406 protein-coding genes, 7 tRNA genes, 3 pseudogenes and 2 riboswitches (2 of these 418 only partly in view) are annotated in these 455,274 nt (G+C 70.8%); of the genes and pseudogenes, 168 read left to right on the forward strand and 248 right to left on the reverse strand.

The window, feature by feature from the left end; all coding sequences use genetic code 11:
- The 3 genes from smc to ACFYNL_RS12275 all read right to left on the reverse strand — a co-directional run.
- Window positions 1-211, reverse strand: the 5' end (the start) of a protein-coding gene (gene smc, locus ACFYNL_RS12265) for a chromosome segregation protein SMC (RefSeq protein WP_388800919.1). The gene continues 3,347 nt to the left of window position 1, outside the view; only the first 211 of its 3,558 coding nucleotides appear in the window; it begins with the start codon at window positions 209-211; the stop codon falls past the left edge of the window.
- Window positions 212-474: 263 nt separating this feature from the next.
- Window positions 475-678, reverse strand: a complete 204-nt coding sequence (locus ACFYNL_RS12270) for a hypothetical protein (protein ID WP_007493378.1) — start codon at window positions 676-678, stop codon at window positions 475-477.
- Window positions 679-1,060: 382 nt separating this feature from the next.
- Window positions 1,061-1,342: an acylphosphatase gene (locus tag ACFYNL_RS12275; RefSeq protein WP_388800923.1), complete on the reverse strand. Its 282-nt coding sequence runs from the start codon at window positions 1,340-1,342 to the stop codon at window positions 1,061-1,063.
- Window positions 1,343-1,494: 152 nt separating this feature from the next.
- Between ACFYNL_RS12275 and ACFYNL_RS12280 the strand changes: the two genes are divergently transcribed.
- Complete coding sequence (locus ACFYNL_RS12280) at window positions 1,495-2,643, forward strand: CAP domain-containing protein (protein WP_388800925.1); 1,149 nt, start codon at window positions 1,495-1,497, stop codon at window positions 2,641-2,643.
- Between the two features lie 54 nt (window positions 2,644-2,697).
- On the opposite strand, the gene ACFYNL_RS12285 is transcribed toward ACFYNL_RS12280, so the two are convergent.
- Both ACFYNL_RS12285 and ACFYNL_RS12290 read right to left on the reverse strand, forming a co-directional pair.
- Window positions 2,698-3,042 carry a hypothetical protein gene (locus ACFYNL_RS12285; RefSeq protein ID WP_388800928.1) on the reverse strand — a complete coding sequence of 115 codons (345 nt, stop codon included), beginning with the start codon at window positions 3,040-3,042 and terminating at the stop codon, window positions 2,698-2,700.
- A 92-nt stretch (window positions 3,043-3,134) separates the two neighbouring features.
- Window positions 3,135-3,719, reverse strand: coding sequence for a flavodoxin family protein (locus tag ACFYNL_RS12290; protein ID WP_388800931.1), 585 nt, complete (start codon window positions 3,717-3,719; stop codon window positions 3,135-3,137).
- Window positions 3,720-3,825: 106 nt separating this feature from the next.
- On the opposite strand from ACFYNL_RS12290, the gene ACFYNL_RS12295 reads away from it, so the two are divergent.
- A complete protein-coding gene (locus ACFYNL_RS12295) occupies window positions 3,826-4,227 on the forward strand; it encodes a winged helix-turn-helix transcriptional regulator (protein WP_388800934.1) in 402 nt (133 codons plus the stop codon).
- Here ACFYNL_RS12295 and mutM read toward each other — a convergent pair.
- From mutM to recG, 8 genes are all read right to left on the reverse strand, one after another.
- A complete protein-coding gene (mutM, locus tag ACFYNL_RS12300; protein ID WP_388800937.1) occupies window positions 4,200-5,060 on the reverse strand; it encodes a bifunctional DNA-formamidopyrimidine glycosylase/DNA-(apurinic or apyrimidinic site) lyase in 861 nt (286 codons plus the stop codon). The two genes, ACFYNL_RS12295 and mutM, sit on opposite strands and share 28 nt — an antisense overlap.
- 125 nt (window positions 5,061-5,185) lie before the next feature.
- Window positions 5,186-5,986: a ribonuclease III gene (gene rnc / locus ACFYNL_RS12305; protein ID WP_388802658.1), complete on the reverse strand. Its 801-nt coding sequence runs from the start codon at window positions 5,984-5,986 to the stop codon at window positions 5,186-5,188.
- Between the two features lie 19 nt (window positions 5,987-6,005).
- Window positions 6,006-6,179, reverse strand: coding sequence for a 50S ribosomal protein L32 (rpmF, locus tag ACFYNL_RS12310; protein WP_003951102.1), 174 nt, complete (start codon window positions 6,177-6,179; stop codon window positions 6,006-6,008).
- Window positions 6,180-6,181: 2 nt separating this feature from the next.
- Window positions 6,182-6,823, reverse strand: coding sequence for a YceD family protein (locus ACFYNL_RS12315; protein ID WP_388800940.1), 642 nt, complete (start codon window positions 6,821-6,823; stop codon window positions 6,182-6,184).
- Between the two features lie 136 nt (window positions 6,824-6,959).
- On the reverse strand, window positions 6,960-8,045 hold the full coding sequence (locus tag ACFYNL_RS12320) for an ATP synthase F0 subunit B (protein ID WP_388800943.1): 1,086 nt from the start codon (window positions 8,043-8,045) through the stop codon (window positions 6,960-6,962).
- A gap of 58 nt (window positions 8,046-8,103) precedes the next feature.
- Window positions 8,104-8,583 (reverse strand): pantetheine-phosphate adenylyltransferase, encoded by a 480-nt coding sequence (coaD, locus tag ACFYNL_RS12325; protein ID WP_217215171.1) that lies wholly within the window; start codon window positions 8,581-8,583, stop codon window positions 8,104-8,106.
- A gap of 26 nt (window positions 8,584-8,609) precedes the next feature.
- Window positions 8,610-9,197 carry a 16S rRNA (guanine(966)-N(2))-methyltransferase RsmD gene (gene rsmD, locus ACFYNL_RS12330; RefSeq protein ID WP_388800945.1) on the reverse strand — a complete coding sequence of 196 codons (588 nt, stop codon included), beginning with the start codon at window positions 9,195-9,197 and terminating at the stop codon, window positions 8,610-8,612.
- Window positions 9,198-9,289: 92 nt separating this feature from the next.
- Window positions 9,290-11,506: an ATP-dependent DNA helicase RecG gene (gene recG, locus ACFYNL_RS12335; protein WP_388800948.1), complete on the reverse strand. Its 2,217-nt coding sequence runs from the start codon at window positions 11,504-11,506 to the stop codon at window positions 9,290-9,292.
- 190 nt (window positions 11,507-11,696) lie between these two features.
- Between recG and ACFYNL_RS12340 the strand changes: the two genes are divergently transcribed.
- Window positions 11,697-13,553, forward strand: coding sequence for an HSP90 family protein (locus ACFYNL_RS12340; RefSeq protein WP_388800951.1), 1,857 nt, complete (start codon window positions 11,697-11,699; stop codon window positions 13,551-13,553).
- Window positions 13,550-16,513: a tetratricopeptide repeat protein gene (locus tag ACFYNL_RS12345; protein ID WP_388800954.1), complete on the forward strand. Its 2,964-nt coding sequence runs from the start codon at window positions 13,550-13,552 to the stop codon at window positions 16,511-16,513. Before ACFYNL_RS12340 ends, ACFYNL_RS12345 begins: the two co-directional genes overlap by 4 nt.
- A gap of 37 nt (window positions 16,514-16,550) precedes the next feature.
- Here ACFYNL_RS12345 and ACFYNL_RS12350 read toward each other — a convergent pair whose 3' ends face one another.
- A complete protein-coding gene (locus ACFYNL_RS12350; RefSeq protein WP_388800956.1) occupies window positions 16,551-18,257 on the reverse strand; it encodes a DAK2 domain-containing protein in 1,707 nt (568 codons plus the stop codon).
- A gap of 255 nt (window positions 18,258-18,512) precedes the next feature.
- Between ACFYNL_RS12350 and rpmB the strand changes: the two genes are divergently transcribed.
- Window positions 18,513-18,698: a 50S ribosomal protein L28 gene (rpmB, locus tag ACFYNL_RS12355; protein WP_003993230.1), complete on the forward strand. Its 186-nt coding sequence runs from the start codon at window positions 18,513-18,515 to the stop codon at window positions 18,696-18,698.
- Window positions 18,699-18,836: 138 nt separating this feature from the next.
- Here rpmB and thiD read toward each other — a convergent pair whose 3' ends face one another.
- Window positions 18,837-19,628 (reverse strand): bifunctional hydroxymethylpyrimidine kinase/phosphomethylpyrimidine kinase, encoded by a 792-nt coding sequence (thiD, locus tag ACFYNL_RS12360; RefSeq protein ID WP_388800958.1) that lies wholly within the window; start codon window positions 19,626-19,628, stop codon window positions 18,837-18,839.
- Window positions 19,625-20,593: a thiamine-phosphate kinase gene (locus ACFYNL_RS12365; RefSeq protein WP_388800960.1), complete on the reverse strand. Its 969-nt coding sequence runs from the start codon at window positions 20,591-20,593 to the stop codon at window positions 19,625-19,627. Before ACFYNL_RS12365 ends, thiD begins: the two co-directional genes overlap by 4 nt.
- 206 nt (window positions 20,594-20,799) lie before the next feature.
- Between ACFYNL_RS12365 and ACFYNL_RS12370 the strand changes: the two genes are divergently transcribed.
- Together ACFYNL_RS12370 and ACFYNL_RS12375 are read left to right on the forward strand one after the other, a co-directional pair.
- Window positions 20,800-21,033, forward strand: coding sequence for an Lrp/AsnC family transcriptional regulator (locus ACFYNL_RS12370; RefSeq protein ID WP_030040983.1), 234 nt, complete (start codon window positions 20,800-20,802; stop codon window positions 21,031-21,033).
- Between the two features lie 20 nt (window positions 21,034-21,053).
- Window positions 21,054-21,563, forward strand: a complete 510-nt coding sequence (locus ACFYNL_RS12375; RefSeq protein WP_388800963.1) for a DUF3515 domain-containing protein — start codon at window positions 21,054-21,056, stop codon at window positions 21,561-21,563.
- A gap of 28 nt (window positions 21,564-21,591) precedes the next feature.
- Here the strand turns inward: ACFYNL_RS12375 and ACFYNL_RS12380 are convergent, their stop codons facing one another.
- The 3 genes from ACFYNL_RS12380 to ACFYNL_RS12390 all read right to left on the reverse strand — a co-directional run bounded on the left by ACFYNL_RS12380 (window position 21,592) and on the right by ACFYNL_RS12390 (window position 24,625).
- Complete coding sequence (locus tag ACFYNL_RS12380) at window positions 21,592-22,749, reverse strand: D-alanine--D-alanine ligase family protein (RefSeq protein ID WP_388800966.1); 1,158 nt, start codon at window positions 22,747-22,749, stop codon at window positions 21,592-21,594.
- Between the two features lie 80 nt (window positions 22,750-22,829).
- Window positions 22,830-23,840 (reverse strand): NAD(P)H-dependent glycerol-3-phosphate dehydrogenase, encoded by a 1,011-nt coding sequence (locus ACFYNL_RS12385; RefSeq protein ID WP_388800969.1) that lies wholly within the window; start codon window positions 23,838-23,840, stop codon window positions 22,830-22,832.
- The gene (locus ACFYNL_RS12390; protein WP_388800972.1) at window positions 23,837-24,625 is read right to left on the reverse strand and encodes a lysophospholipid acyltransferase family protein; all 789 of its coding nucleotides are present in this window, start codon (window positions 24,623-24,625) and stop codon (window positions 23,837-23,839) included. The genes ACFYNL_RS12385 and ACFYNL_RS12390 overlap by 4 nt, the downstream gene beginning before the upstream one ends.
- A gap of 169 nt (window positions 24,626-24,794) precedes the next feature.
- Here ACFYNL_RS12390 and cofC point away from each other — a divergent pair, with 169 nt between their 5' ends.
- Window positions 24,795-25,433: a 2-phospho-L-lactate guanylyltransferase gene (cofC, locus tag ACFYNL_RS12395; protein WP_388800975.1), complete on the forward strand. Its 639-nt coding sequence runs from the start codon at window positions 24,795-24,797 to the stop codon at window positions 25,431-25,433.
- Window positions 25,434-25,549: 116 nt separating this feature from the next.
- Complete coding sequence (locus tag ACFYNL_RS12400; protein ID WP_388800977.1) at window positions 25,550-25,753, forward strand: hypothetical protein; 204 nt, start codon at window positions 25,550-25,552, stop codon at window positions 25,751-25,753.
- Window positions 25,754-25,831: 78 nt separating this feature from the next.
- On the opposite strand, the gene ACFYNL_RS12405 is transcribed toward ACFYNL_RS12400, so the two are convergent.
- The 4 genes from ACFYNL_RS12405 to leuC all read right to left on the reverse strand — a co-directional run bounded on the left by ACFYNL_RS12405 (window position 25,832) and on the right by leuC (window position 29,138).
- Complete coding sequence (locus tag ACFYNL_RS12405; RefSeq protein WP_388800980.1) at window positions 25,832-26,461, reverse strand: HU family DNA-binding protein; 630 nt, start codon at window positions 26,459-26,461, stop codon at window positions 25,832-25,834.
- A gap of 137 nt (window positions 26,462-26,598) precedes the next feature.
- Window positions 26,599-26,829 carry a hypothetical protein gene (locus tag ACFYNL_RS12410; protein ID WP_093910159.1) on the reverse strand — a complete coding sequence of 77 codons (231 nt, stop codon included), beginning with the start codon at window positions 26,827-26,829 and terminating at the stop codon, window positions 26,599-26,601.
- Between the two features lie 278 nt (window positions 26,830-27,107).
- A complete protein-coding gene (gene leuD, locus ACFYNL_RS12415; RefSeq protein ID WP_388800983.1) occupies window positions 27,108-27,701 on the reverse strand; it encodes a 3-isopropylmalate dehydratase small subunit in 594 nt (197 codons plus the stop codon).
- A gap of 6 nt (window positions 27,702-27,707) precedes the next feature.
- Window positions 27,708-29,138 carry a 3-isopropylmalate dehydratase large subunit gene (gene leuC, locus ACFYNL_RS12420; protein WP_388800986.1) on the reverse strand — a complete coding sequence of 477 codons (1,431 nt, stop codon included), beginning with the start codon at window positions 29,136-29,138 and terminating at the stop codon, window positions 27,708-27,710.
- A 201-nt stretch (window positions 29,139-29,339) separates the two neighbouring features.
- On the opposite strand from leuC, the gene ndgR reads away from it, so the two are divergent.
- Window positions 29,340-30,056 (forward strand): IclR family transcriptional regulator NdgR, encoded by a 717-nt coding sequence (ndgR, locus tag ACFYNL_RS12425; RefSeq protein WP_388800988.1) that lies wholly within the window; start codon window positions 29,340-29,342, stop codon window positions 30,054-30,056.
- 86 nt (window positions 30,057-30,142) lie between these two features.
- Here the strand turns inward: ndgR and ACFYNL_RS12430 are convergent.
- Window positions 30,143-30,576: pseudogene (locus ACFYNL_RS12430) on the reverse strand (monooxygenase family protein).
- A 101-nt stretch (window positions 30,577-30,677) separates the two neighbouring features.
- Between ACFYNL_RS12430 and ACFYNL_RS12435 the strand changes: the two are divergent.
- Window positions 30,678-31,331 (forward strand): MerR family transcriptional regulator, encoded by a 654-nt coding sequence (locus ACFYNL_RS12435; RefSeq protein ID WP_388800990.1) that lies wholly within the window; start codon window positions 30,678-30,680, stop codon window positions 31,329-31,331.
- Between the two features lie 55 nt (window positions 31,332-31,386).
- On the opposite strand, the gene ACFYNL_RS12440 is transcribed toward ACFYNL_RS12435, so the two are convergent.
- The 10 genes from ACFYNL_RS12440 to ACFYNL_RS12485 all read right to left on the reverse strand — a co-directional run bounded on the left by ACFYNL_RS12440 (window position 31,387) and on the right by ACFYNL_RS12485 (window position 35,967).
- Window positions 31,387-31,459 (reverse strand) — tRNA-Glu (locus ACFYNL_RS12440).
- A 28-nt stretch (window positions 31,460-31,487) separates the two neighbouring features.
- A tRNA-Gln gene (locus tag ACFYNL_RS12445) sits at window positions 31,488-31,559 on the reverse strand.
- 20 nt (window positions 31,560-31,579) lie between these two features.
- Window positions 31,580-31,652: transfer RNA gene (locus ACFYNL_RS12450), tRNA-Glu, on the reverse strand.
- A gap of 62 nt (window positions 31,653-31,714) precedes the next feature.
- Window positions 31,715-31,787: transfer RNA gene (locus tag ACFYNL_RS12455), tRNA-Glu, on the reverse strand.
- 21 nt (window positions 31,788-31,808) lie between these two features.
- Window positions 31,809-31,880, reverse strand: a tRNA-Gln gene (locus ACFYNL_RS12460).
- Window positions 31,881-31,972: 92 nt separating this feature from the next.
- Complete coding sequence (locus ACFYNL_RS12465; protein WP_388800992.1) at window positions 31,973-32,704, reverse strand: HAD family hydrolase; 732 nt, start codon at window positions 32,702-32,704, stop codon at window positions 31,973-31,975.
- A 52-nt stretch (window positions 32,705-32,756) separates the two neighbouring features.
- On the reverse strand, window positions 32,757-33,170 hold the full coding sequence (locus ACFYNL_RS12470; protein ID WP_388800995.1) for a hypothetical protein: 414 nt from the start codon (window positions 33,168-33,170) through the stop codon (window positions 32,757-32,759).
- 204 nt (window positions 33,171-33,374) lie between these two features.
- Window positions 33,375-34,859: a glutamate--tRNA ligase gene (gltX, locus tag ACFYNL_RS12475; protein ID WP_388800997.1), complete on the reverse strand. Its 1,485-nt coding sequence runs from the start codon at window positions 34,857-34,859 to the stop codon at window positions 33,375-33,377.
- Entirely contained in the window at window positions 34,843-35,628 is a 786-nt protein-coding gene (locus tag ACFYNL_RS12480) for a fumarylacetoacetate hydrolase family protein (protein ID WP_388801000.1), read from the reverse strand. Before ACFYNL_RS12480 ends, gltX begins: the two co-directional genes overlap by 17 nt.
- Window positions 35,629-35,781: 153 nt before the next feature.
- Entirely contained in the window at window positions 35,782-35,967 is a 186-nt protein-coding gene (locus ACFYNL_RS12485; RefSeq protein WP_388801003.1) for a hypothetical protein, read from the reverse strand.
- Between the two features lie 602 nt (window positions 35,968-36,569).
- Between ACFYNL_RS12485 and ACFYNL_RS12490 the strand changes: the two genes are divergently transcribed.
- The 9 genes from ACFYNL_RS12490 (at window position 36,570) to ACFYNL_RS12530 (ending at window position 50,199) form a co-directional block, all read left to right on the forward strand.
- Window positions 36,570-40,298 carry a nitrate- and nitrite sensing domain-containing protein gene (locus ACFYNL_RS12490; RefSeq protein WP_388801005.1) on the forward strand — a complete coding sequence of 1,243 codons (3,729 nt, stop codon included), beginning with the start codon at window positions 36,570-36,572 and terminating at the stop codon, window positions 40,296-40,298.
- A 9-nt stretch (window positions 40,299-40,307) separates the two neighbouring features.
- Complete coding sequence (locus ACFYNL_RS12495) at window positions 40,308-40,721, forward strand: roadblock/LC7 domain-containing protein (protein ID WP_030216565.1); 414 nt, start codon at window positions 40,308-40,310, stop codon at window positions 40,719-40,721.
- 113 nt (window positions 40,722-40,834) lie between these two features.
- Window positions 40,835-41,233, forward strand: coding sequence for a DUF742 domain-containing protein (locus ACFYNL_RS12500; protein ID WP_003997626.1), 399 nt, complete (start codon window positions 40,835-40,837; stop codon window positions 41,231-41,233).
- Entirely contained in the window at window positions 41,214-41,789 is a 576-nt protein-coding gene (locus ACFYNL_RS12505; RefSeq protein ID WP_388801008.1) for an ATP/GTP-binding protein, read from the forward strand. Before ACFYNL_RS12500 ends, ACFYNL_RS12505 begins: the two co-directional genes overlap by 20 nt.
- A 387-nt stretch (window positions 41,790-42,176) precedes the next feature.
- Window positions 42,177-45,425 carry a nitrate- and nitrite sensing domain-containing protein gene (locus ACFYNL_RS12510; RefSeq protein ID WP_388801011.1) on the forward strand — a complete coding sequence of 1,083 codons (3,249 nt, stop codon included), beginning with the start codon at window positions 42,177-42,179 and terminating at the stop codon, window positions 45,423-45,425.
- 10 nt (window positions 45,426-45,435) lie between these two features.
- A complete protein-coding gene (locus ACFYNL_RS12515) occupies window positions 45,436-45,849 on the forward strand; it encodes a roadblock/LC7 domain-containing protein (protein ID WP_004983065.1) in 414 nt (137 codons plus the stop codon).
- 94 nt (window positions 45,850-45,943) lie between these two features.
- On the forward strand, window positions 45,944-46,516 hold the full coding sequence (locus ACFYNL_RS12520) for a DUF742 domain-containing protein (RefSeq protein WP_388801014.1): 573 nt from the start codon (window positions 45,944-45,946) through the stop codon (window positions 46,514-46,516).
- Window positions 46,497-47,078: an ATP/GTP-binding protein gene (locus ACFYNL_RS12525; protein ID WP_031224757.1), complete on the forward strand. Its 582-nt coding sequence runs from the start codon at window positions 46,497-46,499 to the stop codon at window positions 47,076-47,078. Before ACFYNL_RS12520 ends, ACFYNL_RS12525 begins: the two co-directional genes overlap by 20 nt.
- A 91-nt stretch (window positions 47,079-47,169) precedes the next feature.
- Window positions 47,170-50,199 carry an NACHT domain-containing protein gene (locus ACFYNL_RS12530; RefSeq protein ID WP_388801017.1) on the forward strand — a complete coding sequence of 1,010 codons (3,030 nt, stop codon included), beginning with the start codon at window positions 47,170-47,172 and terminating at the stop codon, window positions 50,197-50,199.
- Window positions 50,200-50,261: 62 nt separating this feature from the next.
- Here the strand turns inward: ACFYNL_RS12530 and ACFYNL_RS12535 are convergent, their stop codons facing one another.
- From ACFYNL_RS12535 to ACFYNL_RS12545, 3 genes are all read right to left on the reverse strand, one after another.
- Complete coding sequence (locus tag ACFYNL_RS12535) at window positions 50,262-50,456, reverse strand: acyl-CoA carboxylase subunit epsilon (protein ID WP_369273619.1); 195 nt, start codon at window positions 50,454-50,456, stop codon at window positions 50,262-50,264.
- A gap of 57 nt (window positions 50,457-50,513) precedes the next feature.
- Window positions 50,514-52,097 (reverse strand): acyl-CoA carboxylase subunit beta, encoded by a 1,584-nt coding sequence (locus ACFYNL_RS12540; RefSeq protein WP_388801020.1) that lies wholly within the window; start codon window positions 52,095-52,097, stop codon window positions 50,514-50,516.
- A gap of 154 nt (window positions 52,098-52,251) precedes the next feature.
- Window positions 52,252-54,576 (reverse strand): polysaccharide lyase 8 family protein, encoded by a 2,325-nt coding sequence (locus ACFYNL_RS12545; RefSeq protein WP_388802662.1) that lies wholly within the window; start codon window positions 54,574-54,576, stop codon window positions 52,252-52,254.
- A gap of 137 nt (window positions 54,577-54,713) precedes the next feature.
- Here ACFYNL_RS12545 and ACFYNL_RS12550 point away from each other — a divergent pair, with 137 nt between their 5' ends.
- Window positions 54,714-55,265 carry a YceI family protein gene (locus ACFYNL_RS12550; protein ID WP_388801023.1) on the forward strand — a complete coding sequence of 184 codons (552 nt, stop codon included), beginning with the start codon at window positions 54,714-54,716 and terminating at the stop codon, window positions 55,263-55,265.
- 42 nt (window positions 55,266-55,307) lie between these two features.
- On the opposite strand, the gene ACFYNL_RS12555 is transcribed toward ACFYNL_RS12550, so the two are convergent.
- The gene (locus ACFYNL_RS12555) at window positions 55,308-55,877 is read right to left on the reverse strand and encodes a YdeI family protein (RefSeq protein ID WP_388801026.1); all 570 of its coding nucleotides are present in this window, start codon (window positions 55,875-55,877) and stop codon (window positions 55,308-55,310) included.
- 348 nt (window positions 55,878-56,225) lie between these two features.
- Between ACFYNL_RS12555 and ACFYNL_RS12560 the strand changes: the two genes are divergently transcribed.
- Entirely contained in the window at window positions 56,226-57,005 is a 780-nt protein-coding gene (locus ACFYNL_RS12560; RefSeq protein WP_388801029.1) for a S1 family peptidase, read from the forward strand.
- A gap of 140 nt (window positions 57,006-57,145) precedes the next feature.
- Here the strand turns inward: ACFYNL_RS12560 and ACFYNL_RS12565 are convergent, their stop codons facing one another.
- From ACFYNL_RS12565 to ureA, 8 genes are all read right to left on the reverse strand, one after another.
- Entirely contained in the window at window positions 57,146-58,486 is a 1,341-nt protein-coding gene (locus tag ACFYNL_RS12565; protein WP_388801032.1) for a hypothetical protein, read from the reverse strand.
- Window positions 58,487-58,596: 110 nt separating this feature from the next.
- Window positions 58,597-59,031, reverse strand: a complete 435-nt coding sequence (locus ACFYNL_RS12570; RefSeq protein ID WP_388801035.1) for a VOC family protein — start codon at window positions 59,029-59,031, stop codon at window positions 58,597-58,599.
- A gap of 54 nt (window positions 59,032-59,085) precedes the next feature.
- Window positions 59,086-60,690: a citramalate synthase gene (gene cimA, locus ACFYNL_RS12575; protein ID WP_388801038.1), complete on the reverse strand. Its 1,605-nt coding sequence runs from the start codon at window positions 60,688-60,690 to the stop codon at window positions 59,086-59,088.
- 307 nt (window positions 60,691-60,997) lie between these two features.
- Window positions 60,998-62,251 carry a TolB family protein gene (locus ACFYNL_RS12580; RefSeq protein ID WP_388801041.1) on the reverse strand — a complete coding sequence of 418 codons (1,254 nt, stop codon included), beginning with the start codon at window positions 62,249-62,251 and terminating at the stop codon, window positions 60,998-61,000.
- Between the two features lie 203 nt (window positions 62,252-62,454).
- Window positions 62,455-63,003: a TetR/AcrR family transcriptional regulator gene (locus tag ACFYNL_RS12585; protein ID WP_388802665.1), complete on the reverse strand. Its 549-nt coding sequence runs from the start codon at window positions 63,001-63,003 to the stop codon at window positions 62,455-62,457.
- A gap of 353 nt (window positions 63,004-63,356) precedes the next feature.
- Window positions 63,357-64,406, reverse strand: coding sequence for an agmatine/peptidylarginine deiminase (locus ACFYNL_RS12590; RefSeq protein WP_388801044.1), 1,050 nt, complete (start codon window positions 64,404-64,406; stop codon window positions 63,357-63,359).
- A gap of 25 nt (window positions 64,407-64,431) precedes the next feature.
- Window positions 64,432-66,144, reverse strand: coding sequence for an urease subunit alpha (locus tag ACFYNL_RS12595; protein ID WP_388801047.1), 1,713 nt, complete (start codon window positions 66,142-66,144; stop codon window positions 64,432-64,434).
- Window positions 66,141-66,848, reverse strand: a complete 708-nt coding sequence (gene ureA, locus ACFYNL_RS12600; protein ID WP_388801050.1) for an urease subunit gamma — start codon at window positions 66,846-66,848, stop codon at window positions 66,141-66,143. Before ureA ends, ACFYNL_RS12595 begins: the two co-directional genes overlap by 4 nt.
- A 143-nt stretch (window positions 66,849-66,991) precedes the next feature.
- On the opposite strand from ureA, the gene ACFYNL_RS12605 reads away from it, so the two are divergent.
- On the forward strand, window positions 66,992-68,464 hold the full coding sequence (locus tag ACFYNL_RS12605; protein ID WP_388801053.1) for a cytosine permease: 1,473 nt from the start codon (window positions 66,992-66,994) through the stop codon (window positions 68,462-68,464).
- Here ACFYNL_RS12605 and ACFYNL_RS12610 read toward each other — a convergent pair.
- Window positions 68,461-69,549, reverse strand: a complete 1,089-nt coding sequence (locus tag ACFYNL_RS12610) for a branched-chain amino acid aminotransferase (protein ID WP_388801056.1) — start codon at window positions 69,547-69,549, stop codon at window positions 68,461-68,463. The genes ACFYNL_RS12605 and ACFYNL_RS12610 overlap by 4 nt on opposite strands.
- Window positions 69,550-69,806: 257 nt before the next feature.
- Complete coding sequence (locus ACFYNL_RS12615) at window positions 69,807-70,850, reverse strand: 3-isopropylmalate dehydrogenase (protein ID WP_388801059.1); 1,044 nt, start codon at window positions 70,848-70,850, stop codon at window positions 69,807-69,809.
- 144 nt (window positions 70,851-70,994) lie between these two features.
- Here ACFYNL_RS12615 and ACFYNL_RS12620 point away from each other — a divergent pair, with 144 nt between their 5' ends.
- Complete coding sequence (locus ACFYNL_RS12620) at window positions 70,995-72,551, forward strand: purple acid phosphatase family protein (RefSeq protein WP_388801062.1); 1,557 nt, start codon at window positions 70,995-70,997, stop codon at window positions 72,549-72,551.
- Window positions 72,552-72,619: 68 nt separating this feature from the next.
- Here the strand turns inward: ACFYNL_RS12620 and ACFYNL_RS12625 are convergent, their stop codons facing one another.
- Both ACFYNL_RS12625 and ACFYNL_RS12630 read right to left on the reverse strand, forming a co-directional pair.
- Window positions 72,620-72,760 carry a hypothetical protein gene (locus ACFYNL_RS12625; protein ID WP_388801065.1) on the reverse strand — a complete coding sequence of 47 codons (141 nt, stop codon included), beginning with the start codon at window positions 72,758-72,760 and terminating at the stop codon, window positions 72,620-72,622.
- 259 nt (window positions 72,761-73,019) lie between these two features.
- Complete coding sequence (locus ACFYNL_RS12630; protein ID WP_388801068.1) at window positions 73,020-73,577, reverse strand: GNAT family N-acetyltransferase; 558 nt, start codon at window positions 73,575-73,577, stop codon at window positions 73,020-73,022.
- 87 nt (window positions 73,578-73,664) lie between these two features.
- Here ACFYNL_RS12630 and ACFYNL_RS12635 point away from each other — a divergent pair, with 87 nt between their 5' ends.
- On the forward strand, window positions 73,665-73,871 hold the full coding sequence (locus ACFYNL_RS12635) for a DUF5988 family protein (RefSeq protein WP_388801071.1): 207 nt from the start codon (window positions 73,665-73,667) through the stop codon (window positions 73,869-73,871).
- A 65-nt stretch (window positions 73,872-73,936) separates the two neighbouring features.
- Here the strand turns inward: ACFYNL_RS12635 and pruA are convergent, their stop codons facing one another.
- Both pruA and ACFYNL_RS12645 read right to left on the reverse strand, forming a co-directional pair.
- The gene (pruA, locus tag ACFYNL_RS12640; RefSeq protein ID WP_388801074.1) at window positions 73,937-75,568 is read right to left on the reverse strand and encodes an L-glutamate gamma-semialdehyde dehydrogenase; all 1,632 of its coding nucleotides are present in this window, start codon (window positions 75,566-75,568) and stop codon (window positions 73,937-73,939) included.
- Between the two features lie 53 nt (window positions 75,569-75,621).
- A complete protein-coding gene (locus ACFYNL_RS12645; protein ID WP_388801077.1) occupies window positions 75,622-76,548 on the reverse strand; it encodes a proline dehydrogenase family protein in 927 nt (308 codons plus the stop codon).
- Between the two features lie 172 nt (window positions 76,549-76,720).
- On the opposite strand from ACFYNL_RS12645, the gene ACFYNL_RS12650 reads away from it, so the two are divergent.
- The 5 genes from ACFYNL_RS12650 to ACFYNL_RS12670 all read left to right on the forward strand — a co-directional run bounded on the left by ACFYNL_RS12650 (window position 76,721) and on the right by ACFYNL_RS12670 (window position 82,978).
- The gene (locus ACFYNL_RS12650; protein ID WP_388801080.1) at window positions 76,721-77,926 is read left to right on the forward strand and encodes a PucR family transcriptional regulator; all 1,206 of its coding nucleotides are present in this window, start codon (window positions 76,721-76,723) and stop codon (window positions 77,924-77,926) included.
- Between the two features lie 97 nt (window positions 77,927-78,023).
- The gene (locus tag ACFYNL_RS12655) at window positions 78,024-79,514 is read left to right on the forward strand and encodes an ABC transporter substrate-binding protein (protein ID WP_388801083.1); all 1,491 of its coding nucleotides are present in this window, start codon (window positions 78,024-78,026) and stop codon (window positions 79,512-79,514) included.
- A complete protein-coding gene (locus ACFYNL_RS12660) occupies window positions 79,511-81,322 on the forward strand; it encodes an ABC transporter permease subunit (RefSeq protein WP_388801086.1) in 1,812 nt (603 codons plus the stop codon). The genes ACFYNL_RS12655 and ACFYNL_RS12660 overlap by 4 nt, the downstream gene beginning before the upstream one ends.
- Complete coding sequence (locus tag ACFYNL_RS12665; protein WP_388801089.1) at window positions 81,312-82,301, forward strand: ABC transporter ATP-binding protein; 990 nt, start codon at window positions 81,312-81,314, stop codon at window positions 82,299-82,301. The genes ACFYNL_RS12660 and ACFYNL_RS12665 overlap by 11 nt, the downstream gene beginning before the upstream one ends.
- Entirely contained in the window at window positions 82,298-82,978 is a 681-nt protein-coding gene (locus tag ACFYNL_RS12670; protein ID WP_388801091.1) for an ATP-binding cassette domain-containing protein, read from the forward strand. The genes ACFYNL_RS12665 and ACFYNL_RS12670 overlap by 4 nt, the downstream gene beginning before the upstream one ends.
- Here ACFYNL_RS12670 and ACFYNL_RS12675 read toward each other — a convergent pair.
- Window positions 82,965-83,540: a TetR/AcrR family transcriptional regulator gene (locus ACFYNL_RS12675; RefSeq protein WP_388801094.1), complete on the reverse strand. Its 576-nt coding sequence runs from the start codon at window positions 83,538-83,540 to the stop codon at window positions 82,965-82,967. The two genes, ACFYNL_RS12670 and ACFYNL_RS12675, sit on opposite strands and share 14 nt — an antisense overlap.
- Before the next feature lie 97 nt (window positions 83,541-83,637).
- On the opposite strand from ACFYNL_RS12675, the gene ACFYNL_RS12680 reads away from it, so the two are divergent.
- Window positions 83,638-85,167: an MFS transporter gene (locus ACFYNL_RS12680; RefSeq protein ID WP_388801097.1), complete on the forward strand. Its 1,530-nt coding sequence runs from the start codon at window positions 83,638-83,640 to the stop codon at window positions 85,165-85,167.
- Window positions 85,168-85,230: 63 nt separating this feature from the next.
- Here ACFYNL_RS12680 and serA read toward each other — a convergent pair whose 3' ends face one another.
- The 6 genes from serA to ACFYNL_RS12710 form a co-directional block, all read right to left on the reverse strand.
- On the reverse strand, window positions 85,231-86,820 hold the full coding sequence (serA, locus tag ACFYNL_RS12685; RefSeq protein WP_388801099.1) for a phosphoglycerate dehydrogenase: 1,590 nt from the start codon (window positions 86,818-86,820) through the stop codon (window positions 85,231-85,233).
- A gap of 276 nt (window positions 86,821-87,096) precedes the next feature.
- Window positions 87,097-88,095 (reverse strand): ketol-acid reductoisomerase, encoded by a 999-nt coding sequence (gene ilvC / locus ACFYNL_RS12690; RefSeq protein WP_388801102.1) that lies wholly within the window; start codon window positions 88,093-88,095, stop codon window positions 87,097-87,099.
- A 117-nt stretch (window positions 88,096-88,212) separates the two neighbouring features.
- Window positions 88,213-88,737: an acetolactate synthase small subunit gene (gene ilvN, locus ACFYNL_RS12695; RefSeq protein ID WP_003997672.1), complete on the reverse strand. Its 525-nt coding sequence runs from the start codon at window positions 88,735-88,737 to the stop codon at window positions 88,213-88,215.
- A gap of 25 nt (window positions 88,738-88,762) precedes the next feature.
- On the reverse strand, window positions 88,763-90,643 hold the full coding sequence (locus ACFYNL_RS12700; protein ID WP_388801105.1) for an acetolactate synthase large subunit: 1,881 nt from the start codon (window positions 90,641-90,643) through the stop codon (window positions 88,763-88,765).
- A gap of 237 nt (window positions 90,644-90,880) precedes the next feature.
- The gene (locus tag ACFYNL_RS12705; RefSeq protein WP_388801107.1) at window positions 90,881-93,916 is read right to left on the reverse strand and encodes a putative bifunctional diguanylate cyclase/phosphodiesterase; all 3,036 of its coding nucleotides are present in this window, start codon (window positions 93,914-93,916) and stop codon (window positions 90,881-90,883) included.
- A gap of 452 nt (window positions 93,917-94,368) precedes the next feature.
- Window positions 94,369-95,322, reverse strand: coding sequence for a 2-hydroxyacid dehydrogenase (locus ACFYNL_RS12710; protein WP_388801109.1), 954 nt, complete (start codon window positions 95,320-95,322; stop codon window positions 94,369-94,371).
- Window positions 95,323-95,398: 76 nt separating this feature from the next.
- Between ACFYNL_RS12710 and ACFYNL_RS12715 the strand changes: the two genes are divergently transcribed.
- Together ACFYNL_RS12715 and ACFYNL_RS12720 are read left to right on the forward strand one after the other, a co-directional pair.
- Window positions 95,399-96,397, forward strand: a complete 999-nt coding sequence (locus tag ACFYNL_RS12715) for an aldo/keto reductase (protein ID WP_388801111.1) — start codon at window positions 95,399-95,401, stop codon at window positions 96,395-96,397.
- A 301-nt stretch (window positions 96,398-96,698) separates the two neighbouring features.
- A complete protein-coding gene (locus ACFYNL_RS12720) occupies window positions 96,699-97,832 on the forward strand; it encodes a PQQ-dependent sugar dehydrogenase (protein ID WP_388802668.1) in 1,134 nt (377 codons plus the stop codon).
- A 49-nt stretch (window positions 97,833-97,881) separates the two neighbouring features.
- On the opposite strand, the gene ACFYNL_RS12725 is transcribed toward ACFYNL_RS12720, so the two are convergent.
- The 6 genes from ACFYNL_RS12725 to ACFYNL_RS12750 form a co-directional block, all read right to left on the reverse strand.
- Window positions 97,882-100,932, reverse strand: a complete 3,051-nt coding sequence (locus tag ACFYNL_RS12725; protein ID WP_388802671.1) for an AAA family ATPase — start codon at window positions 100,930-100,932, stop codon at window positions 97,882-97,884.
- Window positions 100,933-101,009: 77 nt separating this feature from the next.
- Window positions 101,010-101,207, reverse strand: coding sequence for a hypothetical protein (locus ACFYNL_RS12730; RefSeq protein WP_388801114.1), 198 nt, complete (start codon window positions 101,205-101,207; stop codon window positions 101,010-101,012).
- Window positions 101,208-101,417: 210 nt separating this feature from the next.
- Window positions 101,418-101,987 carry a hypothetical protein gene (locus ACFYNL_RS12735; protein ID WP_388801116.1) on the reverse strand — a complete coding sequence of 190 codons (570 nt, stop codon included), beginning with the start codon at window positions 101,985-101,987 and terminating at the stop codon, window positions 101,418-101,420.
- A 35-nt stretch (window positions 101,988-102,022) separates the two neighbouring features.
- Entirely contained in the window at window positions 102,023-102,598 is a 576-nt protein-coding gene (locus ACFYNL_RS12740; RefSeq protein WP_388801119.1) for a GNAT family N-acetyltransferase, read from the reverse strand.
- Window positions 102,576-104,822, reverse strand: coding sequence for an MMPL family transporter (locus ACFYNL_RS12745; protein ID WP_388801122.1), 2,247 nt, complete (start codon window positions 104,820-104,822; stop codon window positions 102,576-102,578). The genes ACFYNL_RS12740 and ACFYNL_RS12745 overlap by 23 nt, the downstream gene beginning before the upstream one ends.
- 211 nt (window positions 104,823-105,033) lie before the next feature.
- Window positions 105,034-105,435: a hypothetical protein gene (locus ACFYNL_RS12750; RefSeq protein ID WP_388801123.1), complete on the reverse strand. Its 402-nt coding sequence runs from the start codon at window positions 105,433-105,435 to the stop codon at window positions 105,034-105,036.
- 187 nt (window positions 105,436-105,622) lie between these two features.
- Here ACFYNL_RS12750 and ACFYNL_RS12755 point away from each other — a divergent pair, with 187 nt between their 5' ends.
- Window positions 105,623-106,444, forward strand: coding sequence for an SAM-dependent methyltransferase (locus tag ACFYNL_RS12755; RefSeq protein WP_388801125.1), 822 nt, complete (start codon window positions 105,623-105,625; stop codon window positions 106,442-106,444).
- A gap of 69 nt (window positions 106,445-106,513) precedes the next feature.
- Here the strand turns inward: ACFYNL_RS12755 and gatB are convergent, their stop codons facing one another.
- From gatB to ACFYNL_RS12780, 5 genes are all read right to left on the reverse strand, one after another.
- Window positions 106,514-108,028, reverse strand: coding sequence for an Asp-tRNA(Asn)/Glu-tRNA(Gln) amidotransferase subunit GatB (gene gatB, locus ACFYNL_RS12760; protein WP_388801127.1), 1,515 nt, complete (start codon window positions 108,026-108,028; stop codon window positions 106,514-106,516).
- A gap of 15 nt (window positions 108,029-108,043) precedes the next feature.
- Window positions 108,044-108,286 carry a hypothetical protein gene (locus ACFYNL_RS12765; protein WP_388801129.1) on the reverse strand — a complete coding sequence of 81 codons (243 nt, stop codon included), beginning with the start codon at window positions 108,284-108,286 and terminating at the stop codon, window positions 108,044-108,046.
- Window positions 108,283-109,776: an Asp-tRNA(Asn)/Glu-tRNA(Gln) amidotransferase subunit GatA gene (gene gatA, locus ACFYNL_RS12770; protein ID WP_388801131.1), complete on the reverse strand. Its 1,494-nt coding sequence runs from the start codon at window positions 109,774-109,776 to the stop codon at window positions 108,283-108,285. The genes ACFYNL_RS12765 and gatA overlap by 4 nt, the downstream gene beginning before the upstream one ends.
- A gap of 5 nt (window positions 109,777-109,781) precedes the next feature.
- A complete protein-coding gene (gene gatC, locus ACFYNL_RS12775; RefSeq protein WP_019754397.1) occupies window positions 109,782-110,078 on the reverse strand; it encodes an Asp-tRNA(Asn)/Glu-tRNA(Gln) amidotransferase subunit GatC in 297 nt (98 codons plus the stop codon).
- Between the two features lie 191 nt (window positions 110,079-110,269).
- A complete protein-coding gene (locus tag ACFYNL_RS12780; protein WP_388801133.1) occupies window positions 110,270-110,641 on the reverse strand; it encodes a DUF4267 domain-containing protein in 372 nt (123 codons plus the stop codon).
- Window positions 110,642-110,750: 109 nt separating this feature from the next.
- On the opposite strand from ACFYNL_RS12780, the gene ACFYNL_RS12785 reads away from it, so the two are divergent.
- Complete coding sequence (locus tag ACFYNL_RS12785; RefSeq protein WP_388801135.1) at window positions 110,751-111,332, forward strand: TetR/AcrR family transcriptional regulator; 582 nt, start codon at window positions 110,751-110,753, stop codon at window positions 111,330-111,332.
- Window positions 111,333-111,350: 18 nt separating this feature from the next.
- Here ACFYNL_RS12785 and ACFYNL_RS12790 read toward each other — a convergent pair whose 3' ends face one another.
- The 5 genes from ACFYNL_RS12790 to ACFYNL_RS12810 form a co-directional block, all read right to left on the reverse strand.
- Window positions 111,351-113,585: a putative bifunctional diguanylate cyclase/phosphodiesterase gene (locus ACFYNL_RS12790; RefSeq protein ID WP_388801136.1), complete on the reverse strand. Its 2,235-nt coding sequence runs from the start codon at window positions 113,583-113,585 to the stop codon at window positions 111,351-111,353.
- A 262-nt stretch (window positions 113,586-113,847) separates the two neighbouring features.
- The gene (gene ligA / locus ACFYNL_RS12795) at window positions 113,848-116,043 is read right to left on the reverse strand and encodes an NAD-dependent DNA ligase LigA (RefSeq protein WP_388801138.1); all 2,196 of its coding nucleotides are present in this window, start codon (window positions 116,041-116,043) and stop codon (window positions 113,848-113,850) included.
- A 15-nt stretch (window positions 116,044-116,058) separates the two neighbouring features.
- Window positions 116,059-117,066, reverse strand: coding sequence for a methionine synthase (locus tag ACFYNL_RS12800; RefSeq protein WP_388801140.1), 1,008 nt, complete (start codon window positions 117,064-117,066; stop codon window positions 116,059-116,061).
- Window positions 117,067-117,116: 50 nt separating this feature from the next.
- Window positions 117,117-117,806 carry an SDR family oxidoreductase gene (locus ACFYNL_RS12805; RefSeq protein ID WP_388801143.1) on the reverse strand — a complete coding sequence of 230 codons (690 nt, stop codon included), beginning with the start codon at window positions 117,804-117,806 and terminating at the stop codon, window positions 117,117-117,119.
- A gap of 16 nt (window positions 117,807-117,822) precedes the next feature.
- On the reverse strand, window positions 117,823-118,398 hold the full coding sequence (locus tag ACFYNL_RS12810; RefSeq protein ID WP_388801146.1) for a TIGR00730 family Rossman fold protein: 576 nt from the start codon (window positions 118,396-118,398) through the stop codon (window positions 117,823-117,825).
- Between the two features lie 50 nt (window positions 118,399-118,448).
- Here ACFYNL_RS12810 and ACFYNL_RS12815 point away from each other — a divergent pair, with 50 nt between their 5' ends.
- Window positions 118,449-118,772, forward strand: coding sequence for a DUF427 domain-containing protein (locus ACFYNL_RS12815; protein ID WP_388801149.1), 324 nt, complete (start codon window positions 118,449-118,451; stop codon window positions 118,770-118,772).
- A 37-nt stretch (window positions 118,773-118,809) separates the two neighbouring features.
- The gene (locus tag ACFYNL_RS12820) at window positions 118,810-119,592 is read left to right on the forward strand and encodes an alpha/beta fold hydrolase (RefSeq protein ID WP_388801152.1); all 783 of its coding nucleotides are present in this window, start codon (window positions 118,810-118,812) and stop codon (window positions 119,590-119,592) included.
- A gap of 106 nt (window positions 119,593-119,698) precedes the next feature.
- Here ACFYNL_RS12820 and ACFYNL_RS12825 read toward each other — a convergent pair whose 3' ends face one another.
- Genes ACFYNL_RS12825 through ACFYNL_RS12840 form a run of 4 tightly spaced genes read right to left on the reverse strand, consistent with a single transcriptional unit; the run spans window position 119,699 to window position 124,052 of the window.
- Complete coding sequence (locus ACFYNL_RS12825) at window positions 119,699-120,712, reverse strand: carbohydrate kinase family protein (RefSeq protein WP_388801155.1); 1,014 nt, start codon at window positions 120,710-120,712, stop codon at window positions 119,699-119,701.
- A gap of 1 nt (window position 120,713) precedes the next feature.
- The gene (gene metK / locus ACFYNL_RS12830; protein ID WP_388801158.1) at window positions 120,714-121,916 is read right to left on the reverse strand and encodes a methionine adenosyltransferase; all 1,203 of its coding nucleotides are present in this window, start codon (window positions 121,914-121,916) and stop codon (window positions 120,714-120,716) included.
- A gap of 43 nt (window positions 121,917-121,959) precedes the next feature.
- Window positions 121,960-122,823, reverse strand: a complete 864-nt coding sequence (locus ACFYNL_RS12835) for an SAM-dependent methyltransferase (protein ID WP_388801160.1) — start codon at window positions 122,821-122,823, stop codon at window positions 121,960-121,962.
- Window positions 122,820-124,052: an FAD-dependent oxidoreductase gene (locus tag ACFYNL_RS12840; RefSeq protein WP_388801163.1), complete on the reverse strand. Its 1,233-nt coding sequence runs from the start codon at window positions 124,050-124,052 to the stop codon at window positions 122,820-122,822. Before ACFYNL_RS12840 ends, ACFYNL_RS12835 begins: the two co-directional genes overlap by 4 nt.
- Window positions 124,053-124,462: 410 nt before the next feature.
- Here ACFYNL_RS12840 and ACFYNL_RS12845 point away from each other — a divergent pair, with 410 nt between their 5' ends.
- Genes ACFYNL_RS12845 through ACFYNL_RS12875 form a run of 7 tightly spaced genes read left to right on the forward strand, consistent with a single transcriptional unit; the run spans window position 124,463 to window position 129,655 of the window.
- A complete protein-coding gene (locus tag ACFYNL_RS12845; RefSeq protein WP_388801166.1) occupies window positions 124,463-124,825 on the forward strand; it encodes a SchA/CurD-like domain-containing protein in 363 nt (120 codons plus the stop codon).
- Window positions 124,822-125,580 carry an SDR family oxidoreductase gene (locus tag ACFYNL_RS12850; RefSeq protein WP_388801169.1) on the forward strand — a complete coding sequence of 253 codons (759 nt, stop codon included), beginning with the start codon at window positions 124,822-124,824 and terminating at the stop codon, window positions 125,578-125,580. The genes ACFYNL_RS12845 and ACFYNL_RS12850 overlap by 4 nt, the downstream gene beginning before the upstream one ends.
- Window positions 125,577-125,975, forward strand: a complete 399-nt coding sequence (locus ACFYNL_RS12855) for an antibiotic biosynthesis monooxygenase family protein (RefSeq protein ID WP_388801171.1) — start codon at window positions 125,577-125,579, stop codon at window positions 125,973-125,975. Before ACFYNL_RS12850 ends, ACFYNL_RS12855 begins: the two co-directional genes overlap by 4 nt.
- Window positions 125,972-126,223, forward strand: coding sequence for a phosphopantetheine-binding protein (locus ACFYNL_RS12860; protein ID WP_388801174.1), 252 nt, complete (start codon window positions 125,972-125,974; stop codon window positions 126,221-126,223). The genes ACFYNL_RS12855 and ACFYNL_RS12860 overlap by 4 nt, the downstream gene beginning before the upstream one ends.
- 20 nt (window positions 126,224-126,243) lie before the next feature.
- Window positions 126,244-127,128, forward strand: coding sequence for a cupin domain-containing protein (locus ACFYNL_RS12865; protein WP_388801177.1), 885 nt, complete (start codon window positions 126,244-126,246; stop codon window positions 127,126-127,128).
- Entirely contained in the window at window positions 127,125-128,411 is a 1,287-nt protein-coding gene (locus ACFYNL_RS12870) for a beta-ketoacyl-[acyl-carrier-protein] synthase family protein (protein ID WP_388801180.1), read from the forward strand. The genes ACFYNL_RS12865 and ACFYNL_RS12870 overlap by 4 nt, the downstream gene beginning before the upstream one ends.
- Complete coding sequence (locus ACFYNL_RS12875) at window positions 128,408-129,655, forward strand: beta-ketoacyl synthase N-terminal-like domain-containing protein (RefSeq protein ID WP_388801183.1); 1,248 nt, start codon at window positions 128,408-128,410, stop codon at window positions 129,653-129,655. Before ACFYNL_RS12870 ends, ACFYNL_RS12875 begins: the two co-directional genes overlap by 4 nt.
- An 84-nt stretch (window positions 129,656-129,739) precedes the next feature.
- Here ACFYNL_RS12875 and ACFYNL_RS12880 read toward each other — a convergent pair whose 3' ends face one another.
- The 4 genes from ACFYNL_RS12880 to ACFYNL_RS12895 form a co-directional block, all read right to left on the reverse strand.
- Window positions 129,740-130,624: an ABC transporter permease gene (locus ACFYNL_RS12880; RefSeq protein ID WP_388801186.1), complete on the reverse strand. Its 885-nt coding sequence runs from the start codon at window positions 130,622-130,624 to the stop codon at window positions 129,740-129,742.
- A complete protein-coding gene (locus ACFYNL_RS12885; protein ID WP_388801189.1) occupies window positions 130,624-133,278 on the reverse strand; it encodes an alpha/beta fold hydrolase in 2,655 nt (884 codons plus the stop codon). Before ACFYNL_RS12885 ends, ACFYNL_RS12880 begins: the two co-directional genes overlap by 1 nt.
- An 80-nt stretch (window positions 133,279-133,358) precedes the next feature.
- A complete protein-coding gene (locus ACFYNL_RS12890) occupies window positions 133,359-134,825 on the reverse strand; it encodes an ATP-binding protein (RefSeq protein WP_388801192.1) in 1,467 nt (488 codons plus the stop codon).
- Window positions 134,822-135,562, reverse strand: a complete 741-nt coding sequence (locus tag ACFYNL_RS12895; protein WP_388801194.1) for a response regulator transcription factor — start codon at window positions 135,560-135,562, stop codon at window positions 134,822-134,824. The genes ACFYNL_RS12890 and ACFYNL_RS12895 overlap by 4 nt, the downstream gene beginning before the upstream one ends.
- 159 nt (window positions 135,563-135,721) lie before the next feature.
- On the opposite strand from ACFYNL_RS12895, the gene ACFYNL_RS12900 reads away from it, so the two are divergent.
- Complete coding sequence (locus ACFYNL_RS12900) at window positions 135,722-137,896, forward strand: MMPL family transporter (RefSeq protein ID WP_388801197.1); 2,175 nt, start codon at window positions 135,722-135,724, stop codon at window positions 137,894-137,896.
- A gap of 94 nt (window positions 137,897-137,990) precedes the next feature.
- On the opposite strand, the gene ACFYNL_RS12905 is transcribed toward ACFYNL_RS12900, so the two are convergent.
- From ACFYNL_RS12905 to mnmA, 4 genes are all read right to left on the reverse strand, one after another.
- Window positions 137,991-138,329: a TcmI family type II polyketide cyclase gene (locus ACFYNL_RS12905; RefSeq protein WP_388801199.1), complete on the reverse strand. Its 339-nt coding sequence runs from the start codon at window positions 138,327-138,329 to the stop codon at window positions 137,991-137,993.
- 129 nt (window positions 138,330-138,458) lie between these two features.
- Entirely contained in the window at window positions 138,459-139,118 is a 660-nt protein-coding gene (locus ACFYNL_RS12910; RefSeq protein ID WP_388801202.1) for a response regulator, read from the reverse strand.
- A 205-nt stretch (window positions 139,119-139,323) separates the two neighbouring features.
- Complete coding sequence (locus tag ACFYNL_RS12915; protein WP_388801204.1) at window positions 139,324-140,055, reverse strand: sensor histidine kinase; 732 nt, start codon at window positions 140,053-140,055, stop codon at window positions 139,324-139,326.
- 292 nt (window positions 140,056-140,347) lie between these two features.
- Window positions 140,348-141,478: a tRNA 2-thiouridine(34) synthase MnmA gene (mnmA, locus tag ACFYNL_RS12920; protein ID WP_388801207.1), complete on the reverse strand. Its 1,131-nt coding sequence runs from the start codon at window positions 141,476-141,478 to the stop codon at window positions 140,348-140,350.
- A 60-nt stretch (window positions 141,479-141,538) separates the two neighbouring features.
- Here mnmA and ACFYNL_RS12925 point away from each other — a divergent pair, with 60 nt between their 5' ends.
- The gene (locus ACFYNL_RS12925) at window positions 141,539-142,204 is read left to right on the forward strand and encodes an N-acetylmuramoyl-L-alanine amidase (RefSeq protein WP_388801210.1); all 666 of its coding nucleotides are present in this window, start codon (window positions 141,539-141,541) and stop codon (window positions 142,202-142,204) included.
- Between the two features lie 4 nt (window positions 142,205-142,208).
- Here ACFYNL_RS12925 and ACFYNL_RS12930 read toward each other — a convergent pair whose 3' ends face one another.
- The 4 genes from ACFYNL_RS12930 to ACFYNL_RS12945 form a co-directional block, all read right to left on the reverse strand.
- The gene (locus ACFYNL_RS12930; protein WP_388801213.1) at window positions 142,209-142,583 is read right to left on the reverse strand and encodes a DUF1304 domain-containing protein; all 375 of its coding nucleotides are present in this window, start codon (window positions 142,581-142,583) and stop codon (window positions 142,209-142,211) included.
- A gap of 63 nt (window positions 142,584-142,646) precedes the next feature.
- On the reverse strand, window positions 142,647-143,822 hold the full coding sequence (locus ACFYNL_RS12935) for a cysteine desulfurase family protein (RefSeq protein WP_388802674.1): 1,176 nt from the start codon (window positions 143,820-143,822) through the stop codon (window positions 142,647-142,649).
- Window positions 143,823-143,942: 120 nt separating this feature from the next.
- On the reverse strand, window positions 143,943-144,215 hold the full coding sequence (locus ACFYNL_RS12940; protein ID WP_388801216.1) for a DUF4190 domain-containing protein: 273 nt from the start codon (window positions 144,213-144,215) through the stop codon (window positions 143,943-143,945).
- A 43-nt stretch (window positions 144,216-144,258) separates the two neighbouring features.
- Complete coding sequence (locus ACFYNL_RS12945) at window positions 144,259-144,411, reverse strand: hypothetical protein (RefSeq protein ID WP_388801219.1); 153 nt, start codon at window positions 144,409-144,411, stop codon at window positions 144,259-144,261.
- 145 nt (window positions 144,412-144,556) lie between these two features.
- On the opposite strand from ACFYNL_RS12945, the gene ACFYNL_RS12950 reads away from it, so the two are divergent.
- Window positions 144,557-145,183, forward strand: coding sequence for a TetR family transcriptional regulator (locus ACFYNL_RS12950; protein ID WP_388801222.1), 627 nt, complete (start codon window positions 144,557-144,559; stop codon window positions 145,181-145,183).
- A 130-nt stretch (window positions 145,184-145,313) separates the two neighbouring features.
- On the opposite strand, the gene ACFYNL_RS12955 is transcribed toward ACFYNL_RS12950, so the two are convergent.
- Window positions 145,314-146,177, reverse strand: a complete 864-nt coding sequence (locus ACFYNL_RS12955) for a thioesterase family protein (protein WP_388801225.1) — start codon at window positions 146,175-146,177, stop codon at window positions 145,314-145,316.
- A 142-nt stretch (window positions 146,178-146,319) separates the two neighbouring features.
- On the opposite strand from ACFYNL_RS12955, the gene ACFYNL_RS12960 reads away from it, so the two are divergent.
- Window positions 146,320-147,558: an alpha/beta hydrolase gene (locus tag ACFYNL_RS12960; RefSeq protein ID WP_388801227.1), complete on the forward strand. Its 1,239-nt coding sequence runs from the start codon at window positions 146,320-146,322 to the stop codon at window positions 147,556-147,558.
- Here the strand turns inward: ACFYNL_RS12960 and ACFYNL_RS12965 are convergent.
- From ACFYNL_RS12965 to ACFYNL_RS13005, 9 genes are all read right to left on the reverse strand, one after another.
- Entirely contained in the window at window positions 147,467-148,123 is a 657-nt protein-coding gene (locus ACFYNL_RS12965; protein WP_388802676.1) for a trimeric intracellular cation channel family protein, read from the reverse strand. The genes ACFYNL_RS12960 and ACFYNL_RS12965 overlap by 92 nt on opposite strands.
- Before the next feature lie 70 nt (window positions 148,124-148,193).
- Window positions 148,194-149,600 carry an ABC transporter ATP-binding protein gene (locus ACFYNL_RS12970; RefSeq protein WP_388801230.1) on the reverse strand — a complete coding sequence of 469 codons (1,407 nt, stop codon included), beginning with the start codon at window positions 149,598-149,600 and terminating at the stop codon, window positions 148,194-148,196.
- Entirely contained in the window at window positions 149,597-150,688 is a 1,092-nt protein-coding gene (locus tag ACFYNL_RS12975) for an ABC transporter ATP-binding protein (RefSeq protein WP_388801233.1), read from the reverse strand. Before ACFYNL_RS12975 ends, ACFYNL_RS12970 begins: the two co-directional genes overlap by 4 nt.
- A complete protein-coding gene (locus ACFYNL_RS12980; protein WP_388801236.1) occupies window positions 150,685-151,692 on the reverse strand; it encodes an ABC transporter permease in 1,008 nt (335 codons plus the stop codon). Before ACFYNL_RS12980 ends, ACFYNL_RS12975 begins: the two co-directional genes overlap by 4 nt.
- Window positions 151,693-151,761: 69 nt before the next feature.
- The gene (locus tag ACFYNL_RS12985) at window positions 151,762-153,531 is read right to left on the reverse strand and encodes an ABC transporter substrate-binding protein (RefSeq protein ID WP_388801238.1); all 1,770 of its coding nucleotides are present in this window, start codon (window positions 153,529-153,531) and stop codon (window positions 151,762-151,764) included.
- Window positions 153,532-153,568: 37 nt separating this feature from the next.
- Window positions 153,569-154,567: an ABC transporter permease gene (locus tag ACFYNL_RS12990; protein ID WP_388801241.1), complete on the reverse strand. Its 999-nt coding sequence runs from the start codon at window positions 154,565-154,567 to the stop codon at window positions 153,569-153,571.
- Between the two features lie 360 nt (window positions 154,568-154,927).
- Entirely contained in the window at window positions 154,928-155,728 is an 801-nt protein-coding gene (locus tag ACFYNL_RS12995; RefSeq protein ID WP_388801243.1) for an enhanced serine sensitivity protein SseB C-terminal domain-containing protein, read from the reverse strand.
- Between the two features lie 164 nt (window positions 155,729-155,892).
- The gene (locus ACFYNL_RS13000) at window positions 155,893-156,684 is read right to left on the reverse strand and encodes an enhanced serine sensitivity protein SseB (protein ID WP_388801246.1); all 792 of its coding nucleotides are present in this window, start codon (window positions 156,682-156,684) and stop codon (window positions 155,893-155,895) included.
- Between the two features lie 80 nt (window positions 156,685-156,764).
- Entirely contained in the window at window positions 156,765-157,433 is a 669-nt protein-coding gene (locus tag ACFYNL_RS13005; RefSeq protein ID WP_388801249.1) for an AAA family ATPase, read from the reverse strand.
- A 220-nt stretch (window positions 157,434-157,653) separates the two neighbouring features.
- Window positions 157,654-157,752, forward strand: a riboswitch (glycine riboswitch).
- Window positions 157,753-157,913: 161 nt separating this feature from the next.
- On the opposite strand from ACFYNL_RS13005, the gene gcvT reads away from it, so the two are divergent.
- From gcvT to ACFYNL_RS13035, 6 genes are all read left to right on the forward strand, one after another.
- Entirely contained in the window at window positions 157,914-159,032 is a 1,119-nt protein-coding gene (gene gcvT / locus ACFYNL_RS13010) for a glycine cleavage system aminomethyltransferase GcvT (RefSeq protein ID WP_388801253.1), read from the forward strand.
- 144 nt (window positions 159,033-159,176) lie between these two features.
- Complete coding sequence (gcvH, locus tag ACFYNL_RS13015; protein ID WP_019759220.1) at window positions 159,177-159,554, forward strand: glycine cleavage system protein GcvH; 378 nt, start codon at window positions 159,177-159,179, stop codon at window positions 159,552-159,554.
- A 25-nt stretch (window positions 159,555-159,579) separates the two neighbouring features.
- Complete coding sequence (gene glyA, locus ACFYNL_RS13020) at window positions 159,580-160,851, forward strand: serine hydroxymethyltransferase (protein WP_388802679.1); 1,272 nt, start codon at window positions 159,580-159,582, stop codon at window positions 160,849-160,851.
- Between the two features lie 94 nt (window positions 160,852-160,945).
- Entirely contained in the window at window positions 160,946-162,313 is a 1,368-nt protein-coding gene (locus tag ACFYNL_RS13025) for an L-serine ammonia-lyase (RefSeq protein ID WP_388801256.1), read from the forward strand.
- A gap of 93 nt (window positions 162,314-162,406) precedes the next feature.
- The gene (locus tag ACFYNL_RS13030) at window positions 162,407-162,964 is read left to right on the forward strand and encodes a glycoside hydrolase family 25 protein (protein WP_388801258.1); all 558 of its coding nucleotides are present in this window, start codon (window positions 162,407-162,409) and stop codon (window positions 162,962-162,964) included.
- 35 nt (window positions 162,965-162,999) lie between these two features.
- Entirely contained in the window at window positions 163,000-163,542 is a 543-nt protein-coding gene (locus tag ACFYNL_RS13035; RefSeq protein ID WP_388801260.1) for an MOSC domain-containing protein, read from the forward strand.
- A gap of 71 nt (window positions 163,543-163,613) precedes the next feature.
- Here the strand turns inward: ACFYNL_RS13035 and ACFYNL_RS13040 are convergent, their stop codons facing one another.
- From ACFYNL_RS13040 to ACFYNL_RS13055, 4 genes are all read right to left on the reverse strand, one after another.
- The gene (locus ACFYNL_RS13040) at window positions 163,614-163,832 is read right to left on the reverse strand and encodes an EF-hand domain-containing protein (protein ID WP_388801262.1); all 219 of its coding nucleotides are present in this window, start codon (window positions 163,830-163,832) and stop codon (window positions 163,614-163,616) included.
- Window positions 163,833-164,017: 185 nt separating this feature from the next.
- Window positions 164,018-165,202 carry a YncE family protein gene (locus ACFYNL_RS13045; RefSeq protein WP_388801265.1) on the reverse strand — a complete coding sequence of 395 codons (1,185 nt, stop codon included), beginning with the start codon at window positions 165,200-165,202 and terminating at the stop codon, window positions 164,018-164,020.
- A 123-nt stretch (window positions 165,203-165,325) separates the two neighbouring features.
- Window positions 165,326-165,802, reverse strand: a complete 477-nt coding sequence (locus ACFYNL_RS13050; RefSeq protein ID WP_388802681.1) for a DUF488 family protein — start codon at window positions 165,800-165,802, stop codon at window positions 165,326-165,328.
- A 79-nt stretch (window positions 165,803-165,881) separates the two neighbouring features.
- Window positions 165,882-166,277 (reverse strand): RidA family protein, encoded by a 396-nt coding sequence (locus tag ACFYNL_RS13055; protein ID WP_388802684.1) that lies wholly within the window; start codon window positions 166,275-166,277, stop codon window positions 165,882-165,884.
- A 134-nt stretch (window positions 166,278-166,411) separates the two neighbouring features.
- On the opposite strand from ACFYNL_RS13055, the gene ACFYNL_RS13060 reads away from it, so the two are divergent.
- The gene (locus ACFYNL_RS13060) at window positions 166,412-167,383 is read left to right on the forward strand and encodes a helix-turn-helix transcriptional regulator (RefSeq protein ID WP_388801268.1); all 972 of its coding nucleotides are present in this window, start codon (window positions 166,412-166,414) and stop codon (window positions 167,381-167,383) included.
- A gap of 31 nt (window positions 167,384-167,414) precedes the next feature.
- Here ACFYNL_RS13060 and ACFYNL_RS13065 read toward each other — a convergent pair whose 3' ends face one another.
- From ACFYNL_RS13065 to ACFYNL_RS13080, 4 genes are all read right to left on the reverse strand, one after another.
- Complete coding sequence (locus ACFYNL_RS13065) at window positions 167,415-167,918, reverse strand: ATP-binding protein (protein WP_388801271.1); 504 nt, start codon at window positions 167,916-167,918, stop codon at window positions 167,415-167,417.
- A gap of 319 nt (window positions 167,919-168,237) precedes the next feature.
- Window positions 168,238-169,005: an enoyl-CoA hydratase/isomerase family protein gene (locus tag ACFYNL_RS13070; protein WP_388801274.1), complete on the reverse strand. Its 768-nt coding sequence runs from the start codon at window positions 169,003-169,005 to the stop codon at window positions 168,238-168,240.
- A gap of 92 nt (window positions 169,006-169,097) precedes the next feature.
- Window positions 169,098-170,330 (reverse strand): Ig-like domain-containing protein, encoded by a 1,233-nt coding sequence (locus ACFYNL_RS13075; RefSeq protein ID WP_388801277.1) that lies wholly within the window; start codon window positions 170,328-170,330, stop codon window positions 169,098-169,100.
- Between the two features lie 170 nt (window positions 170,331-170,500).
- Complete coding sequence (locus ACFYNL_RS13080; RefSeq protein WP_388801280.1) at window positions 170,501-171,748, reverse strand: Ig-like domain-containing protein; 1,248 nt, start codon at window positions 171,746-171,748, stop codon at window positions 170,501-170,503.
- 156 nt (window positions 171,749-171,904) lie between these two features.
- Between ACFYNL_RS13080 and glgX the strand changes: the two genes are divergently transcribed.
- From glgX to ACFYNL_RS13125, 9 genes are all read left to right on the forward strand, one after another.
- Complete coding sequence (gene glgX / locus ACFYNL_RS13085; RefSeq protein ID WP_388801283.1) at window positions 171,905-174,160, forward strand: glycogen debranching protein GlgX; 2,256 nt, start codon at window positions 171,905-171,907, stop codon at window positions 174,158-174,160.
- A gap of 204 nt (window positions 174,161-174,364) precedes the next feature.
- A complete protein-coding gene (locus tag ACFYNL_RS13090) occupies window positions 174,365-176,185 on the forward strand; it encodes an ABC transporter ATP-binding protein (RefSeq protein ID WP_388801286.1) in 1,821 nt (606 codons plus the stop codon).
- On the forward strand, window positions 176,182-178,035 hold the full coding sequence (locus tag ACFYNL_RS13095; protein ID WP_388801289.1) for an ABC transporter ATP-binding protein: 1,854 nt from the start codon (window positions 176,182-176,184) through the stop codon (window positions 178,033-178,035). Before ACFYNL_RS13090 ends, ACFYNL_RS13095 begins: the two co-directional genes overlap by 4 nt.
- Before the next feature lie 19 nt (window positions 178,036-178,054).
- A complete protein-coding gene (locus ACFYNL_RS13100; protein ID WP_388801292.1) occupies window positions 178,055-179,776 on the forward strand; it encodes an ABC transporter transmembrane domain-containing protein in 1,722 nt (573 codons plus the stop codon).
- A gap of 104 nt (window positions 179,777-179,880) precedes the next feature.
- Window positions 179,881-181,620, forward strand: coding sequence for an ABC transporter ATP-binding protein (locus ACFYNL_RS13105; RefSeq protein WP_388801296.1), 1,740 nt, complete (start codon window positions 179,881-179,883; stop codon window positions 181,618-181,620).
- A gap of 73 nt (window positions 181,621-181,693) precedes the next feature.
- On the forward strand, window positions 181,694-183,739 hold the full coding sequence (locus ACFYNL_RS13110; protein WP_388801299.1) for an NAD(+) synthase: 2,046 nt from the start codon (window positions 181,694-181,696) through the stop codon (window positions 183,737-183,739).
- A 339-nt stretch (window positions 183,740-184,078) separates the two neighbouring features.
- Window positions 184,079-186,142 carry a M4 family metallopeptidase gene (locus ACFYNL_RS13115; RefSeq protein ID WP_388801302.1) on the forward strand — a complete coding sequence of 688 codons (2,064 nt, stop codon included), beginning with the start codon at window positions 184,079-184,081 and terminating at the stop codon, window positions 186,140-186,142.
- A gap of 211 nt (window positions 186,143-186,353) precedes the next feature.
- Window positions 186,354-188,018 carry a M4 family metallopeptidase gene (locus tag ACFYNL_RS13120; protein ID WP_388801305.1) on the forward strand — a complete coding sequence of 555 codons (1,665 nt, stop codon included), beginning with the start codon at window positions 186,354-186,356 and terminating at the stop codon, window positions 188,016-188,018.
- 69 nt (window positions 188,019-188,087) lie between these two features.
- Window positions 188,088-188,609: a DUF1990 family protein gene (locus ACFYNL_RS13125; RefSeq protein WP_388801308.1), complete on the forward strand. Its 522-nt coding sequence runs from the start codon at window positions 188,088-188,090 to the stop codon at window positions 188,607-188,609.
- A 26-nt stretch (window positions 188,610-188,635) separates the two neighbouring features.
- Here the strand turns inward: ACFYNL_RS13125 and ACFYNL_RS13130 are convergent, their stop codons facing one another.
- Window positions 188,636-191,254 carry a glycosyltransferase family 1 protein gene (locus ACFYNL_RS13130; RefSeq protein ID WP_388801311.1) on the reverse strand — a complete coding sequence of 873 codons (2,619 nt, stop codon included), beginning with the start codon at window positions 191,252-191,254 and terminating at the stop codon, window positions 188,636-188,638.
- 351 nt (window positions 191,255-191,605) lie between these two features.
- On the opposite strand from ACFYNL_RS13130, the gene ACFYNL_RS13135 reads away from it, so the two are divergent.
- The 5 genes from ACFYNL_RS13135 (at window position 191,606) to glgB (ending at window position 201,240) form a co-directional block, all read left to right on the forward strand.
- Window positions 191,606-192,808 (forward strand): S8 family peptidase, encoded by a 1,203-nt coding sequence (locus ACFYNL_RS13135; RefSeq protein WP_388801314.1) that lies wholly within the window; start codon window positions 191,606-191,608, stop codon window positions 192,806-192,808.
- Window positions 192,809-193,072: 264 nt separating this feature from the next.
- Entirely contained in the window at window positions 193,073-195,184 is a 2,112-nt protein-coding gene (locus tag ACFYNL_RS13140) for an alpha-1,4-glucan--maltose-1-phosphate maltosyltransferase (RefSeq protein ID WP_388801317.1), read from the forward strand.
- Window positions 195,181-196,881 (forward strand): maltose alpha-D-glucosyltransferase, encoded by a 1,701-nt coding sequence (gene treS, locus ACFYNL_RS13145; protein WP_388801321.1) that lies wholly within the window; start codon window positions 195,181-195,183, stop codon window positions 196,879-196,881. The genes ACFYNL_RS13140 and treS overlap by 4 nt, the downstream gene beginning before the upstream one ends.
- Window positions 196,882-196,966: 85 nt before the next feature.
- On the forward strand, window positions 196,967-198,430 hold the full coding sequence (locus ACFYNL_RS13150) for a maltokinase (protein ID WP_388801324.1): 1,464 nt from the start codon (window positions 196,967-196,969) through the stop codon (window positions 198,428-198,430).
- A complete protein-coding gene (glgB, locus tag ACFYNL_RS13155; RefSeq protein ID WP_388801328.1) occupies window positions 198,427-201,240 on the forward strand; it encodes a 1,4-alpha-glucan branching enzyme in 2,814 nt (937 codons plus the stop codon). The genes ACFYNL_RS13150 and glgB overlap by 4 nt, the downstream gene beginning before the upstream one ends.
- A 182-nt stretch (window positions 201,241-201,422) precedes the next feature.
- On the opposite strand, the gene ACFYNL_RS13160 is transcribed toward glgB, so the two are convergent.
- From ACFYNL_RS13160 to ACFYNL_RS13175, 4 genes are all read right to left on the reverse strand, one after another.
- Complete coding sequence (locus ACFYNL_RS13160) at window positions 201,423-203,648, reverse strand: HelD family protein (protein WP_388801330.1); 2,226 nt, start codon at window positions 203,646-203,648, stop codon at window positions 201,423-201,425.
- A 202-nt stretch (window positions 203,649-203,850) separates the two neighbouring features.
- Entirely contained in the window at window positions 203,851-204,165 is a 315-nt protein-coding gene (locus tag ACFYNL_RS13165) for a thioredoxin family protein (RefSeq protein WP_388802687.1), read from the reverse strand.
- Between the two features lie 14 nt (window positions 204,166-204,179).
- Window positions 204,180-204,608, reverse strand: coding sequence for a MerR family transcriptional regulator (locus ACFYNL_RS13170; protein WP_388801333.1), 429 nt, complete (start codon window positions 204,606-204,608; stop codon window positions 204,180-204,182).
- Between the two features lie 28 nt (window positions 204,609-204,636).
- Complete coding sequence (locus ACFYNL_RS13175) at window positions 204,637-205,146, reverse strand: Lrp/AsnC family transcriptional regulator (protein WP_388801336.1); 510 nt, start codon at window positions 205,144-205,146, stop codon at window positions 204,637-204,639.
- Window positions 205,147-205,192: 46 nt separating this feature from the next.
- Here ACFYNL_RS13175 and ACFYNL_RS13180 point away from each other — a divergent pair, with 46 nt between their 5' ends.
- The gene (locus ACFYNL_RS13180) at window positions 205,193-206,104 is read left to right on the forward strand and encodes an NAD-dependent epimerase/dehydratase family protein (protein ID WP_388801339.1); all 912 of its coding nucleotides are present in this window, start codon (window positions 205,193-205,195) and stop codon (window positions 206,102-206,104) included.
- A gap of 1 nt (window position 206,105) precedes the next feature.
- Window positions 206,106-206,996, forward strand: a complete 891-nt coding sequence (locus ACFYNL_RS13185; protein ID WP_388801342.1) for an aldo/keto reductase — start codon at window positions 206,106-206,108, stop codon at window positions 206,994-206,996.
- 40 nt (window positions 206,997-207,036) lie between these two features.
- Here the strand turns inward: ACFYNL_RS13185 and ACFYNL_RS13190 are convergent, their stop codons facing one another.
- Window positions 207,037-207,669 (reverse strand): maleylpyruvate isomerase family mycothiol-dependent enzyme, encoded by a 633-nt coding sequence (locus ACFYNL_RS13190; protein WP_388801345.1) that lies wholly within the window; start codon window positions 207,667-207,669, stop codon window positions 207,037-207,039.
- Between the two features lie 89 nt (window positions 207,670-207,758).
- On the opposite strand from ACFYNL_RS13190, the gene ACFYNL_RS13195 reads away from it, so the two are divergent.
- Window positions 207,759-208,208 (forward strand): MarR family winged helix-turn-helix transcriptional regulator, encoded by a 450-nt coding sequence (locus tag ACFYNL_RS13195; RefSeq protein WP_388801348.1) that lies wholly within the window; start codon window positions 207,759-207,761, stop codon window positions 208,206-208,208.
- 179 nt (window positions 208,209-208,387) lie between these two features.
- On the opposite strand, the gene ACFYNL_RS13200 is transcribed toward ACFYNL_RS13195, so the two are convergent.
- Window positions 208,388-209,809 carry a cation:dicarboxylate symporter family transporter gene (locus ACFYNL_RS13200; protein ID WP_388802690.1) on the reverse strand — a complete coding sequence of 474 codons (1,422 nt, stop codon included), beginning with the start codon at window positions 209,807-209,809 and terminating at the stop codon, window positions 208,388-208,390.
- 183 nt (window positions 209,810-209,992) lie between these two features.
- Between ACFYNL_RS13200 and ACFYNL_RS13205 the strand changes: the two genes are divergently transcribed.
- The 6 genes from ACFYNL_RS13205 to ACFYNL_RS13230 all read left to right on the forward strand — a co-directional run bounded on the left by ACFYNL_RS13205 (window position 209,993) and on the right by ACFYNL_RS13230 (window position 216,978).
- Window positions 209,993-211,783, forward strand: coding sequence for an ATP-binding protein (locus ACFYNL_RS13205; protein WP_388801351.1), 1,791 nt, complete (start codon window positions 209,993-209,995; stop codon window positions 211,781-211,783).
- Complete coding sequence (locus ACFYNL_RS13210) at window positions 211,780-212,481, forward strand: response regulator (protein WP_388801353.1); 702 nt, start codon at window positions 211,780-211,782, stop codon at window positions 212,479-212,481. The genes ACFYNL_RS13205 and ACFYNL_RS13210 overlap by 4 nt, the downstream gene beginning before the upstream one ends.
- Window positions 212,482-212,628: 147 nt before the next feature.
- Complete coding sequence (locus ACFYNL_RS13215) at window positions 212,629-214,005, forward strand: extracellular solute-binding protein (protein WP_388801356.1); 1,377 nt, start codon at window positions 212,629-212,631, stop codon at window positions 214,003-214,005.
- A 31-nt stretch (window positions 214,006-214,036) separates the two neighbouring features.
- Complete coding sequence (locus ACFYNL_RS13220) at window positions 214,037-214,990, forward strand: carbohydrate ABC transporter permease (RefSeq protein WP_388801360.1); 954 nt, start codon at window positions 214,037-214,039, stop codon at window positions 214,988-214,990.
- 4 nt (window positions 214,991-214,994) lie between these two features.
- Window positions 214,995-215,834: a carbohydrate ABC transporter permease gene (locus ACFYNL_RS13225; RefSeq protein WP_388801363.1), complete on the forward strand. Its 840-nt coding sequence runs from the start codon at window positions 214,995-214,997 to the stop codon at window positions 215,832-215,834.
- Between the two features lie 382 nt (window positions 215,835-216,216).
- Window positions 216,217-216,978 (forward strand): helix-turn-helix domain-containing protein, encoded by a 762-nt coding sequence (locus ACFYNL_RS13230; protein ID WP_388801366.1) that lies wholly within the window; start codon window positions 216,217-216,219, stop codon window positions 216,976-216,978.
- A gap of 38 nt (window positions 216,979-217,016) precedes the next feature.
- On the opposite strand, the gene ACFYNL_RS13235 is transcribed toward ACFYNL_RS13230, so the two are convergent.
- Window positions 217,017-218,042 carry an ATP-dependent 6-phosphofructokinase gene (locus tag ACFYNL_RS13235; RefSeq protein ID WP_388801368.1) on the reverse strand — a complete coding sequence of 342 codons (1,026 nt, stop codon included), beginning with the start codon at window positions 218,040-218,042 and terminating at the stop codon, window positions 217,017-217,019.
- A 211-nt stretch (window positions 218,043-218,253) separates the two neighbouring features.
- On the opposite strand from ACFYNL_RS13235, the gene pta reads away from it, so the two are divergent.
- The 3 genes from pta to pyk all read left to right on the forward strand — a co-directional run bounded on the left by pta (window position 218,254) and on the right by pyk (window position 223,102).
- Window positions 218,254-220,356 (forward strand): phosphate acetyltransferase, encoded by a 2,103-nt coding sequence (gene pta, locus ACFYNL_RS13240; RefSeq protein ID WP_388801371.1) that lies wholly within the window; start codon window positions 218,254-218,256, stop codon window positions 220,354-220,356.
- Window positions 220,353-221,564 (forward strand): acetate kinase, encoded by a 1,212-nt coding sequence (locus ACFYNL_RS13245; protein ID WP_388801374.1) that lies wholly within the window; start codon window positions 220,353-220,355, stop codon window positions 221,562-221,564. Before pta ends, ACFYNL_RS13245 begins: the two co-directional genes overlap by 4 nt.
- 107 nt (window positions 221,565-221,671) lie before the next feature.
- Window positions 221,672-223,102, forward strand: coding sequence for a pyruvate kinase (gene pyk, locus ACFYNL_RS13250; RefSeq protein WP_388801377.1), 1,431 nt, complete (start codon window positions 221,672-221,674; stop codon window positions 223,100-223,102).
- A 95-nt stretch (window positions 223,103-223,197) separates the two neighbouring features.
- On the opposite strand, the gene ACFYNL_RS13255 is transcribed toward pyk, so the two are convergent.
- The 4 genes from ACFYNL_RS13255 to ACFYNL_RS13270 form a co-directional block, all read right to left on the reverse strand.
- Window positions 223,198-224,580, reverse strand: coding sequence for a hypothetical protein (locus tag ACFYNL_RS13255; RefSeq protein ID WP_388801380.1), 1,383 nt, complete (start codon window positions 224,578-224,580; stop codon window positions 223,198-223,200).
- Window positions 224,570-225,172, reverse strand: a complete 603-nt coding sequence (locus ACFYNL_RS13260; protein WP_388801383.1) for a DUF6114 domain-containing protein — start codon at window positions 225,170-225,172, stop codon at window positions 224,570-224,572. Before ACFYNL_RS13260 ends, ACFYNL_RS13255 begins: the two co-directional genes overlap by 11 nt.
- Before the next feature lie 192 nt (window positions 225,173-225,364).
- A complete protein-coding gene (locus ACFYNL_RS13265) occupies window positions 225,365-226,006 on the reverse strand; it encodes a DUF6230 family protein (protein ID WP_388801386.1) in 642 nt (213 codons plus the stop codon).
- Window positions 226,007-226,634: 628 nt separating this feature from the next.
- Window positions 226,635-227,609 carry a tetratricopeptide repeat protein gene (locus ACFYNL_RS13270; RefSeq protein ID WP_388801389.1) on the reverse strand — a complete coding sequence of 325 codons (975 nt, stop codon included), beginning with the start codon at window positions 227,607-227,609 and terminating at the stop codon, window positions 226,635-226,637.
- Window positions 227,610-227,822: 213 nt separating this feature from the next.
- Here ACFYNL_RS13270 and ACFYNL_RS13275 point away from each other — a divergent pair, with 213 nt between their 5' ends.
- Window positions 227,823-228,446, forward strand: coding sequence for a TetR/AcrR family transcriptional regulator (locus tag ACFYNL_RS13275; RefSeq protein WP_388801392.1), 624 nt, complete (start codon window positions 227,823-227,825; stop codon window positions 228,444-228,446).
- Window positions 228,447-228,574: 128 nt separating this feature from the next.
- On the opposite strand, the gene ACFYNL_RS13280 is transcribed toward ACFYNL_RS13275, so the two are convergent.
- The 5 genes from ACFYNL_RS13280 to ACFYNL_RS13300 all read right to left on the reverse strand — a co-directional run bounded on the left by ACFYNL_RS13280 (window position 228,575) and on the right by ACFYNL_RS13300 (window position 232,887).
- Window positions 228,575-230,275 carry a methylmalonyl-CoA mutase gene (locus tag ACFYNL_RS13280; protein ID WP_388801395.1) on the reverse strand — a complete coding sequence of 567 codons (1,701 nt, stop codon included), beginning with the start codon at window positions 230,273-230,275 and terminating at the stop codon, window positions 228,575-228,577.
- Window positions 230,276-230,348: 73 nt separating this feature from the next.
- On the reverse strand, window positions 230,349-230,681 hold the full coding sequence (locus ACFYNL_RS13285; RefSeq protein WP_388801398.1) for a DUF3817 domain-containing protein: 333 nt from the start codon (window positions 230,679-230,681) through the stop codon (window positions 230,349-230,351).
- Between the two features lie 49 nt (window positions 230,682-230,730).
- Window positions 230,731-231,240, reverse strand: a complete 510-nt coding sequence (locus ACFYNL_RS13290; RefSeq protein ID WP_388801400.1) for a MarR family winged helix-turn-helix transcriptional regulator — start codon at window positions 231,238-231,240, stop codon at window positions 230,731-230,733.
- A 62-nt stretch (window positions 231,241-231,302) separates the two neighbouring features.
- Window positions 231,303-231,608, reverse strand: coding sequence for an antibiotic biosynthesis monooxygenase family protein (locus ACFYNL_RS13295; RefSeq protein ID WP_388801403.1), 306 nt, complete (start codon window positions 231,606-231,608; stop codon window positions 231,303-231,305).
- Between the two features lie 10 nt (window positions 231,609-231,618).
- The gene (locus ACFYNL_RS13300; protein ID WP_388801406.1) at window positions 231,619-232,887 is read right to left on the reverse strand and encodes a cytochrome P450; all 1,269 of its coding nucleotides are present in this window, start codon (window positions 232,885-232,887) and stop codon (window positions 231,619-231,621) included.
- A 157-nt stretch (window positions 232,888-233,044) separates the two neighbouring features.
- On the opposite strand from ACFYNL_RS13300, the gene ACFYNL_RS13305 reads away from it, so the two are divergent.
- Complete coding sequence (locus ACFYNL_RS13305) at window positions 233,045-234,676, forward strand: FAD-dependent oxidoreductase (protein WP_388801408.1); 1,632 nt, start codon at window positions 233,045-233,047, stop codon at window positions 234,674-234,676.
- Window positions 234,677-234,762: 86 nt separating this feature from the next.
- A complete protein-coding gene (locus ACFYNL_RS13310; RefSeq protein WP_388801411.1) occupies window positions 234,763-235,728 on the forward strand; it encodes an amidohydrolase family protein in 966 nt (321 codons plus the stop codon).
- Between the two features lie 61 nt (window positions 235,729-235,789).
- Here ACFYNL_RS13310 and ACFYNL_RS13315 read toward each other — a convergent pair whose 3' ends face one another.
- The 9 genes from ACFYNL_RS13315 to ACFYNL_RS13355 form a co-directional block, all read right to left on the reverse strand.
- Window positions 235,790-236,113: a TcmI family type II polyketide cyclase gene (locus tag ACFYNL_RS13315; RefSeq protein ID WP_388801414.1), complete on the reverse strand. Its 324-nt coding sequence runs from the start codon at window positions 236,111-236,113 to the stop codon at window positions 235,790-235,792.
- A gap of 26 nt (window positions 236,114-236,139) precedes the next feature.
- A complete protein-coding gene (locus tag ACFYNL_RS13320; RefSeq protein WP_019754342.1) occupies window positions 236,140-236,619 on the reverse strand; it encodes an SRPBCC family protein in 480 nt (159 codons plus the stop codon).
- 1 nt (window position 236,620) lies between these two features.
- Window positions 236,621-236,887 (reverse strand): acyl carrier protein, encoded by a 267-nt coding sequence (locus ACFYNL_RS13325; RefSeq protein WP_388801417.1) that lies wholly within the window; start codon window positions 236,885-236,887, stop codon window positions 236,621-236,623.
- Window positions 236,888-236,972: 85 nt separating this feature from the next.
- Window positions 236,973-238,226, reverse strand: a complete 1,254-nt coding sequence (locus tag ACFYNL_RS13330) for a ketosynthase chain-length factor (RefSeq protein WP_388801420.1) — start codon at window positions 238,224-238,226, stop codon at window positions 236,973-236,975.
- Complete coding sequence (locus ACFYNL_RS13335) at window positions 238,223-239,491, reverse strand: beta-ketoacyl-[acyl-carrier-protein] synthase family protein (RefSeq protein WP_388801423.1); 1,269 nt, start codon at window positions 239,489-239,491, stop codon at window positions 238,223-238,225. The genes ACFYNL_RS13330 and ACFYNL_RS13335 overlap by 4 nt, the downstream gene beginning before the upstream one ends.
- Window positions 239,488-239,952 carry a cupin domain-containing protein gene (locus ACFYNL_RS13340; protein WP_388801425.1) on the reverse strand — a complete coding sequence of 155 codons (465 nt, stop codon included), beginning with the start codon at window positions 239,950-239,952 and terminating at the stop codon, window positions 239,488-239,490. The genes ACFYNL_RS13335 and ACFYNL_RS13340 overlap by 4 nt, the downstream gene beginning before the upstream one ends.
- A 45-nt stretch (window positions 239,953-239,997) precedes the next feature.
- Window positions 239,998-241,107 (reverse strand): SchA/CurD-like domain-containing protein, encoded by a 1,110-nt coding sequence (locus tag ACFYNL_RS13345; protein ID WP_388801428.1) that lies wholly within the window; start codon window positions 241,105-241,107, stop codon window positions 239,998-240,000.
- Between the two features lie 392 nt (window positions 241,108-241,499).
- Window positions 241,500-241,793: an MTH1187 family thiamine-binding protein gene (locus ACFYNL_RS13350; protein ID WP_388801431.1), complete on the reverse strand. Its 294-nt coding sequence runs from the start codon at window positions 241,791-241,793 to the stop codon at window positions 241,500-241,502.
- Window positions 241,790-242,134: a DUF3817 domain-containing protein gene (locus tag ACFYNL_RS13355; RefSeq protein WP_388801433.1), complete on the reverse strand. Its 345-nt coding sequence runs from the start codon at window positions 242,132-242,134 to the stop codon at window positions 241,790-241,792. The genes ACFYNL_RS13350 and ACFYNL_RS13355 overlap by 4 nt, the downstream gene beginning before the upstream one ends.
- Before the next feature lie 252 nt (window positions 242,135-242,386).
- Here ACFYNL_RS13355 and ACFYNL_RS13360 point away from each other — a divergent pair, with 252 nt between their 5' ends.
- From ACFYNL_RS13360 to ACFYNL_RS13375, 4 genes are all read left to right on the forward strand, one after another.
- Window positions 242,387-243,019, forward strand: a complete 633-nt coding sequence (locus ACFYNL_RS13360) for an AIM24 family protein (RefSeq protein WP_388802693.1) — start codon at window positions 242,387-242,389, stop codon at window positions 243,017-243,019.
- A 1-nt stretch (window position 243,020) separates the two neighbouring features.
- Window positions 243,021-243,671: an AIM24 family protein gene (locus tag ACFYNL_RS13365; RefSeq protein WP_388801436.1), complete on the forward strand. Its 651-nt coding sequence runs from the start codon at window positions 243,021-243,023 to the stop codon at window positions 243,669-243,671.
- Window positions 243,668-244,462: an AIM24 family protein gene (locus tag ACFYNL_RS13370; protein WP_388801439.1), complete on the forward strand. Its 795-nt coding sequence runs from the start codon at window positions 243,668-243,670 to the stop codon at window positions 244,460-244,462. Before ACFYNL_RS13365 ends, ACFYNL_RS13370 begins: the two co-directional genes overlap by 4 nt.
- 102 nt (window positions 244,463-244,564) lie before the next feature.
- Window positions 244,565-245,041: a MarR family winged helix-turn-helix transcriptional regulator gene (locus ACFYNL_RS13375; protein WP_388801442.1), complete on the forward strand. Its 477-nt coding sequence runs from the start codon at window positions 244,565-244,567 to the stop codon at window positions 245,039-245,041.
- Window positions 245,042-245,069: 28 nt separating this feature from the next.
- On the opposite strand, the gene ACFYNL_RS13380 is transcribed toward ACFYNL_RS13375, so the two are convergent.
- Entirely contained in the window at window positions 245,070-246,536 is a 1,467-nt protein-coding gene (locus ACFYNL_RS13380; protein ID WP_388801445.1) for a sensor histidine kinase, read from the reverse strand.
- Entirely contained in the window at window positions 246,533-247,201 is a 669-nt protein-coding gene (locus tag ACFYNL_RS13385) for a response regulator transcription factor (RefSeq protein ID WP_388801448.1), read from the reverse strand. Before ACFYNL_RS13385 ends, ACFYNL_RS13380 begins: the two co-directional genes overlap by 4 nt.
- A gap of 150 nt (window positions 247,202-247,351) precedes the next feature.
- On the opposite strand from ACFYNL_RS13385, the gene ACFYNL_RS13390 reads away from it, so the two are divergent.
- Complete coding sequence (locus tag ACFYNL_RS13390) at window positions 247,352-248,035, forward strand: PepSY domain-containing protein (RefSeq protein WP_388801451.1); 684 nt, start codon at window positions 247,352-247,354, stop codon at window positions 248,033-248,035.
- Here ACFYNL_RS13390 and ACFYNL_RS13395 read toward each other — a convergent pair.
- From ACFYNL_RS13395 to ACFYNL_RS13405, 3 genes are all read right to left on the reverse strand, one after another.
- Window positions 248,005-249,276 carry an MFS transporter gene (locus tag ACFYNL_RS13395; RefSeq protein ID WP_388801453.1) on the reverse strand — a complete coding sequence of 424 codons (1,272 nt, stop codon included), beginning with the start codon at window positions 249,274-249,276 and terminating at the stop codon, window positions 248,005-248,007. The two genes, ACFYNL_RS13390 and ACFYNL_RS13395, sit on opposite strands and share 31 nt — an antisense overlap.
- 143 nt (window positions 249,277-249,419) lie before the next feature.
- A complete protein-coding gene (gene meaB / locus ACFYNL_RS13400; protein WP_388801456.1) occupies window positions 249,420-250,376 on the reverse strand; it encodes a methylmalonyl Co-A mutase-associated GTPase MeaB in 957 nt (318 codons plus the stop codon).
- Between the two features lie 39 nt (window positions 250,377-250,415).
- Window positions 250,416-251,618 (reverse strand): acetyl-CoA C-acetyltransferase, encoded by a 1,203-nt coding sequence (locus tag ACFYNL_RS13405; protein ID WP_388801459.1) that lies wholly within the window; start codon window positions 251,616-251,618, stop codon window positions 250,416-250,418.
- A 148-nt stretch (window positions 251,619-251,766) separates the two neighbouring features.
- Here ACFYNL_RS13405 and mce point away from each other — a divergent pair, with 148 nt between their 5' ends.
- The 7 genes from mce (at window position 251,767) to ACFYNL_RS13440 (ending at window position 261,479) form a co-directional block, all read left to right on the forward strand.
- On the forward strand, window positions 251,767-252,207 hold the full coding sequence (gene mce, locus ACFYNL_RS13410; protein ID WP_388801462.1) for a methylmalonyl-CoA epimerase: 441 nt from the start codon (window positions 251,767-251,769) through the stop codon (window positions 252,205-252,207).
- 233 nt (window positions 252,208-252,440) lie between these two features.
- Window positions 252,441-256,289, forward strand: a complete 3,849-nt coding sequence (gene scy / locus ACFYNL_RS13415) for a polarized growth protein Scy (RefSeq protein WP_388802696.1) — start codon at window positions 252,441-252,443, stop codon at window positions 256,287-256,289.
- Between the two features lie 183 nt (window positions 256,290-256,472).
- On the forward strand, window positions 256,473-257,408 hold the full coding sequence (locus ACFYNL_RS13420; protein ID WP_388801465.1) for a cellulose-binding protein: 936 nt from the start codon (window positions 256,473-256,475) through the stop codon (window positions 257,406-257,408).
- Window positions 257,409-257,495: 87 nt separating this feature from the next.
- Window positions 257,496-258,452, forward strand: coding sequence for an ABC transporter ATP-binding protein (locus ACFYNL_RS13425; RefSeq protein WP_388801468.1), 957 nt, complete (start codon window positions 257,496-257,498; stop codon window positions 258,450-258,452).
- Window positions 258,453-258,454: 2 nt separating this feature from the next.
- Window positions 258,455-259,225, forward strand: a complete 771-nt coding sequence (locus ACFYNL_RS13430) for an ABC transporter permease (protein ID WP_388801470.1) — start codon at window positions 258,455-258,457, stop codon at window positions 259,223-259,225.
- Window positions 259,226-259,347: 122 nt separating this feature from the next.
- Window positions 259,348-260,610 (forward strand): ABC transporter ATP-binding protein, encoded by a 1,263-nt coding sequence (locus ACFYNL_RS13435; protein WP_388801473.1) that lies wholly within the window; start codon window positions 259,348-259,350, stop codon window positions 260,608-260,610.
- Window positions 260,607-261,479: an ABC transporter permease subunit gene (locus ACFYNL_RS13440; RefSeq protein WP_388801476.1), complete on the forward strand. Its 873-nt coding sequence runs from the start codon at window positions 260,607-260,609 to the stop codon at window positions 261,477-261,479. Before ACFYNL_RS13435 ends, ACFYNL_RS13440 begins: the two co-directional genes overlap by 4 nt.
- Before the next feature lie 10 nt (window positions 261,480-261,489).
- Here ACFYNL_RS13440 and ACFYNL_RS13445 read toward each other — a convergent pair whose 3' ends face one another.
- Window positions 261,490-261,831, reverse strand: coding sequence for an ATP/GTP-binding protein (locus ACFYNL_RS13445; RefSeq protein ID WP_388801479.1), 342 nt, complete (start codon window positions 261,829-261,831; stop codon window positions 261,490-261,492).
- Window positions 261,832-262,053: 222 nt separating this feature from the next.
- Here ACFYNL_RS13445 and ACFYNL_RS13450 point away from each other — a divergent pair, with 222 nt between their 5' ends.
- Window positions 262,054-263,085: an LLM class flavin-dependent oxidoreductase gene (locus ACFYNL_RS13450; RefSeq protein ID WP_388801482.1), complete on the forward strand. Its 1,032-nt coding sequence runs from the start codon at window positions 262,054-262,056 to the stop codon at window positions 263,083-263,085.
- A 96-nt stretch (window positions 263,086-263,181) separates the two neighbouring features.
- Here ACFYNL_RS13450 and ACFYNL_RS13455 read toward each other — a convergent pair whose 3' ends face one another.
- On the reverse strand, window positions 263,182-263,574 hold the full coding sequence (locus tag ACFYNL_RS13455; RefSeq protein WP_019758184.1) for an SCO5389 family protein: 393 nt from the start codon (window positions 263,572-263,574) through the stop codon (window positions 263,182-263,184).
- 265 nt (window positions 263,575-263,839) lie between these two features.
- Between ACFYNL_RS13455 and nucS the strand changes: the two genes are divergently transcribed.
- Entirely contained in the window at window positions 263,840-264,511 is a 672-nt protein-coding gene (gene nucS, locus ACFYNL_RS13460) for an endonuclease NucS (RefSeq protein WP_356581894.1), read from the forward strand.
- Between the two features lie 103 nt (window positions 264,512-264,614).
- Here nucS and ACFYNL_RS13465 read toward each other — a convergent pair whose 3' ends face one another.
- The 4 genes from ACFYNL_RS13465 to ACFYNL_RS13480 form a co-directional block, all read right to left on the reverse strand.
- The gene (locus ACFYNL_RS13465) at window positions 264,615-267,191 is read right to left on the reverse strand and encodes an ATP-binding protein (protein WP_388801486.1); all 2,577 of its coding nucleotides are present in this window, start codon (window positions 267,189-267,191) and stop codon (window positions 264,615-264,617) included.
- A 260-nt stretch (window positions 267,192-267,451) separates the two neighbouring features.
- Window positions 267,452-267,775, reverse strand: coding sequence for an STAS domain-containing protein (locus ACFYNL_RS13470; RefSeq protein ID WP_019760944.1), 324 nt, complete (start codon window positions 267,773-267,775; stop codon window positions 267,452-267,454).
- A gap of 191 nt (window positions 267,776-267,966) precedes the next feature.
- Window positions 267,967-268,815, reverse strand: coding sequence for a 3-hydroxyacyl-CoA dehydrogenase family protein (locus ACFYNL_RS13475; protein ID WP_388801490.1), 849 nt, complete (start codon window positions 268,813-268,815; stop codon window positions 267,967-267,969).
- Window positions 268,816-268,951: 136 nt separating this feature from the next.
- On the reverse strand, window positions 268,952-269,593 hold the full coding sequence (locus tag ACFYNL_RS13480) for a TetR/AcrR family transcriptional regulator (protein ID WP_388801492.1): 642 nt from the start codon (window positions 269,591-269,593) through the stop codon (window positions 268,952-268,954).
- Between the two features lie 79 nt (window positions 269,594-269,672).
- Here ACFYNL_RS13480 and ACFYNL_RS13485 point away from each other — a divergent pair, with 79 nt between their 5' ends.
- Genes ACFYNL_RS13485 through ACFYNL_RS13495 form a run of 3 tightly spaced genes read left to right on the forward strand, consistent with a single transcriptional unit; the run spans window position 269,673 to window position 271,802 of the window.
- Complete coding sequence (locus tag ACFYNL_RS13485; protein WP_388801495.1) at window positions 269,673-270,455, forward strand: ABC transporter ATP-binding protein; 783 nt, start codon at window positions 269,673-269,675, stop codon at window positions 270,453-270,455.
- An 11-nt stretch (window positions 270,456-270,466) separates the two neighbouring features.
- Window positions 270,467-271,216 carry an ABC transporter permease gene (locus ACFYNL_RS13490; RefSeq protein WP_388801498.1) on the forward strand — a complete coding sequence of 250 codons (750 nt, stop codon included), beginning with the start codon at window positions 270,467-270,469 and terminating at the stop codon, window positions 271,214-271,216.
- Between the two features lie 13 nt (window positions 271,217-271,229).
- The gene (locus ACFYNL_RS13495; RefSeq protein WP_388801501.1) at window positions 271,230-271,802 is read left to right on the forward strand and encodes a cob(I)yrinic acid a,c-diamide adenosyltransferase; all 573 of its coding nucleotides are present in this window, start codon (window positions 271,230-271,232) and stop codon (window positions 271,800-271,802) included.
- Here ACFYNL_RS13495 and ACFYNL_RS13500 read toward each other — a convergent pair.
- Window positions 271,799-271,993 (reverse strand): DUF5708 family protein, encoded by a 195-nt coding sequence (locus ACFYNL_RS13500; protein ID WP_388801504.1) that lies wholly within the window; start codon window positions 271,991-271,993, stop codon window positions 271,799-271,801. The two genes, ACFYNL_RS13495 and ACFYNL_RS13500, sit on opposite strands and share 4 nt — an antisense overlap.
- Window positions 271,990-272,568 (reverse strand): hypothetical protein, encoded by a 579-nt coding sequence (locus tag ACFYNL_RS13505; RefSeq protein WP_388801507.1) that lies wholly within the window; start codon window positions 272,566-272,568, stop codon window positions 271,990-271,992. Before ACFYNL_RS13505 ends, ACFYNL_RS13500 begins: the two co-directional genes overlap by 4 nt.
- Window positions 272,569-272,721: 153 nt before the next feature.
- On the opposite strand from ACFYNL_RS13505, the gene ACFYNL_RS13510 reads away from it, so the two are divergent.
- The 3 genes from ACFYNL_RS13510 to ACFYNL_RS13520 all read left to right on the forward strand — a co-directional run bounded on the left by ACFYNL_RS13510 (window position 272,722) and on the right by ACFYNL_RS13520 (window position 276,528).
- Entirely contained in the window at window positions 272,722-273,915 is a 1,194-nt protein-coding gene (locus ACFYNL_RS13510; protein WP_388801510.1) for a sensor histidine kinase, read from the forward strand.
- On the forward strand, window positions 273,912-274,583 hold the full coding sequence (locus ACFYNL_RS13515; RefSeq protein ID WP_388801513.1) for a response regulator: 672 nt from the start codon (window positions 273,912-273,914) through the stop codon (window positions 274,581-274,583). The genes ACFYNL_RS13510 and ACFYNL_RS13515 overlap by 4 nt, the downstream gene beginning before the upstream one ends.
- A 118-nt stretch (window positions 274,584-274,701) precedes the next feature.
- A complete protein-coding gene (locus ACFYNL_RS13520) occupies window positions 274,702-276,528 on the forward strand; it encodes a glycosyl hydrolase family 18 protein (RefSeq protein ID WP_388801516.1) in 1,827 nt (608 codons plus the stop codon).
- 7 nt (window positions 276,529-276,535) lie between these two features.
- On the opposite strand, the gene ACFYNL_RS13525 is transcribed toward ACFYNL_RS13520, so the two are convergent.
- The 26 genes from ACFYNL_RS13525 to ACFYNL_RS13650 all read right to left on the reverse strand — a co-directional run bounded on the left by ACFYNL_RS13525 (window position 276,536) and on the right by ACFYNL_RS13650 (window position 304,921).
- Window positions 276,536-276,982, reverse strand: a complete 447-nt coding sequence (locus ACFYNL_RS13525; RefSeq protein WP_388801519.1) for a DUF2550 domain-containing protein — start codon at window positions 276,980-276,982, stop codon at window positions 276,536-276,538.
- A gap of 160 nt (window positions 276,983-277,142) precedes the next feature.
- Complete coding sequence (locus ACFYNL_RS13530; RefSeq protein WP_388801522.1) at window positions 277,143-277,517, reverse strand: F0F1 ATP synthase subunit epsilon; 375 nt, start codon at window positions 277,515-277,517, stop codon at window positions 277,143-277,145.
- A 131-nt stretch (window positions 277,518-277,648) separates the two neighbouring features.
- Entirely contained in the window at window positions 277,649-279,085 is a 1,437-nt protein-coding gene (gene atpD / locus ACFYNL_RS13535; RefSeq protein WP_388801525.1) for a F0F1 ATP synthase subunit beta, read from the reverse strand.
- Window positions 279,086-280,003, reverse strand: a complete 918-nt coding sequence (locus ACFYNL_RS13540) for a F0F1 ATP synthase subunit gamma (protein ID WP_388801527.1) — start codon at window positions 280,001-280,003, stop codon at window positions 279,086-279,088. It lies immediately after the preceding gene.
- 21 nt (window positions 280,004-280,024) lie between these two features.
- Window positions 280,025-281,632 carry a F0F1 ATP synthase subunit alpha gene (atpA, locus tag ACFYNL_RS13545; protein ID WP_388801530.1) on the reverse strand — a complete coding sequence of 536 codons (1,608 nt, stop codon included), beginning with the start codon at window positions 281,630-281,632 and terminating at the stop codon, window positions 280,025-280,027.
- Between the two features lie 125 nt (window positions 281,633-281,757).
- Complete coding sequence (locus ACFYNL_RS13550) at window positions 281,758-282,573, reverse strand: F0F1 ATP synthase subunit delta (RefSeq protein ID WP_388801532.1); 816 nt, start codon at window positions 282,571-282,573, stop codon at window positions 281,758-281,760.
- Window positions 282,570-283,118 carry a F0F1 ATP synthase subunit B gene (locus ACFYNL_RS13555; protein ID WP_388801535.1) on the reverse strand — a complete coding sequence of 183 codons (549 nt, stop codon included), beginning with the start codon at window positions 283,116-283,118 and terminating at the stop codon, window positions 282,570-282,572. The genes ACFYNL_RS13550 and ACFYNL_RS13555 overlap by 4 nt, the downstream gene beginning before the upstream one ends.
- Before the next feature lie 41 nt (window positions 283,119-283,159).
- A complete protein-coding gene (atpE, locus tag ACFYNL_RS13560) occupies window positions 283,160-283,393 on the reverse strand; it encodes an ATP synthase F0 subunit C (RefSeq protein ID WP_031485821.1) in 234 nt (77 codons plus the stop codon).
- Window positions 283,394-283,468: 75 nt separating this feature from the next.
- Entirely contained in the window at window positions 283,469-284,239 is a 771-nt protein-coding gene (atpB, locus tag ACFYNL_RS13565; RefSeq protein WP_388802699.1) for a F0F1 ATP synthase subunit A, read from the reverse strand.
- A 273-nt stretch (window positions 284,240-284,512) separates the two neighbouring features.
- Complete coding sequence (locus ACFYNL_RS13570) at window positions 284,513-284,959, reverse strand: hypothetical protein (RefSeq protein ID WP_388801538.1); 447 nt, start codon at window positions 284,957-284,959, stop codon at window positions 284,513-284,515.
- A 330-nt stretch (window positions 284,960-285,289) separates the two neighbouring features.
- The gene (locus ACFYNL_RS13575; protein ID WP_388801541.1) at window positions 285,290-286,636 is read right to left on the reverse strand and encodes an MraY family glycosyltransferase; all 1,347 of its coding nucleotides are present in this window, start codon (window positions 286,634-286,636) and stop codon (window positions 285,290-285,292) included.
- Window positions 286,637-286,776: 140 nt separating this feature from the next.
- On the reverse strand, window positions 286,777-288,015 hold the full coding sequence (gene glyA / locus ACFYNL_RS13580; protein ID WP_388801544.1) for a serine hydroxymethyltransferase: 1,239 nt from the start codon (window positions 288,013-288,015) through the stop codon (window positions 286,777-286,779).
- Window positions 288,016-288,087: 72 nt separating this feature from the next.
- Window positions 288,088-288,768, reverse strand: a complete 681-nt coding sequence (locus ACFYNL_RS13585; protein ID WP_388801547.1) for a protein-tyrosine-phosphatase — start codon at window positions 288,766-288,768, stop codon at window positions 288,088-288,090.
- Window positions 288,765-289,412, reverse strand: coding sequence for an L-threonylcarbamoyladenylate synthase (locus tag ACFYNL_RS13590; protein WP_388801550.1), 648 nt, complete (start codon window positions 289,410-289,412; stop codon window positions 288,765-288,767). Before ACFYNL_RS13590 ends, ACFYNL_RS13585 begins: the two co-directional genes overlap by 4 nt.
- A gap of 61 nt (window positions 289,413-289,473) precedes the next feature.
- A complete protein-coding gene (gene prmC, locus ACFYNL_RS13595; RefSeq protein ID WP_388801553.1) occupies window positions 289,474-290,313 on the reverse strand; it encodes a peptide chain release factor N(5)-glutamine methyltransferase in 840 nt (279 codons plus the stop codon).
- Between the two features lie 94 nt (window positions 290,314-290,407).
- Entirely contained in the window at window positions 290,408-291,484 is a 1,077-nt protein-coding gene (gene prfA / locus ACFYNL_RS13600; protein WP_388801556.1) for a peptide chain release factor 1, read from the reverse strand.
- A 105-nt stretch (window positions 291,485-291,589) separates the two neighbouring features.
- A complete protein-coding gene (gene rpmE / locus ACFYNL_RS13605; RefSeq protein ID WP_019753312.1) occupies window positions 291,590-291,814 on the reverse strand; it encodes a 50S ribosomal protein L31 in 225 nt (74 codons plus the stop codon).
- Window positions 291,815-292,030: 216 nt separating this feature from the next.
- Window positions 292,031-293,167 carry an LCP family protein gene (locus ACFYNL_RS13610; protein ID WP_388801560.1) on the reverse strand — a complete coding sequence of 379 codons (1,137 nt, stop codon included), beginning with the start codon at window positions 293,165-293,167 and terminating at the stop codon, window positions 292,031-292,033.
- A 207-nt stretch (window positions 293,168-293,374) separates the two neighbouring features.
- The gene (locus ACFYNL_RS13615; RefSeq protein ID WP_388801562.1) at window positions 293,375-295,198 is read right to left on the reverse strand and encodes a trypsin-like serine protease; all 1,824 of its coding nucleotides are present in this window, start codon (window positions 295,196-295,198) and stop codon (window positions 293,375-293,377) included.
- 121 nt (window positions 295,199-295,319) lie between these two features.
- Entirely contained in the window at window positions 295,320-297,347 is a 2,028-nt protein-coding gene (gene rho / locus ACFYNL_RS13620; RefSeq protein WP_388801566.1) for a transcription termination factor Rho, read from the reverse strand.
- A 407-nt stretch (window positions 297,348-297,754) separates the two neighbouring features.
- Window positions 297,755-298,672, reverse strand: coding sequence for a homoserine kinase (thrB, locus tag ACFYNL_RS13625; RefSeq protein ID WP_388801568.1), 918 nt, complete (start codon window positions 298,670-298,672; stop codon window positions 297,755-297,757).
- A gap of 340 nt (window positions 298,673-299,012) precedes the next feature.
- Complete coding sequence (thrC, locus tag ACFYNL_RS13630; RefSeq protein ID WP_388801571.1) at window positions 299,013-300,071, reverse strand: threonine synthase; 1,059 nt, start codon at window positions 300,069-300,071, stop codon at window positions 299,013-299,015.
- A 6-nt stretch (window positions 300,072-300,077) separates the two neighbouring features.
- On the reverse strand, window positions 300,078-301,370 hold the full coding sequence (locus ACFYNL_RS13635; RefSeq protein ID WP_388801574.1) for a homoserine dehydrogenase: 1,293 nt from the start codon (window positions 301,368-301,370) through the stop codon (window positions 300,078-300,080).
- A gap of 157 nt (window positions 301,371-301,527) precedes the next feature.
- On the reverse strand, window positions 301,528-302,919 hold the full coding sequence (gene lysA, locus ACFYNL_RS13640) for a diaminopimelate decarboxylase (RefSeq protein ID WP_388801577.1): 1,392 nt from the start codon (window positions 302,917-302,919) through the stop codon (window positions 301,528-301,530).
- Between the two features lie 20 nt (window positions 302,920-302,939).
- Window positions 302,940-304,130 carry an ArgS-related anticodon-binding protein NrtL gene (nrtL, locus tag ACFYNL_RS13645; RefSeq protein WP_388801580.1) on the reverse strand — a complete coding sequence of 397 codons (1,191 nt, stop codon included), beginning with the start codon at window positions 304,128-304,130 and terminating at the stop codon, window positions 302,940-302,942.
- A gap of 335 nt (window positions 304,131-304,465) precedes the next feature.
- Window positions 304,466-304,921 (reverse strand): response regulator, encoded by a 456-nt coding sequence (locus tag ACFYNL_RS13650; RefSeq protein ID WP_388801582.1) that lies wholly within the window; start codon window positions 304,919-304,921, stop codon window positions 304,466-304,468.
- 203 nt (window positions 304,922-305,124) lie between these two features.
- Here ACFYNL_RS13650 and ACFYNL_RS13655 point away from each other — a divergent pair.
- Window positions 305,125-305,196: transfer RNA gene (locus ACFYNL_RS13655), tRNA-Arg, on the forward strand.
- 218 nt (window positions 305,197-305,414) lie between these two features.
- Here ACFYNL_RS13655 and ACFYNL_RS13660 read toward each other — a convergent pair.
- The 12 genes from ACFYNL_RS13660 to ACFYNL_RS13715 form a co-directional block, all read right to left on the reverse strand.
- Complete coding sequence (locus ACFYNL_RS13660; protein WP_388801585.1) at window positions 305,415-306,788, reverse strand: tyrosine-type recombinase/integrase; 1,374 nt, start codon at window positions 306,786-306,788, stop codon at window positions 305,415-305,417.
- On the reverse strand, window positions 306,785-306,973 hold the full coding sequence (locus ACFYNL_RS13665; protein WP_388801589.1) for a helix-turn-helix transcriptional regulator: 189 nt from the start codon (window positions 306,971-306,973) through the stop codon (window positions 306,785-306,787). Before ACFYNL_RS13665 ends, ACFYNL_RS13660 begins: the two co-directional genes overlap by 4 nt.
- Window positions 306,970-308,331, reverse strand: a complete 1,362-nt coding sequence (gene repSA, locus ACFYNL_RS13670) for a replication initiator protein RepSA (RefSeq protein WP_388801592.1) — start codon at window positions 308,329-308,331, stop codon at window positions 306,970-306,972. The genes ACFYNL_RS13665 and repSA overlap by 4 nt, the downstream gene beginning before the upstream one ends.
- Window positions 308,324-308,515, reverse strand: coding sequence for a hypothetical protein (locus ACFYNL_RS13675; protein WP_388801595.1), 192 nt, complete (start codon window positions 308,513-308,515; stop codon window positions 308,324-308,326). The genes repSA and ACFYNL_RS13675 overlap by 8 nt, the downstream gene beginning before the upstream one ends.
- An 89-nt stretch (window positions 308,516-308,604) precedes the next feature.
- A complete protein-coding gene (locus ACFYNL_RS13680; RefSeq protein ID WP_388801598.1) occupies window positions 308,605-308,931 on the reverse strand; it encodes a SpdD-like protein in 327 nt (108 codons plus the stop codon).
- 23 nt (window positions 308,932-308,954) lie between these two features.
- Window positions 308,955-309,110, reverse strand: a complete 156-nt coding sequence (locus ACFYNL_RS13685) for a hypothetical protein (RefSeq protein ID WP_088245459.1) — start codon at window positions 309,108-309,110, stop codon at window positions 308,955-308,957.
- Window positions 309,111-309,122: 12 nt separating this feature from the next.
- Window positions 309,123-309,314 (reverse strand): mobile element transfer protein, encoded by a 192-nt coding sequence (locus ACFYNL_RS13690; protein ID WP_351979076.1) that lies wholly within the window; start codon window positions 309,312-309,314, stop codon window positions 309,123-309,125.
- Between the two features lie 19 nt (window positions 309,315-309,333).
- Complete coding sequence (locus ACFYNL_RS13695; protein WP_388801602.1) at window positions 309,334-310,017, reverse strand: DUF2637 domain-containing protein; 684 nt, start codon at window positions 310,015-310,017, stop codon at window positions 309,334-309,336.
- Between the two features lie 5 nt (window positions 310,018-310,022).
- Window positions 310,023-310,505: a hypothetical protein gene (locus tag ACFYNL_RS13700; RefSeq protein ID WP_388801604.1), complete on the reverse strand. Its 483-nt coding sequence runs from the start codon at window positions 310,503-310,505 to the stop codon at window positions 310,023-310,025.
- Window positions 310,506-310,590: 85 nt separating this feature from the next.
- Window positions 310,591-311,946 (reverse strand): FtsK/SpoIIIE domain-containing protein, encoded by a 1,356-nt coding sequence (locus tag ACFYNL_RS13705; RefSeq protein ID WP_388801606.1) that lies wholly within the window; start codon window positions 311,944-311,946, stop codon window positions 310,591-310,593.
- Between the two features lie 2 nt (window positions 311,947-311,948).
- Window positions 311,949-312,302 carry a hypothetical protein gene (locus ACFYNL_RS13710; RefSeq protein ID WP_388801608.1) on the reverse strand — a complete coding sequence of 118 codons (354 nt, stop codon included), beginning with the start codon at window positions 312,300-312,302 and terminating at the stop codon, window positions 311,949-311,951.
- A gap of 139 nt (window positions 312,303-312,441) precedes the next feature.
- The gene (locus ACFYNL_RS13715) at window positions 312,442-313,221 is read right to left on the reverse strand and encodes a GntR family transcriptional regulator (protein WP_388802702.1); all 780 of its coding nucleotides are present in this window, start codon (window positions 313,219-313,221) and stop codon (window positions 312,442-312,444) included.
- Window positions 313,222-313,239: 18 nt separating this feature from the next.
- Here ACFYNL_RS13715 and ACFYNL_RS13720 point away from each other — a divergent pair, with 18 nt between their 5' ends.
- The gene (locus tag ACFYNL_RS13720) at window positions 313,240-313,704 is read left to right on the forward strand and encodes an NUDIX hydrolase (RefSeq protein ID WP_388801611.1); all 465 of its coding nucleotides are present in this window, start codon (window positions 313,240-313,242) and stop codon (window positions 313,702-313,704) included.
- Between the two features lie 8 nt (window positions 313,705-313,712).
- On the opposite strand, the gene ACFYNL_RS13725 is transcribed toward ACFYNL_RS13720, so the two are convergent.
- The 5 genes from ACFYNL_RS13725 to ACFYNL_RS13745 all read right to left on the reverse strand — a co-directional run bounded on the left by ACFYNL_RS13725 (window position 313,713) and on the right by ACFYNL_RS13745 (window position 319,167).
- Window positions 313,713-314,564, reverse strand: a complete 852-nt coding sequence (locus ACFYNL_RS13725; protein ID WP_388801613.1) for a nuclease-related domain-containing protein — start codon at window positions 314,562-314,564, stop codon at window positions 313,713-313,715.
- A 436-nt stretch (window positions 314,565-315,000) separates the two neighbouring features.
- On the reverse strand, window positions 315,001-315,195 hold the full coding sequence (locus ACFYNL_RS13730; protein WP_388801615.1) for a hypothetical protein: 195 nt from the start codon (window positions 315,193-315,195) through the stop codon (window positions 315,001-315,003).
- 617 nt (window positions 315,196-315,812) lie between these two features.
- Window positions 315,813-316,403: a hypothetical protein gene (locus tag ACFYNL_RS13735; protein ID WP_388801618.1), complete on the reverse strand. Its 591-nt coding sequence runs from the start codon at window positions 316,401-316,403 to the stop codon at window positions 315,813-315,815.
- Between the two features lie 49 nt (window positions 316,404-316,452).
- Window positions 316,453-317,739, reverse strand: coding sequence for a helix-turn-helix domain-containing protein (locus ACFYNL_RS13740; RefSeq protein ID WP_388801621.1), 1,287 nt, complete (start codon window positions 317,737-317,739; stop codon window positions 316,453-316,455).
- Window positions 317,740-318,420: 681 nt separating this feature from the next.
- The gene (locus ACFYNL_RS13745) at window positions 318,421-319,167 is read right to left on the reverse strand and encodes a hypothetical protein (RefSeq protein ID WP_388801624.1); all 747 of its coding nucleotides are present in this window, start codon (window positions 319,165-319,167) and stop codon (window positions 318,421-318,423) included.
- Window positions 319,168-319,770: 603 nt separating this feature from the next.
- Between ACFYNL_RS13745 and ACFYNL_RS13750 the strand changes: the two genes are divergently transcribed.
- The 4 genes from ACFYNL_RS13750 (at window position 319,771) to ACFYNL_RS13765 (ending at window position 325,367) form a co-directional block, all read left to right on the forward strand.
- Window positions 319,771-319,870, forward strand: a tRNA-Arg gene (locus tag ACFYNL_RS13750).
- A gap of 255 nt (window positions 319,871-320,125) precedes the next feature.
- Window positions 320,126-321,703, forward strand: a complete 1,578-nt coding sequence (locus tag ACFYNL_RS13755; RefSeq protein WP_388801627.1) for a type I restriction-modification system subunit M — start codon at window positions 320,126-320,128, stop codon at window positions 321,701-321,703.
- Window positions 321,700-322,275, forward strand: coding sequence for a restriction endonuclease subunit S (locus ACFYNL_RS13760; RefSeq protein ID WP_388801630.1), 576 nt, complete (start codon window positions 321,700-321,702; stop codon window positions 322,273-322,275). The genes ACFYNL_RS13755 and ACFYNL_RS13760 overlap by 4 nt, the downstream gene beginning before the upstream one ends.
- Before the next feature lie 41 nt (window positions 322,276-322,316).
- Window positions 322,317-325,367, forward strand: coding sequence for a type I restriction endonuclease subunit R (locus tag ACFYNL_RS13765; RefSeq protein WP_388801633.1), 3,051 nt, complete (start codon window positions 322,317-322,319; stop codon window positions 325,365-325,367).
- Between the two features lie 38 nt (window positions 325,368-325,405).
- Here ACFYNL_RS13765 and ACFYNL_RS13770 read toward each other — a convergent pair whose 3' ends face one another.
- The 3 genes from ACFYNL_RS13770 to ACFYNL_RS13780 form a co-directional block, all read right to left on the reverse strand.
- Window positions 325,406-326,518: an ABC transporter substrate-binding protein gene (locus ACFYNL_RS13770; protein WP_388801636.1), complete on the reverse strand. Its 1,113-nt coding sequence runs from the start codon at window positions 326,516-326,518 to the stop codon at window positions 325,406-325,408.
- A gap of 97 nt (window positions 326,519-326,615) precedes the next feature.
- Entirely contained in the window at window positions 326,616-326,813 is a 198-nt protein-coding gene (locus tag ACFYNL_RS13775; protein WP_388801639.1) for a hypothetical protein, read from the reverse strand.
- 173 nt (window positions 326,814-326,986) lie between these two features.
- Window positions 326,987-327,550: an ATP-binding protein gene (locus tag ACFYNL_RS13780; RefSeq protein ID WP_388801642.1), complete on the reverse strand. Its 564-nt coding sequence runs from the start codon at window positions 327,548-327,550 to the stop codon at window positions 326,987-326,989.
- A gap of 198 nt (window positions 327,551-327,748) precedes the next feature.
- Here ACFYNL_RS13780 and ACFYNL_RS13785 point away from each other — a divergent pair, with 198 nt between their 5' ends.
- Together ACFYNL_RS13785 and ACFYNL_RS13790 are read left to right on the forward strand one after the other, a co-directional pair.
- A complete protein-coding gene (locus tag ACFYNL_RS13785) occupies window positions 327,749-327,979 on the forward strand; it encodes a DUF397 domain-containing protein (protein WP_388801645.1) in 231 nt (76 codons plus the stop codon).
- A 132-nt stretch (window positions 327,980-328,111) separates the two neighbouring features.
- A complete protein-coding gene (locus ACFYNL_RS13790) occupies window positions 328,112-329,032 on the forward strand; it encodes a helix-turn-helix domain-containing protein (protein WP_388801648.1) in 921 nt (306 codons plus the stop codon).
- Window positions 329,033-329,201: 169 nt separating this feature from the next.
- Here ACFYNL_RS13790 and ACFYNL_RS13795 read toward each other — a convergent pair whose 3' ends face one another.
- A complete protein-coding gene (locus ACFYNL_RS13795; RefSeq protein WP_388801651.1) occupies window positions 329,202-330,020 on the reverse strand; it encodes an SAM-dependent methyltransferase in 819 nt (272 codons plus the stop codon).
- 342 nt (window positions 330,021-330,362) lie between these two features.
- On the opposite strand from ACFYNL_RS13795, the gene ACFYNL_RS13800 reads away from it, so the two are divergent.
- Genes ACFYNL_RS13800 through ACFYNL_RS13840 form a run of 9 tightly spaced genes read left to right on the forward strand, consistent with a single transcriptional unit; the run spans window position 330,363 to window position 351,310 of the window.
- On the forward strand, window positions 330,363-331,859 hold the full coding sequence (locus tag ACFYNL_RS13800; protein WP_388801655.1) for an MFS transporter: 1,497 nt from the start codon (window positions 330,363-330,365) through the stop codon (window positions 331,857-331,859).
- On the forward strand, window positions 331,856-332,062 hold the full coding sequence (locus ACFYNL_RS13805) for an MbtH family protein (protein WP_388801658.1): 207 nt from the start codon (window positions 331,856-331,858) through the stop codon (window positions 332,060-332,062). The genes ACFYNL_RS13800 and ACFYNL_RS13805 overlap by 4 nt, the downstream gene beginning before the upstream one ends.
- A complete protein-coding gene (locus ACFYNL_RS13810) occupies window positions 332,055-335,669 on the forward strand; it encodes an amino acid adenylation domain-containing protein (protein WP_388801661.1) in 3,615 nt (1,204 codons plus the stop codon). The genes ACFYNL_RS13805 and ACFYNL_RS13810 overlap by 8 nt, the downstream gene beginning before the upstream one ends.
- A complete protein-coding gene (locus ACFYNL_RS13815; RefSeq protein ID WP_388801664.1) occupies window positions 335,660-336,727 on the forward strand; it encodes a MupA/Atu3671 family FMN-dependent luciferase-like monooxygenase in 1,068 nt (355 codons plus the stop codon). Before ACFYNL_RS13810 ends, ACFYNL_RS13815 begins: the two co-directional genes overlap by 10 nt.
- Window positions 336,724-341,370 carry an amino acid adenylation domain-containing protein gene (locus tag ACFYNL_RS13820; RefSeq protein WP_388801667.1) on the forward strand — a complete coding sequence of 1,549 codons (4,647 nt, stop codon included), beginning with the start codon at window positions 336,724-336,726 and terminating at the stop codon, window positions 341,368-341,370. Before ACFYNL_RS13815 ends, ACFYNL_RS13820 begins: the two co-directional genes overlap by 4 nt.
- Window positions 341,370-345,245 carry an amino acid adenylation domain-containing protein gene (locus tag ACFYNL_RS13825; RefSeq protein ID WP_388801670.1) on the forward strand — a complete coding sequence of 1,292 codons (3,876 nt, stop codon included), beginning with the start codon at window positions 341,370-341,372 and terminating at the stop codon, window positions 345,243-345,245. Before ACFYNL_RS13820 ends, ACFYNL_RS13825 begins: the two co-directional genes overlap by 1 nt.
- Complete coding sequence (locus ACFYNL_RS13830; RefSeq protein WP_388801673.1) at window positions 345,235-348,522, forward strand: amino acid adenylation domain-containing protein; 3,288 nt, start codon at window positions 345,235-345,237, stop codon at window positions 348,520-348,522. The genes ACFYNL_RS13825 and ACFYNL_RS13830 overlap by 11 nt, the downstream gene beginning before the upstream one ends.
- Window positions 348,519-350,564, forward strand: coding sequence for a beta-ketoacyl synthase N-terminal-like domain-containing protein (locus tag ACFYNL_RS13835; protein ID WP_388801675.1), 2,046 nt, complete (start codon window positions 348,519-348,521; stop codon window positions 350,562-350,564). The genes ACFYNL_RS13830 and ACFYNL_RS13835 overlap by 4 nt, the downstream gene beginning before the upstream one ends.
- Window positions 350,561-351,310, forward strand: coding sequence for a thioesterase II family protein (locus tag ACFYNL_RS13840; protein ID WP_388801678.1), 750 nt, complete (start codon window positions 350,561-350,563; stop codon window positions 351,308-351,310). Before ACFYNL_RS13835 ends, ACFYNL_RS13840 begins: the two co-directional genes overlap by 4 nt.
- A gap of 70 nt (window positions 351,311-351,380) precedes the next feature.
- On the opposite strand, the gene ACFYNL_RS13845 is transcribed toward ACFYNL_RS13840, so the two are convergent.
- The gene (locus ACFYNL_RS13845; protein ID WP_388801680.1) at window positions 351,381-352,433 is read right to left on the reverse strand and encodes a Ku protein; all 1,053 of its coding nucleotides are present in this window, start codon (window positions 352,431-352,433) and stop codon (window positions 351,381-351,383) included.
- Between the two features lie 62 nt (window positions 352,434-352,495).
- Here ACFYNL_RS13845 and ligD point away from each other — a divergent pair, with 62 nt between their 5' ends.
- On the forward strand, window positions 352,496-353,377 hold the full coding sequence (ligD, locus tag ACFYNL_RS13850; protein WP_388801683.1) for a non-homologous end-joining DNA ligase: 882 nt from the start codon (window positions 352,496-352,498) through the stop codon (window positions 353,375-353,377).
- Between the two features lie 94 nt (window positions 353,378-353,471).
- Here ligD and ACFYNL_RS13855 read toward each other — a convergent pair whose 3' ends face one another.
- Window positions 353,472-354,278: a nuclease-related domain-containing protein gene (locus ACFYNL_RS13855; RefSeq protein ID WP_388801686.1), complete on the reverse strand. Its 807-nt coding sequence runs from the start codon at window positions 354,276-354,278 to the stop codon at window positions 353,472-353,474.
- Between the two features lie 114 nt (window positions 354,279-354,392).
- Here ACFYNL_RS13855 and ACFYNL_RS13860 point away from each other — a divergent pair, with 114 nt between their 5' ends.
- The 6 genes from ACFYNL_RS13860 to ACFYNL_RS13885 all read left to right on the forward strand — a co-directional run bounded on the left by ACFYNL_RS13860 (window position 354,393) and on the right by ACFYNL_RS13885 (window position 360,549).
- Window positions 354,393-354,899: a dual specificity protein phosphatase family protein gene (locus tag ACFYNL_RS13860; RefSeq protein ID WP_388801689.1), complete on the forward strand. Its 507-nt coding sequence runs from the start codon at window positions 354,393-354,395 to the stop codon at window positions 354,897-354,899.
- Window positions 354,900-354,991: 92 nt separating this feature from the next.
- Window positions 354,992-355,720 (forward strand): hypothetical protein, encoded by a 729-nt coding sequence (locus tag ACFYNL_RS13865; protein ID WP_388801692.1) that lies wholly within the window; start codon window positions 354,992-354,994, stop codon window positions 355,718-355,720.
- Complete coding sequence (locus ACFYNL_RS13870; RefSeq protein WP_388801694.1) at window positions 355,717-356,967, forward strand: ATP-binding protein; 1,251 nt, start codon at window positions 355,717-355,719, stop codon at window positions 356,965-356,967. Before ACFYNL_RS13865 ends, ACFYNL_RS13870 begins: the two co-directional genes overlap by 4 nt.
- A gap of 114 nt (window positions 356,968-357,081) precedes the next feature.
- Window positions 357,082-357,651 (forward strand): SH3 domain-containing protein, encoded by a 570-nt coding sequence (locus ACFYNL_RS13875; protein ID WP_388801697.1) that lies wholly within the window; start codon window positions 357,082-357,084, stop codon window positions 357,649-357,651.
- A 43-nt stretch (window positions 357,652-357,694) separates the two neighbouring features.
- On the forward strand, window positions 357,695-359,077 hold the full coding sequence (locus ACFYNL_RS13880) for an FtsW/RodA/SpoVE family cell cycle protein (RefSeq protein ID WP_388801699.1): 1,383 nt from the start codon (window positions 357,695-357,697) through the stop codon (window positions 359,075-359,077).
- The gene (locus ACFYNL_RS13885) at window positions 359,074-360,549 is read left to right on the forward strand and encodes a penicillin-binding transpeptidase domain-containing protein (protein WP_388801702.1); all 1,476 of its coding nucleotides are present in this window, start codon (window positions 359,074-359,076) and stop codon (window positions 360,547-360,549) included. The genes ACFYNL_RS13880 and ACFYNL_RS13885 overlap by 4 nt, the downstream gene beginning before the upstream one ends.
- On the opposite strand, the gene ACFYNL_RS13890 is transcribed toward ACFYNL_RS13885, so the two are convergent.
- The gene (locus tag ACFYNL_RS13890) at window positions 360,526-362,493 is read right to left on the reverse strand and encodes a nitrate- and nitrite sensing domain-containing protein (RefSeq protein ID WP_388801705.1); all 1,968 of its coding nucleotides are present in this window, start codon (window positions 362,491-362,493) and stop codon (window positions 360,526-360,528) included. The two genes, ACFYNL_RS13885 and ACFYNL_RS13890, sit on opposite strands and share 24 nt — an antisense overlap.
- A 166-nt stretch (window positions 362,494-362,659) precedes the next feature.
- On the opposite strand from ACFYNL_RS13890, the gene ACFYNL_RS13895 reads away from it, so the two are divergent.
- Entirely contained in the window at window positions 362,660-363,178 is a 519-nt protein-coding gene (locus ACFYNL_RS13895; RefSeq protein ID WP_388801707.1) for a DUF3291 domain-containing protein, read from the forward strand.
- A 16-nt stretch (window positions 363,179-363,194) separates the two neighbouring features.
- Here the strand turns inward: ACFYNL_RS13895 and ACFYNL_RS13900 are convergent, their stop codons facing one another.
- A complete protein-coding gene (locus ACFYNL_RS13900) occupies window positions 363,195-364,301 on the reverse strand; it encodes a ferritin-like domain-containing protein (protein WP_388801710.1) in 1,107 nt (368 codons plus the stop codon).
- An 89-nt stretch (window positions 364,302-364,390) separates the two neighbouring features.
- On the opposite strand from ACFYNL_RS13900, the gene ACFYNL_RS13905 reads away from it, so the two are divergent.
- The 4 genes from ACFYNL_RS13905 to ACFYNL_RS13920 all read left to right on the forward strand — a co-directional run bounded on the left by ACFYNL_RS13905 (window position 364,391) and on the right by ACFYNL_RS13920 (window position 367,887).
- Window positions 364,391-365,329: a diiron oxygenase gene (locus tag ACFYNL_RS13905; RefSeq protein ID WP_388801712.1), complete on the forward strand. Its 939-nt coding sequence runs from the start codon at window positions 364,391-364,393 to the stop codon at window positions 365,327-365,329.
- Between the two features lie 313 nt (window positions 365,330-365,642).
- Window positions 365,643-366,296, forward strand: a complete 654-nt coding sequence (locus tag ACFYNL_RS13910; RefSeq protein ID WP_388801715.1) for a TetR/AcrR family transcriptional regulator — start codon at window positions 365,643-365,645, stop codon at window positions 366,294-366,296.
- Window positions 366,289-366,669: a hypothetical protein gene (locus ACFYNL_RS13915; RefSeq protein WP_388801718.1), complete on the forward strand. Its 381-nt coding sequence runs from the start codon at window positions 366,289-366,291 to the stop codon at window positions 366,667-366,669. Before ACFYNL_RS13910 ends, ACFYNL_RS13915 begins: the two co-directional genes overlap by 8 nt.
- Window positions 366,670-366,771: 102 nt before the next feature.
- Entirely contained in the window at window positions 366,772-367,887 is a 1,116-nt protein-coding gene (locus ACFYNL_RS13920) for an NlpC/P60 family protein (protein WP_388801721.1), read from the forward strand.
- Here the strand turns inward: ACFYNL_RS13920 and ACFYNL_RS13925 are convergent.
- From ACFYNL_RS13925 to ACFYNL_RS13945, 5 genes are read right to left on the reverse strand one after another with little or no spacing between them, the layout of a single operon-like run.
- On the reverse strand, window positions 367,805-369,058 hold the full coding sequence (locus ACFYNL_RS13925; protein WP_388801724.1) for a styrene monooxygenase/indole monooxygenase family protein: 1,254 nt from the start codon (window positions 369,056-369,058) through the stop codon (window positions 367,805-367,807). The two genes, ACFYNL_RS13920 and ACFYNL_RS13925, sit on opposite strands and share 83 nt — an antisense overlap.
- A gap of 13 nt (window positions 369,059-369,071) precedes the next feature.
- Entirely contained in the window at window positions 369,072-369,719 is a 648-nt protein-coding gene (locus tag ACFYNL_RS13930) for an ATP/GTP-binding protein (protein ID WP_388801727.1), read from the reverse strand.
- The gene (locus ACFYNL_RS13935) at window positions 369,700-370,137 is read right to left on the reverse strand and encodes a DUF742 domain-containing protein (protein ID WP_388801730.1); all 438 of its coding nucleotides are present in this window, start codon (window positions 370,135-370,137) and stop codon (window positions 369,700-369,702) included. The genes ACFYNL_RS13930 and ACFYNL_RS13935 overlap by 20 nt, the downstream gene beginning before the upstream one ends.
- The gene (locus ACFYNL_RS13940; protein ID WP_388801732.1) at window positions 370,134-370,637 is read right to left on the reverse strand and encodes a roadblock/LC7 domain-containing protein; all 504 of its coding nucleotides are present in this window, start codon (window positions 370,635-370,637) and stop codon (window positions 370,134-370,136) included. Before ACFYNL_RS13940 ends, ACFYNL_RS13935 begins: the two co-directional genes overlap by 4 nt.
- Complete coding sequence (locus ACFYNL_RS13945) at window positions 370,634-373,582, reverse strand: nitrate- and nitrite sensing domain-containing protein (protein ID WP_388801735.1); 2,949 nt, start codon at window positions 373,580-373,582, stop codon at window positions 370,634-370,636. Before ACFYNL_RS13945 ends, ACFYNL_RS13940 begins: the two co-directional genes overlap by 4 nt.
- 406 nt (window positions 373,583-373,988) lie before the next feature.
- Here ACFYNL_RS13945 and ACFYNL_RS13950 point away from each other — a divergent pair, with 406 nt between their 5' ends.
- Window positions 373,989-374,777 (forward strand): protein phosphatase 2C domain-containing protein, encoded by a 789-nt coding sequence (locus ACFYNL_RS13950; protein ID WP_388801737.1) that lies wholly within the window; start codon window positions 373,989-373,991, stop codon window positions 374,775-374,777.
- Window positions 374,778-374,819: 42 nt separating this feature from the next.
- Here ACFYNL_RS13950 and ACFYNL_RS13955 read toward each other — a convergent pair whose 3' ends face one another.
- Complete coding sequence (locus ACFYNL_RS13955; RefSeq protein ID WP_388801740.1) at window positions 374,820-375,314, reverse strand: MarR family winged helix-turn-helix transcriptional regulator; 495 nt, start codon at window positions 375,312-375,314, stop codon at window positions 374,820-374,822.
- 241 nt (window positions 375,315-375,555) lie between these two features.
- On the opposite strand from ACFYNL_RS13955, the gene ACFYNL_RS13960 reads away from it, so the two are divergent.
- Window positions 375,556-376,386, forward strand: a complete 831-nt coding sequence (locus ACFYNL_RS13960; protein WP_388802705.1) for a lysozyme — start codon at window positions 375,556-375,558, stop codon at window positions 376,384-376,386.
- 85 nt (window positions 376,387-376,471) lie between these two features.
- Here ACFYNL_RS13960 and lon read toward each other — a convergent pair whose 3' ends face one another.
- Window positions 376,472-378,904, reverse strand: coding sequence for an endopeptidase La (gene lon, locus ACFYNL_RS13965; protein WP_388801742.1), 2,433 nt, complete (start codon window positions 378,902-378,904; stop codon window positions 376,472-376,474).
- A gap of 233 nt (window positions 378,905-379,137) precedes the next feature.
- Here lon and ACFYNL_RS13970 point away from each other — a divergent pair, with 233 nt between their 5' ends.
- The 4 genes from ACFYNL_RS13970 (at window position 379,138) to ACFYNL_RS13985 (ending at window position 385,852) form a co-directional block, all read left to right on the forward strand.
- The gene (locus ACFYNL_RS13970; RefSeq protein ID WP_388801745.1) at window positions 379,138-379,815 is read left to right on the forward strand and encodes a spermidine synthase; all 678 of its coding nucleotides are present in this window, start codon (window positions 379,138-379,140) and stop codon (window positions 379,813-379,815) included.
- A 132-nt stretch (window positions 379,816-379,947) separates the two neighbouring features.
- On the forward strand, window positions 379,948-380,685 hold the full coding sequence (locus ACFYNL_RS13975) for a response regulator transcription factor (protein ID WP_062706191.1): 738 nt from the start codon (window positions 379,948-379,950) through the stop codon (window positions 380,683-380,685).
- Window positions 380,682-381,788 carry a sensor histidine kinase gene (locus ACFYNL_RS13980; RefSeq protein ID WP_388801748.1) on the forward strand — a complete coding sequence of 369 codons (1,107 nt, stop codon included), beginning with the start codon at window positions 380,682-380,684 and terminating at the stop codon, window positions 381,786-381,788. Before ACFYNL_RS13975 ends, ACFYNL_RS13980 begins: the two co-directional genes overlap by 4 nt.
- A 281-nt stretch (window positions 381,789-382,069) precedes the next feature.
- A complete protein-coding gene (locus ACFYNL_RS13985; RefSeq protein WP_388801751.1) occupies window positions 382,070-385,852 on the forward strand; it encodes a multifunctional oxoglutarate decarboxylase/oxoglutarate dehydrogenase thiamine pyrophosphate-binding subunit/dihydrolipoyllysine-residue succinyltransferase subunit in 3,783 nt (1,260 codons plus the stop codon).
- 79 nt (window positions 385,853-385,931) lie between these two features.
- Here ACFYNL_RS13985 and ACFYNL_RS13990 read toward each other — a convergent pair whose 3' ends face one another.
- A complete protein-coding gene (locus ACFYNL_RS13990; RefSeq protein WP_388801754.1) occupies window positions 385,932-386,399 on the reverse strand; it encodes a hypothetical protein in 468 nt (155 codons plus the stop codon).
- Between the two features lie 183 nt (window positions 386,400-386,582).
- Between ACFYNL_RS13990 and ACFYNL_RS13995 the strand changes: the two genes are divergently transcribed.
- Window positions 386,583-386,765 carry a DUF6104 family protein gene (locus ACFYNL_RS13995; RefSeq protein ID WP_388801758.1) on the forward strand — a complete coding sequence of 61 codons (183 nt, stop codon included), beginning with the start codon at window positions 386,583-386,585 and terminating at the stop codon, window positions 386,763-386,765.
- A gap of 511 nt (window positions 386,766-387,276) precedes the next feature.
- Here ACFYNL_RS13995 and ACFYNL_RS14000 read toward each other — a convergent pair.
- Window positions 387,277-388,119, reverse strand: coding sequence for a hypothetical protein (locus tag ACFYNL_RS14000; RefSeq protein WP_388801760.1), 843 nt, complete (start codon window positions 388,117-388,119; stop codon window positions 387,277-387,279).
- 172 nt (window positions 388,120-388,291) lie between these two features.
- Here ACFYNL_RS14000 and ACFYNL_RS14005 point away from each other — a divergent pair, with 172 nt between their 5' ends.
- Both ACFYNL_RS14005 and ACFYNL_RS14010 read left to right on the forward strand, forming a co-directional pair.
- Window positions 388,292-389,281 carry a DUF4097 domain-containing protein gene (locus tag ACFYNL_RS14005; protein ID WP_388801763.1) on the forward strand — a complete coding sequence of 330 codons (990 nt, stop codon included), beginning with the start codon at window positions 388,292-388,294 and terminating at the stop codon, window positions 389,279-389,281.
- 1 nt (window position 389,282) lies between these two features.
- Window positions 389,283-390,332 carry a helix-turn-helix transcriptional regulator gene (locus ACFYNL_RS14010; RefSeq protein WP_388801766.1) on the forward strand — a complete coding sequence of 350 codons (1,050 nt, stop codon included), beginning with the start codon at window positions 389,283-389,285 and terminating at the stop codon, window positions 390,330-390,332.
- Between the two features lie 104 nt (window positions 390,333-390,436).
- On the opposite strand, the gene ACFYNL_RS14015 is transcribed toward ACFYNL_RS14010, so the two are convergent.
- The 4 genes from ACFYNL_RS14015 to ACFYNL_RS14030 form a co-directional block, all read right to left on the reverse strand.
- Entirely contained in the window at window positions 390,437-391,000 is a 564-nt protein-coding gene (locus ACFYNL_RS14015; RefSeq protein WP_388801769.1) for a Clp protease N-terminal domain-containing protein, read from the reverse strand.
- Window positions 391,000-391,209: a helix-turn-helix domain-containing protein gene (locus ACFYNL_RS14020; protein WP_003997975.1), complete on the reverse strand. Its 210-nt coding sequence runs from the start codon at window positions 391,207-391,209 to the stop codon at window positions 391,000-391,002. Before ACFYNL_RS14020 ends, ACFYNL_RS14015 begins: the two co-directional genes overlap by 1 nt.
- Before the next feature lie 160 nt (window positions 391,210-391,369).
- Window positions 391,370-392,332 carry a zinc-binding dehydrogenase gene (locus tag ACFYNL_RS14025; protein ID WP_388801772.1) on the reverse strand — a complete coding sequence of 321 codons (963 nt, stop codon included), beginning with the start codon at window positions 392,330-392,332 and terminating at the stop codon, window positions 391,370-391,372.
- A 249-nt stretch (window positions 392,333-392,581) separates the two neighbouring features.
- A complete protein-coding gene (locus tag ACFYNL_RS14030; protein WP_388801775.1) occupies window positions 392,582-393,805 on the reverse strand; it encodes an NADP-dependent malic enzyme in 1,224 nt (407 codons plus the stop codon).
- A gap of 654 nt (window positions 393,806-394,459) precedes the next feature.
- Here ACFYNL_RS14030 and ACFYNL_RS14035 point away from each other — a divergent pair.
- From ACFYNL_RS14035 to ACFYNL_RS14045, 3 genes are read left to right on the forward strand one after another with little or no spacing between them, the layout of a single operon-like run.
- Complete coding sequence (locus ACFYNL_RS14035) at window positions 394,460-395,425, forward strand: ABC transporter substrate-binding protein (protein WP_388801777.1); 966 nt, start codon at window positions 394,460-394,462, stop codon at window positions 395,423-395,425.
- A gap of 31 nt (window positions 395,426-395,456) precedes the next feature.
- Entirely contained in the window at window positions 395,457-396,419 is a 963-nt protein-coding gene (locus tag ACFYNL_RS14040) for an amino acid ABC transporter permease (RefSeq protein WP_388801780.1), read from the forward strand.
- Window positions 396,416-397,177 carry an amino acid ABC transporter ATP-binding protein gene (locus tag ACFYNL_RS14045; protein ID WP_388801783.1) on the forward strand — a complete coding sequence of 254 codons (762 nt, stop codon included), beginning with the start codon at window positions 396,416-396,418 and terminating at the stop codon, window positions 397,175-397,177. Before ACFYNL_RS14040 ends, ACFYNL_RS14045 begins: the two co-directional genes overlap by 4 nt.
- A 69-nt stretch (window positions 397,178-397,246) precedes the next feature.
- Here ACFYNL_RS14045 and ACFYNL_RS14050 read toward each other — a convergent pair whose 3' ends face one another.
- Window positions 397,247-398,017: a class I SAM-dependent methyltransferase gene (locus ACFYNL_RS14050; RefSeq protein ID WP_388801786.1), complete on the reverse strand. Its 771-nt coding sequence runs from the start codon at window positions 398,015-398,017 to the stop codon at window positions 397,247-397,249.
- A gap of 100 nt (window positions 398,018-398,117) precedes the next feature.
- Here ACFYNL_RS14050 and ACFYNL_RS14055 point away from each other — a divergent pair, with 100 nt between their 5' ends.
- On the forward strand, window positions 398,118-398,747 hold the full coding sequence (locus ACFYNL_RS14055; protein ID WP_388801789.1) for a CGNR zinc finger domain-containing protein: 630 nt from the start codon (window positions 398,118-398,120) through the stop codon (window positions 398,745-398,747).
- Here ACFYNL_RS14055 and sodX read toward each other — a convergent pair.
- Window positions 398,651-399,085, reverse strand: a complete 435-nt coding sequence (sodX, locus tag ACFYNL_RS14060; RefSeq protein ID WP_388802708.1) for a nickel-type superoxide dismutase maturation protease — start codon at window positions 399,083-399,085, stop codon at window positions 398,651-398,653. The two genes, ACFYNL_RS14055 and sodX, sit on opposite strands and share 97 nt — an antisense overlap.
- A gap of 145 nt (window positions 399,086-399,230) precedes the next feature.
- Here sodX and sodN point away from each other — a divergent pair, with 145 nt between their 5' ends.
- On the forward strand, window positions 399,231-399,626 hold the full coding sequence (gene sodN / locus ACFYNL_RS14065) for a superoxide dismutase, Ni (protein WP_020123534.1): 396 nt from the start codon (window positions 399,231-399,233) through the stop codon (window positions 399,624-399,626).
- A 349-nt stretch (window positions 399,627-399,975) separates the two neighbouring features.
- Window positions 399,976-401,430 carry a glycosyltransferase family 39 protein gene (locus tag ACFYNL_RS14070; protein WP_388801792.1) on the forward strand — a complete coding sequence of 485 codons (1,455 nt, stop codon included), beginning with the start codon at window positions 399,976-399,978 and terminating at the stop codon, window positions 401,428-401,430.
- A gap of 47 nt (window positions 401,431-401,477) precedes the next feature.
- On the opposite strand, the gene ACFYNL_RS14075 is transcribed toward ACFYNL_RS14070, so the two are convergent.
- Together ACFYNL_RS14075 and ACFYNL_RS14080 are read right to left on the reverse strand one after the other, a co-directional pair.
- Entirely contained in the window at window positions 401,478-401,711 is a 234-nt protein-coding gene (locus tag ACFYNL_RS14075; RefSeq protein WP_388801795.1) for a hypothetical protein, read from the reverse strand.
- Between the two features lie 31 nt (window positions 401,712-401,742).
- The gene (locus tag ACFYNL_RS14080) at window positions 401,743-402,897 is read right to left on the reverse strand and encodes an anion permease (protein ID WP_388801798.1); all 1,155 of its coding nucleotides are present in this window, start codon (window positions 402,895-402,897) and stop codon (window positions 401,743-401,745) included.
- A gap of 161 nt (window positions 402,898-403,058) precedes the next feature.
- On the opposite strand from ACFYNL_RS14080, the gene ACFYNL_RS14085 reads away from it, so the two are divergent.
- A complete protein-coding gene (locus ACFYNL_RS14085; RefSeq protein WP_388801800.1) occupies window positions 403,059-403,808 on the forward strand; it encodes a VOC family protein in 750 nt (249 codons plus the stop codon).
- 87 nt (window positions 403,809-403,895) lie between these two features.
- Here ACFYNL_RS14085 and ACFYNL_RS14090 read toward each other — a convergent pair whose 3' ends face one another.
- The 8 genes and pseudogenes from ACFYNL_RS14090 to ACFYNL_RS14125 all read right to left on the reverse strand — a co-directional run bounded on the left by ACFYNL_RS14090 (window position 403,896) and on the right by ACFYNL_RS14125 (window position 410,049).
- On the reverse strand, window positions 403,896-404,228 hold the full coding sequence (locus tag ACFYNL_RS14090) for a DUF952 domain-containing protein (protein WP_388801803.1): 333 nt from the start codon (window positions 404,226-404,228) through the stop codon (window positions 403,896-403,898).
- Window positions 404,229-404,422: 194 nt separating this feature from the next.
- A pseudogene (locus tag ACFYNL_RS14095) lies at window positions 404,423-404,805 on the reverse strand (sigma factor); the annotation flags it as partial.
- Window positions 404,806-404,812: 7 nt separating this feature from the next.
- Complete coding sequence (locus ACFYNL_RS14100; RefSeq protein ID WP_388801806.1) at window positions 404,813-405,226, reverse strand: YciI family protein; 414 nt, start codon at window positions 405,224-405,226, stop codon at window positions 404,813-404,815.
- A 96-nt stretch (window positions 405,227-405,322) separates the two neighbouring features.
- Window positions 405,323-405,592, reverse strand: a complete 270-nt coding sequence (locus tag ACFYNL_RS14105; protein ID WP_388801809.1) for a hypothetical protein — start codon at window positions 405,590-405,592, stop codon at window positions 405,323-405,325.
- 26 nt (window positions 405,593-405,618) lie between these two features.
- Window positions 405,619-406,203 carry a dihydrofolate reductase family protein gene (locus tag ACFYNL_RS14110; protein ID WP_388801812.1) on the reverse strand — a complete coding sequence of 195 codons (585 nt, stop codon included), beginning with the start codon at window positions 406,201-406,203 and terminating at the stop codon, window positions 405,619-405,621.
- 163 nt (window positions 406,204-406,366) lie between these two features.
- Window positions 406,367-406,957, reverse strand: coding sequence for a GNAT family N-acetyltransferase (locus ACFYNL_RS14115; protein ID WP_388801815.1), 591 nt, complete (start codon window positions 406,955-406,957; stop codon window positions 406,367-406,369).
- Between the two features lie 425 nt (window positions 406,958-407,382).
- Window positions 407,383-408,531 (reverse strand): family 2 encapsulin nanocompartment cargo protein polyprenyl transferase, encoded by a 1,149-nt coding sequence (locus tag ACFYNL_RS14120; protein WP_388801818.1) that lies wholly within the window; start codon window positions 408,529-408,531, stop codon window positions 407,383-407,385.
- 111 nt (window positions 408,532-408,642) lie between these two features.
- Entirely contained in the window at window positions 408,643-410,049 is a 1,407-nt protein-coding gene (locus ACFYNL_RS14125) for a family 2B encapsulin nanocompartment shell protein (RefSeq protein ID WP_388801821.1), read from the reverse strand.
- A 326-nt stretch (window positions 410,050-410,375) separates the two neighbouring features.
- On the opposite strand from ACFYNL_RS14125, the gene ACFYNL_RS14130 reads away from it, so the two are divergent.
- The gene (locus tag ACFYNL_RS14130; RefSeq protein WP_388801824.1) at window positions 410,376-410,966 is read left to right on the forward strand and encodes an N-acetylmuramoyl-L-alanine amidase; all 591 of its coding nucleotides are present in this window, start codon (window positions 410,376-410,378) and stop codon (window positions 410,964-410,966) included.
- Window positions 410,967-410,997: 31 nt separating this feature from the next.
- Window positions 410,998-411,900, forward strand: coding sequence for a 1-aminocyclopropane-1-carboxylate deaminase/D-cysteine desulfhydrase (locus ACFYNL_RS14135; protein WP_388801827.1), 903 nt, complete (start codon window positions 410,998-411,000; stop codon window positions 411,898-411,900).
- 186 nt (window positions 411,901-412,086) lie between these two features.
- On the opposite strand, the gene ACFYNL_RS14140 is transcribed toward ACFYNL_RS14135, so the two are convergent.
- Window positions 412,087-413,682 carry a Na+/H+ antiporter gene (locus ACFYNL_RS14140; RefSeq protein ID WP_388801830.1) on the reverse strand — a complete coding sequence of 532 codons (1,596 nt, stop codon included), beginning with the start codon at window positions 413,680-413,682 and terminating at the stop codon, window positions 412,087-412,089.
- A gap of 182 nt (window positions 413,683-413,864) precedes the next feature.
- Here ACFYNL_RS14140 and ACFYNL_RS14145 point away from each other — a divergent pair, with 182 nt between their 5' ends.
- The 3 genes from ACFYNL_RS14145 to ACFYNL_RS14155 all read left to right on the forward strand — a co-directional run bounded on the left by ACFYNL_RS14145 (window position 413,865) and on the right by ACFYNL_RS14155 (window position 415,994).
- The gene (locus ACFYNL_RS14145) at window positions 413,865-414,125 is read left to right on the forward strand and encodes a UBP-type zinc finger domain-containing protein (RefSeq protein WP_388801832.1); all 261 of its coding nucleotides are present in this window, start codon (window positions 413,865-413,867) and stop codon (window positions 414,123-414,125) included.
- 268 nt (window positions 414,126-414,393) lie between these two features.
- Window positions 414,394-414,807: an anti-sigma regulatory factor gene (locus ACFYNL_RS14150; RefSeq protein WP_004925829.1), complete on the forward strand. Its 414-nt coding sequence runs from the start codon at window positions 414,394-414,396 to the stop codon at window positions 414,805-414,807.
- 17 nt (window positions 414,808-414,824) lie between these two features.
- A complete protein-coding gene (locus ACFYNL_RS14155; protein WP_388801835.1) occupies window positions 414,825-415,994 on the forward strand; it encodes a SigB/SigF/SigG family RNA polymerase sigma factor in 1,170 nt (389 codons plus the stop codon).
- A gap of 54 nt (window positions 415,995-416,048) precedes the next feature.
- Here the strand turns inward: ACFYNL_RS14155 and ACFYNL_RS14160 are convergent, their stop codons facing one another.
- Entirely contained in the window at window positions 416,049-416,510 is a 462-nt protein-coding gene (locus ACFYNL_RS14160) for a hypothetical protein (RefSeq protein ID WP_388801837.1), read from the reverse strand.
- Window positions 416,511-416,780: 270 nt separating this feature from the next.
- On the opposite strand from ACFYNL_RS14160, the gene ACFYNL_RS14165 reads away from it, so the two are divergent.
- Complete coding sequence (locus ACFYNL_RS14165) at window positions 416,781-417,749, forward strand: diacylglycerol/lipid kinase family protein (RefSeq protein WP_388801840.1); 969 nt, start codon at window positions 416,781-416,783, stop codon at window positions 417,747-417,749.
- Between the two features lie 319 nt (window positions 417,750-418,068).
- The gene (locus tag ACFYNL_RS14170; protein WP_003992873.1) at window positions 418,069-418,326 is read left to right on the forward strand and encodes a WhiB family transcriptional regulator; all 258 of its coding nucleotides are present in this window, start codon (window positions 418,069-418,071) and stop codon (window positions 418,324-418,326) included.
- A 215-nt stretch (window positions 418,327-418,541) separates the two neighbouring features.
- Here the strand turns inward: ACFYNL_RS14170 and ACFYNL_RS14175 are convergent, their stop codons facing one another.
- Window positions 418,542-420,008 (reverse strand): sensor histidine kinase, encoded by a 1,467-nt coding sequence (locus ACFYNL_RS14175; protein WP_388802711.1) that lies wholly within the window; start codon window positions 420,006-420,008, stop codon window positions 418,542-418,544.
- A 422-nt stretch (window positions 420,009-420,430) separates the two neighbouring features.
- Window positions 420,431-421,069: a TetR/AcrR family transcriptional regulator gene (locus tag ACFYNL_RS14180; RefSeq protein WP_388801843.1), complete on the reverse strand. Its 639-nt coding sequence runs from the start codon at window positions 421,067-421,069 to the stop codon at window positions 420,431-420,433.
- 88 nt (window positions 421,070-421,157) lie between these two features.
- Here ACFYNL_RS14180 and ACFYNL_RS14185 point away from each other — a divergent pair, with 88 nt between their 5' ends.
- Window positions 421,158-421,910, forward strand: a complete 753-nt coding sequence (locus ACFYNL_RS14185) for an SDR family oxidoreductase (RefSeq protein WP_388801846.1) — start codon at window positions 421,158-421,160, stop codon at window positions 421,908-421,910.
- Window positions 421,911-422,028: 118 nt separating this feature from the next.
- Here the strand turns inward: ACFYNL_RS14185 and ACFYNL_RS14190 are convergent, their stop codons facing one another.
- Complete coding sequence (locus ACFYNL_RS14190; RefSeq protein WP_388801849.1) at window positions 422,029-423,120, reverse strand: SIS domain-containing protein; 1,092 nt, start codon at window positions 423,118-423,120, stop codon at window positions 422,029-422,031.
- A gap of 257 nt (window positions 423,121-423,377) precedes the next feature.
- On the opposite strand from ACFYNL_RS14190, the gene nagB reads away from it, so the two are divergent.
- Window positions 423,378-424,163, forward strand: coding sequence for a glucosamine-6-phosphate deaminase (gene nagB, locus ACFYNL_RS14195; protein WP_388801852.1), 786 nt, complete (start codon window positions 423,378-423,380; stop codon window positions 424,161-424,163).
- Between the two features lie 236 nt (window positions 424,164-424,399).
- Here nagB and ACFYNL_RS14200 read toward each other — a convergent pair whose 3' ends face one another.
- The 6 genes from ACFYNL_RS14200 to ACFYNL_RS14225 form a co-directional block, all read right to left on the reverse strand.
- Window positions 424,400-424,939 (reverse strand): hypothetical protein, encoded by a 540-nt coding sequence (locus ACFYNL_RS14200; protein ID WP_388801855.1) that lies wholly within the window; start codon window positions 424,937-424,939, stop codon window positions 424,400-424,402.
- On the reverse strand, window positions 424,936-425,184 hold the full coding sequence (locus ACFYNL_RS14205; RefSeq protein WP_356436346.1) for a helix-turn-helix transcriptional regulator: 249 nt from the start codon (window positions 425,182-425,184) through the stop codon (window positions 424,936-424,938). The genes ACFYNL_RS14200 and ACFYNL_RS14205 overlap by 4 nt, the downstream gene beginning before the upstream one ends.
- An 82-nt stretch (window positions 425,185-425,266) precedes the next feature.
- Window positions 425,267-426,763, reverse strand: coding sequence for a glycoside hydrolase family 3 protein (locus ACFYNL_RS14210; protein WP_388801858.1), 1,497 nt, complete (start codon window positions 426,761-426,763; stop codon window positions 425,267-425,269).
- Window positions 426,764-426,771: 8 nt separating this feature from the next.
- A complete protein-coding gene (locus tag ACFYNL_RS14215) occupies window positions 426,772-427,602 on the reverse strand; it encodes a carbohydrate ABC transporter permease (RefSeq protein WP_388801861.1) in 831 nt (276 codons plus the stop codon).
- Window positions 427,599-428,591 (reverse strand): carbohydrate ABC transporter permease, encoded by a 993-nt coding sequence (locus ACFYNL_RS14220; protein WP_388801864.1) that lies wholly within the window; start codon window positions 428,589-428,591, stop codon window positions 427,599-427,601. The genes ACFYNL_RS14215 and ACFYNL_RS14220 overlap by 4 nt, the downstream gene beginning before the upstream one ends.
- Window positions 428,592-428,691: 100 nt before the next feature.
- The gene (locus tag ACFYNL_RS14225; protein WP_388801867.1) at window positions 428,692-429,969 is read right to left on the reverse strand and encodes an extracellular solute-binding protein; all 1,278 of its coding nucleotides are present in this window, start codon (window positions 429,967-429,969) and stop codon (window positions 428,692-428,694) included.
- A 322-nt stretch (window positions 429,970-430,291) separates the two neighbouring features.
- Here ACFYNL_RS14225 and ACFYNL_RS14230 point away from each other — a divergent pair, with 322 nt between their 5' ends.
- The 5 genes from ACFYNL_RS14230 to mctP all read left to right on the forward strand — a co-directional run bounded on the left by ACFYNL_RS14230 (window position 430,292) and on the right by mctP (window position 435,450).
- Complete coding sequence (locus ACFYNL_RS14230) at window positions 430,292-431,056, forward strand: GntR family transcriptional regulator (protein ID WP_388801871.1); 765 nt, start codon at window positions 430,292-430,294, stop codon at window positions 431,054-431,056.
- A gap of 87 nt (window positions 431,057-431,143) precedes the next feature.
- Window positions 431,144-433,282: a carbon starvation CstA family protein gene (locus tag ACFYNL_RS14235; RefSeq protein WP_388801874.1), complete on the forward strand. Its 2,139-nt coding sequence runs from the start codon at window positions 431,144-431,146 to the stop codon at window positions 433,280-433,282.
- Window positions 433,254-433,451 carry a YbdD/YjiX family protein gene (locus ACFYNL_RS14240; RefSeq protein WP_388801877.1) on the forward strand — a complete coding sequence of 66 codons (198 nt, stop codon included), beginning with the start codon at window positions 433,254-433,256 and terminating at the stop codon, window positions 433,449-433,451. Before ACFYNL_RS14235 ends, ACFYNL_RS14240 begins: the two co-directional genes overlap by 29 nt.
- Window positions 433,452-433,579: 128 nt before the next feature.
- Entirely contained in the window at window positions 433,580-433,843 is a 264-nt protein-coding gene (locus ACFYNL_RS14245) for a DUF3311 domain-containing protein (protein WP_388801880.1), read from the forward strand.
- Entirely contained in the window at window positions 433,840-435,450 is a 1,611-nt protein-coding gene (gene mctP / locus ACFYNL_RS14250) for a monocarboxylate uptake permease MctP (protein ID WP_388801883.1), read from the forward strand. Before ACFYNL_RS14245 ends, mctP begins: the two co-directional genes overlap by 4 nt.
- A 381-nt stretch (window positions 435,451-435,831) precedes the next feature.
- On the opposite strand, the gene ACFYNL_RS14255 is transcribed toward mctP, so the two are convergent.
- Window positions 435,832-436,422, reverse strand: coding sequence for a TetR/AcrR family transcriptional regulator (locus ACFYNL_RS14255; protein WP_388801886.1), 591 nt, complete (start codon window positions 436,420-436,422; stop codon window positions 435,832-435,834).
- Window positions 436,423-436,522: 100 nt separating this feature from the next.
- On the opposite strand from ACFYNL_RS14255, the gene ACFYNL_RS14260 reads away from it, so the two are divergent.
- Window positions 436,523-436,972: a VOC family protein gene (locus tag ACFYNL_RS14260; RefSeq protein WP_388801889.1), complete on the forward strand. Its 450-nt coding sequence runs from the start codon at window positions 436,523-436,525 to the stop codon at window positions 436,970-436,972.
- Window positions 436,973-436,981: 9 nt separating this feature from the next.
- Here the strand turns inward: ACFYNL_RS14260 and ACFYNL_RS14265 are convergent, their stop codons facing one another.
- Window positions 436,982-440,599, reverse strand: a complete 3,618-nt coding sequence (locus tag ACFYNL_RS14265; RefSeq protein ID WP_388801892.1) for an ATP-binding protein — start codon at window positions 440,597-440,599, stop codon at window positions 436,982-436,984.
- Between the two features lie 93 nt (window positions 440,600-440,692).
- Here ACFYNL_RS14265 and ACFYNL_RS14270 point away from each other — a divergent pair.
- From ACFYNL_RS14270 to ACFYNL_RS14280, 3 genes and pseudogenes are all read left to right on the forward strand, one after another.
- Window positions 440,693-440,956, forward strand: a pseudogene (locus tag ACFYNL_RS14270) (GNAT family N-acetyltransferase); the annotation flags it as partial.
- Window positions 440,957-441,033: 77 nt separating this feature from the next.
- A riboswitch (cobalamin riboswitch) is annotated at window positions 441,034-441,112 on the forward strand.
- A gap of 146 nt (window positions 441,113-441,258) precedes the next feature.
- The gene (locus ACFYNL_RS14275) at window positions 441,259-443,613 is read left to right on the forward strand and encodes a ribonucleoside-diphosphate reductase subunit alpha (RefSeq protein WP_388801895.1); all 2,355 of its coding nucleotides are present in this window, start codon (window positions 441,259-441,261) and stop codon (window positions 443,611-443,613) included.
- The gene (locus ACFYNL_RS14280; RefSeq protein ID WP_388801898.1) at window positions 443,613-444,626 is read left to right on the forward strand and encodes a ribonucleotide-diphosphate reductase subunit beta; all 1,014 of its coding nucleotides are present in this window, start codon (window positions 443,613-443,615) and stop codon (window positions 444,624-444,626) included. Before ACFYNL_RS14275 ends, ACFYNL_RS14280 begins: the two co-directional genes overlap by 1 nt.
- On the opposite strand, the gene ACFYNL_RS14285 is transcribed toward ACFYNL_RS14280, so the two are convergent.
- Window positions 444,539-444,778: a hypothetical protein gene (locus ACFYNL_RS14285; RefSeq protein ID WP_388801901.1), complete on the reverse strand. Its 240-nt coding sequence runs from the start codon at window positions 444,776-444,778 to the stop codon at window positions 444,539-444,541. The genes ACFYNL_RS14280 and ACFYNL_RS14285 overlap by 88 nt on opposite strands.
- Window positions 444,779-444,870: 92 nt before the next feature.
- On the opposite strand from ACFYNL_RS14285, the gene ACFYNL_RS14290 reads away from it, so the two are divergent.
- On the forward strand, window positions 444,871-445,836 hold the full coding sequence (locus tag ACFYNL_RS14290) for a helix-turn-helix domain-containing protein (RefSeq protein WP_388801904.1): 966 nt from the start codon (window positions 444,871-444,873) through the stop codon (window positions 445,834-445,836).
- A gap of 34 nt (window positions 445,837-445,870) precedes the next feature.
- Here the strand turns inward: ACFYNL_RS14290 and ACFYNL_RS14295 are convergent, their stop codons facing one another.
- From ACFYNL_RS14295 to ACFYNL_RS14340, 10 genes are all read right to left on the reverse strand, one after another.
- Window positions 445,871-447,247, reverse strand: coding sequence for a cytochrome P450 (locus tag ACFYNL_RS14295; RefSeq protein WP_388801907.1), 1,377 nt, complete (start codon window positions 447,245-447,247; stop codon window positions 445,871-445,873).
- Window positions 447,244-448,329 (reverse strand): epi-isozizaene synthase, encoded by a 1,086-nt coding sequence (cyc1, locus tag ACFYNL_RS14300; RefSeq protein ID WP_388801910.1) that lies wholly within the window; start codon window positions 448,327-448,329, stop codon window positions 447,244-447,246. Before cyc1 ends, ACFYNL_RS14295 begins: the two co-directional genes overlap by 4 nt.
- Window positions 448,330-448,586: 257 nt before the next feature.
- Window positions 448,587-449,237: a peptide deformylase gene (def, locus tag ACFYNL_RS14305; protein ID WP_388801913.1), complete on the reverse strand. Its 651-nt coding sequence runs from the start codon at window positions 449,235-449,237 to the stop codon at window positions 448,587-448,589.
- Window positions 449,238-449,310: 73 nt separating this feature from the next.
- Window positions 449,311-450,291 carry a tetratricopeptide repeat protein gene (locus ACFYNL_RS14310; protein WP_388801916.1) on the reverse strand — a complete coding sequence of 327 codons (981 nt, stop codon included), beginning with the start codon at window positions 450,289-450,291 and terminating at the stop codon, window positions 449,311-449,313.
- 108 nt (window positions 450,292-450,399) lie between these two features.
- Window positions 450,400-451,653: an HD-GYP domain-containing protein gene (locus ACFYNL_RS14315; RefSeq protein WP_388801919.1), complete on the reverse strand. Its 1,254-nt coding sequence runs from the start codon at window positions 451,651-451,653 to the stop codon at window positions 450,400-450,402.
- Window positions 451,650-452,990, reverse strand: a complete 1,341-nt coding sequence (locus ACFYNL_RS14320) for an HD-GYP domain-containing protein (RefSeq protein WP_388801922.1) — start codon at window positions 452,988-452,990, stop codon at window positions 451,650-451,652. Before ACFYNL_RS14320 ends, ACFYNL_RS14315 begins: the two co-directional genes overlap by 4 nt.
- A 130-nt stretch (window positions 452,991-453,120) precedes the next feature.
- A complete protein-coding gene (rsrA, locus tag ACFYNL_RS14325; RefSeq protein WP_388801926.1) occupies window positions 453,121-453,423 on the reverse strand; it encodes a mycothiol system anti-sigma-R factor in 303 nt (100 codons plus the stop codon).
- A complete protein-coding gene (sigR, locus tag ACFYNL_RS14330; protein ID WP_388801929.1) occupies window positions 453,420-454,115 on the reverse strand; it encodes an RNA polymerase sigma factor SigR in 696 nt (231 codons plus the stop codon). Before sigR ends, rsrA begins: the two co-directional genes overlap by 4 nt.
- A gap of 257 nt (window positions 454,116-454,372) precedes the next feature.
- Window positions 454,373-455,020: an alpha/beta family hydrolase gene (locus ACFYNL_RS14335; RefSeq protein ID WP_388801932.1), complete on the reverse strand. Its 648-nt coding sequence runs from the start codon at window positions 455,018-455,020 to the stop codon at window positions 454,373-454,375.
- 1 nt (window position 455,021) lies between these two features.
- Window positions 455,022-455,274, reverse strand: the 3' end of a protein-coding gene (locus ACFYNL_RS14340) for an SOS response-associated peptidase (protein ID WP_388801936.1). It continues 563 nt past the right edge of the window; 253 of the gene's 816 nt are visible here — the last part of the coding sequence; the start codon falls outside the window, past its right edge; it ends in the stop codon at window positions 455,022-455,024.

The raw sequence follows: 455,274 nt of genomic DNA on the forward strand, positions 1-455,274 counted from the left end.
CGGTGGTGCCGGCGAAGATGACGTCCTCCATCTTGCCGCCGCGCAGCGACTTCGCGCCCTGCTCGCCCATGACCCAGCTGAGCGCGTCCACGACATTGGACTTGCCCGAACCGTTCGGTCCGACGACGCACGTGATGCCCGGCTCGAACCGGAGCGTGGTCGCCGAGGCGAACGACTTGAACCCTCGGAGGGTCAGGGCCTTGAGGTGCACGCCGCCGGACTCTACCCGCCGGGGGTGTCTCGCTCCATGAACGCACGGTTTCGCCGGTGAACGCGCAGGGCAGACCAAACGTTAAAGAGGGTGAAAGGATGCGCGGGGCAGTAAGCCGGGGGCAAGAAAGAAGGGACGCCGAAGCGTCCCTTGCAACTTCTGACGGCTGATACGCGACCGTCTGACAACTTAGTGGTTGAACTTAACGGGTTGAGACGGGCAGCCCAACCACTGCTGGTGCTGTCGTGGAGCGGATGCAGTGATCAGGTGAGCGCAGGCTCCGCCTGGTGTGCGTCGATGCTCTCCATGATCCTGTCGTGAGAAGCGGCAGCCTGCAGAGCGTCGTTCTCAGCCTGGATGCGTCCGAGCTCGGACTCCAGGTCCTGGACACGCTGCTGGAGCCGTCGCATCTCGGCGAGGAGTCGAGGGTCGGAGCCGCCGACGTAACCGAGAAGCGCCTTTGCCATGATGGATGGTCCTCCACACTGAGTGACCGACCGAAGCGGTGTGGGTCGTGAGGGATTCGCACCCGCGGTTGCTTGGCAGGCCTGGAGTTGTGCTGCCGTTCAGCCACGCCAAACAGCGAAGGTGCGCGGGGCTTTCAGCGTCTCACCAAAAAGTTTGACGGTCAACACGATCACGCCCCGTATCGGCGGGAAACCCGGGGGCACACGGCCGGGAAGCGGCGGTGCGGCGACTCCTGCGGGCCCCTCGGGGCGTGGCGATCATCCTTACGTGCGGAGCCTGCCACTGCAAGCGGTTCTTGGCAACCACCTGCTCATTTCTGCTCGGGGCAGTTGCCGGTGGCAGGTCCCGGCACCGACACCGGGGCGGATTCACAGAACCGGCTCAGCGGATGGCGAAGCCGTCGTAACCCCCGCGAGGTGTGTCCCAGATCTCGGTGACACCGTCCACATGCCCGGGCGTGTCGTCACCCTGGAGCCACTCCAGGAGTCCTTCACAGCCCTTTCGCGGGCCCTCTGCGACGACCTGGACCCGGCCGTCGGCCAAATTGAGAGCAAAACCACTCAGGCCGCCGATCTCCAATGCCTTGGCCCGCGTGAACCAGCGAAAACCCACTCCTTGGACGCGTCCACGCACCCAGGCGACCAACCGAACATCCTCGCTCATGAGTGCAACCTAACGGTCCAATGTCTCTCCGGGCACTTCCTCCCCGCGCGCCATGGGGTACCGTCCCCACCCAATGAATCTCATATGAAACTCACTCGATCGTGTGAGTTCTGTGAGGACGTTGAGACCGCACGGACGAGGAAGGCCAGAACATGGGACGCCACCGACGCTCCGCCGCCGGCCGCGCCGCCACGGGCCGCGCCACGGGGGTCACACATACGGACGGCTTTGCCACACAGAGCCACGACCCTTTGGACTCGTACCAGAACGCCCGCCCCCCGAGGGGCATCGCGCCCTACCTCAACCCGGAGGCGTACGCGGCGGCCTACGCGGAGAGTGACGCCTACCTCTTCGCCACGGACGAGGACTACGACCGGATCACCGACCCCACGACGTTCCCGAGCGACGACACCGCGGTCACCACGGCCTTCCGCAGCGACGGCTTCAGCCCCGACGGCGGGTCCCGGCACCCCGGGGGCCGCTCGCACCGCCGCCGCAAGAAGAAGGCCGTGGCGCCGGTGAAGACCGGGCTGCTCGGCGTCTCCGCGGCGGTCGCGATCGGTACCGTCGCGGTGGCCGCGGGTGTGGTGCCCGGCATCGACAACTACCAGCTCGGCGGGGGAAGCAGCCCCGACAACGTCAGGGCCGCCGACTCCCCCACCAACTCGCCCAGCGAGCTGGGCGGCGCGTCCGACAGCGCCGAGAGCCAGGAGGGCGGGGCCCCGACGAGCCGCGACGCCGAGCGGCCCGCGGCGCCGGCCCCGTCGACCTCCCCGGCGGCGCCCACGAAGGCCCCGTCGAAGAAGCCGTCGGCCACTCCCAGCGAGAAGCCGAAGGAGAAGGCCCCTTCGCGTACGGCCACGAAGGCGCCGGAGAAGCCGGAGAAGAAGGAGCGGACCGACGCCCCCGTGACGGTGTCCGCCGAGGCGGCCGCCGCGGCGGAGGTGCTCAGGCTGGTCAACGAGGAGCGCGCCCAGGTGGGCTGCAGCGCGGTCGCCGCCAACAGCTCCCTGGCCGACCTGGCTCAGGAGTTCAGCGAGGACATGGCCGAGCGGGGCTTCTTCGACCACACCGACCCCGACGGGGCCTCCCCGTGGGACCGGGCCGCGAAGGCCGGCGTCACCGACCTCGGCGGCGAGAACATAGCCCGCGGCCAGGCCGACGCCGCGGCGGTCATGGAGGCCTGGATGAACAGCCCGGGCCACAAGGCCAACATCCTGAACTGCGATTTCAAGACCCTGGGCGTCGGCGTGCACTTCGGTGCCGGCGGGCCCTGGTGGACGCAGAACTTCGGCTACTGAGCAGCTGACGCGAGAACCGGGCCCGGCGCACACCAGCGCGCCGGGCCCCGGTCGTCAGTCCTCGGCGGGGCCCAGGGGGCGCAGTGCCGAGGTGTAGGCACCGGTGGTGACGAGGTCGTCGATGACGCGGACCATGGCGGGGATGCCCGGGTCGCGCACGATGAGGTCGTCCCAGCCGTAGAAGTACCGGCCGCCGAGGCACTCGCCGGTGTCCTGCCAGCGATCCATCAGGCGGCGTGCCTCGTCCAGGGTGAAGACGGTCCCGGACCACCGCTGCCCGTCGGCGAACGTCACCCATACGTCGACGTCGCCGACCTCGTCGAGCTCCTCCCCCTCACCGGGAAGGAAGCAGATCTCGTATCCGTCCCGGCTCACCCGGTAGAACGGGCCGTCCCACACCGCTACCCCCCGAGGCGCCGCCCCCTGCGGCCGACCCGCTGGGCAGGCTACTGGGGGGTCAGCGCCTCGCGCACGTGCGTTTCCGGCGTCGCTCAGGCGGCCGCTCGGCCCAGGGCGAAGACCTTCGCCGTCTCGGCCACCCGGCGCCCCAGGTGCTCGGCCGTGGCCACGTCGGCCTTGTGGACGGCCTCCGGGCCCTGGTCGGCGTTGGTCTGTGCGGCGGCGCCGGTGAAGACGCCGAGGCGGTTGAGGTCGTTCTCGGAGCCGGCGCTGTGGTTCCAGCCGGGCAGCAGGCCGAGGTTGATCCAGTGCATGCCGAGCTGGGCGGCCAGGATCTGGAAGAACTGCAGCGTGTGCAGCTTGTCGCCGCTCTTGGAGGCGGAGTTGGTGAAGCCGGCGGCCAGCTTGTCCGTCCAGGCCTGCTCGGCCCAGCGCTTCGAGGTCGCCTCGGCGAAGACGTGGAAGGCGCCGGACGCGGTGCCCATGTAGGTGGGCGAGCCGAAGACGATGGCGTCCGAGCCGTCGAGGATCGCCCACTGCTCCTCGGTGATCTCGTCGACCTTGATCAGGTGCACGTCGGCACCGGCCTCGACGGCGCCGGAGCGGACGGCCTCGGCGATGACGGCGGTGTGGCCGTAACCGGAGTGGTAGGCGATGGAGACAACAGGGGTGGTCACGTAGGTACTCCTGAATGGGCAGCTCACTGACAGTGCGAAAAGGAAAGCACTAACTTCTGGTTAGTGCAACCTGTCGGTTAGCGCTGCCTTCGAGTAGCCTTCAACCATGGACACCACGCAGGAGCGCACGGAGGCGCGGGACCTCCCGTACAACGTGTTCGCCAAGGCCTGCCCGTCACGCGGCACGCTGGAGCACGTCACGGGACGCTGGGGCGGACTCACGCTCGGCGCCCTGTACGAGGGCTCGCTGCGCTTCAACGAGCTGCGCCGCCGCGTCGACGGCGTCAGCGAGAAGATGCTGTCCCAGACCCTGCACGCCCTGGAGCGCGACGGTCTGGTGCACCGTGACGCACAGCCGACCAATCCACCCCGGGTGGACTACGAGCTGACACCCCTGGGACGCGGGGTCGCCGAGCGGCTGCTGAACCTCATCCACTTCGTGGAAGGGCAGATGGACGACGTGCTCGCGGCACGTGAGCATTACGACGAGACGCGCGGCGCCCGCTGACACCTGGGGCAGAAGTAGCTGGACCGGTTCATCCAGGGCCGCCGACGCATCGGCGTGCCGCACCGCTTGCACGGCAGCCCTTCACGGCCGTACGCGTCGAGCGACCGGTCGAAGTACCCCGACTCCCCGTTGACGTTGACGTACAGGCTGTCGAAGCTGGTGCCGCCGACCGCGAGGGCGGCGTTCATCACGTCCCGCACGTGGCCGAGGAGTTCGAGGGTGCGCGGGCGGGTGAAGGTCGCGGTCGGGCGGTCGTAGTGGAGGCGGGCGCGCCAAAGGGCCTCGTCCGCGTAGATGTTGCCGACACCGCTGATCAACGACTGGTCGAGCAGGGCCCGTTTGATGGTGCTGCGCTTGCGTCGCAGGGCCTGGTGGAAGGCCTCGTCGTCGAAGAGCGGGTCGAGGGGGTCGCGGGCGATGTGCGCGATGACGTCGGGCAGCCCGTCGGGGGTGTTGTCGTGCAACGACAGGCCGCCGAAGGTGCGTTGGTCGACGAAGCGCAGTTCGGTGGCGAGGGCGTCCGCGAAGCGCACCCGGATCCTGAGGTGCTTCTCCTCGGGCGCGGAGTGCGGCTGCACCAGCAGCTGGCCGCTCATGCCGAGGTGCGCCAGGACCGACTGGTTCGTGTCCTCCAGGGGGAGCCACAGGTACTTGCCGCGGCGGCTCGGGGTGCCGACGCGGTGCCCCTTGAGGCGGTGCGCGAAGTCGTCCGGGCCCGCGAGGTGCCGGCGCACGGCGCGCGGGTGCAGCACCTCGGTGTCGGCGACCGTGCGATGGGCGACCCACCGCTCAAGGCCGCGCCGGACGACCTCGACCTCGGGCAACTCGGGCATGGGATCCCCCGTACACCTGCGTGGGCCCGTAGGGCCTGTCGTACACCTGCGGCCCCGGTGGGGCCACCCGATGGACCGAGCGCCCGCCCCACGGCGGGGTACGGGCGCTCGGATCGCGCTGTCGGTCAGGCGGAGGCCGACGAGGTGTCGGCTTCGGGCGCGACGGCATCCGCTGCCGCCTCGGCCTCGGCCTTCTTGGCTCGCTCGTCCGCCGCGGCCCGGATGGACCGCCATGCGGACTCGGCGGCCTGCTGCTCCGCCTCCTTCTTGCTGCGGCCGGTGCCGGTGCCGTACGAGACGCCTCCGACGCGGGCGGCAGCAGTGAAGGTCTTCTCGTGGTCGGGGCCGGTCTCCGTGACCAGGTACTCGGGGACTCCGAGGCCCTCGGTCGCGGTGAGCTCCTGGAGGGACGTCTTCCAGTCCAGTCCGGCTCCGAGGTTCGAGGACTTCTCGATCAGGGGGTCGAACAGGCGGTGCACCAGCTCCGCCGCCGAGTCCAGGCCCTGGTCGAGATAGACCGCGCCGATCACCGCTTCCAGGGTGTCGGCGAGGATGGATGCCTTGTCCCGGCCGCCCGTGCCCTCTTCACCCCGGCCGAGCCGGATGAAGGCGCCCAGGTCGAGCCCACGGCCGACCTCCGCCAGCGCACGCGAGTTGACCACCGCGGCCCGCAACTTGGCCAGCTGGCCTTCGGGCAGGTCGGGGTGGGTGCGGTACAGCGTGTCCGTGACCACCAGGCCGAGCACGGAGTCCCCGAGGAACTCCAGGCGCTCATTGGTGGGCAGACCGCCGTTCTCGTATGCGTAGGAACGGTGGGTCAGCGCACGCACCAGAAGGGCGGACTCGAGCTTGTACCCGAGCCGCCCTTCCAACAACGTGTGGGACGAGGCCTGGTTGTCCGTTGCGTTCTTCTTCGGCGTGGACACAGTGCCTCTCACCAGCCGCTCAGACCTCGAGGACCTGGCGCTTGTTGTAGGTGCCGCACGACGGGCACGCGATGTGCTGCTGCTTGGGCTCGTGGCAGCGCTCGCACGCAACCAGGGTGGGGACCGCAGCCTTCCACTGCGACCGGCGGTGGCGCGTGTTGCTGCGCGACATCTTCCGCTTCGGAACAGCCACGGCTACTTCTCCTGCTTCTCGTCGACGCCCGGTTCGGCGCCGCTCTTGTCGTCCTTATCGCCGGGTTCGAGTGAATCGGCGAGTCCCTGCAGTGCCGCCCAACGGATGTCGACGGCGTCGTGGTGGTGGTCCGGGTCGTCCGCGAGACGTGCTCCGCACTCGGCGCACAGTCCTGGGCAGTCTTCCTGGCACACCGGCTGCATCGGCAGTGCGAGCACCACCGCATCACGCAGCACGGGTTCGAGGTCGAACAGGCCGTCCTCGAGAAAGAGCCTGTCCTCGTCGTCCTCGGCGTCGTCGCCGGGCTCCGCGTGGTGCACGCGGCCCCGATCGTCGGCGTCAGGGTACGAGAACATCTCCTGGAAGTCCGCTTCCACGTCGAGCTGAAGCGGCTCCAGACACCTTACGCACTCCCCCTCGGCCTGTGCACGGGCGGTGCCTGTGACAAGCACCCCTTCCATGACCGACTCGAGTCGGAGTTCGAGCTCCACCGGGGCGCCTTCCGGCACTCCGACGACTCCCTGGATCCCGAGATCCTTGGGGGCGTCGACCTCGCGGGTCAGGCGCTGCAGCGCACCGGGCCGCCGACCCAGCTCGTGCGTGTCGAACACGAGGGGGTTGCGGTGGTCGAGGCGGGCTGTCACGCCATTCCTGCTTTCGATCTGCTGAGCTCAGGGTCACTGCCCTTCGGTGCTCGCGGGCAGCGTTGATCGCGGACGTACGCGCGACCGAAGAGCCAGGATACTGGACCTTTCGCTCACGGCCCAATCCGGTGGCTGTCTACTGGCCGCGGCCCTGCTCGTACGCCCTCAGCTGCTCGGCACTGATCATGCTGGTGTCGAAGAGGCTGGTCTCGTCGAGGGCGTAGCCCTGGTCGCCCTGCCCGGCCTGCTGGGCCTGGGTGTGGTGGGCCCGCTGGGCCTGATGGGGGTCGTAGGCGGCCTGCTGGGCGTCGTAGCCCTGGTAGGCGTAGGGATCGGCCTGCTGGTAGCCGTACGGGTCCTGCTGGCCCGCGTACTGCTGCTGGTAGCCGCCGTACGGATCCGCGCCCTGCTGCTGGTAGCCGTACGCCGGCTGCGCCGCCTGCTGGTCGTACTGCTGCCGCTCCGGTGCGGCACGCTCGGCGGAGGCCGCCGAGGTGTCCCGCTCCGCGAGGGCGGCGAGGTCGGCGAGGTAGTCGGCGTCGCTGGAGTGCTGGACGGTGCCGGCGTCGTCGGCGAGCGCGCCGAGGTCGTCGGAGGCGATCCGGCCGTGCAGCTTCTGGCGGCCGCGGCCGACGGCCTCCAGCGTCTTGGCCAGGACCGCCTCGAAGGCGCCGAGCTTGGCGTCGACGTACTCGTCGGCGGTGCGGCGCAGGGTGTCGGGGTCGTGGCTGCGCTCGGGGGCGTCCTCGTCCTCGTAGCCCTGTTCGTCGGTGCCGGGGCCGGTGCCGAGGAGCTTCTCGCGTCCGCGGCCGACGGATCCCAGGGTCTTGGTGAGGACGACCTCGAAGTTGGCGAGCTTGGAGTCGACGTAGTCGTCGGCCTCCGCGCGGATGTCCTCGGCCTCCTTGCGGGCCTCGGCGAGGATGCGGTCGGCCTCGGCCTGGGAGCGGCGGGCCACCTCGGTGTCGGAGATCAGCGAGCCGCGTTCGGCATGCGCGCCCTGGATGATCCGCTCGGCCTCCTGGCGGGCCTGCTCGACCATCTGCTCGCGGCCGCCGATCAGCTCCTGGGCCTGGGCGAGGGAACCGGGCAGGGCCGCGCGGACCTCTTCCAGCATCGAGAGCAGCTCGGCGCGGTTGACCACGCACGAGGCCGACATGGGCATCGACCGGGCACCTGAGACCGACGCGACGATCTCGTCGAGCTTCTTCTGCACGTCCACCGTGTGCTCGCCACTCTCTACAGCCGTGATGGAGACGGACGGGACGACTGTAGCCCCATCAGTCCTTGCGCAAGCGCTTGTTGAGGGCCTCCAGGACGACCGGGGGCACCAGGTGGGAGACGTCGCCGCCCCAGGTCGCGACTTCCTTCACCAGGGAGGAGGACAGGAAGCTGTAGGTGGGGTTGGTCGGGACGAAGAGCGTCTCCACACCCGACAGGCCGTTGTTCATCTGGGCCATCTGCAGTTCGTAGTCGAAGTCGCTGACCGCGCGCAGGCCCTTCACGATGGCCGGGATGTCGCGCTGCTTGCAGAAGTCGACGAGGAGACCGTGGAAGGCCTCGACCCGGACGTTGCCGTACTCGGCCGTGACCTGGCGGATCAGGTCGAGCCGCTCGTCGACCTCGAACAGGCCCTTCTTCGCCTTGTTGATCATCACGGCGACGTAGACCTCGTCGTACAGCCTGGAGGCTCGGGAAATGATGTCGAGGTGTCCGTTGGTGATCGGGTCGAACGACCCGGGACATACGGCGCGGCGCACTTGTGATCCCTCGCTCTCCGGTCCGGTCATCGTGCGTCTTCGCACGTAGAGGCGGCGCGACCGTACCAAAACGTTCCCTCGCCGTAACGACGGGCCCGGATCGCCTCGAAGCCGTCCGGCCATCGGAACTCCCCGCCTCTGGTGCTGCGCTCCACGGTGACGAGCGCGTCCGGCGCGAGCCAGCCTCCCGAGCGGAGTGTGAGCAGAATCTCGCGAAGATCGTCGTCCGAGACGGCGTACGGAGGGTCGAGGAAGGCGATGTCGTACGGCTCGCCCGGCGCCGGTGTCCGGATGATCTGCTCGGCTTTGCCCGATCTCACCTCGGCGCCCGGCAGGCCGAGATTCCTCACGTTCTCGCGGACGACGCGGGCGGCTCGGGCGTCCGCCTCCACGAGCAGGGTGTGGCCGGCACCGCGGGAGAGCGCCTCCAGGCCGACCGCGCCGGAACCGGCGTACAGGTCGAGGACCCGCTCTCCCTGCAAAGGGCTGCCCAGGAGGGACTGCCAGGTGGAGAAGAGACCTTCGCGTGCGCGGTCGGAGGTGGGGCGGGTGCCGGTGCCCGGCGGCACCGCCAGGCGACGTCCGCCGGCTGCGCCGGCGATCACGCGGGTCATCTCGGGTCCTCGGTTGTGGGCGGCATCAGGTATCAGTGTGGCTGGTCGCGCGGTTCCCCGCGCCCCTGGGTGAGTCTCCCTCACCCCTTTCGTCACCCCTTTTCCAAGTACTGCTCCCGCTCCTCGTCCAAGAGGGCGTCCAGGGCCGTGCGCAGGCCGGGGAGAGCCGTCAGCTCCGGGTCCGCCGCCACCACCGCCGCCGCCTCCTCCCTGGCCTCCGCGATGATCTCCTCGTCCTCGATGACGGCCAGCATCCGCAGGCTGGTGCGGGCGCCCGACTGGGCCTGCCCCAGGACATCGCCCTCCCGGCGCTGTTCCAGGTCGATGCGGGAGAGCTCGAAGCCGTCGAGGGTGGCGGCGACCGCGTTCAGGCGCTGGCGGGCCGCACTGGCCTCCGGCATCTCGGTGACCAGGAGGCAGAGACCGGGGGCCGAGCCGCGGCCTACTCGGCCGCGCAGCTGGTGGAGCTGGGAGACGCCGAAGCGGTCGGCGTCCATGATCACCATGGCGGTGGCGTTCGGGACGTTCACGCCGACCTCGATGACCGTCGTGGCGACCAGGACGTCCGTCTCGCCGGCGGCGAAGCGGCGCATGACGGCGTCCTTGTCGTCGGGGGGCATACGACCGTGCAGGACCTCGACCCCGAGGCCTTGGAGCGGCCCCTTGGCGAGTTGCTCCGCCACGTCGAGCACCGCGAGCGGCGGGCGCTTCTCCGCCTCGTCCTCGGGGGACTTCTTCCTGCCGGCCTTCTTCGGGTCGTCCTCCTCGTCGCCGATGCGGGGGCAGACGACGTAGGCCTGGTGGCCCTTTCCGACCTCCTCCCGCACCCGCTCCCAGGTCCGGGCGAGGAAGTGCGGCTTGTCGGCGGCCGGGACGACGTGGGAGGCGATGGGTGAACGGCCGGCCGGAAGCTGGTCGAGGACCGAGGTCTCCAGGTCGCCGAAGACGGTCATGGCGACCGTGCGCGGGATCGGGGTCGCGGTCATGACCAGCAGGTGCGGGGGCTGCTTGCCCTTGCCGCGCAGGGCGTCGCGCTGTTCGACACCGAACCGGTGCTGTTCGTCGACGACGACCAGGCCGAGGTCGTGGAACTGCACCTTGTCCTCGATCAGGGCGTGGGTGCCGATCACCAGCCCGGCCTCGCCCGTGACCAGGTCGAGCAGCGCCTGCCGACGGGCGGCCGCTCCCATGGAGCCGGTCAGCAGCACGACCTTGGTGGCCTGCTCGGCACCGCCGAGCATCCCGCCCTCGGCCAGCTCGCCCATCATCTCGACGATCGACCGGTGGTGCTGCTGGGCCAGCACCTCGGTGGGCGCGAGCATGGCGGCCTGGCCGCCCGCGTCGACGACGGCGAGCATGGCGCGCAACGCGACCAGCGTCTTTCCGGAACCCACTTCTCCCTGCAGCAGCCGATGCATCGGATGCTCCGTCGCCAGGTCGTCGAAGATCTCCCGGGAGACCTTTTGCTGGCCCTCGGTGAGCGTGAAGGGAAGGCGGTCGTCGAAGGACGTCAGCAGGCCGTCCGGCTTGGGCTTGCGGGCCACGGCCGGGAGTTGGGCGTCCGCGTGGCGGCGGCGGGCCAGCGCGACCTGGAGCACGAAGGCCTCGTCCCACTTGAGGCGGTCGCGGGCACCGGCGATGTCGGCCTTGGTGTGGGGGCGGTGGATCTTCAGGAGGGCCTCGGGGAGGGAGACCAGGCCGCGGCCCGCGCGGAGGGTGTCCGGGAGGGGGTCGATCGCCTCCTGGGCGCTGGGCAGGACCGTCTGGACGGCCTTGCCGATCTTCCAGGACTCCAGCTTGGCGGTGGCGGGATAGATCGGGATCAGGGCGCCGGCCCAGGTCTCGACGGTCTCCGCGCCCTCGTCGTCGGCGCCGCGCAGCAACTCGTAGGCCGGGTGCGCCAGTTGCAGACGGCGGTTGAAGACGGAGACCTTGCCCGCGAACATCGCGCGGGTGCCCGGCAGGAGCTCCTTGTGGGGCTTGTGAACGCCGTTGCCGAAGAAGACCAGTTGGAGGCGGCCGCTGCCGTCCGTGATCGTCACTTCGAGGCGCTGGCCCTTGCCACGTGGGGCCTTGCTGGAGGCGAAGCTGTGCAGGCGGGCGTCGGCGACCATGGCGACCACCGTGACGTGCTCGTCCATGGGGAGGTCGGCGAGGTGGGTGAGCTGGCCGCGCTCCTCGTATCTGCGGGGGTAGTGGTGCAGCAGATCGCCGACGGTGTGCAGGCCGAGGTGCTCGGCCATCACCTTCGCGGTGGCAGGGCCGAGCACTTTCTTCAGTGGTTCTTCCAGTGCGGGCACGAGATCCATTCCACACCACGGCACTGACAATGCCGTAGCCCTCGCGGCGGCCGGAAAGGTAAACGTCCCGGAAACCCCTGGTCAGGCGGGTCGGTCCGGCCCTAGGATGACGCGCTCCGGCCATCCTTTCCGCGGTCACCGCCTCACCGGGACCGCCCGACCCCGCGCCGCGCGAAGTCCTCCCACCGGCGCAGCGACGATGGACTCCCAGACCTCACCGTCATCCCCGGTTCCTCAGCGGCCCCATTCACCCCGACCCTCCCGGACACCGCACACGTTCCAGGTCGACCTGCGTGGTCTGGTGGACCTGCTCTCCCACCACCTCTACTCCAGCCCGAAGGTCTACCTGCGCGAGCTGCTGCAGAACGCGGTGGACGCCATCACCGCCAGACGCGTCGAGGAGCCGGACGCCCCGGCGGTGGTCCGGCTGTACGCCGAGGCCGGCGCCCTGCGGGTGGAGGACTCCGGCGTCGGGCTCACCGAGGCGGACGTGCACGACCTCCTCGCGACCATCGGGCGCAGCTCCAAGCGCGCCGAGGGGCTGCAGGAGGCCCGGTCCGGCTTCCTGGGGCAGTTCGGCATCGGTCTGCTGGCGTGTTTCGTGGTCGCCGAGCGGATCCGGGTGGTCAGCCGCAGCGCCCGTACGCCGGACGCCGCGCCCGTGGAGTGGACGGCGGGGGACGACGGCTCGTACACCGTGCGGACGCTGCCGGACGAGGCGCGCACCGAACCGGGCACGACCGTGCACCTGGTGGCGCGGCCCGGGGCCGCTCAGTGGCTGGCCCAGGAGCGGGTCCTGGCGCTGGCGCGGGACTTCGGCTCACTGCTGCCGTACGACGTCCGGGTCGGCGGCGAGGCGGTCACCGACCTGCCCGCGCCCTGGGACCGGCCGTACCCCTCCCCCGCGAACCGGCGGGTGGCCCTGGCCCGGCACTGTCACGACCTGTTCGGCTTCACCCCGCTGGACTCGATCGCGCTGGACGTGCCGCTCGCCGGTGTCCGCGGGGTGGCCTACGTGCTGCCGTCGGCGGTCAGCCCGGCCCGGCGGGCGGGGCATCGCGTCCACCTCAAGGGCATGCTGCTGACCGAGCGGGCCGAACAGCTGCTGCCGGACTGGGCGTTCTTCGTGCGGTGCGTGCTCGACACCGACAGCCTGCGGCCGACGGCCTCGCGTGAGGCGCTGTACGAGGACGAGACGCTGGCGGCCGTACGGGAGGCGCTGGGCGAAAGGATTCGGTCCTGGCTGACGGGACTGGCGGCCGGTGATCCGGAACGGCTGGAGGCCTTCCTGGCCGTGCATCACCTGGGGGTGAAGTCCCTGGCGCGGCACGACAGGGAGATGCTGCGCACGATGCTGCCGTGGCTGCCCTTCGAGACCACGGACGGGCGGCTGTCCCTGGAGGAGTTCGCGCAGCGGCACCGGGTGGTGCACTTCACGCGGACCGTCGAGGAGTACCGGCAGGTCGCCCCGATCGCGTCCGCGCAGGGCGTCGGGGTGGTCAACGGCGGTTACACCTACGACAGCGAGCTGGTCGAGGCGCTCCCGTCGGTGCGGCCGGGGACGGTCGTCGCCGAGCTGGACGCCGACACCGTGACCGCGCATCTGGACGCGGTGGACCCGGCCGAGGAGCTGGCCCTGTCGGGCTTCCTGGCGGCCGCGCGGGCGAAACTCGACCCGCTCGGCTGTGACGTGGTCCTGCGCGCCTTCCACCCGTTGTCGGTGCCGGCGCTGCACCTGGACGACCGGGCGGCCCGGCACGAGCAGGCCCGCGCGGCGGCGCAGGAGCAGGCCGACGACCTGTGGGCGGGCATCCTCGGGTCGCTGCGCGGCAGCGCGCCACGCGCGCGCCTGGTGCTCAACCACCTCAACCCGTTGATCCGGCGGATCGCTTCGCTGGGTGACCCGGAGCTGATCGGCACCGCCACCGAGTCCCTGTACGGGCAGGCGCTGCTGATGGCGCAGCGCCCGCTCAGGCCCGCCGACTCGGCGCTGCTGAACCGGGCCTTCATCGGTCTGCTGGAGTGGGCCACGAACGGCGAGGAGGGCCGCCGATGAGCGGGACCGGCGAGATCACGGACTTCGACTCGCTGCGCCGGGCGATGGCGGAGAACGGAGAGGAGCCGGAGGGCCCCGCCCGCAACGCGCGCGCGGAGCAGCTGCTCGCCGAGGCGGAGAAGCTGAACGTCCCGCTCGCCGTGATCGAGGCGCTGGGCCACCAGCTGAAGGTCTACAACTACAGCTCCGAGAAGGCGAAGATGTTCGTCCCGTTCGCGCGTCTGCTGCGCATGTGGGACGAGCGGCCCGAGGACTTCGACGCGTACGAGACGCACTCGCTGCACTGGGTCTTCAAGTGGATGTCGGCCGGGATGCTCGACCAGCCGCACATCCCGCTGGCCTCGATCGAGAAGTGGCTCGGCGAGATGGAGCACCGCTACCGGCTCGCCGGGCACTCCGAACGGGCCGTGCGCAGCGCCGAGTTCAGCGTGGCCGCGCACGTCGGGGACGAGGCGCGCGCCGAGCGGGCGTACCGCGCCTGGCTGGCCGCGGACCGGGACGCCATGGCCGACTGCCACGCCTGCGAGCTGCACGGGCAGGGGTGGTGGCAGGCGGAGCTGGGCCGGGACGCCGAGGCGCTGGAGCTGTGGCGGCCGGTCCTGGAGGGCGAGTTCACCTGCGCCCACGAGCCGCACACGGTCCTCGCCTCCTCCCTGGCGCCCCTGCTGCGCCTGGGCCGCCTGGACGAGGCCCGCGCCCACCACCTGCGGGGCTTCCGGCTGGTCCGGGCCATGGAGAGCATGCGCGGGGCGTACGCGGACCACGTGGAGTTCTGCGCCCTGACCGGGAACGAGGCGCGTGGGCTGGAGCTGCTCGCGCAGCGGCCGGCGTACTTCACGGACGACGGGCATCCGCGCAGCAGGCTGGAGTTCATGACGGTGGTGGCCCTGCTGATGGACCGCCTGACCGCGCTGGGCCTGGGCGACCAGCGGGTGCCCGGCCCGGCGGACCGCCCCTGGACCGCTCGGGAACTGGCCGCCCACGCGCGCGGGCAGGCCCTCGCACTGGCCGCGCGCTTCGACGAGCGCAACGGCACGGGGCATGTCGGTGCGCGGGCACGCGCGCGGATGGCGCAGGAGCCGCTGGTGGAGAGGCTGCCACTGGGGGTACGTACGGCGGCCCGGCCGGCGTCGGTCGCGATGCCCGCCCCGGTCGCCGCGCACCCGCGGGAGGACGCGGGCCCGCCCCCGGACCTGCCCGCGCTGCTCGCGGAGGCACGGCGGCTCTCGGACACCCTGCGACCGAACGCGACCGACGCGTGGGCGGCCGTCTCGCGGGCCGCGGAGGGCGTCGAGCTCACCCCCCTCGTCCGGGCGGAGATCGCCGATCACCGGGCGATGGACCTGGGTCCCGAGGGCATCGCCCTGTTCGAGCGGGCCGCCGAGCTGTACGGGCAGGCGGGTGACCCCGGGGAGGCGCTGGCCGCACGCGCGCGTGGAGCGTACGTACGCGCCCTCGCGGGCGAGGTGCGGCCGGCCGTGGCAGCCGTCGCCGAGCTGTACGAGCGGATCCTCGCGCTGTACGCCGAGGACGGCACCGGCGTACGGCAGACGGCCGCCGTGCTGATGAGCCGGGCGCGGATCCTGATGCGGCGCGCGCACGAGGCGCAGGACGCGGTGCGCGGCGCTGCCCTGGCCGACGCCGAAGCCGCCGCGCGGGAGGTGCTCGCGCTCGTCGACGGCCGGACCGGGAACGACGTACGGCTTGTCGCGCGGGTCGCGGAGGGGCAGGCGATGCTCGCGGAGCTGGCGGCGCTCGCCGGGGACGCGGAGGGCGCCGCGGAGTTGTTCGCGCGGGCCTCGGAGACGTTCGTCGGGGCGGGGCTGCCCTGGTTCGCGGTGGAGTACGAGGCCCGGCTGGCAGGGCTCGCGCACCAGCTCGGGGACATCGCGGGGGCCGAGCGGGCGCTGCGGGCGGCCCTGGAGCACGGAGGGCCGTACCTGGAGGCGCCGGGACGGGCCCAGTTGCATCTGCAGCTGGCGGAGGTGGTGGGCGGCCGGGGGCTCGCCGAGGAGGCCGCCGAGCACGCCCTGGAGGCGGCGCACTGGGCCGACGAGGCGGGTGACGGTCGGACACTGGGCGCGTGGGCGCGGCACCAGCTCGGCGGGTTCCTGCTGCGGCAGGGGCGGTTCGCCGAGGCCGCCGAGGTGCTGGAGTCCGCGCTGCCCGACCTGAGTGCCGAGACGCACGGTGACGGGATGGTCGTGCAGACCCAGTGGTGGCTCGGCGACTGCCTGAGCGAGCTCGGCGAGCACCGCGCGGCGGCCGAACGCCGGTTGCAGGCCGCCGAGACCGCCCGGCACTGGCCCGATCAGCACGACCACGCCACGCTCGCCCACCTCGCCGCCGAGTCCCTCGGTCACGCGGACCTGCTCACCGAGGCGGACCAGGCGTACGCGCGCGCGGGTGCCCTGTGGGGCGAACTCGGCAACGTCCACGGCCTCGTCCGCTCCCTGCGGGCCCGCGCGTGGCTGGCGCTGCGCACGGAGGGCGGGACGGACACGGCACGGGAGTTGATGGCGGACGCGGTGCGGGAGTGCGCGGCCGCGCTCGACGGCCCGGCCGGAGCCGACGAGGAGGCCCGCCGACGGCTCACCGCGGAACTCGGTCACACCCACCGGCAGTTCGGTGACCTGCTGGCCCGTTCGGCCGCCGAGGACGCCGAGGACGACTCGATCAGGGCCGTGCTGGAGGACGCGCTGTCGCACGTGACGGACGCCGTCACGGTGTTCGCCGCGCTCGGGGACGCCGCTACGGACAGCCGTACCGGGGCGGAGCTGGCGGCGGGCTGGCTGGAGGCGGACCTGGGCCGCACCGCGCAGGCGGCGGCACGCGCGCGTGCCGTGCTGGCGGTGTACGGCGGTCCCGAGGCGGCCTGCGGTGACGACCCGGCGGCACAGGAGCGGCGGGCGGAGGCCGGGCAGCTGCTTCAGGTGGCGACGGAGCAGGAGCCCGGGTGAAGCACGCCGAGCCGTCCGCTCCCGGCCCGGCGGGCCGTCACTCCACGCCGATGAGCAGCAGCGCCCCCTGCCGTCCGCCCCGGTACACCACCGTGTCGACGGCGAGGTAGGACTCACGCACGCGTGCTTCGAGGTGCTCGGCGATCGCCTCGGGGGCCTCGTCGCCGAGGACGAGGGTGACGAGTTCCCCGCCGGCCGCGAGCATACGGTCGAGGACGGCCTCTGCGGTGGCCGTGACGTCCGAGCCGATCACGGCCACGTCCCCGTCGATGAGGCCGAGGACGTCACCGGCCTGGCAGATGCCGGCCATGGTCCAGGACTGCCGCTCGGCGACCGCGACCTCGGCGTACCGGGTCGCGCCGGCCGCCGAGGTCATCGACACCACGTCCTCGTCGAAGCGGCGCTCCGGCTCGTGCACGGCGAGCGCCGCGATGCCCTGGACCGCGGAGCGGGTCGGGATCAGCGCCACGCGGATGCCCTCCGCGCGGGCCTGTTCGGCCGCCGCCGCCGCGGTGTGGCGCAGCTCCGCGTCGTTGGGCAGCAGGACGACCTCGCGGGCGTGGGCGCGCCGTACCGCCTGCACGAGTTCCCCGCTGGCCGGCGGCTCCCCCGGGCGGGCGAGCACGGTGGTGGCTCCGGCCTCGGTGTACAGCCCGGCCAGGCCCTCACCCGGGACGACGGCGACGACGGCCCGCTGGGCCCGCTCCCGGGGCGGCCGCTCACCGCCGGTGGTGTGGACGTCGCCGGCCCCGAAGTGCGTGATCCGGATCCGGTACGGCCGCCCGGCCTCGACCCCGGCCTCCACGGCGGCCCCGGCGTCGTCGACGTGCACATGGACGTTCCAGAGTCCATCGCCGCCGACGACGACCAGTGAGTCACCGAGGGCGTCGAGCCGCCGCCGCAGCCGCGCCACGGCCGCGTCCTCGGCTTCCAGCAGATAGATCACCTCGAAGGCGGGCCCGCCCGCGTCCAGCACGTCGGCGCAGTCCTCGACGTCGGCGTCCGACGGGCTCCCGCCGGCGGTGGGGACGGCCCGGGAACCGCCCTCCACGCCCGCGTGCGCACCGCAGAAGGCAGGCACCGGGGCCGGGGCGGCCTGCCCCGTGAACGTCTCCACGAGCGCACCGAGCACCGCGAGCAGCCCCCGCCCGCCGGCGTCGACGACCCCGGCGCGCTCCAGGACCGCCAGCTGCCGGGGGGTGGCGGCCAGCGCCGCACGGGCCCCTTCGTACGCGGCCCGTGCGACCGCCCCGCAGTCGGCGCCCTCGGCTGTGCCGGCCGCGTCGGCGGCGGCCGAGGCGACCGTGAGGACGGTGCCCTCGACGGGGTGGGCCACGGCCTGGCGGGCGGAGTCGGCGGCCTGCCGCAGCGCGCGGCGCAGTCCGGAGCCGTCGGTGTGAGCCGTCTCACCGTCGGCGGCGAGCACCTGGGCCATGCCCCGCAGCAGCTGGGCGAGGATCGTCCCGGAGTTGCCCCGGGCCCCGATCAGGGCGCCGTGCGCCATCGCGCGGGAGGCGTCGGCCAGGGTGGGCTTGCCCACCTCGTACGCGCTGAACACCGCCTCCACCGCACCGACGGCCGACTCCACGGTCAGGTACAGGTTGGTCCCGGTGTCCCCGTCGGCCACGGGGTAGACGTTGATCGCGTCGATCTCCTCGCGTGCGCGACCGAGGGACTCCAGCGCGAGACCGCACCAGGTGCGCACCGCGAGAGCATCGAAGAATGTCTGCGGCACCTGCGCCACCTGCGCCTCCTTGAGCTGCTGGACGTGGCACGCAGCGTAGACCCAGGGCCGGTGGGCTCCGGAAGAGGGCCGGGAGCCGGGCTCTGAGCAGCCATGGTAGTTTCGTTGTGCTGGCGCAGTCGTTGTATGCTGCTCCGGTTGCCCGATCCGATCGGGCCATTCCCCTGGCAATGCCACTCAGATCTCTGATCCTAGATCGCGATCCCGGCAGGCCGGGATCAACCGTAAGTGCATCTGAAGTCTTTGGAGTGACCCGTGGCTGCCAACTGCGACGTCTGCGGCAAGGGGCCGGGCTTCGGCAACAACATCTCGCACTCGCACCGCCGTACGTCCCGTCGCTGGAACCCGAACATCCAGCGTGTGCGTACCGTGGTCGGCGGGACGCCGAAGCGCGTGAACGCCTGCACCTCGTGCATCAAGGCCGGCAAGGTCTCGCGCTGACGCTCAGCTGAGCGCGCGGCCACCGCTGGTTCGCCGCACGAAGCCGGTCCACCTTGAGTGGACCGGCTTTTTGCTGCGCTCGGACGACGGCTGTGGCGGGAGGGCCGACGGCTCGGCCCGGACAACGGCCCCGAGCCGCTACGCGCCCCCGCGGAACCGCCACCCGTGATCCACCGGCCCGATCCCCCCGCCGAGCGCGAACCCGGCCCGGATCGCCCCGGTGACGTACTCCTTGGCCGCCGCCACCGCCTCCGGCACCGGCAGCCCCTTGGCGAGGCCCGAGGCGACCGCGGAGGCGAGGGTGCAGCCCGTGCCGTGCGTGTGCCGGTTGTCGTGGCGAGGCGCCCGCAGCCAGTGCTCCTCGGAGCCGTCGGTCAGCAGGTCCACGGCGTCGCCGGTCAGATGACCGCCCTTGATCAGCACCCAGCGCGGCCCGTACGCCAGAACCGCGGCCGCGGCCTCCCGAAGCTGCTCCTCCGACTCGACGTGGACCCCCGTCAGTTGCGCCACCTCGTCCAGGTTGGGCGTGGCCACGGTCGCGACCGGCAGCAGCTTGGTGCGCACCGAGTCGAGCGCGGAAGCCGCGATGAGCGGGTCCCCGTGCTTGGAGACACCCACCGGGTCGACGACAACGGGTGCGTCCGTGCCGCCGATCAACTCGGCGACCGTCTCGACGAGTTCGGCGGATGCCAGCATCCCCGTCTTGACCGCCTGTACGCCGATGTCGTCGACGACGCTGCGGTACTGGGCCCGCACGGCCGCCACCGGTAGCTCCCAGGCGCCCTGCACGCCCAGGGAGTTCTGGGCCGTGACCGCGGTGATCACGCTCATGCCGTGCACGCCGAGGGCGAGCATCGTCTTCAGGTCGGCCTGGATGCCCGCGCCGCCGCCGGAGTCGGAGCCCGCGACCGTGAGGACGTTCGGGATCATGACTCGATGTCCCCTCCGAAGTGGTCCCAGCCGCCCTTCTTGGTCCACGGCGCCCCGTCGACCGTCACCTGGGGCAGCGCCGAGGGGTTGAGCACCTCGCCGATGACCTTCCAGCGGGCCGGCAGCTTCACGTCCGGCGGGAAGGTCGCCACGATCGCGTGGTCCTCTCCCCCGGTCAGCACCCACTGCATGGGGTCGACGCCGACGGCCTGGCCGATGTCGTTCATCTGGGTCGGGATGTCGATGGCGCCGGAGCGGATGTCGATGCGCACCTTGCTGGCCTCGGCGATGTGCCCGAGGTCGGCGATCAGCCCGTCGCTGACGTCGCACATCGCGGTCGCGCCGAGCCCCGCGGCGGCCGGGCCCGCGTGATACGGCGGCTCGGGTCGCCGGTGGGCCTCCACGAAGGCGCGCGGCGAGCGGAAGCCCCGGGCGAGTACGGCGTATCCGGCGGCCGACCAGCCCAGCCAGCCGGTCACCGCGACGAGGTCCCCGGGCTGCGCACCGGCCCGCGTGACGGGCTCCTGGTTGCGCAGATCGCCGAGCGCGGTGATCGACACCATGATGGAGTCGCCCCGTACGACGTCTCCGCCGACCACCGAGGCGCCCGCGACCTGGCACTCGTCGCGCAGGCCGTCCATCAGCTCGGTCGGCCAGGCCACCGGGAGTTCGGCCGGCACGACCAGGCCGAGCAGCAGGGCGGTCGGCACGGCGCCCATGGCGGCGATGTCCGCGAGGTTCTGCGCGGCGGCCTTGCGGCCGACGTCGTAGGCGGTGGACCAGTCGCGGCGGAAGTGCCGTCCCTCCAGCAGGATGTCGGTGCTGGCCACCACCCTGCGGTCGGGTGCGGCCACCACCGCGGCGTCGTCACCGGGGCCGACCCGGACCGCCGGGGTGGTGGTGAGACGGGAGGTGAGCTCCCTGATGAGCCCGAACTCGCCGAGCTCACCAACAGTGCCCTTCATTGCCCTTACGCCCCTTCTGTCCCTGTCCGCACCCGGTCGCGCGTCACTGGTGTCCTCGCTACCGTCGAGGTGTACGTCAACTTCTTTCGTGCCGGCACCCCGGCGCGCAAGCCCCGGTCACCGGGGGTCTCCCCGCGGCGAGCGGCGACGCGATACCGTGGCGTTCCTTTTCCCCACATGATCCTCGTGGCCGCCCTGGAGGTTCCGTGGTACAGGCGTACATCCTGATCCAGACGGAGGTCGGCAAGGCGTCGACCGTCGCCGAGACGATCAACAAGATCCCTGGAGTCATCCAGGCCGAGGACGTGACGGGACCGTACGACGTCATCGTGCGCGCCCAGGCCGACACCGTCGACGACCTGGGTCGCATGGTGGTCGCCAAGGTCCAGCAGGTGGACGGCATCACCCGCACCCTGACCTGCCCGGTCGTCCATCTGTAGCCCCCGTCTACCCTTGGCCGGTGAACTCTTTCCGTCACCGGCGCACTTCCACCCTCGGGCTGCCCGCGCTCGTCCTGCTGATCACCGCCGCGGGCTGCTCATCAGCAGACGGCAGCGCGACCGCGGCGGTTCCCAGCCCCGGCGCGAAGACCGCGAAGTTGTGCCGGAACCTGGACAAGGTACTGCCGGCCGAGGTGGACGGTGAGAGCCGGGAGGATCCCTCACCGGAGTCCGCGCTGACCGCCGGGTGGGGGGACGCGGCGATCATACTGCGGTGCGGTGTCGTGCGGCCCCCCAAGATGCTCGATCCCAAGGTGGCCGAGGGCCGGGACCCGGACGCGGTGCCCGGTGGCGTGAACGGCGTCCGGTGGCTGATGGAGAAGCGGGACGACGGGGGGTACCGCTTCACCTCCGCGCTGCGGCGCGCCTACGTCGAGGTCACCGTGGAAGAGGGCCGGGACAGTTCGAGCGTGCTCATCGATCTGGCGCCGGCCGTCAAGAAGGCGATCCCCAAGGGGATCGCCGACTGAACCGCGCGGAGACTGAACCGCGCGGACGTCACCTGAGCCCGGTGGACCGCCGCAGCGCCGCCTGGATCAGCATGTCCACCAGGTCCGGGTAGCTGATCCCGCTCGCCTGCCACATCTGCGGGTACATCGAGATCGGGGTGAACCCGGGCATGGTGTTGATCTCGTTGATCACGAACTCCCCGTCCTCGGTGAGGAAGAAGTCCGCGCGCACCAGGCCCTCGCACGAGGCAGCCTCGAAGGCGTCCACCGCCAGGCGCTGCACCTCGGCCGTCTCCTGAGGCGTCAGCGGCGCCGGGACGATGCCGGGCGTGGAGTCGATGTACTTGGCCTCGAAGTCGTAGTAGGCGTGCGCGTCCGGCGGCGGGATCTCCGCGGGGACGGAGGCACGCGGGCCGTCCTCGAACTCCAGCACCCCGCACTCGATCTCCCGGCCGCGCAGTGCCGCCTCGACGAGGATCTTCGGGTCGTGCCGCTGCGCCTCGGCGATCGCCTCGTCCAGGCCGGACAGGTCGTCGACCTTGGTGATGCCGATGGACGAGCCCGCGCGCGCGGGCTTCACGAAGAGCGGCCAGCCGTGGTCGCCGGCGAAGTCGATGATCTTCTTGCGGGCGGCGGACTCGTCCTGCTCCCACTCGCGCGGCCGGATCACCACGTACGGGCCCACCTTGAGCCCGAAGGAGGTGAACACCCGCTTCATGTACTCCTTGTCCTGGCCGACGGCCGAGGCGAGCACGCCCGAGCCGACGTACGGCACTCCGGAGAGCTCCAGAAGGCCCTGGAGGGTGCCGTCCTCGCCGTAGGGGCCGTGGAGCACCGGGAAGACCACGTCGATCTCACCGAGCGCCTTGGGCACCGATCCGGGCTCGCTGTAGACCACTTCGCGGTTGGCCGGGTCCACGGGGAGCACGACGCCGCCCTCGCTGGACTCGGCCAGTTCCTCGACGTGGGGCGTACGGCGCTCGGTGATCGCCATGCGTTCCGGTTCGTCGGCGGTGAGCACCCACCGGCCGCTCTGCGTGATGCCGATCGGCAGGACGTCGTACTTGGTCCGGTCGATCGCGCGCAGGATGGCGCCAGCGGTGACCATGGAGATGCCGTGCTCGGAGCTGCGACCGCCGAACACGACGGCGACCCGCGGCTTGCGCGAAGCCCGGTCAGGGCTCTGGGGGAGGTTCTCAGTGCTCATATCGCGATGAGCGTACCCGCCCGTAGGGACCGAGTCAGCGTCCGGAGGGTGGGGTTCGCTCAGCGTCGCCCGGGCTCGGCTCAGCGTCGCTCCGGCTTGGCGCTGCGCGACATCAGCTCCTTGAGGGCGACCACCGGAGGCTTGCCCTCGTGCACGATGCCGACGACGGTCTCCGTGATCGGCATGTCGACGCCGTGCCTGCGGGCCAGATCCAGCACCGACTCACAGGACTTGACGCCCTCGGCGGTCTGCTTGGTGACCGCGATGGTCTCCTGGAGGGTCATGCCCTTGCCGAGGTTGGTGCCGAAGGTGTGGTTGCGCGACAGCGGCGAGGAACAGGTGGCCACCAGGTCGCCGAGGCCGGCGAGTCCGGAGAACGTCAGCGGGTCGGCGCCCAGTGCCATTCCGAGCCTGGTCGTCTCCGCGAGGCCGCGGGTGATGAGCGAGCCCTTGGCGTTGTCGCCGAGGCCCATGCCGTCCGCGATGCCGACGGCGAGCCCGATGACGTTCTTCACAGCTCCGCCGAGTTCGCAACCCACCACGTCCGTATTGGTGTACGGACGGAAGTACGGCGTGTGGCAGGCGGCCTGGAGGCGCTGGGCGACGGCCTCGTCGGTGCAGGCGACCACGGCGGCGGCGGGCATCCGCGCGGCGATCTCCCGGGCGAGGTTGGGGCCGGTGACCACGGCGATGCGGTCCGAACCGACCTTGGCGACATCCTCGATGACCTCGCTCATCCGCATCGCGGAGCCCAGCTCGACGCCCTTCATCAGCGAGACGAGGGTCGTTCCGGGCGCGAGCAGCGGGGTCCATTCGGCGAGGTTGCCGCGCAGCGTCTGCGAGGGGATGGCGAGGACGGTGAAGTCGGCGTCGTGCGCGGCTTCGGCGGCGTCCGGGGTGGCGCGCAGGTTCTCGGGGAGTTCGACGCCGGGGAGGTAGTCCGGGTTGGTCCGCGTGGAGTTGACCGCTTCCGCGAGGTCGGCGCGACGCGCCCAGAGGGTCACCTCGCACCCCGCGTCGGCGAGGACCATGCCGAAGGCGGTGCCCCACGACCCGGTGCCCATGACGGCCGCCTTGACGGGCTTGCTCACGTCCCCTGCCCCTCTTCCTGCTCGGCCTTCGCCACGTGCGCCTGCCGGTTCTGCGCGGCGGTCCTGCGCCGCTGTTCGATGCGCTCCTGGCGCGGGTCGTACGGCGTCTCGGGCGCCTTCTCGCCGCGGATCTCCTCCAGCTGGCGGGTGATGGCGGCCATGATGACCTCGGTCGCCTCCTTCAGCAGCTCCGGGGTCATCTCCTTGTCGTAGAAACGCGTCAGGTCCACGGGCGGGCCCGCGAGCACCCGGTGGGTCTTGCGCGGAAGGACGTTGGGTTTCTTGGCGTACGGCGGCAGCAACTCGTTGGCGCCCCACTGCGCCACCGGGATCACCGGGCACCTGGTCTGCAGGGCGACCCGTGCGGCACCGGTCTTGGCGGTCATGGGCCACTGGTCCGGGTCGCGGGTGAGGGTGCCCTCCGGGTAGAACGCGACGCACTCACCGCGCTCCACGGCGGCGATCGCGGCCCGGAAGGCGCTCAGCGCGTCCGTGGTCTCCCGGTAGACGGGGATCTGACCGGTGCCGCGCATCGCGGCGCCGATGAATCCCTTCTTGAAAAGCCCGCTCTTCGCGAGGAATCGCGGCACCCGGCCGGTGTTGTACTGAAAGTGCGCGTATGCGAAGGGATCGATGTGCGAATTGTGGTTCACCGCGGTGATAAATCCGCCCTCGGCCGGAATGTGCTCCATTCCGCGCCAGTCCCGCTTGATCAGAACCACCAGCGGCGGTTTGCAGATCACCGCGGCGAAGCGGTACCAGAAGCCGATTCTGCGGCGGGGCACGCGGACACCTTCCTCTAGGGATCAATGACATCGGGCCGGGGGGCCGCACAAGTGTCGCCCCAGGCCGCCGGTCTGTCGAGAACACCGTACGCCCCGCCGCCCCGGCCGCCGGATGCCCCTGGCGACTGCTGAGTGACAATGACCGCGACTGGAGAGGGACGAAACGCTCGTGCAATGGACCTTGGTCATACCCGTGAAGCCCTTGGCGCGGGCGAAGAGCAGGCTGTCGGACACCGCCACCGACGGGCTGCGGCCCGGCCTCGCCCTGGCGTTCGCGCAGGACACCGTGGCCGCGGCGCTGGCCTGCCCGGCGGTGAAGGATGTGGCTGTCGTCACGGACGACGCCCTGGCCGGCCGTGAGCTGGGCGCACTGGGCGCGCACATCGTCCCCGACGAGCCCGGCGGTGGCCTGAACGCGGCACTGGAGCACGCGGCGGCGGCCGTACGCGCCTCCCGCCCCGACGGCGCCGTGGCCGCCCTGAACGCGGACCTCCCGGCGCTGCGCCCTTTGGAACTGGCCCGGGTCCTGGACGCGGCCGCGGAATTCCCCCGCGCATTCCTCCCGGACGCGGCAGCGCTGGGCACGACCTTGCTGGCCGCGACCCCGGGCCGGGAACTGCTTCCCGCGTTCGGCGAGGACTCCCGGGCCCGTCACCGCGCCTCCGGGGCGGTGGAGCTGCGCCTCGACGACGTGGACTCCGTACGCCAGGACGTGGACACGGGAGACGACCTGCGCTCCGCGTTGGCCCTGGGCGTAGGCCCGCGCACGGCGGCGATGGCGGCCCGGCTGCTGATCAGGGAGCCGTAGCTCCCTCACCCCAGGGGTGCGGGGACCGGGCGAGCGGCCATGACGCGTCCGCGCCCGCCAGGGAGCCGAAAGCCCACGGCGCGCCCTCTCACCCGGCGGACACTAGGCTGACCGTCATGCAGGCCACCGCTTACACCTACGACGCCGGATCCCGCACCGGCAGCGTGCTCCTCGACGACGGCACCCCCGTCCCCTTCGACGCCCCGGCCTTCGACGCGGGCGGCCTGCGGCTGCTGCGCCCCGGGCAGCGGGTCCGCATCGAGACGGCGGGCGAGGGCGAGTCCCTGCGGATCACGCTGGTGACGCTGCAGACGTTCTGAGCGGGCACCGCGTCCCATACACGCCGCGGGCCGGACTCCCCACGGAGTCCGGCCCGGCGCGTGAGTGCCCCAGCGTTCCTACCTCTTGCGAGCGGTGGCCTTCTTGGCCGTGGTCTTGCGAGCCGTCGACTTCTTGGCGGGCGCCTTCTTGGCGGTCGCCTTCTTCGCCGGGGCCTTCTTGGCGGTGGTCTTCTTCGCCGCGGTGGTCTTGGCGGCCGTCGTGGTCTTCTTCGCCGGCGCCTTCTTCGCGGTGGTCTTCTTCGCCGCGGCCGTGGTCTTCTTCGCGGTGGTCTTCTTCGCGGTCGTCTTCTTCGCGGCGGCGGCCTTGGTGGTCTTCTTCGCGGCGGCCTTCTTGACCGTCGCCGAGGCGCCACCGGTCAGGCTGCCCTTGGGCGCCTTCTTCACCGAGACCTCGCCGCCCCGCGGGAGCTTCTTCGAGCCGCTCACCAGGTCCTTGAAGCCCTGACCCGCACGGAAGCGGGGAACCGAGGTCTTCTTGACCCGAACCCGCTCGCCCGTCTGGGGGTTGCGGGCGTAACGAGCCGGACGGTCGACCTTCTCGAACGAACCGAAGCCGGTGACGGAGACCCGCTCACCGGCGACGACCGCGCGGACGATGGCGTCCAGTACGTGGTCGACAGCATCGGCGGCCTGCTGGCGGCCGCCCATCTTGTCGGCAATCGCTTCTACGAGCTGCGCCTTGTTCACGTCTTCCCCTTCGGAGACATCGCCAGAACGAAAGTGTTCAAGCTTTTTCGCACGTTAGGCAGATATATACCGCAAATCAAACACGAAACGGGCTAATCACCCTTGTGCCGCAACAGACTCGACTGTCTCGAAGGTGTTCAGCGTTCCTCTTCGGGGAATCGCCCCGCGTCGAGATCCGCGATGAACCGCTCCAGACGCCTTGTCGCTTCGGCGACGTCGTGCTTGGCCGCGGCCGTAATGACCAGCAGCTTCCGGGTCAGCGCCATCCGTACGCCCTCCGGGACTTGCAGTGCGCGCACCCTTGTGTGCGCTTCCTTGAGTTGGTCCGCGACTGCCGCATAGAGCTCGAGTTGGCCGTCGTGTTCCATGCACAGATTGTGCCATCTGGGGCGAGTTGTCGCCTGCCAGGGGTGCAACTCCGGCCTCAAATGGCCTTCCGGGCACTTGCGAAAGCCGCGGGCATGAGACTCGCGTACCCCGGTAACACCCGCCGTAACGTGGGAAGTTGAACTTGATTCGAACCGGAGCAGGGCCGTTCGGGTGCAGACATGGCAGTACCCCCGATCGGAGCTGATCGGGGGTACTGCGTGAGTGTTGCGGTGGCCGAAAGTCGCCTTGCGCCGAACCTCCGGACCGTCGTTTCGGATCAGGTCTGAAGCGTGCGCGGCTTGAAGGAGGGGCGCTTCGCCTCGTAGGCCGCGATGTCGGCCTCGTTCTGGAGGGTGATCGAGATGTCGTCGAGGCCGTTCAGCAGCCGCCAGCGGGAGTTCTCGTCCAGCTCGAAGGAGGCGGTGATGCCCTCGGCGCGCACCTCACGCGCCTCAAGGTCCACAGTGACCTCAGCCGTCGGGTCCTTCTCGGTGAGCTCCCACAGCGCGTCCACGATCTTCTGCTCCAGAACCACCGTGAGCAGGCCGTTCTTGAGCGAGTTGCCACGGAAGATGTCGGCGAAGCGGGAGGAGATCACGGTCTTGAAGCCGTAGTTCTGCAGCGCCCAGACCGCGTGCTCACGGGAGGAACCGGTACCGAAGTCGGGACCGGCGACCAGGACCGTCGCGCCCTGTCGCTCGGGCTGGTTGAGGATGAAGCTCTCGTCCTTGCGCCAGGCCTCGAACAGCCCGTCCTCGAACCCGTCCCTGGTCACCTTCTTGAGCCAGTGAGCAGGGATGATCTGGTCGGTGTCGACGTTGGAGCGGCGCAGCGGGACGGCCCGGCCGGTGTGCTTGGTGAATGCTTCCATGACTTCTCAGACTCCAGCGGGCGTACGGGTCTCGGCGTCGGACAGGTCGGCCGGGGAGGCCAGGTGGCCCAGGACCGCGGTGGCCGCCGCGACCTGCGGCGACACCAGGTGGGTACGGCCGCCCTTGCCCTGCCGGCCCTCGAAGTTGCGGTTGGAGGTGGACGCGGAGCGCTCACCCGGGGCCAGCTGGTCCGGGTTCATGCCCAGGCACATCGAGCAGCCCGCGTGCCGCCACTCGGCCCCGGCCTCCTTGAAGACGACGTCCAGGCCCTCGGAGACGGCCTGCAGACCCACCCGCGCGGAACCGGGGACGACCAGCATCCGTACGCCGTCGGCGACTTTGCGGCCCTTCACGAGCTCGGCCGCGGCGCGCAGGTCCTCGATGCGGCCGTTGGTGCAGGAGCCTACGAAGACGGTGTCCACCTTGATGGAGCGCAGCGGCTGGCCGGCCTCCAACCCCATGTACTCCAGGGCCTTTTCGGCGGCGAGGCGCTCCGAAGCGTCTTCGTACGAAGCCGGGTCGGGGACGGACGCCGAAAGCGGAGCGCCCTGGCCCGGGTTGGTGCCCCAGGTGACGAACGGCGACAGTTCGGCGGCCTCGATGACGACCTCGGCGTCGAACTCGGCGTCCTCGTCCGTCTTCAGCGTCTTCCAGTACGCGACGGCCGCGTCCCAGTCCTCGCCCTCGGGGGCGTGCGGACGGCCCTTGAGGTACTCGAAGGTGGTCTCGTCGGGGGCGATCATGCCCGCCCGGGCGCCGGCCTCGATCGACATGTTGCAGATGGTCATCCGGGCCTCCATCGAGAGCTTCTCGATGGCCTCGCCGCGGTACTCCAGGACGTAGCCCTGGCCGCCGCCCGTACCGATCTTGGCGATGATCGCCAGGATCAGGTCCTTGGCGGTGACGCCCTCGGGCAGTTCGCCGTTGACCGTGATGGCCATGGTCTTCGGACGGGCCATGGGCAGCGTCTGGGTGGCCAGCACGTGCTCCACCTGGGAGGTGCCGATGCCGAACGCCAGACCGCCGAAGGCGCCGTGCGTGGAGGTGTGGGAGTCGCCGCAGACGACGGTCATGCCGGGCTGGGTCAGACCCAGCTGCGGGCCGACGACGTGCACGACGCCCTGCTCGACGTCACCGAGCGGGTGCAGACGCACGCCGAACTCGGCGGCGTTCTTGCGCAGCGTCTCCAGCTGGACCCGGGAGACCGGGTCGGCGATGGGCTTGTCGATGTCGAGGGTCGGGGTGTTGTGGTCCTCGGTGGCGATGGTCAGGTCGAGCCGGCGCACCGGGCGACCGCTCTTGCGAAGGCCGTCGAAGGCCTGCGGGCTGGTCACCTCGTGCAGCAGGTGCAGATCGATGAAGAGGAGGTCGGGCTCGCCCTCGGCGCGCCGGACGACGTGGTCGTCCCAGACCTTCTCCGCGAGTGTCCTACCCATCGCTTTCCCTCCGGCCGGCATACGGTCCACCGGCCCAACTAGAGATCTTGAGAAGGCGACCGGCGCCTGCGCCCCTGCTTCCGGGCGTCCGCCGCCGGGCCCGTCCTGTTCACGGGCCGCTCTGCCTTCGTTCTTCCAGAGTGGCGTGTTCCACGGAAAATTGAACTTGCGTTTCACAGAGTGAGACGCGAGTATCGTTTCATGGACAACAGTAGCGGCGTCGGCGTTCTGGACAAGGCAGCCCTTGTCCTGAGCGCCCTGGAGTCCGGTCCGGCCACCCTCGCGGGGCTCGTCTCGGCCACCGGATTGGCACGACCCACGGCCCATCGACTGGCCGTGGCCCTCGAACACCACCGCATGGTGGCGCGTGACATGCAGGGCCGTTTCATTCTCGGCCCCCGGCTCGCGGAACTGGCCGCGGCGGCCGGTGAGGACCGTCTCCTCGCCACGGCCGGCCCGGTCCTCACTCACCTCCGGGACGTCACCGGCGAGAGCGCGCAGCTCTACCGCCGCCAAGGCGACATGCGCATCTGCGTCGCGGCGGCGGAGCGTCTGTCCGGCCTGCGGGACACGGTCCCGGTCGGCTCGACGCTCACCATGAAGGCGGGTTCCTCGGCGCAGATCCTGATGGCCTGGGAGGAGCCGGAGCGCCTGCACCGGGGCCTGCAGGGCGCCCGCTTCACGGCCACCGCGCTCTCGGGCGTACGACGCCGGGGCTGGGCCCAGTCGATCGGCGAGCGCGAGCCGGGCGTCGCGTCCGTCTCCGCGCCCGTACGCGGCCCGTCGAACCGGGTGGTGGCCGCCGTGTCGGTCTCCGGCCCCATCGAGCGCCTCACCCGCCACCCCGGCCGCATGCACGCCCAGGCGGTCATCGACGCCGCCAGCCGTCTGTCCGAGGCCCTGCGCCGCTCGGGCTGAGCCCGGGCACCCTCACGGGAAACGTCACTGGGGAGGACCCGCCTCAACGCCGCGGCGGGCCCTCCCCCTCCCCCGATCCCCCCGGCTCACCGGGTCTCTTCGGCCGCTTCGGCCGCCGACCGGTACGCATACCGGTCCTTCGCACAACGCCCACGCCTCTCGACCGGCCCCTGCCCGTGCGCCGCCGCGAGCCCGATGGCCGGCATGTCCGCGTAGACCGACTCGTACGCCCCCTCGGGCACGACATGGGCCTCGTGCCGGATCCCGACATGCCCACGCGCCTCTCCCGCCCGCTCCTTGCGGTTGACGATCCCCCACACGCGGTGGTGGAACATCTCCGGCGCGGTGGCGTACGCGTACGGCTTCTCCTTGGACTCCCGGGGCATGGGGAACATCGACAGCATGACCGCAGCCACTGGTGCACCGCCCAGAAGCGGTTGATCGGCATCCCGATGAGCAGGACCACCAAGTCGCCTTCGGCGTCCGCGGTCGTACGCCCCAACACCGGTTTCGCGCACATGGCGCCCCCTGGATGACGGCCCCTGGCCCCCCGTCGGATAGCGGCACTATCCTTCTGAGCGGTGCTTGGATAGTGGCACTTCCCAAGGAGGGGCGCAAGAGATGCGGCTGGCCGAGCTCAGCGAGCGCAGTGGGGTGCCCATCGCGACGATCAAGTACTACCTGCGCGAAGGGCTGTTGGAGCCCGGTCGCCAGATCAACGCCCGCACCGCGGAGTACGACGAGGAGCATCTGCGCCGGCTCCGTCTGGTGCGCGCGATGATCCAGATCGGCCGCGTCCCGGTGGCCACGATCCGCGAGGTCCTCGGGCACGTCGACGACGACTCCCTGCCCCGGACGATCCGGATGGGCGCGGCACTGTGGGCGTTGCCACAGGTCCGCGAACCGGACGAGGACGACGAGTTCGTGCGGTCCGCCCACGAGGCGGCGGACCGGCTGCTGGAGTCCCTGGGCTGGTCGAACGCCCAGTCCCTGGTGACCATCTCGCCCTCCTACCGCTCCCTGGTGGTGGCGATGGCCGCCCTCAGGCGCCTCGGTTACGAATGGGACCCTCAACTGCTGCTGGAATACGCCCGGTTGATGCATGGGGCGGCCGTCCTCGACCTGGACTTCGTGGAGACCCACGCCTCGGAGGCGGAGAAGGTCGAGACGGCGGTCCTGGGGGCGATCCTGGTCGAGCCGATGCTCCAGGCCCTGCACCGGCTGGCCCAGGAGGAGGAGTCGGCACGGCGGTACGGCTTCGGCGAGAAGTCCTGAGGACGGGCCAGGGCATGACGAAGGCCCCCCACCGAAGTGGAGGGCCTTCACTGTGTACCCCCGACCGGATTCGAACCGGCGCTACCGCCTTGAGAGGGCGGCGTGCTAGGCCGCTACACAACGGGGGCGTGGAGCCTGCGTTTCCGCAGGTCCGAGCTGGTCTACCTGGACTCGAACCAAGACTAACTGAACCAGAATCAGTCGTGCTGCCAATTACACCATAGACCAATGTGGTTTAGACCAGTCAGTACCCCCGACCGGATTCGAACCGGCGCTACCGCCTTGAGAGGGCGGCGTGCTAGGCCGCTACACAACGGGGGCCCTAGCGATCCTGCATCGAGGTCGGCGGGAGCTACCCTGACCATCCTCGCGGGAAGGATCTGTACCCCCGACCGGATTCGAACCGGCGCTACTGCCTTGAGAGGGCAGCGTGCTAGGCCGCTACACAACGGGGGCTTTGCAGATGAGCTCTGCGAGCTGGCCTACCTGGACTCGAACCAAGACTAACTGAACCAGAATCAGTCGTGCTGCCAATTACACCATAGGCCACTGGAACGCAAGCCCCAGAGGGGATCTTGTTCTAGTTCGCTCCCCCGGGATTCCGGCCTTTCGGCCCGCTCCCCGGCGGCGCAGGAAGAACATTACCCGAAGGTGGACGGGGCTCCAAAACGGGTATCGGCGCCGAGGAGCGCGGGGAGTTCGGAGAGGGACGCGATCCGGTGCGGTCCGCCGGGGCCGTCGTCGCCGGTGTACACGCCGTCACGGTCGATCCACACCGACAGCAGCCCGGCCTGCGCCGCGCCGCGGCCGTCGATCTCCGGGTGGTCGCCGACGTACGCGACCTCGTGCGGGGCCAGGTCGAGGGCGGCGCAGGCCGCGTGGAAGGCGCCGGCCTCCGGCTTGGAGACGCCGAGCTCGGCGGCGCACAGGATCGCCTCGAACCGGTCGTGCACGCCGAGCACGCGCAGCTTGCGGTCCTGGACATGGATGCTGGAGTTGGACAGCACCGCGTGCCGATGACTGGCCGCGAGGGCGTCCAGGACCGGCAGGACGTCCGGGAAGAGGGCCCAGGCGGTCTCGTAGTGCGTGAGGTAGCGCTGGAACCAGGCGTCGGCGGCGTCGTCGGTCAGCTCCTCGCCCAGGAAGACGCGCACCCGGTCGCGGCGCTGCCCCTCGAAGGAGACCTCGCCGGCGGAGAACCTCGCCCACTGGCCGTCGGTGACCTCCCGCCAGCGCGCGAGGGCCTGCTGGACGCTGTCGTACGCGTCCAGCAGGCCCTCGGCCATCAGGTGCAGGCGCATTCCGGCCCGGTCGGCGCGCGTGTAGTCGAAAAGAGTGTCGTCGACGTCCCAGATCACGGCACGAATGCTCATGACGCGACGGTAGCCTGCGACACCCGGCTCCGTCCGTCGGCCGCGCAGCGGACTAGTTGCCGGCGCAGGCCATGACCCAGGGGCCGTAGGAGCCGCTGACGTAGGCGCCGTTGTCCACGTGACCGACGCGGAAGTAGAAGCAGGCGTTCTCGTTCATGTCGGTGTCGTAGACGTACGCGTCGTTCAGGTCGTAGCCGGTGTAGCCGCCGGTGTAGTCCACGTGGATCTTGGTGTGGCTGGTGGACGGGGTGCCCGTCGTGGGGCTCGTGTACTGCAGACGCACGCCCTTGCCGTCGGAGCAGACGTCGAGGAACTTGAAGGTGTCGCCGTAGCCGTAGAAGTACACGGCTCCGCAGCTGTTGCTGGACGAGGCCGTGTACGAGGCGGCGTGGGACGCGGTGGCCGTCGCCAGGGTGAGGGCCGAGGCCGCGATGGCTGCGATCGCGAAACGTCGGGCGTGGGACATGTGACTCCTTGCGGTGAGCACAGGACTACGCGTCGCCTGACGGCGGGCGTGAGTGGTTCGAGCTGGAACTATGCACGAGCGATGATCTTCGTACAAGAGTTCGGCAGAAGTTCGCGATCATGCGGCCCACGCCCTCCACCGGTCCCGGGCGCACAGCGGTGAGGGGCGGCAGCCGTCGCTGCCGCCCCTCACCGCTGTCAGGGTCTACGCCGCCAGCTTCGCCAGCGCCGCGTCGATCCGGGCCAGCGTCGTCTCCTTGCCCAGGACCTCCAGGGACTCGAAGAGCGGCAGGCCCACCGTGCGACCGGTGACGGCGACGCGGACCGGGGCCTGGGCCTTGCCGAGCTTGAGGCCGTGGGCCTCACCGGCGGCCAGGACGGCCTCCTTCAGGGAGTCCGGGGACGTCCAGTCGGCCGCCTCCAGCTTCTCGCGGGCCGTCCGCAGCAGGGCGTCCGAGCCCTCCTTCATGGCCTTCGTCCAGGACGGCTCGTCGAACACCGGCTCCGGCAGGAACAGGAAGTCGACGTTGTCCGTGATCTCCGACAGCACCTTCAGGCGGGTCTGGGCGTGCGGGGCGATCGCCTGCCACTTCACCTCGTCGAACGCCTCCGGGGCCCAGGGGGCGAAGGGGGCCTGGAGCCACGGGCGGCAGCGCTCGGTGAAGTCCTTCACATCCAGCATGCGGATGTGGTCGCCGTTGATCGACTCGCACTTCTTGAGGTCGAAGCGGGCCGGGTTGGGGTTCACGTCCGCGATGTCGAAGGCCGCGACCATCTCGGCCGTGGTGAAGATGTCCTGGTCGGCGGAGAGCGACCAGCCGAGCAGCGAGAGGTAGTTGAGCAGGCCCTCCGGCAGGAAGCCGCGCTCGCGGTAGAGGTTGAGCGAGGACTGCGGGTCGCGCTTGGAGAGCTTCTTGTTGCCCTCGCCCATCACGTACGGCAGGTGGCCGAAGGCCGGGATCCGCTTGGCGATGCCGAGTTCGGTCAGTGCCTTGTAGAGGGCGATCTGACGAGGCGTGGAGGAGAGCAGATCCTCGCCGCGCAGAACGTGGGTGATCTCCATCAGGGCGTCGTCGACCGGGTTGACCAGCGTGTACAGCGGGGCGCCGTTCGCACGGACGATGCCGTAGTCCGGGACGTTCTCCGGGGTGAAGGTCAGCTCGCCGCGGACCAGGTCCGTGAAGGTGATCGTCTCGTCGGGGATACGGAAGCGGACGATCGGGGTGCGGCCCTGGGCCTTGTACTCCTCGACCTGCGTCTCGGACAGGTCTCGGCAGTGGCCGTCGTAGCCGGAGGGCTTGCCGGCGGCGCGGGCGGCCTCGCGGCGGGTGTCCAGCTCCTCCTGGGAGCAGTAGCAGTGGTAGGCGTGGCCGCCGTCCAGGAGCTTGGCCGCGACGTCCTTGTAGAGGTCCATGCGCTGCGACTGGCGGTACGGTGCGTGCGGGCCGCCGATCTCGGGGCCCTCGTCCCAGTCGAAGCCCAGCCAGCGCATGGAGTCGAGCAGCTGCTGGTACGACTCCTCGGAGTCGCGAGCCGCGTCGGTGTCCTCGATGCGGAAGACGAGCGTGCCCTGGTGGTGCCGGGCGAATGCCCAGTTGAACAGGGCGGTGCGGACCAGGCCCACATGCGGGTTACCGGTGGGCGAGGGGCAGAAACGTACGCGGACGGGTGCGCTAGCCACGCTTGACAACCTTGTTGGTGAGAGTGCCGATGCCTTCGATGGTGACGGCGACCTCGTCGCCGACGTTGAGGGGGCCGACCCCTGCCGGGGTGCCCGTGAGGATCACGTCGCCCGGGAGCAGCGTCATGGCCTCGGAGATGTTGACGATCAGCTCCTCGATGGAGTGGATCATCTCGCTGGTGCGGCCGAGCTGGCGCTGTTCGCCGTTGACGGTGAGCTGGATGGTCAGGTCGGCCGCGGCCTGAAGGTCCAGGTCCGTCTCCACCCAGGGGCCCAGCGGGCAGGCGGTGTCGAAGCCCTTGGCCCGCGCCCACTGCTTCTCGCGCTTCTGCACGTCACGGGCGGTGATGTCGTTGGCGCAGGTGAAGCCGAAGATCACGTCCTTGACGCGCTCGCGCGGGACCTCGCGGCACATACGGCCGATGACGACGGCCAGTTCGGCCTCGTGGTGGAGGTCCTCGGTGAAGGGCGGGTACTGGATCTCGTCGCCGGGGCCGATCACCGAGGTGGACGGCTTGAAGAAGGCGAACGGGGCGTCCGGGACGTCGTTGCCGAGCTCGCGCGCGTGCTCGGCGTAGTTGCGGCCGAACGCCACGACCTTGTTGGGGAGGACCGGCGGCAGCAGCCTGACCTTGCTCAGCGGGACCTTGGTGCCGGAGAGCTCGAAGTCCGCGAACGGGATGCCCTTGATGATGTCGAGGACGAGCTCGTCCGGCCTGTCGCCCTCGACCGCGCCGAAGGCGACGTTCCCGTCGATGGAGAATCTGGCGATGCGCACGGGATCTTGCGCCCCTCACTTGAGCCGGCTGGAGTCTGACGCTCCAGGCTAGCGCGGGCAGGGGCGGGCGCCTCGCGCATCACCGCGGGCGCCCTGACCTCCGTACGACCGCGTGCTCGCGACCGAATGAACGATCGGCCGTCGGTCCCCGTACTAGACGGCGGCGGTGGCGGCGACGGGGATCTCCTGGAGGATGGTGCGCTTGGGGTTCGCGGTCTGAGCGGGAAGGTCGAGCGAGTGCTCCGGCTGCTGCGGGGTCTGCAGTTCGTCGGCGCCGTCGAGGTGCGCCAGCGTCGTGCGCCGCGGGTTGGCTATCGTGCGGATCATCGTCGTCTTCACGGTTGTACGAGCCCTGTCGTGACGAGGCGCCGCGGAGGGGCCTCGGGGGCCGGGTCTCCGGGCGCGGGTTGGCAGAAACATCCCTCTTGTAAAGCGTCAGGCTAAACACGCGGTTCCCACTGGACGCCGCCAAGACCCTCAATCGGCATGTGAGTTTGCTCACGGAAGCACGGACAAAACGGTCAACTCAGACTCGCAATCGACCGTGTCGAAACGGACATTGACCACCTGAAGCCCTCATTCCGCTCCTGATCATGGCGACTGGGACACCCCTCGCACCCCGTCGGCTCGCGGGCATACGTCCGATATGAGTGGGATCAGGTTCTACGACAGGTAGTCTCACCCTCACTTGGTGTCACCTAGGTCACGGCTCGACCAACGGGCCTTGTTGGAGATCCTGCACTGTGCTGGAATTCCACGGACCGCCGCAGCATCGAGCCGGCGCACAGGGGGCGCACCGAGCGCCTTGTGGCGGCGAGAAGGGGGAGCCAGCGCCGGTCCACCACGACCATCAGGGAGCGTATTCAGGGCGCTCCCCGACACGCCGACACCGTGCCCGTCCGTTCACGCGGAGGGTGCCTGGTCCAGAGGTTGCGACGCTAGTGCAGGGACGTTTCAAGAGGGATGGCAGCGCTTCGGCGGAGCCGGAGCACGGCGGGGCCGACCGGGGTCCCTCGCCCCAGCACGCCCACAACCAAGGCGCGGCTCCGTCCGTGGACAGCGGTGAGCGCTCCGGGCGCCCCGCCGTGTCGGCGCCCTCGGGGCCGGCCGGCTCCTCCGCGCCGCCGGCGAAGAAGGCCCCCAAGGGCACGGTCGGCCCGGGCTCGCGAATAGCCCTGCGCAACTGGCGTATCTCCACGCGCCTGGTCGCCCTGCTGACCCTTCCCGTGGTCGCCGCCACCTCGCTGGGCGCACTGCGCATCAGCGACAACATGGACGACATCCAGCAGCTCGAGAACATGAAGCTGCTGACGGACATGACCAAGCGCGCCACCGAACTCGCCGCGGCGCTCCAGGACGAGCGCGACCAGTCGGCCGGTCCCCTCGCGCACGGCGCCAAGGCGACCGACTACACGGTCAAGGGCTACCGCGACAAGACGGACCGGGCCGCGGAGAGCTTCCGGGAGGCCTCCGAGGAGGTCGACAACAACAGCAAGGACGGCAACCTCAAGGGCGTCCGCGACAACCTCGTTCAGCTCGTCGGCGACCTGAACAACATCGCGAAGATCCGCAACACCGCCTACGAGGCCAGGGACAACTCCACCCAGACGGTGGAGGCGTACCACCGCCTGATCACCAACCTGCTGGGCCTCTCCCAGGACATGGCGGAGGCGACCAGCAACCCGGAGATGATCCGCAGCACGCGCGCCCTGGCGGCCTTCTCCAACGCCAAGGAGTACGCGTCCGTCCAGCGCGCCGTCCTCGCGGCGGCGCTGCCGGCGAACAACGACACCGTCGGCGACCTGTCCGAGAACGACCGTCTCTACGCCGACTCCGCCCTGACGAGTCAGCGCTCCGAGATCAAGGCCTTCCGGAACATCTACGGCACACAGGCCGCCGCCGACCTGCTGAAGTCGATCGAGCAGAACAACCCGACGATCACGGCGAGCGACAAGTACGCCAGCCGTGCGCTCAGCAACCCGAACGCCCTCAACGACCTGGAGAAGCGCTCCTACCGCGACTGGGTCGACGACAGCACCACCAAGATCCAGCAGATGCGCGCCATCGAGACGACGCTGCTGGAGGACATGGAGCAGAAGGCCCGCGAGCTGCGCAACGAGTCGGAGCGCGAGGCGATCATCTCCGGTGCGCTGATCCTGCTCGTGCTCGGTGTCTCGCTGGTCGGCGCCTTCGTCGTGGCCCGCTCCATGATCCGCTCGCTGCGCCGCCTGGAGGAGACCGCCACCAAGGTCGCCCAGGACCGTCTGCCCGAGTTGGTCAAGCAGCTGTCCGAGTCCGACCCGCAGGACGTCGACACGTCCGTGGAGTCGGTCGGTGTGCACTCCCGGGACGAGATCGGCCAGGTGGCCGCGGCCTTCGACGACGTGCACCGCGAGGCGGTCCGCCTCGCCGCCGAGCAGGCCCTGCTGCGGGGCAACGTCAACGCGATGTTCACCAACCTCTCGCGCCGCTCCCAGGGCCTCATCCAGCGTCAGCTGTCGCTCATCTCCGAACTGGAGTCCCGCGAGGCCGACCCGGACCAGCTGTCCTCGCTGTTCAAGCTCGACCACCTCGCGACCCGCATGCGCCGTAACGGTGAGAACCTCCTCGTTCTCGCCGGTGAAGAGCCCGGCCGCCGCTGGACCCGCCCGGTCCCGCTGGTCGACGTGCTCCGCGCCGCCGCGTCCGAGGTGGAGCAGTACGAGCGCATCGAGCTGGCCTCCGTGCCGACCACCGAAGTGGCCGGCCGCGTGGTCAACGACCTCGTGCACCTGCTCGCCGAGCTGCTGGAGAACGCGACCTCGTTCTCCTCCCCGCAGACCAAGGTCAAGGTCACCGGTCACGCGCTGCCCGACGGCCGCGTGCTGATCGAGATCCACGACACCGGTATCGGCCTCTCCCCCGAGGACCTCGCGGCGATCAACGAGCGGCTCGCCTCGCCGCCCACCGTGGACGTCTCCGTCTCCCGCCGCATGGGCCTGTTCGTGGTCGGTCGTCTGTCGCAGCGGCACGGCATCCGCATCCAGCTGCGTCCGTCCGACTCCGGCGGTACGACCGCGCTGGTCATGCTTCCCGTCGATGTCGCCCAGGGCAACAAGAAGCCCACTCCGGGCAAGCCCGGTCCGGGCGGCCCGGGTGGCTCCGGTGGTCCTGCCGCCGCGCAGGCCGCGGCAGGTGCGGCGGCCGCCCGTCGCCAGGCCCAGGCCGCCGGCGGCTCCCTCGGCGCCGGTGCGCCCGGCGGGGGCCGGCTCGGTGCCGGTCAGGGCCCGCGGGCAGCGCTGCCGGGGCGTGACGGTGGCGGGCTTCCGGGTGCGCCGCGCGGACCGCAGGGTCCGGGCGGGCCCTCGCAGGGCCGTCCCGCGGCCGGTGCGGGCGCCGGGTTCGGCGGCCAGGCTCCGGGCGCCCCGCAGGGGCTCCAGGCAGCGGGCATGGGCCAGGACCCGTTCGGCTCCGGCCAGGACGCCTTCGGTGCGGGCCAGGACGCTTTCGGCGGCGGTCAGGACGCCTTCGGCGGCTCGGGCGGCCGTGAGCAGTCGCGGCCGCAGACCCCGCCGCCTTCCTCCGGTGGCGAGAAGGGCCGTCGTGGCGGCCGTCGGCCGCAGCTGCCGCCGCGCGGTGGTGCGCGTGCGGAGCTGCCGGGCGGCAACCAGCCTTCCCGTCCGAGCTGGAGCGACGAGAACGCCCAGCCTCCGGTGCCGCGCTCCTCGCTCGACGCGCCGCGCGGCCACGACGAGGACCCCGCGCAGACGTCCCGGATGCCGCGCTTCGACGACCGTCAGGGCCCCGGCTCGACGTCCGAGATGCCGGCGGTCCCGCGCAACGACGGCCGCCAGGGTCAGAGCTCTCCCTCCGACTTCGACCGCCCCGGTGTGAACGGCCGGCAGAACTCGGGTGGCTTCGTCCGCCCGGATGTCTTCGGCACCCCGGCCGGGCAGGACAACCCGTCGCAGACGGGCCAGTTCCCCGCGCCGCAGGGCTACGACAACGGCTCGACGGGCCAGCACGCCCTGCCCGGCCGCCACAACCCCGACTCCACCGGTCAGTTCGAGCGGCCCCAGGTCAACGGCGCCTACGGCGGCCCCGCCGACTTCGGCGCCCCTCAGCCCCCGGCCCCGGCGCGTCCGCAGCAGCGGCCCGCCCGCCAGGAACCCGAGGCCCTGCCGCCGGCGACGGGTCCGGGTGACGGGCGCACCCCGCTGTACGACACGCTGGAGACCAACTGGTTCCACGGTCAGCAGGGACGTCAGACGGGCCCCGACGGCTCCGCCCCGGGTGCCCCGCAGCAGCAGTCGCAGGCTCCGGCGGCGACTGGGCAGTCGTCCGCTCCACAGTCCTCCGCTCCGCAGTCGTCCTCCGCTTCCCAGCGGACCTCGTCGACCGCTTGGCGCAGCTCGCCGAACGACGATCTCGTCCGGCAGGCCGAACGAGTCCGGCAACCGGCCGCGGGCGGCGTCACCACCTCCGGCCTGCCGCGCCGGGTGCCCAGGGCGAACCTCGTCCCGGGTACGGCTCAGCAGCAACAGCACCAACCCGGTCCGCAGGTCTCCCGTGCGCCTGACGACGTACGCGGCCGGCTGACCAATCTCCGTCGGGGTATCGCGCAAGGCCGTCAGGTCGGCAGCGGCCAGACCGGCAGCTTCCCGAACCCCACTCACCAGCAGGAGCGTTAGTTGAGTCCGATGAGCCAGGCGGCACAGAATCTCAACTGGTTGATCACCAACTTCGTGGACAACACCCCGGGTGTGTCCCACACCGTCGTCGTGTCGGCCGACGGCCTCCTGCTGGCACTGTCGGAGGGCTTCCCGCGCGACCGTGCAGACCAGCTGGCGGCCGTCGCGTCGGGCCTGACCTCGTTGACCGCGGGAGCCTCCCGCATCTTCGAGGGCGGCAGCGTGGCTCAGACCGTCGTGGAGATGGAACGAGGATTCCTCTTCCTCATGTCCGTCTCGGACGGTTCGTCCCTCGCCGTTCTGGCCCATCCGGAATGTGACATCGGCCTCGTCGGCTACGAGATGGCGCTGCTGGTCGATCGGGCGGGCGCAGTACTCACGCCGGATCTGCGCGCTGAACTCCAAGGCAGTCTGCTCCACTGATCACCCACGGATCCACCCGTCTCACCAAATCACCGTCCGGCCGCCACAATCCCCCCACCGGCCATGACCAGACGGCTTGACTGACCGACTTGCTGTCCCCGCCCGGAGGATTCATGACCCCGCCCACCGCCTCTCATGATCCGTACGCGGAGCCGTACGAGGATGAGGGCGACCAGCCGCTGGTACGTCCGTACGCGATGACCGGCGGCCGGACCCGGCCGCGCTACCAGCTGGCCATCGAGGCCCTGATCAGCACCACGGCCGACCCGGCAGCGCTCATGGGGCTCCTTCCGGAGCACCAGCGGATCTGCCACCTGTGCCGTGAGGTGAAGTCGGTCGCGGAGGTGTCGGCGCTCCTGTCCATGCCCCTGGGTGTGGCCCGGATCCTCGTCGCCGACCTGGCCGAGGCCGGCCTGGTCGCCATCCACCAGCCGGGCGGCGACGAGAACAACGGCGGCGCTCCGGATGTGACGCTGCTCGAAAGGGTGCTCAGTGGACTTCGCAAGCTCTGAACCGGGCCGGGCGACCACCTCCGCGAAGATCGTGGTGGCGGGTGGCTTCGGCGTGGGCAAGACCACGTTCGTGGGCGCCGTCTCGGAGATCAACCCGCTGCGTACCGAGGCCGTGATGACCTCGGCGAGCGCGGGCATCGACGACCTCACGCACACCGGGGACAAGACCACCACCACGGTGGCCATGGACTTCGGCCGTATCACCCTGGACCAGGACCTGATCCTGTACCTCTTCGGTACGCCGGGCCAGGACCGCTTCTGGTTCATGTGGGACGACCTGGTACGAGGCGCGATCGGCGCCGTCGTCCTGGTGGACACCCGCCGTCTCGCCGACTGCTTCCCGGCGGTCGACTACTTCGAGAACAGCGGCCTGCCGTTCGTCGTGGCGCTCAACGGCTTCGACGGACACCAGCCGTACCAGCCCGAGGAAGTACGCGAGGCGCTGCAGATCGGTCCGGACACCCCGATCATCACGACGGACGCTCGGCACCGCTCGGATGCGAAGAGCGCGCTGATCACGCTGGTCGAGCACGCCCTGATGGCACGGCTGCGGTAGATCAAGTCGGAAGCGTTATACGGCAGTTGTCGTAGATGTGATGGAGCCGACTGTGGCCTTTGACACGGTCGGCTCCCTTGTTCATAACGTTTCGGCAGAGGAATCGGGTGGTACCGCCACGCGTCGCGGTCGACCGGTCTCGCTGCGCGCACAAACGCCCCGTCTTTTGGCGGGGCTCGCTCTTTATGACCGTTTTATCTAGGGCTTACATCACTCCGAATCCGCCGCTTCCACTGTTTGGAAGAGCGCAGGCCGTCGTGCTGGAATGCCTGAACTGCCCAATAGTCAAAGACGTACTCCTCAGTACTGCGTACTCGATGGCGAACTGGGCTCTGAGAGACTGCGGCACAACGTTGGTGCCGACCCCGCCGGAAGGTTGTTGGTCGAGTGAGGCGAAGCAAGAACAGTCCCGAGCCGTCGGCCCGGGGCAACTTCACCCCGCCGCCGCGCGGAGCGGCGCCCGCCCCTGTGCCCGGATCGGAACCCACGGCGGCCCCGGCGGCCGGTGGCCGGTTCTCGCCACGCAACTGGCGTGTGCCGACCCGACTGAACGCGATCCTGCTCATACCCGTGCTGGTCGGCCTCGTCATGGGCGGCTTCCAGGTGAAGAGCTCGATCGACACCTGGCAGGAGGCCGAGGACGCGGAGAACACCGCGCGCCTGGTCGCCGCCGCGCTGACCTACGGCGACGCGCTCCTCGAAGAGCGCGACGTGACGGCCGCACCCCTGCTCCAGGGCAAGGGCGAGGACGACCCGACGGTCGTCAAGGCCCGGGCCGCCACCGACAAGGCCGCCGACGCCTTCGACGAGGCCGCCCAGAACATGCCGGACCGGCCCAACCTGGAGCGCCGTCTGGCGCGGTTCCGCGAGGTCGAGCCGGATCTGACGGAACTGCGCGCGGCCGCCTACACCAACAAGCTCACCGGCGTGGAGACCGAAGAGGGCTACGTCAACGTCGAGCACCGGCTGCTGGAGTTCTCCAACGAGCTGGGCCTCGGCACCGGCAACATCACCAGCTACGGCCGTACGGTCTACGCCATCTCGCTGACCAAGGGCGCGCTCTCCCTGGAGCGTTCCATCGGCATGCACATGCTGATCAAGCCGGGTCCCGAGCGCACCGATCTGGCCAGGCAGCGCGTCGCCCTCTCCTCGTACGCCTACCTGGAGGGCATCGCCATCCAGGAGTACCAGAGCGGTGGCACCGAGCAGGACATCCAGCGGCTCAAGGACGCCGAGACGCAGATCAAGGCCGACGGCGCCGCCATGGCCGCCCAGGCCAAGCAGAAGAACCCGGACTACGTCGCCCCGCCGGCCAAGCCCACCGCCATGGTCACGCTGCTCGCCCAGCTGACCTCCACCGACCCCGCTGAGCGCGCCGCGCTCGCCGCGAAGGGCGTCACCGCGCAGAACTGGTGGGCGGTCAACACACTCAAGTACAACGCCTACCGCGACATCGAGAACGACCTCGCGAACACCGCGGTGAACGAGGCCTCGGTCATCGCCGACGACGCCAAGCGCGACGCCCTCATCACCGGTGCCGCCGTCGTCGTCGCCCTGCTCGTCGCGTTCATCCTGGCCGGTGCCGTGGCCCGCCAGATGAGCCGTGCGATGCGCCAGCTGCGCAACGCCGCCTTCGGCATCGCCGAGCAGCGCCTGCCGATGCTGGTCGACCAGCTCTCGCGCACCGACCCCGGCCGCGTGGACACCCGTGTCGCGCCCATCCCGATCAACACCCGCGACGAGATCGGCGAGGTCGCCCGCGCCTTCGACCAGGTCCACCGCGAGGCCGTCCGGCTCGCCGCCGAGCAGGCGCTGCTGCGGGGCAACATCAACGCGATCTTCACCAACCTCTCGCGCCGCAACCAGTCGCTGATCGAGGGCCAGCTGACCCTGATCACCGATCTGGAGAACAACGAGGCCGACCCGGACCAGCTGGAGAACCTCTTCAAGCTGGACCACCTCGCGACCCGTATGCGCCGCAACGGCGAGAACCTCCTGGTCCTCGCCGGCGAGGAGCCCGGTCGCCGCTGGGACCAGCCGGTCCCGCTGGTCGACGTGCTGCGCGCCGCCTCCTCCGAGGTGGAGCAGTACGAGCGCATCGAGCTGTCCGGCGTCCCGGAGGCCGAGATCCACGGCCGCGCCGTGACCGACCTCGTGCACCTGCTGGCCGAGCTGCTGGAGAACGCCACGACGTTCTCCTCCCCGCAGACCAAGGTCCGCGTCACCGCGACCCGTCTCCCCGACGGCCGCGTCATGATCGAGATCCACGACAAGGGCATCGGCCTGACCGCCGAGGACTTCGCGGACATCAACCACAAGCTCGCGAACCCGCCCACCGTCGACGCGGCGATATCCCAGCGCATGGGCCTGTTCGTGGTCGGCCGGCTGTCGGACCGGCACGGCATCCGGGTCCAGCTGCGCCCCTCCGGCGAGCAGGCGGGCACCACCTCGCTCGTCATGCTCCCCGACGCGATCACCCACGGCGGTGGCGGCGAGCACCAGCCGGCGCAGGACGAGTTCACCGTCTCGCAGATCATCCCGGAGCAGAACTTCCAGGGTGAGAACTTCAGCCAGCCGATGCGTACGGCCGCCGAGCTCGGCTTCGACGACAGCCGCTACGTCGAGGTGCCGGACGACGCCCGCGAGCTGGACCCCGTCGGCCGCTCCCTGATGCGCGAGGAGCGCCGCGCCGCCCTGGAGGCCCAGGCCCACGGCCAGGAGGGCCCTGAGACGTCCGGGTACGACGAGTTCACCGGTCAGCACGCCTACGGTGACCGCAGCGGCTTCACCGAGCAGCCCGGCGGCTACGACCCGCAGCAGTCGTACGAAGAGCAGCAGCAGGCCGCGTACGGGGAGCAGCAGGCCGCGTACGACGCGCCTCAGCGTGCCGACTACGAAGAGCCCCGGCAGCCGTCGTACGACGACACGTACTACGCGCCCAACGGCGGCCTGCGGCAGAACGACTCCTTCTCGACGGGGAGCGGCTACCCCGAGCCCTCGTATCCGGAGCCGGCTCGTGAGGAGCCCGCGGCCCCGAGCGGCTCGGCCTCCGAGACCTTCCCGGCCTTCGAGCAGCGGCGTCACCAGGACGACTGGCCGCAGTCGAACGGCTACCGCAACGGCTACCCGGACAGTTACGCTCCGGAAACGGAATCCACGCAGGCCGATGACGCGAACGAGCGTGACCGCGTAGGCTTCGACCGTCCGGGACCGGCCCCCTCCGCCGCCCACGAGCTGACCGACGCCGGGCTTCCCCGCCGCGGATCCACCGCGAGCGGCACCAACGGCGCACGGCCCGTACGGCAGGAAGCGCCGGCCTCCGCGCCGGAGGGCAAGGGCGACAGCGACTGGCGTTCGCAGAACGACGAGCGCTGGCAGCAGGCCTCGCAGCTCCGGAAGCCCAAGGCGGGCGGGGTGACCTCCTCCGGCCTGCCGCGGCGGGTACCCAAGGCCAACCTGGTCGAGGGAGCCGCCGCAACCACCCCCCAGGGGGGCCCACAGGTCTCCCGCGCTCCCGAGGACGTCCGGGGCAGGCTGAGCAACCTGCGCCGGGGTGTCCAGAGGGGTCGCAGTGCGGGAAGTGAAACGAACGGCCAGGGCTTCGGTCCTGACAGCACCTACAACCAGGAGCGTTAGTGTGAGCCCGATGAGCCAGGCGGCACAGAACCTGAACTGGTTGATCACCAACTTCGTGGACAACACCCCCGGGGTGTCTCACACGGTGGTGGTCTCCGCCGACGGACTCCTTCTGGCGATGTCCGAAGGCTTCCCGCGCGACCGCGCCGATCAGCTCGCGGCCGTCGCCTCCGGTCTGACGTCTCTGACGGCAGGCGCCTCCCGCATCTTCGAGGGTGGCAGCGTGAACCAGACGGTTGTGGAGATGGAGCGGGGATTCCTCTTCATCATGTCCATTTCCGACGGTTCGTCACTCGCGGTCCTCGCGCACCCGGAGGCGGACATCGGCCTCATCGGGTACGAGATGGCGCTTCTGGTCGACCGTGCCGGTACGGTCCTGACACCGGATCTGCGTGCGGAGCTCCAAGGGAGCCTGCTCAACTAACAGACAGTCGGTGCGTTTTGGCGTCCCGGGGCCGTAAGGTTTCGGGACGCGGCTCCCATGTTGGGTGCCAGGCACAGTCGGAGGAGGAGAGAAAGTGGCAACACCCCCAGACGGTTCGTCATCGGGCAACTGGTCGTACGGCCCTGGCCAGGGTCAGCACGACGGTTCCCAGAACCGGTACAACTTCCCCTCCTCGCCGAGCCACCGGCAGCCGTACGCACCGCAGGGCCCCGGGCCGTCGCCGTACGACCAGCCGCCGGCGCCGCGCATCCAGCCGGTGCAGCCGCAGCGACGCGCTCCTGAGCCGGCGCCCGCCGGGGCGTCGAACAACCCCCTGGTGCGCCCGTACGCCATGACCGGCGGCCGGACGCGCCCGCGCTACCAGCTCGCCATCGAGGCGCTGGTGCACACCACCGCGCAGCCGCACCAGATGCAGGGCCAGCTGCCCGAGCATCAGCGGATCTGCAACCTCTGCCGGGAGATCAAGTCGGTCGCCGAGATCTCGGCGCTGCTCACGATCCCTCTCGGCGTGGCCAGGATCCTCGTCGCCGACTTGGCGGAGGCGGGCCTGGTCGCCATCCATCAGCCCGGCGGCGACGAGAACGCCGGCGGCCAGCCAGACGTGACACTGCTCGAAAGGGTGCTCAGTGGACTTCGCAAGCTCTAGCGGCGGTCCTTCCCGCTCCACCACCTCCGCGAAGATCGTGGTGGCGGGCGGCTTCGGCGTGGGCAAGACCACGTTCGTCGGCGCCGTCTCGGAGATCAACCCGCTGCGCACAGAGGCCGTGATGACGTCTGCTTCGGCGGGCATCGACGACCTCACCCACACCGGAGACAAGACGACCACGACGGTCGCCATGGACTTCGGCCGTATCACCCTGGACCAGGACCTGATCCTGTACCTCTTCGGTACGCCCGGCCAGGACCGTTTCTGGTTCATGTGGGACGACCTGGTGCGCGGCGCCATCGGCGCCGTCGTTCTCGTCGACACCCGGAGGCTCGCCGACTGCTTCCCGGCCGTCGACTACTTCGAGAACAGCGGGCTGCCGTTCGTCATCGCCCTCAACGGCTTCGACGGCAACCAGCCGTACAACCCGGACGAGGTGCGCGAGGCCCTGCAGATCGGGCCCGACACCCCGATCATCACGACGGACGCCCGGCACCGCGCGGACGCCAAGTCGACGCTGATCACGCTGGTCGAGCACGCCCTGATGGCACGGCTGCGCTAGCGGCACCGCCTTTCGGCACGTTTCGGTTGCGGCCCTCGTTCCTCCTGTGGGAGGGATGAGGGCCGTAAGTCGTTCGGGGAGGGGTGCGGGGATGAGCGCTGAGGTGGCCGCGTTACGGCTGGGAACGACCGTGGCGAACACGGCGGCGCAGATCTGGCTCGGGGGCAAGCGGCGCGAGCAGGAACGCCGTCTGTCCATCGAGGAGTTGGCCCGGGTGCGGGTGCCCGGGGTGAAGTTCTCGCGGAGTGTGAAGCGGCAGTTCGAGCAGATCGCGGACGCGGTGTTCGACCGTCTGGAGCCGTTCCTGGAGCACGAGTTCCGGGGGCTGGAGGAATCCGGGCGGCTGTCGGTGATCGACGCCGTGTGTGACACGTTCGCGGCGGCGGACCTCTCCGACGAGGCGCTGCTCGCGGCGGACGCCCAGCCGGCCGAACTGATCCGGCGGATCACCCGGGAGGCGCGCCCGCCGGTGGGGCTGGGCGAGGCGGAGGGCCGGCTGTACGAGCGGCTGTTCAACGAGTGCGTGGAGTACTACGTACGGATCGTGCGGAGCCTGCCGGTGTTCGAGGAGCGGGCGTTGGCGGAGCTGCTGTCGCGCACGACGTCGCTGGGCGCGGAGATCGCTCGGGTGCTGGAGCGGTTGCCCGACCGGTCGCTCTTCGCGCCGGAGGGGCGGGACCGGGACGAGGAGTTCCGGCGACGGTACTTGGAACTCGTGAGCGCCTCGCTGGACGAGGTGGAGTTGTTCCGCCGTACCTCGGACCGGGGGGTGGCGCAGGCCCGGCTGTCGGTGGCCTATGTGAGCCTGCGAGCGACCGGAGATGACGGAACCGCGGGGCGGCGCGCCGTGACCCGTTCTCTTCCGTTGCTGCGCCCCGATATGAGCGACTGGGAGGACGGTGGCCGGGGCGATGCCGCGGGAATGCGCGTCGAGACCGCCCTGAGCGGTGTCACGCGGGTCCTGTTGCGCGGTGAGGCGGGCTCCGGGAAGACGACGCTTCTGCGGTGGCTGGCCGTCACGGCGGCGCGGGGCGCGTTCACCGGGGACCTGGCGGGCTGGAACGGTCTGACGCCCATGTTCGTGAAGCTTCGCGAGTACAGCGGGCGGGCGCTGCCGGTGCCGGAAGCCATGCTGGACTCGGTGGCCGGGCACATCACGGGGGTGATGCCCCGGGCGTGGGTGGAGCGGCAGCTGTCCGAGGGCCGGGCATTGATCCTCATCGACGGTGTGGACGAGTTGCTCGACGGCGAGCGGCGTGCCGTTCGGGAGTGGCTGCGCAAGCTGCTGACGGCGTACGGAGACGTGCGGGTGGTGGTGACCTCACGGCCGGCGGCGGCGGGGGCGGACTGGCTGCGGCGGGAGAGGTTCACCGCGCTGCACCTGGACCGGATGACGCCCCCTGATCTGGCTGCCTTCGTCCGGCAGTGGCATCAGGCGGTGCGGGAGCTGGGAGAGGAACTGCCGTGCTCAGTGGAGGACCTGCCGCAGTACGAGCAGTCGTTGCTGAACAGCCTCAAGGACCGGCCGCATCTGCAGTCTCTGGCCGGGACGCCGCTGCTGGCGTCGATGCTGTGTGCGATGCATCTGAACCGTGGTAGCCAACTGCCCCGGGATCGCATGGAGTTGTACCGCAGTGCGCTGCACACGCTGGTCCACGACCGGGATGCGGAGAGAAACGTACCCAGCGCCGTGGACAGCCGGCTGAGCCTCGGGGACAAGCTGGTGCTGCTACGGGATCTGGCGTGGCGGCTGTCCGACAACAACCGCAGCGAGATCTCCCTGGAACAGGCGGGGACGTATGTCGGCCGCAGGTTGTCGGGAATGCGCCATCTGGAGGAGCAGGACGGGCAACGGGTTCTTGACCAGCTGCGGGGGCGCTCCGGGGTGCTGCGCTCCCCTGCCCTGGGGCGGCTGGACTTCGTGCACCGGTCCTTTCAGGAGTACCTGGCCGCCGAGGAGGCAACGGAGGAGGACCGTATCGGCAACCTCGTCGGCCGGGCCCATCTGGACATCTGGCGCGAGACGATCATCATGGCCGCGGGACATGCCAACCGGCCTCAGCGGGAGGAACTGCTCGGCGGGATCCTGGACCGGGCTCGGGACGAGCCCCGGCACGCACGGCGGCTGAGGCTGCTGGCCGCGGCTTGCCAGGAGACCGTCCTGGAGGTCTCCGACGAACTGGCCGGGCGGCTGGACTCGGCGGTGGCGGCGCTGTTGCCGGCGCGGCGGGAGACGGATCCGCCTGCGCTGGCGGCGGTGGGGACGAGTCTGCTCCGTAGACTGCCTCGTTCAGTGGAGGAACTGACCGAGAAGTCCGCAGCACAGACCGTACGGACAGTCGCGCTCATCGGCGGCGAGGACGCGCTGTCGTTGCTCGCCGGATACGTGGGAGACGGGCGTGACCGGGTTGTGGCGGAACTCATCGACGCCTGGGCCTACTTCGACGCGGAGGCGTACGCGGACCGTGTTCTGGCCGGGGTCCCGCTCAAGGGGAGGAGCATCAAGCTCTCGCACTCCGGTCAATGGCATGTGGCGCCCAGGCTGAGGTCACTGACCCATGTGACGATCACCCACCCCGTCGTGGACTTCTCGGCCCTGGGCGAACTCCCGCAACTTGAGCAGCTCGTCATCACTCAGCACAGCGGTGCACCCTGCCTCTCGGCGCTCCGTGCCCAGCCCCGGCTGACCTCGCTCGGCCTGGCGGGCAGCGGCACACTGCGGAACGTGGGGGCACTGGGCGAACTGCGGCGACTGGAGTTCCTGGCGATCGGGCTCCGCGGTGTACCAGACCTGAAGGAACTGCGTCTTGCTCCGAGCGTCTCCTCTCTCACGCTGGGAGAGGCGGAGGAGACCACCGACCTGGCCCTGCTGGCGAACTGCTCCGACGTCTGGAGGCTGGACCTGTGGACCTCGGCCACCTGTCTGCCGAGTGGCGTCGAGGCCCTCGCCACCTGGCCGTGGCTGGCAAGCCTGAGCCTGCATGGTGTGGACGTGGCCGCCTGGATGAGAACGACCAGCTTCCCGCCCGCCACCGTGTCACGCCTCCGCCTTTTCGACTGCCTCCTCCCCGAGGACACCACCGCTCTGCGCATTCCAGACGTGGACGTCCAGATCCACTGACCCAGCACCATGGGCCCCGCTCTCCCAGGGGAGAGCGGGGCCCATGGTCACATGCGTGGGGCTCAGCGCCAGCTGTGCGGCGCCCGGAACCCCGGCTCGCGCTCCAGGCGGCGCCAGCCGGCCTTGGCGCGGCCGCGGTGGGCCGGGGCGGCGTCGGTCGGCTGGGCGGCGGCGCGGGCCAGCAGGATCGCCGTGATGGCCGCGACTTCCTCGGGCTCGGCGTGGCCCTTCTCGACGCGAATATCAGGGAGGTTCATGGGTGTCAGTCTCCGTGAGAGAGAGGTCCGCGGGGTTGCCGCGAAGGGTCCGCTGGGTTACTGCGGGGGGTTGCCGTGCTTGCGGGAGGGCAGGTCGGCGTGCTTGGTGTGGAGCATCGCCAGGGACCGCACGAGGACCTCGCGGGTCTCGGACGGGTCGATGACGTCGTCCACCAGGCCGCGCTCGGCCGCGTAGTACGGGTGCATGAGCTCGGACTTGTACTCCTTGACCATGCGGGAGCGCATGGCCTCGGGGTCCTCGGCCTCGGCGATCTGCCGGCGGAAGATCACGTTGGCCGCACCCTCGGCACCCATCACGGCGATCTCGTTCGTCGGCCAGGCGTAGGTGAGGTCGGCGCCGATGGACTGGCTGTCCATGACGATGTAGGCGCCGCCGTACGCCTTGCGCAGGATCAGGGAGATACGGGGGACGGTCGCGTTGCAGTAGGCGTACAGCAGCTTCGCGCCGTGGCGGATGATTCCGCCGTGCTCCTGGTCGACGCCCGGCAGGAACCCGGGGACGTCCAGGAACGTGATGATCGGGATGTTGAAAGCATCACACATCTGGACAAAGCGCGCAGCCTTCTCCGACGCCTCGATGTCCAGCACACCGGCCAGGACCTGCGGCTGGTTCGCGATGATGCCGACCACCTGGCCGTCCAGACGGGCCAGCGCGCAGATGATGTTCCGCGCCCAGCGCTCGTGGACCTCCAGGTACTCGCCGTCGTCGACGATCTCCTCGATGACCTTCGCCATGTCGTACGGCCGGTTGCCGTCCGCCGGGACCAGGTCCAGGAGCACCTCGCTGCGGCGGTCCGGGGCGTCCGAGGACTCCGCCCGGGGCGGGTTCTCGCGGTTGTTCTGCGGGAGCAGCGACAGGAGGTAGCGGACCTCCGCGATGCACGTCTCCTCGTCGTCGTACGCGAAGTGGCAGACACCGGAGGTCTCGGCGTGCACGTCCGCGCCGCCCAGGCCGTTCTGGGTGATCTCCTCGCCGGTCACCGCCTTGACCACGTCCGGGCCGGTGATGAACATCTGCGAGGTCTCACGGACCATGAAGACGAAGTCCGTCAGGGCCGGGCTGTACGCCGCGCCACCCGCGCACGGGCCCAGCATCACGCTGATCTGCGGGATGACGCCAGACGCCTTGGTGTTGCGCTGGAAGATGCCGCCGTATCCGGCGAGGGCCGAGACGCCCTCCTGGATACGGGCGCCCGCGCCGTCGTTCAGGGAGACCAGCGGGGCACCGGCCGCGATGGCCATGTCCATGATCTTGTGGATCTTCGTGGCGTGGGCCTCGCCCAACGCGCCGCCGAAGATGCGGAAGTCGTGGGCGTAGACGAAGACCGTACGGCCCTCCACCGTGCCCCAGCCGGTGATGACACCGTCGGTGTACGGCTTCTTGGCCTCCAGGCCGAACCCCTGCGCGCGGTGCCGGCGCAGCTGCTCGACCTCCCGGAAGGAGCCCGGGTCCAGCAGCAGCTCGATCCGCTCCCGGGCGGTCAGCTTGCCCTTGGCGTGCTGCGCGGCGGTCGCCTTCTCGCTCGGGCCGGCCAGGGCCTGCGCACGAATCTCGTGCAGCTCGGCCGTCCGTCCGCGGGCGTCGATCGGCTCACCCGGTGCCTCATCCAAAACGGTCATGTAGTGACCTTACGAAGGACACCCAGGAAAGCGGGCCGTTGACTCCGTACAGTCTCCGGCGCGTTTTCCTGGCACCACTGAACAGAACCATGGCCGCATGCAGCCTTTCCGACTGCTCAGAGGGCGTGCGCGTTGTGGGGGTCGTACAAAGCCGTCAGGGGAGAACCACCTCACATCGGTGGACCCCGCATACCACCCCTGGAGTGACACGGACGCGCAGTCGGCGGCCCGTCGCGAGGATCTCGACCGTGTCGTCCGCCCGCAGGATCCTGCCCACCGGGTGGTCCCACGTGATCTCCAGCGGTCGGCCGGTGCGGGGCGGCTCGCTCACGCAGAGCGTAGCGGTACGGCCCCGGCGGCGAAGCAGCACGCCGGCGCCGGCGGAGGCCGTCAGCGGGCCTGCCGTACCCGGCTGCCAGAAGGTGGCGGCGGTGAGGCCGAGGGAGGGGACGTGGACCGCCTGGCGCTCGCTGTCGTTGGCGAGGACCGTCAGCCAGCGGGCGTACCGCGCGGCCCGCGCCGCCACCGTGCCCCGGTCGGCACCCGGCATCAGCACATAGGCGTACGCGGCGTCCGTCGGGTCCGTACCGTGGTCCAGCCACAGGGTCTGCCAGCGCCGGGTGCGGCGCTCCGGGGTACCGCCTGTGTTGATGTCGGCCCAGGCCCCGGTGCGGTCCTCGCGCAGGGTGCGCAGATCGCCGTACGGGATCACCCAGCCGCCGTGGCCCTCCAGGTGGGCCCAGCCGGGTCCGCGGGCGAAGGCCCGGGTGCCGTTCTCCCCCAGGTTGCGGTTGTCGACGACCGTCTCGACGGGGACGCCGTCGGCGCAGGTGATGCCCGCCCCAAGGCAGATCACGGCGTCCGCGACGCAGAACCACGACTTACGGGCTTCGAGGGTCGAGCCGAGCCCCTTCAGGTGCTGCCCGATCGCCGCGTACTCGCCGTCGGTCGTGCCGCCGACCCAGCGCACATCGGGCTTGGGCGCGCCCCACTCCCCGCCGGCCCCGTCGGGCAGGCGCCGGGTGGAGACGGTCGTACCGGGGAGGCGGTACCAGTCGACGGTCGGCCAGTACCAGTCCGTGTACTGGTCGCCGGTGCCCCGGGCCCACCACGAGAGCATTCCGGCGCCGGTGTGCCAGCCGCGAGGGTTCTCGCCGTTGCCGCACTCGTAGTGGGCGATGCGCTCGCTCGCCATGGCGAGGTGGACGACGAAGCCGGGGCGGCGGTGCACGGCCCGGTCCATGGCGGCGAAGAGGTGGTGGGCGGTGGGTTCGGGGGCGGCGGGGACGGGCGAGTCGGCGATCGCGTGCAGGCGGGCCAGGTCACCGGTACCGAACTGACGAGCCGTCAGGACGGGTGTCACCGTGTCCCGTTCGATCCATCCCTTGACGCGGCCGTACCAACGCTCGCGCTCCGCCGCGCTCGCGCCGTCCGCGAGGAGGGCCACCGCGGCGATGAGGCCCTGCCCGTGGAAGTGGTCGCTGCGCATCACCTGCCGGTCGTCCGCCTTGAGCAGACCCCGGCTGATGGCACGGCCGTTGACGCCGTCCATCATCAGCCCGTCGTGGACGAGCGGCGCGAACGCCCGCTCGACGCTGTCGAGGACGATCTGCTTGTTCGGGTCCGTGACCTCCCACTCGGATCCGGCGAGCAGGGCCAGGAGGCGGCCGAGTCCGTCGAGGAGGACCTGGCCGTAGGTGCCGGAGTAGGCGACCCAGGTGTGCTGGACGAACGACCCGTCGGCGTAGAGGCCGTCGCCTTTTGTGACGTACGGGAAGACCGGGGAGAGGGCGTCCCGGGCGAGCGCGAGCTTCGCCGGTGCCCGGCCGAGGATGCCGCGCAGGGCGACGCCGCGGCACAGGTCGACGCGGTTGGCCCCGGTGGAGGTGCCGGAGTAGTCGCCGAGCATCGAGTCCGGGACGAAGTGGTCGACGGCCGCGCAGGCGGCGGCGACCCGGGCCTCGCCGAGGTGGTCGTACAGGGCGGCCGTGATGTCCGTCAGCAGGCGCGGGCTGCCGATCTGCCACTCCCACCAGTTGCCGTACCGGGTGGTGGAGGGGTTGTAGACGGTGGCGAAGAGATGGTCGAGGCCGCGCAGCACGTCGGCCAGGAGGGCCGGGTCGGCGGTGCAGCCGGTGCCCTGCTGGACGTAGGCCCGAGCCATCGTCCACAGGCGACCGTAGCTCTGGGTGATGCCGGCGGGTGGGTCGTAGGGGTGGTCGGGCCACAGCGAGGTGGGGGTGGGGGCCATGGTGGCCCGGAAGCGGCGGGCCAGGGTGCCGGTCTCGGCGAGGCGGGCGGCGTACGGCTCCGCCGCGGGGTCGTAACCGGCACCGAGGGCGATGTCCAGCCAGCACAGGCGCAGGGCGTCGTACGGGTCGGGGGCGGCGTCCGCCGCTCGGGCCGGAGTACGGGCTCCTTGGGCGGACGCCGCGGTGAGGGCGGCGGCGCACAGGAAGGCACGGCGCGTGAAGGTCATGCTCATGCCCATACCACGTAACGGTACGTGATGCCACAGACACGGCAGCGATTCAGTTGAACATCGAACGGAATAGGTCTACGGTGGGTCGCGTTGAAGTAGTTAAAGATTCAACATCAATGCGAAGGAGCGCAGCCATGAACACCGACCTGACCCCCCTGACCGGCGACTACACGATCGATGCGGCCCACTCCACGATCGGCTTCACCGTCCGCCACGCGATGGTCACCAACGTCAAGGGCAAGTTCCTCGACTTCAGCGGTTCGCTGCACCTGGACGGCGCCGACCCGTCGGCGTCCTCGGCGTCCATCGACGTCAAGATGGACAGCATCGACACCGGCTCCGCGGACCGCGACGGCCACCTCAAGAGCGCGGACTTCTTCAGGACGGACGAGTTTCCGACGATGACGTTCCGCTCCACCGAGGCGGAGTCCCTCGGTGGCGACGACTTCCGCATCACCGGCGATCTGACGATCCTCGGCACCACGAAGCCGATCACCATCGACCTGGAGTTCAACGGCGCCGCGAAGGACCCCTTCGGCAACGAGCGTGTCGGCTTCGAGGGCAAGGCGCAGCTGCTGCGCTCCGAATGGGGCCTGACCTGGAACGCGGCTCTGGAGACGGGCGGCGTGCTGGTCTCGGACAAGATCAAGCTGAACTTCGACATCTCGGCGATCAGGAACGCGTGAACCCTTCGCGCCCTTCGACGACGGCGCCGGTGAGCCCTCGGCTCACCGGCGCCTCGTCAGTTCCCGCAGGATCGCGGCGATCTGCCTCTCCCGGCCGCGCGGGGTCCGGGCCCGCAGCAGACCGAGCATGACCTGGTAGCGCTCGGTCCGGCCCAGCGCGTCGAAGGCGGCCGCCGCACCCGGGTCCCTCTTCAGCGCCGCGGCCAGTTCGTCCGGGACCTCTGCCCTGCTCTGCGACTCGTACGCCGCCTGCCAGCGCCCGTCCGCCCGGGCCGCCGCCACCTCGGCGAGACCAGCCGGACGCATGCGGCCCTCGGCGGTCAGTTCCGCCACGCGCCGCACATTGACCATCGACCACAGGCTGCCGGGCCGACGCGGCGTGATCCGCTGCAGATAGGACGACGCGTCCAGGCCCTTGCGGTGTCCCGTGATCCAGCCATGGCACAACGCCACGTCGTTGACCTCGGCGGCGGTGACGGACCGGATCCCCGAGCCCTTCTTGGCGATCTCCACCCAGAGGCCGGGGTGCGGGGCGGGGTGGGCCGTCAGCCAGGCGTCGAGCGCGGCGGCCGATGCGAAGGCGAGGGACGGGGTGTCGTCGGAGGAGGTCATACCGGCAGGCTAGGCCGGATAGAGGTCAGCTTCTGTCCTATGCGCCGGCCCGGAGCCGGCGAGGGACCGAGTGTCCGAAAGCCGCGAGTCCGAGACTCCGGGGCGCTCGTCGAGAACCCGGCGGCGCGCGGCTCGACGGACCCGCGACGGACCCTGCCCTGCACGGGCGTGGCCTGAATTGGCACCTTGTCCGGACCCGCACAGAGTTCCGATAATCCAGCAACACACTTGACCGGCGCATGCCACGACGAGAGGGCTCTCGCCCCTCTCACTCCCCTTGCGTGACATGCCCCTGACATCTCAGCGCTCTCACGTTCGTATGTCCAACCCCCCACGGAAGGCATCACGTTGAAGAAGCTACTCACCGCGCTCAAGAGATGCGCGGTCCTCGGCGCAGCAGCTCTGGCGATCGTCAGCCTCCAGCCCGTCTCGGCCGCGCAGGCCGACACGCGCGTCGTCGGCGGAACCCGTGCCACGCAGGGCGAGTTCCCGTTCATGGTCCGGCTCTCCATGGGCTGCGGCGGCGCGCTCTACACCCAGCAGATCGTGCTCACCGCCGCGCACTGTGTGGGCGCGACCGGCCCCACCACCAGCATCACCGCCACCGCCGGCGTCGTGGACCTGCAGTCCACCAGCGGCCGGGTCCAGGTCCGCTCCACGTACGTGTACCGGGCCCCCGGCTACAACGGCACCGGCAAGGACTGGGCGCTCATCAAGCTCGCCCAGCCGATCAACCTGCCGACGCTGAAGATCGCCACCACCACGCAGTACAACACCGGCACCTTCACCGTGGCCGGCTGGGGCGCGAACCGCGAGGGCGGCGCCCAGCAGCGCTACATGCTCAAGGCCACCGTGCCGTTCGTCAGCGACGCCCAGTGCCGTTCGTACAGCGGCTACAGCGGCCTCGTCGCCAACGAGGAGATCTGCGCCGGCTTCCCGTCGGGCGGCGTCGACACCTGCCAGGGCGACTCCGGCGGCCCGATGTTCCGCCGCGACGCCAACAACGCCTGGATCCAGGTGGGCATCGTCAGCTGGGGCATAGGCTGCGCCCGTCCGAACGCTCCGGGCGTCTACACGGAGGTCTCGACCTTCGCCTCCCAGATCGCCTCGGCGGCGTCCTCTCTCTGAGCCGCTTTTCGACTCCACGACCGCGCGGGCGCCAGACCCGCCGGTACCACGGGCCCGGCGTCCTCGGACGCCGGGCCCGTGCCGTGTCCGCCGCTTCCGCCGCTTCCGCCATGGGCGATCGGCTCGCCGTGGAGGCCCGGTCAGAACCCTCCTCCGCCGTCGAACCCGCCACCGCCGAAGTCCCCGCCGCCGAAGCCTCCGCCGTCGAAGTCCCCGCTGTCGAAGTCCGCGCCGGAGACGTCGCCGCCTTCGTAACCGCCGTAGCCGTAGCCCGCGCCGTAGTCGGCCGCGTAGGCGGGGGCGGCCATCATGGAGCCGAGCATCGTGCCGATGAGCAGGCCGGGGAGGATGCCGCCGGCGAAGTAACCGCCTGCCCACGGCCCGTAGGCGGGACCGGCGTCCCAGTACGGGCGGCGGCCGTACTCCGTGTCGACCTCGCGGACCACGGGGTCGCGGCCCTCGGCCAGCCGGGTGCGGTCGGCCGCGCAGACCGGGACCTCGCGCGCGGTGCCGGAGGGCGGCGTCCAGGTCTCGTCGGCCACCGCCGGACCGTGGCGCGGATCGAAGAAGCAGGGCGGCCGGCGCTCCGGCAGGGGCCGATGCTCCCGGCGGGCGGCCAGCTGGGTGAGGGAGAAGCGGCCGTCCGCCAGGGCTTGGGTGACGGCCTTGACGTCCTCGGGTCTGCGCGCCCCGTCCATCAGCCGTTTCGCCTGTTCGTAGGAGTCCAGGGCACGCTCGTAGTCCGCGCGCATGGCGTCGTCGGCACCGGGCTCGGCCGGATGGAAGTCCAGTCGGTCCAGTTCCTCGCCGAAGGCGGTGATGTCCTCGTCGACGACGACCCGCAGCTTCTCCAGTGCCGCCCGCTGCTCCGCCTCATGGCGGCGCCGGTTGCGCCGGACCAGCGCGTACGCGCCCGCGCCGCCCGCCGCCAGCACCGCGCCCGCGGCGATCAGACCGCCGACGTCCACGCCTTCGCCTCCGCCGTCGCTCCAACTGGCGGGTGCGGTGCCGTCCACGTTGCGCAGCGCCGCGTCGACGAAGTCGTTCAGCTGGGCCTTGGGGTCGCCGGCGCTCTGCACCGAGGCGACCAGGTTGTCCACCGCCTGCTCGGGCATCACCGCGGCGTCCGCCGCCGCGTCGAAGCGCTCACCGACGCGGACGCCGTACAGACCCGTGACACCGGTCTGCGTGCGGAGGTTCAGCAGGAGGCTCTGGGTCGGCTGATCAGCCGGGAGGACGGCGACGAAGACCGGCTTGTCGGCGTCCTTGATCTTGTCGGCGAGTGCTTCGGCGTCCGCCGACGACAACTGGTCCGAGGCGGCGGGGTCCACGTACACGGGATCCTCGCGCAGCGCCTCGGCGACCTGGGAAAGGTCCGTGGCCGCATGTGCGCCGGGCGCACCGGCCGTCAGCACCGCGGCGGCGGCGACGACCGGCACGATCAGCGAGCGCATGAGGCCCCGGAACAGCGGAGTCCTCATACCCTCGACGCTACCTGATGGACGGGGCGAACGAGCTGTTGCCGGTGGGCGGAATCCGCGCACGGCACCGCTCGTGCCGCGACGCTGACCGCTCGTACGACGGCTCCGGGTCAGGTGTACGGCTGACCGATGCCCAGGAGGTTGCCCTCGCTGTCGTGGAACCAGGCGGCGCGTTCGCCGCGGTAGCCCTTGCTCGGGTAGTGGCCCTCGACGTCGGCGATGCCGTCGACCGTGCGCAGCCCGGGTACGTCCACGTCCTCGAACTCGATGCCGCGGCGGCCGAGTTCGGCGACGACCGCTCCGACGTCCTCGACCTGCCAGCCCATCTGGGTGAAGGTGCCGGGAGAGGCGCCCGTCGACAGGTACACGGCGAACTCGGTGCCGCCGCAGCGGTACAGCAGCCCGCCCGGCCGTTCGTCGACGGGCTCCAGCCCCAGCTTCTCGGAGTAGAAGCGCCGGGCCCGTGCCAGGTCCTGGGCGGGCAGCCGGGTCGCCACCCGCCCCCGGGCGAGGAGGTGCGTGGCGTCGCTTTCCCTGTCGTCCATGGCTCCACTGTGCCGTGGGCGAGAGGACCGGGGGCGGCGCGAGGGCCGTTCGGACTACTGCGCCGGTGACACCCCGGCCCGCAGCAGCCCGTACGTGTACGCGTCCTCCAGGGCCTGCCAGGACGCCGCGATCACGTTGTCGGCGACGCCGACCGTCGACCACTCCCCCGTCCCGTCGGACGTGGAGATCAGGACGCGGGTGGTGGACTGGGTGCCGTGGACGCCCTCCAGGATGCGGACCTTGTAGTCGACGAGGTCCAGCTTGGCGAGCTGGGGGTAGATCTTCTCCAGGGCGACCCGCAGGGCGCGGTCGAGGGCGTGGACCGGGCCGTTGCCCTCCGCCGTGGCGACGATGCGCTCGCTCTTGGCCCAGAGCTTGACGGTGGCCTCGTTGGCGTGGGTGCCGTCGGGACGGTCCTCGACGATCGCGCGCCAGGACTCCACGTCGAAGTACTTCAGCGGCTTGCCCTCGACCTCGGTGCGCAGCAGCAGCTCGAACGAGGCGTCCGCGGCCTCGTAGGTGTAGCCCGCCAGCTCCCGCTCCTTCACCCGCTCGACCACCCGCCCGACCAGCTCGCGGTCGCCGCCCAGGTCGATGCCGAGCTCCTTGCCCTTCAGCTCCACGGAGGCGCGGCCCGCCATGTCGGAGACCAGCATGCGCATCGTGTTGCCGACCAGCTCGGGGTCGATGTGCTGGTACAGGTCCGGGTCGACCTTGATCGCGGAGGCGTGCAGTCCGGCCTTGTGCGCGAAGGCGGAGACACCGACGTACGGCTGGTGCGTGGAGGGCGTGAGGTTGACGACCTCGGCGATGGCGTGCGAGATGCGTGTCATCTCCCGCAGGTGGCCGTCGGGGAGGACCTTCTTGCCGTACTTCAGCTCCAGAGCCGCCACCACCGGGAACAGGTTGGCGTTGCCGACGCGCTCGCCGTAGCCGTTGGCCGTGCACTGGACGTGGGTGGCGCCGGCGTCGACGGCGGCGAGCGTGTTCGCCACCGCGCAGCCGGTGTCGTCCTGGGCGTGGATGCCGAGCCGGGCGCCGGTGTCAGCGAGGACGGTGGCGACGACCGCCTGGACCTGGGCGGGGAGCATGCCGCCGTTGGTGTCGCAGAGGATGACCACGTCGGCGCCGGCCTCGGAGGCGGTACGGACGACGGACTTCGCGTACTCGGGGTTGGCGCGGTAGCCGTCGAAGAAGTGCTCGCAGTCGACGAAGACGCGGCGGCCCTGCTCGCGCAGGTACGACACCGTGTCGCGGACCATCTCCAGGTTCTCGTCCAGCGTGGTGCGCAGGGCCAGCTCGACATGCCGGTCATGGGACTTCGCGACCAGTGTGATCACCGGGGCACCGGAGTCCAGCAGGGCGTTGACCTGCGGGTCGTCGGCGGCCTTGGCATGCGCGCGGCGGGTGGAGCCGAAGGCGACCAGCTGGGCGTGCCGGAAGTCGATCTCCTGCTGGGCACGTGCGAAGAACTCGGTGTCGCGCGGGTTGGCGCCGGGCCAGCCGCCCTCGATGAAGCCCACGCCGAAGTCGTCCAGGTGACGGGCGATGGCCAGCTTGTCGGCGACGGTGAGGTTGATGCCCTCCCGCTGGGCGCCGTCGCGCAGGGTGGTGTCGAAGACGTGGAACGAATCGTCGAGCTCGCTGGATACCGACATGGTCACAAGGCTCCTGTGTTGGATCTCGGTCTACCGGAATGACCGGTTCCACCGCCCCCACCTATGGTCCCTCACGCTCTCCGCCCGGCTGCGGGTGGGCCGGGAAACAGAAAAACCCCTCGCGGGTGCGAGAGGTCTGCGCGCGGGTCGAGGACGACGGTGTCCACCCGTACCTGGTCGTACGTGGCGGTCACTGCGGACCGGCGCGCCTGCTGCCAATAATCATGGCGAACGAGAGCACGGGGGCAGTCTGGCACAAGTCGCCCCCGTGCTCACCGTCCGTCTCAGGATGCGAGCACTGTGCTGATCACCCCAGGCGGCGAAGGAAGCCGTCGGCCGCGCCGTTGGTGTCACCGGGGACGAGTTCGGACGAGGTCGAGTGGAAGGCGAGCAGGCGCCCGTCGCGGGCGAACGCGCTGGGTGCCGCGTAGCCCTCGCTCTGCGGTCCGCCGGTCGTCGTGCGGGTGACCAGTTCGGTCCGGCCGGTGCGCAGGTCCCGCACATGGACGTTCTCGACCGTCGTCCCGCCGTCCGCCGGGGTCTCGGTCGTGTAGGCGAGCCGGCGCCCGTCGGCGCTGAGGACACCGGCGCCGAGTCCGCCCCTGCCCTCGTGGGTCATCCAGCGGGTCTTCCCCGTGCGGCTGTCGTACAGGTAGAGCTCCCAGGTGTACGTCGGTGCCCCGGGGACCACGCTGTCGTCGAAGGACGCGTAGGACACGAGGCTGCCGTCGTCGGAGAGCGTCGCGCCGGCCGGCGAGCCGTTGGTGGGCCCGCCCTCCGGGGTGGCGTTCACCAGGTCCTGCTCGCCGGTGCGCAGGTCGGCGAGCCACAGCTCGTGCCGTCCGCCGCGCGGGTGCCGTTGGACGTAGGCCAGGCGGCTGCCGTCCGCGCTGAGGGTGACGGACGGGACGTACCAGTCCGAGGGGACGTGGTCGCTGATCCGCTTGGTGGTGCCGGTGCGGCGGTCGACGACGTAGGCGAGCGTCCGGTCGGTCGCGTCCCCCTCCATCCGCGCGGACGAGGCGGTGAAGGCGACGTACCGGCCGTCGCGGGACATGTCGAAGCTGTCGAGGACCGCGCCGGATCCGCCGTCGGCGGCGACGCTGACGCGCTCGGTGCGACCGGTGCGGCGGTCGTGGACGTACATGTCGGACGCGTACGGCTCGGGCGGCTCGGCCCACTCGACGAGGTTCCCCGCCCGGGAGGCGAACGCGACGTAGCGGCCGTCGCCGCTGATCTCCGCCCGGTAGCTGCCGCCCCCGTCCGCCTGCGTCCCGTCCGACGCCACGTTGACCCGCTCCACGGTCCCGCGGCGCAGGTCCCGGACGAACACGTCGGTCACCCCGTTGGTGTCGCCCGCCACCACGCCCGCGTCCTCCGAGACGAACGCGGCGTAGCGGCCGTCGGAGCTGAGCGCCTGGCCGCCCGCCCCCGTCCCGATCTGCTCCCCGGCCGCGGACAGCGTGATCCGCTCGGTCCGCGGGCCGGGCGCCGGTGCCGCGGAGGTCGTCGCGGCAGCGACCATCGCCCCCGCGAGTACCGCCACGGACACCCCACGCATGGTTCTGAGCACATTTCCCCCTGTTTTCCCGTCGCGCATGTTCTTCGCGTTCTTCGCGGTCGGCGCGTTCATCGCGGTCAGCGCGGTCGACGCCGTCCCCGTGGACGCGTTCCCCCGGCCCCGGGTCGAGGGGCCCGTACGAGGCAAACGCACCACGCACCACAGGGTCAATCCGCAAAATTGCGTACAACCAGGGCGCGCGCTCAGGAGTCCGCGAGGAGGCTTTCGTCCAGGAACTCCCTCACGTGGCGCAGGACTTGCACCCGGTCCGTGCCACGCAGGCCGATGGCCACATGGATGGAGAAGCCGTCGAGCAGCGCCCGCAGCCGGGATGCGAACCGGTCCGGGTCGACCGGCCGGAACTCCCCCCTCGACACCCCCTCCGCCAGCAGCGCCACCAGGTCCCGGTGCCAGGCGCCCTCGATGGCGGCTTGGCGGTCGCGGCCGTCGTCGTCGGCGTTCTGCGAGCGGTTCCAGACCTCCAGCCAGAGCGTCCAGTGCGGGTCGCGGTGGCCATCGGGGACGTACAGGTCGACGTACGCCTCGATCCGCTCGCGCACCGTGGCGGACACCCGCGTCAGCAGCCGCCCGCGCTCGGCGCCGAGCCGGCCCTCGCTCCACTCCAGGGCCTGCAGCAGCAGTTCGTCCTTGGAGTGGAAGTAGTAGAGGAGATGCCCGCTGCTCATCCCGACCTCACGGCCGAGCGCCGCCATGGTGAGCTTCTCCAGACCGCGCTCGGCGATCATCCGCATGGCGGCGGCTAGGACGTCCTCGCGGGGCGGGGCGGGAGTGCGGCGGCGGGTGCTCACCGGGCGGCCTTCACCCGCACGGCGGCCGGGACGGGCCTAGGGTCTGTCGTTTGGACGCCGGCATGATCCAAACGACAGACCCTAGTCCCGCAGTGGCTCGCGCCGTGGGCGGCACCGATCGCGGCCTCGGCCCGGCTCGCGCGACGGCGGCCGACCCCGGCACGGCCGTCCGGACCGCAGCGGCCGACGAGGCGGTGTGTGTCGGGATGCGGGGTCTCGGGCGTCTCGTCGAGCCGGACCGACTCGGTCGGCCGTGTTCCGCGGGTGGCGCAGCGCAGTACGTTCACCCGTACGTTCTACCTGACCCCGGCCCTCGGCTGCTGCTGAGTGATGCAGTGGATGCCGCCCCCGCCGGCGAAGATCGTCCGTGCGTCCACCAAGGTCACCGTCCGCTCGGGGAAGAGCCGACGGAAGATCCCGGCCGCGATCTCGTCGCGCGGGTCGTCGAAGCCGCACAGCACCACGCCGCCGTTGCAGAGGTAGTGGTTGATGTAGGAGTAGTCCGCCCAGTGCCCGTCGGCTTCCAGGACGGTCGGGGCGGGCACCTCGACCACCTCCAGGCGGCGCCCGCGCGCGTCCGTCGCCGACTTCAGGATGCCGATGACCTCCCTGGTCACCTCGTGGTCGGGGTGGGCCGGGTCCGGCTGGTGGTGGGCCACCACCACACCGGGGCGGGCGAAGGCCGCGACGATGTCGACATGGCCGAGGGTGCCGAAGCCGTAAGGCGGGTAGTCGCCGGTGAGGCCGCGCGGCAGCCAGATCGCCTTGCGGGTGCCGAGCATGGCGTGGATCTCCGCCTCGACCCGCTCGCGTGTCCAGTGCGGGTTGCGCTCGGGGCCGAGCTGGACGGTCTCCGTGAGCAGGACCGTGCCCTCGCCGTCCACATGGATGGCGCCGCCTTCGTTGACGAGGTCCGAGGCGTACGTCTTCGTCGACCCCGCGAGGTCCGACACGTACGCGGCGATCTTCGCGTCGTGCTCCCAGCGGGCCCACTCCTGGGCACCCCAGCCGTTGAAGGTCCAGTCCACGGCGGCGAGTCCACCCTTGCCGTCGGTCAGGAAGGTGGGGCCGATGTCGCGCATCCAGGCGTCGTCGAGGTCCCGCTCGACCGTGTCGACACCCGGTCCGAGCAGCGTCCGCGCCTCCTCGGACTGTCCCGGGCCGCACACCACCGTCACCGGTTCGAAACGGCGGACGGCACGGGCGACCGACGCCCAGGCCAGACGGGAGGCGGCGAGTTCCCCGGGGTCGTCGAACGTCGCGTTCGGGCCCGGCCACGCCATCCAGGTGCGCTCGTGCGGGGTCCATTCGGCGGGCATGCGGAAGCCGTCGGCGGCAGCGGACATCAGTGATCCTCACAGGCGGTGGCGTTCAAAGGAAGTACAGACGGCTGAGGGAGACGGACTCGGCGGGTTCGGAGCGCAGCGGCTCTCCGTCGAGGGTGACCAGCCCGGTGCGCTGGTCCACGTCGACCGCTCCGGTACGGGAGTTCAGGCGCAGGTCGGCGGGTCCGATGCCCCGCGTACCGCGCACGGCGACCCGCCGGCGGCGGGTGGGCATGGAGTCACCACCCTGGTCGACGGCCGCCTGTGCGACGAAGGCGACCGAGAGGTCGGCGGGTGCGGCCCCGTACGCCCCGAACTGCGGCCCGAGGACGAGGGGTTCGCAGGTGTCGGTGGCGGCGCCCGGGTCGCCGACCACCCCGTACGCCGGGAAGCCCGCCTTGAGCACCAGCTGCGGCTTGGCGCCGAAGTACTCCGGCCGCCACAGCACGATGTCGGCCAGCTTGCCGACCTCGATCGAGCCGACCTCGTGCGCGAGGCCGTGCGCGATGGCCGGGTTGATGGTCAGCTTGGCGAGGTAGCGCAGGACCCGCTCGTTGTCGTGGTCGGCGTCCGGGGCGCCGAGTTCGGCCTTCATCTTCCCGGCCATGGCGAACGTACGGCGGACCGTCTCCCCCGCCCGTCCCATGCCCTGCGCGTCGGACGAGGTGATGCCGATCGCGCCCAGGTCGTGCAGCACGTCCTCGGCGCCCATGGTTCCGGCGCGGATGCGGTCGCGGGCCATGGCGGCGTCGCCCGGCAGGTCGGTCTTGAGGTCGTGGACGGAGACGATCATGCCGTAGTGCTCGGCGACCGCGTCCCGGCCGAAGGGCAGGGTGGGGTTGGTGGAGGAGCCGATGACGTTCGGGACACCGGCCATCTTCAGCACGTTCGGGACGTGTCCGCCGCCGCAGCCCTCGATGTGGAAGGCGTGGATGGTGCGGCCCTGAAGGACGCGGAGGGTGTCCTCGACCGACAGGCACTCGTTCAACCCGTCGCTGTGCAGGGCCACTTGGACGTCGTGCTCCTCGGCGACGCGCAACGCCGTGTCCAGCGCCCGGGTGTGGGCGCCCATGTCCTCGTGCACCTTGAAGCCGCAGGCGCCGCCCTCGGCGAGGGCCTCGACCAGGGGTGCCGAGGAGGACGACGAACCGCGGCCCAGGAAGCCGATGTTGACCGGCCAGGCGTCGAATGCGCTGAACGCGTGCCGCAGCGCCCACGGCGAGTTGACGCCGACACCCCACACCGGTCCGAACTCCTGGCCGATGATCGTGGTCACCCCCGAGGCGAGCGACGCCTCCATGACGCGGGGCGACAGCAGGTGGACGTGGGTGTCGACGGCCCCGGCGGTGGCGATGAGCCCCTCGCCGGACACGATCGAGGTCCCGGTGCCGACGACGACGTCGACGCCGTCGAGGGTGTCGGGATTCCCGGCCCGCCCGATCGAGCAGATCCGGCCTTCCCTGATCCCGATGGAGACCTTCCGGATCCCGAGCGCCGCGTCGATCACCACCACGTTGCTGATGACGACGTCGCAGGTCTCGCGGACGGCGGCCGCCTTGAGGTGCAGCCCGTCCCGGGCGGTCTTGCCGAACCCGGCGAGGAACTCGTCGCCGTGGCGCTGGGAGTCGGACTCGACGCGGATCGTCAGGCCCGAGTCGCCGAGCCGGACGCGGTCACCGGCGCGCGGGCCGTGGGTTGCGGCGTACTCGTACGGGGTGAGGCGGCGTGCCTCGGCGGGGTGTCCTCCTGGGCGGCTCATCGCTCGGCCTCCTGATCGGCAGCTGTCTGTGTGACGCCGAGGTAGCCGCAGGCGGCGGCGCGGCGCAGCGCCTCCTCCCGGGCGCCGGGCGCGTCCAGCGCCCCGTCGACCAGACCGGCGAACCCGATCGCGATCCGGTCGCCCCCGACGGGCACGAGCCCGACCTCGACGCTCTCGCCCGGCCCGAACCGCACCGACGACCCGGCCGGTACGGCGAGCCGCGTCCCGTAGGCCTTCTCCCGCGCGAAGTCCAGGCGCGGGTTGGCCTCGAAGAAGTGGAAATGGGAGGTGACGGAGACGGGCACGGCGGCGGTGTTGGTGACCGTCAGACGTACGGCGGCCTCCGGCTCGGCGTGCTCGGGCCCCGGCAGCACAGCGCCCGGCGCCCCGTCGCCGAGGCCGCCCCCGATCGGGTCGCTGACGACCGCGAGCCGTGAGCCGTCGTCGAAGACCGCCTCGACATGCACCTCGGTGACCACGTCGGCGACGCCCGGCAGCACGTCGTCCGGGCCGAGCACACCACGGGCGCGCTCGACGGCCTCGGCCAGCCGGGCGCCGTCGCGGGCGGCCTCGCACACCGTGTCCGCGATCAGCGCGGTGGCCTCCGGCACATTGAGCCGCAGACCGCGTGCGCGGCGGGCACGGGCCAGCTCGGCGGCCGTGAAGAGCAGCAGCCGGTCACGTTCCGTGGGAGTCAGTCTCATGGGGCGGGCACCTCCTTGCCTCTCCTCGATTAGAGCATCACTCTAAACATGAAGTCGGCAGAAGCGAAGTGTTGACTCAGCCCACGCGATCCCTCACATTGAACGTCGCTCTAACCCTGGCGGCCGATCGAAGGAGACCTGCCATGCCGATGGAACAGCGCGGAGTCGACACCGTCCCCGAGGAGGAACGCACGAGCGGCCCACGGGACCTCGTCGCGATCCTGCTGGGCTCGAACCTCTGCCTCGGAGTGATCGTCTTCGGCTGGCTGCCGCCGTCGTTCGGCCTGGACTGGTGGGCGTCGGTCAGCTCGATCGTGGTGGGAACCCTGGCCGGTACGGCCCTCACCGCCCCGCTGGCCCTGATCTCCCTGCGCACCGCGACCAACCTGTCCACGTCCTCCGGCGCCCAGTTCGGGGTGCGGGGCCGGCTGGTCGGCTCGGTCGTCGGCCTGCTGCTGGCGCTCGGCTACTCCGCACTGACGATCTGGATCGGCGGTGACGTGATGGTGAGCGTCCTGGGCCGCCTGCTCGGCACCCCGGCGAACGACGTGTCGTACGGCCTGGTCTACGCCCTCCTCGCCGCCGCGACCGTAGCCGGAGCGGTGTACGGCTACCGCGTCCTGCTCGCCATGTCCCGGGTCCTGGCGATCGGCATGACGGCACTGCTGGTCCTCGGCGTGTTCGCCTACGCCCCCGATTTCACGACCGCCGCGCTGCCGGAGGCGGGCGGCCATCTGCTGGGCGGCTTCTGGCCGACCTGGCTGCTGGCGACGGTGGCCGCGGGCCTGTCGGGGCCGATCGCCTTCATCACCCTGCTCGGCGACTACACCCGCTACATCTCCCCGGCCCGCCACTCCTCCCGCCGGGTCCTGCACGCCACATGGCTCGGCCTGCTCCTGGGCCTGCTGGTCCCGCAGCTGTTCGGCACCTTCACGGCGTACGCGGCGCGCGCGGCCCTCGACTACGCGGGGCCGCTGGTCGACGCCTCCCCCACCTGGTACCTGCTGCCGCTGCTCCTGGCCGCCTCGGCCGGCTCGGTCGGCAACGCCGGACTGATGCTCTACTCCATGGGTCTGGACCTGGACGCCATCCTGCCGAGGGCCTCGCGCGCGAGGGCGACGTACGCGGTCGCGGTCGTGGCCACGGTGTGCGTCTTCGTCGGCCACTACGCCTCCAGCGCCCAGGACGCGATGACGTCGTTCGTCCTGCTGCTGACGGCGATCGGCACGCCGTGGGCGGTCATCACCCTCATCGGCTTCGCGCGCTGCTGCGGCGCGTACGACGCGGAGGCGCTCCAGGTGTTCAACCGCCGGGCCCGGGGCGGGATCTACTGGTACCGCGGCGGCTGGAACATCCGGGCGACGGCGTCCTGGGCGCTGGGCGCGGTGATCGGCGTGGGCGCGGTCGCGCTGCCGTGGTACGAGGGGCCCCTGCTGGCCCTGACGGCCGGGGTGGACTGCAGCTTCCTGCTGTCGGGGTTGGTGGGCGGTGGGGCGTACGCGCTGCTGACGACCGGTGAGCGTGCACCGGCACGCGCCAGGGCCGCCGCGGACGCGGAGTCCACGGCGGCCCTGGCGGTCACGGCCGAGCGTCAGGGTCTGCCGCTCGGACCCTAGCCCAGCCTGTGCATCCAGCCATGCTTGTCCTCGGCCTTGCCCCGCTGGATGTCGAGGAGGGCCTGGCGAAGCCTGAGGGTCACTTCGCCGGGCTCTCCGCCGCTCTGCTGCCACTGGGCGCCCGTGCGCTTGACCGTGCCGACCGGGGTGATGACCGCGGCCGTGCCGCAGGCGAAGACCTCGGTCAGGGTGCCGTTCTCCGAGTCGCGCTGCCACTGGTCGACGGAGACGCGGCCCTCCTCCGCCCGGTAACCGAGGTCACGGGCGACGGACAGCAGGGAGTCCCGGGTGACACCCTCCAGGATGGAGCCGGTGAGGGACGGGGTGACGATCTTGTCGCCGTACACGAAGTACAGGTTCATGCCGCCGAGTTCCTCGACCCACTTGCGCTCCACCGCGTCCAGGTAGCAGACCTGGGCGCAGCCCTCGGCCGCCGCCTCCGCCTGGGCGAGCAGGGACGCGGCGTAGTTGCCGCCGGTCTTGGCGTCACCCATGCCGCCGGGCACGGCACGGACGTGGTCCTCGGAGACCCAGATGGAGACCGGCTTCACGCCGCCGGGGAAGTAGGCGCCGGCCGGGGAGGCGATGACCATGAACAGGTACTCGCCGGCGGGCTTCACGCCCAGGCCGACCTCCGTGGCGAACATGAACGGCCGCAGGTAGAGCGACTCCTCGCCGCCGTGCGCCGGCACCCAGGCCTCGTCCTGCCTCACCAGCGCGTCGCACGCCTCGATGAAGGTCTCCACCGGCAGCTCGGGCATGCCGAGCCGGCGGGCGGACGCCTGGAAGCGGGTGGCGTTCTTCTCCGGGCGGAAGGTGGCGACCGTGCCGTCGGGCTGACGGTAGGCCTTCAGACCCTCGAAGATCTCCTGCGCGTAGTGCAGGACCATGGTGGCCGGGTCGAGGGAGATCGGCGCGTACGGCACGAGCTGGCCGTCGTGCCAGCCGCGGCCTTCGGTCCACTTGATCGTCACCATGTGGTCGGTGAAGTGGCGGCCGAACCCGGGGTCGGCCAGGATCGCCTCGCGGTCTGCGGCGGCGAGCGGGCTGGCGGAAGGCTTGAGCTCGATCGTGGGCGTCGTCATGAGTAGGTGTCCTTCACCGGTTCGGTTGTGGCGGGCCGCGCTCACGCCAGTACTGTCGGTGTCCAGTGCTAGGACGTCCGAGCATTCCCTCATTCGGCGGCTCCGCGTTCGATTATCGCAAGCGGCAGCCGCGGAAGAAATCGGCGTGATCGGCGTGAATCGCGACCCAGGGGTCGATAGTGGCACCCGGCGGCGGACATGGGGAAGCCGCCGAGTGCGATGACCCGGCGGCTTCGAGGTGTGTGAGGCGCGGCGGGTCAGCCGGCTACTCGTACGGCCAGCGCGTCACCGATCTCCGACGTGCTGCGGGCGGGCTTGCCGGTGCGCTCGGCGAGGTCGGCCGAGACGGCCTCCTCGATGCGGGCGGCCTCGCCGTCGTAGCCGAGGTGCCGCAGCAGCAGGGCGACGGACAGGACCGTGGCGCTCGGGTCGGCCTTGCCCTGGCCGGCGATGTCCGGGGCCGAGCCGTGGACGGGCTCGAACATGGACGGGAACTCGCCGCTCGGGTTGATGTTGCCGCTCGCGGCGACGCCGATGCCGCCGGAGACCGCCGCGGCGAGGTCGGTGATGATGTCGCCGAAGAGGTTGTCGGTGACGATGACGTCGAAGCGCTCGGGCTGCGTGACCAGGTAGATGGTCGCCGCGTCGACGTGCATGTACTCGGTGGTGACCTCGGGGAACTCCTCGGCCACCTTGTTGAAGACGTTCGTCCACAGATGACCGGCGAAGGTCAGCACGTTGTTCTTGTGGATGAGCGCGAGCTTCTTGCGCGGGCGGGCCTGGGCGCGGGCGAATGCGTCACGGACCACGCGCTCGACACCGAAGGCCGTGTTGACGGAGACCTCGGTGGCGACCTCGTGGGGCGTGCCCTTGCGGATCGTGCCGCCGTTGCCGGTGTACGGACCCTCGGTGCCCTCGCGGACCACGACGAAGTCGATGGACGGCTCACCGGCCAGCGGGGTGGCGACACCCGGCAGCAGCTTCGAGGGCCGCAGGTTGACGTGGTGGTCGAAGGCGAAGCGGAGCTTGAGCAGGAAGCCGCGCTCCAGGACACCGGACGGCACGGACGGGTCGCCGATCGCGCCGAGCAGGATCGCGTCGTGCTTCTTCAGGGCGTCGAGGTCGGCGTCGGTGAGGGTCTCACCGGTGGCGTGGTAGCGCTTGGCGCCGAAGTCGTACTCCTTGGTCTCCAGCTTCACATCCTGCGGGAGGACGGCGGAGAGGACCTTGAGGCCTTCGGCCACGACTTCCTGCCCGATGCCGTCACCGGGGATCACTGCGAGATTGATGCTGCGAGACATGTCGGGCACCCTACTCCTCGTCCCATGGGATGACATGCGGTGTCCGCGATGCGGACAGCCGGACGGAGGGACGGCGTCCGGGCGTCGGCTGCCGTTCACCCGTACGTCCGGCGGGTGTTGGCCTCCGCTGGGAAGTTCCTCCCCATGGACCTTCCCGACTTCGGCATCCCCCCGCAGCTCGCCCGCCGGATGAGCATGGCGGAACAGCACGAGTACCTGCGGTCGCGACTGACCCGGCGCCGCACCCTGGTGACCGCGGGCGCGGTGGCGGGCGGCCTGCTGACGGGCTGCTCCGGTTCCGGGCCGGGCTCCGCGCCCGGTCCTTCGAGGTCCGCGTCCCGGGTGCCGGGCTCGGTCGTCACGCCGTTCGGCCGCCATCTCGCCTTCGGCGCCGACCCCAGGACGCAGATGCGGATCTCCTGGCAGGTGCCGGCCGCGGTGCGGCGGCCGTTCGTCCGCGTCGGTCTGCGCCCGGACGACCTCGGCCGCCGGATCGAGGCCGAGGTCCGTGCGCTGTACACCCCGGAACTGCGGGGCGTGCGCGCGGCGCTGGAGCAGTACTACGTCCATGCCGCCCTGGACGCCCTGCGCCCCGGCACGACGTACTACTACGGCGTGGGTCACGACGGCTTCGACCCGGCCGCCCCGCGGCACCGCTCGACGATCACCTCCTTCCGCACCGCTCCCGCCACCCCGGAGACCTTCACCTTCACGGCCTTCGGCGACCAGGGCGTCAGCGAGGCGGCGGCAGCCAACGAACATGTCCTGCTGCGCCGTGACCCGGCGTTCCACCTGCACGCCGGCGACATCTGCTACGCCGACGTCAAGGGCCTGGGCAAGGAGTCGGACGGCTACGACCCCGGCTTCTGGGACCTGTACCTCAGGCAGACCGAGCCGGTGTCCAGGTCGGTGCCGTGGATGGTGACGACCGGCAACCACGACATGGAGGCCTGGTACTCGCCGGAGGGCTACGGCGGTCAGCTGGCCCGCTGGTCCCTGCCGGACAGCGGCTTCGACGCCCGGACGGCGCCGGGCGCCTACTCCTTCACCTACGGCAACGTCGGCTTCGTGGCGCTGGACGCGAACGACGTGTCGTACGAGATCCCCGCCAACCGCGGTCACACCGACGGCCGGCAGACGAAGTGGCTGGACGAGCGGCTCGGTCGGCTGCGGGCGGCACGGGACGTCGACTTCGTCGTCGTCTACTTCCACCACTGCGCGTACTCGACGTCCTCGCACGCCTCCGACGGCGGGGTGCGCGCGCAGTGGGTGCCGCTGTTCGCGCGGCACCAGGTGGACCTGGTGATCAACGGGCACAACCACGTCTACGAACGCACGGACGCCATCAAGAACGGCGAGGTGGGGGCGCGGGTGCCGATCGGCTCGGCCACCGATCCGACGCGGGACGGGATCGTGTACGTCACGGCCGGCGGCGGGGGCAAGGAGCTGTACGGCTTCCCCGCGGGCGTCGAGGAGAGCTACGAGGGGCACGTGAGCGAGCGGGAGTCGGTCGGCACCTTCCGGTGGACCAGGTCGCGCGAGATGAAGCCGGAGAGCGTCCAGTGGTCGCGCGTGCGCTACCGGGGCTTCTCGTTCCTCTCGGTGGAGGCGGTGAGCGGCGCGCGGCCCCGCCTGAAGGTGTCGGCGCTGACGGGGAGCGGCGAGCGCATCGACCATTTCGAGGTGCGGCGCGGAGCATGAGCCCGCGCCGCACCCCGAGCGGGCGCGGCTCCCGGCTTGTGGGGGTTACAGGGCTCGGGTGACGGGGGTCAGGCGGCCTGGTGGCCGGTGACTCCGCCGTTGTCCCTGCGGTCGAGGGCGCGCTGGAGGGCGGCGGCGGCGTTCTTGCGGTCGTCGTCGCTCGTGCGGGGGAGGTGACGGACTCGACGGCGGGCGGTCGTCTCGGCCATGGGAAATCGACTCCTTCGACAGAACCGGGAGTGCGGAAAGGGGTTACGAGACGCCGGTTGGGCGGGGAGCGGTGCCGCAGGGGTTGCCTGCTCGGGGCCCGGCTCACGACCGCCATTCGCTTGATCGAGCGAGACGTTCGGCTCCTACAAAGCTAAGGGAGGAGGGCGTGTCTGTCTCCACAATTACTCGGACTTCCTACTATCTGAGACGGTGGACTGGGTCACACACCACTGACCTGCGCTTTTGAGGGTCGCCCTGTCAGAGGACGTCACCGTCCCGCCAGTCGAAGACCAGCTCGAACGCGGGGTCCGGCCGACCGGCCAGGGCGGGCCTGACGAACGTGCTCCCCTCCTCGTCCGGCAACCGCACGACGCCCTGCAGGCCCAGCGCGCAGACCCGCCCGCTCCACACCTGCCAGCCGCGGGCGGCGTACAGCGCGGCCCCCTCGTCGCTCGCGGACAGCATCCCGGCGTCGTACGCCCGGTCGATCACCCGCTCCAGCTCGGCCATCACCAGTCCCCCGAGCCCGGTCCGTCGCGCGTCGGACCGTACGGCGACCGCCTCGACGTAACCGACCCGCAGCCACCGGTCCCGGTGCCGCACCCGCCGCATGACCACCGCACCGTGCGCGACGAGCCGTCCCGCCTCGTCGTGGACCAGGACGTGCATGCCGCCGAGCCCGTGGTCGAAGTCCTCGTCGGAGAAGTCGCCGTCGAAGGCGTCGTCCAACAGGGCGCGGATCGCTCGCAGTTCGGCCGGGGTGAGGTCGGCGGTGTGGGCGGTGCGCGGGGTCGGGGCGCGGGAGGGTGAGGTCATCCGACCAGTATCGACGTGATCGCCCACTCGGCTGATCCTGCGCGGGGCACGGGACACCGGGCCCGGACGAGGGGAAGCGGTGAACCCATGAACGACACGTCGAAAGTGTTCCTTGAGGGCGGCCCCGACGACCTGCCCGAACGGATCGTCGCGACCCCGTCCCCCGGCCCGGACGCCAAGATCAAGCTGCGCGGCGGGTACGAGCACTTCAGACCGACGGCTCGGCACACGGACACGGCACAGGGCAGGCTGCCGGTGTACGAGTGGTGGGAGCGGACGGAGATCGCCGAGTAGCCCCCCCCCACGGCGAGAAGGCCGGGCCCGTTCGGGACCCGGCCTTCCGAGGGCGCGTCGGGATGTCAGCCCATGTGCGGGTAGGTGTAGTCGGTCGGCGGGACCAGCGTCTCCTTGATGGCGCGGGTCAGCGTCCAGCGCATCAGGTTCTGCGGGGCCCCGGCCTTGTCGTTGGTGCCGGAGGCACGGCCGCCGCCGAAGGGCTGCTGGCCGACGACGGCGCCGGTCGACTTGTCGTTGATGTAGAAGTTGCCGGCCGCGTAGCGCAGCTTCTCCATGGTGTGCGCCGCCGCCGCGCGGTCGCTCGCGATGACCGAGCCGGTCAGCGCGTAGGCGGACACCGACTCCATCTGGTCCAGCATCTCGTCGTACTTGTCGTCCTCGTAGACGTGCACGGCGAGGAACGGGCCGAAGTACTCGGTGGTGAAGACCTCGTTCTCCGGGTCGGTGCACTCGACGACGGTCGGGCGCACGAACCAGCCGACCGAGTCGTCGTAGGAGCCGCCCGCGACGATCGTGCAGCTCGGGTCGGACTTGGCTCGGTCGATGGCGGCCTTGTTCTTGGCGAAGGCGCGCTCGTCGATGACGGCACCGATGAAGTTCGACAGGTCGGTGACGTCACCCATGGTGAGGTAGTCGACCTCGGCGGCGAACTCCTCCTTGAAGCCGGAGTTCCAGATCGACGCCGGGATGTACGCCCGGGAGGTCGCCGAGCACTTCTGGCCCTGGTACTCGAAGGCACCGCGGGTCAGGGCCGTCTTCAGGATCGCCTTGTCGGCGCTCGGGTGGGCGACGACGAAGTCCTTGCCGCCGGTCTCGCCGACGATGCGCGGGTAGGAGCGGTACTTCTCGATGTTGTTGCCGACCGTCTTCCACAGGTACTGGAAGGTCTTGGTCGAGCCGGTGAAGTGGATGCCGGCGAGGTCGCGGTGGTTCAGGGCGACCTCGGAGACCTCGATGCCGTCACCGGTGACGAGGTTGATGACGCCCTTGGGCAGACCGGCCTCCTCCAGCAGCTGCATGAGCAGCACGGCGGCGTGGGTCTGCGTCGGGGACGGCTTCCAGACGACGACGTTGCCCATCAGGGCGGGGGCGGTGGGCAGATTGCCCGCGATCGCCGTGAAGTTGAACGGCGTGATCGCGTAGACGAAGCCCTCCAGCGGGCGGTGGTCGAGGCGGTTCCACACGCCCGGCGAGTTCGCCGGGGGCTGCTCGGCGAGCAGGTCACGGGCGTACTTGACGTTGAAGCGCCAGAAGTCGACCAGCTCGCAGGGCGTGTCGATCTCGGCCTGCTGAGCCGTCTTCGACTGGCCGAGCATGGTGGAGGCGGCCAGCGTCTCGCGCCACGGGCCGGCCAGCAGCTCGGCGGCGCGCAGGATGATCGCGGCACGGTCGTCGAAGGACATCGCGCGCCAGGCCGGCGCGGCGGCGAGGGCCGCGTCGATGGCGTCCTGGGCGTCCTGCCGGGTGGCGTTGCCGTAGGTGCCGAGACGGGCCTTGTGGTTGTGCGGCTGCACGACGTCGAAGCGCTCGCCGCCGCCCATCCGCTTCTCGCCGCCGATGGTGCAGGGCAGGTCGATCGGGTTCTCGGCGAGCTCCTTGAGCTTGGTCTCCAGCCGGGCCCGCTCGGGCGAGCCGGGGGCGTAGCCGTGCACCGGCTCGTTGACGGGGGAGGGGACCTGGGTCACAGCGTCCATGTGTTCCGTAACTCCTTACTGAGCGGTGTGTTTTCGAGCCGTTGGGTCGGGGCTCAGCCCTTGCTGACCATGGAGCGAAGGAAGAACCGCAGGTTGGCGGGCTTCTCGGCGAGCCTGCGCATGAAGTAGCCGTACCAGTCGGTCCCGTAGGCCGTGTAGACGCGCATGCGGTGGCCCTCGGCGGCGAGGCGCAGGTGCTCGTCGCTGCGGATGCCGTACAGCATCTGGAACTCGTACTCGTCCAGCTTGCGCCCCGCGCGCCGGGCGAGCTCCTGGGCGATGGAGATCAGGCGCGGGTCGTGGGAGCCGATCATCGGATACCCGTCGCCCTCCATCAGAATCCGCAGGATCCTGACGTACGCCCTGTCGATCTCGTGCTTGTTCTGGTGGGCGACCTCGGCGGGCTCCTTGTAGGCGCCCTTCACCAGCCGCACGCGGCTGCCGCTCGCGGCGAGGCGGCGGGCGTCGGCCTCGGTGCGGAACAGGTAGGCCTGGATGACGCAGCCGGTCTGCGGGAAGTCCTTCCGCAGCTCCTCGTGGATGGCGAACATCGAGTCGAGGGTGGTGTGGTCCTCCGCGTCGAGCGTCACCGTCGTACCGATGGCGGCCGCGGCCTCGACGACCGGGCGGACGTTGGCGAGGGCCAGCTCGTGGCCGCCGTCCAGCGCCTGCCCGAACATGGAGAGCTTGACGGACATCTCGACGCGCTCACCGAGTTCCAGGTCCTTGATCCGGTCGACGAGGCGCAGATACGCGTCCCTGGCGGCCTCGGCCTGCTCCGGGCGGGTGATGTCCTCGCCGACGACGTCCATCGTCAGCTCCAGGCCCTTGCCGGTGAGCTCCTCGATGATCGGCACGATGTCGTCGACGTCCTCACCGGGGATGAACCGGTCGACGACCTGTTTCGTCACCGGTGCCGCCGAGATCAGGCGTCGCATCCGGTCGCTGCGCGACGCGGCGAGAATCACGGGACCCAGCACGGGGCACCTCCCAAACACAGCCACATGACGGCCGACACCCCGATCGGTGATGTTCCGGGTACGGCACGGAGAACCACCGTGAAACCTAAGGATCCCTCCGCACGGCTGCCATCGACAGCTGTCACGCATCCGTGCCGCAGATCTCAGACAGATGTATGAAGGGTCCCGGGACATGCGGGAGAATGCCCGGGTGACGTCGGAACACAGGGGTGACTACCAGGAGCTGGTCGACGAGGTCTCGGAGCTGCTGGGCGTCCCCGCGACCCTGGAGAACCGGGACTTCGAGCTGATCGCCTTCGGGGCCTACGACAGCGAGGGCGAACTCGACGCGTCGGCCCTGGACCCCGTCCGCACCCGCTCGATCCTGACCCGTCGTTCCACGTCGGCGGTGCGCCGGTGGTTCGAGGGCTTCGGCATCACCCGCGCGACCGGCCCGGTGCGGATCCCGCCCACCCCGGAGGCGGGGGTCTACCGCGGACGTATCTGTCTGCCCGTACGCCACAAGGGTGTGGTGCTGGGCTATGTCTGGCTGCTCGACGACGATCCCGGCCCCGGCGACCAGCAGTTGTCGGCGGCGATGGCGGTGACCACGCGCATCGGCGCGCTGCTCGCCGACGAGGCGCAGCACGGGGCGGATCTGAGCCGGGAGCTGCGGGCCGTGCTGACGGCGGAGCCCGGCTGGCAGGGCGACATGGCGATCGCCGAGCTGCGCACGGCCCTGGGCGCCCGCGCCGACGGCGTCCATACGGTCGTCTGCGTGACGCCCTGGTTCTCGGCCGACCCGGACGACGCTCCGTCGGTGCGTACCGTGCCGCACGCGACCGCGCTGTGCACGGTTCCCTGGGGGGCGGCCGGGCAGAGTCTGGCCGTGCTGGTGCGGCTGCGCTCAGCCGAGGCCAGGACGGCGGCGCTGGCGACGGCGTCCCGGTTGCTGAAGGACGAATTCGCCCCCGCGCAGGGCCGGGCGCAGGTCGCGGCCGGAATCGGCGAGGCCCGTTCGGGGCTGACCGGTCTGGGCGCCGCCTGGCGGGAGGCGTCGGCGGCGGCGCGCGCGGCGCTGGCGGAACCGCGGTTCGGGCCGGTGGCCGAGTGGTCGCGCATCGGGCCGTACCGCCTGCTGACCTCCCTCCCTCCGGAGCGGCTGCGCGACCCGTCGGTCGCGCCTCTCCTCGCCCCCGCCCACCACGACCTCGCCCGCACCGCCGAGATCTACCTCGACTGCGCGGGCCAGGCCGGCCGTACGGCCGCCGAACTGGGCATCCACCGCCAGACCCTGTACTACCGCCTCTCCCGCGTCGAACAGCTCACGGGCCTGGACCTGGACGACGGGGAGGACCGGCTGCTGCTGCACATGACATTGAAGGGGGCGCGGCTGTAACCGGGGGTCGCACGGAGCCAGCTTCTGAAAATGATTGTCACATGCTACGGTTCGTGGCGCGTTCAACTATTGACCACGCCTTTACCGGAGTGTCCCCGTGCGCCTCCCCCACCGTCTCCTGCCCCTCACTGCGGCCGCCGCGGCCTTCCCCCTGCTCACCGGCTGCTTCGCGGCAACGGACTCCGGTGCGTCCGGCGGCGGCGAAGGCAAGCGGGTCCGCGTGGCGATGATGCTGCCCCCGCGCTCGGGGCTGTCCCCGCTCTCCGACGACGCGTTCAAACTGTCGCGGTGGTCGACCGCCGAGACCCTGGTGAAACTCGACGAGGACGGCGATGCCGTGCCCGCGCTCGCCACCGAGTGGCAACGGTCCGGTCGTGCATGGACCTTCGAGATACGCGACGGCGTCACCTTCCACGACGGCACGAGGCTCACCGCCGAGGCGGTCGTGAACTCGCTCACCGAGGCCGCCACCGCCGCCCCCAAGCCCCGCATCCTCGACGGGGTGGAGCTGACCGCGAAGGCCGACGGCGACAAGGTCGTCGTCACGACCGCCACCGAGGACCCCCTGGTCCCGCAGCGGCTGAGCTCCCCGCAGCTGTCGATCCTGGCGGCGAAGGCCTACAAGGGAAAGACGGTCGACCCGGTCGGCGCCGGTACCGGCCCCTTCGAGCTGACGAAGGTCGAGGGCACCGCCGCCGCCTCCCTCGACCGCTACGACGCCTACTGGGGCAAGAAGGCCAAGGCCCCGGGCATCGACGTGAAGTTCGTGCCGGACGGCACCGCCCGCGCCGCCGCCCTGCGCACCGGTGAGGCCGACATCGTCGAGGCAATACCGGTGTCGCAGGCCGCGGTGCTGGACCAGGACCTGATCACCGAGGTCCCCATGCCGCGCACCAACACCCTCTACTTCAACACCGAGAAGGGCGTCTTCAAGGACGCCTCGCTGCGGGCCGCCGCCCGTGAGGCCATCGACGCCGAGTCGATCGTCGAGGGAGTGTACGAGGGCCGCGCCGACGTCGCCGAGGGCCTGCTCGGCCCCGCCCTCCCCTGGGCCGCCGAGCTGCGCTCGCCCGTCGAGCACGCCGAGGCGGGCGAGCCGAACGGCAGGCGGATCACCATCGGCACCTTCACCGACCGTGCCGAGCTGCCCGAGGTGGCCGCCACCTTGCAGCAGCAGCTGCAGCAGGCCGGATTCAAGGTGAAGCTGGACATCCGCGAGTACGCCAACATCGAGGCCGACGCGCTCGCCGGCCGCTTCGACGCGTTCATCCTCTCCCGTGCCACCGTCCTGGACTCCGGCGACCCGGCCGCGTACCTCTACAGCGACTTCGCCTCCTCCGGTGGCTTCAACCTCTCGCAGCTGTCCGTCCCTGAGGTCGACAGGGCCCTGGAGAAGGCCTCGGACACCGAAGCCGGCGACGCCCGCCGCAAGGCGATCATCGCGGCCGAGGCCGCCGTCCTCGCCGCGGACGCGGCGGTGCCCATGCTCCACGAGCGCGTGATCCAGGGCGACGCGACCGGTGTCGTCGACGCTGCCCACGACCCGCGCGAGCGGGAACTCGTCACCGTCGACACGTACGTCAAGTGAAGTCCGCCGCGAAGCAGCCGGTCAGCTCCGCCGGGCTGACCCGCTTCCTCTGTCTCGTCGCCGTCCTCGGCGCCGTCGGCCTGCTGCCCTGGCTCTCGCGGAACGACCCCGCGCTCACCGTGCTGCGCGCCCGGTCCGCCGAGCAGGAGCCGACCGAGGAGACGCTGTCCGCCATGCGCGAGGACCTCGGCCTGGGCGCCGGCCCCCTCTCCCTGCTGGGGAACTGGGCCGCGGGCCTGCTGCGCGGCGACCTCGGCACCTCCTGGGTTTCCGGTGCCGACGTCCTGCCGTCCGTGGTCGCCGGTCTGCAGGTGTCACTGGGGCTGATGGGCGCGGCGCTCGCCACGGCGGTCGTGCTGGCCGCGCTGCTGGTGGCGCCGGTGCTGGTTCGGGGGCGCGGGTCGGCCGGGGCGTTCGCCGCCATGCTGGCCGCCGTACCCGAGTTCCTGCTGGCCACCGTCGCGCTGCTGGTGTGCGGTGTGTGGCTGGGATGGCTGCCGACGGCCGGCTGGGCCGGCCCGGAGTACCTGGTGCTGCCCGCCCTCGCGCTCGGCGTTCCGGCCGGCGGTCTGCTCGGCCGGCTCGTCGCGGACGCGCTGCCCGCCGTCCTCGACGAGCGCTGGGGGGAGCTGTGGCGGGGCGCCGGGGTGAGCCGGGCCCGGATCGCGGGTGCCGCGCTGCGGCGCGTACTGCCGCCGCTGGTCCCGCAGTTCGGGATGGTCGCCGTCGGCCTGACCGGCGGCGCGGTCGCCGTGGAGGTGGTGTTCGCGGTGCCGGGCATCGGCCGTACGGCTCTGGGCGCGGCCAAGTCGCAGGACCTTCCGCTGCTCCAGGGTTCGGTCCTGGCCCTGCTGCTGCTCGGTCTCGTCGCGGGCGCGTCGGCGACACTCGCACGGCGCCGGCTGCTGGGGCCCGCGCTGCGTGACGCCGGTCTGACGCTGCCCCCGGCCCGCCCGGTCCGCGCCCACGCGGCGATTCCGGTGACGCTGTTCGCGGTCCTCGCCGTGACCATCGGCTGGGGCCTGCTGCGCGACCCGTACACGGTGACGACGGCCGACCGTCTCGCCACCCCCTCCTGGGCACACCCGCTCGGCACCGACGCCCTCGGCCGCGACGTACTCGCCCGGCTCGGTCACGGTGCCGCCTCGACGGTCGGCACGGCCGCCGCGATCTGCGCCCTGAGCCTGCTGGTCGCCCTCGCGCTGGGTTTCCTGCCCGGCGTCGCGGCGGGCGCGGCGGACATCGCCAACGCCCTGCCGCCGGTGATCGTCGGCATCCTGGTCGCGGCGGCGGCGGCCGGTCCCGGTACCGCGGGCGCGGCCCTCGCCGTGGCCCTGATCTCCTGGCCGGCGCTGTCCGCCCACGCGGCGGCCTTGGTGCAGGAGGTGCGGGCGTCGTCGTTCCTGACCGCCCAACGGGCCATGGGCGCCACCCCGTGGTGGATCCTCACCCGGCACGTCCTGCCGTCCGTGGCCGCCCCCGTCGCCCGTCACGCCCTGCTGCGCCTGCCCGGCATCGCCCTCGCCCTGGCCTCCCTGGGCTTCCTCGGGCTCGGCTCGCAGCCGCCCACGCCCGAGTGGGGCCTGCTGCTCGACGAGTCCCGCGCCTACGTCGAGCGCGCCCCCTGGGCGGCCCTCGCCCCGGCCGTCGCGCTGGCCCTGCTGGCCGGGCTGGCGGTGTCGGGGGCGGCGGCCGCGCAGGGGCGGCGGCCACGCGGCGACGGCCGCTCGCGGCACCGGCGTGGAGGCGCACGCGTTGCAGGTGGCGCATCCGCCACCACACGGAAGGAGAACCCCGTTGCTGCCTGAGAGCCGCCCCGAGGCACTGCTGTCGGTGCGCGCGCTGCGCATCGCCTTCGACGGGGTCGAGGCCGTGCGCGGTCTCTCCTTCGACGTCCTGCCGCGCGAAGTCCTGGCGATCGTCGGGGAGTCGGGCGCGGGCAAGTCCCTCACGGCCCGGGCGCTGCTGGGGATGCTGCCCCGGGGCGCGACGGCGAGCGGGACGATTCGGCCGGACCTCGCGGCCCATCGCGGCCGCCGGATCTCCCTCGTCCCGCAGGACGCCCTGTCCGCCCTCTCCCCCGTGCACCCGGTGGGGGACCAACTCGCCGCCGCCGTGCGGTCGGTGACCGGTGTCTCCCGCAAGGAGGCACGGTCCCGGGCGGTGGCCGCACTGGACCGGGTGGGCATCCCGGACGCCGCCCGCAAGGCGCGGGCGTACCCGCACGAGTACTCCGGCGGTATGCGGCAGCGCGCCGTCATCGCCATGGCGACGATCAACGAGCCCGATGTCGTCGTCGCCGACGAGCCCACCACCGCGCTGGACGAGGAGCACCGCGACCAGGTGCTGCGGGTGCTCGCCGAGCAGCGGGAGGCCGTCGGGGCCGCGTTGGTCCTGGTCACACATGACATGGACGTCGTGGCCGAGCACGCGGACCGCGTGCTGGTCATGTACGCCGGCCGTCTGACCGAACTCGGTCCGGCGCCCGAGGTGCTGGGCCGGCCCCGCGCCCCGTACACCGCGGGCCTGCTGTCCTCCCTCCCCCAGCACGCGCCGCCCGGCCGCCGGCTCCCCGCCCTGCGCGGCACCCCGCCCTCCCCGGCCGCGCTCCCGGCGGGCTGCGCCTTCGCCCCGCGGTGCCCGCTCGCGGCGGACGCCTGCCGTGCGGCGGAGCCCGAGCCGCACCAGGTGGAGGGACGCCTGGTGGCCTGCGACCGCCGGGCACAACTCCCCTACCCGGCGACCGAGTTGTTCCAGGATCTCGGAGAGGAGCGGAAGCCCGCATGAGCGACGCCCTGCTCGAAGTCCATGACCTCGTGGTCCGCTACGGCGGCGTCACCGCCGTCGACCAGGTCTCGTTCACCCTGGCCGCCGGCGAGACCCTCGCCCTCAACGGCCCCTCCGGCTGCGGCAAGTCCTCGACCGCCCTCGCGGTGCTCCAGCTGCGCCGCCCGGACGCCGGTGAAGTCCGTTTCGAGGGACGGGAGCTGACGTCCCTCAGCGAGCGCGAGCTGCGCCCGCTGCGCCCGCGTATGCAGCCCGTCTTCCAGGACCCGTACGGTTCGCTGAGCCCCCGCCACCGCATTCGCGACGCCGTGGCGGAACCGCTGAAGATGCACGGGCGCTGGACCGCCGCCGACGGCCCCGCCCGAGTCGCCGAACTCCTGGACCGGGTCGGACTCGACCCGTCGTACGGGGAACGCCGTCCGCACGAGCTGTCCGGCGGCCAGTGCCAACGCGCCGGAATCGCCCGGGCGTTGGCCTCCGAGCCCCGGCTGCTGGTCCTGGACGAGCCGGTGTCGGCCCTCGACCCCTCCGTGCGCGCCGGTGTCCTGAACCTGCTCGCCGACCTGCGGGACGACCTCGGCCTGGGCTACCTGTTCATCTGCCACGACCGGGCGGTCGTACGGCATTTCGCGGACCGGGCGATCGAGATGCGCGAGGGTCGCGTCACCTGCGGGTAGCGGCCTCGATCACCTGCCGGAGGCCCTCGGCCAGCTGGTCGGCCTCCGGGGCGGTCTTCGGGTCGAAGGTCCACTGCGCCATGAGGCCCATCATCAGGGTCAGATAGAAGTAGCCGAGGGTGTCGACGGTCTCCTCCGGCACGTCCTCCTCGCGGCTCCCCTGGAAGATCGCGACGATGCCGCGCGCCCCCTCCCGCTGGGCCCGCGCCAGATGCTCGCGCACCTCGGGCACCTGGTCGCCCATGACCACGACCTCCAGGCTGAGCCGCCACAGCGAACCGGGCTCCCGCATGGTGCCGATGATGTTCGCCCACACCTCGGCGAACCGCTCGACCGACCCCGGCTCTCCACGGATCTCGCCGCCCTCGAAGGCGTCGGACATGCCCTCCACCATCTCGACGTAGGCCTGCGCGAGCAGCGCGTCCTTCGAGCCGTAGTGGTAGCCGATCGACGCCAGGTTGGTCCCCGACTCCTTGACGATGTCGCGCGCGGTCGTGCGCACGAAACCCTTCGCCAGCAGGCAGCGCTTGGCGCCTTCGAGCAGATCCTCACGGTGTCCCATGCGGGCCACCCTACCTTCGGTCCATACAACCGTCCTATACGCATGACTTATACGCGCGTCCTAGACAAGCGTATAATACGCCCGTACAGTCGCCGCCATGACGAACTCGACGAGCCCTTCCCCCGGCACCCGCGCCGGTCGCCGCGAATGGACCGCCCTCGGCGTGCTGATGCTCCCGCTGCTGCTGGTCTCCATGGACGTCTCGGTCCTCTACTTCGCGGTCCCGGCGATCAGCGCCGACCTGGAGCCGAGCGGCACCCAGCAGCTGTGGATCTTCGACATCTACGGCTTCGTGCTGGCCGGCCTGCTCATGACGATGGGCTCGCTCGGCGACCGCGTCGGCCGCCGACGTCTCCTGCTGACGGGCGCCGCCGCCTTCGGAACCGCCTCACTGGTGGCGGCGTACGCGAACAGCGCCGAGACCCTGATCGCGGCGCGGGCGGTCCTCGGCATCGGCGGCGCGACCCTGATGCCCTCGACCATGGCGCTCGTCCGCACGATGTTCACCGACCCGAGGCAGCGCGCGACCGCGATCGGCCTGTGGTCCGGGGTGATGACGGCCGGCATCGCCCTCGGCTCGGTGATGAGCGGGCTGCTCGTCGAGCACTTCTGGTGGGGCTCGGTCTTCCTGGTCAATCTCCCGGCGATGCTGCTGCTCCTGGTCCTGGGCCCCGTCCTGCTGCCGGAGTCGAGGAACCCGAGTCCCGGACGCTTCGACTGGCTGAGCGTCCCCCTGTCGATGGCGGCCGTGCTGCCCGTGGTCTACGGCCTGAAGGAGATCGCCGCCGAGGGCTGGAACGTGCGCTACGTGATGTCGGTGACGACCGGCCTGCTCTTCGCCGCGCTGTTCGTCCACCGTCAGCGCACGGCGGCCTCACCCCTGATCTCGCCGGAACTCTTCCGAGGACGCGGTTTCAGCCCGGCCGTCGCCCTCAACCTGGTCGCCGCCTTCGGCATGATGGGCTCGGCGTACTTCACCACCCAGTACATCCAGTCGGTCCTGGACAACAGCCCTCTGGAGGCCGCGCTGTGGTGCCTGCTGCCGTCGCTGCCCATCGCGGTCGCTGCCCCCGTCGGCGCTCAGCTCGTGCAGCGAGGCGTCCCTCGGGCCTACGTCGTCGCCGGCGGCTTCGCGCTCACCGCGTGCGGCTATGTGCTGCTGGCCCTGACCGGCACCGACTCGCTCTGGCTGCTGCTGACCGCCTGTGCCGTCCTCGCCTGCGGGGTCGTCGTCGCCACCGCCCAGCTGGCGGACCTGGCCCTGAGCGCCGCTCCGATGGAGAAGGCGGGCGCCGCTTCGTCCCTGCTGGAGACCGGCACCGAGTTCGGCGGCGCGCTGAGCATGGCGTTCCTCGGTTCGATCGGTATGGCCGTCTACCGCCACGAGATGCCGGGCTCGGCCCCGGACGCGGCCCGCGAGACCCTGGGCGGGGCGCTGGCGGTCGCCGATCGGGTCCCGGGGCTGGCGACGGCCGCACGGGAGGCGTTCACCAGCGGGATGCACGCGGCGGCCCTCGCGGGCGTGGCCGTACTGACCGGAGCCGCGGCGCTCGCGGTGGTCACGCTGCGGCGGGAGCCCGCCTGGACGGCGACGGAACGCCGCGCACCGGAGAAGACCGGCGTCTGAGCCGGGCACGCAGAACGCCGGACGGGCTGGTCGATCAGCCCGTCCGGCGTTCGGGGTGCTACGTCAGGCGAGGTTCACCGCGCGAGCCGACGTCGCTCCGATCTCCGCGGCGACCTCGGCGAGCACACCCGCCGGCACCGTGTCGTCGACGGTCAGCACGGCCAGCGCCTCGCCGCCGGCCGCCGCACGGGCGACCTGCATGCCGGCGATGTTGATGCCCGCCTCACCGACGATACGGCCGACGGTGCCGACGACACCCGGACGGTCCTCGTACTTCAGGACGACCATGTGGTCGGCGAGCGCGAGGTCCACGTCGTAGTCGCCGACCGCGACGATCTTCTGCAGGTGCTTGGGACCGGCCAGCGTGCCGGACACCGACACCTCCTCGCCGCCGGCGAGCGTGCCGCGCACGGTGACGACATTGCGGTGGTCGGCCGACTCCGAGCTGGTGGTCAGCCGCACCTCGACACCACGCTCCTGCGCGAACAGCGGGGCGTTGACGTACGACACCGTCTCGTCGACGACGTCCTCGAAGACCCCCTTGAGGGCGCTGAGCTCCAGCACCTTCACATCGTGCTGGGTGATCTCGCCGTACACCTCGACGTCCAGGCGGACCGCGACCTCACCGGCGAGCGCCGTGAAGATACGGCCCAGGCGCTCGGCGAGCGGCAGACCCGGCTTGACGTCCTCGGCGATGACACCGCCCTGGACGTTGACCGCGTCCGGGACCAGCTCACCGGCGAGGGCGAGGCGCACCGAGCGGGCGACCGCGATACCGGCCTTCTCCTGCGCCTCGTCGGTGGAGGCACCGAGGTGCGGGGTGGCGACGACCTGGTCGAACTCGAACAGCGGGGAGTCCGTGCAGGGCTCCTTCGCGTACACGTCGAGACCGGCACCGGCGACCCGGCCCTCCTTGAGGGCGGAGTACAGCGCCTCCTCGTCGACGATCCCGCCGCGCGCGGCGTTGACGATGCGCACGCTCGGCTTGACCTTGCGCAGCGCCTCGTCGCCGATGAGGCCGACGGTCTCGGGGGTCTTGGGCAGGTGGACGGTGATGAAGTCGGAGACCTCGAGCAGCTCGTCCAGCGACAGCACCTTGACACCCATCTGCGCGGCGCGCGCGGGCTGGATGTAGGGGTCGTAGGCGACGACCTTCATGCCGAAGCCGGACATGCGCTGGGCGACCAGCGCCCCGATGCGGCCCAGACCCACGACACCGAGGGTCTTCTCGGCGAGCTCGACGCCCGTGTACTTGCTGCGCTTCCACTCGCCGTTCTTCAGCGCGGCGTTGGCCTGCGGGATGTGGCGGGCGGTGGCGACGAGGAGACCGCAGGCCAGCTCGGCGGCGGTCACGATGTTCGAGGTGGGGGCGTTGACGACCATCACGCCGGCCTTGGTGGCGGCGGAGACGTCGACGTTGTCCAGGCCGACGCCGGCGCGCGCGACGACCTTCAGCTTGTTCGCGGCCGCGATCGCCTCGGCGTCGACCTTGGTGGCGGAGCGGATCAGGATCGCGTCCACCTCGGCGATGGCCGGGAGCAGTTCGGCTCGGTCTGCTCCGTTGCAGTGGCGGATCTCGAAGTCGGGGCCAAGCGCGTCGACGGTGGCGGGCGACAGCTCTTCAGCGATGAGTACGACGGGTTTCGAGCTCACGTGAGTCCTCACATGTCCAATGCGGACGGCCGTCCCGACGGCCGCAGGCGGTGGAGGGGGCTTGCCGCGTGGAAGACGCACGACGCTGTGGGCCTGACGCGTATGTAGTACGGCAGTGTAGTGCCGTGGCGGAGGTCGTCTTACGCCTCTGCGGAAGGATCACCCGGACGGGAAACTCCATTTTGTATGGGGCTTTTCAAGGGAGCTTTCCAAGGGGCCCGGGGCAAAGCCCCGTGGCGGTACCCCCGGTCGAGGGTACCGCCACGGACGTGAGGCTTACGCCTCCTCGTTCACCCAGCTCATGAGCTTGCGCAGCTCCTTGCCGGTGGTCTCCAGCAGGTGCTCGGAGTCGGCGTTCTTGTACTCGTTGTACTTCTTCAGACCGCCGTGGTACTCGTCCATCCAGGCCCGGGCGAAGGTGCCGTCCTGGATCTCGGCGAGGACCTTCTTCATCTCGGCCTTGGTGGCGTCGGTGATGATGCGCGGGCCGGTGACGTAGTCGCCCCACTCGGCGGTCTCGGAGATCGACCAGCGCATCTTCTCCAGGCCGCCCTCGTACATGAGGTCCACGATCAGCTTCAGCTCGTGCAGGCACTCGAAGTACGCGATCTCCGGCTGGTAGCCGGCCTCGGTCAGCGTCTCGAAACCGGCCTTGACCAGGGCGGCCGTACCGCCGCAGAGGACGGCCTGCTCACCGAACAGGTCGGTCTCGGTCTCCTCGGTGAAGGTCGTCTTGATGACGCCGGCGCGGGTGCCGCCGATGCCCTTCGCGTACGACAGGGCGAGCGCGAAGCCGTTGCCGGTGGCGTCCTGCTCGACGGCGGCGATGCAGGGAACGCCGCGGCCCTCCTCGTACTGGCGGCGCACCAGGTGGCCCGGGCCCTTCGGGGCGACCATGCAGACGTCGACGCCCGCCGGGGGCTTGATGAAGCCGTAGCGGATGTTCAGGCCGTGACCGAAGAACAGCGCGTCGCCGTCCTTCAGGTTCGGGGCGATGTGCTCCTCGTAGACCTGGGCCTGGATCGGGTCCGGGACGAGGATCATGATGACGTCGGCCTCTGCGGCGGCCTCGGACGGGCTCACCACGCGCAGGCCCTGCTCCTCGGCCTTCGCCTTGGACTTGGAGCCCTCGTGCAGACCGACACGCACGTCGACACCCGAGTCACGGAGCGACAGCGCGTGGGCGTGGCCCTGGCTGCCGTAACCGATGACCGCGACCTTGCGGCCCTGGATGATGGACAGGTCGGCGTCGGCGTCGTAGAACAGCTCGGCCACTTTGGGTTCTCTCCTTGTGTGCAGGTGTTGCGTCCCACCGTATGACGGCGGGGATGAGGGAGGTCTCGGAGTCTCGGTATCCGGGCGGCCGGTTCCCCCGGCCGCCCGGATGCGTGTCTAAGCCGACCGGTCGAGCGCGCGCAGCGAGCGGTCCGTGATGGAACGCGCCCCGCGGCCGATGGCGATCGTGCCGGACTGGACGAGTTCCTTGATGCCGAACGGCTCCAGCATCTTCAGCATGGCCTCCAGCTTGTCACTGGAGCCGGTGGCCTCGATGGTGACGGCCTCCGGGGAGACGTCGACGGTCTTGGCGCGGAACAGCTGGACGATCTCGACGATCTGGGAGCGCGTCTCGTTGTCGGCGCGCACCTTCACCAGAACGAGTTCCCGCTGAACGGCCGAACCCGGCTCCAGCTCGACGATCTTCAGCACGTTGACGAGCTTGTTCAGCTGCTTCGTCACCTGCTCCAGCGGCAGGTCCTCGACGTTCACCACGATGGTGATGCGGGAGATGTCGGGGTGCTCGGTGACGCCGACCGCGAGCGAGTCGATGTTGAAGCCGCGACGGGAGAACAGGGCGGCGATCCGGGCGAGGATGCCCGGCGTGTTCTCCACCAGGACGGAGAGCGTGTGCTTGGACATGGTCTGCTTCCTTTACCTACGGCTCTCAGTCGTCTTCGTTGTCGCCGAAGTCGGGGCGGACGTCACGGGCGGCCATGATCTCGTCGTTGGAGGTACCGGCGGCGACCATCGGCCACACCATCGCGTCCTCGTGGACGATGAAGTCGACGACGACCGGACGGTCGTTGACGGAGTTCGCCTCTTCGATGACCTTGTCGAGGTCGTCCAGGGACTCGCAGCGGATCGCGTAGCAGCCCATGGCCTCCGACAGCTTCACGAAGTCGGGGACGCGGGTGCCGGCGCCGGGCCCCGCGGCGGAGCCGCCATTGGCTGCAGCGCCGTCCGCCTCCGGGCCGCTGTGCAGGACGGTGTTGGAGTAGCGCTGGTTGTAGAAGAGGGTCTGCCACTGGCGGACCATCCCGAGGGCGCCGTTGTTGATGATGGCGACCTTGATCGGGATGTTGTTCAGGGCGCAGGTGGTCAGCTCCTGGTTGGTCATCTGGAAGCAACCGTCGCCGTCGATCGCCCAGACCGGCTTGTCCGGGGCTCCGGCCTTGGCGCCCATCGCGGCCGGGACCGCGTAGCCCATGGTCCCGGCGCCGCCGGAGTTCAGCCAGGTCGCCGGCTTCTCGTACTGGATGAAGTGCGCGGCCCACATCTGGTGCTGGCCGACGCCCGCCGCGAAGATCGTGCCCTCGGGTGCGAGTTGGCCGATGCGCTCGATGACCTGCTGCGGGGACAGGGAGCCGTCCTCGGGCTGGTCGTAGCCGAGCGGGTAGGTGTCGCGCCAGCGGCTCAGGTCCTTCCACCAGGCGCTGTAGTCGCCCTTGTGGCCTTCGGCGTGCTCCTTCTGGACGGCCTGGACCAGGTCCGCGATGACCTCGCGGGCATCCCCGACGATCGGCACGTCGGCGGCCCGGTTCTTGCCGATCTCGGCCGGGTCGATGTCGGCATGGACGATCTTGGCGTACGGGGCGAAGCTGTCCAGCTTGCCGGTGACGCGGTCGTCGAAGCGGGCTCCGAGGGCGACGATCAGGTCGGCCTTCTGCAGCGCGGTGACGGCGGTGACCGCACCGTGCATGCCCGGCATTCCCACGTGCAGCGGGTGGCTGTCGGGGAATGCGCCGAGCGCCATCAGGGTGGTGGTGACGGGCGCTCCGGTGAGTTCGGCGAGGACCTTCAGCTCGGCGGTGGCACCGGCCTTGATGACGCCGCCGCCGACGTAGAGGACGGGGCGCCTGGCGCCCGTGATCAGTTTGGCGGCCTCGCGGATCTGCTTGGCGTGCGGCTTGGTGACGGGCCGGTAGCCGGGCAGGTCCATGGTGGGCGGCCAGGAGAAGGTGGTCTTCGCCTGCAGGGCGTCCTTGGAGATGTCCACCAGCACCGGGCCGGGCCGGCCGGTGGCCGCGATGTGGAACGCCTGCGCGATCACCCGCGGGATGTCCTCGGCCTTGGTGACCAGGAAGTTGTGCTTGGTGATCGGCATCGTGATGCCGACGATGTCCGCCTCCTGGAAGGCGTCCGTGCCGATCGCCTTGGAGGAGACCTGGCCGGTGATCGCCACGAGCGGCACCGAGTCCATGTGGGCGTCGGCGATCGGGGTGACCAGGTTGGTCGCGCCCGGCCCCGAGGTCGCCATGCAGACTCCCACCTTGCCGGTGGCCTGCGCGTAGCCGGTGGCGGCGTGACCGGCGCCCTGCTCGTGCCGGACCAGCACGTGGCGCACCCTGGTGGAGTCCATCAGCGGGTCGTACGCCGGAAGGATCGCACCCCCGGGAATGCCGAATACCGTGTCGGCGCCGACCTCCTCGAGCGAACGGATGAGGGACTGCGCACCCGTGACGTGCTCGGGGGCGGACTGCTGTCCTCCGGATCGGGGCCGCGGCTGCGGGTGATGGGCCCCGGTGGCCTGCTCGGTCATCGGCATTCTCTTCTCGATGCTGAGGGTTTTTGCGAGGTTTGGGCGGAGTTTCGATGCTGCACGAGTGGCGCCTGTGCAACAAAAAACCCCTCGTGCCATAAGGCAAGCGAGGGGAGCGCGCCGGGTGTGGAAGCTGGGAGTTCCGGTTCTGCCCGGACGCCACCAGCTTCAGCCGACGCGCTTTCCAAGTACGAGAATTCGGGTGCGCATGGCACAGACCCTCCCCCCGGCGCACACCCACTGTCAAGTGGGTGGGACGGGAGTCTCATTATGTGAGCGGAGGGCGCTGCCGCCTCCGAGTACGACGGGCACACCGCTCGTGTACACCCCCGTACCCCGGTCCATGGGCTCCGGCACACCGCCCGCGAAAGCGGGCTCCACCGGACCGTGCGGCACCGGATAGTGGCCGGAACCGAGCGCCCGGCGCAGCCGGTACTCGTCCAGCGGCCCGGAGAACGCCATGCCCTGCCCATGGGTGCAGCCCATCGCGCGCAGGGCGACGACCTGCTCCGGCAGGTCCACGCCGTCGGCCACGGACTGCAGCCCGAGGTCGCCGGCGATCCGCAGCAGCCCGCTGGTGATCTTGTGCAGCCGCGCCGACTCGACCACTCCCTCGACCAGACCGCGCTCGAGTTTGAGTACGTCCACGGGAAGCCTGCGCAGGGCCGTGATCGCCGCGTAACCGCTGCCGAAGCCGTCCAGGGCGACCCGGACGCCGATTCTGCGCAGGCCGCTCAGACGGCGCTCCAGCTCGTCCAGGGAGACCCGGGGGTCGAGGTCGGACAGCTCGATGATCAGCGACCCGGACGGCAGCCCGTGCCGGGTCAGCAGCGACTCGATCGAGCCGCGCGCCATCGACCGGTCCAGCAGCCGCCTCGCGCCCATGCGGACGGTGATGGGGACGGCGAGCCCGGTCGCGGTGCGCTCGGCGGCCTGCTCGACGGCCTCCTCCAGCATCCAGCGCCCCAGCTCGGCGGTCTTGTCGCTGTCCTCGGCCACCCGCAGGAACTCGGCGGGCGTGAACAGCACGCCCTGCGACGAACGCCACCGGGCCTGGGCGGCGACCGAGGCGATCCGGCCGTCCTCCAGGCACACCACCGGCTGGTGCAGCAGCGCGAACTCGCCGTCGTGCAGCGCGGCACGCAGCCGCGTGGCCAGCTCCGCCTTGCGTACGACGTCCTGCTGCATCTGCGGCTTGTACAGCTCGACGCGGCCCTTGCCGCCGGCCTTGGCGCGGTACATGGCCAGGTCGGCGTTGCGCAGCAGCTCCCCCGCGCCGAGGCCGGGCTCGGCGAAGGCGACGCCGATGGAGGCGTTGACGCGGACATCGTTGCCGTCGATGAGGTAGGGCTGGGACAGCGTCAGCCTGAGGCGGTCGGCGAGCTCCAGGATGTGCCGTTCGCGGGCGGTGCGGTCACGCGTGGTGTCCCCGACGATCAGGGCCGCGAACTCGTCGCCGCCCAGCCGGGACGCGGTGTCGCCCTGCCGGACCGCGTCCTGGAGTCTGCGGGCGGCCTGGACGAGCAGTTCGTCCCCGGCCTGGTGCCCGATGGTGTCGTTGACGCCCTTGAAGCCGTCGAGGTCGATGAAGAGGACGGCCGTGTTGCGCAGGGCGATGCCGCGGTCGGTGGCCCGACGGCCGGACAGTGCCTGCTGGACGCGCCTGGTGAACAGCGCGCGGTTGGGCAGGTCGGTGAGCGGGTCGTGCTCGGCGTTGTGCTGGAGCTGCGCCTGCAGGCGCACTCTCTCGGTCACGTCCCGGCTGTTGAAGATGAGGCCGCCGTGGTGACGGTTGACGGTGGACTCGACGTTGAGCCAGCCGCCCTCGCCGGAGCGGAAGCGGCATTCGATGCGTGTAGTGGGTTCCTCCAGGGGGCTGGCGGCGAGGAAGCGGCGCACCTCGTGCACCACGCAGCCCAGGTCCTCCGGGTGGATGAGAGTGGCCAGTTCCGTACCCACCAGATCCTCGGCGGGACGGCCGTAGACCCCGGCGGCGGCCGGGGAGACGTACCGGAGGATGCCGCTGGGGGCGGCGATCATGATGACGTCGCTGGAGCCCTGCACCAGGGAGCGGAAGTGGTTCTCCTTCTGCGCCAGTTCCTGGGTGAGGGTGATGTTGTCGAGCAGCATGATGCCTTGGCGCACCACGAGGGCGAGCACGACGGTGCCGCCGGTGATGAGCACGACGCGGTCGACGCTGCGACCGTTGAGGACGTTGTAGAGGATCCCCAGGGTGCAGACGGCGGCGGCGAGGTACGGGGTGAGCGCGGCCAGGGACCCGGCGATCGGCCGGTTGGCCGGATACCGGCCGTGATCACCCGTCGGCGCGGGGGTCTGGTGGTGGCTCCCCGTGCGTTGCCCGGGGACGTGCTCGTGCACCACGCGCGTGTGCCCGGTGCCGTGCCGGTCGCCCTCCTCCTGCCCGCGCCGGGGCGCGGCCCACGGGGCGTACGCCAGGAGCAGCGAGCCGGCGAACCAGCCCGCGTCGAGCAGCTGGCCGGAGCGGTAGCTGTTGTGCAGCAACGGCGAGGTGAACAGCGCGTCGCACATCACGGTCAGCGCGAGCGCGCCGATCGCGGTGTTGACCGCGGTGCGGTTCGACGAGGAGCGCCGGAAGTGCAGCGCGAGCACCATGCTGACGAGGGCGATGTCGAGCAGCGGGTACGCGAGCGAGAGCGCGGTGTGCGCCACGCTCTCCCCGCCGCCGGAGTCGATCTTGGCCGCCTGGGCGAGGGCCAGGCTCCACGCCAGTGTCAGCAGCGAGCCGCCGATCAGCCAGGCGTCCAGTGCGAGGCAGACCCAGCCGGCCCTCGTGACGGGTCGCTTGGCGAGCACCAGGAGTCCCACGATGGCGGGCGGAGCGAAGCAGAGGAAGAACCCGTCGGCGTAGGAGGGGCTGGGCACGGGCCGCTCCAGAACGACCTCGTACCACCCCCAGACCAGGTTGCCGAGGGCTGCCATCGCCGAGGAGAGCGCGAACAGCAGCCAGGCGGGCCGAAAGCGGATACGGCGGCTACGGGCGTAGCGGAAGCAGGACACCGAGGCGGCGGCGGCCGCGGCGGCCAGCCCGAAGTCGCCCATGATGAGCGCGACTTGGTCCGAACCCCAGCCGAGCGCGGAACCGACGGCGTACGCCGCGCACACCAGGGCCAGAACGAGCTGGGGGACGACTCCCGAGCCGCTGCCCGAGGACGACAGGCGGGGCGGCGTCGTCGGCTGCGAGGGCTTCGCCCGCCGCGTCGAGTCGAGGGTGGCCGTGGGAGGCGGCGGCGAGTTCACCGGGCCCTCCCGGTCCGCGCCGCTCCCGGCTCCCGGGCGTCCGGGTGCGTGGGCTGCGCATGCCGCCTGCGCGTGCTGTGCCTGCGGTGGAGATGGCTGTGGCGGCAGCCGTGGCCGCCGTGCCGGCCACGCCCGCGCGCAGCCGTACCCCAGGGTCGCCGGCGGCGGCCCCGCCGCGTCGGATCGCTCGTCCATAGGCCGTGCATCGCCCGTCGCCCCCCTCACACATCTGAACTGTCCATCCCCGGCGCCGAACTGTGAGCGGCGCATCCCCTGTCGGGACGATACACCAGTCTCGTCACTCAGGGACATAGCGCCTCTACGCTCCGTGACGACCAGCGCATATGCGAGTACGGACCGCTTCCGTGGGATTGCGGAGGGTACTCGAATCGGATGACGGGCACGGTGCGCGCGGCGAGCGGGACCCGCGCGCGCCTCTCAGCCGATGAGCGTCACACGCTTGTCTCGCCCGTCGTGAGGATCACGTTCCGCAGCGGCTCCCGGTTCACATAACGACTCAACTGGTCCACCAGCAACCGCTCGGCGCGCGGCAGGAACGCCGATGTCGGACCGCCCACATGAGGGCTGATCAGCACACCCGGCGCATGCCACAGGGGGTGCTCCCGGGGCAGCGGCTCGGGGTCGGTGACGTCCAGGGCGGCGGTGACGCGCCCGGTCTCCAACTCGGTGAGCAGCGCCTTGGTGTCGACCACGGCTCCACGGGCGACGTTGACCAGCAGCGCGCCGTCCTTCATACGGGCGAGGAAGTCGGCGTTCACCAGGTGGCGGGTGGTGTCCGTCAGGGGCGTGGACAGGATGACGACGTCCGCTTCCGGGAGCAGAGCGGGCAGTTCGGTGAGCGGATGCACAAGTCCGCGCGCCGTGGTGCGCTCAGAGCGCGCGACGCGCGCCACCCGCGCCAGCTCGAAGGGCGCGAGCCTGTCCTCGATCGCGGCGCCGATGGCGCCGTATCCCACGATGAGGACGCTCTTGTCCGCCAGCGCGGGACGGAATCCGCCGAGCCACTCCCCCCTGTCCTGCGCCCGCACGAAGTCGGGGACGCCGCGCAGCGAGGCGAGGATGAGCGTGAGGGTGAGTTCGGCGGTGCTCGCCTCGTGCACCCCTCGCGCGTTGCACAGCTGCACACCCGGCCGCAGGTGCTTGAGGCCCGCCTCGACGTGGTCGGTGCCGGCGGAGAGCGTCTGCACCACCTCCACCGAGCTCATCCGGGGAAGCGGACGCTGCCCGAGGGCGGGCGGCTTCATGTACGGCACGACGTAGAAGGCGCACTCGGCCGGGTCGGCGGGAAAGTCCTCGGCGCCGTCCCAGAAACGGTAGCGCGGACCCTCGGGAAGACCCTCGATCTGTTCCGGCGGGATGGGGAGCCACACGTCAACGGTCGTCATGCCCAGGAGGCTATGTCAGGCGAACAGGAGTGCAGAGGTTAGGTTGGGGTGCCGGAAGAGGGAGGGTTACGGCCAGGTGGAGCGCAGGACGATCGGCGCGGCGGCACTCGCGGTGGGAGCCGTCGGGCTCGGGTGCATGCCGATGAGCTGGGCCTACAGCTCGTCGCGGCAGCGCGGCGAGGAGTCGGTCAGGGCCGTGCACCGGGCGCTCGACGTGGGCTCGACGCTGCTGGACACGGCCGACATGTACGGGCCGTTCACCAACGAGCTTTTGGTGGGGCGGGTGTTGAAGGAACGCCGCCAGGACGCGTTCGTGTCGACCAAGGTCGGTCTGCTGGTGGGCGAGCAGCACATCGTGGCCAACGGCCGTCCCGGCTATGTGAAGCGGGCCTGCGACGCCTCGCTGCGCCGCTTGCAGACGGACGTGATCGACCTCTACCAGTTGCACCGTGCGGACCCCGAGGTCCCGGTCGAGGAGACGTGGGGCGCGATGGCGGAACTCGTCCAGGCCGGAAAAGTACGGGCGTTGGGGTTGTGCGCGGTGGGCGCGCGAGCCGGCCGACGGTCCGGAACCCGCCTGCACGACGCGACGATCCGCCAACTGCAGCGCGTGCAGCAGGTCTTCCCGGTCAGCGCCGTGCAGGCCGAGTTGTCGGTGTGGTCGCCGGAGGCGCTGGAGACGCTGCTGCCCTGGTGCGCGGCGCGCGGGGTGGGATTCCTGGCGGCGATGCCCCTGGGCAACGGCTTCCTGACGGGCACCCTGAAGCCGGGGCAGGGGTTCGAACCGGACGACGTGCGTGCCCGGCATCCGCGCTTCACCGCCGAGATGATGGCGGCGAACCAGCCGATCGTCGTGGGCCTGCGCCGGATCGCGGCCCGGCACGGGGGCGGGGTCACTCCGGCGCAGGTGGCGCTGGCCTGGGTGCTGGCACAGGGGCGGCACGTGGTCGTGGTGCCCGGCACGAAGCAGGAACGCCATGTCTCGGAGAACGCCTCGGCCGCGGGGATACGGCTGACGGCAAAGGACCTGGCCGAGGTGGCGGAGCTGCCCCGGGGGCAGGGCTCCTGGGACTGACGTCGAAGCCGCACGAATCCGGAGCCGGCCGGGCGAGCCGGCAGCGGTGGAAGGCCGAACCCGGGGACCGGGCCGAACCCGGGGACCGAGCCGAACCCAGCGACCGGGCCGAACCCGGGGGCCGAGCCGAACCCAGGGACCGGGCCGAACCCGAGGGCCGGGTCGAAACCAGTCGGGAAGGCGGGGCCTCGATTGAAGGTTCATGGATCGGGAACCTGTGAGGCGCGAGCGGTGTAAGAACAGTAGTACCCGCCGCGTCGAAGGGACCAAGATCGTGCAGCGTCGAGTCGTGACGGCCGTGATGGCCGCGGCCGCACTCCTGCTGACCGCCGCCTGCTCCTCCGGGGACGGGGGGTCGCCGAGCGGCGGCACGGCCGCGGGGCCGAGCAGCACCACCGGGTCCCCATCGGGCGGAAAGGCGTCCGAGGAGACGCCGCCCGCGCAAGGTTCGGTCAAGGTGGTGCGCACGGTCGCCGAGGGCCTGAACACCCCGTGGGGCCTGGCCCCGCTTCCCGACGGCGACCTGCTCGTCTCCTCCCGCGACGACGCGACGATCACCCGGATCGACGGGAAGTCGGGCAAGAAGACCGAACTGGGCGAGGTGCCGGGCGTCTCCCCGGCGGGCGAGGGCGGCCTCATGGGTCTCGCCCTGTCGCCGGACTACGCCTCGGACCACATGGTCTACGCGTACTTCACCTCGGCCTCGGACAACCGCATCGTCCGCATGATCTACAACGAGCAGAAGCCGTCCGGCGAGCAGTTGGGCGCACCCGACACGATCTTCAGAGGCATCCCCAAGGGCTTCGTCCACAACGGTGGCCGAATCGCGTTCGGGCCGGACAAGATGCTGTACGCGGGCACCGGCGAGAGCGGTGACACGGGCCTGTCCCAGGACAAGGACTCCCCGGGCGGCAAGATCCTTCGTCTGACCCCGGAGGGCGAACCGGCCCCCGGCAACCCCTTCCCCGACTCCCCCGTGTACTCGTACGGCCATCGCAACGTCCAGGGCCTGGCCTGGGACTCCGAACAGCGCCTGTTCGCGGCGGAGTTCGGCCAGGACACCTGGGACGAGCTCAACGCGATCAAGCCGGGCGGCAACTACGGCTGGCCGGAGGCGGAGGGCAAGTCCGACGACGCCGACTACGTCAACCCCCTGGCCCAGTGGGGCACCGACGACGCCTCCCCCAGCGGCGTCGCCTACGCCGAGGGCTCCGTCTGGATGGCGGGCCTCAAGGGGCAGCGGCTGTGGCGCGTCCCGCTGAAGGGCACGCAGGCGTCGGCGGACCCGCAGGCGTTCCTGGAGGGCGAGTACGGACGCCTGCGCACGGTCGTCGCGGCGGGCGGCGACAAGCTCTGGGTGACCACGAGCAACACGGACGGCCGTGGCGGTCCGAAGGACGGGGACGACCGGATCCTGCAGCTGCAGGTGCAGTAGGCGACCGGCTCACCTCCCCGGCGGCGGGAGACCGGGCGAGGGCCCGGCGTCATCCGGCGCCGAGCCGCTCCTCGGCTCCCACCTGGAACAAGCCCGTCCGATGCGCCACGGCCGCCGCCTCGCCCCGCCCCGAGACGCCGAGCTTTCCCAGGATGTTGGACACATGGACGCTGGCCGTCTTCGGGGAGATGAACAGTTGCTCGGCTATCTGGCGGTTGGTGCGGCCGGCGGAGACCAGACGCAGGACATCCCGTTCCCGGGTGGTGAGGCCGAGGGCGTCGGCCGGGTCGGCCGGGGGTGGGGCCGAGGTGAGGGAGAGGCGGGCCCGCCGGGCCAGTTGGGCCGTGGCGTCGGCCAGCGGGCGGGCGCCCAGGTGGTCGGCGGTCGCCAGGGTGAGACGGAGCAGTTCGGTGGCGCGGGCACGCTCGTCGTCGCCCCCGACCATGAGCAGTGCCTCGGCCATCCGGTGGCGGACACGGGCGAGGTCGTAGGGGCGTTCCAGGGCTTCGAAGGCGGTGATGACGTCGGACCAGGTGTCGGGGGTGGCCCGGTGCTGTGCCCGGTCGAGTTCGGCTCGGGTCCACTGCTCGTAGGCGAGCCACAGGGGTACGCCGGTGGTGAGTTTGCGGACGGCCTCGAAGAGCCGTTCCAGGAAGGCGGCGCGGCCCTCGGGCACGGGGTGCGGCGCCTGGGCGGCGTCGGACTCGGCGACGGCGGCGGCCAGCAGCAGTGGCCAGGCATAGCGCTGAGTGCCGGGTGGGAAGCCGGTGTTCAGGGCGCGGTCGGCTTCGGCACGGGCGTCCAGGAGGCGGCCCTCCGCGGCTGCGATGCCGAGGGCCAGGCAGGACATCGGCAGCTCGTGCTGCGGCATGGCGTCGTGCGGACCGTAGGAGGCACGGCCGGCGGCCAGATGGCGGGCCGCCTCGGTGACTTCGCCGCGCGCCAGCGCGAGGAAGGCGAGGCTGTTGAAAGCTCCCCCGCGCGGCTGCGCGGACTGCCCGGCCCGCTGGGCGTTGACCGCGGCCTGTGCGGCCTCGCTCCAGCGCCCCAGGGAGATCAGTGAGTCGGCCAGGTTCGACCAGACCCAGGCCTCGGTGCCGCGCAGACCCATCTCCTGGGTGAGCCGCAGGCCCTCGCGCAGGAGGCCGACGGCCTCCTCGGAGCGGCCGATGCCTTCGAGGACGGACGGCAGGTTCACATGGCTGCGGCCCACCACCGACGTCAGGCCGAGGGCGGTCACCCGGTCCCGCACCTCGTACATCTCGGCCAGCCCGGCCTCGATGTCCCCGGCCTCGACCATGAGTCCGCCGAGGGTGAGACGCGCGTTCAGTTCGATGTCCTCGGCGCCCACCATGCGCGCGTACGCGACGGCACGTTCGGCGGCCGACAGGGCCTCGGGGCCTGGCTGGCGCAGCATCGACCACTTGGCGACAAGGGCCAGTACCTCTGCGTGCACCTCCGAGGGCGGCAGGCCGCGCACCAGTTCCTGGGCGGTGCCCAGCTCCTGCCAGCCGTCGCCGCGGGCCTGGGCCTGGACCAGCCGGGAGCGCTGGACCCAGAACCAGGCGGCGCGCAGGGGGTCGCTGTCGTCCTCCAGCAGGTGCAGCGCCCGCTTGGTGATCTTCAGGGCGCGGTCCCGTTCGCCGCACAGCCGGCCGGCGACGGCGGCCTCGGCCATCAGGTCGAGATAGCGCAGGGGTGTGGTCGCGGGGTCACAGCCGCAGGGCGGATAGGCCTCCGTGCAGTCGACGGGGCGCAGCGTGGCCCGCACGGTCTCGGGGGCGGTGTCCCACAGCTCCATCGCGCGTTCCAGCAAGTGGAGTTGCTCGGAGTGGGCGTGCCGGCGGCGGGCGGTGACGGAGGCGTCCAGGACGGCGGGCAGGGCCTTGGCGGGGTCGTTCGCGTGGTACCAGTAGCTGGCGAGCCGCATGACCCGCTCGTCGGCCGGGACGAGTGTCGGATCGGCCTGGAGAGCTTCGGCGTAGCGGCGGTTGAGACGGGAGCGTTCGCCCGGCAGCAGGTCGTCGCCGACGGCCTCGCGGACCAGGGAGTGCCGGAAGCGGTAGCGCTCGCCGCAGGGCGCGGCGATGAGGATGTGGGCGTTCACGGCGGCGCGCAGCGCCTCGATGAGGTCGTCCTCGGCGAGCTGGGCGACGGCGGCGAGCAACCGGTACTCGACGGTGGAACCGCCCTCGGCGACGATCCGGGCGACCCGCTGGGCGCTCTCGGGCAGTCCCTCCACCCGGACGAGGAGCAGGTCCCGAAGGGATTCGGTGAGGCCGGTGCGGCAGCCCTCGTGGGCGGCGACCGCCAGTTCCTCGACGAAGAAGGCGTTGCCGTCGGAGCGTTGGAAGATCTCGTCGACCTGGGCCGGGTCGGGTCGGGCGGCGAGGATGCCGGCGATCTGCCGGCCGACCTCGGCGCGGGTGAAGCGGCCGAGTTCGATACGGCGGACGGTGCGCACGCGGTCGAGTTCGGCGAGGAGCGGGCGCAGCGGGTGCCGACGGTGGATGTCGTCGGAGCGGTAGGTGGCCAGGACGACCAGGCGGCCGGTGCGCAAGGTGCGGTACAGGTAGGCGAGGAGGTGGCGGGTGGAGGCGTCGGCCCAGTGCAGGTCCTCCAGGGCGACGACGACGGTGCGGGTGGCGGCGACCCGTTCCAGGAGCCGGGCGGTGAGTTCGAAGAGGCGGGCCATGCCCTCCTCGTCGGACCGGTCGGCTCCCCGGGGTGGCGCCGTCTCCCCCAACTCGGGCAGCAGACGGGCCAGTTCCTGCTCCTGACCGGCGGCGGCGGCGGTGGCCAGCTCGTCGGGCAGTTCGCGGCGCAGGGCGCGCAGGGCGGTGGAGATGGGGGCGAACGGCAGCCCGTCGGCGCCGATCTCGACACAGCCGCCGAGCGCGACGACGGCGCCCTCGCGGACGGCCGCGGCGGCGAACTCCTCGACGAGGCGGGTCTTGCCTACGCCGGCCTCGCCGCCGATCACCAACGCCTGCGGCTCGCCCGTGGCGGCACGGGCGAGCGCGTCGCCGAGCGTCTCCAACTCGGCTGTCCGACCGACGAACACGGGACTGACTGACCTGGTCTGCACGCGGCCGAGCATCGCATGCGGCGCAGGCAACCGGGCGGTGTCGGGCTCGTTCACCGGACGGACCGGACCGGTCCGTCCTGCCCGGTCCGTCACGCGGCGCGCGCGTGCCGGTGCCGCCGAGGGCGCGGCGTATGCGCCTCCGCTTCCCCCTCACCCGCCGCGGAGCGCTTCGCGGCCGCACGGCGCGCGGCACGGCGGACACGGGCGGCCTCCCGGACCAGCCGGGCGTGCTCGGCCTGCCGGATCAGCTCGACGGAACGGAGGTGGTGGAACTCGTACTCGTACATGACGGATCCCTTGTCTTTCCTGGTGAGAGGGGGGCTTCGGCGTCGTTCGACGCGATGCCCCCACCTTCGTCGCCCAGGGGGGTCCGGCACATCGGGAGAGTTCCGCATCTTCCGCGGCGGGTGGGGCTCCGGACATGCGTAAGGGGGCCTCAGAGCCACCGTAAGAGGTCCTTACGGTGGCTCTGAGGCCCCCAGGGGTCTCGCGTGGTCTCAGCCCACGGACGGAATGCCGAGCAGCACGTCGGTGTACTTCAGAACCGCCAGCAGCAGGCCGATGACACCGAGCGTGACGCCGCCCCAGGCGACCGCCTTGATCCATACGGCCTGCGGCTTGCCGGGTGCCCCGAACGCGGGCCGGATGAGCACGAAGACGCCCACGAGCAGCCCGGCGAGCGCGAACAGCCCGCCCCACAGGGCGGCGGCGTGCCAGCCGTCGACGTAGCCCTCCTGGATCAGCTTGTCGACGTTCGAGTTGGAGGAGTTCTCCAGCTGACCGAGGAGGTTCTCCCGCGCGGTGGCGATCGTGCCCACCCAGCTGCCGGTCAGGGAGACGAGTCCGAGTGCCGCGGAGACGACCGCGCCCGCGCCCTGGCCGACGCCGGAGGGACCTTCTTCGGTGGCCTGAGCGGTCACCTCGTCCCCGGCTTCGGCGTCGTCGTGCTCCGTCGCCTCACCGGCGGCACCGGCGTCGGTCGTCCCGACCGTGTCCACCTTCTCGTCGTCGGTCTTCGCCTTGGTGCCGGTGTCGGCGCCGGTCTCGTCCACTGTCTTCGTTCCCATGCCTCGCACCGTACGGACGCTGTCTGAGAGGTTGCTTAATGATCCTTGTGGGCGGCACGCGTGCGTGCCTCACGCCACTCGGGGGCCAGGATCGACCAGACCTCGAGGTCGTGCCGCACCCCACGATAGGGGTAGCTCTCCCGGCGCACGCCCTCGCAGGTCATGCCGAGCCGCCGGGCCACGTTCAGGCTCGGCGTGTTCCCGGCGGAGGCGATCCACTCGACGCGGTGGATGCCGCGCCGCTCGATCGCGAAGTCGAGGAGCACCCGCATCGCGCGCGTGACGAGCCCTCGCCCGGTGCCGGCGGGCTCCAGCCAGCAGCCGACCTCGCAGTTGGCGTTCTCGGCGTCGAAGTTGAGGAAGAGCACCCCGCCCACCAGCTTCTCCTCCAGCCACAGCCCGTGCAGGGACCCGGTGTCGGCGGCGCGCATGTCGGCGTACCGCTGGAGCACCTCCCGCGCCGACGCCAGGTCCGTGGCCGTCGAGCCGAAGGGGACGTACTGGTTGATGAACTCCCTCCCCCGCTCCAGGTGGGCCAGGAACTCCTCGGCGTGCCAGAGCTCCAGGGGGCGCAGCTCGGCTCCGTCGTCACCCAGCGATATCGCGTACATCCCGCTGTCGCTCCTCCTCCGCCAGCACGTCCGCCACCTCGGCGTCCGTCGCGGCGGCCAGCCTCTCATGGGCGGCACGGGACTCGGGCGGCTCGATGCTGATGCGCGGCATGCGCTTGTCGAGCCAGCGGGGCAGCCACCAGTTGGCGCCGCCGAGCAGGTGCATCAGGGCGGGGACGAGGAGGGTGCGCAGGACGAAGGCGTCCAGGGCGACGGCGGCGGCCAGGGCGATGCCGAACATGGCGATCACGCGGTCGCCGCTGAGGACGAAGGCGAGGAAGACCGAGATCATGATGACCGCGGCGGAGTTGATCACCCGGCTGGTCTCGGCGAGGCCGACACGGACGGCACGCCGGTTGTCGCCGGTCTCCAGCCACTCCTCGTACATCCGGCTGACCAGGAAGACCTGGTAGTCCATGGACAGGCCGAAGAGGACGGACACCATGATCACGGGGAGGAAGGGCTCGATCGGGCCCGCGCGGCCGAGGCCCAGCAGCTCGCTCCCCCACCCCCACTGGAAGATCGCCACGACCACTCCGAAGGCGGCGGCGACGGCGGCGACGTTCATCGCGGCGGCCTTCAGCGGGATGCCGACGGACCGGAAGGCGAGCAGGAGCAGCAGACAGCCGAGGCCGATGACGACGCCGACGAACAGCGGCAGCTTGCCGACGATCACGTCGGCGAAGTCGTCGTAGCCGGCCGTCATGCCCCCGACGTGCACGTCGAGCGAGGTGCCGGTCTCGGCGCGCGGCAGGACCTCGGAGCGCAGCCGGTCGACGAGGTCGCTGGTCTGCTGCGACTGCGGGGCGGACGTGGGTACGACGGTGAGGTACGCGGTGTCCCCGCCGGCGTCGAACGTCACGGGAGTCACCGACGCGACGCCCTCGGTGGTGCGCAGGGTGGCGTCGAGGTTGTCGAGGGCGAGTTTGTCGTCGCCGCCGTCGACCTGGGTGACCAGGGTGAGCGGGCCGTTCACTCCGGGGCCGAAGCCGTCGGCGAGGAGGTCGTAGGCCTGGCGGGTGGTGGAGGTCTGCGGGTTGTTGCCCTGGTCCGAGGTGCCGAGGCGCAGACCGAGGGTGGGCAGGGTGAGGACGGTGATCACGGCGAGGGCTGTCGCGCCGAGCGCCTTGGGGTGGCGCTCCACGAACGCCGACCAGCGGGCGGCGAACCCGGTCGGCAGCTCGGGCTCGGGTCCGTGCTCGGCGAGCCGGCGGCGCTCGCGGCGGCTGAGGGCGCGCATGCCGATGAAGGACAGCAGGGCGGGCAGCAGGGTCACGGAGGCGGCAACCGTGAGGACCACGGTCAGCGAGGCGGCGATCGCGACACCGTTGAGGAAGCCGAGCCGGAGGATCAGCATGCCGAGCAGGGCTATGCAGACCGTCGCACCCGCGAACACCACCGCGCGTCCGGTGGTGGCCACGGCGTGCGTGATCGACTCGGCGACGGGCAGACCGCGTTTCAACCCGCGCCGGTGCCTGGTGACGATGAACAGCGCGTAGTCGATGCCGACGCCGAGCCCGATGAGCATGCCGAGCATGGGCGCGAAGTCGGCGACGGTCATGGCGTGCCCGAGCAGCGCGATCCCGGAGTAGGCGGTGCCGACGCTCACCAGCGCGGTCGCGATGGGCAGCACGGAGGCGGCGAGCGAGCCGAAGGCGAGGAACAGCACCACCGCGGCCACGGCGACCCCGACGACCTCGGCGAGGTGCCCGCCCGGTGATTCGGTGAGCCCGACGGCGCTGCCGCCCAGCTCCACCCGGAGCCCGTCGGCCTCGGCGGCCTCGGCGGCGCTCACGACGGCCTCGGCCTCGCCCTCGTCGAGGTTTTCCGCGCTGTCGTCGAAGGTGACGGTGGCGTACGCCGTGTGCCCGTCCGCGCTGATCTGGGGGGCGCCCTGCTTGTCGTACGGGCTGCCGACGGCCGCGACGCCGGGCAGTTGCGCGATCCTGTCCAGCGTCCGGGTCATGGTCTGCTCGACGTCGGCGGCGCGGACGGTGCCGGACGTGGTGTGCCAGACCACGGTGTCGCTGTCGCCGCCGAGGCCGGGGAAGCCGTCCTGCAGGAGCTGGGTGGCGCGACCGGACTCGGTGCCGGGGACCTCGTAGTCGTTCGAGTACGCGGTGCCCGTCACGACCGCGGCCGCGGACACCCCGCCGAAGGCGAGCAGCCAGAGCAGTACGGCGACGAGGCGGCGTTGGACACACCAACGTGCAAGGGCTGCCACGAACGTGCTCCCGGGGGCGATGTGTGGATCTTTGATCGGGAACAGTCGTCCATGAAGTGAACAGCCCGCAAAGAACGCATGAGCGATGTGAAGCAAACTCTCGCAGGTGACGGAGATCGTTTGCCGCGTTCGTGGGGTTGCTCACAGGAGTGGGAGGCAGATCACAGGACAGTAACGGCCACTTTGTCGTTCCGGAGTGGCACGTCTCACATCAGTCGAACTGATCCCCCAGCGCCATCACCATCACTCCGGCGACGAGAAGCCACAGCGCCCGCCGGGTGCGCCCCCGGGAACCGAGAAACGCCGCGAGCGCGCAGACGGCGGCCCCGAAGGCATAGGCGGCCGGCACGAGAGCCGGGGCGGAGCCGGCGGTACGGAGCGTCGACGCGGCCAGCCCGGCCAGGGCGAGGAGCACCCCGGTGCCCGTCGCCGTCCAACGGGCCCGCCGGGCCACCTGCGCCGGGTCGTCGACGTCCTCCGGGTCCTCGGCGTCCTCGGCGTCCTCGGCGTCCAGGCCGTCGACATCCTCAAGGCCCTCGGCTCGCCCGTCCTCGGGCCTGTCGGACTGCTCCTCCCGCATCTCGGCTATCTCGGAATCTCCGCGTCCACTCATGGCCGGGGAGCGTAGCGCGTCGCGCGGGAAAAGCTGATGCGGGGCGATCCCGCGCACTGCTAGCTTCCGAAGGTCAGCCGTCCCGCGGCACACCGCCGCCGACCTGGGCAGGTGCATTGTTTGAGCGTCCGACCGAGCTCCTCCGCATCCCGTTTCGCTTCCCCGGACACAAGGAGCCCGTTCACCGATGCCGGACATCACCTCGAAGGCCTCGAAGGCCTCGACGAGTGAGGACCTCACCCAGCGGGTGACCAACCCCCGCTACCCGCTCAGCAACGGCTACGACCCCCGCTGGGTCGTCGACAACCAGATGGGCCCGAACGCACTCTGGCTGCTGGAGTGGCTGGCCCCCGCCCTCGGCCCGGACGCCCTGCGCCCCGGCGCACGCGTCCTCGACCTGGGCTGCGGCCGGGCGATGACCTCCGTCTTCCTGGCCAGGGAGTACGACGCACAGGTCACCGCCGCCGACCTGTGGATCAAGCCGGACGACAACGCCCGGCGCATCGCCGAGGCGGGATGCGCCGACCGTGTGCTGCCCGTGCACGCCGAGGCGCACGCCCTGCCGTTCGCCGAGGGCAGCTTCGACTCGATCGTGAGCATCGACGCGTACCACTACTTCGGCACCGCCGACCTCTATCTGCCCACGCTCACCCGGCTGCTCAAGCCCGGCGGGCGGATCGGTGTCGTCGTACCGGCGCTGCGGGAGGAGTTCGACGGCGTCCAGCCGCCGCAGCCCCTCAAGCAGTACTGGGAGCGGGATCCCGGCTTCTGGGCGTTCCACTGCGCCGACTGGTGGCGGCGCCACTGGAGTCGCAGCGGGGTCGTCGAGGTCGAGGCCGCCGACTGGCAGCCCGACGGCTGGCGGGACTGGCTGCGATGGAGCGAGGTGGTCGCCGAGGAGAGCACGGAGGCGTTCCACGTGGACGCGGCGGGCTGGTGCGCCGAGATGCTGCGCCTCGACCAGGGGCGCACGCTGGGCTTCGTACGACTCGTGGGGCGCCGTCTGTGAGAACGCGCCGAGGGGGCGCATCGCTGTCGATGCGCCCCCTCGGGGTTCACGCCCGTGGGCCCGGGGGCCTCAGCCCTCGCTGACGCCCAGCTTCTGAAGGATCAGCTCCTTGACGCGCGCCGCGTCGGCCTGACCCCGGGTCGCCTTCATGACCGCGCCGACCAGGGCGCCGGCCGCGGCCACCTTGCCGCCGCGGATCTTGTCGGCGATGGCCGGGTTGCCGGCGATGGCCTCCTCGACGGCGGCGGTCAGAGCGCCCTCGTCGGAGACGACCTTCAGACCGCGCTTGTCGACGACCTCGTCCGGGGTGCCCTCGCCCGCGAGGACGCCCTCGATGACCTGGCGGGCCAGCTTGTCGTTCAGGTCACCCTTCGAGACCAGCTCGGTGACCCGGGCGACCTGCGCCGGAGTGATCGCCAGCTCGTCGAGCGCCTTGCCCGACTCGTTGGCGCTGCGGGCCAGTTCACCCATCCACCACTTGCGGGCGGAGGCCGCGTCGGCACCGGCGTCGATGGTGGCGACGATCAGGTCCAGGGCACCGGCGTTGAGGATCGCCTGCATGTCGACGGCCGAAATACCCCACTCCGCGAGGAGCCGGGTACGGCGGGCCAGCGGCAGCTCGGGCAGGGCCGCCCGGATCTCCTCGACCCACTCGCGCGAGGGTGCCACCGGCACCAGGTCCGGCTCGGGGAAGTACCGGTAGTCCTCGGCCTCCTCCTTCACCCGGCCCGAGGTCGTGGACCCGGTGTCCTCGTGGAAGTGGCGGGTCTCCTGGACGATCGTGCCGCCTGACGACAGCACCGCCGCATGGCGCTGGATCTCGTAACGGCAGGCCCGCTCCACGGATCGCAGCGAGTTGACGTTCTTCGTCTCGGAGCGCGTGCCGAACTTCTCGGTGCCGTTCGGGCGCAGCGACAGGTTCACGTCGCAGCGCATCTGGCCCATCTCCATGCGGGCCTCGGAGACGCCGAGCGACCTGATGAGCTCGCGCAGCTCACGGACGTACGCCTTCGCCACCTCGGGAGCACGCTCACCCGCGCCCACGATCGGCTTGGTGACGATCTCGATGAGCGGGATGCCGGCGCGGTTGTAGTCCAGCAGCGAGTGCGAGGCGCCGTGGATACGGCCCGTCGCGCCGCCCACGTGCGTGGACTTGCCGGTGTCCTCCTCCATGTGGGCGCGCTCGATCTCCACGCGGAAGGTCTCGCCGTCCTCCAGCTGGACGTCGAGGTAGCCGTTGAAGGCGATCGGCTCGTCGTACTGGGAGGTCTGGAAGTTCTTCGGCATGTCCGGATAGAAGTAGTTCTTCCGGGCGAAGCGGCACCACTCGGCGATCTCGCAGTTCAGCGCGAGACCGATCTTGATCGCGGACTCGACGCCGGTCGCGTTGACGACCGGGAGCGCGCCGGGCAGGCCGAGGCAGACGGGGCAGGTCTGGGTGTTGGCGTCCTGCCCGAGGGCGGTCGAACAGCCGCAGAACATCTTGGTCTTGGTGCCGAGTTCGACATGGACCTCAAGGCCCATGACGGGGTCGTACGACGCCAGCGCGTCCTCGTACGACACCAGGTCGGTCGTGGTGGTCACGGTGAAACTTCCCTCTCAGCCCAGCAGGACGTCGTCGTCGCCCAGCCGCTTCAGCTCGCGGTAGAGGATGGCGAGGCCGGTGACGATGGCGGTGGCGGACACGGCGGCGTCGATCAGGCGCAGCGTGTCGCTCTCCACGCGGGCCTTCTTGGCCTGCTTGACGACGTTGACCGCACCGAACGCGGTGGTGGCCATGGACAGGTACAGGCCGGACCTGGACTTCTTGAAGCCCTTGGCCTTGGACATTGCCTTACTCACAGCGACGGAGCCTCCTCGATCAGCGGGTGACCCCACTTTTCCACGAAGGCCGCCTCGACGGCCGCCCCGACCTTGTACAGGCGGTCGTCCTTCATCGCCGGGGCGATGATCTGCAGGCCGACCGGAAGGTTGTCCTCGGGTGCCAGACCGCAGGGCAGCGACATGGCCGCGTTGCCGGCGAGGTTCGTCGGGATGGTGCACAGGTCGGCGAGGTACATCGCCATCGGGTCGTCGGCACGCTCGCCGATCGCGAAGGCGGTGGTCGGCGTCGTCGGGGAGACGATCACGTCGACCTGCTCGAAGGCCTTCTCGAAGTCGCGCGTGATGAGCGTGCGGACCTTCTGGGCGCTGCCGTAGTACGCGTCGTAGTAGCCGGAGCTCAGGGCGTACGTGCCGAGCATGATGCGGCGCTTCACCTCCGGGCCGAAGCCCGCCTCACGGGTGAGGGAGGTGACCTCCTCGGCGGAGTGCGTGCCGTCGTCGCCGGTCCGCAGGCCGTAGCGCAGGCCGTCGAAGCGGGCGAGGTTGGAGGAGCACTCGGAGGGCGCGATCAGGTAGTACGCCGACAGCGCCAGATCGAAGGACGGGCAGTCCAGTTCGACGATCTCGGCGCCGAGTTCCTTCAGCAGCTCGACGGACTCGTCGAACCGCTGGATGACTCCGGCCTGGTAGCCCTCACCGCGGAACTGCTTGACGACACCGACGCGCATGCCCTGGACGCTGCCGTTGCGGGCGGCCTCGACGACCGGCGGGACCGGGGCGTCGATGGAGGTCGAGTCCAGCGGGTCGTGCCCGGCGATGACCTCGTGGAGCAGGGCCGCGTCCAGGACCGTACGGGCGCAGGGCCCGCCCTGGTCGAGGGAGGAGGAGAAGGCGACCATGCCGTAGCGGGACACGGCCCCGTACGTCGGCTTGACGCCGACCGTGCCGGTGACGGCGGCCGGCTGGCGGATGGAGCCGCCGGTGTCGGTGCCGATGGCGAGGGGCGCCTGGAAGGAGGCGAGCGCGGCGGAGGAGCCACCGCCCGAACCACCGGGGATCTTGGTGAGGTCCCAGGGGTTGCCGGTCGGCCCGTAGGCGCTGTTCTCGGTCGAGGACCCCATGGCGAACTCGTCCATGTTGGTCTTGCCGAGGATGACGACGTCAGCGGCCTTGAGCTTCTTGGTGAGGGTGGCGTCGTACGGCGGGATCCACCCTTCGAGGATCTTCGAGCCGACGGTCGTCGGGATGCCCTCGGTGGTGAAGATGTCCTTGAGCGCGAGGGGGACACCGGCCAGCGGACCGAGCTTCTCCCCCTTGGCCCGCTTCTCGTCGACGGCGCGGGCCTGCGCGAGGGCACCCTCACGGTCGACGTGCAGGAAGGCGTGCACCTTCTCGTCGACGGCCTCGATGCGGGCCAGGTGGGCCTCGGTGACCTCGACCGCGGTGAGCTCGCCGGAGGCGATCTTCTCGGCGGTCTCGGCGGCCGTGAGCTTGATGATGTCCGTCATGGCGATTAGTCCTCCCCCAGGATCTGCGGCACCTTGAAACGCTGCTGCTCCTGGGCCGGGGCGCCGGAGAGCGCCTGCTCGGGGGTGAGCGAGGGACGGACCTCGTCCTCGCGCATGACGTTCGTCAGCGGGAGCGGGTGCGAGGTCGGCGGTACGTCTTGGTCGGCGACCTCGCTGACGCGGGCGACCGCGCCGATGATGTCGTCGAGCTGGCCTGCGAAGTGGTCGAGCTCTTCGGGCTTCAGCTCCAGACGCGCCAGCCGGGCGAGGTGGGCGACCTCCTCGCGCGTGATGCCAGGCATGCAGCGATCCTCTGGGTGAGTGTGTGTGGTTTGGCGCCAATCCTATGGGGCGGGGACCGATGCCCGTGAAACGGTTTCGCTCTGCCCTGCGGTACGGCCTCCGGCGATACGTCAATGGGCGGTACGGCAACCTGCGGTGGGTCGCCCGCCGGCACGACACTTCTAGGACGCCGTCCGGCGGATCCGCCGGCTCACACGGCGAACAGCAGCGCCGCGCTGATCAGCACGACGACGGCCGTGGCGAAGTGGATCCCGAACGCCACCGCCTTCGCCCCGCCGTGGCGCAGCACGATCACGGTGTCGAACAGCGGGATCACCGCCACGCAGAGCATGAACCACGCCCCGGCCTCGGCGCCGACGAATGCCAGCAGCGCCAGCCCCAGCGCCCCGAAGGCGCCGTCGCGCAACCCCTTGATCGTGAGATACGCGGAGGCGTCGCCCTCGGGGTCGGCCGGGACGCCGTAGCCGGCGGCGGAGGGGCCGGGCCGAAGGACGAAGCCGACCCCCATGTACAGGACGAACAGATTGAGCACGACGGCCAGGGTGTACGCGGTCACGGTCATGGCGGTTCTCCTCGTCGGGTGGGCGGCACAGATTCACTAGCAGCGCTAGCGACAAGAGCGAAGCTAGCAGAGCGGCGACAGATTGGCTAGCACTGCTAGAATCCCGGTCATGACCATCCAGACGCGCCGGGAGCGCGAACGAGCGGAGCGCGAGCGGCTGATCGTCAAGGCCGCACAGGAGCTGGCGGAGGCCGAGGGCTGGGAAGCGGTCACCACGCGCCGCCTGGCGGCGGAGATCGAGTACAGCCAGCCCGTCCTCTACAGCCACTTCAAGGGCAAGGACGCGATCATGGCGGCGGTGGCCGTGCAGGGCTGCGCCGAGATGGCCGCCGAGTTGCGTACGGCGCGCGCGGCGGCGAAAGGCAGGCGCGGGGCGCTTGCGGCGGTGGGCGAGGCGTACACGGCGTTCGCGCGGCGCCGGCCGGCGTTGTACGACGCGATGTTCACCCACCGGGTGGACCTGCCGTTCGCCACGCCGGAGGCGCCCGCGCCGCTGCAGGAAGCCTTCGGGGAGCTACGGCGCGCAGTGGAGCCGATCGCGAGGGAGGGCGAGGACCCGGGTCTGCTGACGGAGACCTACTGGGCGGGTCTGCACGGCCTGGTCACGCTGATGCGCAGCGGACGGCTGCCGGAGGGGGCGCACGAGCGGCGGCTGGAGCTGCTGACGGGGCACTTCACCGCGGGAACGTAGGGCGGCGGAGCGGTCGAGTCACTCGGCGGCCGGCAACGCGGCGCGGGGGCGCTGCCAGCCCCGCGAGCCCCGCGCCCGCAGCCACGCCGTCGTCTCGTCCGCGGGCATCGCCGCCGCGACCAGCCAGCCCTGGACGGCGTCGCAGCCCAGGTCCCGCAGCCGCTCCCACGTCTCGTCGTCCTCGACGCCCTCGGCGACCACGAGCAGGCCGAGAGAGTGCGCCAGATCCACGGTGCAGCGCACGATCTCCGCGTCCTCGTTGTCCACCGCGAGCCGGGCCACGAACGAGCGATCGATCTTCAGCTCGCTCACGGGCAGCCGTCTCAGGTGCACGAGCGAGGAGTACCCGGTGCCGAAGTCGTCCAGGGACATCTTCACGCCGTGACCGGTCAGACCGGCGAGGGTGTCCGCGGCACGCTGCGGGTCCTCCAGGAGGACGTGTTCCGTTATCTCCAGCTGGAGCGCCCCCGCCGGGACTCCGTGCCGGGCGAGCCGCGCCGCGACCGAGCCCGCGAATCCGGGCGTGTGGACGTCACGCGGGGAGACATTGACCGCGACCGGCACGTACAGGCCCTGGGAGCGCCACTGGGCCACCTGCCCGAGCGCCGTCTCCAGCACGTACTCGGTCAGATGCGGCATCAGCCCCGACGACTCGGCGATCGCTATGAACTCGTCCGGCGGCACCTTCCCGCGCTCGGGGTGCACCCAGCGGACCAGCGCCTCCAGACCGGCGACCTGTCCGTCGAAGCGGACCTTCGGCTGGTAGTGCAGGTCGACCTCGTGCGCGTCGAGGGCGCGGCGCAGATCGCCGAGCAGACCCAGGCGGTCCGGGGTGTTGGAGTCCCGCTTCGATTCGTAGACCTCCACGCCCGTGCGGTCCCGCTTCGCCTGGTACATCGCGACGTCGGCCCGCCGGAGCAGTCCCTCGGCGTCGAGGGCGTGGTCGGGGAAGACGGCGACGCCGGCGCTGGCTTCCAGGACCAGGGTGAGGCCGTCGAGGTCGAGCGGGGAGCTGAGGGCCGCGACGAGACCACGGGCGACCCGGGTGGCCGACGTCGTGGAATCGGCGACCGGCAGTAAGACGGCGAACTCGTCGCCGCCGAGCCGCGCGGCCTCCGCTCCGCGCGGCAGTGCGAGTCGCAGCCGGTCGGCGATCTGCAGAAGCAACCGGTCACCGGCGAGATGGCCGAGCGTGTCATTGACCGATCGGAAACGGTCGAGGTCGATCAGCATCAGGGCGGACCGGGCGCCGATGCGCTCGGCGTCGTCGAGCGCGGTCCAGATGCGCTCCAGCAGCCACTGCCGGTTGGGCAGCCCGGTCAGCGGGTCGCGCAGCTGCTCCTCCGCCCGGGCCCGGGCTATCCACAGCGTGGAGTCCAGGGCGATGAGCGGGATGGCGAACAGGGGCAGCAGAAGGGGCTTGGCGGTGGCCACCACGCACACCAGCGGTGCGATGCCGAGCAGTGCGACGGCGACGAGGCCCTGTCTGACCAGCGCGGTACGGGCGACGGTGGGCAGACCGCCGCGCGGGGCGTGCAGATACCAGATCAGGACCCGGGTGACCGCGAGGTAGGCGACGGCGACCAGCACCACCCCGGGGAGGGTGTAGAGGGTCCAGGTGTCCGGGTCCCAGGGGTTCTCGACGGTCGGGACACGTCCGAAGGCGGCCAGCACGAGGGCGCCGGCGGCGATGCCGAGGATGTCCACGGCCCCGTGCAGCACGCCCTGTCGCCAGCGGCCCCGGCGGGCGGCCCCGACCAGGACGACGACGGTGAGGCTGACCATGCCGGCGGGCACCCAGCCGTACAACATGAGCACGGCGAGGGTGAGGGCGGCGCCGGAGCCGGTGCCGCCCCACCAGCGGGCGCGCCCGAGGGCGACGAGGTGGCCGACGATGATGCCGGTCAGCACGGCCAGGGACCAGCCGACGGTGCCGGACGGGAAGAGGGCGTGGTCGCCGGTGAACGCCCGGTAGAACCCCCCGCCGAGAACGAACCCGGCGGCCGCGACGACCGCCGCGGGCAGCGCGGGCCAGGACAGGTGCCGGTCGTGGTCGGAGCCCGCCAGTGCGTCGGCGCGCTCGGCGTCGCGCCGCACCCCGACGGGGTGCGTCCGAGCCACGGCGCGCTGCCCCGCGCTCCCCGCGCCGCTTTCCACCCGCGAACGCTCTGCGGTGCGCGCCGCGCGCTCCCGCCACACGCCCGTCATCCGGCGCAGCCGTGAGTGCGGGGCGGCGCTATCGGTCGGTTCCATTCCCGTCCCTCTCACAACCGGCGGTGCCCACGCCACGCGGCCCGATGCCCGACGACAACCCTCAACGGCACCGCGATGGAAAACCCTTCCCCCGCCCCCGAGGAGCAGGGGGGATGCCCCGACCGCAGCTGGGCACGGCGGGCGCACCCCTCAACAGTAGGCCGCAGAAGGCTTCCACGGGCAGCGGTCGTCGACGGTTGCCCGAATGCGCCCCAGCCACCCGTATGCATCTGGTATGCGCCGATCAGGGCAAGTTCAACCGCTACTGCTCCGTCGGCAGTGCGACTTCGGCCGCCGCTTCGGGTCCCTGTTCCAGCAGGACCCCGAAACCGTCCTCGTTCAGAACAGGCACCTTGAGCTGCATGGCCTTGTCGTACTTGGACCCAGGACTGTCACCGACGACAACAAAGGAGGTCTTCTTCGAAACGGAACCGGTCACCTTCGCTCCGCGACTTTGCAGTGCCTCCTTGGCGCCGTCGCGGGTGAAGCTCTCCAGCGTGCCGGTGACGACGACGGTAAGCCCTTCCAGCGGACGGGGCCCTTCGTCCTCGCCGGTGGACTGTTCCTCCAGCGGAACTCCGGCGGCCTTCCACTTGCGGACGATCTCGCGGTGCCACTCCTCGGCGAACCATTCCTTGAGCGCGGCCGCGATGATGGGGCCGACGCCGCTGGTCCCCGCCAACTCCTCTTCCGTGGCCTGCTCGATGCGGTCCACCGAGCGGAACTCCCGTGCGAGGGCCTGCGCCGCCACCGGTCCGACGTGCCGGATGGACAGGCCGTTGAGGAACCGGGCCAGCGGACGCTGCTTCGCCGCCTCGATGTTCGCCAGCAGGGCGAGGGTGTTCTTCTTCGGTTCGCCCTTCTGGTTGGCGAAGACCGTGACGACCTTCTCCTCGCCGGTCTTGGGGTCCCGCTTCGGCAGGCCGCTGTCCGGATCGAGGACATAGGCCCTGATCGGCAGCAGCTTCTCGACCGTCAGGTCGAACAGGTCGCCCTCGTCGACCAGCGGCGGGTCGGCCGGCTCCAGCGGACGGGTGAGCGCGGCGGCGGCCACGTCACCGAAGTGCTCGATGTCCAGGCACTCGCGGCCCGCGAGGTAGGAGACCCGCTCCCGCAACTGGGCCGGGCAGGTACGGGCGTTGGGGCAACGCAGGTCGATGTCGCCCTCCTTCATGGGCCTGAGCGCCGTACCGCATTCGGGGCACTCGCCCGGCATCACGAACTCCCGCTCGCTGCCGTCGCGCAGGTCGACGACCGGGCCGAGGATCTCCGGGATGACGTCCCCGGCCTTGCGGATGACCACGGTGTCGCCGATGAGCACGCCCTTGGCCTTGACGACCTCCTGGTTGTGCAGGGTCGCGAACTCGACCTCACTGCCCGCGACGGTGACCGGCTCGACCTGGGCGTACGGCGTGACCCGGCCGGTGCGGCCGACGCCGACCTTGATGTCGACGAGCTTGGTGTTGACCTCCTCCGGCGCGTACTTGTACGCGATCGCCCAGCGCGGCGCACGCGCGGTGGAGCCGAGGCGGCCCTGCAGGCGGATCTCGTCGAGCTTGACGACGACCCCGTCGATCTCGTGCTCGACGGAGTGGCGGTTCTCGCCGTAGTGGGCGATGAACTCCCTTACGCCGCCGAGGTCGTCGACCACCCGGTTGTGCCGCGAGGTGGGCAGGCCCCAGGTCTTGAGGAGGTCGTAGGCCTGGGAGAGGCGGGTCATGCCCGTGAAGCCCTCCAGGGCGCCGATGCCGTGGACGACCATGTGCAGCGGGCGGGTGGCGGTGACCCGCGGGTCCTTCTGGCGCAGCGAACCGGCGGCGGCGTTACGGGGGTTGGCGAAGGGCTTGTCGCCCGCGGCGACCAGTCGCTCGTTGAGGTCGAGGAACTTCTCCATCGGGAAGTAGACCTCGCCGCGGATCTCCACCAGGTCGGGGACGTCCTCGCCCTTGAGGCGGTCCGGGATCTCCGCGATGGTCCGGACGTTCGGGGTGATGTCCTCGCCGGTGCGGCCGTCGCCCCGGGTCGCGGCGCGGGTGAGGCGGCCGTTGACGTACGTGAGGTTGACGGCGAGGCCGTCGACCTTCAGCTCGCACAGGAAGTGGTACTCCTGCTCGCCCAGTTCCCGCGCGATGCGGTCGGCCCAGGCGGCGAGTTCGTCGTCGTTGAAGGTGTTGTCGAGCGAGAGCATCCGCTGGCGGTGCTCGACGGCCGTGAACTCCGTCTCGTAGGACCCGGCGACCTTCTGGGTCGGGGAGTCCGGCGTGCGCAGCTCCGGGTGCTTGTCCTCCAGGGCCTCCAGCGTCTTCAGCAGCTTGTCGAAGTCCGCGTCGCTGATGACCGGCGCGTCCTTCACGTAGTACCGGAAGCGGTGCTCCTCGACCTGCTCCGCCAGCTTCGCGTGCTCTTCGCGGGCCTCGGCTGGCACCGCCGTCGTCTCCGCCTGCTTGTCGCCGGCCACCGTGTTGTCCTCCCGTTACTCTGGGTTGTCCGCGAGGGATCTCGCCGCCTTGGCGCAGTGGGCGAGGGCCCGGCGCGCGTACTGCGGGGAGGCCCCCGCGAGTCCGCACGACGGCGTGATCGTGACCGCCTCCGCGAGAAGCCCCGGTGACAGCCCCAGCCTGCGCCACAGCGTCCTGACACCCATGACGCTACCGGCAGGGTCCGACAACGGGCCGTCCGTGCCGGGGACGACACCGGCGAAGAGCCGGGTCCCCGCTTCCACCGCCTCACCGATCGCGTCGTCGTCACGCTCGGTGAGCAGGGAGAAGTCGAAGGAGATCGCCGCCGCGCCCGCCCGGCGCAGCAGGGCGAACGGGACGTCCGGTGCGCACGAGTGGACCACGACGGGACCGTCGCCGTGAACCCCGACGACGTCGCGGAGCGCGGCCTCGACGATCTGCCGGTCGACCGCCCGGTGGGTGCGGTAGCCGCTTGCGGTCCTGACCCGGCCGCGCAGTACGGCGACGAGGGAGGGTTCGTCGAGCTGGAGGACGACCCGGGCGCCGGGGACGCGCCGCCGGATCTCCTCCAGGTGCAGCCGCAGCCCCTCGGCGAGCGAGGCGGCGAGGTCGCGGCAGGCGCCCGGGTCGGACAGTGCGGCCTCGCCGTTCCTCAGCTCCAGCGCGGCGGCCAGGGTCCAGGGCCCGACGGCCTGGACCTTCAGCAGCCCCTCGTGGCCCTGGGTGAACTCCTCCAGCGCGTCCAGGTCCTCCCCCAGCCACGACCGGGCCCGCTTGGTGTCCCGCCCGGGCCGGTCCCCGAGCCGCCAGCCGCTGGGCTCCACGCGCGCGTACAGCTCGACGAGCATCCCGGCGGTCCGCCCGATCATGTCCGCACCGGGCCCACGGGCGGGCAGCTCGGCGAGGAAGGGGAAGTCGTCGAAGGATCCGGTGGCGGCCTTGGCGGCCTCGCGGGCGTCGCCGCCGGGCAGGGAACCGATCCCGGTGGCGGGGGCGAAGGTGAACGGACTGTTTTCACTCACCCGGGCAGCCTATGCAACCCCGCCCGCGAGTCTTCAACCGTGCGGCCCGGTCAGCGCCCCGGCCGCACCGTCAGGTCGTTGACCTCCGCGTCCCTCGGCAGGTCCAGGGCCATCAGGATCGCCGTCGCCACCGACTCGGGGTCGATCCACTTCGACGGGTCGTACTCCTTGCCCTCCTGCTGGTGCACCTTGGCCTGCATGGGGCTGGCGGTGCGACCGGGGTACACCGTGGTCACCCTGACGCCGTTGCCGTGCTCCTCGTGGCGCAGGGAGTCCGCCAGGGCCTTCAGGCCGTGCTTGGAGGCGGCGTACGCGGACCAGTCGGCGTGCGCGTTGAGGCCGGCGCCCGAGTTCACGAAGACCACGTGACCGTGGGCGGCGCGCAGTTGCGGCAGGAAGTGGCGGGTCAGCTCGGCCGGGGAGATCAGGTTGACGTTGAGCTGGTGGCGCCAGGACTTGGGGGTCAGGTCGCCCACCGGGCCCAGGTCGACGACGCCGGCGATGTGCAGCAGGGAGTCCACCCGGTCCGGCAACGACTGGTGGGAGAAGGCCCAGGACAGCTTGTCCGGATCGGAAAGGTCGCCTACCAGCGTCTTCGCGCCGGGGAACTGGGCAGCCAGCTCCTTCGCGCGGCCGGCGTCGCGCGCGTGGAGGACGAGATCGTCCCCGCGCGCGTGCAGACGGCGGGCGACGGCCGCGCCGATGCCGGAGCCCGCTCCGGTGATCACATGAGTAGCCATGACCGCCATGCTCGCATCAGTGCGGGCCCACTCCGCTCCCTGGCCCCGCGGCGGTGGCCGCCGAGGTCGCAGCCTCCAGGTACGCGAGCGCGTCCACCGGTTCCTCCGCGAAGAACACCAGGTCCGCCAGCGGGCGGGGCAGGAAGCCCTCGTCCTCCATGCGGCGGAACTGCTCCTTCAGGCCGTCGTAGAAGCCGGCGGTGTTGAGCAGGACGACGGGCTTGTCGGTGTGGCCGTGCTTCTTCAGTTCCAGGATCTCGGTCGCCTCGTCGAGCGTGCCCGTGCCACCGACCATGATCACCACCGCGTCGGCCTTCTCCAGCAGCAGCTTCTTGCGCTCGGCGAGGTCCTTGGCGATCACCATCTCGTCGACGCCGGGGCGGACCTTGGAGGCCAGGAACTCGACGGAGACCCCCGCGAGCCGGCCGCCCGCCTCCTGCACCCCGTCCGCGACGACCTTCATCAGTCCGACGTCGGAGCCGCCCCACACGAGCGTGTGGCCGCCCTTGCCCAGCAGTTCCGCGAACTCGCGCGCGGGACGCGTGTAACGCTCGTCGAGGTCGGCGGCGGAGAGGAAGACGCAGATTCGCATGCAGCCACCGTACGCGGGAAGAACCGGCGGCCCCGGAGCGCTGCCAGGACATGACTCACGGACACACGATCACGGTCGAGCAGGGCACCCGGCGCGTACGGGCCGTCCACGGCGGCCAGGTCCTCGCGCAGACCGACCGCCCGCTCGTCCTGCGGGAGACGGGCTGCCCCGTGCGGTACTACATCCCGCCCGAGGACGTACGGCTCGACCTGCTCATCCCCTCCGACACGCACACCTACTGCCCCTTCAAGGGAACGGCCTCCTACTGGTCGCTGCCGGACGCGGCCGACCTCGTCTGGGCGTACCCGGACCCGAAGCCGGACGTCGCCGCGATCAAGGACCACCTCTGCTTCTACGAAGTCGAAGTGTCGTAGGCGATTAGTTCCGTGCCGTACGGCAATCTGCACAGGCATGGACAAGAAGACCATTTCGGCCGACGGCACCTCCCTCGCCTACGAGAGCACCGGCGCGGGTCCCGCGGTGATCCTCGTCAGCGGCGCGATGTCCACCGGGGGCACCGTGGCGCCCCTGGCCGTGCCTCTGTCGCGGCACTTCCGCGTCGTCGCCTACGACCGGCGGGGGCGCGGCGAGAGCGGTGACACGGCGCCGTACGCGGTGCAGCGGGAGGTCGAGGACCTCGCCGCGCTGATCGAGGCGGTGGGCGGCGAGGCGGCGCTGTGCGGCATCTCGTCGGGCGGCGCCCTGGCGCTGGAGGCAGCGGCGAGCGGGCTGCCGGTGCGCCAGGTGGCGGTGTACGAGGTGCCGTTCGCAGACTTCCTGGAAGACGGCGCCGCCCTGTACGCCGAGTACCGGGCGAACCTGACCGACGCGCTCGCCCAGGGCCGGCTGGGGGACGCCGTCGAACTGTTCCTGCGGCTCACGGGCATGGCCGAGCAGACCATCCAGGGCGCACGCCAGTCCCCCCTGTGGGCTGGTATGGAGGCGATCGCGCCGAGCCTGGCCTACGACGACGCCGTGATGGGCGACGGCCTGGTGCCCCGGTCACGGCTGGCCTCGATCGGCGTGCCGGTGCTGGCCGTGGCGGGTGACGCGAGCCCCTCCTGGATGCGGGAGGCGAACCGGACGATCGCCGAGGGCGTGCCCGAGGGGACGTACCGCAGCCTGGAGGGGCAGACCCACATGGTGGAGCCGGACGTCCTCGGGCCGGTGCTGGTGGAGTTCTTCGGGGCGTGACCGATCGCGGGCTCACGCCTGTGCCTCGCGGGCGCGCACGCGCGTGTCGGTCTTGGAACTGCAGGCGCGCGGACGTCTCCGTCGGCCGGCGCACACGGCCGCCCCGTCACGCCGACCTGCGGTCGCTCATCGGGGGACGTCCCACGTGGCGCAGCTCCCGCGCGAGCCCTTGCGCCGCCCGCTGGCCATAGGCGCAGGACAGGGTGGTGAGCAGGGGCCGTGCCGACAGCTCGTACTCCTGCGACCCGACGCTGCCCAGCGCCGTGGCCGCGAGGACGCAGCCCAGACGGGCGGCGGTGACCGGGGAACGGCCCCAGCCGCAGGCCGCGAGGAACCCGGCGCGAAAGGCGTCTCCCACGCCGGTGGGATCCACCACCTCCACCCCGGGCACGGCGGGAACCGTGATGCCGTCCCCGTCGGCGGTGTCGATGCGGACACCGTCCGCCCCGAGGGTGGTGACCCAGGCACCGACGCGGGCGAGCACCTCCTTGTCGCACCACCCTGTGCGTTCGAGGAGGAGGGCGGCCTCGTCCTCGTTGGTGAACAGCCATCGAGCGCCGTCCACGAGTGCGCGCACCTCGGCGCCCGTCAGCCGGGCGAGTTGCTGCGAGGGGTCCGCGGCGAAGGGGAGGCCGAGTTCCCGGCACTGCTCGGTGTGCAGCCGCATGGCGTCCGGGTCGTCGGGAGAGACGACCACGCAGCCGATTCCCTCTCGCGCCGTCAGGATCCGCCGGAGGTCGATCTCCCGTGCTTCCGACATCGCGCCGGGATAGAAGGAGGCGATCTGGTTGGCGTCCTGGTCGGTCATGCGGACGAGGCGGGCCGTGCGCTGCCGGTCCGACACGCGCACCGCGGAGGTGTCGACGCCGTGGCTCCTCAGCCAGACGTCGTAGTCGGCGAAGTCGTCGCCCACCGAGCCGACCAGCAGGGGGTCCAGACCGAGCAGGCCGAGGGCGAAGGCGATGTTGGCGGCGACCCCGCCGCGGCGCACCTGGAGGCTGTCCACGAGGAACGACAGTGACAGCGCGTGCAGCCGGTCGGGGATGAGCAGGTCCGGGATGCGTCCGGGAAAGATCATCAGGTGGTCGGAGGCGATGGATCCGGTGACGGCGATGCGCATGTCACCGCCCTGTCGCGGCGAGCAGCGCGCCGACCCGGTCGGTCCGTTCCCAGGTGAAGTCCGGGAGTTCGCGCCCGAAGTGGCCGTAGGCGGCGGTCTCGGCGTAGATCGGCCGCAGGAGGTCCAGATCACGGATGATCGCGGCCGGCCGCAGGTCGAAGGTGTCGCGGATGGCCCTCTCGATCACCTCCTGCCCGACGACGGCGGTACCGAAGGTCTCGACGAAGAGGCCGACCGGCTCGGCCTTGCCGATCGCGTAGGCGACCTGGATCTCGCAGCGGCGGGCGAGGCCCGCGGCGACGACGTTCTTGGCCACCCAGCGCATCGCGTACGCGGCCGAGCGGTCGACCTTGGACGGGTCCTTGCCGGAGAAGGCACCGCCGCCGTGGCGGGCCATGCCCCCGTAGGTGTCGATGATGATCTTCCGGCCCGTCAGTCCGGCGTCTCCCATGGGGCCGCCGATCTCGAACCTCCCGGTGGGGTTCACCAGGAGGCGGTAGTCCTCCGCCTCCAGCTTGCTGCCCTCCTGGGCCAGCCGGGACAGCACGTGCTCCACCACGTGCACGCGGATGTCGGCAGAGAGCGTGTCGAGCTCGACATCGGCGGCGTGTTGCGAGGAGACCACCACGGTGTCGAGACGGAACGGACGGCTCCCCCGGTACTCGATGGTGACCTGGGTCTTTCCGTCGGGACGCAGACCCGGCACGACTCCGCCGCGGCGGACCTCGGCCAGCCGGCGGGCCAGCCGATGGGCGAGGCTGACGGGCAGGGGCATGAGTTCCGGGGTCTCGTCGGTGGCGTACCCGAACATCAGCCCCTGGTCCCCGGCGCCCTGCTGCGCCGGCTCGCCGTCCCCGGCCGTCCGTGTCTCGTAGGCGTTGTCGACGCCCCGGGCGATGTCCGGGGACTGGGACCCGATGGACACGGACACGCCGCACGAAGCGCCGTCGAAGCCCTTGGCCGCATGGTCGTACCCGATCTCCAGGATCTTCTTCCGGGCGAGGGCCGCGATGTCGACCCGCGCGCGCGTCGACACCTCACCGGCCACATGGACCTGGCCCGTGGTGATCAGGGTCTCCACCGCGACCCGTGCGCGGGGATCCTGGGCGAGCAGGGCGTCCACGACGCTGTCACTGATCTGATCGGCGATCTTGTCCGGATGCCCCTCGGTCACGGACTCCGAGGTGAACAGACGGCTGGCCATGATGCTCCAAAGGAATCGGGACGAGTGGGGCAGGCGCTTCCGCTCACGCGCGGCCGGGGGCGGCGGAGTCCGCCGGCGCGCTTCTGACCGCCTCGGCCAACCACATCCGGGCGCTGCCGACGCGCTCCGGGTCGGTCAGCTCCGGCACGGGCCGGCCGTGACGGGCGGCGAGTTCGGTCTGCGGCACGACCGTCGCCGTCCAGCCGTGCGCGCCGAGCCATGCGCACGGGTCCTCGACCGTGGAACGCCACGCGGCCCCGACCCTGCGCAGCCGCTCGTGCACGGCCTTCATCTGCGGCAGTTCGGTGTACGCCTGGTTGATGTGCTCGACCGCCAGCCTGCTGCCCGGGGCGGAGAGCATGCCGATGCGGTCGAGGAGACGGTCGTTGTCCGCCGGGTCGAGGTACATCATCAGGCCCTCGACCAGCCAGGCGGTCGGCTGCCCGGGGTCGAAGCCGGCGGCGAGCAGGGCGGCCGGCCAGTCCTCGCGCAGGTCGGCCCGTACCGTCCTGCGCTCGCAGGACGGTACGGCCTCGCGCACCCCCAGTACCGCCTCCTTGAAGGCCAGCAGCCCGGGCAGGTCGATCTCGAAGAGCCGGAACCCGGCCGGCCACCGGAGCCGGAAGGCCCGGGTGTCCAGGCCGGCCGCCACCAGGACCGCCTGGCGGCAGCCGGACTGTGCGGCGGCCCGGAACCAGTCGTCGAAGAAACGGGTGCGCAGGACGAAGTGGCCCTGGTTGAGGCGGCCCGCCTCGGCGACCTGGATCCATCCGACTGCGTCGACGAAGGACTGGGCGTAGGGGTCGGTGAACAGCCGGTCGGCCCGGGCGTCCTCGGTCGCCCGGGCCTGCGCGACGATGACGGCGGTCCGGCTGACTCCGCTGGTGGGGCGGGCTTGTGTGGTCATGAGTGGATGTCCCTGTCGAGGTCGGTGTCCATGGTGAGTTGGTAGGTCTTGCGGTACACCAGCCGGTCGAAGGCCACCTTCATGAAGGCGTCGCGCAGCAGGCACACGACCGGGTTCTGCCAGCGGCTGAGCACTCCGTTGGCGCGGGAGCGGCGGGCGACGCGCGCCACACGGTCCCCGCGCCGCCGCTCGTACGCGGCGAGGGCGGCGGACACGGCGTCGGCGGACGCGGCGGACGGGCCGTCGGCGAGGGCGGCGGACAGGCACTGGGCGAGGACGACCGCACCCTCCATCGCCTGGTTGGCGCCCTGGCCGAGGTTGAAGGTCATCGGCTGCGCGGCGTCTCCGACCAGCGTGACCCGGTGGGTGCTCCATCGCGGTACCGGGTCGCGGTCGAAGATGTCCACGGGGAGGATCTCCGGTTCCGCGGTGGCCTCGATCAACGCGGGTATCGGGTCGGGCCAGTGCCCGAACTCCCGCAGCAGCGCCTCGCGGACGCCGAGGCCGAGGGAGGCGGCCGTGTGGCCGAGGCGGCGGCCGATACGGTCGTTGAGGACGCCGTCCCAGTAGACGCAGTGGTCGTCGAGGCGGTAGTAGACGAACCAGCTGCCCTCTCCGAAGGTGTTGACGAACACCCCGGGCGGAACCTGCTCCGACGGCAGCCCGACGATTCCCTGACATGCCGTCATGCCCGCGTAACGGGGCGGCGGTTCGTACGGCATCAGGGCCTTGCGCACCGTCGAACGCAGCCCGTCGGCCCCGATGAGCAGCGGGCCGCGGACCGTGCGACCGTCCTCGAACCGCACCGTCACCCCGTCGGGCTCCTCGGTGAAGTCCGTGCACCGCGCGCCGAGCACCAGGTCGTCGCCGACCAGGTCACTGAGCAGGCCGTGCAGGGCGGGCCGGCTCACCGTGTAGGCGGGCGCGCCGTGGCGGCGGGTGCCGCTCTCGATGGACCAGTCGGCGAGAGCGCCACTGCGCCGGGACCGGAACCGGTAGCGGCGCAGTTCCTCCCCGATGGTGTCCAGGTGTTTGTCCAGGCCGACGGCGCGCAGCGCGAGGACCGCGTTGTGCCAGACGACCAGGCCGTTGCCCGAGGCCGCGGAGCGCAGCGCCGGTGATCGTTCGTAGGCCTTCGCCGGGATGCCGGCGGACCGCAGGGCCAGCACGGTGGTGAGCCCGGCGATTCCGCCGCCCAGGACGATGACCTCGTCGCGGTGGTCGGCCATCGCATCTCCTCTGGTGGGTTCGGCAGTGGACGCAGCCCCGCCGACGTGCGTGAACGGGGCTGCGGGAGGGGTGGTCACGCGCAAGCAGTACGGCGCGGCAAGAGAGCAGGACGGCTGGGGGAAGGCCGTGCCGTCGCCGCGCCGCACTGTCCAAGGACGCTAGGGCGACGCCTCGGCCGCCGTCTTCCCGCGCGGGGACGAACCGGGCGACGGCCGCCGGGAGGAGGTGCCCGCCGCGGGGAGGAGAGGACCGGTGCCCGAGGGGGAGTGCTCCTCCGTCGTGGGGAGGCCGAATCTCGCCCGGCCGCCGGAAGACCCGGACGCCGCCCGAACGGCAGTCTGGCCAAGGCCGGTTGAGCCGGCCGTCGGACCGTCCGGTCTCCCTGTCATCTCGTGAGGAGAGAAAACCGATGGAACGTTACGCCATCAGCTTCCGGGTCAAACCCGGCACCGAGGCGATCGTCAAGGACCTGCTCGCCACCTACTCCCCGCCCGAGTGGGTCACGCCCGACGGGACGCGGCTGCTCGGCACCTCGATCTTCATGAAGGACGGCTTGGTCGTCCGCATGATGGAGATCGACGGGAGCCTCCCCCGGGTGATGGCGCACCTGGCCAGGCAGCCCGCCATCCAGGAGCTGGAGCGCAAGCTGGACGAGTACCTGGTCGAGCCGCGCGACATGAGCTCACCCGCCGGAGCGAGGGCCTTCTTCCAGAAGGCGATGATGGAGCACGTCACCACCCGGGTCGCCGTCTTCGAGGAGCAGGAGGCGTGAGCGCCGCCCCGCGGACCCTCCTGGTCACCGGCGCGACCGGCCGGCTGGGCGAGGCCACGGTGCGGTGCCTCGCGGAACGCGGTGACCGGCTCCTGCTGACCGGCCGGGACGGTGGCCGGCTCGCCGAGCTGGCCGCCGCCTTCGGTGGCCGCGGAACGGTCAGGACCCTGTCGGCCGACACCGCGGAGCCGGACGGCGCCCAGTACGCGGCGGCCGAGGCGGTGCGCGAGTTCGGCCACCTGGACGGCCTGGTGCATCTCGTGGGCGGCTTCGCGGTGGGACCGGTCATGCTCACCGACGTCTCCTCGTACGAGGACCTGCTGAAGTCCAACTTCCTGTCGGCGGTGGTCGCCACGCAGGCGGTCCTCCCCCATCTGCGGGACGGCGGTCGACTGGTCTACTTCGGCACCCCACTGGCCGATGAGCCGCTCGCCGCGATGTCCTCCTACGCCGCGAGCAAGGCCGCCCTGACCGCCTGGGTGCGCTCGCTGGCCCACGAGGTCAAGAACCGCGGGATCCACGCCAACCTGATCTCGCTGACCCTCGTGGAGACCCCCGAGATGCGCAAGGAGATGCCGCACGTCGACCCCGGGCTCACGGTGGAGGCCGAACTCGTCGGCCGTGCCGTCCGGTTCCTCACCGGCGCCGAGTCCGACGGGATGTACGGCAGCGTCATGCCGGTCGTCGGCAGGTTCGGCTTCAGTTCCGCGCTGGCGGGCGGTCCGCCGCCGGGTGCCGGAAGGCCGGCCCGGTGAGCCCGTCGCGGGCCCGGGTGGTCTTCCTGATCCGCGTACCCGAGGCACGGCGACAGGACTTCCTGGACGCCTACGAGAAGATCCGCTTCGAGGTCGCCGCGGGGGTCCCCGGTCATGTCGAGGACCAGGTCTGCCGGTCGGCCACCGACCCGGAGCAGTGGCTGATCACCAGCGAGTGGCGTGATCTCACCGACTTCGAGACCTGGGAGAAGTCCCAGGAGCACCGCGATCTGGTGAAGCCCATGCGCGACTGCTTCACGGAAGCCCGCTCGCTGCGCTTCCACATCCACGCGTCGACCACGTCCGCCGTCCCGACGGCACCGACGAGGACGCCGCCTTCGACCGCTTCCACGGCATCGTCGGCCGGTACGGCCGGTGAAGGAGAAGAGACATGAGTTCCACGGGCACCGTGCAGAGTCAGCTGACCGACATGCTCACCTCGGTCGGTCTCGACCCCGACCTGGGTGAGGCCGCGTTCGACAAGACCTTCGAGGCGCTCGACCTGGACTCGCTGGCCCGGGTCGAGCTGGCCAGCCGGATCAAGAGCCGGTACGGCATCGACATCGAGGAGGAGATCACCCCCGAGAGCACACCCGCGGACGTCGAGCGGATGGTCAACGCCCGGCTTTCCGCCGCCGCTTGAGGACGGGAGACACGTACGCCATGTTCGGGCACACCGACAACTTCATCGACATGGAAGCCCCGTTCGGCTTCGTCTGGGACCGGACGAACGACCTGCGCCGCTGGCCGGAGCTGTTCTCCGAGTACGCGAGCATCGACATCCTGGACGAGACGCCCACCTCGGCCACCTTCCGGCTGACCATGCACCCGGACGAGCAGGACCGGGTGTGGTCCTGGGTGTCCGAGCGCCACTGGGACAAGGACGCACGGGTGGTCAGGGCGCGCCGGGTGGAGACCGGACCGTTCGAGTTCATGAACATCACCTGGACCTACGAGGAACTGGGTCCGGACACCACCAGGATGCGCTGGGTGCAGGACTTCCACATGAGGCCCGAGGCCCCGGTGGACACGGCGGCCATGACCGAGCGCATCAACCGCAACTCGGCGGTGCAGATGCAACTGATCAAGCAACGGGTGGAGCACGCCCGCCGCTGTGTGGTGGGAATGGACGACGTGCCGTCCAACACCCGGCGCGGCGGCGATCTGCGCACCCTGCTGGCGCCCCCGAACGCCGGGACGTCCGCGGGCTTTTGCGGAGCGGTCCGGCTGGAGCCCGGCGAGGGCGTCTCGGAGCACTACCACCCGTATTCGGAGGAGTACCTGTTCGTCGCCCGCGGCGCACTCCGTGTCGACCTGGACGGCGAGCCGGTGGCGGTCGGGGCGGAACAGGCACTGCACATCCCGCGCAACGTCCGGCACCGGCTGACCAACACGGGCGACGAGCAGGCCCTGGTCGTCTTCCAGATCGGGCCGCTCGCTCCCGAGCCGCACCTCGGGCACGTGGACACCGAGCCGTACCCCGGGGAGACGGCGCCCGCCGCGGACGGCGACCGCTCCGCGGCCCTGACCGGTCCGGGCGCCACGTGAGGGCCGGCGAGCGGCGCCGCAGGGCCGTCGTCACCGGCATCGGGGTGATCGCACCCGGCGGGGTGGGACGGGAGGAGTTCTGGGACCGGGTCGTCAGCGGCAAGTCGGCGATCCGGACGATCACCTCCTTCGACCCGAGCCCGTTCCGGTCCCGGATCGCCGCCGAGTGCGATTTCGACCCGGCCGAACGCGGGCTCACACCGAGGGAGATCCGCCGCACCGACCGGTTCGCGCAGTTCGCGCTCGCCTCGGCCGCGGAGGCGGTCGAGGACAGCGGGCTCGACCTCGGGGCCGCGGACACGGAACGGGTGGGGGTCTGCCTCGGCTCGGCCGTCGGCGCCTCGATCACCCTGGAGGAGGAGTACGTCGTCGTCAGCGACCACGCCCGGGAGTGGGAGGTCGATCCGCGGCACGCCATGCCCTTCCTCTACCAGGCCCTGGTGCCGTCCAGTGCCGCGACCGAGCTCGCCGTGCGGTTCGGAGCGCGCGGGCCGGCGACGGTGGTGTCCACCGGATGCACCTCCGGCATCGACGCCGTCGGGCACGCCCTGAGGCTGATCGAGGACGGCGAGGCCGATGTGATGATCGCCGGCGCCTCCGACGCCCCGATCACGCCGATCACCGTGGCCTGCTTCGACGCCATCCGGGCCACCAGCCCGATGAACGACACGCCCGAACTCGCGTCGAGACCCTTCGACGCGGACCGCAAGGGCTTCGTGCTCGGCGAGGGGTGCGCGGTGCTGATCGTGGAGGAGTACGAGCACGCCAGGGCCCGCGGGGCGCGGATCTACTGCGAGGTCGCCGGCTACGCGGCACGGGCCAACGGATTCCATATGACGGGGCTGCGCCCGGACGGAGTCGAGCTGGGCGAAGCGGTCCGGGACGTCATGGCCCAGGCACGGCTGAACTGCGAGGACCTCGGGTACATCAGCGCGCACGGCTCCGGCACCAAGCAGAACGACCGGCACGAGACGGCCGCCTACCGGTACGCCCTCGGCGACGCCGTCCGGCGGGTGCCGATCAGCTCCATCAAGTCGGTGATCGGCCACTCGCTCGGGGCCATCGGCTCGATCGAGATGGCGGCGTGCGCGCTGGCCATCGACCGGGGCGTGGTACCGCCCACGGCCAACCTCACCACCCCCGACCCCGAATGCGACCTGGACTACACGCCGTTGACCGCGCGCGAGACGCGCGTCGACCACGCGCTGTCGGTGGGCAGCGGCTTCGGCGGTTTCCAGTCCGCGATGGTGTTCTCCAAGAGCGTGAAGGACGGTGCGGCATGAGCGTACGGCGCAGCGTCATCACCGGGATCGGTGTGGTCGCGCCCACCGGTGTCGGCGTCAGCGAGCACTGGAAGCGCACCCTGGAGCGGGTCTGCCGGATCGGTCCCATAGAGGAGTTCGACACCTCGAAGCTGCCCTCGCGCCTGGCGGGCCGGGTCACCGGTTTCGACGAGAGCGAGCACGTCGAGCGCAAGCTGCGGGTGCAGACCGACCGGTGGACCTGGATGGCCCTGGCCGCCGGCCGGCTGGCCTTCGAGGACGCGGACCTCGATCCGCACCGGCACGACCCCTTCGACCTGTCCGTGGTCACGGCCAGCGCCTCCGGTGGGAACGCCTTCGGCCAGCGGGAGATCCACAACCTCTGGAGCCAGGGGCCGGGCACGGTCACGGCGTACCAGTCGATCGGCTGGTTCTACGCGGCGAGCAGCGGTCAGCTCTCCATCCGCGACCAGCTCAAGGGCGCCTGCGGGGTGCTCGTCGCGGACGCCGCGGGCGGGCTCGACGCCCTGGCCCAGGCGCGGCGGCTGATCACGCGGGGTACGGGAGCGGTCCTGGTCGGTGGGACCGAGGCACCGCTGTCGCCGTATGCCATGGCCTGCCAGGCGGGCCGGGCGACGCTCAGCCGGGAGACGGAACCGGCGTCGGCCTACCGGCCGTTCGCGCCGGACAGCCCCGGGCATGTGCCGGGCGAGGGCGGCGCCATGGTCGTGGTGGAGGACGCCGAGTGGGCCGCCCGCAGGGGCGCGCCCGCCGCGTACGCCGAGGTGCTCGGTACGGCGTCGACGCATGACGCGCACCATCCGACCGAGCCCGCACCGGACCACCGTCAGCTGGCGCGGGCGATCCGCGAGGCGGTCGAGCGGTCCGGGCTGTCACCGGAGGGGATCGACGTGGTCTTCGCCGACGGCGCCGGCGATCCGCTGCTCGACCGGCGGGAGGCGGATGCCCTGGTGGAGGTCTTCGGCAGGCGGGGGGTGCCGGTGGCGGTTCCCAAGACGGCCACCGGCAGGCTGTGTTCGGGGGGTGCCGCCCTGGACCTGTCCTGGGCGGCACTCGCCCTGGCGCACGACACCGTCCCGCCGTCGGTGCATCTGACGGCGGGCCCCGGCGACGACCTGGACCTGGTCACCACCGCACGGGAGAACGCCGGTCTGCGCACCGCGCTGGTGGTGGCCAGGGGCGAGGGCGGCTTCAACTCCGCCGCGGTCCTGGGCCTGCCGAAGAGCGGCCGGCGAACGGTCTGACCCGGGCCCGGCCCGGACCCGAGGCACGGTCATCGCGGGCCGTGAGGCGCTGTGCCTCACGGCCCGCGGCCGTGTCCGCCGGCCTCAGGAGACGACGTCCTTCGTCTGGAAGCGTCGGAAGGCCAGGGCGACGAGGAGCACCGCACACGCCGTGGACAGGGCGAGTCCCTGCGCCATCGCGGCCCAGGCGATGCGTGGCTGCAGTGTGTCGAGCCATGCGTACTGCCAGTGCGTCGGCAGGAATTCACGGGCCCTGCCGAGGGCCGTGACCGCGTCCAGGATGGTCGAGACGATCCACAGCCCGACCGCGCCGCCGACCGCGCCGAGCGGGGCGTCGGTCACCGTCGAGAGACAGAACCCGGCCGCTCCGACCACCAGCAGGCTGCCGTACACATAGGCCACGACGAGCACCATCCGCCACAGGACCTGGGAGGCCGGCATGGTGCCGCCGCCCGGCAACTGGACGTCGCCCCAGCCGTAGGCGGCGCTGCCGGCCACCAGCGCGACGGCGGGCAGCAGCAGGACCGCCACGGCGCTGTATCCGAGGGCGACCACCAGCTTGCTCCACAGGAGCCGGGCCCTGGGCACGGGGGCCGCCAGCAGGTAGCGCAGCGAGGCCCAGCCCGCTTCCGACGCCACGGTGTCACCGCAGAACAGGGCGACCGTCACGGGCAGCAGGAAGCTGCTGGAGACGAAGAGGACGAACGCCGCGAAGTTGGGACCGGAGGCCGTGGCGATGGCCACCAACGCGGGGGCGCCGCCGTCGCCGTCCGTGGGCGACCCCCCGAGGGCGAACGCCGTCAGCAGCACCAGCGGCAGCGCGGTCACGGTGGCGAACGTCGCCAGGGTCCGGCGGCGCCGGAACTGGCGGAGCGCCTCCACGCGCAGCGGCAGGGCTCCGCCTGGCCGGTAGCCGGTGGCGGCCACCGCCGTGCCGCTCTCGGCGGTCTGTGGGATCCCCCGGGCCATCACTGTCCTCCGATCAGGGTCAGGAAGGCGTCCTCAAGGCGGCGGTGCGGTCCGATCCGCTCCACCGCCACGTCCATCCGTACGAGTTCCACGACCAGCTCCGGCGCGGTGACCGAGCCGAGGCGGACCAGGAGGCCCTCTTCGACGGGGGTCGCGGAGGCGACGCCGGGCAGCGCGGCGACCTTCCGCGCCAGCGCCTCGCTCCCTGGATCCGCGGTGCCGACCAGCAGCAGCCCGTCGTCCCCGGTGATCTCGGCGACGGGCCCGGAGGCGACCAGGCGGCCCCGGTCCATCACCACCAGATGGGTGCAGCACTGCTCGACCTCGGCGAGCAGATGGCTGGAGACGATGACGCTGCGTCCGGTGGCCGCGTAACGCGTCAGGACGTCCCGCATCTCACGGATCTGCGCCGGGTCGAGTCCGTTGGTCGGCTCGTCGAGAACGAGCAGGTCCGGGAGTCCGAGCATGGCCTGCGCGAGGGCGAGGCGCTGGCGCATGCCCTGCGAGTAGGTGCGGACCGGGCGGTCCAGCGCGGCGCCCAGACCGGCGATCTCCAGCGCCGGCTCACGGTGGGCGTCGGCCTCGGGCCGACCGGTGGCCCGCCAGTACAGGTCGATGTTCTGGCGTCCGGTGAGGTGCGGCAGGAAGCCGGGGCCCTCGACGAAGGATCCGAGCCTGGACAGGGCCGGTGCCCCGGGCCGCACCTCCTGCCCGAAGATCCTGATGGAGCCGGAGTCCTGCCGGATGAGGCCCATCAGCATCCGCAAGGTGGTGGTCTTACCGGCGCCGTTGGGGCCGAGGAGCCCCAGAACCTGCCCTCGCTCGACGGTGAACGACAGATCGTGCACCGCGTAGCGGTCGCCGCCGCCGGCGTACTTCTTGGTCAGCCCCGTGATCCGCAGCGGCACGCCGGCGGGTGCCCGATCGGGCGCGGGCGCCGGGCGGCGGGCCGGGCGCCGGGCGGTCAGCAGCAGTACGGCGGCCGCCGCCACCGCCCCGACCGGCAGGGCCCAGGTCCACCAGGGCACACCGGCGGACTCGGTGACGGTGAGCGCGGCGGAGGTGGGCACCGTGAGGTGGCCCGCCCGGATGCGGTAGGTGGCGGGTTCGGCCGGTGAGGCGAAGCCCAGGTCCGTGCTGGACACCACGACCCGTAGCCGGTGGCCGGTCTCGAAGCGGTGGTCGACGGCGGGCAGGGAGACCCGTGTCGTCCCGCCGTCCGCCGCCGTGACCGGGCCGACCAGTTCGCGGGGCAGGATCTGGCCGCCGTCCGGGCCGACGTCGTAGAGCTTGACGAAGAGCACCGCGTCGCGGTCGGCGCGGACCGTGAGTTCCAGGGTCGGCGCGCCGGTGACCTGCAGCGGGGCGTCCAGCGGGGCGCTGGTGAAGGCCGCGCTCGCGCCGCGGGACTCCCACGCCGGGCCCATGCCGGCGGCACTCGCGAGGGAGGACAACGAACCGAGTCCGGGAAGAGCGGTCACGCTCGGCGGGGTGCCGCCCGCCGGGTTGACCAGGGTCTGCTCGGGGCCCCGCAGGGCCACGGTCCTGCGTGCCGTCCCACCGAGCCCCGGGTAGCGGGCGGCCGTCGCTCCGTCGAGCGTGGCGGTCCCGGTGGCGGTGTCGGTTCCGCCCTTGCGGCTGACCCGGAACGCGGGCCCGGCGCCGTCGCCGCCCGCCTTCTTGAGGTGGGTGTCGAACCAGCCGACCGTGCGCCGGTGCACGCGGCCGGTCTCGTCCTCCCCGCCGTCGTGGCCGCCGAGGATCCAGTCGACGGCGACGGGCGTGGCGTTCCTCGCGACGGCCTGTGCGATGGCATCGCCCTGGTCCAGCGGGAACAGCGAGTCGGTCTGGCCCTGGACCACCAGCGCGGGTACGGAGATCCGCCGCGCGAACGCCGCCGGGCTGACCTCCCTCAGCAGTTCCCGGGTCCGTGCGTCGGCCCGGCCGGTGACGGCCGAGCGCTGGAAGGCGGAGCACACCTCGGCGGTGAAGCGTCCGCACGCGGGGTCACGGGGATCGGTCAGCCCCTGGCCGAAGAGGATCCCGGACCACAGCTTCTTGAACACCCCTCCGGGGAAGAGGGCTTGGTGCAGGTCCCAGTAGGTGACGGAGGGAACGATGGCGTCGATCCTGCGGTCCTGGGCCGCGGCCAGCAGCGACACGGCGCCGCCGTACGACCCTCCGGCCATGCCGACGACCGGATCACCCGCACGGTCCGTGCGGACCTCGGGTCGCCGGGCGAGCCAGTCGAGCAGCCTGCCGACGTCCGCGACCTCGCCGTCGGCCGCGTTGAGTCCGATCCGGCCGCCCGAGGCACCGAAGCCACGCGCCGAGTAGGTGAGGACGGCGTACCCGGCGCGGGCGAGCACCCCCGCCTGGTCGCGTTCGCTGTCCTTGCTCCCGCCGAAGCCGTGCGCGAGGATCACGGCCGGCCGCCTCCCGCCGCCGGGCGCGGTGTAGTACGAGGTGTCGAGGCGGACCCCGTCCGCACCGGTGAGGAAGCGGTCCTCCCGGTCCACCCGCGCCGGGTCGTCCGCCGTCGCCGTCCAGGTCAGTGCGAGGGCGACGAGGGCGAGGGCCGCGGCAGCCGCGGTCCACCGCCCGCGTGGCCCGCGCAGGGCCCGCAGCCGCCGTCGTAACGTGTCCGTCTTCACCGTCTCGCTCTCTTCTCGGTACGGCGATGCCGGTGCACCGCGCGGATGCGCCGGGGACCGGCCGGGGAGCCGGGGCCCGGTCATGGGTGGTCGAGCGGCAGCCGGACCCGGAACACCGCGCCCTCACCCGGGGTCGCGTCGACCTCGGCGCTGCCGCCGTGGGCCCGGGCGACGGCCGCGACGATGGCAAGCCCCAGCCCGGAGCCCTCCTTCGGGCTGTCGCCGGGCAGCTGGGCACGGCTGCGGGAGGGGTCGACGCGGAAGAAGCGCTCGAAGACGTGCTGGGCCTGCTCCTCGTCGAGTCCGGGTCCGCTGTCCGCCACCTCGATCAGGGCCTGTCCGTCCCGGGCACCGATCCGTACCCAGGCCTCGGTTCCGTCCGGGGTGTGCTGGCGGACGTTGGAGAGCAGGTTCGCCAGGACCTGCCGCAGCCGGTCCGCGTCGCCGCGGACCATCACCGGGCCGTCGGCCGAGGCGGTCTCCAGCAGCAGTTGACGGTCCGGGGCGAGCATCCTGGCGTCGTCGACGGCCTCCCCGGCCAGGGCGCCGAGGTCGACCGGCGCCAGAGCCAGCGGAAGTCCCTGGTCCAGGCGGGCGAGGAGGAGCAGCTCCTCGACCAGGGAACCCATGCGGCGGGCCTCCGACTCGATGCGGGCCATCGCCTGGGCGAGGTCGTCCGGCCGGTGCGCGGCGCCCCGCCGGAACAGCTCCGCGTAGCCGCGGATCGTGGCGACCGGGGTGCGCAGTTCGTGCGAGGCGTCGGCGACGAAGCGGCGCAGCCGCTCCTCGGCCCGGCGGCGCTCGTCGAACGCGGACTCGATCTGGCCGAGCATGGCGTTCAGTGCGAGGCCCAGCCTGCCGACCTCGGTGCGTGGCCCGGCGGCCGGGATCCGGCGGGCCAGGTCGCCGTCGCCGATGGCCGCGGCGGTGGTGGCGATCGACTCCAGGGGGCGCAGTCCACGGCGTACGGCTCGCCACGACAGCAGGGTCACCGCCAGCAGGGCGGCCGCGGCCGAGGTCGCCGCGACCACGCCGGTGCGGTGCATGAGTTCGTCGGCCACCGTCGTCCGCATGCCCACGAGCAGGATGCCGTCGGGCAGGGGCGAGGAGTGCAGCAACCAGTCGCTGCCGTCGGCGCCCGGCACCGTGTGGAAGGAGCCCTCGGGGGTGCCGTCGGCGGTGGCCCGCTCGGGCCACAGGGCGGAGGGCAGGGTGCGCGGCAGGTCCGGGCGGACGCCGAAGTCGGAGGTCTGGCGCACCTGGCCGTCCCGGGTGCGGGTCTGGAAGAAGGACGGGAGGTCGCCCTGCTCGACGGAGGCCCGCCAGACTCCGGTCAGCTGGTCCGCGTCGCGCGGCAGTGTGAGCCGCCCGTCGCCGCCCGGCGCGGCGAGGTCCGCGCGCAGTTGCCCGGAAACGGCGGCGAGCACCTCGTCGTTCTGGTCCTGACGCCAGTCCTGCAGGGCGCCGAAGGTGGCACCGACGGAGAGGGCCATGCCGAGGGCCAGGAGTCCGGAGAGCACCAGGACCAGCCGGGTGCGCAGGGTCATCGGCCGGCCCCGCGGTCCTGCCGCCCGGTCTCCCGGCGCCGGGCGTCGGCGTCCTGCAGGCGCAGCACATAGCCGACCCTGGGGACGGTCTGGATGAGCGTCGGCTCGAAGACGTCGATCTTCCGGCGGAGGTAGGAGACGTACGTCTGCACCACGGCGTCGCTGCCGCCGAAGTCGTACTCCCAGACGTGGTCCAGGATTTGACGCTTCGTCAGGACTCGCCCGGCGTGCGCCGCCAGATACCGCAGCAGCTTGAACTCCGTCGGCGTCAGGTCCACCCGCACCCCCTGCCTGCGGACCTCGTGCGCCTCGTCGTCGATCTCCAGATCCGCGAAGGTCAGCCTGGTGCGCTCCTCGGGGTGCGCGGTCCTGCGCAGCACCGCGCGGATACGGGCGATCAGCTCCTCCAGGCTGAAGGGTTTGGTGACGTAGTCGTCGCCCCCGACCGTCAGCCCGGCGATCTTGTCCTCGGTGGAGTCACGGGCCGTCAGAAACACCACGGGCGCCTCGAACCCGGCCTGCCGCAGCCGCCGGCAGGCGTCGATGCCGGAGCCGTCCGGCAGCATGACGTCCATCACGATGAGGTGCGGCCGGAACGCCTCCACCAGCTCGGCGGCGGCACTCCCGGTGCCCGCCACCGCGGTGTCGTACCCCTCGTAGCGCAGCGCGGTGGCAATGAGGTCCGCCAGATAGCTCTCGTCGTCAACAACCAGGACACGCAGCGTCGTCAGGTTCACACCGCAAGTGTCACCCGTTCGGGCCCCGGCCCGTGGGGCTGTCGCCGCATTGACAGAGATCTCTAAGAACGGTCCATGAGCGGTGTAAGAACTCTCTGATGGCCTGGTGGCATGGAGAAAATCTGCGACTTCGTCCTTGGACGGAAGCGACTTGTGCGGATGCTCGTCATCCTGATGCTGCTCGCCGGGGGCGCGGCCATCGGCCTCTTGCTCCCGAACATGGACGAGCGCAACGCCTACCCCGGACTGCCCGGGTACGAGGCCAACCAGCAGATCATGAAGACCTACGGCAACGGCGGCTACGAACGGCCCTTCGTTCCCGTCGTGACCCTGCCGGAGGGACAGCGGGCCGACGCCCCGGAGGCGAAGGCGGCGCTCGGCCGCGCGTTCGACGAGGCCGCCGAGAAGCTGGACGCCCGCGTCGCCTCGTACGCCAACACCTCCGACGAGGCGTTCCTCGGCGACGGCGGCCGGACGACCTTCGGCCTGGTCTTCGGCGGACCCGTGGAACAGGGCGGGCTGCCGGGCAGCGCGCTGGGCGAGGCGCCCGAGCTCGGCCCGCTGATCGTCGACGCCATGCGCGACGAACTGCCGCCGGGCTCCGAGGTCCATGTCACCGGGCTCGACACGCTGGCGACCGGCGCCGACCAGGGCGGCCTCAACGTCCCGGTGAAGCTGCTGGTCACCATCGGCGCGGCGATCACCGTGCTGCTGTACGTCTTCCGTTCCGCGCTGGCGTTCGTGCCGCTGCTGACCGCGCTGGTCGCGGTGCCCGTCTCGTTCGTGGGGCTGCTCGCGGTGAGCCCGTTCATCTCCGTGCACGAGACGACCGTCATCATGCTGCCGCTCTTCGGGGTCGGCATCGCCATCGACTACGCGCTGATCCTGGTCACCCGCTGGCGGGAGGAGGAGGCGAAGGGCCACCACGGTGACGACGCGGTGCGCCGCGCCATGGCCACCTCCGGGCACGCCATCGTCTTCTCGGCGGGCGCGGTCGCCATCGGCCTGGTCACCATGGTGCTGCTGCCGATTCCGCTGATCCGCAGCCTCGGCGTCGGCGGAATGATGGTCACCGCGGCGAGCGCCCTGGTCTCGCTGACGCTGCTGCCGCTGCTGCTCAGCTCCTCGGGCAAGCGCCTGCAGCGCCGCAGGGAGGCGGGGCGGGCGGACCGCGAGGCCCTGAAGCGGGAGGCGTCCGCCGGGCGGTTCTGGACCGGGGTCGCCAAGAACGTGGTGCGTTTCAGGTGGCTGACCGCCGCGGCGAGCGGTTCGGTCCTGCTGGCCCTGTCCTTCACGGCGTTCGGCCTCAACCTGTCGGTGCCGACCACCGACCACCTCTCCGACTCCGGCGCGGGCCGGGCGGGACTCACCGCGCTGACGGACAGCGACGTGCCCTCGGGCACCCTCACGTCCTTCGACGTGTACGTCCCCGAGGGCACCGACCCGGCAGCCGTGGCGGACACGCTCCGCGACACCGACGGGGTCTACGCGGTGGCCGCGCCGCAGGACGGGCAGTGGCGCCAGGACGGTTCCGCGGTCGTCACCGTGCTGCCGAGCGACGAGGGCGGCTCGCCCGCCGGTGAGGAGACCATCGCCCGGGTGGTCGACGCGGTGCCGGACGGCACCATGGTCGGCGGCAACGTCACCCAGCAGATCGACTACGTGGACGTCACCTACACCGCCTTCCCCTGGATGCTGGCCGTGCTGTCCCTCGTCACCTTCGTGATGCTGGCACGGGCGTTCCGGTCCCTGCTCCTGCCGCTGAAGGCGATCCTGCTCAACCTGCTGTCGCTCGGGGCGGTGCTCGGCGCGATGGTCATCCTGTGGCAGTGGGGCTGGGGCACCGAGGCCGTGCTGGGCATCCAGCCGGACGGTTCCATCGGCACCTTCGTACCGGTGACCATCTTCGCCTTCCTGTACGGGCTGTCGATGGACTACGAGGTGTTCATCCTGTCCCGGATCCGGGAGGAGTACGACCGCACCGGATCCACCCGGACCGCCGTGGTCAACGGCGTCGGACGCACCGGCAGGCTGGTCACCTGCGCCGCGCTGATCCTGTTCTGCTCCTTCGCCTCGATGGCCTCCGGCGGGGAGCTGGACGTGTCGATCTTCGCCTCCGGCATCGCGCTGGGCATCCTGATCGACGCCACGCTCATCCGCGGGCTCCTGGTACCGGCCACGGTCGCGATGATGGGCAAGTGGAACTGGTGGCTGCCCGCCTGGGCCGCCCGCCTGCTGCGGGTCCAGCCGTCACCGGTCCACGAGGAGGCGGTGACGCACGAGCGGCCGGCCGATCCGGAACCGGTGGGCGCGGCCGGCACGGGGCATGGCTGACGCCTTGTCGCCGCCCCGGCCCCCGGGCGCGCATCGCCGCCGCGGCCGACCCGGAGCGGTCGGCCGCGGCGGCGATGCGCGCCGGGCAGGGCCGCTACGCCCCCTCGTGAGGGGTCCAGCGGTAGAAGGACGTCGCGCCGGCGTCCGCCGGGCTGCGCCAGGTCTCGGGGTCGTAGGGCGCGATGAGGGGATCCAGGTCGGCGCACAGCTGCTGGAAGTCCTCACGGACCCGTGCGGCGGCCATGGCGCGGTCGGCGTCCCCGTCGAACTCCACCAGGTGGAAGTAGAGGTCGTCGTGGTAGTGGAAGAGTTCGCGGCGGGTCACCCCGAGGTCGGCCGGCAGCGAGGTCCGGTCGGAGGCCGCGAATATGGAAGCGACTTCCTCCGCTTTCTCCGGTGCCATGCGGGCGACGATGAGAATCCGATCGGCCATGGACGTCTCCTGTGTGACGGCGGACATAATTCGGCAGTCACGCTAAGGCGGCCCGGCCCGATCCGTCTTCCCCACCCGGGGGGAATTCAGCCTCCCCCGCGCGGAGGAGATCCACCGGATGCGCGGAGGTCAGACAAGCCCGTTCTCGTAGGCGTAAATGACCACCTGCACGCGGTCCTGCACGCCCAACTTGCGATACAGGTGCTGCACATGCGATTTGACCGTGCTTTCACCCAGGGTGAGTTTCTCCGCGATCATCGCGTTTCCGTATCCCTGGACCAGCAGCCGGAATACATCGAGTTCCCGGCTGGTGAGGGTCGTCAGCTCGGATGCGGCGGAGGAAGGGACGGCGGGCCGGCGGACGAACTCCCCGATGAGGCGCCGGGTGACCGACGGGGACAGCAGGGCACCGCCGTCGGCCACCTCCCGTACCGCCTCGGCGAGTCGCGCCGGGGAGGAGTCCTTGACCAGGAAGCCGCTGGCTCCGGCCCTGAGCGCCTCGAAGACGTACTCGTCCTGGTCGTACATGGTGAGCATGACGATCTTCGGCGCCGGGTCCCGCGGGCCGCCGGAGAAGATCCGCCTGGTCGCCTCCAGGCCGCTCATCCGGGGCATGTTCACGTCCATCAGGACGACGTCCGGCGCGGTGCGCCGGACGAGCTCCAGCGCCTCGGCGCCGTTGGACGCCTCCCCGAGGATGGTGATGTCCTCCAGCGGTGCGAACACGGCGCGCAGCCCCTGGCGCACCAGTGGCTGGTCGTCGGCGATGAGTAGGCGTATCGGTTTCATGGGCCTTCCTGGGAACTCTCGGTCGGAGTGCGTGCGTGTCGCGCCCTGGCCACCCGCGGAGGTCGAGGCGCACGAGCCGGGAGTCCGTCGGCATGGGCGGCCGTCCGTGCGCGGCGGCGCTCCGCCCGCCGGCGCCGGTGCCGACCCGACCGGTCGCGTCGGGCAGGGCCTGGGTGGCGACCCGACCGGTCGCGTCGGGCAGGGCCTAGGCGGTTGCCGGGAGGGGCCGACCGGGACGGCTGGGCAGGGCGGTCGTGATCCGTACGCCGCCGCCGGGCAGTTCCTCGTAGTCCAGGGAGCCGCCCAGTTCGGCGGCGCGTCGGCGCATGTGGAAGAGGCCCTGGCCGGCGCCGGGGACCAGAGGGGCCGTGGAGGGGCCGCGCCCCAAGGAGCGCACGCCGTCGTCGCTCCTGGCGGCCGGTCGGTTGACGATGCTCACATCGAGTTGTTCGCCGAACTCGACCCGTACCTCTATGGGCCCCTCACCGTGCTTGATGGCGTTGGTGACGCCTTCCTGGATGATCCGCAGCGCAGCGAGTCGTGTGCTGGCGTGCAGATTCGCCTCGGCCTCGACATTGCCGAAGTGGACGGCGAGGTCCACGTGCGGGAGGTCGATGCCGAGGGCGATCACATGGTCCGACAGTGAGGTGTCCTTCGCCGGCGCTCCTCCGGATCGCGGCAGCCAGCCGACGGCCTCACGGATCTCTCGCTGGACCTCCAGGGCCAGGTCTTCGATGGCGTGCGCCGTCTTTGGCGCGTCGGTGGACAGTTGCCGGGCGTGCATGACGATGCCCAGCATTCGGTGGCCCGCACCGTCGTGCAGTTCCGAGGCGATGCGGATCCGCTCACGGATCCTCTCCTGCCGGGCGAATTCCTTGAGCTGACGCCCCCGCATTCTTGAGCGGACCAGGACTCCCAGCGCGAACGAGAATGCCACGAGCTCGAAAATAAATAGGCTACGCACAAGTGAAAGAATGGAGAATATTCCGCTCCCCACAGTGGATCATCCCCCCGTAAGAACATCCACCGGTCTTTCAAACGACCGTACCATGGGCGCGTTGAGTACGGGGAGCGGGATCATGACGAACCCTGAGTAACCTCTTAGAGTTCTCTGTGAGTCCCACAGAGCGCGTCACCCCGGGTCGCGCATTGTGAACAGATTTCGGGTGAGGCGGTCGGGAATTCAACATTCCATTTATCGGGATGCGGCTCCGGCGCATTCCGGGTTCTCAGCCGACCGAGGCCGCCGCCCGTACCGTCGACGCGATCGTCGCCGAGCCCACCACGCGCGTGCCGTCGTACAGGACGATCGCCTGGCCGGGTGCGACACCGCGGACCGGCTCGGTGAAGCTGACCTCCAGGGAGCCGTCGACCAGCTCGGCGGTCACCTCGGTCTCGCCGCCATGGGCGCGCAGCTGGGCGGTGTAGGTGCCGGGGCCGGTCGGGGCGGCGCCGCACCAGCGGGGCTTGACGGCGGTCAGGGCGCTCACGTCCAGGGCGGAGGCGGGGCCGACGGTCACCGTGTTGTCCACCGGCGAGATGTCGAGGACGTAGCGCGGCTTGCCGTCGGGGGCCGGGGTGCCGATGCGCAGGCCCTTGCGCTGGCCGATGGTGAAGCCGTACGCGCCCTCATGGGTGCCGAGCTTGGCGCCCGTCTCGTCGACGATGTCGCCCTCCGCCTTGCCGAGGCGGTTCGCGAGGAATCCCTGGGTGTCGCCGTCGGCGATGAAGCAGATGTCGTGCGAGTCGGGCTTCTTGGCCACCGCGAGGCCCCGGCGCTCGGCCTCCGCGCGGATCTCGTCCTTCGTCGTCACGGTGTCGCCGAGCGGGAACAGGGCGTGCGCCAGCTGTCTCTCGTCCAGGACGCCGAGGACGTAACTCTGGTCCTTGGCCATGTCGGAGGCGCGGTGCAGTTCGCGTGTGCCGTCCTCGTTCAGGACGACCTTGGCGTAGTGGCCGGTGCAGACCGCGTCGAACCCGAGGGCCAGGGCCTTGTCGAGCAGGGCGGCGAACTTGATCTTCTCGTTGCAGCGCAGGCACGGGTTGGGGGTGCGGCCGGCCTCGTACTCGGCGATGAAGTCCTCGACGACATCCTCACGGAAACGGTCGGCGAGGTCCCACACGTAGAACGGGATGCCGATGACGTCCGCGGCACGGCGGGCGTCGCGGGAGTCCTCGATGGTGCAACAACCCCGCGCACCCGTGCGGAAGGACTGCGGGTTCGCGGAGAGCGCGAGATGGACGCCGGTCACGTCGTGGCCCGCCTCGGCCGCGCGGGCGGCGGCTACGGCGGAGTCGACCCCGCCGGACATGGCGGCGAGGACGCGGAGGGGGCGGGAGGGCTGCGCGGTGTCAGTCATAACCCTTCCAGGGTACGGGGGCGCGGGAACCGGGACCCGCGAGTATCCGTTGACGATCACATGGGACAGCGGAAGGCTCCGAAGGACGGCGACCGGAAGGTCGGGCGCCGCGCGTTGCTGATCGGTGGGACGGTGGCGGCGGCGGGCTCGGCCGTGCTGGCCCGCGACGAGCTCGCGCGGCTGTGGTGGCGGGTGCCCGGCGTGGAGAAGCCGCGCAAGGAGGGCGAGGTCGACCATGCCGGCGCGCGGTGGGTGGCGGCGTCGGAGGCGAACTGGAGAATGGCGGACCGCCCCGACGACTACGGCATAGACATGGTGATCATCCATGTCACCCAGGGCAGCTTCGACAGCGCCGTGAAGGTGTTCCAGGACCCGGAGCACGGTGCGGCCGCGCACTACATCGTCCGCAAGGACGGCCACGTCACGCAGATGATCCGCGAGCTGGACGTGGCGTACCACGCGGGCAACCGCGGCTACAACGAGCGCAGTGTGGGCATCGAGCACGAGGGCTTCGTGGACCGGCCGCAGGACCTCACGGACGAGATGTACGCGGCCTCGGCGCGGCTCACGGCCCGGATCTGCGCACGGTACGACATCCCCGTCGACCGCGAGCACATCATCGGGCACGTGGAGGTACCGGGGACCGACCACACGGATCCCGGGGAGCACTGGGACTGGGACCGGTACATGAAGCTCGTCCGGAAGGCTCGTACGGCACCGGCGTGAGCGGTCACCAGAGCGCGGCGACCAGGGCCACGGCGGGTGGGAGTCCCTGGCCGAGCGCTCCCCGCCACAGACGGGGGAAGGAGGCGGCGAAGACGAGCGCGGAGACGATCAGGAACGCGCAGAGGTAGACGACGAGGGTCCGGCCGACGGTGGTGTCGCCCGTCCGGAGGGCCACGACTGCGGCGACGAGGCCGAGTCCGAGGAGGATGTTGTACACCGCCACACCCGAGCGCCACAGGGTGACTTCAGGGGCGTCGGCGGTGGAGGTCGTCAGGAAGCGGCGGACCGCCGGACGGTCGTAGCAGAAGCGTTCCAGGATGCCGACGACGACATGCGTCAGCGCTGCGATGAGGGCGAAGACCTGCGTGACGAGGTTCACGGGCGGAGTGTCCGCCTGTGTCCGTCCCCGAGCAAGAGCGCGCGTCGGGACCGCGCGCGCCCCTTATGTCAGCCCCGCCGCCCGCGCCCGTTCCACCGCCGGGCCGATGGCCTTGGCGACGGCCTCGACGTCGGCCTCCGTGGAGGTGTGGCCGAGGGAGAAGCGGAGCGTGCCGCGGGCCAGGTCGGGGTCGGTGCCGGTGGCCAGGAGGACGTGGCTGGGCTGGGCGACGCCCGCCGTGCAGGCGGAGCCGGTGGAGCACTCGATTCCCTGGGCGTCCAGGAGCAGCAGCAGGGAGTCGCCCTCGCAGCCCGGGAACGTGAAGTGGGCGTTGGCGGGGAGGCGTCCGCCGGGTGCCGGGTCGCCGCCGAGGATCGCGTCCGGGACGGCCGTACGGACCGCCTCGACCAGGGCGTCGCGCAGGGCGCCGATCTCGGTGGCGAACCACTCGCGCTGTTCGGCGGCGAGGCGGCCGGCGACCGAGAAGGAGGCGATCGCGGGGACGTCGAGGGTGCCGGAGCGTACGTGCCGTTCCTGGCCTCCGCCGTGCAGCACGGGCACGGGGGCGTGGTCGCGTCCGAGGATCAGGGCGCCGATGCCGTACGGACCGCCGATCTTGTGGCCGGAGACCGTCATCGCGGCGAGCCCGGAGGCGGCGAAGTCGACGGGGACCTGACCGAAGGCCTGGACGGCGTCGGCGTGCAGGGGGACGCCGAACTCCGCGGCCACCTCGGCCAGTTCACGGACCGGCATGACCGTGCCGATCTCGTTGTTGGCCCACATCACGGTGGCCAGGGCGACGTCGTCGGGGTTGCGGGCGATGGCTTCGCGCAGGGCGTCGGGGTGGACACGGCCGTGGGTGTCGACCGGGAGGTACTCGATCGTGGCGCCCTCGTGTTCGCCGAGCCAGTGGACGGCGTCGAGGACGGCGTGGTGTTCGACGGGGCTGGCGAGGACGCGGGTGCGGCGGCCGGCCGGGGCGGCGTCGCGGCGGGACCAGAACAGGCCCTTGACCGCGAGGTTGTCGGCCTCGGTGCCGCCGGATGTGAAGACGACCTCGCTGGGGCGGGCGCCGAGCGCTTCCGCGAGGGTTTCGCGGGCCTCCTCGACGGATCGCCTCGCGCGACGGCCGGATGCGTGCAGGGAGGACGCGTTGCCGGTGATGCTCAGCTGGGCGGTCAGCGCCTCCGCCGCCTCCGGGAGCATGGGAGTCGTCGCGGCGTGGTCGAGGTAAGCCATGGTGGCCATGATTCTAGAGGGCGCCGGTAAGGGGGCCGGTGTCAAGGTCGGTCCGGGGTGCGGGTGGGCGGCGCCTGTGCGGGTGCGGCCCCGCGAGCCCATGAGTCCGTCAGGTCTGACCTAGAAGCTCCACGAGAGCGTGTTGTCCGCCTGCATGAAGGTGAACAGGACCACCAGGTCGGCCACCCCGAGGCCCATGCCCAGGTAGGCGCGGCCCTTGCGGTTGGTGCCTCGCCACAGCGCCACCGCGGCCAGGACGATGGCGAGCGGGCCGAGGAAGATGTTGAAGACGAGGAGGCCGACGAGGCCGAGGACGAAGGACGCCACGGCCATGCCGTCGGCATCGCGGGTGCGGGTGCGGGGACGAGCGGTGGCCGGTGCGGTGAGATGCATGGGTGCCAGCTCCTGAGAAGTCGGTTCGGTCCGGATCGCGGAGTCAGTGACGGCGCGCGTGGCGCTCGCGGGCGGCGAAGACGGCCAGCCACACCGCGATCACGGCGGCTGCGACGACGGTGAAGCCGAGCGGCGCATGAGCCACGGTGCCCAGCAGCACACCCAGCAGCAGCAGTGCGGCGACGAGGAACAGCATGAGATGGATCCCCCTCCGAGACCTCTCGCGTCGATCTCTCTCGTGACATTTCGGTGAACAGTTGTGGTAACAGTTGTTCACTGACTCCAAGTCTAGCGCGCCCCACGGCTTTTCAATTCCAGAGAACAGTTGTTAACTGCATGGTATGAGTCACACCCTCGGCATTCGGCAGGCCCAGAAACAGAAGACCCGACAGGCCCTCCTGGACGCGGCCTTGGGACTGCTGGAGGAACAGAGCCTGAGCAGCCTGGGCCTGCGCGAGGTCACCCGTGAGGTCGGCGTCGCCCCGACGGCCTTCTACCGGCACTTCCGCTCCACCGCCGACCTCGGCGTGGCCCTCGTCGAGGAGGCGCTCGGCAGCCTGCACCCGATGATCCGCACGATCGTTTCCTCGTCCGGGGACAGCGAGCAACGCATAGAGCGCGCCGTCGGGTTGATCGCCCAGCACGTCGCGACCCATCCCGCCCACGTGCGTTTCATCGCCCGCGAGCGGCATGGCGGGGTGCAGTCGGTGCGCGAGGCGATCCAGGACCAACTGGCCCGTTTCGCCGACGAGGTGAAGGTCGCGCTCACCAAGGACCCGGTCTCCGAAGGCTGGGACGACGACGACCTCCTCATGCTCGCCAACCTCTACGTCGACCAGATGCTGATGACGGCCTCCCTCTTCCTGGACGCCCTGGAGGAACCCGAAGAGGAGCGGCGGCGCGTCGCCCAGGTCGCGACCCGCCAGATGCGCCTGATCAACATCGGCCGGGAGCACTGGCTGAACTGAGTGCCCGTCACGCTCGGGTGTACGCCCGGCACGAGTGGCCACGACGCAGAAGGGCGGCACCCCCGCACCGGAGGTACCGCCCTGTCGTACGTACGGCGTCCCGCACCAGCCGCTGGTCGCCGCGCCGGGCTCAGCTCAGCCTCGCCCTCGCCAGCTGCCTCGACTGGGCCACCAGCCGGTCCGCGCTGTCCCAGACCTCGGCGTCCTCCTCCAGGAAGCCGCCCGCCAGGTTGCGGGTCGTGATCGACACCCGCAGCGGTCCGGGAGCCGGGCGGCAGCGCACGTGGACCGTCAGTTCCACCGTGGGGACCCAGCCGGAGATGCCGATCTCGAAGGCGGTGGGGGGCAGGGCGTCCACCGCGAGCAGCAGGGAGAGGGGGTCGGGGTCGCGGCCGTCCGCGAGGCCGAACCAGGCACGCATCTCGCCCTTGCCCGAAGGCTGTCCGAGCGCCCAGCCCAGGGTGGACGGGTCGAGCTTGAGCATCAGTCGGTCGGCGATCGCCGAACTGCCGGACACCGGGGCCGGTCCGTCCTCGGGACCGAAGCAGTGGTCCATCGGCGGGATCGCGGGCGGCTTCGCCGTCGTGCGCACGTCGTCGGGGAGGGAGTCCAGGTCGCCGTAGGAGGCGAGGACACGGATCCGCTCGACCTCACGGCCCTCCTCGTCGTACTGGAGGAGCGAGGCCTGGCCGGTCGACAGGGTCCGGCCCGTGCGCACCACGTCCGTGCGGACGACCGCCGGGCCCGGCTGGGAGGCGGTCAGGTAGTGCGCGGAGATGGTGAACGGGTCGCTGTGCGGCAGGGCGTCGGCGAGGGCGCGGCCGAGGACGGCCAGCAGGTAGCCGCCGTTGACGGCGCTGATGATGGTCCAGCCGGCCGAGAGGTCGATGTCGTAGACGCCGGGCGCGCGCCGGGTGAGCGCGGTGTCGCGGTCGAACTCGCTGTCGCCGATCGACGCTCGCGGGGCCGTCGGGGCGGAGGCTGCTTCTGGCATGGATGAACCGTACAACAGCTAACTACTAAGCGGTAGCTTTGGACGGGAAACCGCCGCCACCGGCGTTGAGACCTGCGCAACTTTTCGGTAAGTGTCCCCTCTCGCCCGAAACCCGGACCCCGATCTCCCCCTCTATGAGGACATGAGTCTCACCGGGGCCCCTTTCCTCTACACCCTCGTCGCGTTGTGCGTCGTCGCCGTCGTGCTGCCGCTGGTCCTCTGGTCGCGGATACGCGGTCCCAGAGTCGTGCGGGGCGCCACCCGGGTGCTGATGGTGCTGTTCGCCCAGGGCACGGCGGTCGCCCTGGTCTTCACCCTGGTCAACAACTCCAACCAGCTGTACGACAACTGGGGCGACCTGCTCGGCACCAGTGACCATGTGCACAAGGCGGCCGACCTCGGGACGAACGGCACCGGCGGGATCGCACTGGAGAAGCTGCCGAAGGTCCGGCAGGTCTTCAAGCCGGCCAAGGGACCGGGCATGCGAGAGGAGGGCGGGGTGCTCGTCACCCAGCTCAAGGGCCGGGTGTCCGGGGTGCACGCCGAGGTCAACGTCTGGCTGCCGCCGCAGTACCGCGACCCCGCCTACCGCGACCACAAGTTCCCGGTCGTCGAGGTGCTGCCCGGCTACCCCGGCTCGTCGAAGGCGTGGTTCGGGACCATGGACGCGACCCAGCAGCTCGCGCCGCTGATGCGCAGCGGGCAGATCGAGCCGTTCATCATCGTCTCGCCGCGCACCACGCTGCTGCCGGGCGTGGACACCGGCTGCGCGAACATCCCGGGCAAGGTGAACGCCGACAGCTGGCTCAGCGTCGACGTGCCGAAGATGGTCATGGACAACTTCCGGGCCCAGGCCGCGCCGGACGGCTGGGCGGTCGCCGGCTACTCGGCGGGCGCGCACTGCGCGGCGAAGCTCGCCGTCGCCCACCCGGACCGCTACCGGGCCGCGGTCAGCATGTCCGGCTACAACGACCCCGTCGCCGTACCGAACTCGCTGGCGGGGAAGACCCCGGCCCTGCGAGCCGCGAACAACCCCTACGAGCTGCTCGGCAAGTCCCGGGTGCCTCCGCGTGTCGCGCTCTACTTCTCCGGCCAGCCGAAGGACGGGTACGAGGCGGCCCTGGCCGTGCAGCGGATCGCGAAGGCGCCCACGACGGTGGACGTGGTGTTCATCCCGAGCAGCGCGGGCGGCCACACCATGGCGCTGTGGAAGCCGCAGGTGGTCCCGGCGTTCCGCTGGCTGACCGATGTGATGGGGACGGGCCATCGGGTCCGTACGGTGCCCGGGGCTACTCCTCTCGCACCGTCGACCGTCGGTTCCAGGCACGCGGAGCTCGCCAGTGGAACCGCATCGCCAGCAGCCGCAGCACGAAGGCCGTGACGGCCGCGAGCGTGCTGGTCAGCGGGGTGAGAGCGTCGTAGTGGATGCACAGCGCGACCATCGTGGCGCCGACGATCGCCGGGACCGCGTACAGGTCGCGGTCCCAGCGCAGCAGTGAGGGGACCTCGTTGGCCAGGACGTCGCGCAGCACACCGCCGCCGACGGCGGTCGCGAGGCCGAGGGTGGCGGATGCGGTGAGGTTCAGGCCGTAGTCGTACGCCTTGGTCGTCCCGGCGACGCAGAACAGGCCGAGGCCCGCCGCGTCGAAGACGTTGACGCCGGTCTGGATGCGCTCCACGTGCGGGTGGAGGAAGAAGACCAGGAGCGCGGCGAGCAGCGGGGTGAGGAAGTATCCGAGGTCCGTGAAGGCTGCCGGGGGCACGGCGCCGATGACGACGTCCCGGAACAGCCCGCCGCCCAGGGCGGTGACCTCGGCGAGGACGGCGATACCGAAGACGTCGAAGTTCTTGCGGACCGCCAGCAGGGCGCCCGAGATGGCGAAGACGAAAATGCCGATCAGGTCGAGCGTGTGCTGGACGGACGGGCTGAACAGTTGCTGGAGCACCCGTACATTCTCGCGCAGCAATCAGCCCCCGCCTTGCAAATGAAGGCGGGGGCTGTGCGGTGGTACATAGTTACGAGCCCTCGGAGTCCCGGCTCTTCTGCTCGGCGACCGCTTCCGGCTCCGTCGACGGGGCGTCGGCGGCGGGACCGGTGGAGTCGGTCGGCTCGTCGGCGGGGCCTTCGGTGCCGGCCGCGGGCACGTCGGGCGTCGTCCGGTCGCCGGGGCCGGTCGCCGGGGCCGCGTCTGCGGCCGGCGCCGGTTCCTGCGCCGGCTCCTCGGCCAGGGGTGTCTCCCCGGCTTCCGCCCCCGCCGGCTTCTCGTCGCCGGCACCCACCTTCGCCGCCACCGCCGCGGACGTCACCGCGGACTCGGCCAGGACCTCGTCGGCGACCAGTTCGGCCGCCTCCTTGGCCTCGGCGAGCAGGACCGTCTCCTGCGGGGCCTGGTCCTCGAAGTTCTCAGGGTGGTGGCAGGCAACGCGCTGGCCCGGCCTCAGCTCCAAGAGCTGCGGTTCCGTGGTCCGGCAGATCTCCGTCGCCTTCCAGCACCGGGTGTGGAAGCGGCAGCCGCTGGGCGGGGAGATCGGCGAGGGGACATCGCCGCGGAGCAGTATGCGTTCGCTCTTGGCACCCCGGCGCTTGGGGTCGGGGACCGGGACCGCCGACATCAGGGCCTTGGTGTACGGGTGCATCGGCGCCTCGTACAGCGAGGTGCGGTCGGCGAGCTCGACGATCTTGCCGAGGTACATCACCGCGATACGGTCCGAGACATGCCGTACGACGGACAGGTCGTGCGCGATGATCACGTACGTGAGGCCGAGTTCCTCCTGGAGGTCGTCCATGAGGTTGACGACCTGCGCCTGGATCGACACGTCCAGCGCCGAGACCGGCTCGTCGGCCACCACCAGCTTGGGCTTCAGTGCGAGCGCCCGCGCGATGCCGATGCGCTGGCGCTGGCCTCCGGAGAACTCGTGCGGGTAGCGGTTGTAGTGCTCGGGGCTCAGGCCCACCAGCTCCAGAAGCCGCTGGACCTCCTTCTTCACCCCGCCCTCCGGCTCGACACCCTGGAGGCGGAACGGCGCCGAGACGATGCCGCCGATGGTGTGCCGGGGGTTCAGGGAGCCGTACGGGTCCTGGAAGATCATCTGGATGTCCCGCCGCAGCGGACGCATCCCGGCCGTGTTCAGCCGCGTGATGTCCTTGCCCTCGAAGTGGATCGAGCCGCCGGTCGGGTCCTGGAGCCGGGTGATGACCCGCCCCATGGTCGACTTGCCGCAGCCCGACTCCCCGACCACACCGAGGGTCTCGCCCTTGCGCACCTCGAAGTCGATGCCGTCGACGGCCTTGACCGCGCCGACCTGACGCTGGAGCACGCCCTTGCGGATCGGGAAGTGCTTCTGCAGGCCCTCGACCTTGAGGAGCACCTCACGGTCGTCGACCGCCGCGGGCGCCTCGTCCGTCTTCTTCGTCTCACTCACAGCTTCGGCGCAATCTCTTCGGTCCAGATCCGCGTGCGGTCCTCCGGCGAGAGGTGGCAGGCGGAGAAGTGCCCGCCGCCGACCTGCTGGAGCTCCGGGCGCACGGTACGGGTGACATCGCCCTTGGGGACGTCCGCGTACGGGCAGCGGGGGTGGAAGGCGCAGCCCGAGGGGACGTTGATGAGGCTCGGCGGCTGGCCCTTGACGGGGATGAGCCGCTCGGAGGTCTCCCGGTCGATGCGCGGCATCGAACCGAGCAGGCCCCAGGTGTACGGGTGCTGCGGGCGCTCGAAGACGTCGTCGACCGAGCCGCGCTCCACGCACCGGCCGCCGTACATCACCAGGACGTCGTCGGCGATCTCGGCGACCACGCCGAGGTCGTGGGTGATGAGGACGACCGCGGAGCCGAACTCCTTCTGCAGGTCCCGGATGAGGTCGAGGATCTGCGCCTGGACGGTGACGTCGAGGGCGGTGGTCGGCTCGTCCGCGATGAGCAGTTCGGGGTTGTTGACGAGCGCCATGGCGATCATCGCGCGCTGGCGCATACCGCCGGAGAACTCGTGCGGGTAGTTGTCGACGCGCTTGTCCGGCTCGGGGATGCCGACCCGGTCGAGCATCTCGACGGCCCGCTTGCGCGCGGTCTTCTTGTTGACGTCGTGGTGGACCCGGTAGGCCTCCACGATCTGGTTGCCGATCGTGTAGTACGGGTGCATCGCGGACAGCGGGTCCTGGAAGATCATCGCCATCTCGCGGCCGCGCAGCCGGCGCACCTCGTCCGGGTCGGCGGAGACCAGTTCCTTGCCGCCGAGCCAGATCTCACCGGACATCTGCACGTTCTTGCCGCGCGCCCCGAGCCGGTGCAGGCCCATGATCGCCAGCGAGGTGACGGACTTGCCGGAGCCGGACTCACCGACGATGCAGAGGGTCTTGCCCTTCTCCACCTGGAAGGTGAGCCCGTCGACGGACTTGACCAGGCCGTCGTCGGTCGGGAAGTGCACCTTGAGGTCGCGGACCGCGAGGAAGGCGTCGGGTGCGTTCGAGGGCGAGGGTTCGCCCACGGCGGCGCCGGTCTTGGAGAGTTCGGTCACGAGAGCCTCACGCGCGGGTCGGCGGCGGCGTAGAGCAGGTCCACCAGGAGATTTGCGATCACGACGAAGAAGGCGGCGAGCAGGGTGACGCCGAGGATCGGGGGCAGGTCGTTGTCGGTGATGCCCTGCACCGCGTACTGACCGATGCCGGGCAGCGAGAAGACGGTCTCGGTGATCACGGCGCCGCCGAGCAGCAGACCCAGGTCCATGCCGAAGACGGTGATGATCGGGGTCAGCGCGGCCCGCAGCCCGTGCCGGGCCACGACCTTGCGCTCCCGCAGGCCCTTGGCGCGGGCCGTGCGGATGAAGTCCTCGTTCATCGTCTCCAGCATGCCCGAGCGGGTCAGCCGCGCGTAGATGGCGGAGTACAGCAGGGCGAGCGAACACCAGGCGGGGAAGAGGGTGTTGGCCCACTGCGCCGGATTCTCGGTGAACGGTACGTAGGTGCGGCCGAAGATCGGCCATTGGAAGGTGAAGAGCAGCAGCGCCAGGTTGCCCGTGAAGAACATGGGCAGCGAGACGCCGGCGAGGGCGACGCCCATGAAGGTGCGGTCGAAGAAGCTGCGGGGCTTGAGCGCGGAGATCACGCCGATCAGCACACCGGACACCAGCCACAGCACGGCGGCGCCGGCGGCCAGCGAGAGGGTCACCGGAAGGCGGGAGGTGAGCTGCGGCCACACCTCGACGTGGTTCTTGAAGGAGTAGCCGAAGCACGGCGCGTTGCACTGCGTCGTGGTGGGGCCCAGGTCGTAGGTGGCGCCGGCCACGATCCCCTTGATGAAGTGCCAGTACTGGACGTACAGGGGCTGGTCCAGACCGAGGTTCTGCTTGACCGCGGCGATGTCTGCCTTCGTCGGGCTCTTTCCGATGTACTGCTGCGCGAGCTGGTCGGCGGTCTGGCCGGCGAGCCGTGGCAGCAGGAAGAAGATCGCGAAGGTGACCGCGGTGACGACCAGCAGCAGGATCACTGCCGCGACCGTCCGACGGAGGATGTACGAGATCACGGGGACCGGCGCCGGTGCCCGTGGGCCGCGAAGCCCACGGGCACCAAAGCCTTCACCTGCCTTCCGGGGCTACTTCTTGGTCGTGCCGATGTTGAGGTAGTCGTACTGACCGCTGAAGGCCGCCGTGGACACCAGGTTGGTGAAGTTGGCCGGACGGTACAGCAGGACCTTGAAGTAGGTCAGCGGGACGAGGGCCGCCTGGTCCATCGCACGCTTGTCGATCTGCGCGTACAGGCTGTTGCGCTGGGCCTCGTCCTCGGTGGCGATGGCCTTCTCCAGCATCTCGTTGATCTGCTTGTCGTCGATGTACGAGAGGTTGGTGTTGCCGGACGCGCCGATCGCGTCACCGTGCAGGATCTGCTGCAGGAAGCCGTAGCCGGACGGCCAGTCGGCACCCCACTGCATCATGTGCAGACCGATGTTCTGCTTCTTGTCGAACTCCGGCACACCCGCGTAGTCGGTGAAGTACTTGCCCGACGGGTACTGCTTGAGGGTGGCGTCGATGCCGGCCTTCTTCAGCGAGGCGATGATCGCGGTGGCCGCGTCGATCTCCTGCGGGCGGTCGCTGCGCGCCGAGATGTTGGTCTTGATGCTCGACTTGCCGCAGGCCTTCAGCTGCTCCTTGGCCTTGGCGACGTCACCCTTGTGGTCCTTGGTGGCGTAGGCGTCGGCCTTCTCGTAGCCGGGGATGTCCGGCGGCAGGACGGTGGTGGCGATGTCACCGCGGATCGGGCCGCCCTCGGCGGTCTGCACGGAGACCTTGTCGATGGCGTACTGGACGGCCTTGCGGCACTCGACCTTGTCGAACGGCGCGACCTGCGTGTTGATCGCCATGTAGACCAGGCGGCCGCCGTAGGTGTTGTCCGTGTTGGCCTTCAGCGCGGCGTCGTTGACGACCTTCGCCTGGGTCGCGGCCTGGACACCGGTGCCGCCGAGGTCGATCGCGGTACCGGCCTGGACGTCCTGGTCGATGGTCTCGGAGTTGACCTTCAGCTTGACGACGATCTTGTCCGGGTACTGCTTGCGCAGCGGGTCCGTCTTGGCGTCCCAGTTCTCGTTGCGCACGAGGACGGCCTGCTTGCCCTCGTCGTAGCTCTCGAACTTGTACGAGCCCGAGGACACGATGTTCTTGACGTAGTCGATGCCCTTGTCCTTGGCCTTGGGCACCGGAGCCGTCTGCGGCGTCGCGACCAGGTAGTCGAACTCCTGGAAGGCACGGTTGAGCTTGAAGACGATCGTGGTGTCGTCCGGCGTCTCGATGGACGCGAGGCCCTTGCCGCTCTTGTCCTTGTACGGGCCCTTGTACTTGTCGCCGCCCTCCAGGAACTGCTGGAAGTAGTTCGGGCCGAGGGAGAGCACGTCACGCGCGAAGTTGGAGCGCTCGACGGCGTACTTGACGTCCTTCGAGGTGATCGGCGTGCCGTCCTCGTACTTCAGGCCCGAACGCAGCTTGTACGTCCAGGTCTTGCCGCCGTCGCTGGGCTCACCGGGGCTCGCCGCGAGGTCCGGGACCAGCTCGTTGCCGGCCTCGCCCGCGGCGGGCTTGAAGGTCATCAGCGGGCGGGCGTAGAGCCGGCTGAGGTTGTACATGTACGCGTAGTACGTGTTGCCGGGGTCGAAGGAGTCCGGCACGTCCGAGTACTCGTACGTGACCGTGCCCCCCTTCTGGGTGGAGGCGTTGACGACACCCTTGGTCGCTGCGTTGGCCCCAGCCGACTTGTTTCCGTTCTCACTGCCGTCATCGGCTTTGCTGCATGCCGAGAGCAGCAGGCTCGCACTGCCGAGAGCCGCAACCGCGGCCAGCGTTGACCTTCGCATGATGGTCCGCTTCCCCTCCATTGTTGGAAATCTTTTGGACTCGCTCCGCGGCCGCGGGTCAGCGGCTGCGCGGGTCGAGAGCGTCACGGAGACCGTCGCCGAGCAGGTTGAACGCCAGCACGGTCACGAAGATGGCCAGACCAGGCACGATCATGAACTGCGGGTCGACCTGGTAGTAGTCGACCGCCTGGTTGATCATGCCGCCCCAGGACGCCTGCGGGGGCTGGATGCCGACGCCGAGGAAGCTCAGGGACGCCTCGAAGAGGATGTTGGTCGGGATGAGCAGCGTCGAGTAGACGATGATCGGGCCGACGAGGTTCGGCAGCAGCTCCCGGAAGAGGATGTACGGCCCCTTGGCCCCCATCCCCCGCGAGGCGTCGACGAACTCCCGCTCACGCAGGGCCAGTGTCTGGCCCCGCACGATACGGCCCAGGTAGGGCCAGTTGAAGAAGCCGATGACGAAGATCAGCACCGTGATGTGCAGCGGCAGGCCCTCCAGCCCGAAGGCACCGCCCTGCAGGGTGGCCGAGATGGCGATGGCGAACAGCAGGAGAGGGAACGCCAGGAAGGTGTCCATCAGCCGGCTGATGATCGTGTCGACCCGGCCGCCGTAGTAGCCGGCGACCACGCCGAGGACCGCGCCGATCGTGTTGGACAGGATCGTGGCGCCGAAGGCGACGACCAGCGAGACCCAGGAGCCCTCCAGGATGCGGGTGGCGATGTCGCGGCCGAACTTCGGCTCGACACCGAGCGGGTGCTCCCAGCTCATACCGCCGAAGTCACCCTTGGGCAGCGAGGTGTTGGGGTCGATCAGGTCCTGGTTCAGGGCGTTCGGGTCCAGTCCGAACAGCGCCTGGATGGGCCGCGACAGCACGGCCAGCAGGATCAGAAGGATCACGATGATCCCTCCGGCGACCGCCACCTTGTCCTTCTTGAAGCGGGTCCAGGCGATCTGCCCCAGAGACCGACCCTCGATCTGCTTGGACTCGACCCCCGCGAGCACGGCCTCGGGCTGGGCCTCGGCCTGCGATCCGGTGGTCTCGATCGGTGCCGTCACTTTGCGCTTGACCCCTCTCGGCCGGCTGTTGCCGACCCCCTGGCTGCCGCTGTAGCGGTTGCTTCCACTCGTGCACGGGACCGACCGGCCCGTGTCTTGCGGGGAGTCTTCAACGCTTTGGCGATCAGTCGCCAGAGCTGGCAGGGAAAGGATGCGCAACCGTGATGCTGTCTGAGGAGTTCCGTTATCCGAACAGAAGGTCACGCCCGCCGGACGCGCGCCAGTCGGGGCGTATGCGGGCGGACCGGGACCTTCCGATCGCATCTACGCGCGGAGATCTGCCTGCGAAACCACCGTCCGCCAGCCTTCGGACCTGTGAGAATCGGCCTGCGACCGATCAGTAGGGTAACGCGTGAGTGATCAGTAACGGCCCTGCGCCGGTGGGTAGCCGTAACCGGACGCCGGAGCCTGCGCGGGAGCGGCGGCGTGCGCCTCGCGGTCGTAGAACGGTCGGGTGTTCGCGCGCATCCACAGGGCGACCGGGTCGTCCTCGTCGGACATCGCGACGGTCGACACGGGCAGTCCGTCGGGGACCGCGCCGATCGACTGCGACATCATCGAGCGCACCGAGTCCACGGCCTGCGGGCTGGTGTCGTACACGTCGAGACCGATGGCGAGATACGGGGCGCCGAGCGCCGGCTGCACCCAGGCGCGGCGCAGCGCGCGCACGGCCGGGGTGCGGTGGGCGTTCTGCGCGAGCAGGGCGTAGAACTGCGGGATCTCGATGCCGGGTTCCGACAGCCGCAGCGGGCCGGCGGGCTGGCGGTCCAGGCCGGTGGCGATGCGGCGCAGGTCGAGCCACGGGATGCCGACGCCGCCGCCCGGGGCGTGCGGGTTGAGCCAGAGGCCGTAGTGGTCCGGGTAGAGGGTGCGGGCGACGTCGACGCCGTCGACCACTTCGTAGGAGCGGTTCCAGCCGCTGGCCGACAACTCCTGGGCGGAGGTGACGCAGGGGGCGTAGCCGTAGCCGTCGACCTCCATGTTCCCGTACTGGGCGTCCGGGGAGCCGGCCTGGCCGTGCCACAGCAGCATCCAGACCTGGCCGGAGGACGGCGTCGCGAGCGCGCGCAGGAGGGCCTCGTAGGCGTCGTAGCGCCCGGGGGTCACCTGGCGCAGCATGTGCTCGACCTGACCGGTCGAGGTTGTGCCGCTCGCGCTCACCTTTTACCGCCCCTTCGGGAAATTTTGGCTGTGGGCCCAGCTTAGGCGCTCCACCGGGAGAACCGTTGAGAGCTCGGGACTTGATGTGGTCTGCCGTCTGCGGGTGCGTCGTGGCCGGTCGCGCAGGTCCCCGCGCCCCGCCGGGGCGCTCGCCTGCGCGGCGCTCAGAAGTCCCGCTGGTAGAAGGGGCGGACCTGCCGGCGCATCCAGTCGATCACCGGGTCCTGGGCCACGTCCAGCAGCACCAGGTTGACCGGCCACCGGACCGGGCTGCGGCCCAGCGCGCGGGCGACGGCGTCCATGGGGGCCGCGCGCAGGTCGCCCTCCCAGTGGGCGAGTTCGACACCTATGAACATCACCGGGGTGGCCGTCTCGATCGTCGCCAGGCAGCGGCGGGCCGTGGTGACCACACCGGTGGCGGCGAACTCGGCCGAGGCGGCCGCGAGGAAGTCGACCGGGTCGTCCTGCCAGTCCGGCTCGTAGAGCTTGACGCGGCCTCCGGAGGCGACGCCGTCCAGGGGCGTGCGGCCCGCCCGGCACAGCTCGGCCACCGCCGCCGGGGGCAGGGGGACGCCGACCACGCCGTCCGGGTTGACGGCGATTCCCACCTGCGGGGGCAGACCGCGGGCGAACTCCACGGCGGGGGCGACGGCGAAGGACATGTGGGATCCGACGACCTGGCGGAACTGCTCCTCGGAGCTGAAGACCGGGACGTAGGCCTGGCCGCCGATCTCCAGCGTGGGCAGGTCGAGCGGGCCGCTGTGCGGGCCGCCGCCGCCCGGCAGGGGCACCCAGACGAAGCTGCGGCCCAGCACCTCGATGATCCGGCCGCCCGCCGTGGGCAGCCCGAGGGAGGCCGAGAGCACCTCCTCCAGCTCGTTGCCGGGCCAGCCGCCGTGCGGGTGGAGGTGTGTCTGTGCCGGGAAGTCCGCGGGGAGATCCGCTGGGATGTCCATCTGTCCGACCGCCTGCTGTGAACTTTCGTCTGTGGACCGAAAGGCTAGCCGGTGGCCGGCCCGCGCACGGATACGGCCGGTCAGCCGGTGAAGGCGATCCTGCGCAAGGTGTCCGCCGCCTCCCGGTCGATCAGCACCGCCGCGCCGCAGCCCCGGGGCAGGTGGCCCTTCTCGACCGAGCGCAGCAGCCGCGCGGCAGCCGTGCGGTGACGCAGGAAGGCGTAGCGGGAGACGCCCCGCCCCCGCTCGCGCTGGCCCTCAAGGGCCGTGTCCGGGGCGACGTCGAGCAGCAGCATGTGCAGGGTTCCGCCGCGCCGCCGGGCCTCCCGGGCCAGCCAGCCCCGCACCCAGGCCTGGGTGCCGCAGTCGTGCACGACGACGCCCTCGCCGGAGCGCAGGGCGCGGCGCAGTCCGGCGTAGTGCGCGAGGCGGACCAGGGGGCGGTAGACGGCATAGGGGAGGAAGCCGGGCATCCGGGCCTCCCAGCGGTCCCGGACGTCCTGGGAGTCGATACGGATGCCCTTCACCGTCCGCCGCATCAGCGTGGACTTGCCGCTGCCGGGCAGGCCCGTGATCACGACGAGGTCCTCGGGGGCGAAGAGCAGGGCGTGCGGGCTGTGGCCGGCGCGCTCCCGCAGATCGCGGACCACGGAGGCCGGGCGCGCCTCGCACGCCCCCCGGGCCGAGGTCGTGGGCTGCTTCGGCAGCGCGAGGCCCGAGGTCGTGGCGTACGCCGTCGTCCTGTCCACCGTGATCGTCCTCCCCTGGGGCGGTTCACGAGTCCCGTCCCCGTCGAGTGTAAAGAGAAGGTAATGCCCGGTGTCTCTCGTTTCAGTCCTCTTACAGCAACAAGCCTGCTACAGGGTGCTGTGTACGCCTGTGTACTCGCCGCGGCCCCTGTGAACCACCCCCCTGACGCAGTGCGGGGATGCGTGCAATGATGTCCGCGCCAACTGCATACCGGCCGTTTGAATCCGCGCGGGAGAGTCCCTGGCAGTGCATCGCCGGGGCGCCGAAGGAGCAAGTCCCTCCCTTGAATCTCTCAGGCCCCGTTACCGCGCGGGCGAGGCACATCTGAAAAGCGGGCCGCACCCCCCTCGTCGAGGGCGGGCGCCGCCCCACCCAAGGTGCAAGCCATGGACCCCCGCGGGTCATGGCGAACCTCTCAGGTTCCGATGACAGATGGGGAGGACCGACCTCGCCCTCACGCATCTGGGAGACGACCGACCGTGAGCAGTACGCCACTCCGTCACACCGCGCTCGATGCCCTGCATCGCTCGCTCGGCGCGACGATGACCGACTTCGCCGGCTGGGACATGCCCCTGCGCTACGGCTCCGAGCGCGACGAGCACATCGCCGTGCGGACGAAGGCCGGGATCTTCGACCTCTCCCACATGGGCGAGATCACCGTCACCGGTCCGCAGGCCGCCGCCTTCCTGAACCACGCCCTGGTCGGCAACATCGCCTCCGTGGGTGTCGGCCGCGCCCGCTACACCATGATCTGCCGGGCCGACGGCGGCATCCTCGACGACCTGATCGTCTACCGGCTCGCCGAGAGCGAGTACATGGTCGTCGCCAACGCCTCCAACGCCCAGATCGTGCTGGACGCGCTGACCGAGCGGGTGGCCGGCTTCGACGCCGAGGTCCGCGACGACCGGGACGCGTACGCGCTCATCGCCGTCCAGGGCCCCGAGTCCCCCGGCATCCTGAAGTCGCTGACCGACGCCGACCTCGACGGCCTGAAGTACTACGCCGGACTGCCCGGCACCGTCGCCGGCGTGCCCGCCCTGATCGCCCGCACCGGCTACACCGGTGAGGACGGCTTCGAGCTGTTCGTGAAGCCGGAGCACGCCGTCGAGCTGTGGCAGGCACTGACCAAGGCGGGCGAGGGCGTCGGCCTGGTCCCCTGCGGTCTGTCCTGCCGGGACACGCTGCGCCTCGAAGCGGGCATGCCGCTGTACGGCCATGAGCTGTCGACCTCGCTCACGCCCTTCGACGCCGGGCTCGGCCGGGTGGTGAAGTTCGAGAAGGAGGGCGACTTCGTGGGGCGCGAGGCCCTGGAGCGGGCCGCCTCCCGTGCCGCGGAGAACCCGCCGCGCGTCCTCGTCGGCCTGGTCGCCGAGGGGCGTCGGGTGCCGCGGGCCGGGTACCCGGTCGTCGCCGGCGGCGAGGTCGTCGGCGAGGTCACCTCCGGCGCCCCCTCCCCCACGCTGGGCAAGCCGATCGCGATGGCGTACGTCGACGCGGCCCACTCGGCGCCGGGTACGGCCGGGGTCGGCGTGGACATCCGCGGCAGCCATGAGCCGTACGAGGTCGTGGCGCTGCCCTTCTACAAGCGGCAGAAGTAGACACTTGGCCGGAAGCAGAGACCGGCCGCACAGCAGTCACCGACAGCGACCCGTGCGTGACCTCGCGCACGTTTGCGCTGCTCATCCGGGTTTCCAGCACACCCCATTCCGCATCCCTCCCGCGCGTACAGGAGAATTCAGGCCATGAGCAACCCCCAGCAGCTGCGCTACAGCAAGGAGCACGAGTGGCTGTCGACCGCCGAGGACGGCGTCGCGACGGTCGGCATCACCGAGTTCGCGGCGAACGCGCTCGGCGATGTCGTCTACGCCCAGCTCCCCGAGGTCGGCTCGACCGTGACCGCGGGTGACACCTGCGGCGAGCTGGAGTCGACCAAGTCGGTGTCGGACCTGTACTCCCCGGTCACCGGTGAGATCACCGAGATCAACGAGGACGTGGTGAACGACCCGGCGCTGGTGAACTCCGCCCCCTTCGAGGGCGGCTGGCTGTTCAAGGTACGCGTCACGGAGGAGCCGGCCGACCTGCTCTCCGCCGACGAGTACGACGCCCACACCGCCGGCTGAGGAGTCGTAGCCCCTTATGACTGAGATGTCTGACAAGTCGCTTCTGAACACGCCCCTGCACGAGCTCGACCCGGCCGTCGCCGCCGCGCTCGACGCCGAGCTGGAGCGCCAGCAGTCCACCCTGGAGATGATCGCCTCCGAGAACTTCGCGCCGATCGCGGTCATGGAGGCCCAGGGCTCGGTCCTGACCAACAAGTACGCCGAGGGCTACCCCGGCCGGCGCTACTACGGCGGCTGCGAGCACGTCGACGTCGCCGAGCAGATCGCGATCGACCGGGTCAAGGAGCTGTTCGGCGCCGAGTACGCCAACGTCCAGCCGCACTCGGGCGCCTCCGCGAACCAGGCCGCCCTGTTCGCCCTGGCCCAGCCCGGTGACACGATCCTCGGCCTGGACCTGGCCCACGGCGGCCACCTCACCCACGGCATGCGGCTGAATTTCTCCGGCAAGCAGTTCAACGTGGTCGCGTACCACGTGGACGACGCCGGTCTCGTCGACATGGCCGAGGTCGAGCGGCTCGCCAAGGAGCACCGGCCGAAGGTGATCATCGCCGGCTGGTCGGCGTACCCGCGGCAGCTGGACTTCGCCGAGTTCCGGCGGATCGCCGACGAGGTCGAGGCGTACCTGTGGGTCGACATGGCCCACTTCGCGGGCCTGGTGGCGGCCGGCCTGCACCCGAACCCGGTGCAGTACGCGGACGTCGTCACCTCCACCACCCACAAGACGCTGGGCGGCCCGCGCGGCGGCATCATCCTCGCGAAGAAGGACTTCGCGAAGAAGCTGAACTCGTCCGTCTTCCCGGGCTTCCAGGGCGGCCCCCTGGAGCACGTGATCGCGGCCAAGGCGGTCTCCTTCAAGGTCGCCGCGAGCGAGGAGTTCAAGGAGCGCCAGCGCCGTACGGTGGAGGGTGCGAAGATCCTCGCCGAGCGGCTGACCGCCGCCGACGCCCGTGCGGCGGGGGTGAACGTGCTCTCCGGGGGCACCGACGTGCACCTGCTCCTGGTCGACCTGCGCGAGTCCGAGCTGGACGGCCAGCAGGCCGAGGACCGTCTCCACGAGGTCGGCATCACGGTCAACCGCAACGCGGTCCCGAACGACCCGCGCCCGCCGATGGTGACGTCGGGGCTGCGCATCGGTACGCCCGCCCTGGCGACCCGCGGCTTCACCGCCGAGGACTTCGCCGAGGTCGCGGACGTGATCGCCGAGACGCTCAAGCCGTCCTACGACGCCGAGTCGCTCAGGGCCCGGGTCAGGGCGCTGGCCGACAAGCACCCGCTGTACCCCGGTCTGAACAAGTAGTTCCTTTCCGTGGGGTGTCCCGCACACTGGTCGGTGAGCGGGCGGGGCACCCCGTGGAAGCCCTTCTGCACCACCCCGTATTGAGGAGTTCCCCGTGGCCATCTCGGTCTTCGACCTGTTCTCGATCGGCATCGGCCCGTCGAGCTCCCACACGGTCGGCCCGATGCGGGCGGCCCGCATGTTCGCCCGCCGCCTGCGCAACGAGGACCTGCTGCCCTCCGTCGCGTCCGTCCGCTGCGAGCTGTACGGCTCGCTCGGCGCGACCGGCCACGGCCACGGCACCCCGAAGGCGGTGCTGCTGGGCCTGGAGGGGGCCTCCCCGCGGACGGTGGACGTGGAGTCGGCCGACGAGCGCGTCGAGGCCATCAAGGCGGAGGGCCGGATCCGGCTGCTCGGCGAGCACGAGATCCCGTTCTCCTTCGACGACGACCTGGTCCTGCACCGCCGCAAGGCGCTCCCCTACCACGCGAACGGCATGACCCTGTGGGCGTACGACGCCTCCGGGGCTGAGCTGGTGTCGAAGACGTACTACTCGGTGGGCGGCGGCTTCGTCGTCGACGAGGACGCGATGGGCGCGGACCGGATCAAGCTCGACGACACGGTGCTGAAGTACCCCTTCCGCACGGGTGACGAGCTGCTGCGGCTGACGCAGGAGACCGGCCTGTCGATCTCCGCGCTGATGCTGGAGAACGAGCGCGCATGGCGCACGGAGGAGGAGATCCGCGAGGGTCTGCTGGAGATCTGGCGGGTGATGCAGGCGTGCGTGTCGCGCGGCATGTCCCGCGAGGGCATCCTGCCGGGCGGTCTGAAGGTCCGCCGCCGGGCCGCGAACACCGCGCGCAAGCTGCGCTCCGAGGGCGATCCGAAGGCCCTGGCCATGGAGTGGATCACGCTCTACGCGATGGCCGTGAACGAGGAGAACGCGGCGGGCGGGCGCGTGGTGACCGCCCCGACGAACGGTGCCGCGGGCATCATCCCGGCCGTGCTGCACTACTACATCAACTTCGTGCCGGGCGCCGACGAGGAGGGCGTCGTCCGCTTCCTGCTGGCGGCCGGCGCGATCGGCATGCTCTTCAAGGAGAACGCGTCCATCTCCGGCGCCGAGGTCGGCTGCCAGGGCGAGGTGGGCTCGGCCTGCTCGATGGCGGCGGGCGCGCTGGCCGAGGTGCTCGGCGGTTCCCCGGAGCAGGTCGAGAACGCCGCCGAGATCGGCATGGAGCACAACCTGGGCCTGACCTGCGACCCGGTCGGCGGCCTCGTCCAGATCCCGTGCATCGAGCGCAACGGCATGGCCGCGGTGAAGGCGGTCACGGCGGCGCGGATGGCGATGCGGGGGGACGGCTCGCACAAGGTGTCCCTGGACAAGGTCATCAAGACCATGAAGGACACGGGCGCCGACATGTCGGTGAAGTACAAGGAGACGGCGCGCGGAGGTCTTGCGGTCAACATCATCGAATGTTGACGATTCCACATCAGGGACGCCTCAAAGGTGCCAAGGTGGGACATACATCGGACCCGACTCCTGCCCCCCACCGGCACGTCAGGGAGTTCCCCCATGCTGCGCGGCATCGACGTGAGTGCGTACCAGTCCTCGTCCTACGACACCGACGGCCTCTCCTTCGTCTTCATCAAGGCGACGGAGGGCCGCTCGTACATCAACCCCAAACTCGCCGCCCAGACCGAGCGCGCCCGCGACGCCGGACTGGTGGTCGGCTTCTACCACTTCCTGTGGCCCGGCAACCTGTCGGCCCAGGCGGACTACTTCGTCGCACACGCCCCGGACAGGCCGGGTGACATCCTCGCCGTGGACTGGGAGACGACGAGCGACGGGACGCACGCGAGCAACGCCGAGAAGGACCTCTTCATCCGGAAGGTGAAGGAGAGACGGCCCGGCAATCCGGTGGTTCTGTACGCCAACCGCCACTACTGGCTCGACGTCGACAGGACCTCGTACGCGGGTGACGGGCTCTGGATCGCCGACTACGTGGCCGCCGGCAAACCCCGCATCCGGGCGAAGTGGCGCTTCCACCAGTACACGGACGACCCCTTGGACAAGAACGTGGCGGATTTCCCCAGCAAGGCGGCGCTGCGCGAGTGGGCCGAGAACGTCTGACGGTTCGATCACCTAGCGAGGGAGCAGATTTCGGCATGGGTGCATCTGTCGCCGCGGTCAGCAGCAACGGGACGTACTCGTTCACCAAGCCGAACCGGGAGAGCATCACGCTCGTCGCCGGGTTCGGGGTGGAAGGGGACGTGCATGCCGGTGAGACCGTGAAGCACCGGTTCCGGATGCGGAAGGACCCCTCGCAGCCGAATCTGCGGCAGGTGCACCTCATGCACGCGGAGTTGTTCGACGAGGTGCGTGCGGCCGGGTTCGAGGTCGCGGCCGGGGAGTTGGGGGAGAACGTCACCACCCGGGGGATCGATCTGCTGGGCCTGCCCACCGGGACCCGGCTGAGGCTCGGGGACGAGGCCGTGGTGGAGGTGACCGGGCTGCGCAATCCCTGCGCTCAGATCGACGGCTTCCGCAAGGGGCTGATGCGGCAGGTCGTCGAACGGGACGCCGAGGGCGGCGTGCGGTTCAAGGCCGGGATCATGAGTGTGGTCGTCGAGGGGGGTGTGGTGCGGGCCGGGGACCCGGTCCGCATCGAGCTGCCGGACGGACCGCACCGGCCGCTGGAGGTCGTGTGAGCGAGCGCCCCCGATGACGAAGGGGCGCCCGTGGCCCGCGCAGGCGGTGGCCGGGCGCCCCTGCGCGGGCGTCACTTGTTCAGGAAGGTCCAGAACTCGTCGAACGACAGGAGCTTGTCGCCGTTCAGGTCACGGCTCTTGATGATCGCCTCGGCGACCGCCTCGGTGACGTTCCAGTCGCCGCCCTGAGCCAGGGCGGTCTTGAACTCGGCGGCGGTGATGGTGCCGTCCCCGTCCGCATCGATGCGCTCGAACTGCCTACGTGCTTCCTCGATGTCGATGTTCGCCACCGGTCCGCCCCTCTACTCGCGTCTGCTCGCGTCTGTCGTGTGGTGCTGGCTTGCTGCCGCAGGTCAGATTAACCGCCCGCCCGCGCGCCGGCCGCGGCGGCCACCCGGGCGGGGCGGAGTCACGGAGCACGAAGGAACGATGGTGGCACGGGCCCTGCGGCTGCTGCTGCGCAACCACCCCTGCGCTAACGGAAGATGCCGGTGTGCCCCAGGGAGTACCGGCCCGGCTGCGGGTACACGGCGAGGCCGTGGGGGCCGCTGCCGACCGGGATGCGGGCGAGTTGCTCACCGGTACGGGTGTCGATGGCGTACACCTCGGCGTCGTACCGTCCCGACAGCCACAGCACCTTGCCGTCGGCGGAGACACCGCCCATGTCGGGGCTGCCGCCCTCGGGGAGGTGCCACTTCTTGGTGAGCCTGTTCTTGGTGAAGTCGAAGACGGAGACGCTGCCCTCGCCCCGGTTGGAGACGTACATCTCGCGCGAGTCGCGGCTGACGTAGAGGCCGTGGCAGCCCTTGCCGGTGGGCAGCAGCGTCGGCTTGTCGAACTTGTCGCCGTCCAGCACCCACATGCCGTGGGCCATCATGTCGGCGATGTAGAACCGCTTGCCGTCCGGTGACACCTTGACGTCCTGGGGCATGGCCCCCTCGAACGGCAGCTTCTGCTGCCCGACCACCTTCATCTTCTGTGTGTCGACCTTGAGCAGTTCCCCGCTGAACTCGCAGGAGACGATGAAGTACCGGCCGTCGAGGGAGAAGTCGGCGTGGTTGACGCCGTAGCAGGTGACCGGCTCGGTCTTGACCCGCTTCATGGTGTGGGGGTCGCGGAAGACCAGTTCGCGGTCCAGGGAGGCCATGACGACGGCGTACTTGCCGTGGGGGGTGAAGTAGAGGTTGTACGGGTCGTGGACCTTCACCTCCTTGCCCGCCTTGCCGGTCTTCGGGTCGATGGGGGTGAGGGTGTGGCCGCGGTTGTTGTTGACCCACAGGGTCTTCAGGTCCCAGGACGGCACGACGTGCTGGGGCTGACGGCCGACGGGAATGGTCTCGATGATCTTGTACGTCTTCGGGTCGATGACGGAGACGGTGTCCGACTCGGTGTTGGGGACGTAGACACGGGACGGGAAGTCCTTGACGACCGGGGAGAGCTTGTTCGGGCGGTCGGCGGCGTAGACGTCCTTGGGGTCGAGGACGGGCGGCATGCCGGGCAGTGCGTCCACGGGCCGCTGCTTCGCGGGGGCGGGGACGGCGGCCCGGGTGCCGTCGCGGGACTCGGCGGCCCGGCTCCCGCCCGTGGCGGACTCGGTGCCACAGGCGGCGAGCGCGAGAAGGCCGACGCCGGCGAGGAGGGTGCGGTGGGTCAGGTTCACCGGACCATTTAATGAGCACGGTGCCGAAAAGCGCATGATTCACCCGAAGGGTGGATATATACGGGTCGCCGAGTCACAGCCGGTACGCAGCGGTTCGGCGCCGGCCCGACGTGCCACCGCCCCTCACCCCGGGCGCAGGTGCTCGATCGTGACCCGGTGCCGCTCGGTCAGTCGCCGGGCGATCAGCGAGCGGTGGCAGGCCTGCGGGTCGCGCTCCACGCAGAACAGCGCCGCCGTCCCCACCCGCGACAGCGCCGACACGATCGGCGTGAGGTCGGCGCGGTCGAGGATCTCGGTGGTGTAGCGGCGGGTGTACTCGGGGGCGAGTTCACGGCGCGTGCGCTTGCCGACCCCTCGGCGGTCGTCCTCGGCGTACTGCAGCAGGCGCAGTTCGGTGGTGGGGGCGAGCTCGGGGTGGTGCTCGTAGGCGATGCCGGCCCGGGCGAGGGCGGTCTGCAGTCGGCGTGAGTTCGCCCAGGCGTACTCGGGTCCCCGGACCCCGCGGCGCTGACGTACGTCGAGCAGGAGGCGGACGTCCGCGTGCCGCAGGCTCGTCAGGAAGGTCTCGGCGTCGAAGCCGTAGACGCCGATCGTCACCATGGTGAGCACCCGAGTCACCCTCCCGCCTGCTGCTCGTGCCGGTTCGACCGGCACGAGCGGCTCGGGCGGCGAGGTCGCGTCACGCGACGGCCGTCCCTTCGAGCTCGACCATCTGACCGGGGACGGCCAGCCGTGTCACCCCGAGCATCGTGGTGGCCGGCGCCACCCCGGCGGCGACCAGGCGCGATGCCAGTACGCCGTAGTGCGGGAACAGCAGATCGACGTCGGTGGTGTAGACGTTGAGGCGGACGAGGTTCGCGAGGGACATGCCGGCCGCGCCGAGCACGCCCTCCAGGTTGTCGAGGCTGAGCGCCAGCTGTGCTGCCATGTCACCGTCGTGCAGGGGCCTGCCGTCGTCGCTCATCGCGGTCTGTCCGGAGCAGTACAGCGTCCGGGTGTGCCCAAAGACGAGCTCACCCTGGTTGAATCCCAGCTCCGCCGACCAGGTCACCGGGTTGACCGCCGTTCGTTCCACTGCCACATCAGCTCCGTTCGCATCATCGCAAGGACGTACGCCGTCGGCGCGGCAACCGCGCTCGCCGACGTCGTGCTCACGACCCTTCCAACAAAGCACGACACCCTTCGTCATGTATTCGATAGGGTTTTCGCATGCGCGCCGATCGGCTGGTCTCGCTGGTGCTGCTGCTGCGTCAGCGCGGTCGACTGACCGCGACCACGCTGGCCCGCGAGCTGGAGGTGTCCACTCGTACCGTGCTGCGCGACATCGAGGCGCTGTCCGCGGCCGGCGTCCCGGTCTACGCCGAACGCGGCCGACACGGCGGGTTCGCGTTGCTGCCCACCTTCCGGACCGAGCTCACCGGACTGAACCACGACGAGGCCCTCGCCCTGCTGGCCGCCCAAGCGGGGCGTGGCGAGCGGGCGTTCGGCCTCGGCTCGGCGCTCGCCTCGGCCATGCGCAAGGTGGTCGACGCGTTGCCCGAAGGGCATCGGGCCACCGCGAGCGACGCGGCCCGGCGCGTTCTCGTCGAGCCGGAGACCGATCTGCTCTCACGCCGGTCGGTCACCGAGGAGGTGCCCGCCACGACGATGGCCGAGATACGGCGCGCGGTGTTCGCCGGACGCCGACTGCGCATCCACTACGCCGCCACGGACCAGCCACCGCGATGGCGCACGGTGGACCCCGTCGGCCTGGTGACCGTGCGCGACCGGAGCTATCTGCTGGCCACGAGATCGGGTGCGGACCGTACCTACCGGCTGTCTCGGGTGCTGGCCGCCGAGGAGCTCCCCGAGCCGGCCCAGCGGCCGGACACGGTGGATCTGGACCGGATCTGGCGGGAACGCTGCGCGCGGTTCCTGTCCAGCGGCCATATCGCCGTGCTGGTCCGGGTCGAGCCGCAGCGGCGTGAGGACCTGCTGAGCACGGCGGTGACCGTCCGCACCGCAAAGCCCGAGGCGGACGGCCGGCTGCGGCTGGAGGCGACGTTCCAGGATCTGCGGCACGCCGAGTGGGCGCTGTGGCAGCTCGGTACGGACGCGGAGGCCCTGGCGCCGGCCTCGTTGCGCACCCGTCTGCGCGACCGCGCGGCCGCGCTCGCCACCCGCTACGCGGACGCGCCCTGAGAGCGGCTCAGACGCGCCCCGCACCGCATGTCTATCGGTCGGCCACCCGCATCTCGAACCATGTGGTCTTGCCGCGCGGCAGCAGGTCGACGCCCCAGCGGTCGGAGAGCTTGTCCACCAGGAACAGGCCCCGGCCGCTGACGTCCATCTCCTGAACCGGCATCAGGCAGGGCAGTCCGCGGGACGGATCGCGAACCTCGACGCGGATCCAGCCGCGGCGGCGGCGCATACGCAGTCCGAAGACACGGGCGCCGGTGTGGCGGACGGCGTTGCCGACGAGTTCCGAGACGAGCAGGACCGCGTCCTCGGTCATCTTCGGACCCAGACCCCACTGGCGGAGCACGATCACCTGGGCCAGCCGGCGCGCCGTTGCGGCGGACTCGGGACGGGACGGGAGCGGAACCTCCGCCTCCGTCGGATTACCGAACAGCTCCAGTGCCTTGGAAGCAGCTTCGTCCTCGGCCGCCGGCGACCAGCGTGCCGTGGTCGCACGGCCGTGTCCCCGCGGCTGTTCGATACCCTCCAGCCCCGCCATGCCCCCATCATGGCCGCCGACGGCGCCCCGCGTGGCCGTTCCCGTGGAATACACCCCCCGGAATCCGGCATTCCACACCTCTCCGACGGCATATGACATAGGCAGTTCAGAGCCCGCCACAGCCTGTCCGACCTGCGGCGAAGGGTCTGCTGGAGGCAATCGACGGGCTCCCTCGACAAGGCACGCTTAAGGCTGCCTTAAGGCTGCCATAAACCGCCCCATCGAGGGACCCGGATCAGACACTCCGTCAATTGCAAGTGGTTCTACGGAGTTTCACATCAGACGTTTCCCGGGCGATCATCCGGCCTCGGCCGGACGTTCAGAGGAACTTCGCCTTGCCCGGCCCTTCTTCGACGAAGCTGCGCATCCCGCGCTCGCGGTCCTCGGTCGCGAACAGGCCCGCGAACCAGTTCCGTTCGACCGCGAGACCGGTCTCGATGTCCGTCTCCAGACCCATGTCGATCGACTCTTTCGCCGCGCGCAGCGCGAGCGCCGGGCCCTGCGCCAGTTTCGCCGCCCAGGCGTGCGCCTCGGCGTACACCTGGTCCGCCGCCACGACCCGGTCCACCAGGCCCAACTCCCGGGCCTCCGCCGCCTTCACCATGCGGCCGGTGAAGATCAGGTCCTTCGCCTTCGAGGGGCCCACGAGGCGGGCCAGCCGCTGGGTGCCGCCCGCGCCGGGGATGAGGCCGAGCAGGATCTCCGGCTGGCCCAGCTTGGCGTTGTCCGCGGCGATCCGGAAGTCCGCGCACAGCGCCAGCTCGCAGCCGCCGCCGAGCGCGTACCCCGTCACGGCCGCGACGACCGGCTTGGGGATCCGGGCCACCGCCGTGAACGACTCCTGCAGGGCCCGTGCGCGCAGGACCATGGCCGTGTGGTCCATGGCCTGCATCTCCTTGATGTCCGCGCCCGCCGCGAACACCTTCTCCCCGCCGTAGATCACCACGGCCCGTACGTCGTCACGCCGGCCCGCCTCCTCGGCCAGCTCCTTGAGCCTGTCCTGGGTGGCGACGTCCAGCGCGTTCATGGGCGGGCGGTCGAGACGCAGGGTGCCGACGCCCTCGGCGACTTCGAGATTCACGGTCATGCGAGCAGGTTAACGTCGACTAACGGGGACGGCCCCGGTGCCGTACCTCACACCGAGGCGGACATCCGGGGCCGTGCGCCGAGAGGACCTGGTCAGGCCTTCCACTTCTCCCACGACATGTTCCAGCCGTTCAGGCCGTTGTCCGGAGCCACCGTCGCGTCCTGGGAGTTCTTCACGACCACGACGTCGCCGATCATCGAGTGGTTGAAGAACCACGCCGCCGGGGCGTTCTTGTCCCACGCGCCCTTCACGTCGCGCAGGCCGACGCAGCCGTGGCTGACGTTGCGGTTGCCGAAGGCGTCGCCGCCCCAGTAGTTGCCGTGGACGAAGGTGCCCGAGTCGGTCAGGCGGATGGCGTGCGGCACGTCCTTGATGTCGTACTCGCCCTCGTAGCCGACCGTGTCGCCGTTCATACGGGTCTGGACGAACTTCTCGGTCATGACCATCTGGCCGTTCCAGGTCTCGTACCCGGGTGCGCCGGTGGTGACGGGAATGGTCCTGACGACCTTGCCGTCCTGCATGACCTTCATCTTCTTGGTCTTCACGTCGACGACCGAGACCTGGTCGCGGCCGATGGTGAAGGAGACCTTCTTGTCCTGCTCGCCGTAGACCCCGGATCGGCCCTCGACGCCGTCGAGGTTGAGGTCGACGGTGACCTTGGTGCCTTCCTTCCAGTACTTCTCGGGCCGGAAGTCCAGACGGTCGTTGCCGAACCAGTGGCCCGCCACCTCGACGGCCGGCTCGGTCTTGATGGTGATCGCCTTCTCGACGTCCTCGGGGTTGGTGATGCCCCGGCTGAACCGGATCGAGAACGGCATCCCGACGCCGACCTCGGATCCGTCCTCCGGTGTGAAACGGCCGAGGAAGGTGTCCTTCGGGGTCAGCGTGGTGAAGTCGGCCTCCTCGGTGGCCTTTGCGCCCTCGGCGTCCTCGGCGACCGCGTGCACCGTGTACTTCGTGGCGGCGGCCAGGTGCGTGGACGGCGTCCAGCTGGCGCCGTCGCCGGATATCTTTCCGGCTATCGCGTTGCCCTTGGCGTCCTTGACCTCGACGGCCGTCAGTCTGCCCTTGTCGGCGGTGACCTTCAGCGCTCCGCTGGTCCCGACGGACTCGGCGCCGTCCTTCGGGGCTATCGTCACGACCGCCCGCGACTCCTTGGCCCGGGCCGCACCGGAGTCCTCGCCCTTGCCGTCGCCGGTCCCCGAGCCCGATCCGCCGCTCCCACCGCACGCGGTGACCGTGAGCAGCAGTACCCCCGCCAGTGCCGCCATCCCCTTGCGCCTGCGCGCATCAACCGACGCCCCCGATATCGGCCGCACGTTCAAAGTCGTTCTCCCCTCCCCGGGCCCCCAGGACCCGCTCCCCCGCGCGCCTACCGCGCGCTCCGGCGCATATTAACCACAAGGCCAGGGGCGTCGGCGCCGCGCGATTGTCACCATTCCGTTCCAACATCGGCAGATAGCCGGTTGGTCGAGCAACACACCCCCGTGTCCGGTTACTTCACCGCACTCCCCGCCTTCCACTCCTTCCAGCCCATATTCCAGCCTCCGAGGCCATTGTCGGGAGCGACCTTTTTGTCGTTGCTGTGGACGACCTCGACGACGTCCCCGACGAGGCTGCGGTCGAAGAACCAGCCCGCGGGCGTCTCGGAGCCGCCGCCCTTGACGTCCCTGAGTCCCACGCACCCGTGGCTGACGTTGCTGCGGCCGAAGACCGAGGCGTCCGCCCAGTAGTTGCCGTGCAGGAAGGTGCCGGAGTCGGTCAGGCGCATGGCGTGCGGGACGTCCGGGATGTCGTACTCGCCCTTGCCGTTCTTCTTCTTGAAGCCGACCGTGGCACCGTTCATGCGGGTCAGTTCGAGCATCTCGGTGACCACCATCTTGCCGTTGTAGGTGGTCGTCCTCGGGGCGCCGGCCGTGATGGGAACGCTGGTGAGCAGCTCGCCGTCGCGCCGTACCTCCATGGTGTGCTTCGCGGCGTCGACGAGGGAGACCTGGTGGCGACCCACGGTGAAGGAGAACGTCTTGTACTGGAGCCCGTACACCCCGGGCGCCCCTTCGACGTCCCGCAGGCGCAGGGCGACGGTGACCCGGGTGCCGGGCTTCCAGTAGCGCTCGGGGCGGAAGTCGAGGCGGGCCCTGCCGAACCAGTGCGGGCGGATCTCCACGGCTGGCTCGGCGGTGACCTGGACGGCGCGTTCGACCTCGGCCCGGTTCTCGATCTGCCGGTTGAACTCCAGGGAGACGATCATCCCGGTGCCGACGGTGGCGCGGTTCTCCGGGGTGACGTATCCGATGAAGCGCTCCTCGGGGACGTACGTGGTGAAGGTCGTGTGCCGGGCGCTGCGCCGCCCGTGGCCGTCGACGGCCACCGCGTCGACCGTGTACCTGGCGGCCAGCGCCAGGCCGGTGTCCCGGGGTTCCCAGCGCAGGCCGTCCTCGGAGATGCGGCCGGGCACCTCGGACTCCTGGGCGTCCTGGGACCTGACGACCTTCACCGACTCCAGGCGCCCGCTGAGCACACGGACACCGAGCCGGTCGCCGGGGCGTACGCCTTTGGTGTTGTCGTCCGGCGTGACCCGGATGACGTCCTCGGGCGCGGGCGGTTTGCCGAGCATCCGGTCGATGCCGCCCCGGCCGGTGTCCGAGGTGCAGCCGGCCGCCCCGGCCAGCAGGCCGGCCCATGTCAGTACGGCGGCCAACACGGCCCCCGCGCGCCGCGCGCGCCCTTGTACGTGCCTCACGAAGACCCCAACGACCGGGGTGGCCCTGGGGAAACGTGAGTGCGAGGCACCCGGTGGGCAGAACAGTGGGGAGGACGACGCGAGGGGAGCCGCGGACCGGGACTCCGTGGGCTCCTTCCCCGTTCGTGTGGTCCCTGAGCCGTGGGAGGCCGACAGGTGTCGAGCGCAGCCGAGCAGGAGGCGGTGGCCCAGGGGGTCGCCGCTGAGGAGGTGCGCCCGGCCTCGGTGGTGAACGGGGCGCGGCGCAAGGTGCCCGCGGTGCCCGTGTGGCCGGGCACGCCGGTGCCGCTCGGCGCCCGCTTCCGGGTCGGGCCGGACGGGGTGGCGGGCACCAACTTCGCGCTGTGGGCGGGCGGGGCGGAGGCGGTCGAGCTGTGCCTGTTCGACGAACACGGCAAGGAGACGCGCGCCAAGCTGACCGAACTGACGCACGAGATCTGGCATGGCTTCGTGCCGGGTGTGATGCCGGGCCAGCGCTACGGCTACCGGGTGCACGGCCGCTGGGACCCGTGGACCGGTGCCCGCTGGAACCCGGCGAAGCTGCTCCTGGATCCGTACGCGCGGGCGGTGGACGGCGACTTCAGCCTGCCGCCGGAGGTGTACGGCCATGTCCGGGACTGGCCGCAGCAGCATGTCGCCGACACCGTGCGCGACGAGCGGGACTCGGCGCCGTACGTCCCGAAGGGCGTGGTCGTCCACGACGAGGCGCCCGACGACGAGTGGATGGACGACCGCCGGCCGAAGACGCCGTGGGCGGACTCCGTGATCTACGAGGTGCATGTGCGGGGCTTCACCAGGCTGCACCCCCAGATCCCGGAGGAGCTGCGCGGCACGTACGCCGGTCTGGCCCATCCGGCGGCGATCGAGCACCTGGTGAAGCTGGGCGTGACGGCGGTGGAACTGCTGCCGGTGCACCAGTTCGCGCACGAGGACCATCTGCTCCGCAAGGGGCTGCGCAACTACTGGGGCTACAACTCCATCGGCTACTTCGCGCCGCACGCCGCGTACGCCGCCACCGGTACGACCGGCCAGCAGGTCGGCGAGTTCAAGCAGATGGTCCGCGCGCTGCACGCGGCCGGGATCGAGGTCATCCTCGACGTCGTCTACAACCACACGGCGGAGGCGGGCGAGTTGGGCCCGATGCTGTCGTTGAAGGGCATCGACAACCGGGGGTACTACCGGTTGCAGTCGGACCCGCGCCGGTACGCGGACTACACGGGCTGCGGAAACACCCTGCACGTCGTCCAGCCGCACGTGCTGCGGCTCATCACGGACTCGCTGCGGTACTGGGTGACGGAGATGGGGGTGGACGGCTTCCGTTTCGACCTGGCGGCGGCGCTGGCGCGCTCGATGCACGACGTCGACATGCTGTCCCCGTTTCTCGCCGTCATCGCCCAGGACCCGGTGCTGCGGCGGGTGAAGCTGATCGCCGAGCCCTGGGACGTGGGCTCGGGCGGCTACCAGGTGGGCGCCTTCCCGCCGCTGTGGACGGAGTGGAACGACCGCTACCGCAACGCCGTACGGGACTACTGGCGAGGCGCGCTGCCGGACGTACGGGACCTGGGGTACCGCCTGTCGGGGTCCAGCGACCTGTACGCGTGGGGCGGGCGACGGCCGTACGCCTCGGTCAACTTCGTGACCGCGCACGACGGTTTCACCCTGCGGGACCTGGTCTCCTACGAGCGCAAGCACAACGAGGCCAACGGCGAGGGCAACCGGGACGGCACGGACGACAACCGGTCCTGGAACTGCGGTGCCGAGGGCGAGACGGACGACGAGCGGGTACGGGCGCTGCGGCGGCGGCAGCTGCGGAACCTGCTGACGACCCTGCTGCTGTCGACGGGGGTGCCGATGCTGGTCGCCGGTGACGAGCTGGGGCGGACCCAGCGCGGCAACAACAACGCCTACTGCCAGGACAACGAGATCAGCTGGCTGGACTGGGGACTGCTGCAGGACCCGGCCTGGAGGGCCCTGTTCGACCTGACGTCCCGGCTGATCGAGCTGCGGCACCGGCATCCCGTGCTGCGGCGGCGGGCGTTCTTCTCCGGGCGGGCGCACTCGGCCGACGGGCTGCGGGACCTGGCCTGGTTCACCGTGCGGGGCACGGAGATGACGGAACGGGACTGGTACGCGCCCGCCGCCACCCTGGGCATGTATCTGTCCGGACGGGACATCCCGGGGCGGGACGAGCGGGGGGCGCCGATCGTCGACGACAGCTTCCTGGCGGTGCTGCACGCGGGCGACCGGCCGGTGAGCTTCGTGCTGCCCGGTCCGCCGTGGGCGCGGCGGTACGAGGTGGTCGTCGACACCTCGCGCGAGGAGCAGCGGGAAGCGCCGGGCGTGGAGCATCGGGCGGGGACGGAGATCACGGTGCCGGCGCGGGCCGTGCTGCTGCTTCGCGCGCACGGCTGAGGCGGCTCGGCCCGAGCACCGGGTCGGTGGCCGGGTCGGTGGCGAGCGCCGCCCGGGCGGCGCGGCCCGCGTCGAGCACGCGCGTACGGCCCCGTCCGCCGGGACGGCCTTCGCACGCCTCCCAGGTCGTAGGACCAACGACCGAACCCGGACGGGCCGAAACTCAGTGGGCAGTGTCAGTGGCGATCCGTACGCTCGCCACTGATGGTGACGACACGTGCAACCGCCGACGACAGCCCTGACCGGGCCGACCGTTCCGCCGTACGCACGCTGCTGCGGCTGTGGCCGTATGTGCGGCCCGTGCGGCTGCGGCTGTTCACCGCCGCGTTCGTGGCGGTCGTCGCCTCCTGTCTGGCCCTGGTCATTCCGCTCGTCCTGAAGTGGATGGTGGACGGGCCCGTGGCCGACCGGGACCCGGCCGGGGTGTGGCTGGGCGCGCTGTACCTCCTGCTGCTCGGGATCGCGGAGGCGTTGCTGTTCGGGCTGCGCCGGTGGCTGGTCGCGCGGCCGCTGGCAGGGGTCGAGGCGTCGATGCGGGCGGATCTGTACCGGCATCTCCAGCGGCTGCCGGTGGCGTTCCACGACCGGTGGGCGTCGGGACAGCTGCTGTCGCGGGGCACGACCGATCTGATGCTGCTGCGGATGTTCCTCGCCTTTCCGTTGACGTTCCTGCTGGTCAACGGCGTCACGATCCTCGTCGGCGTGATCATCATGCTGCTCCAGGACTGGACGCTCGGGCTGGTCATCCTGGTCCCGGCCGTGCCCGTGCTGATCACCTGCGTGATCTTCGAGAGGCGGTACGCCTCCGTGGCGCGCCGCGCGCAGGACCAGGTCGGCGACCTGACGACGGTCGTCGAGGAGAGCGTGCTGGGCATCAGGATCATCAAGGGGTTCGGGCGGCACCGCAGCCAGGCGAGGGCCTTTCGGGAGCTGTCGCGGACGTTGCGCGGCACGGAGCTGCACAAGGCGCGGCTGCTGGCGACGATCTGGGGCGTCATCGTGACGCTGCCGGAACTGGCCATCGGGGCGGCGCTGGTGCTGGGGACCGTGCAGGTGGCGGACGGGGAGCTGTCGGCGGGGACGCTGGTGGCGTTCTTGTCGACCGCGCTCGCTCTTCGGTGGCCGGTGGACTCCATCGGATTCCTGCTGGCGATGAGCCAGGAGGCGGCGACGGCCACGGAGCGGTACTTCGAGGTGATGGACGCGGTGCCGGAGAGGCAGGAGGTCGAGCGGCCCGCCGTCCGCGGCGACGACTCGACGGCGCCCGCGGACCGCACGGACCTCGGACTCCGGTTCCACGACGTGCGGTTCCGCTACCCCGACGCCCCGGAGGGCTCCCCGCCCGTCCTCGACCGCATCGACCTCCACATCCGGCCCGGTGAGTCCATGGCCCTGGTCGGAGCGACGGGCAGCGGCAAGACGACGCTCACGGCCCTCGTCCCCCGTCTCCACGAGGTGACGTCCGGCCGGATCACGCTCGACGGGCGGGACATCTCCGCGATGCCCAGGCATGAGCTGCGCGAGCTCGTGGCCGTCGCCTTCGAGGAACCCACGCTCTTCTCGGCCAGCGTGGCCGACAACGTCCTCATGGGCGCCGGGGACGCGGCCGGCGAGCCCGAGCTGCGGCGGGCGCTCGCGGTGGCGCAGGCCGACTTCGCGCACTCCCTGCCGCACGGCACCGGGACACAGGTCGGCGAGCAGGGCCTCAGTCTCTCCGGCGGGCAGCGGCAGCGGCTGGCGCTCGCCCGGGCGGTCGTCGGGCGTCCCCGTTTCCTCGTGCTGGACGACCCCCTGTCGGCTCTGGACGTCCACACCGAGGCCGCAGTCGAGGCCGCCCTGCGGGACGTGCTCGCGCAGACCACCGCCCTGATCGTCGCCCACAGACCCTCCACCGTGCTGCTCGCGGACCGGGTCGCCCTGCTCTCCGGCGGGCGGATCGCCGCCGTCGGAACCCATCACGAGCTGCTGCGCACCAACCCCGAGTACGCCCACCTCATGGCCGGGACCGAGGAGGCCGACCGATGACGGCGACGACCGCCACCGCACCGGGCAGGGAACAGCCGGCCGAGGAGCCCCGCAAGCCGGACGACCCCTTCGACCGCGACGTCCTGCCCACCCCGCCGGGTGCCACCTCGGCGCTCCTGCGCTCCCTGCTCGCCCCGATGAAGGCCCGCGTCACCGCGACCACGCTCCTGCTGCTGCTCCAGCAGGCGGCCGTGCAGGCGGGCCCGCTGCTGGTGGCGTACGCCATCGACTCGGCCGTACCGGCGTTCCGGCGCGACGACCTCGGGCCGCTGATCGCGGTCGCCGTCGGCTATCTGCTGTGCGCCCTCGCCTCCGGCGGGCTCCAGTACGCGTTCATCCGGCTCTCCGCCCGCGTCAACCAGGACGTGCTGCTCGACCTGCGCGGCCGTATCTTCCGTCATGCCCAGGCGCTGAGCCTGGACTTCCACGAGCGCTACACGTCCGGGCGGCTGATCTCCCGTTCCACCACCGACGTGGAGTCCCTGCGCGAGCTGCTCGACGAGGGCCTGCAGGAACTCGTCACCGTCATCCTGTCCTTCGTCTACATCTCGGCGATGCTGCTCTGGCTGGACCTCGGCCTGGGCGCGGTCGCCGTGGCCTCCCTGGTGCCGCTGTACCTGCTCGTACGGTCCTACCGGCGGCGTGCCGCGCGCGTGTACACCCTGCGGTCCACCGCGATCGCCGCGGTGATCGTGAAGTTCGTGGAGACGATGAACGGCATCCGGCCGGTGCGCGCGTTCCGGCGCGAGGCCGTCAACGACGCCGACTTCCGGGTCCTCAACTCCCGCCACGAGCGCACGAACGGCGACGCCCTGCTGGAGATGGCCCGGTACGTCACCGGCTCCCGGATCGTCGCCAACACGGCCGTGGCGGGGATCGTGCTGTGGGGCGCCTACCGGGTCGCGGGCGGCACGCTGGCCCTCGGTGTGCTCGCGGCGGCCGTGCTGTACCTGCGGCGGCTGTACGACCCGATCGATCGGCTCGGCATGTTCCTGAACTCCTACCAGTCGGCGGCCGCCTCCCTGGAGAAGATCGCCGGGCTGCTCGCCCAGACGCCGTCCGTGCCCGAGCCGCAGACGCCCGTCCAGCTCCCGGACCTGGCGTCGGAGCACCCCGGCCGCGAGGTCGTCTTCGACGGTGTCCGGTTCGCCTACCGCACCGGCGGCGAGGTCCTGCCCCGCTTCGACCTCACCCTCCCGGCCGGCCAGACGGTCGCGGTCGTCGGCTCCACCGGCGCCGGAAAGTCGACGCTGGCCAAGCTGCTCGCCCGCTTCTACGACCCCTCCGAGGGCCGGGTCCTGCTGGACGGCGTCGACCTGCGCGAGCTGGCCGTGCCCGAGCTGCGGCGCGGGGTGGTGATGGTGACGCAGGAGGCGTTCCTGTTCTCCGGCACGGTCGCCGAGAACATCGCCATCGGCCGGCCCGACGCCACCCGCGAGGAGATCGAGCGGGCCGCGAAGGCCATCGGCGCCCACGACTTCATCAGCTCGCTGCCCGACGGCTACGACACCGACGTACGCAAGCGGGGTGGGCGCATCTCGGCCGGTCAGCGTCAACTGGTGGCCTTTGCGCGGGCGTTGCTCGCCGACCCGGCCGTGCTGATCCTCGACGAGGCGACCAGCTCGCTCGACATTCCCGGCGAGCGGGCGGTGCAGCGCGCGATGTCGACGGTGCTGCACGGCCGTACGGCCGTCGTCATCGCGCACCGGCTGTCCACGGTCGAGATCGCGGACCGGGTACTGGTCATGGAGCACGGGAAGATCGTCGAGGACGGTACGCCGGCCGAACTCGTCGCGGGCACGGGCAGGTTCGCGGATCTGCACCGGGCGTGGCGGGACAGCCTGGCGTGAAGGTTCAGGGGGGCGACAGGTGATCGACGCGTACGAGGACCCGGGCGAGCCGGACTGCCGCGGCGGGTGGCGGTATCTGTGGTGGCTGGTCGTGCGCCAGCCGGTGCGGTCCGTCATGGGGGCGCTGATCTCCAGCGTGTGGATGGTGCTGCTGGCGGCGACCCCGTATCTGCTGTCCCGTGCCGTCGACGAGGGGCTGGCGACAGGTGACCACGGCGCGCTGGTGGGGTGGACGGGCGCGCTGTTCGCCGTGGGGGCGTTCAACGCCTGGCTGAGCATCATGCGGCACCGCACGATGACGCGGGTGCGGATGGACGCCAACTTCCGCACGGTCAAGGTGCTGGTGGGCCAGGCGGTACGGCTGGGTGCCGCGCTGCCCCGCCGGATCGGCACCGGGGAGGTCGTCACGATCGGCGTGGGCGACGTCCAGACCATCAGCCAGAGCCTGACCGTCGTCGGGCCGGGGGTCGGGGCGGTCGTCGCCTATCTGGTGATCGCCGGGTTGCTGGTGTCGGTGTCGGTGCCCATCGCCGTCGTGGTGCTGCTGGGGATGCCCCTGGTCGGCGTGCTCGTCGGACCGCTGCTGGGACGGCTGCAGGGGACGGAGTCGGAGTACCGGGAGCGGCAGGGCGTTCTGACCGCACGGATCGCCGACCTCGCGGGCGGGCTGCGCGTCCTGAACGGGCTGGGCGGCAAGGGCCTGGTCGCCGACGCCTTCCACCGCGACTCGCAGCGGCTGCGGGCGCAGGGGTACCGGGTCGGGGCGGTGACCAGCTGGGTGCAGGCGCTCGGTGTGGGACTGCCGACGCTGTTCCTGGCCGTGGTGACCTGGCTGGCGGCGCGGCTGGCCGCCCAGGGTGCCATCAGCGTGGGCGAGTTGGTGTCGGTGTACGGCTATGTCGCGGTGCTGGTGGGGCCGGTGGCGTTCTTCATCGAGTGCGGTTACCAGGTCAGCCGCGGGGTGGTGGCGGCGCGGCGGGTCGTACGGTTCCTGCGGCTGGAGCCGATGGCGGACACCGGCACCCGCCAGGCGCCGGCCGAACCGGCGGTGCTGCACGACCCCGAGTCCGGGGTGCGGGCGCTGCCGGGCCGACTGACCGCGCTGGCCGGGGCGCTGCCCGCCGACGCCGCGGCCGTGGTCGACCGTCTCGGCCGGTACGTGCCGTCGGCGGCGACCTGGGGCGGCGTACCCCTGGCCGAGATCGGGTTACCGCAGCTCAGGGAGCGCATCCTGGTCGCCGATCACGAGGCGGACCTGTTCGCCGGCACGCTGCGGGAGCTGATCGCCGGCCATGCGGAACCGGCCGCCCTGGACGAGGCGGCGCTCACCCGGGCCGTGTACACGGCCGTCGCCGAGGACATCGTCCGGGGCCTGCCCGACGGCCTCGACTCCCCCGTCGACGCGCAGGGCCGCAACCTCTCCGGCGGCCAGCGCCAGCGCGTCCGCCTGGTCCGCGCGCTGCTGGCCGATCCGGAGGTGCTGCTGGCGATCGAGCCGACATCGGCGCTGGACGCCCACACCGAGGCGCGTGTCGCGGACCGCCTGCACACCGAGCGCACCGGCCGCACGACCGTGGTGACCACCACGTCCCCCCTCGTCCTGGACCGTGCGGACGTCGTGCACTACCTGGTCGACGGCAAGGTCGCGGCCACCGGCACCCACCGCGAACTGCTGCACGGGGAGCCGGGGTACCGAGCGCTGGTGGCCAGGGACGAAGACGTCGAGGAGGCGCTGACGTGACGGAGGACCAACGTCCCGCAGGGGCAGGGGGAACCGACCGATCGACCCCGTCGCGCCCGGCACACCGCCCGGACGCCCCGGCGCGCGACCGCGCAGCCCTCCCCGTGGCCGGGCCCCGGGACGTCCGCCGGGCCACCGTCCGCCTGGTCCGGGCCGACGCCGGGGCTTTCACCGCCGTCCTCGCCCTGAACGCCCTCGCGGCGATCGCCGGCCTCGCCGGCCCCTGGCTGGTGGGCCGCATCGTCGACGAGGTCCGCGCCGGCCACGGTGTGACGACCGTCGACAAGCTGGCCCTGGCGATCCTGGGAGCCGCGACGGCGCAGCTGCTGCTGGCCCGCTGGGCCCGCTACGTCGGCCACCGCTTCGGCGAACGGACCCTGGCCCGGGTCCGCGAGGAGTTCGTGGACCGCACGCTCGCGCTGCCCGCGTCCGTCGTGGAACGGGCCGGCACCGGGGACCTGACGGCACGCGGCACCGCCGACGTGGCGGCCGTCGGCACCACCCTGCGCGACGCCGGGCCCGAGTTGCTCATCAACTCCGTACAGGTCCTGTTCCTGCTGGGCGCGGTCTTCGTCCTGGACCCCCTGCTCGGCGTCTGCGGTCTGCTCGGCCTGGCCGGGCTGTGGCCGGTGCTGCGCTGGTATCTGCGCCGCGCCCGCACCGGCTATCTCGCCGAGGGCGCGGCCACCTCCGACGTCGCGGAGGTCCTCGCGGCGACCGCGTCGGGCGCCCGCACGGTGGAGGCGCTGCGGCTGGAGCGGCGGCGGGTGGCCGCGAGCCGGGACGCGCTGGAGGTCTCCCGCCGGACCCGCCTGCACACCCTCTTCCTGCGCACGGTGTTCTTCCCGGCGGTCGAGATCGCCTACCTCCTGCCCGTGGTGACCGTCCTGCTCGCCGGCGGGGCGCTGCTCGCGCGGGGCACGGTCAGCCTGGGCACGGTGGTCGCGGCGGCGCTGTACCTGCAGCAGTTGGCCAACCCGCTGGACGAGATCCTCATGCGGGTCGAACAACTCCAGAGCAGCGGCGCCTCCTTCGCCCGGGTGGAGGGCCTGGCCGGCGCCCCGCGGGCGGCGGACGCCGACTCCCCCACCCCCGGGGACGACCGGATCGACGTGACCGGCGTGCACTACTCCTACGACCGCGGCGGCGAGGTCCTCGGCGGCGTGGACCTGACCGTCCGGCCGGGCGAGCGTCTCGCGATCGTCGGTCCCTCCGGTGCCGGGAAGACCACGCTGAGCAGGCTGCTGGCCGGTGTCGACGCGCCGACCCGCGGCTCGGTGACGGTCGGCGGCGTCCCGGTCGTCGCCCTCGGGCCCGAACGGCTGCGCCGCCAGGTCGTGCTGGTCACCCAGGAGCACCACGTGTTCCTCGGCACGGTCCGCGACAACCTCCGGATCGCCGAACCGTCGGCCACCGACGAGGAGTTGTGGGCCGCCCTCACCGCGGTCGGCGCCGACACCTGGGTACGGCGGCTGCCCGAGGGTCTCGACACGGCGCTGGGTGACGGAGGGCACCGTACGGACGGCTCGCAGGCCCAGCAGCTCGCCCTCGCCCGTGTGGTGCTGGCCGACCCGCACACGCTGATCCTGGACGAGGCGACGGCCCTGCTGGACCCGACCACCGCCCGGCACACCGAGCGCGCCCTGGCCGCCGTGCTGGAGGGCCGTACGGTCATCGCCATCGCGCACCGCCTGCACACCGCGCACGACGCCGACCGGGTGGCCGTGATGGAGGGCGGCCGGCTGACCGAACTCGGCACCCATGACGAGCTGGTCACCGCGGACGGGGCGTACGCGGCGCTGTGGCGGTCGTGGCACGGGAAGCGGCCGGAGCGGCCGGTCTGAACAGGCGATCTATGCTCGATGGGGAGGAGATCCCGCCCCACCGAGGAAAGCCAGAGCAGAAAGCCGCGGTCCATTGAACTTCTGGTCGATCTACGAGCACGGCTTCGCGCGGGTCGCCGCGTGCACCGGCCACACCGTCATCGCCGACCCGCACGCCAACGCCGAGACGGTGCTGCGCCAGGCGCGCGCCTGTGCGCGGGAGGGGGTGGCGGTCGCCGTCTTCCCGGAGCTGGGCCTGACCGGCTACTCGATCGAGGACCTGCTGTTGCAGGACGCGGTGCTCGACGACGTCGAGCAGGCGCTCGGCTCGGTGGTGGCCGGGTCGGCGGACCTGCTCCCGGTGCTGGTGGTCGGCGCGCCGCTGCGCCATCGCCACCGGATCTACAACTGCGCGGTGGTCGTGCACCGGGGCCGGATCCTCGGCGTGGCGCCCAAGTCGTACCCGCCGAACTACCGCGAGTTCTACGAGCGGCGGCAGATCGCCTCGGGTGAGGACGAGCGCGGCGGCACGATCCTGGTCGGCGGCGAGGAGGTCCCGTTCGGCGTGGACCTGCTGTTCGAGGCGGCGGACGTCCCCGGTCTGGTGCTGCACGCGGAGATCTGCGAGGACATGTGGGTGCCGGTGCCGCCGAGCGCGGAGGCGGCGCTGGCCGGGGCGACCGTGCTCGCCAACCTCTCGGGCAGCCCGATCACGGTGGGCCGGGCCGAGGACCGGCGGCTGCTGTGCCGGGCGGCGTCCTCGCGGTGTCTGGCGGCGTACGTGTACTCGGCGGCCGGTCTGGGCGAGTCGACCACGGACCTGTCGTGGGACGGCCAGACCATGATCTACGAGAACGGCGTCCTGCTGGCCGAGACGGACCGCTTCCCGCTCGACGACCAGTACGCGGTGGCCGACGTCGACCTCGACCTGCTGCGGCAGGAGCGGCACCGGATGGGCACGTTCGACGACAACCGGCGCACTCACGCCGATCGCACCGGCGACTTCCGCCGGGTGCGGTTCCGGCTCGACCCGCCGGCGACCGACCTGGGGCTCAAGCGCCGGGTCGAGCGCTTCCCGTTCGTGCCCGCCGACGCCGACCGGCTCGCGCTGGACTGCTACGAGGCGTACAACATCCAGGTCGCGGGACTGCAGCAGCGGCTGGCCGCCATCGGTGGCCCGAAGGTGGTCATCGGGGTGTCCGGCGGCCTGGACTCCACGCACGCGCTGATCGTCGCCGCCCGGGCGATGGACCGGGCGGGCCGCCCGCGCAGCGACATCCTGGCCTTCACCCTGCCCGGCTTCGCCACCAGCGACCACACCAAGGACAACGCCCACAAGCTGATGAACTCGCTCGGCGTCACCGCGGCCGAGCTGGACATCACGCCGACGGCGCGGCTGATGCTCAAGGAGATGGGCCACCCGTTCGCGTCCGGCGAGCCGGTGTACGACGTCACCTTCGAGAACGTGCAGGCGGGGCTGCGCACCGACTACCTGTTCCGCCTGGCCAACCAGCGCGGCGGCGTCGTGCTCGGCACCGGTGACCTGTCGGAGCTGGCGCTGGGCTGGTCGACGTACGGCGTGGGCGACCAGATGAGCCACTACAACGTCAACGGCGGGGTGCCGAAGACGCTGATCCAGCACCTGATCCGCTGGGTCATCGGCAGCGGGCAGTTCGACGAGGAGACCGGAAGGACGCTGGCGGCGATCCTCGACACGGAGATCAGCCCGGAGCTGGTGCCGGGCGAGGAGATGCAGTCCACCGAGTCCAAGATCGGCCCGTACGCGCTGCACGACTTCACGCTCTTCCATGTGCTGCGCTACGGCTTCCGGCCGTCGAAGATCGCCTTCCTGGCCTGGCACGCCTGGCACGACACGGACGCCGGGGCCTGGCCGCCGGGATTCCCCGAGGCGAAGCGAGTGGCGTACGACCTGGCGGAGATCCGGCGCTGGCTGGAGGTGTTCTGCCGTCGCTTCTTCGCGTTCGCACAGTTCAAGCGGTCCGCCATGCCGAACGGGCCGAAGGTCTCGGCCGGCGGTTCGCTCTCCCCGCGCGGTGACTGGCGCGCGCCGTCCGACGGCAACGCCCGGGCGTGGCTGCGGGATCTGGCGCGGGTCGACGGCGCCTCGACCGAGAAGTAGTCGGCCGTCGAGCGGCGGGAGGGCTCACACGCTGTGGGCCCTCCCGGCGTTCCGGTTCGCATACCGAACATGAACTCCCGGACAACGAACGATTTCCGGCCAAGTTCATGACGCGACCCTGACAGAAAGCGCGGTCAGCTGGCACTCTTCCCACGGCCGCGTCGCAACAACCCCACAGCACCGCCCTACGGCGGTGCAGCCGCGGCTGTACTCCCGCACGCGCACGTCCTTTCCGCACGCGCACGTCGTTCTGCGTACCACCTGCTCTGCCCGGACGGCCCACCCGCCGGACGGTCTCCCCTGGCCGCGTGATCCGCGGCCGCGCAGAAGGAGTCAGTGTTGAGAGACAGTTCCTCCCACAGACGCACCCCCCACGCCCCGCGTCACCACTCCACGCACCGCCGGGCCGCCGCCGTGGCCCTGGTCGGCGTGTCCGCCCTGATCGCCGCGGCCGTCCAGTCGGGCGCCGCCACCGCCGCCCCGGAGAAGGCACCGTCGGCTGCGGGCAAGGTCGTACCGGGCGCCGAGTCGGTCAAGCTCTCCCCCGCCCAGCGCGCCGCGCTGATCCGCGAGGCCGACGCCACCAAGGCGGACACCGCCGAGGACCTCGGCCTCGGCGCCAAGGAGAAGCTGGTCGTCCGTGACGTCGTCAAGGACGGCAACGGCACGGTCCACACGCGCTACGAGCGGACGTACGACTCACTGCCCGTCCTCGGTGGCGACCTGGTCGTGAAGACCACGAAGTCCGGCGAGGCGGCGGGCGTCGTCAAGGCCACCCGCGCCGCCATCAAGCCGGCGACCACCAGGACGTCCGTACCGGCGGCCGCGGCCGAACGGCAGGCGCTGGCCGCCGCCAAGGCGGAGAAGGCCAAGAGCCCCGATGTGAACCGGGCGCCCCGCAAGGTGATCTGGGCCGCGGACGGCAAGCCGGTCGTGGCCTACGAGACGGTCGTCGGCGGCTTCCAGCACGACGGCACCCCGCAGGAACTGCACGTCGTCACCGACGCCACCACCGGCGAGAAGCTGTACGAGTGGGAGGCGATCGAGACCGGCACCGGCAACACGGTGTACAGCGGCACGGTGAACCTGACCACCACGCAGTCCGGTTCGACGTACAACCTCACCGACGGCGCCCGCGGCAACCACAAGACGTACAACCTCAACCGCGGCACCTCCGGCACCGGCACCCTGTTCTCCGGACCGGACGACGTCTGGGGCAACGGCAGCCCGTCCAACCTGGAGTCCGCGGGCGCCGACGCGCACTACGGTGCCGCGCTGACCTGGGACTACTACAAGAACGTGCACGGGCGTTCCGGTATCCGCGGCGACGGCGTGGGCGCGTACTCCCGGGTCCACTACGGCAACAACTACGTCAACGCGTTCTGGTCGGACAGCTGCTTCTGCATGACGTACGGCGACGGTTCGGGCAACGCCAACCCGCTGACGTCGATCGACGTGGCCGCGCACGAGATGACCCACGGGCTCACGTCGAACACGGCCAAGCTCGTCTACTCCGGCGAGTCGGGCGGCCTCAACGAGGCGACCTCCGACATCTTCGGCGCGACGGTCGAGTTCTTCGCGGGCAACTCCTCCGACGTCGGTGACTACCTCATCGGCGAGGAGATCAACATCAACGGCGACGGCACGCCGCTGCGCTACATGGACAAGCCCAGCAAGGACGGCTCGTCCAAGGACGCCTGGTACTCGGGCATCGGCTCGATCGACGTGCACTACTCCTCGGGCCCCGCGAACCACTTCTTCTACCTGCTGAGCGAGGGCAGCGGCACCAAGACGATCAACGGTGTCACCTACAACTCGCCCACCTCGGACGGCCTTGCGGTCACCGGCATCGGCCGCGACAAGGCGGAGAAGATCTGGTTCCGCGCCCTGACCACCAAGTTCACCTCCACGACCAACTACGCGGCGGCCCGCACCGGCACCCTCGCGGCGGCCGGTGAGCTGTACGGCACCACGAGCGCCGAGTACAAGGCCGTCCAGCACGCCTGGGCGGGCGTCAACGTGGGCACGCGCCCGGGCGACGGCGGCGGTGGCGGCACGTCCTTCGAGAACACCGCCGACGTGTCGATCCCCGACCGGGGCGCGGCGGTCGAGTCGCCGATCACCGTCTCCGGGCGGACGGGCAACGCGCCGTCCAACCTCCAGGTCGCCGTGGACATCGTCCACACCTACATCGGTGACCTCAAGGTGGATCTGGTCGCCCCCGACGGCACGGCGTACACGCTGAAGGGGTACGGCACCGGCGGCAGCGCGGACAACATCAACACCACCTACACGGTGAACGCCTCCTCCGAGGTCGCCAACGGCGTCTGGAAGCTGCGGGTCCAGGACAACGCGGCCATCGACACCGGCTACATCAACAGCTGGAAGCTCACCTTCCCGTAGGCCGGTGAGCGGTCCGTCCCCAGACAGGGCGTCGTCTCGGTGGGTTCAACTCCCGCCGGGACGGCGCCCGTTCACATGAACGAAACATTTACCGGACAGTCGAGATTTGGCCAACATCACCTCACCCTCCTGACATGTACGCGTCCTAGGTGCCACTCTCCTTGCACCCGCCGCACAAGCACCCCCCGCACTCCCCCACAAAGGAGCTCGTGTGACACCCCTCTACGCGCGTCACAAGCGCACCACTCTGGCCATAGCCACCGCGGTGGCGGCCGGAGCCCTGCTCACCACCGGCCTGAGCGCCGGCAGTTCCGCCGCCGGGACCCCGGAGCGCGGCGACAGAGCGGCGGCTCCCCTCGCCGCCCCGGTCGCGCTCGCCCCCGCCGCGCGCACCGCACTCATCAAAGACCAACAGGCCGAGGCAGCCCGGACCGCCGACGAGATCGGCCTCGGCGCCCAGGAGAAGCTGGTCGTCCGTGACGTCGTCAAGGACGCCGACGGCACCGTCCACACCCGCTACGAGCGCACCTACGCGGGCCTTCCCGTCCTCGGCGGCGACCTGGTCGTCCACGAGACCGAGGCCGGAAAGGTCGCAGGCGTCACCAAGGCGACGAAGGCCGCCGTCGAGGTCGGCGACCTCACCGCGGACCTCACCAGGGCCACGGCCGAGAAGCAGGCCCTCAAGGCGGCCGAGGCCGAGGGTTCCACCAAGTCCGCCGCCGACAAGGCTCCGCGCAAGGTGATCTGGGCCGCGAACGGCAAGCCGGCCCTCGCCTACGAGACGGTCGTCGGCGGCTTCCAGCACGACGGCACCCCGCAGGAGCTGCACGTCGTCACCGACGCCACCACCGGCGAGAAGCTGTACGAGTGGGAGGCCATCCAGACCGGTACCGGCCACAGCCAGTACAACGGCACGGTGACCGTCGGCACCGCGAAGTCCGGCTCGACGTACCAGCTCAACGACTCGACGCGCGGCGGCCACAAGACGTACAACAAGGCCCGCTCGACCTCCTCCTCGGCCGGCACCCTCTTCACGGACGCCGACGACATCTGGGGCACCGGCACCGCGACGACCTCCTCGACCGACCAGAACGCCGCCGTGGACGCCCACTACGGCGCCCAGGTCACCTGGGACTTCTACAAGAACGTCCTCGGCCGCAACGGCATCAAGAACAACGGCGTCGCCGCCTACTCCCGCGTCCACTACGGCAACGCGTACGTCAACGCCTTCTGGTCCGACAGCTGCTTCTGCATGACGTACGGCGACGGCGACGGCAACGTCAAGCCGCTGACGTCCCTGGACGTGGCGGGCCACGAGATGACCCACGGCCTCACCTCCAACACGGCGGGGCTGAACTACAGCGGCGAGTCCGGCGGCCTGAACGAGGCGACATCGGACATCCTCGGCACGGCGGTGGAGTTCTACGCGTCCAATGCCAAGGACCCCGGCGACTACCTGATCGGCGAGAAGGTCGACATCCGGGGCAACGGCACCCCGCTGCGCCACATGGACAAGCCCAGCAAGGACGGCAACTCCGCCGACGCCTGGTCGTCCGGTCTGGGCGGCATGGACGTCCACTACTCCTCGGGCCCGGCGAACCACTTCTTCTACCTCCTGGCCGAGGGCAGCGGCAGCAAGACGATCAACGGCGTCACCTACGACTCCCCCACGTCCAACGGCTCCACCGTCACCGGGATCGGCCGCGACAAGGCCGTGCAGATCTGGTACAAGGCGCTGACCACGTACATGACGTCGACGACCACCTACAAGGGCGCTCGTACGGCGACCCTGAGCGCGGCGTCGGCCCTGTACGGCTCCACCAGCACGGAGTACAAGGCGGTCGCGGCGGCCTGGGCCGCCGTCAACGTCAACTGACGCCGATTCGCCCATGGGGCGGCACCCGGGAGGAAGGCATTCCCGGGTGCCGCCCTACTCTTGTGTCCCATGTCTTTGGGGCCATTCACGTACGCCGACATCGGCGCCACCCGGGAGGACGGCTTCTGCCCGCCCGGCTTCCACCCCCTCCACGTGCGCACCCGTATAGGCGAGGGCGAGAAGGTCTTCCGCAGAGCCGCCGAGGCGGTCATGACCTGGGAGATGCACCGGGCGATGGGCGTCGGCATGGACGTCTCCGCCGACCGCGCGGCCCCCGAGGTCGACGTCACGGTCACCCTCGGGCGCGTGATCAAGGCCCCCTGCCGGGTCGTCTGGACGGTGGAGGAGTACCGCCGCACCGGCTGGGCCTACGGCACGCTTCTCGGCCATCCCGAGTGCGGCGAGGAGTCCTTCGTCGTCGACCGCACGGGGGACGGCACGGTGTGGCTGACGGTGAACGCGTTCAGCCGGGCGGCGAAGTGGTACGCGCGGGCCGGAGGGCCGGCCACCCGCGGGCTGCAGCACGCTTACGCGCGGCGGTGCGGGGTGGTGCTGCGGCAGCTGTGCGAGCGCGAGTCCGGGGAGGGCTGAGCACACCCCGCCCTCCCCGGGCGGCGTCAGCGCATCAACACGCCCGCCCCCTCCCCCGCCTCCTGCGAAGGCACCGCCACCAAGCCCAGTTCCGCGCCCGACGCCAGCAACCGGTGGGAGGGGAGGATGCGGACCGTGTAGCCGTAGGGGCCCGTGCGGTCCAGGGCCAGCGGGCCCTCGTACACCCGGCGCCCCTCCGGGTCCGGGCCGCCCACCGGTTTGAGGGGGACGGTCGACGCGTCGGCGATGCGGTCCTCGGAGTCGACACGGCCCGAGACCGCCTGGACCTCGACGTCGTCGGGCCCGAGGTCGCCGAGGCCGACCCGTACGCGCAGGCTGAGGGTGGAGCCGAGTTCCGCGGTGGAGGTCGCCGCCGACGTCTCCACGTGGTCGACCGTGACGCCGTGCCACGCCGAGCGCACCCGCGCCTTCCAGCCGGCGAGTTTGCGCGCCGCCTGCGGTGTCATCGTGCGATGGGCGTAGGCGGCCGGGGCGTACAGGCGCTCGACGTACTCCCGGACCATGCGGCCGGCCAGCACCTTCGGGCCGAGCAGCGTCAGGGTCTGGCGGACCATCTCGATCCAGCGGTCCGGCAGGCCGTGCTGGCCCCGTTCGTAGAAGCGGGGGGCGACACGCTGCTCCAGCAGGTCGTACAGCGCCGCCGCCTCTATGTCGTCGCGGCGGTCGGGGTCGGTTCCGGTGCCGTCCGCGGTGGGGATGGCCCAGCCGAAGTCCGGCTGGAACCACTCGTCCCACCAGCCGTCCAGGACGGAGAGGTTGAGGCAGCCGTTCAGGGCCGCCTTCATCCCCGACGTGCCGCACGCCTCCAGCGGCCGCAGCGGGTTGTTCAGCCAGATGTCGCACCCGGGATACAGCTTCTGGGCCATCGCCATGCCGTAGTCGGGCAGGAAGACGATCCGGTGGCGTACTCGTGGGTCGTCCGCGAACCTCACCAGTTCCTGGACCAGGCGCTTTCCACCGTCGTCCGCCGGGTGCGCCTTGCCCGCGACGACGATCTGGATCGGCCGTTCGGGATGCAGGAGCAGGTCCATCAGGCGGTCGCGGTCGCGGAGCATGAGCGTCAGCCGCTTGTACGACGGGACCCGGCGGGCGAACCCGATCGTCAGCACGTCCGGGTCCAGGACGTCGTCGATCCAGCCCAACTCGGCCGTGCCCGCACCCCGTTGCCGCCAGGAGGCGCGCAGCCGCTCCCGCACCTCCGTCACCAGCTGCTCGCGCAGGGCCCGGCGCAGCTCCCAGACGTCCTGGTCGGGGATGTCCGCCACCGAGTCCCAGCGGTCCGAGCCGCCGACGGTCATGGCGTCCTCGGTGCGTTGGGCGCCGATCTGGCGGGCGCCGAGACGGAAGACCTCGGGGGCGACCCAGGTCGGGGCGTGGACACCGTTGGTCACCGAGGTGATGGGCACCTCGTCGGGGTCGAACCCCGGCCACAGGCCGGAGAACATCTCCCGGCTGACGTTGCCGTGCAGCAGCGAGACGCCGTTGGCCCGCTGGGCCAGGCGCAGGCCCATCACCGCCATGTTGAACAGGTTGGGCTCGCCGCCCGGGTAGGTCTCCATGCCCAGCCGGAGGATGCGTTCGACCTCGATGGTCGGCAGTTCGGCGGCGGGCCCGAAGTGGTGGGCGACCAGCTCGCGGTCGAATCGGTCGATGCCGGCCGGGACGGGGGTGTGGGTGGTGAAGACGGTGCCGGCGCGGACGGCTTCCAGCGCGGCGTCGAAGTCGAGTCCCTCGGCACAGAGTTCGGCGATGCGCTCCAGGCCGAGGAAGCCCGCGTGGCCCTCGTTGGTGTGGAAGACCTCGGGTTCGGCGTGGCCCGTCAAACGGCAGTACGCGCGGACCGCCCGGACACCTCCTATGCCCAGCAGCATCTCCTGGAGCAGGCGGTGCTCGCTGCCGCCGCCGTAGAGCCGGTCGGTCACTTGGCGCTCACCGAGGTCGTTCTCCTCGACGTCCGAGTCGAGCAGCAGCAGCGGCACCCGGCCGACCTGGGCCAGCCAGATCCGGGCGTGCAGCGACCTGCCGCCGGGCAGGGCGAGCAGGACCCGGGCGGGGGTGTCGTCGGGCTCCTTGAGCAGCGCGAGCGGCAGTTCGTTGGGGTCCAGGACGGGGTAGTGCTCCTGCTGCCAGCCGTCCCGGGACAGGCTCTGGCGGAAGTAGCCGTGCCGGTACAGCAGCCCGACACCGATCAGGGGCACGCCCAGGTCGCTGGCGGCCTTGAGGTGGTCGCCGGCGAGGATGCCGAGGCCGCCCGAGTACTGCGGGAGGGCGGCGGTGATGCCGAACTCGGGGGAGAAGTAGGCGATGGCGGCGGGGAACTCGCCGGGCTGGTCCTGGTACCAGCGCCGACCGCCGACGTAGTCGGCCAGGTCGTCGGCGACGGCGGCGAGCCGGCGCAGGAACCGGCGGTCCTCGGCCAGTTCCGCGAGCCGCCCGGGAGGCACGCTCCCCAGCAGCCGTACGGGGTCGCGCCCGCAGGCGGCCCAGCGTTCGGGGTCGACGGACTGGAACAGATCGCGGGTCTCCGCGTGCCAGGACCAGCGCAGGTTGCGCGCCAGGTCGCTGAGGGGCCGGAGGGGTTCGGGGAGGACAGGACGGACGGTGAATCGACGGATCGCCTTCACGGTTCCACCTCGGCGCTTCGCTGGATGACGCACGACAGTGTGCGTCGTCGTGGTTCCTGACGGTACCGGCGCTCGTGTCACCCCCGCTGGGAGCTCTGCCCCCAGACCCCCGTTTCGGCCTGAACGGCGTCGTCCTGCCACGCCGGACGGCCGATATCGCCCACGTCCGTCCGAAAGCCGTCGCAACCTTTGCGCATCCCGTGGGGTCGATATGGCCGATTCCACCCCCGTAGGCGTCCTTGTGGCGGCTTCTCACGACGGGAGAGGCTGACGGGTGGCGCACCGGCCCCGGCCCGTGCACCCGGCGATCCGGGGCCGCGGTGCGCCGAGTCGAGGAGGGGAACCCACACCATGGCACGGACGCTTTCGCGGCGTCTGCGCGGGGCGGGTGGTCGGGCCGCGGTGATGTGTGTCGCCGCGCTCTCGGCCACCACCCTGCCCGCGCACGCCGCACCGGAGGGGCAGATACCGGGCGCCGCGGACCCCGGCGCCGTCAGCGGCAGTTACGTGGTGACACTCAACGGGGGAACGAAGGCTCTTTCGCCGGCCGGGAAGAGTCTCGCCGAGAAGTACGGGGTGAAAATAAGCCATACCTACGGCACCGTCCTCAACGGCTACGCGGTCCGCGCCGACGCGAGACAGGCAAGGCTGCTGGCGTCCGACTCCCGGGTCGCCTCGGTCGTCCAGGACACCCGCGTGACCCTCAGGCGCACGCAGCAGAACCCGCCGTCCTGGGGGCTCGACCGCATCGACCAGCCGAAGCCGCCGCTGGACGGGAGGTACACCTGGCCCGGGTCCGGGGGAGCCGGCGTGACCGTCTACGTCATCGACACCGGCATCCGCGTCTCGCACAAGGACTTCGGCGGCAGGGCGCACCACGGCTGGGACTTCGTGGGCGACGACAGGACGGCGGGTGACGGCAACGGCCACGGCACCCACGTCGCCGGCACCATCGCGGGCAGGCAGTACGGCGTCGCCAAGAAGGCGCAGGTGGTGGCCGTGCGCGTCCTCGACGACGCGGGGGGCGGCACCACGGCCGATGTCATCGCGGGCATCGACTGGGTGACCCGGCACGCGAAGAAGCCGGCCGTCGCCAACGTCAGCCTCGGCGGCCCCCGCAACGCCCAACTGGACGCGGCGGTACGCAACTCCATCGCCTCCGGTGTCACCTACACGGTCGCCGCGGGCAACGACGGGCTGCCGGCCGGCCTCTCCTCCCCGGCGGCGGTGGAGGAGGCCGTCACCGTCGGAGCCACCGACCGGAAGGACACGCGGGCGGCCTTCTCCAATTTCGGCCGTTCCCTGGACCTGTTCGCGCCGGGCGCCGCCATCACGTCGGCGTCGTACGCGAGCGACACCGGCAGGGCGACCTACTCCGGTACGTCGATGGCGTCACCGCACGCGGCGGGCGCTGCCGCGCTCTACCTCGCCGGCCATCCCAAGGCCCAACCCGCGCAGGTGGGGCGGGCGTTGGTGGCACGGGCGGTGACCGGGAAGGTTTCCGGTCGTGGGCTCGGTTCGCCGGACAGACTGCTGCGGGTACCGGCCTCCTAGGGGCTGTCGGCGGCGCGGCGCAGGCACCGGTCCCGTTCGTCCGGAACGGGGCCGGTCTTGTGTGTAGACATACGCGTGAGTAGTTAACAAAGTGCCGGATTGCGTACCCGAATAGGGTGGGAAGGCTCCTCCGGTACACCCCGCCCGTGCGCCCCCGGGCGCACACCCCCCACGCGGCACAGCCGCACAGCGACACAGCCACAACGCAGGACCCACCTCCCCACAGCAATCCGCCCACCAACGTTGACGCGGACAGGAGCGGTCATGCCCGCCATGCACCACCAGTCGTCACCCCCGACACGCAACGCAGTAGCACCCCCCGTACCCCGCACCGTCACCGCCGATCCCGGACCGCCCCGCGCGGAGCGACCCTTCGCGAGCGACACGGCCGGCGGCGTCGGGCGCATACCCGTCCTCGACGTCCGGCCGATGGTCCAGCAGGGGCGCAGGCCGGCCAAGGCCGTCACCGGCGAGTCCTTCGAGGTCTCGGCCACCGTGTTCCGCGAGGGCCACGACGCCGTGGCCGCCAACGTCGTGCTGACCGACCCGGACGGCCGGCCGGGCCCGTGGACGCCGATGCGGGAACTGGCCCCCGGCACCGACCGCTGGGGCGCCGTCGTCACCGCCGGTGAGCCCGGCCACTGGACCTACCGGGTCGAGGCCTGGGGCGATCCGGTCACGACCTGGCGGCACCACGCCCAGATCAAGATCCCGGCCGGGATGGACACCGACCTGGTCCTGGAGGAGGGCGCGCGCCTGTACGAGCGTGCGGCCGCCGGGGTGCCTGAGAGCGAGGGCCTACGGGAGGTGGTCCTCGGGGCCGTCCGCGCGCTGCGGGACGAGAGCCGGCCGGCCGCGTGGCGGCTGGCGGCGGCGCTGACACCCGAGGTGGACGCGGTGCTGGGGCGGTATCCGCTGCGGGACCTGGTCACCGCCTCGGACCCGCTGCCGCTGCTCGTGGAACGCGAACGCGCCCTGTACGGCGCCTGGTACGAGTTCTTCCCCCGTTCCGAGGGCACCGCCGACCGGCCCCACGGCACCTTCCGCACCGCCGCCCGCCGGCTGCCCGCGATCGCCGCCATGGGCTTCGACGTCGTCTACCTGCCACCCGTCCACCCCATCGGCACGACCCACCGCAAGGGCCCGGACAACACCCTGTCCGCCGGCCCCGACGACGTCGGCGTGCCCTGGGCGATCGGCTCCCCCGAGGGCGGCCACGACGCCGTCCACCCCGACCTGGGCACCATCGAGGACTTCGACCACTTCGTCGGCGCCGCCCGCGAACTGGGCCTGGAGATCGCCCTGGACTTCGCCCTGCAGTGCTCCCCCGACCACCCCTGGGTGCACAAACACCCCGAGTGGTTCCACCACCGCCCCGACGGCACCATCGCCCACGCCGAGAACCCGCCGAAGAAGTATCAGGACATCTACCCCATCGCCTTCGACGCCGACATGGACGGTCTGATCACCGAGACCCTGCGTGTCCTGCGGCACTGGATGGACCACGGGGTGCGTATCTTCCGCGTCGACAACCCCCACACCAAACCGGTCGTCTTCTGGCAGAAGGTGATCGCCGACATCAACCGCACCGACCCCGACGTGATCTTCCTGGCGGAGGCCTTCACCCGGCCGGCCATGATGCACACCCTGGCCCAGATCGGCTTCCAGCAGTCCTACACCTACTTCACCTGGCGCAACACCAAGCAGGAACTCACCGAGTACCTCACCGAACTGTCCGGGGAGGCCGCCGCCTACATGCGGCCCAACTTCTTCGCCAACACCCCCGACATCCTGCACGCCTACCTCCAGCACGGCGGACGCCCCGCCTTCGAGGTACGCGCCGTCCTGGCCGCGACCCTCTCGCCCACCTGGGGCATCTACAGCGGCTACGAACTGTGCGAGAACACCCCCCTGCGCGAGGGCAGCGAGGAGTACCTGCACTCGGAGAAGTACCAGCTGCGCCCCCGCGACTGGGAGACCGCCGAACGCGAGGGCCGCACCATCAGCCCCCTGATCACCAGGCTCAACACCATCAGGCGGGCGAGTCCGGCCCTACGGCAGCTACGCGACCTGCACTTCCACCACGCGGACCAGGAAGCGGTGATCGCGTACTCGAAGCGAAGCGGATCGAACACGGTTCTGGTGGTCGCCAACCTCGACCCCCACCACACCCAGGAGGCCACGGTCTCGTTGGACATGCCGCAACTCGGCCTGGACTGGCACGAGTCGGTGCCGGTGCGCGACGAGCTCACCGGTGAGACCTATCACTGGGGCAGGGCCAACTATGTGCGTCTGGAGCCGGGCCGCGCGCCCGCGCACATCTTCACCGTCCTGCGACCGTCCACCCCGCTGATCGGAGGGTCACCCACAACATGATCGTCAACGAGCCCGTTCAGGACACCTTCGAGGACACTCCCGCCAAGGACCGCGACCCGGACTGGTTCAAACGCGCCGTCTTCTACGAGGTGCTGGTCCGCTCCTTCCAGGACAGCAACGGCGACGGCGTCGGCGACCTCAAGGGCCTCACCGCCAAACTGGACTACCTGCAATGGCTCGGCGTCGACTGCCTGTGGCTGCCGCCGTTCTTCAAGTCACCGCTCAGGGACGGCGGCTACGACGTCTCCGACTACACCGCCGTCCTGCCCGAGTTCGGCGACCTGGCCGACTTCGTGGAGTTCGTCGACTCCGCCCACCAGCGCGGCATGCGGGTCATCATCGACTTCGTCATGAACCACACCAGCGACCAGCACCCGTGGTTCCAGGAGTCCCGCAAGGACCCCAACGGCCCCTACGGCGACTACTACATGTGGGCCGACGACGACAAGCAGTACGGCGACGCCCGCATCATCTTCGTCGACACCGAGGTCTCCAACTGGACCTTCGACCCGGTCCGCAAGCAGTACTTCTTCCACCGCTTCTTCTCCCACCAGCCGGACCTCAACTACGAGAACCCGGCCGTCCAGGAGGAGATCCTTTCCGCACTGAAGTTCTGGCTGGACCTGGGAATCGACGGTTTCCGGCTGGACGCCGTGCCCTATCTGTACGCGGAAGAGGGCACGAACTGCGAGAACCTCCCGGCCACCCATGAGTTTCTGAAACGGGTGCGGAAGGAGATCGACGCCCACTACCCGGACACGGTGCTGCTGGCGGAGGCCAACCAGTGGCCGGAGGACGTCGTCGACTACTTCGGCGATTTCCGCAGCGGTGGCGACGAGTGCCACATGGCGTTCCACTTCCCCGTGATGCCGCGGATCTTCATGGCGGTGCGGCGGGAATCGCGCTATCCGGTCTCGGAGATCCTCGCCAAGACCCCGGCCATCCCGTCGGGCTGCCAGTGGGGCATCTTCCTGCGCAACCACGACGAGCTGACCCTCGAAATGGTCACCGACGAAGAGCGCGACTACATGTACGCGGAATATGCCAAGGACCCGCGGATGCGGGCCAACATCGGCATCCGCCGCAGGCTCGCCCCCCTGCTGGACAACGACCGCAACCAGATCGAGCTGTTCACCGCCCTGTTGCTGTCGCTGCCCGGCTCGCCGATCCTCTACTACGGCGACGAGATCGGCATGGGCGACAACATCTGGCTCGGCGACCGCGACGCCGTCCGCACGCCCATGCAGTGGACGCCCGACCGCAACGCCGGCTTCTCGTCGAGCGACCCGGGGCGGCTGTTCCTGCCCACGATCATGGACCCGGTCTACGGCTACCAGGTCACGAACGTCGAGGCGTCGATGTCCTCGCCGTCCTCTCTGCTGCACTGGACGCGCCGGATGATCGAGATCCGCAAACAGAATCCGGCGTTCGGACTCGGTTCCTACACGGAACTCCAGTCGTCGAATCCGGCGGTGATCGCATTCCTGCGTGAATACGAGGACGATCTCGTCCTGTGCGTGAACAACTTCTCGCGGTTCGCGCAGCCGACGGAACTGGATCTGCGGCGGTTCACCGGGCGACATCCGGTCGAGCTGTTCGGCGGGGTGCGATTCCCGGCCATCGGTGAACTGCCGTACTTGCTGACCCTCGGCGGGCACGGCTTCTACTGGTTCCGGTTGCGCAAGGAAGCCGCCTGAGACCCCGGGCGGGGCGGTTTCCTCCGCCCCGCCCGGGGCACGCATCAGTAACACCCCGACCGGCCCGGGGAAAGGACGCGACGCCATGTCGGAAGCCGTCACCCGTACCTTTACGACCTCTCCCGGTCTCCTTCCCTCGTTGGAGCCGCTGCTGCGGGAGTGGTTGCCACGACAGCGCTGGTTCGCGGGCAAGGGGCGTCCGGTCACCGGGTTCTCACTGGTGGCGGCCACCGAGCTGCTGCCGCCCGGCGGCAGGCTGGGCCTGTACCACCTGCTGGTGCGCGCCCATCAGCCACTCGCGCCCGTGCCGGGCGCCGCCGAGCAGCCCGCGGACTGCTACCAGCTCCTCATAGGCGAGCGCGAGGCGTTGCCGCAGCGGCTGGCGCCCGCGCTGATCGGACACGTCGCCGACGGCCCGCTCGCCGGACGCACGGTGTACGACGCCCTGTACGACCCCCGCCCCGCCGAGCTGCTTCTTGAGGCGCTGCGCACCGAAGCCCGGATCGGCGGTCTGCGGTTCGAGCGGGAGGGGGGTCAGGAGATCCGGTCCGGTCTGGTGCCGCGCCTGCTCACGTCCGAGCAGTCGAACTCGTCGGTGGTGTACGGCGATACGTTCATCCTGAAGTTGCTGCGTCGCGTCGTCCCCGGCGTCAACCCCGACCTGGAGCTGCCGCTGGCGCTGGCCCGCGAGAGCTGCGACCGGGTGCCCGCGCCGACGGCGTGGATCCGGGCGGAGCTGGCCGGCGAGCCGTACGTCCTGGGCGTCCTGCAGCCCTTCGTGCAGGGCGCGACGGACGGCTGGGAGCTGGCGCTGCGCGAGCTGGCCAAGGGCGAGGACTTCGCCGCCGCGGCCCGGGCGCTCGGCCGCGCGACCGCGGAGGTGCACATGGCGCTGGCCCGCACGCTGCCGACCGTGACCCTGCAGCACGCGCAGGTGCAGCAGCTGGTCGACGGCATGGTCGAGCGGCTGGACGCGGCCGCGCAGGCGGTGCCCGCGCTGCGGCCGTACGCGCCCGACCTGCGGTCCGCCTTCGCGGCGCTGGCCGATCTCGCCGCCGAGGGGTGCACCTGGACCGCCCAGCGCATCCACGGCGACCTGCACCTCGGGCAGTGCCTGCGCTCGCCCGCCGGACGGTGGTGGCTGATCGACTTCGAGGGCGAGCCGTCGAAGCCGCTGGCCGAGCGCCGGATGCCGCAGCCGCCGGTGCGCGACGTCGCCGGGATGCTGCGCTCCTTCGACTACGCCGCCCACTCGGCCGACCCGCCGGTACCGGGCTGGGCGGACGCCTGCCGGGCCGCGTACTGCTCCGGGTACGCGCAGGTCAGCGGGGTCGATCCGCGGACCGATCCGGTGCTGCTGCGCGCGTACGAGACCGACAAGGCGATCTACGAGGTCGTCTACGAGGCCCGTCACCGCCCCGACTGGCTCCCGGTACCGCTGTCGGCGATACGCCGCCTCGCCGCGGACGACGGTCCCCCGGCGCCCGCGGCTCCCGCCCCCGCCCCCACCCCCGTATCCCCACCCTCGCCTAGGAGGCCCCGCCCGTGACCCCCCGCACCACTTCTTCTTCCAGCGGTTCGGACCCGCAGCTGACGGCCGACGCACCGGCCGTGGAGACGACCGAGGAGAAGGCCGAGAAGAGCGTCGCCAAGAAGGTGACGACAAGGGCCGCCGAGAAGGCCGCGGAGGCCGTGAGGAAGGGGACGGCGAAGAAGGCGGCCACGAAGACCGCCGCGGCCGGGAAGACGACCGCGAAGAAGACGACCGCCAAGAAGGCCGCGGCGAAGAAGGCCACGGCCAAGAAGACGGCAGCCGCGAAGGCACCAGCCAAGAAGACGGCAGCCAAGAAGACGGCCGCCGCGAAGACCACCGCGAAGAAGACGGCCGCGGAGAAGACGGCCGCGGAGAAGGCCACGGCCAAGAAGGCGACCGCGAAGAAGGCCGTCGCGAAGAGCACGGCTGCCAAGAAGGCCGCCCCCGCGGGCAAGGACGCCACGAAGAAGATCCCCGCGCAGAAGGCCACCGCCAAGAAGATCCCCGCGCAGAAGGCCACCCCCCGGAAGGCCACGGCGGGCGAGCCCGCGGCAGGCAAGGCCACCGCACCGCACTCCGCCCCGCCGCCGGGAACGCCCGTCACCGTCTCCCCCGTCGCCGCCTCTGCCCCCCTCGGCGCCTGCGCGCTCGACGCGTCCGACCGCGACCGCCTCCTCGGCGGCACGCATCACGACCCGCACTCCGTCCTGGGCGCGCATCCGGCACCCGGTGGTGTCGCCCTGCGTGCCTTCCGGCCGTACGCCCTGTCGGTGACCGTCGTCGCCGCAGGCCTGCGGGCGGAACTGCACGACGACGGGGAGGGCTTCTTCTCGGGGCTGCTGCCGCTGCGGGAGGTGCCCGACGGCTACCGGCTGCTCGTGGCGTACGAGGGGACGCTCCAGGAGACCGAGGACGCGTACCGCTTCCTGCCCGCGCTGGGCGACCTCGACCTCCATCTGATCGGCGAGGGCCGCCACGAGCAGCTGTGGCGGGCGCTCGGCGCCGAGCCGATGACCCACCAGGGTGTGACCGGAACCCGCTTCACGGTGTGGGCGCCGAACGCACGTGGCGTGTCCCTCGCCGGCACCTTCAACTACTGGGACGGCACGGGGTACCCGATGCGCTCGCTCGGCGGCACCGGCGTCTGGGAGCTGTTCGTGCCCGGCATCGGCGAGGGCGAGCTGTACAAGTTCGAGATCACCCGGCCGGACGGCTCGAAGACCCTGCGCGCCGACCCGATGGCCCGCCGTACGCAGGCCCCGCCCGAGACGTCGTCCATCGTGCACGCCTCGCACCACGAGTGGGGGGACGACGAGTGGCTGGCGCGACGCGCGGAGCGGCCCGCGCACGAGGCGCCGTTCTCGGTCTACGAGGTCCACCTGGGGTCCTGGCGACCGGGGCTGACGTACCGTCAACTCGCCGAGCAGCTGCCCGCGTACGTCAAGGACCTGGGCTTCACCCACGTCGAGCTGATGCCGGTCGCCGAGCACCCCTTCGGCGGTTCCTGGGGCTACCAGGTCACCGGCTTCTACGCGCCCACGGCCCGCCTCGGCACCCCCGACGACTTCAAGTACCTGGTCGACTCCCTGCACCGGGCCGGCATCGGCGTGCTGATGGACTGGGTGCCGGCGCACTTCCCGCGCGACGACTGGGCGCTGGCGGAGTTCGACGGGCGTCCGCTGTACGAGCACGAGGATCCGCTGCGGTCCGCGCACCCGGACTGGGGCACGCTGGAGTTCGACTACGGCCGCCGGGAGGTGCGCAACTTCCTGGTCGCCAACGCCCTGTACTGGTGCGAGGAGTTCCACATCGACGGCCTGCGCGTGGACGCGGTCGCCTCCATGCTCTACCTGGACTACTCGCGTGAGCCGGGCCAGTGGGTGCCGAACGAGCACGGCGGGCGGGAGAACCTGGACGCGGTGGCGTTCCTGCAGGAGATGAACGCCACGGTGTACCGGCGGGTTCCGGGGGTCGTGACCATCGCGGAGGAGTCCACGGCCTGGGACGGCGTGACCCGCCCGACGCATGCGGCCGGGCCCGGCGGCTTCGGGGGCCTCGGCTTCGGGCTGAAGTGGAACATGGGCTGGATGCACGACTCGCTTCAGTACATGGCCAAGGAGCCGGTGCACCGCAAGTACCACCACGACGAGATGACGTTCTCGATGGTGTACGCCTACAGCGAGAACTACGTCCTGCCCATCTCCCACGACGAGGTGGTGCACGGCAAGCGGTCACTGGTGTCGAAGATGCCCGGCGACTGGTGGCAGCAGCGCGCCAACCACCGCGCCTACCTGGGCTTCATGTGGGCCCACCCGGGCAAGCAACTGCTCTTCATGGGGCAGGAGTTCGCGCAGGGCGCCGAGTGGTCCGAGGCGCACGGCCCGGACTGGTGGCTGCTGGATCCGGCGTACGGGGCGGAGGCGGACCACCGGGGGGTGCGGGATCTGGTCCGCGACCTCAACACGGTCTACCGGCACACTCCGGCGCTCTGGCAGCGGGACACCGACCCGTCCGGGTTCGAGTGGGTGGTCGGGGACGCCGCCGACGACAACGTCTTCGCGTTCCTGCGCTACGACGCGGAGGGGGCTCCGCTGCTGGCGGTGTCGAACCTGTCTCCGGTCGTGCGGCACGAGTACCGGCTCGGGGTGCCGGACGATGTCCCCGCGTGGCACGAGACGCTGAACACCGACGCCGCGCGGTATGGCGGCAGCGATGTGACGAACCCCGACCCGATCAAGCCGGAGGCGCAGCCGTGGCACGGCCGCGCCGCGAGTATCCGGTTGACGTTGCCCCCGTTGGCGACGGTGTGGCTGCGCCCTGCGTAGTTCTGCGCCCCCGCCGCCCCTAGCCGTTCCCGTTCCCTGGGGGCTGCCGCCCCCGGACCCCGCTCCGGCCCTGAAGGGGCCTCGTCCTCAAGCGCCGGACGGGCTGAAAGACCAGCCCCTCCGGCGCTTGAGGAGCGGGGGTCCAAGGGCGGATCCCCCTGGCTGGCGGGGGCGAGACCGGTTCAGGCGGTGGCCAGTGCCCTCGGCAGGCGACCCGTGTGCAGCACCCCGAGCCGCTGCGTCGCCCGCGTCAACGCCACGTACAGATCACTCGTGCCGTACAACCCCGGCTCCACCACCAGCACCGAGTCGAACTCCAGCCCCTTCGACTGGCGCGGGTCGAGCAGCACGACGGTCCGTGTGAGGTCGGGCTGCTCCCCCGCCGTCACCCCGTCCAACCCCGCCGCCAGCCTGCGGTGCAGATGGCGCGGCGCGATGACCGCGAGCCGGCCCTCGGCCGGGGTCAGTTCCCGGACCGCCTCGGCCACGGCGCCGGGCAGGTCGTCGGTGGCCCGTACCCACGGCCGTACCCCGGTCGAGCGCACCGAGCTCGGCGGCTCGAAGTCGGGGTCCTCGGCACGTACCACGGCCGCCGCGAGCTCCATGATCTCGGCCGGGGTGCGGTAGTTGACGCCGAGGCGGGTGTGCTCCCAGCGGTCCTCGACGTACGGCGCGAGGATCTTCGACCACGAGCCGACACCCGCCGCCTCCGCCGTCTGGGCCGGGTCGCCGACCAGCGTCATGGAGCGGGTCGGGCAGCGCCGCATGAGCAGCCGCCAGGCCATCGGCGACAGCTCCTGGGCCTCGTCGACGATGATGTGCCCGAACGCCCAGGTCCGGTCGGCCGCGGCCCGCTCGGCGGCGCTGCGGTGGTCGTCCTCCTCGTGGCGTTCGGCGAAGCGCTCGGCGTCGATGATGTCGTGCGCGGAGAGGACCTCGGAGCCGTCGGGGTCGCCGTCCTCCTTGTCCTCGAACTCGTACGTCCGGGAGGCGTACGACACGTCCAGCACGCCCTGCGCGTAGGCGATCTGCGTCTGTCGCTCGCGCTCGGCCCGTGCCCGCGCCACCCGGTCGTCCTCGCCGAGCAGCTCGGCGGCCTCGTCGAGCAGCGGCACGTCCGCCACGGTCCAGGCCCGCGTGACCGGGCGGCGGACGGCGGCGGCGTCCTCGTCGGGGAGGTAGCCCACGGGGTCGGCGAGGAAGTCGGCGACCAGCCGCTGCGGTGTCAGGCGCGGCCACAACTGGTCGATGGCGGCCCAGACCTCGGGGTTCTCGGCGATCTCGTCCCGGATCTGGGTGATGTCACTGGCGTCCAGCAGGTTGGTGCCGTCGTAGGGGTCGGTGCCGACGCGTTCGGCGTACAGCTCGGTGAGCGTGTTGAGGATGTGGCCCTCGAAGTGCTCGCGGGCGACGTTGTGCGGCAGCTTGGCGGCGCGGGTGCGCTCACGGGCCACTCGGACGAGGTCGTCGTCGAGCATCAGCACCTCGCGGTCGTGCTCGATCGCGATCACCGGGTCGGGCAGTGCCTGCCAGTCGCGGACGACCTCGGCGAGCACGTCCGCCATGTCGGCACGGCCCTTGACCGCGGCCGCCTCCCGGGTGTCGGTCGCCGTCGCCCGTACGCCGGGGAACAGTTCGCCGACCGTGGCCAGCAGCACGCCGGTCTCTCCGAGCGAGGGCAGCACCTCGCCGATGTAGCCGAGGAACGCGGGGTTGGGTCCGACGATGAGGACCGCCCGTTTGGCCAGCAGTTCCCGGTACTCGTACAGCAGGTAGGCGGCGCGGTGCAGGGCGACGGCCGTCTTGCCGGTGCCGGGGCCGCCCTCGACGACCAGGACACCGCGGTGGGGTGCCCGGATGATCTCGTCCTGCTCGGCCTGGATGGTCTGCACGATGTCGTTCATCCGGCCGGTGCGCGCCGAGTTGAGCGCGGCGAGCAGGACGGCGTCGCCGGTCGGGTCCTCGTGGCCGGTCCTCTCCTGGTCGCCCAGGTCGAGGATCTCGTCGTGCAGGGCGGTGACCGTACGGCCGCTGGTGGTGATGTGCCGCCTGCGCCTGATGCCCATCGGGGTGTGGCCGGTGGCCAGGTAGAAGGGGCGGGCGACGTCGGCGCGCCAGTCGATCAGGATCGGCGTGCGCTCGACGTCGTCGGTGCGCAGGCCGATGCGGCCGATGTGGTGGTGGACGCCCGAGGACAGGTCGATCCGGCCGAAGCAGAGCGAACCGTCCACGGCGTTCAGAGCGGCGAGCAGTCCGGACCGCTCGGCGACCAGGATGTCCCGCTCCAGCCGGGCCTGCATGGGCTTGTCACCCTGGGCGAGCGCGTCCGTGACACCGGCCTCGGTGTCACCGCGCAGGGCGTCCACGCGCGCGTACAGGCCGTCGATGAATTCCTGCTCGCGCCGCATTTCACCGTCTTGGAATTCGGTGTTTGACAATTCCACTCCCGCCCGGATATACTGTGCTCACTGAACTTGTCCGCGACCACCCATTGTGAAGTCGCGAACCATTGAATATACCTAAAGAAATCCCCCGAGCGCAATTGCTCGGGGGATTTTCTGTATTCCGGTTCCGGTGGGTCGAGACCTCGTCGGATCGGACCGCGTCGGATCAGATCACGTCGGCCAGTTCCTCCAGCAGCCGCCGCTTGGACCGCGCCCCCACCATCGACAGCACGGGCTCACCGCCGCGGAAGACCATGAACGTCGGCATCGACAGCACCTTGTACGCGTTCGTGGTCAGCGGGTTGGTGTCCACGTCCAGCTGGACCACCTTGAGCCGCTCCCCCTCCTCCTGCGCGAGCGCGCTGAGCACCGGCCCCATCTGCCGGCACGGCGGGCACCAGTCCGCGGTGAACTCCACCAGCACCGGCAGCTCCGCTCCGATCACCTCCGCCCCGAAATCCGCGTCCGTCACCTCGGCCACGCCCGCCGCCCTGATCACAGCTCCCGCCCTCCCAGTTCGCACAACGGCTCCGGACCACCCGGAGCCAGCGCGTCGGCGGCCAGCTCGTCCCGCGCCGCCTCCGCGCGCGCCAGCTGCGCCCCGACCTTCGCCCGCACCGCCTGCAACTCGCCGATCAGCGCGTCGAGTTCGTCCAGCTTGCGCCGGTAGACAGCGAGCGACGCCGGGCAGGAGTCGCCCTCCGGATGCCCGGCCCGCAGGCACTCCACGAACGGCCGGGTCTCCTCCAGCTCGAACCCGAAGTCCTGGAGCGTCCGGATCTGGCGGAGCAGTTCGAGATCGCTCTCGTCGTACGTCCGGTATCCGTTCTCCCCGCGCCGCGCGGGCAGCAGCCCGCGCGCCTCGTAGTACCGCAGCGCCCGCGTCGTGGTCCCGGCCCGTGCGGCCAGCTCGCCGATTCGCATACGTCGAACGTAAGCCTTGACGCCGACGTCAGGGCAACAGCGGTTTTCGCTCCACCGGGGAGGTGAGCACGATCGAGGTCGTCGTACGCCCGAGCGCGGAGATCTCCTCCAGGACATGCTCCAGGTGGACGGTGTCCCGGACGGCGACCTTGAGGATCCAGCAGTCCTCGCCGACGACATGGTGCACCTCGGTGATCTCCGGGCGCTCGATGAGCTCCAGGGTCCTCGGGTGCTTGAGGTTGTAACCGCCGTGCGGGTTGACCCGGATGAAGGCCTGGATGCCGTAGCCCAGCCGGGCCGGGACGACATGGGCGCCGTAGCCGTTGATCGCACCGGACGCCTCCAGTCTCCGCACCCGCTCGGTGACGGCGGCCGGGCTCAGCCGCACCCGGCGGCCCAGCTCGCTCAGCTTGATCCGGCCGTCGGTCTGGAGCAGCTCCAGGATCTGCCGGTCCAGCGCGTCGAAGGCCGCCGAAGTTTCGTCGGCGGCGGCCCGCAGATGCCGTGGTTCTTTCGGTGCGTTGACCTGAACTCCCATGGTTCCCCCTTCAGGACGTCGTGGTGTGCCAGGAAAAATTATGGTCATGGAAAAGGCACGGGAAGTACTGGTCATCGGCGGCAACCGCTATTTCGGCAAGCGGCTGATCGCGCGTCTGCTCGCCGCCGGGGACCGGGTGACGGTCCTGAACCGGGGGTCGTCGCCGCCACCGCCGGGGACGGTGCATCTGGTCGCCGACCGCGACGACGAGAAATCCCTGACGGACGCCCTCGGTTCGCGCGTCTTCGACGTCGTCGTCGACCAGGTCTGCTACACCCCGCGGCAGGCGGACGTCGCCCGCCGGATCTTCACCGGCCGCACCCGCCGCTACGTCATGACCTCGACCGTCGAGGTGTACGAGTACGAGGACGCGCCCGCGCTCGTACGGGAGGGGGCCGTCGACGCGCGCACGGTCCACGTCGACCTCGACCTCCCCTGGACGGAACCGGAGTTCCTCACGGCCCACTACGGCGAGGGCAAGCGCCAGGCGGAGGCGGTGCTCGCCGCGGACCCCGCGTTCCCGTACACGGCCGTGCGCGTCGCCCACGTCCTGGGCGGGGACGACGACTTCACCGGCCGGCTGGACCACTACGCCGAGCGGATCCGCGGCGGCACGCCGATCTCCGTGCCCACCGACAACCGGCCGGCCACCTACATCCACGTCGAGGAGATCGCCGACTTCCTGTTCTGGGCCGCGGGCGAGGACTTCACGGGCCCGGTCAACGCGGCCTCCCACGGGCTGCTGACCACTCAGGAGCTGTGCGACGCGGTGGCCGCGCACGTCCCGGACGGCAAGGCGGTGTTCCAGGCCGTCGAGGTCGGCGAGGTCTCCCCGTTCTCCTTCCGCCGCTCCTACGGCATGGACAACTCCCGGGCCGCCCGGCTCGGCTTCCCCTTCGGCCGGACCCGGCAGTGGCTGCCGCGGGCCGTCGCCGAGACTCTCGGAAAGGGCGACTGACATGCGGTACCGCACACTCGGCGACGTACGGGTGAGTGCCGTCGGGCTCGGCGCGATGCCGCTGTCCATCGAGGGCCGGCCGGACGAGGAACGCGCCCTGGCCACCGTGCGCGCCGCCCTGGACGCGGGCGTGACGCTGCTGGACACGGCGGACTCGTACCACCTGCCCGGGGCCGGCCCCGGTCACAACGAGCGGCTCGTGGCGCGCGCACTCAAGGGTGCCGCCTCGGACGTACTGGTGGCCACGAAGGGGGGCCGCGGCCGGTCCGCCGACGGCGGCTGGACGGTGAACGGCGACCCACGCCACCTGAAGTCGGCCGCCGAGGGCTCCCTCAAGCGGCTCGGCGTCGACACCATCGACCTCTACCAGCTGCACAAGCCCGACCCCGCCGTGCCCTTCGAGGAGTCGGTGGGCGCGCTGCGCGAGCTGCTCGACGAGGGCAAGATCCGACTCGCCGGCATCTCCAACGCGGACGTGGGGCAGATCCTGGTGGCCCGCGAGATCCTGGGAGACCGACTGGTCTCGGTGCAGAACCGGTACTCACCCGCCGTGCGCGACAGCGAGCCGGAACTGCGGCTGTGCGCCGAACTGGGGCTCGCGTTCCTGCCGTGGAGCCCGCTGGGCGGCATCTCCCGCAGTTCCCTGGACGGACCGGCACCGACCGGGGGCGAGGTGCGCTTCGGCGCCTTCCACGCCGTGGCGGCCGCACATGGCGTCAGCCCTCAACAGGTCTGCCTCGCCTGGTTGTCGGCGAAGTCACCCACCGTCATCCCGATCCCGGGCGCGAGCCGGCCCGAGACGATCCGGGACTCCGCCGCCGCGGCGGGGCTGCAGCTGAGCCCGGCGGAGCTGGCACTGCTGGACGGCGACGGGACCACTCGGACGAGCTGAACACCCACCGAGGCGGACCCCGCGCCCGGACCCGTCCCCGTCACTCCCCCGGCGCGGCAGCCGGACGGGCGAACCACTCACGGGCCGCATCCGGGCGGCCGGTGAGCAGCAGGAGGAGGCCGGCGATCGGGCCGCGGACCTCCTCGCCCTCGCCCCGCGTCCACTCGATGTCGGTGGCGACCAGCCGGGCCCGCGGGAGCGGCCAGGGGCGGGGCGGGAAGCGCATGGTCCACACGCGGTCGGCGGCGTCACGGGCGGCGTGCGGGGGCATCGGGCGTGCACGGCCGAGCGCCAGGGCGATGTCCTGACCGTGGACGAGGATGTCGAGCAGGGGTTCGCGGGGCGAGGTGGTGGGGGCGAGGGCGCGGGAACCGATGATCGAGCGCAGGTTGGCGACGATCTCGGCGACGGGCAGCCGGGCCTCACGCACCGCCGAGTCATGGACCATCCGGTTCCAGTTCCCCCGGGCGCGGACCATCTCCCGTACGCCGTCCCGGTAACTGAAGCGCGCCGCCATGGTCAGATGCGCGGCGACGTCCCGCACCCGCCAGCCGCCGCATCGCGTCGGCGTCTCCCACTCCTCGGGGCTCAGGTCCTCCAGCAGGTCGGCCAGGCTGGCACGCTCCCGGTCGACGATCTGCCAGCGCTCGTCCACACCCAGCACGACACCCATGGGACCACCCACCCACTCAAGTGGTAAGCTTCTCTGACCAAATTAGTCAGAGACTCTGACCGAAGTCAAGACGGCAGGAGGCGCCGGGCATGGTGGCGGAGAGCGAACTCAACACGGGTGTGCTCCTGTTCCTCCCTTACCGCGCCCTGGAGAACCGTGTCTTCGCCGCCCTCGCCGAAGCCGGCTTCGACGACTTCACGCCCGCGCAGGCGCGGGTCATGCAGCGCATCGGCCCGAACGGGACGCGCCTGACCGAGCTGGCGGAACAGGCCCAGGTCACCAAGCAGACGGCGGGCTTCCTGGTCGACCAGCTGGAGAAGGCCGGCTATGTGCGCCGGATACCGGACCCCACCGACAGACGGGCCCGGCTGGTGTGCGGGGCGCAGAAGGCCCGGGCCGCCAAGGAGGTCGCCGACGCGGTGGTCGCCGAGGTGGAGAAGGAGTGGGAGGAGCACCTCGGGAAGCGGCGGATGAAGCAGCTGCGGGAGGCGCTGACCCTGCTGCGGGAGATCACGGACCCCTGGGCCCAGGACCCGTGACGCCGTCAGGCGCACGGCGGTTGCCGTGCGCCTGAGTCGCGGTCCGGGGAGGCGGGGCGACGAACGCCGACCGGGCGGCTGCGCGACGGGGGAGCGTCTCAGCCGCCCGGAGGGCGATGGCCGGGTGTCCGGCCCCGGTTCAGGCGGGGCCGGACACCCGGAGCGGGTGGGGCCGGAGGTCAGGCCTTGGCGAGTTCCTTCTCGCCGCCCTGTTCGGGCACCTCGGCCGGGGCGCCGTGACCGTGGCCGTCGTCCAGGAGCGTCGTCTCGTCGAACGGCAGCTGCCCGGCGAGCACCTGGTTGACCTTCTCCTTGTCGATCTCCTTCGTCCACGTGCCGATCAGGACCGTGGCCACCGCGTTACCCGCGAAGTTCGTCAGGGCGCGGGCCTCGCTCATGAAGCGGTCGATGCCGACGATGAGGCCGATGCCGTCCACGAGGGCGGGCTTGTGCGACTGAAGACCACCGGCCAGCGTGGCCAGGCCCGCGCCGGTGACACCGGCGGCGCCCTTCGAGGCGACCAGCAGGAACAGCAGCAGCGGGATCTGCTCGCTCACCGACATCGGCGTGCCCATGGCGTCGGCGATGAACAGGGACGCCATGGTCATGTAGATCATGGTGCCGTCGAGGTTGAAGGAGTAGCCGGTCGGGACGGTGATGCCGACGACCGGCTTGCTGACGCCGAGGTGCTCCATCTTCGCGATGAGGCGCGGCAGCGCGGACTCGGAGGAGGAGGTCGACAGGATGAGCAGGAACTCACGGCCCAGGTACTTGAAGAGCGTGAGGATGTTGAGGCCGGCGACGATCCGCAGCAGCGCGCCGAGCACGATGAAGACGAAGAGGAAGCAGGTGACGTAGAAGCCGAGCATCAGGATGGCGAGCTGCTTGAGCGCGTCCAGTCCGGCGGACCCGGTGACGGCGGCGATGGCACCGAACGCGCCGATCGGGGCGGCCCACATCACCATGCCGAGGATGCGGAAGACCAGGCGCTGGATGTGCTCGATCCCGCGCAGGATCGGCTCTCCGGCCGAGCCCATGGCCTGCAGCGCGAATCCGGCGAGCAGGGCGACGAGCAGGGTCTGCAGGACCGACTCCGAGGTGAAGGCGGAGACGATCGTGGTCGGGATGATGCCGAGCAGGAACTCGGTGGTGTCCTTGGCCTCGGCGTCGACCTGCGCGTGCCCGGCGTCCTTGACGGCGTCGGTGACCGCGAGCCCGGTGCCCGGCTCCAGGATGTTGCCGACGACGAGACCGATACCGAGCGCGACCAGCGACATCGCCAGGAAGTAGACCATCGCGATACCGCCGACGGCGCCGACCTTGGCGGCCTTGCGTACCGAGCCGATACCCAGCACGATCGTGCAGAAGATGATCGGCGAGATCATCATCTTGATCAGGTTCACGAAGCCCGTACCGATGGGCTTCAGCTCCACCGCGAAGTCGGGTGCGACCAGACCCACGGTGATACCGAGGGCCACCGCGATGATCACGGCGATGTAGAGGTAGTGCGTGCGGTCCCGCTTGGCGACGGGTGCGGCAGGTGCCGTATCGGGGGAACTGGCGGCGGCCACGGCTGCCCTCCTTGACGTCTTCGTCGGCATCACCGGCGTGCGGCTCACGTCCGGGGTGGGGGTTCGCTGAGCGGGTGCCGCGCCCCGGTCCGGGGACGACGCCCTGGGGACGGGGGTCGTATTCAGCGATGCGGTGACTATCTCCCGCTGTGTGAGGGCGGTCACCCTTCCGTTCATTTAGTTCACCATCGGCCAGGGAGGCAGACTGACGGCATGCGCATCCCCGTCCCGAGACCCCGCAGCCTGGCCGGCCAGCTCTTCGCCATGCAGGCGGTGCTGATAGCGGTGCTCGTCGCCGGGTACGCGGTGTTCACCTACGTCAGCGACCGCGGCCAGGCCGAGGACGCCGCCGGACGGCAGGCGATGGCCGTGGCCCAGTCGATCGCGGACGCCCCGTCCGTGCGGGAGGCGATCCGCACCCCCGATCCGACGGCCGAGCTCCAGCCGTACGCCCTCAGGGTCCAGCGCGACGCCGAGGTCGACTTCGTCACGATCATGAACCCGGCGGGCATCCGCTGGACGCACCCCGACCCGAAGCAGATCGGCCAGCACTTCCGCGGGCACACGGAGCGCGCCCTGCGCGGGGACCCCTTCACCGAGACGTACACCGGCACGCTCGGCTCGTCCGTGCGCGCCGTGGTGCCGATCTACGACGGCGACACGGCACCGAGGAGCATCGTCGGGCTGGTCAGCGCGGGCATCCGGGTCGAGGAGATCAGCAAGCGGGTGCAGGACCAGCTGACGGCGCTGCTCGGGGTGGCGGCGGGCGCGCTGGCGCTGGGCGCGATCGGCACGTACGTCATCAACGCCCGGCTGCGGCGGCACACCCACGGCATGAACGCCGCCGAGCTGAGCCGGATGCACGACTACCACCAGGCCGCGTTGCACGCCGTGCGCGAGGGGCTGCTGATGCTGGACGGGCAGTACCGGGTGGCGTTGATCAACGACGGCGGGCGCGAGCTCCTCGGGGTGCCCGCCGACGTGGTGGGGCGGTCGGTCGCGGAGCTGGGACTGCCGGCGCCGCTGACAGGGGCTCTGCTGGCCTCGGAGCCACGGGTCGACGAGGTGCATCTGGCGGCGGAACGGGTGCTGGTGGTGAACACCTCGCCGGTCTCCGGCGGTGAGCGGCGGGGCACGGTCGTGACCTTGCGGGATGTGACCGAACTCCAGTCGCTGATGGGCGAGTTGGACTCGGAGCGGGGTTTCACCCAGGCGCTGCGGTCGCAGGCGCACGAGGCGGCGAACCGGCTGCACACGGTGGTCTCGCTGATCGAGCTCGGACGGGCCGACGAGGCGGTGGAGTTCGCCACCGCCGAACTGGAGCTGGCGCAGGCCCTGACGGACCAGGTCGTCGCGGCGGTCAGCGAGCCGGTGCTGGCGGCGCTGCTGCTGGGCAAGACGGCCCAGGCCAACGAGCGGGGCGTGGAACTCGTCGTGTCGGAGGACAGCCGGCTGGACGACCGTCTGCTGCCGCCGTCGCTGCCCGCCCGGGACCTGGTGACGATCCTCGGCAACCTCATCGACAACGCGGTGGACGCGGCGCAGGGGAGCGTGCGGGCGCGGGTGACGGTGACGGTGTACACCGAGGACGCGGAGCTGGTGCTGCGGGTCTCCGACACGGGAGCCGGGGTGGATCCCGCGCACGCGGACGCGGTGTTCGAGCGCGGGTTCTCCACGAAGCCGGCGGGGCCGGGCGGGCGCGGGCTGGGGCTGGCGCTGGTGCGGCAGGCGGTGCATCGGCACGACGGCGCCCTGGCGGTCGCCGAGGCCGCCGGAGGCGGGGCGGAGTTCGAGGCGCGGTTGCCGTTGGACGAGGGCGGCCGTGGTGCCGTGAGTGACGGCACGGAGGGCGACGGCGCCGTGAGTGACGGCACGGAGGGCGACGGCGCTGTGAGTGCAGGGCGCCCGTCGGAGGGCGAGCCCGTGCCGGGCGGCCGGGGTGCGCGGCGGGCGGGGTCCACGCGGGGTTCCGAGGGCGCGGCGGTTTCGGGAGGTGACGTATGACGGCGGCCGAGCAGGCGATTCGCGTCCTGGTCGTGGAGGACGACCCGGTGGCGGCGGACGCGCATGTGATGTACGTGGGGCGGGTGCCCGGATTCGTCGCGGTCGGCAAGGCGCACACGGGGGCGGAGGCCCGGCGCGCCCTGGAGCGGACGCCGGTGGACCTGCTGCTGCTCGATCTGCATCTGCCGGATGTGCACGGACTGCAACTGGCCCGGTCGCTGAGGGCGGCCGGGCATCACGCGGACGTGATAGCGGTGACGTCGGCGCGGGACCTGGCCGTGGTGCGCGAGGGGGTGTCGCTGGGCGTCGTGCAGTACGTCCTCAAGCCCTTCACCTTCGCAACGCTGCGCGACCGGCTGGTGCGGTACGCCGAGTTCCACGCGGCCGTGGGGGAGGCGAGCGGACAGGACGAGGTGGACCGGGCGCTGGCGGCCCTGCGGGCCCCCGGACCCGCGGCGCTTCCCAAGGGGCTCAGCGCACCCACGCTGGAACGGGTGACCCTGGCACTGCGGGAGGCCGAGGAAGGGCTCACGGCGGCCGGGGTGGCCGAGGCGGTGGGCATCTCCCGGATCACGGCCCGGCGCTATCTGGAGCATCTGGTGGAGGCCGGCAGGGCCGAGCGGAAGCCGGTCTACGGGCAGGTGGGACGGCCGGAGTTGGTGTACCGGTGGATTCCCGGCGCGGGTGCGGGCCGGTAGCCGACGCCCGGGTCCCGTCCTTGCGCGCGGACTCCTTGACCTGACCAGCCCAATCCTTCGCAGACGCATTGACCTGACCTGACCACCCAACCTACGTTCACCAGGCAGCCATCCCCGCGCCACAACGACGTGCGCCCGCAGGAGGTCATGCCCGTGCGCCCCACCGCCGCCCTCCCCACACTCCTCGCCCTCACCGTCGCCGCCGCAGCCACCCTCACCGCCTGCGGCAGCGGATCGGGAAGCGATCCGGACACCCTCAAGGTCTCCTTCAAGCAGTCCACGGACAACTCCGTCAAGGTGATGGACACCTACCTCGCGGACATCAGCAAGCAGTTCGAGGAGGCGAACCCCGGCAAGAAGGTCGAGTTCGTCCCCATCAAGGCCCCGGACTCGGAGTACTACACCAAGCTCCAGCAGATGATGCGCTCCCCCAAGACCGCCCCCGACCTGGTCTACGAGGACACCTTCCTCATCAACTCGGACATCACCAGCGGGTACTTGAAGCCCCTCGACCCGTATCTCGCCAAGTGGAAGGACTGGGGGCGGTTCATCGACACGGCGAAGGCCGCGGCCAAGGGTGAGGACGGCCGCACGTACGGCGTCCCGGACGGCACCGACACCCGCGGCCTGTGGTTCAGCAAGGACGTCTTCGCGAAGGCCGGTCTGCCCGCCGACTGGCAGCCGAGGACCTGGGAGGACGTCCTCGACGCCGCCCGTGCCGTCAAGGAGAAGGTCCCGGACGCCATCCCCCTGAACATCTACACCGGCAAGCCCGTCGGTGAGGCCGCCACCATGCAGACGTTCGAGATGCTGCTCTACGGCACGAACGACGGCACCTCGGACCCGCTGTACGACAAGGGCAGCAAGAAGTGGATCGCCGGCAGTCAGGGCTTCGAGGACGCCCTGGCCTTCGTGGAGACCGTCTACAAGGAGAAGCTCGGCCCCGACGTCTCCGACGCCCTCGACCCCAACGTGATGACCCGGGTCCGCGGCGAGTGGCTCCCGCAGGGCAAGCTCGCGATCGCCCTCGACGGCTCCTGGCTCCCGCAGGACTGGCTGCCGGGCAGCGGCCACGAGTGGCCCGAGTGGTCGAAGGAACTGGGTCTGGCCGCCATGCCCACCCAGAAGGGCCAGGCCCCCGGCAAGGTGAGCATGTCCGGCGGCTGGACCTGGTCGATCCCGGCGAAGGCGGGCAACCCCGACCTGGCCTTCGAGTTCATCAAGACCATGCAGACGAAGGCGAACGCCCAGAAGTGGTACATCGCGAACTCGGGCATCGCGGTCCGCGAGGACGTGGCCTCCGACCCCGCGTACGTGAAAGCCCAGCCCGGCATCGCGTTCTTCACGGACCTCGTCGCGAGCACCCACTACCGGCCCGCCTACCCGGCGTACCCGAAGGTCTCCACCGCCGTCCAGGAGGCGATGGAGGGCGTGACGACGGGGGACATGTCGGTCGAGGAGGCGGCCGCGGGCTACGACGAGGAGCTGCGGGCGGCCACGGACGACCAGGTGATCGAGAAGTGAACCGGGCCGTGAGCGGCAGCGAGGGCCGCCCATGACCGCCGAAGCACGGCACGCGGTGGACCCGGCGACCACCGGACCCCGCTCCGGTCCGCCGCGTGCGCGCCCCGGTTCCGGCGCGCGCGGCGCGGGCCGCCGCGCCCTCGCCCGGGCCCTGCCCCTCTCCCCCGCCCTGGTCCTGCTGCTCCTCTTCCTCGCCGGCCCCATCGCGTACTGCGCCTACATCGCGTTCACCGACCTCCAACTGACCGGCCAGGCCGAGGAGTCGTTCGTCGGCCTCGACAACTTCCGTACGGCCTTCGACGACGAGGCGTTCCTGAACGCGGTGTGGCTCACCCTCGTCTTCACGGTCGTCTCGGCCCTGATCGGCCAGAACACGCTGGGCCTGGCCCTGGCCGCGATGATGCGGCGGGCGTCGAAGCCCGTGCGGACGGTGGTGGGCGGCATCGTCATCACGGCATGGGTCCTGCCGGAGGTCGTCGCCGGATTCCTCCTCTACGCCTTCTTCCGCCGCGAGGGCACCCTGAACGCCATCCTGGACTGGCTGCACCTGCCCACCCAGAACTGGCTGTTCACCCTCCCGATCCTGGCGGTGTCCTTCGCCAACGTGTGGCGGGGCACGGCCTTCTCGATGCTGGTCTACTCGGCGGCCCTCGACGAGATCCCGAAGGAGATCACGGAGGCGGCCGAGGTCGACGGCGCGGACGGCCCGCGCCGCCTGTGGCACATCACCCTCCCGATGATCCGCCGTTCCATCGGCACCAACCTCATGCTGATCACCCTCCAGACCCTGTCCGTCTTCGGGCTGATCTGGGTGATGACCAGGGGCGGCCCGGGCGGCAGGAGCCAGACGCTGCCGCTGTTCATGTACGAGGAGGCGTTCCAGAAGAGCATGATCGGCTACGGCACGGCCGTGGCCCTGCTGCTCCTGGTGGTGGGCTCGTTGTTCTCGGTGGTGTACCTGCGGCTGCTGCGAACGGAGGTGTGAGGCCATGCCCCGGACGCTCTCGTCCCGCCGGACGGCGCACCGCCTGGCCGCGGACGCGGGCCTGCTGGCTGTGGCCGCCGCGTTCGTGCTCCCGCTGGCCTGGGTGATCCTGTCCGCGCTGGACACGGACGCCGACCTCCGGGTGAAGCTCCCCGAGGGGGTGACCCTGGACAACTTCGACGCGGTCCTGACCCCGGACATCACGTTCACCCCGCTGCTCAACAGCCTCCTCCTGTGCGGCGGCGGTACGGCCCTGACGGTGGTGTGCGCGGCCCTGGCCGCCTACCCGCTGTCGCGGTTCCGGTCCCGTTTCAACCGGCCGTTCCTGCTCACGATCCTCTTCGCGACGTGCCTGCCCATAACGGCGATCATGGTGCCGGTGTACGCGCTGTTCGTGCGGGTGAACCTGATCGACACCATGCAGGGCACGGTCTTCTTCTTCGCCGCCTCCCAACTGCCGTTCGCCGTCTGGCTGATGAAGAACTTCATGGACGGAGTACCGAAGGAGCTGGAGGAGGCGGCCTGGACGGACGGGGCCTCGTCACTGCAGTCGCTGGTGCGGATCGTGCTGCCGCTGATGGGGCCGGGCGTGGCGGTGGTGACGGTGTTCTCGTTCGTGATGATGTGGGGCAACTTCTTCGTGCCGTTCATGCTGCTGCTCACACCGGACCAGATGCCGGCGGCGGTGAGCATCAACGAGTTCTTCGGGAACCGGGGCACGGTGGTCTACGGGCAGCTGGCGGCGTTCTCGATCATCTACTCGACGCCGGTGATCCTGCTGTACGTGTTGGTGGCGCGGCGGCTGGGCGGGGGGTTCGCGTTGGGCGGGGCGGTCAAGGGGTGAGACTCGCGGGACGTGGAGCGTCGGGATCGAGCCGCATCCCACGCGCTCCTGCACCTCGATCCGCGGCCCCGGGTGCCGCACTCGTCTTCGACGACCGGTCACGCGGGCGATCCCCGCGCGAGCCGTTCGGCGCCCGCCCGGACGGGCCGGATTCCGTACCGGAATCGGAAGCCTTCGCGAATATGCTCCGTGACCTTGCCGTTCACCGAACGTGACGAGCAGCGGGAGCCGCCGCACCGCCACCCCGGCACCGGCCCCACCTCCGGCCCACCCGGCGGCGCGGGCGATCCCCCCGCCGGCGAACCGGCGAGTAGCCGTATCTTCCTACAATCTGTGATCCTGGCCGAACAGACCGTAGTCACCACGCGCCGCTCGCCCTACGTTGTGGCCCGTGCGCCGACCCCCAGCTCAACCGAACCAGCCGAACCGCTCCGGCCGGACCAGCCGGTCCGGTCACCGGACCCCGCCCACTCCCCCGTTCGACGCCCCCGCCGCCCGCCGGCTCCGCACCGCGCTCAACATGGGACCCGAGCACGTCGCCTACGGCATGCGGGCCTCGTACGGACTGCCCTATGTCACCCAGGACCTGATCGTCGCGTGGGAACGGGAGATCGCCGCCCCGACCAGCACCGAACTCACCGCGCTCGCGGGTGTGCTGTGGTGCTCGCCCAGCGAGCTCCTCGGCAAGCCCCGCACCCTGCGTGAACACCGCATCGCCCGCGGCCTGGCGCCCGAGGACGTCGCCCGGACCGTCGGGCACGAACCGGCCGCCTATCTCCACATGGAGGAGCACGACGACTGGCGCGGCACCGACCGCCAGTCCGCCGCCCTGGCCGAGGTGCTCGGCCTGTCGATCCCCGACCTCATCACCGTCACGGGGCGCGACGGCAGACTCGCCGAGTTGCTGCGCAGCGCCGTGACGACGCGCTGGCAGGCGTACGTCCGCCCGGTCGGCAGGATGGTGCCCCTGGACCGGCGCGTTCTGGAGACCGCTCTGCAGGAGCTGCACCAGGACTACCAGGGGCAGATGACCGCCACCCTGAGCTGGGGCGGCGGCAACAGCGAGACCAGCGCGGCCGGCCGGGAGTTCCTCGACGGGATCGTGGAACGCTTCTGGACCAGGGTCCAGCACGGCACGGACTAGGTTCTGTCGTCCGGATCCGTCCGGTTGTGCGACACCCGTCAGAAGACCGACTCGGCCTCGTCCATCCGGTCCTTGGGCACCGTCTTCAGTTCGGTGACCGCCTCGGCCAGCGGCACCATCACCACGTCGGTGCCCCGCAGCGCGGTCATCCTGCCGAACTCGCCCCGGTGCGCGGCCTCCACCGCGTGCCAGCCGAAGCGGGTGGCGAGGACGCGGTCGTACGCGGTCGGTACGCCACCGCGCTGGACGTGGCCGAGGATGACCGGCTTGGCCTCCTTGCCGAGGCGGCGCTCCAGCTCGAACGCGAGTGCCGTGCCGATGCCCTGGAAGCGCTCGTGGCCGTACTGGTCGATCTCGCCCTTGCCGTAGTCCATCGTGCCGTCGGCCGGGTGGGCGCCCTCGGCGACGCAGATCACCGCGAACTTCTTGCCGCGCGAGAACCGCTCCTCGACCATCTTCACGAGGTCGGCGGGGTCGAACGGGCGCTCCGGGAGGCAGATTCCGTGCGCGCCGGCCGCCATGCCGGACTCCAGCGCGATCCAGCCCGCGTGCCGGCCCATGACCTCGACCACCATCACACGCTGGTGGGACTCGGCCGTCGTCTTCAGGCGGTCCATGGCCTCCGTGGCGACACCGACCGCGGTGTCGAAGCCGAACGTGCGGTCCGTGGAGGAGATGTCGTTGTCGATGGTCTTGGGGACGCCCACCACCGGCAGGCCCGCGTCCGACAGCATGCGCGCCGCCGTCAGGGTGCCCTCGCCGCCGATCGGGATCAGCGCGTCGATGCCGAAGTCCGCGACCATGTCCTCGGCCCGGTCACAGGCCTCGCGCAGGCGGTCGCGCTCCAGCCGGGAGGAACCGAGGATGGTGCCGCCGCGGGCCAGGATGCCGCTCACGCTGTCCAGGTCCAGGGCGCGGTAGCGGCCGTCCAGCAGGCCCGAGTAACCGTCCTCGAAGCCGATGACCTCGTCGTCGTAGTTGTCGACCGCCCGGTGCACGACCGACCGGATCACGGCGTTCAGGCCGGGACAGTCGCCGCCTGCGGTGAGAACTCCGATACGCATCGTGCTGTGTCTCCTGCTCGCTGTTGATGCCGGTGAGCCAGTCCGATTGTTTCATGTCCCCACGGACGCTGTCGCTCCCCTACTGACGGGCGCCTTATCCACAGCCGGGGGTATTGTCAAGAGGGTTTCGCTCACCTCACTGGGCGATTTTGCGGCCCCGGTGACGACGGCGGACGAAGACGACGGACATCAGACGAAACGGAGAGCACGCGTGACGCGCAGCGTGTACGTGACCGGCATCGACCGCGGCGACGGCCGCCAGATCGTCGAACTGGGGGTCATGGAGCTGCTGACCCGGCAGGTCGACCGGGTCGGGGTGTTCCGGCCGCTGGTGCACCACTCCCCGGACCGCTTGTTCGAACTGCTGCGCGCCCGTTATCGCCTCTCCCAGGACCCGTCCACGGTCTACGGCATGGACTACCACGAGGCGTCCGCCCTGCAGGCCGAGCGCGGGACCGACGAGTTGGTGTCCACGCTGGTCGACCGGTTCCTCGTCGTCGCCCGTGACTACGACGTCGTCCTCGTCCTCGGCACCGACTACGCCGACACCCAGCTCCCGGACGAGCTGTCCCTCAACGCCCGCCTCGCCAACGAGTTCGGCGCCTCCGTGATCCCGGTCGTGGGCGGCCGCAAGCAGAGCACCGAGTCCGTCCTCGCCGAGACCCGCAACGCCTACCGGGCGTACGACGGGCTGGGCTGCGATGTGCTCGCCATGGTCAGCAACCGGGTCGCCCGCCAGGACCGGGACGAGATCGCCGAGGCGCTCCGCTCCCGGCTGCCCGTGCCCTGCTACGTCGTCCCCGACGAGCCCGCCCTGTCCGCGCCGACCGTCGCGCAGATAGCCCAGTCCCTGGACGCCGAGGTCCTGCTCGGCGACGACTCCGGACTCGCGCGCGACGCCCTCGGCTTCGTGTTCGGCGGTGCGATGCTGCCGAACTTCCTGACCGCGCTGACCCCGGGCTGCCTGGTCGTCACCCCGGGCGACCGGGCCGACCTGGTCGTCGGCTCGCTGGCCGCGCACAGCGCCGGCACCCCGCCGATCGCGGGTCTGCTGCTCACCCTGAACGAGCGTCCCGGCGACGAGATCCTCACCCTCGCCTCCCGCCTCGCCCCGGGCACCCCGGTGCTCTCGGTGCCGGGCTACAGCTTCCCCACCGCCGAGCAACTCTTCGCCCTGGAGGGGAAGTTGAACGCGGCGACGCCCCGCAAGGCGGAGACCGCCCTCGGCCTGTTCGAGCGTTACGTCGACACCGGCGACCTGCTGAAGCGGGTCTCGGCGCCGAGCAGCGACCGGGTCACGCCGATGATGTTCGAGCACAAGCTGCTGGAGCGGGCCCGCTCGGACATGCGCCGCATCGTGCTGCCCGAGGGCACCGAGCCGCGCGTCCTGCACGCCGCCGAGGTGCTGCTGCGCCGCAACGTCTGCGACCTCACCCTGCTCGGGCCGGTCGACCGGATCCGCAAGCAGGCCGCCGATCTCGGCATCGACCTGGGCGACAGCGAGCTGATCGACCCGGCGACCAGCGAACTGCGCGACTCCTTCGCCGAGAAGTACGCCAAGCTGCGCGCCCACAAGGGGGTCACGGTGGAGCTGGCGTACGACGTCGTCTCCGACGTGAACTACTTCGGCACGCTGATGGTGCAGGAGGGGCTCGCCGACGGCATGGTCTCCGGCTCCGTGCACTCCACCGCCGCGACCATCCGGCCGGGGTTCGAGATCATCAAGACCAAGCCGGACGCCTCCATCGTGTCGTCCGTCTTCTTCATGTGCCTCGCCGACCGGGTCCTCGTCTACGGCGACTGCGCCGTGAACCCCGACCCGAACGCCGAGCAACTGGCCGACATCGCCATCCAGTCGGCGGCGACGGCCGCGCAGTTCGGCGTGGAGCCGCGGATCGCGATGCTGTCGTACTCGACGGGCACGTCCGGTTCGGGCGCCGATGTCGACAAGGTGCGCGAGGCGACCGAGCTGGTGCGGGTGCGGCGGCCCGACCTGAAGATCGAGGGACCCATCCAGTACGACGCCGCCGTGGAGCCGTCCGTCGCCGCGACCAAGCTGCCGGGGTCGGAGGTCGCCGGGCAGGCGACGGTTCTGATCTTCCCGGACCTCAACACCGGTAACAACACCTACAAGGCCGTGCAGCGCTCGGCCGGCGCGATCGCCGTCGGCCCTGTCCTGCAGGGCCTGCGCAAGCCGGTCAACGACCTGTCCCGGGGCGCCCTCGTCCAGGACATCGTCAACACCGTCGCCATCACGGCGATCCAGGCCCAGTCCCCCGCCCCGTCCCTCAACGAGAAGGCCAGCGCCCAGTGAGCCCGACCCGTGTCCTCGTCCTCAACTCCGGCTCCTCGTCGGTGAAGTACCAGCTGCTCGACATGCGCGACAGCAGCCGCCTGGCCGCGGGCCTCGTCGAGCGCATCGGCGAGGAGACCTCCCGGCTCAAGCACACGCCGCTCGCGAGCGGCGGCGAGAGCCGGGAGTGGACCGGGGCGATCGCCGACCACGAGGCCGCCCTGAAGGCCGTGTCGGCGGAACTCACCCGGGACGGCCTCGGCCTCGACTCGGCCGAACTGGCCGCCATCGGCCACCGGGTGGTGCACGGCGGCAAGCACTTCACCGAGCCGACCGTCATCGACGACGCCGTCCTCGCCGAGATCGAGCGGCTGATCCCGGTCGCCCCGCTGCACAACCCGGCCAACCTCACCGGCATCCGCACCGCCCGGGCGCTGCGCCCGGACCTGCCCCAGGTCGCCGTCTTCGACACCGCGTTCCACACGACGATGCCGGAGTCGGCCGCCCGCTACGCGATCGACGTCGAGACCGCCGACCGCCACCGCATCCGCCGCTACGGCTTCCACGGCACCTCGCACGCCTACGTCTCCCGGGCCACCGCGAAGCTGCTGGGCAAGACGCCCGAGGACGTGAACGTCATCGTGCTGCACCTGGGCAACGGCGCGTCCGCGTCCGCCGTGCGAGGCGGTCGGTGCGTGGACACCTCCATGGGGCTGACGCCTTTGGAGGGGCTCGTGATGGGTACGCGATCCGGTGACATGGACCCGGCCGTCATCTTCCATTTGATGCGTGTCGGCGGAATGTCCACGGACGAGATCGACACTCTTCTCAACAAGAAGAGCGGGCTGATCGGACTGTGCGGGGACAACGACATGCGGGAGATCCGCCGCCGGATCGAGGAGGGTGATCAGCAGGCCGCTCTCGCGTTCGACATCTACATTCACCGCCTGAAGAAGTACATAGGCGCCTATTACGCGGTGCTCGGCAAGGTGGACGCGATCGCCTTCACCGCCGGGGTCGGTGAGAACGCGGCACCGGTGCGGGAGGCGGCCGTGGCGGGCCTGGAGGAGCTGGGCCTGCTGGTGGACGGCGAACTGAACGCCGTACGCGGTGACGAGCCGCGGCTGATCTCGCCGGCGCACGCGCGGGTTGCGGTGGCCGTGGTGCCTACGGATGAAGAACTGGAAATCGCGACACAGACGTATGCGCTGGTCGAGGAAAGCAACTGAGCGGTAACCAGAACCGAGCAGTAACCGCAACTGAGCGAGGTTCCGCCCATTTGTATCTTCCGCCAGACGGAATATTCCGTAGCGAAACAAACCGATAGGATCGCCCCATGCGCCGTTCGAAAATCGTTTGTACTCTCGGCCCCGCGGTCGACTCCCATGAACAGCTTGTCGCGCTGATCGAGGCGGGCATGAATGTCGCCCGCTTCAACTTCAGCCACGGCACGCACGAAGAGCACCAGGGGCGGTACGACCGCGTCCGGGCCGCCGCCGCCGAGACCGGCCGAGCGATCGGCGTCCTCGCCGACCTCCAGGGCCCCAAGATCCGTCTGGAGACCTTCGCCGAGGGCCCGGTGGAGCTGGAGCGCGGTGACGAGTTCGTCATCACGACCGAGGACGTCCCGGGTGACAAGTCCATCTGCGGCACCACCTACAAGGGCCTGCCGGGCGACGTCACGCGCGGCGACCAGATCCTGATCAACGACGGCAACGTCGAGCTGAAGGTCCTGGACGTCGAGGGTCCGCGGGTGAGGACGATCGTCATCGAGGGCGGCGTCGTCTCCGACCACAAGGGCATCAACCTGCCCGGCGCGGCCGTGAACGTGCCGGCACTGTCGGAGAAGGACGTCGAGGACCTGCGGTTCGCGCTGCGCATGGGCTGCGACCTGGTCGCCCTGTCCTTCGTGCGGGACGCGAACGACGTGCAGGACGTGCACAAGGTCATGGACGAGGTCGGCCGCCGGGTCCCGGTCATCGCCAAGGTGGAGAAGCCGCAGGCGGTCGCCAACATGGAGGACGTCGTGATGGCGTTCGACGGCGTGATGGTGGCCCGTGGCGACCTGGCCGTCGAGTACCCGCTCGAAAAGGTCCCGATGGTGCAGAAGCGGCTCATCGAGCTGTGCCGCCGCAACGCCAAGCCGGTGATCGTGGCGACCCAGATGATGGAGTCGATGATCACCAACTCCCGCCCGACCCGCGCCGAGGCCTCCGACGTGGCCAACGCGATCCTGGACGGCGCGGACGCCGTCATGCTGTCGGCGGAGTCCTCGGTCGGCGCGTACCCCGTCGAGACCGTCAAGACGATGTCGAAGATCGTCACCGCGGCCGAGCAGGAGCTGCTGAGCAAGGGCCTGCAGCCGCTCGTCCCCGGCAAGAAGCCCCGCACCCAGGGCGGTTCGGTCGCCCGTGCCGCCTGCGAGATCGCCGACTTCCTCGGCGGCAAGGGCCTGGTCGCCTTCACCCAGTCCGGCGACACCGCCCGCCGTCTGTGCCGCTATCGCGCAGCCCAGCAGATCATCGCGTTCACCACGGACGAGGACACCCGCAACCAGATGACGCTCAGCTGGGGCGTGGAGCCGCACGTGGTGCCGTTCGTGGGCAGCACCGACGAGATGGTCGAGCTGGTGGACCAGGAGATCGTCAAGATGGGCCTGTTCAACGAGGGCGACATCGTGGTCATCACGGCCGGCTCCCCGCCCGGGGTCCCCGGCACGACCAACATGGTCCGGGTGCACCACCTGGGCGGAGGCGCGCGGGACTGACCGCCGCGACGAAAAAACTGTGGCCCGGCCCTCGTTCACGAGGGACCGGGCCACAGCCTGTGTGCGGCTCCCGAACGGGCTCTGTGGGTCCGGGCTCAGTCGGTGATGTACTGACGCAGCCCCGGCACCGTCAGCGTGCCGCCGAACTGGCCGGCCTGCGTGACCTTCACCTTGGTGAAGTAGATGAACGGGATGTTCAGCGGCGGCGGGTGCTCCGGGTCGAACGTCACCGGGATCAGACCGAGCAGGTTGCCGGAGATGCTCTCGGTGTACATCACCGTCTTGCCGTCGGTGATGGTGGACTTGGAGCCCTTGGCCGCCTGCACGTGGTGCGTCTTGCCGGACTGCTTGTCCTTGACGAGCTGGTGCAGGTCGCCGATCTCGGTGCCGTCGGAGATGACGTACTTCAGCACCTTCTTGGTCTTGCCGCCGGCCGTCTTCACCTCGACGATGCCCTGGTAGTCGGCGCCCTTCAGGGTCAGCGAGCTGGCCTCCAGGAACCAGGGGTCGTCGGGCACCAGGATCTTGTTGTCGATCCCGCCCTCGTCGTCCGTGGCGGCGGGGCAGTCCTCGGGGTCCGGTGTGGCGCTCTCGGACGGGCTCGGCGAGGCGGTGACCTCGTCGGCCGCCTCCTCGGCCGCCTCGGAAGCGCCTTCGGCCGCCTCGGACACCGTGCCGGTCGTGTCCCTCACGGTGTCCTCCACCGTGTCGGTGACCTTGCCGGCGGCGTCGTCGGCGGTCTCCTGGGCGGCGTCGGAGGTGTCCTCGCCGTCCGCGGACGGCGACGGCTCGCTCTCGCTCTCGGACGCCGAGGCGGACGGCGTCGGGCTCGGGCTCTCCGTCTCCTTCTCACCGCCGGTGAAGATGCCCGTGATCGCGTCGCCGATGTCCTCCAGCAGGTTGCCGCCGCTCTCGGACGCCGACGGCGCCGGAGTGGCCGCGTCGCCGGACTGTGCCTCGCTCGACTTGCTCGGGGAGGGGGCGGGTGCGGGCTCGGCCGCGTCGTCGGAACCTGAATCCGACGAGGAGGAGTCACCCGAAGCGCCCGAGTCACCCGAAGCGCCCGAGGAACCCGAAGTGCCCGTGGAGTCCGAGGCGTTCGAGGAGCCGGACGAATCCGAGGATCCCTCGGAGGCCGACGGTGACGGGGTCGGCCGCGCCGTTTCGTCGGCGGACTCGTCGGCCTCCGGAGACGGTGACGCTGACGCGTCGCCCTCCAGTGCCGCCACGCAGTCCTTGTACTCGTCGGCCGTCAGGCTGTTGGCGAGCGGCGTCGGCTGCTCGTCGGCCAGGGCCAGCGTCGGCGTGAACCCCATGCCCATGAGAACCGCGGTCGGCATCGCCGCCATGGCTATCGCCTTGCCGGCCGGCATCTGCAGTCTGGTGAACAGCGGCTTCTTGGGCGCCGCGTGGCGGGGGCCCGTTCTCGCCCGTGCCGGGGCCGCAGGGATCTGCTCGCGGTCCGCTTCAGCCGACACGGTTCCCTCCGATACGGTCCTCGACCCGCAGGCCGTCCCCCTCGCCGTCGTGGCCGGGGCCACCGTCGGCGGGCGTGTGGTGCGGCGGGTACGGCTGTCCCGGCTCCGCGGCGGTGCCCTCGGCACCGGGGAATCCGGCACCCTCGCCCGTCGGACCCTCCGCGTCGTCCTGCTGCCCGGTCGCCCCGGGCCGGCCCTTGGCCGGCACCCACGAGACGGCCAGCGCGCCGCCGACCATCGCCAGCAGGAAGCCGATGAGGAAGCCCCCGATGTTGGAGACCACCAGCGACACCAGAGCGAGGATGATCGCCGCGACACCGGCGAAGACTCGCGTGACCTGCTGGAACCACATGGTCAGGCCCAGCGTGATCAGCAGGACCCCGATGATGAGGGAGCCGGCACCCGCGGTGGTCGCCATGGTGAGCGACATGGTTCCCAGCTTCAGGGTGGCGTAGGGGAAGTAGGCGATCGGCACCCCGCCGAGGATGGTGAACAGCCCTGCCCAGAACGGCCGACTGCCCCGCCAGTCACGGAATCGCCGACGTAGCCGGGTGATGGTCCCGGCGCTCTGGACCGGAGTCTCGGCACTCATGGAAAACAGCTCCCTCGGTCCGGTGGAGGTACGTACCGGCTCGGCCGTAGGCGTTCAGAAGCCGGAAGGTGTGAGTCTGTGATGGTGGGCCCGGCGAACGGCCGGGCCGGGACCGCGGGGCGGGGAAACCGTGACTTCCCCGCCCCTTCGAGACGGCTCAGCCGTCCCGCGGTACCCGTGACACGGAGGCTGTCAGAAGCACTCCATGTCCTTGTTCGTGCCAAGACGCATCGACAGGCCGTTGAGCGTGAAGGTGCCCGCCGTGGTCGCCCACGCCGTCTGCTCCACGTTCGTGAGCGTCGCCTTCCTGGCCTGCTGGGCGAAGCCGCCCGGCAGCACGCTCTCGCCCTGCTTGACCTCGGGGCCACGGGTCTTGTCCTTGACCGCGACGCCGATGTCGATGTCCTCGAACTTCGCATTGGCGTCGAGCTGGGCGACGTCGATGTAGAGGTTCTCGGCCGTGACCGGCTTGTCCGGGTTGTTCCCCGCCTCAAGGCGGAGATAGATGTTGCCTATGCCAGGGATCGGCGTCGCGACCGACTGGCACATCTTGGTGATCTCCGCGTCCTTGAACGACGAGATCGCGACCGGGACCTTCTTCTTCTTCTTGCCCTCGACCGTCTCGTAGACCTCGTCGATCCCGCCGTATTGGGCGAATCCCGTGCCTTCGAGGTGAGCGGCCTTCACCTTGAACTGCTGGCCGGAGACACTGAACGACGCGGCCAGCGCACCCTGCGCGAGCCCGACACCCACCGCCGCGGCCGCGGCGACGCTGGGCACCATGACCACAGCGAACCGCTTCCATCTGGTCCCGCCACGCACCTGGGACTCCATATTTCCTCCTTCTCGGACGTACATCTCCTGGCCCCGGCTGCCGCAGAACACTCGACGGCTCAGCCGGGCAGGGATGGGAGAAGTGCTACGTCCTCGGGAAGGAGAGCGCCCGCGCTCGGTGGCGCGCACCGCGCCCGAATCACCGGCGATCACCCCCGAGCGACAACCACTGGTCGCGCCTGACACGCATCACGCACAACCTTGCTGGACAGGCTTCGCCGGGAGAGCGAAGACCCCCCTGCCCAAGAGCCGGCGCCACTGCCGCCGACTCTGCTCGGTGGGGACCCAGGAACTCCCGTGACCCGACCGGCTGTCGGGGTGCGGGAATGGACCGAGCGTGGCCGATCGTGGTGCATTCTCGCCGCCCGCACAAGGGGCTTCGTTACTCGGTAGTAACGGCCGGATAACCGAACAACGACCCGCCGGTCTCGAACCGCGACGCAGGGTTGCGTCAAGCGACCGGATAAATCCGGGTTTCAACGGACAGAATCCGGCAGAACGACGCCTCTGACTTACCTGCAGTAACCGCGGCCGCGATTACCAAGATTTGGTAAAGCGCGGCCGCAGAGGCACTCTTTCGGAAGGTTCTTTCACTCGGGCAACACGCGCGATTGCGTTTAGTGACTGGTCAGAACAGTGCTCGAGCCAGGGCCCTGCGCGCCGCCGCCACCCGCGGATCCTCGGCACCCACGACCTCGAACAGCTCCAGCAGCCTCAGTCGTACGGTGTCCCGGTCGTCACCCACCGTGCGCTGCACGGTCTCGATGAGCCGCCCGAAGGCGTCCTCGACATGCCCGCCCACCAGATCCAGGTCGGCGGCGGCGATCTGCGCCTGCACGTCGGCGGGCTTCTCGGCGGCGTCCCTGCGCGCCTGTTGGGGGTCGAGCCCCTGCACCCGCTGGAGCAACTCGGCCTGGGCGAGCCCGAGTTTGGCCTCGCTGTTCGCCGGGTCCTCACTCAGTACGTTCTTGTAGGCCTGGACGGCGCCACCCAAGTCGCCCGCGTCCAGGGCCTGTACGGCGGCCTCCAACAGCGCGTCGTACGGCCCGGCCGGCGTGGCCGGAGCGGTCTGGGCGCCACCCGGTTCGGCGTCCGGATCGACGGCGAGACCGGTGAGGCCGAAGCGCTGTTCGGCGACGGTGACGAGCTGGTCGAGCGTCTGACGGATCTGCGCCTCGCTCGCCGCCCCCTGGAAGAGCGGCAGCGCCTGCCCGGCGACGACGGCGAACACGGCGGGGATGCCCTGCACGCCGAACTGCTGCATCAGCATCTGGTTGGCGTCGACGTCGATCTTGGCGAGGAGGAACCGGCCGTTGTACTCGACGGCCAGGCGCTCCAGCACCGGGCTCAGCTGCTTGCAGGGCTCGCACCACTCGGCCCAGAAGTCGATGACGACCGGCACCTCGGCGGAGCGCTGCAGGACCTCCCGCTCGAACCCGGCCTCATCCACATCGATGACGAGGTCCGCGGGCGACACCGCCCCTCCCCCGCCCTGCCGGGCGGTCTCGGCACGCGCCTGCTCCGCCTTCGCCTTGGCCTCCTGGGCCGCCTTCACCGCGGCGAGGTCGACGACTCCGCTCATGGACATGTTCCGTGGCTGCATGCGTCTATCCTCCCCCGTTCGGTGCGCACAGTGAAAAGCGGTGTGGAAGCCGGGTCGGTCACGTGGTGTTCGACGCCGGGTCCCCACCCCGCGTCAGTGGTCATCGCTTTCGCTACGAGTCGTAGCGTAATGGCAGCGCGGGTCCCGGGGACACCCCCCTCCCGTGATCTCCCTCACGGCGCCGCACAAACCCCACGCGCTTATGGTCGGGGCATGCAGAGCCGTCCCGCCGTCACCCGCCCCGGACGCCCGCGCAGCGCCGCCGCGGACGCCGCGATCCTGGCCGCGACACGGGAGGCTCTGGTCGAACTGGGCTGGTCCAAGCTCACGCTGGGAGACGTGGCCACCCGCGCCGGGGTTGCGAAGACGACGCTCTATCGTCGCTGGTCGGGCAAGAACGAGTTGGTCGTCGACGCGGTGGCCGAACTCTTCGACGAACTCCGGCTGCCCGACCGGGGCACCCTCGCCGCAGACATCGAGGGCGTCGTCCTGCAGTTCGCGGCGATCCTGGCCCGCCCGGAGGCGAAGAGCGGTCTGATGGCGGTGGTCGCGGAGTCGACGCGGGACGACGCCCTGCGTCAGCGCATCCGCGAGTCGATCGTGAACCGCCAGAAGGGGCTGGTCCTGGAGGGACGGAGCAGAGCCCAGGCCCGCGGTGAGCTGCCGCCCGAGTCGGACCCGTCGGAATCGGCGCGCACGGTCGACCTGATCTTCGACGTGATCGCGGGCGCGGTGGTGCACCGGGCCCTGGTGAGTGCCGAGCCGGTCGACGCCGACTGGGTCACCGCCTTCACCCGGCTCCTGCTCCACGGCCTCACCGCAGCAGCGACCACCTGACGGCCGTCCCGCTCCACGGCCCGTCCCGCTCCACGGCCGGCGCAGGTCACCGGATCGCACGCGGCGCGCACAGCAGTGCGGGCGCGGGGAGGAAAGGCCTCCTCCCCGCCGCACGCCGCCCGGCCGGCTCAGAACCCAGCCGGCTCGGTGTACACCCCCCACTCCTCGCGCAGCACTCCGCAGATCTCGCCCAGCGTCGCCTCGGCGCGTACCGCCTCCAGCATCGGCTCGATCATGTTGGCGCCCTCGCGCGCCGCGACGAGCATCGCGTCCAGCGCGGCCCGTACGGCACGGTCGTCCCGGGCCTCCTTGCGCGCGCCCAGCACCCGTACCTGCTCGCGCTCCACCTCGTGGCTCACCCGCAGGATCTCCAGGTCGCCGGTGACGGAACCGGTGTGGGCGTTGACCCCGACGACCCTCTTGTCGCCCTTCTCCAGGGCCTGCTGGTAGCGGAACGCCGACTCGGCGATCTCCCCGGTGAACCACCCGTCCTCGATCCCGCGCAGGATCCCGGAGGTGATCGGCCCGATCGGGTGCTGCCCGTCCGGGTGGGCCCTCAGGCCCCGCTCCTTGATCTGCTCGAAGATCTTCTCGGCGTCCGCCTCGATCCGGTCCGTCAACTGCTCGACGTACCAGGAACCGCCCAGCGGGTCGGCCACGTTGGCGACGCCGGTCTCCTCCATGAGGACCTGCTGGGTGCGCAGGGCGATCTCGGCGGCCTGTTCGGAGGGGAGCGCGAGGGTCTCGTCGAGGGCGTTGGTGTGCAGCGAGTTCGTCCCGCCGAGCACCGCCGCCAGCGCCTCCACCGCCGTACGCACGACGTTGTTGTACGGCTGCTGGGCGGTCAGCGAGACGCCCGCGGTCTGCGTGTGGAAGCGCAGCCACTGCGCCTTCTCGCTCTTCGCCCCGTACACGTCCCGCATCCAGCGTGCCCAGATACGGCGGGCGGCGCGGAACTTGGCGATCTCCTCGAAGAAGTCGACGTGCGCGTCGAAGAAGAAGGACAGGCCGGGGGCGAACACATCCACGTCGAGCCCGCGCGACAGGCCCAGCTCGACGTACCCGAACCCGTCCGCCAGCGTGTACGCCAGCTCCTGCGCGGCCGTCGAACCGGCCTCGCGGATGTGGTAGCCGGAGACGGACAGCGGCTTGTAGGCGGGGATGCCGGCCGCGCAGTACTCCATGAGGTCGCCGATGAGGCGCAGGTGCGGCTCGGGCTGGAAGAGCCACTCCTTCTGGGCGATGTACTCCTTGAAGATGTCGGTCTGGAGCGTGCCGTTGAGCACACCCGGGTCGACGCCCTGACGCTCCGCCGCCACCAGGTACATGCAGAAGACGGGTACGGCCGGACCGCTGATGGTCATGGACGTGGTCACGTCGCCGAGCGGGATGTCCTTGAACAGGACCTCCATGTCGGCGGCCGAGTCGATGGCGACACCGCAGTGCCCGACCTCGCCGAGCGAGCGCGGGTCGTCGGAGTCGCGGCCCATGAGCGTGGGCATGTCGAAGGCGACGGAGAGACCGCCTCCGCCGTTGCGGAGGATCATCTTGTAGCGCTCGTTGGTCTGCTCGGCGTTCCCGAACCCGGCGAACTGCCGGATGGTCCACGTCCGCCCTCGGTACCCCGTGGCGTACAGCCCGCGCGTGTAGGGGTACTCCCCGGGCCAGCCGATCCGCTCGAACCCCTCGTACCTGTCCCCCGGTCGGGGACCGTACACCGGCTCCACGGGATCTCCGGAGAGCGTGGTGAAGTCCGCGTTGCGCTTGCGCGCGGCGTCGTACCGGGCCTGCCAGCGTCGGCGGCCCTCCTCGATGGCGTCTGCGTCCATACCCTCGAATTTACTAGGACGTCCAAGTAAATGTCGATGGGAGAACCGCCGCACCCTCGGTACGGCGGTCGCGTCAGGCCTTGGCGGCAGCCGGGGCCGGCTCGCCGAGCAGGGGTTCCACCTCTCGGGTGACCTTGCGCTCGACGAAGAAGGCGGCGAAGGGGATCGTCCCGGACAGCAGCAGCCACAGCAGCTTGCCGAACGACCACTTGGCCTTGGAGCCGAGGTCGAAGGCGAAGATCAGGTAGATGATGTAGAGGAAGCCGTGCACCTGGGAGACGGCGAAGGTGACGTCCTCGCCCGTGTCGAAGCCGTACTTGAACACCATGCAGGTGCACAGCACGAGCAGCATGACGGCGGTGACGTAGGCCATCACCCGGTAGCGGGTCAGGACGCTCTTCTTCATGCGTACGAGCGTAACCACCCGTTCCGGAAGATCTTGCCCCGGCCCCGGGTCAGCCCTCGTCGAAGTCGTGGGCCGCGATCCTGAGCGGCCGCAGCATCGCGAAGATCTCCGCGCACTCCTCGGCGTCGTACACCCCGAGGCCGAAGTCCATCGCCATCAGGTCCCGGGTGGCCGCCTCGACGACCTCGCGACCCTTGTCGGTGATGGAGGCGAGGGTGCCGCGCCCGTCGTTGGGATTGGGCCGCTTGTCGACCAGGCCCGATCTGACCAGCCGGTCGACGGTGTTCGTCACCGAGGTGGGGTGCACCATGAGACGCTCGCCGATCTTGGACATCGGCAGTTCGCCGGCCTTCGAGAAGTTGAGCAGCACCAGGGCCTCGTACCGCGCGAACGTCAGCCCGTACGGCTTGACCACCGCGTCGACCTCGGCGAGCAGGATCTGGTGCGCGCGCATGATCGAGGTGATGGCGGCCATGGACGGCACGTTGCCCCAGCGCTGCTTCCAGAGTTCGTCGGCGCGGGCGATGGGATCGAAGGGAAGACTGAGCGGCTTCGGCACGGGACTGACCTTACCGGCCGGTCACATGGTGGTCAGCCCCGTCTCGCCCATCGGTCGCGCCCTTACCCCGGCACCGTCTCCCGCACCTCGAAGACCGCGGTCCACCGGTCGTCGTGCAGACAGGCGTTCATCGGCTCGACCAGGGCCGAGTGGTCGGGGTCCGTCCGCCACCGCTTGACGGCCTCCAGGCTCTCCCACTCGCTGGTCAGCAGCCACCGGGCCGGGTCGTCCAGCGAGCGGCACAGCTGCTCGCCGAGGTGGCCGGGGAAGCGCAGGGCGCGCTTCAGCACGCCCTGATAGGACTCGACGAAGTCCGCCTCCCTCCCGTCCCGCACCCGCAGCAGCCGCACGACGCGCACGCGTTCCATGGCGCTCCCGTCAGGACGGGTCGAGGACGACGGGGAGTTCCGCAAGGCCGCGGAAGGCGGGGAAGGGCACCGTCAGCCACCGCGCGTCCTCGGGCGCCACGTCCAGGGTCATACGGGGGAAGCGTCCGAACAGCGAGCTGAGGGCGGTGTGCATCTCCAGGCGGGCCAGCGGCGCGCCGATGCAGTAGTGCGGGCCGTACCCGAAGGCGAGGTGCGTGGCCTGGACGTTCTTGCGCCGCACGTCCATCTCGTCGGGCGCGGCGAACATCTCCGGGTCGCGGTTGGCCCCGGTGATGGAGATCTGCACCAGCGCACCCTTGGGGATGAGCTGGTCGCGGAGCACGATGTCCTCCTTCGCATAGCGGAAGGTGGAGTTCTCCACGGAGGTCTCGAAGCGGAAGATCTCCTCGATCGCCGAGGTCAGGGACGTCGCGTCGCGCAGCGCCAGCTCCTTCTGGTCGGGGCGGCTGAGCAGGTGGTAGACGGCGTTGCCGATCTGGTACGCCGTCGACTTGTGGCCCGCGAAGAGCAGCACCCACGCCGTGGACACGAGCTCGTGGTCGGTGAGGGCGCCCTCCTGGTCCTGGGCGGTGACGAGCGCGCTGAGCAGGCCGCCGTCGGGCTCGCTCCGCTTGCGTGCGCACAGACCCACCAGATAATCGCGCAGGTTTCCCTCCGCAATTTCCAGCGCCTTTCTCGCTTCCGGTCCGAATCCGGTCTGAGCGACGGTGGCCGACCATTCCTGAGCCTGTTTGCGCTCGTTTTCCGGGACGCCCAGGAGTTCACAGATCACATGCATCGGGAGCGGGAAGCAGAACTCCGGGAGCAGGTTCACCGGGCCCGAGGTCGGGCATTGATCCAGGAGATCGTCGGTGATCTGCTGGATACGCGTCCGCAGCGATTCCACCCTTTTCGGAGTGAAGGTGCTTCCGACGATCCTGCGGAGCCTGGTGTGTTTCGGCGGATCCGAGAACAGCATGTTGTCGTCCAGCGCGATCGACGAGTCACCGAAGATGCGGTGGTAGGCGTCGATGGCCCCGTACATGTCCTTGCTGAGCCTGGGGTCGGCCAGGGCCGCGCGGGCGTCGTCGTACCGCGTGATCAGGTACGTCTCGACGCCGTGGGGCGGTGACAGCGGGCAGACGGGCGCCTTTTCCCTGAGCGCGGCGTACACGGGGTGGGGGTTGGCGCGGAACTCCCGGCTGCAGGACGAGGCCGCGGCCGCGGCCTCCTCGGGCGACAGTGCCTCGGATTCCTCGGATGCGAACGCTTGCGTCATTACCTGTCCCGGGGTAGGCGTGGTTTCCGGCGGTCGGATTCCGTCGGTCATGCCACGGTTTCCCGGGTGGCAGCGCGGCGCAAACGGCACTGCGCCATACGGGTCGGCTCGTCGCTCGACGTGTGGGCCGGAGTCCGAACTGGTAAACATCGTCGACGTGAGTGGACACGCAGCGGAATCGGTACCAGTTCTCATTGTCGGCGGATCCCTGGTGGGTCTTTCCACTTCGGTTTTCCTGGGGCGCCTCGGAATCGAGCACATGCTCGTGGAGCGGCATGCCGCCACGTCGACGCACCCGCGCGGGCGCGGCAACAACGTGCGCACCATGGAGATCTACCGGACCGCCGGTCTGGAGTCACGTATCCGGCAGGCGGCCGGTGTGCTCGCCGGGAACGACGGAATCCTCCAGGTCGACACCCTCACCGGAAAGCAGCGCCGCTGGATCATCGGGGACATCGCCGGCGGCATGGACGTCACCCGGGTCAGCTCCTCGGACTGGTGCCTGTGCAGCCAGAACGACCTGGAGCCCGTGCTGCTGGACTACGCCCGTCAGAGTTGCGCCGACATCCGCTTCGGTGCCGAGATGCTCTCCTTCACGCAGGACGCGGACGGGGTACGGGCCCGGGTCATGCGCCGGGACACCGGTGAGACGTACACCGTGGACGCCGGCTTCCTGGTGGCCGCCGACGGTCCCCGCAGCCCCGTCCGCGGCGCCCTGGGGATCAGCCAGTCGGGGCCGGGCGAGCTGTTCCACAACGTCAGCGTCACCTTCCGGAGCCGGACGCTGAGGAACCACGTCGGAGAGAAACGATTCGTCGTCTGCTACGTCACCGATCCCCGAGGGGAGGGTGCCCTGCTGCCGGTGGACAACGAGGAGCGTTGGGTGATCCACGTCCCCTGGTATCCCGACCGGAACGAGACGCTGGAGGACTTCACCGACGAGCGGCTGGCGGCCCACATCCGCGCCGCGGTCGGGGTGGCCGACATCGACGTCGAGATCACCGGCAGGGCCCCCTGGCACGCATCGAAGCGGGTCGCCGACAGCTACGGCGAGGGCCGGGTCTTCCTGGCCGGTGACTCGGCCCACGAGATGCCGCCCACCGGGGCGTTCGGCTCCAACACCGGCATCCAGGACGCCCACAACCTCGCCTGGAAGCTGGCCGCGGTGCTGCGCGGCTGGGCCGGGCCGCGGCTGCTCGACTCCTACGGCGGTGAGCGGCGCCCCGTCGCCCTCGCAACCGGCACCCGCGCGTGCGTCCAGGCGGCCGACGAACAGCACCCGGGCTTCAGTCCCGCCGCGGGCCGCAACAACGACCCGGCGGACCTGATGACCGTCGCCCTGTGCTACCGGTACGCCTCCGACGCCGTGGTGGGCGCCCCGCCCGAGCGGCCGATCGTCCCCGACGCCTTCCTCCTGGGCGGCGAGCCGGGCAGCCGCGCCCCCCACATGTGGGTGATGAGGGACGGCGAGCGGATCTCCACGCTCGACCTCTACGAGCGCTCCTTCGTGCTGCTCACCGGGTCCGGGGGGCAGAAGTGGCGGACCGCGGCGCAGAAGGCCGCCTCGAACCTGGGCGTCCCGGTCGAGGTGTACCTCGTGGGCACGGGGCCCGACCACGACCTGAGCCCCGAGGCCGACGCCGACTGGGCCGACCTGCACGGCACGGCCGAGGACGGTGCGGTCCTCGTACGCCCGGACGGCTTCGTCGCCTGGCGGGCGGACGCGGCGATGCCGGACGCCGACCGCGTCCTGACGCAGGTGCTGCAGACGGTGCTCTGCCGCGACTGACCTCCCTGCCGGACCGCGCGGACCGCGCTTCGGACGGGTCGCACCTTCCGGCCCGCCTCCACCCCACTCACCCCGAGGACGTTGTTATGAGCCTTGCCGGACGCGTCGACGTCCATCACCACTTCACCGCTCCCGCCTGGCTGGACTGGGCCGAGGAACGAGGCGTGGTCGACCGCGAGAAGCTGCCCTGGTGGACCCGCTGGGACCTGGGCACGGCCCTGGAGGTCATGGACAAGACGGGCATCGAGACCTCCGTGATGACCGTCGCGATGCTCGGCCGGTTCCGGGAGCGCGCCGAGCGCCAGGAGAGCGCGCGCATCGCCCTGCGGGCCGCGGCCGACGTCGTCGAGAGCCACCCCCGGCGCTTCGCCTTCTTCACGCCCGTGTTCCTCGACGACCTCGAACTCTCCGAGTGGAGCGTCCGGCACGGCCTCGACGAGCTCGGTGCCGTCGGGGTGAGCACCCGCACCAGCGTGGACGGCGCGGTCCTCGGGGACGAGTCGCACGACCGTCTCCTGCGGGAGCTGGACGAACGCTCCGCGGTCATCAGCACGCACCCCATGGAGGTGCCCGCCGGAGGCAGGGACGGCGGTGCGGCACTGCCGGGGATGCCGCCCTTCGTGTGCGACTTCCTGATGGACACCACCCGCGCGGCCATCAACCTCATCAGGAACGGCACCCTGGACCGCTATCCGAACCTCAGCTTCGTCCTCCCGCACGGGGGCGGCTTCCTGCCGTACATGGCCACCCGGCTGGAACTGTTCGGCGGGCGTGTCACCCCGGCCATCGAGCCCGGCCGGGTCCGTGACTACCTGCACCGGTTCTACTTCGACACGGCCGGGCCCATGTCCCCCTCGGCGACGCCCACGCTGCTGGCCACGGTGGACCCGGGCCGCATCCTCTTCGGCACGGACTGGCCGCCCACCCCGGCGCATGTCATCGCCGACAGCGTGGCACCCGCGCTGGACAGCGATCCCTTCCTGACGGAGCAGCAGTTGCAGGACATCAACCGGGAGAACGCGCTGCGGCTGATGCCGGCGCTCGCGCGTTGAGCGACGGCGGCGCGCAGGCCGCCGCCCGCACCGATTCGGTGCGGGCGGCGGCCTGTCCGGTTCAGTCGCGCTGCCAGTGGTAGAAGCGCCGCGCCATCGCGTCCCTGGGCCCGCGCCAGGTCTGCGGGTCGTACGGACTGACGAACGCTTCGAGCCTCCTGCTGATGTCGACGAACTCCGGGTGCCCGGCGACCTTCGCGATGGCGGGGCCCGGGTCCTGTTCGGCTTCGATGAAGTGCATGTACACATCGCCGAACTGGAAGAGGGAACGCTGGGTCACACCGACGAGGTGCGGGAGTTCGCCGCGGTCGGAGTCCGCGAAGACGCCGGCGATGTCCGGTGCCGACTGCGGGGCCATCCTGGCGACGATCAGGGCGTGGTGCATGAGTTCTCCTCGGGCGACGGTGCCGCTCAGGCCGGGGTGCTGGAGGGGGACCGCTGCTCGCCCGCGGCCTGCTCGACACGGTCGCGGATGAGGGCCATCTGGATGGGCGAGTTGCGGTTGATGATGTCCGTCATCCCGGCGTCGTCGACCGGGGCGTCGGGCTTCATGGCGAAGTCCTGCGTCCAGTGCATCCGGGTACCGGCGGGAGTCTCCTCGTACTCCCACACGATGTTCATGTACTCGAACGGGCCGGTCTCGACCCGGCGGGCCCTGACGACGAGCTTCTCGCGGTCGGCGACCCGTTCCGAGACCCAGCTCCACACCTTGCCGTTCTCGTCCGGGTGCATGGTCAGACGGAAGGTGACCGTGTCGCCCTCGCGGGACAGCACCTCGCAGGAGGCGTACTCGCTGAACAGCTGCGGCCACCGCTCCAGGTCGTTCGTCATGTCCCAGACGAGGTCGACGGGTGCGGCGATGGTGATCTCGTTCTCGGTGTGTCCAGGCACGTCAGGCTCCTGTCGTGAGTGCGCCGTTGACGAGGTCGAGGAAGGCGCGGGGGCTCTTGCTGCGCTCCGCGTCGGTGGGCAGCGCCCGGCCGTGCCGGTTCTCCAGCTCGCCCACGATGCCGAGGAGACCGAGCGAGTCCAGGCCGAAGTCGGCGAAGGGGGCGTCCGCGCGGGCCCGGAGGTCCTGCGGGTCGACGGTCACGCCGGCGGCCTTCTTCATCAGCGCGGCCAGTTCCTCGACGGTCAGTCGGGTCACTTCGGTGGTCATGTCCGTTCTCCTTGTCGTGCCGGTGGTGAGGGTGGGTGCCGCCGGGCCGGTGCTCGTCCACGGCGCCGGCCGGGCGGCAGCCGTTCTAGAGGGAGGCCCCGGGGCCCTTGCGCAGCACCAGCGCCGCGTTGGAGCCCATCAGGCCCCGGCTGAGGATCAGCGCGGTGCGCAGTTCGGCGGGGCGGGCCGTGCCGGTCACCAGGTCGATGTCGTGGCAGATGTCGAAGACGCCCGGTGTCGGGGGGATCTGCCCGTGCTCCATGGCCAGCACCGCGGCCACGATGTCGAGCAGGGGCGCCCCGCAGTAGGACCGTCCGATGCCGGTCTTGGGGGCCGTGACCGGCACCCGGGTGCCGTGCGGGCCGAGGGCGTCGGCGAGGGCGAGCGCCTCGGCGCGGTCCGCCTCGGGTACGCCCAGGGCGTCGGCGAAGACCACGTCGATCTCCTCCGGGGCGCAGCCGGCCTCGTCGAGGGCGCCGCGGACGGCCTGCGCGAGCCCCTCCCGGGACCGGTCCCAGCGCGAGGCCCCGGTGAAGGTGGCGGCGTGTCCCGCCACGGTGGCCCGCACGGGCGTGGCGCGGCGCCGCGCCCGGTCCAGGTCCTCGACGATCAGTACGGCACCGCCCTCGGCTGGTACGAAGCCGCAGGCCGCGGAGGTGAAGGGGCGGTAGGCGCGGGCCGGGTCCTCGACGGTGCTGAGCTCGCGGTAGCCGAGCTGGCAGACCCCGGAGTACGGGGCGAGCGGCGCCTCGGCCGCTCCGACGACGACCACGTCCGTGCCCCGCTGCACGGCACGGGCGGCGTGCGCGACGGCGTCGAGACCGCCCGCCTCGTCGCTGGCCACCACCCCGCACGGGCCCTTGAAGCCGCTGCGGATGGAGATCTGTCCGGTGCTGGCCGCGTAGAACCAGGCGATCGACTGGTAGGGCCCGACGAACCGGGACCCCTGCCCCCAGAGTTTCTGCAGTTCCCGCTGGCCGAACTCGCCGCCGCCGGAGCCGGCCGCGGTCACCACGCCGACGGAGTAGGGCGAGTCGGCGGCGGTGGTGCTCAGTCCCGCGTCCTTGAGGGCGGCGTCGGCGGCGGCCAGGGCGTAGTGGGTGAAACGGTCGGTCTGGACGAGGAAGGTCTCCTCGATGAGCGCCGACGGGTCGAATCCGCGGACCTCGCCGGCGACGCGGAGGGGGAGGTGCTCGCAGCCCTCCCTGGTTATTCGGTCGAGGACGCTCGCGCCCTCCTTGACGGACTTCCAGTAGGTGTCGGGGTGCAGGCCGTTGGGCGCGACCACGCCCATGCCGGTGACGGCGGTCTGTCGGGTGCGTATGCCACTACCACTCATCGTTTCCTCCCAGCCGGCCCCGTCAGGAGGACCGCGGACTGGAACCCGCCGAAGCCGCTGCCCACGGAGAGCACGTTGTCGAGCCTGCGGGAGCGTGCGGTGCGCGGGACGTAGTCCAGGTCGCACTCCGGGTCCGGGGTCTCGTAGTTGGCCGTCGGCGGGACCACCTGCCGGGCCAGGGCGAGGACGCAGGCGACGACCTCGATCGCGCCGATCGCGCCCAGCGAGTGGCCCACCATGGACTTGATCGAGCTCATGGGGGTGTCGTAGGCGTGGGCGCCCAGGGACTTCTTGACCGCGGCGGTCTCGTGCCGGTCGTTCTGGCGGGTCCCGGAGCCGTGCGCGTTGACGTAGTCGATCTCGGTGGGGTCCACGCGGGCGTGGGCGAGCGCCTCGTCGATGGCGCGGGCCATCTCCAGGCCCTCACTGGTCAGACCGGTCATGTGGTACGCGTTGCCGAAGGTGGCGTAGCCGCCGATCTCGCAGTAGACGTGCGCGCCGCGTGCCCGTGCGTGCTCCAGTTCCTCCAGGACGAGGACGGCGGCGCCCTCGCCCATGACGAACCCGTCGCGGCGGGCGTCGAAGGGCCGGGAGGCGTGCTCGGGGTCGTCGTTGTTGGGCGACGTGGCCTTGATGGCGTCGAAGCAGGCCATGGTGATCGGGGAGATCGGGGAGTCCGAGGCCCCGGCGATGCAGAGGTCGGCGCGGCCCTCCTCGATGGTCTGGAAGGCGTAGCCCACCGCGTCGAGTCCGGAGGTGCAGCCGGTGGAGACGGTCTGCACCGGCCCCTGGGCGCCGAAGCGTTCGGCGACGTCGGCCGCGAGGGTGCTGGGCGAGAAGGCCCGGTGCAGCTCCGGTTCGGCGGCGCGGTGGTCGACGTCCCAGCGTCGGCCGCGTTCGCTGACCAGGACGTAGTCGTGCTCCAGGCGGGTCGTGCCGCCCACCGCGCTGCCCAGGGACACGGCCACGCGCCAGGGGTTCTCCGCGGCGAAGTCGACGCCGCTGTCGGCCACGGCTTCGGCGGCGGCGACCTGGGCGAACTGGATGTACCGGTCGGAGCGTTCCACCAACTCGGGGTCCAGGCCGTGGGCGAGGGGGTCGAAGTCGCACTCGGCGGCGATGCGGGAGCGCAGTCCCTCGGGGTCGAACAGGGTGATGCCACGTGTCGCGGTACGGCCGCTCGCGAGGAGGTCCCAGAACGCGGGGACCCCGATGCCTCCCGGAGCGACCACACCTATGCCGGTGACCGCCACCCGCCGGGTCACGACAGGACCCCCGGTCGTTCGCTCTGCCCGCCCTCCTCCTGGACGAGGGGGTACGCCTTGATGTCGTCGCTGATCTCGGGGGCCTCGGTGTCGACGTGGCCGAGGCTCGGCTTGGGCGCGAGCGGGCTCAGATGGAAGACCATGCGGGCTTCCTCGTCGCCGACGTTGCGGAACCGGTGCCGCATGTCGATGGGGATCATGAGGCCCTGGTCGGAGCGGAGAGGAAACGTTTCACCATCCAGGTCGACCTCCAGCCGGCCCTCGACGACGTACACGAACTCCTCGGAGTAGGGGTGGTAGTGCTCGCTGATGCGTTCGCCGGGCCGCATGATGGCCAGGCCCATGAAGCCGCTCGTGGCGCCCACCGTGACAGGGGTGAGCAGGGTGCGCAGGTCACCGCCGCGCTTGCGGTTGGGCTCGATCTCTCTCACGTCCACGACGCGCGGGCGCATCTTCTCCATGCTTCTGTCTCCAGGTCGTTCGATGGGGTGTCGGTCCCTGCGCGGTCAGGACTGCGCAGCCCTGCGGTCGGTGATGAGCCTCATGTCGGCGTGCGTCAGGAGACGGGTCGCGTCCCGCTCGCCCGTGGGCGGTTCGGTCACGCCGAGGGCGGCGCCGTCGAGCAGCCGCGCAAGTACCGCGGCCTTCCTGGGGCCGTGGACGCCGAGCGCCCGGACCGGGTCGGTCTCGGGGTCGCCCGTCACGTCGATGAGGCGGACGACGATGTCCTCGCGCTGGAAGACGGTGCTGCGGTGCACGGGGCTCGCGGGGTCGGCCGCCGCGGTCTCGTCCTGCCGGGAGAGCAGCCGGGCCAGCGCCGTCCCGCAGCCCTCACGGGCGGGGTAGTAGAGGGCGTGCCGGGTGATGCCGTCCGGTTCGGGGCCGCCGCGGGCCACGTGGTGGACGGCCGGCATGGCGGCGCGGACGAAGAAGGCCCGCGCGGACTCGGGGTCGGCCAGATCGCGGTGCTGCTCCAGATGCGGGTTGAGGGCCTCCTCCACGGCCCGCACCTCGGGCTGCCGCGAGACGTGGCGCAGCGCCGCCGTCAGGTCGCCCTCCACCTCGACGGTGCGCACGACCCGGTTGCCGTGCATGAAGAGGGTGGTGCGGCGCAGCCGTGTGGAGTCGTCGACGCGGGACTCGGGCGGCGCGTAGCCGGCGAGGATCTCGGCGACCTTGGATTCGGAGCCGGGCTTGACGGTGAAGGTCAGGGCGTGGCGCGTGACGCCGTCGCCGAGTCGTGCGGATGGCTGGAGGCCGCCGATGCCCGGGCGGGCGCCGCCGGTCTCACGGACGATGCCGTAGCGCATCGACCTCAGTTCTCGGACGCAGTTCTGCAGGGGCTTGACCGTTTCGAGGTGCTCTTCACTGTTCACCCAGGCGAGGTACGGCGGGGCGGTCGCCCATTCGCTCGTGATGAGCCACTGGGACGGGTTCTCCAGCGACTGGCACAACTGGTCACCGAGGTGGCCGGGGACCGAGGCGACTCGGTCGCGCATCTGCTCGTACGCGTCGAGGAAGTCCTCCTGGGCGCCTTCGTGGAGGTCGACCAGAAGGGTGACGCGCATCCTGGAGCCGTCGAACGCCGACTGGGAGGTGTAGGGCGAAGTGGTCATCCGGCAGACCCTTCCTTCGCGGGAGCAAGCGGCGGCCGTCCGTGTCCCACCAGTGCGAACTCCGGTCGGCCCTGAGCCTTCATCGTGTGTGAGCGGCACGGGGGGCGCGAGCCATGCGGGCCAATTGAGGGAACTGCCCGCCGTTCGCCGGAGGTCCGTTCGCGGCCGCGCACGGACGGCGGAAGGCGCGGGGGCCCCGCCGGCACGGCGTCAGGCCCACGGGACGAACCCGAAGGAGCGGACGGCGACGTGCTGTTCGCTCGGTGCCGAGCGGCGGCGGCGGTCCGGAGGGAGCCAAGTGCCGTCAGAGGCCCAGCGGTTGAAGGGCGCGGTCAAAAAGAGAACCCCGGCCCGTGGGGCCAGGGTTCTCACTGCGCTGCGGCGGCCGGCGGCTACGGTGCGAGGTACCGCTCCACCGTCTCCACCTTGGACGTCAGGCCGTCCGTCACGCCGGGTCGGATGTCCGCCTTGAGCACGAGCGACACACGCGGCGCCCGGGCCTCGACGGCGGCCACGGCACGCTTGACGACGTCCATGACCTGGTCCCACTCGCCCTCGACGGAGGTGAACATCGCGTCGGTGCGGTGCGGAAGGCCCGACTCGCGGACGACGCGCACGGCGTCGGCGACGTACTCCCCCACGTCCTCGCCGACGCCGAGCGGGGTCACGGAGAACGCGACGATCATGCGTTGACGATCCCTTCCTTGCGGGCGCGGGAGGCGATGACCGCGTTCTCGGCCTCGCGCCTGAGCCTGCGCTCGGCGAAGAAGCCGCCCGCCGGGAGGACGGAGAGGACGAAGTAGAGCGCGGCGGTCTTCAGCGGCCACTTGGCGCGGTTCCAGGCGTCCGCCCAGAAGATCACGTACAGAACGAAGAGGATGCCGTGGACCGCGCCCATCACCGGCACCGCGTTGAACTCGGTGGTCCGCTTCAGCACCGAGCAGACGAGCAGGACGAGGAACGACACCGCCTCGGGGGCCGAGACGAGGCGGAGGCGGCGGAGGGCGGTGGCGGTCTTGATGTCCACGGGTCACCTTCGGGGGAGAGAAGCGGGTCGGCTCGAGCAGCTTGTGAACACAAGCACAAGCGCTCGCCCATTGTGGCAAACCCTGGTGAACGACTCGGGCCCGGGGTGGCGGTCGCACGGGTGACACACCTCACGCCGGACGGCACCCGCGGGAGTTCCTGACGGACGGGCCCTCAGGGTGTGGTCAGGGGTGAAGTCCACCCACGGGATCTGTCGGCGGCAGCCACCTGCGGCTACCTTCACTCCGTGGCGATGTTCCGACTTCAGGGCAGCAAGGTGCTCGCCGTCGACATGACCGGAGACGCCGTGAAGGCGAAGAACGGCTCCATGGTCGCGTACGACGGTCAGATGGCCTTCAAGAAGATGAGCGGCGGCGGCGAGGGCATCCGGGGGATGGTGACCCGGCGCCTGACCGGCGAGCAGATGACGATGATGGAGGTGAAGGGGCACGGCACCTGCTGGTTCGCGGACCGTGCCTCCGAGATCAACCTGGTGAGCCTCCAGGGCGACAAGCTGTACGTCGAGTCGAGCAACCTGCTCGCGACGGACGCGGGACTGCGGACCGGCACGTCGTTCACGGGGCTGCGCGGCGCGTCGCAGGGCAACGGGGTGTTCACGACCACCGTCGAGGGGCACGGCCAGGCGGCGATCATGTCGGACGGGCCGGCCGTGGTGCTGCGGGTCAGCGCGCAGTACCCGCTGACCGTCGATCCGGGGGCGTACGTCGCCCACCAGGGGAACCTGCGGCAGTCCTTCCAGTCCGGCGTGACCTTCCGCACCCTCTTGGGCGAGGGCGGTGGGGAGGCCTTCCAGATCCGGTTCGAGGGGGACGGCCTGGTGTACGTACAGCCGAGCGAGCGGAACACGATCGCGGGGGACGTCTGACATGGCCTTCCGCGAGATCAACTCCAAGATGGTCGAGGCGACCGTCGCGCCCGGCCAGCGGCTGTTCAGCCAGCGCGGCGCGATGCTCGCCTACAAGGGCGAGGTGTCCTTCACCCCCAACTCGGCGGGCGGCCAGGGCGGCATCATGTCGATGATCGGGCGCAGGGTCGCGAACGAGGACACGCCGCTGATGACGGTCGAGGGCAGCGGCACCGTGCTCTTCGGACACGGCGGCCACCACGTCCAGGTGATCAACCTCACCGGCGACACCCTGTGCGTCGAGGCGGACCGTCTGCTCGCCTTCGAGGGCACCCTCCAGCAGGGCACGATGTTCCTCGGCTCGCAGGGCGGGGTCATGGGCATGGTCCGGGGCCAGGTCAGCGGGCAGGGGCTGTTCACGACCACGCTGAAGGGGCACGGCGCCGTCGCCGTGATGGCGCACGGCGGTGTCTTCGAGGTCCCGATCACCCCCCAGCGCCCGGTCCATGTCGACCCCCAGGCCTACGTCGCCCACCACGGCGACGTCCGCAACAAGCTGTCCACCGCCCTGGGCTGGCGCGACATGGTGGGCCGCGGCTCCGGCGAGGCCTTCCAGCTGGAGCTGAGCGGCAACGGTGCGGTGTACGTCCAGGCGTCGGAGGAGAAGCTGTGAGCCACTACCCGGCCGGGGGTCCCGCCGTGCACGACCCCATGACCCTGCCCTGCGACGACAACGTCAACCCGTACACCTTCTGCGTGGAGCTCAAGGGGAGCCAGTGGTTCCTGCAGAAGGGGAAGATGATCGCCTACTACGGCTCGATGGAGTTCAACGGCGTCGGGCACGGCCGACTGGACCGTCTGGTCCGTACGTCCTTCCATTCGCCTCTGCACGCGAGCGACTGGGTCGTGGCGGAGGGCTCGGGGAAGATGCTGCTGGCCGACCGGGCCTTCGACGTGAACTCGTACGACCTCGAAGACGGCAATCTGACCATTCGCTCCGGCAACCTGCTCGCTTTTCAGCCAACTCTTGCTCTCAAGCAATCGATCGTGCCGGGATTTTTGACACTCATCGGAACCGGAAAGTTCGTGGCCGCATCTAACGGTCCGGTGGTGTTCATGGAACCCCCGATCCGGGTGGACCCGCAGGCGCTCGTCGGCTGGGCCGACTGCCCGTCGCCGTGCCACCACTACGACCATGGCTACATGACCGGCGTAATGGGCGGTCTACGTGCACTGACAGGCCTCGGAGGGGCCTCCGGAGAGGAGCACCAGTTCGAGTTCGTCGGAGCCGGCACCGTGCTGCTCCAGTCCTCCGAGACCCTCATGGCCGAGCACGCCACGGGGGCGGTCCCAGCCGAGGCCGGAGTACCCGGCGGTGGGACGCACACAAGCCCTTCACATCAGGCCGGGGCACCGCGCCTTCCCGGACAGCTGGGAGACCTCCAGCGTCGCTTCGGGCTGTGAGCGGTAGTCTGCGGAGTGTGACATCGAACGTGTGCGCACACAGTCGGGTCACAGAAAACCCCTCACTAGTTCGCCTTTCAACTTCTTAGGTAGACTTCATTCATGGAGACCGAGACGGCCACCCGCTGGCTGACCGATGCGGAGCAGTGCGCCTGGCGCACCCACCTGGAGGTCAACAGGCTGTTGACGTACCAGCTCGAAAAAGACCTGCAGCCGTTCGGCCTGACAATGAACGACTACGAGATCCTGGTGAATCTCTCCGAGTCCGACGACGTACGGATGCGGATGAGCGACCTCGCGTCCGCCACCCTCCAGTCCAAGAGCCGCCTCTCCCACCAGATCACCCGGATGGAGAACGCGAACCTGGTCCGGCGCGAGAACTGCGAGTCCGACCGCCGCGGGCTCTACGCGGTGCTCACCGAGCACGGCATGGAGACGATGCAGAAGGTCGCCCCGCACCATGTGGCGTCCGTGCGCCGGCACTTCATCGACCTGCTGTCCCCCGACTCCCTGACCGAGCTCGACAAGGCCCTGAAGCCGATCGCGGAGCACCTGCGCGGTCAGCGCGGGCGTCCATGACCCGAGCCGGGCCGGCGGCTTCCGGCACCTACTGAACCGACGGCAGGCGGAGTTCGAACAGGGCTCCGCCCGTCGGTGCCCTGTCCACGGTGAGCGTGCCACCATGGCGTACGGCGACGTCGCGGGCGATGGCCAGACCGAGCCCGGCACCGCCCTCGTCCCGGCTGCGGGCCTCGTCCAGCCGCACGAACCGCTCGAAGATCCTCTCCCGGTCGGCCTCGGCCACCCCGTCCCCGTCGTCGGCGACGGCCACGACGGCCCACGCCCCCTCCCGGCCTACGGTCACGGCGACCGCCGAACGGGCGTGCCGCCCGGCGTTGTCCAACAGGTTGGTGAGCACCCGCCCCACCTGCCCCCGCGACCCGGCGACCTCCACCGCCTGCGCCCGCACCGTCACCCCGGCCCGCCCCTCGGCCTGCTCGCGGGCCAGCGCGCCCAGGTCGAACCGCTTCTCCCCGGGCCGCTCCCCCGCGTCCAGGCGGGCGAGCAGCAGCAGGTCGGCCGCCAGGTCCTGCAGGCGTACGGTGTCCTGCACCGCGCCGCCCAGATCGAGCAACTCGGGGTGGGCGGCGCCCACTTCGAGCTGGGTGCGCAGCGAGGCGATGGGGCTGCGCAGTTCGTGCGAGGCGTCGGCGACGAACCGGCGCTGGCGTTCCACGGATGCCTCCAGGGCGGCCAGCGTCTCGTTGGTGGTCAGCGCGAGCCGGGCGACCTCGTCGTGCGTGTCCGGCACCGGAACGCGGCGCGCCAGGTCCTCGGAGGCCGTGATCGCGGCCATCTCGCCGCGGATGCCCTCCACCGGACGCAGGGCCCGCCGGGTGACCAGCCAGGTGACGCCGGCGACCACGCCGAGCAGCAACGGGAAGCCGATCAGCATGACGGTCAGCGCGGTCTTGACGGCGCTCTGCTCGGCGGAGAGCGGCGCGCCCGCGTACACGGTGAGTGTGCCCCTGCCCTCGACCTCGACATGGACGGCCGCGAAGCGGTAGTCGCCGCTCTCGCCGTCGAGCGTGGCGGTGCCGTTGGTGAAGGTGGTGTGCTCGCTGATCTCGCCCGGCCGGAGGGGCTCGGTGGTGGAGTCGTCGTCCGAGTCGCCGGAGGCCGCGGGGTCGACGTCGTCCGCGTCGTCGTCGCCGTCGTCGGAGTCCTGGGCGCTCGTGGCCTTGGTGGGCGACGGCTGCGGCCGTACCGCATCGGTGCCCGTGCCGCTGATCCGTTCCAGGTCCCCGCTGGCCGCGATCAGCCTGCCGTGCTCGTCGACGACCTGGACCGGCTCGTCGTTGTCCACCGACAGCGGTTCGCCCGCCGGCGCGATCGCGATCTCGGTGGCCACGGTCCGTGCGGTGCGCTCCGCCTCGGTGCCGGCCTGCCCGATCAGGTTGGACCGCAGCGACAGCAGTACGGCGGTGCCGGCCACGACCAGCGCCACCGCGACCACCAGCGTGGCGGCCAGCGTCGCCCGGGACCGGACGGAGCCGAGGAGACGGCCCGTCACGGTGATGCCTCCAGCCGGTAACCGGCGCCCCGGACCGTGCGGATGAGCCCGGCGCGCAGCTTGCGGCGCAGGGTGCTCACGTACACCTCGACGATGTTCGGATCGCCCTCGTAGGCGAAGTCCCAGACGTGCTCCAGGATCTCGGCCTTGGACACCACCTCGCCGGCCCGCAGCACGAACTGCTCCAGGACCGCGAACTCCTTGGCGGTGAGGGTCACTTCGTCGTCGCCGAGGAAGACGCGGCGGGCGGCGGTGTCGACCTTGAGGTCGCCGTGGACGTGCACGGGCGAGGCGCCCGCGCCCTGTCCGCCGCGCCGCAGCAGCGCTTTCACCCGGGCGACCAGGACGACGTACGAGAACGGTTTGGTGAGGTAGTCGTCGGCGCCGGTGTCCAGTCCCTCGGCCTCGTCGTACTCGCCGTCCTTGGCGGTGAGCATCAGGATCGGCACGTCCTGGCCGGCGTCGCGCAGTGCGGCACAGACCCGGTAGCCGTTCATGCCGGGCAGCATGATGTCGAGGATCACCAGGTCGTACGACCCCTCCGAGGCCCGGTACAGCCCTTCCCGCCCGTCGTGGACGACGTCCACGGCATAGCCCTCGGCCGACAGTCCCCGGGCGAGGGACTGGGCCAGGCGTCTTTCGTCCTCGACGATCAGCAGGCGCATGCGTACAGCCTGGCAAAGCGAAGCTGAAGATCTCTTCAGGGGGCTTCAGGTTCCGCTCAGCGTCGGTTCGGCAGATTGGTTCCCGTCGAAACGAAGCGCCACGAAGCGACTCGGATCGACAGCAATCGCAACGACTCGGGAGGGAACCTCATGAAGCGCAACATCGTCATCGCCACCGTCACCGCCGCGGCGCTGATCGGCGGCGGCACCGTCGCGGCCTACGCCTCCGGTGGCGACGACAGCGCGAGCACCCAGCGCCAGTCGAACGTACGGGTCGCCGACGACCGCGACGACAGCGCGCAGGACCGGGCGGAGGACCAGGCGGAGGACCGGGCGGAGGACACCGCCGACGACCGGGACGACGACGCCGCCGAGGCCGCGGCGCGGACCCGCACCGCGAAGGTCACCGCCGCCGACGCGATCGCGGCCGCGCTGAAGCACACGCCGGGCACGGCCGTCGCCGCCGACCTGGACGACGACGGCTCGAACGTCTGGGAGGTGAACGTCGTCAAGGGCGACGGCGCCGAGTACGACGTCCGGGTCTCCGCGGACGACGGCAAGGTCCTCGGTGCCCAGCGCGACGACGATGACGACAACGACGGCCGTGAGGATCTGGCCGCGCTGAAGGGTGCGAGCGTGGACGCCCGCGAGGCCGCCCGGGCCGCCGCGGCGAAGGGTGCCGTCAACGACGTCGACCTCGACGACGACGGTCCGGCGGCCTGGAGCGTTCAGACCACGAAGGGTGAGTGGAAGGTCGACCTGAAGACCGGCAAGGTCACCCAGGACCACGACGACCAGGACGGTCAGGACGACCGCGACGGCGACGACGACTGACGCCGGTCCGCCGCCACGGCACCCCCGTCCCCCACGTCCGCAGGGGCGCCCCCGTGATGGGTGGCGCCCCTCGCCGCTGCGGCGGCCGCGAGCAGCGTCACCGCGCCGGCCGTCGCGAAGCTCCAGCCCGTCGACAGCGGTCCGACCAGGACTCCGGCGACCGCGGCGCCGGCCGTGGCGCCCGCGTTCACGGCGGTGTTGACCCAGGCTCCGGCCTGCACCCGGACCTCGGGTGCCGCGCTCTCGTCGGCGATGAGGTACGCCGTGGTGATGGCCGGCGCCACGAAGAGCCCGGCGACCGCCATGAGCGCCGCGAGCGTGCCGAGCCCCGGAGCGAGCCCCGCGCCGAGCAGCGCCAGTCCCAGGCCGGCCGCCAGCAGGGGCAGCCGTACCCCGGCCGAACTGCGCCAGGCGACCGCCCCGTTGACGAGCCCCCCGACGGCGCTTCCGGCGGACAGGGCGGCGAGCACCCAGGCCACGCTGTCATCGCCGTGCCCGTGCCCCTCCGCGAACGCCACGACGAGCAGATCCGCCACACCGAGGGCGAGTCCGACGCCCGCGGCGGCGATCACGGGCCGCCGGACCCCGCGCAGCACCCGACGCCGGCCCTTGCCGCGCGACGCGGCCCCTGTGTCGCCGGGCCGTACGTCCCGCACCGCCGGCGACGACACGAACGCCGCCGTTCCCGCCGCCATCAGCGCCGCTCCGACGATGATCCCGACGGCCGGCGGCGCTACGCCGACGACCACGCCGACCAGCAGCGGGCCGAAGACGAAGAGCAGTTCCTCGGCGACGCCGTCCAGGCTGTAGGCGCGCTGCAGCAGCGCACGCTCCGGGGCGAGCCTGCCCCACACGGCACGCATGGTGGGCCCCAGCGGCGGGGTGCAGGCCCCCGCTGCGGCGGTCACGGCACCCAGGACGAGCGGTGAGGCGGCGCCCGGGCGCCAGACGGTCACCGTGAGCAGACCGAGCAGCGCGACGTAGGCCCCGGCCATCGGCACGAGCGCACGGCGTGGCCCGTGCCGGTCGATCAGGGACGCCCGCACGGGCGACAGAAAGACGCTGGTCCCGGAGAACAGCGCCATCACGACACCCGCCACCGCGTACGACCCGCTGGCCCGGGTCACGGCGAGCATCACGGACAGCGGGACGATCCCGTACGACAGCCTGCCGGTCAGGGCGGCGGCGAAGGTACGGCGGGCATGGGGGATGCGCAGCACCCGCGCATAGGAAGCAGACATGGTGGTTCCTCGAAGGAGGCGTGAAAAGGGGACACCGAGGAGCCGCGGGAGCGGAGTGCTCGGACCGCGGCTCGGTGTGCGCCCTACGCCAAGGAGAGGAACATGCCGATCAACCTACCAGCAAGCAGGCGGAGTTGACCGGATCAGGCCTGCGTCAGCTCCGCCACCAGCTCGTCCGCCGCACGGTAGGGGTCCAGTTCCCCGGCGGTGATCTTCTCCGCGAGGGCACCGAGCCGTCGGTCGCCGTGCAGGTCGGCGATGCGTTCACGCAGGGCGGTGACGGCGATGGTCTCCACCTCGCGGGCGGCGCGGGCCCGGCGGCGCTCGGCCAGGACACCGCGCTCCTCCATCCAGGCCCGGTGCTTCTCCAGCGCCTCCAGCACCTCGTCGACGCCCTCGCCGCGCGCGGCGACCGTCTTGACGATGGGCGGGCGCCAGTCGCCGGGGCCGCGGGACTCGCCGAGGCCGAGCATGTGGTTGAGCTCGCGGGCGGTGGCGTCGGCGCCGTCCCGGTCGGCCTTGTTGACGACGTACACGTCGCCGATCTCCAGGATGCCCGCCTTCGCGGCCTGGATGCCGTCGCCCATGCCCGGGGCGAGGAGGACGACGGAGGTGTCGGCCTGGGAGGCGATCTCGACCTCCGACTGGCCGACGCCGACCGTCTCGACCAGGATCACGTCGCAGCCGGCCGCGTCCAGGACGCGGATCGCCTGCGGGGCGGCCCAGGCCAGGCCGCCCAGGTGGCCCCGGGTGGCCATCGAGCGGATGTAGACGCCGGGGTCGGAGGCGTGCTCCGACATCCGCACCCGGTCGCCGAGCAGGGCGCCGCCCGAGAAGGGCGAGGACGGGTCGACGGCCAGGACGCCGACCCGCCTGCCCTGCTTGCGGTACGCCGTCACCAGGGCGGACGTGGACGTCGACTTTCCGACGCCCGGGGATCCCGTCAGCCCTACGACGTACGCGTTGCCCGTCAGCGGGGCCAGCGCCGCCATGACCTCCCGCAGCTGCGGGGACGCCCCCTCCACCAGGGAGATCAGCCGGGCCACGGCCCGCGGCCGGCCTTCCCTGGCCTGGGCCACCAGGGTGGAGACGTCCTGCATCACAGCTCCGTTCGCGAAAGAGGTCCTACTAAGGAGAACTCAGGCCTTGGGTACCCGCACGATCAGCGCGTCACCCTGGCCGCCGCCACCGCACAGCGCGGCCGCGCCGACGCCGCCGCCGCGCCGCTTCAGTTCCAGGGCCAGGTGCAGGACGAGCCGCGCACCGGACATACCGATCGGGTGACCCAGGGCGATGGCTCCGCCGTTGACGTTCACCTTTTCCGGGGACACCGCGAGGTCCTTCATCGACTGCACCGCGACGGCGGCGAAGGCCTCGTTGATCTCGATCAGGTCGAGGTCGGAGACCTCCAGGCCCTCCTTCTTCAGGGCGTGCAGGATGGCGTTGGAGGGCTGGGACTGCAGCGAGTTGTCCGGGCCCGCCACATTGCCGTGCGCGCCGATCTCCGCGATCCAGTCCAGTCCGAGTTCCTGCGCCTTGGCCTTGCTCATCACGACCACGGCCGCCGCGCCGTCGGAGATCTGCGACGAGGAGCCGGCCGTGATGGTGCCGTCCTTGGAGAACGCCGGACGCAGCTTGCCCAGGGACTCCGCGGTGGTGTCCCCGCGGATGCCCTCGTCCTTGCTGAACAGGACCGGGTCGCCCTTGCGCTGGGGGATCTCGACCGGGGTGATCTCGGCCTCGAAGATGCCGTTCTTCTGGGCGGCGGCGGCCCGCTGGTGGGACAGGGCCGCGATCTCGTCCTGCTCCGCACGGGCGATGCCCAGGCGGGTGTTGTGCTTCTCCGTCGACTCGCCCATGGCGATGTTCTCGAAGGAGTCGGTCAGGCCGTCGTACGCCATCGCGTCGATCATCTGCACCGCGCCGTACTTGAAGCCCTCGCGGGACTTCGGCAGCAGGTGGGGGGCGTTGGTCATGGACTCCTGGCCGCCCGCGACGACCACGTCGAACTCGCCGGCGCGGATCAGCTGGTCCGCCAGCGCGATCGCGTCGAGGCCCGACAGGCAGACCTTGTTGATGGTGAGCGCCGGGACGTTCATCGGGATGCCGGCCTTGACCGCGGCCTGGCGCGCCGGGATCTGCCCCGCCCCGGCCTGGAGCACCTGGCCCATGATCACGTACTGCACCTGGTCGCCCCCGATCCCCGCACGGTCGAGGGCGGCCTTGATCGCGAAGCCGCCGAGGTCGGCTCCGGAGAAGGACTTCAGCGAGCCGAGCAGTCGTCCCATCGGGGTGCGGGCACCCGCCACGATGACGGACGTCGCGCCGTTTTCAGAAGACATGAGGTGCGATCCCCTTCCAGCCTGTACGGCCGAGGAGTGAACGAGGGTTTACTTCGAATGTACTGAGTGGCACTCCGTGCCGTCACCGGGCCGTCGGTGTGATCGCGCGCACGTTGCGTAACCATCTCCGGAGCGCTCCACTGAATCCATGCTGACGCGAATCGACCACATCGGAATCGCTTGTTTCGATCTCGACAAGACCGTCGAGTTCTACCGGGCCACGTACGGCTTCGAAGTCTTCCACTCCGAGGTCAACGAGGAGCAGGGCGTGCGCGAGGCCATGCTCAAGATCAACGACACCTCCGACGGAGGCGCCTCCTACCTGCAGCTTCTTGAGCCGACCCGCCCGGACTCCACCGTCGCGAAGTGGCTCGACAAGAACGGCGAGGGCGTCCACCACATCGCTTTCGGTACGGCGGACGTCGACGGCGACGCGGACGACATCCGCTCCAAGGGCGTACGGGTGCTGTACGAAGAGCCCCGACGCGGCTCCATGGGGTCACGAATCACCTTCCTTCACCCCAAGGATTGCCACGGCGTACTGACAGAACTGGTCACTTCGGCGCCCGTTGAGTCACCTGAGCACTGACCCTCGTACATATGGGCCGGTAGGGTTGGGGGCGGTCGCCGCTCACTCCAGGGTGACCCGGCCCCTCCGTCGCGCGGAGGGACCGTCCGGGGTCCGGGTTTCGGGGGACGAGGGTCGGGGCAACAGCCCGTGCTCCGCCGTTGATCTGACACCATTCCCCGGGGGCCCCGTTCGGCGGATGGACGGTGCCCGTATGGAGAGACTTGCGACCAGGGGACGGATGGGACCGCGCAGTGCGGGGCTACGAACGCCAGGAGCGAGAGCCGGCGGCTGACGTCGACCACCTCTCTCGGTTCGAGGCCGAGATGGATCGGCTGAAGACCGAGCGGGAGAAGGCGATCCAGCACGCCGAGGACCTCGGCTACCAGGTCGAGGTGCTGCGCGCCAAGTTGCACGAGGCGCGGCGCACCATCATGTCCCGGCCGGCCTTCGACGGCGGTGACATCGGCTATCAGGCCGAGCAGTTGCTGCGCAACGCCCAGATCCAGGCCGACCAGCTGCGCCAGGAGGCGGAGCGGGAGCTGAGCCAGGCCCGCGCGCAGACCCAGCGCATCCTCCAGGAGCACGCCGAGCAGGCGGCCCGGCTCCAGGCGGAGCTGCACCAGGAGGCGGTGACGCGCCGCCAGCAGCTGGACCAGGAGCTGGCCGAGCGACGGCAGACCGTCGAGTCGCACGTCAACGAGAACGTGGCCTGGGCGGAGCAGCTGCGGGCCCGCAGCGAGCAGCAGGCCCGCCGGCTCCTCGACGAGTCCCGCGCCGAGGCCGAGCAGGCCATGGCCGCCGCGCGCGCCGAGGCCGAGCGGCTCGCCACCGAGGCCCGCCAGCGCCTGACGAGCGCGGCCGAGGAGGCCCGGGCGGAGGCCGAGCAGATCCTGCGCCGCGCCCGTACGGACGCCGAGCGGCTGCTCAACGCCGCCTCCACCCAGGCCCAGGAGGCCACCGACCACGCCGAGCAGCTGCGCAGCTCCACCGTTTCCGAGTCGGACGCCGCCCGCCGCCAGGCCACCGAGCTCAGCCGGGCCGCCGAGCAGCGCATGGCCGAGGCCGAGGAGGCCCTGCGCAAGGCGCAGTCCGAGGCCGAGAAGCTGGTCACCGAGGCCAAGGCGGCCGCCGAGAAGACGCTCGCGGGCGCCGAGTCGGCCAACGAGCAGCGGATGCGGACGGCGAAGGAGCAAGTCGCCCGGCTGGTCGAGGAGGCCACCAAGGAGGCCGAGAACACCAAGGCCGACGCCGAGCAGGTCATCTCCGACGCCCGTGCCGAGGCCGAGAAGCTGCTCGCCGAGGCCACCGAGAAGGCCCGCACGATCACCGCCGAGGAGAGCGCCACCCAGCTCTCCAAGGCGGCCAAGACGGCCGAGGACGTACTCAACAAGGCGCAGGAGGACGCGCAGCGGACCACCAGGGCCGCGGCGGAGGAGGCCGAGCGGATCCGCAGCGAGGCCGAGGCCGAGGCGGACCGGCTGCGCTCCGAGGCGCACGACATCGCCGAGGAGCTCAAGGGCGCCGCGAAGGACGACACCAAGGAGTACCGCGCCAAGACGGTCGAGCTGCAGGAGGAGGCCCGCCGGCTGCGCGGCGAGGCCGAGCAGCTGCGCTCCGAGGCGGTCGCCGAGGGCGAGAAGATCCGCGCGGAGGCCCGCAAGGAGGCCGTCCAGCAGATCGAGGAGGCGGCCAAGACCGCCGAGGAGCTGCTCAGCAAGGCGAAGGCCGACGCGGACGAACTGCGCCAGAAGGCCACGACGGACAGCGAGAAGGTCCGCACCGAGGCCATCGAGCGGGCGACGACGCTGCGCCGCCAGGCCGAGGAGACCCTCCAGCGCACCCGTCAGGAGGCCGAGCGGCACCGCGAGGAGGTCGTCGAGCAGGCCGAGGGCATCAGGTCCGACGCCGAGCGCGCCGCCCGGGAGCTGCACGAGGAGACCGAGCGCGCCATAGAGGTCCGCCGCAGCGAGGCCGCCGAGGAGCTGACCCGGCTTCAGAGCGAGGCGGAGCAGCGGCTCGCCTCCGCCGAGCAGGCGCTCACCGACGCCCGCGAGGAGGCCGCCCGGATCCGGCGCGAGGCCGCCGAGGAGACCGACCGGCTGCGCACCGAGGCCGCCGAGCGGATCCGCACGCTGCAGCAGCAGGCCGAGGAGGAGGCCGACCGGCTGCGCACCGAGGCCGCGGCGGACGCGTCCGCCTCCCGTGCCGAGGGCGAGGCCGTCGCCGTACGTCTGCGGTCCGAGGCCGCGGCCGAGGCCGAGCGGCTGAAGGCGGAGGCGCAGGACACCGCCGACCGGGTCCGTGCGGAGGCGCAGGCCGCCGCCGAGCGGCTCGCCGCGGAGGCGTCCGAGACGCTGGCCGCCGCCCAGGAGGAGGCCGCCCGGCGCCGCCGCGAGGCCGAGGAACTCCTCGGTTCCGCCCGTCAGGAGGCCGACCAGGAGCGCGAGCGGGCCCGCGAGCAGAGCGAGGAGCTGCTGGCCTCCGCCCGCAAGCGGGTCGAGGAGGCGCAGACCGAGGCGGTGCGGCTGGTCGAGGAGGCCGACCGGCGCGCCACCGAGATGGTGTCGGCGGCCGAGCAGCACGCCCAGCAGGTCCGCGACTCGGTGTCCGGGCTGCACGAGCAGGCCCAGGAGGAGATCGCCGGGCTGCGCAGCGCCGCCGAGCACGCGGCGGACCGTACCCGCCGGGAGGCCGAGGAGGAGGCGGACCGGGTCCGCACCGACGCCTACGCCGAGCGGGAGCGGGCCAGCGAGGACGCGGGCCGCGTCCGGCGCGAGGCGAACGAGGAGGCCGCGGCCGCCAAGTCCCTCGCCGAGCGCACCATGGCCGAGGCCATCGCCGAGGCGGAGCGGCTGCGGTCGGACGCCGGCGAGTACGCCCAGCGGATCCGCACCGAGGCGTCCGACAAGATCGCCGAGGCCGACCAGGCCGCGTCGCGCACCCGGGCGGACGCCCGCGAGGACGCCAACCGGATCCGGTCGGACGCGGCGACCCAGGCCGACACCCTCATCACCGAGGCACGCAACGAGGCGGAGCGGCTCCAGACGGAGACCGTCGCGGAGGCCGACCGGGTGCGCGCCGACGCGCTCGCCAAGGCGGAGAAGCTGGTCGGGGACGCCACGTCGGAGGCGGAGCGGCTGCGCGCCGAGGCCGCCGAGACCGTGGGGTCGGCCCAGCAGCACGCCGAGCGGATCCGCAGCGAGTCCGAGCGGGTCAAGGCCGAGGCGGCGGCTCAGGCCGAGCGGTTGGTCGCCGCCGCGCGCGAGGAGGCCGAGCGCACCCTCGACGAGGCACGCAAGGACGCCAACAAGCGGCGCTCCGAGGCCGCCGAGCAGGTCGACAAGCTCATCACGGAGACCACGGCCGAGGCCGACAAGCTGCTCACCGAGGCGCAGACGCAGGCCCACAAGACGACCGCGGACGCCGAGGCACAGGCCGACACCATGGTGGGCGCCGCCCGCAAGGAGGCCGACCGGCTGGTGTCCGAGGCGACGGTCGAGGGGAACTCGCGCGTGGAGAAGGCCCGCACGGACGCGGACGAGCTGCTCGTCGGCGCCCGCCGGGACGCCACCGCCATCCGGGAGCGCGCCGAGGAGCTGCGTGAGCGCCTCACCAGCGAGATCGAGGAGCTGCACGAGCGGGCCCGTCGCGAGGCCGCCGAGACGATGAAGTCGACCGGGGACCGCTGCGACTCCCTCATCACCGCCGCCGAGGAGCAGTTGGCCAAGGCGCAGGCGAAGGCCAAGGAGATCGTGTCGGAGGCCAACTCCGAGGCGGGCAAGGTCCGTATCGCCGCCGTGAAGAAGGCCGAGGGGCTGCTGAAGGAGGCCGAGCAGAAGCGGTCCACGCTCATCAAGGAGGCCGAGGAGCTCAAGGCCGAGGCGATCCGCGAGGCGAGGCGCACGGTCGAGGAGGGCAAGCGGGAGCTGGAGGTCCTGGTCCGTCGCCGCGAGGACATCAACGCCGAGATCTCCCGGGTCCAGGACGTCCTGGAGGCGCTGGAGTCCTTCGAGGCGCCGTCGGCGGGCAAGGACGGCGGGGTCAAGGCCGGTGCGACGGTGGGGGCACCCCGATCGGGTGGCAAGTCGTCAGACGGCTAGCGCGGCGAGCGGGTTCCGGTGTCTCCTGGGGCCTTTGACCAAGTTTTTGGCAAGCCGTCCGGCGGTTAGCCACTCAAAAGGGGTCTCATTCTCCAGATCAAACACGTATCCGCTCGATGACACACCGCTTCGGCCCCTAGGATTCCACTTATCACCTCACCGGTCTCATTCGACAGGAACCCCATGAGCGACACTTCCCCCTACGGCTTCGAGCTTGTGCGGCGTGGGTACGACCGCGCTCAGGTGGACGAACGGATCTCCAAGCTCGTCTCCGACCGTGACAGCGCTCTCGCCCGCATCACCGCTCTGGAAAAGCGCATCGAGGAGCTCCACCTCGAAACGCAGAACGCCCAGGCCGCCGTGACCGACGCCGAGCCGTCGTACGCGGGTCTCGGCGCGCGTGTCGAGAAGATCCTCCGCCTCGCCGAGGAAGAGGCCAAGGATCTGCGCGAGGAGGCCCGCCGCGCCGCCGAGCAGCACCGCGAGCTCGCCGAGTCGGCGGCCCAGCAGGTTCGCAACGACGCAGAATCGTTCGCTGCGGAGCGCAAGGCCAAGGCCGAGGACGAGGGCGTCCGCATCGTCGAGAAGGCCAAGAGTGACGCGTCCCAGCTGCGCGCCGAGGCCCAGAAGGACGCGCAGTCCAAGCGTGAGGAGGCCGACGCCCTCTTCGAGGAGACCCGCGCCAAGGCCGCGCAGGCCGCCGCCGACTTCGAGACGAACCTGGCCAAGCGCCGCGAGCAGTCCGAGCGCGACCTGGCCTCGCGTCAGGCCAAGGCCGAAAAGCGCCTCGCCGAGATCGAGCACCGCGCCGAGCAGCTGCGCCTGGAGGCCGAGAAGCTGCGCACCGACGCCGAGCGCCGCGCCCGCCAGACGGTGGAGACGGCCCAGCGCCAGGCCGAGGACATCGTGGCCGACGCCAACGCCAAGGCCGACCGGATCCGTTCGGAATCCGAGCGCGAGCTGGCCGCCCTCACCAACCGCCGCGACAGCATCAACGCCCAGCTGACGAACGTGCGCGAGATGCTCGCCACGCTCACGGGCGCCGCGGTGGCCGCCGCCGGCACGCCGGCCGAGGACGAGCCCATCTCCCGGGGTGTTCCGGCGCAGCAGTCCCGGTAACGCCTCGGCGTCCGGAGACTGAAACTTCCGCGAAGCCCTCTGCCGCTGGGGTGGCAGAGGGCTTTGTGCCGTTTTAGCGTGGGCGGCATGATCGAGCTCGAGGGACTGACCAAGCGTTACGGGGAGAAGGTCGCGGTCAACAACCTCACCTTCACCGTCAGACCGGGCATGGTCACGGGCTTCCTCGGTCCCAACGGCGCGGGCAAGTCGACGACCATGCGGATGATCCTCGGCCTGGACCACCCCACCGCCGGGAACGTCCGGATCGACGGAAAGCGCTACGACCGGCTCAAGGACCCGCTGACGTACATCGGTGCGCTGCTGGAGGCCAAGGCCTGGCACGGCGGGCGCAGCGCCTACAACCATCTGCTGTGCCTGGCGCAGAGCAACGGCATCCCGAAGCGGCGGGTGGCCGAGGTACTGGAGACGGTGGGGCTCACCGCGGTCGCGAGGAAGAAGACCAAGGGCTTCTCGATGGGCATGGGGCAGCGGCTCGGCATCGCGGGCGCGCTGCTCGGCGATCCACGGATCCTGATGTTCGACGAGCCGGTCAACGGCCTCGACCCCGAGGGCATCCACTGGATCCGCAATCTGATGAAGTCCCTTGCCGCGCAGGGCCGTACGGTCTTCGTCTCCTCGCATCTGATGAGCGAGATGGCGCTGACCGCCGACCACCTCGTCGTCATCGGACAGGGCCGGCTGCTGGCCGACACCACCATGGCCGACTTCATCGAGCGCAACTCCAGGTCGTACGTCCGGGTCCGCACCCCGCAGCGGGAACGGCTGCTGGACGTGCTGCAGACGGCCGGGATCACGGCCGTGGAGACGGGCACCGGCGCACTGGAGGTGGACGGCGGCAAGGCGGAGCAGATCGGGGAGCTGGCGGCGCGGCACGGGGTCGTACTGCATGAGCTGAGCCCGCAACAGGCATCGTTGGAGGAGGCGTTCATGCAGCTGACCGCGGAGTCGGTGGAGTACCACGCGCACACCGGGGCGCCGCCCGAGCCGCAGCAGCCCTGGGGTGAGGGCTGGAGGAGGAGCTGATCATGGCAGCCACCCAGATCATCCGCTCCGAGTGGACCAAGATCCGGTCCGTGGCCTCCACCGTGTGGACGCTGTCCCTCGCCGTGGTGGTGACCATCGCCCTCGGCATGCTGATCTCGATCCTGTCGAGGAACGAGTTCGACTCCATGCGCGAGCGGGACAGGCTCTCCTTCGATCCGACGTTCATCAGCTTCGCCGGGATGAGCCTCGGTCAGCTCGCGATGATCGTGTTCGGGGTGCTGGTCGTCTCGAACGAGTACAGCACCGGCATGATCCGCACCTCGCTGGCCGCCGTGCCGCAGCGCGGCACCTTCCTGTTCAGCAAGATCGCGGTGGCGACCGGCCTCGCGCTGGTCGTCGGCATGGCCACCAGCTTCGTCGCCTTCTTCCTCGGGCAGGCGATGCTGGGCGAGCACCGGGCGCAGATCGGTGATCCCGGTGTCCTGCGCGCGGTGATCGGCGGCGGTCTCTACATGACCCTGATCGCGATGTTCTCGATGGGCGTCGCGGCGATGCTGCGCTCACCGATGCTGTCGCTGGGCATCCTGATGCCGTTCTTCTTCCTGGTGTCCAACATCCTCGGCAATGTCTCGGCCACCGAGAAGATCGGCCGGTATCTGCCCGACCAGGCGGGCAGCAAGATCATGCAGGTGGTCACCCCGGTCGACGACGCAACTCCGTACGGCCCCTGGGGCGGGCTCGGCATCATGGTGCTCTGGGTGATCGCGGCGCTCGCGGGCGGTTACCTCACGCTCCGGAAACGGGACGCGTAGCCGGGGGCCGGCGTGGCGAGGTTTTACTTCCCCTTGAGTGGAACCGTCAGCGCCTCGATATCCTCCTAACCCTTACGGGGGCGTGTGCCCCGCTGTCCTGATTCTTTCGATGGGTGCGGAGCATGATCGAAGCAGTCGGCCTGACCAAGCGCTACGGCGACAAGACCGCTGTGTACAACCTGTCCTTCCAGGTGCGGCCCGGAGCCGTCACCGGCTTCCTGGGCCCCAACGGCTCGGGCAAGTCGACGACGATGCGCATGATCCTCGGCCTGGACAACCCGAGCGCGGGTCATGTGACCATCGGCGGCTACCCGTACCGCAGGCTGCCCAACGCCCCTCGCCAGGTCGGCGCCCTGCTCGACGCCAAGGCCGTGCACGGCGGCCGGGCGGCGCGCAATCACCTGCTGTGCCTGGCCCAGCTCTCCGGCATCCCGGCCCGGCGGGTGGACGAGGTGCTGGGCGTGGTCGGTCTCCAGGACGTGGCGCGAAAGCGCTCCAAGGGCTTCTCGCTCGGCATGGGCCAGCGGCTCGGCATCGCGGCCGCGCTGCTGGGCGACCCGCAGGTGCTGCTGTTCGACGAGCCGGTCAACGGCCTCGACCCCGAGGGCATCCTCTGGGTGCGGAACCTGATGAAGTCGCTGGCGGCCGAGGGCCGCACCGTCTTCGTCTCCAGCCACCTGATGAGCGAGATGGCGCTGACCGCCGACCATCTGATCGTCATCGGCCGCGGGCAGCTGCTCGCCGACATGAGCGTCAAGGACTTCATCGCGGCGAACTCCGCCGGGTTCGCCCGGGTCCGGACGCCCGACACCGAGCCGCAGCTGCGCGAGAAGCTGGCCGGCGCGCTGACCGAGGCGGGCGGCCACGTGCTGCCCGAGCAGGACGGTGCGCTGCGGGTGACCGGGCTGCCGCTCCCCCGCATCAGCGACATCGCGCACGACACGGACGTACGGCTGTGGGAGCTGTCGCCGCACCAGGCCTCCCTGGAGGAGGCGTACATGCGGATGACGCAGGGCGCGGTCGACTACCGCTCGTCCATCGACCAGAAGGAAGGGCTCCAGCAGCCGCTGCCGCCCGGGGCCACGCCGCCGATGCCGGTACCGGGGCAGGGCCAGCCCGGCTGGTACGCCCCGCCGCCGCCGCAGCAGGGCGGGCAGCCGTTCGCCCCGCCGCAGGGAGCGCCGCAGGGACCGTACGGCGCCCCGGCCGCGCCCGGCGCGAGTGCGCCCAACCCGTACGCGCAGGCGGCCCCGCAGGCGCCCCAGGACCAGCCGCCGGCGCAAGCACCCGCGCCGCAGGCCGTCACCGCGCCCCCGCAGCCGCCCGCCCAACCGCCTGTCACCCCGCCCGCCGCCGCCCCGACCAAGCCCGAGGACGCCCGATGAGCACGCCCCAGCCCCCGATGCCGCAGACCGCCGCACCGAACTGGCAGGCGGCGCCCGGCTCGTCGTACCCCACCTACACCTCGCCCATCCCGGTCGTGCGCGCGCACCTCGGGCACGCGATCGCCTCCGAGTGGACCAAGATCCGGTCGGTGCGCTCCACGATGTGGACGCTCGGCGTGTTCGTGCTGCTCGTCGTCGGCATCGGCCTGGCGGCGGCGGCACTGGTCGCCGCCAACTCCTCGGAGGGCAGCATGAGCGGTGAGAACCCGCTGGCGCTGGGCTTCTTCGGGCTGCTGCTCGGCAGCATGTGCATCATCACGCTCGGTGTGCTGACCACGGCGTCGGAGTACGGCACCGGCATGATCCGGACCACGATGACCGCGTGCCCGAGCCGGGCGCGGGTGCTGGCCGCGAAGGCGATCGTGTTCTTCGTGGTCGCGTTCGTGGTGACGCTGGCGTCGGCTCTCCTCGTCGCCCTGGCGGACGTGTCCATCCTGGACGACGCGCGCGAGCCCACCGGTTCCGAGTGGCTGAAGGGCACGGTGGGCATCTCGCTCTACATCGCGCTGCTGGGCCTGCTCTCGCTCGTCGTCGGCTCGATCATCCGGCACTCGGCGGGCGCGATCACGATCATGATCGGCGTGCTGCTGGCCCCGATGGTCATCGCCCTGTTCATGTTCTCGGAGTCGCTCAAGGACGTTCAGGAGGCTCTGCTGGAGTACTCCATCCCGAACCAGCTCAGCGTCTTCTACTCGCAGTCCCTGTCCGACTCCGGCCCGTCGGGCTGGGATCCGCTGTGGATCATGCTCGGCGTGACGGCCGCCGCGTTCGCCGGCGCCTACGCGCTGCTGGAGAAGCGGGACGTGTGAGCCCGCGCGGCTAGAACCTCGGCGCGTTACGGGACCGCTGCACCCGCGTGGTGCGGCGGTCCTTCGCGTTCCAGCACGCCTTGTGCCAGTGGCGGCGGTCGTCGACGCCCGCGTGGGCCTGCCAGGCGACGACGTGCGGGACGCCGTCCGGGATCATCTGGTCGCAGCCCGGGCAGCGGTACGCCTTGCCCTGTGCGCTCGCTCCGGCCACATGCCGTACGTTCCAGTCCTCGCCGTCCCAGCTCTCCGAGGACTGGAAGCCGCCGTAGCGGCCGGAGCGGTCGTCGTCGGCGCTGCGTCCGGGCGAGGCAGACCCGTTCGGGGCCTTGGGTCGGTTGCGACGCGGGGACACGGAACACCTCACGGGGCTATACAGGATGCACGGGTCATGTCCAGCCTACGCGGCGGGGACAGGGGTAGTCGTACGGCACCAACCCCCACAAGTCCCTCACTCCGGCGTTCATTCTGCAGACAATCCGCAAATCTCTTCGCCAGGCCGTGTCCTCGGCACGTGTCAGACGGTTATGCCCGGTGGGGGAGCTCCGCGTCGGAGCCAAGGAAGCAGGAAAAAGCAATGCGCGTAGGAAGTTTCGTGTTGGCGGCCCGGTTCCCGGGCCAGGGCGACGGGGAGGCGCTGCACCGCGCGGTCCGCTCCGCCGAGGTCGCCGAGGAAGCGGGGCTCGACACGGTCTGGCTGGCCGAGCACCACTTCGTGCCCTACGGCACCTGTCCGTCGGCGATCACCCTGGCAGCGCTCCTGCTGGGCCGCACCAGGCGACTGCGGGTCGGCACGGCGGTCACCGTACTGCCCACCGCCCACCCGGTGGCCGTCGGCGAACAGGCGGCGCTGCTGCACGTCGCTTCCGGCGGGCGGTTCTCGCTGGGCGTCGGGCGCGGTGGACCCTGGGTCGATCTGGAGGTGTTCGGCTCGGGTCTCCAGGCGTACGAGGAGGGGTTCCCGGAATCACTCGATCTGCTGGTGCGCTGGCTGCGTGAACCGGCGGTCGCGGCGGCGGGCGAGCGGTTCAGCTTCCGTGAAGTCCCCGTCGTACCGAGGCCGTCGGAGTGCCTCTCGGAGGTCGAGGGGCCGGAGGTGGTCGTCGCCTGCACCTCGCCGGCGAGCGTCCGCCTCGCGGCCGAGCGCGGGCTGCCGATGCTGCTGGGGATGCACGTGGGCGACGAGGAGAAGGCCGAGATGGTCGCCCTGTGGCGGGAGCACGCGCGGGCCTGCGGCAGGCCCGCGGAGGAGGTTCTGGGCGCGGCCCATGTCTCGGCCGGCGTCTGCCAGATCGCGGACCGGCGCACGGACGCGGTCGAGGCCCTGACGAAGGCGATGCCGGGCTGGCTCCGGCAGGGCCTGGAGGCCCATGTCACGGTGGACGGCCGCCGACGCGCGATGCGTGACCCGCTGGCGTACACCGAACTGCTGTGCGGACTGCACCCGGTGGGCACCCCGCGCCTGTGCGCCGACCGGCTGGCGGCCACCAGCGAGCGGACCGGCATCTCCCGTTTCGCCCTGCTCGTCGAGGGCACGGGCGATCTGGCGGCGACCGAGGAGAACGTACGGCGACTGGGCGCCGAGGTGCTGCCGCAGCTCGACCGATGACCCGGGCCGGGCCGAAGTGCCCGGCGTGCCAGAGGGCTTGCCGCCCCGTACTGAATGCACCTCCCGCGTAGGGAGCGGCAAGCAAACGGCTCTGCGTCAGCAGTCCCTGAACTCCGGAGACTGGTTCAGCAGCTGACTGCGGACCGAGGTGAAGCGGGCCAGCGTCTCGTCGACCGAGGCGTCCAGCGGGAACACCGCAACCCGGTGGCAGTTCTGGAAGGCCAGTCGCACCCCGAAGTGCCGCTGCAGCGCGCCGCGTATCGCGTCACTCGCAAGTGCACGCAGCAGCTGGCCACGTGCCTGCTCGTCCGGCGGGGGCGTCTGGTTGTCGGCGAACTGACCGCCGTCCACCTTCAGCTGAGCCACCAGGGAGCTGATCATCCCCCATGCATAGGGCAGGGAGGTCCGGACGCAGTCGACGAATTCGGCTTCGTCGACCTCGCCTCGCTCGGCCTTCTCGAGTAGGGCCGGTGAGACGTCGAGCGACATGGGTTCTCCTCTCGCACCCCCGCAGCAGCAGGGGTTGCCGGACAGATGCGGGAGACCGCGATGCCGGACACTGTGCGTACACACCTCGCGACCTCCCGTTTAATACGGTAGGCAACGGACGGTGACCGCACCAGGAGAATGCGTACATGGACGGTCCTCGTTAGGCGCACAATCGGCCAGAAATGAACAGGGGCAGTCCGGGGTCATACGGACTCCCCCAGGGCGAATCGCGTCCACCTGGGCCCGTCGAGTAGCGTTGCCGACCATGCGTCTCGTCATTGCCCGATGCTCCGTCGACTACGCGGGCCGGCTCACCGCCCACCTGCCCTCGGCGCCCCGTCTGATCCTGGTCAAGGCGGACGGCAGCGTCTCGATCCACGCCGACGACCGGGCCTACAAGCCCCTGAACTGGATGTCGCCGCCCTGCACCCTGAAGGAGGGGGACGGCGAGCAGAAGGACGTCTGGACGGTCACCAACAAGGCGGGCGAGAAGCTCATCATCACCATGGAGGAGGTCCTGCACGACTCCTCGCACGAACTCGGCGTGGATCCTGGCCTGATCAAGGACGGCGTGGAAGCGCACCTCCAGGAGCTGCTCGCCGACCGCATCGAAACGCTGGGCGAGGGCTACACGCTCATCCGCCGCGAGTACATGACGGCGATCGGGCCGGTCGACATCCTGTGCCGGGACGCCGAGGGCCGGACGGTCGCGGTGGAGATCAAGCGCCGGGGCGAGATCGACGGCGTGGAGCAACTCACGCGCTATCTGGAGCTGCTGAACCGCGATCCCCATCTCGCGCCGGTCCGCGGCATCTTCGCGGCCCAGGAGATCAAGCCGCAGGCACGGGTCCTGGCGACGGACCGGGGCATCGGCTGCCAGGTGCTGGACTACGACGCGCTGCGCGGGATCGAGGACGACAAGCTGCGGTTGTTCTGAGCGTCCGGGAGCGGTACCGCGCCGACTTCTGCGCGCGAACAGTTCCACGACGACAGGGCCGGGTCCGTGCGACGGACCCGGCCCTGTCGTCGTGATCGGCGCGTCAGATCACGGCGTCCGGGCTGCTGCTCGACGTGCCCGCATCGGTGCTCTGCGGGGCACTCGCGGACGTGGTGGTCTCCGCCGGGCCGGACGGGGCCGGTCCGCTGGCCGACGTCGAGGTGGACGGCGGGTCGGTCGGCGTGTCCGTCGGCTCGTCCGTGGGGTCGTCCGTCGGGTCCGTCGGGTCGTCGGTGGGGTCGTCGGTCGGGTCGTCCGTCGGGTCCGTCGGATCGTCCGTCGGCCTGGTGGGATCGTCGGTCGGCCTGGTGGGGCTGCCGGTCGGCTTCGTCGGATCGTCGGTCGGCCGGGTGGAACCACCGGTCGGCTTCGTCGGATCGTCCGAGGGCTTGCCCGACTCGGTCGGCGTCGGATCGTCCGAGGTGCCGAGCGTGCCGTCGGGCCCCGGATCCGTCGGCCGGCTGGTCGCCGTGCCGGTGTCGCCGGAGCTCTGCCCGTCGTCGCCCTCAGCCTGGTCGGCGCCGAGGCTGTCGTCGCCGATGCCCTGGCTCGCGGACGGGTTCACGCCGACCCGCTCGGCCGGGGTGTCGGGGTCGTTGTCGGACGTCGCGCCGAGCGTCACCACGGTGCCGAGCACGGCCACGAGCAGCGCGCCCGCGCCGGCCGCGACGAGGTTGCGCCGGGCGAAACTGCGCACGCCGCCCCGGCCCTTGTGCGAGCTCGCCGAGGACGTCGAGGGCCCGGCCGGCGAGCCGAGATGCGTGACCAGCGTCGCGTCGCCCCCGCCCGAGGGGAACGCGGCCGGCACGCCGCCCGGCGGCGACTGCGACTCCTCGTACCGCGCGTCCGGCACCTCCTCCCCCGCGGTCGCGCCGAACGCGGCCACTCCCGGCGTCGTACCGGAACGGTCCGAGACCAGCGCGAGGGCGCGGCGGCCCGCGACCGTGCCGCGCTTGTCGGCGAGGGCACCGCGCAGGCCGATGGAGGTCTCCAGCTCGGCACGGGCCCGGTCCAGCCGGCCGCGGCAGAGCGCGAGGACACCCAACTCGTGGTGGAAGTAGGCCTGCTCCGCGACGTCACCGGCCAGCCGGGCGGCCTCGGCGCCGGCCCGCAGCGCCCGCTCCCAGGCGCTCCAGTGCAGCCCCGCGGCGAACGCGGGCGCGGCCGTGCGGGCCAGTTGCACGGGCGGGCTGTCCTCGCCCTCGGCGGGCGGTGTCGTGGCCGGCACCAGCACGCCGAGCGCGGCGATGACGGCGTCGGCCTCGGCGCAGACGCGCTCCGGCGTGACCGAAGGGTGCCCCGCCCACCAGGTGTAGTGCCGGGCCGCGGTGAGGGCGTCGTCCTGCACGTCCTCGCCGTATCCCGCGGCCTCCAGCTGGGCCTGGACCCCGGCGGCCAGCCGGTAGTGGGCGCCGACCGGCGTGACCAGCCCGCAGTCGGCCAGCTCACCGAGCGCGGCGTCCGCGTGGGTGTCGCCGACCAGCGCCGGCAGATGGGCCTGGTGCGGCACCTCGCCGCCGAGCGCGACGGCGAACCTCAGGGTGGCGCGGGCCGAGGCGCTGAGCCGCGAGGCGAGCAGTGCCGCGGGGCCGGCCGCCTCGCCGACCGACGGCAGCGGCACGTCGTCGCGGGGGTCCTCGGGCGGTCCGTCGAAGGGCGCGTCGACCGGCGGTTCGTCCTCGAAGACCCCGAACTCGTCGACGGCGTCCGCCCCGGCCCGCAGCCGGTCCCGCTGCCGCAGCAGCGCTCCGGCCTGAACGAACCTGAGCGGCAGGCCCTCCGACTCGAACCACAGGTCGCCGGCCCAGTTCGCCTCGTCCTCGGTCAGGGCCCGGCCGACCTGGCGCTCCAGCAGCTCCACGCTGTCGGACCGGTCGAGGCCGCCGAGGCCGACGTCCTCGATGCCGGAGTCGGCGGACGGCGCGGGCACGTCGGGCGTGGCGCCGATCAGGAAGGCGCACTCCGGGGTCGCGTCGAGCAGCTCGTCCAGCGCGGCGCCGCCGAACTCGATGTCGTCCAGGACGACGACCGCGCCGATCTCACGGACGCAGGCCGACAGTTCGTCCTGATCCGGGCGGTGCAGGGGCGCGCCGTACACGGCGTGGAAGAGGTCGTACAGCAGGTCGTCGGTGGTGCGGTGGAAGCCGGTGAGGCGGACCACGCCGTCGGGCGCGAGGTCCGCGCAGTCCTCGGCGACGAGGTCGAGGAGGCTGGTGCGGCCGGCGCCGCGGGAGCCGACGAGGCGTACGGAGCGGCCGCGGGCGAGCAGTCGTACCAGTTGTTCGCGCTCGTCCTGGCGGGCCAGGAGTGGCTGGGCGGGCCGGGCCGGGCCGGCCGGCACGGGGGGTCTGGCGGCGCGTTGGGCCTCGGCGCGTTCGGCCGGGGAGAGTTTCCCGGGCCGCGACGGCCGCTCCGCCGGCGGGCAGACCTCTATCTCGCTGCCGTCGACGGGGTTGACGGTGAGCAGGAGGTCGCCCGAGACCACCTGCACCGTGCGGGCCGGTGCGGGCGAGTGGTGAGCGAAGTCGGTGGCGAGGGGGTCCCTGGGCGGGCGCTGACGCGACGTGCTGCCGTCGCCGTCATGGCCGTACTCCTCGGGCCCCCGGTTGTTCGGGTCCATAGGTTCAAGCCCCCCAAAAGCGTTCGTGTGCCGTTTGCGGCCCCTCCCGGCCTTTGCACACCGCGCTGTCGCTTCTGGTCCGGGCCCGCTCGAAGGGGTTTGTCTAGGCAGCGGGCAGCCGAACCCTAAACCTTCGCACAGTATCTACGACAGTTCGGGGTACCGCGCCGTCCGAGACATCACAGTCTCGTGAGGATTGCGCGTGACGTGCACTTCGCAACCGGAACGCCCGGCTGTCACGCCCCACCCGTGCCGGGGTGTCACACCCGGGGCAGGGACTCCACCCCGATGCCGCCCTCGATCGCCAGGATCCGGTGCAGCCGGGTGGCCACCAGCAGGCGCTGCATCTGCGGCGGTACGCCGCGCAGCACCAGACGCCGGCCGCAGCGGCCGGCCCGCCGGTGAGCACCCATGATCACCCCGAGTCCGGTGGCGTCCCAGAACTCCAGCTCGGACAGGTCGAGCACCAGATCGCCGACTCCGTCGTCGACGGCCGAGTGCAGGACCGTACGGGCGTCCGCCGCGCTGCGGACGTCGAGGCGCCCCCCGACGACCAGTTCGGCGTGGTCGCCCCTGATGTGCATATGCGCTCCCCAAGCGTGCGTTTGTGCTCCGCGAGTGTTCTGTGCCTGTGTTTGCTCTGAGTCTTCGCTGCGGCCGGTGATGCAACCTCTGACTGCGTTGAGCGGTCAGAGGTTGCCGTCTGTGAGCGAACCGATACCGAATTCACCCCATCGCGTGACACGCCTCGGGGACTCGGGGGTTGTACGAAAGCTCAGTAGCTGTAAAAGCCTTGCCCGCTCTTGCGGCCGATGTCACCCGCGTCCACCATCCGGCGCATCAGCTCCGGCGGGGCGAACTTCTCGTCCTGGGACTCGGTGTAGATGTTGCTGGTGGCGTGCAGCAGGATGTCGACGCCGGTGAGGTCGGCCGTGGCGAGCGGACCCATGGCGTGGCCGAAGCCCAGCTTGCAGGCGAGGTCGATGTCCTCGGCGGTGGCGACCCCGGACTCGTAGAGCTTGGTGGCCTCGACGACGAGGGCCGAGATGAGCCGGGTCGTCACGAACCCGGCGACGTCCCGGTTGACGACGATGCAGGTCTTGCCGACGGACTCGGCGAACTCCCGCGCGGTGGCGAGGGTTTCGTCGCTCGTCTTGTAGCCGCGGACGAGCTCGACGAGCTGCATCATCGGCACCGGCGAGAAGAAGTGCACGCCGACGACCCGTTCGGGGCGCTCGGTGGCCGCCGCGATCTTGGTGATCGGAATGGCGGAGGTGTTGGAGGCGAGCACGGTGTCCTCGCGCACGATCTTGTCGAGCGCACGGAAGATCTCGTGCTTGACCTCCAGCTTCTCGAAGACGGCCTCGACGACGACGTCCGCGTCGGCGGCGGCGTCCAGGTCGGTGGTCGCGGTGATCCGGGCGAGGGCGGCGTCGGCGTCGTGCGCCTCCAGCTTGCCCTTGCTGACGAACTTGTCGTACGAGGCCTTGATGCCGTCGGTGCCGCGCTTGAGGGCCTCGTCGGTGACATCACGCAGAACGACGTCCCAGCCCGCCTGAGCGGAGACCTGGGCGATCCCGGAACCCATCAAGCCGGCGCCGATGACGGCAAGCTTCCGTGCCACTGTTGCGACTCCCCTTTGAAACGCCTTACACCCTGTTTAGGTTGCTCTTCGGCGGACCTTAGCGGGCACGGGGCACTGTGTGACCGGTTAGTAACGCGAGTCACGTCTCATCTGACGGACATCACACCGGCACGGGTCATTGCGCGCCTCGGACGGCGTAGTTGAGCACCTTCTCGCTCAACAGCTCCTCGATGTCGTCGAGAAGCACCAGCACCTCGCGGGACACTTCGTCCGGATTGCGCCCCTTGAGCATCTCGCGGCCGACGGTGACGAAGACGGTCTGGTGGGTCCAGGAGATCTGACCGGCGATCAGCCCGGGCAGCGGGTCGCCGTCGGCGGCGCCGGCCTCCTCGCGCAGGGTGGCTTCGAGGTGGTCGTGGATCTCCTGCTGGAGGCTCCACAGCCGGGAACGCAACGGCGGCGCCTCCTCGATGACACGCATGAAGCGGTCGTAGCCCTCCATGAGGCCGATGCGCGGCGAGACCGCCTCGGCCTCGGCGCGCAGCTCGCGCAGCACGGCCCGGGCGGCCGACTCCCCCTCGTCCCGGCCGCGCACCCAGCGGGAGAGCTGCTCGACGACGCCGGCGGAGCGGTCGAAGAAGAGGTCCTCCTTCGCGGGGAAGTAGTTGTAGACGGTGTTCACGGAGACGTCGGCGGCCTCCGCCACCTCCGCGATCGTCACCGTCACGAAGCCGTGCTCCAGGAACAGCCCGGTGGCGATGTCCGAGATCCGCTGCCTCGTCTCGCGCTTCTTGCGTTCCCTGAGCCCTTCAGCCATGACTGCATCGTAGCTTTGGTGGGCTCACTAAAACTTTGGGGTCATTGCAAAATTTAAGGGACTCTGTTTTTCTGAGGGCATGCCCATCATCAGTGCGGCCGGACTGGCCCGTACCTTCCAGACCAAGCTCGGCCCGGTGGAGGCCGTGCGCGGCATCGATCTGACCGTACGGGAAGCGGAGATCCTCGGCTTCCTCGGCCCGAACGGGGCGGGCAAGACGACGACCCTGCGGATGCTCACGACCGCGCTGGCACCCACCGCGGGCGCGGCCACCGTGGCGGGCCACGACCTCGCGACCGACCCCGCCGGCGTGCGGCGGGCATGCGGGTACGTGGCCCAGTCGGGCGGCGTCGATCCGCAGATCACCGTGCGGGAGGAACTGGTCACCCAGGGCCGCCTGTACCGCCTGACCAAGACGCAGGCCGCCGAGCGCGCCGAGGAGCTGGCCGCCGAGCTCGCTCTCACCGGTCTGCTCGACCGCAAGGCCGGGGCGCTCTCGGGCGGCCAGCGGCGTCGCCTCGACATCGCGATGGCGCTCACGCACCGCCCGAAGGTGCTGTTCCTCGACGAGCCGACGACCGGCCTGGACCCCGGCAGCCGCGCCGACCTGTGGGACCTGGTCCGCCGACTGCGCGACGAGCACGGTACGACCGTGTTCCTGACCACCCACTACCTGGACGAGGCCGACGCCCTCTCCGACCGCCTGGTGATCGTCGACAAGGGCGTGGTGGTGGCGGAGGGCACGCCGAGCGCGCTGAAGCTGGAGTACGGCGGCTCGATCGACGCCTCGCTCCAGGACACCTTCCTCGCCGTCACCGGCCGCGGCCCCGCCCCCGCCGACACCGCCCCCGTAGCCGTATAGGACCCCGCATCATGCTGCTCCAGGACACGGCCCTCATCTACGGCCGCTACCTCCGTCAGTCCCTGCGCTCCCGCTTCGCCCTGCTCTTCGGCGTGCTGATGCCGCTGCTGTACCTGCTCTTCTTCGGCCCTCTGCTGACCGACCTGCCGCTCGGCGGGCGCGGCAGCTCCTGGCAGGTCCTCGTCCCCGGACTGCTGCTTCAACTCGGCCTGTTCGGGGCGTCCTTCGCCGGCTTCTCGATCATCATCGAGAAGGGTCACGGCGTGGTGGAGCGCATGCGCGTGACGCCGGTCAGCCGGCTGGCCCTGCTCCTGGGCCGGGTGCTTCGCGACGCCACCGTCTTCGTCTTCCAGGCCGTGCTGCTGGTGCTGGCGGCACTTCTCATGGGCCTCAGGGCTCCGCTGCCCGGCGTGCTGATCGGCTTCGTGTTCGTGGCCCTGCTGACGGTGTCGCTGGCCTCGCTGTCGTACGCACTCGCCATGAAGGTCCGCACCCCGCAGGAGTTCGGCCCGGCGGTCAACGCCATGACGATGCCGATGATGCTGCTGTCCGGCCTGATGCTCCCGATGACGCTGGGGCCGGCGTGGCTGGACGCCCTGTCCCACTTCGTACCGTTCCGCTACCTCGTGGACGCGGTGCGGGACGCGTATGTGGGCTCGTACGCGACGGCGCACATGCTGTACGGCGTCCTGGTGGCCGTCGCCTTCACCGCGCTGGCCGTGACAGTGGGCACACGCGTGTTCCGAACGGCCGCGGCGTAACTACGCTGATCCCATGGTCAATCTGACGCGCATCTACACCAGGACCGGCGACCAGGGCACCACCGCCCTCGGCGACATGAGCCGGGTCGCCAAGACCGACCTGCGGATCTCGGCCTACGCCGACGCCAACGAGGCGAACGCCGCGCTCGGGACGGCGATCGCGCTGGGCAACCTGGACGAGGAGATCGTCACGGTCCTCACCCGCGTGCAGAACGACCTGTTCGACGTGGGGGCGGACCTGTCGACGCCGGTGGTGGAGAACCCGCAGTTCCCGCCGCTGAGGGTCGAGCAGTTCTACATCGACAAGCTCGAAGCGGACTGCGACCGCTTCCTGGAGGGTCTGGAGAAGCTGCGCTCCTTCATCCTGCCCGGAGGCACCCCGGGCGCCGCCCTCCTGCACCAGGCCTGCACGGTCGTACGCCGGGCCGAGCGCTCGACGTGGGCGGCGCTGGAGGTCCACGGCGAGACGATGAACCCCCTGACCGCGACCTACCTGAACCGCTTGTCCGACCTCCTGTTCATCCTGGCCAGGACGGCGAACAAGGAGGTCGGGGACGTGCTGTGGGTGCCGGGCGGGGAGCGCTAGGTCCTGCTGCGCGCCACCTGCCACAGGCCGGAGGTGACCAGTGCGCCGCCCACGCACATCATCACGACACCGACGGACGTGAGGGTGACGACGGGGACCCTCACGTCGTCGGCGAACAGCCGCAGCGCCAAGCCGGTCACCAAGGTGACGGCGCCTTCGACCAGGTTCCCGCGCGCCCTGCTCGTGCTCATCGGCGCACACTCTCCTCCCGGGCCGGGACGGTGTCCTTCCCACCCTCGGGCTTGCGCGGCCAGACCAGGTACGACAGCGCGACCAGGCCGTGGATGCCGGCCGCCCGCCAGGCCACGTAGCGCCAGCTCTCCAGGGAGGTGACCCGGCTCGGGTCGTCGACGTACCAGATGGCGAGCTGGAGGAGCACGGTCGCGACGGCGGCGCCCGCCACCGAGCCCAGCCAGACCTTGCCCTCGTGGCGTGCCCGGGCCATGCCGTAGCGCGGGGGCTTCGGCGGGGGCGGGGCGCCGCCGAAGCGGTGGGCCGCGTGGCCGTCGAGCCACTTCACGGTGCGATGGCCGTGTCCGACGGTGTAGCCGATGTACAGCGCGGCCAGGCCGTGCGTCCAGTTCGGCTCGGCGCCGTTGCGCAGGTCCAGCGCGGTGGCGACCAGCAGGACCAGCTCCAGCAGCGGCTCGCACAGCAGCAGCACCAGCCCGGTACGCGGCATGCGCAGCACATAGCGGCAGGCCAGCCCGGCGGCCAGCAGCACCCAGAAGCCGATCTCGCAGGCGGCGATCAAGGCGACGATCACGGTTCGCTCCTCTCGTTCACCCTTCAAGGCTCCCGGCCCGGGCGGCCGGAATCGTCGTCGCCACAGACGAACCCGCGGTACATCGAAGGATGCAGTCAGGGACCCTTCGCGAGGATCAGGCGCCGGGCGCGAGGGCCGTGTTGGATGGTGGGCATGGCCGTCTCGCTCCCCCGCCCCCGACGCTTCGACGTCCGCCTCGCGTTCGGCAGCCTGATCGGCGGGCTGACGTTCTGGGGCCTCGGCCTGGGCACCCGTCCGAGCACCGAGGCGTACGTGCTGCTGCCGGGCCGCTGGGCGGTCCTGGTACCGCTCCTGGTCCTGACCGGCTGCGAGCTGCTGCGCCGCACCGCCCCGCGCGTCGCCCTGCTGATCGGTACCGGCGCGATCCTCATGGACGTCGTCACGCAGGGCAACCTGGTCTCGGTCCTGATGTACACCGACCTTCTGTACTCGGCCGTCCTCTACGGCCCGCCCGCCTCGGCGCACCGCATCCCGCGGATCACCGGGCTGCTCTCGGTGGCCGGAGCCGTGGTGCCGTTCGCGGTGTGGCGCGAACCCGAGGCGCTGCTGATCGGCGTGGTCACCGGCCTCGTGGCGTTCGGGCCCGCCGCGACCGGTCTGATCGTCCGCAACCACCGCGACGCCGCCGATGCCGCCCGCCTGCGCGCCGAGCAGACCGCGCTGCTGGCCGAGATGGACCGCGCGCAGGCCATCACCTCGGAACGCGCCCGGATGGCCCGCGAGTTGCACGACATGGTGGCCAACCACCTCTCCGCGATCGCCATCCACTCCACGGCCGCGCTCTCCCTCGACGAGCCGAAGACCTCGCGGGAGGCGCTGTCCGTCATCCGCGAGAACAGCGTGGAGGGACTCGCCGAGATGCGCCGGCTCATCGGCATCCTGCGCGACTCCAGCGGCGACACCGAGCCCGTCGCCGCTCCCACCCTCGACGGACTCGGCGCCCTGGTCGACGGCGCCCGCACCAACGGCCTCGACGTCACCCTGGACGCCGTGTACGACACCGTCCCCGCCCCGGTCGAGCTCGCCGCGTACAGGATCGTGCAGGAGTCCTTGACCAACGCCCTCAAGCACGCCTCCCCCGGCCGGGTCACGGTCGCGCTCGCCCAGCGGGACGGTGTGCTCACCGTCACCGTGGCGAGCCCTTTCGGTGATCGCGACGGACCGCGCGCTCCCGGCTCCGGCGCCGGACTCGTCGGGATGCGCGAGCGGGTCGCGCTGCTGGACGGCGCGTTCGAGGCCGGCCCCGTCGAGAGTCCCGAGCCGAGCGGCGGCAAGATCTGGGTCGTACGCGCCACGCTTCCCGTGTCCGAAGGAGACAGCCAATGATCCGCGTCCTGGTCGCCGAGGACCAGTCCGCCGTCCGCGCGGGGCTCGTCCTCATCCTGCGCAGCGCGTCCGACATCGAGGTGGTCGGCGAGGCGGCGGACGGTGAGCAGGCGGTGGCCATGGCACGTGAGCTGCGGCCGGACCTGGTGCTGATGGACGTACAGATGCCGCGTCTGGACGGGGTGTCGGCGACCCGGCAGGTCGTCGCCGAACAGCTGGCCGACGTCCTCGTGCTCACCACGTTCGACCTCGACGAGTACGTGTTCGGGGCGCTGCGCGCCGGGGCCGCGGGGTTCCTGCTGAAGAACACGGACGCGAAGGACCTGATCGAGGCCGTCCGGACGGTGGCACGCGGGGAGGGGCTCATCGCCCCGGCCGTCACCCGGCGCCTGATCGCCGAGTTCGGCGCGAAACCCGTACGGCAGACGAAGGCGGACCCGGCCGTCCTGGACGCCCTCACGCGCCGCGAGCGCGAGGTGCTGGCCTGCCTGGGCGAGGGGCTGTCCAACGCCGAGATCGCGGTCCGGCTCGACATGGCCGAGGCGACGGTGAAGACGCACGTCAGCAGGGTGCTGGGCAAGCTGGAGCTGCGCAGCCGGGTGCAAGCGGCCGTACTGGCCCAGGAGTTGGGGCTGCGGCAGGGCGAAGCCGGGCGCGGCGGGGCCTGAACGGACAAGTGGTCCAGACCTATTGACCCGTGGTCCAGACCTTTCTATTCTCACCGCACCATGAGTGCGGCATGAGGCTCAGTCATGCCACCTGACTCCCCATACAAGGAGGCGCAGCATGCGCTTCAGACACAGAGCCGTGGCAGGGTTCGCGACCCTGTTGCTCCCGCTGGCCGGCCTCGTCGGCCTGGCGAGCCCGGCGCAGGCGGCGACATCGGCCACCGCGACCTACACCAAGACCCAGGACTGGGGCTCCGGCTTCGAGGGCAAGTGGACGGTGAAGAACACCGGCACCACCACCCTCAGCTCCTGGACCGTCGAGTGGGACTTCCCCTCCGGCACCTCCGTGACCTCCTCCTGGGACGCCGACGTCACCTCCTCCGGCACCCACTGGACGGCCAAGAACAAGTCCTGGAACGGCACCCTCGCCCCCGGCGCCACCGTCTCCTTCGGCTTCAACGGCACCGGCTCCGGCTCCCCCGCCAACTGCAGGCTCAACGGGGGCAGCTGCGACGGCGGCACCACCGAGCCCGGTGACAGCGCGCCGAGCGCCCCCGGCACCCCGACCGCCTCCGGCATCACCGACACCTCGGTGAAGCTGACCTGGTCCGCCGCCACCGACGACAAGGGCGTCAAGAACTACGACGTCCTGCGCGACGGCGCCAAGGTCGCGACCGTGACGAGCACCTCGTACACGGACACCGGCCTGACCAAGGGCACGGACTACTCCTACTCCGTGCAGGCCCGCGACACCGCCGACCAGACCGGCCCGGTCAGCGGCGCCGTCCGCGTCCGCACCACCGGCGGCACCACCGAGCCCCCGCCCACCGGCGACAAGGTCAAGCTCGGCTACTTCACCGAGTGGGGCGTCTACGGCCGCAACTACCACGTCAAGAACCTGGTGACGTCCGGCTCGGCGTCCAAGATCACGCACATCAACTACGCCTTCGGCAACGTCAAGAACGGCCAGTGCACGGTCGACGACACCTACGCCGCCTACGACAAGGCCTACACCGCCGACCAGTCCGTCAGCGGCACCGCCGACACCTGGGACCAGCCGCTGCGGGGCAACTTCAACCAGCTGCGCCAGCTCAAGGCGAAGTACCCGCACATCAAGGTGCTGTACTCCTTCGGCGGCTGGACCTACTCCGGCGGCTTCGGCCAGGCCGCGCAGAACGCGGCCGCGTTCGCCAAGTCCTGCAAGGCCGTCGTGGAGGACCCCCGCTGGGCCGATGTCTTCGACGGCATCGACATCGACTGGGAGTACCCGAACGCCTGCGGCCTGACCTGCGACACCTCGGGCCCCGCGGCCTTCAGGACCCTGATGCAGGCACTGCGCGCCGAGTTCGGTTCGAACTACCTGGTCACCGCGGCCATCACCGCCGACGGCTCGGCCGGCGGCAAGATCGACGCGGCGGACTACGGCGGCGCCGCCCAGTACCTCGACTGGTACAACGTGATGACGTACGACTACTTCGGTGCCTTCGACAAGGACGGCCCGACCGCCCCGCACTCACCGCTCACCTCGTACGCCGGGATCCCGCAGGCGGGCTTCAACTCCGCCGACGCGATCGCCAAGCTGAAGTCGAAGGGCGTCCCGTCCGCCAAGCTGCTGCTCGGCATCGGCTTCTACGGCCGCGGCTGGACCGGCGTCACCCAGGCCGCCCCCGGCGGCTCGGCGACCGGCGCGGCGCCCGGCACCTACGAGGCCGGCATCGAGGACTACAAGATCCTGAAGAACTCCTGCCCCGCGACCGGCACCATCGCCGGGACGGCGTACGCCCACTGCGGCACCAACTGGTGGTCCTACGACACCCCGTCGACGATCGCCGGCAAGATGACCTGGGCCAAGAACCAGGGCCTCGGCGGCGCGTTCTTCTGGGAGTTCAGCGGCGACACCAGCAACGGTGAGCTGGTGACCGCCATCAACAACGGCCTCAACTAACAGGTCGTCAAGCGACGTTGACGCGCTGACCGGGCGGGGCTGCCTCCAGCCACGCGAGGAAACCGGTCAGCGCGTCTTCGCTCATGGCCAGTTCCAGTCGCGTGCCCCGGTGCAGACAGGTGAGGATCACCGCGTCGGACAGCAGTGCCAGCTCCTCCTCGCCGTCGGGGACACGACGGCCGGCCACCTCGATCGACGCCCGCTCCAGGATGCGGCGCGGACGGTAGGCGTACGAGAAGACGCGGTACCACTCGACGCGGTCGCCGTTGTAGCGGGCGACTCCGTAGCTCCAGCCCTTGCCGTTGGCGTCCGGTTTCTCCGGCACGTCCCAGCGCAGGGAACAGTCGAAGGTGCCGCCCGAGCGCTGGATGAGCCTGCGGCGCAAGCCGAAGACGAACAACCCCAGCACCACAAGGGCGACGACGATTCCGCACACAGTCAGAGCGAGGACCATCGACACCGACCTCCTCGTCTCCTAGGTAACGGAACGGAAAAAACTTCCATATCTGCCTCAGCCGCGACCGGCACCGGATTGCTCCGGTCCCAGCCGCGGCTGAGTGACGTCATCGCGTGCGCTGTCCCAGACTAAAGGGCCCGGGCGGTACCCCCAGGGGTCAGCGCGCCGTCGCCGCCCGCAGACGGACCTCCGCGCGGCGCTCGGCGGAGGCGTCGTCCGCCGACTTCGCACGCTCGAGCGCCCGCTCCGCGCGCTGGACGTCGATCTCCTCCGACAGCTCGGCGATCTCGGCCAGCAGCGACAGCTTGTCGTCCGCGAAGGAGATGAAACCGCCGTGCACCGCGGCGATGACGGTTCCACCTTCACTCGTACGGATGGTCACCGGGCCCGACTCCAGCACACCGAGCAGCGGCTGGTGACCGGGCATGACGCCGATGTCGCCGGACGTGGTGCGCGCGACGACCAGGGTGGCCTGGCCCGACCAGACCTCACGGTCGGCGGCGACCAGCGCGACGTGCAGCTCAGCAGCCAAGGTGGCTCCTCGGGTCACCACCCGGCGGTTCTGCCGGGTGTTGGTTACAAGTCTAGTAGGCGTGGAAGAGGGGGCGGGACGAACCCCCGCCCCCTCGATCACGAGCTCAATGGCTCACGAAGACCGGTGCGTCAGGAGACGCCCAGCTCCTTCGCGTTCTTCTTGAGGTCCTCAAGACCACCGCACATGAAGAACGCCTGCTCCGGGAAGTGGTCGAATTCACCGTCGCAGATCGCGTTGAACGCGGCGATCGACTCGTCCAGCGGCACGTCCGAGCCGTCCACACCGGTGAACTGCTTGGCGACGTGCGTGTTCTGGGACAGGAAGCGCTCGACGCGGCGGGCACGCTGGACGACCAGCTTGTCCTCCTCGCTGAGCTCGTCGATGCCGAGGATCGCGATGATGTCCTGGAGGTCCTTGTACTTCTGCAGGATCCCCTTGACGCGCATGGCGCACTGGTAGTGGTCCTGCGCGATGTAGCGCGGGTCCAGGATGCGGGACGTGGAGTCCAGCGGGTCCACGGCCGGGTAGATGCCCTTCTCGGAGATCGGACGGGACAGAACCGTCGTCGCGTCGAGGTGGGCGAAGGTGGTGGCCGGGGCCGGGTCGGTCAGGTCGTCCGCGGGGACGTAGATCGCCTGCATCGAGGTGATCGAGTGACCACGGGTCGAGGTGATGCGCTCCTGGAGGAGACCCATCTCGTCGGCCAGGTTCGGCTGGTAACCCACCGCGGAGGGCATACGGCCGAGCAGGGTCGACACCTCGGAACCGGCCTGCGTGAAGCGGAAGATGTTGTCGATGAAGAACAGCACGTCCTGCTTCTGGACGTCACGGAAGTACTCGGCCATGGTCAGGCCGGCCAGCGCGACGCGCAGACGGGTGCCCGGGGGCTCGTCCATCTGACCGAAGACCAGCGCGGTCTTGTCGATGACGCCGGACTCGCTCATCTCGTCGATGAGGTCGTTGCCCTCACGGGTGCGCTCACCGACACCGGCGAACACCGACACACCGTCGTGGTTGTTGGCGACGCGGTAGATCATCTCCTGGATGAGCACCGTCTTGCCGACGCCGGCACCACCGAACAGACCGATCTTTCCACCCTTGACGTACGGGGTGAGAAGGTCGATGACCTTGACGCCGGTCTCGAACATCTCGGTCTTCGACTCGAGCTCGTCGAAGTTCGGCGCCTTGCGGTGGATGGACCAGCGCTCGCCGTCGTAGGTCTCGTCGACGTTCAGCACCTCACCGAGGGTGTTGAACACCTTGCCCTTGGTGAAGTCGCCGACCGGGACGGTGATGCCCGTGCCCGTGTCGGTGACGGCGGCCTGGCGGACCAGACCGTCGGTGGGCTGCATGGAGATGGTGCGGACCAGGCCGTCACCCAGGTGCTGGGCGACCTCCAGGGTCAGGATCTTCTTCTCGCCCGCGTTCGCCGGGTCGGCGACCTCGACGTGCAGGGCGTTGTAGATCTCCGGCATCGCGTCGACGGGGAACTCCACGTCGACGACCGGGCCGATGACCCGGGCGACGCGGCCCGTAGCCGTCGCGGTCTCAACAGTGGTGGTCATTTATCGGTCACTCCCCGCGGTCGCGTCGGCCAGGGCGCTCGCGCCACCGACGATCTCGCTGATTTCCTGGGTGATTTCGGCCTGGCGGGCCGCGTTGGCAAGACGGGAGAGCGTGTTGATCAGCTCGCCCGCGTTGTCGGTGGCCGACTTCATCGCGCGCCGCGTGGCGGCGTGCTTGGAGGCGGCCGACTGAAGCAGCGCGTTGTAGATCCGGCTCTCCACGTACCGCGGCAGAAGGGCGTCGAGGACGTCCTCCGCCGAGGGCTCGAAGTCGTACAGCGGAAGGATCTCGCCCTTGGCGGGAGCCTCCTCCGCGACCTCTTCGAGGCTGAGCGGCAGCAGACGCGAGTCCAGCGCCTGCTGGGTCATCATCGAGACGAACTCGGTGTAGACGATGTGGAGCTCGTCCACGCCGCCCTCAGCCGTGTCCTTCTCGATGGCCTCGATCAGCGGGGCCGCGACCTTCTTGGCGTCCGCGTACGTGGGCTCGTCGGTGAAGCCGCTCCACGACTCCGCGATCTTGCGCTCACGGAAGTTGTAGTGGGCGACACCGCGCCGACCGACGATGTAGACGTCGACCTGCTTGCCCTCGCGCTCCAGGCGCTCGGTCAGCTGCTCCGCCGCCTTGATGGCGTTGGAGTTGAAGGCGCCGGCAAGGCCACGGTCGCTCGTGAGGAGCAGCACCGCGGACCGCGTGACCGTCTCGGCCTGCGTGGTCAGCGGGTGCTTGGTGTTCGAGCCGGTACCGACCGCCGTGACCGCGCGGGTGAGCTCGGTCGCGTACGGCGTGGAGGCCGCCACCTTGCGCTGCGCCTTGACGACGCGCGAGGCGGCGATCATCTCCATCGCCTTCGTGATCTTCTTGGTCGCGGTGACGGATCGGATGCGACGCTTGTAGACCCGGAGCTGGGCTCCCATGAGTCAGGTCCCTTCCTTACGTCACTTGGAGGCGTTGGTCGCCTTCGGAGCGGCCGGCGCCTCTTCGCCGAGCAGCTTGCCGTCCGCGGTCTCGAACTGCTTCTTGAACTCCGCGATGGCGTCGGCGACGGCGGTCAGGGTGTCGTCCGACATCTTGCCGCCCTCCTTGATGGAGGTCATGAGGCCCTGCTCCTTGCGGTGCAGGTACTCCAGGAGCTCCTTCTCGAAGCGGCGGATGTCGCCGACCGGCACGTCGTCCATCTTGCCGGTGGTGCCGGCCCAGACGGAGACGACCTGGTCCTCGGTGGACATCGGCTCGTACTGCGCCTGCTTCAGCAGCTCGACCATGCGCTGACCGCGCTCCAGCTGCGCCTTCGACGCGGCGTCCAGGTCGGAACCGAAGGCGGCGAACGCCTCCAGCTCACGGAACTGGGCGAGGTCCACGCGCAGACGGCCGGAGACCTGCTTCATCGCCTTGTGCTGCGCGGAACCACCGACTCGGGAGACGGAGATACCGACGTTCAGCGCGGGGCGCTGACCGGCGTTGAACAGGTCCGACTCCAGGAAGCACTGGCCGTCGGTGATGGAGATGACGTTGGTCGGGATGAACGCCGAGACGTCGTTGGCCTTGGTCTCGACGATCGGCAGACCGGTCATCGAGCCGGCGCCCATGTCGTCGGAGAGCTTGGCGCAGCGCTCCAGCAGACGGGAGTGCAGGTAGAAGACGTCACCCGGGTAGGCCTCACGGCCCGGCGGGCGGCGCAGCAGCAGGGACACGGCGCGGTAGGCGTCGGCCTGCTTCGACAGGTCGTCGAAGATGATCAGGACGTGCTTGCCCTCGTACATCCACTGCTGGCCGATGGCCGAGCCGGTGTACGGCGCCAGGTACTTGAAGCCGGCCGGGTCGGACGCCGGGGCGGCGACGATGGTCGTGTACTCCAGAGCACCGTTCTCCTCCAGCGCGCGGCGGACCGACGCGATGGTGGAGCCCTTCTGGCCGATGGCGACGTAGATGCAGCGGACCTGCTTGTTCGGGTCGCCGGTGCGCCAGTTGTCGCGCTGGTTGATGATCGTGTCGACGGCAAGGGCGGTCTTGCCGGTCTGACGGTCACCGATGATCAGCTGACGCTGGCCGCGGCCGATCGGGGTCATCGCGTCGACGGCCTTGTAGCCGGTCTCCATCGGCTCGTGCACCGACTTGCGCTGCATGACCGTGGGGGCCTGCAGCTCAAGGGCACGACGACCGCTGGTCTCGATCTCGCCGAGGCCGTCGATCGGGTTGCCGAGCGGGTCGACGACGCGGCCGAGGTAGCCCTCGCCGACGGCCACGGAGAGGACCTCACCGGTACGGGAGACCGGCTGACCCTCCTCGATGCCGCTGAACTCACCGAGGACGATGGCACCGATCTCGCGCTCCTCGAGGTTGAGGGCGAGGCCGAGGGTGCCGTCCTCGAACTTCAGCAGTTCGTTGGCCATGGCCGAGGGCAGACCCTCGACCTTCGCGATGCCGTCGCCGGCAAGGGTGACCGTACCGACCTCCTCGCGCGAGGCCGCGTCCGGCTTGTACGACTGGACAAAGGTCTCCAGTGCGTCCCGGATCTCCTCCGGCCGGATCGTGAGCTCCGCCATCTGGGTTCCCTGCTCTCCTTGTTGGGCCCGAAGTTTCACTTTGGGGGTCTGGGGGCGACCCCCAGGATTCTTCTGCACGGCCCAACCAGGGCCGTCATGAGTACGTCTTGCTATTGAGTTGCTGCTCAGCTCGCCAGTCGGCGGCCGGCGTCCTCGATGCGGTCCGCGAGGGAGCCGTTGATGACCTCGTCACCGACCTGCACCCGGATTCCGCCGACGACCTCGGGGTCCACGCCGAGGTTGAGGTGCATCGTGCGGCCGTAGAGCTTCGCGAGGGCGCCGCCCAGGCGTCGCTTCTGCACGTCGCTCAGCGGTACCGCCGAGGTGACGACGGCGACCATGCGCTCCCGGCGCTCGGCGGCGAGCTTGGACAGGGACTCCAGTCCCGACTCCAGGCTACGTCCACGAGGCGCGGTCACAAGACGCGTCACCAGACGCTCGGTGGTCACCTTGGCCCGGCCGCCGAGGAGGCTGCGCAGCAGCTCGCTCTTGGCCGAGGTGGTGGCGGCGCGGTCGGTCAGCGCGGCACGCAGTCCGGTGCTGGAGGAGACGATCCGGCCGAACCGGAACAGCTCGTCCTCGACGTCGTCGAGCGTGCCCGTCTTCTGCGCGGCGGTGAGGTCGGCGGTGTCCGCCAGCTCCTCCAGCGCGTCCACCAGGTCGCGGGACTGCGACCAGCGGGAGCGCACCATGCCGGCCAGCAGGTCGGCGGTCGCGCCGCCGACCTGTGCGCCGAGCAGGCGCTGGGCCAGGTCGGCCTTGGCCTCGCCGGCCTGCGCCGGGTCGGTGAGGACCCGACGCAGCGACACCTCGCGGTCGAGCAGCGCGGTGACGGCGGCCAGCTCGTCGGCGAGCTTGGCCGCGTCGACGGACGTCGAGTCCGTCAGCGCGTCGAGACGCTCGCGTGCGGCTGCCAGGGCCTCGCGGCTCGCTCCGTTCATCGTCCGGCCTCGGCCTTCTCCTCGAGCTCGTCGAGGAAGCGGTCGATGACGCGGCTCTGCCGGGCGTGGTCCTCGAGGGACTCACCGACGAGCTTGCCGGCCAGGTCGGTGGCGAGCTTGCCGACGTCCTGGCGCAGCGCGGACGCGGCGGCCTTGCGGTCGGCCTCGATCTGGGCGTGACCGGCGGCGACGATCTCCTCGCGCTGCCGCTGGCCCTCGGCCCGCATCTCGGCGATGAGCGCGGCACCCTGCTCCTGCGCCTCCTGGCGCAGACGCGCGGCCTCGTGCCGGGCCTCGGCGAGCTGAGCCTTGTACTGCTCGAGGACGCTCTGGGCCTCGACCTGAGCGGCCTCGGCCTTCTCGATTCCGCCTTCGATCGCCTCGCGGCGCTCCTCCAGAACCTTGTTGATGTTCGGAAGCAGCTTCTTCCAGAAGAAGAAGAACACGATGGCGAAGGCGATGGTGCCGACGAGCAGCTCGGGGCCCGGAGGAACAAGCGGGTTCTGCTTGTCCTCGGCCGCCAGCTGTACCAGGTTGGCGATCACATCAGTGCCTTTCGTTGAAAGGTTGGCTCGTCAGGGCTCGATCATCCGTAGACGAACGGCATGACGATGCCGATGAGGGCGAGCGCCTCACAGAAGGCGAAGCCGAGGATCTGGTTGGCACGGATCAGACCGGCGGCCTCGGGCTGACGGGCAAGCGCCTGGGTGCCGTTACCGAAGATGATGCCGACGCCGACGCCGGGGCCGATGGCGGCGAGGCCGTAGCCGATGGAACCGATGTTGCCTTCGACGGCGGCGAGGGTCTCAAGGGCAGCCATGCTGATTCTTCCTTCTCTTTCATGGACCGGCGGGGGTTGGCCACCGGACGTTCTTGGGGGGTGGTGCGGCGGGGCTCAGTGGTGTTCGGCGAGAGCACCCTGGACGTACGAGCAGGCGAGCAGGACGAAGACGTACGCCTGAACCATCTGCACGAAGAGCTCGAAGAGGATCATGACGACGGTCATGACGAACGAGACACCGGCCGCCGGGATCATCCAGCTGTTCAGCAGGTACCAGGAGGCCACGGTGAACATGACCAGCATCAGGTGACCGGCGAACATGTTGGCGAACAGTCGCACCGCGTGCGTGAACGGCCGGACCAGCAGGTTCGAGAAGAACTCGATGACCACCACGAGCGGCAGCACCGGGCCCAGCGACTTGTCGTAGCCCGTGACGTTCTTGAAGAAGCCGACGAAGCCGTGCCTCTTGAAGGTCACCGAGACCCAGACGACATAGACGATGAGGGCCAGCACCATCGGGTACGCGATGATCGACGACACCGGGAACTGGGCCAGCGGGATCACGGACCAGATGTTCATGATCCAGATGAAGAAGAAGAGCGAGACCATGAAGGGGACGTACTTCTCGCCCTCCTTCTTACCGAGGGTCTCGTAGACGATGCCCCGGCGCACGAAGTCGTAGCCGGCCTCGCCGATCATCTGCAGCTTGCCCGGAACCACCTTCGCCTTGCTGAAGGCAAGCGTGAAGAAGGTGACGACCAGGAGCGTGGTGATGAGGGCGAGCAGCATCACCTTGTTGAACTCGAACCCGCCGACCGTGGCGATCGGCTTGAAGAGGAACGAGTGCAGGCCCGGAGCCGGGAAGCCGCAGCCGTTGTCGGACATGATCCGACAGCTCCAGTCAAAGGCGAGCTGGGTCTGGTCAGCACTCACCACGGGCTCCTTCGGCGTGACGCATGGGTACGGCAACCTCGTTGTGTCGGCGCGGCGCAGGGCCGCTGTTCGGCACGGGACTGGTGTTACGGATATGGGGGCGGCTGTGGGGCATCTCGCCTCGCGAATGAGCAGGCGTCAGCTCAGATGCCCGCGCCCGCGATGCCGCAGTTGGCACCGGACGATAGCAGGATCTCTTGAGTGGCTTTATCCCGGCCCTACCCCTCACGACGAGGGCCCCGTCTTTTCGGGCTTGTCACCCTTCGAGGAGGTGCCCGAATCGGGTTCGACGTAGAGGATCTTGGCCTTCATGTGGGCGCGCGCCTGCGCGGCGATCCACACGAGCGTGCCGACCACGAGCGTGATCGCGAAGGCCCGGGGGTTGAACAGCGTCGTGTTCTTGAAGACGGAGAGGAAGACGAACAGCAGCAGGATCTGAGCCGCGTAGAGCATCAGGCCCATCGCCTGGAACAGGTGCGGAAGCGATTTGGCAATGCGCTGCAGAACGTAGAGACCGATTCCCATGAACAGGATCACGACCAGCGTCGCGACGACCGCCCCGATTGCACCTTTGCCACCGGCGACCACACCGCTGACGACGGCTGCGACAGCGCCGGCGGCGGCTGTGGGCACAGCGGCCTGGAGCAGGTTCCGGGCGTCATTGGACGGCATGGCGGCAACTCCGCTTTCACGGTGGGGGCAGGGTGTCGTCATGGACGAGCGTAGTCCCGGGCTGAGAGAGAACCTCACGCCGGTGGACCGTCGCACTACGGTCCTTCGGCTCTATCCGGGGGTTCTCGTGAACCGTATCACAAACTATTTGATGAGGTCTTTACCTGAAGGGTGTGCCAGCCGTCACACATGAGAGTGACAGCGCGCGTATGTGCAGAATCACGGCCGGATTGTCTGGTATTGCACCGCTTCGTTCCCCCATGGCTTGGCAATGCTCTAGTCAGATTCTTACCTTGAGCCCGCGGGCCGCCCGTTCTCACCTCGACGCGGTCAGCGTGACGTCCCGGCCTTGCGCCGGTCCATCAGCCGCGAACGGGCGCCGATCGCGGTCGCTCCGTTGACGTGTGAGACGCCGGCGGACACCGGAGGGCGCGGCTGCTCCTCCGCGTCGGCCCGCCCCTCGGCGCTCGCCACCTGCGGCGTGGTGGCCGCGGGCTCGGCGACGGCCCCGCGGCGGCGGTAGCGCGGCGGCACGAAGGACTCGGCCCAGCGCGGAGCGCGCGGCGTGAAGCGCGGGAGCAGCAGCAGGACCAGGCCGATGGCGCTGAGGAACACCACGCCGAGCACGATCCACATGGACGCCGAGTTGACGGAGTAGGCGAGTGCGCCGAAGGCGATCAGCGCCGACCAGAAGTACATGATCAGCACCGCGCGGCTGTGCGAGTGCCCGATCTCCAGCAGGCGGTGGTGCAGGTGACCCCGGTCGGCGGCGAACGGGGACTGGCCGCGCCAGGTACGGCGGACGATCGCCAGCACCAGGTCGGCGGCCGGGATCGCGATGATCGTGAGCGGCAGCAGCAGCGGGATGTAGACCGGGACCGTCTGGTGCACGGCCGCTTTCTCGGAGCCGGCGAACAGCTTCAGCGCGTCCGGGTCGACCTGGCCGGTGATGGAGATGGCGCCCGCGGCGAGCACCAGGCCGATCAGCATCGAGCCGGAGTCGCCCATGAAGATCCGCGCCGGGTGCATGTTGTGCGGCAGGAAGCCCAGGCACATGCCCATCAGGATGGCCGCGAACAGGGTGGCCGGGGCGGCGGCCTCGATGCCGTACGACACCCAGACCCGGTAGGCGTAGAGGAAGAACGCGGCCGACGCGATGCAGACCATGCCGGCCGCGAGGCCGTCCAGGCCGTCGACGAAGTTCACCGCGTTGATGGTGATGACGACCAGGGCGACCGTCAGCAGGGTGCCCTGCCACTGGGTCAGCGCCACGTTGCCGAGGCCCGGGATGGGCAGCCACAGGATCGTCAGACCCTGCATGACCATCACGCCGGCGGCGATCATCTGGCCGCCCAGCTTGATCAGGGCGTCGATCTCGAACTTGTCGTCGAGGACGCCGATCAGCCAGATGAGCGCCGCTCCGGAGAGCAGCGCCCGCGGTTCGTTGGACCTCTCGAAGACCGCGCTGAGGTTCGTGAGGTGGTCGGCGACCAGCAGACCCGCGCACAGGCCGAAGAACATCGCGATCCCGCCGAGCCGCGGAGTGGGTTCCCGGTGCACGTCACGTGCCCGGATCTCCGGCATCGCTCCCGCCACGATCGCGAACTTCCGTACCGGCCCTGTCAGCAGATACGTCACCGCGGCCGTGATGCAGAGCGTCAGCAGGTATTCACGCACGGGCTTCCCCACAAGTCTCGCCGGCCATCTCAGCCCCACACCCTAGCGACGGACACCTACGCGACGCATATGTGTGGGGACTACCGGGTAGCGACGATGGTTGCACGTGTGGCTGTGTGCTCAGGTGCGCCTACCCCGCCTCAGCCGGGATACGGCGGAAATCTACCGGCCAGCTCCCGCACTTCTTCACGTGCCTTCTGCGTCTCGGTCTCCTCCCGCAGCACGCTCGCCAGCAGCTCGGCGATCCGCGCCATCTCCTCCTCCCCCATGCCCTGGGTGGTCACGGCCGCCGTCCCCAGACGCAGACCGCGGGCGTCGCCGTGCGGCAGGGCGCAGCAGTCCAGCACCATCCCGGCCGCCGCGAGGCGCCCTCGCGCGTCGCGGCCCTCGACACCGAGGGGCGCCGGATCGGCGGTGATGAGGTGGGTGTCGGTGCCGCCCGTGGTGACGACCAGCCCGTGCGCCGCGAGGCGGGCCGCGAGCGCCCGCGCGTTGGCGACCACCTGATGGGCGTACGCCGCGAACGCCGGCGTCGCCGCCTCACCAAAGGCGACGGCCTTGGCGGCGATGGTGTGCATCTGGGCGCCTCCCTGGGTGAAGGGGAAGACGGCGCGGTCGACGCGTTCGGCGAGGTCCGCACCGCACAGCAGCATCCCGCCGCGCGGCCCTCTGAGCACCTTGTGGGTGGTGGCGCACACCACATCGGCGTACGGCACCGGACTCGGTGCCGCTCCCCCGGCGACGAGCCCCATGGGGTGGGCGGCATCCGCGATGAGATACGCGCCCACCTCGTCCGCGATGTCGCGGAAGAGGGCGTAGTCGATGTGGCGGGGGTAGGCGATGGATCCGCAGACCAGGGCCTTGGGGCGATGGTTGCGTGCCAGCGTCCGCACCTGGTCGTAGTCGATGAGCCCGGTCTCGGCGTCCACCCCGTACCCGACGAAGTCGAACCAGCGGCCGGAGAAGTTGGCGGGTGAGCCGTGGGTGAGGTGTCCGCCGTACGGCAGCCCGAGGGCGAGGACGGTGTCACCTGGCCGCAGCAGGGCGGCGTACGCGGCGAGGACGGCCGAAGACCCCGAATGCGACTGCACGTTGGCGTGTTCGGCGCCGAACAGCAGCTCGGCGCGCTCCACGGCGAGCCGCTCGGCGACGTCCACCATCTCGCATCCGCCGTGGTACCGGCTGCCCGGGTACCCCTCGGCGTACTTGTTGGCCAGCGGCGAGCCGAGGGCCGCCAGCACGGCCGGCGAGGTGTAGTTCTCGGCGGCGATGAGCTGCAGCGTCGTCGACTGCCGCGCCAGCTCCCCGAGCAGGATGTCCGCGAGCTGCGGATCCTGCCGGCGCAGGACGTCGGCCTCGATGGCATGGGTGACCGTCATGGTGGGCTCCGGACGTGCGTCGACGGTGACGTACGTCCAATGTAGGCCCGGGGCGACGGGGGCGCCCGGCTGTTACGCCCTCGCGGGTACGCCGGTCAGCGCGGTCACCACCGGATCCAGCGCCTCGTGTATCTCGTCGCCCACCGACCGGAAGAACGGCAGCGGTGCCCCGTACGGGTCGTACACCTCGTCCGCCTCCACCGTCGGCGCCAGAAGCCACCCGCGTAGAGCGGCCGCCGCACGCACCAGGGCACGCGCCCGCTGCACCACGCCGTCCTCCAGGGGAGGCAGCGTCGCGGGGTCTATCGCCTTCACCAGGCGGGTGAACTCCTTCAGGGTGAAGGTGCGCAGGCCCGCCGAGTGACCCATGGAGATCACCTGGGCGCGGTGGTCGCGGGTGGCCGTCAGGACCAGGTCGGCCATGATGACGTGCTCGTCGAGCAGCTCGCGGCCGACGAAGCCGGAGGCGTCAGCGCCGAAGTCGGCGAGGACGGTCTCCGCGTTGGCCTCCATGGGCGCGCCCTCGTGGCCCCAGGTGCCCGCGCTCTCCACGATCAGCCCGCCGCCCAGTACACCGAGCCGCTGCGTCACGAAATGGCGGGTCAGCCGCTCGGTGATCGGCGAGCGGCAGACGTTTCCGGTGCTGACGTGGAGGATGCGGAAGCTGTCGCGCGGAAGCCCGACGAAGGTGGTCGTGATCTCCGCGGCACGTTCCCCGCTGCCTATGCCACGCCCCGCCTCGGGGGCTGTCAATTCGCCACCTCGAGGTCGGGTACGACCTTGCGCAGCTCGTCCGCGGAGATGGCGCCGGCGCGCAGCAGGAGCGGGACCTCCCGGGAGACGTCGACGATCGAGGAGGGCACGTTGCCGGGGGTCGGGCCGCCGTCCAGGTAGACGGAGACCGAGTCGCCGAGCATCTCCTGCGCGGCGTCGCAGTCCTCGGGGGCGGGGTGGCCGGTCAGGTTCGCCGAGGACACGGCCATCGGGCCGACCTCGGTGAGCAGCTCGATGGCGACCGGGTGCAGCGGCATGCGCACGGCAACCGTGCCCCGGGTGTCGCCCAGGTCCCACTGCAGGGACGGCTGGTGCTTGGCGACCAGTGTCAGCGCGCCCGGCCAGAACGCGTCGACCAGTTCCCAGGCCAGCTCGGAGAAGTCGGTGACGAGACCGTGGAGCGTGTTCGGGGAGCCGATCAGCACAGGGGTGGGCATGGTGCGGCCGCGTCCCTTGGCCTCCAGCAGATCACCCACGGCCTCCTTGGAGAACGCGTCGGCGCCGATGCCGTACACCGTGTCGGTCGGGAGGACCACGAGCTCGCCACGGCGGACGGCGGACGCTGCCTCACGCAGACCCGTCGTGCGGTCGGTCGCGTCGTTGGTGTCGTATCGCCGTGCCATGTCTAGCGGGCCTCCTCGTACACGAAGTACACGTACTGCGGGACTGAAGTGCGGGGGGTGGTCACGGCAGCGCCTTGCGGGCGGTCGCGAACCTCGGTCGGTTGTTGAGGTCGGGGTGGTCGGCCGCGTCGGCCCAGCCCCGCTCCTCGGTGAAGATCCACGGCACCTGGCCGCCCTGGGTGTCGGCGTGCTCGATGACGACGACACCGCCCGGACGCAGCAGACGGTGCGCGGTCCGTTCCAGACCGCGGATGAGGTCGAGGCCGTCCTCCCCTGAGAACAGGGCGAGTTCGGGATCGTAGTCCCGCGCCTCGGGAGCGACGTACTCCCATTCGGTCAGCGGGATGTAGGGCGGGTTGGAGATCACCAGGTCGACCTGGCCGTCCAGGTCGGGGAACGCGTCCAGGGCGTTGCCCTGCCGCAGGTCGACCCTGGACCCCTCGACGTTCTTGCGGGTCCACCGCAGGGCGTCCTCCGACAGCTCCACGGCGTGTACGCGTGAGCGCGGGACCTCCTGGGCCAGGGCCAGCGCGATGGCGCCGGAGCCCGTGCACAGGTCGACGATGCAGGGCTCGACGACGTCCATCGCGCGCACGGCGTCTATGGCCCACCCGACGACCGACTCGGTCTCGGGGCGGGGCACGAACACACCCGGTCCCACTTGGAGTTCGAGGTAGCGGAAGTAGGCCCGCCCGGTGATGTGCTGCAGCGGCTCGCGCTGCTCACGCCGAGCGATGACCTCCCAGTACCGGGCGTCGAAGTCCGCGTCCTTCACGGAGTGCAGTTCGCCCCGCTTCACGCCGTGCACGAACGCGGCGAGCTCCTCCGCGTCGGTGCGCGGCGAGGGCACGCCGGCGTCGGCCAGCCGCTGGGTGGCCTGGGCCACCTCCGCGAGCAGCACGCTGCGGGGGCTTTGGGGTCGCCCCCCAAAAGATTGCTGCACGCATTCCTCCGTGTCGTACTCGTACGTGCGTACGTCCCTTGCGTCTGCGTCCCTACGCGGCTGCCAGCTTCGCCGCCGAGTCCGCGTCGACACAGGCCTGGATCACCGCGTCGAGGTCGCCGTCCAGGACCTGGTCCAGGTTGTACGCCTTGAAGCCCACGCGGTGGTCCGAGATGCGGTTCTCCGGGAAGTTGTAGGTGCGGATCTTCTCGGAGCGGTCGACCGTGCGCACCTGGCTGCGGCGGGCGTCGGCGGCCTCCTTCTCGGCCTCCTCCTGCGCCGCGGCGAGCAGCCTGGAGCGCAGGATACGCATCGCCTGCTCCTTGTTCTGCAGCTGGCTCTTCTCGTTCTGGCAGGAGGCGACGACTCCGGTCGGAAGGTGCGTGATGCGCACGGCGGAGTCGGTGGTGTTGACGGACTGACCACCCGGGCCGGACGACCGGTACACGTCGATGCGCAGGTCGTTCGGGTTGATCTCGACGTCGATCTCCTCGGCCTCGGGCGTGACCAGCACACCGGCCGCGGAGGTGTGGATACGGCCCTGGGACTCGGTCGCCGGCACCCGCTGCACGCGGTGCACTCCGCCCTCGTACTTCAGTCGCGCCCACACGCCCTGACCGGGCTCCGTCGCTCCCTGGCCGCCCTTCGTCTTCACCGCGACCTGGACGTCCTTGTAGCCGCCGAGCTCGGACTCGGTGGAGTCGATGATCTCGGTCTTCCAGCCGACGCGCTCGGCGTAGCGCAGGTACATGCGCAGCAGGTCGCCCGCGAAGAGCGCGGACTCGTCGCCGCCCGCGCCCGCCTTGATCTCCAGGATGACGTCCTTGTCGTCACTCGGGTCACGCGGGACGAGCAGGAAGCGGAGCTTCTCCGTCAGCTCCTCGCGCTGCTTCTCCAGCTCCTTGACCTCGGCGGCGAACTCCGGGTCGTCGGCGCCGAGTTCCCGGGCCGTGTCGATGTCGTCGCCGGTCTGCTTCCAGGAGCGGTACGTGGCGACGATCGGGGTGAGCTCGGCGTAGCGCTTGTTCAGCTTGCGCGCGTTCGCCTGGTCGGCGTGGACCGACGGGTCGGCGAGCTTCTTCTCCAGGTCGGCGTGCTCAGCGACCAGGTCCTCGACGGCCTCGAACATCTTGGGGCTCCTGTGGGGTTACGACTGTGAAGGGCAGGCGACCAAAAACGCCGGTCCCGGCACGCCTGTGGAGGGCGCGGCCGTGGACCGGCGAATTGGAGCTCGCTACTTCTTGGAGCCGGCAGCAGCCTTGCCGAAGCGGGCCTCGAAGCGGGCCACACGGCCACCGGTGTCGAGGATCTTCTGCTTGCCCGTGTAGAACGGGTGGCACTCGGAGCAGACCTCGGCGCGGATGGTGCCGCTGGAGATCGTGCTGCGGGTGGTGAACGACGCGCCACAGGTGCAGCTGACCTGCGTCTCGACGTACTCGGGGTGGATGTCGCGCTTCAAGGTGTCTCCTAGTTTCGGGAGGGCGCCGGGTCGCAGCCCGCGGGATGCGGGAGCGTGAACCGGAGCCGACGTACCAGTCTGCCAGGACTGGGGCCATCCCCCAAAACCGGGGGTAGGCGCTGTGTATTCCCCGCGGGCCCGGCGGGGGCTCCTCGCGCCCGCGCGGCGGAGTCGCACATCGCCCGGCGCAGCCGCACATCGATACAGCCCGCGCCCCTAGGAGGGCGTCACCACACCCTTGGCGGTACCGGTGGCCGTGCCCTTCGTGGCCGCCGCGGGGATCGGCCTGTCGTTCTTCAGCGCGTCCCACACCAGCTGGGACTTCGTCTTCTCCACGAGGACCCGGTTGGGGTCGGCCGGGTCGTACCGGACCGGCATTGTGATCATGGTCATGTTCTTGGAGCTGATGCCCTTCAGGCCGCCCGCGAAAGACATGAGCTTGTCGACCGAGCCGAGATCGGAGTCGGTGGTCACGGCGTTCGTGGCGGTGTCGGCCAGGTCGTACAGCTTCTTGGGGTTGCCGAACAGGTTGATGTCCTTGACCTGGTTGATCAACGCCTTGATGAAGGCCTGCTGGAGCTGGATACGCCCGAGGTCGGAGCCGTCGCCCACGCCGTGCCGGGTGCGGACCAGGCCGAGGGCCTGCTTGCCGGTGAGCCGGTGGGGGCCGGCCTTGAGGTCGAGGTGGCTGTCGGGGTCGTCGATGTCCTTGGTGGTGGTGACCTCGACGCCGCCGAGTTCGTCGATGAGCTTCTGGAAGCCGGAGAAGTCGACCTCCAGATAGTGGTCCATGCGGATACCGGTGAGGGACTCGACGGTCTTCACCGTGCAGGCGGCGCCGCCCGTGGTGTACGACTCGTTGAACATCACGCCGGACGCCGCGGCGTGCGTCTCTCCCCGGGTGTCGGTGCACTTGGGGCGGTCGACGAGGGTGTCGCGCGGGACGGAGACCACGCTGGCCTTCTTGCGGCCCTCGTGGACGTGCACGATCATCGCGGTGTCCGAGCGGGCGCTGCCGTCGTCGGCGCCACCGCCGAGCGCCTTGTTGCCGCCGGAGCGGGTGTCCGAGCCGAGGACGAGGATGTTCTCCGAGCCGTTGTCGACCTTCTCGGGCCGCTCGGTGCCGAGGGCCTGGTCGATGTCGACGCTCTTGAGGTTGCCGTTGAGCTTGAAGAACAGGTATCCGGCGCCGGTACCACCCAGGACCACGATCCCGGCGGCCGTCCACGCGGTGATCATCAGGCCCGTGCGCTTCTCGCGGGGCTTGCGGCGTCGGCCCTTGGCGCGGTTGCGCGGACCTCTGGTGCCGGTCTCGCCCGGTATGCCGGGCTCCGGCGTGCTCTCGGCGGACACTGCGCTCCTCGGTTCTCGTCCGGTCGGTTACCCCCTGCTTTCAGGGTCAGACGTGGCCATTCGGCCCGTACCACCCCATCGTCACCCCGTCCGGTCAGACGGGGAAACCCGGAAGAGGGTTGCATGAACGACCGTGCCCACCGCCTGGGGAGCGGTGGGCACGAGGTGACCTCGGTGATGCGGGCGCTACCGCCTTCACCTGCGGTTTCAGCCGAAGATGTCGTACTGCCCGAAGTCGGTGCCGACCGAGATCCTTGTGGCAAAGATCTCGCTTGTGGCCTTTCCGGTCCCCTTGTACAGGTAGAGCGTTCCGCCGGGCGTACGGGCCAGGAAGTCCGCCTTGCCGTCACCGCTGATGTCGCCGACCGCGTCGAAGGCGTTGTAGCCGGCCCACTCGCGCACCTTGATGCGGCTGGAGAAGGCGCCGCTGCCGGACTTGCCGGTGCCCTTGTACAGGTAGAGGTAGCCGGTGCTGCTCGCGCGGGCGATCAGGTCGGTCTTGCCGTCGCCGGTGAAGTCGCCGTGGCCGCGCAGGGAGTTGTACTGGTTCCAGCCGGAGCCGACCTGCACCCGGGTCCCGAACGTGCCGTTGCCCTTGCCCGGGTAGATCCACAGATAGCCGCCGGAGTCGACGGACAGCAGGTCGGGCAGGTAGTCGCCGGTGACGTCACCGGGCACGACGATGCGGGTGCGGGTCTTCCAGTTGTCGGCGATCTGCTGGGTGGTCCAGGTGCCGCTGGAGTGCACGTAGTGCGTCCAGAACACGTCTCCGTCGGAGCTGCGCCGGTACACCAGGTCCTGGTAGCCGTCCCGGTCCAGGTCGCTCTGCAGGACGACGTTGACGCCGTCCCAGTTGCCCCAGGACACACGCGCGGCGAAGGAGCTGCCGGCCGAGTCCTTCGAGTAACCGGTCTTCGTGGAGGAGTTGCGCACCCACAGGTCGGCCTTGTGGTCACCGCTGATGTTGGTGTCGTCGACACGCGGGTAGGCGGCGCCGACATAGCTGCTGACCTTGGCGAAGACGCTGTACGCGCCCTGGGCGACGCAGTTCTCCACACCCCAGGAGACGACCCCGACGATCCGTCCGTTCACGACGAGCGGTCCGCCGGAGTCACCGTTGCAGGCGGACGTGGTCCCGCTGTCGCTGCCGCTCGCGGGCTTGCCCGCGCAGACCATGTGGCCCTTGATGAACTCGCCGCCGTAGTACCCGGCGCAGGTGGTGTCGGACTGGACGGGCAGCGTGGCCGTCTTCAGGGTGTCGGAGATGTTCTCGCTGGTGGAGCTGGTACGCCCCCAGCCGTAGACCTTGGCACTGGTCCCGGCCGCGTACGAGGCCGTGTCGCCGGACGTCGTCATGCGGATCGGCGTCGCCTTGACGGCGTTGGCCAGCGTGATGACGGCGATGTCGTTGTCGATCGTCGTCGAGCTGTACGACGGGTGGGACCACTGCCGGTGCGGCAGGGTGGCGGTGCCGCCGTGCAGGTCGGTGCCGCCCGCTCCGTCGCTGGTCGGCAGCTGGGCGGTGCCGGTGACGACGGCGCCGTGGTTGTACCAGTCGTAGCCCTTGACGCAGTGCGCGGCGGTGAGGATCTTCGTCGGCGCGACGACCGCGCCGCCGCAGAAGAACCCGAGGTCATCGGCCTCGTCTGCGGTGCCCTGGTCGTCGTGGTACCAGAGCTGAGCCATCCAGGGCGCGGAGGAGATGGTGGTCTCGGTACCACCGATGATCATGGGGCTGACGGTCGCGTCGTCCGAGGAGCCGTCGGCGCTCGCGCTGAACGACGACTTCGCCGGCGTCTTCCCCGCGGTGTCGTCCCCGGCGAGGGCACCCGCGACGCGCTGTTCCAGCTCTTCGAGCGGGACCGAGCTGGTGGCCGGCTTCACGGCGGGCTTCGGCAGCGCCGTGGCGGCCCCCGCGGACGAGCTCAGCAGGGCGGCTGCGACGGCCGCGGCGACGCCGGCGGCGGCGACGGGCAGCCCGATACGGATCCGGCGTCTGTGACGACCGACGCCGGACGGAGAGGTGCTCAAGAAGGTCCCCCCAGAGACGCATGAGTAGGAAGGGGCGCACGTGTACGCCCGTCCCTAACAGCGCCGGAAGGCCGCTTCCCGTCACTTCCGTGACGGAAAACGGCCTTCTTGAGCGTCCGGCTCAGTCGCCGTTGCCGGGCGCCGGGGTCGTCTTCTGAATCTGCATCAGGAACTCGACGTTCGACTTCGTCTGCTTCATCTTGTCGAGCAGCAGCTCGATCGCCTGCTGCTGGTCGAGCGCGTGCAGCACCCGGCGCAGCTTCCAGACGACGGCCAGCTCCTCGTTGCCGAGCAGGATCTCTTCCTTACGGGTACCGGACGCGTCCACGTCCACCGCCGGGAAGATGCGCTTGTCGGCGAGCTTGCGGTCGAGCTTGAGCTCCATGTTGCCGGTGCCCTTGAACTCCTCGAAGATCACCTCGTCCATGCGGGACCCGGTGTCGACGAGAGCCGTCGCCAGGATGGTGAGCGAGCCACCGTCCTCGATGTTGCGCGCGGCACCGAAGAAGCGCTTCGGCGGGTACAGCGCGGTCGAGTCGACACCACCGGAGAGGATGCGGCCGGAAGCCGGGGCGGCGAGGTTGTACGCACGGCCCAGACGCGTGATCGAGTCGAGCAGCACGACGACGTCGTGACCCAGCTCCACCAGGCGCTTGGCGCGCTCGATGGCGAGCTCGGCGACCGTGGTGTGGTCCTCGGCCGGGCGGTCGAAGGTCGAGGAGATGACCTCGCCCTTGACCGACCGCTGCATGTCGGTGACCTCTTCCGGACGCTCGTCGACGAGGACGACCATCAGGTGGCACTCGGGGTTGTTGTGCGTGATCGCGTTGGCGATCGCCTGCATGATCATGGTCTTACCGGTCTTCGGCGGGGCCACGATCAGACCGCGCTGGCCCTTACCGATCGGCGACACGAGGTCGATGATGCGGGTGGTCAGCACGCCCGGGTCGGTCTCCAGGCGGAGCCGGTCCTGCGGGTACAGCGGGGTGAGCTTGTTGAACTCCGGGCGGCCGCGGCCGTGTTCGGGCGCCATGCCGTTGACGGAGTCGAGACGCACCAGCGCGTTGAACTTCTCGCGCCGCTCGCCTTCCTTGGGCTGACGGACCGCACCGGTGATGTGGTCACCCTTGCGCAGGCCGTTCTTGCGGACCTGGGCGAGGGAGACGTACACGTCGTTCGGGCCCGGCAGGTAGCCCGACGTACGGATGAAGGCGTAGTTGTCGAGGATGTCCAGGATGCCCGCGACCGGGATCAGGACGTCGTCCTCGGCGATCTGCGGCTCCTGCACGTCGTCGCGGCCACGACGGCCCCGGCGGTCGCGGTAGCGCCCGCGACGGCCACGACGGCCGCCCTCGAAGTCGTCGTCGTCCTGCGGGCCGTTGTCACGCTGACGGTCCTGACGGCCGCCGCTCTGCTGCTGGCCCTGCTGGCGGTCCTGACGGCCGCCGCCCTGCTGGTCGTCGCCCTTGCGACGGTCACCGCGGTCACGGTCACCGCGGTCACGGTCCCGGCCGCGCTCGCGGCGGTCGCGGCGGCGGCCCTCGCCGCCGTCACCGGCCTCGCCCTTGGCGTCCTGCTGGTTCTGCGACTGCGCGGGCGTCTCGGCCTTCGGCTCGCTCTTGGCCTCGGCGGCGACCGTCTCGGGGGCGCCGGCCTCGGCGGTGGCGCGGCGCCGGCGGCGCTCCACCGGAGCGTCTTCTCCCGCACGCTCGCTGTCGCTCGCGCGGGAGGGACCCCCGGCCGGCTGGCCGGGAATCTCGATCTGCTGCTGGGCCACGGCCTTCTCGGCGGGGGCCTCAGCCGCCTTGTCCGCCTTCTTCTCGGCACTCTCGCCGGTACGGGCCTTGGAGGTGGCGCGGCGCTTGGGCTTGGTCTCGGTGGCGGTGTCGGCCTTCGCGGCCGGGGCGGCGCCACCTCCTGCCTGCGCCTCCTTGATGACCTCGATCAGCTGGCTCTTGCGCATGCGCGCGGTGCCCCTGATACCGAGGCCGGATGCGACCTGCTGCAGCTCGGCCAGCACCATGCCCTCAAGGCCGGTACCGCGGCGCCGCCGGGAGCCGGCACCGGTGGCAGGCGCGGAGGCGTCCGTGGCGGGCGCGGCAGCGGTCTCCTCGACACGTGCGCCCATCAGATCGGTGGTGTCGCTCACGAAGGGTCCTTCCCTGGAGCGGACGTCGGCCTGTCTGGCTCGGCGACCGGTTGTGCTGTCCGACTTCGGTCCTTGGTGTGTGGACCGTGCCGGGGCGGTGGTCCGCCAATACGGCGGAGGAATATCTGGTGATGGCGCTTCCCAGAGCCGTGGCACGGAGTGTCTGTGTCACTCGGCTCGGTCGCGCCGGTTCCGGAGCGTGCCCGGCAAGTCGCTCAGTGCCCGCGTACGAGGTACTGCCCGCGTACGACGTACGGAACACAGTGCGGCTTGGGAGGCTCCCGGAAGAATGTCTGTCCCGGACGGGGACACGAAGCACCTCGCCATGGTGGGGTCGGGTGCAGACTTGAGGTTAACACTACCGGATCCAACAAACATTCCCCCTCTCGAAATCCGGCAACCGTGTGTCAGGGCGCAAGCGGCAGCACGCTCGCTCCCTGGGCGTCCAGCTCGAGCCGGTTCGCGGCCCAGCCGTCGCCTGCCAGATGGGCGACCTTGTCGGCGCTCTCGTGGTCGGCCAGCGCCAGCACGGTGGGGCCCGCGCCGGAGATGACCGCGGGGACCCCGTCCGCCCGCAGCCGCTCCACCAGCGCCGCGCTCTCCGGCATGGCGGGCGCGCGGTACTCCTGGTGGAGGCGGTCCTCGGTGGCGGGCAGCAGCAGCTCGGGGCGCCTGGTCAGGGCCTCGACGAGCAGGGCGGCTCGGCCCGCGTTGGTGGCGGCGTCGACGTGCGGCACGGTGCGCGGGAGCAGCCCGCGGGCGGTCTCGGTCAGGACCGGCTTCCCGGGCACGAAAACCACCGGAACGATGGAATCGGCTGGATCCATCCTGATGGCCCGGGCGGCACCGCCCTCCATCCAGGACAGGGTGAAGCCGCCGAGCAGACAGGCGGCGACGTTGTCGGGGTGGCCCTCGATCTCGGTGGCGAGTTCCAGCAGCGCCGTGTCGTCGAGCTTGGCCTCGCCGCCTATGGTCACGGCACGCGCGGCGACGATGCCGGCGCAGATGGCGGCCGAGGAGGAGCCGAGGCCGCGGCCGTGCGGGATGCGGTTGGCGCAGACGATCTCCAGGCCGCGCGGCTGGCCGCCCAGCAGGTCGAAGGCGGTGCGCAGGGACCGTACGAGAAGGTGCTTCTCGTCGCGCGGCAGCGTCTCGCTGCCCTCACCCGCGATGTCGATGTGCAGCCCGGAGTCGGCCACCCGGACGACGACGTCGTCGTAGAGCCCCAGCGACAGGCCGAGGGCGTCGAAGCCCGGGCCGAGGTTGGCGCTGGTGGCGGGGACGCGCACCCGGACGGCGGCGGCGCGGAACGCTGGACCGGCCATCGCTCGATGACTCTCCTTGAGCTGCGTGATTGGCGTGATTGTCGAAGACATTCGATGACCTACGACGGACCCTGGGGCCGCGTCCGACCGCGAGGGCCGGCGGCGTGCCCCTGCCGCTTCCGGGCCGCGGAGACGGCGCGGCACCGCGCCCCATGCGGAGGCATATGCGGCGGGCGGGTTCGGTACAGCCTATCGAAGGTGGGTTCTGTGGCGACATAGGGCGCACAGGAGGCGCACGATGCGTGTCGTAAGCCCCCTGTGCACCCCCCGTAGGGAAGTTCCCCAGGTAAGCGCCCTCTTACTCGCGTACGCGAGTCTTCTGCGACCGGGCGTGTGCCGCTTACACCAGGCCGAGCCGCTCGGCCGCCGTCGCCGCGTCGACCGGGACGGTGACGGGCTGCGGGGCGCCGGCGACGGCCCAGTCGGGGTCCTTGAGGCCGTTGCCGGTGACGGTGCAGACGATGCGCTGGCCCGGGTCGACCTTGCCCAGCTCGGCGGCCTTCAGCAGACCGGCGACGGACGCGGCGGAGGCGGGCTCGACGAAGACGCCCTCCTGCGCGGCCAACAGCCGGTAGGCGCGCAGGATTTCACGGTCCGTCACCTCGTCGATGAACCCGCCGGACTCGTCCCGCGCGGCCAGCGCGAACTGCCAGGAGGCGGGGTTGCCGATGCGAATCGCGGTGGCGATGGTCGACGGGTCCTTGACGACCTCACCGCGCACGATGGGCGCGGAGCCGGAGGCCTGGAAACCCCACATGCGCGGCGTGCGCGTGGCGACACCGTCGGCGGCGTACTCCTTGTACCCCTTCCAGTACGCGGTGATGTTGCCCGCGTTGCCCACCGGAAGGACGTGGATGTCAGGCGCGTCGCCGAGCATGTCCACGATCTCGAAGGCGGCCGTCTTCTGCCCCTCGATACGCACCGGGTTGACCGAATTGACCAGCGCCACGGGGTAGTTCTCGCTGAGGGCGCGCGCGAGCGTGAGGCAGTCGTCGAAGTTTCCGTCGACCTGCAGGATCTTCGCGCCGTGCACGAGCGCCTGGCCCATCTTGCCGAGCGCGATCTTGCCCTGCGGGACGAGAACGGCCGACACCATGCCCGCGCGAACGGCGTACGCGGCGGCCGACGCCGACGTGTTGCCGGTGGAGGCGCAGATGACGGCCTTGGCCCCCTCCTCCTTGGCCCGCGTGATGGCCATGGTCATACCGCGGTCCTTGAAGGACCCGGTCGGGTTCGCACCCTCCACCTTGAGGTGGACCTCGCAGCCCGTGCGCTCGGAGAGCACCTGCGCGGGCACGAGGGGCGTGCCGCCCTCGCGGAGCGTCACGACCGGCGTGGTGTCGGAGACGGGCAGCCGGTCCCGGTACTCCTCGATGATTCCGCGCCACTGGTGGGTCATTGCTGGTTACTCTCCTTCAACCCGCATGATGCTGGCGACACCCCGCACGGTGTCGAGCTTGCGCAACGCCTCGACGGTGCCGCCGAGGGCCGCGTCGGACGCACGGTGGGTGACGACGACGAGGGAGGCCTCGCCGTCCTTGCCCTGCTGGCGAACCGTATCGATGGACACACCGTGCTCGGCGAACACGGTCGCCACCTGGGCGAGAACGCCCGGTTTGTCCGCGACGTCGAGGCTGATGTGGTACCGCGTGACGACTTCACCCATGCCCGAGACGGGCAGAGCGGCGTACGCCGACTCGCCGGGCCCGGTGGCCCCGCTGAGCCGGTTGCGGCAGACGGCGACGAGATCGCCGAGCACGGCCGAGGCGGTCGGGGCACCGCCCGCGCCGGGGCCGTAGAACATGAGCTGCCCGGAGGCGTCGGACTCCACGAACACGGCGTTGTACGCGCCGCGCACCGAGGCCAGCGGGTGGGTCAGCGGGATCATCGCGGGATGCACGCGCGCGGTGACGGACGCCCCGTCCCCGGCCCGCTCACAGATGGCGAGCAGCTTGATCGTGCAGCCCATCTCCTTCGCGGAGGCGAAGTCGGCCGCGGTCACCTCGGTCATGCCCTCGCGGTAGACGTCGTCGAGGCGGACGCGCGTGTGGAAGGCGATGCCGGCGAGGATGGCGGCCTTGGCGGCGGCGTCGAACCCCTCGACGTCGGCGGTCGGGTCGGCTTCCGCGTATCCGAGGGCGGTGGCCTCGTCGAGGGCCTCCTGGTATCCGGCCCCGGTCGAGTCCATCTTGTCGAGGATGAAGTTGGTGGTCCCGTTCACGATCCCCAGCACCCGGTTGACCTTGTCGCCGGCGAGGGACTCGCGCAGCGGGCGGATCAGCGGGATGGCACCGGCGACGGCGGCCTCGTAGTAGAGGTCGCGGCCGTGCTGCTCGGCCGCGGCGTGCAGAGCGGCGCCGTCCTGGGCGAGGAGCGCCTTGTTGGCCGAGACCACCGAGGCGCCGTGCTCGAAGGCGGTGGTGATGAGGGCGCGGGCGGGCTCGATGCCCCCGATGACCTCGACCACGACGTCGATGTCGCCGCGCTTGACGAGCGCGGTGGCGTCGGTGGTGACGAGATCCGGATCGATGCCCTCCCGGACCTTCGAGGGCCGCCGTACGGCCACTCCCGCGAGCTCGACGGGCGCTCCGATCCGCGCGGCGAGGTCGTCGGCGTGCGTCGTCATGATGCGCGCCACCTCTGAGCCGACCACTCCACAGCCCAGCAGCGCCACCTTCAGCGGACGCGTACGCATCATCCGACCTCGTTTCCTCATACCGTCTACGGTTTCACCAGTCTCACTCACCGGACGGGAGTTTCTGTCCTTCGTCCGGATTGTGAGACATCTATTTCATTTGTACGGGGGTGCAAGACAGGAGATCTTCCACCCCGCTCTTCCCGGGGGTTCCGGCGCTTCAGCCGACGTCGAGACGCAGGAGGTCCTCCTCCGTCTCACGCCGGACGATCACCCGGGACTCGCCGTCGTGCACGGCGACGACCGGCGGTCGGAGCACATGGTTGTAGTTGCTCGCCATGGACCGGCAGTAGGCGCCCGTTGCCGGTACGGCGATGAGGTCACCCGGTGCCAGGTCGGCGGGCAGGAACGCGTCCTTCACGACGATGTCCCCGCTCTCGCAGTGCTTGCCGACCACGCGGGCGAGCATGGGCGCGGCGTCACTCGTCCGGGACACCAGGGCGACGCTGTACTCGGCGTCGTACAACGCCGTGCGGATGTTGTCCGACATGCCGCCGTCGACGGAGACGTACGTCCGCAGCCCGTCGAGGGGCTTGACGGTGCCGACCTCGTAGAGCGTGAAGGCGGTCGGCCCGACGATGGCACGCCCCGGCTCCACGGAGATCCGCGGGGTCCGCAGCTTGGCGGCCTCGCACTCACGGGTGACGATCTCGGTGAGCGCCTTGGCGATCTCGTGCGGCTCGCGGGGATCGTCGTCGCTGGTGTAGGCGATCCCGAGCCCTCCGCCGAGGTCGATCTCGGGCAGCTCGACGCCGTGCTCGTCACGGATGTCCTTGAGCAGCCCGACGACACGGTGCGCGGCGACCTCGAAGCCCGACATGTCGAAGATCTGCGACCCGATGTGGGAGTGGATCCCGATGAGCTCCAGCCCGTCGAGCCGAAGCGCCCGCCGCACCGCCTCCGCCGCCTGCCCCCCTGCGAGCGGGATGCCGAACTTCTGGTCCTCGTGGGCGGTGGCGATGAACTCGTGCGTGTGCGCCTCGACCCCGACGGTGATCCGGATCTGGACACGCTGCCGCTTGCCGAGGGACTCGGCGATGTGGGCGACCCGCACGATCTCCTGGAAGGAGTCGAGGACGATACGTCCGACTCCGGCGTCGATGGCGCGGTGGATCTCTTCCGTGGACTTGTTGTTGCCGTGGAAGGCGATGCGGTCGGCGGGCATGCCGGCCGACAGGGCGGTGGCGAGCTCGCCACCCGAGCACACGTCCAGGTTGAGCCCCTCCTCGTGCAGCCACCGCACGACGGCACGGGAGAGGAACGCCTTGCCGGCGTAGAAGACGTCGGCCTCGGCCCCGAAGGCACCGCGCCAGGCCCGCGCCCGGGCCCGGAAGTCGGCTTCGTCGAGGAGGTAGGCCGGGGTGCCGTGCTGCTCGGCCAGGGTCTTCACGTCGATACCGCCGACGGTGACCACACCCTCGGCGTTACGGCCGACGGTCTGGGCCCACACCTTCGGGTCGAGGGCGTTGAGGTCGGCGGGCGGGGCGGAGTAGTGGCCCTCGGGGAGGACGTCGGCGTGACGGGGCCCGGCGGGGTGTGCGGAACGGCTCATTGCTCTTCTCTTCGGCTCTCTCAGAGGTGATCGGGTGCGTCGATGCCGAGCAGGGACAGGCCACCGGCCAGCACCGTCCCGGCGGCTTCGGCGAGGGCGAGCCGGGCACGGTGGGCGGCCGAGGGTTTCTGCGCACCTCGCGGGAGGACGGTGGGCAGCAGGGGCATGACGGCATCGGCGACGGTGACGAGATGCCGGGCGAGACGGTCCGGGGTGCGGTGCGCTGCCGCTTGGGCCAGGACTCGGGGGTGGTCGGCGAGGGAGGTGAGGAGGTGGGGGGACTGGTGGTGAGGGGACTGGTGGGGCCCATAGGACTGACGGGACCCATAGGACTGACGGGACCCGTAGGACCGATGGGACTGATGCGACTGATGCGACCGATCGGAGCGCTGTGAAGCGGATGTGCGCTCCCGATCTCCTTCTTCCACCACCGCAGGTCCGGGTTCGGGGGCGAAGCCCAGGTCGGCGGCATTGCGCAGGAGGGCTCGGGTACGGGCGTGGGCGTACCGGACACGGAAGAGTGGGTTGCTCTCCCGCTGAACGAGGTGGTCGTCGGTGATTCGGGGCCGGTCGTGGGCGGCGGGGTGCAGCAGGGCCCAGCGGGCGGCGTCGCGGCCGAGCGGAAGGGGGTCGGCAGGAGCCGGGACGGGTCGTACGCCGACATCGAGGGGGGCGGGAGCGCCGGGCCGCCCGTGGGCGTCGACGTGTACGCCGAGCACGGTCTCCCACTCCGCCCGGGGCTGGGCCTCGCAACTGGTGCGCACGTAAGCGCCCTGCGACCTCAGCAGCCGGCCGACGGCGTCCATGACGACGACGGCGCGGACCTCGTGCGAGCAGTGCAGCTGGACGAGCTGCCCGGTGGGCCCGTCGACGAATCCGTAGCGCGGGCCGCGGCGCAGGATCTCCGCGACGAGGGCGGTGGGCGCGGTGTCGCTCAGGCTGATGTTGAGGAACCCGGGCCCGGTGACGACGACGTCACGTACGCCGTCACTGCCGGCGAGCCGTGCCCGGAGGATCTCGGCCACCTGAAGCGGCGGCTGCCCGGCCGGGCGGGCGAGCTGAAGTGCGATGTTGGTGGCGTAGTCACCACAGCCGCCGGGCCCGGGAACGCTCACCAGGACACGCTCCGGCACCTCGACCCGCAGTTCCCCGTCGTCGACAGCACGACGCACCGCGCGCAGCACGGTACGGGAGAGCTCGACGGGGGTCACGGGACAAGCGTATGGGAGGAGGGGGGTGGGCATGCTAATGGGTTTGGGTGGGATCCCGGGATATGGACGGGCTGGTCGCGGCGTCGGGTGGGATGGGGTGGGCGGTCGTGGCTGCGGGGAGGGCAGGCGGGCGGCAGCGTGCCCTGGGATCGGCCCGGTAGCCACTCGGGCGGCAGAGTGCTTGTCGCCGACGGGCTGGGCTCGGTAGCCACCCGGGCGGCACAGCGGCTGTCGCCGACGGGCTGGGACATGGAAGGGGCCACCTAGCGGGCCCCTCGCCCGACCCGACCGACCCGGCCGCCTCGGGCCCGCCGACCGCCGGTCAGCCGCCGAGTTCAGCCGCCGGTTCGCCCGGCAGCCTCGCCGGCACCGAGGGCGCCTCCGCAGACGGCCTCATCCACGCTCCGGCCGTCCACCCCCTCTCCTCCATCGCGCTCCCGGCTCCGCTTACGGCCGATCAGCCCCCTTACGAGGCCGACGAGTTCGGCGGGCTCGAAAGGCTTGGCGAGGAAGGCGTCGACACCGACGTCGAGGCCGCTGTCGACCTCGTGCTGAGTGCACGCGCTGACGATGACGAGGGGAAGATCCCGGGTACGGGGATCGGAGCGCAGCCGGGCGGCAGTGCGGAGCCCGTCCAGCCGGGGCATGACCACATCAAGGGTGATCACGTCGGGCCGCACCTGTTGAACGACATCCAGACACTCGGCACCATCGGCCGCGGTCACCACCTCGAGCCCCTCCAGCTCGAGATTGACCCTGATCAGCTGCCGGATGACCTTGTTGTCGTCCACAACAAGCACCCGGCCGAACGCGCCTGGCACAACTCGAGAGTAGGTCCGCACCGGCCACCGCGTCCGGCTTTTCCCCACTTCCCCACCCCCGGGGACGAGCCACCCCAGGTCGACCGCCGTCACCACCCCGTAAACCCGTTCATGAACACCCCACCGGAGCTGGTAGTGTTCTACCCGTCGCCGCCGAGCAAGGCGCCCGACACGCCCCCGTAGCTCAGGGGATAGAGCAACGGCCTCCGGAGCCGTGTGCGCAGGTTCGAATCCTGCCGGGGGCACCCTGTATGAGGTGCCCAAAGACCCCGTCATCAGCGGAAACGCTGCGGTCGGGGTCTTCGCGTATGTGCAGCCATATGCCACCCTGAGCGGCCGTATGTCGGGGGCCGTGGACTATTTGTGGACACGATCTTGAGGCATCGTCGCTGGTCAGCCCCGGGAACGGCGAAGGCCCCCGGACGGATCCAGGGGCCTGAAGCCAAGCGCGGTGCGTGTGGGATCACTCGTACTCGCGCAGCAGCTCTTCGATCTTGCGGTTGGCGATCTCCTGCCGACCGTCGATGCACTTCGCGTAGCGGCTCAGCAGGACCTCAACGCTGTTGCCCGCGCGCTCAGCTACCTCGGTCGCGTCGACGCCGGAGTTGAGCCAGGTCGACAAGGCCGAATGCCGAAGGTCGTACGGGCGGGCGGCGAGCGGGGAGGCCAAAACGGCCGGCGGGAGTGCCAGTGCGCGAGCCTCCTGCCAGACCCGGAAGTACGTCGAGGAGCCGACCACTCCCCCACGCTCGTTGGTGAACAGGCGTCCGTCGTCCGCTACGCCGAAGGTGTCGATGTGGTCCCGCAGCATCGCGACAAGGTGGGGCGGAATCGGCACAGGCCGCACCTCTTCTTCGGGCCGGTTCTTGAGTCCGCGGTCGTCGTGCGTTTCGCCAGAGTCGGTCCACCGCTTGCCGACGCTGGGACGAGTGCTATTCAGCAGCGCCGTTCCCCAGCCCTTTTCCGGCAGCTTCAGATCTGCCTCTTTGAGACCGACAGCTTCGGCCGGGCGGAAGGCGCCGTAGTACATGCAGGCAAAGAAGCCGACCAGTCGACGACCACGCGCCCGGCCGTAGCCGCCGACGTAAGAGACTGCGGCCAGCAGGGCACGAGCCTGTTCGGGGTTGGCGACCACGCGGGGGTCAACTTCCTTGACAACCTTCGGTTTCTTCCAGCGAACCGAGGTGATCGGGTTCTCTTTGAATTCGCCGAGATCTACCGCGTAGTGCATCGCGTTGACGAGGGTCCGCCGCTTGCGCCGTACGGTTTCCGCGGCTGCCGCCGTTCCGTCGAGCTTCAGCTTCAGCGAGTCCAGCACGGCCCTGCCGATCGCTGCGTCGCCGAGGTCCGAGAGCGGGCGCGAAGCCTTGGCCACCCAGTGCAGCGTGTTCGCGATCTCTGTCGGCAACTCGCGGTCGTCAGGACCCGGCAGTACGAAGGCCCAGTTACGGAGAGCCTTCCTCAGCAGTTCATCGGCCGGACGCCCCGGACGGTCGTCGAGGAGAGCCACGGTCACCGCGGTCAGCGACTCGTTGATCCCGTCGCGCGTGTTCGGCGCAGCGTGCGGCCACTTCATGGCGAGGTACTTCAAGGCGAAGGCGTACCACGTCATTGAAGCCGCTTTTTCGACCATCGAGTCCGGCAGCCCGGTCACCGTGTCGAATTCCTCGCCGTCTCGCATGGCGCGGAGCAGCTTGGAACGGAAGTTGTCGGCAAGTCCCTTGGTGCGGAACTGCTCGGAGAACACGTTCCCGGCGACAATCCACCTGACGTCGTAGGACGGTTTCTTAGTGTTCCTCTTCCGAACGCCCCAGACCTTCACGTCGAGTGACTTCACACCGCCGCCCTCTCCCGACTGTTGAGCCACGCCGTGAAGTCGCTCCGCCACACCCTCAGTTCACCATTAGGCAGCTTGAAGGCCTGCGGAGCCTGCCCAAGCTCGCGCCAGCGGTAGAAGGTCCGGCGCGAGATGCCCTTGAGCTCAGCGAGGATCTCCGGAACGGTCATCAACTCGTCCTTCATGCCGGTTCTCCCTCCATGGCTTCACGGGCGGTTTCTCGGTTGACTTGGATATCGCGGGCGATTGTGGTCGCGAGGGCGGATTCGCCCGGGGTGTGGCCGTGGCCGGCGTACTGCCAGTCGGCGAGGACAAGGACGGTGTCCGGCTCGACGTCGTCCAGGCCGAGCGCCTCGCGTTCCTGGGCGGCGCGGTAGTCGGCGCGGGTCTGGCGGAGTTCGCCGAGGGTGGTGGAGTAGCGGCGGGACTTGGAGGAGAAGTGGCCGCGGAATCCGAGCATGTGAGCCCAGGCCCAGAGGCGGCGGTCTGGGTAGAGCGGGTCGAGGATCTTGCAGGCTTCGATGAGGCGGCGGGTGTGGTCGGGCACGTCGTGGCGGTCGAGTTCGGAGAGTTCGCCGATACGGCGGTCGAGGGTGCCGGTGTTCTCGGCGGCTTTGGTGGCGTACTTGGCGACGTAGGAGGCGACGGCCTGTTCGGTGATGTCGGAGCCGTCATCGAACGCCTTGACGGGGCGGACGTCGAGCTGCGTGCCCCATCGGAAGGTGCGGGCGGGCTGGTCTTCGGCGGCCGGGACGGAGACCGAGGTGTAGGCGTGCACGGCGGCGGCGCGTATCGCGTCGTCGAGCAGCTGCGCGGTGGCCCAGACCGGGGGCGGAGTCTCCGGTCCGTCGGGGCCGTCGATACGGATGACGGCGTGGAAGTGCAGGGCGCCTCGTTTCTGGAACTCCGCCACCTTGCCGTAGGAGACGCGGGCGTGGTCGGCGAGTTCGCGGCGGGTGAGGCCGGCGCGGGCGGCGATCTCGCGGCGCAGGCGGGTGGTGAAGCGCTGCCACAGGTTGCCTGCGTGGTTGTTGAAGAGGACGGTGCCCGCGTAGTCGTAGGTGGCGGGGTTGAGGGCGGCGCCGAGGGCGGGGTCGTCAGCGGGGTGGCGGGTGCCGCAGCGGCAGACGCCGTGATCGGGGCGGTTGTGGACCGGGCCGAAGGAGGGGGCGGTGAGGGTGGCGAAGACGCGGGGGTGGTCGCGGACGGTGGCGGGGATGTCGCGGCGGTCGTCGCCTGCCAGGCCTGCGCGGATGAGGTGGTAGGTGTCTCCGGCGTAGGTCCAGGCGCAGGACGGGCAGCGGGAGGCGCGGCGGTTTCCACAGGCGATGCGCAGACGTCCGCCGGGCTCGTTCTCGGTGGAGTAGTGGTGCAGGGTCTCGCCGGTTGTCTTGTCCTTGGTGAGGGTCCAGCCGGTGAGGTGGATGGGGTCGGAGCAGCCACCGGTGCGGCGGATCTGGTCTTCCCAGCGGTCGTAGTCGTCGGCCGAGGCCACCCTCAGCAGGTCGCCGAGGGTGGCCGGGTCGAGCAGCAGGTCAGGCACGGGCGCCCTCCTGGTTGCTGCGGGTGCGGCGGTGGGTGGTGCCGGTGCCGTGGCAGGCCGGGCAGTGGGCGGTGATGGTGCGCAGATGGCCATGCTGGTCGCGGCCGCCGAGGGTGACGGCAGTGGAGGCGTGCCCGTCGCAGTTGGGGCAGATGCGGGGCTGCGGTGTGGTGCGGTGCGTCATGCTGGGGGTTCCTTCCGGATCTTCGGGTTCGGCAGGGGCAGGGCTCCCGGGCGGCGGAGACTTGGCGGTTGAGGCCGCCCGGGGGCCGGTCAGTACCGCTTGGCCTCGGTGTTGATGAGCGAGCGGATGACCAGGGCGCAGATGGCGACCGAGGCGCCGGTGATGGCGACCGCGAGGAGCATCGAGACCAGGACGGCGCCGACGACCAGGACCACGGCCGTCCCGCCACCGACCAGGGCGACGACAGCGCCGGGGGTGAGCTGCACGGTGGGCCGGGCAGACGCCGGAGCCGGGGTGACCGGCGCGGCCACCGGGGCAGAGGTCGGCTGCTGGATGACGGCGGTGGGCTCGACCACGGCAGGCGGGATGATGAGGCCGGTCGGCTGCGGCATGAACGGGACCTTGGGGCGGAACATGGCGGATCTCCCTTCTCAGGTGGCTACTTGATGGCGGTGTCGATGACCGGGGCGAGGAGGCTGTCCGCGATGAGATAGCCGCCGAGGAGCAGCACCAGGACCAGCCAGAGCGGCGGGCGGATGAGCTTGATGCCGAGGTAGCCGACGACGGCGAGGGCGAACCAAAGGGGAACGTCCATGGCGGTGGCCTCCTAGCGGACGGTGCAGCGGTGGGTACGGGCGGCGAGCTGGGCAGCCGTCTGGCTGGAGTAGTCGGCGGACCAGCCACAGCGGTCGTTCGTACACACGGCGGCGTGCTTGGTGCGGCCGTGGCGGTCGCGGTGGGTGCCGATCTGCACGGGGCCGATCCGCATGACGGAGTGGAAGTGATCGCGGGCAGGCATCGAGTCGTTTCCCTTCGGATCAGGCGAGTTGGGCGGCGATGGCATCGGCCAGCTGCGGCGGGACGCCGAGGCGGGCGCGCAGGGTGTCGGTGTCGATCCGGGAGCCGGTACGGGCGTGGTGGTCGTCGGCGACCTTGCGGGCGTGGTCCACCAGCGCGGCGGGCACCGGCGGAGCCGGGGCAGCGGGCGCAGCCGTGACGGGCTCAGGGGCGGGAAGCGCGGGAGTTTCCTCGGCCTGGGGAGCCGGGAGAGTGTCCAACTCCGCACCGGGAGCCGGTCGTTCGGGCAGCGTGTCGAGATCGGGGCCCGGGGCGGCGGGTGCCGGCGGAACCTGAGTGTGGTCGCCGGTCGAGTGGGCCAGGAGCGTGCCGCCCATGAACGCGAGGGCGGGCCAGGCAGCGACCAGGATGCGCAGCCAGGCCGGGACCTGGCCGAGGTCGAGGAGTCCGGCGGTGGCGACGTTGGCGCCGAGTGAGGCTACGAGGGCGGTCACGAACCAGCACCAGGCCAGCCGAGACGGGCCATCAGAGCGCAGCCGCCGCCAGGAGGCGACCAGGAGCAGGTCAACGGAGATCGGGTAGGCCCAGGCCTTCCAGCCGTCTTGTCCGGCAGCGGCGGCGAGGTCGTGCAGGTGGGCGAAGGAGAGCGCACCGGCGATGACGGCCTGGACGAGGACGGCATCGATCCGAAGTCGCGAGGCCATGACGGTCACCTCGCGCCGGGTCGGCCGTTGGCCGCGACGATGGCTTTCAGGACCAGGGCGAGGTTGGTCGTGTCGAGGCCGCTGACGGCGTCGCCGAGCGGGATACGCGCGGCGGTGTCGGCGAGGGACGCGGCGATGGCCAGGATGCGGAGTTCTCCGCTGGAGGCGGGCAGGTCCTTGGCGGCCAGAGCCTCCACGACCTTGAGCCAGTCGACGCCGTACGCCTCCGGGGCGGGGCCGGAGTAGTCGACCAGCAGGAGGCCAGGCCGCTCGGCAAGACGCTTGACCCACAGACCGTGGTCGATGAGGAGGCCGACCGCGGCGCGCAGGGCAAGGGAACCGTCCGCCGTGGCCGTGAGGGTGTCGGCCAGCTCGGCGGCATCAATCGTCACCGGGTTGTCGTCGGTGTCGTACCAGGGGCAGTCACGTTCGTCGTGGTCGACGCCGGTTTCGGTGCCGTCGGTGTCGCCGCAGTACTCGCAGAACACGGGCGTTCCTTCCTGTCGTGAGGCATGGCAGGGGTAGGGACTCGGCGCAATAGGTGGTCGCGCCGACCTCTGGAGGGGGGTGTGGTCAGGCGGTGGCGGGGGCTGTCTTGGACAGCGGCACGCGGGCCGAGGGCAGCGGAGCAACCGCGGGGCGGAAGGCCGCCAGCGTGGGCAGGTCCGGGGTGCGCTCAGCGTGCTTGTTGCAGATGTTCACGGCCTCGCGCAGCGAGGTGTGCGGAGCGCGGATGCGGCTCCAGCCACCGGAGGCGTCACCGGTGACGGCGATGCCGGGGGTCTCGGTGGGGATCTGGATGGCGGCGAGGACGGCGTCTGGGGAGATGTCGCCGAAAGCCATGTTGGCGCTGGATTCGTCGTTGACGCGGTGGGCGGTGCGTCCAGTGAGCTGGGCGCGGAGCATGGTGATGCCCTTGCCGAGTTCGGAGCCGAAGCGCTGTCCGCAGATTTCGAGATAGATGCCGGCGGCACGGCCGAGCTGGGCGAGGCGGACCAGGGCGGTGATGATGCGGTCCCGCCGCTTCTCCTCGTCCTTGGTGGCGAACAGGGCGAGTTCGGCGACCTCGTCGACCAGGACCACGACCGGCACCGGCCGCAGATGTTCGGGCAGGTCCCAGATGTCGGCGGCTATCTCAGCGTCCGGCACGTTCACCGTAATCCGCTGCTCAGACCGGATCAGTTGGTAGACGGTTTCCATGTGCGTGACGAGCGCTTCGAGGAGGTCGAGGGCCGTGTCCGGGTTGTCGGCGAGCGCGGAGAACCGGCGTGCCAGCGGGAAGAGTTCCACTCCCTGCTTGCAGTCGATGCCCACCAGCGCGACATCCAACGGAGCCAGCCCGGCGACCAGGTTGCGCTGGTAGACGGACTTCCCCGACTCCGTGGCCCCCAGGGTCAGCCCGTGCGGAACCGTCCGGTAGTCGCGGTAGTGAACCGAGCCGTCCTCGCGTAGAGCGACCGGAACCCGCATGGGACGGTTGTCAGTCTTGGCGGGCATCTGCACCCGCTTGAGGACGTCATAGCCCGTCATCCGCACCTCGACCACGCCTGAGCGCAGTTCACGCGAGGTGACTCCGTACAGGTTGAAGGAGTGGCGCAGCCGGTCCGAGGCCGCCGCGACGTCGAAGGCATCCTGCCCGGGACGCAGACCCAGCCGCAGGACCAGGCCGGTGCGAGTCGGGCGGATGCGCAGGATGCGCGGCGGACGGGACTGCGGGACGGGCCGGTTGGCCAGACGGGCCAGGGCAAGCCGCCAGCGGGAGGGCGGGACCGTGAGGCCGCAGGCGTCCATGACGGAGGCGTAGCGGACCAGGACCCGCAGCGTGGCGAGGGTGACCCCGAAGGTCAGCCAGTACCAGGCGGGGCGCCGCCACCGCAGGAGCACTGCGGCAGCGACGACCAGCACCAGAGCGACCATGAACCACGTCATGATCAGGCAGCCTCAGCCTGCGAAGCCGTACCGGCCAGCGACGTCACAGCCACCGCGCGGAAGGCGATCCCGTGCCGCTTCTGACCGTTGAACTCGTTCTCCCACGCCGAGGCGACCAGACCGGTCAACGCGACCGGGGTACCCATGGTCAGCTCCTCCGAGACACCCGGCTGCGGGACGGTGAGCTTAAGGATCTCGACCTCATCCGGCGTGGAGAACATGACCTCCACGGTCATCAGCGTGACACCGTCCTTGTCGAGGGCAATCTCACCCGTACGGCGGTCCTTCACCTTGGGCTGCGGGGGCTTGGCGACCATCACGGTCGCGTTGGTGGTGTCGACGGGAATCTGACGCACAGCAGATCACTCCTCTATAGAGGCTGGACTCCGTCACTCATGTACATGAGTGACATGAAGAAGAGTGCCTCACTCCTATACATGAGTCAACCCGCCGCGAAGAAGAACTCGCGACGGGCTGCGGGGAGTTGAGCGTGCGTCAGTCGGCGGCCGGGATCCGGTACTCGAAGACGAACTGGTCAGCGGCCATGAGCGTGTCGCAGACCTCGACCACGAGACCCTCGGCCGTGCGGGCCTCACGGATCAGATGAACCACCGGCGCACCGGGGCTGAGTGCCAGCTCGGACGCCTCCGCCTTGGACGCCGGGCGCGCTTGCAGCGTCTCAACGAACTCGGCGAACTCGTGCCCGTGGTCTTCGAGTCGGGCGTAGATGCCACCGCCGCCGGGGTTCTCGGCGAACAATTCGGGGATCTCCTTGACGACATCCCAAGGGAGGTACGAGGTCGCGGTTTCGACAGGCGTGCCGTTGCGGAAGTAGAGGCGGCGCCGGGCAAGGACCTGAGTGCCGGCGGCGACGCCCAAGCGCTGGGCGGCATCCTCGGGGGCCTGCATGGGGCCGATGTAGAGGACGCTCACCTTGGCCGTGGCGCCAGACTGCGCCGACTCGGCGAGGTACGCGGCCCTACCGCCCTGCCGCAGGGAGCGCCGGAAGCGATCGGACGAGCGGTGCCGCACCGGGGGCCGATCCTTCACCATCGAACCCTTGCCGTGCCGGGTCTCCACGAGCCCGCTCGCTCGGACCTCAACCATGGCCTTACGGATCGTCCCGCCCGAGACTCCGTAGCGGTCGACTAGGTCCGACTCACTCGGCACCATCTCACCAGGCTTGAGGACACCCGCTCGGATCTGTTGAATGATCTCTTCGGCGATCTGCACATACCGAGGTACGGACCTCTCGCCTCCTACTGCGGTTCCCATAGTCCTTCTCTGCCTCCTATGCTCCTGTACATGAGTCAATCACAGGAAGCAACGCCGCCGCCGCTGCACTCCGTATCTGTGGCCGGAGTAGTCGTGCGCGAAGACGGCCGCCTCCTGGCGATCCGCCGGGCAGACAACGGCACTTGGGAGCTCCCCGGCGGCATCCTCGAACTCGACGAGACCCCCGAGGCGGGAGTCGCCCGCGAGGTCCTGGAGGAGACGGGCATCCACGTCGAGGTGGACGAGCTCACCGGCGTCTACAAGAACACGACCCGGGGCATCGTGGCTCTGGTCTTCCGCTGCAAGCCGTCCGGAGGCACAGAGCGCACGTCGAGTGAGTCGACGGCTGTCTCATGGCTGACGCCCGACGAGGTCGCGGAGCGTATGGCCGAGGTCTTCGCGATCAGGCTCTTGGACGCCTTGGAGGGCAACGGCCCGCATGTCCGGAGCCACGACGGCCGGAAGCTCCTCGGCGCCCACTGACCTAGGGATCAGGCCGTCAGCCATGTATGGCGATGACGGGCGACGGCGTAGATCCGCTCCACCTCGTCAGCGGTCAGCACGCCGCTGAGAGGAGCTAAGGCTGATACCTCTCGTTCGCGGTACACCCTCACTGTGAGCTGGGTGGCGACGACCTTCAGATCCGTGATGCCGACGAAGACCAGAACAGGCTCTACAGGGACAGCGAAGCCGCAGTAGCGTTCAAGAACCCGTTGCACGCGCTTCGCCTCGGCCCTGCTCTTGCGGGCGTACGGCTCGGGTCGACCATGGTTGACCTTCACTGCATCGTCGCCGACCCATACCGCCTTCCGCGGATGGTTCTTTGTGTTGACGCTGAACACCCCACCGGGCCCGATCAGCAGGTGGTCGAGGTCTACCTCGCGCGGCAGCGGTATGGAGTGCAGCACGCGCCACCCATGACGCCGCAGTCGATCGAGTTCCGCGCCCACACGGCGTTCGCCCGTCAATCCCTTGCGCCAGGAATCTCCATCGGCCGGACGGCCCAGGACCCGAGCAAGGGCTCGCGTCACGAAACCCGCCGAAGTCTCCGAGACCTTGGACCGCAGAGCAGTACCAGGCGAGTTGGAAGCGAGGTCGTCATCAGGGGCGAGAGGCGGCAGCACTGGTGTAGGCGCCGGGGCTTCAGGTGGTGCCGGCACATCGGATGCGCTGGGTAAGTGCTCTCGCAGCACGGCGACGACTTCGTCACGATGCTCAGTCAGTCGGACCGTGATCTTTCCCGTCTTGCAGTCGGCCCAGCCAGCGGCCGTGCCGCCGGGAAGATTCGCATACAGGCGATTGTGTCCATGCCGCTTCCATCGCACGACCTTGAGCTCAACCATGGTCCCTGCCTCCTCGACGTCGATGCAGCCATGGCAGCAACGGAGCTTCAGCTCCACAAGAGCGCGATCGGGATAGAACTTTCCCTACTTCATGAACTTTCCCTACTTCATCAAGGCCCGCGCACGGCGCGGGCCCGCGCCGCCTCAGCGGCGCGGCCTGCCTCCTGTCTTCGCCCCGGCTGGCCGCGCCAGGCGGCGCGCTGCGTGCATGCGGGCGAAGAGAGAAACCCTCTGTGGCTGGGGCGGTCGGCTCCGCGACTTTAGCCAGCCACTTTGGCGCGAGCCTCGAAGATCATGGCCCCAACGTCGTGCTTTAACGGGCAGGTCCACAGACTGCCCGACGCGCCGGAAGCTTACGGGGCCATGATCACTCGCGCCAAAGCAGCTCCCGGCCAAAGCCGCTACACCGACCTCTGGGAGCGTGCCCGACAATCGCCTAGGAGGTACTCCAGAGGGCCATCGCTGCGATCCAGAGGAACATCGAGGTAGCGAAGGCCGCGCCACAGACCGGGATTTCCGGAGTCAACGGCCGATCGATTTTCAGGATGACAGCTCCCAGACCCACCACCACCGAGAACAAGATCCCGATGACGAAGACGAAAGCCTTGGTTGAAGGAACGCCGGTCCCCATTGGTCCGTGCACCTTTCGAGCAGGTGGTCGAACCGACGCCCACAAGGCAGGCTCAGCTCAGACCACTTACCAACATGGTCAGAGCTGGGTCCCTGCCCGGCAGTCGGGGGCTCAGCAGCAGACAGCAGCAACCGTCTGTAATACGCGCTCAACGCTTTACGTCAGCTGTGCCTGGGGAGCCGAGCCCCTCCAGCCACAAAGCCTCGTTCCCCTGGAACGAACAGCCTTCCTTGTCGTGGGTGGTTCACTCCCTTGGGACCTGCCGCTGCCGGAGCAGCAGACCATAGGGACCACCGTCCTGATGACTCGGCACCTGGCCGAGCGCCCTCAGGTGGGGGATGGGGTGAACCACCTGGGCTCACGCACCTTCCGTCTAGCACGGTAACACAGCGCACAGGCATCCCTGTTGTGCAGACCGTAGAGATCGCGGAACTTGGCGTGCCCTTCGCGTGCCCGGCCGGACGGGAACCGTCGGGAAACAGTGGGGAACGTCGGAGAACGCCCCAGGAATGCGCAGGTCAGCGTCTTGTCAGCTCAGACCGCACCCGCATACACGATCTTCCAACCTGGTGCTACATGACCCAGGCAGCAAGGCATGACTGGGTCATGGAGACTCGTCAACTGGGGACGTCACGGTCCAGCGTCGCACTCGCATGCTGAAGGAACTCTCGAACAGCTTGGTCCAGCTGCTTTAGCTTCTTCGAGAACTTTGAGGTGTCGTAGGCGACGATCGAGTCACCCACGTCGTCACTGATGCGAGCGAAGCTCTGCAAGATTCGGAACGGGGCAACGAGACCACTCGACAACTCCGTCACCTTGGTCACGAACGGTTCGAGTTCAGCCGGCCCGTCCAGGACAACATGCTGGCCGAAGCGGCTAACCTCGTCAGCAAGTGCAATGGCGTTGTCCACGTAACCATCCTTGAACTCACTGTGCTTCAGGTGCGAGATAGGTTTCGTTTCCTCATCCCCGGCAGTATTCGGCTGGTCGAGGAGCCGCCCGAAGTGCACCCAGGGTTGTAAGTGATCATGGAACGCAGCAGCGGCAGATGAGAACGCCTCGTAGGAAGCTCTTCGTGGCTCCCTGCGCTCACGCAGTGACTCATTGCGCATCTGCATCTTGGTTGCTGATCTTGCAGTCCAGCCAGTTACGATCATGCCGATTGTTCCCACTCCCGCGCCCAGCACGGCAGCTATCCCAGCATCCATGACGACCATGATGCCGTCGACGTACCGCCCGCTTTAGTCCGGTTGCTGGTCAGTCGTGCAGCACCGGGAACTTGGGATGGAGGTAGCGCCAATCCAGGGCCATGTTGCGCAGGGCTTGGATGACCGCGTTCGGCAGGTCGCCAGCGGCCACGAGTTCTTCGTTCAGGTGCTCGCTGCCGCCGCGGAGGCGACCTGTGCCTGTCCGGTCGCCGAGAAGGTCAGTATTGAGTGTGCTCTCCAACCATGGGTCCCCATTCACGCCGGCGGCGATGTGCAGTTCGACGGGCGGCGTGGGGATCGACGCTGTGCCGAGCAGTTCGAGCGTGAGGGTGGGTAGCGCCTGCCGGACCAGCGCGCGTACGGCTTCGTAGCACGCTTGCACCCACAAGTCGTTCGCGATCCTCTTGCCACTGGTCCAGAGCACCAGGTCGAAGAAGACGTCCAGGCTGCTGCCGCCGTTAGGCAGCATGGCAGTGCATTCCAGGAGTATGCCTGTCTGATGCGGACCAGGGATGGCATGGCCGGCGCCAAGCCGGACGTGACGACCATTCCCGTGTTCGGGATCGATCGTCCATGGCTCGATGCGCTGGCCACTTGCTACCCGCTGCACAAGCGCGTGCAGCCGCTCCGGCAGCGGGTATGCGCCCGTCAAGCTGGGTGCGCTTAGCGACCGCATGAGGGCGTCGACCGTTGTGCCGTGCAGCCGGAGACGGGCGGCGTCCCTCCGCAGTGGCTGGGACACCGCGGCACGGATGACCAGGTCAGGCGGTGACGCAGCCCTCTGGAAGCGTGTGGCCGAGCGGTGGTCGGGCATGAAGCGCGGGTGACCGGTGTAGGCAAGGATCGGATCGGCGGCCTGCTGGAAAAGTGTGTGGACGAGGCGGCGGTCAGCGGGAATGTTACGGCCGTCCAGACGGACTCGGACGACTCCCTGGTGGAACAGCGGGCGGGGCACGCTGTCCGGGTCAATCCGCACTACGAGAAGGAGCCGGTCGTCCACTGTGACCGGGATGACATCAGGCGTCCAGCCAGGCGGGTCGAAGGTGGTCGCCATCTTGCTGACCAGCCGGTCTTTGTCGATCGCCTTGACTCCGACCAGGTCCCCGGGCAGGTTCTTGTCCTTGGGGTGGGCGTCGACGCCGATGAGGACGATGCCGCCGTAGCTATTGGCCATGGCTGCGACGGTGTCAGACACCGCATCGACATTACGTTTGTAGTCGAGGGTGAAACTCTCCTCCAGCTCCAGCGCCAGGAAGTTGCGGACCATCTCGCTGTCGATCAACTCGACGGGGGCGCTGAACAGGGGATGTGCGAGGTTCGGCATGGTCATCAGCATGGCGTTCCTGCACCCTTCGGCGCACACGGTTTCTTTACATCGGCGGCCGAGAATGGAAGCCCGCCAGCATTCAATGCCAGCCGCGCCGAGACAATCCTCCCGTGCGCCCCCAACGCGCCGCTCCCCCAGCCCGAGCGGAGCTGAATCATCGGCGCGCATGAAGTGATTCGGGAAGTACCGGGGTTGGGTCGTCTTTACCGTGCTCATCGCAGGCTGGCTGACCTTCGACTTCGGACCGGTCGTGCTCCTTGTCCTGTCTGGGACCGCCCCTTCTACTTCTTCTTCAACATGCCCGTCTGGTGCGGAGCCGAAGGGCGCGGGGGCTCATGTCGCAACAACAGCGACGGCGCTCTCATGGGCTGTCACCTCCGCCAGCACAAGTGGCAGAAGCTCAAGATGATCTTCTGGAGTGCTCGGTGGGCCCGACTCCGACATGAACTGTTCCAGATCGCGACCACCACGCTGGCCAGCCTGGGCGGCATACTCACCGTCACATCAGGTGTAGCGGCCACCCTGCAACCCCTGTTCGGTAGAGGTTGGTAGCAGGACAGGGGGCCGTTTCACCTGGTGGTGGGCGTGGGATTTGAACTCACGGTGACTCGCGCCACGACGGTTTTCAAGATCGCTCGCCAGCTTGACTCGCTCATAAGGCTCCACCGACCTTGATCGCAACCGGATCGCCTAGATGAGTCCAGCATCGATAAGCCGTCGATAATTGCGTCTGGTGTGCGCCTTCCCTCTCTGGTGACGGCGCTGGAGGAGGAGTTCCCACTCTTTTGATTTATCTGCCGAAATCCTAATTTGAGCGGCCTTTAGATTCGCCCAATGTCTGTCGAAGTCACGCTCAAACGCATACTGGGTGACCGTAAGGTCAAAAATGAGCCGCTCCAGATGCTTCAGCATGTTCTTTTGCAGACGAAGGTGCCAAAGGGTCAGCGCATTCAGTCTCTTGGTTCGATCCTGGTTAACACCATTGCGCTGCTCGTTGAAGGCTACGATCCACTGACCGTGTGCCAAGCAGTTCCTGGTATTGATGAGTGGCTCCATCCAGTCATCAATCACCGACTTCATGCCTGCAAAGTAGGCCGCACTGGTGTATGGCAAGGCGGAGGGGACCTTCGAGCGGGGTACTTTATAGCGGACCGCGAACGCCTCAATGAGTACCTGATTCCACATGTCGAGAACTGTTCGTTCGTTCATGACGCGCTGCTCACTGGACTCCGGAAAATCGGGTGAGCTGATGATCGTCATCAGACGGTCCTCGAGTGTTGCACCAAGGAGGAGAGCGCAGGTCCGGGTAAGCGCAACGATCTCGTGCTCATCGCCGTGTCGAATGGCTTCCTTGCAGGACCTACTGGCCACCTCGAAAGAGGTTTCGAGGGCCTCCATGTTGCGCATGTGTGCGCGATAGCGCTTCTCGCGCTCCAAGAAATTCCCCTAGGGTCTAATTGCCGAAGTCGGCAGAATCTACCACGATTGATAAACTCTGCCGACCTCGGAATCGAACCGAGGAATTCTCACCAGGTGAGCGTGTTCTTGTGCGAAATGACCGGCTCAAATTCGCACACCATTACACCAATCAGCACCAAAGCCGGAAACTTCGGTGGCCGGATAGCTCCGGCTTCGTCGCAGAATTTAGCGCAGGAGCGCCTGCTTGTAAACCTCCAGGTTCGGCCCGGATCTGCACCGCGCGCCGCCAGGTGTCGAGTGTCGAATTGCACTTGACTGCTCGCCTGCAAGCCCGGCTCGACTCCGCCGCGGCTGGATCGGCGTCTACGTCACGACCGGGGCCTACTCCGTGCCAGCACAGACCGAGATGGTCGAAGGCCAGTATCCGATCGTTCTGGGTCAACGGCCTGGATCTGGCCCGGGAGCTCAGGGGCATGGCCCGAGATGATCACGGTGGAGACCTCGAAGGCTGCATCGCACACATACTGCGCGTGCGCGAGACCGCAGTCACCAACCGTCGCCCGGAGGAGATCCTGCTGGAGTAAGCATCCGGGCGGCGCGCGGCCTATTCGTGGACGGAGCGGCCCCATCGGGGTCAGCGAAAGCCGCTGACCTGGCGTTATGCGTCAGACTCACAGGGCCTCCGGAGCCGTGTGCGCAGGTTCGAATCCTGCCGGGGGCACCCTGTATGAGGTGCCTGAAGACCCCGTTACCAGCGAGTTCGCTGGGTGCGGGGTCTTTGCGTTTCCGTAGCGGTACCGCTCGGGCGGCCGTACGCCGAGGGCTGAGTGGGTTCCCGAGCGGGCGGGTGTGGTCGGTCGGGAGTTTCGGTGGTTGTGTTGCACTCCGTGCGCGGTCCGTCACGTGCTGTTGTGGAGGGGGTGCCCGGAGTCGGCGGAGCGGTCTCGGTGTCAGTGGCGGCTGGGACAATGTCCTCGTGACGCGCGACAACAAGGAAGCTCAGCGGGCTGAGCTGCACCGGACCATCTGGCGGATTGCCAACGATCTGCGGGGCAGTGTCGATGGCTGGGACTTCAAGGCCTACGTCCTGGGGATGTTGTTCTACCGGTACATCTCGGAGAACCTGACGGCCTACATCAATGAGCAGGAGCGTCAGGCCACGGGGGACGCGGGGTTCGACTACGCGGACCTGAGTGACCGCGACGCCGAGGTCGGTCGGGGCGAGACGGTCGAGGAGAAGGGGTTCTACATCCTGCCGTCCGGCCTCTTCCGCAATGTGCGCGCGCGTGCCGCCAAGGACGAGAACCTGAACAAGACCCTGCACGACGTTTTCAGTGACATCGAGGCGTCGGCCCAGGGCACCGACAGCGAGGACGACTTCAAGGGGCTGTTCGCCGACCTGGATGTCAACAGCCCCAAGCTGGGTCCGACGGTCGCCAGGCGCAACGAGAAGCTCCGTAAGCTCCTGAACGCCATCGGGGATCTGAACCTGGGCTCGTTCGCCGACAACACCATCGACGCCTTCGGTGACGCCTACGAGTACCTGATGACGATGTACGCCTCCAACGCGGGCAAGTCCGGTGGTGAGTTCTTCACCCCGCAGGAGGTCTCCGAACTGCTGGCGCGCATCACCGTCATCGGCAAGAGCGAGGTCAACAAGGTGTACGACCCCGCCTGCGGATCCGGGTCGTTGCTGCTGAAGTTCGCCAAGGTGCTCGGCAAGGACAAGGTCCGCAAGGGGTTCTACGGTCAGGAGATCAACCTGACCACGTACAACCTGTGCCGGATCAACATGTTCCTGCACGACATCAACTACGAGAAGTTCGACATCGCGCACGGCGACACCCTCACCGATCCGGCGCACATGGACGAGGAGCCCTTCGAGGCCATCGTGTCCAATCCGCCGTACTCCACCAGGTGGGAGGGCGACAGCAACCCGCTGCTCATCAACGACGAGCGGTACAGGCCGGCCGGCGTGCTGGCCCCCAAGTCCAAGGCGGACCTGGCGTTCACGATGCACATCCTGTCGTGGCTGGCCGAGAACGGCACCGCCGCGATCGTCGAGTTCCCCGGCGTGCTCTTCCGCGGCGGCGCGGAGAAGAAGATTCGCAAGTACCTGATCGACAACAACTTCGTCGACGCGGTCATCCAACTGCCCGGGGACCTCTTCTTCGGTACCACGATCGGCACGTGCGTCATCGTGCTCAAGAAGGCCAAGACGGACAACAAGACGCTGTTCATCGACGCATCCGCCGAATTCGTCCGGCGAGGCAACAAGAACATGCTGTCCGAGGCCAACCTGGCCAGGATCCTGGACGCCTGTGTCGCCCGCCAGGACGTCGCGCACTTCTCCCGCCTGGTCGACCACCACGAGATCGCCGATCGACTGGACTACACCCTCTCCGTTTCGTCGTACGTCGAGAAGGAGGACACCCGGGAAGCCGTCGACATCACGGTGTTGAACTCCGAGATCGAGCAGATCGTCACCCGCCAGTCCGCTCTGCGTGCCCAGATCGACACCATCGTCGCCGAGCTCGAAGGAAGCCTGAAGTGATCGGTCTCAAGAAGTTTCTCGCCGGCGCTTCCCCCGAAGACTTCACCACGAAGACCCTCGGGGATCTCTTCGACATGAAGGCCGGTGTTCACGTCCCGGCTTCGAAGATTTCCGAGGCCGCTTCGAGCGAAACGCCCTATCCGTGCTACGGGGCGAACGGGCATCGCGGGTATGTGTCGACGTACAGCCATGACGGCCGGTATCTGCTGGTCGGCCGCCAAGGCGCCCTGTGCGGAAACGTGACGCGGGTGTCGGGGAAGTTCTACGCGACGGAGCACGCTGTCGCGACGAAGGCGCGCGAGGGTGTGGACATCGACTGGGCTTACTACAAGCTGATCGCCATGGATCTCAATCAGTACGCGACCAAGTCCGCCCAACCGGGGATCTCCGTCGGCAAGATCAAGCAGGTTTCCATTTCCGTTCCGCCGCTTTCCGTGCAGCGGGAGATCGCCGACCTCCTTGATTCTCTGACGTCCCTCCAGGAGCAGCTGGAGGAGTCGTTGGAGGCTGAGCTGAAGGCCCGGCGGAAGCAGTACGCGTACTTTCGCGACGCCTTGCTCAGCATTCCTTAGCGAACTCAGGCCGGTAGACATTCCAGAGAGAAGGCTGCAGCATGCTCATCCGCTCCGGTGCCGAGGGGCAGATCGAACCGATCGCGGTCAGCGAGGAGTCGACCGTCATCGCCGAGTACGAGCCCGAACCCGTGAAATCGGAGCGGTACCAGAGTGAGTCCGAGCTCGAAAAGGCATTCATCGCCCAGTTATGTGGGCAGGGGTACGAGTATCTGGCCGTCAGCAGCGAGGACGACCTCGTGGCCAATGTGCGCGTTCAGCTTGAGGCGCTGAACGGCATCACGTTCACCGACACCGAGTGGAAGGCGTTCTTCTCCGAGAAGATCGCCGGCGTCCATGACGGCATAGTCGAGAAGACCGCGCGTATCCAGGAGGACCATGTCCAGATCCTCGACCGGGAGGACGGGTCCTTCGAGAACGTCGCGCTGATCGACAAGGCGAACATCCACAACAACCGGCTGCAGGTCATCGACCAGTACGAGTCCACAGGCCGTCGTGCCACCCGGTACGACGTGACGATCCTGGTCAACGGCCTGCCCCTGGTCCACGTCGAGCTCAAGCGGCGTGGTGTGGACCTTCGCGAGGCGTTCAACCAGATCAGCCGGTACCAGCGCGACTCCTTCTGGGCCGGGTCGGGCTTGTTCGAGTACGTGCAGTTGTTCGTCATCAGCAACGGGACGCTGACGAAGTACTACTCGAACACCACGCGGGACCGGCACGTCGACGAGACCGCGGGCAGGCGTCGCCGTAAGCAGACCTCCAACTCCTTCGAGTTCACCAGCTGGTGGGCCGACGGCGACAACAGGCGGATAGCGGACCTGCCGGGATTCACCAGGACGTTCCTGGCCAAGCGCACTCTTTTGAACGTCCTGACCCGGTACTGCGTGTTCGACGTCGAGCGCAACCTGCTGGCCATGCGGCCCTATCAGATCGTGGCCACCGAGCGGATCCTGCAGCGGATCCGGACGTCCACCAACCACCGGCGCACCGGCACCGTCGACGCCGGCGGATACGTGTGGCACACCACCGGTTCGGGCAAGACCCTGACCAGCTTCAAGACCGCGCAGCTGGCGAGCCGTACGGACGGTGTCGACAAGGTCCTGTTCGTCGTGGACCGCAAGGACCTCGACTACCAGACCATGCGCGAGTACGAGCGCTTCGAGAAGGGCGCGGCCAACTCCAACACCTCGACCGCCGTGCTCAAGAAGCAGTTGGAGGACCCGGACGCGCGGATCATCATCACCACGATCCAGAAGCTCTCGGTCTTCGTCAACGGCAACAGGCGGCATCCCGCCTACGACCAGCATGTGGTGATCGTGTTCGACGAGTGCCACCGCTCTCAGTTCGGCGACATGCACACCAGGATCACCAAGGCGTTCAAGCACTACCACCTGTTCGGGTTCACCGGGACGCCGATCTTCGCGGACAACGCCGGGACCAGCGGCAACCCGAGGCGTCGTACGACCGAGCAGGCCTTCGGGGAGAGACTGCACACGTACACGATCGTGGACGCCATCGGTGACAAGAACGTCCTGCCGTTCCGGATCGACTACGTCAACACCCTCAAGGCCGCGCCTCGGGCCACCGACAAGCGGGTGACCGCGATCGACACCGAGTCGGCGCTGCTGCATCACGACCGGGTGCGCATGATCGCCGAGTACGTCCTGGACCACTTCGACCACAAGACCCGTCGTGGCGCGGGGTACGTGCTGAAGGACAAGCGCGTGCGCGGGTTCAATTCGATGTTCGCCACGGCTTCCATCGACGCGGCCAAGCGCTACTACAACGCCATCGAGAAGCTGCAGCGTGAGCGGGAGGAGACCGCCCGGGCCGCGGGCAGGCGGTACGAGCGTCTCAAGGTCGCGCTGATCTACTCGTTCGCCCCCAACGAGGACGCCCCCGACGGGCTGCTGGGCGAGGAGGACTTCGAGGCCGACGGTCTGGACAGGGACTCGCGGGAGTTCCTGGAGGACGCGGTCCAGACGTACAACGGCATGTTCGGCACCTCGTACGACACCTCGTCGGCGAAGTTCGAGAACTACTACAAGGACCTGTCCGGCCGGCTCAAGAGCCGTGAGGTCGACCTGGTGATCGTGGTCAACATGTTTCTGACCGGGTTCGACGCCACCACGCTCAACACGCTCTGGGTGGACAAGAACCTCAAGCAGCACGGCCTCATCCAGGCGTTCTCCCGCACCAACCGCATCCTCAACTCGGTGAAGAGCTACGGCAACATCGTCTGCTTCCGCGATCTGGGGGACGCGGTCGACGACGCGCTGGCGCTGTTCGGCGACAAGGACGCGGCCGGCATCGTCAAGATCGCGCCGTACGGGGAGCACCACGCCAAGTACCGGCAGAGGACCGCCGACCTGCTGGGCCGGTTCCCGCTGGGCAGGGAGATCGTCGGGGAGCAGGCGCAGAAGGACTTCATCACGCTGTTCGGTTCGATCCTGAGCCTGCGTAACGTCCTGGTCGCCTTCGACGAGTTCGCCGGTGACGAGATTCTCGCCCCGCGGGACCTGCAGGACTACCAGTCGGTGTATTTGGACCTGTACGACAGCTTCCGCCGGGCCGCCGAGGGGGACAAGGAGTCCATAGGCGAGGACGTCGTCTTCGAGATCGAGTTGGTCAAGCAGGTCGAGGTCGGTGTCGACTACATCCTGATGCTGGTGCGCGAGTACCAGAGGCAGAAGGGCAACGGCGTCGACAAGCAGCTGGAGGCTCGCGACAACATCGCCCGCGCTGTGGATGCCAGCGTCTCGCTGCGCAACAAGAAGGACCTGGTCATGGAGTTCGTCGACGCCATCTCCGCCGACAGCCGCGCCGACGACGCCTGGCGGGCGTACATCGCCCGCAGGAAGCTCGACGAGCTTGAGCAGATCATCGCCGAGGAGAACCTGCGGCCCGAGCCCGCCCGTGCCTTCGTCGAGGACGCGTTCCGCAGCGGTGGCATCCCGGCCGGCGGTACCGCGATCACGAAGATCCTTCCCCCGGTCTCCAGGTTCGCCCGCAAGGACAACCACGGTGCGAAGAAGGCCGTCGTACTGCAGAAGCTCAAGGCTTTCTTCGACCGGTTCTCCGGCTTGTCCTGATCCCGCGCTGCGGCCCGCGTGCGCGCGGGCCCGCGTGGTCAGGTGGCGGCGAGGACCCGGAAGCGGTCGGGGTGTGCCGGGTCCCTGTCCACGACCTGGACGGGCGGCCAGACCCATTGCCACACGTTGATGCCGGGCGTGCGCGAGAACCGGATCCGCCCGCGGGTCCCTTCGACCGCGAGGCCCGACCACGACGCGGCGATGCGCGCCCGGTCCGGCCCGTGCGCGCGCAGCGTGTCGGCGAGGACGGCGATGGTGTCGTAGCCCTCGAAGGCCACGAAGGAGGGCGGTTCGGCCAGTCGCTCGCGCAGGGCGGTCCGGACGCGGGCGCCGGTGGGGCCGAGGTGCTGGGGCAGGTAGCGCAGGAACGGGATCGCGGCACCGTCGTCCCCCAGCGACCTGTGCCATTCGGTGAACTCCGGTTGCCCGGCCGGAGCGCCGATCATGATCTCGGCGAGGCGCTGGTCGTGGCGGACGGCCTTGACGATCGGCACCGCCGGTTCCGGGAAGCCGACCAGGAGAAGGAGGGCGGTCGCACGGTGGCTGACCAGTTCGTCGCACAGGGCCGTCGGGTCGAGGGCGCGCGCGTCGAGTTCGGTCACGGTGCCGCCGTGTGGGGAGAGGCGCTCCCGAAGGACGCGTACGCCTGACGCCCAGTACACGCTCGGTTCGGTGGCCACGGCGATACGGCGGTGGCCCGCGGTGAGGAGGTGGTCCGCGTAGAGCCGCCAGCCGTGCGACTGCGCCGGGCAGAGGCGGGCGACCCATCCGGTCGGAGTGTCGGTGAGGGCGTCGAGCACCGCTGACGAGCAGAGGAAGGGCACGCCGAGGGCGTCGGCCCTGGTGGCCGCGGCGCGGGCTACGACGCTGTGGTACTCCCCCGCCACGGCGGCCACGCCCAGGCCGGCCAGGTCGTCCATGGCCGCCGCCGCTCGCTGTGGATCGGCGGCGGTGTCCCGGACGATCAGGTCGAGTGGTGTGCCGTGTATCCCTCCGGTGGCGTTGACTTCGCCGACGGCCAGTTCGAGTCCGGCGAGCAGGTGCCGGCCCGCCTCGACCCACCCCGGCCGGGACAGTGGGACGAGAGCACCGATCCGGATGGTGGCGTGGTCGGAGCCTTCCGCTCCAGGTCGCCGTGATGGTGTGTTCATGTGCGGCGTCTCCAGACTCGTGACACGGCCGGAACCCATCGCGGCGGAGCTGCCCGCCGGCGCCCGGAGCGCGGCCCGGTCACCCGGCGCCGACCGGTCACCCGAAGTCGGTGGACGACCGGGGTCCGGTCTGCTCGCCGCCCCAGTCGGCGGCGTCACCGCCGCCCAGCAGCTCCGCCGCCTGTCCCTCGGTGCTGGCGGCCGCCATCTGGGCCTCGGCCACCACGTCTCCGCGTTCGCGTACCAAATCCTCGTAGATCGGCAGGTGAACGTTTTCGGCACGACTGAGCGTCACTATGCCGATCCTTTCGCTGGTCGTCGCCGTCAGGCTCGTGGAGTCGGACAGGGGGTCCCTGCCCGGCAACACATACAACACAGCCGAAGGATCGTATTTGAGGAGGAATCGTGACCCCCCGGCGCCCATCGTGAAAATGTCCCGTGCACGCCCCGACCTGGGCCGTCGGCGGATCAGACCTCGCGGCCGGTCGGCAGCATGGCCCAGACCGTCTTGCCCATGGGCTGGTGCCGGGTCCAGCCCCAGTGCTCGGCGAGGGCGTCGATGATGCGCAGCCCGCGGCCGTGCTCGTCGAGGGGGTCGCTCCGGTGCGGGTACACGGGCGGGTGGTCGCTCGGGTCGGTGACGGCGCAGACGAGGTGGGCGGGGCGGCGCAGGCTCAGTCGCAGCCAGATCTCCGCCTCGCCGGGGAGCGGGACGGGCGCCGCGCACTCCGGTACGGCGTGGAGTACGGCGTTGGCGGCCAGTTCGGTGACCACCATCAGGGCGTCGTCGCCGCAGTGGTCCAGCGCCCAGTCGTCGAGGGTGCGGCGGACGAAGTCGCGGGCCTGGCAGCAGTCCCGTTCGAGGCCGGTCAGGCGCAGGGCGGCCGAGCGGGGGGAGGTGCGCGGCGGTTGCGCACGGGTGAGGTGGCGTCGGCCCGGGTCGCCCGGCAAAGCGTCCGGCGTCCCGCTCGCGTCCGTCCGTGACACAGCACTGCCGGGCAGTCGGAGCCCTTCGTACGCAGGTAAGGACACAACGTCTCCCTGATACATGGTCAGTACGGGGCCACTGCACAGCAGTTGACGCCACGGACTATTATCCACGCCGACGGCTCCTCCGTGCAATTTCACGGGAAATTGCGCGAGCGGTGCCGTCGCAGAGCACGTGAGGCGGTCCGGGCCCACCGGGGCGGCGGGGCGCGCACGTGGCGGAACGTGAGCAAGGAGAGTGCAGTGCCAACAGCACCGAACGGCGTGCGGGCAAGCTCGTTGGGCGTCCGCTGGATGAAGAGTCGGCACAGCAATGCCGAGGGCAACTGCGTCGAGGTCGCCACCTTGGGCGACGGCAGCGTCGCGATGCGAAACTCCCGTGATCCCGACGGGCCGGCCCTCGTCTACACGCCCGCCGAGATCGCCGCCTTCCTCGCGGGTGCCAAGGACGGGGAGTTCGACCACCTGGCGTGAGGCGAGCCGACGTCACGTCAGAACGCCTGTGGGAAACGGAAGTTGATAACACCATTTCCCGCGGTTCCGACGACACAGGGCGGCGGGATGCGATAATGCGGTCTGTCGTATGCCGGTCTACGGGGAGTCAGGATGTCCGCGGAGTCACCTCGTATCTCGCGCCTAGAGCCGTATCTGACTCGCTCCGAGCCCGCGCCGACCTTGCTGAAGATGCTGGTCGGCGTCCAGCTGGCGGGCGTTCGGGAGGACGTCGGCCTCTCCCAGGACCAGGCGGCGCGCGCCGTCGGGTTCAGCCCGGCCAAGCTCTCGCGCATCGAGGCGGGCAAGGGCCGTCGGCCGCCCACCGAGGCCGACGTCCGCGCGCTGCTGGAGCTGTACAAAGCGGACGAGTACGAGGCGTCGCTGCTGCTGCAGTTGCTGCGGCGGGCCGGGGAGCCCGGCTGGTGGCAGCGCTATGACAAGCGGCTGATGCCCGAGTGGTTCGACCGTCTGGTCGGACTGCAGGAGGCGGCGACGGCCATCCGTACCTTCGAACTCCAGTATGTTCCGGGACTGTTGCAGACCGAGGCGTACACCCGCGCGGTGGTGGAGCGCGGGCTGCCGTCCGCGTCGGCCCGTGAGGTGCAGCGGCGGGTGGAGCTGCGGATGCGCCGGCGGGAGCTGCTGAACCGCCCGGACGCGCCGCTGCTGTGGGCGATCGTCGACGAGTCGGTGCTGCTGCGGGTGCTGGGCAGCCGTGACGTGATGCGCGAGCAGCTGGAGCACCTGGAGGAGATGGCGCGGCTGCCTCATGTGACCCTGCAGATCGTCCCGTTGGACGTGACCAACGCCTCCGCGCCCGCCATACCGGTCACCTATCTGCGCTTCGGCGGTGTGGATCTGCCCGACATCGTCTATCTGGAGCACATCAGGAGCGCCGCCTTCCTGGAGGACCAGGACGAGACGGAGGAGTACCGGATCGCCCTGGACCGGCTGGGCGACGAGGCCCTCAACCCGCGCGAGTCGCTGGAGCGCCTGCGCGCGACCAAGGCCCGGTATTCCGGCGCGTCCTAGTACCGGCACTCCGGCCGCCCCCTGGTACTGGCACTCCGCCGCCCCTTGGGCCCCGGTGGTTCCGGGCGGCCCGGCGTCGTGTGGCCCGGCCCGCCGCCCCTAGGGGCCGGGCCGGTGGTCGTCACGCTCCCGCACGTGCGCGCCGGGGGGGGGCGGCGGGCCCGGCCGCTCAGGGAAGGCGGCCGACCCCGCCGAACTCGATCCACTCCTGGGTGAGCTGGCGGGGCGCGACCTCGGTGTCCGGGCGCCAGGTGGACACCTCGACCAGGCCCGGCTCAAGGATCTCCAGTCCCTCGAACCACTGGGCGACGTCCTTCTCCTGGCGCACCCGGCCCCAGTGCCCCTGGGTCGCCTGGTCCATGAAGTTCGTGACGAAGTCGCGGACCTCGGCGTCCTCGCTGACCAGCTGGCACATCACCGCGAAGCTGCCTGGCGCGAGGTGCTCGATCACCCGGCGCGACACGGCGAGCGGGCCGTCGCTCTCGCTGTCGGGGATGCAGTGGAACACCGAGTTGAACAGCACGGCCACCGGCTGCGAGAAGTCGATCAGGCGCCGGGTCTCGGCGTGGGAGAAGATGGCGTCGGTGGCCCGCATGTCGGCGTGGATGACGGCGGTGTTCTCGTTCTGCTCCAGCAGCGCGCGGCCGTGAACCAGGACCATGGGGTCGTTGTCGACGTACACCGCGCGCGCGGAGGGGTCGACGGCCTGGGCGACCTGGTGGACGTTGTTCTGCGTGGGCAGGCCGGAGCCGTGGTCGAGGAACTGCCGGATGCCGTAGTCCTCGGCCAGCGTCCTGACCACCCGCTGCAGGAAGCGCCGGTTGTTCAGCGCGAGGGCGCGGGTGCTGGGGACGACCTTGTCCAGCTCCTCGCAGGCGGCTCGGTCGGAGGCGTAGTTGTCCTTGCCGCCGAGGTAGTAGTCGTACATGCGCGCGGCGGTCGGAACCGTGGCGTCGATCGATGTGGACAGCTGCTTTCCAGGCTCCATCGTTCCCCCAGGGGCAGGCCGGCCGAGGAGATCACCTCGAACGACAACACATCCTAGGGAGACGGGAGTTGGTCGGGCCAGTCCATCGGTCAACCCCCACGGAACAGCCATCCGTGGCGGGGGTTTCGGCCACCGAGACCCAGCCGCCCGACGGCGCCGGGTCGCCGCACAGGCGCAGGTTTCCGCGAAACATCGCAGTTCAAGGCATGTCGGAGCGGGGTCCTCACAGCCGCCAGGCGTATCGGTGAGAGTTTCTCGGACGCCTTTCACAACCTGGCTGCGCGGAACATCACTTCGAACTAAGGTTCTTGATCGGAAGCCACATTCGACGGGGGTACGCACGTGGCCGATTCGGCGCGCTCGCTCGACGACACCGCGCAGAACGGGGGGAAGCCTGGCCGGTTCACCGGTATGGGCCCCTTCATGCTCGTCTGGAGCGGGCAGGCGGTGTCCCTGGTCGGCAACTCCGTCCTGCGGTTCGCCTTCGTCTTCGAGACCTGGTCGGCCACCGGCCGGGCGACGGCGCTGACCACGCTGTCGCTGTGCGCGATGCTGCCCCAGGTCCTGCTCAGCCCGCTCGCCGGAGCCTTCGTCGACCGGGTGAGGCGGCGCACCGCGCTGCAACTCGCGGACGGCGGCGGACTGTTGGTCGTGGCGCTGCTGAGCGTCCTGCACTTCACCGGCGGGCTGAACACCTGGGAGGTGTACGCGGCCGTCATGCTGCTCGGCGGCGCCGCAGCCTTCCAGTTCCCGGCGCTGGGTGCCGCCGTGCCGCTGCTGGTCGACAAGGACCGGCTCCAGCGGGCCAACAGCCTCCTGGCGAGCGCCAAGAGCACGGCGGACGTGGGTGGCCCGGCGTTGGGCGGCCTGCTGGTGGCGTTCTCGGGGCTCGGTCTCATCCTCGTCGCCGACCTGGTGAGCTTCGCCCTGGCGCTGGCCGCCGTCCGTGTCGTACGGCTGCGGGGCGACACCGGCCCGGCGAAGCGGCCGGGCGGCGGACCGCGCAAGAAGCTCGTGGCCGAGGCCGTCGAGGGGATGCGCTTCCTCTTCCGGTATCCGAGCCTGCGCGATCTGATGCTGGCGTTCTGCGTCGTCAACCTGGTGATGGTCTTCGGCTTCGCCGCCGTACAGCCCATGGTGCTGGCCCGCTCCGGCGGACAGACGGCAGCTTTGGCGAGCGTCAACACCGCGATCGGGGTCGGCGGGGTCGCCGGCGGGCTGCTGATGGCGGCCTGGAGCGGGCCGAAGAACCGGGCCCGGGGCATGATGCTCGGCATCATCGGCATGTGCCTGTCCGCGCAGGTGGCCATGGCGCTCGCGGGCGGCGTGATCGGCTGGTGCGCGGCGATTTTGGTGGGCGCGGCGCTCATGCCGATGATCAACGGCGTGATGCAGGCGATCGTGCAGACCAAGGTGGAGCAGGAGTGGCACGGCCGGGTGTTCGGCGCCGTGGTGTTCCTGTCGCAGATCTCGGTGCCGGTGGCAACGGCGGTCTCCGGGCCGCTCGCCGACCATGTCTTCGAACCGCAGGCCGCCGCCGGGACCGGCGTCTTCGTGGTGCTCGGGCCCCTGGTGGGCGACGGGCCGGGCAGCGGCATGGCGGCGATGCTGCTCATCGCCGGCCTGTGCGGTGTCGCGGTCGGCGTGCTGAGCATGACCCGGCGCACGGTACGGGAGATCGACACGCTGCTGCCCGACGTCGATGCCGGGCCGGGCGACACGGACGCGGGAACCGCGACCGACGACGGCTCCGGACGCCCCGGCGATCCCGAGGACCCGGAGAACCCCGACAACCCCGACAACCCCGAGAGCAAAGAACTCGTGGAGGGCCGACCATGACCACCCATCCCTTCGAGGACGACAACGGGACGTATCTCGTCCTCGTCAACGCCGAGGGCCGGCACTCGCTGTGGCCCGAGGGGATCGACGTACCGGACGGGTGGGACGTGGCGCTCACCGCGAGCAGCCGCGCGGACTGCCTCGCCTTCGTCGAGGAGCACTGGAGCGACATATGTCCCACCCGCACGGCCGCCGATGCCTGAGGTGCAGGCGACGGGGGCGTTGCACGGTGTGCAGGAACTCTTCGAGCGACAGGCGCGGCGGTCCCCGGCGGCCACCGCGCTGGTGTACGGCGACGAGCGGCTGAGCTACCGCGAACTCGACCTGCGGGCCGACCGGTTGGCAGGGCTGCTGCGGCGCCGCGGAGTGCGGCCGGGCGGCCTGGTGGGCGTGCACCTGGAGCGGTCCCCGGAGATGGTGGTGGCGCTGCTGGGCACGCTCAAGGCCGGGGCCGGGCACGTCATGCTCGACCCGGACTTCCCGGCGGAGCGGCTGCGTGGGATGGCGGCCGACGCGGGCGTGACCCTGGTGGTGTCCCGGCGCGGCAGCCGGCAGCCGGTGAGCGGCGCCGAGTCGGTGGCGGTCGAGGACGCCGAGGATGCCGAGCCGCTCGGGCGCGGCTCGGTGCGGGTACGGCCGCAGGACGCGGCCTGCGTGATGTTCACGTCCGGCTCCACCGGCCGCCCGAAGGGCATCGTCGCCTCGCACGCCGCGATCACCGGGACGCTGACCGGTCAGGACTTCGCCTCCTTCGGGCCCGGCTCGGTGTGGCTGCAGTGCTCCCCGGTGTCCTGGGACGCGTTCGCGCTGGAGCTGTGGGGCCCGCTGCTGAACGGCGGGCTGTGCGTGCTGCACCCCGGGCAGCGCCCCGACCCGGTGGTGATGGCCGGCCTGGTCGACAGGCACGCCGTCACCTGCGTGTATCTCTCCGCGTCCCTGTTCCATGTGATCGTCGACGAGTATCCGCGGGCGCTCGCCGGAGTGCGTGAACTGATCGTCGGCGGTGAACCGTTGTCGCCCGCGCACGCGGCCCGCGCCCTGGAGCGCTACCCCGCGCTGCGGCTGAGCAACGGCTACGGCCCGGTCGAGGGCATGGTCTTCCTGTCCGTGCACCCGGTCACCGCGCGGGAGCTGCGAGGCGGCGGCCCGGTGCCCATCGGCCGCCCGCTGGCCGGCAAGCGGCTGCGGGTGCTCGACGAGCGGCTGCGGCCCGTCGCGGACGGCGTGAGCGGTGAGCTGTACGCCGCCGGGGCGGGCGTCGCGCTCGGCTACTGCGGCCGTCCCGAGCTGACCGCCGAACGCTTCGTGGCCGATCCGTACGGGCCCGCAGGTGACCGGATGTACCGCACCGGGGATCTGGTGCGGCGGCGTGCGGACGGGGTGCTGGAGTATCTGGGGCGGGCCGACGCGCAGGTGAAGATCCGCGGGTTCCGGGTGGAGCCGGGCGAGGTGGAGACGGTCCTCGCCGGCCATCCGGGGGTCGTGCGGGCGGCCGTCGTGGCCCGTCCCGACGCGACGGGTGAGAAGCGGCTGGTCGCGTATGTCGTTCCGCGCGCGGACGCGCAACAGCCGCTGTCCGAACGGGACTTACGTGAGCACGCCGTCGGTGTGCTGGCCGACTACCTGGTCCCGGCCGCCTTCGTACTGCTGGACGCGCTGCCCCTCACCGCCAACGGCAAGCTGGACCGCGCCGGTCTGCCGGAGCCCGGCCCGGTCACCGGCTCGCTGGCCTCGGCGACCGCACGACAGCCGGCCGGCCCCGTCGAGGAGGCGCTGTGCGGACTGTTCTCCGAGGTGCTGGGCGTGGCATCGGTCGGCCCCGACGACGACTTCTTCGACCTCGGCGGCAACTCGCTGACGGTCGCGCGGCTGCTGGGCCGCATCCGGCTGACGCTCGGCGCGCAGGTCGGCGTACGGACGCTGTTCGACTGCCGGACGCCGGGGGCGCTGGCCCCGCACGTGGCGCACGCCGAACGCAAGGCCGAACGCAAGGCCGAACGCAAGGCCGAACGCAAGGCCGAGCACAAGGCCGAGCCGGACGTCCCCGCTCCGGTGCGGGACGAGGTCACGCTGCTGCCACTGTCGTACGCGCAGCGCCGACTGTGGTTCCTGGACCGGGTCGAGGCGGGCACCGCCTACACCCTGCCGGTGCTGGTACGGCTGCGCGGCGAGGTCGACCCCGAGGCCCTGCGGGCCGCTCTCGGTGACGTGGCCGGCCGGCAGACGGCACTGCGCACCGTCTTCGAGGAGCGGGACGGCGAACCCGGACAGCGGGTGCTGAGCGGCGCCGCGGCCCAGCCGCGGCTGCGGCACGTCACCCTCGGCTCGGCCGAGGTGCCGCGAGCGGTGCGCGAGGCGGCCCGGCACCGCTTCGACCTCGCGGCGGAACTGCCCCTGCACGCCGTGCTGTTCACGGACCGGGACCGGCCCGGCGAGCACGCACTCCTGCTCGTCCTGCACCACATCGCGGGGGACGGCTGGTCCCTGCCCCCGCTCTTCAGGGACCTCTCACGGGCCTACGCCGCCCGGGTCCGCGGCAGCGCGCCGCGGCTCATGCCGCTGCCCGTGCCGTACGCCGACTTCGCCCGCCGTCAGCAGCGGCGGCTCGGTTCCGCGGACGACCCCGGTTCGCTCGCCTCGGCCCAGCTCACCTTCTGGCGGAAGGTACTGGCCGGCCTGCCCGCGGGTGGCCCCCTGCTGCCCCGCCGTGCGGCACGGCCCGCCGTACCCGGGCGGGACGCCGCCACCGTCGTACGGCGGATGGACGCGCAGGCGCACGTCCGGGTCGTGGAGGGGGCGCGGGCGCAGGGCGCCACGCTGTTCATGGCGCTGCACGCCGCCCTCGCCGCCGCTCTGGTGCGGGCCGGGTCGGGTGAGGACATCGCCATCGCCTCACCGGTGGCCGGCCGGGGGCAGGACGGTGCCGTCGAGGACGTCGTCGGGTTCTTCGTCAACATGCTGGTGCTGCGCACCGACGCCTCCGGCGACCCCACCGCACGGCAGCTGCTCGCCCGTACCCGGGAGACGGCTCTGGACGCCTTCGCCCACCAGGACGTGCCCTTCGAGCAGGTGGTGGGAGCGCTCAACCCGGCACGGCCGCCGGGCCGGCAGCCGTTCACCGAAGTGGTGCTGGCGTTGCAGAACAACGCCCGGGCCGAGGTCGACCTGCCCGGCGCCGAGGCCGGTGTGGAGCCGCTGCGCACCGGCACGGCACGGTTCGAGCTGCTGGTCGACGTCACCGACGACCACGGGCCGTCGGGCGCGCCGGACGGCATCACCCTCGTCTTCGAGTACCGGACGTCGTGCCTGGAGCCGGAGTTCGTCGAGTGGTTGGCCGACGCGGTCGTCGAGGCGCTGCGGGCGGGCGCCGCCGAGCCGGACGTACCGTTGTCCCGGCTCCCGCTGCCCGAGCCGCCCCGGCGTGCGGACGCGGCCCGGGACTCGGTGCGCTCCCCCGCGCCCGCCGACGACGGCGCGCCGGACTCGGCGCTGCGCGGCGAGATCGCCGCCGTCTGGTCCGACGTTCTCGGCGTCGACCGGATCGGCCCGCACGACGACTTCTTCCAGCTGGGCGGCAACTCCCTGCGCGCGGTGCGGGTCGCGGCCCGGCTGACCGGCGCCGGCCGCACGGTGACGGCCGCCCAGCTCTTCACCTCCCCCACGGTCGCCGCCCTCGCCGCCGAGCTGGAGCGGGCGCCTGCCCGGGCACCCGCCGCGCCGGCGCCCATCCCGCGCCGGCCGCGCGTTCCCCGGCAGCCCGGCCGCGACGGCCGTACCGACACCAGTGACAAGGAGGTGCCATGGACCTGAGCGTGATGTTCTTCGGCGCCGACACGCCCGCCGACTCCACGGCCGGGGGCGTCCCGCGGCACAGTGAGGTCTACGACGACATCCTCACCGTCGCCCGTACCGCGGACCGGCTCGGCTTCCACGCGGTCTGGACGCCCGAGCGGCACTTCCAGCAGGTGGGCCAGGTCTTCCCCAGCCCGCCGGTGCTGAGCGCGGCACTGGCGGTGGCGACCGAGCGGATCAACATCAGGGCGGGCAGCGTGATCCTGCCGCTGCACCATCCGCTGCGGATCGCGGAGGACTGGGCCGTCGTCGACAACCTCTCGCACGGCCGGATCGGGCTGTCCGCGGCGACGGGCTGGCATTCCGCCGACTTCGTGCTGGCCCCGGACAACTACGAGGACCGCCGCGAGCGGACCATGCGGGACATCCCGCTGCTGCGGCGGCTGTGGGCGGGCGAGCAAGCCGAGTTCACCGACGGCACCGGCGCCTCGGTCGCCGTCCTGCCGCAGCCCCGGCCCGTCCAGGACACCCTTCCGCTGTGGCTGACCACCTCCGGCAACCCCGCGACCTGGGAGGCCGCCGGAAGTCTGCGCACCGGGGTCCTCGGGGCGACCGTCGGGCAGAGCCGGGAGGAGCTGGCCGAGAAGATCACCCGCTACCGGGCCGCCTGCGCCGCCGCTCCCGACCAGGGCGGCACCGACGCGCACGGCAGGGTGACGCTGATGGCGCACACGTTCGTCGGCGCGGACGACGAGGAGGCACGGCGGCTGGCCTCCGTACCGCTGAAGCGCTACCTGCGCTCCTACGTCCGGCAGACCTCGGCGAACCGGACGGCCGACCGGGCCACGGCCGCTCTGAGCGAGGAACAGACCGCGATGCTCGCCGAGTTCGCCTTCCACCGCTATCTGACCTGGGGCAGTCTGCTCGGCTCCGCCGAGACCTGCCGGAAGATGCTCGCCGACCTGCGCGAGCTGGGCTGTGACGAGGTCGCCTGTTTCGTGGACTTCGGACTGGGCCGCGACGAGGTGCTGGCCGGGCTGCACCGGCTGGCCGAGCTTTTGGAGGACGTGGCGTGACGGCGACTACGGGGGCGTCCGGCGCTTCGATGGCCGAGCGGTTCAGCGCGCTCAGCGGTGAGCAGCGGGTGCGGCTCATGCGGCGGCTGGTGGAGTCCGGTCAGGCCGGGCTGGTCCCGGCGGTGGTGCCGCCGCGCGACGGGGACGGGCCGGTGCGGCTCAGCCCGGCGCAGCAGGACCTGTGGGTGTACGAGTCGCTGTATCCGGGCACCCCGGCGCTGAACCTGTGCTGTGCCTATCACTTCGACGAGACCGTCGAGCCGGTCGACCCGGAGCGCCTGGAGACGGCGCTGACCGTGGTGCGCGCCCGGCACGACGTGCTGCGCGCCCGTATCGGCGGTGAACCGGGTGCGCTCGCCGTCACCTTCCCGCCCGAGGAGCGTTTCCGCCTGGAGCGGGAGGACCTGCGCGGCACGGGCACCACCATCGCCGAGGCCTTCGAGACGTTCCGGCGCCGCCCCTTCGACCTGGCCGGCGAGCCGCTGATGCGGGCCCGGTTCGTCACGGTCGACGACCGGCGGGCCACGCTGATGCTGAGCCTGCACCACGTCATCGCCGACTGGTGGTCCTTCGACGTGCTCCAGGCCGAGTTCGCCGAGGTGCACCGCGCGCTGCGGGCCGGTACGGTCCCGGCTCCCGACCGGCCCCTGATCCAGTACGCCGACTTCGCCTCCTGGCAGGGCGAGCTGGAGGAGGCGGGGGTCTTCGAGGCGCGGCTGGACTTCTGGCGTCGCTACCTCGCCGATCCGCCGGGGCCGCTCACCGTGCCGGGCGCCGGGAACGGGCTCGCGGAGGGCATCGCGCAGATCCCGTTCAAGGTGGACGCGTCGACCGCGCGGGCCGTGCGGGAGCTGGCCCGGGAGCGCGGCGCCTCCGTCTACGTCGTGCTCATGGCGGCCTTCGCGGTCCTGGCGCACCGCCTGACCGGCGCCGGCGACATGGTGCTGGGCACGCCGACCGCCAACCGGGCCGCGAAGGGCCTTGAGCGGGTCATCGGGTACGTCATGAACGCCATCCCGACCCGCTGGCGGATCCGGCCGGGCGACTCCTTCGCCGATGTGCTGGCCCGGTTCGCGACGGACTTCCCCGAGCTGATGGCCAACGCCGACGTGCCGGTGGGCCGGATCGTCTCCGCGGTCGCGCCGGAGCGCAGCGCCGGGCGGTCCCCGCTGTTCCAGTGGGTGTTCATGCACCTCACCCAGCAGCGCAGCGTGGCCGCGATGCGGGAGTTCAGCGAGCCCGAGCGCATCCACACCGGTGGCGAGCACGACCTGGTGGGCATCGTCCGGGACGCCGACGACGGCACGATGGACGGCAGCTTCGAGATCCGTACGGCCCTGTTCGGCGCCGACACCGTACGGCACTGGTCGGACGCCTATCTGGAGCTGCTGCGCCGGTTCACCGCCGACCCGCAGGTGCCCCTCGCCGAGGTCGGCCTGGTGCCCGGGGCCGGCCGGCAGCGGCTGGCGGAACTCTCGTCCGGCGGCCCCGCCCCCGAGCCGCTGGCCCTGCCCGACCTGGTGGCCCGGCAGGCGGCGCGCACGCCCGACGCCCCCGCGCTGGAGGCGGAGGGCCTGCGGCTGACGTATGCCGAACTGTGCGACCGGGTGGACCGGCTGGCGGCTCGTCTGACCCGGCACGGAGCCGGTCCCGGCCGTGTCGTCGCCCTCGCGCTCGGCCGGACGGCCGCCATGGTCCCGGCACTGCTCGCGGTGCAGCGCACCGGCGCCGCCCATCTGCCGATCGACCCGGACTACCCGCCGGAGCGGATCCGGCTGGCGCTCCAGGACGCGGCGCCGGTCCTGGTGGTGGCCGGCGCGCCCGAGGTGGTGCCGCGGACGGAGGTGCCCACGCTGGTCCTCGACGAGCGCGCCCACGACGAACGGCCGCTGGTGGCAGGCCCGCTGGACCCGTCCCTGCCCGCGTACGTCATCCACACCTCCGGCTCCACCGGCCGCCCCAAGGGCGTCGTCGTCCCGCACACGGGCCTGACGGCCCTCGGGCAGGGGCTGGTGGAGGTCCTCGGGCTGGACGCGGACAGCAGGGTGCTGCAGGTGGGCTCGCCCGCCTTCGACATCTCCGTCGGTGAGCTGTGCCTGGCCTTCGCCTCCGGCGGCACCCTGGTCGTGCCGCCCGAGGGGCCGCTGGTCGGGCAGCGCCTCGCGGACGTGCTGACGGACCGGCGGATCAGCTGTGTGCTGGTGCCGCCCTCGGTGCTGGCGACGCTGCCCCCCGGAAAATACCCGGAGCTGCGGACGGTGGCCGTCGGCGCGGAGGCGTGCCCGCCGGACCTGGTGGCCCGTTGGGCCGTGGGCGGACGCCGCTTCCACAACGCGTACGGGCCCACCGAGTACACCGTCGGCGCCACCGTCTCCGGCCCGCTGGCCGCCGACGGAGCGGCCCCGCCCATCGGTGCGCCGCTGCCGGGCACGCGCGCGTACGTGCTCGACGAGCGGCTGCGGCTGGTGCCGCCCGGGGTGTTCGGCGAGCTGTATCTGGCGGGGCCGGGGGTGGCGTACGGCTATCTGGGGCGGCCGGGGGCGACCGCCGAGCGGTTCGTCGCCGACCCGTACGGCCCGCCCGGCGCGTGCATGTACCGCACCGGTGACCTGGCCCGCCGCCGGGACGACGGGCAGCTGGAGTATCTGGGCCGGTCCGACGACCAGGTGAAGATCCGCGGCCGGCGTATCGAGCCGGGCGAGATCGCGGCCGTCCTCGCCGGGCACCCCTCGGTGCGGCAGGCGGTGGTCGTCGTACGGGAGGACGTGCCGGGCCGGCCGCGGCTGGTCGGGTACGTCGTGGGGAGCGGTGCGGGCGTATCGGTTTCGGACGGGTTGCTCGGGTACGCCGCCGGGCTGCTGCCCGCCGCGTTGGTGCCGGCCGACGTGGTGGTGCTGGACGAGCTGCCGCTGACGCCGGGCGGAAAGCTGGACCGGGTGGCGCTGCCCGCTCCGGACAGCGGGCCGGGCGGCGCCGGGCGGGCCCCCGAGGGGGCACGCGAAGTCGCCCTGTGCGCCCTGTTCGAGGAGGTCCTCGGTGTCGAGGGCGTCGGCGCCGACGACGACTTCTTCCGGCTGGGCGGCGACAGCATCATGGCGATCCAGCTCGCCGGGCGCGCGTCGGGGACGGGGCTCGGCATCGCGCCGCGTGACGTCTTCACGGCGCGGACGCCGGCCGCGCTCGCGCTGACGGCACGGGAGGCCGCCGACTCCGGCCCGGGCGAGGACCCGGGCACGGGGCGGTTCCCGCTCACACCGGTCATGCACTGGTGGCGTGAACAGGCCGGGGATCCGGCGGCGTTCACCCAGTCGATGGTGTTCCCGGTGCCGCCGCAGGCGGACACGGGGCGCGTGGAGGCGGCGGTGCGCGGGCTCGTCGAGCGGCACGGTGTGCTGCGGATGCGCCTGGTGGAGGGGGAACTGGAGGTTGCCGAGGCCGTCCCCGACGTGACCGTCGAACGGGTCGAGGTGCCCGACGGTGTCGATCCGCGCACCCGGGCCGAGGAGGTGGCGGCGGCCGTGCGGCTCGACCCGGAGAAGGGCGAGATGCTGCGGGCCACCTGGCTGGACAGCGGCGCCGGGCAGCGGGGGCTGCTGGCGCTGACGGTGCACCATCTGGCGGTGGACGGGGTGTCCTGGCGGCTGCTGGGGCCCGAGCTGGCGGCCGGCCTGGCGGGTGAGTCGTGGCCGCGGAACCCGGGCACGTCCTTCGCGCGCTGGGCGCGGCTGCTGGCCCGGGAAGCGGTCCGGCCCGAACTGGCCGAGCAGGAGTCGGGCCGCTGGGAGCGGATGCTGACCGGCCCGGACGCCCGGATCGCCGGGGGCCGCGGGGTCGGTGGGGACCGTGCCGTGCTGACCGTCGAGCTGACTCCCGAAGTCACCGAGGCCGCGCTGTCCGAGGTGACCGCGGCCTTCCACTGCGGCGCGGACGCCGTGCTGCTGACGGCGCTGGCCGCCGCGGCGGTACGGCGCCGGGGTGCGGGCACCGGCCTGCTGGTGGCCCTGGAGGGACACGGCCGCGAGGCGCTCTCTCAGCCTGCCGACGTCTCACGGACCGTCGGCTGGTTCACCACCCAGTACCCGGTCCGGCTGGACGCGGGCGCCGCGCTGGGACCCGACTTCTGGGAGCCGTCGCGGGACGCGGCCGGTCAGGCGCTCAAGCAGGTCAAGGAGCAGCTGCGGGCGGTCCCCTCGGGCGGCCTGGGCTGGGGTCTGCTGCGCCACCTCAACCCGGACACGGCCCCGAGGCTGGCCGCGCTGCCCGTCCCGGACCTGCGCTTCAACTACCTGGGCCGGTTCTCCGGCGGCGACGTCGCCGACGGCGAGCTGCTCGGGATGGCGGCCGACGCGCTGCCGCTCGGGCATGCCGTGGAGGTGGACGCGCTCGTCGCGGAGCGGGACGCCGGGCGGCTGTGTCTGAGCGCCGGGTTCTCGTACGCGCGCGGTGTGCTCGGCGAGGACGAGGTGCTGGAGCTGGCGCGGCTGTGGTGCGAGGCGATCGAGGTGCTGGTCGAGCACGCGGGCCGGGAGGGCACAGGTGGCCACACCAGCTCCGACTTCCCGTTGGTCGAGCTGTCCTCGGACCAGCTCGACCTGCTGGAGGGCGACCTGGCGTTCGACCTGGACGACGAGGGGGACGACTGATGGGCGGCCGCATCGCGGACGTACTGCCGCTCTCCCCCGCCCAGGAGGGGCTGCTCTTCCACGCCCTGCGCGATCCGGACCGCCCCGACCCCTACCTGGTGCAGGCCCGTTTCCGGATCGCCCCCGGGGTCCCGGCCGACGCGCTGCGGGCCGGGGTGACGGGGCTGCTGGAGCGGTACCCGAATCTGCGGGCGTGTTTCCGGCACGAGCGGGTCGACCGGCCGGTGCAGGTGATTCCGCGTGCGGTGCGGCTGCCGTGGACGCAGACCGACCTCACCGGCCGTGCGCCGGACGAGCGGGAGGCGGAGCTGGCGCGTCTCATGGCCGAGGACCGGGCACGCCGGTTCGACCTGGCCCGGCCGCCCCTGGTGCGGGCCGCTCTGGTCCGGCACGACGACGGCGCCGACCTGCTGCTGACGTTCCACCACATCCTGTTGGACGGCTGGTCGCTGCCGTTGCTCGCGCGGGATCTGCAGACGCTGGTGGCGGGCGCCGAGCCGTCGGCCGCAGTGCCCTTCAAGCAGTACCTGATCTGGCTGAACGGCCGGGACCAGGCGGGTGCCGAGGCGGCCTGGCGTGCGGCGCTGGACGGTGTGACGCGACCGGCGCTGCTCTCCCCGGCCGGCTCCGACGGCCACGAGGACACGGTCGATGTCGAGCTGTCCGCCGAGCTGACGGCGGCGGTCACCCGGCTGGCGTCGGACGCGGGCGTCACCGTCAACACCGTGGCGCAGACCGCCTGGGCGCTGGTGCTGGCGCGGCTGACCGGCGCGGAGGATCTGGTCTTCGGCGCGGTCGTCTCCGGGCGGCCGCACGATCTGCCCGGTGTCGAGCGGATGGTCGGGTTGTTCATCAACACGCTGCCGGTGCGGATCCGGCTGCGCTGCGGGGAAGGCGTCGACGAGCTGCTGGCCCGCGTCCAGGACGAGCAGCTGCGGCTGGCGCCGTATCACCATGTACGGCTGTCGCAGGTGCAGCGGGCGGTCGGAGCGGGCGAACTCTTCGACACGGTCCTGGCGTTCGAGAACTTCCCGCGCACGACGGGCCCCGCCCGGGACGTCGAGCTGGTCGAGACGCGGGACGCGACGCACTACCCGGTGACGGTCGCGGTCGTCGCCGGGGAGCGGATGCTGCTGCGGGTCGGATGCCGCCGGGGCGTCCCGGCGGCCACGGTCGCCGCCCGCCTGGTGGGCGCCTTCGAGGCGCTGACGTCCGCGCGGGGGACGCCGGCCGACCGGCTCGACGTGCTCCCGTCGCAGGAGCGGGAACTGCTGCGCGCCCTGGCCGAGGGCCCCGCACGTCCGGTGCCGAAGGTGGCGGGCATCCCGGGGCGCTTCGCCGAGCAGGTGGCCCGCACGCCCGACGCGCCGGCCGTGGAGGCGGACGGCGAGGTGCTGACGTACGCCGGTCTCGACGCTGCCTCCGACCGGCTGGCGGGGCGGCTGCGGGAGGCGGGTGTGCGGCCCGGCGACACCGTGGGGCTGCCGCTCGGCCGGTCCGTGGGCATGATCGTCGCGCAGCTCGCGGTGCTGAAGGCGGGCGCGTGCTGTCTGCCGCTGGATCCGGCGGCACCCGCGGCGCGGCTGGCGGTGCTGACGGACACGGCTCGGGTGCGGCTGGCGGTGACGTCGGAAGCGGTCCGGCTGCCGCAGGGGGTCACGGCCCTGGGCCTCGCCGGGGACGGCGCTCCGGAGCCGGCGACGGCAGGGCCGGCCGCCGTGCACCCGGAGGCCGCCGCCTACGTGATGTACACCTCCGGTTCGACGGGTGAGCCCAAGGGCGTCGTCACCCCGCACCGGGCCGTCGTCGAACTGGCCGCCGACAGCCGTTTCGCGGGCGGCGCCCATCAGCGCGTGCTCCTGCACAGCCCGCACACCTTCGACGCCGCCACGTACGAGACCTGGGTGCCCCTGCTGAACGGCGGCACCGTGGTGGTCGCTCCGCCCGGCCCCGTCACCCCCGACCTGCTCAAGCGGCTGCTGCCCGAGGCCCGCCTCAGCGCCCTGTGGCTCACGGCCGAACTCCTGCGCGCGGTCGCGGAGATCGCGCCCGAGGTGCTCGGCACGGTACGCGAGGTGTGGGCGGGCGGGGACGTGCTCGCGCCCGAGGCGGTCCGGCGGGTGCGGGCGCTCGGTCCGGACACGCGGATCGTCAACGGCTACGGCCCGACGGAGACGACGGTGTTCGCCACGGCCCACGGCGTGAGAGGGGAGGTCGGCGCGTCCGTGCCCATCGGACGGCCCCTCGACAACACCCGCGCGTACGTGCTCGACCACGTCCTGCGCCCGGTACCGGTCGGCGCGGTGGGCGAGTTGTACGTCGCCGGCACCGGGCTCGCGCACGGCTACCTCGACCGCCCCGGGCAGACGGCCGAGCGGTTCGTCGCCGACCCGTACGGGCCGCCCGGCGCCCGGATGTACCGCACGGGCGATCTGGTGCGCCGACTCATGGGCGGTGAGCTGGAGTTCGCGGGCCGGGCCGACGACCAGGTCAAGGTGCGCGGCTTCAGGATCGAGCCCGGTGAGGTGGAGGCCGCGCTGGCCGCGTGCCCCGGCGTGGAGCGGGCCGTGGTCGCCGCGCGTCCGGGGCCGGACGGCGGCAAGCGGCTCGTCGCGTACGTCGTGGGCGGCGACCTGGACCTCGTACGGGAGCACGCGGCGCGCACCCTGCCGGCGCATCTGCTGCCGTCGGCGTGGGCCCGTCTCGACGCCGTCCCGCTGACCGCGCACGGCAAGGTCGACCGGGCCGCGCTGCCCGAGCCGGAGCCGGAGCAGGCGCACCGGGGGTACGGGCGGATGGCCCGGCCGGGGCGCGAGCAGCGGCTGTGCGCCCTGTTCGCGCAGGTGCTCGGGGTGGACGCGGTCGGCCCGGACGCCGACTTCTTCGCGTACGGCGGCCACTCGCTGCTGGCTCTGCGTCTGACCGCGAGAATCCACGCGGAGCTGGGGAGCCGGGTGCCGCCGGCCACCCTGTTCGAGGCGCCGACGCCCGCCGCGCTCGCCGCCCGCCTCGCCACCGGCGCGGCGGACCCGGGCGACGCGGCCGAGGACGCCTACGCCCCGCTGCTCACCCTGCGCGGCGAGGGCGACCTGCCTCCGCTGTTCTGTCTGCACCCGGGCCTCGGGCTCGGCTGGGGGTACGCGGCGCTGCTGCCGCACCTCGCGCCCGGCAGGCCGGTGTACGCCCTGCAGACACCGGTGCTGCACGGCGAGGAACTGCCGCGGACACTGGGCGAACTGGCAGAACGGTACGTGCCGCGTATCCGGGCGGTGCGCCCGCACGGCCCGTACCTGCTGCTGGGCCGCTCCTTCGGCGGGCCCTTCGCCCATGAGCTGGCGGTGCGGCTGCGCGCGGCGGGCGAGGAGGTGGCGCTGGTCGCCGTCCTCGACTCGATGCCGAAACCGCCCGAGGTGGCGCGGGTGCCGCCGGCCCCCGGCGCCGTGGAGCAGCTGTCGCTGGGCAACCTGCTGCGCAACGCGCTGCCCGGGGTCCCGGCCGGGCCGGGGCCGCTGGAGCGGGCGGAGGTGGTCGCACGTGTCCACGCGCACAGCGCGCTCTTCGCCGACCTCGACGAACAGCGCCTCGACACCCTGGTCCAAGCCATGGAGCGGTACATCGACATGGCGCGGGCCTGGCAGCCGTCGCCGTACGACGGCCGGGTGACCCTCTTCTCGGCCACCCGTGCCTCCGAGGCGACGACCGAGGAGAAGACGGCCGCGTGGCAGCGCTGCTCGGCCGGCGTGGACGTGCACGAACTGGACTGTGAGCACAGCGATGTGCTCGCACCGGGGCCGGTGGCCGAGGTCGCCGCGGCCGTGGAGGACGTACTGGCGGGAGACCGCACGGGGGACGGAGCACAGGAAGATGAACGCTGACGGCATCGGCACGGGCGGGGCGTACGAGGAGTACGAGTTCCCAACCTCGGACGCGCAGGCCCGGCTGCTCGTCCTGGACCACATGGACCCGGGCAGCGCGACCTACCACGTGCCGGCCGCCTTCGCGGTGCGCGGGCCGTTCGACGCGGCTGCTTTCGGGCGTGCCCTGAACGCGCTGGTCGCCCGGCACGAGTCGCTGCGCACGGTGTTCCGCACCGGCCCCGACGGGGTGCCGTCGCAGATCGTGTCCGCCGTCGGTTCGATCGAGCCGGGCGTGGCGCGCGACGTGCCCGTCGCCGAGGTGGACGCCCGGATGCGCGCGGAGGCGGCCCGCCCCTTCGACGTGACGACCGGACCGCTGCTGCGGTGCACCCTGTACACCGTGGACGACGGCAGTCACCGCGTCCTGCTCGTCGCCCACCACCTCGTGTGCGACGGCTGGTCGCTGGGCGTGCTGCTGCGCGAGCTGGCCGCCGGGTACGAGAACGAGGCCAAGGGGCTGGACCACGCTCTGCCCGAACTCCCGTTGCAGTTCCCCGACTTCGCCGTGTGGCAGCGGGAACGGCAGGCGAACGGCGAGTACGCCGGCTCGGTCGCGTACTGGGCCGAGCGGCTGCGGGGCGCCCCCGAGACGGTCGCGCTGCCGCTGGACCGGCCGCGCGGGGCGGTGCGTTCGGCGTCGGGCGGCACCGAGCGGTTCCTGCTGCCGGCCCGGGTCCGCGAGCGGATCGCCGCGACGGCCCGGGAGCGCGGCGGCACACCGTTCATGGCCCTGTTCGCCGCGTACGCCGCGTTCGTGGGCCGGCTGTCGGGCACCGACGACCTGGTGATCGGCTTTCCCGTGTCCGGGCGGGACCGCCCGGAACTCCAGGACATGGTCGGCATGCTGACCAACACCCTGGCGCTGCGGATCGACCTGTCCGGCGATCCGTCGTACCACGACCTCATCGCCCGCCTGCGCACCGCCCTTCTGGACTCCCAGCCGTACCAGGACGCCCCCTTCGAAGCGGTGGTGAACGAGGTCGCCCCGGCGCGCGAGATCAGCCACGACCCGGTCGTGCAGGTGGTCTTCGGCTACGACGACGACACCGAGCTGACGCTGCGGCTGGCCGGCGCCGAGGTCGAGCGGGTCCCCGTCACGCTGGACACCGCGAAGTTCGACTTCCACCTCCAGGTGGAGCGCTGGGGCGAGGACCTCGCCGCGTACCTGATCCACCGGGACGCGCTGTTCGAGGCGGAGACGGTACGGCGGTGGGTGCGCTGCTTCGAGACGCTGCTGGAGGGTTTGCTGGATCGTCCGGACGTTCCTCTGTCGGCCATCGACATGCTCCCGCCGGACGAACACGAGTGGCTCCTGACCCAGGGCACGGCAGCGCCTGCCAGGGACGCGGGGAACCGCGCGACCAGCCACGACGAACCCGCAGCCGCCCGACGGCACAGCGTGGCACTCCCGGCGGCGCAGCTGGTCCCCGACCTCGTGGCGGACCGAGCCGCCGAACGACCGGAGGCCACCGCCCTGGTCTGCGGCGACCTGCGCCTCACATACCGCGACCTGCTGAAGCGCGCCGACACCCTCGCAGCCCACCTCCAGGAACGCGGCGTCCGACGCGGGGACCGAGTCGGCCTCCTCCTGCCCCGCGGTGCCGAGATGGGCATCGCCGCCCTGGCGGTGCTGCGCGCGGGCGGCGCGTACGTACCGCTGGATCCGGCGCATCCCGCCGCCCGCCTCGCCCACATGGTCACGAACTCGGGCACGTCCCTGCTGCTGACGGCGGCGGGGACGACGGGCCTGACGGGCACGGACGTACCGGAACTGCGCGTGGACCAGGTCCAGGAGACGGTGGCCGCGGCCGCGCCCGTCGCGTGTGCGCCCGGCGACCTCGCCTACGTCCTCTACACCTCCGGCTCCACCGGAGTCCCCAAGGGCGTGGCGGTCGAGCACGGTGCGCTGTTCAACCTCGCGGTCAACGTGCGCCCGGTGTTCCCGGTGACCGAGACGGACCGCGTCCTGCAGTTCGTGTCGTTCGGCTTCGACGTGGCCGTGTCCGACCTGTTCTTCCCCTGGGTCGCGGGTGCCGAGCTGCACATCGCGCAGGAGGACGAGCGGCTGGGCGAGGCGCTCCAGGCACGGCTGCGGGACTCCCGCATCACCTACGTGTTCCTGCCGCCGTCCGCGGCGATGACCCTGCCCCGCGCCCCGGGCGCGCTGCCCGAGCTGCGCACGCTGGCGGTGGGCGGCGAGGCGTGCCCGGCGGAGCTGGTGGAGCGGCTCGGCGAGGAGGGCCGCCGGATCGTCAACGCGTACGGCCCGAGCGAGGCCACCGTGTACTCCACGACGGCCGACCTGCGGCCCGGCGAGCCGGTGGTCATCGGCCACGCGGTCCCCGGTTCGCGCGCCTACGTCCTGGACCGCCGGCTGCGTCCGGTCCCGGTCGGCGTGACCGGCGAGCTCTACGTCGCCGGCGCCACCCTGGCCCGCGGCTACTTCGCCCGCCCCGGCATGACCGCCGAACGCTTCGTCGCCGACCCGTACGGGCCGCCCGGCAGCCGGATGTACCGCACCGGCGACCTGTGCCGTCTCGACGCGCACGGTGTGCTGCACTACCTCGGCCGCGGTGACTCCCAGGTGAAGCTGCGCGGCTACCGCATCGAACTGGGCGAGATCGAGGCCGTGCTGGCCGGTCACCCGCAGGTCACGGTCGCCGCGGCGGCGGTGCGCGGCGAGGGCACCGAACAGCGGCTGGTGGCGTACGCGGTCACCACCACCGACGTGCCGGACGAGACGCTGCGGGCGCACCTCGCGGGGCGGCTGCCGGGCTACATGGTCCCGGAGGTCTTCGTACGCCTGCCGGAGCTGCCGCTGAACCGCTCCGGCAAGATCGACCGGTCCCGGCTGCCCGAACCGCCCACCGGGCGACCGGAGCTGCGGGAGACGTACGCCGCTCCGAGCACCGAGGCCGAGCGGCGCGTGGCCGAGGTCTGGCAGCGGGTGCTGGGCGTGGACCGGGTCGGCGCCCACGACAACTTCTTCGACCTGGGCGGCAACTCGGTACGGCTGCTGGCCGTGCTCGCGGCGCTCCACGAGCACCCCGAGCACCGGGACCTCACCCTGGTCGACCTCTTCCGGTACCCCACGGTCGCCTCGCTCGCGACCCACCTCGCCGGCACGGCGCCCGACGTCGCCCTGCAGGAGGAGGCGGCCCGGCGCGGAAGCGCCCGCCGTGAGCGCCAGGCGGCCCTGCACCAGCTCCGTTCCAGGAAAGGCACGACGCGATGACGACCGAGGACAACCCGATGCAGGATCCGACGCGGGAGCTGGAGTCCGCGGTGGCCGTCGTGGGCATGAGCGGCCGCTTCCCCGGTGCGCCCGACCTGGAGACCTACTGGGGCAATCTGCGCGCCGGTGTCTGCTCCCTGTCCGCCTTCACCGAGCAGGAGTTGCTGGCCGACGGGGCGGACCCGGCGGAGCTGCGCAACCCGGCGTACGTCCCGGCGCAGGGCCGGCTCCCGGACGCGGACCGCTTCGAGGCGGAGCTCTTCGGCTTCAGCCGCACCGAGGCCGCGGTGCTGGACCCGCAGCACCGGGTGCTGTTGGAGACCGCCTGGTCCGCCCTGGAGGACGCCGGGTACGCCCCGCTGGACGCCCCGTCCCGCACCGGCGTGTACATGGGCGGCAGCCCGACGGAGCACGCGCTGGCGGCCGGCACGGATCCGGCGCTCGCCGCCTCGGTCGGTGCCCTGCAGGTCCGTATCCTCACCGACCGCGAGTTCCTTGCGCCCTGGATCTCCTACCGTCTGGGTCTGGACGGCCCGAGCATGACCGTCCAGACGGCCTGCTCGACGTCGCTGACGGCGGTCCACCTGGCCGTGCAGGCCCTCCTCGTCGGCGAGTGCGACACCGCGCTCGCGGGCGGCGTGGCCATCGGCACCGTGCGCCGGCAGGGCTATGTCCACTACCAGGGCGGGATCTTCTCGCCCGACGGCCGCTGCCGCCCCTTCGACGAGAAGGCGGCCGGTACGGTGCCGGGCAGCGGGGCGGGCGTGCTGGTGCTGCGCCGGCTGGAGGACGCGCTGGCCGACGGCGACCCGGTGCGCGCGGTGATCCGGGGCACGGCGGTCACCAACGACGGTGCCGGCAAGGTCGGTTTCACCGCCCCGGGGGTGGCCCAGCAGACGGCCGCGATCACGGAGGCGTGGGCGGCGGCGGGGCTGGAGCCGTCGGCGGCGCAGTACCTGGAGGCGCACGGGACGGGGACGGAGCTGGGCGACCGTATCGAACTGGAGGCGGCGAGCGCGGCCTTCGCGGGCGGTGCGGGCATCGGTCTGGGCTCGGTGAAGTCGAACATCGGCCACGCGGACGCGGCGGCCGGAGCGGCGGCGCTGATCAAGACCATCCTGATGCTGGAGCACGCGACGCTGGTCCCGACGGTGGATGTCACGAGCCCGGCTCCCGCCCTGAACGGGTCGCCGCTGCGGCTGGTCACACAGGCACAGGAGTGGCCGAGCAGGCCGGAGCTGCCCCGGCTGGCGGGCGTGACGTCGGTGGGCATCGGCGGCACCAATGTGCACGTGGTGGTCCAGGAGGCACCGCAGCGGCCGGCTCCGGCGGACGACGCCGTACGTCCGCTGCTGCTGCCGCTGTCGGCCCGTACCGAGGCGCAACTGGCCTCGGTCGCGGAGCGGTTGGCGACGGTGCTGCGCGCCCCGGACGCCCCCGCCCTCTCTGCCGTCGCGCACACCCTGCGCACCGGCCGGGCCGCGCTGGCCGCACGGGCGTACGTGGTGGCGTCGGATGCGGCTCAGGCGGCGGAGAGGCTGACGGCGCTGGCCCGCGGCGGGGCGGCGCACGGCACCCTGGACCCGGTGGGTGAGGCGTGGGTGCGGGGCGAGGAGGTGACGTGGCCGGCGCCGGGGAGCGACGGGCGCAGGGTGCATCTGCCGACGTACCCGTTCGCCGGGGAGAGCCACGGGTCGCTGACGCCGGGGAGACCCGCCGAGGCACCGCACCAGGCGCCCGAGGGTGCGGCGGCGGGCGGCGAACTGCGGGCCACGGTGGAGGCGCTGGTGATCGAGGCCCTGGACCTGAACGGCGCCGCCGACCTGGAGCGGACGTACTTCGAGGCGGGCGGCGACTCACTGACGGCCGTTCACCTCACCGGAAGGCTGCGCGACGAGTTGGACGTCGACGTGCCGATCCAGCTGTTCCTGGAGCCGGTCACACTCAGGGAGATGACGGCGCGGGTCTGCGAGTTGAAGCAGAACGGTGCCGCGGACGGGGCCCTGGACGCCCTCCTCGCCGAGTTCGAGGCGGAGTCATGACCGTCCCCGACGACCGGGCCCGCTGGTTGCGCGGCAGTCGCGTACCGGGTGCGCGGATCCGCCTGGTGTGCTTCCCGCACGCGGGGGGAGCCGCGGGCGCCTTCCACGACTGGGCGGCGCTGACCCCGCCCGAGATCGAGGTCGTCGCGGTCCAGTACCCCGGCCGCCAGGACCGCCTGGCCGAACCGTGCGCGGGCACGATGGAGGAGCTGGCGGACACGGTCACCGAGGTGTTGCTGCGGGACGCCGACGATCGGCCGCTGGCCCTGTTCGGGCACAGCATGGGCTCGTCGGCGGCGTACGAAGTGGCGCGCCGGCTGGATGCCGTCCCCGGTCTCCCCCTCACCCGCCTGATCGTGTCGGGCCGGGGCAGGCCGCGCCTTCCCGAGGAACGGCCGCCCGGCCCCACCCCGAGCGACACCGAGATCCTGGCGCACCTCCGCGTACTGGATCCCGAGAACGCCGCCGTCTACGAGCACCCTGATCTGCGCCCGGTGATCATGCCGGCGCTGCGCGCGGACTTCGGGCTCCTGGCGAAGTACCGCCCCGCTCGCCTGGACCCGCTCGGCGTGCCGGTCACGGCCTGCGGGGGCGACGGGGACCCGGTGTGCGCGCCGGAGGACCTCAAGTCGTGGGCGGACGTGACGTCCCGGGGACTGGACGTCCGGGTCTTCGAGGGGAAGCACTTCTATCTCACCTCGCGCAAACGGGAGTTGCTCGACTTCATCGCGTCACAGCTGACCTGACAGGTCTCGGTACGGGAGCCCGCCCGGGGGTGAGGGCTCCCGTACGGCCCCGGCGGCCGGGCGGCCTTGCTCACGCCGTGCGCTTGCGGGACGCCGTCTTCTTGGCCGCGCCCTTCTTCGCCGTGCTCTTCGCGGTGGACTTCGCGGTGCTCTTCGTCGCCGTCTTCTTCGCCCCCTGGGCCGTCTTCGACGTCGACTTCCTGGCGGACGACGCGGTCTTCTTGGCCGCCGTCTTCTTCGCCGTCGATTTCTTCCCGGTCGTCTGCTTCGGCGCCGCCCGGGCCGTCTTGCGCGGGGCCAGGCGTCTGACCTCCGCCGGCTCCTCGGCGGGCGCCTCGCCCCGCGACTCCTTCGCCGCGCGCACGCTGTTCTCCAGGGCCGCCATCAGATCCAGGACCTTGCCGCCCCGCGCCGGCTCGGGGGTCTCCGGCGGGGCCTCGCCTGCGGCCTTCGCGGCGACGACCTCCTCCAGGGCCTCGCGGTACTCGTCGTGCAGTTCGTCGAGGTCGACCTCGCCGAGCGTGTCCATCAGGGCGTCGGCGAGGTCCAGCTCCTTGTCGTTGACCGTGACGTTCGTGTCCGGCGCGACACCCTCGGGCGCCCGCACCTCGTCCGGCCACAGCAAGCCGTGCATGGCGATGGCGTCGCCGACCACCCGCAGCATGCCCAGCCGCTCCCGGCCGCGGAGGGCGAACTTGGCGATCGCCACCTTCTGGCTGCGCTTGAGCGCCTCCCGCAGCAGGGTGTACGGCTTCGCCGCCGGCGCCCCGCCGGCCGCGAGGTAGTACGCGCTGTCCATGTGGAGCGGGTCGATACGGTCGGCCGGGACGAAGGCCACGATCTCGATCGTCTTCGCGGTCGGGAGCGGAAGGTGGGCCAGGTCCTCGTCCGTGATGGGGATGATCGTGCCGTCCGCGTCCTCGTACCCCTTGCCGATCTCCGCCTGGCTGACCTCACGCTCGTCCAGCTCGCAGACCTTGCGGTAGCGGATGCGGCCACCGTCCTCGGTGTGGATCTGGCGGAACGAGATGGAGTGGCTCTCGGTCGCGTTCACGACCTTGATCGGGATGCTGACCAGGCCGAACGAGATGGCACCGTTCCAAATGGATCGCACACGCAGCACCCTTTCGGTAGTTTTGCCCGGCTTACTCAGACATTCATCATTATTTCTGGAATTCTCATGGTATGACGCCGATCACAGAGGTGGAGGGGCGACGGCTCGCGCTCAGCAATCTGGACAAGGTGCTGTATCCGGAGAACGGCTTCACCAAGGGCGAGATGCTGCACTACTACGCCACCACCGCCGACGCCCTGCTGCCGCATCTGCGCGATCGGCCGCTGTCCTTCCTGCGGTATCCGGACGGCCCGGACGGCCAGGTCTTCTTCGCGAAGAACGTCCCGCCGGGCACCCCGGACTGGGTCACCACCTCCGAGGTGCCGCGCGTCGAGGGACCGGCGCGGATGGTCCTGGTCCAGGACCTGGCGAGCCTGATGTGGGCCGCCAACCTCGTCACCGAGTTCCACACGCCCCAGTGGGTGATCGACGCGCCCGGCGAGGCCGACCGGCTGGTCTTCGACCTCGACCCGGGCTCACCCGCCACGGTGGTCGAGTGCTGCGAGGTGGCCCTGTGGCTGCGCGAGCGGCTCGCGGCGGACGGCATCGAGGCGTACGCGAAGACCTCCGGCTCGAAAGGGCTCCACCTGTGCGCGTCCATCCGCCCCGCGCCCTCCGAGCGGGCCACGGAGTACGCCAAGGCGCTCGCCGTGGAGGCCGAGAAGGCGCTGCCCCGGCTCGCGATCCACCGGATGACGAAGAGCCTGCGGCCCGGAAAGGTCTTCGTCGACTGGAGCCAGAACGCCGCCCGCAAGACGACGGCCACGCCCTACACCCTGCGCGCGCGCCGCGAGCCGACCGCGTCCGCACCGGTGACCTGGGAGGAGGTGGAGGACTGCCGCTCCCCCGAGAACCTGATCTTCCTCGCCCCCGATCTGGCCCCCCGTCTGCAGGACTACGGGGACCTGCTGTCCCCCCTCCTGGACCCGGCCCGGGCAGGCGCCCTGCCCTGACCCGCCGCCCCGGCCCGACGCCGGCGGCGCCCGCCGGCCGCGCACGGCACTCGCCCCGGGCCGGTGTGACAGCCGAGCGCCTGCTCGACGTCGTTCAGCCGAGCGCGCCCCACACCCGCCGGTCCCGGGCCATCGCGTGCAGCGCCTCCACATCCGCCGGCTTCAGCACCCCGCCCACCCGGGCCAGCCCCTCCACCTCCGTGTCCCTGAGGACCCGGACCTCCCGCGGCGGCGCCGGAACCACCACGTCGGAGGGGGCGACCAGGGCGAGGACCGGGCGCACCTCGGCGGTCAGGGCGTAGGAGGCGCGGTCGGCGTCGGCGCGGACCCGGCGCAGCAGGGGCTGCGGCTCGCGGCGGCCGAGGGAGACCATCGGATCGGCCACCGTCACCTTCTGCTTGCGGGCGTACAGGGCGTGCAGTGCGAACAGCCCGCCCGGCCCGATCACCAGGTGATGGATCCGGTCGCCGCCGGGAAGCGGCAGGGAGTGCAGGGTGTGCCACCCCGCCCCGTCCAGCCGGTCCAGGATCTCCCCCACCGTCTGCTCCGCCGTGAGCGCCCGGCGCCGCGGGTCGGGACGCAGCCGGCGGGCGGGCCCCGGGTCCCGGTCGAGGTCCACCAAAAGCGCCTCGCCGGGCCGGTTGGGCGCGAGGTCGTCGTCCGGGTGGAGGGCCAGTCTGACCAGCTCGGCCGGGGTGGGGACCGGGGGCGGGCCCACCGTCACCGGTCCGGTGACGAACGGGCCGAGGGCCTCCAGCACATCCTCTCTGCGGTCCTCGCTGAGCAGGTTGATCCTGGCAGCCTCCCTGTCGTACCAGGCGATGTTCCGCCCGTCCGTGAGGCACACGTAGAGCCGTTCCCGACCGTGCCGCCAGGTCGGTACGACGCGCAGTCCGCTCATGCACCATCACCCCACTGACCATGGGAACAGGCAGGGTGCCGCCCGGGCAAGAACCCGGTTACCTTCGGCAGGAGTTGGGCAGACCCCCCGAGAGGGGTGGTGGGGGAGGCGCCGTTGCGTACCCGCAGGAAGCAACCCGACGTACCGGCTCCGGACAGCCCGTGGAGCGAGATCGTGCCCGGTCTGTGGATGGGCGGGCACGAGTTCCGGGGGCCGTCGGGGCAACTGGAGTTCGCCGTCGTGACGAACGAGTTCGACGTCGTACAGACGCTGCTGCGGCTGCCCGGGCACGGACCCGACCCCGGCGTCGAGCACCATGTGTGGCCGATCCCCGACGGGCCGCTGGACGGCACCCAGCTGGCGGGGGTGATCCGGCTGGCGGAAGCCGCGTGCGAGGCCCTGGACGACGGCCGCAGGGTCCTCGTCCGCTGCTACCACGGCTACAACCGCTCGGGGCTCGTCGTCGCCCACGCGCTGATCCGCCGGAACCGCTCCGCCGAGCAGGCGATCCGGCTGATACGCTCCCGCCGCTCTCCGTGGGCTCTGCACAACGAGCTGTTCGTCGACTACCTCCGGGCCGGGCTCCCGACCGCCCGGCTCCTTGAGGAACTCGCCGAGTAACCGTTTCGCCCGTCCGCCCACCGGGTGCGCAAAAAGGACTTCCGTACGAATAGGGTGTACGGACTGATCACCACCCCAGCCCCTGGAGAGCCGTGCCCCGCAGCCGCCCCACGCGCATCGTCGCGCTCGTCGCCCTGCTGCTGGCGACCGCGACGGCGTGCGGCGACGCCGGGGGCCTCCAGGGCGCGGGTCCGACGGAGACCGCGATCAGCCCGGACAAGCTCTGGCCGCAGCTGACGCCGGCGTCCAGCCCGGCCTATGTCGTCGGCGAGGTGAACCGGGAGGTCGTCAAGGGCGTCGCCGTCCCCGGGGGCGACATCCGCGAGGTGGACCCGGTGGCGGTGGTGCGCGGGGAGATCGCCGAGAGCCCGGGGGACTACGACGGCGACAAGGCGCCGTACCACCGGACCGGCAGTCTGATGGCCGACTGCGACGAGGGCGCCGGGCGCGGCCGCTGCCCGGTGCTCCAGCCGTACTACCGGGATCTGACCGGTGACGGGCGCCCCGACCTCACCCTGGGCTTCCGGCTGATGCCGGGCAACACGACCGCGGTGCGGGTCTACACCGTGGAGAAGCGCAGGCTCGTGCAGGTGATGGAGTGGGACGACGCCGTCAGCGGCGTGGAGCTGGCCGGCCGGTCGGTGATCCTGCGCTCGCCGTCGGAGGTGGCCGGATACGAGTACCGGTTGCAGTGGACCTGGGACGCCGACCAGAAGGCGATGCTGCTCACGCACGACGAGATGCTGCGCACCGGACCCCGCAAGAAGACCCCGCGCCCGGCCCCCTCCTTCTCCCCGTCGCCTGCTGCGAGCACCCCATGAGGCTCGCGCTTCCCCGGTGGGCCGGCCCCCTCGCCGTCAAGGCCGCCGTCTTCATCACGGTGATGTGCTGCGCCCTCGCCGCGCTGCTCGGCATCCTCGTGCATGTCTCGGTGACCAACCAGACCGTCGGCCAGGCCCGTGATCTCGCGCTGTCCCGGCTGGAGGACGCGACGGCGGCGTTCGAGGCCGGGGACCCGCTCAGGCCGGGCGTCGGACTCGATCCGCACGGGCTGCCCGAGTCGCTGCGCGACCTGGCGCTGGCCGGGGACCGGGGCACGGTGGTCGCCGAGCACCGGGGGCACCCCACGATGTGGGCGGCGGGCCCCGCCGACGACGAGCGTGTCCTCGCCGTCCGGGTCGACTACTCCCAGCAGGCCCGCACCATCGAGGGCCTGGACCGGGCCATCCTGTGGTCGTCGGGGCTGGCGATCGGGGTGACGGTGCTGGTGGGCGCGTTCGCGGTGACACGAGTGACGCGCCGGCTGCACGCCACGGCCCGGGTGGCCCGGCGGATCAGCGGGGGCGATCTGGACGCGCGGGTCGACGACCCCCGCACGAAGGACCCGAGCCGGCCGCAGGACGAGGTGGCCGCGGTCGCCGCCGCCCTGGACTCCATGGCGTCGTCGCTGCAGGGCAAGCTGCTCGCCGAGCAGCGGTTCACCGCCGACGTGGCGCATGAGCTGCGCACGCCGCTGACCGGGCTGCACGCGGCGGCCGAACTGCTGCCCTCGGGGCGGCCGACGGAGCTGGTGCGGGACCGGGTGGCAGCGCTGCGCACGCTGACCGAGGACCTGCTGGAGATCTCGCGGCTGGACACCGGCCGGGAGCGGCTGGAACTGGACAGCGAGCCGCTGGGGGCGCTGGCGGAGCGGGTGGTGCGGGCGTCCGGCACCGACACGGAGGTCGTCGTCACCCGGGACGTCATCGTGGAGACCGACCGGCGGCGCCTGGAGCGGGTGCTGGGGAACCTGGTCGCCAACGCGCACAAGCACGGGCGCAGGCCGGTGTCCCTGACGGTCGACGGGCCGGTCGTCACGGTGCGGGACCACGGGGACGGCTATCCGGCGTACCTCGTCGCGCACGGGCCGCAGCGGTTCCGTACGGAGGGGGGATCGCGGGGACACGGGCTGGGGCTGACCATCGCGCTGGGACAGGCGGAGGTCCTCGGAGCCCGGCTGACGTTCGCCAACGCGGCGGACGGCGGGGCCGTGGCCCGTCTCGTCCTGCACCGGCAGGCACCGGCCTGAGGCCGCGGCCCCGCGGGCGGCTGCGCCCCTATGGCCCAGCGTGACGCGCGACCCTCCAGACGGGCTCCTAATGTGGCGATTAGTCAGGTTCATCCGTCTCGCATGGAGGTCCCCATGGCCCTGCGCTCTCGCCTCGCCATATCCGTCGCCGTCGGCGCACTCGTCGCCGCGGCCTGCGCCACACCCGCCGTCGCGGATGACGAGTGGGGGTCCGGGACCGGCTCGGGCACGTCCCAGGGCGACTGGGGCGGGGGCCAGGGAGAAGGGGGCGGGAACGGACAGGGGGACGGCGGCGGGAACGGCCAAGGAGACGGCGGCGGGAACGGCCAAGGGGACTGGGGCGGTGGCCAGGGCGAGGGCGGGGGCGGGAACGGCCAGGGCGAGGGCGGAGGCGGGAACGGCCAGGGCGGCTGGGGCGGCGGTCAGGGCGGCGGGGGTCACGACGACCACCGGTTCACCCGGGGTCGCGTCACCGCCGGCACACTGCTGCTGCGCAGCGCGCCCAACCGGGGCAGCCAGGTGATCCGCACCGTCCACCGCGGGGACATCGTCAAGATCTTCTGCAAGACGCCGGGCCAGCGGGTCGACGGCAACCCGCTCTGGTACCTGCTCGCGGACGGCACCTGGGCCTGGGGATCGGCCCGGTACATCCAGAACATCGGGGCCGCGCCGCGCTGGTGCTGACACATAAGACACACAAGACGGACTATTTGGGTAAGTTCCGGACATGACCAAGGCCGGAACCACCCTGGTGGCAGCGGACGCGCCCGCTCCCGCCGCACCGCTCCCCCGGCGCCGCGGCATCGAACTGGCCCTGATCGTCGTGGCCGTCCTGCTCTCCGTGTACGGCTACTGCGCGGTCGGCCTCGCCAGGGACGGCACCGTCCCGCCCGGCGCCGCCGGTTACGGCGCCGGGCTCGGCGTGCTCGCGGTCCTCGCCCACCTGGCGGTGCGGCTGCGCGCCCCCTGCGCCGACCCCCTGCTGCTGCCGATCGGCGTGCTGCTCAACGGCCTCGGCCTGGTCCTGATCTACCGGCTCGACCTGGAGACACCGGACGACCTGGCGGCTCCCGCCCAACTCGTGTGGTCCACGCTGGGCGTGGCGCTGTTCACCGTGGTCGTCCTCCTGCTGCGCGACCACCGAGTCCTCCAGCGCTACTCCTACGTCTGTGTCGTCGCCGCTCTCGTCCTGCTCACCCTGCCGATCTTCTTCCCTTCCGTGAACGGCGCCCGCATCTGGATCCGGATCGCCGGATTCTCCATCCAGCCGGGCGAGTTCGCGAAGGTGCTGCTCGCGGTGTTCTTCGCGGCGTACCTGGCCGCCAACCGCACCGCGCTGGCGTACACGGGCCGCCGGATCCTCGGGCTCCCCCGGCTGCAACTGCCCACCGGGCGCGTCCTCGGCCCGATCGTCGCCATCTGGCTGCTGAGCGTCGGCGTACTGGTCCTCGAACGGGATCTCGGGACCTCGCTGTTGTTCTTCGGCCTGTTCGTGGTCCTGCTGTACGTCGCCACCGGCCGCACCGGCTGGATCGCCGTCGGCCTGCTGCTCGCGGCGCTCGGCGCGGTCGCCGTCGGCCAGTTGGAACCCCATGTGCACAGCAGGGTCGAGGACTGGCAGCACCCGCTCGCGTCGATCGAGGCGGGCGAGGGCCCCAACCAGCTGTCCCAGTCCCTGTTCGCCTTCGCGGCGGGCGGCGTCTTCGGCACCGGACTGGGCCTCGGACACTCGATCCTGATCGGCTTCGCGGCCAAGTCGGACTTCATCCTCGCGACGGCCGGCGAGGAGCTGGGCCTGGCCGGCCTCGCGGCCGTCTTCCTCCTCTACGGCCTGCTGGTGGAGCGCGGCTTCCGCGCGGGCCTCGCGCTGCGCGACCCCTTCGGCAGACTGCTCGCGGTGGGGCTCGCCTCGATCGTGGCGCTCCAGGTGTTCGTGATCGCGGGCGGGGTGACGGGCCTGATCCCGCTGACCGGGATGGCGATGCCGTTCCTGGCACAGGGCGGCTCCTCGGTGGTCACCAACTGGGCGATCGTGGCCCTGCTGATCCGGCTCAGCGACCGGGCGCGCAGCCGGTTCGGCGTCCCCGAGGACGCGGAGGCCGCCCGATGACCCGGCACATCCGGCACGCCGCCTTCTTCTGCGCCCTGCTGCTGGTCGCGCTGCTCGTGAACGCCGCCCGCATCCAGGTCTTCCAGGCCCCGTCCTACGACGACAACATCGCCAACCGCCGGACCACCATGGCCCGTTACGGACAGCCGCGCGGCGACATCCTGGTCGGCGGCGAGCCGGTCACCGGATCCCACGACACCCGCGAGCACCTGCGCTACGAGCGGACGTACACGGACGGCCCGATGTACGCGCCGGTGACCGGCTTCGCCTCGCAGGTGTACGGCACGACCTTCCTGGAGCAGACCGAGGACGGCGTCCTGTCGGGCACGGACCCGCTGTTGTCGCCGTTCCCGCTGTGGAACGGCACCGCCCGCGACCGCTATCCCGCCGGTGACGTGGTGACCACCCTGCACCGGGCGGCACAGGAGGCGGCGTACGAGGGGCTGGCCGGCCGCAAGGGCGCGGTCGCCGCCGTCGAGCCGTCGACCGGGCGGGTCCTGGCCCTGGTGTCGGCACCGTCGTACGACCCGTCCGTGCTGTCTGGCAACGGCTCGTCGGTGACCCGCTCCTGGAAGTCCCTGAACGGCGACCCCGACAAGCCGATGCTCAACCGGGCGGTGCGCAAGACGTATCCGCCGGGTTCGACCTTCAAGGTGGTGACCGCGGCGGCCGCCCTGGACGCGGGCGTCGTCGAGGACCTGGACGAGCCGACCGACTCCCCCGACCCGTACCGTCTGCCGGGCACCAGGACCAGGCTGACGAACCCGTCCAAGGGCTGCGCGGACGTCTCGTTGCGCAAGGCGTTCGAGTGGTCGTGCAACACCGTGTTCGCCAGGCTGGGTGTGCGGGTGGGAGCGGAACGGATGGCCGCGACGGCCAATACCTTCGGCTTCAACGACGCCGACCTGCGGATCCCGTTCCCGGTCGCCGAGAGCACCTTCGACGCCAAGGTGGACCGGGCGCAGCTCGCCCTGTCGTCGATCGGCCAGTACAACACGAGGGCCACCCCGCTGCAGATGGCGATGGTCGCGGCGGCGGTGGCGAACGGCGGGCAGGTGCGCTCGCCGTATCTGGTGGAGCGCACGACCCGGGCGAGCGGCGGCACGGTCGCGACGGCCGGTTCGCGCCCGATGCGGCAGGCCATGCGCCTGTCGACCGCCGTCCAGCTCAAGGAGCTCATGGTGGACGTGGTGCGGGAGGGCACCGGCACGAACGCCTGGATCCCCGGCGCGACCGTGGGCGGCAAGACCGGCACGGCCCAGCACGGCCTCGGCAACTCCGGGACGCCGTACGCCTGGTTCGTCTCCTGGGCGCAGGGCGACCGCGATCTGGAGCCCAAGGTCGCTGTCGCGGTGGTGGTGGAGGACGCGGACGCGGACCGGGGCGAGATCAGCGGGGGTGGGGACGCGGCACCGATCGCCCGGGCGGTGATGGAGGCGGTGCTGAGGTCACCCTCGCAGGACGGCCGTTGACGTCGGCTCCTGGATCAGGGCGGCGGGCAGGGCGACGTACGCCGTGACGCCCGCGCCCTGCGTGGGACGCAGTTCGACCTGGGCGCCGAGGCGGGCCGCGAGGGCGCCGACGACGTGGTGGCCGAGGAACCTGGTCGGGGCGGTGTGCGGGGAGCCGCCCCGGCCCGACAGCACCCGGTTGGACTCGGCCATGCGCTCCGGTGCCATACCGATCCCCCGGTCCACGACGGCCAGGCAGTATTCACCGCCGTCCCACCAGCCGTAGACCTCGACGGGCTGCTTGGGCGGGCTGAACATCAGGGCGTTCTCCACCAGCTCGGCCAGCAGATGGGACAGTTCGGCGACGCAGTGGCCGCGGACGCCGCACTGCTGGATGTCGACGGCGGCCACCCTCCGGTACTGCTCGACCTCCGCCACGGCCGACCGCACGACGTCGGCGACGGCGACCGTGCCCTTCCAGGACCGGGCCGGCGACTCCTCACCGGCGAGCACGAGCAGCGACTCGGCGTTGCGGCGCATCCGGGTGGCGAGGTGGTCGAGTTCGAACAGTTCCGCGAGGGCGTCCGGGTCCAGCTCCTGGCTCTCCAGGGCGGTGATGAGACCGAGCTGCCGGTTGAGCAGGCTCTGGTTGCGGCGCCCGAGGCTGGCCAGGGACTCGGTACTGGTGCGACGCAGGGCGGCCTGCTCGGCGGCGAGCCCGACGGCGGTGTCCTCGACATTGCGCAGGGCCGCGGCGAGACGGCTGATCTCCCGTGCTCCGCCCGGGAGTTCGGGCCGCCCGTCCCCGTCGGCGGGCGCGCTGCCGGGGTCGGCCTCCTGGATCCGCCGCACGGCCTCGGGCAGCCGCGTCCCCGCCACGGCGTCCGCCTCGTCGGCGAGGGCGCCGAGCGGCCGGGTGATGGAGCGGGCCGAGAAGAGGGCGAGCGCGACGGCGACCGCGGCGATCAGCGCCCCGAGGGCGAGGAAGCCGCCGAGCTGGCGGGTGGCGGCGGAACCGGCGTCGGCGGCGTGGGCCCGCACGTCGTCCCCGACGGCCCGCTGCACGGTGTGCAGATCATCGACGAGGGTCGTCATGTCGGCCCACCAGCGGCCCGGCGCCACACGGAGCGCGGACCCGTCGGCCCCCCGCTCGGCCCGGGCCTCGTACCCGGCGACCCGGCGCGCGGCGGCCGTACCGAAGGCGTCGTCGAGAGCGGACTCCTGCCCCTTGCCCGCCAGTTGCCGGAACTGCCCCACAGCGGCCACCCGGGCGGCGCGGACCTCGGTGAAGTCGAGGTACTCCCCGGCCCGGAACCGCCCGGCCGCGAACACCCCGTTGAGGGATCCGCGTTCGAGCGCGACGGCCTCCGTCGCCCTGGCGAGGGCCTGGAGCGCCTGTACGCCCTGGGCGATGGGCCGGTCGCCGTCCGGGGCACCGGCCGACTCGGCGTCGATGAGGGCGGTGACGGCCTCGGTGTACGTCCGCAGGGTGGCGGCGCGCTCGGCGGTACCGGCGTCGACGTCCTCACGGGTCGTGGTGAGGGCGGCCAGTGGACCGTCGGCGGACCGCAGCGCAGAGAGCGCGGCATCGGGCAGCGCGCCGCCCTCCTCGTCGAGCGCGGCGCGCAGCGCGTCGAGTGCCTCATCGGTACGTCCGCGCTGCGCCGCGACGTCGTCGCGGTACCCCTCCTCACCCCCCAGCAGCCCGTTGGTCAGTCCGCGTTCGCGCTGCACCTCCCGGACCAACTCCTGCGCCTTCAGCAGCACCCCGACCTGTGTCTCGGTCTTCCGGGCGGCGGACCAGTCGGCGGCCCGGTCGGCGACGCCGAGCCCGACGAGCGCGAGCAGCAGGCAGGTCGGTACGGCCAGCACGATGGCCATACGGCCGCGGATGGAGCTCCATCCGGGCAGTGCGGCCGGGCGGCGCAGGGTCGGGCGAAGGGTGGTCAGTACATTCCCCGTCATGCCCCGTGAGGCTACGGGCGGACCGGTCAGGGCGGGGTTTCCCGCCCGTAAGACGGCGGTGCACAGGTCCTCACGCGGCCCCCGTACCGGCTGTGAAAGAGGGCATGTGCCCATATTCTGAGACGCCCTCTCGGCGCGCCGCGCCGCCCGACCTATCGTTCGGCCCATGACGTCATCAACCGCACCGGAAGCCGCCTACGAACTCGCCCAGGTCAACATCGCCCGCCTCAAGGCCCCACTGGACTCACCGCAGTTGAAGGACTTCGTCGACAACCTCGACCCCGTGAACGCCGACGCCGAGGCGGCCGACGGCTTCGTGTGGCGGCTGCAGGACGACTCCGGCGACGCGACGGCCGTACCCGTCTTCGGTGACTCCTGGCTCATCATCAACCTGACGATGTGGCGGGACACGAACGCCCTGACCGCGTACATGTACCAGGGCCGCCACCGCGAGATGCTGGCCCGTCGCCGCGAGTGGTTCGAGCGGGTGCAGGAGGCGATGACCGCCCTGTGGTGGGTCCCCGCAGGCCACCGCCCGACGGTCGCGGAAGCCGAGTCCCGCCTCCTCCACCTCCGCACGAACGGCCCCACGCCGTACGCCTTCACCCTGCGTACGTCGTACCCGCCCCAGGGGGCCCAGCCGGTACTGGGCGAGGTGCCGGACGGCCTCGGCTGCTCGGCCTGACGCGGGGCCGGGCCCCTCAGCCCTCGGCCCCCGCCTCGACGGCGTCCGCCACCTCCGCCACCCGCTCCCGCTCCTCCACGGCGAACCGCTCGGCGTCCAGCTTCTCGGCGATCTCCTCGTCCTGGGCCATCAACAGGTCCAGGTTCGAGTCGCCCATCTCGAAGACGCCCATGTCGACATAGGCCCGCTGGAGCCGTTCGCCCCACAGGCCGATGTCCTTGACGCAGGGGACGATGCGGGAGAACAGCAACTGGCGGAACAGGGCCAGGAACTCGGACTGCTCGCTGTACTCCTCGGCCTCGGCGGTCGGGATGCCGAAGTTCTCCAGCACCTCGACGCCCCGCAGCCGGTCGCGCATCAGGTAGCAGCCCTCGATGACGAACTCCTCGCGCTCACGCAGCTCGGCGTCGCTGAGCTGCTTGTAGTAGTCCCTGAGCGCCATCCGCCCGAAGGCGACGTGCCGGGCCTCGTCCTGCATGACGTACGCCAGGATCTGCTTGGGCAGGGGCTTGTCCGTGGTGTCCCGGATCATGCCGAAGGCCGCCAGCGCCAGCCCCTCGATCAGGACCTGCATACCGAGGTAGGGCATGTCCCACCGGCTGTCCCGCAGGGTGTCCCCCAGCAGGGCCTGCAGGTTGTCGTTGACCGGGTACAGCATCCCGATCTTCTCCTGCAGGAAGCGGCCGTAGATCTCCGCGTGCCGGGCCTCGTCCATGACCTGGGTCGCCGAGTAGAACTTCGCGTCGAGGTCGGGGACGGACTCCACGATCCGCGCGGCGCAGACCATCGCGCCCTGCTCACCGTGCAGGAACTGGCTGAACTGCCAGGAGGCGAAGTGCTTGCGCAGCTCGCCCTTGTCCTGGTCGGTGAGCTTCGCCCAGTACTTGGTGCCGTACAGGGACAGCGCCTCGTCGGGGGTCCCGAGCGGGTCGCAAGGATCCACCTCCAGCTCCCAGTCGATGCGCGTCCGCCCGTCCCACTGCTTGTCCTTGCCCTTCTGGTAGAGCGCGAGGAGGCGGTCGCGGCCGTCGTCGTACTCCCAGCTGAAACGTGCCGCGCCGGTCGCCGGCACCTGCCAGAGAGGGTCTCCCGGATCTGTGACGTACAGGTCGAAAGTCGGCATGTCCCGCAGGCTCACACGTGGTAGACGCGCGGTCAACAAGTTGCGCACAAGGGATTGACGGGCTTGCTGACAGGCAGTCTCATAAGGGCATGACGACGCTGACGGAAGCCGATGCGGTCGCGGGGCTGCGCGATGCGCTCGGCCTGCTCAAGGACCGGGAGCAAGTGGCCCAGCGGCTGCTCGACTCCTCCGCCAAGCACTCCTTCGACCCGGACAAGGAGTTGGACTGGGACGCCCCCTTCGAGGAGGGCAAGTGGTTCTGGCCACCGGAACTGGTGTCGCTCTACGACACCCCGCTGTGGAAACGCATGGGCGAGGAGCAGCGCATCCTGCTCTCCCAGCACGAGTCGGCGGCCCTGGCGTCCCTGGGCATCTGGTTCGAGATCATCCTCATGCAGCTCCTGGTCCGCCACATCTACGACAAGGCCGCGACCAGCGCACACGTCCGCTACGCCCTCACCGAGATAGAGGACGAGTGCCGCCACTCCAAGATGTTCGCCCGACTGATCTCCCACAGCGGCACCCCCTGGTACCCCGTGAGCCGTGTCCACCAGCAACTGGGCCGCCTCTTCAAGACGATCTCCACCACGCCGGGCTCCTTCACGGCCACGCTGCTCGGCGAGGAGGTCCTCGACTGGATGCAGCGCCTGACGTTCCCCGACGAACGCGTCCAGCCCCTCATCCGCGGCGTCACCCGCATCCATGTGGTCGAGGAGGCCCGCCACGTCCGCTACGCCCGTGAGGAACTGCGCCGCCAGATGGTGACGGCCCCCAGGTGGTCGCAGGAGTTCACCCGGGTCACCTCCGGCGAGTTCGCCCGCGTGTTCTCGGTGGCCTTCGTGAACCCCGATGTCTACACGAACGTGGGCCTGGACAAGCGCGAAGCCATGGCCCAGGTCAAGGCCAGCGCCCACCGCCGCGAGATCATGCAGACCGGCGCCAAGCGCCTGACGGACTTCCTCGACGACATAGGAGTCCTTCGCGGGGTGGGCCGCCGCCTGTGGAAGTCGTCCGGCCTGCTGGCATGAACGAACCCCACGGACCAGCCGCCCACCGCCTCCGGTAGCCGCCCCCGGGGAGCCACCCCCGGGGGGCCGGGAACGCGCACCCCCACCGGCGACCAGCCGCCCACGGCGCGAAGGGGCCGTACCGGGGGGTGCCCGCCCGCAGCGGCCGGCGTCAAGACACAGCACCTCCTGTCCCGACCCAGCCGCCGGCCCGAGGACGGACACCCCCCGGTACGGCCCCGCACCCCCCACCAGCCCCAGGCGCCACACGCCGCCCCCACCGGACCCGCACAGCCGCCGCAGGCATCCCGCCCACCCGACTACCCTGCTGGTCATGACGCCCTCGGCACCCACCCCCGCCTACCGTCGCCTGAGCGTCGAGGAACGCCGCAGCCAACTCCTCAACGCCGCGCTCACCCTCTTCGCGCACCGTGCCCCCGAGGACGTCTCCCTGGACGACGTGGCCGAGGCGGCGGGGGTCTCCAGGCCCCTGGTGTACCGCTACTTCCCCGGCGGCAAGCAACAGCTCTACGAGGTCGCCCTGCGCTCGGCCGCCGAAGAGCTCCAGCACTGCTTCGCCGAACCCCGCGAGGGCCCCCTCCTGGGCCGCCTCACGCGGGCCCTGGACCGCTACCTCGCCTTCGTCGACGAGCACGACACCGGCTTCAGCGCCCTCCTCCAGGGCGGCAGCGTCGTGGAGACCTCCCGCACGACGGCCATTGTGGACGGCGTCCGCCGCGCCGCCGCCGAGCACATCTTCGACCACCTGGAGATCACCGACCCCGGCCTCCGCCTCCGCATGACCGTCCGCATGTGGATCACCGCGGTCGAGGCGGCGTCCCTCATCTGGCTCGACGAGGACAAGCAGCCGCCCGTGCAGGAACTGCGGGACTGGCTGGTCGAGCAGTTCACCGCCGCCCTCGCGGTCACGGCGACCAGAGACCCGCAGACCGCCGCCCTGGCCGAGAAGCTCGCGGCGGATGGCTGACACTGGTGCCGTGAAGAGCGAAGACACCCCCTTCGAGGGCGGCCCGATGGACGGCCGCGTCCTGCCCGTACTCCTCGGCATCACCGGCCACCCGCCCAAGACGTACCGCATCCCCGTCCCGGACCCGCACGGCGGCCCGCCCACCGTCCTGGTCTACCGCCGCGTCCCGCGCACGCAGGGCGCCCGCATGGGCCTCACGGCGCGCTGGAAGTACGAGTACGCCCCGGAAGGCGCCCCCACCCGCCGCCTGAACTGGCCGTGGTCCAAGCCGAACGCGACACCGGACACCACGCCGGACACCACACCGAACGCCACACCGGACACCACGCGGAACGCCACGCCGGACGGCAAGCGGGACGACACAAAGGAGTGACGTGGCTGCGCCGGACCGCGCACAGCCACCGAGCGAAGAGCGGGCGATCACCCGATGCTCACGATGCGGAGCAGAGAGCCTCTCCGCATCGGAGGTGATGACGTGTCAGGAAGGATTCTGCGTCTGGCGTGCACGGCGGTGGTGGCCGGCACGATCCTCGCACCGGCACCGGTACCGGCGATGGCGGCTCCCGAACCACAAGAGCGCTCCGTCGCACAGCTGCTGACGGACCTTCAACGTCTGTACCGGCAGACCGAGCGGGCCACGGAAACCTACAACGCCACCGAGGAGAAACTGAGGAAGCAGCGCGCCGAGGTGACCCGCCTGGAAGCGGCGCTGTCCCGCGCACGACTGTCCCTGCACGACAGCCGGGGCGCGGCCGGCCGCCTGGCCCGCCAGCAGTACCAGGACGTCAGCGACCTCTCCCCGTACGTCCGCCTGCTCCTGGCCCGCGACCCACAGCACGCCCTGGACCAGGGACATGTCATCGGCCGGCTGGCACGGGAGCGCGCCGAGACGGTCGGTCGTCTGACCGGCAGCGAGCGGAAGGCCGGTGAACTGGCCCGCAGGGCCCGCAAGGCCCTGGACGAGCGACTCGCCCTCGCCGAACGGCAGAAGAAGAACGAGGAGGCCGTACGCAAGCGTCTGAGGAAAGTCGAAAAGCTCCTGGCCTCACTGACCGCCGACCAGCTCACGGCCCTGGCGGAACTGGAGCGCAAGGGCATCGACAAGGCGCAGCGCGCGTTCATGGCCTCCGGCACCCTGGCCCAGGACGACCACAAGCCGTCCGGCAAGGCCGACCGGGCGATCCGCTACGCCAAGAGGCAGCTCGGCAAGCCGTACAAGTGGGGCGCCGAGGGCCCGAAGTCGTACGACTGCTCAGGCCTGACGTCCCGGGCATGGGCCCACGCCGGCACCCCGATCCCCCGCACGAGCCAGGAGCAGTGGGCGCAGCTCGCACGCGTTCCGCTGACCGAACTGCGCCCCGGCGACCTGGTGGTCTACTTCCCGGACGCCACCCACGTGGCCCTGTACCTGGGCAAGGGCAAGGTGGTCCAGGCCCCGCGGACCGGCGAGAAGGTCAAGATCTCCCCGATCGCGTCCAACCCGGTCCTGGGCGCCGTACGCCCCGGGATCAAGCCGCCGAAACCTCGGCCAGATACGCCTCGGTCTTCTCAGGATCGTAGAAGTAGTTCTCGAAATCAGCCGGGTCGTTGAATCCGTTGGCGAACCGGTCGGCGACCGTCTGCAGCTGCCCGGCCGCCCCGATGAGGTTGAGGATGTGCTCGGGCGGCGGCGCCAGCATCGCGTTGGTCCACTTGGTCACGTGCTGGGCGGTGGCCCAGTACCGGTCGAACGTGGCACGCATCCAGGTCTCGTCGAACTCCTTGTCGCCGTGCTCGACGATCGAGGCGAGGTAGGCGGCGGCGCACTTGGACGCGGAGTTGGAGCCCTGGCCGGTGATGGGGTCGTTCGCCACGACGACGTCGGCGACGCCCAGCACGATCCCACCGCCGGGGAGACGGCCGACGGGGTTGCGGACGGTGGGGGCGTAGCGCCCGGCCAGCGTGCCGCCGGCGTCGGTCAGCTCGACCTTGGTGGCTCGCGCGTACTCCCAGGGCAGGTACCGCTCCATGAGTCCCAGGGTCAGGGAGAGGTGCTCGGCCGGGTCCTTGACGCCGTCGAAGACGTCGAGCGGGCCGCCGGGTATGCCTTCCCAGAACAGGATGTCGGCACGGCCGGAGGTGGTCAGGCACGGCATGACGAACAGCTCGCCGACGCCGGGGACGAGGTTGCAGCGGACGGCTTCGGTGTCGGGGTGCTCGGGGCGCGGGCCGAGGCCGTGGACGTACGAGACGGCCAGGGCGCGCTGCGGCTCGCTGTACGGGGACCGCTCGGGGTCGCGGGCGAACATCTGCACCAGCTCGCCCTTGCCCGCCGAGACCAGTACCAGGTCGTACGTACGGGAGAAGTAGTCGAGGTCGCCGACGGCGGCGCCGTGGATGACGAGCTGGCCGCCGCGCTGGGCGAAGGTCTCCATCCAGCCGGCCATCTTCACCCGCTGGTCGATGGACTGCGCGTGCCCGTCGAGCCGGCCCAGCCAGTCGATCGCCCGCGCGGAGGGGCCCTCGGCCCAGGAGCCGGGGGCGGCGACGGAGACGCCGAGCCCTTCGATCTTCGGGGCCTGGGACTCCCAGAAGTTCAGCTGGAGATCGCGCTCGTGCTGCAGGGCGGTGTGGAACATGCACTGCGTGGACATGACCCGGCCGCTGCGGATCTCGTCCGCCGTCCGGTTCGACATCAGGGTGACCTCGTACCCCTGCGACTGGAGGCCGAGAGCGATCTGGAGCCCGGACTGACCGGCTCCGACGACGAGTATCTTCCGCATGCGGGGCTGTCTCCTACTCGGGGGTTTCGTCGAGCGCGTGGCCCACGAGGGCCAGGAGGGTCTCGATCACGGAGATCCGGCGACGCGCGTCCATGATCATGACAGGTATGTGCCGCGGGACGGTCAGAGCCTCCCGCACGTCCTCCGGCTCGAACAGCTCACTGCCGTCGAAGTGGTTGACCGCGACGACGTACGGCAGTCCGGAGCTCTCGAAGTAGTCCAGGACCGGGAAGCAGTCCTTCAGACGTCGGGTGTCGGCCATGACGACGGCGCCGATCGCGCCCCGCACGATGTCGTCCCACATGAACCAGAACCGCTGCTGGCCCGGCGTGCCGAACAGGTAGAGCACCAGGTCGTCGTCGAGCGTGAGACGCCCGAAGTCCATGGCCACGGTGGTGGTGGACTTGCCCGGCGTGGCGGTGAGGTCGTCGGTGGCCTCGCTCGCCTCGGTCATCAGTGCCTCGGTCTGCAGCGGCGTGATCTCCGAGACGGCGGTGACCAGCGTGGTCTTGCCCACGCCGAAGCCGCCGGCCACGACTATCTTCGTGGCGATGGGCGCGCGGGTGCGGTCCGTCTGCCAGGACTTCAGGTCCTCGTCGGGCTCGACGAACGGGGTGGTACCGCCGACAACGGAGGCGGCGTCAGAGACGACGGAGTCCACTCAGCACCCTTTCCAGCAGCGCGCGGTCCGGCCGGCCCGTGCCATGACCGGTTCCGGTGCCGTACACACGGATCTTTCCCTGGTCCGCGAGGTCGCTCAGGAGCACGCGGACCACGCCGAGCGGCATCTTCAGCAACGCGGCGATCTCGGCCACCGTGCGCATACGGCGGCACAGTTCGACGATGGCCCGCATCTCCGGCATGACCCGGGAGCTGAGGGACCCATTCGTCAGTTCCTTGCGCTCCTCGCCGGCCTCCAACGCGGCCGTGCTGCTGACGAACGTCTCGACGAGCAGTACATGGCCGAAGCGGGTACGGCCGCCGGTGAGCGAGTAGGGGCGCACCCGGGCGGGCTTGCGGTCGCCGCCGCGGGTGGGGAGCAGGGGCTTGGTGGGCGGCTTCTTCGGCAGGTTGCTCATCGGGTGCTCCCTGCCGACGCGGTCTCCAGGGATTTCCGGAGCTCGCTGCGCAGTTCGGGGGTGAGGACGTGGCCGGCGCGACCGACGAAGAGCGCCATGTGGTAGGCCACCACGCTCATGTCGCAGTCCGCCGACCCGTGCACGCCGAGCAGCGAGCCGTCGCTGATGGACATCACGAACAGGCTGCCCTCGTCCATCGCGACCATGGTGTGCTTGACCCCGCCGAACTCCATCAGCCGGGCGGCGCCGACGGTGAGGCTGCCGATGCCGGACACGACGGTGGCGAGGTCGGCTGAGGAGCCACGGGGGCCGCTGGGCCGGTCGGTCCTGGCCTCGCGGGCCGCGGTGTTCCGGGCGTGGTCGGAGGAGAGCAGGAGCAGGCCGTCGGAGGAGACGACGGCGACCGACTGGATGCCCGGCACCTCCTCGACCAGATTCGTCAACAACCAGTGCAGGTTGCGGGCTTCACTGCTCAGTCCGAAGGTACTGGGCGCGGTCAACTGCTTGCCTCCTCGACTGTGCCCCCCGTGGCTGCTTCGGATTCGGTGCTCGGTGTCTTGCTCTGGCCGGTCTGCTCGGCGATCTCCGCCCGTACGTCGCGGTACCCGGCCTCCGCTCCCTGGCGGAAGCCACCCAGCCTCCTGCGGAGGGCTTCGGCGTCGACCCCGGCGGTCCGCTGTCGCGGGGCCGGTGCGGGTGCGGTGATCTTCGGGGTGCGCTTGGGGAGGCCCTTGTCGGTGAGCAGGTCCTCGTCCGCGGTGCGGGCGTGTTCCGCCTCGGCCTCGACCTCGGCCTCGGTCCCCGCCTCGGCTTCGGCTTCGGCTTCGGCTTCGGCTTCGGCTTCGGCTTCGGCTTCGGCTTCGGCGGGAGTGTCCTCGCCGTCCGCGGCCGCCGGTTCGGGGGTCGTCTGCTCCCCCGTCGGCTGCGCCGGGATCAGCAGCTCCATCGTGGTCTCGGCGGGATGCTCCCGCTCCCGCTCGGCTGCCGGCTCCGCCTGCTGCCGCTCCGTCGCCGGCCGTACGGCGTCCGTGCTCTCCTCGGCGGCTTCCGGCTCCCGTACGGCCCTTTCGGCCTCCGCAGGCTCCGGTACGGCACTCTCCGCGCCGTGACCCTCCGCGTCGTGCCCCTCGGCGTCGCGACCCTCCGCCTCGCCGCCCTCCGCGTCGCCGTTCTCGCGCACCGCCTTCTCGGCGAGGGCCACCAAGGGGTCGCTGCTCTTCGCCCGTCCGTGCAGGAGGTTGGAGTTGGCCTCCGCGTCGGCACCCGGCAGCGAGAAGGCCTGGGCACCGGCGTGCTGCGGCGCCTGGGACGGGACCGCGGCCGCGGGGGCCGTCGCGAGCAGGCTCCCCGGCAGGACCGCGACCGCCGCGATGCCGCCCTGCTTCTGCTCGCGCAGCTGGACGCGGATGCCGTGGCGGTGGGCGAGGCGGGCGACGACGTACAGGCCGAGTCCGAGGCCCTCGTCGCCCTCCTGGTCGTAGGTGGCCTCGGGGTCGAAGTCCGCGAGGCGGGAGTTGAGGCGCGCCAGCCGCTCCTCGGTCATGCCGATGCCCTCGTCCTGGACCGAGAGCATGACCTCGCCGCTCTCCAGCAGCCAGCCGGAGATCTCGACGGGCAGGTCGGGCGGGGAGAACGAGGTGGCGTTCTCCATCAGCTCGGCCAGCAGGTGGGAGAGGTCGTCGGCGACGAAGCCGGCCAGATGGGCGTGCGGCGGGAGCGCGGCGATACGGACCCGCTCGTACCGCTCGATCTCACTGACCGCCGCGCGGACGACGTCGACGAGCGGCACCGGCCCGGCGTGCTGCTGGACGTGTTCGGTGCCGGCGAGGACGAGGAGGTTCTCGCTGTGCCGGCGCATGACCGTGGCGAAATGGTCGAGCTTGAAGAGGGTCGCCAGCCGGTCCGGGTCCTGCTCGCGCTCCTCCAGCCCCTCGATGACGGCGAGTTGCCGCTCGACGAGGCCGAGGGTGCGCAGCGCGAGGTTCACGAAGGTGCCGCCGATGCTGCCGCGCAGCCGCTCCAGCTGGGCGGCGGAGTCGGCGAGTTCGGCGCGCAGCTGCTCGCGGGCGTCGGCCATCTTCTGGCGCTGTCCCACCAGGTGCTTGCGGTCCGCCTCCAGCGTGGTGATGCGCTCGTGAAGGGCGGCGGCGTGCGCGTGCAGGGCGTTGACGGAGTCGACGACCTGGGCGAACTCGTCCTTGCGCCCGGTGAACTTGACGGGCTCCTCGGCCGCCGGATCCTCGGCCTTGGCGAGCCTGGCGGAGCCGAGCCGCAGGACGGCCAGGGGGCGGGTGAGGCTGCGGGCCATGCCGGTGGCGACACCGACGGCGAGCAGCATCAGAGCGCCGAGGACCGCGATCCGGATCTCCAGCGCCGTGACGTCGTCGTCGCGCAGTTCCTCAAGGGCCTTGGTGCGGCGGTCGTACAGGGCGGACTCCACACCGCGCATCAGGTCGACCCGGGCGGAGAGGGCGGCTTCGGCGCGCCGGACGTCGGTGGCCAGGTCCCGGTCGGTGAAGGCGGGCTGGTCGGTGAGGGCCGCCAGGTACTTCTCGGCGCTGTTGACCTCGGGGCCGGTGACCGTGGAGTCGTACGAGGTACGCGCGGCCTTGGGGGCGGTGTCGTGGAAACCGGCGAGGGCGGCGTCGGAGCGCAGCCGGGCCTGCTGGGCGGCGGCGCTGAGGGCGGCGCGCTGCTTGGCGTCGGCCTCCGAGGAGGTCTTCCGGGTGGTCGCGAGCCCGGTGACCGGGTCGATGACCGTCTCGGTGGTGGTCGGCACGCTGAGGGCGGCGAGCAGCAGCCCCCGGGCGGCCGCGGCCTGCTGCACGGCGGAGTCCAGCTCGGCCAGGGCGTGGGCGCCGGCGCCCGCGCGCGGCGGCATCTGCTCGGCGAGCCGCTCGGCGAGCCGGTGCAGTTCGGTGATGGCGGCCGAATAGGCGGCGTGCGCCTCCAGCGCGGTGCTCTTGCCGGTGAGCGCGGACCGGCGCACGGCCGCGATGCCGTCGAGGTCGTCGCGCAGCGAGGCGGGTGCGTCGGTGTCGGTGCGCAGTTCCTCGACCTGCCGGTCGACGCGGGCGCTGCGCTGCTCGCTGGGTGCCTTGGACTTGGGCCGGCCGGCGGCGATGTAGGAGGTGACCTCGTCGCGTTCGTCGGCGAGGGAGTGGGCCAGGGTGAGCGCGTCCTCGGTCTGCTCGGCGAGGGTCACCAGTTCCTGGGAGTCGTGCAGTTGCCCGGAGGCGGCGACGATCGAGGGCGCACCGGCTCCGGCGATGGCGGCGGCCACCACGGCCACGGCGACGATCAGCCGGTTGCGCACGTGGGTGGGGCGCCCCTTGCCGGCGGGTGCGGCGTCGGTCGTGGTGCCGGGAGTGGGCTGCGTGGCCCCCGCGGAGGGCGACTGCTTGCCTGAGCGACGAGGCCGCATCTTCTGCACCGGTGCTCGCATTCCTGACTCGTGATACCCATGGGTTCGGATGACGCTCCGTCAACTACCGCTGACCTCGCGTACACCCCTCCCCCAAGCTCTCGTCTCTGCGCGAGCAGGGGGTGCCCTCACCGGTCCCCGACCCTCCCAGTGCCGGTGGGCAACGGTCGCGCATCACCTGACCCGCCACCCGAAGGAGTGAACCCCGGAGGGGAGTTGGCGGGCAAGTTCCTCGGGCTCGTGCACGGGCCTTGCGCGGCGGGCCGGTTGGACGTCTGCGGCAGGCGATGGCAGTATTCGCCGCCACGCCTCCCCGGAACTGACCATTCCGCCCCAAAACCGGCGTCCGACCTGCGCGCCCGCACCCATTCGGCAATCGATGCAGGCCCTTTGCGAACCTTGTGAAGGGCTCGTGCAGACTGACCGGATGCGAACTGAGCTTGTTTCGGTACCCGGTCATCCGGCCCGCCCCAACGAGGACTTCACGAGTGTCGCGCTTCCCGCCTCGGGACAGGGCGGCGCGCTGGTGGTCCTGGACGGGGTGACACCGCCGAGGGAGGAGACAGGTTGTCTGCATTCCGTTCCCTGGTTCACCGCACGGCTCGGCGGAGCACTGACCGAACTGACCGTTTCACTCCTGGATGTTCCCCTCGTGGACGTCCTGGCCGCCGCCATCGCACGTACCGCCGACTCCCACGCCGCAACCTGTGACCTTTCTCACCCACGCACCCCACAGGCAACCGTCGCGCTGGCGCGGTGGACGGAGGCGACGGTCGAGTACCTGGTCCTGTCGGACTCCGCGCTTCTGATGGAGTCCCCCGACGGCACGGTCTCCGCGCACCTGGACGACCGTCTGGCCCTCCTCCCCCGCGCGTCCCTGGCCACGGACGCGATGATCGACGCCCACATCCGCAACAAGGAGGGTGGCTTCTTCACGGCCGCCGCGGATCCGACGGTGGCGGCACGGGCGGTGACGGGGGCGCTGCCGCGTACGGAGGTGCGGGCGCTGCTCGCCATGACCGACGGGGCGACACGGTGGGTGGAGACGTTCCGGGAGGGGGACTGGGAGGACTGCTTCACCTACGTACGGAAGGAAGGGGCGCGGGCGCTGGTGGAGCGGGTGCGGACGCTGGAGTCGGCGGACGCCGAGGAGCGCGCGTTCCTCGGGCGGAGCAAGACGCATGACGACGCGACGGTGGTGTACGCGCAGTGGTGAGAGGCGGGAGCACCCGGCGGCACCGCGGGCCCCGGCCGGAAGCTACTTCTCCATGCCCCGGTTCAGCTGGTTGAGCAACCGCGCCAGCTCGGCCACCTCACCCCGGTCCCAGTGGGAGAGCTGCTCGACGTACCGCGCCCGCCGGGCCTCGCGCACCTTGGAGACCCGGCCGCGGCCCTCCTCCGTGAGGTGCACGAGCCATGCCCGCCCGTCGGCGGGGTCCGGCTCCCGGGCGACCAGGCCCAGGTCCTCCAGGGCCCGCAGCTGACGGGACATGGTGGCCTTGCCGACGCCGATGTACGCCGCGAGCTCGGTCGCCCGCTGGCGGCCGCACTCACCCAGCCGGACCAACAGGCCGTACGCCGCGGGCTCCAGGTCCGGATGGACCTCGCGGGCCATCTCGCCCTGCTTGGCGCGGGCGCGCCGCAGGAGCACCGTCAACTCCCGTTCGAGATCGAGGAACTCGGGCCGGCCCGGGCCACCTCCGGGCACCCCGGATCCGACTCCCCGTCCGTCGCCGTTCCCGTTGTCGTGCACGTCAGCCCCTGCCTTGATTCCCGGTCCCGGGGATGTGGCCGACCGCCGCGGTCGTCACCCCTGCTCCTTCAGTATTTCGCAGGCCGGGACCGACGGCAGCCTCCGGATTCCCCTCTCACCTGCTGTTCCGCGTGCGTGACGGCAGCGCCGAACGTGCGAGCGGCATGTACGCGACATCACCGTAGCCCCAGCCGTGGCCCGCTCCTCCACCGAGCGGTTGCGGGCCTTCGGAGGCACGCTGTTGCCCGTGCACAGACCTGAACCGCTTCGCGTCCGGGGCCCGTACCTCACCGGGCTCCTGCTCACCGCCCTCACCCTCCTCCTCACCGCCCAGACCGCCCCCGCCGCCGCCCGCGACGAGGCCCCACCCCGCGGCTCCGCCCACATGGGCATGGGGGTCGCGGCCCACGACGGCGTGCACGGCCTGCCCGCCGGCACCAAGGCCGCGCAGACCGAAGGCGTGGACGTATCCAGCCACCAGGGGTACGTCGACTGGCCGACCCTGTGGAACAGCGGGGTGAAGTGGGCCTACGCGAAGGCCACCGAGGGGACCTACTACACCAACCCCTACTTCGCCCAGCAGTACAACGGCTCCTACGACATGGGCATGATCCGCGGCGCGTACCACTTCGCCACCCCGGACACCACCGATGGAGCAACCCAGGCCGACTACTTCGTCGACCACGGCGGCGGCTGGTCCCGCGACGGCCGGACCCTGCCGGGCGTCCTCGACATCGAGTGGAACCCGTACGGGGACGCCTGCTACGGCAGGACACCGAGCGCGATGGTCACCTGGATCCGCGACTTCCTGACCCGGTACAAGGCCCGCACCGGCCGCGACGCCGTCATCTACACGGCAACCAGCTGGTGGACCCGGTGCACCGGCAACCACAGCGGCTTCGCCACCGCCAACCCGCTGTGGATCGCCCGGTACGCGGCGACGGTGGGAGAACTGCCGGCGGGCTGGAGCTACTACACGATGTGGCAGTACACCTCCTCCGGCCCGACGGTCGGCGACCACAACAAGTTCAACGGGGCACTGGACAGGCTCCAGGCGTTGGCCAACGGCTGACCCGGAGCCGTACCGCCCGCTGCTCAGGGCGAAGGGCCCGGGCCTCCCTCACGGGACCCGGGCCCTGCCCCTGCGGCCGCGTCCGTCACGCCGCGACCGGAACCTCGGGCGCCGCGCCGTCGGTGGCCGGCGACAGCGCCAGTTCCAGGACCTGGCGGACGTCGGTCACGGCGTGGACGTCGAGCTTGTCCAGCACCTCGGCCGGGACGTCGTCCAGGTCGGGCTCGTTGCGCTTGGGGATGATCACCGTGGTGACCCCCGCCCGGTGTGCGGCCAGCAGCTTCTGCTTCACACCGCCGATGGGCAGGACGCGGCCGGTCAGCGAGACCTCACCCGTCATCGCCACGTCCGTGCGGACCAGCCGGCCGGAGAGCAGCGAGGCCAGTGCCGTCGTCATGGTGATGCCCGCGCTCGGGCCGTCCTTCGGCACCGCGCCCGCCGGGAAGTGGATGTGCACACCCCGGTCCTTGAGGTCGGCGACGGGCAGTTCGAGTTCGGCGCCGTGGGAGCGCAGGAAGGACAGGGCGATCTGCGCGCTCTCCTTCATCACGTCACCCAGCTGGCCGGTGAGGGTCAGGCCCGCCGCGCCCGTCTCCGGGTCGGCCAGCGACGCCTCCACGTACAGCACGTCGCCGCCCGCGCCCGTCACCGCCAGGCCCGTCGCCACGCCCGGCACGGCCGTGCGGCGCTCCGCCGGGTCCTGCGCGGACTCGGGTACGTGGTGCGGCCGGCCGATCAGGCCGCGCAGATCGCCGTCCGTGACGGTGAAGGGCAGCTCCCGCTCACCGAGTTCGTGCTGCGCCGCGACCTTGCGGAGCAGCCTCGCGATGGACCGCTCCAGGTTGCGGACGCCCGCCTCGCGCGTGTACTCACCGGCGAGCCTGCGCAGGGCTCCCTCCTCGATGGCCACCTCGTCCTTGTCCAGACCGGCCCGTTCCAGCTGGCGCGGGAGCAGGTGGTCACGGGCGATGACGACCTTCTCGTCCTCGGTGTAGCCGTCCAGGCGGACCAGCTCCATACGGTCGAGCAGCGCCTCCGGGATGGCCTCCAGGACATTGGCGGTGGCGAGGAAGACCACGTCGGACAGGTCCAGCTCCACCTCCAGGTAGTGGTCCCGGAAGGTGTGGTTCTGGGCCGGGTCCAGGACCTCCAGCAGGGCGGCCGCCGGGTCGCCCCGGAAGTCGGACCCCACCTTGTCGATCTCGTCGAGGAGGACCACCGGGTTCATCGACCCCGCCTCCTTGATCGCCCGCACGATCCGTCCGGGCAGCGCCCCGACGTAGGTACGGCGGTGGCCGCGGATCTCGGCCTCGTCGCGGACACCGCCGAGGGCGACGCGGACGAACTTGCGCCCCATGGCATGCGCGACGGACTCGCCGAGCGAGGTCTTGCCGACGCCGGGCGGGCCGACGAGGGCGAGTACGGCACCGCCGCGCCGCCCGCCGACGACGCCGAGCCCACGGTCGGTTCGGCGCTTGCGCACCGCCAGGTACTCGGTGATCCGCTCCTTCACGTCCTCCAGGCCGGCGTGCTCGGCGTCCAGCACGGCCTTCGCGCCCCGGATGTCATAGGCGGAGGCCTTGTCATCGGTCCGTTCGTTCCACGGGAGTTCGAGCACCGTGTCCAGCCAGGTCCGGATCCACGACCCCTCGGGCGACTGGTCGCTCGCCCGCTCCAGCTTGTCGACCTCCTTGAGCGCGGCTTCGCGCACCTTCTCCGGCAGGTCGGCGGCCTCCACGCGGGCGCGGTAGTCGTCGGACTCCTCGCCCTCCTTCTCGCCGTTCAGTTCGCGCAGTTCCTTGCGCACCGCCTCCAGCTGACGGCGCAGCAGGAACTCGCGCTGCTGCTTGTCGACGCCCTCCTGGACGTCCTTGGCGATGGTCTCGGCGACGTCCTGCTCGGCGAGGTGGTCGCGCAGTTGCCTGGTGGCGAGCCGGAGGCGGGCGACCGGGTCGGCGGTCTCCAGGAGCTCCACCTTCTGTTCGGTCGTCAGGAAGGGCGAGTATCCGGAGTTGTCGGCGAGCTGGGACACGTCGTCGATGGCCTGGACGCGGTCCACGACCTGCCAGGCTCCGCGCTTGCGCAGCCAGGCGGTGGCGAGTGCCTTGTACTCCTTGACCAGTTCGGCGACCTGGCCGGGCAGCGGCTCGGGCGCGCTCTCGTCGACCCGCGTCCCCTCGACCCACAGCGCGGCACCCGGCCCGGTGGTGCCGGCCCCGATCCGCACGCGGCCCCGGCCGCGGATCAGGGCGCCGGGGTCGCCGTCGGCCAGCCGGCCGACCTGTTCGACGGTGCCGAGCACACCGGTGCTCGCGTACGTCCCGTCGATGCGCGGCACCAGCAGAACCCGTGGCTTCCCCGGCTGCGACCGGGCGGCGGCCTGAGCGGCCTCCACCGCGGCGCGCACATCGGCGTCGTTCAAGTCCAGCGGGACCACCATCCCGGGCAGCACGACCTCGTCGTCGAGCGGCAGCACGGGCAGGGTGAGCGGTGTGAACGCCGTGGACTCAGCAGCCATGATCTCCCCTTCGGCAGTCAAGTTGAGTTATGCCGACTCAATGCACGGCGGGACCCGAATGTTCCCCGGACCACGTTCGCTGTGAGCGATCATCGTTGCCACGGGCTGTGACCTGGGATTTCCCGGAGGGCAGGGGGAGATCGGGCCGCCCGGGGCAGTCCCGCCCCCACGCCTCCTCCACCTCTGCGAGTAATTCCCTCGGTCCGCCCGAGCCGAGCTGACAGGATGGCCGGATGCCCACTTCGTACGACATCCCGGAAGTACTGGACCGTCGCGAAGGCCCTCACGGCGAGGTCGCGCTGCGGCGGCACGGCGAGTTGCTGCAGATCATCGCCAACGGCTGCTTCCTGATGGACACATCCGACGGGCGCTCGGAGCGGCTCCTCGTGGACGCGGCGCTCGGCGCGCTGGACGATCGCGCACGGCCGGCGGTGCTGATCGGAGGGCTCGGCGTCGGGTTCTCGCTCGCACACGCCGCGGCCGATCCCCGCCCCGGCCGCATCACCGTCGTGGAGCGCGAGCGCGCGATTATCGACTGGCATCTCGACGGACCGCTGTCCCACTTCTCCGCCGACGCCCTCGCCGACCCGCGCACCGAGATTGTGGAATCGGATCTGGTGGCGTACGTGCATGAGACTTCCGCCACGTATGACGCCCTGTGCCTCGACATCGACAACGGCCCCGACTGGACCGTCACGGAGGGCAACGACAGCCTGTACTCACCGGCCGGACTGGCCGCCTGCGCAGGCGCGTTGAGGCCGGGCGGGGTACTGGCCGTATGGTCCGCCCAGCCCTCTCCGGAATTCGAAGAAACCTTGCGTAATGCCGGATTCCAGCAGGTGCGTACCGAAGAGATCCCCGTTGCCCGGGGCGTTCCGGACGCCGTGCACCTCGCCGTCCGACCTGGATAGCCCTGGCGCGGTGACTCCCCGTACTCTGCTGCTCTGACGCGGATCATTCAAGCGTCAATCGCAAGCATGCGCAGGCATATGCAGTCACAGGAATCACCCCACGGATTCCGGAAAGCAACTTTGGGGCGGGCGATGGAGCAGACACACACCTCCCACAACGGCACGACGGCGACCCCTGGCGCACAGCGCCGGGTCCTCGTGGTCGAGGACGATCCGACCATCGTGGACGCCATCGCGGCCCGCCTGCGCGCCGAGGGGTTCCTCGTGCAGACCGCGGGTGACGGGCCGGCGGCCGTGGACACGGCGGAGGCCTGGCAGCCCGACCTGCTGATCCTCGACATCATGCTGCCCGGCTTCGACGGCCTGGAGGTCTGCCGCCGGGTCCAGGCCCAGCGGCCGGTGCCGGTACTGATGCTGACCGCGCGCGACGACGAGACGGACATGCTGGTCGGGCTCGGTGTCGGCGCGGACGACTACATGACGAAGCCGTTCTCGATGCGGGAACTGGCGGCCCGGGTGCACGTGCTGCTGCGCCGCGTCGAGCGGGCGGCCCTGGCGGCCACGACCCCGCGCTCCGGCATCCTGCGGCTCGGCGAGCTGGAGATCGACCACGCGCAGCGACGCGTGCGGGTGCGCAGTGAGGATGTTCACCTCACGCCCACCGAGTTCGACCTCCTGGTGTGCCTGGCGAACACCCCGCGCGCCGTCCTCTCCCGCGAGCAGCTGCTCGCCGAGGTGTGGGACTGGGCGGACGCCTCCGGCACCCGGACCGTCGACAGCCACATCAAGGCGCTGCGCCGGAAGATCGGGGCCGAGCGGATCCGCACCGTGCACGGCGTGGGCTACGCCCTGGAGACACCGACGCCATGAACGACGGGCCGGCCGCGCGGAGAGGCCCGGGGGAACCCTGGGCCGGCGTCAGTCCGTTCTCGATCAAGACCAAGCTCGGCGCGCTGGTCGTCATCTCGGTGCTGATCACGACAGGGCTGTCGATGATCGCCGTGCGCACCCAGACGGAGCTGCGCTTCATCACGGTCTTCTCGATGATCGCCACACTGCTCATCACGCAGTTCGTGGCCCATTCGCTCACCGCTCCCCTGGACGAGATGAACGCGGTGGCCCGCTCCATCTCGCACGGCGACTACACCCGCCGGGTGCGGGACAACCGCCGCGACGAGCTGGGCGATCTCGCCGAGACGATCAACCTCATGGCCGATGAGCTGGAAGCCCAGGACCAGCAGCGCAAGGAGCTGGTGGCGAACGTCTCGCACGAGCTGCGCACCCCCATCGCGGGCCTGCGAGCGGTTCTGGAGAACGTGGTCGACGGCATCGCCGAGGCCGACCCGGAAACCATGCGTACGGCACTGAAGCAGACCGAGCGGCTGGGCCGCCTGGTGGAGACGCTCCTGGACCTGTCCCGGCTGGACAACGGCGTCGTACCGCTGCGCACACGGCGTTTCGAGGTCTGGCCGTATCTCTCGGGCGTGCTGAAGGAGGCCAACATGGTCGCCTCCGCGCGCGGCGGCATGGCCTCGGGCTCGGGAAGCCACACCCGCACCGACGTCCATCTGCACCTGGACGTCTCCCCACCGGAGCTGACCGCGCACGCCGACCCCGAGCGCATCCACCAGGTCGTCGCCAACCTCATCGACAACGCGATCAAGCACAGCCCGCCGCACGGCCGCGTGACCGTCAAGGCACGGCGCGGGAACCACCCGGAGTCGCTGGTGCTGGAGGTCCTGGACGAGGGTCCGGGCATTCCGCGGTCGGACTGGCACCGGGTCTTCGAGCGGTTCAACCGCGGTGCCGTCAGCAGGCCGCACGGGCCGGGCAGTGACGGCGGTACGGGGCTGGGGCTGGCGATCGCGCGCTGGGCCGTCGATCTGCACGGCGGCCGGATCGGTGTGGCCGAATCCGAGCGGGGTTGCCGGATCCTGGTCACGCTCCCGGGGCAGCCTTCTTTGCCAAGTTGACGTAAAGTTCGAAGCGGAGCCACAAGATCCATGGGCGTCCGGACGGACGGACACGTGTGATCAGGCACAGGCCCGCACGGTCGCCGTGCCGAGGCCCGCCTCATCCTTCCCATTCGAAGCGGAACCACGCTTGTTTCCCGCCATTTCCGGGCCCGAAACACGGTTTCAGATGTGACTTACACGACGATGACCTTGCCCGGCCTGACCTTCCCGGCCATGGAGGCGTAGCCTTTATTCCCGCTGTCCATCACCTTGTGAAGCGGAAGAGGGCGGTTGCCGCCGTGTCGCCACAGTCCCCCAGTAACTCGAGCATCTCGACCGACGCCGACCAAGCGGGCAAGAACCCCGCTGCCGCGTTCGGTCCGAACGAGTGGCTCGTCGACGAGATCTATCAGCAGTACCTCCAGGACCCGAATTCCGTAGACCGCGCCTGGTGGGACTTCTTCGCCGACTACAAGCCCGGGGCGGCCGCCGCCTCGGCTCCGGCGGGTACCGCGGCCACGGGGGCCGCGGAGACCACCAGTACGGCTCCGGCCGCTCCGGCGACCCCGTCGGTACCCGCGCCGGCCCCGGCGGCTGCGAAGCCCGCGGCCGCCGCGCCCGCCGCTCCGGCCCCGGCCGCGGCGAAGCCCGCCGCCCCCGCTCCGGCCGCGAAGCCCGCTCAGCCGAAGAAGGCCGAGCCCGCCGCGGCCGCCGACGGTCCCGAGCACGTGACGCTGCGCGGCCCGGCCGCCGCGGTCGCGAAGAACATGAACGCCTCCCTGGAGCTGCCGACGGCCACGTCCGTGCGCGCGGTGCCGGTGAAGCTGCTCTTCGACAACCGCATCGTCATCAACAACCACCTCAAGCGCGCCCGGGGCGGGAAGATCTCCTTCACGCACCTGATCGGCTACGCGATGGTGCAGGCCATCAAGGCCATGCCGTCGATGAACTACGCGTTCGGCGAGAAGGACGGCAAGCCGACGCTGATCAAGCCGGCGCACGTCAACCTCGGCCTCGCCATCGACCTGGTCAAGCCCAACGGCGACCGCCAGCTGGTCGTCGCGGCGATCAAGAAGGCCGAGACGCTGAACTTCTTCGAGTTCTGGCAGGCCTACGAGGACATCGTCCGCCGCGCCCGCGACGGCAAGCTGACGATGGACGACTTCACCGGAGTCACGGTCTCGCTGACCAACCCCGGCGGTCTGGGCACGGTCCACTCGGTGCCGCGCCTGATGCCCGGCCAGTCGGTGATCATGGGCGTCGGCTCCATGGACTACCCGGCGGAGTTCCAGGGCACCTCCCAGGACACCCTGAACAAGCTCGGCATCTCGAAGGTCATGACGCTCACGTCGACCTACGACCACCGGGTCATCCAGGGCGCCGCCTCCGGCGAGTTCCTGCGCCAGGTCGCCAACCTCCTCCTCGGCGAGAACGGCTTCTACGACGACATCTTCGAGGCGCTGCGCATCCCCTACGAGCCGGTCCGCTGGCTCAAGGACATCGACGCCAGCCACGACGACGACGTCACCAAGGCCGCCCGCGTCTTCGAGCTGATCCACTCCTACCGGGTCCGCGGCCACGTCATGGCCGACACCGACCCGCTGGAGTACCAGCAGCGCAAGCACCCCGACCTGGACATCACCGAGCACGGGCTCACCCTGTGGGACCTGGAGCGCGAGTTCGCCGTCGGCGGTTTCGCCGGCAAGTCGATGATGAAGCTGCGCGACATCCTCGGCGTGCTGCGCGACTCGTACTGCCGCACCACCGGCATCGAGTTCATGCACATCCAGGACCCCAAGCAGCGCAAGTGGATCCAGGACCGCGTGGAGCGCCCGCACTCCAAGCCGGAGCGCGAGGAGCAGCTGCGCATCCTGCGCCGCCTGAACGCGGCGGAGGCCTTCGAGACCTTCCTGCAGACGAAGTACGTCGGCCAGAAGCGCTTCTCGCTGGAGGGCGGCGAGTCCGTCATCCCGCTGCTGGACGCGGTGCTGGACTCGGCCGCCGAGTCCCGTCTCGACGAGGTCGTCATCGGCATGGCCCACCGCGGCCGCCTGAACGTCCTCGCCAACATCGTCGGCAAGTCGTACGCCCAGATCTTCCGGGAGTTCGAGGGCAACCTCGACCCGAAGTCGATGCACGGCTCCGGTGACGTGAAGTACCACCTGGGCGCCGAGGGCACCTTCACGGGCCTGGACGGCGAGCAGATCCGGGTCTCGCTGGTCGCGAACCCCTCGCACCTCGAAGCCGTCGACCCCGTCCTGGAGGGCGTCGCCCGCGCCAAGCAGGACATCATCGGCAAGGGCGGCACGGACTTCACCGTCCTGCCGGTGGCGATCCACGGCGACGCGGCCTTCGCGGGCCAGGGCGTGGTGGCCGAGACTCTGAACATGTCGCAGCTGCGCGGCTACCGCACCGGCGGCACGGTCCACATCGTCATCAACAACCAGGTCGGCTTCACGGCGGCGCCGGAGTCCTCGCGCTCGTCGATGTACGCCACCGACGTGGCCCGCATGATCGAGGCCCCGATCTTCCACGTGAACGGCGACGACCCCGAGGCCGTCGTCCGCGTGGCGCGACTCGCCTTCGAGTTCCGCCAGGCGTTCAACAAGGACGTGGTGATCGACCTCATCTGCTACCGCCGCCGCGGTCACAACGAGTCGGACAACCCGGCCTTCACCCAGCCGCTGATGTACGACCTGATCGACAAGAAGCGCTCGGTGCGCAAGCTCTACACCGAGTCCCTCATCGGTCGCGGCGACATCACCCTGGAAGAGGCCGAGCAGGCGCTCCAGGACTACCAGGGCCAGCTGGAGAAGGTCTTCACGGAGGTCCGCGAGGCCACCTCGCAGCCGGCCGCCGCGGAGCCCTCGGACCCGCAGGCCGAGTTCCCGGTCGCCGTCAGCACGGCCGTCACCACGGAGACCGTCAAGCGGATCGCCGAGTCCCAGGTCAACATCCCCGACCACATCACCGTCCACCCGCGACTGCTGCCTCAGCTGCAGCGCCGGGCGTCGATGGTCGAGGACGGCACTATCGACTGGGGCATGGGCGAGACCCTGGCGATCGGCTCCCTGCTGCTGGAGGGCGTCCCGGTCCGCCTGGCGGGCCAGGACTCGCAGCGCGGTACGTTCGGCCAGCGTCACGCGGTCATCATCGACCGTGAGACGGGCGAGGAGTACACGCCGCTGCAGTACCTCTCCGAGGACCAGTCGCGCCTGAACGTCTACAACTCCCTCCTCTCCGAGTACGCGGCCATGGGCTTCGAGTACGGCTACTCGCTGGCCCGTCCCGAGGCGCTCGTGATGTGGGAGGCGCAGTTCGGCGACTTCGTCAACGGCGCCCAGACGGTCGTGGACGAGTTCATCTCGTCGGCCGAGCAGAAGTGGGCCCAGACCTCCGGCGTCGTGCTGCTCCTGCCGCACGGCTACGAGGGCCAGGGCCCGGACCACTCCTCGGCCCGTCCGGAGCGCTTCCTCCAGATGTGCGCCCAGAACAACATGACGGTCGCCATGCCGACGTCGCCGTCGAACTACTTCCACCTCCTGCGGTGGCAGGTGCACAACCCGCACCACAAGCCGCTGGTGGTCTTCACGCCGAAGTCGATGCTGCGCCTGAAGGCGGCGGCCGCGAAGGCGGAGGAGTTCACGACCGGCCAGTTCCAGCCGGTCATCGGTGACGCGACGGTCGAGCCGGCCGCGGTCAAGAAGGTCGTCTTCTGCGCCGGCAAGGTCTACTACGACCTTGAGGCCGAGCGGAAGAAGCGCGGCGTCACGGACACGGCGATCATCCGCATCGAGCGCCTGTACCCGCTGCCGGGTGCCGAGCTCCAGGCCGAGATCGCCAAGTACCCGAACGCCGAGAAGTACCTGTGGGCCCAGGAGGAGCCGGCGAACCAGGGTGCGTGGCCGTTCATCGCGCTGAACCTGATCGACCACCTGGACCTGGCCGTCGGTGCCGACGTCCCGCACGGCGAGCGCCTGCGCCGCATCTCGCGTCCGCACTCCTCGTCCCCGGCCGTGGGTTCCGCGAAGCGGCACCAGGCCGAGCAGGAGCAGCTGGTGCGCGAGGTGTTCGAGGCCTGACCGCCGAGCGCCGGTTGATCGACGGGTCGGCCCCATCGCCTCGGACGAGGTGGTGGGGCCGACCCGTTTCACTGCGCCCTCAGAAGAGCGAGTGCCCGAGCGGCGGGTCGTAGAGGACGGCGAGGCCGCGGGCCCAGGCGTGCGCCGGGTCGTCCTGGGCGACCCGCAGCAGCCGGACCCGTTCGAGGAGGTTCGCCGCCGTCCCGGCCGTGCGCACCAGCTCGGCGGCCCCGGCGTGGAACTCCGCACAGTCGCGGTGGTCGTCACCTCGCCGCCACAGCAGCAGTCCGTACCCGTTGCCCAGGGCCGCGTCCAGGGCGCCGATTCCCCTGCCGTCGCTCAGCGTTCCGCAGTGGATCGGCACGGTCGCCAGGGAGGCGAACAGCAGATCGGCGTGGTGGTCCCGGCCGGTGTCATGGGGGAGGGCCAGCGGCCGCAGCGGGCCCTTGCTGACGCCGGCCCAGCGGAATCTGCGCGGCGCCTCGCCGTCCTGATGAGGCAGGTCGTCCCGCTCGACGGCCACACTGACTCGGCAGCGCCGCCCCAACGGCCCGCGCGCGGTTCCCCATTCCTCGAACGGCTCGTCGGCGCTTTCGCCGCGTCTGCGGACCTTGTGCCGCGCACGCGCGCCCTGCGTGCGGAAACCAGCGGCGGTACGGCCGGGGTTCGGGGCCGCATAACCTGGAGGGGTAGGACCCGTGGCCCCAGGCCCAGCCCCAGGAGAGCATCCGTGTACTTCACCGACCGAGGCATCGAAGAACTGGAGAAGCGGCGCGGCGAGGAGGAGGTCACCTTCGAGTGGCTCGCCGAGCAGCTGCGCACCTTCGTCGACCTGAACCCGGACTTCGAGGTACCGGTGGAGCGCCTGGCGACCTGGCTGGCCCGGCTGGACGACGAGGACGACGACATCTAGGAGCCCGACGGCTCCCCGCGGGCCGTCGACGCGGGGTGCCCCGGTCGGCGGCCACCTCGTTCGGCGGCCACCTCGTGTGCGGCGCTCTTGTGGGGGCGCCCTCCGTGTGCGGGCGCTCTTGCGGGGCGCCCTCCGTGTGCGGGCGCTCTTGCGGGGCGCCCTCCGTGTGGGGAGCGCCGGTGTCGGGGCCTCGGCGTGCGGGGGCTGGGTGTCGCGCGGCCCGGCGGCACATGGCCTGACCTCACGCGGGTCCGGGGGCGCGGAGTGCCGTGACGCTTGACAAAGGGGCTTTGCCTGCGGGGTTACGCGTCCCGGGGGATGCCCACCCCGTTCCGCAGCTCACATGAGACCGGCCCCACGGGTCGTACGCCCGCCTTCGCGACCGTTCCCGTGCCGCCGGCGGGCGGGTACGGGGGACGTGCCGCCCGAAGGCGACGAACACCGCAATTGCGCGCCGGGAGCACCGCCGAGAACCCGGCCGCGTCAGCCCCCGCGGGAACCCACCCGCCCCTCAGTCCAGCGGCCGCACCGCCTCGTACGCCAGCCCCAGCAGCCCGTGCGCCAGCAGCACCGCGCCCGCCGCCACCCAGCCCGCGCTGCGACGCCGCAGGCCCCACACCGCGAGGGGCAGGCCGGCCGTGACCTGGGTCAGGGCGAGGGTGTGGGCTCCGGGGCCGCCCGCCCAGGGGAGCCAGGGGCCGAGGCGACCGCCCTCGACGGCGTCGAGTTCCGCGCGGAGCGCGTCGCGCCAGCCCGACGACTCGATCCGTACGTGCGGCCCGCCGCGGGCGGCCTCATGGAGGTTGTCGGCGCTTTCGCCGGGGGCGAGCCCCGCGGGCAGGGACATGCCCGCGCGTGTGAGGACGGCGATGAGGCCGCGCATACGGGCCCGCGCGTCGACCTCGGAGTCGGGGCGGGTCAGCCCGTCGAGGGACTGCATGTCCAGGACCGGATCGAGGCCCAGCCGGCCGGCGAAGGTGCGCATGGCCTCGTCCTCTCCCGCCGGGGTGCCGTCGGCGAGCCAGACGTAGCCGACGGGGCGCCGGAAGCCCGAGGCGAGGGTGAATCCGGCGCGGTCCGCGTCCCACCACAGGGCGAGGACGGGCCAGGGCGCGCTGACGGCGAGCGCGGTGGCCCAGCCGGTGAGGACGCGGTCGACCGGCTCGTCGCCCTCCAGCCAGGGCCTGCCCTCCGGGACGAGCACACTCCACTCCTCGCCGGCCGACGCGAGCAGCATGTGCTCGCGCAGCAGCTGGGCCGCGGCGGCGACGGACTCGGGCTCCGCGCGGCAGAGCAGCAGGGCCCCGGGCGCGGGGCGGGTCTGGCGAGCGGTCCGGTGCTCTTCCGTCGGCATGGCACCACGCTAGGCCGGTTTGTCCACCTGGCGTGATTTGTGATCACCAGAACGAGTGCCTTGACTTTCGGCGGCCGCGATATATCGTGTTTTTCATGAGACGCGATATGGCGCGTCGCGTCCCCAGATCCGGCCCGCCCGGCCGCGACCGGTCGCCCAGGAGGTCAGCACCATGTCCGAGTGGTCCGTAGCAGAGCCCAGGAAGCTCACCTTCGACGAGCCGGTGAGCGAACTCCACGTACGCATCGTCAACGGAAAGGTGAACGTGGTGGGGACGGACGAGGGTTCCGCCCGCCTGGAGATCTCCGACGTCGAGGGCCCGCCCCTGGTGGTGACCCAGGAGGGCGGCACACTGACGGTGGCGTACGAGGACCTGCCCTGGAAGGGCTTCCTCAAGTGGCTCGACCGCAAGGGCTGGCGCCGCAGCGCGGTGGTCTCCCTGGCGGTGCCGCCCACCACCCGGGTCGAGGTCGGTGTGGTCGGCGCCGGCGCGGTGGTCTCCGGGATCCGCGGCCCCTCCGTCGTCAAGGGCGTCACGGGCGACACGACACTCGTCGGGCTGTCCGGCCCGGTCCGCGCCGACACGGTCTCCGGGAACCTGGAGGCCCAGGCCGTCACCGGCGACCTCCGCTTCAACTCCGTCTCCGGTGACCTCACGGTCGTCGAGGGCTCCGGGTCCGCCGTGAAGGCCGATTCCGTGAGCGGCTCCATGATCGTCGACCTCGATCCGGAAGGCCCGACCGACGTCCGGCTGACCAGCGTCTCCGGCGAGATCGCCATCCGCCTGCCCGCCCCGGCGGACGCGGATGTCGAGGCCAACACGGCGAGCGGCACGATCTCCAACGCGTTCGAGGATCTCCGGGTCCACGGACAGTGGGGGGCCCACAAGGTCACCGGTCGCCTGGGCGCCGGCACCGGCAGGCTGCGGGCGACGACTGTCTCGGGCTCGATCGCACTGCTGCGCCGTCCGCCCGAGGAGGACGAGCCATGGGACGCGGAGGCCTGGGACGTGCCCGAGCCGCCGAGCGCGCCGCCCGCGGGCGTGACGACCGACCCGGTGGACAGCGCACAGGACGACTCGGGGGACAATTCCGTCTCCGGCCGGAGCGACGGTCCCACCGACGCCCCGACCGACGGCACGACCGACAAGAAGGTGCTCTGACATGCCTCCCGTCTTCGCTCACGGCCGCCTCCGCCTCTACCTGCTGAAGCTGCTGGACGAGGCCCCGCGCCACGGCTACGAGGTGATCCGCCTCCTCGAAGAGCGCTTCCAGGGGCTGTACGCACCGTCGGCCGGCACCGTCTACCCCCGCCTGGCCAAGCTGGAGGCCGAGGGTCTGGTCACCCACACCACCGAGGGCGGCCGCAAGGTCTACGCCATCACGGACTCCGGCCGGGCCGAACTGGCCGACCGAAGCGGCGAGTTGGCCGATCTGGAGCTGGAGATCAGGGAGTCGGTCGCCGAACTCGCCGCCGAGATACAGGCCGATGTGCGCGGCGCGGCGGGTGATCTGCGGCGCGAGATGCGGGCTGCGGCCTCCGAGGCCCGCCAGGGTTCCGGCGCCAAGGGGGAGCGCGCGTTCGGTGACTTCACGGAGTACACCGACAAGGAGGCGTGGCGCGCCGCGAAGGAGGAGATGCGCCGGGCCAAGCAGGAGTGGAAGGAGCAGGCCCGACGCGCCAAGGACGAGAGCCGCCGTGCCCGCGAGGAGGCACAGCGCGCCCGGCGCCAGGCCAAGGAGGCACAGGACCGCGCCCGGACCCAGGCCCAGGAGGAGGTGCAGCGCATCGCCCGCAGGGTCCAGGAGCACGTGCAGGACCACTTCGCGCGCGGTGACTGGCCGACGGGGGTCCGGGAGGGCCTGACGGAACTGGCCAAGGAGTTCGGTGAATTCGGGATGGACCTGGGCAAGGAGTTCGGCAGGGACTTCGGCTTCGGCCGCCCGGGCGAACCCAAGTCCGGGCACGAGCACCCCGATTACTCCGAGACACCGGAGGACTTCCCCGCCGAGTACGCACCCGCCTGGGCCCATGAGCCGCCCACCGACGACCCGGCCCGCGACCTGGACCGCCTGCTCGACCGCTTCCGCGACGACATCCGGGACGCGGCGAGGGACCACGGCGTGACGCCGGACCAGCTCCGTGACGCCCGGGGTCACTTGTCGACGGCGGCGGTGCACATCGGCGCACTCCTGCGCACCCCGAAACCGTGACCCGCCTCCGGGCGGTACGGCAGCCGTCCCGGCCGTACCGCCCGGAAGCCGAAGTCGGTCGCGGCGACCATGGCCCCCCCCCGGCCCGACCACGCCCCCGCCCGTCAGCCGGCCTTGGACTCCCCCTCCCCGTACAGCACCCGCGTGAGCGCCTCGTACGTCACCCCGTGATCGGCTAGCGCCTCGGCGGGGACACCGGGTCGCGCCGTCAGAGACAGCAGGATGTGCTCGTCCCCGATGTGCCGGTCCCGACGGGCCACGGCGATGCGCAGCGCCCGCTCAAGGACGTCCTTGGCGCCGCGACTGAACGACCGGTGCCCGGACCACCACCCCTTGTCCTTCCGGTCTCCGGACATGGCACCGACCCCGTGGACCTCCTCCACCCGGGCGACGATCTCCGTCACGTCGATCCCCAGCCCTGCCAGCGCCTCGGCCTCGGCCTGTGACAGTCCGGCCCGCCTTCGGGCCTCCCCCAGCGCCCGCCGCACCGACTCCAGCCACTCCCCGCCCCCGAGCGCGGCGAGCGCGAACGAGGCCCGGCTGCCTTCCCGGTCGAGCAGGGCGAGCAGCAGGTGCTCGGCGTCCACGGTTCGCGCCCCACCCCGCTCCGCCTGCTCGACGGCACCCGTGACCACCGCACGGGCATCCTTCGTGAACCGCTCGAACATCAACGCCTCCCGTACTTCTTGTGCACGGCCTGCCTGCTGACACCGAGTTCCGCGGCGATCTCCTGCCACGACCACCCCTGATTGCGCGCACTGCGCACCTGCACGGCCTCCAGCTGCTCCAGCAGCCGGCGCAACGCCGCGACGGCCCGCAGCCCGACGCGCGGATCGCGATCACCGGCGCGCTCGGCGAGATCTGTTGCTTCGGTCATGACGTCAACTTACGTTGACACGTCGAGCCACGTCAACCTTCATTGACAGAAAGGCAGGGCTACAGGGCGGCAGGCAGCGGGGGCCGGACAGCGGCCGGACGAACGAACGGCGGGCCCGGGGCACAAGCCCGGACCCGCCGCACACGCCGGAGGAGGGAAGTCAGTTGGTGAGCACGATCTTCCCGAACAGCTCGCCCGTCTCCATCCGCTCGAAGCCCTCACGGGCCCGGTCCAGGGGGAGCAGATCGTCGATCACGGGCCGCACACCCGTGGCGGCGCAGAAGGCGAGGAGATCCTCCAGCTCGTCCTTCGTCCCCATCGTGGAGCCGACGACCTTCAGTTCCAGGAAGAAGATCCGCGTGAGCTCGGCGTGCGAGGGCCGGTCGCCACTCGTGGCACCGGAGATGACCAGCGTGCCCCCGGGCTTGAGCGACTTCACCGAGTGCGACCAGGTCGCCGCGCCGACGGTCTCGATCACGGCGTCGACCCGTTCCGGCAGCCGCGCCCCCGACTCGACGGCCTCCACGGCGCCCAGCTCGACGGCGCGCTTGCGCTTGGCCTCGTCGCGGCTGGTGGCGAAGACACGCAGCCCCGCGGCCTTCCCGAGCACGATGGCGGCGGTGGCGACGCCACCCCCGGCCCCCTGCACGAGCACGGAGTCACCGGGCCGCACGCCGGCGTTGGTGAACAGCATGCGGTAGGCCGTCAGCCAGGCGGTCGGCAGACAGGCGGCCTCCGCGAAGGACAGCTCCTTGGGCTTGGGCAGGATGTTCCAGGTCGGCACCGCGACCTGCTCCGCGAACGTGCCCTGGTACCGCTCGGTGAGGATGGACCGGGGCTCCTTGGGCCCCACCCCGTGCCCGCTCTGACCGATCACGGAGTGCAGGACGACCTCGTTGCCGTCCTCGTCGACACCGGCGGCGTCACAGCCGAGGATCATCGGCAGCCGGTCCTCCGGGAGGCCGACGCCTCGCAGTGACCAGAGATCGTGGTGGTTGAGGGAGGCGGCCTTGACGTTGACCGTGCTCCAGCCGGGACGGGCCTCGGGGGCCGGGCGCTCCCCCGACTCCAGTCCGGAGAGCGGCTGGTCGCGGTCGATTCGGGCGGCGTAGACAGCGAACATGACCTTGACGATAGGGGCCCGCGGCGGCCGGCGGAACCGCGGCGCCTTGTGAGACACACCCTCTTGCCAGGGCGCCCGCCGGGCCTCCGCCGCGGCCCCACCGGGCCTTCGCTTGCGACCCCACCGGGCCTCCGCCGCGGCCCCGGTGGGCCTTCGTCGTGGGCCCGGAGTCCCCCGCACAGTCACCCGTACAAGGAAATGGCCCCGTCCACCCGGACGGGGCCATCCCTCACAAGCCGCACCGCCGCGTCAGCGCCGGGCGACGCCCTCCGCGCGAGCGGCGGCGGCCACGGCGGCGGTGACCGCGGGGGCCACCCGCTCGTCGAACGGCGACGGGATCACGTAGTCGGCGGCGAGATCGTCACCCACGACGCCCGCCAGCGCCTCAGCGGCGGCGATCTTCATGCCCTCGGTGATCCGGGACGCCCGCACCTGCAGCGCACCGGCGAAGATGCCCGGGAACGCCAGCACGTTGTTGATCTGGTTCGGGAAGTCCGACCGGCCGGTGGCCACCACGGCCGCGTACTTGTGCGCGACGTCGGGGTGCACCTCGGGGTTCGGGTTGGCCATCGCGAAGACGAACGCGCCCTCGGCCATGGAGGCGACCGCCTCCTCCGGCACCGTACCGCCGGAGACACCGATGAAGACGTCGGCGCCCGCCAGCGCCTTCTCCAGCGATCCGGTGATGCCCGCCTTGTTCGTGAAGCCGGCCAGCTCGCGCTTGACCGACGTCAGGTCCTCCCGGTCGGCCGACACGACGCCCTTGCGGTCGGCCACCGCGACGTCCCCGATCCCGGCCTCGACGAGCATCTTGGCGATGGCGACGCCGGCGGCCCCGGCACCCGAGATGACGGCCCGCAGATCACCGAGCCCCTTCCCGGTCAGCCGCGCGGCGTTGCGCAGGGCGGCCAGCGTCACGACGGCGGTGCCGTGCTGGTCGTCGTGGAAGACCGGGATGTCCAGCCGCTCCTGGAGCTGCTTCTCGATCTCGAAGCAGCGCGGCGCCGAGATGTCCTCCAGGTTCACACCGCCGAAGGACGGCGCGAGCCGCACCACGGTCTCGACGATCTCGTCGACGCCGGTGCAGTCCAGCGCGATCGGGACCGCGTCGACGCCACCGAACTGCTTGAACAGAATCGCCTTGCCCTCCATCACCGGGAGGGAGGCCTCGGGGCCGATGTCCCCGAGGCCCAGCACGGCCGTACCGTCGGTCACGACGGCGACGACGGACGACTTCCACGTGTAGTCGTTGACGAGCTCCGGCTGCTCGGCGATCGCGCTGCACACCTTCGCGACGCCGGGCGTGTACGCCAGGGACAGGTCGTCCTTGTCACGGACCGGCACGGTGGCCTGCACGGCCATCTTGCCGCCGCGGTGCAATGCGAAAGCCGGATCGAAGGAATCGAGGGGTTCGACCCCGCCGTCCTGATCGGTATTGCTGCCGCTGCGAGGATTGACGATCTCCGCTGCCACTTTGTATGACCCCTTAGGTGTTCATGGTTTGAGGGTGGGACCACTCCTGGTGAGAAGTGGGCGGGGACGCGTATGACCCTGATCGTTGATACGTACGACGTACGACGTACGGCCCATACGCGACGGGCGCGCCGCACACGCGCCCTGAGCCCCGGATGAGGGGTGTAAAGAACCTTCATACCGGACGGACGGCGCCGACGACGAGTCCCATTGGTGCAAGATCACATGACGGGCACGGAAACAACGGCAGGGACGACACGAATCGGACACGACCGGACGGCGACACCGCTGTGATTCGTGGCTAAATAAGCGGACAATCAACACCAGAAGCCGTAAAGAACCCGAACAACAGCAAAGGTTGCGCACGACTGAGCCACATGGCGTGATATGCCGAAGATCTTCCGGCCGGAAGCTCAGATTCCCGTAGAAGGTGCGGTCGTGATGTACCGACCTGAGGCATTTCGGGGGTCACCCGTTATCCGATTTTGACATGGCGGGCGCCCTGAATGGCTCAGTCCGAATGGCAAGATGCCGTAATCACACGAGGTCGCGACACTCGAAGGCGTGTGCTCTCGTCGACCCACGACAGCGCCGAGCCCATCGGTAGCTGTACGCCCCATCGGCAACTCCACCCATCCGCCGGAGGAACCCACCATGACCGCAAGCTCCACCCGCCGTACGTCCCCCGCGCGCTCCAGGGCAGCCGCGGTAGGTGCGATCGCGGTCGCAGGCGCCCTGCTGCTCACCGGCTGCGGCGACCAGACCAGCGGCAACGGCAACGAGGGCACCAAGGAGACGGGCAAGTCCAGCACGGCTCCGCTCTTCGACAAGCTGCCGAAGAAGATCCAGGACGCGGGCGTCATCAAGGCCGGCACGAACGCCGAGTACGCCCCGATGGAGTTCCAGGAGGGCGGCAAGATCGTCGGTGTCGACCCCGACATCGCCGCCGCGCTGGGTGAGAAGCTGGGTGTCGAGGTCCAGTTCACCTCCGGCTCCTTCGACGGCCTTATCACCGCCCTGAACTCCGGGCGCTACGACATGGCCATGTCCTCCATCACGGACAACAAGCAGCGCCAGGAGGGCCTGGACGACAAGGGCAAGAAGCTCGGCCCGGGCGTCGACTTCGTCGACTACTTCGTGGCCGGCACCGCCGTGTACGTCCAGAAGGGCAACCCGAAGAACATCAACTCGATCGAGGACCTCTGCGGCCAGACGGCCGCCGTGCAGCGCGGCACGACGTACGAGAAGGCGCTGCAGACCCAGTCGAAGGCCTGCGCGGACGACGGCAAGAAGAAGATCAACATCGAGTCGTTCGAGAACGACACCGAGGCCCAGACCCGTGTGAAGTCGGGCGGCGCGGTGGCCGGCGTCAACGACTACCCGGTGGCCGTGGACCTGGCCCGCAAGGCCGGTGGCGGCAACGACTTCGAGGTCGTCGGCGAGCAGGTCGACGCCGGTCCGTTCGGCATCGCGGTGAACAAGGACAACAAGGAGCTCACCGCGGCCCTCGAAGAGGCCGTCAACGCCATCATCGAGGACGGCACGTACAAGAAGATCCTGGAGAAGTGGGGCGCCGAGTCCGGTGCGATCGACAAGGCCGCGATCAACGGCGGCAAGTGACCGTCCCGAGCAAGACTGAAGGGCAGTCACAGTGACTGACAAGTTCGACAAGGAGCCGGCCGACGCGCAGCCGTCGGCCGCCGTCTCCAAGGGCGCGAGCCTTCCCCCCGAGGCGATCAAGGCCATTCCGGTACGGCACTACGGCCGGTGGGTCAGCGGTGTCGTCGTGCTGGCCCTGGTGGCGCTGCTCGTCAACGCCTTCGCCACCGCCGAGAAGATCCAGTGGAACGCGGTCGGCGACTACATCTTCGACTCCACGGTTCTCGCGGGCGCCGGCCGCACCCTGCTGATCAGCGTCCTCGCGATGATCATGGGCGTGGTGCTCGGCGTGATCCTGGCCGTGATGCGCCTGTCCAAGAACCCGGTGACGAGCTGGGTGGCCTGGGTCTACATCTGGTTCTTCCGCGGCACGCCGGTCTACGTCCAGCTGCTGCTGTGGTTCAACCTGGCGCTGATCTTCCCGATGCTGAATCTCGGTCCGATCTACAAGGACGAGATGGTCGACGTCATGACGCCGTTCATGGCCGCCCTGCTGGGCCTGGGCCTGAACGAGGCGGCGTACATGGCGGAGATCTGCCGCGCCGGTCTGATGGCCGTGGACGAGGGCCAGACCGAGGCTTCGCACGCGCTCGGCATGAGCCAGGGGAAGACGCTGCGCCGCATCGTGATCCCGCAGGCGATGCGGGTGATCGTGCCGCCCACGGGCAACGAGTTCATCAACATGCTGAAGACCTCGTCGCTGGTGTACGCGGTGACGTACAACGAACTGCTGCGCGCCACCTCCACGATCGGCTCCACGTCGTACGCCGTGATGGAGATGCTGTTCGTGGCGTGCATCTGGTACCTGGTCATGACCAGTGTGTTCAGCGTCTTCCAGTACTACCTGGAGCGCCATTACGCCCGCGGCTCGACCCGGAACCTGCCGCCCACGCCGTGGCAGAAGATCAAGGTCAACATGATGGCCTTCAGCCGCGAAAGGGGCAGTTCGGTATGACGGCCATGGTGAAGGCCGAGGGCGTCCACAAGTCCTTCGGCCCGGTACAGGTTCTCCAGGGCATCGACCTGGAGGTGCAGACCGGCGAGGTGTTCTGCCTCATCGGCCCCTCCGGCTCCGGCAAGTCGACGTTCCTTCGGTGCATCAACCACCTGGAGAAGATCAACGCCGGCCGGCTGTACGTCGACGGCGAGCTGGTCGGCTACCGCCAGAAGGGCGACAAGCTGTACGAGCTCAAGGACAGCGAGGTCGCGCGCCAGCGCCGGGACATCGGCATGGTGTTCCAGCGGTTCAACCTGTTCCCGCACATGACGGCGCTGGAGAACGTCATGGAGGCGCCGATCCAGGTCAAGGGCGTGAGCAAGGCCCAGGCCAGGGACCGGTCGCGGGAGCTGCTGGACCGGGTCGGCCTGGCCGACAAGGCCGGCAACTACCCCTCGCAGCTGTCCGGTGGCCAGCAGCAGCGGGTGGCCATCGCCCGTGCGCTGGCGATGGACCCGAAGCTGATGCTCTTCGACGAGCCGACCTCGGCCCTCGACCCGGAGCTGGTCGGTGACGTCCTCGACGTCATGCGCGACCTCGCCGAGTCCGGCATGACGATGGTGGTCGTCACCCACGAGATGGGCTTCGCCCGCGAGGTCGGTGACAGCCTGGTCTTCATGGACGGCGGCGTGGTCGTCGAGGCCGGCGACCCGCGCGAGGTCCTGACCAACCCGCAGCACGAGCGGACGCAGGCATTCCTGTCCAAGGTGCTCTGACGGTACGACCCGCAAGGGGCGGTACGGGATTCCCGTACCGCCCCTTCGTCCGTCGTCCCCGGCGCCGGCCTACCTCAGGGCGAGCAGCAAGGTGTCGGAAGGCGAGCACCACACCGGCCGCGCCTCCGCGAACCCCTTCTCGCGCAGCACGCGCGCGTGCCACTCGGCGGACGGCGCGTCGCCGTCGGCGTGTTCGCCGTAGATCTCGAAGCGGCGGGCCGTCGGCTCGGCGAGGACCGGGTCCTTGGCGGCCAGCTGCCACCACTCGGACCAGTCGAGGGCTCCGTCCGTCTTGGCCTGATCCATGCGGGCGTGGCGCTGGGCGCGCTCGGCCGCGTTGATCCGGGGCGTGGACTGGTCGATCATGTGGTCCGCGTTGAGGAAGACACCGCCGTCGCGTACGAGGTCCGCGATCCGGCCGTAGAGGTCCGCGAGGGGGTCACGGTGCAGCCAGTGCAGGGCCGTGGCGGTCAGGACGGCGTCGTAGGAGTCGTGGGGCAGCTTCGCCGGCCAGTCAGGGTCCTTGAGGTCGGCGGTGACGAAGGAGACCCGCGGGTCGCCCGCGAAGGAGCCCTCGGCGATGGCGAGCAGCGCCGGGTCGAGGTCGACGCCGGTACTGGTGGCCTCCGGGAACCGCGCGAGCAGCCGGGCCGTGATACTTCCCGTGCCGCACGCGAGATCAAGCACGCGGGGCGCGGGGCCGACGAGGGCCTCGACCATGTCGAGCATGATCCGGAAGCGTTCCTCGCGGTCGGGCATGTACCACTCCTGCTGCCGGTCCCAGCTCTCCTGCCAGGCGTGCCAGTCGGTACCGGTCGTGGTGGTGGACGTGTCCGTCATCGAGCCCCTCCATCGCGTGCGTCACGTAATACCCTGGAAGCACGATCAGCTGTTACCCCGACCGCACCCCGACGATAGAACGCCTCCGTAAGGACTACAAGTGGAACTGGCCTATTACTCGGACTACGCCGTACGACTCGTCAACAGCGAGGACCCGGCCCGGGGCAAGGACTCGCTGACTTCGGTCGAGGCCGTCCGCGACCTCTTCGGCGGCAACCAGTCGGCGGCCCGCCGTGCCACCGACGCCGACGTCACGCGCTTCCGCTCGGTCCGGGCCAGGCTGCGCTCGGTCTTCGAGGCGGCGGACCAGGGCGACGAGACCCTGGCCGTGGACCTGCTGAACGCCCTGCTGCTGGAGTTCCCGGTGAGCCCGCAGATCTCCGGCCACGACTTCCGGGACGACGACGGCCGCCCCCTGTGGCACATGCACCTCGCGGACCACCCCTCGAACGCGACCTCCGGGTACGCGGCCATCGCGGCGATGGGCCTGGCCTTCCACCTGACGGAGTACGGCGTCGACCGTCTGGGCCTGTGCGAGGCGGCCCCGTGCCGCAACGCCTACCTGGACACCTCCACCAACCGCTCCCGCCGCTACTGCTCGGACCGCTGCGCGACCCGCGCCAACGTGGCCGCCTACCGCGCCCGCAAGCGCCTGGAGGCGGACCGGTCGGCGAACACGGGCCGCACGGCCGACACCGCCCAGCGCGCCAGCGCGAACAGCGAGCGCTGACCGGGCTTGCGCGGCCGGTACCGCAGGCGCACCTTGCCGAGGATCAGCTCGTCGGGCACGACGCCGTAGTCGGTGCTGTCCCCGCCGGCGTACACGTTGTCCCCGAGCACCCACCAGCCGCCCTCACGCCGCTCCGCGGCCCGCTTGACGACGAGCAGGTCCTGCTGGAACGGGTGCCGCAGGATGACGACGTCACCGACCCTGATCCGGCCCCGGTGCACCACGACGAGCAGATCGCCGTGGTACAGCGTGGGCACCATCGACGGCCCGGTCACCTCGGCCCACCCGAAGGGCCGCCCCGCCCGCCCGTGCTCGGTCTCCTGCGACAGCTCCGGCATTCCCGGCACCTCCCCGGTACGGTCCTCCACCAGTCTCAGTCTGACCCTGGACTTTTGTCCTAAGCCCATGGGGGCACTCGCGAAAACCCGTCCCGCAGGGAGTAATGTCCCACCTGAGAAGACGATCACGAGGAAGGAACGCTCCATGCTTTCCCGCCTGTTTGCCCCCAAGGTCAAGGTCAGCGCGCACTGCGACCTGCCCTGCGGTGTGTACGACCCGGCCCAGGCCCGCATCGAGGCGGAGTCGGTGAAGGCCGTCCAGGAGAAGATGGCCGCCAACGACGACCCGCACTTCCAGGCGCGCGCCACCGTCATCAAGGAGCAGCGCGCCGAGCTGGCCAAGCACCATGTCTCGGTCCTCTGGAGCGACTACTTCAAGCCCCCGCACTTCGAGAAGTACCCGGAGCTGCACCAGCTGGTCAACGACGCCCTGAAGGCCCTGTCGGCCGCCAAGGCCTCCACCGACCCGGCGACCGGTCAGAAGGCGCTGGACTACATCGCCCAGATCGACAAGATCTTCTGGGAGACCAAGAAGGCCTGAACCAGGCGTTCGCATCGGTCTCGCGAGGGGCCCGGCCGGTTGTCCGGCTGGGCCCCTTCGACGTGTCCGGGCGAAGGCTCCCCGAGTCGCGACGGCTCCACGGGCTGAAGGTTGCCTGGAACGCCGGTGATTGTCTTCACGCCGTCGACGCTGGCCGCGGTCTGTCCCGTGCCGTAGGTTCTGGCATGTCCACCCCCGCGGCCGAGCTGCACGACGGGTGGGCGCAGGGGGGAAGGTGAGCACCACAGGATCCCGTCTCGGCCTGCGCGGCCGAGGCGCTCTTCGGTGTGTCTGCGGCAGCGGGCTAGTGGGGACCACAGCACCTGGCGGCCCGGCCCCCGCCGGATGAGTGCCGATCCCACGGGAGTACCCCCTGAGCCGCCGCCTGCCCCTGTGGCCGATCCCTCTGGTGTGGACGCTCGCCCTCGGCCTGTGGGGCCTGTCCCGGGAGCACAGCGTGTGGCGGGACGAGGCCGCCACCTGGCAGGTGGCCCGGCGACCCGTCGCCGACATATGGCACATGCTGGGGAACGTCGACGCCGTGCACGGGCTCTACTACCTGCTGATGCGCGGGCTCTTCGTGTGCTTCGGCCCCGGTACCACCACCCTGCGCCTGCCCTCGGTGCTGGCCATGGCGGTGGCGGCGGTCTGCGTGGCGGCCGTCGGCCGACGCCTGGCCGGGTACTGGGCGGGTCTGGCGGGCGGGCTGGCGTTCGGGCTGCTGCCGGCCGTGCAGTCCTACCTCCAGGAGGGCCGCCCGTACGCCCTGATAGCAGCGGGTGCCGGTGTCGCGACGCTGCTGCTGGTGACCGTTCTGCAGGGGCGTGGCCGGGCGGCGTACTGGGTCGCGTACGGCGGCACGGTGGCGGTGTGCGGGCTGTTGAACTGGCTGTCGCTGCTGATCCTGCCCGCGCATCTGGCGACCCTGCTGTGGACCCGGGCCCGGCGCCGGACGTGGGCGTGCTGGGCGGCGGCCTCGACCGGTGCCGTGGCGGCGGTGCTGCCGTTGATCCTGTTCAGCCGGCGTCAGTCCGCCCAGGTCTCGTGGATACCGCCACTGACCTGGCACATGCTGATCGGCCCGGCGATCCTGCTGGCGATCGGCGGTCTCGGTGCCCTCCTGGACCGGCCCCGGGCGGGCCGGCTGTCGATCGCCGCAGTCGGGCTGCCGCTGCTGGCGGTACCGCAGCTGGGCCTCATCGGTCTGTCCCTCGTGCAGCCGCTCTTCCTGGACCGGTACGTCCTTTTCAGCATGCTCGGTCTGGCCCTGCTGATCGGCGCGGCGCTGGGCACGGCGGTACGGGTGGCCGGGCCGCGTTTCCCGCGGGGCGCGCGGTGGATCGTCCCGGCCGTGGTCACCGTGGCCATGGCCGCGCTGTTGCCGCTGTCGCTGGCCAAGCGCTCGCCCGCGAGCCGGGTGGACGACGTCCTGGCGGTGGCGGCGGACGTGCGGCGGCTGAAGAAGACGGGGGACGCGGTGGTCTTCGTACCGGCGGCCCGGCGGGACACCGCCCTGGTCTCCCCGGGACACTTCGCCGGTCTGCGGGACGTGGCACTGGCGGAGAGTCCCGTGGCGTCCGGGACGCTGAAGGGCAAGGAGGCGGAGCCGGCCCGGATACGGGCCGCGATGCTGGCGCACCGGCGGATCCTGCTCGTCACCGACGTGCCCGAGGTGGCCCGGCCCCTGTCGAACAAGCGGGACGAGGTGAAGACCGCCGTGCTGAAGGAGCACTTCAGGGTGGTGGCCGACGAGCAGGCCCGGGGGCGGCGGGTGACGGTGTACGAGCGGATCTCGGGCGGCTGAGGACCGCCCCTCTCCCGACCTGCGGTGCGGGCTGTCCGGGACCGCCGTCAGTGGAACTGCGGCACGAGCACATGGATCCCGTACGCCACCACCGCCGCGCACGCCAGGAAGCACAGCCCGGCCTGTACGAGACCGGCGACGCGGGTGCCGCCGCCCTCCTCGCGCGCCTCCTCGGAGCGGGCCAGGCCCACCACGCCGAAGGCGAAGACGGCGACCACGGCCACCGTGACGGCCAGGCTCACCGCGGTGACCTGGCCGAGTGCACTCCAGTCGAGCTTCATGAGGGGGACTCCCTTCGCTCAGGCGGCGCGTTCACGCGGCCGTGCCGACCTTGGCCGGCTCCGCGCCGCGGATGGTGACCTCATGGGCGTCGTTGACGTTGTGCGCGGACACCGGGTTGCGGCGGGAGACGAGCACGATGCCGGTGGCCAGGGCCGCGCCCACCAGAGCGACGACGGCCGTACCGAGGTCGCCTCCGTGTTTGACCACGCTCGCCGAGACACCGCCGATCAGTGCCGCGGCGGGCAGGGTGACCAGCCAGGCCACGACCATGCGGCCGGCCACGCCCCAGCGGACCTCCCCCAGACGACAGCCGAGGCCCGCGCCCAGGATGCTGCCGGAGGCGACCTGGGTGGTGGACAGGGCGAAGCCCAGGTGGGCCGAGGTGAGGATCACCGTCGTGGAGGCGGTCTCGGCGGCGAAGCCCTGCGGGGACCGGATCTCCGTCAGGCCCTTGCCCATGGTGCGGATGATCCGCCAGCCCCCGAGGTAGGTGCCCAGACCGATGGCCAGGCCGGCCGAGGCGACGACCCAGAAGGGCGGGCCCGCGTCGGGGTCCAGTGCGCCCGCGGAGATCAGGGTCAGGGTGATGACGCCCATTGTCTTCTGCGCGTCGTTGGTGCCGTGCGCGAGCGAGACGAGCGAGGCCGAGGCGATCTGCCCCAGGCGGAAGCCGTTGGTGACGGTCTGTTCACGGGCGCGGGAGGTGAGCTTGTACGCCAGGTACGTCGCCAGCAGTGCCGCGACGCCCGCCACGACCGGCGAGACCACCGCCGGGATCAGCACCTTCTCGACGACCTTGCCGAAGTGCACGCCGTGCGCCCCCGCACCGGCCCAGACGGCCCCGATCAGCCCGCCGAACAGCGCGTGCGACGAACTGGACGGCAGCCCGACCAGCCAGGTGAGCAGATTCCACAGGATCGCCCCGACCAGACCGGCGAAGATCATGCCCGGGGTGACGAGCGCGTCCTGAACGATGCCACCGGAGATCGTCCTGGCGACCTCGGTGGACAGGAAGGCGCCGACGACGTTCAGGACGCCGCTGATCAGGACGGCCGTCCGGGGACTCAGGGCCTGAGTGGCGATGGAGGTGGCCATCGCGTTCGCCGTGTCGTGGAATCCGTTGGTGAAGTCGAAGGCGAGGGCCGTCGCGATGACGACCACCACCAGGAAGGTGATGTGGTCCATTCCCCCATGCAAACAAGTGTGGGTCCAGATCCGGGGAACCGACGGCAGAGCGTGTCCGAGGACCTGGCGCGCGGGCGGTGTGACTCCGGCAGGGCCGCTCCCGCCCGCACGCCCGGCCTCCGGCCCGGCCTGCGACCCGGCCTCCGATCTACGATCGCCCCATGAGCATCCGCTGGACCTACGCCTTCGTCGACCGCCCCAGCGCGTCGTTCGGCCTCGCGCACGCCTTCTGGACCTCGGTCACGGACACCCGGCTGTCCGAATTCCGGGGTGATCAGGGGGAGTTCGTGACCCTGCTGCCGAGCGACGGGGCCGACGCCTGCGTCAAGGCCCAGGCCGTGGGCTCGGGCGCCGGGGGCGCGCATCCGGACTTCGCCGTGGACGACGTGGCGGCCTTCGTGCGTTCGGCGCTGCGGCTGGGGGCGGACGTCGCCGCCGAGCACGAGGGGTGGGCCGTGCTGCGGTCGCCCGCCGGGCAGTTGTTCTGCGCGGTGCCCTGGCACGGCGAGTCGGTGCGCCCACCCGTGGTGCGCGGCAGCCGGCTCGACCAGATCTGCCTCGATGTGCCGCCGTCGGCGTACGACACCGAAGTCACCTTCTGGACCGGACTGTTGGACGGCTGGCGGTCGGCGGCCGGCTCGCTCCCCGAGTTCCATGTGCTCGCGCCGTCGCCCGGGCTGCCGATCCGCGTGCTGCTCCAGCGGCTCGGTCAGGAGCGCCCCGCCTCCGCCCATCTGGACTTCGCCTGCGCGGACATCGCGGCGACCCGTGCCCGGCACGAGGAGCTGGGCGCGAGTTTCGTCGCCCAGGGCTCCCACTGGACGGTGCTGCGGGACCCGGCGGGCGGCGTGTACTGCCTGACGGGACGTGACCCGGAAACGGGCGGACGGCCCGCCGCCGGGGCGTCCTGAGGAATCACCGGCCGCGCGTCGGCCCGGTGCCGCCCTGGGCGGGGCCGGGGCACACCGGCTCCCACCCCCGTGACCGGCGGCGACCGGTCACCGCCACGACTCCACGTCCACCACCGCGCCCACCGGAATCGGCCCGTACACATGCGGGAACTTTTCACCACCGGGCTGCGGCGCCTCGTACTTCACCGGCACGTCCAGCCGCCCGGGGTCCACGACCAGCACCACCAGTTCGTCGGAGCCGTCGTAGGAGCCGTACAGGAAACCGGCGACGGCCGGGAGTTGGGCGCGGGTCGAGCAGTGGATGAAGCCCTCCTCCTGGAGGGTGCGGCCACGCGTCGAGATCTCGTACGTGCCGCGCTCGCGCGCTGCGTCCCACAGGGAGCGCTCGGTGATGTGAAGGATGAAGCTCTGCTCGGGCATGGGCCCACGCTACGGCCTCGGCCGTGCCGCCCGCCCGTGCAGATAACGCTGCTCCGGCAGGCTCGGGGTCTTGGCCGCCGCGGACTCGTGGGCGGCCCGTGCCTCGTCGGGGCGCCCGGCCCGCCCGCTCCAGCAGGTCCCCGCGGACCGCGTTCAGACGGTGCCGGTCCCCAGCTCGCTCAGGGGCAGGGCGACTGGGCGGGCGGCGTCAGGTTCGGGTGGCGGCACAGGAACAGCAGAACGAGGGTGTCGTCCTCTCGGGGCGCGCGGTCCGTGCCCGGCGGGGGGTGCGGTGAAGGCGTCCCGTGGTGTCAGCGCGGCGACCTTGTCCTTCCTGGCCCGGCGCGCCTCCTCCCCGCCGCGCAGGGCGTCGGTCGGCCGGCGCGCGGCGACCTTGATCAGCCAGCCGCGCGGATTGTCCGATGGACCGGCCCATGGCCACCGCTCGGCCGCCGCGAGCAGCGCCTCCCGCACGGCGTCCTCGGCGGTGTCGAAGCGGCCGTACCGCCGCACCAGCGCCCGAGGACCTGCGGCGCGTGGCGGGCAGCAGGTCCTCGGTCGGCGACGGGTCGCTCAGGTAGGGATCAGATGTCCCCGGCGCCGTCCATGATGGGCCGGATCTCCACCGGGTACACGGGGGCCCCGGCGGGCTGGGGGCAGCGGATGATGCGGTCGGCGATCTCGGTGACCCGCTCCAGGCTGGCGCAGTCGAGCACCCAGTAGCCGGCCGGCAGCTCCTTGGTCTCGCTGTACGGCCCGTCGGTGATCACCGCCTTGCCGTCCTCGCCCAGGGTGACGTGCCGGATCCTGGCGGGTTCGGCCAGGCCTTGCCCGTCGACCATCTCGCCGGTCTCCGCGAGGTCGTCGTTGAGGGCGCTCATGTAGGCGTACATGGCCTGGACCTCCTCCGGCTTCCAGGCCACGGAGTGCTCGGACGCCTTGCCCTGCATCGCCTCGTAGTCCGCCTGCGTGCCCTGCACCATGACCAGGTACTTCATGACTGCACTCCTTCGGTGTCCGTCGGCTCGGGCCACCCTCGGCGGGCGGCTCTCACCGGGGACGTCGGAGCCGGGCCGGGATTCTCGACAGGGCCGTCAGGATTCTTTGACGGCCGGGGGTCCAGCCGTCTCCCCGGCCTCTTCGGCGGCCGCCGCCGCGCCCGTCTGGGCGGCCGTCCTCCCGGACTTCTTCCGGTGCTGTTCCTCGCCGTGCTCGGCGCCTTCCTCCACGTACGCCTCGCACTTCCGGTTACGACAGGGACCGGCCACCCACACCGGGACCCATGCGCCCAGCGTCTTGTGACGCTTGACGACCGTCTCCACGGGCTGTCCGCAAGCGGGACAGACGTGTTCTTGGCTGTCCATGTCTTCAGGGTAGGGCGGGCAGGCCGTCAGCGCTTCCTGCTGTACGTCCTCACCAGTACGCCGTTGCCAAAGGCGCGCACCGAGTCCAGGCTGAACTCGGTGACGGCGAAGCCGGAGCCGAACATGGGCATGCCCGCGCCGAGCACGATCGGGTACGTCTTGATGACGAGTTCGTCGATCTCGTCGAGCAGTTCACCGGCGAGCTTCGAACCGCCGCACAGGTAGATCCCCAAGGCGCTGTCCTCGGCCTTGAGTTCGCGCACCTTGGCGACCAGGTCCTCGCCGATGATCTCGACGTTCGGGTCGGGCGACTCCGTGAGCGTGCGTGAGGCGACGTACTCGCGCAGATGGGCGTACGGGCTGGTGATGCCCTCCTTCAGGGCCAGGTCGTAGCTGGCGCGGCCCTGGATGATGGTGTCGAACCTCTTGTTCTCCAGGCCGTCCGCGCCGACGGCCTGGCGGCCGTGGGTCCAGATGGTCTCCGGGTACTCGGCCTTGAGGAACTCCAGGAACTCCTCGTCCACGAACGGATACATGGAGGCGGCGTCCCCGCCCGGGTCCCCGATGAAGCCGTCGATGGAGCAGGCGATGAAGTAGGTGAGCTTTCGCAAGTCGGGCTCTTTTCGTCGTGGACTCCGCTTACCACTCCAGTTGTAGTACTCCACTTGTAGTGGTTGCAAGGGTGTTTTCGGGTTCGGGTGAAGTGAGAGATGACATTCCGCCTACTGGTCGGTGCCGGACCGGTTCGGTCCGGCACCGGGTCCCGCCGGTGGCTCAGCCGCGCGGCTCACGCCACATCGGCCACATCCGCGGACCCTCCGGAAGGTCGAGGGGATGGCCGACCAGCTCGAAGCCGAGACGCTCGTAGAGCTTGCGGCTGCGGGCACTGCTCGCCTCCAGATACGCCGGTCGGCCCTCGCGGTCGCAGCGGTCGAGGACCGAGGCCATCAGCGCGGTGCCGAGGCCCTCGCCCTGGCGCTCGGGGGCCGTGCCGATCATCCACAGGTACTCGTGCGCACGGTCGGACGGGTGGATACGGGCCGTCAGACGCCCGATCGACTCGACGCGCTCATTCTCCGGGTCGACGGCCTCGCGTATCCGGGCGAGCCCTTCGTCGTCCTCGTCCGCACCGGCCGGCACGGACATCCACAGCGCGCACGCCGCGCCGTCCTCGGTGACGTCGATCCGCCCCGCCGTGAGCACGATGTCGGTGAACGCGGCCATGAGCCGGGGGTGGGTGACACGGCGGTACTCCTCGCCCGGGAACACCCAGCCGCTGACCGGATCGTCCTGGAACGCCGCGTCCAGCAGCCGGACCACCAGCTCCCGGTCCGCCTCTCCCGCCGTCCGGATCGCCACACCCATGTGTACCCCGCCCCTTCTCGTCAACCGGCCTTGATCGTAGGGCGATTGGGGCGCGCGTGACGGCCGTGGGACTGGCTTTGTCGAGATCTGTACGCAGGGACGGAACCGGCGCAGGGACGGAACCGGCGCAGGAACGGCCTCGGGCGCAGACAGGCACCCGAGCACAGAAACATCGCCAGGCGCAGGTACGCACCCGGGCGCACGAACGGCACCGGGCGCAGGAACGGCACCAGGCGCAGAAACGGCACCAGGCGCAGGAACGGCACCAGGCGCAGGAACGGGCCCCGCACGCCGTGGGGATGTGCGGGACCCGCCGGACCGGGGCCGCCCGCCGGCCGTACGGGGTCAGGAACCGTACGGCCGGGTGGCCCCGGGGTGTGCACCACGGCCGACTGCGGCAGCCGTGGGTCGTACGGCCCTCGGCCTCAGGTGCTGCGCCGCGTCACGAACTCGGCCAAGGCCAGCAGTCCGCCCGCCTCCTCCGGGTCGGGGACGGCACGAGCCAGTTCCTGCATGGCGCGGGCCATCCGGTCGGCGGCCTGGGCCTGGGCCCAGTCGCGCCCCCCGGCTCGCTCGACGGCGAGTGCGGTCCGCGCGATGTCCTCCTCGCTCTCCTTGTCGTGCGGCGATGCGTACAACGCGGCCAGTTCCGCCGCCGCCGGCCCACCGGAGGTCAGCGCGGCGACGACCGGCAGGGACTTCTTGCGGGCGGTGAGGTCCGCACCGGCCGGCTTGCCGGTGTGGCTCGGGTCGCCCCATATGCCGATCACGTCGTCGATGAGCTGGAAGGCGAGCCCGGCCTCGCGGCCGAACGCGTCCAGCGCCGCCACGTCGTCGTCCGCCGCCCCCGCGTACAGCGCCCCGAGCGCGCAGGCGCACCCCAGCAGCGCGCCGGTCTTGGCCTCCGCCATGGCGAGCACCTCGTCGAGGCCGACCTCGCCGGGGCCCCGCCGCTCCATCTCCGTGTCCGCGTGCTGACCGGCGCACAGTTCGACGACGCAGGTCGCCAGCCGGGCGACGGCCGCGGAGGACGCCGGGTGCGGGTCCTCGGCGAGCAGCCGCAGGGCCAACGCCTGGAGGGCGTCCCCGGCGAGGATCGCGTCGGCGTCACCGAACACGGTCCAGGCGGTGGGCCGGTGCCGACGGGTGGCGTCCCGGTCCATCACGTCGTCGTGCAACAGCGTGAAGTTGTGCACCAGTTCCACGGCGACAGCCGCCCGTACCGCCGCCGTCCGTGCCGCCGGCCCGCCGAGCGCCCCGGCCGCGGTGAGGACGAGGGCCGGACGGATCGCCTTGCCCGCGCTGCCCGTGGCCGGGGACCCGTCCGGGTGCTCCCAGCCGAAGTGGTAGCGGACGACCCGGCGCATGGAGGCGGGCAGCGAGGCGACCGCCGCCCGGAGTTCGGGCTCGACCGACGCCCGGGCACGCTCCAGGATCACCGCCGCCTCGGGCCCGTCGAGCGGACCCGGGCCGCCGTCCCTCTGGGTCGCGATGGGCCTCCGCCCCTCGGGCACCCCGGTGGACGGCCCCGCCCCGGCGGGCCGTTGCTGTGTCTGCGTCATGAACTCACCCATGGCATGGCCTCGGAGACTCGGCGGACGGTGGCCCTTCCGCTGCGGCCGGGCGCTTACCCCGAGGATGTACCCACGCCCGGGGCGCGGGACACGGCGGATCAGCGGGGAAGGTCACCGCCAGCGCCCGATCTCGACGTTCTCCAGCACACCGAGGGCGTCCGGGACGAGCACCGCTGCGGAGTAGTAGGCCGTCACCAGGTACTTGATGATGGCCTGTTCGTTGATGCCCATGAAGCGGCAGGACAGGCTCGGCTCGATCTCGTCGGGGATGCCGGCCTGCTGAAGCCCGATGACACCCTGCTCCGCCTCGCCCGTACGCATGGCGATGATCGAGGTCGTACGGGCCTCGGAGACCGGGATCTTGTTGCACGGGAAGATCGGCACACCACGCCAGGTGGGGATGCGGTTGCCGGCCATCTCGATGGTCTCGGGGACGAGGCCGCGCTTGTTGAGCTCACGCCCGAACGCGGCGATGGCACGCGGGTGGGCGAGGAACAGCTTGGTGCCGCGGCGCCGGCAGAGCAGCTCGTCCATGTCGTCGGGGCTGGGAACGCCGTCGTGCGGCTGGAGGCGCTGGTCGTACTCGCAGTTGTGGAGCAGCCCGAACTCGCGGTTGTTGACGAGTTCGTGCTCCTGGCGCTCCTTGAGCGCCTCGACCGTCAGCCGCAGCTGCTGCTCGGTCTGGTTCATCGGCTGGTTGTAGAGGTCGGCCACGCGCGAGTGGATGCGCAGCACGGTCTGCGCGATGCTCAGTTCGTACTCGCGGGGCCGGGCCTCGTAGTCCACGAAGGTGTGCGGGATGTCCGGCTCACCGCTGTGGCCGGCCGCGAGGTCGACCTCCTTCTCGCCGTACCTGTTGGTGCGCTGCGCGGGGATCGCCCGCAGCTGCTCGATGTGCTCGCGCAGGGAGTCGGCGCGTTCCGCGACCCGCTCGACGTCATGACGGGTCAGCACGAGCACCGTGCACGCGGTGACCGCGCGGGCGGTGTACTCCCAGATGGAGTCGGCGTCGAGGAGCGCCTGGTCACCGAGGTAGGCGCCGTCGGCGAGGACGCCCAGCGACTCGTCCTCGCCGTAGGGACCCGTACCGATCTTCTCCACCCTGCCGTGTGCCAGCAGGAACACCTCGTCGGTCGGGCTGCCGAACGAGGCGATCACTTGCCCCGCCGCGATCTCCCGCTGCTGGCAGCGCTGCGCGAGTTCGGACAGGACGTCCTCGTCCTCGTACGACCGCAGGGCCGGCAGCTCGCACAGTTCCTTCGGGATGACCTCGACGCGGTCGCCCGTCTTCACGAACGTGACGCGTCCGTCCCCCACGGCGTAGGTCAGGCGCCGGTTGACCCGGTACGTGCCGCCCTGCACGTTCACCCATGGCAGCATGCGCAGCAGCCAGCGGGAGCTGATCTCCTGCATCTGGGGTGCCGACTTGGTCGTGGTGGCCAGGTTCCGCGCGGCCGCAGTGCCGAGGCTCTGCTGCGGCTTGCCCTGCTCTTCGCGGACCTCTTCGCCTACCGACATAGAGAACTGCCCTCCCGGTCGTACCCCGGCACCGCTCTGGCACCGCGCATCGCAATCTGCACGACAGAGCCTTCCATCACGGTGTGTGTCTGTGCTATTACCCGAAAGAGGGGGAATGGATCATCGGGGCACTGGGCAGACAGAGGGCTCTTGTCCACTCCTGAACGTGCGGCGACGTCCGGTAAGCGCCTCGGCAGGTGTCCAAATCCAGTCGCACAGTGTGCGATTCAACGGATCCCGAGGAGTCCCGTCTGCCCGTTTTCGGTAAAGCACCGGTACGGGACGGCCGCGCTCGGCGGCCGACGCACGGCATGAAGGAGGCGGTCATGGCCACACCCATGTCCGCGAGCAGATTCCTGGAGAGACTCAGAGCAGAGGGCGCGACGGTCGTCGAGGTCGGCGACTGGGAGCACCACAACCGCAACCACGTGGGCCCATGGGGCCCCGTCCACGGCGTGATGATCCACCACACGGTGACCCGGGGCAGCGCGGCCACCGTGGAGCTCTGCCGCAAGGGCTACGCGGGGCTGCCGGGCCCGCTGTGCCACGGCGTCATCACCAAGGACGGCAGGGTCCACCTCGTCGGCTACGGCCGCGCCAACCACGCCGGCCTCGGCGACGACGACGTACTGCGCGCGGTCATCGCCGAGACGGCCCTGCCGCCCGACAACGAGGCCAACACCGACGGCAACCGCCACTTCTACGGCTTCGAGTGCGAGAACCTCGGCGACGGACAGGACCCCTGGCCGCAGGCCCAGCTGGAGGCCATCGAACGGGTCTCGGCGGCGATCTGCCGCCATCACGGCTGGAACGAGCGGTCCGTGATCGGGCATCTGGAATGGCAACCGGGGAAGGTGGACCCGCGGGGGTTCACGATGGCATGGATGCGGGAGCGGATCCGGGAACGGCTGCGGTAGCCCGCTCGCGGGACGGGGCGACAATGGCCGTGTGACCAGCGCCGATCTCAACGCTCTCCGCCCGCGGCTCCCCTCCCCGTTGCAGGAGCCGGCGGACGGACGCTTCACCCGTCGCGGCGTCCGTCTGCTCCTCAAGCGTGACGATCTGATCCACCCGGAGCTGATCGGCAACAAGTGGCGCAAGCTCGCGCCGAACCTGCGGGCGGCGGCCGGCCGCACCGTCGTCACCTTCGGCGGTGCCTACTCCAACCACCTGCGCGCCACCGCCGCCGCGGGCCGCCTCCTCGGGCTGTCCACGGTCGGCGTGGTGCGCGGCCAGGAGCTCGCCGACCGCCCGCTCAATCCGTCGCTGGCGCGGTGCGTGGCCGACGGTATGCGGCTGCACTTCGTCGACAGGTCGACGTACCGTCGCAAGACCGAACCGGAGACCCTGGCGGCCGTCCTGCGCGCGGCGGGGGCGCAGGACGCGTACGTGGTTCCGGAAGGCGGCAGCAACGCCCTTGCCGTAGGGGGGTGCGAGGCGCTCGGCGGGGAACTGCGCGGGCAGGCCGACGTCGTCGCGGTCGCGTGCGGTACCGGCGGCACGCTCGCAGGTCTCGCCGCCGGGCTGGGCCCCGGCCAGCGGGCGCTGGGCGTACCCGTCCTCAGGGGCGGCTTCCTGGCCGACGACGTACGGGCCCTCCAGGAGGAGGCGTTCGGCGGGCCGCGGGGTGAGTGGCGGCTGGACGAGCGGTTCCACTTCGGGGGGTACGCGCGCACTTCCCCTGAACTCGACGCCTTCGCGGAGGACTTCGAGCGACGGCACGGGGTCCCCGTCGAGCGTCTCTATGTCGCCAAGTTGCTGTACGGGCTTGTCGCCCTCGCGGAAGAGGGGGCGTTCCCCCGTGGGACGACGGTCGCGGCCGTGGTGACGGGGGCTCCGTTCGGCGGCTGACGGCGGGGCGCGGCCGTCGTCACGGGGGGCGCCGTTCGGCGGCCGGACTCCGGGCGCGCGGCCGTCGTCACGGGGGGCGCCGTTCGGCGGCCGGCCACCGGGCGCGCGGCCGTCGTCACGGGGGCGCCGCCCGACTGCCGGCCACCGGGCGCGCGGCCGGTCACCTGCCCGTACGGACGCCTGCCGTCACCCGGCCTCCCGGTAGGCCGCCGCCTCCTCCAGATCCAGCCTACGCAGCAGGGTCCGCAGCATCTCGTCGTCGATGTATCGGCCGTCCCTCAGCTTCACGAACACCGCGCGCTCGGCTCCGATCACCTCGCGGGACAAGCGCCGGTACGTGTCGTCGACGGACTCGCCGGTGACGGGGTTGGACTGGCCGAGGCGCTCCCAGACGGAGTTGCGGCGCCGTTCCAGCACCGCCCGCAGACGGTCGGCCAGCGGCTCGGGGAGGGCGTTGCGCTCGTCGGAGAGGAGTTCCTCCAGGCGTCGTTCGGCGGCGCGGGACGCCTGTGCCTGGGCGTTCGCCTCCGCGAGGGTCTCGGCCTGCGCGTCCCGGCCGGGCAGCTTCAGGACCCGGATCAGCGGCGGCAGCGTCACGCCCTGGACGACCAGGGTGCCGATGACGGTCGTGAAGGTCAGGAAGAGGATGAGGTTGCGCTCGGGGAAGTCCGCGCCGCCGTGCACGGTGAGCGGGATGGAGAAGGCGATCGCCAGCGAGACCACGCCCCGCATCCCGGCCCAGGAGACGACGAACGCCCCCTTCCAGGTCGGGTCGTCCTCACGTTCCCGGATCCGGGCCGACAGCATCCGAGGCAGGAAGGTCGCCGGGTACACCCAGACGAACCGCGAGACGACGACCACGGCGAAGACGGCGAACGCGTACCAGGCGGCCCGGCCGCCCTCGTACTCCCCGAGGCCCTTGAGGACCACCGGAAGCTGAAGTCCGATCAGGGCGAACACCGCCGACTCCAGTACGAACGCGACCATCTTCCACACCGCCTCCTCCTGGAGGCGGGTGGCGAAATCGACCTCCCACGCGCGGTGCCCGAGGTACAGCGCGACGACCACGACCGCCAGCACTCCGGAGGCGTGCACCTGCTCGGCGGCCGCGTACGCGACGAACGGGATCAGCAGGGAGAGCGTGTTCTGCAGCAACGCCTCCTTCACATGGGTGCGCAGCCAGTGGAGCGGCACCATCAGCACCACCCCCATGCCGATGCCGCCGAGCGCCGCGAGCAGGAACTCACCGATACCGCCGGCCCAGGTGGCGCCCTCCCCGACGGCGGCGGCGAGGGCCACGCGGTAGGCGGTGATCGCGGTGGCGTCGTTCACCAGGGACTCGCCCTGCAGGATCGTGGTGATCCGGGACGGCAGCCCCACCCGGCGTGCGACCGCCGTCGCCGCGACCGCGTCCGGCGGCGCCACCACCGCCCCCAGCACCAGTGCCGCGGTCAGCGGCAGATCGGGCACGACGAGATACGCGACCCAGCCGACGGCGAAGGTCGCGAACAGGACGTAGCCCACCGAAAGCAGCATCACGGGCCGCAGTTGGGCCCGCAGATCGAGGTACGAGCTGTCCGTCGCCGCGCTGTGCAGCAACGGGGGCAGCACCAGCGGCAGGACGATGTGCGGATCGAGGGTGTACTCGGGTACGCCCGGCACGTACGAGACCGCCAGGCCCGCGGCGACCAGCAGCAGCGGTGCCGGTACGGGCGACCGCCGGCCGGCCGCGGCGATGGCCGCGCTTCCCGCGACCAGCAACAGCAGCGGCATCACGTTCATACGCCTCGCCCGCCCTTCCCACCGCTCCCACGCCCGCCGATCAGCACCGGCCCGAGCCCTCTCGCCGTCCTGCCCCTGCCCCTGCCCAGATCATGGTCTTCGCCCGTCCCGGTTCATCGCCGCCGCGGCCCGCCCTCGATTTTCCACGCGCCCCTGCGCGTGGCCGTCGTAACCTGGCAATCATGAAACAGTGCACGCACGCCGACGCGCTGCCGCACCCGGAACCCGTCCCGCTCAGCGAGACGTGTCCGGAGTGCCTGGCGGACGGAGGGCATCCGGTGCAGCTGCGGCTGTGCCTCTCCTGCGGTCACGTCGGCTGCTGCGACTCCTCGCCGGGACGGCACGCCACGGAGCACCACAAGGAATCCGGACATCCGGTCATGCGGACGTTCGAACCCGGAGAGCGCTGGCGCTGGTGCTTCGTCGACCACGTTCTCGTGTGACGCCGACGTACCCTGGACGACCGGGGAGCCGGACGGTTCGATCGTCTGACGTCTGGGTACGTCAAACCGGCGCGCGCTCTTCCCAATTGGGACCGCGAACCCCCTAGCCACGGAGCGTATCCGTGTGTTTACTATGAGTGACAGCAAGGGGTTGGGGTCCTGGGGACAGGAGACTTCGAGGCGCGGTAGCGTCACCGCTGAACCAACATCGCGTTACCCGGGGGGCGACCCTCGGCCCCGAGAAGCTTGTACCACCTTGGAGGTGAGGGTGTCCCAGATCGCAGGCGAGCCCGCGACCCAGGACTTCGTGGAAGTCCGGCTGCCGGCCGCGGGTGCCTACCTGTCGGTGCTGCGTACGGCGACTGCCGGCCTCGCGGCCCGTTTGGACTTCACCCTCGACGAGATCGAGGACCTGCGCATCGCGGTGGACGAGGCCTGCGCGATCCTGCTCCAGCAGGCCGTGCCCGGCTCGGTGCTCAGCTGTGTCTTCCGACTCGTCGACGACTCGCTCGAGGTCACCGTTTCGGCCCCGACCACGGACGGCCACGCTCCCTCCAGGGACACCTTCGCCTGGACCGTCCTGTCCGCCCTCGCGGGCAAGGTCTCCTCCGCCGTGGACGAGGACAAAACCGTTTCGATCAGCCTCTACAAACAACGCGGCGCGGGACCAGGGCCGGCGTGAGGAACGGGGACGGGCCGGTGCGGGACGAAGAGCGCGGCACACGGGAGCTGCCGGAAAGCACTCACCCCTGCTCGGACGGAGCCGAGAGCCCGGGGACGGGCCCCAGCGGTCCGAGCGCTTCCCGACGCATGGTCGACGGCATCGACGGCATCCCCGAGCAGGCCCGGCCGCATCCGGAGGACGACTCCGTGGCGACCGGCAGCCTCCTCGACGAGGGACGGACCGCCGAAGGTGCCGTGCAGGGCGCGCCTCCGGGCGGGCGGAGCGGGGCCGCCCCTGTCCATGGGGGTCTCTCCGCTCAAGCCGATCCGAGAGTGGGGGCGGAGGCGAGGGCTCGGAAGAGGGCGACGGGCAGGACGATGAGCGAGCACGAGCGACACGCCGAGGACGAGGCGACGGGCGCGCGCAGCGCGCAGGCCACGCACCACGACCCTCAGGACCGCAGCGGGGCGCGCGCCATGTTCGTCGAGCTGCGCAAACTGCAGGACGGCAGTACGGAGTACGCGGAGCTGCGCAATCAGCTGGTCCGTATGCACCTGCCGCTCGTCGAGCACCTCGCGCGACGGTTCCGCAATCGCGGCGAGCCGCTGGACGACCTCACCCAGGTCGCCACGATCGGTCTGATCAAGTCGGTCGACCGGTTCGACCCGGAGCGCGGCGTCGAGTTCTCGACGTACGCGACCCCGACGGTCGTCGGCGAGATCAAGCGGCACTTCCGCGACAAGGGCTGGGCGGTGCGGGTTCCGCGGCGCCTGCAGGAGCTGCGGCTGGCACTCACCACGGCCACGGCCGAGCTGTCCCAGCTGCACGGCCGCTCCCCCACGGTCCATGAACTCGCCGAGAAGCTGGCGATCTCGGAGGAGGAGGTCCTGGAGGGCCTGGAGTCCGCCAACGCGTACTCCACGCTGTCCCTGGACGTACCCGACACGGACGACGAGTCCCCGGCGGTGGCGGACACCCTCGGCGCCGAGGACGAGGCGCTGGAGGGCGTCGAGTACCGGGAGTCGCTGAAGCCGCTGCTCGAGGACCTCCCGCCACGGGAGAAGCGGATTCTGCTGCTGCGCTTCTTCGGCAACATGACCCAGTCGCAGATCGCGCAGGAGGTCGGGATCTCCCAGATGCATGTGTCGCGACTGCTGGCGCGGACGCTGGCGCAGCTCCGGGAGAAGCTGCTGGTGGAGGAGTGACGGTCCGGCCCGAGAACAGTCAGGCCCGGCCGGTGCCGGTTCTCTGAGAACCGCTCACCGCTTCTGACTCTTGGACCGGTCCTCCGCGCCGCCGGGCCCCCGGATCCCGAGGGCCTCGGTCGTCGCCGGATTGACCAGGAACACCAGCGTAGTGACGGCGATCACCGCGAGCGCGATGCCCACCGGGATCGCGATGCTGTCGGCCTGCAGCAGGCTGTAGGCCACCGGCAGCGCCAGGATCTGCGTGATGACGGACGGCCCGCGGCTCCAGCTGCGCTGAGCGAACAGGCCCCGCGCGGCCAGCAGGGGCAGCAGGGCGAGCGCCACGAGCGTCACACCCAGGGTCACGGCCTGCTGCCGGTCGTCCGGGTCCCCGGTCAGCCCCAGCACGAGCACCCACACGCCCCCCACGGCGAGCCCCAGCCCTTCCAGGGCGGTGAGTACCGCCGCGTAGGTCAGCCGCCGCGGACGCGGGCCGGTGGTTTCCGGGGTGGTGGGGGTCTGCTCCTTGGTCACTCCTGAAGGGTAGCCCGCCACGATCCGGGCCTCGCCGGCCGAGGCTGGTCCTGCCGCGCGACGCCGGTCAGCACTGCTCGGTCCTCCGTCGTCACTGCTCGGTCGTCCGTCGTCGCTCCTCGATCCGTCCGTCATCACTGCTCGGTCCGTCCGTTGTTCGAGACGAGCCGAGCCGACCCGGTCCTCCCGTGTCGAGGCTCACGCCTGATCTCTTACCGGATCCCCACCTCGATCTGTGCCCGGTACCCCCCAGTAGGTACGCTGCCAGTCATGCGTGCACTTCTCGTGGTCAATCCGGCAGCAACCACCACAAGCGCACGTACGCGCGATGTCCTGATCCACGCGCTCGCCAGCGAGATGAAGCTGGAAGCCGTCACCACCGAGTACCGCGGCCACGCCCGCGACCTGGGCCGACAGGCGGCGGAGAGCGACGATGTCGACCTGGTGGTCGCCCTCGGCGGTGACGGCACCGTGAACGAGGTCGTCAACGGTCTGCTGCACAACGGCCCCGACCCCCAGCACCTCCCCCGCCTCGCCGTGGTCCCCGGCGGCTCCACCAACGTCTTCGCCCGTGCTCTCGGGCTTCCGAACGACGCCGTCGAGGCGACCGGCGCCCTGCTGGACGCCTTGCGGGAGGGCAGCGAACGCACGGTCGGGATGGGCATCGCGGCGGGTACGCCGGGCACCGCGGACGAGGCCGTGCCGGGCAGATGGTTCACCTTCTGCGCCGGGCTCGGTTTCGACGCCGGCGTCGTCGGGCGGGTCGAGCAGCAGCGCGAACTGGGCAAGAGATCCACACACGCCCTTTACCTGCGCCAGGTCGCACGGCAGTTCCTTCAGGAACCCAACCGCCGGCACGGCACGATCACGCTGGAGCGGCCGGGTGAGGACCCGGTGACCGATTTGGTGCTGTCCATAATCTGCAACACCGCTCCGTGGACGTATCTACTCAATCGCCCGGTGTACGCGGCGCCTAAGGCCTCGTTCGATACCGGTCTCGATGTGCTCGGTCTCAGCCGTATGTCCACGGTCTCGGTTGCCCGGTATGCGACCCAGTTGCTCACTTCGTCCCCCGAGCGGGGACCCCACGGCAAGCACGCCGTCTCACTGCATGACCTGGACCAGTTCACCTTGCATTCGAAGGTCCCTTTGCCCCTCCAGATGGACGGCGACCACCTCGGGCTGCGTACGAGCGTGACGTTCACAGGCGTACGCCGTGCACTGCGTGTGATTGTGTGAGCGGAACGGGCTAAAGTCCTTTCACTCGAACGTTTAGGCCAGGATCCACCCCATGGAAGTACGGCTGTGACCTAGTCGACACCGAGGAATCAAAAAAAACTTTCCGGAAGGGGTTGTATCCGTCGCTGAGGTTTGCGAGTCTCTACGTGGCGATCGGGACGGCCCGCAAGACCGGCCTCCACTGATCACCGGAACCCCTCTTCAACTCACAGGACCCACGCCAGGGAACCTGGCGGTAGGCCCTTCACTTGTTGAGGGATTCGTGAAAGCGTTCACATTCACAAGCAACCCAGCAGTAACACAAGGAGAGGTAGCAGCCATGGACTGGCGTCACAACGCCGTTTGCCGCGAGGAAGACCCCGAGCTCTTCTTCCCCATCGGCAACACTGGTCCTGCGCTGCTGCAGATCGAGGAAGCCAAGGCCGTCTGCCGTCGCTGCCCGGTTATCGAGCAGTGCCTGCAGTGGGCGCTCGAGTCCGGTCAGGACTCCGGCGTCTGGGGTGGTCTCAGCGAGGACGAGCGCCGTGCCATGAAGCGCCGCGCCGCCCGCAACCGGGCCCGTCAGGCCTCCGCCTGACAACACCCACCCCGCTAAACAGCCTGAGCTTGGCGGCGCGTACAGCGAGTACGCATCTCCCGCCCCCGAGCCGCAGCGCGCAGTACCCCCGATGCGCAGCGAATGCTGGCAACGAGCATGTTGGGCCCCAGCCCCCTGAACGGGCTGGGGCTCTTTGCTGCCCGCGGCACCCAGCGCGGTCATCCCGGATCCGCACGTCCGGGACCCCGAGGCTCCTACTTGGGCGCCCGCACCGGGATGTCGAGGATCACCCGGGTCCCCCGCTCCGGCGCCGGAACCATGTCGAACGTGCCGCCCAGCTCGCCTTCGACCAGCGTCCGCACGATCTGCAGTCCGAGGTTGCCCGCGGTGTGCGGATCGAAGCCCTCGGGCAGGCCCACCCCGTCGTCCTGGACGGTGACCAGGAGGCGGATCTGCTTCGACGTACCGCCGCGGACCGCCGAGACCTCGACCGTGCCGGCGTCGCCGTCGCGGAAGCCGTGCTCCAGGGCGTTCTGGAGGATCTCGGTGAGGACCATCGACAGCGGCGTGGCGACCTCGGCGTCCAGGGTGCCGAAGCGGCCGGTGCGCCGGCCGATCACCTTCCCCGGTGAGATCTCGGCCACCATCGCCAGCACCCGGTCGGCGATCTCGTCGAACTCCACGCGCTCGTCCAGGTTCTGGGAGAGCGTCTCGTGCACGATCGCGATGGAGCCGACGCGTCGCACCGCCTCTTCGAGGGCCTCGCGGCCACGGTCGGACTCGATACGGCGGGCCTGGAGGCGGAGCAGGGCGGCCACCGTCTGGAGGTTGTTCTTGACGCGGTGGTGGATCTCCCGGATGGTCGCGTCCTTGGTGATCAACTCACGCTCTCGGCGACGCAGTTCGGTGACGTCCCGAAGCAGGACCAGTGAACCGATGCGCGGGCCCTTGGGCTTGAGAGGGATCGCCCGGAACTGGATGACCCCGTCGCTCGACTCGATCTCGAACTCCCGGGGCGCCCAGCCGCTGGCGACCTTGGCGAGCGCCTCGTCCACCGGGCCGTGGGTCGGGGCCAGTTCGGCGGTCGTCTTGCCCAGATGGTGGCCGACGAGGTCGGCGGCGAGACCGAGGCGGTGGTAGGCGGACAGCGCGTTCGGGGAGGCGTACTGGACGATGCCGTCGGCGTCGACGCGGATCAGGCCGTCACCGACGCGTGGTGAGGCGTCCATGTCGACCTGCTGGTTGGCGAACGGGAAGGCGCCGGCCGCGATCATCTGGGCGAGGTCCGAGGCGCTCTGCAGGTACGTCAGTTCCAGGCGGCTCGGGGTGCGGACGGTCAGCAGGTTGGTGTTGCGCGCGATGACGCCCAGGACACGCCCGTCCCGTCGTACCGGAATCGACTCGACGCGGACCGGCACCTCCTCGCGCCACTCGGGGTCGCCCTCGCGCACGATCCGGCCCTCGTCGAGCGCGGCGTCCAGCATCGGGCGGCGCCCGCGTGGGACGAGGTGGCCGACCATGTCGTCCTGGTACGAGGTCGGGCCGGTGTTGGGCCGCATCTGCGCGACGGAGACATAGCGGGTGCCGTCGCTGGTGGGGACCCACAGGACGAGGTCGGCGAAGGAGAGGTCGGAGAGCAGCTGCCACTCCGAGACCAGCAGGTGCAGCCACTCGAGGTCGGAGTCGTCGAGGGCCGTGTGCTGGCGTACGAGTTCGTTCATGGAGGGCACGTGGCCGAGCGTACCTGGGGGTACGGACATCGTTCGAAATCCGCCACCGGGAAGCGACCCGGCCCCGGAAACACCCGCGGGCCGCGGCGCCTGAGAGGGACCCTCAACCCTCCCGGCACCGCAGCCCGGAGCAATATCGGCCGTGGGGTGTGCGGTCCCGGTCGGCCGAAGGATGAGGAGCCGGGGCAGTCAGGGCAGAGAGCTCCGGTTCCTCGGTCCGCCTTCCTGTGCGGGGAAGACGGAAGTCGGTGCGTTCTTGTGCTGCGCACTCCCTCGCATTGTGGACTAGACCACTTGGGTGTGTCCATGCGTTGGAGCCTGTTTGCTGTTGACGCCTCTTCGCGGGGCTGCGAACCAGTTGAAGAACCGGCAGGACCCCCTCGCATACACCACGCAGCCTAACCCGTGTGGGTTCATGTGCGGGGCCAGATGGCCATGGCAATTTCCGCGAGTGCCTCCAGTTCCTCCCGGCTCGCCCCGTCACGCGCCTGTTGTGACATGCCCTGGATCATCGCACCGGTATGCCGGGCGAGCGCGGCGGCGTCGGTGTCGGCGGGGAGGACGCCCGCGGCGACGTCCGCTTCCACGCGGCTGCGGATGGCGGCGATGCCGGCGTTGCGCCGCCCTCGGAGCGAGGACTCGACCTCGGGTGTGGAGCAGTTGGTCGCCGCATGGACCACGAGGCAGCCGTACGGGTGGGCCGGATCGGTGTACTCCGCGGCGGCTTCGCGCAGTATCCGCGCCACCGCGGCGCGGGCGGTGGGCTCATCGGCGAGGGCGCGGTCGACGAAGGAGCCGTAGCGCACGCCGTACTCACGGACGGCCTCCTCGAAGAGCGACTGCTTGTCCCCGAAGGCCGCGTACAGGCTCGGGGCGCCGATGTCCATGACACGGGTGAGGTCGGAGACGGAGGTCGCCTCGTAACCGTGTTCCCAGAAGGCGAGGATCGCCTTCTCCAGGGCGGTCGCGCGGTCGAAGGAACGGGGACGGCCACGGCGCTTGGACGCCGGCGTGGCGGCCTCCCTGATCTCGTTGCTCACCATGGAGTGCATTTTATAGCGGACGCTAGACAAATACTCCGGGCGTGATCTACGGTCATTTCTGTATCGATCGCTAGTGAATGTTGGAGGGGGCGGCGGCATGGGTGCGCTCGCGGGCAGGACGGTTCTCGTCACAGGGGCCGGCCGGGGGATCGGCCGGGGCATCGCCGAGCGGCTGGGGCGCGACGGCGCTCGGGTCGGCGTGCACTACGGCAGGAACGAGGCGGCGGCGAAGGAGACGGCAGCCGCGATCGAGGCGGCCGGCGGCTCCGCGTTCACCCTCGGTGTCGAGTTGGGGGTGCCGGGGGACGCCGAGGCGCTGTGGCAGGAGTTCGATCGGCACGCGGACGGGTTGGACGTGTTGGTGAACAACGCCGGGATCGGCAACACGCGACCGATCGAGGAGATCGACGAGCGGGAGTACGACGCGGTCTTCGCGGTGAACGTGAAGGCGCCGTTCTTCATCGTCAAGCACGGCATGACGCGCCTGCGCGACGGCGGCCGGGTAATCAACATCTCGTCGGGACTCGCCCGGACCGCGGTGATGCCGGGCAACATGGCGTACGCGATGACGAAGGGGGCGCTGGACATCCTCTCCCGTGACCTGTCCAAGGTGCTGGGTCCGCGGGGCATCAGGGTGAACTCGGTGGCCCCGGGTCTGATCGACACCGACAACACCGCGGAGTTCCTGCACGGGACCGAGGACGGCTGGGCGCAGGCCGAGGCGATATCGGCGCTGGGACGGGTGGGGACACCGGCGGACGTCGCGGACGTGGTGGCCTTCCTGGCCTCGGACGAGGGCCGGTGGGTCACCGGGAGCTGGGTGGACGCAACGGGAGGCTCGATCACCTGAGAGGACGGAGACGGCGGTGTCAGCCGTCCAGGGACCCGGGTCAGCCGCTCGGGCCGCCGGGCGGGCCGCTTTCCGGCGCGCGGAGCGCCCCCGCCAGGAGGAGCCCGGTCCGTCACGGTCAGCGCGTCTCCGTCACCTTCGCCAGGGCGCGCGGGGCGTCCGGGTCCTGGCCCCGGGCGATCGTGACCTCGTAGGCGAGGAGCTGGAGCGGGAGGATCTCCAGGATCGGCTGCACCTCCTCGGCGGCCTCGTCCGTGGGCAGGACGAAGCCGGCCGAAGCCTGCTCGACCTGGTGCCGGGGGCCGATGACGACCAGGTCGGCGCCGCGGCCGCGCAACCGGTCGAGGACCGGCTGAAGGGCCTCACCGCCCTTGCCGTCGGTGACGACGGCGATGACCGGGGAGACGTTGTCGACCATGGCGAGCGGACCGTGCAGGAGGTCGGCGCCCGAGTAGGCGAGCGCCGGGATGTAGCTGGTCTCCATCAGCTTCAGGGCGGCTTCCCTGGCCGTGGGGTAGCCGTAGCCGCGGGAGGTGATCACCATGCGTTCGGCGAAGCGGTAGCGGGCGGCGAGGGCGCGGACCTCGTCCTGCCGGGCGAGCAGTTGCTCGGCCAGGCCCGGCAGGACCCGGGCGGGCGCGCCGTCGCCGCCCCGCAGGCCCTCGGCGAAGAGGTACAGAGTGAGGAGGGAGGCCGTGTAGGTCTTGGTGGCGGGCAGGGCCCTCTCGGGTCCGGCCATGATGTCGAGGTGGTACTCGGAGACGGCGGCCAGTGGTGAGTCGGGGTTGTTGGTCACCGCGAGCGTGATCGCGCCGGCCTCGCGGGCGGCCCTCGTCGAGGCGACGAGGTCCGGGGAGCCGCCGGACTGGCTGACCGTGACGACGAGGACATCGGTGAGGTCGGGGCGGGCGCCGTAGGCCGTCGTGGTCGACATCGAGGTCAGCCCGCAGGGCAGGCCGAGGCGGATCTCCAGGAGGTACTTGGCGTAGAGCGCGGCGTTGTCGGAGGTGCCGCGGGCGGTGAGCAGGACGAAGCGGGGGGCGCGGGCGGCGATCTCCTGGGCGACCTTGCGTACGGCGGGGGCGCCCTGGGAGAGGATCCGGCGCAGTACGGCGGGCTGTTCGGCCATCTCGCGGGCCATGATGCGCCCGGGGAGGTCGTTGTGCGGGGCGTGGGGGTCGGGAGGGTACGGGGTCGAGGCGGTGGTCATGGGGCCCTTCCTGCTCTCGCGGCCGACGTGCCGGACAAGGCGCCTTCCGGTTCGGGCGGACAGTCTCCATTGCACTGCGGAACACGGGATGACGCCTGCCCGAAGGGGCCGGAAAACGCCTCGTCCTCACGGCTTCGCGGAACGTCCGCGCCCTCCTGCGCCACCTGGGCCTCGCAGTCCCGCTCTGTTAGATTGGTCTAAACCACATGCCCCTTCAGGGCGCCCATCGAGTCCCTCTGCAGATCGGCAGGCCCAGCGTGGAAGTTGTCATCGTTCCGGACGCCAAGGCGGGTGGCGAACTGATAGCCGAGGCCATGGCACAGCTCCTCAGGCGCAAGCCCGACGCGCTGCTCGGCGTGGCCACGGGGTCGACTCCGCTACCCGTCTACACGGCGCTCGTGAGCCGGGCGCACTCCGGTTCCGTGGACGTCTCGCGCGCTCGGATCGCGCAGCTCGACGAATACGTGGGGCTGCCCGCCGAGCACCCGGAGTCGTACCGGTCGGTGCTGCGGCGCGAGGTGCTGGAGCCGCTGGGGATCGGGATGGGCGCGTTCCTGGGGCCCGACGGCACGGCCGAGGACGTCCAGGGCGCGTGCGAGGCGTACGACGCGGCACTGGCCGCGGCCGGCGGTGTCGATCTGCAGCTGCTCGGCATCGGGACGGACGGCCACATCGGGTTCAACGAGCCGTGCTCGTCCCTGGCCTCCCGGACCCGGATCAAGACGCTGACGGAGCAGACGCGGATCGACAACGCGCGGTTCTTCGACGGAGACATCGAGCAGGTACCGCACCACGTCATCACGCAAGGGATCGGCACGATCCTGGAGGCCCGGCACCTCGTCCTGCTCGCCACCGGTGAGGGCAAGGCGGACGCGGTCGCCGCCACCGTCGAGGGCCCGGTCGCGGCCGTCTGTCCGGCCTCGGCGCTCCAACTGCACCCGCACGCCACGGTCGTCGTCGACGAGGCCGCCGCGTCGAAGCTGAAGCTCGCCGACTACTTCCGGCACACGTACGCCAACAAGCCGGAGTGGCAGGGCATCTAGGTTCGCCGTCGCCAGGATCGGGCCGGCATTCCTGCGGGGGCCGCGAGCCGGGCCGCCGCCGCACGCGACGGCGGGCGCCCGACGGGGGTTCCGTCGTGCGCCCGCCGGATATGAGCCGCCGGTTCCGACCAGTGCTGGGCCGGGCCCGCGCAGTCCCGCCCGCGCCACGGCGCCCGGCACGGCCTCCAGGTGGAGGACGGGGCTGCGCGGGGCACGACCTGGACGCGGGGCACGACCTAGAGCAGGGCCGCCTCGTCCTCCGCCGGCTCGGCCGGTTCGTCCTGGGCGGTCAGGCCGGCCACCCAGGACGGCATCACGAAGTGGGCCACCAGGACGGCGGCGAGGGCGGACACCGCGTAGGTCCGCAGGGCGTCACCGTCCGCTCCGCCCACCACGAAAAGACCGATCACGGCCAGGACGAGGAGACAGAGCGTGATGCGGTAGGACCGGGCGAGCACCCGGTTGCGTTCGGCCACCTGCCGCTCGTCCAGGGCCCGGGTGCGCAGCTCCAGCAGACCCCGGGTGGCGCTGTTGATCACCCCTTGCGCCACCATCCAGGGCAGCATCAGCACCGCCATGGCGAGGGCGGACCACATCGCCTCCCCGCGCGACAGGCAGAAGTACCCGAACAGCGCCGCGATCGCCACGGTGAGCGCGGCGTGCGCCGCGACGGCCAGCCGGCGTCGCGCGACCGTGGCGTGCAGTTCCCTCTGCCGGGGGTCGTTCATCAACCGCAGCATGCTCCGGTCGTAGCGCGTCATCCGCGTCGTCGTCATGGCTGGTTCCTCCCGTAGACCTCGTCCGTGAGCGGCCGGAACGGTTCGAGGGAGAACAGGGCCTCGACCGGCAGACCGAAGAACTTCGCGATCTTCAGTGCCAGGTCGAGGCTCGGGTTGTACTGCCCCCGCTCGATGTAGCCGATGGTCTGGTAGTGGGCTCCCACTGCCTCGGCCAGGCTCTGGCGCGACACCTTTCGCTCGGCACGCACCATCGCCAGTCTGTTGTGCACCTGCTCGCTCATGTATAAGAAGTACTACATTCAGAGGCAGAGTTGCAACCGTCGCCCTTCGAGGCGAGAGGGACGACGGTGCTGCGTCGACGCTCTACGCCCCGGTGCCGCTCTCCGCCACGAGCACCTCCGCCGCCGCGCGTCCGCACACCCGGGCCGCGCCGTGCGTGGCGATGTGCAGGGCGCCGCGAGGAGGCGCCTGGGGGACGCCCATCTCGACCACGATCGTGTCCGGGCGGGCTCGCAGCAGGGTGTCGAGGGCCGTCACCATCCAGGAATGGCGGTGCTCGTCGCGGACCACGGCCACGATCCGCCGCTTCCCCGCCGCGGCCAGGGCCTGCCGCCCCGCGTCCTCCCCCGCGAAGCTGCCCGTCTCCGTCCCCGGCAGCAGTCGGGTCAGCTCCGCCGCCACGCCCCACGGCGTCTCGTCGCCGACGGCGATGTTCGCCACCGGGGTGAAGGCCGCGACATAGGGCGCCTCGGTGAGCGGACGGAAGTCCCCCGCGCCGGTCGTCCGCAGGGCGCGGCGGGCGGCGACGAGGCCGATGTCGGGCCGGGGCTCGCCCCCTCCCCCGACGGCGGTCGCCGTCCAACGGGCCAGCTCACGCACCCGTCCGGCCGCCTCGGCCAGCCGTTCCTCGGGGAGTTCACCGGCGCGCACGGCGGCGACCAGGGCGTCGCGCAGCCGCCGTACCGTCTCGTCGTCCGCCAGCCCCCCGCCCACGCAGATCGCGTCGGCGCCGGCCGCGACGGCGAGGACGCTGCCGCGTTCGATGCCGTAGGTGGCGGCGATCGCCTGCATCTCCATGCCGTCGGTGACGATCAGGCCGGTGTAGCCGAGTTCGCCTCGCAGGAGGTCGGTGAGGACCGGGCGGGAGAGGGTCGCCGGGCGGTCCGGGTCCAGGGCGGGGATCAGGATGTGGGCGCTCATCACCGCCCTGGTGCCCGCGGCGATCGCCGCGCGGAACGGGAAGAGTTCGCGGTCCGAGAGCACGTCGCGTGAGGCGTCGATGCGCGGGAGCGCGTGATGGGAGTCGACCGCCGTGTCGCCGTGCCCCGGGAAGTGCTTGGTGCAGGCCGCCACGCCCGCCGACTGCAGGCCGGTGACATAGGCCGCGGTGTGGCGGGCGGCCAGGGCGGTGTCGGCGCCGAAGGAGCGTACGCCGATCACCGGGTTGGAGGGGTTGGAGTTGACATCCGCCGACGGGGCCCAGTTGAGGTTCACTCCGCAGGCGGCGAGGCGGCGGCCCAGCTCGGAGGCCACCTGCCGGGTCAGCTCCACGTCGTCCACCGCGCCCAGGGCGTGGTTGCCGGGGAAGCTGGAGCCGCACCTCACCTCCAGCCTCGTCACATCACCCCCCTCCTCGTCGATGGCGACCAGCACGTCGTCCCGCTCCGCGCGCAACTGCGCGGTCAGGGCCGCCAACTGCTCGGGCGAGGCGATGTTGCGGCCGAACAGGCCGACGGAGGCGAGGCCCTCGCCCAGGCGGCGCAGCAGCCAGTCGGGGGCGCTGGTGCCGGTGAAGCCGGGCTGGAGCACGGTCAGGGCATCACGGGTGAGAGTGTCGGTGCCGCTGGCGATTGTCGTCATCGGGTGCGTTATCCCTTCACCGCGCCGGCCGTCAGGCCGCTGACAGCCCTGCGCTGCAGGAAGACGAAGAGGATCAGGATCGGGACGGCGAAGAGCGAGGACGCCGCCATCGTGGCGCCCCAGTCGTTGCCGAAGGCGGTCTGGAAGCTGGACAGCCACAGGGGCAGGGTCTGCGCCTCCGCCTCCTTGTTCAGCACCAGGACCAGCGGGAATTCATTCCATGCGGTGATGAAGCCGAACAGGGACGTGGACATCAGACCGGGCGCCAGCAGCGGCAGGATGACCTTGCGGAAGGCCTGGGCGCGGGTGCAGCCGTCGACCATCGCGGCCTCCTCCAGCTCCCGGGGCACCGCGGCGACGAAGCCGCGCAGCGTCAGGATGGTGAAGGGCAGGATCATCATCATGTAGAAGACCGTCAGCGGCAGCAGACTGTTCAGCATCGACGCGTCCCGCACGATCATGTACATCGCGATGATCATCACCTCCCACGGTGCCATCTGGGCCAGCATGAAGCCGATGACGAACCCGCGCCGCCCCCTGAACCGCATCCGGGCGAGGGCGAAGGAGCCGGCGAGCGCGATGACCAGGGCGAGGACGACCGCGCACAACGTGACGATCAGCGAGTTGGTGACGTACGTCCAGAAGTGGTCGACGCCGGTCGCGCGCTCGAAGTGCTCGAAGGTGACGTCGGTGGGGAACCAGACCGGGTTCTCCGAGATGATGTCGCCGGTCGGTTTGAGGGCCGTGGCGAACATCCAGTACACGGGGAAGACGAACACGGTGAACAGGACGACGGCCGTGACGCCTGGCCACAGGCGGCCGAAGAGCGAGCGCTTCACAGCCCGGCCTCCTCTTCCTCTCGCTTGAGCACGATCCTGAGGTAGTAGGCCGTCAGGCCGAGCAGGATCAGGATGGTCAGGACGGCGATCGCCGCGCCCATGCCGTAGTGCTGGTTGCCCACGCCCTCGATGTAGGCGTAGACGGGCAGGATCTCGGTGAGCCGGTCGGGGCCGCCGCCGTTGATGGTGAAGACCTGCACGAACGCCTTGAAGACCCAGATGATCTCCAGGAAGGTCGTGGCGTAGAGGAACGGACGCAGGAAGGGAAGCGTCACCGTCGTGAAGCTCTTCCACACCCCCGCCCCGTCCAGCGCCGCCGCCTCGTACAGCTCGTCGGGGATGGTGGTGGTGGCCGCGTACAGGTTGATCGCGACGAACGGGATCGACTGCCAGACGATCAGCACCGTGACCACGAAGAACGTCGACAGCTGGCTGCTGGTCCAGCTGTAGTCGGCCATGGAGTGCCAACCGAGCTTGTCCAGGACCCAGTTGACGACACCGAAGCGCTGCGCGAACAGCCACTGGTAGACGGTGGTCGCGGCGACCACGGGCATCGCCCAGGCCAGCACGAGCCCGACCATCAGGGTGACCCGCATCCGCTGCCCGAGGCGGGCGAGCAGCAGGCCGACCAGGGCGCCCAGGATCATGATCAGGACGACGTTGACCGCCGTGAACAGGATCGAGCGCAGGGTGACACGCCAGAAGTCCTCGCCGGTGAGGACCTCCTTGTAGTTGTCGATGCCGTTCCACTCGGTGACGTGCTGGATCAGCTGCGCCATGTTGAGGTTCTGGAACGACAGCAGCACGTCCTTCACCAGCGGCCAGCCGAGCAGCAGCACGGTGGCCGCGCAGGCCGGCAGCAGCAGGAGGTACGGGGCGAGCGCGCCGACCCGCCACGCGGCTCGGCGCCCCGGCCCGGCGGGCCCGCTCTCGTCCCTTTTGACTACGTCCACCGGACCGGAGGGCGGCCGTTCGGTCTGCACGGTCATGCTCGCGCTCTCTCTTCTCGACCTGCGTACGTGGACCGCGTACGGTCGCCGGGGCGGGGGCGTCACGCGCGTCCCCGCCCCGGCGCGCACACCGGTGCCGTTACTGCTGCTGCGCCAGACGCTTGTTGAACTCGTCCTCGACCTGCTTGGCGGCCTCGGCCGGCGACTTGCCGTTCAGAACGGCGGTCATGTACGTCTTGACCGGGTTGGGCGCGTTCTCCACGGCGGCCCACTCCGGGATCAGCGGCGTGGTGCCACCGCCCGCGGCGGCCGGCGCGGCGGCCTCGGCGACGACGTTGCCCTTGAGGTTGCTCTGCAGCGACTCCTTGTTCGGGATGACGCCGTTGAGCTTGGCCAGCTGTCCCTCGTACTTGTCGGACAGGGCGATCCGCAGGAACTCCTCGGCCAGCTCCTGCTTCTTGCTGCCCGCGGCGACGGCGAGGTTGGAGCCGCCGAGGAAGACGCCCTCGGGCTTGTCGGCCGTGGCGCCCGGGATGGTGAAGTAGCCGATCTCCTTCTCGATCTTCGGGTTGGCCTTGATGGCGATGCCGGCCTCCCAACCCATGCCGATGAAGGCGCCGACGTTGCCCTTGCCGAAGACCTCGCCCTGCTGCGGGGTGGCCTCGTCCTTGTCCTTGGGCGCCTTGGACAGCGACTGGAACTTCTTGTACGTCTCCATGGCGGCGGCCACCTTCGGGTGGGCGAGGTTGGAGACGTACTTGCCGTTCTGCTGCTTCACCAGCTGGACGCCCTCACCGATGGTCAGGCCCACGAAGTGGTACCAGTTCTGACCCGGCAGGTAGATGGGCTCGGCGTCGGTCTTCTCACCGATCCGCTTGAGGTCGGCGTAGAACTCGTCGCGCGTCTTGGGGGTGTCCTTGATGCCCGCCTCGGCCCAGACCTTCTTGTTGTAGAGGACCACGCGGTTGGCGAAGTACCACGGCGCCGCGTACTGCTTGCCCTCGAAGATCGAGGACTCGTTGAGGGACGCGGTCCACTCGCCGCCGATCTCGTTCTTGAGCTCGCCCAGGTCGGCGAGGCCGCCGGTCTTGGCGTAGGCCGGGGTCTGGGTGTTGCCGATCTCGAAGACGTCCGGCGGGTTCTCCTCGGACAGGGCGGTGGTCAGCTTCTGCTGGATGCCGTTCCACTGCTGGATCTCGAACTTGACCTTCGCCTTGGTCTTCTTCTCGAAGGCCGCGGCGACGTCCTTCTGCCACTGGTCGGGCGAGGAGCCGTCCATCACCCACACCGTGAGCGTCTGGCCCGCGTAGCCGTCCGCTCCCGTCTTGTCCCCGCCGTCGCCGTTGTCTCCCCCGCACGCCGCCAGGGAGATCATCATGCCCGCGACACCGATCGCGGATATCAGCTTGCGCTTCACGCCACCCTCCTCAGGGATGCCACAAACCCCCCTGCCTCCCCGCACGAGCGTTGGGCCGGGACCTGGACCAATGGTGTAGACCAGTACCGGGAGCTTGGACCAGACCAGAAAGGGTGTCAAGGGTGCTCGAATAGGCTCCGACCAGCCGTTATGCGACCTACATATGCAGGAACCTTTAAGTAAGAAGGCAGCGAAAACACCGGCGCCGGGGTACTCTCGTCCGCTAGACCACTGGGGACTGTGGACTAGACCAAAAGAGGTGGCGACGGTATACAGAGGGGATCACCGATGTGATCCGCATCCGGAGCCGGGAAGGCAGGCCATGAGCACCGACGTCAGCAGTGCGGAGAACGAGAACGGCGCCGCCGTCCGTACCGCCCGCGTGCCCAAGTACTACCGCCTGAAGAAACACCTCCTCGACATGACGGAGACCCAGGCCCCCGGCACTCCCGTCCCGCCCGAGCGCACCCTGGCCGCCGAGTTCGACACCTCCCGTACCACCGTGCGCCAGGCCCTCCAGGAACTGGTCGTCGAGGGGCGTCTGGAGCGCATCCAGGGCAAGGGCACGTTCGTCGCCAAACCGAAGGTCTCCCAGGCGCTGCAACTGACCTCGTACACCGAGGACATGCGCGCCCAGGGCCTGGAGCCGACCTCGCAGCTGCTGGACATCGGCTACATCACCGCCGACGACCGCCTCGCCGAGCTGCTCGACATCACGGCGGGCGGCCGGGTGCTGCGTATCGAGCGGCTGCGCATGGCGAACGGCGAGCCGATGGCCATCGAGACCACGCACCTGTCGGCCAAGCGCTTCCCCGCCCTGCGCCGCTCCCTGGTGAAGTACACCTCCCTCTACACGGCGCTCGCCGAGGTCTACGACGTCCATCTCGCCGAGGCCGAGGAGACCATCGAGACCTCCCTGGCGACCCCGCGCGAGGCCGGCCTGCTCGGCACCGACGTGGGCCTGCCGATGCTGATGCTGTCCCGGCACTCGCTGGACCGGGAGGGACAGCCGGTGGAGTGGGTGCGCTCGGTGTACCGGGGCGACCGGTACAAGTTCGTGGCGAGGCTGAAGCGGCCGCGCGAATAAGCCACTTGAGGTGGTGCACGCGGTGTGGCGCATCACCTCTTCCTGTTCTAGGTTCCTCCCGTCGCCGCATGGACGGGAGGCTCCCCGATGCGTACCGCGAACGTCCGCACCATCGCCGTCTGGACCCTGGTCGCGCTCGTCGGTGCCACCGGCTGGACCGTGCTCGCGCTTTCCCGCGGCGAGGAGGTCTCCGCGGCCTGGATGGTCGCGGCCGCCCTCGGCTCGTACGCGATCGCCTACCGCTTCTACGCCAAGTTCATCGCCCACAAGGTCCTGAAGGTCGACAGGACCCGGGCCACCCCCGCCGAACGCCTCGACAACGGCATCGACTTCCACCCCACCGACCGCCGCGTCCTGCTCGGTCACCACTTCGCCGCCATCGCCGGGGCCGGACCGCTCGTCGGCCCGGTCCTGGCCGCGCAGATGGGCTACCTCCCGGGGACCATCTGGATCATCGCGGGCGTGATCTTCGCGGGAGCCGTCCAGGACATGGTGGTGCTGTTCTTCTCGACCCGGCGCGACGGCAGGTCGCTGGGTCAGATGGCCCGCGAGGAGATCGGCCCGTTCGGCGGCGTGGCCGCGCTGCTCGCCACCTTCGCCATCATGATCATCCTGCTCGGTGTGCTGGCGCTGGTGATCGTCAACGCCCTCGCGCAGTCCCCCTGGGGCACCTTCTCCATCGCGATGACGATCCCGATCGCCCTGCTGATGGGCTTCTACCTGCGCGTCCTGCGCCCCGGCCGGGTCACCGAGGTCTCCCTCATCGGTGTGACGCTGCTGCTGTTCGCCCTGGTCGCGGGCCGCTGGGTCGCCGAGTCCTCATGGGCCGACACCTTCACCCTCGCACCCTCGACGCTGGTCGTCTGGATGGTGGCGTACGGCTTCATCGCCTCGATCCTGCCGGTGTGGATGCTGCTGGCGCCGCGCGACTACCTGTCCACCTTCATGAAGATCGGCACGATCGTCCTGCTCGCGCTGGGCGTGGTCGTCGCGCTGCCGACGCTGAGGATGGACGCGGTCACGGACTTCGCCTCGCGCGGCGACGGCCCGGTCTTCGCGGGCTCCCTGTTCCCCTTCGTCTTCATCACCATCGCCTGCGGCGCCCTGTCCGGCTTCCACTCGCTGATCTCCTCGGGTACGACGCCGAAGATGATCCAGAAGGAGACGCAGGTCCGGATGATCGGCTACGGCTCCATGCTGATGGAGTCGTCGGTCGCGGTGATGGCGCTGGTCGCGGCGAGCATCATCGACCCCGGTCTGTACTTCGCGATGAACGCGCCCGCCGGGGTCATCGGCGACACCGTGCAGAACGCCTCGCAGGTGGTGGGCGGTTGGGGCTACCAGATCTCCCCCGAGGCGCTCGCACGGGCGGCGGAGAACGTCGAGGAGGCGTCCCTGCTCTCGCGCACCGGCGGCGCGCCCACCCTCGCGATCGGTGTCTCCGAGATCTTCTCCCAGGTCACCGGCGACGGCCTACGGGCCTTCTGGTACCACTTCGCGATCATGTTCGAGGCGCTGTTCATCCTGACGGCGCTGGACGCCGGCACCCGCGTGGGCCGGTTCATGCTCCAGGACATGCTGGGCAACGTCTACCGGCCGTTCAAGAACGTCAGTTGGAAGCCCGGCCTGGTCCTCACCAGCGCGCTCGTGTGCGGCCTGTGGGGGTACTTCCTGTGGGTGGGCGTCCACGAGCCGCTCGGCGGCATCAACCAGCTCTTCCCGATCTTCGGTATCTCCAACCAGCTGCTCGCGGCCGTCGCCCTCGCCGTCTGCACGACGCTGCTGGTGAAGTCCGGGCGCCTGAAGTGGGCCTGGATCACCGGGATCCCGCTCGCCTGGGACGCCACGGTGACGCTCACCGCGAGCTGGCAGAAGGTGTTCTCCGACGATCCGAAGGTCGGCTTCTTCAAGCAGCGACAGGTCTTCCAGGACGCCATCGACCGCGGCGAGGTCCTGCCGCCCGCCAAGAGCATGGACGACATGCACACCGTGGTCACCAACTCCACGGTGGACGGCGTCCTTTCTGCGGTCCTCGCGCTCCTGGTCGTCGTGGTGATCGCCGACGCGGTGCGTGTCTGCGTCCGGCATGTGCGCCGGCCCGCCCTGTCCACGCTCAGCGAGGCACCGTACGTCGAGTCGAAGATCACCGCCCCGGCCGGGCTGTTCCCGACCAGGGAGGAGAAGGAGGAGGAACGCCGTGCGGTCGCTTCGTCAGGTCCTCGGTAGCGTCCGCTGGTACGTGCGTGAGCTGACCGACGAGTCGGCGTACGACCGCTATGTCGCGCACCTGCGCCGTCAGCACCCGGACGCACGGGTGCCCTCGCGGCGCGAGTTCGAGCGCATGCGGACCGACCGTCAGGAGGCGGACCCGCGCCAGGGATTCCGTTGCTGCTGAGGGCCCCACTGTCGCGCACACCAATCCTCCACATCCGATATGCGGACGGGGTCTTCCGCTGCCGTCGCACCGTCACCTACATTGCCTGCGCGTTTCTCAGGTGATCAATGAGGGGACGGAGCCGTCAGATGTCAGATGCCCCAGAAGTGAACAGGGGGGTGGTGACCCCCGTGCGGGTGGTCATCGCGCTCTGCCTCGCGGCGCCCTTCGTGGCCATGCTGTGGGTCGGTTCGTACGCCAAGACCGATCCGGTGGTCGCCGGCATCCCGTTCTTCTACTGGTACCAGATGCTGTGGGTCGTTCTCTCCACGCTGCTGACCATGGTCGCGTACAAGCTGTGGCAGCGTGACCAGCGCTCCCGCACGTCCCAGAAGGGTGGTGCGTCGCAGTGAAGGACGGCGTGAACGGCGTCGCACTCGCCGTCTTCATCTTCTTCTTCCTGCTCGTCACGGTCATGGGCTTCCTGGCCGCGCGCTGGCGCAAGGCCGAGAACGAGCACAGCCTCGACGAATGGGGCCTGGGCGGACGGTCGTTCGGCACCTGGGTCACCTGGTTCCTGCTCGGCGGCGACCTGTACACGGCGTACACCTTCGTCGCGGTCCCGGCGGCGATCTACGCCGCCGGCGCGGCCGGCTTCTTCGCGGTGCCGTACACGATCCTCGTCTACCCCCTGATCTTCACGTTCCTGCCCCGCCTGTGGTCGGTGTCCCACAAGCACGGCTATGTGACGACCTCCGATTTCGTGCGCGGCCGCTTCGGCTCGAAGGGCCTGTCGCTGGCCGTGGCCGTCACCGGCCTCCTGGCGACCATGCCGTACATCGCGCTGCAGTTGGTCGGCATCCAGGCGGTGCTCGACGTGATGGGCGTGGGCGGCGGTGAGAACACCAACTGGTTCGTGAAGGACCTGCCGCTGCTCATCGCCTTCGGCGTGCTGGCGGCGTACACCTACTCGTCGGGCCTGCGCGCCCCCGCCCTGATCGCGTTCGTCAAGGACACGCTGATCTACATCGTCATCGCGGTGGCGATCATCTACATCCCGATCAAGCTGGGCGGGTTCGACGAGATCTTCGCCGCGGCGGGCGAGAAGTACACGAAGGCGGGGGCCGGCGGCCTGGTACCGCCGGAGGCGGGCCAGTGGACGTACGCCACCCTGGCGTTGGGCTCCGCGCTCGCGCTGTTCATGTACCCGCACTCGATCACCGCGACGCTGTCCTCCCGCAGCCGTGAGGTGATCCGGCGCAACACCACGATCCTGCCGCTGTACTCCCTGATGCTGGGCCTGCTGGCCCTGCTGGGCTTCATGGCGATCGCGGCCGGAGTCACGGTCACCAACCCGCAGTTGGCGATCCCGCAGCTCTTCGAGGACATGTTCCCCTCCTGGTTCGCCGGCGTGGCCTTCGCCGCGATCGGCATCGGCGCGCTGGTGCCGGCCGCCATCATGTCCATCGCGGCCGCGAACCTGTTCACCCGCAACATCTACAAGGACTTCATCAAGCCGGACGCCACGCCCGCCCAGGAGACCAAGGTCTCCAAGCTGGTCTCCCTGCTGGTGAAGGTGGGCGCCCTGGTCTTCGTCCTCACCATGGACAAGACGGTCGCGATCAACTTCCAGCTGCTGGGCGGCATCTGGATCCTGCAGACCTTCCCGGCCCTGGTCGGCGGTCTGTTCACCCGCTGGTTCCACCGCTGGGCGCTGCTCGCGGGCTGGGCGGTCGGCATGCTCTACGGCACGATCGCCGCGTACGGTGTCGCCTCGCCGACCCAGAAGCACTTCGGCGGCTCGGCGAAGGAGATCCCCGGCATCGGGGAGATCGGCTACATCGGCCTGACGGCGTTCGTCATCAACATCGTCGTCACGGTGGTCCTGACCTTCGTCCTGAAGGCGGCGAAGGCCCCCGAGGGCATCGACGAGACGAAGCCCGAGGACTACACGGCGGACGCCGGTGACCCGGGCGTGCAGGTCGAACTGCCCCCGGCGACGGTGGGCTCGTCCCACTGAGTGTTCCGTGCCGACGGGCCGCCGGATCGATCCGGCGGCCCGTCGTCGTCCCCGGACGACCAGCTCGATCTTCGACCTGGGAGCCGGGCCGGCGTGCCCGCCGCCGGGTCCACCGGCGCCTGATCGCATCCGGCGCGTCCTGGCCGTGCCCTTCCTGCCGCTCGTCGGCGAGGGCGTGAACGGCGCACCCAGGCCTTCCGCGCCCCGATGCACCCGGAGGCGGCGGCCGTGCCGATCCCGGGCGGGGCGGCAGGTCTCCGCAGCCGGTGCCGCTGACCACGGGGTGGCCGTCGGCCGGCACGGTTCGACCGACGGCCGCCTGCACGTACGGCGGTCACCCACCCGGCCGATCAAGCACGAGACGCCGTCCCGGCCCCCAGGTCAAGGGTCGAGCCGCAACCCGTTCAGCAATTGGTCCAGAGCCCGCTCCGTCTGCTCCAGCGCCTGCGGACCCGCCGACCGGGCCAGCCACAACGCGGCCTCGTTCATCGCGCCTGACAGCAGTCGCGCCAGCGGCTCCACCGGCTGGTCGGCGATGGTTCCGGCCGCCACGAGGGCTTCCAGCGCCTCGGTCAAGTGCCGGGCGGAGGACTCCTCGTCCATGGCCCGCCATTCATCCCATCCGAGTACGGCCGGCGCGTCCATCAGCACGATGCGGCGCACCGTCGGATCGCGGCCGGCGGCGAGGAAGGCCCTGCAGCCGGCCCGCAGTTGCTCCCAGGGGTCGTCGTACCGTTCGGCGGCCTGAGCGACCCGCTCACCGAGCTCCCGCTGCACCTCGGCCACCACGGCCCGAAAGAGGCCCGCCTTGCTCCCGAAATGGTGATAGGCCGCGCCCTTGGTGGCCCCCACCGCCTGCGCCACCTCGGCGAGCACCACGCCGTGATAGCCGTCGGCGGCGAACCTCCGTCGCCCCTCGGCCAGCAGTGCCCGTCGTGTCGCCGCCCGCTGCTCGGCCCTCGTGACAGCCATCCTCGGCCACCCTCCCATTTCGCATACCCCCGGTATGCTAGCGTCGATTTCACATACCCTGGGTATGCGAAATCGACGAACAGGCAGAGGGAGACAGGCCATGACAGTCAAGCTCGGCAGCTTCTACCCGGTGATCGCCACCCGCGACGTCGCCGCATCACGCCACTTCTACGCCCGTCACTTCGGGTTCGAGGTGACCTTCGAGGCCGACTGGTACGTGAGCCTCCACCGCCCCGACGCCCCTCAGTACGAACTCGCCCTGCTCGACCACTCCCATCCGACGGTCCCCGAGGGGCACCGCGCCCCCCTCCAGGGCGGTCTGCTGCTCAACTTCGAGGTCGACGACGTCGATGCCGAACACCACAGGCTGGTCGGGCAAGCCGGTCTGCCCGAACTCCTCTCCCTGCGAACGGAGGACTTCGGGCAGCGCCACTTCATCGTCGCGGCGCCGGACGACGTCATGATCGACGTCATCACCGTGGTTCCCCCGACCGACGAGTACGCCGGGCAGTACGCCGCCGAGCCCACCCAGCCTCGACAACACTCGTGATCGGTACGCCTAGTCGCGCGTACGCCGTGCCATCGCGCCCCAGAAATCGTCCAGTTCACGCACCCGCATGCTGACCCAGTGCGGAGTCTTCCTGCGCAGCCCCCGGGGCAGCCACCGCCGCACCCGGCCCGGCAACAGCGCCTGCTGCTGCCGGCAGAACGGCTCCCGGATCTCCCCCCTCGGCACACACCCGCGGGGCGGATAGGGGCAGAGCTGGAACTTGCAGTCGGGCAGGCAGAAGGTGCCCGGCGTGGGCGGGTCCGAGATGCCGGCCCGCAGGTCGGGCCGGAGCGGGCCCCGATCGCTGCGGATGCACGGCGGCAGCGACATACCCGGCTGCTCCGCACGGGCCATGCGCTCCTCGACCTCGTCCGGGTACCCGTCCCGTTCGATGAGGTTCAGCATCACCAGCACGTCGGCGACCAGACGCTGCGCGCGTGCGTCGAGGGTGCTCCACCCCACCGAGGGCGGGATCCACAGGCTGTGCCTGCGGTATCCCGCGGGGTTGCCGGTGCGCGCGCCGATGTTGTCGGCGACCCCCTTCTCGTCGATCCAGAGGAAGCGCTCGGGCTGTCCGGTCTCCAGCGCCAGCGCCACCAGGTCACCGGCCTCGGCGACGAAGGGGTGCAGGGCCCGTCGGGACGTCTCCGCGTCCGTGTGGGGGTGGCCGGGTGGCCTGTTCACGGTGCCGGCCATCGACAGCCAGCGCTCCACGGTCTGCACGGCGGTCGCGCCGCCCATCGCCTGGGCCGGCTCGCGCGCCCCGGCGCGGTGGTCCCGGGTCCCCCGCGTCTCCTCGTCGTGCTCGTGGACGCTCGCGCTGTCCGGGAGCTCCCACAGACACAGCGCCTGGAGCAGGATGAGCTGCGCGTACCAGCACCGGGACTGCTGCAGCACGGTCTCCGCCTGCCGGATCAGGTCGGCACGACCTCCCGGGAACGCCTGTGGGTGCCGGATGCGCCGGTTGGCCGCGTACTTGAAGCCCTGGGCCAGCGCCGCTTCGAGGGCGAGGGGCAGGTCGGGGGTGCCGCCGGTGGCGTTCGGGTCGAGGTGGCGCAGCCACTTGGTGAGACGTTCCTGGGCCTCGTCACGGTGCGCCTCGTCGACCGAGCCCAGCAGCATGGGGATCAGCCAGGCCCGCATCACGAACTCCCGGAACAGATCGACGCGCTTTTGCCGGTAGTCCCGGTTGAGGGTCTGCCGGTACCGCTGGAGGCCGGCGATGCGCTCGGACCGGGCGCGTGAGGGGGGCGCGGCCCTGGCCGCTCCCATGCGCTCCGCCCACTTCTCGTACTGCCGCCGCTTCCAGTTCTTCAGCTCGCCGAGCCGGTCGTCGTACTCCGCGATGGGGTCGGTGTTCAGTCCGACCCGGCCGCGGATCACGGCGAACGCCGCGTTGCCGCCGGTGCCGAACTCCTGGGCCGCGGCCAGGCGTATGGAGTAGTCGGGCTCCTGCACGCCGATCTCGAAGAGCTGTGCGTACAGCGGCGTGGTGTCGATCCGGTCGGAGACGCTCCGCAGTGCGGCCCCCACCTGCTTGAGCAGCCTCAGTTTCGCGTCGTCGAGGGTGCGCCGGTCGCCCTTGAAACCGGCCCAGCTCCTGCGCACCCGTGCCACGATGTCGCCGAGCAGTCGCGGCTCGTCCTCGGCGCTCTCGACCTCCAAGGCGGCCGCGTAGAGGTCCAGGGCCTTCGGGTCGTCCGTGCGGCGGTCGGCGGCCCGGCAGAGCCGGTGGGCCAGGGTGTTCCCGCGCACGGGCGACTGGCGGACCCGTTCCCCGATCTCCTTCTTCACCTCCGCGCGGACACCGCCCGCTCGGGCCCTGAGCCGCGCCGCGCGCCGACGGGACAGCAGCACCAGGGCGATCAGCAGTTCGCGGCTGGGGCCGGGCGGCTGCAGGGCGTGCTCCACGAGTTCGCCGGCGCCCCGCTCACCCAGGTGGTTCAGGACGCGGTAGCCGAAGTAGGCCTGCAGGATGCTGTGCGGGAACCTGACCCTGCGTTCAAAGCCCTCCACCAGGGCCAGCTTGTCCGCGTTGCTCGCGAAGCGGGCGAGCGCGGCCCGGCACTGGTCCATGTTCCCTTCACGCAGCCGCTTGCGCTCCTCCTCACCGAGCCGCCGGCACAGCGCGTCCCAGATCTGCTGGCGGTGCCACTCGGAGAAGACGTTGCCGCGTCTGCCGTACCGGTCGAAGGCGCGCCGGCTGGTCCACAGATGCTCGGCCCTGGCCTGCGCGCGCCGGGCCGGGCCGGGGTGGACGTCCGTGTCCAGCAGTTCCTCGAAGCCGACCTCCAGTTTGTCCTGGAGCAGACCGACGCAGGCCAGGGCGGAGACCACCTCAAGGGTGTCCCGGCGCTCCCGCGGCGTGAGTGCCACGTCCTCGCGCAGCCGGCCCCGGCACAGCGCCTGGTCCCAGGTTTCCAGCAGCCACAGCCGCAGCGTGGCTCGGTCCCGGCTGCGGGTGTTCATGTGCTGCGGATCGGTGTCCGGCCGGTCGTGCTCCAGGGCTCCGTGTCGGTGCAGTTCCCGGGCGATCTGCAGGTAGACGGGGGATTCGGTCACCTCCGCCGTCTCCACGATCCAGTCCACGCGGCGCTCGTCCGTCTCCGGGACGTGCGCCTGGACGAAGCGCAGCGCCTCCTCCTCGCTGAGCGGCTCCAGCTCCACGATCGCCGCCGAGGTGCTCTCCAGCGGGCTGTGCGGCCGTGAGGCGATCACGAGGGGCAGCTTCTCCTCGCGGGCGCGCTCGATGGCCCGTCGGATGATGTTGTCCCGGTTCTGCTCGTGGCCGTCGCCGAGCAGGGCCTCCTCCAGTCCGTCGGCGATGACGACCGGCTTGTCGTCGGCGAGCAGTTGCTGCCAGACCCGGTCGATCTTGCCGCGCGCGAGGATGCCCCGGGGCGCCTCGTCGGCGAAGCGCTGCCTGGCCATGCGTTCGAAGTTGAGTTCGGTCCCGCCGGTCGCGTCCCGCAGCCGGATCGGCACCGGTACGGCGTTCTGCCGCGCCAGCAGTTCGGTGAGCCGGACCAGGACGGCGGTCTTGCCCACGCCGACCCCGCCGACCAGCAGATAGGGCCTGCGGGTGTCGCGCTCCCGCAGCCGTTCGGCGATGACCTGGGCGACCTCCTCGCGGCCCACGATGTCGGCGGTGTCCGGTCCGGCGGTGGGCACCAATCGGCGCGGATCGCCCCGCGCCTTCGCGAGGTAGCGCCGCTTGGTCCACCGGTACCACCAGAACAGGAAAAGTGTCGCGGCGACCGACGCGGTCAGTACCGGGCCGACGAAGCGCACGATGGTGTCGAACCCGTCGTTGCCCTCCCGCCACTGCTCGAAGCCGGTCGTGTTCTGCGAGATCAGGATGTAGATGCCCTCCACGCACCAGGCGAGCAGCGCGAGGACGGCCACCAGCCAGATGGCACGGGTGACGTTGGTGTAGGACACCGATCGGCGCCACTTCTTGGGGCGGGTGGTGCCGCGACGGGCCTCCAGACGGATCGTCAGCGCATGCCAGTGGCCCACGAATCCGCGCCAGACCCAGCTGCCGGCACGTCTCGGGGCCAGCGTCGCCATCGGCGCGTTGCGCGGTCGCTCCTTGCCGGGCGGGCGACGGACGACCCTCGTCATCATGCGTCTCCTTACGAGAGGGCTCTCGAACGGAGGGACCGCGGGCGCCGACACCTACTTCCATGGAATCACTCGCGGGACGGCCCGCAACCCGGCCGCCCGCGCGAGAACACGATCCGGATGCCCGCCGTCGACCGCGCGGCACGCGGCCTGGGCACCGGGAAGCGCTCGTGCGGGCCTGCGTCGACCGCACGAGGGCCACCGGGCTGCGCACGCATCGTCCTGTCGACCCGGCACTGCCTGCGCAGCGCCCACCGCCTCCACGAACACCCGGGCTTCGTTCGCACATGCGAGCGGGGCCGGAGCCCGCTCCCGCAGCTCCTCGACCTCACTCTTCTCACCTACGAGTTGACGCTCTGAAACCACCGAGACACTACATCTGGGGGTGACACGACAGCCCGGCACAAGATGTATGCTCATGCTCGCTGTCGTCGCAGGGGAATCCGGTGCGAATCCGGAACTGTCCCGCAACGGTGTACTTGTGCATGTTTCGTGCACATGGTCAGTCCGAGGTCCTGCCGACAGCGCACCCGGCCGTCCGGCCGGTGTGCCCCTGACGTCCGGGCCTCGTGGAATGGGCCGGTGGACGCGACGCCGCGTGCGCTCGTGTGCTGCCCCCTGCCCTCGACGAGGCCCCCGTGCCGAGCGAGGGAGAGCCCCACGTGACCATCGCGCCAGCCGAACCGGCTTCAGCAGCGGTCGAGCAGGAGAACGACGGTCCCGGTGCCGCGCTGCTGCGGACCCTGACCGAGCTGACCGCCGACCTCCCCGACGCCGACCCCGGCCGGGTCGCGGCCGCCGCGCTGCGGGGCCGGTCGGCCCGGGCCGACGAGGCGGAGCTGCGGGAGCTGGCCACCGAGGCGGCCGCCGGGCTCATCTCCGAGGACCCCGCCTACAGCAGACTGGCCGCCCGCCTGCTGACCATCTCCATCGCCGCCGAGGCCGCCTCGCAGGGCGTCACCTCCTTCACCGAGTCGGTGGCCGTCGGGCACCGCGAGGGCCTCATCGCCGACCGGACCGCCGACTTCGTACGGATCCACGCGGCCCGCCTCGACGCGCTCGTCGACCCGGCCGCCGACGACCGCTTCGGCTACTTCGGCCTGCGCACCCTGCACAGCCGCTACCTCCTGCGGCACCCCCTCACGCGCAAGGTCGTCGAGACGCCCCAGCACTTCATGCTGCGGGTAGCCGCCGGCCTGGCCGAGGACGACACCCCCCGCTCCGTCGACGAAGTCGCGGCGCTCTACGGGCTCATGAGCCGCCTCGACTACCTGCCCTCCTCCCCCACCCTGTTCAACTCCGGCACCCGGCACCCCCAGATGTCGTCCTGCTACCTCCTCGACTCCCCCAAGGACGAGCTGGACTCCATCTACGACCGCTACCACCAGGTCGCCCGGCTCTCGAAGCACGCGGGCGGCATCGGTCTGTCGTACTCCCGCATCCGCTCCCGGGGTTCGCTGATCCGCGGCACCAACGGCCACTCCAACGGGATCGTCCCGTTCCTGAAGACGCTCGACGCCTCGGTCGCGGCCGTGAACCAGGGCGGCCGGCGCAAGGGCGCAGCCGCGGTCTACCTGGAGACCTGGCACTCCGACATCGAGGAGTTCCTGGAGCTGCGCGACAACACCGGCGAGGACGCCCGGCGCACGCACAACCTCAACCTCGCGCACTGGATCCCGGACGAGTTCATGCGCCGGGTCAACGCCGACGAGCAGTGGTCGCTGTTCTCGCCGTCGGACGTGCCGGAGCTGGTCGACCTGTGGGGCGAGGAGTTCGACGCGGCGTACCGCGAGGCGGAGGCGGCGGGGCTCGCGAAGAAGACCATCCCGGCCCGTGACCTGTACGGCCGCATGATGCGCACCCTCGCGCAGACCGGCAACGGCTGGATGACGTTCAAGGACGCCGCCAACCGCACCGCCAACCAGACCGCCGAGCCGGGCCATGTCGTCCACTCCTCCAACCTCTGCACGGAGATCCTGGAGGTCACGAACGACGGCGAGACGGCGGTGTGCAACCTGGGGTCGGTCAACCTGGGCGCCTTCGTGCACGACGGCGACATCGACTGGGAGCGCCTCGACGCCACCGTCCGCACCGCGGTCACCTTCCTCGACCGGGTCGTCGACATCAACTTCTACCCGACCGAGCAGGCGGGCCGTTCGAACGCCAGGTGGCGGCCGGTGGGCCTGGGCGCGATGGGCCTGCAGGACGTCTTCTTCAAGCTGCGGCTGCCCTTCGACTCGGCCGAGGCCAAGCGGCTCTCCACGCGGATCGCCGAGCGCATCATGCTGGCGGCGTACGAGGCGTCGGCTGACCTCGCCGAGCGCAACGGGCCTCTTCCGGCCTGGGAGAAGACGCGTACGGCCCGTGGTGTCCTGCACCCCGACCACTACGACGCCGAGCTGACCTGGCCCGAACGCTGGGCGGCGCTGCGCAGCCGTATCGCCACGACCGGTATGCGCAACTCCCTGCTGCTCGCCATCGCGCCCACCGCCACCATCGCGTCCATCGCCGGCGTCTACGAGTGCATCGAGCCGCAGGTCTCCAACCTGTTCAAGCGCGAGACGCTGTCCGGCGAGTTCCTCCAGGTCAACTCCTACCTGGTGCACGACCTGAAGCAGCTCGGCGTGTGGGACGCCCGCACCCGTGAGGCGCTGCGCGAGTCCAACGGCTCGGTGCAGGACTTCGCCTGGATCCCCGAGGACGTGCGCGCGCTCTACCGCACGGCGTGGGAGATCCCGCAGCGCGGCCTGATCGACATGGCGGCGGCCCGGACCCCGTTCCTCGACCAGTCCCAGTCCCTGAACCTCTTCCTGGAGACGCCGACCATCGGCAAGCTCTCCTCGATGTACGCGTACGCCTGGAAGTCGGGCCTGAAGACGACGTACTACCTGCGCTCACGCCCGGCGACCCGCATCGCCCGCGCCGCACGAGCGAGCGTCCCCGCGCAGGCCACCCCCGACCCCGAAGCGGTCGCCTGCTCCCTGGAAAACCCCGAGTCCTGCGAGGCCTGCCAGTAATGACCACCCGTAACCAGAACCTGCTCGACCCGGGCTTCGAACTGACCCTGCGTCCCATGCGCTACCCGGACTTCTACGAGCGCTACCGGGACGCCATCAAGAACACCTGGACCGTGGAGGAGGTCGACCTCCACTCCGACGTCGCCGACCTCGCCAAGCTCTCCCCCGCGGAGCAGCACCTCATCGGCCGGCTGGTGGCCTTCTTCGCGACGGGCGACTCGATCGTCGCGAACAACCTGGTGCTGACGCTGTACAAGCACATCAACTCCCCGGAGGCGCGCCTGTATCTGTCGCGCCAGCTGTTCGAGGAGGCCGTGCACGTCCAGTTCTATCTGACGCTGCTGGACACCTACCTGCCCGACCCGGAGGACCGCGCCGCCGCCTTCGCGGCGGTGGAGAACATCCCCTCCATCCGCGAGAAGGCCGGGTTCTGCTTCAAGTGGATGGACTCTGTGGAGAAGCTGGACCGGCTGGAGTCCAAGGCCGACCGGCGTCGCTTCCTGCTGAACCTGATCTGCTTCGCCGCGTGCATCGAGGGCCTGTTCTTCTACGGCGCCTTCGCGTACGTCTACTGGTTCCGCAGCCGGGGCCTGCTGCACGGCCTCGCCACCGGCACCAACTGGGTGTTCCGTGACGAGACGATGCACATGTCCTTCGCCTTCGACGTCGTGGACACCGTCCGCAAGGAGGAGCCGGAGCTCTTCGACGACCAGCTTCAGCAGCAGGTGACCGACATGCTGCGGGAGGCCGTCGAGGCCGAGCTGCAGTTCGCGCGCGACCTGTGTGGTGACGGCCTCCCGGGCATGAACACCGACTCGATGCGGCAGTACCTGGAGTGTGTCGCCGATCAGCGTCTGACACGCCTCGGCTTCGCTCCGGTGTACGGCTCCGAGAACCCCTTCTCCTTCATGGAGCTCCAGGGTGTTCAGGAGCTGACCAACTTCTTCGAGCGGCGTCCGTCTGCGTACCAGGTGGCGGTGGAGGGCACCGTCGACCTGGACGAGGACTTCTGAGTCCGTTCCTTGTCGCGCTCCTGGGCCTCCCTGATCTGACGGTCGATGCGCCGGTCGCGCACGATCCCGATCACTGACGGGAGGGTCAGGAGGATGAACATGCCGATCACGGCGACCATGGCGAGCAGTCCTTCTGTCTGTGCGGTAGTCATGTCACCACTGTCGCGCCGGACACTCCTTACGAACAGTGGCAGGACTGCCGTAGACCCTCGATTTACTGCCAGCGGCGAGGCACACTGGCAGCATGCTGAGAAACGTGGTCGCCGTCCTGCTCGACGGTGTGCATCCCTTTGAACTGGGTGTCGTATGCGAGGTTTTCGGCATCGACCGCAGTGACGAGGGGTTGCCCACCTACGATTTCGCCGTCGTCTCGGCCGAAGGGCCGACGCTGGGCACGCATGTCGGCGGGCTCTCCGTCTCCACGCCGTACGGCCTGGAGCGGCTGGAGACGGCCGACCTGATCGCCGTGCCGGCCGGCAGCGGCTACGTCACCCGTGACTATCCGCCCCGGCTGCTGGACGCCCTGGTCAGGGCCGTCGACCGGGGCGCGCGCGTGCTCAGCGTGTGCTCCGGCGTCTTCGTGCTGGGCGCGGCCGGGCTCCTGGACGGGCGGCGGTGCAGTGTGCACTGGCGGCAGGCCGAGGAGCTGGCACGGCGCAATCCGAAGGCGGTGATCGAACCGGACGTGCTCTACGTCGACGAGGGCTCGGTGATCACCAGCGCCGGTACCGCCGCCGGCATCGACGCCTGTCTGCACATCGTGCGCCAGGAGCAGGGGCCCGAGGTCGCCAACAAGATCGCCCGACGCATGGTGGTGCCGCCGCACCGGGACGGCGGGCAGGCCCAGTACATCGAGCGTCCGCTGCCCCGCTCCTCGTGCGACACGGTCGGCGAGGTGCTGGCCTGGATGGAGCGGCACCTCGACGAGGAGGTCACCGTCGAGCAGCTCGCCGAGCGCGCGCACATGTCCCCGCGCACCTTCGCCCGCCGCTTCCAGCAGGAGACCGGAACGACTCCCTACCGCTGGCTCCTGCGCCAACGGGTCCTGCTGGCGCAGGAGTTGCTGGAGGTGACGGACGAGACGGTGGACGCGATCGCCGGTCGGACAGGGTTCGGTACGGCGGCCGCGCTGCGGCACCAGTTCGTACGGGCGCTCGGGACGACCCCGAACGCCTACCGGAGGACCTTCCAGGGGCCGGCCGCCGCCTGACCCGGCCCCTCGAACTGCCCGGCCCCCGGACCCACTACCGGGGCAGCGGCCTCAGCAGCAGTTCGTGCGGGTGCAGCGTGATGCCCACCCGGGTCGCGTCGTTCGAACCGGGCACCTGCTCGAACCGGTACCTGGCCGACAGCGCCGCCGTGAGCAGCGTCAGCATGGCCATGGAGAAGTGGTCGCTCGGGCATTTGCGGTTGCCGACCCCGAACGGACTCATGGCGTATTTCGGCACCTCCTTGGCACGCTCCGGAAGCCAGCGGTCGGGGTCGAACCGGAGGTTGTCCGGGTACGACTTCGGGTCACGCTGAACTGCGTAGGGGCTGTAGACGATGTCGGCCCCGGCTGGAATGCGATAGCCACCCAGTGAAGTGTCGGCCACCGCTCGCCGCGTCAGAATCCAGATCGCCGGGCGCAAACGCATCGCCTCCACGACGACATTGTTGGTGTGGCCGAGCTCGCGGACGTCCTGGAATGCCACAGGACGTCCGCCGGTGACGGATTCGACCTCCGCGCACACCTTGTCGGCGTGTTCCGGGTGTTCCGCGAGGACATGAAGCAGCCACATGATCGTGGAGGCCACGGTTTCGGCGCCCGCGGTGAGTATCGCGACGACCTGATCGTGGATCTCCTGCTCCCCGATGGGGTCGCCTTTCTCGTCCTTGGCCTCCAGCAATGCCGTCAGCAAATCGTCCGGCCTTTGACCGGATGCCCGGCGTTCGGCGACGATCTCGTCGACCAGGAGATGGAAATCGGCCAGAGCCCGGTTGAATGCGAGGTTGGCCGGGAGGGGCAGCTTGTAGAGCGGCCCGAGCGGGATCACCATCCGCCGGTACATGCCACGGAAGAGGGTGTCGAGCGCGGCGCACAGCCGCTCGGCCCGCACGTCCATGTAGGCGCCGCGCAGCAGACAGCGGGCCGCGATCCGCACGGCGATCCGGAAGGACTCGGAGGTGCACTCGATCGTCTCGCCGGGCTTCCAGCGCTCGGTCAGCCCATGCGCCTCCTCCTCCATGATCGGCCCGTACCCGGGTATCGCGTCGAGCCGGAAGGCGGGCTGGATGGTGCGTCGCTGGCGGCGGTGCCGGGGACCGTTGGCCGTGGCCACGCCCTCCTTGCCGAGCAGGCCTTCCAGGGACTCCCACAGCGGTCCGGCGATCTCGAAGTCGGTGCTCAGCGCCAGCGCGCCGGTGAGGTCCGGGGTGGTGACGGCGTACACCGCCTTCGGACCGAGCTTGATGCGTACGACATCGCCGTGCTCCCCGAGCGCGGCCATGAAGGCCAGCGGATCACGGACCAGCTTCCAGCCGTGGCCGAGAAGCGGAACCCCACCGCCCGCGAGGGGCGGTTCCCGCAGCTCCGAAGACGAACGGGGCCGGTCTTCGGGTTTCACGGACTCGACGGTCATTTCTCACCTGCCGCTTCGTTGCTGACGTACGGGGGCGTGGACCGGTCGTCCCAGCTGTCGATCCGGTACCGGCCGGACTCGTGGTGGAACCAGTAGACCGAGCTGAACCAGTTGCGCATATTGCCGACGCAGGCCCGCACGGCGGTACCGAGCTCCTTTCCGCGGACGGTGCCGTCGGCCAGGGAGTCGGCGAATTCCAGGGCGTCCCGCTCGGCGACCAGGAAGTCGGCTGTACAGGTCTCGACGCGCCGCCTGACTTCTGCCACCGCCTCTTCCAGAGTCAGCCCCTCATGCATGACGAGACTGATTCCGAGATTGTGCACCTCATCCCCCGCGATTTCCTTCGGGAGCGAGCACAGATCGTTGTACCAGGCGGCGAATTCCTGACTCAGTAATGCCGCCCGCCGATATGCCGGATGTTTTCGCACACCGTCCGGGAGTTCCAGCCCCGCACTCGGCTCCAGCAGGTCGGTCCAGATCCGGTGCGCGAAGGTGAGCCTGCGCAGTGCGAGGTATTCCGCGACGGTGGGAATTCGCCCCTCGGTGCGGTTGCTGAATTCCCGGTCGTACGCCTCGATGACGGCGTGGAAGTGCCGGGCGAACCGGGCGTTCCAGGTGCGGGGCAGGAACGAGTACAGCCGCACCATGCTGTCGGCGAAGGCCGCGACCAGGGGGTCGCCGTGGCGCAGATGGTCCCCGGGGGAGTCGAGAGCCGCGTGCAGCCGCAGGCGCAGCCGCCGCCAGGCCGCCCGGCGGTGGTGGACGACGTCCCGGTCGTGCCGGTCGTCCCAGACGAAGAACCACGCGCTGTAGTCCGCGATCGCCTGGAGGACGTTGTCGGGGGCTCCGAGGTAGTACCCCGCCATGAGGTCGGTATAGCAAAGGCCGTCGGCATATTCTTCGACCTTGTCGGCCGGCATCAGCCGCTTTTCGAGGAGCCAGGTGCGGGTCTTCTCCTGGAGCCTGGGCCAATACGGGTGGAGCCGCCTGGGAAACGCCGTTTCGATCACCGGGAGTGAGAGCGCTGGTGGTACCGCGACCGCCGTCGGTGTCGATGTGGTGCCCTGTGGGAAAGCATGCACGAACAAACCCCTCTCAGCCCGCCGGCTGCGCACGCGGTCCCGCTGTGCCGGGCGTGCGCCGTTGCGTATCCCCGCCCTTCCATTCAGCACCACAACTGACTGATCTGGGAACGCATTTGCTTCATTCACTACCCCCCAGGATCAGTATCTGCGGGTATGGGATCGAACGTGCGACGGACATGCGAACGGCGCCCGCCCAGGACGAGAGTCCTGAACGGGCGCCGTACGTAAGCGACTTGAGGGGCTTCGAGCGAACCTCAGTCGTTGGCGACCACGGGGTAGCGGGGCTCGTTCTCGGCCATCTGCCGCAGCGCGTCCTTGCGCTCCCGCTTGGAGAGGCGGTCGATGTAGAGGTAGCCGTAGAGGTGATCCGTCTCGTGCTGCAAACACCGCGCGAAGTAGCCGGTCCCCCGCACCTTGATCGGGTTGCCCTTCTCGTCCTGCCCGGTGACCTCGGCGTAGTCGGGGCGGGCCAGCGGCGCGTACGCCGTCGGCACGGACAGGCAGCCCTCGTTGCTGTCGTCGAGGCGGCGCCGGTCGGCAGGCAGGTCGACCAGCTTCGGGTTGCAGACCACGCCGACGTGCCGCACGCCCTGGTCGTCCTGGCAGTCGTACACGAAGACCTTCAGGTCGACGCCGATCTGGTTGGCGGCGAGGCCCACGCCCTCGGCGGTGCGCTGCGAGGCGAACATGTCCGCCACCAGCTGGTCCAGCTCCGCGCCGAACTCGGTGACGTCCTTGCACTCCTTGTGCAGCACCGGGTTCCCCACGACAGTGATCGGCCGCGAGGTGCCGCGCTCACGCCAGGCGTTCTCCCGCTCCTCCGTGTCCTCGGTGTCGACGACGAAGCCCTCGTCGTCCACGGGGAGCACGCCCGCGTGCTGCTGCTCGGTGTCCTGCTGGGCCATGGCCTACGGATCGCCTTCCTGCACAAACAAAGGAAAAGGGGAATGTGATGCTGATACAGGGTACGGCGAATCCTCAGCAGACCTCTTCGAGGTCCCGCCAGTCCCTGGAGTCCGGGCTGTCCGCCACCCAGCCGTCCAGCAACCCCCGCACCAGCGAGGGCGGCGCCGCGACACCGCACTCCCGCTCCGGCACCCACAGCTGCCCGTCGGTCCGATGCCCCAGCGGCCCGGGGTGACCCGGCTCACTGTGGTCATGCGGGTCCAGGTGCTCGCCGTCACCCTCGTCGGACGGCATCCGCGACTCGGAGCACATCCGGCACAGCAGCCGTACGGACGACGACCAGTCCTCCGCGGCGAAGCCGGCGTCGGCCGCGAGCTGCTCCAGGGCGTCCCGGTCGGCCTCCGTCGCGGCCTCCAGGAGGACCACCCAGGTGGGCACCGGCGAGGGCGCCCACAGCTCGATCTCGTCGAAGACCGGGTAGGCGTGCCCGGACGACGTGGTCCGCTCCCCGTGGGGCACCCCGTCGTGCAGTACGACCTCGCCCCAGCGCCGCCCGGAGGACGGCAGCGGGATCGACAGCACCTCGATACGGGCCGGGTCGAGGCGCCGCCCCCACACCACCTCGGCCTCGCCCTCGGGTGACAGCCGTACGGCGGCGCTGCCGAGGTCCATCCCGAGCGGCTCACCGGACTCGGTGGCCCCGCCGGGCACCCGCAGCCCGTACGCCTGCCAGGCGCGCCGGGCCAGCGGCCAGTCCTGCAGGGCGGTGGCCGCGATACCGACGTTCCACCAGTCGGGCGCCCCGGTCTCGCGGTCGAGCAGCGCCACCGCACGCAGCCCGGCGGCGCGGGCCTGCTCCCAGTCGTGCCGGAACTTGTGCAGCAGCGCGAGGTTGAACCAGGACTCCGACAGCCAGGGCTCCAGATCGGCGGCCCGCGTCAGCAGCGCGCCCGCGTCCTCGTACCGGCCGTCACCGATCAACGTGAACGCCCGGTCGGTGGCCTGCCGCCAGGAGGCGGAGGGCCGGTGCCGTCCCTTGCCGAAGATCCTCACGATTCCCGCCTGCCAGTTCCGTGGAGTGGGCTGGCTAGTGCTGCCCCCGGACACCCTCTCATTCGCATCCAACCACGTACGGCTGGAAGGGCGCTCATTACCCATGGGTTACCCAGCCACAGGGGATGTCAGACAGTCCCTGGCCAGCACCCGTGCGAGCGATCCCACCACCTCCGGCGCATAGTCCCCGGCGGTGCCCAGCCGCAGCTCCTCCAGCGCCTTCAGCGGCCCGCCGGGCCCGGCGTCGCGCGCCTTCTCCTCGTAGGCGTTCACCGCCCGCACGATCCGTGCGGCCACGGGCTGCTCCGGGCAGGGATCGGCCAGCCGCTCCACGACCGTCGCCACCTGCGGGTTCACGCCCGTCTGCCGTACGACCGCCCCGCCCAGCAGCGCGATCCGCCGCTGTTCCTCGACGGGCAGCGCGGCGGTCGCCCCGGCCGGCACCGGATCGACCAGGCTGAGCTGCCCGATGTCGTGCATGAGGGCCGCGTACTCCAGCACGGTGAGTTCCGCCTCCGTAAGACCCAGGTCCCGCCCCACCTCCCGGCTGAGCGCGGCCACCCGGCGGGCGTGTCCGGCGGGCGTGTAACCGGCGATCTCGGTGGCCCGGGCGAGGGAGGCGATGGTCTGCCGGTACGTGGCCCGCACCGCGGCGTAGCGACGCAACGACATCTGGGTGAGCAGCAGGGGCAGTGAGAAGACCGGCAGCGCCCAGAGCCCGACCACGGCGACCGCGAGGGCCATCACCGCGCCCGTCGCGCAGACGGCCGACCCGATGCCGAGCGTGGCCCGCAGCTCGTCCCGCAGCAGCGGTCCGAAGGGCCACCGGGTGCGCGCGTGGGCCAGCGCGGCCGCGAGCAGGGCGTCGCACAGGGCGGTGAGGGTGAGGATCGCCAGCAGGAGCAGGGCGTAGGCGGTGCCCCAGCCGTGGAACGTGCCCTGGTTGAACAGGGGCTGGAAGCACACGGCGGCGAAGCCGACGGTGAGTGCGCGCCGGGCGAGGTGGTCGAGCACGGGCCGCCCGCGCGCGATGTGCGGCACTGCGCCCAGGAGCGAGGCGACGAGGACGACGGTCAGAACCTGGAAGGCCCCGTGGTGCGTGGGGTCTCCGCCGTCCTCTCCCAGCAGGGCGTAGGCCAGGGCCGCGGCGGCGCCGAGCGGCGCGGCCTCTCTGCGCTCCGTGCCGGTCCACCGGGTGAGCTCGCCGACGGTGACCAGGGCGCCGAAGGCGAGGGCGAGACCGCGTTCGTCGAGCCCGTGCCTCAGGGTGTCGAGGAGGGAGACCGCGGCCAGCAGGGCGGCGGCGGTGTGGACGAGGGTGAGCAGGAGCGGCGGCCTGCCGACGGCGCGCGGGGCGATCACCGGTGTGCCCCCGGTGCACTGGTGATCGGCGGACGGGCCGGGGGCGCACCCGCGTCGTCGGCGGTGACCGTGGGATGCCAGCCGTAGCGGTCCACGGCTGCGACGAGGGCCGTGACCATCCGGGGGTCGAACTGCGAGCCCGCGCACCGCTGCAGTTCCCGCAGGGCGACCGGCACCGGCCGGGCCCGCGAGTAGGACCGGGTCGAGGTCATCGCGTCGAACGCGTCCGCGACCGCCACCACCCGAGCGGACTCCGGGATCTGGCGGCCCCTCAGCCCGTAGGGGTAACCGCTGCCGTCCAGCCGCTCATGGTGGTGCAGTACGGCGGCCCGCGCCTCGCCGAGGAAGGAGATGCCCCGGACCATCTCGTGCCCGTACTCGGGGTGCAGTTCGATCACCCGCCGCTCCTCGGGTGTGAGCGGCCCGTCCTTGCGCAGCAGCCGCGTGGGCACCCCGAGCTTGCCCACGTCATGGAGGATCCCGGCGAAGCGCACCACCTCCACGCGCTCGTCGGCCATGCCCAGCTCCCGCGCGATCAGCATCGCGGCCTGCCCGACCCGCTCGCTGTGGCCGCGGGTGTAGCCGTCCTTGATGTCGACGGCCTGGACGAGGGCCCGGATGGTCGCCTGGTGTGCCGCCCGCTCCTGGTGGTACTGGGCGAACACCCACCACGAGACGCACATCGGCAGCAGTACGAGCAGCGCGGCGACCGGGCCGTAAGGGCTGCGCCACAGCACGGCCATCATCAGCCCGGCCAGACCGTGCACGGCGATCGGCGCGAGCGAGCGCAGGAACAGCCCCCGCCAGACGCGCTGCCCCGACGGCTTCCCCCACTGCCTCAGGGACGTGGGCGGTGCCCCCATGGCGAGCCTCAGGATCCCGCCTTCGAGTCCGGTCAGAACCAGGCAGAACGTCAGCACCGCGGCCCCGGCGGGCGCGAGGGCGTACGGGAAGTCGGACGCGGCGACGGCGTCCCGGCCGCCGAGCGCCTCGTGCACCCGCGCCGCCGCCCACACCGCGAGGGTGAGCTGGGCGGCCCGCCACACCCGCCGCAGCCGGCGGGGCGGTCCGTCGACCGGGGAGGTCAGCGCTCCCGGCACCGCGACCAGCGCGGCGGCCGACGGCGGCAGCAGGAAGGCCCCGGCGAGGAGAACGGGGTAGAAAGGGCCCGAGATCCGGCCCCGGGCGGCGATCTGCTCGCCTCCGGCGTACAGGGCCGCGAGCAGGGCGACCGCCCACAGGGACGCGGGGGTCGGGGGCGGCGAGAGCAGGCATCCGACCGCAGCCGGCACCGCGCCGGCGACGTACACACGCGCCCGGACCGGTGTCGCCTCCATGTCCGTCGCCCCTCCCACCATGACCTGCTCAGCTCCACGCGGAGCCTAGGGGGAAAAGAGGGGCAACTGCGGGCTTATCACCCGCCGATTAGCACGTTCGAGTGACGACAGCCCGTTCCCGGAAGGGGGTTCAGGACTCCTGCGGCGTCGCCGTCACATCGTGCTCGGGGACGGCCTGGCCGGAACGGATCAGGTCGATCCGCCCCATGACCTTGGCACGCAGGTCCGTGGGCACGTCGTCATGGCCGCAGCACCGCTTGACGAGCTTCTTCACGGCCTCTTCCAGGCCGTACTTCTCCAGACACGGCGAGCACTCCTGGAAGTGCTGCTTGAACTTGACGCGATCGACGTCCGGCATCTCACTGTCGAGGAACTCGTACAGATGGTCCAGGACCTCACTGCAGTCCGTCTCGTGCGGCTCTCCGCAGCTCATGAGCCCGAGCCTTTCGCTTCGTTCGACTCTCCGGCGCCGGCCGGGACCAGCCCGCGCTCACGGGCGTAGTCCTCCAGCATGCCGCGCAGTTGACGGCGGCCCCGGTGCAGCCGGGACATCACCGTACCGATGGGTGTCCCCATGATGTCCGCGATCTCCTTGTACGCAAAGCCCTCGACATCGGCGAGGTACACGGCGATGCGGAACTCCTCGGGGATCGCCTGGAGTGCTTCCTTCACGTCCGAGTCGGGCAGGTGGTCGAGCGCCTGCGACTCGGCCGAGCGCAGACCGGTCGACATGTGCGACTCGGCCCGTGCGAGCTGCCAGTCCTCGATCTCCTCGGCGGCGGAGCGCTGGGGTTCGCGCTGCTTCTTGCGGTACGAGTTGATGAAGGTGTTGGTGAGGATCCGGTACAGCCAGGCCTTGAGGTTCGTGCCCTCACGGAACTGGTGGAAGGACGCGTACGCCTTGGCGTACGTCTCCTGGACCAGGTCCTCGGCGTCGGCCGGGTTGCGCGTCATGCGCAGGGCGGCCGAGTACATCTGGTCGAGGAACTCGAGTGCGTCCCGCTCGAAGCGCGCGCTGCGCTCGGCGGTCGTCTCCGTGGACGTCTCCACGCTCGTGCCCAGGCCCTCGGGCTGCTCCGCCTGGCCGTTGTCGGTCCCTGCGTCGGTACCGGGAACCGGACCCACCTCCTCAAGATTGCGGGCAGGACCGGCTCCGGACCCACCTGAATCGGAGGATAGACGACCTGCCGTACCTGCCGCCCCTCGAATAGGAGCGGTCCTGGCCGCGTGCAGCACCGTCCAGTCCAGGTCTGCACGGCTGCCGGCGGTCGGGCAGAAGGTCGAACCCATGCGGCGGACTTCCTCTCCTACGACGTCTGCGCTGCTGCTCCAGCCTCGCTGTCCGCCACAACAGAGGTCCGGTCCCCAACATTCCCGAAGCTTTACCCGAGTGACCCGGCCCACTCGACCACCGCGTCCGTGACGATCGCCACGGCCTCGTCCTGGCCGAGCGGCGCCCGCTTGGGCACGGCGAACCCGTGATCGCCGTGCGGCACCTCGACGATCTCGTAGTCCCCGTCCGGGAACTCCTCCGGCTTCCCGAACGGGTCGTTCCCGCCCTGTACGACGAGAGTGGGCACCCCCGCCCCGAGCAGTTCCTGCGCGCGGGACTTCTCGGGCCTGCCCGGCGGGTGGAGGGGGAAGCTGAGCGCCAGGACGGCGTGCGCGCCCAGTTCCGCGGCGGTACGGCAGGCGACCCGGGCGCCTGCGCTGCGGCCGCCGGAGATCACCGGCAGTCCGGGCGCGGCGAGCGCGGGCCACAGGCCCCGCCAGCCGACGTCCAGCGTCTTCGGCGCGGGCGCCACCTTCCTGCCCGCCACCCGCCAGGGCTGCTCCACCCGGGCGACGGTCACGCCGTGGGCCGGGAGCACCTCGGCGAGCGCCCTCAGGTCCCGCGCCTCGATGCCGCCTCCGGCGCCGTGGCTCACGGCCAGGACCAGGCGCGCCTTCTTCGCCGGGTGCCAGGTGATGCGGGCGTCCCCCGCCTCGGTACCGATGATCCGGGTGGTCGTCTCGGAGTCGTTCGTCACGTCAGAAGAGTGTGCCCTCTTCGGGCCCGTCCAGCTCCTTCAGCAGCTCCGGGCCGTTGTTGCGGACGTTGCTGACCAGCGTGGAGACGGGGTACGCGCGCATCATGCCGGGCGGCGGCGGGTCGAGGAGGGTCCGCAGCTCCTCCGGGTCGGTGCGGGAGGGGTCCAGCCAGGCGTCCCAGCGGTCCGGGGTCAGCATCAGCGGCATCCGGGGATGGATGTCGGCCAGCGAGCGCGGGCCCTCGGCCGGGGAC

The organism is Streptomyces sp. NPDC007808 (assembly GCF_042868655.1).
Classification (GTDB): domain Bacteria; phylum Actinomycetota; class Actinomycetes; order Streptomycetales; family Streptomycetaceae; genus Streptomyces.

Coding starts and splice junctions, on each gene's coding strand:
- ACFYNL_RS12270 (WP_007493378.1), bottom strand. CDS start 678: ATGGCAAAGGCGCTTCTCGGTTACGTCGGCGGCTCCGACCCTCGACTC.
- ACFYNL_RS12275 (WP_388800923.1), bottom strand. CDS start 1,342: ATGAGCGAGGATGTTCGGTTGGTCGCCTGGGTGCGTGGACGCGTCCAA.
- ACFYNL_RS12280 (WP_388800925.1), top strand. CDS start 1,495: ATGGGACGCCACCGACGCTCCGCCGCCGGCCGCGCCGCCACGGGCCGC.
- ACFYNL_RS12295 (WP_388800934.1), top strand. CDS start 3,826: ATGGACACCACGCAGGAGCGCACGGAGGCGCGGGACCTCCCGTACAAC.
- mutM (WP_388800937.1), bottom strand. CDS start 5,060: ATGCCCGAGTTGCCCGAGGTCGAGGTCGTCCGGCGCGGCCTTGAGCGG.
- rsmD (WP_388800945.1), bottom strand. CDS start 9,197: ATGACCCGCGTGATCGCCGGCGCAGCCGGCGGACGTCGCCTGGCGGTG.
- recG (WP_388800948.1), bottom strand. CDS start 11,506: ATGGATCTCGTGCCCGCACTGGAAGAACCACTGAAGAAAGTGCTCGGC.
- ACFYNL_RS12340 (WP_388800951.1), top strand. CDS start 11,697: ATGGACTCCCAGACCTCACCGTCATCCCCGGTTCCTCAGCGGCCCCAT.
- ACFYNL_RS12345 (WP_388800954.1), top strand. CDS start 13,550: ATGAGCGGGACCGGCGAGATCACGGACTTCGACTCGCTGCGCCGGGCG.
- thiD (WP_388800958.1), bottom strand. CDS start 19,628: ATGATCCCGAACGTCCTCACGGTCGCGGGCTCCGACTCCGGCGGCGGC.
- ACFYNL_RS12365 (WP_388800960.1), bottom strand. CDS start 20,593: ATGAAGGGCACTGTTGGTGAGCTCGGCGAGTTCGGGCTCATCAGGGAG.
- ACFYNL_RS12380 (WP_388800966.1), bottom strand. CDS start 22,749: ATGAGCACTGAGAACCTCCCCCAGAGCCCTGACCGGGCTTCGCGCAAG.
- ACFYNL_RS12400 (WP_388800977.1), top strand. CDS start 25,550: ATGCAGGCCACCGCTTACACCTACGACGCCGGATCCCGCACCGGCAGC.
- ACFYNL_RS12410 (WP_093910159.1), bottom strand. CDS start 26,829: ATGGAACACGACGGCCAACTCGAGCTCTATGCGGCAGTCGCGGACCAA.
- leuD (WP_388800983.1), bottom strand. CDS start 27,701: ATGGAAGCATTCACCAAGCACACCGGCCGGGCCGTCCCGCTGCGCCGC.
- leuC (WP_388800986.1), bottom strand. CDS start 29,138: ATGGGTAGGACACTCGCGGAGAAGGTCTGGGACGACCACGTCGTCCGG.
- ndgR (WP_388800988.1), top strand. CDS start 29,340: ATGGACAACAGTAGCGGCGTCGGCGTTCTGGACAAGGCAGCCCTTGTC.
- ACFYNL_RS12435 (WP_388800990.1), top strand. CDS start 30,678: ATGCGGCTGGCCGAGCTCAGCGAGCGCAGTGGGGTGCCCATCGCGACG.
- ACFYNL_RS12465 (WP_388800992.1), bottom strand. CDS start 32,704: ATGAGCATTCGTGCCGTGATCTGGGACGTCGACGACACTCTTTTCGAC.
- ACFYNL_RS12470 (WP_388800995.1), bottom strand. CDS start 33,170: ATGTCCCACGCCCGACGTTTCGCGATCGCAGCCATCGCGGCCTCGGCC.
- ACFYNL_RS12495 (WP_030216565.1), top strand. CDS start 40,308: ATGAGCCAGGCGGCACAGAATCTCAACTGGTTGATCACCAACTTCGTG.
- ACFYNL_RS12500 (WP_003997626.1), top strand. CDS start 40,835: ATGACCCCGCCCACCGCCTCTCATGATCCGTACGCGGAGCCGTACGAG.
- ACFYNL_RS12515 (WP_004983065.1), top strand. CDS start 45,436: ATGAGCCAGGCGGCACAGAACCTGAACTGGTTGATCACCAACTTCGTG.
- ACFYNL_RS12530 (WP_388801017.1), top strand. CDS start 47,170: ATGAGCGCTGAGGTGGCCGCGTTACGGCTGGGAACGACCGTGGCGAAC.
- ACFYNL_RS12535 (WP_369273619.1), bottom strand. CDS start 50,456: ATGAACCTCCCTGATATTCGCGTCGAGAAGGGCCACGCCGAGCCCGAG.
- ACFYNL_RS12540 (WP_388801020.1), bottom strand. CDS start 52,097: ATGACCGTTTTGGATGAGGCACCGGGTGAGCCGATCGACGCCCGCGGA.
- ACFYNL_RS12545 (WP_388802662.1), bottom strand. CDS start 54,576: ATGACCTTCACGCGCCGTGCCTTCCTGTGCGCCGCCGCCCTCACCGCG.
- ACFYNL_RS12550 (WP_388801023.1), top strand. CDS start 54,714: ATGAACACCGACCTGACCCCCCTGACCGGCGACTACACGATCGATGCG.
- ACFYNL_RS12555 (WP_388801026.1), bottom strand. CDS start 55,877: ATGACCTCCTCCGACGACACCCCGTCCCTCGCCTTCGCATCGGCCGCC.
- ACFYNL_RS12565 (WP_388801032.1), bottom strand. CDS start 58,486: ATGAGGACTCCGCTGTTCCGGGGCCTCATGCGCTCGCTGATCGTGCCG.
- ACFYNL_RS12570 (WP_388801035.1), bottom strand. CDS start 59,031: ATGGACGACAGGGAAAGCGACGCCACGCACCTCCTCGCCCGGGGGCGG.
- cimA (WP_388801038.1), bottom strand. CDS start 60,690: ATGTCGGTATCCAGCGAGCTCGACGATTCGTTCCACGTCTTCGACACC.
- ACFYNL_RS12580 (WP_388801041.1), bottom strand. CDS start 62,251: ATGCGTGGGGTGTCCGTGGCGGTACTCGCGGGGGCGATGGTCGCTGCC.
- ACFYNL_RS12585 (WP_388802665.1), bottom strand. CDS start 63,003: ATGCGGATGATCGCCGAGCGCGGTCTGGAGAAGCTCACCATGGCGGCG.
- ACFYNL_RS12590 (WP_388801044.1), bottom strand. CDS start 64,406: ATGTCCGCTGCCGCCGACGGCTTCCGCATGCCCGCCGAATGGACCCCG.
- ACFYNL_RS12595 (WP_388801047.1), bottom strand. CDS start 66,144: ATGAGCCGCCCAGGAGGACACCCCGCCGAGGCACGCCGCCTCACCCCG.
- ureA (WP_388801050.1), bottom strand. CDS start 66,848: ATGAGACTGACTCCCACGGAACGTGACCGGCTGCTGCTCTTCACGGCC.
- ACFYNL_RS12605 (WP_388801053.1), top strand. CDS start 66,992: ATGCCGATGGAACAGCGCGGAGTCGACACCGTCCCCGAGGAGGAACGC.
- ACFYNL_RS12610 (WP_388801056.1), bottom strand. CDS start 69,549: ATGACGACGCCCACGATCGAGCTCAAGCCTTCCGCCAGCCCGCTCGCC.
- ACFYNL_RS12615 (WP_388801059.1), bottom strand. CDS start 70,850: ATGTCTCGCAGCATCAATCTCGCAGTGATCCCCGGTGACGGCATCGGG.
- ACFYNL_RS12620 (WP_388801062.1), top strand. CDS start 70,995: ATGGACCTTCCCGACTTCGGCATCCCCCCGCAGCTCGCCCGCCGGATG.
- ACFYNL_RS12625 (WP_388801065.1), bottom strand. CDS start 72,760: ATGGCCGAGACGACCGCCCGCCGTCGAGTCCGTCACCTCCCCCGCACG.
- ACFYNL_RS12630 (WP_388801068.1), bottom strand. CDS start 73,577: ATGACCTCACCCTCCCGCGCCCCGACCCCGCGCACCGCCCACACCGCC.
- ACFYNL_RS12635 (WP_388801071.1), top strand. CDS start 73,665: ATGAACGACACGTCGAAAGTGTTCCTTGAGGGCGGCCCCGACGACCTG.
- pruA (WP_388801074.1), bottom strand. CDS start 75,568: ATGGACGCTGTGACCCAGGTCCCCTCCCCCGTCAACGAGCCGGTGCAC.
- ACFYNL_RS12650 (WP_388801080.1), top strand. CDS start 76,721: ATGCGGGAGAATGCCCGGGTGACGTCGGAACACAGGGGTGACTACCAG.
- ACFYNL_RS12670 (WP_388801091.1), top strand. CDS start 82,298: ATGAGCGACGCCCTGCTCGAAGTCCATGACCTCGTGGTCCGCTACGGC.
- ACFYNL_RS12675 (WP_388801094.1), bottom strand. CDS start 83,540: ATGGGACACCGTGAGGATCTGCTCGAAGGCGCCAAGCGCTGCCTGCTG.
- ACFYNL_RS12680 (WP_388801097.1), top strand. CDS start 83,638: ATGACGAACTCGACGAGCCCTTCCCCCGGCACCCGCGCCGGTCGCCGC.
- ilvN (WP_003997672.1), bottom strand. CDS start 88,737: ATGTCCAAGCACACGCTCTCCGTCCTGGTGGAGAACACGCCGGGCATC.
- ACFYNL_RS12700 (WP_388801105.1), bottom strand. CDS start 90,643: ATGCCGATGACCGAGCAGGCCACCGGGGCCCATCACCCGCAGCCGCGG.
- ACFYNL_RS12710 (WP_388801109.1), bottom strand. CDS start 95,322: ATGACGACCGTTGACGTGTGGCTCCCCATCCCGCCGGAACAGATCGAG.
- ACFYNL_RS12720 (WP_388802668.1), top strand. CDS start 96,699: ATGGCCGCGGCCGCACTCCTGCTGACCGCCGCCTGCTCCTCCGGGGAC.
- ACFYNL_RS12725 (WP_388802671.1), bottom strand. CDS start 100,932: ATGCTCGGCCGCGTGCAGACCAGGTCAGTCAGTCCCGTGTTCGTCGGT.
- ACFYNL_RS12730 (WP_388801114.1), bottom strand. CDS start 101,207: ATGTACGAGTACGAGTTCCACCACCTCCGTTCCGTCGAGCTGATCCGG.
- ACFYNL_RS12735 (WP_388801116.1), bottom strand. CDS start 101,987: ATGGGAACGAAGACAGTGGACGAGACCGGCGCCGACACCGGCACCAAG.
- ACFYNL_RS12740 (WP_388801119.1), bottom strand. CDS start 102,598: ATGTACGCGATATCGCTGGGTGACGACGGAGCCGAGCTGCGCCCCCTG.
- ACFYNL_RS12750 (WP_388801123.1), bottom strand. CDS start 105,435: ATGAGTGGACGCGGAGATTCCGAGATAGCCGAGATGCGGGAGGAGCAG.
- ACFYNL_RS12755 (WP_388801125.1), top strand. CDS start 105,623: ATGCCGGACATCACCTCGAAGGCCTCGAAGGCCTCGACGAGTGAGGAC.
- gatA (WP_388801131.1), bottom strand. CDS start 109,776: ATGACGGACATCATCAAGCTCACGGCCGCCGAGACCGCCGAGAAGATC.
- gatC (WP_019754397.1), bottom strand. CDS start 110,078: ATGCCTGGCATCACGCGCGAGGAGGTCGCCCACCTCGCCCGGCTGGCG.
- ACFYNL_RS12780 (WP_388801133.1), bottom strand. CDS start 110,641: ATGACCGTGACCGCGTACACCCTGGCCGTCGTGCTCAATCTGTTCGTC.
- ACFYNL_RS12785 (WP_388801135.1), top strand. CDS start 110,751: ATGACCATCCAGACGCGCCGGGAGCGCGAACGAGCGGAGCGCGAGCGG.
- ACFYNL_RS12790 (WP_388801136.1), bottom strand. CDS start 113,585: ATGGAACCGACCGATAGCGCCGCCCCGCACTCACGGCTGCGCCGGATG.
- ACFYNL_RS12805 (WP_388801143.1), bottom strand. CDS start 117,806: ATGGCTACTCATGTGATCACCGGAGCGGGCTCCGGCATCGGCGCGGCC.
- ACFYNL_RS12810 (WP_388801146.1), bottom strand. CDS start 118,398: ATGCGAATCTGCGTCTTCCTCTCCGCCGCCGACCTCGACGAGCGTTAC.
- ACFYNL_RS12815 (WP_388801149.1), top strand. CDS start 118,449: ATGACTCACGGACACACGATCACGGTCGAGCAGGGCACCCGGCGCGTA.
- ACFYNL_RS12820 (WP_388801152.1), top strand. CDS start 118,810: ATGGACAAGAAGACCATTTCGGCCGACGGCACCTCCCTCGCCTACGAG.
- ACFYNL_RS12825 (WP_388801155.1), bottom strand. CDS start 120,712: ATGCGCATCGCCGTCACCGGATCCATCGCCTCCGACCACCTGATGATC.
- metK (WP_388801158.1), bottom strand. CDS start 121,916: ATGGCCAGCCGTCTGTTCACCTCGGAGTCCGTGACCGAGGGGCATCCG.
- ACFYNL_RS12835 (WP_388801160.1), bottom strand. CDS start 122,823: ATGACCACACAAGCCCGCCCCACCAGCGGAGTCAGCCGGACCGCCGTC.
- ACFYNL_RS12840 (WP_388801163.1), bottom strand. CDS start 124,052: ATGGCCGACCACCGCGACGAGGTCATCGTCCTGGGCGGCGGAATCGCC.
- ACFYNL_RS12845 (WP_388801166.1), top strand. CDS start 124,463: ATGGAACGTTACGCCATCAGCTTCCGGGTCAAACCCGGCACCGAGGCG.
- ACFYNL_RS12860 (WP_388801174.1), top strand. CDS start 125,972: ATGAGTTCCACGGGCACCGTGCAGAGTCAGCTGACCGACATGCTCACC.
- ACFYNL_RS12865 (WP_388801177.1), top strand. CDS start 126,244: ATGTTCGGGCACACCGACAACTTCATCGACATGGAAGCCCCGTTCGGC.
- ACFYNL_RS12875 (WP_388801183.1), top strand. CDS start 128,408: ATGAGCGTACGGCGCAGCGTCATCACCGGGATCGGTGTGGTCGCGCCC.
- ACFYNL_RS12880 (WP_388801186.1), bottom strand. CDS start 130,624: ATGGCCCGGGGGATCCCACAGACCGCCGAGAGCGGCACGGCGGTGGCC.
- ACFYNL_RS12890 (WP_388801192.1), bottom strand. CDS start 134,825: ATGACCCTGCGCACCCGGCTGGTCCTGGTGCTCTCCGGACTCCTGGCC.
- ACFYNL_RS12900 (WP_388801197.1), top strand. CDS start 135,722: ATGCTCGTCATCCTGATGCTGCTCGCCGGGGGCGCGGCCATCGGCCTC.
- ACFYNL_RS12905 (WP_388801199.1), bottom strand. CDS start 138,329: ATGGCCGATCGGATTCTCATCGTCGCCCGCATGGCACCGGAGAAAGCG.
- ACFYNL_RS12910 (WP_388801202.1), bottom strand. CDS start 139,118: ATGAAACCGATACGCCTACTCATCGCCGACGACCAGCCACTGGTGCGC.
- mnmA (WP_388801207.1), bottom strand. CDS start 141,478: ATGACTGACACCGCGCAGCCCTCCCGCCCCCTCCGCGTCCTCGCCGCC.
- ACFYNL_RS12925 (WP_388801210.1), top strand. CDS start 141,539: ATGGGACAGCGGAAGGCTCCGAAGGACGGCGACCGGAAGGTCGGGCGC.
- ACFYNL_RS12935 (WP_388802674.1), bottom strand. CDS start 143,822: ATGGCTTACCTCGACCACGCCGCGACGACTCCCATGCTCCCGGAGGCG.
- ACFYNL_RS12940 (WP_388801216.1), bottom strand. CDS start 144,215: ATGCATCTCACCGCACCGGCCACCGCTCGTCCCCGCACCCGCACCCGC.
- ACFYNL_RS12945 (WP_388801219.1), bottom strand. CDS start 144,411: ATGCTGTTCCTCGTCGCCGCACTGCTGCTGCTGGGTGTGCTGCTGGGC.
- ACFYNL_RS12950 (WP_388801222.1), top strand. CDS start 144,557: ATGAGTCACACCCTCGGCATTCGGCAGGCCCAGAAACAGAAGACCCGA.
- ACFYNL_RS12955 (WP_388801225.1), bottom strand. CDS start 146,177: ATGCCAGAAGCAGCCTCCGCCCCGACGGCCCCGCGAGCGTCGATCGGC.
- ACFYNL_RS12960 (WP_388801227.1), top strand. CDS start 146,320: ATGAGTCTCACCGGGGCCCCTTTCCTCTACACCCTCGTCGCGTTGTGC.
- ACFYNL_RS12985 (WP_388801238.1), bottom strand. CDS start 153,531: ATGGAGGGGAAGCGGACCATCATGCGAAGGTCAACGCTGGCCGCGGTT.
- ACFYNL_RS13000 (WP_388801246.1), bottom strand. CDS start 156,684: ATGGACATCCCAGCGGATCTCCCCGCGGACTTCCCGGCACAGACACAC.
- gcvH (WP_019759220.1), top strand. CDS start 159,177: ATGAGCAACCCCCAGCAGCTGCGCTACAGCAAGGAGCACGAGTGGCTG.
- glyA (WP_388802679.1), top strand. CDS start 159,580: ATGTCTGACAAGTCGCTTCTGAACACGCCCCTGCACGAGCTCGACCCG.
- ACFYNL_RS13030 (WP_388801258.1), top strand. CDS start 162,407: ATGCTGCGCGGCATCGACGTGAGTGCGTACCAGTCCTCGTCCTACGAC.
- ACFYNL_RS13035 (WP_388801260.1), top strand. CDS start 163,000: ATGGGTGCATCTGTCGCCGCGGTCAGCAGCAACGGGACGTACTCGTTC.
- ACFYNL_RS13050 (WP_388802681.1), bottom strand. CDS start 165,802: ATGGTGACGATCGGCGTCTACGGCTTCGACGCCGAGACCTTCCTGACG.
- ACFYNL_RS13060 (WP_388801268.1), top strand. CDS start 166,412: ATGCGCGCCGATCGGCTGGTCTCGCTGGTGCTGCTGCTGCGTCAGCGC.
- ACFYNL_RS13065 (WP_388801271.1), bottom strand. CDS start 167,918: ATGGCGGGGCTGGAGGGTATCGAACAGCCGCGGGGACACGGCCGTGCG.
- ACFYNL_RS13070 (WP_388801274.1), bottom strand. CDS start 169,005: ATGACCGTGAATCTCGAAGTCGCCGAGGGCGTCGGCACCCTGCGTCTC.
- ACFYNL_RS13090 (WP_388801286.1), top strand. CDS start 174,365: ATGGTGACGACACGTGCAACCGCCGACGACAGCCCTGACCGGGCCGAC.
- ACFYNL_RS13095 (WP_388801289.1), top strand. CDS start 176,182: ATGACGGCGACGACCGCCACCGCACCGGGCAGGGAACAGCCGGCCGAG.
- ACFYNL_RS13125 (WP_388801308.1), top strand. CDS start 188,088: ATGTCTTTGGGGCCATTCACGTACGCCGACATCGGCGCCACCCGGGAG.
- ACFYNL_RS13135 (WP_388801314.1), top strand. CDS start 191,606: ATGGCACGGACGCTTTCGCGGCGTCTGCGCGGGGCGGGTGGTCGGGCC.
- ACFYNL_RS13140 (WP_388801317.1), top strand. CDS start 193,073: ATGCCCGCCATGCACCACCAGTCGTCACCCCCGACACGCAACGCAGTA.
- treS (WP_388801321.1), top strand. CDS start 195,181: ATGATCGTCAACGAGCCCGTTCAGGACACCTTCGAGGACACTCCCGCC.
- ACFYNL_RS13150 (WP_388801324.1), top strand. CDS start 196,967: ATGTCGGAAGCCGTCACCCGTACCTTTACGACCTCTCCCGGTCTCCTT.
- ACFYNL_RS13160 (WP_388801330.1), bottom strand. CDS start 203,648: ATGCGGCGCGAGCAGGAATTCATCGACGGCCTGTACGCGCGCGTGGAC.
- ACFYNL_RS13170 (WP_388801333.1), bottom strand. CDS start 204,608: ATGCGAATCGGCGAGCTGGCCGCACGGGCCGGGACCACGACGCGGGCG.
- ACFYNL_RS13175 (WP_388801336.1), bottom strand. CDS start 205,146: ATGGGAGTTCAGGTCAACGCACCGAAAGAACCACGGCATCTGCGGGCC.
- ACFYNL_RS13180 (WP_388801339.1), top strand. CDS start 205,193: ATGGAAAAGGCACGGGAAGTACTGGTCATCGGCGGCAACCGCTATTTC.
- ACFYNL_RS13185 (WP_388801342.1), top strand. CDS start 206,106: ATGCGGTACCGCACACTCGGCGACGTACGGGTGAGTGCCGTCGGGCTC.
- ACFYNL_RS13190 (WP_388801345.1), bottom strand. CDS start 207,669: ATGGGTGTCGTGCTGGGTGTGGACGAGCGCTGGCAGATCGTCGACCGG.
- ACFYNL_RS13195 (WP_388801348.1), top strand. CDS start 207,759: ATGGTGGCGGAGAGCGAACTCAACACGGGTGTGCTCCTGTTCCTCCCT.
- ACFYNL_RS13200 (WP_388802690.1), bottom strand. CDS start 209,809: ATGCCGACGAAGACGTCAAGGAGGGCAGCCGTGGCCGCCGCCAGTTCC.
- ACFYNL_RS13205 (WP_388801351.1), top strand. CDS start 209,993: ATGCGCATCCCCGTCCCGAGACCCCGCAGCCTGGCCGGCCAGCTCTTC.
- ACFYNL_RS13210 (WP_388801353.1), top strand. CDS start 211,780: ATGACGGCGGCCGAGCAGGCGATTCGCGTCCTGGTCGTGGAGGACGAC.
- ACFYNL_RS13215 (WP_388801356.1), top strand. CDS start 212,629: ATGCCCGTGCGCCCCACCGCCGCCCTCCCCACACTCCTCGCCCTCACC.
- ACFYNL_RS13220 (WP_388801360.1), top strand. CDS start 214,037: ATGACCGCCGAAGCACGGCACGCGGTGGACCCGGCGACCACCGGACCC.
- ACFYNL_RS13225 (WP_388801363.1), top strand. CDS start 214,995: ATGCCCCGGACGCTCTCGTCCCGCCGGACGGCGCACCGCCTGGCCGCG.
- ACFYNL_RS13235 (WP_388801368.1), bottom strand. CDS start 218,042: ATGCGTATCGGAGTTCTCACCGCAGGCGGCGACTGTCCCGGCCTGAAC.
- pyk (WP_388801377.1), top strand. CDS start 221,672: ATGCGCCGTTCGAAAATCGTTTGTACTCTCGGCCCCGCGGTCGACTCC.
- ACFYNL_RS13260 (WP_388801383.1), bottom strand. CDS start 225,172: ATGAGTGCCGAGACTCCGGTCCAGAGCGCCGGGACCATCACCCGGCTA.
- ACFYNL_RS13265 (WP_388801386.1), bottom strand. CDS start 226,006: ATGGAGTCCCAGGTGCGTGGCGGGACCAGATGGAAGCGGTTCGCTGTG.
- ACFYNL_RS13270 (WP_388801389.1), bottom strand. CDS start 227,609: ATGCAGCCACGGAACATGTCCATGAGCGGAGTCGTCGACCTCGCCGCG.
- ACFYNL_RS13275 (WP_388801392.1), top strand. CDS start 227,823: ATGCAGAGCCGTCCCGCCGTCACCCGCCCCGGACGCCCGCGCAGCGCC.
- ACFYNL_RS13280 (WP_388801395.1), bottom strand. CDS start 230,275: ATGGACGCAGACGCCATCGAGGAGGGCCGCCGACGCTGGCAGGCCCGG.
- ACFYNL_RS13285 (WP_388801398.1), bottom strand. CDS start 230,681: ATGAAGAAGAGCGTCCTGACCCGCTACCGGGTGATGGCCTACGTCACC.
- ACFYNL_RS13295 (WP_388801403.1), bottom strand. CDS start 231,608: ATGGAACGCGTGCGCGTCGTGCGGCTGCTGCGGGTGCGGGACGGGAGG.
- ACFYNL_RS13300 (WP_388801406.1), bottom strand. CDS start 232,887: ATGACGCAAGCGTTCGCATCCGAGGAATCCGAGGCACTGTCGCCCGAG.
- ACFYNL_RS13310 (WP_388801411.1), top strand. CDS start 234,763: ATGAGCCTTGCCGGACGCGTCGACGTCCATCACCACTTCACCGCTCCC.
- ACFYNL_RS13315 (WP_388801414.1), bottom strand. CDS start 236,113: ATGCACCACGCCCTGATCGTCGCCAGGATGGCCCCGCAGTCGGCACCG.
- ACFYNL_RS13325 (WP_388801417.1), bottom strand. CDS start 236,887: ATGACCACCGAAGTGACCCGACTGACCGTCGAGGAACTGGCCGCGCTG.
- ACFYNL_RS13330 (WP_388801420.1), bottom strand. CDS start 238,226: ATGAGTGGTAGTGGCATACGCACCCGACAGACCGCCGTCACCGGCATG.
- ACFYNL_RS13340 (WP_388801425.1), bottom strand. CDS start 239,952: ATGGAGAAGATGCGCCCGCGCGTCGTGGACGTGAGAGAGATCGAGCCC.
- ACFYNL_RS13345 (WP_388801428.1), bottom strand. CDS start 241,107: ATGACCACTTCGCCCTACACCTCCCAGTCGGCGTTCGACGGCTCCAGG.
- ACFYNL_RS13350 (WP_388801431.1), bottom strand. CDS start 241,793: ATGATCGTCGCGTTCTCCGTGACCCCGCTCGGCGTCGGCGAGGACGTG.
- ACFYNL_RS13360 (WP_388802693.1), top strand. CDS start 242,387: ATGTTCCGACTTCAGGGCAGCAAGGTGCTCGCCGTCGACATGACCGGA.
- ACFYNL_RS13365 (WP_388801436.1), top strand. CDS start 243,021: ATGGCCTTCCGCGAGATCAACTCCAAGATGGTCGAGGCGACCGTCGCG.
- ACFYNL_RS13375 (WP_388801442.1), top strand. CDS start 244,565: ATGGAGACCGAGACGGCCACCCGCTGGCTGACCGATGCGGAGCAGTGC.
- ACFYNL_RS13385 (WP_388801448.1), bottom strand. CDS start 247,201: ATGCGCCTGCTGATCGTCGAGGACGAAAGACGCCTGGCCCAGTCCCTC.
- ACFYNL_RS13390 (WP_388801451.1), top strand. CDS start 247,352: ATGAAGCGCAACATCGTCATCGCCACCGTCACCGCCGCGGCGCTGATC.
- ACFYNL_RS13395 (WP_388801453.1), bottom strand. CDS start 249,276: ATGTCTGCTTCCTATGCGCGGGTGCTGCGCATCCCCCATGCCCGCCGT.
- meaB (WP_388801456.1), bottom strand. CDS start 250,376: ATGCAGGACGTCTCCACCCTGGTGGCCCAGGCCAGGGAAGGCCGGCCG.
- ACFYNL_RS13405 (WP_388801459.1), bottom strand. CDS start 251,618: ATGTCTTCTGAAAACGGCGCGACGTCCGTCATCGTGGCGGGTGCCCGC.
- mce (WP_388801462.1), top strand. CDS start 251,767: ATGCTGACGCGAATCGACCACATCGGAATCGCTTGTTTCGATCTCGAC.
- ACFYNL_RS13420 (WP_388801465.1), top strand. CDS start 256,473: ATGAGCGACACTTCCCCCTACGGCTTCGAGCTTGTGCGGCGTGGGTAC.
- ACFYNL_RS13425 (WP_388801468.1), top strand. CDS start 257,496: ATGATCGAGCTCGAGGGACTGACCAAGCGTTACGGGGAGAAGGTCGCG.
- ACFYNL_RS13430 (WP_388801470.1), top strand. CDS start 258,455: ATGGCAGCCACCCAGATCATCCGCTCCGAGTGGACCAAGATCCGGTCC.
- ACFYNL_RS13435 (WP_388801473.1), top strand. CDS start 259,348: ATGATCGAAGCAGTCGGCCTGACCAAGCGCTACGGCGACAAGACCGCT.
- ACFYNL_RS13440 (WP_388801476.1), top strand. CDS start 260,607: ATGAGCACGCCCCAGCCCCCGATGCCGCAGACCGCCGCACCGAACTGG.
- ACFYNL_RS13450 (WP_388801482.1), top strand. CDS start 262,054: ATGCGCGTAGGAAGTTTCGTGTTGGCGGCCCGGTTCCCGGGCCAGGGC.
- ACFYNL_RS13455 (WP_019758184.1), bottom strand. CDS start 263,574: ATGTCGCTCGACGTCTCACCGGCCCTACTCGAGAAGGCCGAGCGAGGC.
- nucS (WP_356581894.1), top strand. CDS start 263,840: ATGCGTCTCGTCATTGCCCGATGCTCCGTCGACTACGCGGGCCGGCTC.
- ACFYNL_RS13465 (WP_388801486.1), bottom strand. CDS start 267,191: ATGGACCCGAACAACCGGGGGCCCGAGGAGTACGGCCATGACGGCGAC.
- ACFYNL_RS13470 (WP_019760944.1), bottom strand. CDS start 267,775: ATGCACATCAGGGGCGACCACGCCGAACTGGTCGTCGGGGGGCGCCTC.
- ACFYNL_RS13480 (WP_388801492.1), bottom strand. CDS start 269,593: ATGGCTGAAGGGCTCAGGGAACGCAAGAAGCGCGAGACGAGGCAGCGG.
- ACFYNL_RS13485 (WP_388801495.1), top strand. CDS start 269,673: ATGCCCATCATCAGTGCGGCCGGACTGGCCCGTACCTTCCAGACCAAG.
- ACFYNL_RS13490 (WP_388801498.1), top strand. CDS start 270,467: ATGCTGCTCCAGGACACGGCCCTCATCTACGGCCGCTACCTCCGTCAG.
- ACFYNL_RS13495 (WP_388801501.1), top strand. CDS start 271,230: ATGGTCAATCTGACGCGCATCTACACCAGGACCGGCGACCAGGGCACC.
- ACFYNL_RS13500 (WP_388801504.1), bottom strand. CDS start 271,993: ATGAGCACGAGCAGGGCGCGCGGGAACCTGGTCGAAGGCGCCGTCACC.
- ACFYNL_RS13510 (WP_388801510.1), top strand. CDS start 272,722: ATGGCCGTCTCGCTCCCCCGCCCCCGACGCTTCGACGTCCGCCTCGCG.
- ACFYNL_RS13515 (WP_388801513.1), top strand. CDS start 273,912: ATGATCCGCGTCCTGGTCGCCGAGGACCAGTCCGCCGTCCGCGCGGGG.
- ACFYNL_RS13520 (WP_388801516.1), top strand. CDS start 274,702: ATGCGCTTCAGACACAGAGCCGTGGCAGGGTTCGCGACCCTGTTGCTC.
- ACFYNL_RS13525 (WP_388801519.1), bottom strand. CDS start 276,982: ATGGTCCTCGCTCTGACTGTGTGCGGAATCGTCGTCGCCCTTGTGGTG.
- atpD (WP_388801525.1), bottom strand. CDS start 279,085: ATGACCACCACTGTTGAGACCGCGACGGCTACGGGCCGCGTCGCCCGG.
- ACFYNL_RS13540 (WP_388801527.1), bottom strand. CDS start 280,003: ATGGGAGCCCAGCTCCGGGTCTACAAGCGTCGCATCCGATCCGTCACC.
- atpA (WP_388801530.1), bottom strand. CDS start 281,632: ATGGCGGAGCTCACGATCCGGCCGGAGGAGATCCGGGACGCACTGGAG.
- ACFYNL_RS13550 (WP_388801532.1), bottom strand. CDS start 282,573: ATGAACGGAGCGAGCCGCGAGGCCCTGGCAGCCGCACGCGAGCGTCTC.
- atpE (WP_031485821.1), bottom strand. CDS start 283,393: ATGGCTGCCCTTGAGACCCTCGCCGCCGTCGAAGGCAACATCGGTTCC.
- atpB (WP_388802699.1), bottom strand. CDS start 284,239: ATGTCCGACAACGGCTGCGGCTTCCCGGCTCCGGGCCTGCACTCGTTC.
- ACFYNL_RS13570 (WP_388801538.1), bottom strand. CDS start 284,959: ATGCCGTCCAATGACGCCCGGAACCTGCTCCAGGCCGCTGTGCCCACA.
- glyA (WP_388801544.1), bottom strand. CDS start 288,015: ATGACGGTCACCCATGCCATCGAGGCCGACGTCCTGCGCCGGCAGGAT.
- ACFYNL_RS13590 (WP_388801550.1), bottom strand. CDS start 289,412: ATGGCACGGCGATACGACACCAACGACGCGACCGACCGCACGACGGGT.
- prfA (WP_388801556.1), bottom strand. CDS start 291,484: ATGTTCGAGGCCGTCGAGGACCTGGTCGCTGAGCACGCCGACCTGGAG.
- thrB (WP_388801568.1), bottom strand. CDS start 298,672: ATGGCCGGTCCAGCGTTCCGCGCCGCCGCCGTCCGGGTGCGCGTCCCC.
- thrC (WP_388801571.1), bottom strand. CDS start 300,071: ATGACCCACCAGTGGCGCGGAATCATCGAGGAGTACCGGGACCGGCTG.
- ACFYNL_RS13635 (WP_388801574.1), bottom strand. CDS start 301,370: ATGATGCGTACGCGTCCGCTGAAGGTGGCGCTGCTGGGCTGTGGAGTG.
- lysA (WP_388801577.1), bottom strand. CDS start 302,919: ATGAGCCGTTCCGCACACCCCGCCGGGCCCCGTCACGCCGACGTCCTC.
- ACFYNL_RS13665 (WP_388801589.1), bottom strand. CDS start 306,973: ATGAAGGACGAGTTGATGACCGTTCCGGAGATCCTCGCTGAGCTCAAG.
- ACFYNL_RS13675 (WP_388801595.1), bottom strand. CDS start 308,515: ATGACGCACCGCACCACACCGCAGCCCCGCATCTGCCCCAACTGCGAC.
- ACFYNL_RS13680 (WP_388801598.1), bottom strand. CDS start 308,931: ATGTTCCGCCCCAAGGTCCCGTTCATGCCGCAGCCGACCGGCCTCATC.
- ACFYNL_RS13685 (WP_088245459.1), bottom strand. CDS start 309,110: ATGGACGTTCCCCTTTGGTTCGCCCTCGCCGTCGTCGGCTACCTCGGC.
- ACFYNL_RS13690 (WP_351979076.1), bottom strand. CDS start 309,314: ATGCCTGCCCGCGATCACTTCCACTCCGTCATGCGGATCGGCCCCGTG.
- ACFYNL_RS13695 (WP_388801602.1), bottom strand. CDS start 310,017: ATGGCCTCGCGACTTCGGATCGATGCCGTCCTCGTCCAGGCCGTCATC.
- ACFYNL_RS13705 (WP_388801606.1), bottom strand. CDS start 311,946: ATGACGTGGTTCATGGTCGCTCTGGTGCTGGTCGTCGCTGCCGCAGTG.
- ACFYNL_RS13715 (WP_388802702.1), bottom strand. CDS start 313,221: ATGGGAACCGCAGTAGGAGGCGAGAGGTCCGTACCTCGGTATGTGCAG.
- ACFYNL_RS13720 (WP_388801611.1), top strand. CDS start 313,240: ATGCTCCTGTACATGAGTCAATCACAGGAAGCAACGCCGCCGCCGCTG.
- ACFYNL_RS13725 (WP_388801613.1), bottom strand. CDS start 314,564: ATGGTTGAGCTCAAGGTCGTGCGATGGAAGCGGCATGGACACAATCGC.
- ACFYNL_RS13730 (WP_388801615.1), bottom strand. CDS start 315,195: ATGGGGACCGGCGTTCCTTCAACCAAGGCTTTCGTCTTCGTCATCGGG.
- ACFYNL_RS13735 (WP_388801618.1), bottom strand. CDS start 316,403: ATGGATGCTGGGATAGCTGCCGTGCTGGGCGCGGGAGTGGGAACAATC.
- ACFYNL_RS13740 (WP_388801621.1), bottom strand. CDS start 317,739: ATGCTGATGACCATGCCGAACCTCGCACATCCCCTGTTCAGCGCCCCC.
- ACFYNL_RS13765 (WP_388801633.1), top strand. CDS start 322,317: ATGCTCATCCGCTCCGGTGCCGAGGGGCAGATCGAACCGATCGCGGTC.
- ACFYNL_RS13770 (WP_388801636.1), bottom strand. CDS start 326,518: ATGAACACACCATCACGGCGACCTGGAGCGGAAGGCTCCGACCACGCC.
- ACFYNL_RS13790 (WP_388801648.1), top strand. CDS start 328,112: ATGTCCGCGGAGTCACCTCGTATCTCGCGCCTAGAGCCGTATCTGACT.
- ACFYNL_RS13795 (WP_388801651.1), bottom strand. CDS start 330,020: ATGGAGCCTGGAAAGCAGCTGTCCACATCGATCGACGCCACGGTTCCG.
- ACFYNL_RS13805 (WP_388801658.1), top strand. CDS start 331,856: ATGACCACCCATCCCTTCGAGGACGACAACGGGACGTATCTCGTCCTC.
- ACFYNL_RS13810 (WP_388801661.1), top strand. CDS start 332,055: ATGCCTGAGGTGCAGGCGACGGGGGCGTTGCACGGTGTGCAGGAACTC.
- ACFYNL_RS13815 (WP_388801664.1), top strand. CDS start 335,660: ATGGACCTGAGCGTGATGTTCTTCGGCGCCGACACGCCCGCCGACTCC.
- ACFYNL_RS13825 (WP_388801670.1), top strand. CDS start 341,370: ATGGGCGGCCGCATCGCGGACGTACTGCCGCTCTCCCCCGCCCAGGAG.
- ACFYNL_RS13830 (WP_388801673.1), top strand. CDS start 345,235: ATGAACGCTGACGGCATCGGCACGGGCGGGGCGTACGAGGAGTACGAG.
- ACFYNL_RS13835 (WP_388801675.1), top strand. CDS start 348,519: ATGACGACCGAGGACAACCCGATGCAGGATCCGACGCGGGAGCTGGAG.
- ACFYNL_RS13840 (WP_388801678.1), top strand. CDS start 350,561: ATGACCGTCCCCGACGACCGGGCCCGCTGGTTGCGCGGCAGTCGCGTA.
- ligD (WP_388801683.1), top strand. CDS start 352,496: ATGACGCCGATCACAGAGGTGGAGGGGCGACGGCTCGCGCTCAGCAAT.
- ACFYNL_RS13855 (WP_388801686.1), bottom strand. CDS start 354,278: ATGAGCGGACTGCGCGTCGTACCGACCTGGCGGCACGGTCGGGAACGG.
- ACFYNL_RS13870 (WP_388801694.1), top strand. CDS start 355,717: ATGAGGCTCGCGCTTCCCCGGTGGGCCGGCCCCCTCGCCGTCAAGGCC.
- ACFYNL_RS13875 (WP_388801697.1), top strand. CDS start 357,082: ATGGCCCTGCGCTCTCGCCTCGCCATATCCGTCGCCGTCGGCGCACTC.
- ACFYNL_RS13880 (WP_388801699.1), top strand. CDS start 357,695: ATGACCAAGGCCGGAACCACCCTGGTGGCAGCGGACGCGCCCGCTCCC.
- ACFYNL_RS13885 (WP_388801702.1), top strand. CDS start 359,074: ATGACCCGGCACATCCGGCACGCCGCCTTCTTCTGCGCCCTGCTGCTG.
- ACFYNL_RS13890 (WP_388801705.1), bottom strand. CDS start 362,493: ATGACGGGGAATGTACTGACCACCCTTCGCCCGACCCTGCGCCGCCCG.
- ACFYNL_RS13895 (WP_388801707.1), top strand. CDS start 362,660: ATGACGTCATCAACCGCACCGGAAGCCGCCTACGAACTCGCCCAGGTC.
- ACFYNL_RS13900 (WP_388801710.1), bottom strand. CDS start 364,301: ATGCCGACTTTCGACCTGTACGTCACAGATCCGGGAGACCCTCTCTGG.
- ACFYNL_RS13905 (WP_388801712.1), top strand. CDS start 364,391: ATGACGACGCTGACGGAAGCCGATGCGGTCGCGGGGCTGCGCGATGCG.
- ACFYNL_RS13910 (WP_388801715.1), top strand. CDS start 365,643: ATGACGCCCTCGGCACCCACCCCCGCCTACCGTCGCCTGAGCGTCGAG.
- ACFYNL_RS13915 (WP_388801718.1), top strand. CDS start 366,289: ATGGCTGACACTGGTGCCGTGAAGAGCGAAGACACCCCCTTCGAGGGC.
- ACFYNL_RS13925 (WP_388801724.1), bottom strand. CDS start 369,058: ATGCGGAAGATACTCGTCGTCGGAGCCGGTCAGTCCGGGCTCCAGATC.
- ACFYNL_RS13935 (WP_388801730.1), bottom strand. CDS start 370,137: ATGAGCAACCTGCCGAAGAAGCCGCCCACCAAGCCCCTGCTCCCCACC.
- ACFYNL_RS13945 (WP_388801735.1), bottom strand. CDS start 373,582: ATGCGAGCACCGGTGCAGAAGATGCGGCCTCGTCGCTCAGGCAAGCAG.
- ACFYNL_RS13950 (WP_388801737.1), top strand. CDS start 373,989: ATGCGAACTGAGCTTGTTTCGGTACCCGGTCATCCGGCCCGCCCCAAC.
- lon (WP_388801742.1), bottom strand. CDS start 378,904: ATGGCTGCTGAGTCCACGGCGTTCACACCGCTCACCCTGCCCGTGCTG.
- ACFYNL_RS13970 (WP_388801745.1), top strand. CDS start 379,138: ATGCCCACTTCGTACGACATCCCGGAAGTACTGGACCGTCGCGAAGGC.
- ACFYNL_RS13975 (WP_062706191.1), top strand. CDS start 379,948: ATGGAGCAGACACACACCTCCCACAACGGCACGACGGCGACCCCTGGC.
- ACFYNL_RS13980 (WP_388801748.1), top strand. CDS start 380,682: ATGAACGACGGGCCGGCCGCGCGGAGAGGCCCGGGGGAACCCTGGGCC.
- ACFYNL_RS14000 (WP_388801760.1), bottom strand. CDS start 388,119: ATGCCGACGGAAGAGCACCGGACCGCTCGCCAGACCCGCCCCGCGCCC.
- ACFYNL_RS14005 (WP_388801763.1), top strand. CDS start 388,292: ATGTCCGAGTGGTCCGTAGCAGAGCCCAGGAAGCTCACCTTCGACGAG.
- ACFYNL_RS14010 (WP_388801766.1), top strand. CDS start 389,283: ATGCCTCCCGTCTTCGCTCACGGCCGCCTCCGCCTCTACCTGCTGAAG.
- ACFYNL_RS14015 (WP_388801769.1), bottom strand. CDS start 391,000: ATGTTCGAGCGGTTCACGAAGGATGCCCGTGCGGTGGTCACGGGTGCC.
- ACFYNL_RS14020 (WP_003997975.1), bottom strand. CDS start 391,209: ATGACCGAAGCAACAGATCTCGCCGAGCGCGCCGGTGATCGCGATCCG.
- ACFYNL_RS14025 (WP_388801772.1), bottom strand. CDS start 392,332: ATGTTCGCTGTCTACGCCGCCCGAATCGACCGCGACCAGCCGCTCTCC.
- ACFYNL_RS14035 (WP_388801777.1), top strand. CDS start 394,460: ATGACCGCAAGCTCCACCCGCCGTACGTCCCCCGCGCGCTCCAGGGCA.
- ACFYNL_RS14045 (WP_388801783.1), top strand. CDS start 396,416: ATGACGGCCATGGTGAAGGCCGAGGGCGTCCACAAGTCCTTCGGCCCG.
- ACFYNL_RS14050 (WP_388801786.1), bottom strand. CDS start 398,017: ATGACGGACACGTCCACCACCACGACCGGTACCGACTGGCACGCCTGG.
- sodX (WP_388802708.1), bottom strand. CDS start 399,085: ATGCCGGAGCTGTCGCAGGAGACCGAGCACGGGCGGGCGGGGCGGCCC.
- sodN (WP_020123534.1), top strand. CDS start 399,231: ATGCTTTCCCGCCTGTTTGCCCCCAAGGTCAAGGTCAGCGCGCACTGC.
- ACFYNL_RS14075 (WP_388801795.1), bottom strand. CDS start 401,711: ATGAAGCTCGACTGGAGTGCACTCGGCCAGGTCACCGCGGTGAGCCTG.
- ACFYNL_RS14080 (WP_388801798.1), bottom strand. CDS start 402,897: ATGGACCACATCACCTTCCTGGTGGTGGTCGTCATCGCGACGGCCCTC.
- ACFYNL_RS14085 (WP_388801800.1), top strand. CDS start 403,059: ATGAGCATCCGCTGGACCTACGCCTTCGTCGACCGCCCCAGCGCGTCG.
- ACFYNL_RS14090 (WP_388801803.1), bottom strand. CDS start 404,228: ATGCCCGAGCAGAGCTTCATCCTTCACATCACCGAGCGCTCCCTGTGG.
- ACFYNL_RS14100 (WP_388801806.1), bottom strand. CDS start 405,226: ATGAAGTACCTGGTCATGGTGCAGGGCACGCAGGCGGACTACGAGGCG.
- ACFYNL_RS14105 (WP_388801809.1), bottom strand. CDS start 405,592: ATGGACAGCCAAGAACACGTCTGTCCCGCTTGCGGACAGCCCGTGGAG.
- ACFYNL_RS14115 (WP_388801815.1), bottom strand. CDS start 406,957: ATGGGTGTGGCGATCCGGACGGCGGGAGAGGCGGACCGGGAGCTGGTG.
- ACFYNL_RS14120 (WP_388801818.1), bottom strand. CDS start 408,531: ATGGGTGAGTTCATGACGCAGACACAGCAACGGCCCGCCGGGGCGGGG.
- ACFYNL_RS14125 (WP_388801821.1), bottom strand. CDS start 410,049: ATGTCGGTAGGCGAAGAGGTCCGCGAAGAGCAGGGCAAGCCGCAGCAG.
- ACFYNL_RS14130 (WP_388801824.1), top strand. CDS start 410,376: ATGGCCACACCCATGTCCGCGAGCAGATTCCTGGAGAGACTCAGAGCA.
- ACFYNL_RS14140 (WP_388801830.1), bottom strand. CDS start 413,682: ATGAACGTGATGCCGCTGCTGTTGCTGGTCGCGGGAAGCGCGGCCATC.
- ACFYNL_RS14145 (WP_388801832.1), top strand. CDS start 413,865: ATGAAACAGTGCACGCACGCCGACGCGCTGCCGCACCCGGAACCCGTC.
- ACFYNL_RS14165 (WP_388801840.1), top strand. CDS start 416,781: ATGCGTGCACTTCTCGTGGTCAATCCGGCAGCAACCACCACAAGCGCA.
- ACFYNL_RS14170 (WP_003992873.1), top strand. CDS start 418,069: ATGGACTGGCGTCACAACGCCGTTTGCCGCGAGGAAGACCCCGAGCTC.
- ACFYNL_RS14175 (WP_388802711.1), bottom strand. CDS start 420,008: ATGAACGAACTCGTACGCCAGCACACGGCCCTCGACGACTCCGACCTC.
- ACFYNL_RS14180 (WP_388801843.1), bottom strand. CDS start 421,069: ATGCACTCCATGGTGAGCAACGAGATCAGGGAGGCCGCCACGCCGGCG.
- ACFYNL_RS14185 (WP_388801846.1), top strand. CDS start 421,158: ATGGGTGCGCTCGCGGGCAGGACGGTTCTCGTCACAGGGGCCGGCCGG.
- ACFYNL_RS14190 (WP_388801849.1), bottom strand. CDS start 423,120: ATGACCACCGCCTCGACCCCGTACCCTCCCGACCCCCACGCCCCGCAC.
- ACFYNL_RS14200 (WP_388801855.1), bottom strand. CDS start 424,939: ATGACGACGACGCGGATGACGCGCTACGACCGGAGCATGCTGCGGTTG.
- ACFYNL_RS14205 (WP_356436346.1), bottom strand. CDS start 425,184: ATGAGCGAGCAGGTGCACAACAGACTGGCGATGGTGCGTGCCGAGCGA.
- ACFYNL_RS14210 (WP_388801858.1), bottom strand. CDS start 426,763: ATGACGACAATCGCCAGCGGCACCGACACTCTCACCCGTGATGCCCTG.
- ACFYNL_RS14220 (WP_388801864.1), bottom strand. CDS start 428,591: ATGACCGTGCAGACCGAACGGCCGCCCTCCGGTCCGGTGGACGTAGTC.
- ACFYNL_RS14230 (WP_388801871.1), top strand. CDS start 430,292: ATGAGCACCGACGTCAGCAGTGCGGAGAACGAGAACGGCGCCGCCGTC.
- ACFYNL_RS14235 (WP_388801874.1), top strand. CDS start 431,144: ATGCGTACCGCGAACGTCCGCACCATCGCCGTCTGGACCCTGGTCGCG.
- ACFYNL_RS14245 (WP_388801880.1), top strand. CDS start 433,580: ATGTCAGATGCCCCAGAAGTGAACAGGGGGGTGGTGACCCCCGTGCGG.
- ACFYNL_RS14255 (WP_388801886.1), bottom strand. CDS start 436,422: ATGGCTGTCACGAGGGCCGAGCAGCGGGCGGCGACACGACGGGCACTG.
- ACFYNL_RS14260 (WP_388801889.1), top strand. CDS start 436,523: ATGACAGTCAAGCTCGGCAGCTTCTACCCGGTGATCGCCACCCGCGAC.
- ACFYNL_RS14265 (WP_388801892.1), bottom strand. CDS start 440,599: ATGATGACGAGGGTCGTCCGTCGCCCGCCCGGCAAGGAGCGACCGCGC.
- ACFYNL_RS14280 (WP_388801898.1), top strand. CDS start 443,613: ATGACCACCCGTAACCAGAACCTGCTCGACCCGGGCTTCGAACTGACC.
- ACFYNL_RS14285 (WP_388801901.1), bottom strand. CDS start 444,778: ATGACTACCGCACAGACAGAAGGACTGCTCGCCATGGTCGCCGTGATC.
- ACFYNL_RS14290 (WP_388801904.1), top strand. CDS start 444,871: ATGCTGAGAAACGTGGTCGCCGTCCTGCTCGACGGTGTGCATCCCTTT.
- ACFYNL_RS14295 (WP_388801907.1), bottom strand. CDS start 447,247: ATGACCGTCGAGTCCGTGAAACCCGAAGACCGGCCCCGTTCGTCTTCG.
- def (WP_388801913.1), bottom strand. CDS start 449,237: ATGGCCCAGCAGGACACCGAGCAGCAGCACGCGGGCGTGCTCCCCGTG.
- ACFYNL_RS14320 (WP_388801922.1), bottom strand. CDS start 452,990: ATGGAGGCGACACCGGTCCGGGCGCGTGTGTACGTCGCCGGCGCGGTG.
- rsrA (WP_388801926.1), bottom strand. CDS start 453,423: ATGAGCTGCGGAGAGCCGCACGAGACGGACTGCAGTGAGGTCCTGGAC.